Here is a 456,484-nt window from a genome sequence, read left to right on the forward strand (position 1 = left end):
CGAAATCGCCGCCTATGAGCGCAGCGAACGGCGCAGCCCCGGCGATGTGCTGGTGTTTTTGCCGGGTGAGCGCGAGATTCGCGACGCCGCCGAGATGCTGCGCAAGGCCCAGCTCAAGCACACCGAAATCCTGCCACTGTATGCGCGCCTGTCGCCGGCCGAGCAGCAGCGCATTTTCCAGTCCCACCCCGGCCGCCGGGTGGTGCTGGCGACCAACGTCGCGGAAACCTCGCTGACCGTGCCGGGCATTCGTTACGTGATCGACAGCGGCACCGCGCGCATCAGCCGCTACAGCTACCGTGCCAAGGTGCAGCGGCTGCCGATCGAGGCCATTTCCCAGGCCAGCGCCAACCAGCGTAAAGGCCGTTGTGGCCGGGTGGAGCCGGGCATCTGTATCCGCCTGTACAGCGAAGAAGATTTTATCGGCCGCCCGGAATTCACCGACCCGGAGATCCTGCGCACCAACCTGGCCGCCGTGATCCTGCAAATGCTGCACCTGCGCCTGGGCGAGATCACCGATTTCCCGTTTATCGAACCGCCGGATGGCAAGGCCATCAGCGACGGTTTCAACCTGCTGCAAGAGCTGTCGGCGGTCGACCGCAACAGCCAGCTCACGCCGCTGGGCCGTCAACTGGCGCGCCTGCCGGTGGACCCGCGCATGGGCCGCATGCTGCTCGAAGCCGCCAAGCTCGGCAGCTTGCAGGAAGTGCTGATCGTCGCCAGCGCGATGTCGATCCAGGACCCGCGCGAACGCCCGCCCGAGCGTCAACAGGCCGCCGACCAGGCCCACGCCCAATGGAAAGACCCGGACTCGGACTTCGCCGGGCTGGTCAACTTGTGGCGCGGCTTTGAAGAACAACGCCAGGCGCTCACCGCCAGCCCGCTGCGCAACTGGTGCCGCAAAAATTTCCTCAACTATTTGCGCCTGCGCGAATGGCGTGACTCCCATCGCCAGTTGAGCCTGATCTGCCGCGACATGCAGCTGGCCCTCAACAAAGAGCCGGCCGACTATCCGAAACTGCACAAGGCCGTGCTGGTGGGCCTGCTCAGCCAGATCGGCCAGAAGACCGAAGAGGGCGATTACCTCGGCGCGCGTCAGCGTCGCTTCTGGATTCACCCGTCATCGGGCATCGGCAAAAAACGCCCGCAATGGCTGATGACCGCCGAGCTGGTGGAAACCACCAAGCTCTATGCGCGCATGGTGGCCAAGATCGATGCCGACTGGATCGAGCCGTTGGCCGGGCACCTGATCAAGAAAAACCACTTCGAACCGCACTGGGAAAAAAAGCGCGGCCAAGTAGTGGCCTTCGAGCAGATCACCCTGTTCGGGCTGATTGTGGTCGGGCGCCGGCCGGTGCATTACGGGCCGATTGACCCGGTGGTGTCCCGCGAGCTGTTTATCCGCGAAGGCCTGGTGCGTGGCGAGATTCAGTCCCGCGCCAAGTGCCTCACGGCCAACCAGCAGTTGCTGGAGCAGCTCGACGAACTGGAAGCCAAGGCGCGCCGCCGCGACATCCTGGCCGACGAAGAAACCCTGTACGCCTTCTACGACGCGCGCTTGCCGGCGGAGATCCACCAGACCGCGACTTTTGACAGTTGGTACAAGGTCAACAGCCAGAAAGACCCGCAGTTGCTGATCATGCGTGAGGAAGATGTGCTGGCCCGCGAAGCCAGTGAAGTCACCGCCGCGCATTACCCGGACACCTTGCACCTGGGCGACCTGGCCCTGGCGCTCAGCTACCACTTCGAACCCAACCACCCGCGCGATGGCGTGACCTTGCGCGTGCCGGCGCCGCTGCTGCCGGCCTTGCCGCCGGAGCGCCTGGAATGGCTGGTACCGGGGTTGATCGAAGCCAAGTGCATTGCCTTGGTGCGCAACTTGCCCAAGGCCCTGCGCAAGAACTTCGTGCCGGTGCCGGACTTCATCAAAGCCGCGCTGCAACGCATCGAATTCGGCCAGGGCTCTTTGCCGCAGGCACTGGGCCGCGAACTGCTGCGCATGACCGGCGCGCGGGTCAGCGATGAAGCCTGGGCTGAAGCGGCGCAGCAGGTGGAAAACCACCTGAAGATGAACCTGGAAGTCGTCGACGCCCAGGGCAAGTTCCTCGGCGAAGGCCGTGACCTGGCCGAGCTGACCGCACGGTTCGCCGAAGCCAGCCAGGCCGCCCTGGCCGTGCCGCAAACCGCGAAGAGCCAGCAACCGGTGGAGGCCAAGGTGTTCGCCGCCGTGGCCGAGAAAACCCAGCAGAACATCGCCGGGCTGTCGATGACCGTGTATCCGGCGCTGGTGGAAGAAAACGGCACGGTCAAGGAAGGGCGTTTTTCCACCGCAGCCGAAGCCGAGTTTCAGCACCGCCGCGCCTTGCAGCGTCTGTTGATGCAGCAACTGGCGGAACCGGCCAAGTTCCTGCGCGGCAAATTGCCCGGCCTGACTGAGTTGGGCCTGATGTACCGCGAATTGGGGCGTATCGACGCGCTGGTGGAAGACATCCTGCTGGCCAGCCTCGACACCTGCGTGCTGGACGGCGAAGCCAGCCTGCCGCGTGATGGCGCGGGCCTGGCCGCCTTGGCCGAGCGCAAGCGTGGCAGTTGGACCGAGCATGCCGAACGCCTGGCGCGCTTGACCCTGGACGTGCTGAAACTCTGGCATGGCCTGCAAAAGCGCTTCAAAGGCAAGATCGACCTGGCCCAGGCCGTGGCGCTCAACGATATCAAGCAGCAGTTGAGCAACCTGGTGTACCCGGGTTTTGTGCGCGAAACCCCGGCACAGTGGCTCAAGGAGCTGCCGCGATACCTCAAGGCCATCGAACTGCGCCTGGAGAAACTGCCGGGCCAGGTGCAGAAGGATCGGGTGTGGAGCGGCGAACTCGGCGGGTTGTGGGCGCAGTACCAGAACCGTCTGAATAAACATACCCAGGAAGGCAAGCGCGACCCTCAGTTGGAGCTCTACCGCTGGTGGTTGGAGGAATATCGCGTGTCGTTGTTTGGCCAGCAATTGGGCACCAAGGTACCGATTTCCGACAAACGCTTGAGCAAGCAATGGGGCCAGGTAGAGCCCTGAAGCCTTGCTCGGTTTCCAGCACACAGCAGGTTCAAATGTGGGAGGGGGCTTGCTCCCACATTTAAAAGAGGCGCTTTTGAGAGAGGGCGCCAAATTCCTGGGTTTGTGGCAAACTTCGCCGCTATAAATCCCGGGATCGCCGCAAACGGCGGCGGCCCGATGGAATAAAGCATTGCCAGTTTGATGTCCGCCAGGCGGAATAAAACTACTTAAAGTTTGGTACGACGGTACCAATATCTTCTGCCTGACAGACATAGAGGAACGACCGTGCATAACGTCGTCATCAGCGGCACTGGCCTGTACACCCCTGCCAACAGCATCTCCAACGAAGAGCTGGTGCAGTCTTTCAATACCTATGTGCAACAGTTCAACCGCGACAACGCTGCCGCCATCGAGCGCGGGGACGTGCAGGCGCTGACCGAATCCAGCGCGGCGTTTATCGAGAAGGCATCCGGCATCAAGAGCCGCTTTGTGATGGACAAGGACGGCATCCTTGACCCGCAACGCATGACCCCGCGCCTGCCCGAGCGCAGCAATGACGAGTGGTCGGTACTCTGCCAGATGGCTATCGGCGCTGCCGAGCAAGCCTTGCAGCGCGCCGGCAAGACCGCCGCCGACATCGATGGCGTGATCGTCGCCTGTTCCAACCTGCAGCGTGCTTACCCGGCCATCGCCATCGAAGTCCAGGAAGCCCTGGGCATCGAAGGCTTCGGCTTTGACATGAACGTGGCGTGTTCCTCGGCCACGTTCGGCATCCAGAATGCCGCCAACAGCATCCAGCTGGGCCAGGCCCGGGCGATCTTGATGGTCAACCCGGAGGTCTGCACCGGTCACCTTAATTTCCGCGACCGCGACAGCCACTTCATCTTTGGCGATGCGGCCACGGCGGTCGTCCTCGAGCGCGCCGACCTGGCGACCTCCAAGCACCAGTTCGACGTGGTGAGCACCAAGCTGCTGACCAAGTTCTCCAATACCATCCGCAACAACTTCGGCTTCCTCAACCGCGCGGCGGAGGAAGGCATCGGCGCGCCGGACAAACTGTTCGTGCAGGAAGGCCGCAAAGTCTTCCGCGACGTGTGCCCGATGGTGGCCGAGCTGATCGGCGTGCATCTGGCGGAAAACCAGCTGGAGGTGGCTGATGTGAAGCGCTTCTGGCTGCACCAGGCCAACCTGAGCATGAACCACCTGATCGTGAAGAAGCTGCTGGGCCGCGAAGCTACCGTGGAAGAGGCCCCGGTGATTCTCGATACGTACGCCAATACCAGCTCGGCCGGTTCGGTGATTGCGTTTCACACTTATCAGGATGATCTGCCCAAGGGCGCGGTCGCGGTACTCAGCTCGTTTGGCGCGGGCTATTCAATCGGCAGCGTGATCCTGCGCAAGCGCTGAGAATGCGCTGGCGCGCGATCAACTGCGGGAGCGGGCTTGCGAAAGCGCTCGGCCAGTCACCGGATACTGTGGCTGACACGGCCCCTTCGCGAGCAAGCCCGCTCCCACATTGACCGTATTCCACGGCAAGATCGAGGTTAACGATGGCAGCAGTGGACGACACGCACCTGCTTGAACGTTTGCTCAAGGGTGAGCAGCGGGCCTACAAGGAATTGGTCGTCACCTACCAGAGCGCCATGCGCGCGGTGGCTTATGCGATTGTCGGCCAGCGCCATGCCGATGAAGTGGTGCAGGACGCCTGGCTGTCGGTGGTGCGCAACCTGGGCAAATTCGAAGGGCGCTCCAGCCTCAAGACCTGGCTGCTGACCATCACCGCCAACGCTGCCAAGGGCCGCTACAAACAGAATCGTCGCGAAGTGCTGCTCGACGATTTACCGTCGCCCCACGGCACCATCGGCGATGATCGCTTCAGCCCCGACGACGGTCACTGGGCTGTTGCCCCGTATGCCTGGCACCAGGACACCCCGGAAGCGCTGCTCACCGAAGACGAACTGCGCAAATGCCTGGAACATACGTTACTCAGTTTGTCGCAACTGCAAAGCAGCGTGCTGGTGCTGCGCGAGCGCCAGGGCCTGGAATTGGAAGAGATCTGTAATCTCCTGAGCCTCACGCTCTCCAATGTCCGTGTGCTGTTGCACCGAGCGCGGCTGAAAGTCTTCGCCACGGTGGAGCATTTTGAGGAAACGGGCGAATGTTGACCTGCAAGGAACAAGTGGCGCGATCCAGTGATTATCTCGATGGGCAATTGACCTTTCGCGAGCGTCTGCTGGTGCGTCATCACTTGATGTTCTGCCCGAACTGCCGCCGGTTTATTCGTCAGATGCGCCTGCTGCAGGCGACGCTGAAGATCATGCCGCAGGAGCCGGTGAAAGAGGCTGATGCCCTGGCGCAGCGGCTGGCGGCCGAGCGGCTCAAGGATCTGTAAGACGGTTGCAAATCAAAAACGGCAAGTGACGCGCTTCTCCTTGAAGCGTGCCGCTTGCCGCTTGACGCTGCTTGTTTAGAACTTGGCCTCGGCATCCAACTGCAAGGTATTGGCGTTGGCGTCACGCTGGGTGCGGCTGGCGAAATCCGCCTTGGTCAGGAAGTAGGTGGCGCCGACCGCGAAGTTCTTGTCGATGTCGTAACCCACTTTTAGCTTGTGCCCGCGCGAGCCGGTGGTGCCGTTGGCAAAGTCCGAGTCGGTGAAGGCACCCACCACGGCGTTACGTTGCGTATCGCGGTAGTTGTAGTCCAGGTTGAAACCGAACACCTTGGACTTGGCGCCCAGCAACCAGGCGGTGTCCTGATCGGTAGAGGCGTCGTTGTTTTTCACGTATTGGCCATACAGCGACAGCGGAACAGCCAGGCCGCCGATGTCCAGTTGGCTGAAACCTTCGTACAGGCGGAACTCTTCGTTGGCCGAGTTACCGTTGACCGCCAGGGCGCATGGCGTGGTGGTCGTGGTGCAGCGGCTGTCCTCATCGTTCTGGTAGGCGTACACGCTGCCGCCCACGGTCAGTTTGAGGTTGTCGGTCAGCGCGAAGCGCGAACCCAGTTGGCCGGCCGTCAGGCGCAGGTCGTGACGGAACTGCACGCCGTCGCCGTCCACGTTGTCCTTGAGGTTGTAGTTGCCGATGCTGCCGAACACCTCGGCGCTGCCACCCAATGGGTACTTGTAGGTCAGGGCCAGGCCTTCCGGGTTGATATCGCTATCCCAGATCACGTCGCCCATGTTGACCCAGGGTTGCAGCATCTTGCCGCCGATCACGTGCAGGTTCTTGATCTGGTCGGGGTGGTAGTCGATATAGCCCAGGTCCAGCCAGATCGACTTCTTGTCGAAGTAACCATCCTGGTCCTGGTTGGTGGAACGCGCATCGTCGCCGCCGCCGGTGGCGATACGAATACCGGTGTCCACTTGCGGGTTGATTTCGGTGTAGGCGCCCAGGCGGGCACGAATACGCTGACGGTCCTTGTCGCGCCCGCCGTTGTTGGGTTCGCCATCGATCTTGATGGTTTCCTGACGGAACCGCACATCACCCTTGAACTGCGTCTTGGCGGCCCAGGCCAGCTTCTGGTCGAAGCTGCTCAGCTCGTTGGTTTTTTTCGCGGTGGCCGCGATCTGTTCGTTGGTCTCTTGTTGAGCTTGCCGTGCGATCTGCTGTTCTTTCTGGTCTTTGGCCAACTCACTTTGCAGTTCGGTGTACTGCGCAGCGGTAATCTGGCCGTTGGCCTTGAGCATGTCGAGCAATTTAGCGTCGACTGCGGCGCTGGCCGGAACGCTCAGGGCCAGTAACAGGCCGCCGCACAGGGCCGCCGCAGTTTTAGTGGAAGCAAGACGCATATCAATCTCCGAAAGTGAGGAGGGATGGCAAACCATCCAGGACACAACCGACCGATGACGGACGGAAAAATAGCCGCCTGCTAGAACCAGGCGCTCTAAAAACAGGCGTCAGTATCGCGAGGGTTTATGACGCAGCAGTGGCGAAGTGATGTCATCTACATGACAAATCACTCAGCCTTGGAACTAATGGTTTAGAGCCTTGTCGTGCGATTTGAAGGTGTGCCAGGCCCGCCGATAAGCGATACTCGCCAGGCTTTCACGCCCTGAAGTAGTGAGGATGCCGATGCCGCTGCAACGCCTGGACAGCCTGTCCGAAATCGACCCGCAGGTGTGGGACGCCCTCGCGCCGCAGGCCCAGCCTTTTGTGCGGCATGCGTTCCTGAGCGCACTGGAAGACAGCGCCAGCCTGGGCCCGCAATCGGGCTGGCGACCCGAGCATTTGCTGCACTGGGAGGGTGATCGGCTGGTGGCGGCACTGCCGGGTTATCGCAAGTGGCATTCCTACGGTGAGTATGTGTTCGACCATGGCTGGGCCGACGCCTGTGCGCGGGCGGGTATCGACTACTACCCCAAGCTGCTCACGGCCGTGCCCTTCAGCCCGGTCAGCGGGCCACGGCTATTGGCCGCCAACGCCGAGGATGGCTTTGAACTGCTCAACAGCCTGCCGGGTTATCTGGAAATCGAAGGGCTTAGCAGTGCGCACGTCAATTTCACCGATGCGTTGGCCGATGAGGCGCTGGCCCGGCAACCGGGCTGGATGCAGCGCCTGGGCTGCCAGTTTCATTGGCAGAACCGTGGTTATCGCGACTTCCAGGATTTCCTCGACGCCCTCAGTTCACGCAAGCGCAAGCAGATGCGTAAAGAACGTGAACAAGTGGCGGGGCAGGGCATCGATTTCGAATGGTTGCAAGGTGGTGAACTGAGCGAGGCGCAGTGGGATTTTGTCTACGCCTGCTATGCCAACACCTACGCGGTACGCCGCCAGGCCCCGTACCTGACCCGCGCGTTTTTCAGTCTGCTGGCCGAACGCATGCCCCAGGCCATCCGCGTGGTACTGGCCAAGCAAGGCCCGCGGCCCGTTGCCATGGCCTTCAGCCTGATCGGGGGTGACAGTTTTTATGGTCGCTACTGGGGCTGCCTGGCGGAATTCGATCGCCTGCATTTCGAAACCTGTTTTTACCAGGGCATGGACTACGCCATCGCTCAGGGCCTGCAACGCTTCGACGCCGGCGCCCAGGGCGAGCACAAACTGATTCGCGGGTTCGAACCGGTGATCACCCGTTCCTGGCACTACCTGCGTCATCCGGGGTTGAAGAATGCCGTGGAGGACTTCCTCGAGCGCGAGCGGGTGGGGATTGTGGCCTATGCCGAAGAGGCGAGGGCGGCCCTGCCTTATCGGCAGGCGTGAGTCGTCCCGATAGCACTAACCCGTCAACGCACTGTTGACTGCCCCAGCGCTATCGGGAGCAAGCCCGCTGTGGTAGAGGCGGGGCAGTATTCAATCGATACCCACAAACCCCCCGGTCTGGTGCTGCCACAACCGGGCATACAGCCCCTTATGCGCCAGCAGCTCGGCATGGCTGCCACTTTCGGCAATCTGGCCTTTTTCCAGCACCACCAGGCGATCCATCCGCGCAATGGTCGACAAGCGGTGCGCAATCGCGATTACCGTCTTGCCTTGCATCAGGGTCTCCAGGCTTTCCTGGATCGCCGACTCGACTTCCGAGTCGAGCGCCGAGGTGGCTTCGTCCATGATCAGGATCGGCGCGTCCTTGAGCAGTACGCGGGCGATAGCGATGCGCTGGCGTTGCCCGCCCGACAGTTTCACCCCGCGTTCGCCCACGTGGGCATCCAGCCCGGTGCGGCCTTCGGCGTCCGACAGCAGCGGGATGAACTCATCGGCGCGGGCCTTGTGCACGGCGGCCCAGAGTTCTTCGTCGGTGGCGTCGGGCTTGCCGTACAGCAGGTTGTCGCGGATCGAGCGGTGCAGCAATGAGGTGTCCTGGGTGATCATGCCGATCCGCTCGCGCAGGGACTCCTGGGCCACCTCGGCGATGTTCTGGCCGTCGATCAGAATGCGCCCGCCTTGCAGGTCATAGAGGCGCAGCAGCAGGTTGACCAGGGTCGACTTGCCCGCCCCCGACGGGCCGATAAGGCCGATTTTTTCGCCGGCCTTGATCTCAAGGTTCAAGTTGCCAATGATCCCGCTGCGTTTGCCGTAGTGAAAATCCACCTGTTCAAAACGCACTTCGCCGTGGGGCACGCTCAGGCGTGGGGCGTTGTCGCGGTCGACCACCGCCAATGGTTGGGCGATGGTCTTGAGGCCGTCCTGCACGATGCCGATGTTTTCGAAAATGCCGTTGACCACCCACATGATCCAGCCGGACATATTGACGATGCGAATCACCAGGCCCGTGGCCAGCGCGATGGCGCCTACGGAGATCAGCGATTGCGTCCACAGCCACAGGGCCAGGCCGGTGGTGGTGACGATCAGCAGACCGTTCAGCACGGTGATCACCGCATCCATGCTGGTGAGCACGCGTGCCGCCAGCTGGGTTTTTTCGGTTTGCTCAATGATCGCTTCCTTGGCGTATTCCTGCTCATTCTGCGTATGGGCGAACAGCTTCAAGGTGGTGATGTTGGTGTAGCCGTCGACGATGCGGCCCATGAGTTTGGAGCGCGCTTCGGAAGAAATCACCGAGCGTTCCTTGACCCTTGGCACGAAGTAACGCAAAGCCAGGCAGTAGCAAATGATCCAGGTGATCAGCGGGATCATCAGCCGCCAGTCGGCCTCGGCAAACAACACCAGCGAAGTGATGGCGTAGATCGATACATGCCAGATGGCCTCCGCGGTTGCCACCGCAGAGTCACGCAGGGCGTTGCCGGTTTGCATGATGCGCTGGGCAATGCGCCCGGCGAAATCATTCTGGAAGAAATTCAAGCTCTGCTTGAGCACGTAGCTGTGGTTCTGCCAGCGGATCTGGCTGGTCATGCCGGGGTTGATGGTCTGGTGCACCAGCAGATCATGCAGGCTGTTGAAAATCGGCCGCAGCAGCAGGGCGACCACGGCCATCCAGATCAGCTCGGCGCTGTGCACTTGGAAGAAGTTGGCGGGCGGTGTGCCCTGGGCCAGGTCGATAATGCGGCTCAGGTAGCTGAACAGCGCGACTTCGATCAATGCGCCGACCAGCCCCACCACGAGCAGCGCGGCAAAGCACGGCCACACCTGGCGCAGGTAGTAGAGGTAGAAGGGCAGGACTTTATCGGGCGGGGCGGCGCTGGGGGCGTCGCGGAAAATATCGATCAGTTGTTCAAAACGACGATAGAGCATTAGGGTTGACGCCCGCCGGGCGGGCTCTCCTTTCAAATGCGCGCGCAGCCTTGTGGGCTACGCGCGAAGCTTCCTGCAAACCTCAGTCGATGCGCTTGGCCGACTTGATGATCACAGGATCGATTGGCACGTTTTGCATGCCCTGCTTGGTGGTGGTCTGGGAGTTGACGATGATGTCGACCACGTCCATGCCCTTGACCACTTTGGCGAACACGGCATAACCGGCATCGCGACCTGGGTCGAGGAAGGCATTGTCGGCCACGTTGATGAAGAACTGGCTGGTGGCCGAATCCGGGTTCGAGGTGCGGGCCATCGACAGTGTGCCGCGCACGTTATGCAGGCCGTTGCTGGCTTCGTTCTTGATCGGCGCTTCGGTCGGCTTTTGCGACATCTGCTGGGTGAAGCCGCCGCCCTGGACCATGAAGCCTGGGATCACCCGGTGGAAAATCGTGTTGGTGTAGAAGCCCTTGTCGACATAGGCCAGGAAGTTCTTGGTACTGATCGGGGCCTTCACCGGGTCCAGTTCGATTTCAATCTGGCCGTTGGTGGTGTCGAGCAAAACGTGCGGCGCCTTGGCCGGCTCAGCCGCCATCAGGTTGGCAGCGAACAAGGCGGAACCGGCAAAGAAGGCGATTTTTTTCAGCATGGGTCAGTGATCCTGGGTAGTGGTGTCGACGGTCGTTAGAAAGTCGAGCAGGGTAGCGTTAAAGACTTCGGGTTGATCCAAGGGCGTGGCGTGACGGGAATCCTCGATCACCACCAGTCGCGCATCGGGCAGCAGTTTTACATAGATTTCTTTCTGGGCCACGGGGGTGTAGTCGTGGTCGGCGCTGATGACCAGGGTTGGACAGGTAATCCGCCAAAGTCGTTCCTGCACACCCCAGCCCACAATCGCATCGAAGCTGGCGAGATAAGCACGTTTGTCGTTTTTTGCCCAGCGTTCGGCCATCTTGCGGCGCAGGTCGGCCTGCTCCGGTTTGGGAAATAATCGGTCACCCAGCGCCTTGCCGATGGTGCTCAGGCTGAGTACGCGGGCCAGGGTCCGGCGCTTGGCCCATTGCCAATAATCATCGGCGCTGCGCACTTTTACCTCGGGGGCACTGTTGACGATGCACAGGCTCCTGACCAGGGCGGGTTGGTCCACGGCCAACTGAAACGCGATCATGCCGCCCATGGACAGGCCCACTACATGGGCGGGCGGCAGGTTCAAGTGGTCGAACAGTGCCAGCAGGTCATGGGCAAACCCCTGGATGCTGTAGCGCTCGCGGGGTTTGTCGGAGCGCCCGTGGCCGCGAACGTCGACCACGACCAGGCGGTAGTGCCTGGCCAGTACCGGCACTTGCAGTTCCCAGTCCTGGCTGCTGGAGCCGAGGCCGTGGATCAGCAGCAGCGGGGTGCCGTGGCCGTATTCCTCGTAGTGCAGGCTGCAGTCGTCGTGGTCGAACCAGGCCATGCATGAACTCCGTCTCAGGCTTGCCGGGGGGCGGCGAAAGGTGCGTCCAGCGGGGCCGTGTCAAAAGTGCGCAGCAACTCCACCAGGATCTGCGTTGCGGGCCCCAAGGGTTTGTCTTTGTTTGAGTACAGGTAGAACGTAGGGTGGCGGCTGCCACCCTGCTCCAAGGGTAGTTGCTTGAGCACGCCCTCGGCGAGTTCGCGCTCGATCATGTGCCGGGGCAACCAGGCAAAGCCCAGGCCGCTGCCGACGAAGGATGCCGCGGTGGCCAGGCTGCCGACGGTCCAGCGCTGCTCGGCGCCGAGCCAGCCCACATCGCGGGGTTGCTGGCGGCCGGAGTCGCGGATCACCACTTGCATCTGGCTTTCCAGGTCCTGGAAGCTCAGCTCGCGATTCATGCGGTGCAGGGCGTGCTCGGGATGGGCCACGGCGACGAATTCCACGTCGCTCATTTCCGTGCCCAGGTAACCGGGGATGCTGAAGCCGCAGATCGCCAGGTCGGCCACGCCCTCGATCAGCAGTTCCTCGACGCCCGACAACACCTCTTCACGCAGGCGCACGCGGCAGCCACGGCTCTGCGGCATAAAAGCGCTGAGCGCACGTACCAGGCGTGCGTTAGGGTAGGCGGCATCGACCACCAGCCGCACTTCGGCTTCCCAGCCCTGTTCCATATGGTGGGCGAGGTCTTCCAGTTGGCTGGCGTTTTTGACTAACTGCCGGGAGCGCCTCAATAGCACTTCGCCGGCATCGGTCAGCACCGCCTTGCGCCCATCGATGCGCAGCAGTGGCACGCCGAGCTGGTCTTGCATGCGGGCCACGGTGTAGCTCACCGAGGACTGCGAACGGTGCAGCGCTTCGGCCGCCTGGGCGAAGCCGCCATGGTCGACCACGGCTTGCAGCGTGCGCCATTGATCGAGGGTAACGCGGGGCGCTTTCAAGATAGGTTCCTCTTGTCCTAAGCTGGCGGTCCTTATTGGAGACTGCCGAATGAGAAAATTCTGTTGTGTGTTGCTGGCGCTGCTGCCGATGAGCGCGTTCGCCTACCCCATCGACGTGACCAAAAAGATCGATGGCGTGAGCGTGGACTACACCGCCTCCGATGTGGACGGCGACATCAGTTCGATTCAACTCAATAACTACGGCACCCGAGACGCGGTGTGCTCGGTAACCTTCACCAACGGCCCGGAAGCGCCGCGACGTCGCACGGTCACGGTACCGGCGGGCAAAAGCACCAACACCACGGTGAAGTTCAACCGCGCCATTATCAAGATGCGTATTGCCCTGGCTTGCGCGCCGAAATAAAGCGGCAGCGGAGCATGCCCACAGGAATACTCCGCTTATCAACAAATTTCTAGATGGGTTGCAGCAGTTTTTTGCGCTTTTTTATCGAATGAGCCTTGGTTAATCTTTTCTCCATCGACTTACAGCAGTTTCAGATGGAGCCTACGAAGCCATGTCCAACGTTCTGATCATCGAAAGCAGCGCCCGCCAAACGGATTCGATCTCCCGCCAATTGACCCGGCAGTTCATCAGCCAATGGCAGGCCGCCCACCCGGCGGATCGGATCACCGTGCGTGACGTGGCCCGTGAACCGGTGCCGCACCTGGACGCCAACTTGCTCGGCGGCTGGATGAAACCGGCGGAGCAGCGCAACGACGACGAACAGATTTCTCTGGACCGCTCCAACGAGTTGACCGACGAACTGCTGGCCGCCGACGTGCTGGTCATGGCTGCACCGATGTACAACTTCGCCATCCCGAGCACCTTGAAAGCCTGGCTGGACCACGTGTTGCGGGCCGGCGTGACCTTCAAGTACACCGCGACCGGACCGCAGGGTTTGCTGACCGGCAAGCGCGCCATTGTGCTCACCGCTCGCGGCGGCATTCATGCCGGCGCCAGCTCCGATCACCAGGAACCGTACCTGCGCCAGGTCATGGCCTTTATCGGGATTCACGATGTGACTTTCATCCATGCCGAAGGGGTGAACCTGAGCGGTGACTTCCAGGAGAAGGGCATCAATCACGCCAAGGCGCTGATCGCCCAGGTGGCGTGATCCTTTAATCGTCACGTAATCGCCCGGTGTTTATATCGCTTCACGCAAACCCTTCAAGTACGCGTATCGAACCTCCCTTTGCACTTGTTGCTCCTGAGTGCTCCTGCCCGACTGACGCTTTAGCGAGGTCGGGTTTTTTTTGCCCCGAGTTTCTTCACATCCCGAAAACCTTTAATGTCGCGCCCATTCAAAACGAGGCGCGCATGGGCTATCTACTGGTTGTCACCCTGATACAGGCTTTTTCCTTCAGCTTGATCGGCGAATACCTCGCCGGCCACGTCGACAGCTACTTCGCGGTGCTGGTGCGTGTGGTACTGGCCGGGCTGGTGTTTATCCCGCTGACACGCTGGCGCTCGGTGGAGCCTGCGTTCATGCGCGGCATGCTGGTGATCGGCGCCCTGCAGTTCGGTGTGACCTACGTGTGCCTGTACCTGAGCTTTCGTGTGCTCACGGTGCCGGAGGTGTTGCTGTTCACCATTCTTACGCCGTTACACGTGACCTTGATCGAAGATGCCCTCAACCGACGCTTCAACCCGTGGGCGCTGGTCGCCGCACTGGTGGCGGTGGCGGGCGCGGCGGTGATTCGTTTCGACCAGATTACCCCGCACTTCCTGATGGGCTTTTTGCTGCTGCAACTGGCCAACTTCACCTACGCCGCCGGGCAAGTGATGTACAAGCACCTGGTGGCGCGTTATCCGAGTGACCTGCCGCATTACCGGCGTTTCGGCTACTTCTACCTCGGCGCCTTGTTGGTGGTGCTGCCGGCATTCCTGTTGTTCGCCAAGGCCGATTTCCTGCCGCAAGCGCCGCTGCAATGGGGTGTGCTGGTGTTCCTGGGCCTGGTCAGCACCGCGCTCGGCATGTATTGGTGGAACAAAGGCGCGTGCCTGGTGCATGGCGGCACGCTGGCAGTGATGAATAACCTGCATGTGCCGGTGGGGTTGTTGCTGAACTTGCTGATCTGGAACCAGCACGAGCCGCTGGGGCGTTTGGCATTGGGCGGGTTGGTGATTCTGGGGGCGGTGTGGATCAGTCGGTTGGGTGTGCGCAAAGCCCCGACCCGCGCCTGAGCACACCGCTGAGCCGAGGCGTTATATAGCGCGGTGTTCGGTGGTCGGCAAGTGGCTGGCCCCCACCACCGCCGGCAACATCCCCGCGCGTAAGTCATTGCCACTCGGCTGCTGATATAAGCTCAAGCCGAACTCCGGCAGCACCGCCAGCAGGTAATCGAAGATATCGCCCTGGATGCGCTCGTAATCGGCCCACGCCGTGGTGCGGGTAAAGCAGTAGATCTCCAGCGGCACCCCCTGGGCGGTGGTTTGCATCTGGCGCACCATGCACGTCATGTTCGGCTGGATGTCCGGATGGCTTTTCAGATAAGCCAGGGCGTAGGCGCGGAAGGTGCCGAGGTTGGTCATGCGCCGGCGGTTGGCCGACAGTTGCGCGGTGTTGCCCTGGGCCTCGTTCCAGGCCTTGAGCTCGGCCTGTTTGCGGCTGATGTAGTCGGTGAGCAGGCGAACCTGGGTCATGCGGACTTCTTCATCGTCATGCAAAAAGCGTACGCCGCTGGCGTCGATGTACAGGCTGCGCTTGATCCGGCGGCCGCCCGAGGCCTGCATGCCGCGCCAGTTCTTGAACGACTCGGACATCAGTCGCCACGTGGGAATGGAGACGATGGTCTTGTCGAAATTCTGCACCTTGACCGTGTGCAGGGTGATGTCCACCACATCGCCGTCGGCGCCGACCTGGGGCATTTCGATCCAGTCGCCCACGCGCAGCATGTCGTTGCTGGTGAGCTGCACACTGGCGACGAACGAGAGCAGGGTGTCCTTGTACACCAACAGAATTACCGCCGACATCGCACCCAGGCCCGAGAGCAGCAACAGCGGCGAACGATCGATCAGGGTGGCGACGATGATGATCGCGCCAAACACGAACAGCACCATCTTCGCCAATTGCACGTAGCCCTTGATCGAGCGGGTACGCGCGTGTTCGGTGCGTGCGTAGATGTCCAGCAGGGCATTGAGCAGGGCGCTCATCGCCAACACCAGGAACAGAATGGACAGGGCCAGCGCAACATTGCCGATAAACAGGATGGCGGTCTTACTCAGGGCCGGCACCAGGTACAGGCCGAACTGGATCACCAGCGACGGCGTCATCTGCGCCAGGCGGTGGAAGACTTTGTTGTGCCGAAGGTCATTGAGCCAGTGCAGCGCCGGTTGCCGGCCGAGCAGTTTGACGGCGTGGAGGATGAGGTAACGCGCCACCCGTCCGAGTAACAGGGCGACGACCAGCAACACCAGAAAACCCAGGCTGGCATGCAGCATCGGGTGTTCGTCGAGGGCGCCCCAGAGGTCTTGGACGTTGAGCCAGAGCTGTTTGATATCCATGGGTGAAACCGATTCTTCTGTTAAGACAAGATGGGGCGATTAGAGCATTTAAGTGCTGCAAAGTTGACCTTGCGTATAAATTCCATGACAAAAATCAGCTGTTTAGCCCCGTGCGCGTAAAGAAACTCGGTTTGGACGCCCGAAACCGTTACCCTATGCAGCTGATATTTTGTATTTCTTCGAGGTAGCACCCGTGTTTTCCCAATTCGCCCTGCACGAACGCCTGCTCAAAGCCGTGGCCGAGCTTAAATTTGTCGAGCCTACGCCTGTGCAAGCAGCGGCCATCCCGCTCGCGCTTCAAGGGCGTGACCTGCGGGTGACGGCTCAAACCGGTAGCGGCAAGACCGCCGCGTTCGTCCTGCCGGTCCTGAACCGTTTGATTGGCCCGGCCAAGGTCCGCGTCAGCATCAAGACCCTGATTCTGCTGCCGACCCGCGAGTTGGCCCAGCAGACCCTCAAGGAAGTCGAGCGCTTCTCGCAGTTCACGTTCATCAAGTCCGGCATTATCACCGGCGGCGAAGACTTCAAGGTCCAGGCGGCCATGCTGCGCAAGGTGCCGGACATCCTCATCGGCACCCCGGGCCGCATGATCGAGCAACTCAACGCCGGCAACCTTGACCTCAAGGAAGTCGAAGTGCTGGTGCTGGACGAAGCCGACCGCATGCTCGACATGGGCTTTGCCGACGACGTGCAGCGCCTGGTCGGCGAATGCGTCAACCGTCAGCAGACCATGCTGTTCTCCGCCACCACCGGCGGTTCGACCCTGCGCGACATGGTCGCCAAGGTGCTGAACAACCCTGAGCACTTGCAGGTCAACAACGTCAGCGACCTGAACGCGACCACGCGTCAGCAGATCGTCACTGCCGACCATAACGTGCACAAAGAGCAGATCCTCAACTGGCTGTTGGCCAACGAGACCTATCAGAAGGCCATCGTGTTCACCAACACCCGCGCGGCGGCCGACCGCATCTACGGTCGCCTGGTGGCCCAGGAATACAAGGCGTTCGTGCTGCACGGCGAAAAAGACCAGAAGGACCGCAAGCTGGCCATCGACCGCCTCAAGGCCGGTGGCGTGAAGATTCTGGTCGCCACCGACGTCGCTGCCCGCGGTCTGGACGTGGACGGCCTGGATCTGGTGATCAACTTCGACATGCCGCGCAGCGGCGACGAATACGTGCACCGTATCGGCCGTACCGGGCGTGCCGGCAACGATGGCCTGGCCATCTCGCTGATCTGCCACGGCGACTGGAACCTGATGTCGAGCATCGAGCGCTACCTCAAGCAGTCGTTCGAGCGCCGTACCATCAAGGAAGTCAAAGGCACCTACACCGGGCCGAAAAAGGTCAAGGCCTCGGGCAAGGCAGTTGGGGTGAAGAAGAAAAAGACCGACGCCAAGGGTGACAAGAAGAAAACCGGCGCCAAGTCGCCGACCAAGCGCAAGATCGCCAACCGGCCGAAGACCGACAACCTGTCGCTCGTCAGCAAGGACGGCATGGCCCCGCTCAAGCGCCGCAAGCCAGAAGCACCCGCTGCCGAGTAAGGCGCCGGCTGCTGTGAAAAAAACCGGACATTGTCCGGTTTTTTTTGCCTTCAGTTTTTGGCCTTGGCGGCGGCTTCTTTCAGCTCTTTGAGGCGTGCGTCGATCAACTGGCACTTATCGGGCAATCGCGCGCTTTCGGTGTCCAGGTCCATTTTTTGTAGCTCGGCATTCATCTCCTTGGCCTGGGTCGGGTTTTGCTCGGTCAAACGGGTGACTTCCTTGGCCAGCGCTTCACGCTTGGCCGTGGCTTCTTCGGGCGTGCAGGCCCAGGCGGGCAGGGCGGTAAGCAGGGCGGTGGCGATGGCCAGGATTTTCAGGGTGCTCATGGTTCGGACCTCCTTGGTAATGATGTGCGGTTGAGGGGGCGAACGTCTGGAAAGTTCAGAGAAGTGACGCTCGTCCGTTTGGCTGAACGGCTGCCGACGCGGTGTGTCACTCCTTATGACGGGCTACTTTTTCGCCTGCAGGAGGAATCAGGATGACGACTTACAACTGGGATTTGATCGAACGTCTGCTGCATGAAGTGCAGAACGGCGAAGGCAGCTTTGCCCCACGCAAATACGCCGAACAGGAAGCAGCGGATAAGGCCACGGCAGGCGAGGACACCGGCAACCTGGATGCGCTGAAGAAGACCGCCGCCGATTACGAGGCGTTGCTGTTCAAGCGCGGTTTTATCGAATCACGCCCGGAGGAAGAGGGCGGCAATGGCGAGAATTTCATTTTGACGGCGCTGGGCGCGCAATTGCTGGCGCTGATCGACAGTTCCATTCCGGGCAATGACCACCCGCGCCAGGTGCTGGACGAGCAAGCGGATGCGCTGGACCCAGCGACATTTGCCGACGTGGCCTCCAAGGCCCAGATCGCCTGACCTCATCACGCGCCGGCACCCGCCTGGCCGGCGCGAAACTGTCGGATCGGTAATCTGCCGCTAAGGTTGCTGACAGCCGGCGCCGCCTAATCTGCTGCCATTCAACTCATGGACTTGAATCGGCATGCATTCCACTACCTCCAGACGCACTTTCGTCAAAGGCCTGGCCGCCGGCGGCCTGTTGGGCGGGCTCGGGCTTTGGCGCCCCCCGGTGTGGGCGCTGACCAGCCCCGGCCAGCCGACGGTGCTGGCGGGCACTGAATTTGATGTGTTCATCGGCCAGACCGTCGTCAACCTTACCGGCCAGGCGCGCACCGCGTTGACCATCAACGGCAGCCTGCCCGGCCCGCTGTTGCGCTGGCGCGAAGGCGACACCGTGACCCTGCGCGTAAAAAACCAGTTGGCCGCGCCTACCTCGATTCACTGGCACGGGATTGTGCTGCCTTCGACCATGGACGGCGTGCCAGGGCTGAGCTTCAAGGGCATCGAGCCGGGCGGCGTGTTTGTCTATCAGTTCACGCTCAAGCAGCACGGCACCTACTGGTACCACAGCCATTCGGGGTTCCAGGAGCAACAGGGCGTGTACGGCCCTTTGGTGATCGACCCCAGGGAGCCCGAGCCTTACACCTATCAGCGCGATTACGTGGTGATGCTGTCGGACTGGACCGACGAAGACCCGGTGGCCCTGATGAAGACCCTCAAAAAGCAGTCCGATTACTACAACCTGCACAAACCTACCGTGGGTGATTTTGCGCGCGATGTGGGCAAGCAGGGCTGGTCGGCCACCGTTGCCGACCGCTGGATGTGGGCGCAGATGAAGATGAACCCCACCGACCTTGCCGACGTCAGCGGCCAAACCTACACCTACCTGCTCAACGGCCAGCCGCCCGGTCGGAACTGGACCGGGCTGTTTCAGGCCGGGGAGACGATTCGCCTGCGCTTTATCAATGGCTCGGCGATGACCTATTTCGATGTGCGCATTCCGGGCCTGAAAATGACCGTCATCGCCGCCGACGGCCAGCCGGTGACGCCGGTCAGCGTGGATGAGTTGCGCATCGCGGTCGCCGAAACCTTTGATGTGCTGGTGGAGCCCACGGCCGAGGCTTACACCTTGTTTGCCCAATCGATGGACCGCACCGGCTATGCCCGAGGCACCCTGGCCCGGCGGGCCGGCGCGGTGGCCCCGGTGCCGCCGCTCGACCCACGTGTCTGGCTGAGCATGCAAGACATGAGCATGGGCGGCATGGACCACGGCGCCATGGCGGATATGCCCGCAATGGAAGGCATGGACCACAGCATGGGCGCGATGCCGATGCAGGCGCACCCGGCCAGCGAGGCAAACAACCCGCTGGTGGACATGCAGGCCATGAACCCGCTGCCCAAGCTCGACGACCCGGGTATCGGCCTGCGCGACAACGGCCGGCGGGTGCTGACCTACGCCGACCTGCGCAGCACGTTCGAGGACCCTGATGGCCGTGATCCCACGCGTACCATCGAGTTACACCTCACCGGGCATATGGAGAAGTTCGCCTGGTCATTCAATGGTGTGAAGTTTTCCGATGCCGAGCCTCTGCAACTCACCTATGGCGAGCGCGTGCGGCTGGTACTGGTCAACGACACCATGATGAGTCACCCGATCCACTTGCATGGCCTGTGGAGCGACCTGGAGGACGAGAACGGCCAGTTCCAGGTGCGCAAACACACCATTGATATGCCGCCGGGGTCGCGCCGCAGTTACCGCGTGACCGCCGATGCCTTGGGCCGCTGGGCCTATCACTGCCACCTGCTGTACCACATGGAAATGGGCATGTTCCGTGAAGTGCGCGTGCATGAATAAGGAAGCGAATATGAGCCACCGGGTTTTAGCGGTTTGCATGGCGCTGGTGTTCAGTTCGCTGGCGACCGCCGAAGAAGAGTTCCAGGGGATGAGCCCCGCAGTGCCGGCGTTGACCGAAAGCCGCACGCCGATCCCGGTGCTGACCGACGCGGACCGCGCGGCGGTGTACAACGAGCCGGGCGGGCACAACGTGCATGACAGTGCCGTGCATTCGATGCTGCTGTTCAACCAGTTGGAATGGCAGGGCGGTGAAGGCAGTGGGGCGCTGAATTGGGACGTCAAGGGCTGGGTCGGCGGTGACGTCGACCGCCTGTGGCTGCGCAGCGAAGGCGAGCGCAGCGCCGGGCGTACCGACAGCGCCGAAGCCCAGGCGTTGTGGGGGCATGCGATCAGCCCATGGTGGGATGTGGTGGGTGGCGTGCGCCAGGACTTCAAGCCCGATGACAGCCAAACCTGGGCCGCGTTCGGTGTGCAGGGCATGGCGCTGTACAACGTCGAAGCCGAGGCGACGCTGTTTGTCGGCGAGTCGGGACGCACCGCCGCGCGGCTGGAAGGGGATTACGACGTCCTGCTGACCAATCGCCTGATTCTGCAGCCGACCGCCGAACTCAACTTTTATGCGCAAAACGATCCGCAGCGTGGCGTGGGGGCGGGCTTGTCGCAGAGCGAACTGGGCCTGCGCTTGCGTTACGAAATACGCCGGGAGTTTGCGCCTTACGTGGGTGTCAGCTGGAACCGCACCTATGGCCAGACGGCGCACTACGCCCGGGAAGAAGACGAAGACATCAGCCAATGGCGCTGGGTCGTCGGTGTGCGCCTGTGGTTTTGAGCTTTTTCTTATACCTATAACTCGCCGCCTGGAGCGGCCTGGAGCCTTGCATGTCGATGTTGAAAACTGCGTTAGCGGGAGGTGCCCTATGGGCCGGATTAATGTTCAGCGTGTCGGTTTCGGCCCATCCGAAACTGCTGTCCTCCGCCCCTGCGGCCGGTGCCCAGGGGGCCGCGCCGGGGGTGATTGAACTGCGCTTCTCGGAAAACCTGCTGACGCAGTTTTCCGGGGCCAAGCTGACCATGACCGATATGCCCGGCATGCCCAATTCGCCGATGCCGGTGAAGGCCAGTGTGGCGGCGGGCACTGACCCCAAAGTCATGCTGATCAAGCCTGCGTCTGCGCTGACGGCAGGCACCTACCGGGTCGACTGGCGCGCGGTGTCATCCGATACCCACCCGATCACCGGTAACGTCGTGTTCAGCGTCCAGCCATGAGCGAACTGAGCCAAATCCTGTTGCGCTTCGCGCTTTATCTGGACCTGATGCTGGTGTTTGGCCTGGGGCTTTTTGGCCTCTACGGGCTGAAGGCCGCAGAGCGTACGCTGTTGAATTTCAAGAGACTGCTGGGGTGTACGGCGGGCCTTGGCGTGTTGCTGTCGATCGCATCGATGTTGAGCATCACCCAGGCCATGAGCGGAGCCACGGATTGGCCGACGTTGTGGCCGCACCTGTACATGATGCTGGCGCAGACAGACTTGGGATGGACAGCGTGCCTGCGCCTGGCGGCGCTGGTGCTGGTCGCCTTCAGCGCCAGCCTGCATCTGGCCACGCTGTTTGGCGGTGTTGCCCTGGTGACGCTGATGTGGAGCGGGCACGGCGCGATGCACGAGGGCGCGCAAGGGGTGTGGCACATGCTCAGCGACGGTGCGCACCTGCTGGCGGCGGCGGGGTGGGTGGGTGCGTTGGCGGCGTTTGGCCTGTTGCTGATGCGCGCGTCGGTGCCGGACGCGCGCCGCGTTGAGGCATTGGCCGCTGCATTGGCGGGGTTCGAGCGAATCGGCGCGGGGTTCGTCGCCGTGCTGATCGTCAGCGGGGTGGCGAATTATCTATGGGTGGTGGGGCCGAATCTGGACGGCCTCACCGGCGGCAACTACGCGTTGCTGTTGAGCCTGAAATTGGGCTTGTTCGGCGTGATGTTGGGGCTGGCGGCGCTCAATCGCTTCCATCTCACGCCGTTTCTGCAACGCGCCGTAGCGGCGGGCGACACTGCGCCGGCCATTGCCGCACTGCGGCGCAGCATGGCCCTGGAGTTTGGCGCCGTGGTGCTGATACTCGGGTTGGTGGCCTGGCTGGGGACACTGTCACCTGTTTAGGGCGCGGCGCTCTTCAGGCATTTGAGTGCCTTGAAGTCGCTGCGTACGCCGTCGATTTTTTGCGTGAGCTTGCGGCGTTGCTGCGCAGTGCTTTGCGCCATCAGATCGACCAGCAGGCTGCGTGCGGCGGCTTCGGTCTGGGCATAGGCGGCGCGGTATTCGGGCGTCCACAGGCTTTCGCGGTCCACCAGCAGTTGCTGCATCTTTTGCGGGAAGTCGGCGTTGTGGCGTTGTCGCACGGCGTCGATAAATTGCGCCTGCCAGTTCGCACGGTTGCCTATCCACTGCGTATTCTGCTCACCCAGGGCGATGGACCAGGCCATGACGCGGTTCTGCTGGCCGGCACTGAGCGGGCCCATCCAGGTATCCAGGCGTTTGGTCATGCGCTCGGCGCGTTGCTTGATTTGCTCGGCCAGCGGCGGCTTGAGGTATTCGTCCTGGCGTTTGCGCAGGTCCTTGGCCAACGCCTCGTTCATATCCTGGACTTGTTGATCATCCAGACCCTGGAGCAACTCGATGGCTGACGGCGTGATTTCGCGGGCGACGTCGGCGATGGCCTGTTTGGCCTCGAGGGTACGGCTTTGCAGCGCGGCGTCGTTGACCTGGTTGTCATCGACCATCCGTTGCAGGCGGTCGAGCCAGTCCAGGTAACCGGGCAATTGCGTGGTGCAATGCCAGGCCAGGTGTTCCTTGAGCGTGTCGTTGAACCAGCTCTTTTGCCCGGCGTTCATGTCCAGGTAGTCGTTGAGGGTCCAGGGGATGATCACATCCAGGTTGCGATAGGCCAGGCCTACGCGATTGCAGCCGGCGAGCGCCAGGCTCAGGGTAAGCAGTATCACCAGCAGTTTGAGCCGACGCAGCATGGGTAGGTCCTGGCGCAGAGTGGGTTAATGCATGTGAACCCACGCCGAGGGCGACAGTTCAGCCCATCAATAAAACGGCCGCACGGCCTTCAAGGTCAACAGGCCGTCGCATTGCGAATTGTGCCCTGAATAGGCTGAGCAATCGCCGCCGCTGAGGCTGGAGTCGCTGTAGATCAGGTTCAGGTCAACGCCCTTCCACGCGCGGGAGAACTGCACCGACCAGTCGCTGAAACTGCTGATGGTGCCGCCCTCCACCGAGGCCGGGGTGCCCAATTGATGGGTGGTGTACTTCATGCTCACGCCGATGCCGAAGGGCTGGGTGCCGCCCAGGTCGGCGAACAGGGTGCTGTCCTGGCGGTCCGGATCGTTGCTGAACGAGGCGCCGAAACGATTGCCCAGCAGGTTCAGGCCGCCGTAGAACTCCTGACTGTCGAGTGGGCTGAGCTTGGGATAGCTGTAGTGAATCAACCCCACTTCGTAGCCCAGTGTCTGGTCGAAGGGATGTTTGAAACCCATATAGGAGTCGACTTCGAGGGTATTGGCCGAAGAAAACCCCATGTTGGGTGAAAATTGACCGAAGTACAGCCCACTGTCGTGGCTCAGGTCCAGACCGCCATGGAACGAATCGCTGCCCGGTGAGGTGGGCTTGACCAGGCCCTGGGCCATGCTGCGGCTGGGCGTGGTGCCTAATTTGAGGTCGAAGTCGCCCAACTCGCGCTGGAAAATCTGCGCTTCGGCGAGGGGGCAAGCCACTAAGGCACAGACCAGGAAAATGCAGGGTTTAAGCATGCTTCACTCCATGAAAAGCGAGGAGCAGTAACGGGAAAATCGGGCAGATACCCGTGCTAGACGTGTGCAAGGATACCGACGTATGCCAGGCGGTGAGGCCCGTTCGTCGATTAGCACGATATTGAATCGGTGGGCGAGGTATTGCGGACTCTAGTCCTAGCGCCTTGAGAACAAGACGCTTAGGGACCAGGCATGTTGCGAGGCTTTACTTTTTACCCAGGCTGATCTGCTTGGATGGGCCGAAAGTCTGGCCGCTGACGCCCTTGGCAATTTGTTGGATTTCGCCACCGGACTTGAGGAAAGCCGCGATTTGGTTGTTGATCGATTCGCTGGTTTCAACGGCGGGAGCTGGCTTTGCTTTGCTGTTGGATGCTTTTACGCGCATGGCGGCCACTAACCTGTAGAAAATTAACTTGGCCAGGCATCGTACAGGAAATACTTGACAATTGCTTGGTAAATATCCCCCCAGGAATAAGCGTTGCGTCGAATCATCGGCAAACTTGCTGTTGGAAATTAGCCGCTAACTTACTGTTTTAACTCGAAACCACGTGGCGAATCGGCGCTGGCGGCGGGACGAAATTCAGCCGATTGATCGGACGAGCGGGGCGGTGCCACTGGAAGGCCACGCCAGGCCGCGATTTTTCAGGTGCGCGCGCGTGGCGGGCGCAACTCGGGTAGAATGCCGCCCACGCAATGAGGGTATTGGAAATGGCTTTAGTCGGGCGCTACAACAGCTTGCAAGTGGTTAAACACACTCACTTTGGTTTGTACCTCGATGGTGCGCAAGATGGCGAAATCCTCTTGCCTAATCGGTATATCCCCAAAGATATTCCCAGTGAAGATGAAGACTGGCTTAACGTTTTCATTTATCTGGACAGCGATGACAAACTTATCGCGACCACCGAAAAACCCAAAGTTCAAGTTGGCGAATTCGCCAGTTTGAAAGTAGTGGAAGTCAACAGTATTGGTGTATTCCTCGATTGGGGTTTGCCAAAGGACCTGTTGCTGCCGTATTCGGAAGAAAAGCGTCAGCTGACCGCCGGTGAATATTGCGTCGTGCACGTCTACCTCGACAAGCACACCAAGCGTATTACCGCGACCGCACGTCTTGACCGCTACCTGGACAAAACCCCGGCCAACTACCAGGTCGGCCAGGAAGTCGACCTGCTGGTGGCCGAAGCCACTGACATGGGCTTCAAGGCGATTATCAACAACAAGCACTGGGGCCTGATCCACAAGAACGAAGTGTTCAAGTTCCTGCGCCCAGGCAAGGAAGAGAAAGGTTTTATCAAAGAGATCCGCGCCGATGGCAACATCAGCCTGAGCCTGCAACCGGTTGACCAGGAAGCGGCCTCCAGCCTCAACTCGAAGATCCTCGCCAAGTTGCGCGAAAACAACGGCACCCTGCCGGTCAGCGATAAGAGCGATCCGGTGCTGATCAGCAACTTGTTCGGCGTGAGCAAAGGCAACTTCAAGAAAGCCATTGGTGCGCTCTACAAACAGGGCCAGATTGTGATTCATGCCGATCGCATTGAACTAAGCTGAATGCGCTTTGCTCTTTTGTAGGCGCCAATCGGCGCCTACAGAGGCTGCGTCCATGTCCAAGAAAATACTGTTTGCCTACCTCGGCACTTTGCTCGCCTTTCTGATCCTGGACGGGCTCTGGCTCGGCGTCCTCATGGGCCCTACCTACAAATCCCTGCTGGGCCCGCTGATGCTCGATCAGCCACGGCTGTTGCCCGCTGTACTCTTCTATCTCTTATACGTTCTTGGTTGCGTGGTGTTCGTGGTCTTGCCCAGCGTCAGTTGGCAGCGTTCTGCGCGCCTGGGGGCGCTGCTTGGCCTGGTTGCCTACGGCACGTATGACCTGAGCAATTGGGCCACGCTGCGAGGCTGGTCCGCCGGGTTGGCGCTGATGGACATGGTCTGGGGAACCTTCCTGAGCGCCGCTTGCTGCACGGTTGGCTACTTGTGTGCACAACGGGTGCACCGATGATTGTGTACAGGATCCCTATGCACCGTTGCTGAGCGTAGCCCTTACGACTAAACCCCCGTCAGTGTCTTTGGTGTCCCGTGTTAGAGGGATTGTGTGCTATTGGCACGTATTCTGCTGACTGCCTCGTATACAAACCATGCCGCCTCCCGTATGCACCACCGCAACGGAAGCGCAGGCCGGTATTTCGAGGAGCCAGCGATGACCGAACAATTGCCCAAAGGCTACAGCCCGCGTCTGTACAACCAAGACCTGGGCCCACTGCCGCAAAAATGGACTTGGTACAACATCTTCGCCTTCTGGATGAGCGACGTGCACAGCGTCGGGGGTTATGTATTTGCCGCCAGCCTGTTCGCCTTGGGCCTGGCCAGTTGGCAGGTGCTGATCGCCTTGCTCGCCGGCATCTGCATCGTGCAGTTGGTCGCCAACCTGGTGGCCAAACCCAGCCAACAGGCGGCGGTGCCTTATCCGGTGATTTGCCGACTGGCGTTTGGTGTATTTGGCGCGAACATTCCTGCGGTGATTCGTGGTTTGATTGCGGTTGCCTGGTACGGCATTCAGACCTACCTTGCCTCCAGCGCCTTGATCATTGTGGTGCTGCGTTTTTTCCCACAGATGGCGGTGTATGCAGAGCCGCATTTCGCCGGTCTGTCTTACCTGGGCTGGTTTGGTTTCCTAAGCCTGTGGGTGCTGCAGGCTGCAGTGTTCTGGGCCGGCATGGAATCCATTCGGCGCTTTATCGACTGGGCCGGGCCGGTGGTGTATGCGGTGATGTTTGCCCTGGCCGGTTGGATTGTGTGGAAGGCCGGTTGGGCGAATATCAGTTTTACGCTGTCGGAAAAGGCCCTGTCGGGCTGGCAAGCGGTTGGTCAAGTGATCGTGGCCACCGCGTTGGTGGTGTCGTATTTTTCCGGGCCCACCCTGAATTTCGGCGATTTCAGCCGTTACTGCCGCAGCATGCAAGACGTGCGGCGCGGCAACTTCTGGGGCTTGCCGGTGAATTTCCTGGCGTTCTCCCTGGTCACCGTGGTGATCGTCTCGGGCACCTTGCCGGTGTTTGGTGAAATGCTTCATGACCCGATCGCCACCGTTTCGCGCATCGACAACAGCATGGCCGTGCTGCTGGGCGCCTTTGCCTTTGTGACGGCGACCATCGGCATCAACATTGTCGCCAACTTCGTTTCGCCGGCCTTCGATTTCGCCAACGTGGCGCCAAGCAAAATCAGCTGGCGCGCCGGCGGGATGATCGCCGCCGTGGCCTCGATCTTCATCACCCCGTGGAACCTGTTCAACAACCCGCTGATGATCCATTACACCCTGGACATCCTCGCGGCGTTCATCGGGCCGCTGTTCGGGATTTTGCTGGTGGATTTTTACCTGATCAAAAAACAGCAGATCGACGTGGATGCGCTGTTCGACGACAGCCCGAATGGGCGTTACTACTTTGACGGCGGCGTGAACTGGACGGCGATCAAGGCGCTGGTGCCCGCGACGCTGACGGGCGTCGCGATCACCTTCACGCCGGCGCTGCAAGGTTTGGCCAACTTCGCCTGGTTTACCGGGTGCTTGCTGGGTGGGTTGTTTTTCCTGGTGCTGTCACGGCGTGAACAGATTCGCGCGCCTGCACCGTTGGTTGCCAGCTGACCAACACGCCTCCCGCCAGTAACAGGACCTGCACCGGCGACCACCAACGCCGGTTGCAGGCCGCCGCTCAGGTGACTGCTCACCGAGGCCAGCAATGGCCCGCCCAATTGGCCGATGGCGAAGCTGGCGGTGAGCAACCCGGTGCTGCACTGGTAGCCTTGTGGCGCGACATCGCGCAGACGGGCCATCACCAATTGCATGCACGCCAGAAATGGCCCGCCGCACAGCAACACGCCCAGTGCCAACCCCCAGCCATTGCCCAGCAAGCAGGCGAACACCCCGGCCGCTTGCAGCCATAACGTGGTCATCAGCCAGCGACGTGTAGTGGTCGGGTCCTTGCGGCGCAGGCTTGCGACTCCCACGCCAATCGCGGCGATCAGGCCAAAACATGGCCAGAACAGGTCGGCCTGCCAGGCACCGTTGAACTGCGCGCTGGCCATTTGTGACAGAAAGGTCGCCGGAATGATGTAGCCCAGCCCGAATAGCACATAAACCCAGCACAGGTGCGTGATGCTGCCGGCGTTGCCCGAAGCGCTGTGGTGCGGGGACGGGGCGCTGGCGCAGGGTTTGGGTAAAAACGGCAGGATCGCCAGCAACATCGCCAGCGCTACGGCGCCATACAGCAGCCACAACGTGGCGGAATTTTGCCCCAGCAGGTTTGAGCCCAGCGCCAGCAAACCGGTCAACAAAATCCCTAGTCCCGGCCCGGCAAATACCAGGGCACCCAGGTGCGGGCGTCCGGCAGCGATCGCCAACGGCTGGCTCAGGCTGGTGATCATCACCAATACCCAGGCACTCGCCACGCCGGTACCAAAGCGCAATAACAGGTGCGGCAAGAAGCCATGGGCCCAGTACGACACGAACGTGAGCAGCACACATAGCCACAGCCCCGCGTACAGCCGGCTCCTGACATGGTGATGGCTGCGGGCGAAAATCGAATCCACCGCGCCCACCAAATAGCCGAGGTAATTCGCGGCGGCGATCAGGCCGGCGTCGGTCAGGTCGATCTGCCCTTCACTCAGCATATGGGGCATTTGGGGGGTGAGGGCGAAGCGGCCAATGCCCATGGCCATCATCAGGGCAATACAACTGGCGAGTAAGCGAGTGAGGGGTGACATGGTCAGTGTCCTGCTGAGAAAACGAATGACCTTCAGCCTAAGGTGGATTGACTTTCTGTAAAATTGAATAATAGTGAGCAACTTGTTTAGTTTTGGAGAAAGGTATGGAGTTCAGTCAATTGCGCATTTTCCAGGCCGTGGCGCAAGAAGGCTCTATTACCCGGGCGGCCGAGCGCCTGCACCGTGTGCCGTCGAACCTGTCGACCCGACTTAAACAGATGGAAGAGCAGCTCGGTGTTGACCTGTTCATACGCGAACGCCAGCGTTTGCAGCTTTCTCCTGCGGGCAAAGTGTTACTGGACTACAGTGCTCGCCTGCTGGCGCTGCACGACGAAGCCCACGGTGCCGTGCAAGGAGGGCAGCCGGTCGGCGACTTCGTGTTGGGCAGCATGTACAGCACCGGCGCAGTGCATTTACCCGGGCTGCTGGCGCGTTATCACAAGGCTTACCCGATGGTGAATTTGCAGGTGCAGTCCGCGCCCAGCGGTGAGCTGCTGGAAGGGCTGATCACCGGGCGCCTGGATGCAGCCTTTGTGGACGGCCCAGTGACCATCGCCACCTTGGACGGCGTGCAATTGTGCGAGGAAAAACTGGTGCTGATCTGCGAAGCCGATCACCCACCCGTACAGGGTCCTCAGGATGTGATCGGGCGCTCGGTATTCACGTTCCGACGCAGCTGCGCCTATCGCACGCGTCTGGAAAACTGGTTCTCCAACGAACACGTGCCCATGGGGCGGGCCATTGAGATTGAGTCGTACCAAGGCATGCTCGCCTGTGTGATCGCCGGTTCAGGTGTGGCGTTGATGTCCCAGTCCATGCTCGACAGCCTGCCCGGCAAGGACAGCGTGTCCGTTCATCCGCTGACTGGGCATTTTGCCACTGCGACAACCTGGCTGATGTGGCGAAAGGGTATGCTCGGCGCTAACCTCAATGCATGGATCGACCTGCAGCAAGAAGGCACGGCCGCGTTGGCGAACGACACGCGCGCCATTGCTTGACCGGTCCGTCAGCATTTGGATGAATCCAGTAATAGTTCGTTGTGGTTTCGTACAAGCAATACGTAGGACTTAGGGCTACTATCTATGTAGGAAAAGGCGACAAAACTGCGCCGAACCGTACTACCCTCAAAGGGGGCAATCATGAAAGAGAAAATCCAGAACTGGCTCCATGACCTCGGCGTGGCCCTGGGCTTGATCGAGCCGCCGCTGCAGCCCGTGCCAATTCGTACGGATGACGAGCAGCGTCGTCCTCGGCGCAGGTAAGATCCGATTTTTTACGTTGTAGGTGCGCTCGTTGTGGCGAGGGAGCTTGCTCCCGCTGGGCTGCGAAGCGGCCCTTCGGGGCCATACACCGCAGCCGGTTCCGGAAACAGGCGCAGCAACGTCAGGTACACCACCGACGCCAACCCCAGGCTCACCGGCAAACTGATATCAATGCCGTCGGCCAAATTGCCCAGCGGCCCGACAAACTGCCCCGGCAGATTCACGAAACACAGGCCCACCAGCGCACTTGGGACCCACGCCCCCAGCCCACGCCAGTTCCAGCCATGGCTGAACCAGTAGCGCCCGCCGGTTTCACCGCGGGTGAACACTTGCAGGTCATCCGGGCAGTAGAAACCGCGACGTGCGATCAGGCCGATGATCATCATCACCATCCACGGCGTGGTGCAGGTGATGATCAGCACGGCGAAGGTCGACACGCTTTGCACCAGGTTGGCGGCGAAACGTCCGATAAAGATGAAGGCAATCGACATCACCCCAATCAGCAACGTGGCCTTGACCCGTGACAGCAGGCGCGGAAACACACTGGACATGTCCAACCCGGTGCCATACAACGCGGTGGTGCCGGTAGACATGCCGCCAATCACCGCGATCAGGCACACCGGCAGGAAAAACCACGTGGGTGCCACCGCCAGCAGACCGCCGACGTAGTTGTTGACCGCGATGTAGTCCGGGGCCTTGATCGCCACGATGGTCGCGGTGGCGAGGCCGAACAGGAACGGAATCAACGTGGCGATCTGTGCCGCAATCACGGCAAGAAGGATGCGCGCTTTCGGCGTTTCACGCGCAATGTAGCGCGACCAGTCACCGAGGAACGCGCCGAAGGAAATCGGGTTGCTCATGGCCACCAGCGCCGCACCGATAAACGCCGCCCAGAACCCGGGCTGGCCCATGGCGACGCTGCCGGCGAAGTGGCTGTCGAAAGCCTTCGCGAACGCGAATATCCCCAACAGGAACAGCAGGCTCGCCGCCCACACCGCGATGCGGTTGACCCACAGCATGAAGCGAAACCCGTAGATGCACACGGTGAGCACCAGCACGGCGAACAGGCCATAGGCCAAGCCCAGGGTCAGGTCGGTTTCCGGCAGGCCAACCAGACGTTTCGCACCGCCGACCAGCGCATCGCCTGAACTCCACACCGACAGTGAGAAGAAGGCAATTGCCGTCAGCAGCGACAGGAACGAGCCGACAATCCGCCCATGCACACCAAAGTGCGCACCGGAAGACACCGCGTTATTGGTGCCAGTGATTGGCCCGAACAGACCCATGGGCGCCAGGATCAGCGCGCCCACCAGCACGCCCAGCACAATCGCCCAGGCACCGGCCTGGAACGACAGGCCGAACAGCACCGGGAACGCGCCCAGTACGGCGGTGGCAAAGGTATTGGCACCGCCGAAGATCAGACGAAACAGATCCGTGGGGCTGGCGGTACGTTCGTGGTCCGGGATCTGTTCGACCCCGTTGGTTTCTATTTTGCGAATACTGTTGTCGTTGTTTTTATTATTCATGATCAGCTCCGATCACATTGGCTAAGGGGGCGGCAGCCCTTCCGGCATAGCGGACAAATGTTCGTGACAGGCCAGCCACAGGCCTTGTTTTTGTTGTGCGCGCAGCCTTTGCCGTTTGAAGACAATGGTCTCGCGTTCCTGGCTAGAGAATTGCTCCCCGTTCATGCGCAGCTCGGTGGCCACGTCATGCACAAATATCGCCACGTCCTCACCTTGTAGGCTGACGAACGCATTGCTTGAAGTGCATGACAACACTTCAAAGCCCTCGTCCCGACGCCAGCCGTCCCACAACGCCTGGTAGGCCTCGCGACTGAGCAGCGGCCGGGGGAGGGTATAAAACACGAAGCTGGCATCGGCCGTGAACGCGCCGAAGTAGGCGTCGCGGTCATTGCGAGCGAAGGCCGCCACCAGCACGGCGGCGGCGTGCAGTACCTCGCGCGTGCTCATCAGCGATGCGCCACGCCGGGCAGTACGCAGAGCATCTCGTACAGCAGGTTGGCGCCGAGCAGCGAGGTGTTGCCGGTGGTGTCGTAGGGCGGCGAAACTTCGACCAGGTCGCAACCAATCAGGTCGAGGCCCTGGCAGCCACGGATGATCTCGATCGCCTGGATGGTGGTCAGCCCGCCGATTTCCGGGGTGCCTGTACCGGGTGCCCAGGCCGGGTCGATACCGTCGATGTCGAAGCTCAGGTACACCGGGCCGCCGCCGACTTTTTCGCGTACTTCGGCCATCAGCGGTGCGAGGGAGCGATGCCAGCACTCTTCGGCCTGCACCACACGAAACCCCTGTTTGCGGCTCCAGTTGAAGTCTTCGGCGGTGTAGCCCTGGGCACGCAGGCCTATCTGCACCACGCGGTCGCAATCGAGCAGGCCTTCTTCCACGGCGCGGCGGAAGGTGGTGCCGTGGGCGATTTTCTCGCCGAACATATGGTCATTGACGTCGGCGTGGGCATCGATGTGCACCAGCCCGACCTTGCCGTGTTTTTTGTGGATCGCCCGCAGGATCGGCAGGGTGATGGTGTGGTCACCGCCGAGGGTCATGGGGATCACGTTGTGTTCGAGGATCTCGTCGTAGGCCTCTTCGATGATGCGCACGGCGTCGAGTAGGTTGAAGGTGTTGATCGCCACGTCGCCGACGTCGGCCACCGACAGCGAGTCGAAGGGTGCGGCGCCGGTGGCCATGTTGTACGGACGGATCATCACCGATTCGGCGCGAATCTCGCGTGGCCCGAAACGGGTGCCGGCGCGCAGCGAAGTGCCGATGTCCAGCGGCACGCCGATAAAGGCGGCATCCAGGCCCTTGGCCGTTTGCAGGTGGGGAAGACGCATCATGGTGGCGATGCCGGCAAAGCGCGGCATTTCATTGCCGCCCAGTGGTTGATGGTAAGTCTTGTCCACGGGAGTGCCTCAGCGTTGTTGTGTTTGTCTTGGGCCGATTCTGCGAAAAGCTGAGGCGGGGAAGAATCGGCTGGGGCAAATACTTAGTTCAGATTTTTCTAAACTAACGCCTGGGGTAAACTCGCCACAAAATGTGTTCCTGGAGCCTTCATGGCCAACGCCTTGCCCGACCTGAAACTGCTGCGCATCTTCGTCAGCGTCGTGCGGCACCAGGGGTTCGCCAATGCCCAGCACGAACTCAACCTGTCGACGTCGGCCATCAGCACTTATATGAGCCAACTGGAATCGGCACTCGGGCTGGTGCTGTGCCATCGCGGCCGGGGCGGCTTCAGCCTGACCAGCAAGGGCGAGTTGTTCCATCAGGAAACCCTGCGCCTGCTCGCTGAGCTCGAAGGCTTCGAGCAGTACGCCGCCGCGTTGAAAGGCGAGTTGCGCGGCACCCTGAAGCTTGGCGTGCTCGACTCAACCGTCAGCGACAAGGCTCTGCCGTTCGCCGAAGTGATCGGCGCCTACAGCCTGGAACACCCGGCGGTGCACCTGAATTTATCGGTGATGAGCCCTTACGAATTGCAACTGGGCGTGCAGGACAACCGTCTGGACCTGGCCATCGGCGCTTTCTCCAACCGCATGAGCGGGCTGATCTACATGCCGCTGTACCGCGAGCAGCACTGGTTGTATTGCAGCACGCGGCATCCGCTATTCAATGAGCGGCGCATTCCCGAGCCAGTGATCACTCAGCAGCGCATGGTCGGGCGCGGCTACTGGAGCCAGGCGGAGCTGGCGCGCCACGGCTTCAAGCACAGCGCCGCCACGGTGGAAAGCATGGAGGCGCAACTGATCCTGGTCCTGTCCGGTGCCTACATCGGGTACCTGCCGGAGCACTACGCCCAGGCCTGGGCGGATAAAGGCGATTTGCGCGTCCTGCTGCCTGCGACCTTCGGTTACCAGGCGCCGTTCTCAATGATCATGCGCCGTGGCCGCAGCCGCGAGCCGCTGATCCAAACGTTTCGCGATCTACTCAAAGCACAGCTCAACCAGGCCTGAAAAACCATGTCCAGACCCCAGTGTTCCCGTTGCCTCAGGCCAATCAGCCACTGCTTGTGCGCGCTGATCCCCAGCCTCGACAGTCGCACCCGCGTATTGCTGTTGCAGCACCCGAGTGAGGTCGGCCACGCGCTCAATACTGCGCGGTTGGCGGCGTTGGGTTTGAGCAATGCGCAATTGGTGGTGGGGGAGGTGTTCGATGATTTGGCGACGTTGTTGAGCCCGCCCGGTTATCAGGCTCGGCTGTTGTTTCCAGCGGACGACGCCCAGCCACTGCACGCCTATGCGCCCGGCGATCAACCGCTGCTATTGGTGGTGCCCGACGGCACCTGGCGCAAGGCGCGCAAACTGCTGCATCTGAATCCGCTGCTGGCGGCGTTGCCTCGGGTGACCTTGGCCGAGGGCGGCGTGTCGCGTTATCGACTGCGCAAGGCGCCGGGGCCGGGAGCGCTGTCGACGGTAGAAGCCATCGTGCAGGCGTTGCAGGTGCTGGAGGCGCCGCTTTCGTTCGAGCCGTTGCTCAAACCTTTCGAAGCATTGATTGAGGGGCAGATTGCGGCGATGGGAGAGGAGGTTTTCCAGAGAAATCATGGCGACGGGCATTTGGGGTAGGAGGATGCCTGCCCAGCCACTCCACTCCGCGCTTATTCCTTTAAGCCATAAGCACCACACTTTGCGTGATATGGCCTGCCGGTCTTTCCCGGTATGATGTGCGCCCCGCAGTCTGGATTGCGAATACGCCATGACCTTGCAGTACCCAACAATCGCCGATTGCGTCGGCAACACGCCCCTGGTCCGCTTGCAACGCATGGCGGGTGAAACCAGCAATACCTTGTTGCTCAAGCTCGAAGGCAACAACCCGGCCGGCTCGGTAAAAGACCGCCCAGCGCTGTCGATGATCACTCGCGCCGAGCTGCGCGGGCAGATCAAACCCGGCGACACCCTGATCGAAGCCACCTCGGGCAACACCGGGATAGCCTTGGCCATGGCTGCGGCGATCAAGGGCTACAAGATGATCCTGATCATGCCCGACAACTCCAGCGCCGAGCGCAAGGCCGCGATGACGGCCTACGGGGCCGAGCTGATTCTGGTCACTCAGGAGCAGGGCATGGAAGGCGCCCGCGACCTCGCCGAGCGCATGGCCGCCGAAGGCCGTGGCCAGGTGCTGGACCAGTTCGCCAACGGCGATAACCCCGAGGCGCACTACACCACCACCGGCCCGGAGATCTGGCGCCAGACCCAGGGCACCATTACCCATTTCGTCAGTTCCATGGGCACCACCGGCACCATCATGGGCAACTCGCGCTACCTCAAGGAGCAGAACCCGGCGATCCAGATTGTCGGCCTGCAGCCGATGGAAGGCGCGGCCATCCCGGGTATTCGCCGCTGGCCCGAAGAATATCTGCCGAAGATCTACAACGCTGCGCGGGTCGATCGCATCATCGACATGGCCCAGCGTGAGGCTGAAGACACCACTCGCCGTCTGGCTCGTGAAGAAGGTATTTTCTGCGGCGTGTCGTCCGGCGGTGCCGTGGCCGGTATGTTGCGCCTCTCCAAAGAAGTGGAAAACGCGGTGATCGTCGCGATCATCTGTGACCGAGGCGACCGTTACCTGTCGACCGGCATCTTCGACGAACCCAACTGATGGCCAAGCACGAGAGAGGCCTGCGCTTCCAACCGACGGGCGGCAGCCGGGCCCCGCAGGTTCCAGTGGGCAAGAAGCAACGCCTGACCATCGAGCGGCTGGCCAACGACGGCCGTGGCATCGTGTTCTTTGAAGGCCGCACCTGGTTCGTCAATGGCGCGCTGGCCGGCGAAGATGTCGAAGCGCGCGTGTTGGGGGCCCATGGCAAAGTGGTCGAGGCCCGCACGGAGCGGGTGTTCAAGCCCAGCGAACTGCGTCGTCCGGCGCCGTGCGCGCATGTTGGCCGCTGTGGCGGTTGCAGCGTGCAGCACTTGCCCCACCACGAACAACTCGCCCTGAAACAGCGCATGCTCGCCGAACAACTGTCCCGAGTGGCCGGTGTCGAGCCGCAAGAGTGGGCGCCACCTTTGAGTGGTCCGGAGTTTGGCTACCGACGCCGCGCCCGCGTGGCTGTGCGCTGGGATGCCAAGGCGAAAAAACTCGAGGTGGGTTTTCGCGCCGTGGCCAGCCAGGATATCGTCGCCATCGATGATTGCCCGGTGCTGGTACAGGCCTTGCAACCGATCATGCAGCGCTTGCCGAACATGCTGCGCCGCCTGAGCAAACCTCAGGCGCTGGGGCATGTGGAGCTGTTCGGCGGTTCGTCCATCGCCGTGTTGCTGCGACATATGGCGCCGCTGTCCGAAGCGGACCTGCACGTCTTGAAAGAATTTTGCAGCTTTCATGAGGCTCAATTATGGCTGCATGGCGAAGGCCGGCCGGAACCCGTCGAGCCCGATCAGGCCCTCGGTTTTCGCTTGGACGCATGGGATCTGGATCTGGCTTACCGGCCAGGAGATTTCGTGCAGGTCAATGCCGGGGTCAACGAGGCGATGGTTGCCCAGGCTCTGGAATGGCTGGCACCGCAGCCTGATGAGCGGGTTCTGGACCTGTTCTGCGGCCTGGGCAACTTTGCCTTGCCGCTGGCCAAGCAGGCGCGGGAAGTGGTGGCGGTGGAGGGTGTGCAGACCATGGTGGACCGGGCGGCACACAATGCCCTCAGCAACAATTTGCATAATGCGCAGTTTTTTCAGGCCGATTTGTCCCAGCCTTTGACTGACGCGGAATGGGCCAAACAGGGCTTTTCTGCGGTACTCTTGGACCCACCCCGCGATGGTGCCCATGAGGTTGTGCGCAAGCTCGCCACTCTGGGGGCCAAGCGCCTGGTGTATGTGTCCTGCAACCCCGCCACGCTGGCGCGGGACACAGTTGAGTTGGTCAAGCAAGGCTACCGGCTAAAACGTGCCGGGATCCTCGACATGTTTCCGCAGACAGCGCATGTCGAGGCCATGGCGTTATTTGAAGCGGGCTAGGATGCCCGTTTAATCCGACTGGCCTGCGTTCTCCAAGGCCTGTGAACTGCCACGGAGCTCGCAGTAAAAGGTCGGCGATGATTCTGGCGCATCGAAGATGCGTCATAGGGAAGGTAAGCAAGATGGTACAGGTGAGAGCACACCAGCCGATCAACACTGACGGCAGTATCAATCTCGAGGCATGGTTGGATCATGCCGTCAGTGTCGATCCGGCACTGGACCGTGAAGCCTTGAAAGCAGCCTGCGAGTTCGCTCGTGAGTCTGAACAGCAAGACAATGCGGCCAAGAACCTGTGGGCCGAGGGCACTTCCAGCTTTCGCACCGACTGCGAGATCGCCGAGATCCTCGCCGACCTCAAGCTGGACCAGGATTCGCTGATCGCCGCCGTGCTCTATCGCGGCGTGCGCGAAGGGCACATCCCGTTGGCCACCGTGGGCCAGCGTTTCGGCTCCGTGGTGGCCAAGCTGATCGACGGCGTGCTGCGCATGGCTGCCATCAGCGCCAGCCTCAGCCCGCGCCAGTCCCTGGTGTTGGGCACCCAGGGCCAGGTCGAGAACCTGCGCAAGATGCTGGTGGCGATGGTCGACGACGTACGCGTCGCGCTGATCAAGCTGGCCGAACGCACCTGCGCGATTCGTGCGGTGAAGACCGCCGACGACGAAAAGCGCAACCGCGTCGCCCGCGAAGTCTTCGACATCTACGCGCCGTTGGCGCACCGCCTGGGTATTGGCCATATCAAATGGGAGCTGGAGGATTTGTCCTTCCGCTACCTGGAGCCCGATCAATACAAGCAGATCGCCACGTTGCTGCATGAGCGGCGGCTCGACCGCGAACGCTTCATTACCGACGTGATGGGCCAACTGCGTGCCGAATTGCAGGCCACCGGCGTCGATGCCGACATCAGCGGCCGCGCCAAGCACATCTATTCCATCTGGCGCAAAATGCAGCGCAAGGGCCTGGCCTTCAGCCAGATCTACGACGTGCGTGCCGTGCGCGTGTTGGTGCCGGAAATGCGCGACTGCTACACCGCGCTGGGCATCGTGCACACCCTGTGGCGGCACATCCCCAAGGAGTTCGACGACTACATCGCCAACCCCAAGGAAAACGGCTATCGCTCGTTGCACACGGCGGTGATCGGCCCCGAGGGCAAGGTGCTCGAGGTGCAGATCCGCACCCACGCCATGCACGAAGAGGCAGAGCTGGGCGTATGCGCGCACTGGCGCTACAAGGGTACCGACGTCAAGGCCGGCTCCAATCAATACGAAGAAAAAATCTCCTGGCTGCGCCAAGTGCTCGAATGGCATGAAGAGCTGGGTGACATCGGCGGCCTGGCCGAACAGCTGCGGGTGGATATCGAGCCGGACCGGGTCTATATCTTCACCCCCGACGGCCACGCCATCGACCTGCCCAAGGGGGCCACGCCGCTGGACTTCGCCTACCGCGTACACACCGAAATCGGCCACAACTGCCGGGGCGCGAAGATCAACGGGCGCATCGTGCCGCTCAACTACAGCCTGCAGACCGGTGAGCAGGTCGAGATCATCACCAGCAAACACGGCACGCCAAGCCGCGACTGGCTGAACCCGAACCTGGGTTACATCACCACCTCGCGGGCGCGGGCCAAGATCGTGCACTGGTTCAAGCTGCAGGCGCGCGACCAGAACGTCGCCGCCGGCAAGACCTTGCTCGAACGCGAACTGGCGCGCCTGGGCCTGCCTCAGGTGGACTTCGACAAGCTGGCCGAAAAGGCCAACATGAAGATCGCCGAAGACATGTTCGCCGCCCTTGGCGCCGGCGACCTGCGCCTGGCGCAACTGGTCAACCTGGCCCAGCAACTGGTCGAGCCCGAACGCGGCAACGAACAGTTGGAACTGATCCCACGCAAAGCCACCGGCTACAAGCCCGGCAAGCGCGGCGATATCCAGATCCAGGGCGTGGGCAACCTGCTCACGCAAATCGCCGGTTGCTGCCAGCCGCTGCCGGGCGACGCCATCGTCGGTTACATCACACAGGGCCGTGGCGTGAGCATTCACCGCCAGGACTGTGCCTCGGTGCTGCAACTGGGCGGGCGCGAGCCGGAGCGGATTATCCAGGTCAGTTGGGGCCCGGTGCCGGTGCTCACCTACCCGGTAGACATCATCATCCGTGCCTACGACCGTTCCGGTTTGCTGCGTGACGTGTCGCAAGTGCTGCTCAATGAGCGGATCAACGTACTGGCGGTCAATACCCGCTCGAATAAAGAGGACAACACGGCGTTGATGTCCTTGACCATCGAGATCCCGGGGTTGGACGCGTTGGGGCGGTTGCTGGGGCGTATTTCCCAGTTGCCGAACATCATCGAGACCCGGCGCAACCGCACACCCTCATGAATAGCTGGATGAACACGGTTCCAACGTGTGGGAGGGGGTTTGCTCCCGATAGCGGTGGGTCAGTCGATATAGGTACTGACTGATCCACCCTCATCGGGAGCAAGCCCCCTCCCACAGTTGATCGGCAGTGTTCGTACTTGATCGGAAAGAGACTGATGTATTCACTGGATGACCTGCTGCACTTGATGAATCGCCTGCGGGACCCGCAATACGGGTGCCCGTGGGACATCAAGCAAACCTACGCGAGCATCGTGCCGCACACCCTGGAAGAGGCTTACGAAGTCGCCGATGCCATCGAGCGCGGTGACTTCGACCATCTGCAAGGTGAACTGGGCGACCTGCTGTTCCAGGTGGTGTATTACAGCCAGCTGGCGCGGGAAGAAGGGCGTTTCGAATTTGCCGGGGTGATCGACGGCATCACTCGCAAGCTGATCCGTCGCCACCCGCACGTGTTCCCCACGGGCGACCTGTATGCGCCGCTGGATATCCCGCAATTGAGCGAAGAGCAGGTCAAGCTGCGCTGGGAGCAGATCAAGGCCGAGGAGCGTGCACAAAAGTCTGACGCGCCGGAGCAGCTCTCCCTGCTGGATGATGTGCCTGGCGCATTGCCGTCGTTATCCCGTGCCGCCAAATTGCAAAAACGCGCCAGCCAGGTCGGCTTCGACTGGCCATCCGCCTTGCCGGTGGTGGATAACGTGCGCGAAGAGCTGGATGAAGTGCTCGAAGCCATGGCCGATAACGACTCGGCGGCCATTGCCGATGAGGTCGGTGACCTGCTGTTTGCGGCGGTCAACCTGGCCCGGCACCTGAAGGTCGACCCGGAAACCGCGCTGCGTGGCGCCAATGCCAAGTTCGAACGACGTTTCCGATTTATCGAACAGGCATTGCGCGATACCCAGCGTCCCATAGAAGATTGCACCCTTGAAGAATTGGACGCCCTCTGGGGCGAAGCCAAACGTCAGGAAAAGAACGTGTCCAGCTGCGGTTGAGCAGTTGCCTAAGTGAGTAAGCACCATGAGCCTTTCCCTTCGCGACCAGTTGCTCAAAGCAGGTCTGGTCAACCAAAAGCAGGCCAAGCAGGTCGGCAAAGAGAAACAGAAGCAGCAGCGCCTGGTTCACAAAGGTCAGGCCGAGGTTGATGACACCCAGGCGCGCCTGGCCCAGGAAGCGCAGGCCGAGAAGGTCAAGCGCGATCAGGAGCTGAACCGCCAGCAGCAGGAAAAAGCCGAGGCCAAGGCGCGCACGGCGCAGGTCAAGCAACTGATCGAGACCTCGCGCCTGCCCAAGCTGACCACCGAGGACTACTACAACTTCGTGGATGACAAGAAGGTCAAGCGCCTGTCGGTCAATACGCTGATGCGCAACAAGCTGAGCAACGGCTCACTGGCGATCGTGCACCACGGTGGCGGTTACGAGGTGATCCCCCGTGAAGCGGCGCTGAAGATCCAGGAACGGGCACCGGAGCGTATTGTGCAGCTCAATATCCTGACCGAAAGCCAGGTGCCGGATGAGGATGACCCGTATGCGGCCTACCAGATCCCGGATGATCTGATGTGGTAAGGCGCTAACCCCGTAAACGACAAACCCCGCTCAACAGGCGGGGTTTGTCGTTTCTACGCGGCGTATGGCCGACCGCGGGCTACATCAAGCAATCACCAATCCACCGCATAGCTCAGGCTGAACGTGCGCCCTTGAGCATTCGGGTAAGGCGCGCGTGCGTTGGCCTGGGCGAACATGTTCTGGTAGTTGCGGTCGCTGAGGTTGTAGATCGCCCCTTCCAGGCGCCCGACCGGCAACCGCACTGAGCCCAGCAGGTCGACCAACGTATAGCCTTTTATATCGCGACCATTGTTGTCTTTGAACGCAGCGTCATAGTCCGCCAGTTGCATGCCTTGCAGGCGCAGGCTGTAGTCATCGTGGTCATAACCGACGAAGACGGTGGTCTTGGCCGGCGAGATACGCGTGGCGGGCAGGTCGATCCATTTGCCGTTTTGCTTGGTTTCACCTTTGGCGTAAGCGTAGGTGCCGCCAACCGACCATTGCTCGGTCACGTTGTAGGTGAGGCTGGTTTCGATGCCGCGCACCCGCTCTTTCTGGTTGACCAGGCGCAGCACACGATCGTTTGCGTCGTAGAACTGGGTGACATCCGAGGTGTTCTCATAGGCCGTTACGTTGGCCAGCCACTTGTCCCAATTGCCACGCCAGCCCAACTCGTAGCTATCGACCTTGAGCGCTTGTGCGTTGAGTTTCTGAATGTCATAGGTGCTGCTGACGTCGCGCAGGAAGCGCTGGATATCCGGCAGCGAAAAGCCCTGGCTGAAGTTGGCGAACACGTCCTGGTTTTCACTCAGGTGATACACCGCGCCGAGGTTGTAGAGCGTGTCATCGTATTTAAGGGTGCCGCCGGGCAGGGTTGCACGGTTGCCGGTCTGAACGATTTCCCCGTAGGCGATGCTGTCGGCAACGTCGCTTTCGATCCACTCGCGACGCACACCGCCACGCAGGGTCCAGTCACCGATGTCGTAGGACAGCTGACCAAAAATGGCTTTGGTGGTGGTCTCGATGTCCGGGCCCAGTTCGAAGGTAGTGCCGGTCTTGGTGTAGGTCAGGCCATTGACGCGGTATTGGTCGCCGCGCTGGCGTGAGGTTTCATGGTCATAGTCCGCGCCCCACACCAGGTTGCCGGTTGCCGGGCCGATGTCTGGCATCTGGCTGTCAATCGCCGCGCGCAGCCCATACACATCTTGCACACTGTTGTTGTCGGCCACGCCGGCGCGGCCGCGCGACAGGTCCGGGAAGAACAGCGCGTCGGCGCGCCGCCAGTAGCTTTCGATCTGTAAGCCCTGACCGTAGAAATCCTTATCGGTGTAGTTGAGATTGACCGCCTGGTTGTGGGTATAAGGCTGGTCATCCAGGTCCAGGCCTTTTACCGCGACGGCATTGCTGGTGATGCGTGGGTTCTTGGTGTAGCGGGTGTCTTGTTCGTCTTTGTAGTCTTGCAGTGACAGGCTGATCTTCTTGTCGTCATCCAACTCATAGCCGAAACGACCTTGCAGGTCGTAGGTGTCGGTGTCCATGTTGCTGCCCTGGGACGTGTCCTGGGGAATGCGCTTGCCGTTGCCGTCAAACTGGTCGTTGCGTTGTACGGTGTTGGCCGATAAGTACCAGTCCACGGGGCCTTGACGGCCCGTTGCGCTCTGAAAGGCCTCGTAGGCGAAGCCCTTGTGGCTGAGGTTGTTGCCGGAGGTCATGCCGAGCTTGCTGCTGAACGCCAGGTCTTCACCTTTGTTGCGCTTGGTGATGATGTTGATGATGCCGCCCGATGCGCCTGCGCCATAGACACTGCTGGCGCCGGATATCACTTCGATACGTTCAATGCTTTCCGGCGCCACGCTGTTGAGCTGACGGAAGTTATCGCGCGTTGCGTTCTGGGACACGCCGTCGATCAGGATCAGCGTACTGCGCCCGCGCAGTGTCTGGCCGAAGTTGCTCATACCGCCGCTGGAAGGCGAAATGCCCGGTACCAACTGGCCGAGGATGTCGGCGACCCGGCGCCCCGCGCCTGCCTGCTGGCGAATCTGATTTTCGTCGATGACCTGCACGGAGCCTGGGATCGCTGCAATGCTGGTTTCACTGCGTGTGGCGGAAACCACTGTGGCCTGTAGCTGCAGGTTGGTGGGGGCTGCCTGCGTTTGCTCGGATTGATCGGCCCAGGTCGGCGCGCTGATCGATCCGAGGAGGGGCAGCAAAACCGCCCATTGCGATTTGTTCATGACCTTGCCTTTCAGTTATTAGAAGTATTGACAGAAAAACGCGATGTTTCGGGCGTTCGGGTGAACGAACGGATTGCGCGGATACCCAGGGCGGCCAGGGCATACGTGAGTGCTACCAGCCAGAAGCTATGAGCCAGACCGACTAGGCCCATGCCGATACCGCCGATCAGGACGCCGCACAGCGCGCCGGCTTTGGCGGCGCTGTTGCCCAGGCCGAGCGCGAAACCTTGTTGGCTGGGCGCCACGGTATTGGCGATGAGGGTGTACGCGACCGGCAACAAAGCGCCTTGCCACACGCCCCATATCAACCGGCTGGCGAGGAACCCCAGCCATTCGCTTGCGATCGCCGTCAAGGCCAACGTCAGGGCGCAGGACCACGTGACCCATTCGATGATGCGTAGCGTCTGCGCCGGCTGATGACGGTCGAACAGGCGCCCCCACAACGGAGCGGACACTGCCAGGGTGAGCGCACTGGCGGCATAGCTGGCACCGATCAGCCACGCCGGGGCGTGTAATACGTCGGCGACGTATAGGGCATAAAACGGTTGCGGCATCATCTTGGCGGCTTGAATCAGCACGATGATTCCCAGCATTGCGCCCAGCCAGCCCTTGGGCAGCGCGCTGGCGGGCGTGGTACGCGCCGGCCGCACGTGCTGCGTATCGCCCGGCAAGAACAGGCTGATCACCGCGCACAACAAGCAGACCGCGGTAGCGCTGTAGCACAGCAGGGCGAAGCCCGAGATATCCATCAGCCAGCCGCCCAGCACTGGCCCGGCCAGCGAGCCCACGGCGGTGGCCGATTGCAGGCGCGCCAAAATGTGGCCGCGCCCGCCATCGCCGCAGCAGGCCAGCGCATAGGCTTGGGCCGCGGCAATGAAGCCGGCCAGTGCACCTTGTGCCACTCTGATGGCCACCAGTAGCCACGGGTCGGTGGTGAAGGCAGCCAACGCCTGGCACACCGCCAGCGCCAGCAATGCCCGGATGATCATCGGCTTATGGCCGGTACGATCACCCAGGCGCCCCCACATCGGCGTGAGCAGCATCGCCGCCATCATCGGCCCGGCATATACCAGGGACGACAGCAGGCCGGTGTAGTGGGCGTCGGCAACTCCCAGCAGCTTCTGGATTTGCAGCGGCCAGAACGGCCCGCTCATTTCCATGGCCCCCATGGACACCAACTGAATCACCACCAGCAGGCGTAGCGCAGTGTGGTTAGCCTGCACGGGCGAGGCTGCTCAGCGGGTTCGGCAGGCGACCCACAATGTCGGCATGGCTTTCAAGCAAGCGCATGCGCATAAACGACTTGGCCGGCCAGTCCTGCTCCAGCAGCGCTTTGCGTTCAGTCTCCCAGCGCTGCGGTTCGACTTGGCTGCGCAAATCATCAAAACACTGGTTGACCTGCGCCGACAGTTCATCCCATAGCAACGCCTGGGGAATATCGAAGTAGCGGGCGCTGAGCAACACCAGCTCTCCCAGATGGCACATGAAGACCGTGTGCAAGAGCTTGTCACGCACGAAGCTCGCGTCGTCGTACAGGGTCATCTTGGGATCGTGCAGTTCGATGTCAAGACCTTGGGCGTGCAAGGTCTTGCGGTCGATCCGGATATCACCGAAGTCACGCAACAACAGGCGGTTCGGTTGCCCATCCGCCGCCATGACCATAAAGGCATTTTGTTGATGGGCCTCGAAAGCCACACCGTAGCGCAGGTACATACCCAGCAGCGCCGGCACCGTGATCGCGGCGTAGTCCCGAAAGAAGGCGAGCATCGCATCCGCGTCGTCAATGCCTTTGCTCAGGCGTACCCATTGCCTCAGCAGGGGTTGCCCATGCTGGTCGATGGCAAACAGGCTGCCCACGGGCACGGCCATTTCGCCGGGCGCGAGCAGGCTCAGCGGGTTGTCGCGGTAGAGCACGGCCAAGTGGCGGGAGCTTTCGTCATTGGCGGGCTGAGGCTTGAAGTGCACGCCGATGCGCTCGGGAACGATGCTGAGCATTTTCTGAATCGCAGGCTCGCGCTTCAAAATGGTCTGCAACAGATGGCTGATGCGCGGGCCCATACGGGCCGAACGGGGTGAAACAGTGCGCTGCACACTGGTCAGTCGCAGTGAAACCGGCAGTTTGACCATCGGCGCGTCGCGCCGGCCCTCGGGCAGCACGGTTCGGAAGGACATGGTGGGGTGGGCGTTGAACGCGACGATGTCGGTCAGCACCAGCAGGCGGTCGCCAATTTCGTTGGCGAACAGTTGCGGCAATTCCTGGCGTGCCTGCCAAGGGTGGGCCGGCAATGGAAGATAGTCGCTGGCCTCAAGCCCCTGGGATGCCAACTGCGCGGTCAGTTGTTGGGCGGCCTGTGGGAAGTGGTGTTGCCACCACGGCCAATAATCCGCCGTACCGGCCAATGTCTCGACATGCGCGAACTGGCGGTGCAGCGCACACAGGAGCACGGGGAAACGAGCTTCGAATTCCGGCGAAAAGTCGATGACCTGGTGCGTGCTCAAACCCAGTTTGGTTTTGTAGTTGGGATGCCACGGATGGCCCAGCGTGCCCCACTGTTCAAGCACCGAGGTAGGGTTGCTGACGCTAGGGTCGTGCTTGAGATGGCTGAGCAGGTTGTGTTGATGCGCAGGGGCCATGGCGGCGTGCAGCTTGAGTGTCCACTGCTCATGGAAGGCGAGGCACAGGGTGTCGTTGACGAAGCTGTCGTCGATCTCTGTGTTGAGCCGGGCCAGTACCTCTGAGGTGGCGGGCGATTCAAGGCAACCGTTGAGCAGCGTCAACAGCTGCGAAGGGAACTGAATTTTTTGTGCAGGCTGATCTGCGCGGCAGAGGGTGACGTGACCGCGCAGGTCCCAACTGCCCATGCGTCCGGGAACAAGGTGATCGAAACGCAGGTGGCTGTGGTCCGGGAGTGCCAGCGAGCATTGACCGCGCTCGTTGTAAGCAAGGGCGTCGCAGGCCAATAGGCCTTCACGAAACAGTGCCTGGACCAAGCGTTGAAAGCTGCGCTCGGCGGCGGGGGCCAGCGTGCAGACCAATGAGTCGAGGGAGATGCGATCGGTTTGAAACTGTGGGGTAGCAAGTGCCTGCGTCCAACGTTCCAGCAATGAAATCTCCGGCGTCCTGCAGTTTCCGTGCGTCACAATCGAATTCCTTATTCGTGGGGCTAGGTAAAACGCGTCGGGATGTTATCGAGAACCATTACCAATTGTCTATTTGTTGTTACATATATTTGTTGGAAACATTTCCCCAGGGCCGTGTTTTAGAGCAGTTGCAGCGCTCATGCGGGGGAGCAGGGGGCTTGGAAAAGCAAAAAACCCGTTCAAAGACGGGTTTTTTGGTTGCAGTGCCCAGGCTGCGTGGGGCCTGGGCATTGGCGCGATTTCAGCGTTTCAGGAGCTTTGCGGCTGACGTTGCATCTCAAGGGCTTCGAGCTCGTTTTTATAATTATGAGCGTCGCTCTCGTTATGGAACATGCCGACCAGCAGGTCTTGTTGGTGTACATCCCAGATGTGAATCCCATGGCCCAAGGCTTCGTGGGACATATGTTCGTCGTCGCGTTCAGTTACTTTTACAGTCATCTGCTTGCTCCAATCTCTGGTGGACCTGCGGCAAGTCGTCGCAGGCCTTTGTTATATGATTTGTTAGCTTGCTAAGTAAACGGCTTTGACGGTTTATGACAGAAGTTTCATGTTGTATGGCAGCTTGATAGGGCTGGGTGGGTCATGCCGCCGCTATCGGGAGCAAGCCCCTCCCACATTTAAAAGTGTTCGCAGTCCAAAACTGGGAGGGGCTCGCTCCCGATGGCGGTAGAAGCTTCAACACAAAATATCCAGGCGAAAAAAAGCCCCGCATTCAGCGAGGCTCCGGTTCAGCTCATCTGCGCAATCAGCTGCCTTTGACGGCCTTACCGTCAACGGTACCGTCCTGCAGCATGATGTTGTATTCCTTGCCGTCGGTTTCCACCTGACGCAATGCAACCAGAATGCCGCCCTGGTCCTTGGCAAACCACATCTGGGTGATGCGCTTGCTTTGCGTCGGGTCGCGCACGCGCTCGACCTTGATCGCATCAATGGAACCGACCTTGGTCTGGACCTTTTCCGGGCCGATCACACGGAAGTCGTAGGTGTCGACGTCGGTGCCTTCCACCACGTTGTAGCTCATGCTCTTTTTGCCGGCCGCCACATCGCGCTGCAGCGCCAGTTGGTAGGTCGACTTGTCGAGCATGCCGCTTTGCAGGGGCACGTTGACCGGGTCTTTGTTTTCAAAGCCGGTGACTTTCTTAGCGGTCTGGTCGAAGTCCAGGTTGATCTTCTTGGCCTTGCCCAGGCCGCCGCGCTCGAAGCTGTAGCTCTTGGGTTGCAGGGCGTCCTTGTCAAACTGGATGACGCTGGTTTCGGTCAGGCTGGCGATCATCATCGAGGCCTTGAAATTCAAGGTCCACGTACCGTCGCCATTCTTGGTCAGGCTGCGTTCAGCCGAACCACTCATGGGCAGCTGTTTCCAGTCGGCGGTGTAGCTGGCGGAGAAAGGGTGAAGGTCTGCCGCTTGCACGGCAGGCAAGGCAAACAGAGCGAAAGCGAAGAGCAAGGCGCGACGCATAAAATCTCCTAGGTTCGAATCAAGTGGCCGCTGGCCGCGAGTAGCTGACCGTCCAATAATGCACCCTGGTCACCAAGAATCAATCGCCCCTCGGCAAACCAGCGTACCGCCAGCGGGTAAATCCTGTGTTCCTGGGTATGGACCCGTTGCGCAAGCGTCTGCGCCGAGTCGTCAGACTCTACCGGAACCACTGCCTGTACGACCAGAGGCCCGCCATCGAGTTCCTCGGTGACAAAATGCACGCTGCAGCCATGTTCGCTGTCACCGGCATCGAGTGCGCGCTGGTGGGTGTGCATGCCTTTGTATTTGGGCAGCAGGGAAGGGTGGATATTGAGCAGGCGCCCTTCATAGTGCCGAACGAAATCAGCGCTGAGGATGCGCATGAAACCGGCCAGTACCACGAGTTTTGGATTGAAGGCGTCGATCAGTTCGATCAAGGCGGCATCGAAGGCCTCGCGGCCTTCGAAAGCCTTGTGATCCAGCGAGCGGGTTTCGATACCCGCGTCTCTGGCGCGTTGCAGGCCATAGGCGTCGCTGCGGTTGGAGATCACCGCAGCGATGCGCACCGGGCTGTCGCCGGTGCGCGTGCTGTCGATCAGGGCCTGCAAGTTACTGCCGGTGCCGGAAAGCAGCACCACGACATCACAGGTCTGAGACATTAATGAGCCTTGAGGTTCTTCAGTTCAACCTGAGCCGCGCCTTCGGCAGCGGTGGCGATCTGGCCGATGACCCAAGGCTGCTCGCCGGCTTCACGCAATACGTTCAACGCGGTTTCGACGTGCTCCTGGGCCACGCAGATCACCATGCCCACGCCGCAGTTCAGCACGCGGTGCATTTCGGTTTCGTTGACGTTGCCTTTTTCCTGCAGCCAGTCGAAGACCGCAGGACGCTGCCAGCTGGCTACGTCGACAATCGCCTGGGCGCCTTTTGGCAGCACGCGCGGGATGTTGTCCAGCAGGCCGCCTCCAGTGATGTGGGCCATGGCCTTGACCGCGCCGGTGTCCTTGATCAGCTTGAGCAGTGGCTTGACGTAGATGCGGGTCGGGGCCATCAGCAGGTCGGTCAGCGGCTTGCCGTCGAGCTGGATATTCTCGATGTCGGCACCGGACACTTCGATGATCTTGCGGATCAGCGAGTAACCGTTGGAGTGCGGACCGGACGATGGCAGGGCGAGCAGGGCGTCGCCGGCCGTCACTTTGGAGCCGTCGATGATTTCGGCTTTCTCTACCACGCCGACGCAGAAGCCAGCCAGGTCGTAGTCTTCGCCTTCGTACATGCCGGGCATTTCGGCGGTTTCGCCACCGACCAGCGAGCAACCCGACAGTTCGCAACCCGCGCCAATGCCGGTCACTACCTGGGTAGCGGTCTCGACGTTGAGCTTGCCGGTGGCGTAATAGTCAAGGAAGAACAACGGCTCGGCGCCGCACACCACCAGGTCGTTGACGCACATGGCCACCAGGTCGATGCCGATGCTGTCGTGCTTGTTCAGGTTCAGTGCCAGGCGCAGCTTGGTGCCCACGCCGTCGGTGCCGGACACCAATACAGGCTGTTTGTAGCCGGCCGGGATTTCGCAGAGGGCGCCAAAACCGCCCAGGCCGCCCATGACTTCGGGGCGCGCAGTGCGCTTGGCGACGCTCTTGATGCGTTCGACCAATGCTTCACCGGCGTCGATGTCTACACCGGCGTCCTTGTAGCTCAGGGAGGGTTGCTTGCTCATGATCCAGGCCTTTAGGGGGGATTTCTGGGTAACGACCGAGCGGGCAGGCGCTTTTGGTAAAAGGCCCAGCCGTTGACGGTCTGCGAAGGCGCGCGATTTTATCAGGCTTGAGGGGCAGCGGCCATCCTCGGGCCGACGGGCAGGGCTATATAGCTGAAAAAAGCGCGTTAAAAAAATGCTAATCGGCTCTGCTTCGGGCCGTATTAAGGTATAGCCTTGAACCCGCTATCGTTATGACTGCGCGAAAACTTACCGAGGCCCTGTGAATGTTTTGTCGGTCGCCATGGTCACAGCCATGGCAAACCGAGTTCATGCGGTCTGTTCCAGCCGCTAAATTTGTCGTTCGGGAATCTTCCATGCGTCTGTGTAAATTCTTCTTTGTGGGCTGCTTGTCGTTGGTCAGCCTGGCGAGTCATGCCGAAACCCTCAATGGCCTGTATCAAGTACTTGAACCGGTTAGCAGCCAATCGCCGCAAGAGCGCGATCAGGCCACCCAGCGTGCGGTGCAGACGATGGTGATCCGCCTGACCGGCGACGCCAAAGCCGCCGAGGGCCCGGGCCTGGCGGCGATTCGCAAGGACCCGCAGCAAATCATCACCCAATATGGCTATGACGCCGGGCCGCCCGAGAGCCTGCAAGTGGACTTCGATCCGGTCAGCACCGACCGCGCCCTGCGTGACGCGGGCCTGTCGATCTGGGGCAGCAATCGGCCGTCGATCCTCGGCTGGTGGCTCAACGATTCCACCGAAGGCAGCAGCCTGGTAGGCGATGGCCAGAGCGTTGCCCAGGCCCTGCGCCGCGCGGCACAACATCGCGGTTTGCCGCTGCGCCTGCCCCTGGGGGATCTGGACGAGCAGGTCGTGGCCACCGCGCCGAACCTGGAAAGCGCCGATGCCACCCCCTTGCGCGCCGCTTCCGAACGTTACGGTGCCGACGCCTTGCTGGCGGTACATGCGCGCCAGGAAGGCAACCAATGGCAAGCCAAATGGCGCCTGTGGCTGGGTGACAAGAGCGAGCAGGGCACCGCCCAAGGTGCCGATACCGGCGCCGTGGCCGACGCGGTGATGCTGGCGATCAGCCAAAAGCTGGCGCCGCGTTTTGCGGTCAAGCCGGGCGTGAGCACCGAACAATTGCTGCAAGTGCAGGGCATGACCCTGGAACGCTATGCGGCGCTGGGGCATTTGCTTGAGCCGTTTGGTGGCCAGCCGCTGCGTGTGGAGGGCGATCGCATCGTGTATCGCGTCAATGGCAGCGCCGATCAGTTGCGCACCCAGTTGAGCCTGGCCAAGTTGCAGGAAATTCCCGCGGGCGAGCCTGCGCCGCAACCGTTAGCGCCAGGCGCGCAACCGCCCGCCGCACCTGAGCCTCAGGCGCAACTGCGGTTTCGTTGGTAAACAGTTCTTCCTTATATAGATAGAAGCATGGAGTGGTGTATGGCGGATACGCGTCGTTGGGTGTGGCTTGGCGGGATTGTCCTGCTGTGCGTTTTTGTGTTCTTGCTGCATTCGATCCTGACGCCGTTCCTGGTTGCGTTGCTGCTCGCCTATCTGTTCGATCCCGTGGTGGATCGCCTGGAGAAGGTCGGGCTGTCGCGGACCTTGGGGGTTGTCGCGGTGTTCGCGCTGTTTACCCTGATCATCACCGCGTTGGTATTGGTGCTGGTGCCGATGTTGGCCAAGCAATTGTTCCGCCTCTATGAACTGGCGCCACAGATGCTCGACTGGTTGCAACACACGGCGATGCCGTGGGCCCAGGCCAAGCTCGGGCTGTCGGACGGCTTCTGGAAGTTCGACAAGGTCAAGGCGGCGATCAGCGAACATATGGGCCAGACCACCGATATCGTGGGTGTGATCCTCAGCCAGGCCACCGCCTCCAGCCTGGCATTGATCGGCTGGCTGACCAACCTGGTGCTGATCCCGGTGGTAGCGTTCTATTTGCTGCGCGATTGGGATGTGATGATGGCCAAGATCCGCAGCCTGCTGCCGCGCAACCGCGAGGAGCGCATCGTCGCCCTGGCCGGTGAGTGTCATGAAGTGCTCGGGGCGTTCGTGCGCGGGCAGTTGCTGGTGATGCTGGCACTGGGGATCATCTACGCCGCCGGCTTGATGGCGATAGGCTTGGAGCTGGGCCTGTTGATCGGCCTGATCGCGGGCTTGGCCGCCATCGTGCCGTACATGGGGTTTGTGATTGGTATCGGTGCGGCGCTGGTGGCCGGGCTGTTCCAGTTTGGCGGTGACCTTTACCCGATGCTGGGCATTGTTGCGGTATTCATGGTCGGCCAGGCCCTGGAAGGCATGGTGCTCACCCCATTGCTGGTGGGCGATCGAATCGGCCTGCACCCCGTGGCGGTGATCTTTGCGATCCTGGCGGGCGGCGAGCTGTTTGGCTTTACGGGCATCCTCCTGGCGCTGCCGGTGGCGGCGGTGATTATGGTGCTGGTGCGCCATGTACATGATTTGTACAAGGATTCCGAGGTGTACACGGGCGTCGAAGACCCCGAGTTGTAATCGCGGCGTCACAAACCCGGCTTCGGCCGGGTTTGGCGTTTATGGCCCTGTGCCGTCAAACAAACCGCAAAAAACCGGCAAGTTAACGCAAACCTTTGATTTTGCTTGTGGTCTGCTGCATTGTGCGCCCGGCTTCACGGGTATAAACTTTGCAAACTTTACACAGAGGCCACTAACGGTTCGATGGGAGCCGTTCAGTCAGCATGAAACCGATTCAGCTGCCCTTAGGTGTGCGTCTGCGTGATGACGCCACCTTTATCAATTACTACCCAGGCGCCAATGCCGCTGCACTCGGCTATGTCGAGCGGCTCTGCGAAGCCGACGCCGGGTGGACTGAAAGCCTGATCTATCTGTGGGGCAAGCATGGCGTGGGGCGTACCCACCTGTTGCAGGCCGCCTGCCTGCGCTTCGAGCAAATGGGTGAGCCGGCGGTATACCTGCCGTTGGCTGAGCTGATGGATCGCGGCATCGGCATCTTCGACAACCTTGAACAGTACGAACTGGTGTGCCTGGATGACCTGCAGGTGATCGCCGGCAAGGCGGATTGGGAAGAGGCGCTGTTCCATTTATTCAATCGCTTGCGTGACAGCGGCCGGCGCTTGCTGATTGCCGCCGCCACGTCGCCTCGGGAATTGCCGGTCAAGTTGGCCGACCTCAAGTCACGCCTGACCCTGGCGCTGATCTTCCAGATGCGCCCCCTGTCCGACGAAGACAAGCTGCGCGCCCTGCAATTGCGTGCATCCCGTCGTGGCCTGCACCTCACCGACGAAGTGGGGCACTTTATCCTCACCCGCGGTACCCGCAGCATGAGCGCCTTGTTCGATTTGCTTGAGCAGCTCGATCAGGCCTCTTTGCAGGCGCAACGAAAATTGACGATCCCTTTTCTCAAAGAGACGTTGGGTTGGTAACACGTTGATTTGTCACGATTCGGCACTTTTCAGGCGCCAGAAAACCTACGTCTGAGCCCGGCGGGCTACGCATTTACGTCATTAATTGGAATCAGGGCTTAGATGTCACGGTCCAATCGCGAAGTCACATAGCGCACGATTGAATTTGCAAATCGATGTGATAGAGGGCATAGTCTCGGCTTCTTTACACATCAGCCACGGTCGTGCCCATGCTAAATCGCTTCGCACCCCTCGTGCCTCTCGCACTCGTTACCCTGTTGTTTGGTTGCGCCTCCCACCCTCAACAAGTGGCAGAGCAGCAGAAGCCTCAACAACAGTCCCAGGCAAAATTCGTCGCTGCGCAGTCTGCTTCCGTTTATGAAGAAGAGCTGGCAACCGAGAAAGAACTGGCCGATTTCTCCGGCAACAAGCCTTACCAGCTTCCAGTTCTGGCCGACAGTATCCTAGAACGCGGCATGTCCCTGATCGGTACCCGTTACCGTTTCGGAGGTACCTCCGAAGCCGGTTTCGATTGCAGCGGTTTTATCGGCTATCTGTTTCGCGAAGAAGCCGGCATGAACCTGCCACGCTCCACGCGCGAAATGATCAACGTGAAAGCACCGTTGGTCGCACGCAACAACCTCAAGCCCGGTGATCTGCTTTTCTTCAGTACGGCAGGCCGTGGTCGTGTCAGTCACGCCGGTATCTACTTGGGTGACAACCAGTTTATCCACTCCAGCAGCCGTCGCAGTGGCGGTGTGCGAGTCGACAGCCTGGGTGACAGCTACTGGAGCAAAACCTTCATCGAAGCCAAGCGCGCACTCGCCATGGCCCCGACTACGGTTACCGCCAGTAAGTAAACTTAAAGTGATACTTGAAGTTTGACGCGTAAGCGCTAGAATCCCTGGATATTGTTGTAACCCGTTCGCGCGAGCTTTGCTTGCGCGTTCTGGTTTTCAGCGTTCGGCAGCGAAAGCCGCATCCAGACCAGGATTGTTCTGCACATGTCGACCTCGGCCCGCCTGATTCTAATTGTTTGCGCCGCGCTTCTCAGCGCCTGCGCCAGCCGCACACCGCCGCCCGCGCCCATCGCGGTCAAGCCCAAGCCGGTGTTCAATTATTCCACCCAGAACTTTTCGCCTGCTGCCGAAGACGTGCTCTTTCGTGCGCTGGGCCTGGTCGGCACGCCTTATCGCTGGGGCGGTAACACGCCAGACTCCGGTTTTGATTGCAGCGGTCTGATCGGCTTCGTCTACCGCGACGCCGCCGGCATTTCCCTGCCACGCACCACGCGCGAGCTGATCGTGATGCGCGCCCAGGATGTGAGCGAGCAGAACCTGCAAACCGGCGACCTATTGTTCTTCGCCACCGGTGGTGGCTCGCAGGTCAGCCATGCTGGGATCTACGTGGGTGAAGGTCGCTTTGTCCATGCGCCGCAAACCGGTGGCACGGTGAAACTGGACACCCTGTCCAAAGCGTATTGGCAGAATGCTTACCTGAGTGCCAAGCGCGTATTGCCGGGCAATCTGGCGCGTAATCCTTAGAATCAATGCCACGTTGCACGCTTAAAGCTGCAAGACGGCGCAATGCCTGCTTGTAGCTTTAGGCTTGACGCTTGCAGCTAGCCCTCCAACCCACTAACCTTCGCCGCTTGTTCCAGGTGCTCTGTGACCCGTGGGTCGACAGAGTGAAACAGGGAAGCCGGTGAGTGAGCGCGCTTATACACAGCGCCGCCGCAATTCCGGCGCTGCCCCCGCAACGGTAAATGAGTCAAGACCCTGCATTGAGCCACTGTATCGCTCGCGATATGGGAAGGCGCAGCGTCGACCTGTTCGCTTCAGAACGCCACTCATGAGCCCGGAGACCGGCCAGGATCATCCAACAGCATCACGGTGGGCGATGCTTGGCTGTCTGTTTTTTCTTTTCCCTGCCCGCCGTTTTTGTTCAGCCCCAACGGAGAGCTGCCATGACCGATACCCCCGACCGCGATGAACGCCACCTGGCACGCATGCTGCGCAAAAAAGCCGTGATCGACGAGCGCATCGCCAATTCACCCAATGAATGCGGCTTGCTATTGGTGCTCACCGGTAATGGCAAAGGCAAGAGCAGCTCGGCATTCGGCATGCTCGCCCGCGCCATGGGCCATGGCATGCAGTGCGGCGTGGTGCAGTTCATCAAGGGGCGTAACAGTACCGGCGAAGAATTGTTTTTCCGCCGTTTCCCCGAGCAAGTGCGCTTTCACGTGATGGGCGAAGGCTTCACTTGGGAAACCCAGGACCGGCAGCGCGATATTGCCGCCGCCGAAGCCGCCTGGGCCGTGTCGCGCCAATTACTGCAAGACCCGTCCATTGGCCTGGTGGTGCTGGATGAGCTCAATATTGCCCTCAAGCATGGCTACCTCGACCTCGATCATGTTCTGAGCGACCTGCAAGCCCGCCCACCGATGCAACACGTGGTCGTCACCGGCCGTGGCGCCAAGCCCGAGTTGATCGAAATGGGCGACACCGTCACTGAAATGGGCATGCTCAAGCATGCGTTCCAGGCCGGTATCAAGGCACAGAAGGGCGTCGAACTGTGAACCCGCCCCGTCATTGCCCGGCTGTATTGATCGCCGCTCCGGCGTCCGGCCAGGGCAAAACCACCGTCACCGCCGCGCTCGCCCGTTTGCATCGCAACCTGGGGCGCAACGTGCGCGTGTTCAAATGCGGCCCGGACTTTCTGGACCCGATGATCCATGAGCGCGCCAGCGGTGCGCCGGTTTATCAATTGGACATGTGGATGGTGGGCGAGCAGGAAAGTCGCCGCTTGTTGTGGGAAGCGGCGGGGGAGGCGGACCTGATCCTGATCGAGGGCGTGATGGGCCTGTTCGACGGCACGCCGTCCAGCGCCGACCTGGCGCGGCACTTCGGCGTGCCGGTGTTGGGCGTGATCGACGGCACCGCCATGGCCCAGACCTTTGGCGCGCTGGCATTGGGCCTGGCGCGCTATCAGCCGGACCTGCCGTTTGCCGGGGTACTGGCCAACCGCGTCGGCACGCTGCGCCATGCGCAGTTGCTCGAAGGCAGCCTCACCGAAGGCCTGCGCTGGTACGGCGCGTTGTCACGTGAGACCGGTATCGAGCTGCCCAGCCGTCACCTGGGGCTGGTGCAGGCCAGCGAATTGAATGATCTCGATGTGCGCCTGGACGCCGCCGCCCAGGCCCTGGGCAGCAGTTGCGAAGTCGCGCTGCCGCCGCCGGTGGCCTTCGCCGCACCGCAGGTGATCGAGGCGGAGCCATTGCTCAAGGGCGTGCGCATCGCCGTCGCCCGTGACGAAGCCTTCGCGTTCACCTACGGCGCCAGCCTCGACCTGCTGCGAGCGATGGGGGCTCAGTTGAGCTTCTTTTCGCCGATCCATGATCACGCACTGCCCGACGCCGACAGCCTCTATCTGCCCGGTGGTTACCCGGAACTGCACCACCAGGCGCTGTCGGAAAATACCCCTATGCTCGCTGCCATCCGCGCCCACCACGCCGCCGGCAAGCCGTTGCTCGCCGAATGCGGCGGCATGCTCTACCTGCTGGACTCGCTCACCGACGTCGACGGCAACCGTGCCGAACTGCTCGGCCTTTTACCGGGCGATGCGGTGATGCAAAAGAAACTCGCGGCCCTGGCCCTGCAAAGCGTCGAACTGCCGGAAGGCGTGTTGCGTGGGCACACGTATCACCATTCCCTGACCAGCACCGAGTGCCAGCCGATTGCCCGTGGCCTGAGCCCTAACGGTGGGCGCGGTGCCGAGGCGGTTTACCGACAGGGGCGGATGACAGCCTCTTATGTGCACTTTTATTTCCCATCGAACCCATCAGCGGTCGCCGCCTTGTTTGCACCCAATGTGGGAGGGGGCTTGCCCTCGATAGGGCCATGACCGACAACGCATTTGCCCCGGCCGACCGCGACGCCGTCTACCGCGCCATCGCCGAGCGCCGCGACATGCGCCACTTCAGCGGCGGTACGGTGGCTCCCGAATTGCTTCATCGCCTGCTCCAGGCCGCGCATCAGGCACCCAGTGTGGGTTTGATGCAGCCGTGGCGTTTTATCCGCATCAGCGACCGCCACCTGCGTGGGCAAATCCAGCAAGTGGTCGAAGAAGAGCGCGTGCGCACCGCCCAAGCCCTGGGCGAACGTTCCGATGAATTCATGAAGCTCAAGGTCGAAGGCATTCACGACTGCGCTGAAGTACTGGTGGCGGCGTTGATGGATGATCGCGAGCGGCACATTTTCGGCCGCCGTACCTTGCCGGAAATGGACATGGCTTCGCTGTCCTGTGCGATCCAGAATCTATGGCTGGCTGCCCGTGTCGAAGGGCTGGGCATGGGCTGGGTATCGTTGTTCGACCCCCAGGCCCTGGCCGATCTGCTGGGCCTGCCGCCCGGCGCCAAACCCCTGGCCGTGCTGTGCCTGGGGCCGGTGGCCGAATTCTATCCGGCACCGATGTTGCAGCTCGAAGGCTGGGCCGAACCGCGGCCGCTGAAAGACATGTTGTATGAGAATACGTGGGGAGCGAGTCAATGAGTGTGGCCTTGCTGTGTGTCGCCGGGGTGGCGTTGGATGCGCTGCTGGGTGAACCCAGGCGTCGGCATCCGCTGGTGGCGTTCGGCAATTTTGCCGGGCGCATCGAGCAACGCTTCAATAGCGGTGGCCGTGGCTGGCGCAGCCATGGCGTGACGGCATGGTTTATCGCCGTGGTGCCGTTGACGCTGCTGGCCACCGCGCTGTCGTGGGCGCCCTATATCGGGTGGGCGCTGGAGATTCTGGCGCTGTACTGTGCCCTCGGCATGCGCAGCCTGGGTGAACATGTACTGCCTGTCGCCCAGGCGTTGCGCAGCGATGACCTGGATGAAGCGCGCACGCGGGTGAGTTACCTGGTGAGCCGCCAGACCAGCGAGCTGGACAGCACCGAAGTAGCCCGTGCCGCCACCGAATCGGTGCTCGAAAACGGCAGTGATGCGGTGTTTGCCGCGTTGTTCTGGTTCGTGGTCGCTGGCGTACCGGGGGTGGTGCTCTACCGTTTGAGCAATACCCTCGACGCCATGTGGGGCTATCGCAATGAGCGCTTCGAACGCTTTGGCTGGGCGGCGGCGAAAATCGACGACGTACTGAACTACATTCCTGCGCGCCTGGTGGCCTTGACCTACGCGGTGCTGGGCAAAACCGCCCTGGCGCTCAAATGCTGGCGTACCCAGGGGCCGACATGGGACAGCCCCAACGCGGGGCCGGTGATGGCGTCCGGGGCCGGCGCACTGGGCGTCGAATTGGGCGGTGCGGCGATTTATCACGGCGAGCTGCACCAGCGCCCGCCATTGGGCGAAGGCCCGGCGGCGGATGCCGATTCAATCGAACGAGGCTGGCAACTGGTGCAGCGCGGCGTTTGGCTGTGGCTGCTGATCCTATGCGCGGGGGCGCAATTCTATGCTTGAACACGGTGGTCGGCTGCGCAAAGCGTCGGTTCAATACGGGATTGCCGAGGCCAACTGGCTGGATCTCTCCAGCGGCCTTGCGCCCTGGCCCTGGCCGATCCCCGAGATACCGCTACGCGCTTGGGCGCGCCTGCCGGAAACCGACGACGGCCTGGAGCAGGCCGCCGGCGAGTATTACGGCGCGGCGCACGTGTTGCCGGTGCCCGGTTCCCAGGCGGCGATCCAGTTGCTGCCACGCCTGCGCCGTGCGGGCAAGGTCGGCGTGTTATCGCCGTGCTACGCCGAACACGCCGAAGCTTGGCGCCGCGCGGGTTACGTGGTGCGTGAGGTGCAGGAGCAGGAAGTCGACTTTTTCCTCGATGGCCTCGATGTGCTGGTGGTGGTCAACCCCAACAACCCCACCGGTCTGAGCCTCAGCCCGCAGCGCCTGCTGGATTGGCACACGCGGCTGGCCCAGCGCGGCGGCTGGCTGGTGGTGGACGAAGCGTTTATGGACGTGACCCCGCAATTGAGCCTGGCGAGCCAGGCCCATCAGGTTGGCCTGATTGTACTGCGCTCGTTCGGCAAGTTTTTCGGCCTGGCGGGTGTACGGCTGGGCTTTGTGCTGGCCGAGCGCCGGCTGCTCAAGTTGCTCGCCGAGCAGGTCGGGCCGTGGGCGGTCAGTGGGCCGACGCGGGTGCTTGGCCAAGCGTGCCTGCGCGACACCGCCGGCCACGCGCACCAGCGCGCCCGGTGCCTGGAGGCCGGCCGGCGCTTGTTCGAGTTGCTGCAACGCCATGGCTTTGAACCGCAGGGCGGCTGCGCCTTGTTCCAATGGTTGATCACTCCGCATGCCGAACGCATGCACGAATTCATGGCCCAGCGCGGCATTCTGCTGCGCCTGTTTGTGCACGACAGCAGCCTGCGCTTCGGCCTGCCCGACACCGAGGTCGATTGGCTGCGCCTCGACGCGGCGCTGGCTGCCTATAAGGACGCTGCATGAGTACGCTGATGGTGCAAGGCACCACCTCCGATGCGGGTAAAAGCACCCTGGTGACTGCGCTGTGCCGTTGGCTGGTGCGCCAAGGCATTGCAGTGGCACCGTTCAAACCGCAGAACATGGCGCTCAACAGTGCGGTGACCGCCGAAGGCGGCGAAATAGGCCGCGCCCAGGCGGTGCAGGCCCAGGCGGCCAACCTGGCGCCGCATACCGATATGAACCCGGTGCTGCTCAAACCCAACAGCGACACCGGCTCCCAAGTGATCATCCATGGCCGTGCGGTCACCAGCATGAACGCGGTGGCCTATCACGACTACAAAGCCATCGCGATGCAAGCGGTGCTGGCTTCCCACTCGCGCTTGAGCCAGGCCTACCCGGTGGTGATGGTGGAAGGGGCGGGGTCGCCGGCAGAGATCAACCTGCGCGCCAACGACATCGCCAATATGGGCTTCGCCGAGGCGGTGGATTGCCCGGTGTTGTTGATCGCCGATATCAATCGGGGCGGGGTGTTCGCCCATTTGGTCGGCACGCTGGAGTTGCTCTCACCCAGCGAACAGGCGCGGGTCAAAGGCTTCATCATCAACCGTTTTCGCGGTGATATCGCGCTGCTGCAGCCTGGCCTCGATTGGCTGCAAGCGCGTACCGGCAAACCGGTAGTGGGCGTATTGCCGTACGTGATGGACCTGCACCTGGAAGCCGAAGACGGCATTGACCATCGCCAGATCGACAAGGCCGCGCAGGTACTCAAGGTGGTGGTCCCGGTGTTGCCGCGCATCAGCAACCATACGGATTTCGACCCGCTGCGCCTGCATCCCCAAGTGGATCTGCAGTTCGTCGGGCCGGGCCAACCTATACCCGCCGCCGACCTGATTATCCTGCCGGGCTCGAAAAGCGTGCGCAGCGATCTGGCGTATCTGCGCGCCAATGGCTGGCACACCGCCGTGGCGCGGCACCTGCGTTATGGCGGCAAGGTGCTCGGTATTTGCGGCGGCTTGCAGATGCTTGGCGAGCAGGTGCACGACCCGTTGGGCCTGGAAGGGCCGGCGGGTTCCAGCGATGGCCTGGGCCTGCTGGCGTTCAGCACCACGCTGGAGCACGAAAAACAGCTGCGCAACGTTCGCGGTCGCTTGTTGCTGGAAGATGCCGAGGTCAGCGGCTATGAGATCCATGCCGGCGTAACATCGGGCGAAGCCTTGTCGAGCGCTGCCGTGCACTTGGATGACGGCCGTACCGATGGCGCCCTGAGTGCCGACGGGCAGATCCTCGGCACCTACCTGCACGGGCTGTTCGAAACCCCGGCCGCGTGCAGCGCCTTGCTGCGCTGGGCGGGGTTGGCCAACGTGCAGGCGGTGGATTACCACGCCCTGCGCGAGCGCGACATCGAGCGGTTGGCGGACCTGGTGGAGCGCCACCTGGATACGGATTTGTTGCGCACCTTGTGTGGAGTCGCCTCATGCACCAACTGATCCTGGGCGGCGCCCGTTCCGGTAAAAGTCGCCTCGCCGAAAAACTCGCCAGCGACAGCGCGTTGCCTGTCATTTATATCGCTACCAGCCAACCGCTGGACGGCGAGATGAACACCCGCGTGGCCTTGCATCGCAAGCGTCGCCCCGAGCAGTGGGGCTTGATCGAAGAACCGATCGAGTTGGCGCGGGTGCTGCGCGAAAACGCCGCCCCCGGCCGCTGCCTGCTAGTGGATTGCCTGACGTTGTGGTTGACCAACCTGCTCATGCTCGAAGACCGGGAGCGCCTGGCGTTCGAGCGCGAGCAATTGTTGGAAAGCCTGGGCACGCTGGCGGGTGAAATCATTTTTGTCAGCAACGAGACCGGTCTGGGTGTCGTGCCGCTGGGCGAATTGACTCGCCGCTATGTGGATGAAGCCGGTTGGCTGCATCAAGCCTTGGCCGAACGGTGTCAGCGCGTGGTCCTGACCGTTGCCGGCCTGCCCCTGACTTTGAAAGGTACTGCGTTATGACTGACACTTGGTGGCTCAACCCGTGTAAGGCGATTGACGCCTCTGCGTACGAGCAGGCGCTGGCGCGCCAACAGCAATTGACCAAACCTGCCGGCTCCCTCGGCCAGTTGGAAGCGCTGGCCGTGCAATTGGCCGGCTTGCAGGGCCAGGTCAAACCGTCGATGGACCGGCTGTGGATCGCTATTTTTGCCGGTGACCACGGCGTGGTCGCCGAGGGCGTGTCGGCCTATCCCCAGGAAGTCACCGGGCAAATGCTGCATAACTTTGTCACCGGCGGTGCGGCCATCAGCGTGTTGGCGCGTCAGTTGGGCGCGCAGCTGGAAGTGGTGGACCTCGGCACGGTGAACCCTTCGCTGAACTTGCCCGGCGTGCATCACCTGAACATAGGCGTCGGCACCGCCAATTTCGTCAAGGGCCCGGCAATGACCGCTGCCCAGGGCAGATTGGCGCTGCAAGCGGGTCGCGATAGCGTGCTGCGTGCCCGTGAAAACGTTGCGCAATTGTTTATCGGCGGCGAAATGGGCATCGGCAACACCACCGCCGCCAGTGCGCTGGCGTGTGCGTTGCTCAAGTGCCAGGCCAGTGACCTGACCGGCCCTGGCACGGGCTTGAACGCCAACGGTGTCAGCCACAAGGTGGCCGTGATTGAACGCGCGTTGGCGCTGCACGCCGGGCAGCGCGATGATGCCCTGCACACCCTGTTCAATCTTGGCGGTTTTGAGATTGCCGCATTGGTGGGGGCCTACCTGGCGTGCGCCCAGGAAGGCATCGTCGTGCTGGTGGACGGGTTTATCTGCACCGTCGCTGCGCTGGTCGCCACGCGGTTGAACCCGGCGTGCCGCGACTGGTTGCTGTTCGGCCATCGCGGGGCGGAGCCCGGCCATCGGCACGTGTTGCACAGCCTTGATGCGCAACCGTTGCTCGACCTGGGCCTGCGCCTGGGTGAGGGCAGTGGCGCCGCGTTGGCCGTGCCGCTGCTGCGCCTGGCCTGTGCGTTGCACGGGCAAATGGCGACCTTTGCCGAAGCGGCCGTAGCGGACCGCCCGGCATGACCTTGCACCTGGACCTGCTGCGTCACGGCGAAACCGAACTGGGCGGCGGCCTGCGTGGCAGCCTGGACGACGCATTGACCGTCAGGGGCTGGGAGCAGATGCGCGCCGCAGTGGCGCAGCGAGGACCTTGGGACCGGGTGGTCAGTTCGCCATTGCAGCGCTGCGCGCGGTTCGCCGATGAATTGGGTGCGCGGTTCAACCTGCCGGTGAGCCTGGAGAACGATCTGCAAGAACTGCATTTCGGCGCTTGGGAAGGTCAGAGCGCGGCGGCGTTGATGAACACCGATGCCGAAGGCCTGGGGCTGTTCTGGGCCGATCCCTACAGCTTTACGCCGCCCGATGGCGAGCCGGTGGGCGAATTTTCTGAGCGGGTTCTGGGCGCTGTCTCACGCTTGTATCAGGCCTATGCCGGTAAGCGGGTGTTGTTGATCAGCCATGGCGGCGTGATGCGCTTGCTGCTGGCGCGTGCGCGGGGGTTGCCCCGTGAGCAACTGCTGAACGTGGAGGTCGGCCATGGCGGCTTGTTCAGCCTGCGGGTGGCCGCCGATGGTGGGTTGAAGGAAGGAATCTGACGATGCTGCCGTTCTGGATCGCTCTGCAATTTCTCAGCAGTTTGCCGATTCGCCTGCCGGGGATGCCGCAGCCCCTGGAATTGGGGCGTTCATTGCTGTTTTATCCGTTGGTCGGGTTGCTGTTCGGGTTGCTGCTGTGGAGTTTGAATGCGGCCCTGCTGGGCGCGCCGCTGTTGCTGCATGCCGCGCTGCTGTTGACCGCCTGGGTGTTGCTCAGCGGCGGCCTGCACCTGGATGGCCTGGCGGACAGCGCCGATGCCTGGCTGGGTGGCTTCGGCGACCGCGAACGCACCCTTACCATCATGAAAGACCCACGCAGCGGGCCGATTGCCGTGGTCACGCTGAGTTTGGTGCTGCTGCTCAAATTCACCGCGTTGGTGGCCTTGATCGAACAGCACAACGGTGCGGCATTGATCCTGGCGCCGCTGATCGGGCGGGCCTCGATGCTGGCGTTGTTCCTCACCACGCGCTATGTGCGGGCAGGCGGATTGGGTCAGGCACTGTCGGATCATTTACCCAGGACCGTCGGCCAGCAGGTGCTGGTTCTCAGCGGTCTGGCGTGCGTCCTCATCGGCGGTTTCAACGGCGGGGTGGCCGTGTTGCTCGCCACGCTGTGCTTTATGGGGCTGCGCCAATTGATGATCAAGCGTCTCGGCGGCACCACGGGCGACACCGCTGGGGCCTTGCTGGAGTTGCTTGAGGTCGCGGTAGTGGTCGGCCTGGCGCTGTAACACTTTCTTGCATTCCCTTAATCGCGGGTATATACACGTTCCATGCTTGCCTCCCAATGTTTATGCACCAACCTGCGACGTGCCGCCCGTGGCGTCAGCAGGCACTATGACGGCGCTCTCGACGGCTTCGGGATCAACGTCGCCCAGTATTCCTTGCTGTGTAACCTGCAGCGCCTCGATCAACCGAGCATTTCCAGCCTGGCCGAGGCCATGGGCCTGGATCGCAGCACCCTGGGGCGAAACCTGCGGGTGCTGGAATGCGAAGGCTTGGTGCAATTGGTCGAGGGCAATGACCTGCGCAACCGCCTGGTGTTGCTCACCGAAGCGGGTGCGCAGCGCCTGGCCGACGCCTTGCCGGCCTGGGAAGCGGCACAACAGAAATTGATCGATCGACTCGGCGCGCAAAAACGCGAAACCTTGTTGGCCTTGCTGGATGAACTCGCCTGAGTGCGGGTTTGTTCGAACACAAGCGGGTATATACCCGTGAGCGGAGAATAAGAAATGACCTCGATGTGGCGCACCAGCGGTTGGATCCTTGTGGGGAGTGCGCTGATCCTGGCGCTGTCTTTGGGCGTGCGGCATGGTTTCGGCCTGTTTCTGGCGCCGATGAGCAGCGAATTCGGCTGGGGCCGTGAGACCTTTGCCTTCGCCATCGCCTTGCAGAACCTGATCTGGGGTCTGGCGCAGCCATTTACCGGTGCGTTGGCCGACCGTTTCGGCGCCACCAAGGCCGTCTTTGTCGGTGGGGTGTTGTACGCCGCCGGCCTGGTGCTGATGGGCATGTCCGATTCGGCCTGGACGTTGTCGTTGAGTGCGGGCCTGCTCATCGGCATTGGCCTGTCCGGCACCTCGTTCTCGGTGATTCTGGGTGTGGTCGGCCGCGCGGTGGCGCCGGAAAAACGCAGCATGGCCATGGGCATTGCCAGCGCCGCCGGTTCTTTTGGCCAATTCGCCATGGTGCCGGGCACGTTGGGCTTGATCAGTTGGTTGGGGTGGTCGGCCGCGCTGCTGGCGCTGGGCTTGATGGTGGCGCTGATCCTGCCGCTGGTGATAATGCTCAAGGACCGGCCGCTGCCGGTGCTGGCCGGCCAGCAAACCCTGCGCGAAGCTTTGAAGGAAGCCTGCTCGCACTCCGGGTTCTGGCTGCTGGCCTTTGGCTTTTTCGTCTGCGGTTTCCAGGTGGTGTTTATCGGCGTGCATCTGCCGGCATACCTGGTGGACCAACACTTGCCGGCCACCGTCGGCACGACCGTATTGGCGCTGATCGGCCTGTTCAACATCTTCGGTACCTACACCGCCGGCTGGCTCGGTGGGCGCATGTCCAAACCACGCTTGTTGACGGGTTTGTACCTGTTGCGCGCGGTGGTGATCGTGTTGTTCCTGTGGGCGCCGGTCACCGAAATCAGCGCTTATCTGTTCGGCATGGCCATGGGCTTTCTGTGGCTGTCCACGGTGCCGCTGACCAACGGCACGGTCGCCACGCTGTTTGGTGTGCGAAACCTGTCCATGCTCGGTGGGATCGTGTTCCTGTTCCATCAACTGGGTTCATTCCTGGGCGGTTGGTTAGGCGGAGTGGTCTATGATCGAACCGGCAACTACGATTTGATCTGGCAAATGGCGATCCTGCTTAGCCTGCTCGCTGCGGCCCTGAATTGGCCGGTGCGTGAGCGGCCGGTCGCGCGATTGCAGGCACAGATGGAGGCAGCATGAATTCGATGGGGTACCTGTTCGGCGGGGTTGGCGCGATAGCGCTGCTGCTGGTGTTGGCATGGTGGGGCTGGCAGCGGGGTGGGCTGGCATTGATGCAACTGGGTATGTCGATCTGTTAAGTTCGATGTCCGGATTCTTTAAAGGACTTTTTGACATGCAGATGCGCTGGCTGGCTGTACCTGTGCTGATGGCGACCTTTGGCGGCGTGGCGTTGGCCGCCGAGTGCCCTTCCTTGCTTGAGGGCCAATTGCCCAAGCTGCGCGCCAAGGAGTCCATCGACCTGTGCCAGCGCTTTGCCGGCAAGCCACTGGTCATCGTCAACACCGCAAGCTTTTGTGGGTTCGCGCCGCAGTTCAAAGGCCTCGAAGCCTTGTATCAGCGCTACAAGGACCAAGGGCTGGAAGTGATCGGCGTGCCGTCCGATGACTTCAAGCAGGAAGCCAAGACGGGCGAGGAAACCGCCAAGGTCTGCTACGTGAATTATGGCGTGACCTTCACCATGACCGAGCCGCAGAAGGTCAAGGGGCCGGACGCGGTACACCTGTTCAAGGTGCTGGCGCAGCAGAGCAATGCGCCGAAGTGGAATTTCTACAAGTACGTGGTGGACCGTCAGGGCAAGGTGGTCGCCGATTTCTCCAGCCTGACCAAGCCGGACAGCCCGGAGCTGATCGAGGCGGTGGAGAAGGCCATCGCCTCCAAACCCTGAGCAACCCCGACTAAAAAGCCCCGCCTCCTTTGCAGGAGAGCGGGGCTTTTTTACACCACTGTGAATCAGAAGCGGTAGGTCATGCCCAGGCCGAAGCCGTTGGCGCTGTTTTCATACTTGGCGTTGTAGCTGGCCAGTTGGTTGGAGCGCGTGACCTTGACGTCTTCTTCCTTCAGGTAGGAGTAGGCGACGTCGATGGTCATGTTCGGCATGACCTCGTAGCCCAGGCCCAGGCTGAAGATGGTGCGGTCGCCGGTAGGAATGCGTGGCGAACGATCAGTGTTGTTGGTTGGCGACTGGTCGAATGTCAGGCCGGTACGCAGCACGACCTGTTTGGTCAACTGGTACGAAGTACCCACGGCGTAAGCCCAGGTATCGTGCCAGTTCTGATCTTCCTTGATGGTGCCGACCAGACTAGGCGCGAGCGCGCCGCCGCTGGCACCGCCAACGACACCTTCGTTCTTGACGGTGATGTCTTTCAGGCGGCTCCAGCGGGTCCAGGTGGCGCCTGCGTAGAGTTTCCAGGCGTCGGTCAGGTCTTGAGTCACCGAAAGGTCATAGGACTCAGGCGTGTCGATTTTCAGAGACGCGTCATAACGGTTGCTGCGCAAGAGGCCGGACGTTGCAGCGGGCGCGCTGACTTCGGTGTGACCGTCCAGCTTGTAGCTGACCTTGGAGTGATAGGTCAGGCCCACGCGAGTGGTGTCGGTGGCTTGCACCAGTACGCCGACGTTGAAGCCGAGCGCCGTGTCGTCGCCCTTGATCTTGATATTGGTGTCGGGTAACGCTTGGTTGAACGACAGATCCGATTCCAGCGTGCCGGAGATGCGGTTGATGGTCGGGCCAAAACCAACGGAAACGCGATCATTGAAGGCGTAGCTGACGGTCGGTTGAAAAGTCATGACTTTAACTTCGCTGTTGCTGCCGAAACTGCGGCCCTGGAAGTTTTTTTCGTAATCGGTCACCAGGCCGAACGGCGCATAGACGCCGAAGCCGACAGCCCACTGATCATTGAGTTTATTGGTGTAGAAACCGAAAGGAACCGCAGTGAAAGGCACCATGTCGCCTTTGTTGCTGCCACGCGAACGGCCGCTGGTATCGCTGATATTGGTGGAGGCGTCAATCGCCGCGACACCACCGGTAATCTGCTGGCCATTGAGGCGGGCCATACCGGCAGGGTTACCGTAGACAGTGCTTGCATCATCGGCAGAAGAAGAGCGACCTGCGAAACCCGTACCCATCCCGCTGACGCTCTGTTCGTTCAGTGCGAAACCGCTCGCGAACAGTTGGGAGGATGCCATGGCAACGGCGAGGCTAAGTGTGGTCTTGAGCATTACTTTTTTCATTATTAGAACTCCGGGGTGATCACCGCTGCGGAAAGTAACAATAAAATTAACATCGCGCTATAGGCTGTAATGTAGGAGATAGAGCGGTTTTGTAGGACAATCCGACCAAAATTCAGCGTTTTTGGCGAATCTTGCAAATTGCCCGGTCAGCAAACCACGTGATTCAAGGGTGAAACACAGGTTTTCCAGGTTTGGCTGAAATCACGCAGCCTTCCTTGCGGATGAAATATTTCTTTCCAGATACGCGCCATGGCTAAAACATCACCGGGTGGTGGCAGGGCGGGGCTGTGTTGTTCCACCAGGAGCCAGGCGATGGCCGTGGCGTAACGCAGGTTTACCGTGAGTTCCAACTGGGGGGCGCTGAGAAAGGCATGTTGACTGGCCAGCCCGCGCACCAGGCTGGCACGTTCTGGATCGAGCGCCAGGTAGGTGTCCCACAAGGCGCGATGCCGGGGTTCGGTGATGCTGTACAGGCCGTGGCCGCGCCGGTCGTGCAGTGCCGAGCCCAGTTCCGACTGGCTGGCCGCAATGCCCAGCAGCAGAGCCTCGGCCGTCGGGCTCTGCCGGCCGAGGTACGACAATGTCGGTCGGATCACATAACAACACAATTCACTGGCTGCGATACCCATACATACCTCAATCCGTGAAAGTGGTTGGCGAGGCCTGAGAGGGGGGGGGCTTGGCAGCAGTGAATCGGATCTCAGGCTCGCCGGAAGCGGATCACGCCGCTTGAGTTGAAGTGTAGTGTCATATTCATGATGTAAAGGACTGTTTTTAAAACATCTTCGTTATTCAGTTATAACGTTTATATCTATTTGAACTTAGTGCAAAAGCTCAATACGTAAATATCAGGCAATAAAAAACCCTGTGTTTTAAACAGGGTTTTTTGGGTTTCAGCAACTCGGGTCGATCAGGCAACCAGTGCCTGACGGGTACGCTCGATCACGGCCTGCAGCGGTTCTGCGCTGGAGTATTGATCGGGGTACAGGCGTTCGCTGTGACGAGCGATACCGTGTTCGTTGACCAGGGTAAAACTGAAGCAGCCTTTGCGAGCGGCCATGATCAGGCAGTTCATCGGGGCAAAAGCATTGGTGAGGGTGCGAATGGCATCCTGAGTATGGATTTGAGTGGACATATTATTGGTGTTCCTACAAATGACACGGATAAGAACCGTGCAACGTTAAAACGTTCCAGTAACGTTGATCACCATTGATCAAACGAAGAACCCGACTGGAACAAAGCAGCCAGTTTAAAGCGCTGTTAATGGGCGCGCTTGGGCTGGCAGGTAGGTACTTAGGAGGGCAGGCATCACAACAGGGGCAAAGGTTCTGGGCCCGAGGTGAAGATCCTGATCAATTTGCAGGTTGGTTCGGTCAGAGTATGAAAACTTCGCGCCACCCTTTGCTTATTCAAAGGCAGTGTCGTCGCAAGTGATACCTGGAAACCATCGAGGTGGTCGATCCCGTCTTGTTCAGGGGAGTTATTCGACCAGAATTGACTTTCAGCTTGGTACTAACGCCGCGGATAGTAACGGATTGATACAGGGAAAGGAAGCGCACTGACCAAAAAACTTCAATCAGCCCCCCAACACGCCGCGATAGACCAGCACCGTGACGGCCGCGGCTAGTGAACAGCCCAGTGCGTAAGCGGCCAGGGTCAGGCGCAGGGATTGGCCGGTCTCGACCACCTTCATCACATCGCCCATGTCATTGATGCGGCCTTCACCCAGTTCGATACACAGGCTCACGGCTGTGAAAGCGGCCGACAGCAAGATTGCAATGGCAAACAAGGCCCCGTCCGGCGACGGCAGTGCGGCGTTGATCCCCAGGGAAGTGGCGCAAATCACCAGCAATAACCCGGCGAATATCAGAATTCCTTTCATCGCGCCTCCCACCGTTGCGCTGTCGGTCGGGCAGTGTGGCGAGCCTTTGAGGGTTTGAAAAGTGCCTGTTATGTCCTGCCGGTAACATTTTTGAGGCTGGCAGCTCCAAAAAAAGCCGGTGATATAACCATCGGGTGGGTACTTGTGCACATTAGTTGCGGCGTGTGTAGCCAGGCTGTCAAGGGTAAGGCAGGGTCGCCATTTGCCTGTAATGGAAATTTAAGTCAATGAAAAATCTGGCTTTTTTTAATTGGTGAAAAAATCGTCAGTTTGACTGCGAGGCCCGCTCCATGGGCGTTTGCGCGAGTTAGAGGGAGGTTGTCCACTGAGTTATCCACAGCTTCTGTGGATTGTCCCAAGCGCTTGCTCTAGGACGGGCGTGCACGGTTTTTTCAGCTTTACCTGTACGAAAAAAAGAGTAGAGTTGCGCGCCTTCCGTTCTGTCCCACAGTGCTTTATGAAGTTTCGCTCAGTATCACCTTCTGTTACCGACGCCCCGCAAGCTGTTACCGCACCCAGGCGCTTCTCCTTGAAAGTCGCCCTGTGGTTGCTCGACAGCCCGCGCCTGGGCCACAGCACCAACGTCAAGCACTTTGCCGGGCGCTTGCTCAAGCAGTCGGCCCGTGAAGGCGTAGTCGCCGCGCAAAGCCGCCTGGGCCAATTGATGTGCCGTGAGTGCGGCAACGCGCGCGACCGCCGCATTGGCCATGAGCTGCTGCGTTCAGCTGCGCGCGCCGGTGACCGCCGCGCCCAACGTGAACTGGGTCAGGTCGAAGACTGAGCTGTCCTCCCGCTCTATGCTTGGTTAACCTTGCTCTTTTTCGGTGATGGCAGAGATGGCTATGGCTTTTGACTGGACCAGTATTGCCTTGGGCCTGGCGGGTGCCGCAGTGCCTTTATTGGCGGTGTGCTGGCAGCTTCAACGGCGGCTGACTGCGCGCACCACCGGCTGGGAATTGCTGGAAGAACGCCTGGCCACGGCGCAATTGGCCCAGGAAGGCCTCGCTGCGCAGTTGGATGCCAGCCGCGATGAAATCAGCGACCTGAGCCACGCCAATGCCGCCAAGCAAGCCGACCTGGCCGCGCTGCGCCGCGAAGTCGAGTTGCTCCACATCGACCGCGACAACGCACGCGACGCCGCCCACGCCTGGAGCCTCGACCGCAGCGCCAAGGAAACCGAATTGCGGCGCCTCGATGCGTTGTCGGCCGCCCTGCGCGCCGAACTGCGCGAGCAACAGGAAAGCCAGCAACAGCGCCTCAATGACCTGCAAGGTTCGCGGGATGAACTGCGTGCACAGTTCGCCGAGCTGGCCGGCAAGATCTTCGATGAGCGTGAACAGCGCTTTGCGCAAACCAGCCAGGAACGCCTCGGGCAGTTGCTCGACCCGCTGAAGGAGCGCATTCAGTCCTTCGAAAAACGCGTGGAAGAGAGCTACCAGAACGAAGCGCGCGAGCGTTTTTCCCTGGCCAAGGAGCTTGAGCGCCTACAGCAATTGAACCTGCGTCTGTCGGATGAAGCCACCAACCTGACCCGCGCGCTCAAGGGCCAGAAAACCCAGGGCAACTGGGGTGAACTGATCCTAGAGCGGGTGCTGGAACATGCAGGTCTTGAGAAGGGTCGCGAGTACCAGACCCAGGTCAGCCTCAAGGGGCCGGATGGTGAGCGCTTCCAACCGGATGTGCTGATCATGTTGCCCGGCGACAAGCAGGTGGTGGTGGATTCCAAGGTCAGCCTGACGGCCTATCAACAATACGTCGCCGCCGATGATGAACTGATCGGCCAGGCGGCGTTGAAACAGCATGTGCTGTCATTGCGTAATCACGTCAAAGGTTTGGCCGGCAAGGACTACAAGCGCCTGGAAGGCTTGCACAGCCTGGATTTCGTGTTGTTGTTCGTGCCGATCGAAGCGGCGTTTTCCGCCGCGTTGCAGGCTGAGCCGAACCTGTTTCAGGAAGCCTTCGACCGCCACATCGTGATCGTCAGCCCCACCACCTTGCTGGCCACCTTGCGGGTGATCGACAGCCTGTGGAAGCAGGAACGCCAAAGCCAGAACGCCCGTGAAATCGCCGAGCGCGCCGGCTGGCTGTATGACAAGTTTGTGCTGTTTATCGAAGACCTGGATGAGGTGGGCAACCGTCTGCTGCAGTTGGACAAGGCTTACAGCGCTGCGAGAAACAAGCTGACGGATGGACGTGGAAATCTGGTCAGCCGCACCGAGCAATTAAAATTGCTCGGCGCCCGCGCCAGTAAAAGCCTGTCGGCAGATTTGCTGGAACGGGCCATGACCGACTCAGACGGCGTGGCACACCTTCCCGAGTAAACGCAGTGCTAAATGTGGGGGCTTGCTCCCGATAGCGCAGTGCCAGTCGGTATTTATTGACTGGCATCCCGCTGGCGGAGCAAGCCGCTCCCACAGGTTGATCTGCTTGCCTACAGCGGTAAGTGCCGGCTGATCAACGCCCGCAACGCCGCCGGCTTCACCGGTTTGGCCAGGTAGTCCAGCCCCGCTGCATGCACTTCGGCGACCATCTCGGGGCGGCCGTCGGCACTGATGACCACGCCGGGAATCGGCTCCGCCAATTGCGCGCGCAGCCAGCCCATCAATTCGGTGCCGGTCTCGCCGTGGTCCAGGTGGTAATCCACCAGCGCCAGTTGTGGCCGCACACCCTCTGCCAGCAACGCCGCGCACTGCGCCTGGTCGGTGGCGGTCCACACTTCGCAACCCCAGCGTGTCAGCAAACTGCGCATGCCGATCAGGATGCTCTCCTCGTTATCCACGCACAGTACTTGCGCGCCGCTCAGTGGCAGGCCATTTTCCTGCGGGGCCTTGACCGGTGCAGCGGTTTGGTTGCGCGCCAATGGCACGCGCACGCTGAACACGCTGCCTTGGCCCGGCCATGAGCGCACGCTGAGGCGATGGCCCAGCACGCGACATAGGCCATCGGCAATCGCCAGGCCCAGGCCCAGGCCTTTTTCAGCGCGAGTCTGATGGCTGTCCAGGCGCTTGAACTCTTCGAAGATCACCTTCTGTTTGTCCTGCGGAATACCGGGGCCACGATCCCAGACTTCCAGGCACAGTTCGCCCTTGCGTCGACGTACGCCAAGCAGCACCGGGCCGTCGGCATAGCGGAAGGCGTTGGTCAGGAAATTCTGCAAAATCCGCCGTAGCAGCTTGATGTCACTGTCGACGCGCAAACGGCTGCCGCGCAAGCGAAAGCGCAGGCCTTGTTCGTGGGCGAGTGCCTTGAATTCGGCACCCAGGGTATCGAACAGCTCGTTGAGGACAAAGGGCTGACGTTGCGGGTTGATCTTGCCGTTTTCCAGTCGTGAGATATCCAGCAAGTCACTGATCAGGTCTTCGGCGGAGCGCAGCGAACTGTCCAGGTGCTGCACCAGTTGCCGGGCTTCGCTGGACAGCCCGTCGTTCTGGTGGGAGAGGGCGGCGGAGAATAGGCGTGCGGCGTTCAACGGCTGCATCAAGTCATGGCTGACGGCCGCGAGGAAGCGTGTCTTCGACTGGCTGGCGGATTCGGCCACGCCTTTGGCATCGGTCAGCGCCACATTGAGCTGCGACAGTTCATGGGTACGCTCGGTCACCCGTTGTTCAAGGCCTTCGTTGGCCTCGGTGAGGGCCTGTTCGGCTTCGCGGAACGCGGTGATGTCGGTGAAACTCATGACAAAACCGCCGCCCGGCATTGGGTTGCCGATCAGCTCGATCACTCGCCCATTGGGGAACAAGCGCTCAGAGGTATGCGCGCGGCCCTGGCGCATCCAGTGCAGGCGTCGCGCCACATGCACTTCGGCCTCGCCGGGGCCACACAGGCCGCGCTCGGCGTTGTAGCGGATGATATCGGCAATCGGTCGGCCCACGCTGATCAAACCGTCCGGGTAATTGAACAGCTCCAGGTAGCGCCGGTTCCAGGCCACCAGCTTGAGGGACTGGTCCACCACGCTGATGCCCTGGGTGATGTTCTCGATGGCGCCTTGTAACAGCGCGCGGTTGAATTGCAGCACTTCAGACGCTTCGTCGGCAATGCGTACCACGTCCTCCAGCTGCATTTCCCGCCCTTCAATCGCAGCTTTTACTACGGCGCGTGTCGAAGAAGCGCCGAGTACACCGGCCAGCAGGCGCTCGGTGTGAGCAATCCAGTCGTTGTCGGCATTCTGGTTGGGGTTGAAGCCTTTGCCCTGGCGGTAAGCGAAGCGGATAAAGCTCTGTTGGGCGCGTTCTTCACCGACAAAGCGCGCCGCCAGGCTGAGCAGGTCGCTGATCTGTACCGACAACATCGAGCGGGCGCTGGCACGCTGGCTGATTTCCTGGCCGATGAAACGCCCGGCTTGCCAGTGTTCGGACACCCGCGTGCGCGACAACATCGACACCCACACAAATAAGGTGAAATTCCCCGCCAGGGAAAACACCGTGCCCAGTGTAAGAGAGGTCACCGACAAGCCGAGCGGGTGGGAATGCATCCACGTCAGGCCAGGGAAAAGGCTGAGTGACCAACCCAGGCTTTTCGCCGTTACCGGTAGGACCAACGTGTAGAACCACAGGAACGTACCTGCCGCCAACCCGGCAAACACGCCCCGTCGGTTAGCCTGCTTCCAGTACAGCGCGCCGAGCATGGCGGGGGCGAGCTGCGTCACGGCGGCAAACGCGATCTGGCCGATGGTGGCCAGGCTCGCGGTAGACCCCAGCAAGCGGTAGCTGACATACGCCAGCAACAGAATGATCACGATGCTGACCCGGCGTACCGAGAGCATCCAGTGGCGGAACACTTCGAATGGCCGCTCGGCGCTGGAGCGGCGCAACAGCCATGGCAGCAGCATGTCGTTGGAGACCATGGTCGACAAGGCGATGCTGGCCACAATCACCATGCCCGTGGCTGCCGAGGCGCCGCCGATAAAGGCCAGCACGGCGAGTGCCGGGTGAGCTTCGGCCATGGGCAGGCTGATCACGTAGGAGTCCGGCAATACCGACGTGGGTAACATCATTTTGCCGCCGAGGGCGATGGGTACCACAAACAGCGCGGCGAGGATCAGGTAGGCAGGGAAGACCCATTTGGCCAGGCGCAGATCCTGAGGGTCGATGTTCTCCACCACCGTCACGTGGAACTGGCGCGGCAGGCAAATGATCGCCATCATCGCCACGCCGGTCTGTACCACCATCGACGGCCAGTTGATGGTTTCTTTCCAGTACTCTTCCAGCCGTGGCGCAAGCATCGCCTGGCTGAACAGGTCGCCGAAACCGTCGTACAGGCCGTAGGTCACAAACGCGCCGACGGCAAGAAAAGCCAGCAGCTTGACCAGAGATTCAAATGCAATCGCCAACACCATGCCACGGTGGTGTTCGGTGGCGTCGAGGTTGCGCGTACCAAACACAATGGTGAACAACGCCAGCACCAGCGACACGATCAATGCCGTGTCCTGGGCGCGGGTGCCGGTGGTGTCGGCACCCGCGCCAATCAGCAGGTTCACCCCCAGCACGATGCCTTTGAGTTGCAGGGCGATATAAGGCAATACGCCGACGAGGCAGATCAGTGCGACCACGACCGCCAGGGCTTGGGATTTACCGTAGCGCGCGGCGATAAAGTCGGCGATTGAGGTGATGTTTTCCTGCTTGCTGATCAGGATCATCTTCTGCAGAACCCAGGGCGCTAACACCAGCAGCAGCACCGGCCCCAGGTATATCGGTAAGAACGCCCACAACTGTTCGGCGGCCTGGCCTACAGCGCCGAAGAAAGTCCAACTGGTGCAGTAAACCGCCAGCGACAGGCTGTACACCCAGGCGCGCACACGCGGCGGCAAGGGCGCGTGGCGACGGTCACCGTAGAAGGCGATGGCAAACATAATGGCCATATAGGCCAGGGCAACGGCGGCAATCAGCCCGCTGGACAGCGTCATGGTAACTCCGAGCACAAGAACGCCCGGGCATTCCAGGCCCGGTTGGACAGTCTCGCATGATGCTTGGGGTTAGTCAGTGTCGACCATGGTCTGAGCGCGACGTGATGTCGCGGCCTATCGAGGCGGCAGGGTTTTCTGGCGCAGGATGTAGACAGTCACCAGCACGGCACTGGTCAGCATGAACCCACGTGCCCACGGCAGCGGCACCAGGTAGCAGGAGAGGCCGATACTCAGCCACATCAGGCCGATGGCGTAGACCTTGCCCTTGAGCGGGATGCCGTTGCCCTCCAAATAGTCACGGATCCAGGGGCCCAGGCGTGGGTGTTCGACCAGCCACTGGTAGAAGCGCGGTGAGCTTCGAGCAAAGCAGGCGGCAGCGAGCAGGAGGAAGGGCGTCGTCGGCAGCACCGGGAGGAAAATGCCGATCACTCCCAGCGCAACGCTCAACCAGCCGATGGCCAGCAGTGCGTAACGCAGGAGCAGCGAGCGGTTGCCCATGGGTGTCACGGGCAAGCGACTCAGTGGTGACGAGGCTTGAGGATCGCCGGTTTTTCGTCAGGCGCGTTGCACAGCAGGTACAGCGCGGTCAGGGCTTCCGGGATCTGGACGATCATGTCGTCCATCAGGTTGGCATCGCTGGCGATGTCGGCGAATTCCGGCTGGTCGTCGAACAGGCCCGAACCGACCATGATCGGCAGGAGCATTTCGCTGACTTCTTCCTCGGCGGTTTCGAACCAGGCGGCTTCGCGCAGGAACACGCCTTCCATGAAGCCGATGCACCAGCCGCGCAGGTCGGAGTCATCCGGGTCTTCACCCAGGTCCAGCTCGCATGGCAGCTCGAATTCCTCGTCGGAGGCCAGTTGACGACCGATGTGGGCCTTGAGGGCGAGCAGGGTGGCTTCGATTTCTTCGCGCTGGGCGTCGTTGGCGTAATGCGGCTCTTCGGCGAACAGTGCGTCGATCCATTCACGATCAGGCACTTCTTCGGCGCAGATCGACAGGGCGGTCAGGTAGCCGTGGGCGGCCACATAGTCCAGCGCCTCGTCATGCAGCTCATCGGCGTCGAGGAAGGCTTGCAGGCGGGTTAGTTGCTCAGCGAAGGACATTGAAGGACTACCTTGGGAATAAACGATGCTGAATTCTAGGCGTTCTTGCGCGCCCAAGCCAGTCGCCATGCAGATTTGCCAGGTTTTAGAGACGGGCTGCAATTCGTCAGTGGTGCCCTTCGGTGGATGACGCTCGGGTATACTGCCGCGTTTTGTGATGCCCTTACAGGTTAGGCGCCAGTCCGCGAAAACTTCGCTTACGGATTATTTCCCGTAAAGCCGTATTTTTTCGGCCAGCCTGTACAGAGGGTTTTCGGGATTATTTTTGGAGTTTTACATGCTCGAGCAGGCTCAACGCGTCCTCAAGGACATCTTCGGCTACGACAGTTTTCGTGGCCGCCAGGGTGCGATCATTGAGCGCGTGGCCAGTGGTGGAGACGCCCTGGTATTGATGCCTACCGGCGGCGGCAAATCCTTGTGCTTCCAGGTGCCGGCCTTGCTGCGCAATGGGTTGGCCGTGGTGGTGTCGCCGTTGATCGCGTTGATGGACGATCAGGTCGCTACCCTGGAAGAACTCGGCGTCGCGGCTGCGTCCTTGAATTCCACCCTCAGCGCCGAGCAGCAGCGCGATCTGGCTGCGCGCATCAAGCGTGGCGAAGTGAAAATGCTGTACCTGGCCCCTGAGCGTCTGGTGCAGCCGCGCATGCTGGCCTTTTTGCAAAGCCTGGAAATCGCCTTGTTCGCCATCGATGAAGCGCACTGCGTCTCGCAGTGGGGCCACGATTTCCGTCGCGAATACCTGCAACTGGGTCAGTTGGCCGAACTGTTCCCCGATGTGCCGCGTATCGCCCTGACCGCCACTGCCGACAAGCGCACCCGCGAAGAAATCGTCGAGCGCCTGCACCTGCAGAATGCCGAGCGTTTCCTGTCGAGCTTCGACCGTCCGAATATCTTCTACCGCATTGTGCCCAAGGAGCAGCCGCGCAAGCAGTTGCTGGCGTTCCTCTCCGAACGGCGCAGCGATGCGGGCATCGTTTATTGCCTGTCGCGCAAGAAGGTCGACGAAGTGGCCGCGTTCCTCTGCGAGCAGGGCTACCCGGCACTGCCGTACCACGCAGGGTTGCCGAATGAAACGCGCTCTGCGCACCAGAAGCGCTTCCTTAACGAGGAAGGCCTGATCATGGTGGCCACCATCGCGTTCGGCATGGGTATCGACAAATCCAACGTACGTTTCGTGGCTCATATGGACCTTCCCAAGTCCCTTGAGGCGTACTACCAGGAAACCGGTCGTGCCGGCCGTGATGGCCTGCCGGCGGATGCCTGGATGGTCTACGGCCTGCAAGACGTGGTGATGCTCAAGCAGATGTTGCAGAACTCCGAAGGCGACGAACGCCACAAGCGACTGGAGCAGCACAAGCTCGACGCCATGCTCTCCCTGTGTGAAGAGACCCGCTGCCGGCGCCAGACCTTGCTGGCGTACTTCGACGAAGACATGCCACAGCCGTGTGGCCACTGCGATAACTGCATGGACGGCGTGCAGACCTGGGACGCCACTGAGCCTGCGCGTCAGGCCTTGTCCACGATCTATCGCACCGGCCAGCGTTATGGCGTGGGGCATCTGGTGGATGTACTGCTGGGCAAGGACAACGAAAAGGTGCGCAGCTTCGGTCACGAAAAGCTGTCGGTCTATGGGGTCGGCAAGGCCCGCGCCGAAGGTGAGTGGCGTTCGCTGTTCCGGCAGATGGTCGCGCGCGGCCTGGTGGACATCGACATTGAGGGCTATGGCGGCCTGCGCCTGAACGACAGTTGCCGGCCGCTGCTCAAGGGCGAGGTGAGCCTGGAGCTGCGCCGCGACCTCAAGCCGCAGACCACGGCCAAGAGCAGCACCAGCCAGGCCAGCCAGTTGGTGCGCTTGGAGGAACGCGAACAGTGGGAAGCCCTGCGTACCCTTCGACGCAAACTGGCGCAGGAACACAGCGTGCCGCCTTACGTTATTTTCCCCGACTCCACCTTGCTGGAGATGCTGCGCGAGCAGCCGACCACGATGGCGCAAATGGGGCGGGTCAGTGGTGTGGGGGCGCGCAAGCTTGAGCGCTACGGCCAGGCGTTCCTCGAAGTGCTCGGCGGCCAGGCCGAAGCGCCGAAGGAAATCGCGGATATTCGCCACGAGCTGATCAGCCTGGCACGTGCCGGCATGACGCCGATCCAGATCGCCGGCCAGTTGCAATGCTCGGAAAAGAACGTCTACACCTTGCTGGCCGAAGCCATCGGCAAACAACAGCTGTCGCTGGAGCAGGCGCTTGATTTGCCGGAAGATTTGCTCGGCGAGATCCAGGACGCGTTTCTTGATGGCGAGGGCGAACTGCCACCGGTGGCCGAGATCGCGCCGCTGTTTTCAGGGCGCGTTCCAGACGGTGTGTTGTACTGCGTGCGGGCCGCTTTGCAGTCTGAATTCGAAATTTAGTGTGCCAATTACGACAATGTAACGAATCAGTACATAGCGACTCTTGCCTACGGGCATGGCGCATGCTTAGCTGACTAATAATTAGCCACAATTTGTTTTTAGTCTAAATCATGAGTTTTTTATGCCGTTAACCGATCAACACCGTTTTGGCATGCAGCTGGCGCAAATGTCCCGAGGTTGGCGCGCTGAGCTGGACCGCCGTTTGGCGGGGCTGGGTTTGTCCCAGGCGCGCTGGCTGGTGCTGTTGCACCTGGCCCGTTTCGAAGAAGCACCGACACAGCGTGAGCTGGCGCAAAGCGTCGGTGTAGAAGGGCCGACCCTGGCCCGTTTGCTCGACAGCCTCGAAGGCCAAGGCCTGGTGCAACGCCAGGCCGTGGTGGAAGACCGTCGCGCCAAACGCATCCTGCTGTGTGACACCGCCCGGCCGTTGATCGAGCAGATTGAAACCATTGCCACCGCTTTGCGCCACGAGCTCTTTGTGGGCGTGGACGAGGCGGATCTGCGCGTGTGCATGCGCGTGCATGGGCACATCCTGGCGAATCTGGAAAAGTCCTGACCTGAACGCTGATGTATGCCGGCCGGACTTGTTGTGGTGAGCGGGCCCGCTCACCTCATTAAGTCCCGCTCATCACCACCCCCCCCACACATTTGATTTGCGTAGGGCTCTAGAACGTCTGCCCGAGGTTCAGGTACACCGCCTTCTGATTATCATCATTGAAGCCATAGCTGAAATTCAGCGGCCCCAGCGGTGTATCAAACCCCAGGAAAATACTCGCGGCGTTGATATAACCGCTATCGAATTCATTGTCGTTGTTCCACGCCCGACCGCGTTCCAGCGACGCGCCGAGGTACAGCGGGAAATCCAGCGGCAGGTACGAACGCGGCGTCAGCCGGCGGTAGTACACCGCGCGCATCAGGCTGATGTTCTGCCCTGAAATCGCATCCTGGCGAAAGCCCGACAATTGCCGCGCACCGCCCAGCAGGAAGCTGGAAATCACCACGTCCGAATCATCCAGGGTGCGCCCGTAGCGACCGCCCAGCACCAACGTGTCCGGGCCGTGGCTCATGGCTTTGTCGAGCTTGAATTCCCACTGCCGGTAACGCTGGTCCGAGCCCAGGCCGGGCTCGAACTCACGGAAGGCCAGGCCAATGTCCTCGCCGGTGTGCGGGAAGTACACGTTGTCCAGGGAGTCGAAGGAATACTTCAACTCATAGAAACCCTCGTTGAAGCTCAAACTCGGTAGGTCGCGGTCGCCAATGCGCACATCGGCTTTGCCCCAGGCCTCGCCGACGCCGAAGCGGATCTCGCCGCTGTTGCCGATCTGGCGCCCCACGTTCAAACCGAAACCATAGCGTTCCAGGCGGTATTCGGAGATGGGGTCGTTGTCCAGGATCAACTCGACGTTCTGCGCCTGGGCGCTGAGATAGGGCGCGATAAAGTAGCGTGAACCGGCGTCCATCGGTTGGTAGAACTCGCTGTACAGTTCTTGCCGATCACCGATCTGCACGCGCGTCAGCCATTCGGCGCCGAGGCGGTTGATGCCATTGATGCGGTAGCTGGCGCCGAGGTTGAAGGCGCTGTCGCCGCGCATGTCGTCCGACAGGTTCAAGCCCAGGCGCAGGTAATCGGTGCCGCTGCGTTTGCCGCGTGCGCTGATGACCAGCGTATTGTCCTGGCCTTTTTTCACGACGCGGTATTGCACCTGATCGAAGTAGTCCAGGCCATACAGGGTGCCCATGTCGGTTTGCAAACGGCCGAGGTTCAGCGGTTCACCCAGCGGTTGACGGATGTAGTAGCGGATCACGTCGTCGCTGACTTTCGAGTCGTTCTCCAGCTTGATTGCAGTGATCACCGGGGTGCGTTCGCCCGGTGTACGCGCGGCCACCAGTGTGGGGTCGATGGGTTCGGCGGGGCGCAAGTGGGCCAGGCGCAAGTCCAGGGCGCGGGTGGCACGGTAGCCGGCGTCGATCATGTCTTTGGCGCGGCCGAAGTCGGTCACGCCATAGGCGGCCAGGGGCGGCTGGATCAGCACGTCCTTGGGGTTCAGCGCCTTGAGCTGCTCTTCGGAATTGCGCCGGGTCATCAGGGTAATGGACTGGTTGAGCACGTCCACCACCGTTGCCAGTTGTTTGCGCGAGCGCAGCGGGGTGCCGATATCGACGACGATGGCGATATCGACCCCCATCTCCCGTGCCACATCCAGGGGGATGTTGTCGGTCATGCCGCCATCCACCAGCAGGCGGCCGTCCAGCTCCACCGGGGCGAACACCGCCGGGATCGACATGCTGGCGCGGATTACCTGGGGCAGGTGGCCCTTGCTGAACACCACCTTTTCGCCGGTGGTGATATCGGTGGCCACGGCGCGGAAGGGGATCGGCAGCTTGTCGAAATTACGCGTGTTGCTGCTGTGGGCGAACATGCTTTCCAGCAGCAGCGCCAGGTTCTGGCCCTGGATCACTCCGAGCGGCAGGCCGAGGCTGCCGTCATCACGAAAGCTCAGCTTTTGCTTGACCAGGAAATCACGGTCGTCCTGCTTGCGCCGAAACGGCACGTCTTCGCGCGGCGGCGCATCGGACAAGGCCTGCTGCCAGTCGATACTCAGCGCGAGTTTTTCCAGCTCATCGATCTTGTAGCCCGAGGCGTACAGCCCGCCGATCACCGCGCCCATGCTGGTGCCGGCGATGGCGTCGATGTGGATACCTTGTTCCTCCAGCGCCTTGAGCACACCGATATGCGCCAGCCCACGGGCGGCGCCACCAGACAGCACCAGGCCGATTTTAGGGCGTGGGGCTTCGACGGCATCGGCAAACAGAGGGATGAGGCACAGAAACAGGTAGGGCAACAGGCGGCGCATCGTGAATCTCGAGGCTGGGCGATAAAGGCCGCTATTATAGCCGCCTGACCCTCATCCCTCGTTACGCCAGGAATTTCTGAATTATGTCCGCGAGCAAACCCGAGATCGTCATCACCTATTGCACCCAGTGTCAGTGGCTGTTGCGTGCGGCCTGGCTGGCCCAGGAGCTGTTGAGCACTTTCAGCGATGACCTGGCCAAGGTGTCGCTGGAGCCGGCCAGCGGTGGGGCGTTCCGCATCACCTGTGATGGCGTGCAGATCTGGGAGCGCAAGGCGGACGGTGGTTTCCCCGAAGCCAAGGTGCTCAAGCAGCGCGTGCGCGATCGGATCGACCCGCAGCGCGACCTGGGGCACAACGACCGTACGCAGTAAAAGTCACCGCCGCTGTTGGGCGGTGACCCGGTGGTGCGCCGTTATTTCTCGGCCATCTTGCTTTTGATCAAGCCTACCACCCAGGTGAGCACCAGGCCGCCGACGCCACCGCCGACAATATTGCTGCCGACCGCCGCCACATCCAGTGCTTCGCCACCGGAGGTGCCGGTCAGCGCCGAAACAACCTGGCCCAGGATCAGGCCGCCGACGCCACCGAGAGTGGTATTGAGCCCGGTGCCCAGGCTTTGTTTGGTCATGCCGGCGAGGTTACCGCCGACGGCGCCGCTGATCACCTGAACCAGCAAGCTGATGAGCATTTCCATGGTTAAAGCTCCTGCATCGCGTTGAGGGATGACCACCCACGTGCAGCAACTTCAGAAAACGCCGTGGCTGTCGTCGAGCGGTCTTTATCCGTTGAACGACTACAGACTGTTGCGGATGTTTAAAGTATAGATCAGGCCGTTGCAGCCGGTTGTTTAGCCTGGCTGGCGCTGCCCAGCAGCCCCGAAAGCACGATGGCGACGATGATCAGCACGCCGCCCAGCAGCATGCGCAGCGTCGGCGTTTCGGCGAACAACAGCCAGGCCGCCGTGATACCGTAGACCGGTTCCATGGCAAACACCACCGAGGCGGTACGGGCCTTGATCACCGCGAGGCTGGCCACAAACAGGCTGTGGGCCAGGCCAGTGCAGAACACGCCGAGCAGGCCGATCCACAACCAGTCCAGCGCGCTTACTTGCATCAGGCCCGGCGCGGCCACGGGCAGCAGGCATACCGCGACCACCACGTTCTGGCACAACGCCGCCTGCACCGCCGGTATACGCCCGGAGCTGGCGCGATTGTTCAGCGAAAGCAGGGAGAACAGCAGCCCCGAGGCGATGCCCCACAGCAAACCACCGGTGGCTTCGCTGGCCAGGTTGAAGTCCGGGGTGACCAGCACCAGGCCAACGCTCACCAGTACCACCAGCACGATTTCATTGGCGCGGATGCGTTCGCGGAAAATCAGCCCCTCAAGGATCACGGTAAACGCCGGGAACGCCGTGAACCCCAGCGTGGCGACGGCCACACCGGCCACCTTGACCGCGATGAAGAACGTCACCCAATGCGCCGCCAGCAACACGCCGCTGACCAACAGGCGGCGCCAATCGCGCCGCTCCAGGGTTTTCCACGCGGTGTTGCTGGCAAATCGGGCGAATACCGCCAGCGCCAGCACGGCAAACAGGGCGCGCCCAAATACGATGATCGACGGTGAGGCGGCCGCCAGCTTGCCGAAGACGCCGGTGAGGCCAAACATCAATGCGCCGATATGCAGGGCGCCGAGGGCTGAGCGGGGAGTCATTGCGATCCTTGAGCAGACGAGCTAACAGCCTCGCAGTCTAATGGGTTGGTCATGCCGATGTCTGTGGGTTGCAGCGCGTTTGGCCAAACCCGGGCGAACAGGCTCGTCGCTGTCATCAGACTGACGCACAGCTGTCATGGGCTATTAATCGCCAGGGCGCAAGCTCGCCAAAACAGCGTCGAGGGATGCCCATGACCAGTGCCGAGCTCACCCAGCCCAGCCGTAAACAGCGCGTACGTACTTTATGGATTTCCGATGTGCACCTGGGCACCCGGGATTGCCAGGCCGAACACTTGTCGCAGTTCCTCAAGGGCTACCACGCCGACAAAGTCTACTTGGTGGGTGACATCATCGACGGCTGGAAAATGCGCGGGGGCATGTATTGGCCGCAAGCGCACACCAACGTGATTCGCCGCCTGCTGACCATGGCCAAGCGCGGCACCGAGGTGATCTACGTCACCGGTAACCATGACGAGTTCCTGCGCCGCTATTCCAAGTTGATCCTGGGCAATATCCAATTGGTCGATGAGGCGGTGCACGTGACTGCCGATGGCCGTCATCTGTTGGTGATCCATGGCGATCAGTTCGATGTGATCACCCGTTATCACCGTTGGCTGGCGTTTCTCGGCGACTCGGCCTACGAGTTCACCCTCACCTTGAACCGCTGGCTGAACCATTGGCGCGCACGGTACGGCTATGGCTATTGGTCACTCTCGGCGTATTTGAAGCACAAGGTCAAAACCGCCGTGAGTTTTATCAGCGATTTCGAAGAAGCCATCGCCCACGAAGTGACCAAGCGCGAATTGCATGGCGTGGTGTGCGGGCATATCCACCATGCGGAGATCCGCAAAGTGGGCGAGGTGGACTACCTCAACTGTGGGGATTGGGTGGAGTCGTGCACGGCGCTGATCGAGCACTGGGATGGGCATATCGAGTTGTATCGGCTGGCGGATGCGCAGGCCAGAGAGGCACTGCTCAAGGCTGAGATGGTCGCAAGCTGAAGGCCAACCACAGTCCAAATGAGGGAGGTGGAAAACCCCTCCCTCATTTGAACCGGTTTGTTCAGTTGCAGACGTCGGCGATCGCTTCGGCCAATAGCGCCAACCGCGTTGCATCCGCCCCGGCCACGTTGGCCCGGCCCGAACTGACCATATACACACTGTGCTTCTCGCGCAGTTGCTTGACCTGCTCGGCGTTCAAACCGGTGTAGGAAAACATCCCGCGTTGCGCGCCAATATGCGCAAACCGCTCGGCCAGCCCATGGGGCGCGAGCGCCTCCACCAGCCCGGAACGCAACTGCGCGATCCGTGAACGCATGGCTTCGACCTCGTCGCTCCACTGCTTTTTCAACTGGGCATCACCGAGGATGGTCGCGACCACGGCCGCGCCATGATCCGGCGGCGTCGACCACAGGTTGCGCGCGATATTCGCCAGTTGGCTGCGTACATCCGTCAGCTTCTCGGCATCCGCGGCGCACACGATCAGCGCGCCGACCCGGTCGCGGTACAGGCCGAAGTTCTTCGAGCAAGAACTGGTGACCAGCACTTCCGGCAGTTCGGCGGCAAACAATCGCACGGCCCAGGCGTCTTGCTCCAGGCCATCGCCGAAACCCTGGTAGGCAAAGTCGATCAGCGGCAGCAACTGGCGCTCGCGCACGATCTGCAGCACTTGGCGCCAGTCATCCCGGGACAGGTCGAAACCGGTGGGGTTGTGGCAACAGGCATGCAGCAGCACCACATCACCCTCGGGTACGCGGGCCAATGTTGCCAGCATCGCGGCTACATCCAGGCGGTTGTCCGCGCCTACGTAGGGGTAGTGGCTGACCTTGAGGCCGGCCTTGGCGAAGATGGTTTCGTGGATCGGCCAGGTCGGGTTGCTCAGCCACACGCCCCGGCCGGGCAGGCTGTGGGCGATAAAGTCGGCGCTCAGGCGCAGGGCGCCGGTGCCGCCAGGCGTCTGGGTGGCGCCGGCACGGCGGTCGCGAATCAGCGCGCAATCGGCACCGAGCACCAGTTCGCTGATCAACGCGCCGAAGGCTGCATCGCCGTGGCCGCCGATGTAGGTCTTGGTGGTTTGCCGCTCCACCAGGCGCTGCTCCGCCAGCTTCACCGAAGGGGGAATCGGCGTCAGGCCCTGGTCGTCCTTGTACACGCCCACGCCCAGATCGAACTTGTTCGGGTTGGGATCCTGGGCGTACAGGTCCATCAGCCCCAGGATCGGGTCGCCGGGTACGCGGCCAATGGCATCGAAATGCATTACTTGCGGCCCTCGGCGGTCTTGGCCACTTCGTCGGTGCGCGCGGCCATGATGAAGTCGTTGCGGTGCAGGCCCTTGATCGAGTGGCTCCACCAGGTCACGGTGACTTTGCCCCACTCGGTGAGCAGGCCTGGGTGATGGCCTTCGGCTTCGGAGATTTCACCCATGGCGTTGGTAAAGGCCAGGGCAAACTTGAAGTTCTTGAACAGGAAGACTTTTTCCAGCTGCATCACACCGTCGCGTACTTCGATGTTCCAGTCGGGGATCTGCTTGATCAGTACCGGCAGTTCTTCATCGCTGACCTGTGGGGCATCGGCGCGGCAGGCTTCGCAGTGGGCTTGGTTCAAGGTGGTCATGTGCGGTGTCCTGAATTCGAATGATTGAAGATCAGTGAGCGTCACCCTAAAGCAACGCGGGGCCAGGGAAAAGGCTCACCTGGCCATAAAAATCGTGGTTCACGCGGCTTTGGGTTTGGGCGGGAACTTGGGGGCGTGCAGACCCAGCCGCATGCCGCGTTCGACCATGCCCATGATGTCTTCCTGGGCTACCTCGAACAGGCGCTTGAGCTCGGGCAGCACAAAATAGAGCGGTTGCAGGATGTCGATGCGATACGGCGTGCGCATCGCCTCCAGCGGGTCGAAGGCCTGGTGCTCGGGCTCGGAGGACAGGCTGTACACCGTCTCCTTGGGCGACGACAGGATCCCGCCGCCGTAGATGCGTCGACCCTGGGGAGTGTCCACCAGGCCGAACTCGATGGTCATCCAGTACAGGCGCGCCAGGTACACCCGCTGCTCCTTGGTGGCCGCCAGGCCGAGTTTGCCGTAGGTGTGGGTGAATTCAGCGAACCAGGGGTTGGTCAGCAGGGGGCAGTGGCCGAAGATCTCGTGGAAAATATCCGGCTCTTGCAGGTAGTCCAGTTCTTCACGGGTACGAATAAAGGTCGCCACCGGAAACTGCTTGCTGGCGAGCAATTCGAAAAAAGTCTGGAAGGGAATCAACGCCGGTACCCGTGCGACTTGCCAGCCGGTGGTTTCGGCCAGCACGGCGTTGATTTCGCCCAACTGGGGGATGCGGTCCAGCGGCAGGCCGAGCTTGTCGATGCCGTCCAGGTATTCCTGGCAGGCGCGACCCTCGATCACTTTCAACTGACGTGTGATCAGGGTGTTCCACACCGCGTGTTCTTCCGGCGGGTAGTGGATAAAACCTTGCGCATCGGGCTCGCGGGCCACGTAGTGCGTCTGCTTCATACGGTTCTCCTGCTAGGCATTCGTTCTTGTTATGTCCTGCGATGTACCTATTGATAACCCGTGAAGGGCAGGATTCCACCCGCCTGCGCGGTGTTCTTGTAGGAAAAGACGCGGCTTTTCGTAAAGTATTCGTTACGTTTCTGTAGCCCATCGCCGCGCCGGGCTGTGAAAAGCTCACAGGCTGTAACATAATCTTGACGACTATCTGCGCCCAGCGACAAAAAGACGCGGCGCCTACCCATTGTTCGGGCCTCTTCATGCGTATCAAAGTGCACTGCCAGAACCGGATCGGCATCCTGCGGGACATTCTCAACCTGCTGGTGGAGTACGGCGTCAACGTCGCCAAGGGCGAGGTCGGCGGGGAACATGGCAATGCCATCTATTTGTTTTGCCCGAACCTGGTGAACATGCAGTTCCAGGCACTGCACCCGCAGTTCGAAGCGATTGCCGGGGTGTTTGGCGTGAAAAGGGTAGGGCTGATGCCCAGCGAGCGTCGACACATGGAACTCAACGCGTTGCTCGGCGCCCTGGAGTTCCCGGTGCTGTCCATCGATATGGGCGGCTCCATCGTCGCCGCCAACCGTGCGGCGGCGCAGTTGCTCGGTGTGCGGGTGGACGAGGTGCCGGGCATTCCGCTGTCGCGCTATGCCGAGGATTTCGACCTGCCGGAGCTGGTGCGTGCGAGCAAATCGCGGATCAACGGCCTGCGGGTCAAGGTCAAGGGCGACGTGTTCCTGGCGGATATCGCGCCGCTGCAATCGTCCGAGCACGATGACAGCGAAGCCATGGCCGGCGCCGTGCTGACCCTGCACCGCGCCGACCGTGTGGGGGAGCGCATCTACAACGTGCGCAAGCAGGAGCTGCGCGGCTTTGACAGCATTTTCCAAAGTTCCAGAGTCATGGCGGCGGTGGTGCGTGAAGCCCGGCGCATGGCACCGCTGGACGCGCCTCTATTAATAGAAGGCGAAACCGGCACCGGCAAAGAGCTGCTGGCGCGCGCCTGTCACCTGGCCAGCCCGCGTGGCCAATCGCCGCTGATGGCGTTGAACTGCGCCGGTTTGCCCGAATCGATGGCCGAGACCGAGCTGTTCGGCTATGGACCTGGCGCGTTTGAAGGCGCGCGGGTCGAGGGCAAGTTGGGGCTGTTGGAACTGACGGCGGGCGGTACGTTGTTTCTGGATGGCGTCGGGGAAATGAGCGCGCGCCTGCAGGTGAAATTGCTGCGCTTTCTGCAGGACGGCTGCTTCCGACGGGTCGGCAGCGATGAGGAGGTGTACCTGGATGTGCGGGTGATCTGCGCGACCCAGGTCGATTTGTCCGAACTGTGCGCCCGTGGCGAATTCCGCCAGGACCTCTATCACCGCCTCAACGTGCTGTCATTGCATATTCCGCCACTGCGCGAATGCCTCGATGGCCTGGCGCCGTTGGTCGAGCACTTTCTCGATCAGGCCAGTCGGCAGATCGGCTGCCCGCTGCCCAGGTTGGCGCCTGCCGCGATGGACAAGCTCAGCCACTACCACTGGCCGGGCAATGTGCGGCAGTTGGAAAACGTGCTGTTCCAGGCGGTGTCGTTGTGCGAGGGCGGGACGGTCAAGGCTGAGCATATTCGCCTGCCGGACTATGGCGTGCGTCAGCCGCTTGGCGATTTTTCCCTGGAGGGCGGCTTGGAGGCGATTGTCGGGCGCTTCGAGAAGGCGGTGCTGGAAAGTTTGTATGCCGAGCACCCCAGCAGTCGGCAATTGGGCAAGCGACTGGGCGTGTCGCATACCACCATCGCCAACAAACTGCGCGATTACGAGATTCTCAAGGCCGACAAATAACCCAAGGTGGGAGGGGGCTACACCCTCTCACATTGATCTGCGCCGTTGCCGTAAGCGGCAGTAGTCCGCCGTTTTTTCGACTATCCCTCCCTCCATATTTTTTAATGCCTTTGCGCAAGCCCCCGTGGTTGCTGGGCTTCGTCCTCTTTTGAAAAGTTGGTTCGCAAATTGCTTAAGCCTCCTCAGTACAGCGGTAGGCGGCAAGCCTGCGTCAGAAAGAGGAAAGAGTGTGGACAAGTACCTTTATGTGGCAATGACCGGCGCCAGCCAGAATGCACTGGCGCAGAAGGCCCATGCCAACAACTTGGCGAACATTTCCACCAACGGTTTTCAGCGTGACCTGGAACAGGCGCGTTCGATGCCGGTGTTCGGTGACAGCTTTCCGGCGCGGGCGTTTGCCATGACCGAACGCCCAGCCACCGATTTCAGCCCTGGCGCGATGATCGAAACCGGTCGTGACCTGGACGTGGCCGTCAATGGTGATGGCTGGATGGCCGTGCAAACCCCGGATGGCGGCGAAGCCTACGTGCGCAGCGCCAGCATGAACGTCGATGCATTGGGCGTGCTGCGTGCCGGTAACGGCATGCCGATCATGGGCAACGGTGGGCCGATTGCCGTACCGCCGCAGCAGAAGATTGAAGTGGGCGCCGACGGCACCATCAGCATTCGCGCCATGGGCGAAGGCCCGCGCGTGATGGCCGAGGTAGACCGCATCAAGCTGGTCCAGCCGGACCTCAAGAACATGAACAAGGGCCTCGATGGCACCATCCACACCAAGGATGGCCAGCCGGCCGTGGTCGATGCGAGCGTCAAGCTGACCTCGGGTTTCCTGCAGGCGAGCAACGTCAATGCTGTGGAAGAAATGACGGCGGTATTGGCGCTCTCCAAGCAATTCGAGCTGCACATCAAGATGATGAACAGCGCCAAGGAAGACGACCAGGCCATGACTCGCGTCATGCAGATGAGCTAAGTCATTCACTAATTTCGCAGCACGGCGCCAACAAACAGGCGCACAGAGGAGAACAGCATGCTTCCGGCTCTATGGGTTGCCAAAACAGGCCTGTCCGCCCAGGACACCAACCTGACCACCATTTCCAACAACCTGGCCAACGTGTCGACCACGGGTTTCAAACGTGACCGCGCCGAATTCCAGGACCTGCTCTATCAGATCAAGAAGCAGCCTGGCGCCCAGTCGACCCAGGACAGCGAACTGCCGTCGGGCCTGCAATTGGGTACAGGTGTGGCAATTGTCGGCACCCAGAAAAACTTCAGCGCCGGCAACCTGCAGCAGACCGGCCAGCCGCTGGACATGGCCATCAACGGCCGTGGTTTCTTCCAGATCCTTCAACCGGATGGCACCACGTCCTACACCCGTGACGGTACCTTCCACCTGGACTCCAATGGCCAGATCGTCACCGCCAACGGGTTCTCCCTGGAACCGGCCGTGATCGTGCCGGCCGATGCCAAGACCTTCACTGTCGGCAACGACGGCACCGTGTCGATCACCGTGGCCGGCAACCCGGCGTCGCAAGTGATCGGCAACCTGCAAACCGCCGACTTCATCAACCCGGCCGGCCTGCAGGCGATGGGCAACAACCTGTTCCTGGAAACCGCCTCCAGCGGCGCGCCGCAAATCGGCACCCCTGGCCTGAACGGTTTCGGTACCACGCTGCAAAGCACCCTGGAAACGTCCAACGTGAGCACCGTTGAAGAGATGGTCAACATGATCACCACTCAGCGCGCCTACGAGATGAACTCCAAGGTGATCTCCACCGCCGACCAGATGCTTTCGTTCGTAACGCAGAATCTGTAATCAAGTCTATGGGGCGCTCTTGAGGGCGCCTGCAACACCGTGAGGTAGGGTCATGAATCGCTATGTTTCCGTTCTGGCATTGAGTGGGATTGCCGTGCTCGCGGGCTGCGTCGCCCCGACGCCAAAACCCAATGACCCGTACTACGCGCCGGTGTTGCCGCGCACGCCGTTGCCGGCGGCGGCCAACAATGGCTCGATCTACCAGGCCGGTTTCGAACAGAACCTGTACAGCGACCGCAAGGCGTTCCGGGTCGGTGACATCATCACCATCACCCTCAACGAGCGCACCCAGGCGAGCAAGAACGCCAACTCCCAGGTGGGTAAAACCAGCAAGGCGGGCATTGGCCTGACCTCGTTGTTCGGCGCGGTGCCCAACGTCAATAACCCGTTGGGCGATGGCGACCTGAGCCTGAGCGCCGGCTACAGCGGCGACCGTGCCACCAACGGCAAGAGCGCGGCAGGGCAGGGCAACAGCCTGACCGGTTCGATCACCGTGACCGTGGCCGATGTATTGCCCAACGGCATCATCGCCGTGCGCGGTGAGAAGTGGATGACCCTCAACACCGGTGACGAGCTGGTACGCATCGCCGGCATGGTGCGCGCCGATGACATCTCCACCGACAACACCGTGCCGTCCACGCGGATTGCCGATGCACGCATTACCTATTCCGGCACCGGCGCGTTCGCTGATGCAAGCCAGCCGGGCTGGTTCGACCGTTTCTTCCTTAGCCCGCTGTTCCCTTTCTAGGTGGCCACTTTGAAACTCAAACAGCTGATGGCGGCCGCACTCCTGCTCTCGTTGAGCGCTGTCGCCCAGGCCGAGCGCCTGAAAGACATCGCCAGCATCTCCGGCGTGCGGTCCAACCAGTTGATCGGCTACGGCCTGGTGGTAGGGCTCAACGGTACGGGTGACCAGACCACTCAGACCCCGTTCACCCTGCAGACCTTCAACAACATGCTCTCGCAGTTCGGCATCAAGGTGCCGGCGGGCTCGGGCAACGTGCAACTCAAGAACGTCGCGGCAGTGTCCATCAGCGCCGAATTACCGGCGTTTTCAAAGCCGGGCCAGGCGGTGGACATTACCGTGTCGTCCATCGGTAACTCGAAAAGCCTGCGTGGTGGCACCTTGCTGATGACGCCGCTCAAAGGTATCGACGGCAACGTCTACGCCATCGCCCAGGGCAACCTGGTGGTGGGCGGGTTTGACGCCGAGGGCCGTGACGGCTCGAAGATCACCGTTAACGTACCGTCGGCCGGTCGTATTCCCGGCGGCGCCACGGTGGAACGTACCGTGCCCAGCGGTTTCAACCAGGGCAACAGCCTGACCCTGAACCTCAACCGCTCCGACTTCACCACCGCCAAGCGCGTGGTCGACAAGATCAACGATATGCTCGGCCCTGGCGTGGCCCAGGCCATCGATGGCGGCTCGATCCGTGTAACCGCGCCGCTGGACCCAAGCCAGCGCGTGGATTACCTGTCGATCCTGGAAAACCTCGAAGTCGACCCGGGCCAGGCCGTGGCCAAAGTCATCATCAACTCGCGTACCGGCACCATCGTGATCGGCCAGAACGTCAAGGTGTCGCCAGCCGCGGTGACCCACGGCAGCCTGACCGTGACCATCACCGAAGACCCGATCGTCAGCCAGCCCGGGCCGCTGTCCAATGGCCAGACTGCCGTGGTGCCACGCTCGCGGGTCAATGCCCAGCAAGAAGCCAAGCCGATGTTCAAGTTCGGCCCCGGTACCACCCTGGATGAAATTGTCCGCGCGGTGAACCAGGTGGGCGCAGCCCCCGGCGACTTGATGGCGATCCTCGAAGCCTTGAAACAGGCCGGCGCCCTTCAAGCCGACCTGATCGTGATCTGAGGCCATGGTCATGGATATGCGCAAGAGCGGTCTTACCAGCACGGCGGACTCGGGGTCTTACTCCGACCTGAACCGGCTTAACCAGCTCAAGGTCGGTGACGACAAGAACAGCGAAGGCAACATGCGCAAGGTGGCGCAGGAGTTCGAGTCGCTGTTTCTCAACGAGATGCTCAAGTCGATGCGCTCGGCCACCGAGGTGTTGGGCAAGGACAACCCGATGAACACCCCGGCCGCCAAGCAGTATCAGGAGATGTACGACCAGCAATTGGCCGTGTCGATGTCCCGCGAAGGCGGCGGTATCGGCCTGGCCGACGTGCTGATGCGCCAGATGCAGAAGAACAAACCGGTGGACGCCCAGGCGGCCACCTTGCAGGGCCCGGCGGCTGCCGAGCCTGCGAAAAAAGCCGATGTGCCGACCGAAATTGCCGCCGGCACCCAGGCCACCGGGCCGCTGGGCCGCTCCAATGGTCAGCGCCCGCTGTGGGCTTACCGCGTAGCCGAGCCCCAGGCCGGTGCCGCTGCTGCCCACAGCAACGACATGGAGCTGATGAACCAGCGCCGTATCGCCTTGCCGAGCAAGCTGACCGATCGCCTGCTCGCCGGCATCGTGCCGACCACCCAGGCCGCCAGCGAGGCCAAGGCCGCGCCGCTGCGTAACAGCGCCTTGCAAGACAACGTGGTCAACAGCGCCGCGCGCAGCTTTGCCGTGCCCAGCGACCGCATGCAGATCTACAGCCGCGCCGTGGCCCAGCCGCCATTGGCGCCGGCGAAAAAGGCGTTCAGTTCACAGGATGAATTCGTCGCCACCATGTTGCCGATGGCCAAGGCGGCCGCTGCGCGCATCGGTGTCGATCCGAAGTACCTGGTGGCCCAGGCCGCCCTGGAGACCGGTTGGGGCAAATCGGTGATGCGCGCCGAGGACGGCAGCAGCAGCCACAACCTGTTCGGCATCAAGGCCGGCCAGAGCTGGCAGGGCGGCCAGGCACGTGCGATTACCAGCGAGTTTCGTGATGGGGCGATGGTCAAGGAAACGGCGCAGTTCCGCTCCTACGACTCCTACCAGGACAGCTTCCATGACCTGGTGACTTTGCTGCAAAGCAATGATCGCTATAAAGAAGTACTGAAGTCGGCCGACAACCCGGAACAGTTTGTGCGCGAGTTGCAAAAAGCCGGTTACGCCACCGACCCGGCCTACGCCAGCAAGATTTCGCAGATCGCAAAAACGATGAACAGTTACCAGAATTACGCTGCCGCTGGCGCGACCACTCATTTATAAGGTCTGAACCATGAGTTTGCTCAATATCGGGATGTCGGGTCTTAACGCCGCTCAAGGATCGTTGTCGGTCTTGAGTAACAACATCGCCAACGTTAATACGCCGGGCTATTCGCGCCAGCAGAGCAGTCAGACCGCCAATGCGTCGAACCAGTTCGGCGGTGTGTTTATCGGCAGCGGTACGACCCTGGCGGATGTGCGCCGGGTGTACAACGAGTACCTCGATGCCGCGTATCAGAACAGTACCTCGCTGAGTGCCGATGCCAATGCGTACCTGGGTCAGGTCAGCAGCGTGGACAAGCTGTTGTCGGATCGCACCACGGGCATGTCGTCGGTCCTCAGCACGTTTTTCGCAACGTTGCAGACGGCGTCTTCGAACCCCAATGATCTTTCGGCCCGGCAGCTGCTGGTTGCCAATGCCCAGACCCTGACCAATCGCTTCAACTCGCTGTCGACGCAACTGACCCAGCAAAAAGAAACCATCAATAGCCAGTTGAGCACGATGAGCGATCAGGTCAACCAACTGACGTCTTCGATCGCTTCGCTCAACAAGCAGATCAAACAGGCCCAGGGTTCGGCCAGCAGCCCACCGGCTAACCTGCTGGACTCGCGAAACGAGGCCGTGCGTGCGCTCAACGAGCTGATCGGCGTGACGGCGACGGAAAAGAACGGCCAGTTCAGCATTAACACCGGTACCGGGCAGTCGCTGGTGGAAGGCGGTATTTCCAACACTATTTCGGCGGTGCCGAGCAAAAGCGATAACAGCCAATACACCATTCAGTTGAATGTCAGCGGCACCACCCTGGACCTCGGTTCGGTCGTCACCGGCGGCAGCATTGGTGGCCTGTTGCGTTATCGCAGCGATGCGTTGATGCCCGCCATCAATGAGCTGGGCCGTCTGGCCGTGGCCACCGCGGACACCGTCAACAATCAGCTGGGCCAGGGCCTGGACCTGAACGGTGAATTCGGCACCTCGCTGTTCAAGGACATCAACAGTGCCACGGCCATCGCTTCACGCAGCCAGGGCGCGTCGGGTAACAGCGCGACGGCAAGCAACCTGAACGTGACGATCACCGACAGCAGTAAGCTCACGACATTCGACTACAAGGTCACCTTCAGCGACCAGGCCAACCCGAACATGGTGACGGTGCTGCGCTCCGACGGTAAGGCCATGGGCACCTTCGACATCACGGCCGCGAACCAGGTGCCGATGGACGGCTTCACTCTGGCGCTCGATGGTAAGGGCACCATGAGCTACCCGGACAGCTTCAAGGTCAGTCCAACCGCCACCGGGGCCAGCGCCATCGGAGTGGATATGGTCGATGCCAACAAGCTCGCGTTTGCCGGGCCGCTGATTGGCGAAAGTGGCAAGACCAACGCTGGCACGGGCACGTTTACCCAGCCGTCGTTGACCGTGCCGCTGGATATCCACGGGGGCGCTGCGACTGCGCAGTTGCGTACGGATATCAAAGCGCTGATGCCGGTAAAAATGGTCTTCGACAAGCCGGCGGCGGATGGCACGCAGTCGTACACGATCAGCAATGCCCAGGGCAAACCGCTGGGTACCGGCACCATCATTCCGGGGCAGGGCAACAAGATCACCGTGAATGTGCCCGAACTGGACGCCACTGGCGCCGTGATCCCGGGGTCCGGTTTCAAATTCGACACCACCATCAACGGTTCGCCGGCGGGTGGTGACAGCACGACCTTTTCGTTCAACAGTGGCGGCAAATCCGATGGCCGTAACGCTCAGCAGTTGCTCGATCTGCAGACCAAGGCCACGGTCGGCCTGGGCGACGGTAACGTCGGGGTGAGCCTGACCGGCGCCAACAGCCGCCTGGTTTCCCAGGTGGGTGCCAAGGCGAACCAGTCTGGCGTTGATGTTTCCGCGACAGGGGCGTTGCTGGCAGCCAACAAAGCCGCGCGTAACTCGGTGTCCGGGGTCAACCTGGATGACGAGGCGGGCGACATGATCAAGTTCCAGCAGTACTACACCGCATCGTCACAGATCATTAAGGCTGCGCAAGAAACCTTCACCACATTGATCAATAGCCTTTAAGGGAGCCTGGGAAGATGCGTATTTCTACACAGCAATATTTCGAAACCAGCTCCGCCAACTACCAGCAGAATTATTCCAGCGTGGTGAAGGCCCAGGATCAGGCCAGCAGCGGCGTGCGCGTGCAAACGGCGGCGGATGATCCGGTGGCGGCGGCGCGGTTGCTGATGCTGCAACAGCAGAAAGATATGCTGGCGCAGTTCAATGGCAATATCGACACGCTGAAAAATTCATTGAGTACCGAAGACAGCGTGCTGGAAAACATCAATATCGCTGTGCAGAAGGCCAGTGAGTTGGCCCTGAAGGCGGGTAACGTGGGTATCAGTGATGCCGACCGCAAGTCGATTGCAGCTGAGGTCGGTTCCCTTGAAGACCAGATCATGGGCCTGCTCAACACCAAGGACGCCAGCGGCAATTACCTGTTTTCCGGAAGCAAGACCGATACCCCGCCGTATTCGCGCAACAACGACGGCACCTACACGTATAAGGGCGACGACACTCCGCTGACCCTGAAAGTGGCAGAGAACTTGTCGATTTCGATGGGTGATACCGCCAAGAGCATGCTTGAGACGGCCGCCAACACCGGGCGTACGCAAGCCACGCGCGTGCTGCCGAACCCGCTTGTGGATGTGGATGACGGTAAAGTCACCGTGTCGGCGGGCCTGATCGCTTCAGGCACCACCAGCGTTAAATTTGCCGACGGCCAACCGTATAAGCTGACGTTTGTCAGCAGTACGCAGTACACCGTCCAGGACGCCGCCGGCCAGGACATCACCGCCGAGATCCCGGGCAACGGCACCTTCGATTCCACCAAGGAAGGGGCTTCCACCATCAACCTGCGTGGGGTCAAGTTCGATATCGGCTTGAACCTGGGCCAAGGCGTATTGCCGGGCGCGCCGTCGGACGCCGTGGTCGCGGGACGTGAGTTCAGCCTCTCGATCAAGCCAGACTCGTTCAGCGTATCCCGTACGCCGAGCAACCCGAGCACGGCGCAGTTGACGGGCGGCGCAGTGACCGATCCGGCGGCCTATTCGAGTACCTTTCCCAACTCCGGCATGGTGGTCAAGTTTGGCGCGGCGGGGGCTTACAGTGTCTATGCCCAGCCATACACTGCCGACAGCAAAGCGATTGCCAGCGATACACTCGCCGCCGGTGCCACCTCAATCACAGTGGCGGGCGTCACGCTGGGCGTGAGTGCCGACCCGCAAGACGGTGACCAGTTCCTGGTCGGTGCCACCAGCAACAAGAATGAAAATGTGCTCGATACCCTGGGGCGTCTGCGTAAAACCCTGGAGACACCGTCGGATGGCAACCCGGCAGCGCAAAAGGAACTCAAGGATGTGGTGGCCAGGTCCATCGGTAACCTGACCAATGCCTACAGTCAGGTCGACCAGATCCGCGGGGGCATCGGTGCGCGCCTCAATACCCTGGATATTCAGGTGCAGGAAAACACCAGCCTCAGCCTGGCCAACACCACCACCATGAATTCGTTGGGCAATGTCGACTTCGCCGAAGCCGCCATCAACCTCAGCCTGCAACAAACCATGCTGCAGGCGTCGCAGCTGGCGTTCGTGAAAATCTCGCAGTTGAGCCTGTTCAACAAGATGTGATCGGCGCTCTGTCATGCAATGGCCCAGCCTGGAAACAGGCTGGGCCATTGTCGTTTTCGCGGCTTAATTGTTTGAAGGTTTTGCATAAACCACACACAATTAGGTGACCTGTGAGTCATAAAGCGCATCTTCACTGTATCGTGTGAAAAGGATAAGTCGTCACAGGGTCCTTGCGGGGCGGCTTTCAGTGAGATTGTTACGGGGTTATCCCCTTTATTGTCAGCACTCCAGGCGTAGCCCGAGGGGTGTTCTCCAGCTATTTAGTATTGGGAAGCCACAATGATTGGCATAAAAAGCATCGCCAGTTACGTGCCGGTAGACGGGATCGATAACTACGCCCAGGGTGCCAAATTCGCCAAGGATGAAGAATTCATCATCGGCAAGATCGGTTCCGCGTTCCTGCCGCGCAAGGCAGCTGCGCAGGAAACCTCCGATCTGTGTGTCGAGGCGGTCAACGCTTTGTTTGCCAACAACCCGGATTTGAAGCGCGAATCGATTGACGCGCTGATCGTCGTCACCCAGAACGGTGATGAAGAGGGCTTGCCCCACACAGCGGCCATCGTCCAGGACAAACTGGGCCTGCCGACCCACGTTGCCGCGTTTGATATTTCCCTGGGCTGCTCCGGTTATGTCTACGGCATCTACGCGATGAAGGGCTTCATGGAAGCCGCCGGCCTGAAAAACGGCCTGCTGGTCACCGCCGACCCGTACTCCAAGATCGTCGACCCGGAAGACCGCAACACCACCATGCTGTTCGGCGATGCCGCCACCGCCACCTGGATGGGCGAAGACGCCTCCTGGCAGCTCGGCAAGGCCAAGTTCGGGACCGACGGTTCCGGCGCGCCGCACTTGAAGGTCAGCGACGGCGTGTTCTTCATGAACGGCCGCCAGGTCTTCAACTTCGCCTTGCTCAAGGTGCCGGCGCATCTGCACGAGCTGCTCAACGAGTCTGACCTCAAGGCCGATGAGATCGATGCGTTCTGTATTCACCAGGGCAGCGCGGCGATTGTCGACGCCGTGGCGCGCCGTTTCGAAGATGCACCGGTGGACAAGTTCATCAAGGACATGGTCGAGACCGGTAACACCGTGTCGTCGAGCATTCCGTTGCTGCTGGAAAAGCACGTGATGGATGCCACCTGGAAACGCGTGGCAGTCAGTGGTTTTGGCGTGGGGTTGTCGTGGGGGTCGGCGATTCTTTATCGTCCGTGAGGCTGTCGTAGACCGCGTTCACCGCAAAAGCAAACGCCGATGATCAAAAGATCATCGGCGTTTTTTATTTGGCGCCAAAAAAACCCGTAAAAGTGGGTGTTTGCGGGGGTCTAAACCCTTGAATTACAAGGGGTGGCACCGCGCCAGTAAAAAAAATCAAAAAAACCCTCAAGCAACCGGCTACCACGACGATAACTATTACGTAGGTTCTCTAGGCCACACCCGGCGGTTGCCAGGGCCGGAAGCCGCAGCATCCAATCAACGAGGATTTCGTCATGGCATTATCAGTAAACACCAACATCACTTCCCTGGGTGTCCAGAAGAACCTGAACAAAGCTTCCGACGCTCTGAGCCAGTCGATGAACCGTCTGTCCTCCGGCCTGAAAATCAACAGCGCCAAAGACGACGCTGCCGGCATGCAGATCGCCAACCGTCTGAACAACCAGGTCAAAGGCCTGAACGTTGCAATCTCCAACGCCAACAACGGCGTGTCGATTGCCCAGACCGCTGAAGGCGCGATGCAAGAATCCACCAACACCCTGCAGCGTCTGCGTGAACTCGCCCTGCAAGCGGCGAACGGTGATAAAAGCGACGCTGACCGTGTTTCCCTGCAGCAAGAATTCACCGCTAAAGTGGGCGAGCTGAACCGTATCGCCAGCACCACCACCTTCGGTGGTCGTAACCTGCTGGACGGCTCGTTCAACAACGTAGCATTCCAGATCGGCGCCAACGCCAACGAGACTATCTCGTTCGGTATGACCGATATCAGCTCGACTGCGCTGAAGGGTAACTACAAAGAAGCTGCCGTAAACGGCGCTGCAATGACTGGCCTAGCTGCTACCGCTACTGGTTCGGTTGTTGGCGATAAGGCAACTGTTACAGGTTCCGCCGCTGCGACTGCACTTGCTGCTGGTGATGCAATTACCATTAACGGTACTTCAATCACTCTGGCCACTGGTGCAGTTGCTGCTGGTGCAGCTGCTGGTACCGCTGCTGTCGCCGCTATCAACGCACAAACAGCAACCACTGGCGTTACCGCAAGCACAACCGCTGCAGGCATTGTCTCTCTGTCTTCCAGCAGTGCAATCACCATTGGTGCCACCCCAGCTACCGGTCCTACCGCTCTGGGCATGACAGCTGGTACTACCGCTGCCGCTACCCCGACCACTCTGGCTGCTGCCGGTTCGGTTTCTGTAAATGGCAACAACGTGACTTGGGCTGCGAACGCTACCATCGCCAGCGTCGTAACAAGCCTGACAACCGCTGCCGGTACTGGTGGTACTGCATCGTTCACCAACGGTCGTTTCCAGGTGACCTCTGGTCAGGGCGCTGACATCAAGCTGGCCAACAACACCAGCGGTTCTCTGTCGCAGTTGGGTCTGTCCGCCGGTACTACTCAGGCCAAGTTGACCGCAGATACCTCGATCAGCCTCAACGGTGTTGAAGTCAAGTTCAAGAAAGGCGATACCGCTGACGCGATCGTTTCTTCGATCAACAGCGCCAGCACCGGTGTTCAAGCCAGCAAAAACGCTGACGGCACTCTGAACTTGTTCGCTGACAAAGACATTACCGTTAAAGACGGCAGCGCAGGTACTGGCCTGGCTGCACTGGGTCTGACCACTGTCGCTGCTGCCGGCACCAAGGCTGCTGTGACCATGGAAACCACCGTTTCCGACCTGAACATCCTGACTGCCGCTTCTTCGCAGCAGGCTATCCAGGCTCTGGACGACGCCATGCAGCAGATCGACAGCCAGCGTTCGCAGCTGGGTGCCGTACAAAACCGCTTCGCCAGCACCGTGGCCAACCTGCAGAGCATTTCGCAGAACTCCTCCGCTGCCAAAGGCCGCGTAGAAGACGCTGACTTTGCTTCTGAAGCTGCTGAACTGACCAAGCAACAAACCCTGCAACAGGCTTCCACTGCGATCCTGTCCCAGGCCAACCAACTGCCATCCTCTGTTCTGAAGCTGCTTCAGTAATAGGCGGTAGCGGTTAAATAACGGGAGGGTGCGTTTAACAACGTGCCCTTCCGTTTTTTCAGTTTGGAGGTGGTGACATGGACATGAGCATCAAGCTGAACACGCCTTACCTCTCTGGCACAGTCCAGCCCAGCGCCACACCCGTGGTCGCTCAGGCCAAGCCTGCAGCCAGCATTGAGCCAGTCCAAGGCGAAGAGCCACAGCGCGTTGCGCTGGAAAAAGCGGTAACCGATATACGTGAGTTTGTGCAGGCTTCACAGCGCAACCTGGATTTTTCCATCGATGACTCCACCGGCAAAGTGGTCGTCAAGGTGATCGCCACTGACAGTGGTGAAGTAATTCGACAGATTCCATCGGAAACTGCGCTGAAGTTGGCGCAGAACCTGAGCGATGCCAGCAGCCTGTTGTTTGACAGCAAGGCTTGAGTTGGCACGAAACATGTTTCTGATTGCGGTCAGGGCGCGCTCGCGCCAAAAAAACGGCCGCTGCAGAACAAGGAGAATGGCAAATGGCTAGTTCAACGATTTCCGGCCCAGGTTCGGGCTATGACACCCAGGCTATCGTCAAGGCATTGGTGGGGGCTGAACAGGCACCCAAGCAAGCTCAGATCACCAGCGAGCAGAAAAAGGCCACCGTGCAGCTGTCTGCGGTTGGTTCGGTCAAGACGGCGCTGGAAGCCTACCAGGCGGCGATCACCAAGTTGAACAATGCCTCGGCCTTCAACGGTCTGGCGGCGACTTCTTCGGAAGAGAAAAACGCTAAGGTCACCCTGACTGACGGTGCGTCCAGCGGCAAATACCGATTGGAAATTGCCAGCCTAGCCACGGCCTCGAAAGTCACTACAGCCGTCAATGCGGACGGCGCATCGGGCAAGGCCAACAGCACGGACGAAGACCAGACGCTGACCATCAACCAGTCGGGCAAGAGCTACGACGTGGTGATTCCGGGCGGCGCGACCTTGCAGCAGGTGCGCGAGTCCATCAATGCCCAGTTCTCGTCCCAGGGCATCAGCGCCAACGTGCTGAGTGACTCCAACGGCGCGCGCCTCGTGTTGACCTCGACCAATATGGGTGAAGGCACCGACATCACCCTGACAGGCGACTCGCAACTGGCTGTCGGTTATGACAAGGGTGCGGCGCCGACTAACGCCAAATACTCCATTGATGGCGTTGCCATGTCATCCACCAGCAACAAGATCACGAATGCCATCAGTGGCGTGACCCTGGATCTGTTGGACACATTCGACATCGCCAAGCCGACGACTATCACCGTGTCCAGTAACACCGACACGCTGAAAACCTCGGTACAGTCTTTCGTTACCGCGTACAACGCGCTGATGACGGCCGTCAACACGCAGACCAAAGTCACCGCGACCGGCGACGCCTCGACCACCACCGCAGGCGCGTTGACCGGCGATGCCTCGATGCGTCAATTGGTGAACAGCCTGCGTTCCGAACTGGTGAGCGGCTCCGGCGCGGGCACCATGACCAGCCTGGCGCAGATGGGGATCACCACTGACCAGAAAACCGGCCTGCTGAGCCTGGACGATACGGCGTGGAACAAGGCGGTGGTCAAGGGCGCTGGCGATATTGCCAAGCTGTTCACAGGCGACACTGGCTTGATCACGCGCATGAACAAGGCGACCAGCAGCTACGTGGGCACCACGGGCACCCTGGCGACCCGTGCCACTGATCTGAATAACAAGTTGACCGACTTGACCAAAGAGACGGACGACCTGACACGGCGTATGGATGCTTTGCAAAAATCCCTGACGGCCAAGTACACCGCCATGGACACCATGATCGCGCAGATCAACTCCAGCAGCTCCAGCATCATGACCACCCTCAACTCACTGAATAATCCGAAGTCGAGCTGATGGGCGGTGCGCCGGCAGGCCCTGCTTCAGGGCCCTGGCGCGTGGTTCTGGATTAAAGTTTTAGCCGCCACGGTCGAAAAACTGGTTAAGCAAACCTATTCGATTGTCGCCAGTAACGAGGTAGCAACATGAACCCGATGAGAGCCCTTCGCCAGTACCAGAAGGTCAATTCCCATGCTCAGGTCTCCGAGGTCAGCCCGCATCGCCTGGTGCAGATGCTGATGGAAGGCGGTCTGGATCGTATGGCGCAGGCCAAGGGGGCGTTGAGTCGCGGTGATATTGCACAAAAAGGGCTGATGCTGGGCAAGGCAATTGAAATTATTTCCGGCCTGCGCGATGGGCTGGAGCCGGAGAAAGCTGAAGATCCGGCAGCCATACAGCGTCTGGATGCGCTGTATAACTACATGGGCAATCGTTTGGTAGAGGCTAATCAGGTCAATGATGCCGACATGATCGACGAAGTCGCCCGTCTGCTGATCACAGTCAAGACCGGCTGGGATGCCATCGCTCCACAATAAGGCGGATCGCCTTGAGGTACGCATCATGAGCCAAGCACTGCAACGCATCGACGAAACCCGCGAAGCCCTGATCGGCGCGCTGGCTGAGCGCAACTGGGAGGCCGTTGGCGAGTTGGACCTGGGATGCCGCGCAGCGATTGATGAGGTGCTCAGTGAGCCACCGGTGGACGAAGCTGCATTGCGCGAGAAGCTAGAGAGCCTGTTGGCGGTTTACCAGCAGTTGCTTGAGGTGACGACGGGCGAGCGCCAGGCGATTTTTGAAGAGATGTCGCAGATCAACCAAGCGAAGAATGCGTCAAAGGTCTACCATCTTTTCGGCTGAGCAGACGCAGTTAATCCAACCGGCGCGTCATAAATTTGACCGTGCCAGCTTTTTTGACTTAACTAGTGCTGTTTTCAGAGTTCAGACGTCTATAGAGTACGAAGTCCTACAGCCGTCTCGATTGCCCTTACACCGGGCAGGAAGTTTTACTAGGGAAGTTGCTATTGCATGTGGCGTGAAACCAAAATTCTGCTGATTGATGACGATAGCGTCCGTCGCCGCGACTTGGCGGTGATTTTAAATTTTCTTGGCGAAGAAAATTTGCCCTGCGGTAGCCATGATTGGCAGCAGGCTGCGAGCTCATTGTCATCGAGCCGTGAAGTCATTTGTGTACTGATCGGGACGGTAAATGCTCCTGGCGCTGTTTTGGGCTTGTTAAAGACACTGTCTACCTGGGATGAGTTCCTTCCGGTGTTGCTGATCGGCGATATTTCTTCTGTCGAGCTGCCGGAAGACCAGCGCCGCCGTGTGCTTTCCACCCTGGAAATGCCACCCAGCTACAGCAAATTGCTCGATTCCCTGCACCGTGCCCAGGTCTATCGCGAGATGTACGACCAGGCCCGCGAGCGCGGTCGCCACCGCGAACCCAACCTGTTCCGCAGCCTGGTCGGCACCAGCCGTGCCATCCAGCACGTGCGCCAGATGATGCAGCAAGTGGCCGATACCGACGCCAGCGTGCTGATCCTCGGCGAGTCGGGCACCGGCAAGGAAGTGGTCGCGCGCAACCTGCACTACCATTCCAAGCGTCGCGACGGGCCGTTTGTGCCGGTCAACTGCGGGGCGATCCCGGCAGAGTTGCTTGAAAGTGAGTTGTTCGGCCACGAGAAGGGCGCCTTTACCGGGGCGATCACCAGCCGTGCCGGGCGTTTCGAGCTGGCCAACGGCGGCACCCTGTTCCTTGACGAAATCGGCGACATGCCGCTGCCGATGCAGGTCAAGCTGCTGCGCGTGTTGCAGGAACGTACGTTCGAACGCGTGGGCAGCAACAAGACCCAGAGCGTCGACGTGCGCATCATTGCCGCGACCCACAAGAACCTCGAAAGCATGATCGAGGTCGGCAGCTTCCGCGAAGACCTTTACTACCGCCTCAACGTCTTCCCTATCGAGATGGCCCCGCTGCGTGAGCGCGTGGAAGACATCCCGCTGCTGATGAACGAATTGATCTCGCGCATGGAACACGAAAAACGCGGCTCGATTCGCTTCAATTCCGCCGCGATCATGTCCCTGTGCCGTCATGGCTGGCCGGGCAACGTTCGTGAACTGGCCAACCTGGTGGAGCGCATGGCGATCATGCACCCCTACGGTGTGATCGGCGTGGTCGAGTTGCCGAAGAAATTCCGCTATGTCGACGACGAAGACGAGCAAATGGTCGACAGCCTGCGCAGCGACATGGAAGAGCGAGTGGCCATCAATGGCCATGCGCCGGACTTCGCGTCCACCGCCATGCTGCCGCCGGAAGGCCTGGACCTCAAAGACTACCTCGGCAACCTGGAACAAGGCTTGATCCAACAGGCCCTGGACGACGCCAACGGCATCGTCGCCCGTGCCGCCGAGCGCTTGCGCATCCGCCGAACCACCCTGGTGGAGAAGATGCGCAAGTACGGTATGAGCCGTCGCGAAGGTGATGAACAGGCGGATGATTGACGCTTGTTTTTCAACTGACTGATTTATAGCTGGTTTTTTTTAGGCACGGGTATTGCTACAGCCCTCGCAACGTTCCGTTTAACTGACGGTCAGCCAAGCGAGAGAGCATGATGCCCCACGCCGCCCAACTTCCTTCGGCCCCTGCCATCCAGGGGCTGGTTCCGCCTGTAGAACCGCTGGCCCGGCAGGGTCTTGAACACGCGTTCTCGCAGTTCAGCCAGATGTCGAGCCAACTGAGCGATTCCTACAGCCTGCTGGAAGCCCGCGTATCCGAGCTCAAGGGCGAACTGGCGGTGGTCAGCGCCCAGCGCATGGAAGAGCTGGCCGAGAAAGAGCGCCTGGCCAACCGTTTGCAAAACCTGCTGGATTTGTTGCCCGGTGGCGTCATCGTCATCGACGACCAGGGCCGCGTGCGCGAAGCCAACCCGGCAGCCTGCGACCTGCTCGGCCTGCCGCTGGAAGGCGAGCTGTGGCGTCATGTCATCACCCGCTGCTTTGCGCCGCGTGAAGACGACGGCCACGAAATTTCCCTCAAGGACGGGCGCCGCCTGTCTATCGCCACGCGTTCTCTGGATGCCGAGCCCGGTCAGTTGGTGCTGCTCAATGACCTGACTGAAACCCGTCACCTGCAAGACCAACTGGCGCGCCACGAGCGTTTGTCGTCGTTGGGACGCATGGTTGCTTCGTTGGCCCATCAGATCCGCACGCCATTGTCGGCGGCGTTGATCTATGCCAGCCATTTGACCGACGAGCAGTTGCCCGCCGCCACCCACCAACGTTTTGCCGGGCGCCTCAAAGAGCGCCTGCACGAGTTGGAGCATCAGGTGCGCGATATGCTGGTGTTCGCCCGTGGCGAATTGCCGCTGACCGACCGCGTCACCCCCGGCCAGTTGATGCAGGCCCTGCAAGCGGCGGCCTCCACGCATATCCAGGATGCCCACGTGCGCTGGCAATGCGACAGCCACCTTGGTGAGTTGCTGTGCAACCGCGACACCCTGGTGGGCTCGCTGCTCAACCTGATCGAAAACGCCATCCAGGCCAGCGGCCCCGGCGTGCGGCTCAAGGTGCACCTGTACCACCGCGAGCAAACCCTGCGCCTGTGCATCAGCGACAACGGCAGCGGCATTGAGCCGACCGTGTTGCGACGCCTCGGCGAACCCTTTTTTACCACCAAGACCAACGGCACCGGGCTGGGCCTGACCGTGGTCAAGGCCGTGGCGCGTGCCCATCAGGGAGAATTGCAACTGCGTTCCCGTGTCGGGCGTGGCACTTGTGCATTGATGACCTTGCCGCTGTTTTCATGCGCGGCAAGCGCGGAGTAAAAGGAAATGGCTATCAAGGTTCTACTGGTCGAAGACGATCGCGCCCTGCGTGAAGCATTGGCTGACACGCTGCTGCTGGCGGGCCATGACTACCGTGCGGTCGGTTCCGCCGAGGACGCCTTGGAAGCGGTGGAACAAGAGGCCTTCAGCCTGGTGGTCAGCGACGTGAATATGCCCGGCATGGACGGCCATCAGTTGCTGGGCCTGCTGCGCGCGCGCCAGCCGCAACTGCCGGTGTTGCTGATGACCGCCCACGGTGCCGTGGAGCGGGCGGTGGACGCCATGCGCCAAGGCGCGGCGGATTATTTAGTCAAGCCGTTCGAGCCCAAGGCGCTGATCGAACTGGTGGCGCGGCATGCCCTGGGCGTGGTCGCGGCCGGCGAAGGTGAAGGCCCGATTGCGTTCGAGCCGGCCAGCGCGCAATTGCTCGACCTGGCGGCCCGTGTCGCACGCAGTGATTCCACGGTGCTGATTTCCGGCGAGTCGGGTACCGGTAAAGAGGTGCTGGCGCGGTATATCCACCAGCAATCGACCCGCGCCACGCAACCGTTTATCGCCATCAACTGCGCGGCGATCCCCGACAACATGCTCGAAGCCACGTTGTTCGGTCACGAAAAGGGCTCGTTCACCGGTGCCATCGCGTCCCAGGCGGGCAAGTTCGAACAGGCCGACGGCGGCACCCTGCTGCTCGATGAAATTTCGGAAATGCCCCTGGGCCTGCAAGCCAAGCTGCTGCGGGTGTTGCAGGAGCGCGAAGTGGAGCGGGTGGGCGCGCGCAAGCCGATCCAATTGGATATCCGGGTGATCGCTACCACCAACCGCGACCTTGCCGGCGAAGTGGCGGCGGGGCGTTTCCGTGAAGACCTGTTCTACCGGCTCTCGGTATTTCCGCTGGCCTGGCGCCCGCTGCGCGAGCGTCCGGCGGACATCCTCCCGCTGGCCGAGCGCCTGCTGAATAACCACGTCAAAAAAATGAAGCACGCCCAGGCACGGCTGTCGGCCGAGGCCCAGGCGTGCCTGGTCGGTTACCCATGGCCCGGCAACGTGCGTGAACTGGACAACGCCATCCAGCGTGCGTTGATCCTGCAGCAGGGCGGCCTGATCCAGCCCCAGGATTTTTGCCTGGCCATGGGCAGCGGCGCCGCGCCGCTGCCCACGTTGGCCGCCGCGCCGGTGGTTGCCGAGGCGGAGTCTGCCGGTGCCCTGGGCGACGACCTGCGCCGTCGCGAGTTCCAGATGATCATCGACACCCTGCGCGCCGAGCGCGGCCGCCGCAAAGAGGCGGCTGAACGCCTGGGTATCAGCCCGCGCACCCTGCGCTACAAGCTGGCGCAAATGCGTGATGCCGGGATGGATGTGGAGGCGTATCTGTTTGCCACCTGACTTCGCCCTATAGCCATTGGTCTCTACACAACGTTGGCGTGGGTTTGAACCTGTGGCGGTTCGGGCGCAGACGACTATCTAACTGATGCCCCGCGACTAAAAATGTGGGAGGGGGCTTGCCCCCGATGGCGGCGTGTCAGGCGACTATTTTTTGGATCTGACCGAGTACATATCCGTTTCTGCGGTAACGGCGGCTATTGGTTCCGCTTTTACAGCGGGTCACTTTTGGAAAAGAGCCCCAAAAGTAACCAAAAGGGCTCTTGCCCCAACACTCGGCCCCTCGCTTAGGCTCGGTGTGCCCGAACCTGCGTTCGCCCAGCGTGTTTGACGGGGCGCCTTAGATCAAGATCAAAAGCCAGAGCAACAGCCTGCAGTCGTGTAGATACCCATGCCTATAGCCGGTAACAATTTGGACAAGCTTTGTCGCCTTTTCTTACGAGCTGATAGGAATCTGGCACCCTTGTTGCTACCTCCCCAGGTAAGTACGGCGTAGCGTCAAAAAAATACGGGTTGTCGGAGAGAGAAAGGTCATGAGCCAGGGTATTGAGTTCAATCGGTTGATGTTGGATATGCGCTCCATGCAGATGGATGCCATGGCTCAACCGAAATCCGTCGCGCCAGCGCCGGAATTGGGCCAAAGCAGCTTTGCCGACATGCTCGGCCAGGCGATCAACAAAGTCAGTGATACCCAGCAAGCCTCCAGCCAGTTGGCCAATGCGTTCGAGATCGGCAAAAGTGGCGTGGACCTGACCGATGTGATGGTTGCCTCGCAAAAGGCCAGCGTCTCCTTCCAGGCCCTGACCCAAGTGCGCAACAAGCTGGTTCAGGCCTATCAAGACATCATGCAGATGCCGGTTTAAGGGCGAGATTTAAATCATGGCAGAAGCAGTCTCCGACAACGTCCCCGCCAAGGCAGACGGCAAACCGCCGCTGTTTGGCCTGTCGTTCCTGGAAAACCTCTCGGAAATGACCATGTTGCGTCAGGTGGGCCTGTTGGTCGGCCTGGCTGCCAGCGTGGCGATTGGTTTTGCCGTGGTGTTGTGGTCGCAGCAACCCGATTACCGGCCGCTGTACGGCAGCCTGGCGGGCATGGATTCCAAGCAGATCATGGAAACCCTGGCCGCCGCCGACATCGCTTATACCGTGGAGCCCAACTCCGGCGCGCTGCTGGTCAAGGCCGATGACGTGGCCCGCGCGCGCATGAAGCTCGCCGCCGCCGGCGTGACCCCGTCCGACAGCAACATCGGTTTTGAGATCCTCGACAAGGACCAGGGCCTGGGTACCAGCCAGTTCATGGAAGCCACCCGCTACCGTCGTGGCCTGGAAGGCGAGTTGGCGCGCACCATTTCCAGCTTGAACAACGTCAAGGGTGCCCGCGTGCACCTGGCCATTCCAAAAAGCTCGGTGTTTGTGCGCGATGAACGCAAGCCAAGTGCTTCGGTATTGGTCGAGCTGTTTTCCGGCCGCTCCCTGGAGCCTGGCCAGGTCATGGCGATCATCAATCTTGTGGCCACCAGCGTTCCCGAGCTGAGCAAGTCGCAGATCACCGTGGTCGACCAGAAGGGCAACCTGCTGTCCGACCAGGCCGAGAACTCGGCATTGACCATGGCCGGCAAGCAGTTCGACTACAGCCGCCGTATGGAAAGCATGCTCACCCAGCGTGTGCATAACATCTTGCAGCCGGTGCTGGGCAACGACCGCTACAAGGCTGAAGTGTCCGCCGACGTGGACTTCAGCGCGGTCGAGTCGACCTCCGAGCAGTTCAACCCAGACCAGCCGGCCCTGCGCAGTGAGCAGTCCACCAGCGAACAACGTACCGCCAGCAATGGCCCGCAAGGTGTGCCGGGGGCCCTGAGCAACCAGCCACCATCGCCGGCCTCGGCACCGCAAACCACCGGCGGCGCCACAGCCGCTGCGGGCGCGATCCAGCCTGGGCAGCCACTGTTGGACGCCAACGGTCAGCAGATCATGGACCCGGCCACCGGCCAACCGATGCTCGCCCCGTACCCGGCGGACAAGCGGAACCAGTCCACCAAGAACTTCGAACTCGACCGCTCCATCAGCCACACCAAGCAACAACAAGGGCGCGTCAATCGCCTGTCGGTGTCGGTGGTGGTCGATGACCAGGTCAAGGTCAACCCCGCTGACGGCGTGGTCACCCGCGCTCCGTGGAGCGCCGACGAATTGGCGCGCTTCACACGCCTGGTGCAGGACGCCGTTGGTTTCGATGCCAGCCGGGGTGACAGCGTCAGCGTGATCAACATGCCGTTCTCCGCCGAGCGTGGCGAAACCATCGCCGAGCCTGCGTTCTACTCGCAGCCGTGGTTCTGGGACATCGTCAAGCAAGTGCTGGGTGTGTTGTTCATCCTGGTGCTGGTGTTCGGCGTGCTGCGTCCGGTGCTCAATAACATCACCGGCAACGGCAAGAAACAACAACTGGCGGCCTTTGGTGGCGGCGACGTGGAGCTGGGTGGCATGGGCGGCCTGGACGGCGAACTGGCCAACGACCGCGTCAGCCTCGGCGGCCCGCAAAGCATTCTGTTGCCAAGCCCGAGCGAAGGTTACGACGCTCAGTTGAACGCAATCAAAAGTCTGGTGGCAGAAGACCCGGGCCGTGTGGCCCAGGTCGTGAAAGAGTGGATTAACGCAGATGAGTGATCGAGCCGCAGTTGCCAAACTCTCCCGGGTCGACAAAGCCGCAGTACTGCTGCTGTCGCTGGGTGAAACCGACGCCGCCCAAGTGCTGCGCCACATGGGCCCCAAAGAGGTCCAGCGCGTGGGCGTGGCCATGGCGCAGATGCGCAATGTGCACCGTGAGCAAGTCGAACAGGTGATGAGCGAGTTCGTCGAGATCGTCGGCGACCAGACCAGCCTGGGCGTCGGTTCCGACAGCTACATCCGCAAGATGCTCACCTCGGCCCTGGGCGAAGACAAAGCCAACGGCCTGATCGACCGCATCCTGTTGGGCGGCAACACCAGCGGCCTGGACAGCCTCAAGTGGATGGAGCCGCGCGCCGTCGCCGACGTGATCCGCTACGAGCACCCGCAAATCCAGGCGATCGTGGTGGCGTACCTCGACCCCGACCAGGCCGGTGAAGTGCTCGGCCACTTCGACCATAAGGTGCGCCTGGACATCATCCTGCGCGTGTCATCGCTGAACACCGTACAGCCGGCGGCCTTGAAAGAATTGAACACGATTCTGGAAAAGCAGTTCTCCGGCAACTCGAACGCCTCGCGCACCACCCTGGGTGGTATCAAGCGCGCGGCCGACATCATGAACTTCCTCGACAGCTCGGTCGAAGGCCAGTTGATGGACTCGATCCGCGAGATCGACGACACCCTGTCCGGCCAGATCGAAGACCTGATGTTCGTGTTCAACAACCTCTCCGATGTCGACGACCGTGGCATCCAGGCGTTGCTGCGCGAAGTGTCCTCCGACGTGCTGGTATTGGCCCTCAAGGGGTCCGACGAAGGCGTCAAGGAGAAGATCTTCAAGAACATGTCCAAACGTGCTTCCGAGCTGCTGCGCGACGACCTCGAGGCCAAGGGGCCGGTGCGTGTCAGCGACGTGGAAACCGCGCAGAAAGAAATCCTCACCATTGCCCGCCGTATGGCCGAAGCCGGAGAAATCGTTCTCGGTGGGAAGGGCGGCGAAGAAATGATCTAAGGCGCCACGCATGTCGAACAAAGATGAGGCGCCCAGCGATCTGATTCGCGCACGGGATGTCGGTGGGTTCGACATCTGGTCGTTGCCCAGTTTCGACCCGCATGTGCCGGAGCCCGAGCCGGAACCGGTGGTCGAACTGCCGGTGGAAATGGAAGAAGTGCCGCTGGAAGAAGTCCAGCCACTGACCCTGGAAGAGTTGGAAAGCATCCGTCAGGAGGCCTACAACGAAGGCTTCGCCGCCGGTGAGAAAGACGGCTTTCGCAGCACCACCCTCAAAGTGCGCCAGGAAGCCGAGGCGGCGTTGAGCGTCAAGCTGGGCAGCCTGGAGCGCTTGATGGGCGGGCTGTTCGAGCCCATCGCCGAGCAGGACTCGCAGATCGAAAAAGCCATGGTGCGCCTGGTGGAGCACATCGCCCGTCAAGTGATCCAGCGCGAACTGGTGCTGGACTCCAGCCATATTGAAAGCGTGATGCGCGAGGCCCTCAAGCTGCTGCCCCTGGGCGTCGGCAATGTGCGCTTGTACATCAACCCGCAGGATTTCGAGCAGGTCAAAGCCCTGCGCGAGCGCCATGAAGAAACCTGGCGCATCGTCGAAGATGCGGCCTTGCAGCCCGGTGGATGCCGGGTCGAGACCGAACACAGCCGCATCGATGCCACGGTGGAAACCCGCATCAGTCAGATCATGGCCAAGCTGTTGGACCAACAGCACGAGCAAGCGCTGAACCCGGCCGAACCCGACCTGAGCGTGGACCTGGACGCCGCCGATGCGCCTTGATCGCACCAGCTTCGCCAAGCGCCTGGGCGGCTACGTCGAGGCCACCGAGTTGCCCGGCCAGCCGATCCTCGAAGGGCGTCTGTTGCGCATGGTCGGCCTGACGCTCGAAGCCGAAGGCCTGCGTGCCGCCATGGGCAGCCGCTGCATGGTGATCAACGACGACAGCTACCACCCGGTGCAGGTGGAGGCTGAAGTGATGGGCTTCTCCGGCAACAAGATTTTCCTGATGCCGGTCGGCAGCCTGGCGGGCATCGCCCCCGGTGCGCGTGTAGTGCCACTGGCCGATACCGGCCGCCTGCCCATGGGCATGAGCATGCTCGGCCGTGTGCTCGACGGTGCCGGCCGCGCGCTGGACGGCAAGGGCGGCATGAAGGCCGAAGATTGGGTGCCGATGGACGGGCCGACCATCAACCCCCTCAACCGTAACCCCATCAGCGTGCCGCTGGACGTGGGTATTCGCAGCATCAACGGTTTATTGACGGTCGGCCGTGGCCAGCGTCTGGGCCTGTTCGCCGGTACCGGCGTGGGTAAGTCGGTGTTGCTGGGCATGATGACCCGCTTTACCGAGGCCGACATCATCGTGGTCGGGCTGATCGGCGAGCGGGGTAGGGAAGTCAAGGAGTTCATCGAGCACAGCCTCGGTGAAGAAGGCCTCAAGCGCTCGGTGGTGGTCGCCTCGCCTGCGGACGATGCGCCGCTGATGCGCTTGCGCGCTGCCATGTACTGCACGCGCATTGCCGAATATTTTCGCGACAAGGGCAAGAACGTCCTGTTGCTGATGGACTCGCTCACGCGTTTCGCCCAGGCCCAGCGGGAAATCGCCCTGGCCATCGGCGAGCCGCCCGCCACCAAAGGCTACCCGCCGTCGGTGTTCGCCAAGCTGCCCAAGCTGGTGGAGCGTGCCGGTAACGCCGAGGCCGGTGGCGGTTCGATCACCGCGTTCTATACCGTTTTGTCCGAAGGCGACGACCAGCAGGACCCGATTGCCGACTCGGCGCGGGGCGTGCTCGACGGCCACATCGTGCTGTCGCGGCGCCTGGCGGAGGAAGGGCACTACCCGGCCATTGATATCGAAGCGTCCATCAGCCGGGTGATGCCGGCGGTGGTCACGCCCGAGCATATGACCCGCGCGCAGCAGTTCAAGCAGCTGTGGTCGCGCTATCAACAGAGTCGTGACCTGATCAGCGTCGGTGCCTACGTGGCCGGTGGTGATCGCGACACCGACCTGGCGATCGCCCTGCAGCCGCAGTTGGTGACCTACCTGCGCCAGGGCCTCAATGACAAGATCAGCATGGGTGAAAGCGAAGCGCATTTGCAGTCCATTTTTGCCCCTGCGCCAGGCGGCTAAGCCATGGCCAACAGCCGCGCCGCGCGCCTGGCTCCCGTGGTGGAGATGGCCGAAAAGGCCGAGAAAACCGCGGTTCAGCGCCTGGGTTACTTCCAAGGCCAGGTACGCCTGGCCGAAAGCAAGCTGGGCGACCTGGAGCGCTTTCGCAGCGAGTACCAGCAGCAATGGATCGAACGCGGCACAAAGGGCGTGTCGGGCCAGTGGTTGATGGGCTACCAGGGCTTTCTCAACCAGTTGGAAACGGCGGTCGCCCAGCAGCGCCAGAGCCTGGCCTGGCATCAGAACAATCTCGATAAAGCCCGCGAAAGCTGGCAAGCGGCGTTTGCCAGGGTCGAGGGGCTGCGCAAGCTGGTGCAGCGCTATATCGACGAGGCGCGAGCGCTGGAAGACAAGCGCGAGCAAAAACTGCTCGACGAATTATCACAACGCCTTCCGCGCCAACAACAGTTCTAACTACGCCCGGCAGGAAAAAATGTGGGGGCTTGCTCCCACATTTGATTTGTTGTGTTGCCCACTTCCGGTTCACCTGCTAAACCTTGTGTGTATCTCAATGACAAGGAAGCTGTCATATGTCAGTCGAGTCAGAAGTATCCCTGGATGGGAAGAAGTTGACGATTGCAATCAAGGGCCGGTTCGATTTCGGCAGTCACCGGGCGTTTCGAGATTCATATGAGCGTTTCTACAAGGTTCCCGAGACTTACATCGTCGACCTGAAAGAAACCACCTACATGGACAGCTCGGCCCTGGGCATGCTCCTGCTGTTGCGCGACCACGCGGGCGGTGACGACGCGGAAGTCAGGGTTATCAACACCCACTCCGACGTGCGCAAGATCCTCGCCATCTCCAACTTCGACAAGCTGTTCGATATCAATTGAGAGTCCTGGCCCCAGTCTCCGAGCCGCTGAGCATTCTGATCGCCGAAGACAGCGCGGCCGACCTGTTGCTGCTGTCGACTATCGTGCGGCGCCAGGGTCACCACGTGCTCACCGCCACCAACGGCGAGGAAGCCGTGGAAGTCTTTGCCCGCGCGCGTCCGCACCTGGTGCTGATGGACGCCATGATGCCGGTGATGGACGGTTTTATCGCCGCGCGATGGATCAAGCAGTTGGCGGGTGAAGCGCTGGTCCCGATTATTTTTCTGACCTCTCTGAGCGAAAGCGCCGACCTCGCCGAATGCCTGGATGCGGGTGGCGATGATTTCCTGCCCAAGCCCTACAACGCATTGATCCTGGCGGCCAAGATCAATGCCATGGACCGCCTGCGCCGCCTGCAAGCCACGGTGCTGGAGCAGCGCGACCTGATCGCCAAGCACAATGATTACCTGCTGCACGAGCAGCGGGTGGCCAAGGCGGTGTTCGACAAGGTCGCGCATTCGGGCTGTATCAACGCCGCGCCGAATATCCGCTATCTGCAATCGCCCTATGCGCTGTTCAACGGTGATTTATTGCTGGCGGCCTACACGCCGTCCGGCGATATGCACGTGCTGCTCGGCGACTTCACCGGGCACGGCCTGCCGGCGGCGGTGGGCGCCATGCCCCTGGCCGAAGTGTTCTATGGCATGACCGCCAAAGGCTATGGCCTGGCGCAAACCCTGCGGGAGATGAACGCCAAGCTCAAACGCATCCTGCCGGTGGACATGTTCTGCTGCGCCACGCTGCTGTGCCTGAGCACCCAGCGGCGCGTGGTCGAGGTGTGGAACGGCGGCATGCCCGACGGCTATGTGCATGAAGTGGCCAGCGGCAAACGCACGCCGCTGCAATCGCGGCATTTGCCCTTGGGGGTGCTGTCGCCGCAAGCGTTCGATGACCGCACCGAAGTCTGGCCGATGGCGCTTGGCGACCGGGTGTTCCTGCTCTCCGACGGCGTACTGGAGACGGCCGATGCCAATGAGCAACTGTTTGGCACGCAGCGTTTGCATCAGGTGTTCGCCGCCAACCGCGAGCCGGACCGCCTGTTCGAAGATATCGAACAGGCGCTGGCCGCGTTTCGTGGTGAGGCGCGCGATGACGTAAGCATGGTGGAAATCACCCTGGAGCCCGGCCCGGCGGTGCGCGTGACGGGGCCGCTGTATGCCGACAGCGGCCAGTCGTGCCCGCTGGATTGGTCGGTGGATTTCGAGTTCAGGGCCGACACCCTCAAGCGCTACAACCCGTTGCCTTATCTGCTGCAGCTGTTGCTGGAGATCCATGGCCTGCGCGAGCAGAGCGGGGCGCTCTATAGCGTGATGGCCGAGTTGTATTCCAACGCCCTGGAGCATGGCGTGCTTGGCCTGGACTCGCGGCTCAAACGCGATGCCGAGGGTTTCGCCGAGTACTACCGCCAGCGCAATGACCGCCTGGCGCAGTTGAGCGATGGGTACGTGCGGGTGCGCATCCACGTGGTGCCGACCGCGACGGGCGGCAAAATGACCCTGTGCCTGGAGGACAGCGGCGCGGGGTTCGACGTGGAGCAGGTGCTGGCCCGACCGTTGGATACGGACCGCCTGTCCGGCCGGGGCTTGAGCCTGGTGCGCCAATTGAGCAGCGATGTAGGCTGGTCTGACGGTGGGCGCAGCGTCTGCGTAGAGTTTTGCTGGGAGGCTCTGGCATAATCCGCCGATTCTTGATCAAGGAGCGAGCAAGTGGCTGAGGTTCATTTGGACCCGCAGGTGTTGTCGGGTTTGCAGGAAGTCATGGAAAGTGAGTATCCCAAGCTGCTCGACACCTTTCTTGACGACTCCCAGAAACGCGTCGAAGCGCTGCGCAAGGCGCGTGACGATGCCAAGGCGCTGGGGCGGATCGCGCATAGCTTCAAGGGCAGCAGCAGCAACCTGGGGGCGGTGCGGCTGGCCGATCTTTGCCGGCGACTGGAAGACGGGTCGGCCGAACCTGCCCACATAGACTTGGGGAAGCTGGTGAACGAGATTGACCTTGAGTTCGCCCTGGTTCGGCCTTTGTATGAGCGCGAGCGGCAACGGTTTCAGCTGTGATGGCAGGTTAATCGCGAACCTGGCCCGACTCTTGCTCTACCTCCTGATACTGCATCCCCGATCCCCATGCAGTGGAGACCTTTACCTATGCCAGTCGCTCCCAATTCGCTGCTTCAGACTGCCGCCGCGGCCAAACCCCAGGCACCTGCCGCCAACCCGCCGGTGGTGGCCGCGGAGCCACGGGACAAGGGCCCAGGCTTCGCTCAAGTGTTTGCCAGCCAAGGCTCGAAACCGACGGTAAAGGGCGACGATACCCCGACCAAGCCGATGCGCGACAAGACCGCCGATGCCGCCGCCAAACCGGCAGCCGGCAGCGACAAGCCTGCCGCCAGCAAACCGGCGGTTGCCGATAGCGGCAATAGCTTGCCTGCCAAGCCGGCGGCCACCTCCGATGACAGCGCCAGTACGGATGAGGCGGCGCCGGTTGACCCGACCCTGGCGCAACAGCCTGCGGTTGACCCGGTGGTCGATCCGGCGTTGGTAGCCACCGTCACCCCGGTGGCGGTACCGGTTCCCGTCGAGACGCCGGCACCCGCCGCTGCGCCGACTGATCCCAAGGCGCAGGTTGCCGCGCCGATCACGGCCACCGATGAGATCAAGCCCGCCTTCGACCCCGCGGCCGACCCGCTGGATGCGATGCCGGCCGTGCGCCTGGCGATGGAGCAGGGCGGGCATGTGTCGGCCAGCAGTCAGGCCTCGGCCAAGACTGCGCCGCCGCCCGCCCAGGATCAGCCGACCGCCGCGCAGAATTTCGCCGCCGGCCTGGCCGGCATGGTCGACCAGCAGGCCACCAAGGACAGCACCGACCAGGGCGGCGACAAAGCTTTTACCGGGCTGATCGAAGAGGGCCTCAAGGACCTCAAGGGCGCCAGCAGCGACACCCGTGTCGACGACTTCGCCAATCGCCTGGCGGCACTGACCCAGGCGGCCACGCCGAAAACCGCCAACGCCTTGCCGCCGGTGGCCAACGCACCGTTGGCCATGCACCAGAGCGGCTGGACCGACGAAATCGTCAACCGTGTGATGTACCTGTCCAGCGCCAACCTCAAATCGGCGGAGATCCAATTACAGCCCGCCGAACTCGGACGCCTGGATATCAAAGTCAACATGACCGCCGATCAACAGGCCCAGGTCAACTTCATGAGCGCCCACCCGGTGGTGCGTGAAGCGCTGGAAAGCCAGTCCGGCCGCCTGCGGGAAATGTTCGCGCAGCAGGGCATGGGCCAGGTGGACGTCAACGTTTCCGACCAGTCCCGTGGCCAGGAGCAACAACAACAGCAGGCCCAGACCCGTGGTGTGAGCGGCAGCGGCGGGCGCGGTGGTGATAATGGCGATGGCGGCAACCCCATTGATGTGGCTGAGGCCGTGGCGCCCCTGACCTCAACCGTGATCGGCTCCAGCGCCGTGGACTACTACGCCTGACCTGAGCCTGGCGTAGGACAAAATGTGGGAGGGGGCTTGCCCCCTCCCACATTTGCTTTGGGGTGTGCTTTCGTCTGCGACTTGCCGGACAACTCTGGCATAACACTTGCTCTTGCCTTTGCGTAGATCTATGAATCCCCGAATAGTGACGGATTATTGGCATGGCGAAGAGCGACGACGCAGCAAAAGCACCCGCAGGCAAAGGTAAGCTCAAGCTTATCCTGTTGATAGTCGTGGGCCTGCTCCTGGCCATCGGCGCTTCGGTGGGTGGCACCTGGTACATCATGCACAGCAGTGCAAGCAAACCGGCGCCGGTTGCCGAAACCGCCAGTAACGCCAAGCAACCGGCTATCTTCGAACCGATGCTTCCGGCCTTTGTCGCCAACTTCAACCAGAACGGTCGCCAACGCTATTTGCAGGTGAGCATTACCTTGCTGGCGCGCAACCAGTCGGACCTGGACGCACTCAAGGTGCACATGCCGGTGATCCGCAACAACCTGGTCATGCTGTTCTCCGCCCAGAGCTTCGACACCCTGGCCACTCCGGTGGGCCAGGAAATGCTGCGTCAGAAGGTCACTGCCAGTGTGCAGGAAGTGGCCCAGAAGGAACTCGGCAAAGTCGTGATCGAGCAGGCGCTCTTCACTAACTTCGTATTGCAGTAGGATCACGACATGGCCGTGCAAGACCTGCTGTCCCAGGATGAAATCGACGCGCTGCTGCATGGTGTGGACGATGGTCTGGTACAGACCGAAATGGTTGCCGACCCCGGCAGCGTCAAAAGTTATGACCTCACCAGCCAGGATCGTATCGTCCGTGGGCGCATGCCGACCCTGGAGATGATCAACGAGCGTTTTGCCCGTTATACCCGCATCAGCATGTTCAACATGCTGCGCCGTTCGGCGGACGTGGCGGTGGGCGGCGTGCAGGTGATGAAGTTCGGCGAGTACGTGCACTCGCTGTACGTGCCCACCAGCCTCAACCTGGTCAAGATCAAGCCGCTGCGCGGCACCGCGTTGTTCATCCTCGACGCCAAACTGGTGTTCAAGCTGGTGGATAACTTCTTCGGCGGTGACGGCCGTCACGCCAAGATCGAAGGGCGCGAATTCACCCCAACCGAATTGCGCGTGGTGCGCATGGTGCTGGAGCAAGCCTTCATCGATTTGAAGGAAGCCTGGCAGGCGATCATGGAAGTCAATTTCGAGTACATCAACTCGGAAGTGAACCCGGCCATGGCCAACATCGTCGGCCCCAGCGAAGCGATTGTGGTGTCCACCTTCCACATCGAACTCGATGGCGGCGGCGGCGACCTGCACGTGACCATGCCGTACTCGATGATCGAGCCGGTGCGCGAGATGCTCGACGCCGGTTTCCAGTCCGACCTGGACGACCAGGACGAGCGTTGGGTCAAGGCCCTGCGCGAAGACCTGCTGGACGTCGACGTACCGCTGAGCGCCACCGTGGCCCGTCGCCAGTTGCGCCTGCGAGATATTTTGCACATGCAACCGGGGGACATCATTCCCGTCGAGTTGCCGGAAGAAATGATCATGCGCGCCAACGGCGTGCCGTCGTTCAAGGTCAAGCTTGGTTCCCACAAGGGCAACCTGGCGCTGCAGGTGGTGGAGTCGATCACTCGTCGTTGACGCCACCCGTTTGAAACATCCCTATTTATGAATGTTTGCTCCGCCGAGGACATGTAATGGCTACCGAACACGAAAACACTTCCGCCGAAGACCAGGCCCTGGCTGACGAATGGGCGGCTGCCCTGGAAGAAACCGGCGAAGTTGGCCAGGACGATATCGACGCACTGCTGGCCGCTGACGCCGCCACCGCGCCTGCCGGCAACCGCCTGCAAATGGAAGAATTCGGCAGCGTGCCCAAGAACAATGAGCCGGTGAGCCTGGACGGTCCGAACCTGGACGTGATTCTCGACATTCCGGTGTCGATTTCCATGGAAGTGGGCAGCACCGACATCAACATCCGCAACCTGCTGCAACTCAACCAGGGTTCGGTGATCGAGTTGGACCGCCTGGCCGGCGAGCCGTTGGACGTACTGGTCAACGGCACCCTGATTGCCCACGGTGAAGTGGTGGTGGTCAACGAGAAGTTCGGCATCCGCCTGACTGACGTGATCAGCCCAAGTGAACGCATCAAGAAGTTGCGCTGATATGAAACGGCTGATGGTGGGACTGTTGGTCGCGCTGCCACTGGATGCCTGGGCCGCCGAGCCGGTGGTGCAGGCCGTCGCCGCGCCGGTTACCGGCAGCGTTGCAGGGCAATTGACACAACTGGTGTTGGGCCTGCTGCTGGTGGTCGGTGTAATTTTCGTGCTGGCCTGGCTGATGCGCCGCGTGCAGAGCATCGGCCCGGGCAACGCCCAGGTGATTGAGCTGGTCGGCTCGCGTGCGCTTGGTCCGCGTGATCGGCTTGTGCTGGTGCAGGTGGGCGAGGAGCAGATCCTGCTGGGCATCACCCCTGGCCGCATCACCCCGCTGCACGTGCTCAAGACGCCGGTACAAACCACCCAATCCCAGCCCGCCACGCCCGAATTCGCTCAGCGCCTCATGGAGTTGCTGGGCAAGGATCAGAAGGATAAGAAGTAATGCGCGTTTTATTGACGCTCATGCTGTTGCTGGCTGCGCCGTTGGCGTTTGGCGCCGATCCGTTGTCGATCCCGGCCATTACGCTGGGTACCAACGCCGCCGGGGCCCAGGAATATTCGGTCAGCCTGCAGATCCTGCTGATCATGACCGCGCTGAGTTTTATTCCGGCGTTCGTCATGCTGATGACCAGTTTCACGCGGATCATCATTGTGTTCTCGATCCTGCGCCAGGCACTGGGCCTGCAACAGACGCCATCGAACCAGATCCTCACCGGCATGGCGCTGTTCTTGACGATGTTCATCATGGCGCCGGTGTTCGACAAGGTGAACCAGCAAGCCCTGCAACCGTACCTCGCGGAAAAAATGACGGCCCAGGATGCAATCGACAAGGCGCAGGGGCCGATCAAGGATTTCATGCTGTCGCAGACCCGTTCCAGCGACCTTGAGCTGTTTATGCGTCTATCCAAACGTACCGATATCGCCACCCCGGACCAGGCGCCGCTGACCATTCTGGTGCCGGCATTCGTGACCTCGGAACTCAAGACGGCGTTCCAGATCGGCTTCATGATTTTTATCCCGTTCCTGATTATCGACCTGGTGGTGGCGAGCGTGCTGATGGCCATGGGGATGATGATGCTCTCGCCGCTGATCATTTCGTTGCCGTTCAAGATCATGCTGTTTGTGCTGGTGGATGGCTGGGCGCTGATTATCGGCACCTTGGCCGGCAGCTTCGGCGGGGTATAGCGCGATGACTCCAGAAGTAGCCGTTGACCTGTTCCGTGAAGCGCTGTGGCTGACCACCATGATGGTCGCGGTGCTGGTGGTACCGAGCCTGTTGGTGGGCCTGCTGGTGGCGATGTTCCAGGCCGCGACGCAGATCAACGAACAGACCTTGAGCTTTTTGCCGCGCCTGCTGGTGATGCTGGTCACGCTGATTGTCGCCGGCCCGTGGCTGGTGCAGACCTTCATGGAATACATCCTGCAGTTGTACGGCAGTATTCCGCAGTTGATCGGCTGATCCGATGAACTCGCTGCTGGCGTTGACCGATACCCAGATCAGTACCTGGGTGGCTTCGTTCATCCTGCCGTTGTTCCGTGTGACGGCCATGTTGATGGCTATGCCGGTGTTCGGCACGACCTTGGTGCCACGGCGTATTCGCCTGTATTTCGCGGTGGCGATTACCGTGGTGATCGTGCCGGGGTTGCCGCCGATGCCGCCGGTCAATGCGCTGGACCTGAGCGCGTTGCTGCTGATCGCCGAGCAGGTGTTGATCGGTGCCATGCTGGGGTTTTCCCTGTCGCTGTTTTTTCAGGCGTTCGTGATTGCCGGGCAGATCATTTCGATCCAGATGGGCATGGGTTTCGCGTCCATGGTCGACCCCACCAACGGCGTGTCGGCGGCGGTGATCGGGCAATTTCTGACCATGCTGGTGACCTTGCTGTTCCTGGCCATGAACGGCCACTTGGTGGCGTTCGAGGTGCTGACCGAAAGCTTCACCACCCTGCCGGTGGGCTCGGGGCTGGTGGTCAATCACTTCTGGGAAGTGGTGGGGCGCCTGGGCTGGGTGTTGGGCGCGTCCCTGTTGTTGGTACTGCCGGCGATCACTGCGCTGCTGGTGGTCAATATCGCGTTCGGCGTGATGACCCGCGCCGCACCGCAACTGAACATCTTCTCCATTGGTTTCCCATTGACCCTCGTATTGGGCATGTGGATTTTCTGGATCGGCATGGCCGACATTCTCAATCAGTATCAACCGCTGGCGACCGATGCCCTGCAGTTCTTACGTGACCTGGCACGGGCGCGCTGAGCCATGGCCGAGAGCGAGAGTGGTCAGGACAAGACAGAAGACCCCACGGAGAAACGTAAAAAGGACTCCCGGGAAAAAGGCGAGATTGCCCGTTCCAAAGAACTCAATACCGTTGCGACCATGATGGCCGGTGCCGGCGCCTTGCTGATCTACGGCGGTGGTCTGGCGCTGGACCTGCTGGAATTGATGAAGCACAACTTCAGCCTGCCCCGTGAAGTGTTGCTCAACCCGGACTCCATGGGGCAATACCTGCTGCACTCGGGGAAAATCGCGATCCTGGCGGTACAGCCGATTCTGATTACCTTGCTGCTGGCCGCGCTGATCGGCCCGGTCGCCCTTGGTGGCTGGTTGTTCGCGGCGGGCAGCATGGCGCCCAAATTCAGCCGCATGAACCCGGCCGCCGGGCTCAAACGCATGTTTTCCGCCAAGGCGCTGGTGGAACTGCTCAAGGCGTTGGCCAAATTCATCCTGATTCTGTTCGTGGCGCTGTCGGTGTTGTCGTCCGACGTCGACGATTTGCTGCGCATCGCCCACGAGCCGCTGGAGTCGGCGATCATCCACAGCGTGCAGGTGGTCGGCTGGAGCGCGCTGTGGATGTCGGCCGGTTTGATCATCATTGCGGCGGTGGATGCGCCGATCCAACTGTGGGAAAGCCACAAGAAATTGCTGATGACCAAGCAGGAAGTGCGTGACGAGCACAAGGACCAGGAAGGCCGGCCCGAGGTCAAGCAACGTATCCGCCAACTGCAGCGCGAAATGTCCCAGCGCAAGATGATGGCCGCAGTGCCTGACGCCGATGTGGTCATCACCAACCCGACCCATTATGCGGTGGCCCTCAAGTACGACCCGGAGAAGGGCGGCGCGCCGATGCTGCTGGCCAAGGGCAGTGACTTCACCGCCCTTAAAATCCGCGAAATCGCCGTGGCCAACGACATCCTGCTGTTGGAATCGCCGGAGCTGGCGCGTTCGATCTTCTACTCCACCGACCTCGACCAGGAAATCCCTGCCGGGTTGTACCTGGCCGTGGCGCAGGTGTTGGCGTATGTCTATCAAATCCGCCAATACCGCGCCGGCACGGGCAAACGCCCGGACCCGCTCAAGGACCTGCCGATTCCGCCGGAATTGCGCCGCGACTCTTAATTCGCATCTCACCTGGCCTTCAACGGTTGCCGCTACCACCTCTTCTCAATCGGTGTCTACCTGTCAACTCTGACAGTAGCCAGCCGCCGCTCGCCCGGGTTTCATTACAGCAGGCACGGCGCACAGGTCGTAGACGAGAGGCTGGGAGCGTGGCGGTGAATAGGTACAGAGGGCGTGTCGGATCGTATGACCCCGAGACCGGGTTGGGGTGGGTTGTGCCGCGCTCCGGGGAAGAGGGCGTGATGATTCGCCGGGACGATTGGGCTGGGACGGTGCTTTATGCAGGTAAAAAACTGACGTTTCGAATGATTCATCGGCCCGACGGCATTTATGCGTTGCGTGTTGATGCGAGCGCCGATATCTGAGTCGCGGCTCAGTCGCGATTACGGAGAACGACAATGGCTAGGGGTACGGTGAAGTGGTTCAACGCGGAAAAGGGCTTTGGGTTTATTACTCAGGATGAGGGTGGAGCTGATCTCTTTGTTCACTTTTCCGCGATCCAGGGTGAAGGGTTCAGGACGCTCGAAGAAAATCAGAAGGTTGAGTTCGAGAGCGAGCAAGGAAAGAAAGGGCCTCAGGCTATGAACGTACGACCCGTTGCGGGGTAGCGCTGGACGCACACACATCCAAATGTGGGAGGGGGCTTGCTCCCGATAGCGGTGGTTCAGCCAATTAATCTATTGCCTGATACACCGCCATCGGGAGCAAGCCCCCTCCCACATTTAACTGGGGCTAGGGCTTTAGAAACGCTCGCTTGTGAGGTTGTTCACGCCCCCAAACCAAAGTTGGACAGCTTCTTGCAATACCGCCACCAGGATGCCTCCCGGCGTCAAAAGTTTGCTTTACGTTACGAGGAATACCGGTGGTGGATCGCTCTCAAATGCTCGGCACGGCCCGTACGACCCTGACTGACCTCTCGCGGGGCAATCTGGGTGTGCCGTTGTTGTTGCTGGTGATGCTGGCAATGATGATGTTGCCGATGCCGCCGTTCCTGCTCGACGTGTTCTTCACTTTCAACATCGCCCTGTCGGTGGTGGTGCTGCTGGTGTGCGTGTATGCCCTGCGGCCCCTGGATTTTGCGGTGTTCCCGACGATTTTGCTGGTGGCGACCCTGCTGCGCCTGGCGTTGAACGTGGCCTCTACCCGCGTGGTGATGCTTCATGGCCAGGACGGCCACGCCGCGGCCGGTAAGGTGATCCAGGCCTTCGGTGAAGTGGTGATCGGTGGTAACTACGTGGTCGGTATCGTGGTGTTCGCGATCCTGATGATCATCAACTTCGTGGTGGTGACCAAAGGCGCCGGACGGATTTCCGAGGTGAGCGCGCGGTTTACCCTCGACGCCATGCCCGGCAAGCAGATGGCCATCGACGCCGACCTCAACGCCGGCTTGATCGACCAGAACCAGGCCAAATCGCGCCGCCTGGAAGTGGCCCAGGAAGCCGAGTTCTACGGCTCCATGGACGGCGCCAGCAAATTCGTGCGCGGTGACGCCATCGCCGGCCTGCTGATTCTGTTCATCAACCTGATCGGCGGCATTGCCGTGGGTATCTTCCAGCACGGTATGACCTTCGGCGACGCGGGCAAGGTCTACGCCTTGCTGACCATCGGTGACGGTTTAGTGGCGCAATTGCCATCACTGTTGTTATCAACAGCCGCTGCAATCATGGTGACCCGTGCGTCGGGCTCCGAAGACATGGGCAAGCAGATCAGCCGGCAGATGTTCGCCTCGCCCAAGGCCCTGGCCGTGGCGGCGGGCATTATGGCGATCATGGGTATCGTGCCGGGCATGCCTCATGTGTCGTTCCTGACCATGGCCGCATTGGCCGGCGGCGGTGCCTACCTGTTTTGGAAAAAGCAAAACGCAGTCAAAGTGCAGGCGCTGCAGGAGGTCGCGCGCCAGCAGGAGCTGCTGCCATCCCCGGCCCGTGCCCAGGAAACCAAGGAGTTGGGCTGGGACGACGTGACGCCCATCGACATGATCGGCCTGGAAGTCGGCTACCGCCTGATTCCGCTGGTGGACCGCAACCAGGGCGGCCAATTGCTCGCGCGGATCAAGGGGGTGCGCAAGAAGTTGTCCCAGGACCTGGGCTTTTTGATGCCCACCGTGCACATCCGCGACAACCTCGACCTGGCGCCCAGTGCCTACCGCCTGACGCTTATGGGGGTGATCCTGGCCGAAGCCGAGATTTACCCGGACCGCGAGCTGGCGATCAACCCCGGCCAGGTGTTCGGCAGCCTCAACGGCATTACCGCCAAAGATCCGGCTTTTGGCCTGGAGGCGGTATGGATCGAAATCAGCCAGCGCAGCCAGGCGCAGTCCCTGGGCTATACCGTGGTGGACGCCAGCACCGTGGTCGCCACCCACCTCAACCAGATTTTGTACAAGCACTCCCACGAGTTGATCGGTCACGAAGAAGTCCAGCAATTGATGGGTTTGCTGGGCAAGGCCTCGCCAAAACTCGCCGAAGAGCTGGTGCCGGGCGTGCTGTCGCTGTCGCAACTGCTCAAAGTGCTGCAGGCGCTGCTGGCCGAACAGGTGCCGGTGCGCGACATTCGCAGCATTGCCGAGGCCATCGCCAACAATGCCGCCAAGAGTCAAGATACCGCCGCGCTGGTGGCGGCGGTGCGTGTCGGATTGTCGCGTGCAATCGTGCAAAGCATTGTAGGGCTTGACTCTGAGCTGCCTGTGATCACCTTGGAACCAAGGTTGGAACAAATATTGCTCAATAGTATTCAGAAGGCAGGACAAGGCCAGGAAGAGGGCGTTCTGTTGGAGCCAAGCATGGCTGAAAAACTGCAGCGTTCGTTGATCGACGCCGCGCAGCGCCAGGAAATGCAGGGCCAACCGGTGATTCTGCTGGTGGCAGGCCCGGTCCGGGCAATGTTGTCGCGGTTCGGGCGCCTGGCAGTACCGAATTTGCACGTTTTGGCTTATCAGGAAATTCCTGACAACAAGCAAGTGACTATCGTCGCGACAGTAGGGCCCAACGGCTGAGGGTAGTGGGTTATGCAAGTGAAGCGTTTTTTCGCCGCCGATATGCGTCAGGCCATGAAACTGGTCCGTGATGAGCTGGGCGCCGACGCCGCGATTATCGGTAACCGTCGTATTGCCGGCGGTGTCGAGCTGACGGCTGCCCTGGATTACACCCCCCAGGCCCTGGCGCCGCGCGTGCCGAACATGGAGCTTGAAGACGAGCTGCGCAAGACTGCCTCGCGCATCGTCTCGGCCCAGGCCGAACTGAGCATGCGCGGCGACAGCGATGCCACCACCAATCGCCAGTTGTTCGCCGGCCTGCCGCTGACGGCTGCCGAGCCGTTGGTCGAGCCCACTTTCATCGAACCGCCGCGTCCTGCCGCGCCCGCCCCGGCCGCCGCAGTCGACCAGCGCGCGTTCGACTCGATGCGCTTTGAACTCAATGGCCTGCGCGAGTTGCTCGAAGTGCAGCTCGGCTCGCTGGCCTGGACCCAACTGCAAGGCAGCAAACCGCAACAGGCCAACTTGTGGCGTCGCCTGCAACGCATCGGCCTGTCCGGCCCGTTGTCCCGCGACCTGTTGGCGCTGACCCACGAAATCGAAGAGCCTCGCCAGGCCTGGCGCATGTTGCTGGCCCACTTGGCGCGGATGATCACCACGCCACAGATCGAACCCTTGGAAGAGGGCGGAGTGATCGCCATGGTCGGCCCGGCCGGCATGGGCAAGACCACCACGCTGGCCAAGCTTGCCGCCCGTTATGTGCTTAAGTACGGCGCCCAGAATATCGCGCTGGTGAGCATGGACAGCTACCGTATCGGCGCCCAGGAACAGCTCAAGACCCTGGGCCGCATCCTCAATGTGCCGGTTACCCATGTCGACCCCGGTCAATCCCTGGCCAATGCCCTCGACCCGCTGCTGCGCAAGCGCGTGGTGCTGATCGACACCGCCGGCCTGCAAGCCAGCGACCCGGCGTTGCGTATGCAGCTCGAAAGCCTGGCCGGGCGTGGCATCAAGTCAAAAAATTACCTGGTGCTTGCAACCACCAGCCAGAAACAGGTTCTTACCGCTGCGTATCACAGCTACAAACGCTGCGGGCTGGCCGGTTGCATCCTGACTAAACTGGATGAAACCGCCAGCCTGGGTGAAGTGCTGAGCCTGGCTATCAGCCACGAACTGCCGGTGGCTTACCTGACCGATGGGCCGCGGATCCCGGATGATCTGCATCTGCCGCGCCGTCATCAGTTGGTCAGCCGCGCCGTCAGCGTACAAATGCAAGACGAGCCTAGCGAGGAAGCGATGGCCGACATGTTCGCCGATCTCTATCACAACCCGGCAAAACGGGTCGGTTGAGTCAGATGAACACCGTGAAAAGTATCTACATCGATGGTCTGCAAGCGATTCACGCGGCCAAGCCATGTAGCCTGCGTCTAAGCAAGACAAGGTAAAGAAATAAAATGGGCAGCATGCATCCCGTACAGGTGATCGCGGTGACCGGCGGCAAAGGTGGCGTCGGAAAAACTAACGTGTCAGTGAATTTGTCCCTGGCCCTGGCAGAACTTGGCCGTCGCGTCATGCTGCTGGATGCTGACCTGGGACTGGCGAACGTCGACGTTCTGCTGGGGTTGACGCCCAAACACACGCTTGCCGATGTGATCGAGGGGCGCTGTGAGCTGCGCGATGTGCTGCTTCAAGGCCCTGGCGGGATCCGCATCGTGCCGGCCGCCTCCGGCACCCAGAGCATGGTGCACCTGAGCCCGGCGCAGCATGCCGGCCTTATCCAGGCATTCAGCGATATCGGCGACAACCTCGACGTGCTGGTGATCGACACCGCCGCCGGGATCGGCGAATCCGTGGTCAGCTTCGTGCGCGCGGCGCAGGAAGTGTTGCTGGTGGTCTGCGATGAACCCACCTCGATCACCGACGCCTACGCCCTGATCAAATTACTTAACCGTGACTACGGCATGAACCGCTTCCGCGTACTGGCCAACATGGCCCAGAGCCCGCAGGAAGGGCGCAACCTGTTCGCCAAGTTGACCAAGGTCACGGATCGCTTCCTCGATGTCGCCTTACAATACGTCGGTGCAGTTCCCTACGACGAGTGTGTGCGCAAGGCTGTGCAAAAGCAGCGTGCGGTCTACGAAGCGTTCCCTCGTTCCAAATGCGCATTGGCGTTCAAGGCTATTGCCCAAAAGGTCGATACTTGGCCGTTGCCCGCCAACCCACGGGGGCATCTGGAGTTTTTCGTCGAGCGATTGGTACATCAGACGAGCGCAGGACCCGTGCTATGACAGCGAACGGCTATAACGCCTACAAGAAGTCCGCCCGTGACAGTCAGGGCGAGTTGATCGAGCGTTATGCGCCGCTGGTCAAGCGCATCGCCTATCACCTGCTGGCACGCCTGCCCGCCAGCGTCCAGGTAGAAGACCTGATCCAGGTCGGCATGATTGGCCTGCTCGAAGTGTCAACCAAATACGATGCCACCAAAGGCGCGAGTTTCGAGACGTATGCGGGTATCCGTATCCGGGGCGCCATGCTCGATGAAGTGCGCAAGGGTGATTGGGCGCCTCGTTCGGTACACCGCAATACGCGCATGGTCAGTGACGCAATTCGCGCAATTGAAGCAAAAACCGGTCGCGACGCTAAAGATCACGAAGTTGCGGCCGAACTCCAATTGAGTCTCGACGATTATTACGGGATTTTGAACGACACCTTGGGCAGCCGCCTGTTCAGTTTCGACGACCTGTTGCAGGACGGTGAACACGAAGGGCTGCACGAGGACGGCGCGAGTACTCATATGGAGCCGGCGCGAGACCTGGAAGATGAACGCTTTCAGGGTGCGTTGGCGGACGCGATTGCCAATTTGCCTGAGCGTGAGCGACTGGTATTGGCGCTGTACTACGACGAAGAGCTGAACCTCAAGGAAATCGGTGAGGTCCTGGGGGTCAGCGAATCGCGAGTCAGCCAGTTACACAGCCAGTGCGCCGCTCGCTTGCGGGGGCGTTTGGGAGAGTGGCGAGCGCGCTGACAGGCAGTGTGGGGACACTGCAAAGCGATACCGCGAAGGTGATGGATCTTCGCGGGTTCGGCCCGTGGTGCCCCCGGCAGTCCTTTTTGTGTAATGCCTGTTGATTGAAATGACGCGTCCAGGTGCTGGGCGCGTTTAAGACTGCTTGGAGGTCGAATTGGACAAGAACATGAAAATCCTCATCGTTGATGACTTCTCAACGATGCGGCGGATCATAAAAAACCTGTTGCGTGACCTTGGGTTCACAAACACGGTCGAGGCGGATGATGGCCTTACGGCGATTCCGATCCTCAACAGCGGGAGCATCGACTTTCTGGTAACCGACTGGAACATGCCGGGCATGACCGGTATCGACTTGCTGCGTCATGTGCGGGCCGACGAAAAGCTGCGCAGCCTTCCCGTGCTGATGGTCACCGCCGAAGCCAAGCGTGAGCAGATCATCGAAGCTGCCCAGGCGGGTGTTAACGGTTACGTGGTCAAGCCATTCACTGCACTGACTCTGAAAGAGAAGATCGAAAAAATCTTCGAACGCATCCACGGCTGATGCCATCGCGGGGGAGCTATGGAGCATAACGAAACGTCACAGGGAGACTTTGAGTCGACCCTGAAAAAACATGCTCACCAGTTGGTCGACAGCCTTGAAAAAGGCCAGTTCGGCGACGCGGTGCAGTTGATCCATGAGCTCAACCAGACCCGTGACCGCGGCCTGTATCAGGAAGTGGGCAAGCTCACACGCGAGCTGCACAGTGCGATTGTCAATTTCCAGATTGACCCGCACATGCCCCAGGCCGAAGAAATCTCACAGATCACCGATGCCACCGAACGCCTGTCCTATGTGGTCAGGCTGACTGAGGCGGCGGCCAACCGCACCATGGACCTGGTGGAGAACGCCACGCCCCTGGTCAACGGCATGGCCACTGAAGCCCAGGCCCTGAGCGCCGATTGGGGCCGCTTCATGCGCCGGGAAGTCGGGGCTGAGGAGTTTCGTGAGCTGGCACGTCGGGTTGAAGGCTTCTTGTCGCGCAGCGAGCAGGAAAACCGCACGGTTTCCAGCAACCTCAACGATATTTTGCTGGCCCAGGATTACCAGGACCTCACCGGTCAGGTGATCAAGCGTGTGACCCAGTTGGTCACCGAAGTGGAAAGCAACTTGCTCAAATTGGTGCTTATGGCAGGCCAGGTTGACCGTTTTGCCGGCATTGAACATGACCGCGAAGCGATCCTCTCGGAAAAAGATCCACAAAAACATCTCGCCAAGGGTGAAGGTCCGCAGATTCATGCCGATAAACGTGAAGACGTTGTGTCAGGTCAGGATGACGTAGATGACCTGTTATCCAGTTTAGGCTTCTAAGGAGCACCCACATGAGCTTCGGCGCCGATGAAGAGATCCTTCAGGATTTCCTTGTAGAGGCCGGCGAAATTTTAGAGCAACTGTCCGAGCAACTGGTCGAGCTGGAAAGCCGCCCGGATGATGCGAACCTGCTCAATGCAATTTTTCGCGGTTTTCACACTGTAAAAGGGGGCGCCGGCTTCCTCCAGCTCCATGAGCTGGTGGAGTGCTGCCACATCGCCGAGAACGTGTTCGACATCCTGCGCAAGGGTGAGCGTCACGTTGATTCGGAGTTGATGGACGTGATTCTCGAAGCACTGGATGCGGTCAACGGCATGTTCAGCCAAGTGCGTGAACGTGCCCCGATCACGGCGGCCACGCCGGAACTGTTGGCGGCCCTGGCGCGCTATGCAGAGCCTGCGGACACTTGCGCGCCGGTGGTTGAAGCGGCGCCGGAGCCTGTGGCGGAGCCTGAAGCGGATGTCACGGACACTGAGTTCGAACAACTGCTCAACTCCCTCAGTGCCGTCAAGGCCGAAGCCGAAGCACCGGCCGCCGAAGCCCCGGCAGCGGCGCCGACCAGCGAAGACATTACCGACGCAGAATTCGAATCGCTGCTCGACCAGCTGCATGGCAAAGGCCAGTTCGCCGCTGATGCGGTGGCGCCTGCCGCTGCCGCTCCTGCACCTGCCGCAGCGGGCGGGCCGGTCAGCACCGACATCACCGACGACGAATTCGAAGCGTTGCTCGACCAACTGCACGGCAAAGGCACCTTTGCGGCCGATGCCTTGCCGGCAGTCGCCGCCACCGCCGCTGCGCCTGCCGCCCCTGCGCAGCCTGCCGCTGATGGCCTGATCACGGATAACGAATTCGAAGCCCTGCTTGACGATTTGCACGGCAAGGGCAAGTTCAGCGAGGTTGCACCTGCCGCCGCTACGGCAGCACCGGTTGCCGCCAAAGCGGCTGCACCCGCCAAAGCTGCCGCTCCAGCCGCTCCAGCCGCCAAACCGGCACCTGCCCCAGCGGCGGCGCCGGCTGCGGCCCCAGCGCGTGCCGCCGCCGCGGCGCCGCCTGCGGACAAACCCGCCAGTGAAGCCGAAACCACCGTGCGCGTGGACACCGCGCGGCTGGACGACATCATGAACATGGTCGGCGAGCTGGTGCTGGTACGTAACCGCCTGGTGCGCCTGGGCCTGAGCAGTGGCGATGAAGCCATGCAAAAGGCCGTGTCGAACCTCGACGTGGTGACCGCCGACCTGCAAACCGCCGTGATGAAAACGCGGATGCAGCCGATCAAGAAAGTCTTCGGCCGCTTCCCGCGCCTGGTGCGTGACTTGGCGCGCCAACTGAAGAAAGAGATCAACCTGGAACTGGTGGGTGAAGAAACCGACCTCGACAAAAACCTTGTCGAGGCCCTGGCCGACCCGCTGGTCCACTTGGTGCGCAACGCGGTCGACCACGGCGTCGAAACCCCGGAAGAACGCGAAGCCTCGGGCAAGTCCCGTGGCGGCAAAGTCATCCTGGCGGCGGAGCAGGAAGGCGACCACATCCTGCTGTCGATCACCGATGACGGCAAGGGCATGGACCCGACCATCCTGCGCAATATCGCGGTCAAGCGTGGCGTGATGGACAAGGACGCCGCCGACCGCCTGACCGACACCGAGTGCTACAACCTGATCTTCGCCCCTGGCTTCTCGACCAAGACCGAGATTTCCGATGTGTCGGGCCGTGGCGTCGGCATGGACGTGGTGAAGACCAAGATCAGCCAGCTCAATGGCTCGATCAATATCTACTCGACCAAGGGCCAGGGCTCGAAGATCGTGATCAAGGTGCCGTTGACCCTGGCGATCATGCCGACCCTGATGGTGATGCTGGGCAACCAGGCGTTCGCCTTCCCGCTGGTCAACGTCAACGAGATCTTCCACCTCGACCTGTCGCGCACCAACGTGGTGGACGGCCAGGAAGTGGTGATCGTGCGCGACAAGGCGCTGCCCCTGTTCTACCTCAAGCGCTGGCTGGTTGCATCGGCCGCCCATGAAGAGCAGCACGAAGGTCATGTGGTGATTCTCTCCGTGGGTACCCAGCGTATCGGCTTTGTCGTCGATCAACTGGTGGGCCAGGAAGAAGTGGTCATCAAGCCTTTGGGCAAAATGCTGCAGGGAACCCCGGGCATGTCGGGTGCGACCATCACCGGTGACGGTCGGATCGCGCTGATTCTCGATGTTCCGAGCATGCTCAAGCGTTACGCCGCTCGGCGTATTTGATTCTGGTGGGGCAGGGCGGTCTCGCCCGCCCCACCTAACGGAGTGTTTATGGCAGTCAAGGTCCTGGTGGTGGACGATTCGGGTTTCTTCCGCCGCCGCGTCTCGGAAATTCTTTCCGCCGATCCAAGCATCCAGGTGGTCGGCACGGCCACCAACGGCAAAGAGGCGATTGATCAAGCCATTGCGCTGAAGCCGGACGTGATCACCATGGACTACGAGATGCCGATGATGGATGGCATCACGGCAGTCCGGCACATCATGCAACGCTGCCCCACCCCGGTATTGATGTTCTCCTCGCTGACCCATGAAGGCGCCCGAGTGACCCTCGATGCGCTGGATGCCGGTGCGGTGGACTTTTTGCCGAAGAATTTCGAAGACATCTCGCGCAACCCCGAGAAGGTCAAGCAGATGCTGTGCGAGAAAGTCCACAGCATCTCGCGCAGTAACCGCCGCAGCCTGTTCAGCGCGCCGACACCGACACCGACGCCTGCCCCGGCAGCGGTGGCTCCGCCGGCTGCCTCCAGCCGTGCCTCGTTCGGTCGCCCGGCGCCGGCGCCGCTTGCACGGCCTGCACCGCCACCGGTACGCACGTCGGCCCCGGCCACTGCAACGGCGCATTCGCCGGCACCCAAGCGCAAAGCCTACAAGCTGGTCGCCATCGGCACCTCCACGGGTGGCCCGGTCGCCTTGCAGCGCGTGTTGACCCAGTTGCCGGCCAACTTTCCGGCGCCGATCGTGTTGATCCAGCACATGCCCGCCGCGTTCACCAAAGCCTTTGCCGAACGCCTGGACAAGCTGTGCCGCATCAGTGTCAAGGAAGCCGAGGATGGCGACATTCTGCGCCCTGGCCTGGCGCTGCTGGCCCCCGGCGGCAAGCAGATGATGGTCGACGGCCGTGGCGCGATCAAAATCCTGCCGGGCGATGAGCGCCTCAACTACAAGCCGTGCGTGGACATCACCTTCGGTTCGGCGGCCAAGTCCTACGGTGACAAAGTTCTGGCGGTGGTGCTCACCGGCATGGGCGCCGACGGCCGTGAAGGCGCGCGCCTGCTCAAGCAGGGCGGCAGTGCGATCTGGGCCCAGGACGAAGCCAGCTGTGTGATCTATGGCATGCCCATGGCCATCGTCAAGGCGGACCTGGCCGACGCCGTGTACAGCCTGGACGACATCGGCAAGCATTTGGTGGAGGCCTGCCTCTAATGGATGTGTTGAGCCTGATCGGCATCACCATGGCGTTTGTCGCAATCATTGGCGGCAACTACCTCGAAGGCGGCCACCTGGGCGCCTTGGCCAACGGGCCGGCGGCGCTGATCGTGATTGGCGGCACCGTGGGCGCCGCGTTGCTGCAGTCGCCGATGAGTTCGTTCAAGCGTGCAATGCAGATCGCGATCTGGATCATTTTCCCGCCACGCGTCGACTTGGCCGGTGGCATCGACCGCGTGGTCAACTGGAGCCTCACCGCCCGCAAGGAAGGCCTGCTGGGGCTGGAAGGCGTGGCCGATGCCGAGCCCGACAGCTACGCGCGCAAAGGCTTGCAGTTGCTGGTGGACGGCGCCGAGCCGGAAGCGATCCGCAGCATCCTTGAGGTGGATTTCTACACCCAGGAAAGCCGCGACATCAACGCGGCCAAAGTCTACGAAAGCATGGGCGGTTACGCGCCGACCATCGGCATCATCGGTGCGGTGATGGGCTTGATCCATGTGATGGGCAACCTCGCCGACCCTTCGCAACTGGGCAGCGGGATTGCCGTGGCGTTCGTTGCCACCATCTACGGTGTGGCCAGCGCCAACCTGGTGTTGTTGCCGGTAGCGAGCAAGCTCAAGTCGATTGCCATGCGCCAATCCCGTTACCGCGAAATGCTGCTCGAAGGCATCCTGTCGATTGCCGAGGGCGAGAACCCGCGCTCCATCGAATTGAAGCTCCAGGGCTTCATGGACTGATGGATATGAACAATGACGTGTGGCCAGCGAGCTTGCTCGCTCACCCCTGTGAGCGGGGCGGTTACATAAGTGGTGTACAGAGAGGTGCCTGCCTGTGAGCCGTCGCCGCCGCGAGCCTGAAGAACACGTCAACCACGAGCGCTGGCTGGTGTCCTACGCGGACTTCATCACCTTGCTGTTTGCGTTTTTCGTGGTGATGTATTCCATCTCGTCGATCAACGAAGGCAAGTACAAAGTCATTTCCCAGGCGCTGATCGGCGTGTTCAACGACGCCGACCGCGCGCTCAAGCCGATCCCCATCGGCGAAGAGCGACCCAAGACCGTGACGCCGGCCAAGCCGCTGGTCAACGACAGTGACGAAACAGCCGCCGGCGTGGGGGGCACCAGCGACCCGCTGAAAAGCATCGCCGATGACATCAGTGCCGCGTTCGGCGACTTGATCAGCTCCAACCAGATGACCGTGCGCGGCAATGAGTTGTGGGTAGAGATCGAACTCAACTCCAGCCTGTTGTTCGCCAGCGCCGATGCAATGCCCAGCGATCAGGCGTTCACCATCATCGACAAGGTGGCGGCGATCCTCAAACCGTTCGAGAACCCGGTGCACGTCGAGGGCTTTACCGACAACGTGCCGATCAGCACCGCGCAGTACCCGACCAACTGGGAACTGTCATCGGCGCGTGCCGCGAGCATCGTGCGCATGCTCGCGATGCAGGGCGTAAACCCCGGGCGCCTGGCCTCGGTGGGGTACGGCGAGTTTCAGCCGGTGGCCAATAACGCCACGCTGGAAGGCCGCGCGCGCAACCGGCGGGTGGTGTTGGTGGTCTCGCGAAACCTGGATGTGCGCCGCAGCCTGACCGGGACCGGCACCGCCAATGCAACACCGGACGCGGCCCTGAAGCGCGCTGGCACACAAACTGCACCGGCCCCGGTAAAACCGCTGGTTCGGCAGAGTGCCGTCAATTCTCCGTCACCGGCTCAATAACCTATGCAATGTCTCGGTCGCGCTTGTGCCCACCGGGAGGAACCATCCGAATGAGAGTCTGGGCAGTTGCCAATCAAAAAGGTGGAGTCGGCAAGACCACCACCTCCATCGCCTTAGCCGGCTTGCTGGCCGAAGCGGGCAAGCGCGTGGTCGTGGTTGACCTTGACCCCCACGGCTCGATGACCAGCTACTTCGGCTATGACCCGGATGCGCTGGAGCACAGCTGTTTCGACCTGTTCCTGCACAAGGGCAGTGTGCCTGGCGACTTGCCCGGCCAATTGCTGCTGCCAACCAGCAACGAGAGCATTTCCCTGTTGCCGTCCAGCACCGCGCTGGCCACCCTGGAGCGTCAGTCGCCGGGGCAGAGCGGCCTGGGCCTGGTGATCGCCAAGACCCTGGCGCAACTGTGGCAGGACTTCGACTACGCGATCATCGACAGCCCGCCGTTGCTCGGCGTGCTGATGGTCAATGCCTTGGCGGCGAGCCAGCAACTGGTGATCCCGGTGCAGACCGAACACCTGGCGGTCAAAGGCCTGGAGCGCATGGTCAGCACCTTGGCCATGATCAACCGCTCGCGCAAGCAGCCGCTGCCGTACAGCATCGTCCCCACCTTGTTCGACCGCCGCACCCAGGCCTCCCTCGGTACCTTGCGCGTATTGCGCGACGCCTACCCGCAGAGCATCTGGAACGGCTACATCCCGGTGGACACGCGCCTGCGCGATGCCAGCCGCGCCGGGCTCACGCCTTCGCAGTTCGACGCCAAGAGCCGTGGCGTCATGGCTTACCGTGCGTTGCTCAAGCATCTGCTGTCGCAGCAACTCGTGGCGCAGGTAGCTTGATGATGAACCGCCCCGTTGAACTCAAGACCAAGACCCGGCCGCAACTGGCGCTGGAGTCCTACCTGGACGCCCTGCTGCAAGACGCGACCGCAGAAGAATTACCGGAACCGATCCTGGTGCTGGAACCGGCGGTAGAAGTGCCGCCGTCGGACGCCCTGGATGAGTTCCAGTTGGCTGTATTGGAAGAGCAGGCCCGCGATGCACACGCCGCGCCGCTGACCGTGGCGCCCGAGGCGCCGGTTGTCGTGGAAGCGCTGACGCCGCCGGTGGTGGTCGAGCCGGTGGTGCAAGTGCACCTGCCGCCCAGCATCACACCGCCGCCGGTCACCGGCGACGGTCGTCCGTCGTGGGCCGCCGAGCCGTTCGAGTGCTTGCTGTTCGACGTCGCCGGGTTGACCTTGGCGGTGCCGCTGGTGTGCCTGGGCTCGATCTATTCCCTGGAAGGCCAGGAATTGACGCCGCTGTTCGGGCAACCGGAGTGGTTCCTCGGCATCCTGCCCAGCCAGGCCGGCAACCTCAAGGTGCTGGACACCGCGCGCTGGGTGATGCCCGACCGCTACCGCGATGACTTCCGCCAAGGCTTGCAATACGTGATTTCGGTGCAGGGCTACGAGTGGGGGTTGGCGGTGCATCAAGTCAGCCGCTCGCTGCGCCTGGATCCCAATGAAATCAAATGGCGCAGCCACCGGGGCCAGCGGCCTTGGCTGGCGGGCACCGTGATCGAACATATGTGCGCGTTGCTCGACGTTGCCGAACTGGCCGAATTGATCGCCAGCGGTGCCGTCAAGGCGATGCCTGCCAACAAACGCAGTTGATTGAACAATAAGGGCCGCGCGCAAGTGTGGTCAAAAGCAGTAAATACGCCGCCTACATCGGCATCTGAAGGGGTCAGAGATATGAACAAGTCAGCGTCCGCACAAGGTTTGGATGATCCGATCCTGCAATGGGTTACCTTCAAGCTGGACAACGAGACCTACGGCATTAACGTGATGCGCGTGCAGGAAGTGCTGCGCTACACCGAGATCGCTCCGGTTCCGGGTGCGCCGAGCTACGTACTGGGCATCATCAACCTGCGCGGCAACGTGGTGACGGTAATCGACACCCGCCAGCGCTTCGGTCTGGGTACCGTCGAAGTCAGCGACAACACCCGTATCGTCATCATCGAAGCCGACAAGCAAGTGGTCGGCATCATGGTCGACAGCGTGGCGGAAGTGGTTTACCTGCGCCAATCGGAAGTGGAAACCGCGCCGAACGTGGGCAACGAAGAATCGGCCAAGTTCATCCAGGGCGTGTGCAACAAGAACAACGAACTGCTGATTCTGGTTGAGCTGGACAAGATGATGAGCGAAGAAGAATGGTCGGAACTGGAGAGTATCTGATTGTTCTTTGAGGCTGCGGTGATTGTCCTGGCCCTGTTGTGGGCCGGGACCCTGGGTTTTTTGCTGCGCTACCTGCGCCAGCAACGGGAATTGGCGATGCAGCAGGCCGAGCGCGACGCTGTGCGCGACCGGCGTGTATTGGAGCTGGTCAAGCGGGTCGACCAGTACCAGCGCAGCGCGGTGAAGGTCGGGGATGAGGTGCATGAACTGCGCGCCATTCTCGCGCCGTTGCCGGACAAACTGGTGCAGCTCGAGCAGCGTGATCCCGCCAGCCTGTCGTTCGCTCAGGCCGCGAAATTGGTCGGCATGGGCGCGACGGTGGACGAGCTGACCCAGTCGTGCGGGCTGACCCAGGCTGAGGCGCAGTTGATGAGTAAGTTGCACAAGGGCTGAGTGCGACAAGCTTGTCACTTGCTGCCGCACTTTTGCTACGGGTTCAAGGTCCACATCCTTCAAGCACCTTTGAATCCAGGAGTACCTCGTCCATGACCAGCCCCAAGGCACTGTTGATCCTCCACGGCAAGCAAGCCCTCAACGAGGGCGTGCGCGCAGCCGTGCAGGCCCGGCGTGAGCAGGGCTGGGAGCTGGCGGTACGGGTGACCTGGGAGGGGGGCGACGCCCAGCGCTTGGTCAACGAAGCCCTGGACGACGGATACACCTGCCTGATCGCCGGTGGCGGCGACGGTACCTTGCGCGATGTGGCCGAAGCGATGGCCCTGGCCAAGACCGACGCCAGCCTGGTGCTGATGCCCCTGGGCACCGCCAATGATTTCGCCAAGGCCGCCGGTGTGCCGCTGGAGCCGGCCCTGGCGCTGGCGATGCTGGACGTGCCGCCGCGGGCGATCGACCTCGGCCAGGTCGGCGGGCAGATCTTTCTCAATATGGCCACCGGCGGCTTCGGCAGCCAGGTCACCGCCAACACCTCCGAAGACCTGAAAAAAGTCCTGGGCGGCGCCGCCTACCTGTTTACCGGCTTGACGCGTTTCAGCGAATTGACGGCGGCCTATGCCGAGCTGGACGGGCCGGATTTTCATTGGAAGGGCGAGCTGCTGGCGCTGGGCATCGGCAATGGTCGCCAGGCCGGCGGTGGGCATGAGCTGTGCCCGGGTGCCATGGCCGATGATGGCTTGCTCGACGTGAGTATTCTGCCGGCACCCCAGGAGGTGGTCGGCACGTTGCGTGAGCTGATGAGCAACGGGTGGGGCCTGGACACCATGTTTGTCCGCGCGCGCCTGCCGTGGGTCCGGATCCAGCAGGCTGAAGGGCTTTACATCAACCTCGACGGTGAGCCGCTGCAGGGTGACGATCTGCGTTTTGAAGCCTTGCCCAAGGCGCTTCGTGTGCACCTGCCGCTGGGTTCGCCGCTAGTCATCCAGGCTGATGATCTGCTCGCGCACCGCGAATAACACCAGGCCCGCGACGTCGAATATCTGCAGGCGCTTCATGATTTGCGAACGGTGCGCTTCCACGGTCTTGATGCTCAGGCCCAGGCCGTGGGCAATCTCCCGGGTGGATTTGCCACGCACGATCAGGCGCAGGATCTCCAATTGGCGCGCCGTAAGGTTATGGCTGTGGCCGGCAGGCGCGCTGGTCGCCTGGTTACGCACCAAGGCCTGGTTGATCACGGTGTGGGCGATGGCCGGGCTCAGGTAGCGCTCGTTGTTGGATAAGGCCGCCAGCGCGTGTTCCAGCTCATTGGCGGTGGTGTCCTTGAGCAGGTAGCCATGGGCGCCGGCCTCCAGCGCACACATGATCAACTGCGGGTCGGTGTGCATCGACAGGATCAGCACTTTGCTCCTGGGGTAGGCGCGCTTGAGTTGCTGCAAGGCATCCAGGCCGCTGGTGTGCTTCATCGACAGGTCCAACAGGACGATATCCGGCTGCAGCGCGCTGAACTGCTCCAGCAATTGCGCGCCATCGCTGGCTTCGCCGGCCACCGCATAGCCGGGAATGTCTTGGATCAGCGCGCGTACGCCGGCCCTGATCAGTGCGTGGTCATCCACCAGCAATAATGTACAGGTCACTCGAGAACCTTAGGGGAGCTGGCCCGTTCGAGGGCGCGCGGCGCCCAGGGGAAAAGTGCTTCGATGCGCGTGCCGGCGCCAGGCTGGCTGCTCACGGACAGGGTGCCTCCCAACTGATCGATCCGCTCGGCCATGCCGGCCATGCCCCGTTGGCCTTCGCTACCTGGGTCGATGGCGGGCGAAAAGCCCTGGCCGTCATCACAGATACTCAGCGACAGCCCTTCAGGCAGGCGTTGCAGGCGAACCAGCACGTTGCGCGCCTGGGCGTGGCGCAGCATGTTGGTCACCGCTTCCTGGGTAATGCGAAAGGCCGCCACGGCCATTTCTTCGGGGATGCCGGTCAGCCGTTGCTGGCATTCCAGGCTCCAGTGCACCGGGGTGTTTGCCAGCGTCTTGAGCAAGTGCGCGCGCAGGCTGGCTTCCAGGCCCAGGCTGGCGAGCTGTCGCGGGTTGAGGATGGCGGACACGTCGCGCACCTTGGCCAGGGTCTCATTCAAGGTGTTGCACAACACGCTGCACTGGCTTTGCAGTTCGTCCGGCAGACGCCGCTTGAGCCATTCGCTTTGCAGCTTGGCGGCGGTCAGCAGTTGGCCGATATCGTCATGCAATTCGCGGCTGAGGCGGTGGCGTTCGTTTTCTTGCACTTGCAACAGGCGCTTGGCCAGTTCGTGAGGCTGGAACTTGATGGACTTGCGCGAATACCACTGCTGCAGGACCACCACCAGCAAGATAGCGAGGTTGAGCAGCAACACCATCAGCGGCAGCGGCGCGGATCGAACGTAGGCCCACAGGCTCAACAGCAGCGAGCCAAGGCACAGGGTGAGGATCAAACGGCGTGCATTGCTGCGGGACGCGGACCTGGCAATGAGTGTCTTGAGGCTGGCATTCATAGCGGATGGAGCCAATAAAGGTTCGCTGCGGGAAGACCGGTCACGGCGGCTGAGCGGTCTTGTTTGGAATACGTTATCGAGTCGTTTATTCGCATCATGAAGTTGGGTCACTTCGAGCGCAGGCATAGTACCACCACTCTTACCGTTGGTCGCCTGGTGCCATGACCGGCAGGCTTACTTGGCCGCGGTCTTGCCCCAGGCGGCATTCCCGGAGTGTAGGCAGTGAGAGGAAGTTGTCGTACTTGAGTGGGGGTGTGGTGATAAACATTAATAGCTAATTGATATCTATGCGCGCCGTTTTAACGGGTGAACAAGCTTCTGGGCTTTAAAGAACACGTGAGTTGAAGACGACCCATCAACTCGCGTGATGCAGGCGTTGCTGCGGCTTATAACTGAAGCTTTTTTGCGGAATCTGCAGGCTTACCGTGGCAATCAAGGTGGTTTGCTCGGTGTCGTCCATGCCCAGCTCACCCGTGCGGGTGTCGATCAATTCCAGTTGCCAGGCCAGCAGGCTCAAGCAGGCGTGCAACGCGTCCAGCGCCTGATCATGCAATTGCAGGGGGCTGGCGGCGTTGGCGATCAGATACTCGATATGCCGGGAGAATTCGCTGATAGCTTGCAGGGCCAGGCTGTCGGCTGTCTCGGCCAGTTTGGCCAAGCTGTTTTTCATGCACTCGATGGCATCGCTGTCGTCGCGGATCAAGTGCAGATGGCTCAAGCATTCTTCTGATTTTGCCAGCAGTTTTTCTGCTTCAATCAAGAACTCGGGGAAGGTGGTCTGCCATTCATTTGCGCTATTCATCATGCAAGCCTCCACAACATACGGTCGGGTGATGAGATGTCGCACTGGGTGGATGGCTTAAAAATAGCGCTGAAATTTGGCTTGGACCTGTAGGTCGCTTCTGATTTTTTAGTAAGACGTTTATTGGAATGACGGCAAGGGCCGTGCGTAGCCTTGGTGAGTGGGCTTTGTTGCACACCTTCACTTGCCGTGACATGGACGTCTGAAAGGCCTGTGGGCCGAGGGCTTGGCATGGCAAACAAAAGCCTGACTCCATTCATGCAATGAGAATGGCGTCACATTAATGGCTATTAGATACTGCGAATATCAGGTTTTGCCTGATTGTGCATAGGGGAACCCCTTACATAGCGGAACCTTGCGTCGATTTGAATGTCACGCAACGTCGCTGTACTGCCGTCTGGAGAGGCCCGCGCAGTAAAGCATGATGTCAGTGTGACATCAATCAATTTCCGTGGCACTTTACAGGGGGTCAAGGTCTGGCATTTGCCGCCGATAACTAGCTCAAGTGAACTGCATAATCCGTTCGCGCCACATTTCCAGCGCACATCAGGAGCATTTAATGGCCGGCATTCTCGACACCGTAGATCAACGTACGCAACTGGTGGGTGAGAATCGCCTGGAGATCCTCATGTTCCGCCTGTTCGGCCGGCAACTGTTTGCGATCAACGTGTTCAAGGTGCAGGAGGTCCTGCAACTGCCCAAGCTCACGCTGATGCCCCAGCGCCACCCTTTTGTGTGTGGCGTGGTCAACCTGCGTGGCCAGACCCTGCCGGTGATCGACCTGTCCCAGGCGATCGGCATGCGCCCACTGGTACCGGGCCCGAACAGCACCATCATCGTCACCGAGTACAACCGCTCGGTGCAGGCGTTCCTGGTCGGTGGCGTGGACCGCATCGTCAACATGAACTGGGAAGCCATCCTGCCGCCGCCGACCAGCGCCGGGCGCCAGCATTACCTCACCGCCATCAGTAAGGTCGATGACCAGTTGGTGGAAATCATCGACGTCGAAAAAGTCCTCGCCGAAATCGTGCCCTACAACGCCAAGGTCTCGCGTGAAAAACTCGAAGACCCGGTGCTGGAACGTGCCCGTGGGCGCGAAGTGCTGCTGGTGGACGACTCCAACGTTGCCCTCTCGCAACTGCGCGACACCCTGGGCCAACTGGGCGTGAAGATGCACATCGCCAGCGACGGCCTCAAGGCGTTGAACATGCTCAAGGCCTGGGCCGATGAGGGTCACGTGATGACCGACAAACTGCTGATGATCTTCACCGACGCCGAAATGCCCGAGATGGACGGCTACCGCCTCACCACCGAAATCCGCAACGACCCGCGCCTGCGCAAACTCTACGTGGTGCTGCACACCTCGCTGTCGGGCAGCTTCAACGAATCGATGGTGAAGAAGGTCGGGTGCGACAATTTCCTGTCCAAATTCCAGCCCGACAAACTGGTGGATGTGGTGCGTCAGCGACTGATGCTGGACGAAGCCTCGGCTTGACCTTAGGGTTGCACTCTTTGCCCCCAGAGGAATGCAGGCCCATGCTTCGTCTCAGCGCGTTGTACCGTTACCCCTTGAAGTCCGGCAAGGCCGAAACCTTGCAGGCTGTCGGCCTGGATAAACTCGGGCTGGAGGGCGATCGACGCTGGATGCTGGTGGACGAAGCCAGCGGGCGTTTCCTCACGCAGCGCGCCGTGGCGAAGATGAGCCAATTGTCGGCGTTGTGGAACGCTGCCGGCGGGCTCACCCTGAGTTCGCCGGGCTACCTGCCGTTGGACGTGGCGTTGCCCGGCAGCGCCAACGAACTGCGCGGCGTGACCATTTGGCGCGACACCCTGCGTGTGCCGGATGCCGGTGACGCCGCCGCTGCCTGGGTCAGCGATTTCATCGGCAAGCCGACGCGCCTGGTGCAAATGCCGCTGGAACGGGCGCGTAGCACCCAGGCGGGTTATGGCCGCGATGATGACCAGGTGGCGTTCGCCGATGGTTACCCGTTGCTGCTCATCGGCCAGGGCTCCCTCGATGACCTCTGCGCAAAAATCGGCCGCCCCATGCCGATGCTGCGTTTTCGCCCCAACCTGGTGATCGAAGGCGCTGAAGCCTTTGCCGAGGACGGCTGGAAGCGCCTGCGCATCGGCGATATCGAATTTCGTGTGGTCAAGCCCTGCTCGCGCTGCATCCTCACCACCATCGACCCTCAGACCGGCGAGCGCAGCGCCGACCGCGAACCCTTTGCCACGCTGCAAACCTACCGCAACACGCAAGAGGGCGCGATGTTCGGCCAAAACCTGGTCAACGACGGGGTAGGGCGCCTGGAAGTAGGCATGCCGGTGACTGTCCTGGAATAATTTTCAGTGCCCATAAAAAATGCCCGTCTCGCAGGAGACGGGCATTTTTTTGTTCGGTTGAACCCTCAGCCGCGGTATTCGCACAGGTAAGCGGTATCGACGGCGACCTTCAGCTGGAACTTGCTGTTGGCTGGTACGTTGAACTGGCTGCCGGCGGCGAAGGTTTCCCACTCGGCGTCAGGCAGCTTGACGATAAGGGCGCCGGAGACCACATGCATGATTTCACGCTGGGCCGTGCCGAATTCGTATTCGCCCGGGGCCATGACGCCGATGGTCGCCGGACCTTCTGCGGTGCCGAAAGCGATCGACTTGACGGTGCCGTCGAAGTACTCGTTGACTTTAAACATGGGCGATTCCTCGGAAAAAGGGTCTGAAAAGGTCGGCCAGTATGCCCAAGGCCAACGGGGCTGCCTAGACCGGCAAAATCAGCGGCAGCAGGCGCGCGGTGTTGCGCGCATCTTCGAGTGCCCGATGTTGCTGGCCATGGAACTGCATCCCCGCCAATTGCAGGGCGCCATTGAGCCCCAGGGGCTTGTCCAGGCGCCGGGCCTTGGCGAAGCGCTGCTTGAGGTTCACATGGGGCTTTTCGGTGAGTGCGCTGGCCAGGCCATTGCGCTGCCATTCGAGCTCCAACTGCGCGCGATCATAGTCGCCCCAACTGGCCCAGCCCTCCAGGCGCGGTTGATGCTGGCCCAGCCAGCGTTCGAACAGCGGCCACACCTCGGTGATGGGCGCCGCGCTGTCGATGTTCGCCTGGGTGATGTGGGTGAGCTGGCGGCAAAAAGGCGTCAGCAAGGGGCGGCGCAGCGGCCGCACAAAGCGCTGGAAGTGGTCCAGTTCGCGGCCCTGGCGGTTGACCAGGCTCGCGCCGATCTCGATGACTTCCATTTCCGTCACGGGCCAGCCGCCTTCATCCGTTGTGGCTTCAAGGTCAATAATCAGCCAATGAGGCATCGTGCAGGTTCCCGTACTCGTCTCTTCCTGATGGGGATAGAGCGTAGCCCGGCCTTGTAGTTCCGCCCAGGGCCTATTCAATCTCCAGTAAAACCTGGCGATTGCGCACCTGATCGCCGGTTGCGACTTGCACGCCTTTGACGATGCCATCAATGCCCGCGGTCAGTGGATGCTCCATTTTCATGGCTTCCAGCACCAGCAGCAGTTGGCCTTTGCTCACACGCTCACCGGCATTGACGCGCACATCGACAATGGCGCCGTCCATCGGTGCCTTGAGCGTACCGCTGCCGGCGTCGGCCTGAGGGTTGGCGACGGGTTGGGTGCGGTTGGTCAGCGCCAGGCCCGGCAGCCACAGGCGGTCGCCGTCGAGGTGGTAGGCGATGCGACGGCGAATGCCGTTGAGCACAAACGTGGCGTGACGGCCGTCGGTGGTGAGCGGCAGGGCGGCGGCGGTGACGCTGTGGATCTGGTCGTTGACCTCAAGGCGGCAGGTCCAGGGCGTGCTGGCGTTGTTGCGCCATCCCGCCAAGCCTGGGGGATGCGGGCGGGCGCTGTGGTGATAAAACAGCGCGGCGGCCAGGGCGAGTTGTTCGTCGGTCGCAGGCTGTCGGGCAATGACGCTGAAGTGCTCGGCGATAAACCCGGTGGTGAAATCGCCGCCGATAAAGCCTGGATGCGTGAGCAGGTCGGCCAACAGGCGCTGGTTGGTGGTTACTCCGAGCAGTTGCGTGTCTTGCACCGCGCGCAACAACTTGCGCCGTGCCTCTTCGCGGGTGGCACCGTGGGCGATGATCTTGCCTTGCATGGCGTCGTAGAACGGGCCGATGGTATCGCCCTCGCACAGCCCGTGGTCGATTCGCACACCGGGCGCGGGTTCCCAGCGCAGCACCTCACCGGTCTGCGGCAGAAAGCCCTGGGCCGGGTCTTCGGCGTACAGGCGCGCTTCGATGGCGTGGCCGGTCAACGTCACGTCTTCTTGGGTCAAGGGCAGCGCCTGGCCGGCGGCGATCTGCAATTGCAACTGAACCAGGTCCAGGCCGGTAATCAACTCCGTGACCGGGTGCTCCACTTGCAGGCGGGTGTTCATTTCCAGGAAGTAAAACCGGCCGTTGCGGTCGAGCAGGAACTCCACGGTACCGGCGCCCACATACGTCACCGCGCGGCCGGCCCTGAGCGCGGCTGCGCCCATGGCCTTGCGCAGCTCGGGCGTCATCACCGGGCACGGCGCTTCTTCAATGACTTTTTGATGGCGGCGCTGGATCGAACAGTCGCGCTCACCGAGGTAGATGAGGTGGCCATGGGTGTCGCCGAACAGTTGGATTTCGACGTGGCGCGGCTCGATCAGCGCCTGTTCCAGAATCAGCTCATCACTGCCGAACGCGTTCTGCGCCTCGGAGCGCGCGGTGCGCACGTGTTCCAGCAAATGTTCGCGCTGATGCACCAGGCGCATGCCACGCCCGCCGCCACCGGCGCTGGCCTTGATCATCAACGGGTAGCCGATGCGCTCGGCTTCCCGTTGCAACGTGGTGTCGTCCTGGGCGCTGCCCTGGTAACCGGCGATGCAGGGCACACCGGCGTCGAGCATGGCCAGTTTGGACAGGCGCTTGCTGCCCATCAACTCGATGGCCTCGACGCTGGGGCCGATAAAGGTGAGGTTGGCCTGCCGGCAGGCGCGGGCAAAGTCGGGGTTTTCCGAAAGGAAGCCGTAGCCGGGGTGGATGGCGTCGGCACCTGTGCGTCGGGCTGCGTCGAGGATGGCCGGGATGTTGAGGTACGACTGCTGCACCGGCGCCGCGCCGATATTCACCGCTTCGTCCGCCATTTGCACATGCAGGGCCTGGCTGTCGGCCTCGCTGTACACCGCCACGGTGCGGTAGCCCAGGGCTTGGGCAGTGCGCTGGATGCGGCAGGCGATTTCGCCGCGGTTGGCGATGAGGATTTTGTTGAATGCGGGCATTGGGTTATCCCTCGGGTTATACGGGTGTCTGTTCCGGCCTCATCGGGGGCAAGCCCCCTCCCACATTTGAAACGCGTTCCCCTGTGGGAGAAGCGTTGCGACGATTCGACTTGCCCCCGATGGCGTCATTTGCACCACCCAGGCTTGCGCTTCTGCACAAAAGCCTGGGTCCCCTCAATCCCTTCTTCACCGGTCACCGCCTCGGCAAACCACTGCGCCGCCTGATCCAGCAGCGGCCCCAACGGCTGTTGCGCGCTGGCCAGCAACAGCGCTTTGGTGCGCGCATTGGCCTTCGGCGCGCACTGCAACACCTGGCCCAGCAACGCGTCCAATCGCTGCGCCAATGCCTGTGGATCGCTTTCGGTAAAGTGCACCAGCCCCAACCGCTCGGCCTCGACCCCATCAAAGCGCGCTGCCGTCAGGGCCAGTCGTCGGGCCTGGGTGAGGCCGATGCGCTTGACCACGAACGGTGCGATCTGCGCCGGCAACAGGCCCAGGCTGGTTTCCGGCAAGCCGAACTGCGCCTTGTGGTCGGCAATGGCGATATCGCTGACGCATGCCAGGCCAAATCCACCGCCCAACACCGCACCTTGCAGCACCACGATCACCACCTGCGAAACGGCTTCGACCTCTTGCAACAAGGCGCCGAAAGCTCGGTTTAATGCGGCCAGCTGATCGCCCGCCGTAACCAGGTCCTTCACATCCGCCCCAGCGCAGAAGTGTCCGCCCGCGCCGCTGATCACCACGGCCCGCACCTGGCTGTCCAATTGCGCCAGGGCCGTGCGCAGTTCGTTGACCATCTGCAGGCTCATGGCGTTGCGGCATTCCGGCCGGTTGAGGGTAATGTGCAGCACGCCGTTGTGCGGTTCGAGCAGTAGAGTGTTCATGGTTTTTCCCCGGCAGGGTGCCCATCAGTTTGCAGATGATGCCCAGCATGATTTCGTCGGCGCCGCCGCCGATCGACACCAGGCGCACGTCGCGATAGGCCCGCGCTACCGGGTTGTCCCACATAAAGCCCATGCCGCCCCAATATTGCAGGCAGCTGTCACTGACTTCGCGGCCCAGGCGCCCGGCCTTGAGTTTGGCCATGGACGCCAGGCGAGTCACGTCCTGGCCCTTGATGTATTGCTCGGTGGCCTGGTACACCAGCGCCCGCAGGCATTCGATTTCGGTGCTCAGTTCGGCCAGGCGAAAGTGGATCACCTGGTTGTCGATCAGCGCCTTGCCGAAGGTCTGGCGCTCCTTGCAATAGTCGATGGTGCTGTCGATGCAGTGCTCCAGGCCCTTGATCATGTTGGCCGCGCCGAACAGGCGTTCTTCCTGGAATTGCAGCATCTGCATCATGAAACCCGCGCCTTCATGGCCGATGCGGTTGCGTTGTGGCACGCGCACGCCATCGAAGAACACCTGGGCGGTTTCGGAGCTGTGCATGCCGAGCTTTTCCAGGGGCGGGCTGACGCTGACACCGGGGGTGTTCATGGGCACCATGATCAGTGATTTGTTGATGTGCGGCTTGTCGTCGGAGGTGTTGGCCAGCAGGCAAATGAAGTCGGCGCTGGGCGAGTTGGTGATCCACATTTTGCTGCCGTTGATCACGTAGTCATCGCCATCCTTGCGCGCGTGGGTCTTGAGCCCGGCCACGTCGGAGCCGGCGCCGGTTTCCGAGACCCCGATGCAACCGACCTGCTCGCCACTGATGGCCGGGCGCAGGAATTGCTCGCGCAGCTCATCGGAGCCGAAGCGGGCGAGGGCGGGGGTGCACATGTCGGTCTGCACGCCGATGGACATGGGAATGCCGCCGCAATGGATGGTGCCGAACTCTTCGGCGGCGACAATCGAGTAGCTGTAGTCCAGGCCCATGCCGCCGAACTTTTGCGGCTTGCAAATGCCCAGCAGGCCGAGGTCGCCGGCCTTGCGGAAGATCTCGTGGATGGGAAAACGCCCGGCCTTTTCCCATTCGTCCACATGGGGGTTGATCTCGCGGTCAACGAAGGCGCGCACGCTGCGGCGCAGTTCCTGGTGTTCCTGGGTGAAGATCATGGTTTTTGTTCTCCTGTTAGAAACGCGCCACGCCGAAGCTGTTCGGTTGCAATTGCCGTACTTCGGCCTCGTGGCAGATATCCAGCAAAAAACCGAGCAGCGTTCGCGTATCCCGAGGATCGATCAGCCCGTCGTCCCAAAGGTTCGCGCTGCCATACAGCGCAGTGGACTGGCTGTCGAGTTTCTGCGCGGTGACCTGCTCCAGCATGTCTAGCATCTTGGGGTCGGGCACCAGGCCGTCCTTGAGTTGCTTGGCCTCGGTGACGATACGCAGCACCTTGCCTGCCTGCGCCCCGCCCATCACCGCCGTGCGGCTGTTGGGCCAGGCGAAGATAAAGCGCGGGTCGAGGCCGCGGCCGCACATCGCGTAATTGCCGGCGCCGTAGGAGCCGCCCACCACAATCGTGAGTTTAGGCACCCGTGCATTGGCCACCGCCTGGATCATCTTCGCGCCGTGCTTGATCACCCCTTGCTGCTCCGATTCGGTGCCGACCATGAAGCCGGTGGTGTTATGCAGGAACAGCAGCGGCGTGCGGCTCTGGTCGCACAGCTGGATAAACTGCGCGGCCTTGCTGGCGCCCTTGGGCGTGATGGGGCCGTTGTTACCGATCACGCCGACGGCGCGACCCTGGATGTGCAAATGGCCGCAGACGGTGTGGGCGTCGAACTCACCCTTGAATTCGAGGAAGCGCGAGCCGTCGCCCAGGCGCGCGAGGATCTCGCGCACGTCGTAGGGCTTTTTCGGGTCATCGGGGATCAATCCCAGCAGTTCGTCGACGGGGTACAGCGGTTCTGTGTAGGTGCGTTGTGGCGCTGCCGGCAGGCGATCATTCCACGGCAGCAGGCCGACGATCTCCCGTACGATGCGCACGCCGTCGGCGTCGTTTTGCGCCAGGTATTCGGCGGTGCCGGCGGTTTGCGCGTGCATCTGGGCGCCGCCCAGTTCTTCATCGGTGGCCACTTCACCCGTCGCGACCTTGAGCAGGGGCGGCCCGGCGAGGAACAGTTTGGCCTTGCCGCGCACCACCACCACGTAATCCGACAACCCCGGCTGATACGCCCCGCCGGCCGTGGCCGAGCCATGCACCACGGTGATCTGCGGCAAGCCCATGGCCGACATGCGCGCCTGGTTGGCAAAGCTGCGCGCGCCTTCGACGAAGATCTCGGCGGCGTAGTTGAGGTTGGCGCCGCCGCTTTCGGCCAGGGTCACCACCGGCAGTTTGTTTTCCAGGGCGATCTGTTGCAGGCGCAGGGATTTTTTCAGGCCGGTAGGGGAGATGGTGCCGCCCTTGATCGCGCTGTTGTTGGCCACCACCAGCGTGCGCACCCCGCTGACATAGCCGATACCGGCGATCAACCCGCCACCGGCGGCGCTGCCGTCCTTGTCGTCATGCAGCTTGTAGCCGGCCAGGCTGGCCAGTTCCAGGAACGGCGCCCCAGGGTCCAGCAGCAGGTCCAGACGCTCGCGGGGCAGCAATTGGCCGCGTGTGTCGAACTTGGGCTTGGCTTCCTGGGCTTTGCTCAGCAGGTTCTGCTCCAGTTGGCGCAGGTGCTGGAGGCTTTCCAGCAGGGCCTGGCGGTTCTGCGCGAACTGCGGGCTGTGCGGGTCGATCAGGCTTTCAATCACCGGCATGCGCTATTGCTCCGTCTTGAGCACATCGGGTAGATACGCCCGATGAAAACCATTGAAGGGCTCGCTTGGCGGCTGCGCCTTGTGCAGCGGCCAGGCGCGGCTGCCCAGGCTGGCGGCGCCGTCGATGCGCAGGGTGCTGCCGCTGATGAACGCGGCGGCGGGGCTGAGCAGGAACACAATGGCGGCGCTGACTTCCGATTCGGTGCCGATGCGTTTGAGTGGCACATGTTCGCGCAAGGTCGGGATCACTGCCTTGAATGCGCCTTCGTAGGTGTCCATGCCGCTGGATGCGATCCAGCCTGGCGCTACGGCGTTGACCCGCACGCCGGCGCAGGCCCATTCGACGGCGGCGGTCTTGGTGAAGTTGTCCATGCCCGCGCGCGCCGCGCCCGAGTGGCCCATGCCAGGCATGCCGCCCCACATGTCGGCGAGCATATTGACGATGGCGCCGCCGTGCGTGCTCATCGACTGGTTGAACACTTCCCGCGCCATCAGGAAGCCGCCCACCAGGTTGGTGCGCAGTACGGTTTCAAAGCCCTTTTGATTGATCGAGGCAAGCGGCGAGGGGTACTGGCCCCCGGCATTGTTGACCAACCCGTGCACGGGGCCGTGCTCGTTGATGATCTGCGTGACCAGCGCCGTCACCGCCTCTTCGTCGCGAATATCACAGGCGTGCCAATGGGCGCTGCCACCGTCCTCGGTGATTTCCTGCGCGACCTGTTGCAGCTTTGGCGCCTTGCGCCCCACCAGAACCACGCGGGCGCCCAGGGCTGCCAGCTCGTGGGCGGTGCACCGGCCAATACCGCTGCCGCCACCGGTGACGATCAGGGTGTGCCCCTGGAAAAGGTCGGCTTTGAAGATCGAGTCGAAAGCCACGGCAGCGCTCCTTATTTGAATTGATCGGCGATGTGTTGCGGCACCGCGATGGGGATTTCCAGCAACTGCTGGGCGAAGGCCTTGCCTTGCGGGTCGATGCGCAAGCTGGCGATACCGCCGCCGCCCAGGGCGTTTTCCAGCAGGAAATTCAGGCTGTGGCTGCCGGGCAGGTACCAGCGCTCGACGCGGCCATACACGGGGTCGAGGACGTGGCTCATCCAGTCGACGACGACTTGTGGGGTCAGCGTTTCGGCGATCCACGGCAGGTACTCGGGCTGGCGGGCGATCACGCCGATATTGCTGTGGTTACCCTTGTCGCCGGAGCGCGCCACCGCGAGTTTCACCAGCGGCACGCTGGCGTCGGCGCAGCCTTGCGCGGTTGGCGGATCAAGTGGCGCTGCGGGAGTGGCCAATACGGTAGCGGCAGGCAAGGTGCAGGGGTGGCGCTTGCCTTCGAACTCGATCAGCGGCTCACACAGGGTTTTGTCGACCAGGAACGAAAACAGCCGAATCAACGGATACACCGTGGGCCGCCCGCCGACGATGCCGGTGAGCCCCGGCGCCATGCCCGTGGCGGCCTGGGCGATTTCGCGGGCGAACAGCACCAGTGCCTGCTTGCTCGGGTGCCGCACCGCCAGTTTCATCACCACCTCGCGGCAGTCGTGGCGCCGGGCGTGGGCGCCATAGGTCGCTTCGCTGCCCAGCAGTTCTATATTCACGTCGGTGTAAGGCGCCCAGCCGCGTTGGCTGAACAGCTGCGAGGTCTTGTGGATGATCGCCTGGCTGACGCGCTCGGCCTTGGCCACCGCGTCGATCCCGGCGATCAGGCAACTGGCGGTGCAGCGGAATCCGTCGGGGTAGGTGGCGCTGACCTTGTACTGGTCGGTCGGCGGCAGCCCCTTGGCGCCGCGCAGGTGAACGCGGTTCTCCCCTTGTTGCTGCAAGGTGACCTGGCTGAAATCGCAGATCACGTCGGGCAACAGATACGCGCGCGGGTCGCCGATCTCATACAGCAGTTGTTCGGCCACGCTGAGTTCGCTGATCAGCCCGCCACTGCCGTCGACTTTAGCGACGGTGAACGAGCCGTCGGCGCTGACCTCGACGATGGGAAAACCGATGTGCTCGTAGTCGGGCACCTCGCGCCAATCGGTGAAGTTGCCGCCGGTGCATTGGGCGCCGCATTCGATGATATGGCCGGCGAGCGCGGCCTGGGCGAGCTGGTCATAGTCATGCCATGCCCACTTGAATTCATGCACCAACGCCGCGCTGACGACCGCACTGTCGACGACCCGGCCGGTGATGACGATGTCGGCGCCCAGCGTCAAAGCCTGTGCGATGCCCGGAGCACCGAGGTAGGCATTGGCCGATACGCACACCGGCGGCAATGGCGCGCCGCTGAACATGTCGCGGATATTGGGCAATTGCTTGAGTCGGGGGTGCAGGTCATCCCCGAGCAATACCGCGATTTTCAACGCGATGCCGGCCTTGTCGCAGGCCGCTTGCAGGGCGGTGGCGCAGGCCTGGGGGTGGATGCCGCCGGCATTGCTGATCACGCGGATGCCCTGGCGCTGGATCTCGGCCAGCAGCGGCGTGAGCACTTCGACGAAATCCGTGGCGTAACCGGCCTGTGGGTCTTTCATCCGCGCACCGGCGAGGATCGACAGGGTGACTTCCGCCAGGTAATCGAACACCAGGTAATCCAGCGCGCCGCCGTGTACCAACTGCGCGGCGGCGGTGCAGGTGTCGCCCCAAAAGGCACTGGCGCAGCCGATACGAACCGTCTTGCTCATGAGAAATCCTTCCTCGAGTGGCTGGCGATGAGACTACCAAGCAAGCGCTTGGTTTGTAAACATTGGATACAAGTTTCACCCAAGCGCTTGCTTGGTTGGCCGGCACCGCCTAAATTGCCGGCCAAGACGTCAGTAGAAGTAAAGGAGAGCAGCATGGATGAGCAAACAGCCCTGCGGGTGATGCGCACCATGGTCGACGGCGGGCAATTGACCGACCCCGACAGCGCCCGGGGCAAGTTGCTGCAAACCGCGGCTCACCTGTTTCGCCACAAAGGCTTTGAACGCACCACCGTGCGCGACCTGGCAGGCGCGGTGGGCATTCAGAGCGGCAGCATCTTTCATCACTTCAAGAGCAAGGATGAGATCCTGCGTGCGGTGATGGAGGAAACCATCCATTACAACACCGCGCTGATGCGGGCTTCGCTGGAAGAGGCCGGCACCGTGCGCGAGCGTGTGCTGGCGCTGATTCGCTGCGAATTGCAGTCGATCATGGGCGGCAGCGGCGAGGCCATGGCGGTGCTGGTGTACGAATGGCGCTCACTGTCGGCCGAGGGCCAGGCCCAGGTCCTGGCCCTGCGCGACGTGTATGAAGAGCTCTGGTTGCAGGTACTGGGGGAGGCCAAGGCGGCCGGCTACATCAAAGGCGATGTGTTTATCGTCCGACGTTTCCTCACCGGCGCGTTGTCCTGGACCACCACCTGGTTTCGCGCCGAGGGCAGCCTGACCCTTGAGCAATTGGCCCAAGAGGCGCTGTTGATGGTGCTCAAACCTGACTGAGGCGCAAGCTATTAATTTGCCGACGGAAAGTTGTTTCGCCAGGCAAAAACGCCTAGCTTATCGCCATCAATGTGTTGAACGGTGTGTGCCTTGATGTTATCGCCATGGCGGTTGGCTGCAGGACTTACTTTATGGGCACTGGGCACCGCGTGGTGGATGCCGGCTTCGGCTGCGCAACTGGTACGCATCGGCGCGGCGCATTTTCCGCCCTACACCGTGCGCCCGGAGCAGGGCGCCGACACCGGTTTGCTGCCGCAATTGGTCGAGGCCCTGAATGCCTCGCAAAGCGACTACCAGTTTGTGCTGGTGCCCACCTCCATCCCCCGACGTTTTCGCGATTTCGAACAAGGCCGGGTCGACATGGCGATTTTCGAGAACCCCGATTGGGGCTGGAAAAACATTCAACACACAGCCGTCGACATGGGCCTGGAAGATGCGGAAGTGTTTGTCGCGCAGCGCAAGCCAGGTCGTGAGCAGCGCTATTTCGCTGACCTCGATGGCAAACGCCTGGCAGTGTTCAGTGGTTATCACTATGCCTTCGCTCACTTCAACCCCGACCCCAAGTACATGGCCGAGCACTTCAACGCCACGTTGACCTACTCCCATGACAGCAACCTGCAAATGGTCGCCCGTGACCGTGCTGATATCGCCTTGGTGACCCGTTCTTACTTGAGCGACTTCATGGTGCGCAACGCCGCCATAGCCGGCACGTTCCTGGTCTCGCAGCGCATCGACCAGGTGTATCACCATTACGCCTTGCTACGGCCCGGGGCGCCGATTACCGGCGAAGCGTTCAGCGCCATGCTCAAGCGTTTGCGCGACAGCGGCCAGATGCTGAAAATTTTCGAGCCGTACCGCATCGATGTGATGGCAGTACCCTGATCGGCTAAATTTGTGCACGCGGCTCACGTCACTTCTTTATCCAGTCGACGCTACCGTGAGCCCTCTCCATGTCCAATCCGAATGACCCGTCGGTCTTGCCCTTGCCGGCCGGGCCGGCCCTGAATGCCGATGAAACCGAAAACCACCTGAGCCTGACCCTGGAAGGCCAGCCACTGGCCCGCTTGCGCCTGGAGCGCGGCGACGAACTGCATGTGCATTGGCAGCAACCCGGCGAGGTGCCGTCCGCAAGGGCGTTGTGGGCCGCCTGCTATTGGTTGTTCGCCAAAGAGCCGACCCGCCAGCGCCTGGCCTGGCACCTTGAACATGTGCCGGAGGATGCGTTGCGCAGCGGTTTGCTGCGGACCACCGAGATTGCCGGGCAGTATCACTGTAAGCGCACCCTGTTTTGGCAACTGCCCCAGCCGTGGCTCGGGCATTCCCCTGCTGGCAGTTACCCGCAACAGATGGTTATCAGTGCCGGCAAGCGCCACCCTGCGCGCCCGCCGAAACCACGGGGTGAGGTTTATCGCCGTTTCGACGCGCGCCTGGGTGCCTGGATTTCCCTGCGAACCGTGGAGATTGACGTCGACCTGGCGCGCTTCAATCGCTGGCAGAACAGCCCGCGCGTGGCGAGTTTCTGGCAGGAAAGCGGCAGCCTGCAACAGCATCGCGAGTACCTGGACAAGCTTGAGGCCGACCCGCACACCCTCACCTTGATCGGCTGCTTCGATGACGAACCCTTTGCCTATTTTGAAGCGTACTGGGCCAAGGAAGATCGCATCGCACCGTTCTACGACGCCGCTGACTACGATCGCGGCATCCACATGCTGGTAGGCGAGGAGCATCATCGCGGCCCGCACAAGGTCGCCAGTTGGCTATCGGCGCTGGTGCACTACTTGTTACTGGATGACCCGCGCACCCAGCGTGTGGTGGCGGAGCCGCGTGCCGACAACGCGAAGATGATCGGCCATATGCACAACCAGTGTTTCCACTGCGAAAAGGAGTTCGACTTCCCGCATAAGCGCGCGGCGCTGATGCTGCTGGGGCGCGAGCGGTTTTTTGAGCGGTGTGGGTTAGCGTGAAGGGGCGCTGATCGTTCCCGTCGTGGGAACGATCAGCGGGCGGTCATACCCGCCGCGCGAAGGTGTCGCTGTGGTTGCCCGAAACCTTGCGGCAGTGCACCAGCGCATCGCGAATCATGAAGTTCACCAGTGTGGGCGAAACCCCCAGCTCCTTGGCGATGTCCTTTTGCGGCACGCCATGCAGGCGGTACATCTCGAACGCGTAGCGGGTGCGCTGGGGCAACTCGGTCAGCGCGTCGGCGATGTTTTCCAGGGTGTTGAAGTTGATGTGCGAGGTTTCCGGCGAGGCGCCGTGAATCACCACATTCAAGCCTTCCTCCTCCGGCCCCGAATATTTGAGCTCCAGGGCCTGCTTGCGGTAGTGGTCGATCGCCAGGTTGCGCACGATCTGGAACAGGTAACTCAACTGGGCCTTGAACGATGAGGTGATCGTAGGCGCCGATTGCAGTCGAAAGTAGGCGTCCTGCACAACGTCTTCGGCACGGGAGCGGCAACCGGTAATGCGTGCCGCGATCTTCACCAGAATCAGCCGATTGTCGACGAATGCCTGGAGAAGGGGTGAGTCGCACCTGCCTGTGGATACTTGTTCCGTCATGGAAATCACCTTGTCGCAAAAGAGGTTGGGAGAGGGCGTCCTTGCTGAGGCCTCCTACACATCGGGCAACAAATTATGCTTAATGATAATTATTGTCAAATGAGAAGACGAACTAATCTTATGCCTTCCGGTTCGATGTGAACCACCTCTCGCTCGGCGCCTGCGACTAATTATTTGCCGGTGCCGTCCGTTCTTCTGGGTGACAGGTCCGTTAGTCAAGCGGCCAAGGATCAGCCACCCGCAGGAGGACGAAATGGGTTTTTACCGTGCACACAGCGTGTTTCAGTGGGGAGTGCTCAAGCGATGAGTGCACCGACCAGACTGCGCCTGTTCTGCCTGCCCTATTCCGGCGCCAGTGCCATGGTTTATGCGCGTTGGCGGCGAAGCCTGCCGGACTGGTTGCACGTGTGCCCGCTGGAATTGCCCGGTCGTGGCATGCGCATGGACGAGCCCTTGCAGCGCGATATCAAGGCGTTGGCCGCGCAACTCGCCGAGGAGATCAGCCATGACCTGAGCGGCCCTTATGCCGTGTTCGGTCACAGCCTTGGCGGGCTGCTGGCCTTCGAGCTGGTCCATGCGCTGGCCGCACGCAACCTGCCGGCGCCACTGGCCCTGTTCGCCTCCGGCACCGCAGGCCCCGCGCGCCGCGATGTCAGCGAATACGCCATCGAAAAGACCGATGCACAACTGATCGACCGCCTGCGCGAGTTGCAGGGCACTGCCGAAGAAGCCTTGGCCAACCCCGAATTGATGCAACTGATGCTGCCGATCCTGCGCGCCGACTTCCTGCTTTGCGGCAGTTTCATCTACGGCCGGCGCGCGCCGCTGGGCATGCCGATTCATGTGTTCGGCGGCAAGCAGGACAGCGTGCGTGCCGACCAATTGCTCGACTGGCAACTCGATGCCGCCAGCGGCTTCTCCCTCGACCTGTTCGACGGCCACCACTTCTTCCTCGTGCAGCACGAAAGCGCCGTGCTGCGCTGCCTGCGGCGCTACGCCGAAGAACATCTGGCCCGCTGGCGCAATGGCGCGGCGCGGCAACGGGTTGCCGGCTGAAGCCCCCCCAATTTCATAATTTCCCGTAAGCCGATTTCAGGCAGGAACCCCATGATGGACGCCTTCGAACTTCCCTCTACTCTGGTCCAGTCCCTTCAACGCCGTGCCGCGCAGACCCCGGACCAGGTGGCCCTGCGCTTCCTCGCCGAGTCCGCCGAGCACAGCGTGGTGCTCAGTTACCGCGACCTCGACCAGCGTGCCCGCACCATCGCCGCCGCGCTGCAAGCCAACGCCGAGCCGGGCGACCGCGCGGTACTGTTGTTTCCCAGCGGCCCGGATTACGTCGCGGCGTTCTTTGGCTGCCTGTACGCCGGCGTGATCGCGGTGCCGACCTACCCGCCGGAATCCGCCCGCCGTCATCACCAGGAGCGTTTGCTGTCGATCATCAGCGACGCCGAGCCGCGCCTGCTGCTGACCATCGCCAGCCTCGCCGATGGCCTGGCGCAGATCGAGCATGCGCCGCCGCTGCTGAGCGTCGACACCCTCGATGCGCCACTGGCCGACCATTGGATTGCCCCCGACCTGCAACCCGGCGACATTGCCTTCCTGCAATACACCTCCGGCTCCACCGCGCTGCCCAAGGGCGTGCAAGTCAGCCACGGCAACCTGGTGGCCAACGAAGTGCTGATCCGGCGTGGTTTCGGCATTGATCTGAACCCGGATGACGTGATCGTCAGCTGGCTGCCGCTGTACCACGACATGGGCTTGATCGGCGGCCTGCTGCAGCCGATCTTCAGCGGCGTGCCGTGCGTGCTCATGTCGCCGGCGTATTTCCTCGCTCGGCCGTTGCGCTGGCTGGAGGCGATCAGCGAATACGGCGGCACCATCAGCGGCGGCCCGGACTTCGCCTACCGCCTGTGCAGCGAGCGGGTCAGCGAGTCGGCTCTGGATCGCTTGGACTTGAGCCAGTGGCGCGTGGCCTATTCCGGTTCCGAGCCGATTCGCCTCGACACCCTGGAACGCTTCGCCGAGAAGTTCGCCGCCTGTGGCTTCAGCTCGAAGCAATTCTTCGCCTCCTATGGCCTGGCGGAAGCGACGCTGTTTGTCGCCGGTGGCCGCCGTGGCCACGGTATCCCGACGCTGCGCGTCGACGAGCAGGCCTTGGCCGCCAATCGCGCCGAGCCCGGGCAGGGCAGCGCGATCATGAGCTGCGGCACCCCCCAGCCCGAACACGCGGTACTGATCGTCGACCCGCACACCTTGAGTGAACTGGCCGACAACCGCGTCGGCGAACTCTGGGCCACCGGCCCGAGCATCGCCCACGGCTACTGGCGCAACCCCGAAGCCACCGCCAAGACCTTCGTGCAGCACGCCGGGCGCACCTGGCTGCGCACCGGTGACCTGGGCTTTATCCGTGAAGGCGAGGTGTACATCACGGGGCGCCTGAAAGACCTGCTGATCGTGCGTGGCCATAACCTGTACCCGCAAGACATCGAACAGACCATCGAGCGCGAAGTGGAAGTGGTGCGCAAGGGCCGCGTCGCGGCGTTCGCGGTGAATGACCAGGGCCTGGAAGGCATCGGCATTGCCGCCGAAATCAGCCGCAGCGTGCAGAAGATTCTGCCGCCCGAAGCCCTCATCAAAGCCATCCGCCAGGCCGTGGCCGAGGCCTGTCAAGAAGCGCCAAGCGTGGTGGTGCTGCTCAACCCCGGCGCGTTGCCGAAGACCTCCAGCGGCAAGCTGCAGCGTGCCGCGTGCGCGCTGCGTCATGCCGACGGCAGCTTCGACAGCTATGCGCAGTTCCCCGGTGTGCAAGCGCCGGTCAGCGAGGCCGCGCCGGAGTCCGCACTGCACAACCGGATCGCCGCGATCTGGTGCGAGCAGTTGCAGGTGGCCCATGTCGCCGCCGACGATCACTTCTTCCTGCTCGGCGGCAACTCCATCATTGCCACCCAGGTGGTCGCACGCCTGCGTGAAACCCTGGGCCTGGAGCTGAACCTGCGCATGCTCTTCGAAGCGCCCACACTGGCCGCCTTTGCTACCCGCGTTGCGCAGTTGCAACAGGAGGGTGGCGTAGCCCAAGGTGCGATCCAGCCCCTCTCGCGCCAGCACGAACTACCGCAATCCCTGGCCCAGAATCGCCTGTGGATCACCTGGCAACTGGACCCGCAGAGCAGCGCCTACACCATCCCCGGCGCGCTGCGCCTGCGCGGCGAGCTGGACGAAGACGCCGTGCGCCTGAGCTTCCAGCAGTTGGTCCAGCGCCACGAAGCCCTGCGCACGCGTTTCTACGAGCGCGACGGCCGGGGCTTCCAGCGCATCGATGAACACGGGGCGTTCGAGCTGCACGTCATCGACCTCAGCGACGTGCCCGCCGTGGAACGCGAAGCCTGCGCGCAGCAGATCCGCGAGGATGAAGCGCGCACCCGGTTCGATCTGGAGAAAGGCCCGTTGCTGAGGGTGACCCTGGTGCGCCTGGATGATGAAGACCACCAGTTGCTGGTGACGCTGCATCACATCATTGCCGACGGCTGGTCGCTGAACATTCTGATCGATGAATTCTCGCGGTTGTACGCCGCCGCTTCACAGGGCCAGCCCCTGGAGCTGCCAGCACTGGCCCTGCAATACGCCGACTACGGCACCTGGCAGCGCCAATGGCTGGCCGAAGGTGAAGGCCAGCGCCAACTGGCGTACTGGAAAGCCCACCTGGGCGACGAGCAGCCGACGCTCAACCTGGTTGGCGATCACCCGCGTTCGGCGCGGCGCCTCAACAGTGCCGCGCGCCACACCACGCGCCTGAGCGTCAACCTCAGCCAAGCGATTCGCCAGACCGCCCAGGCCCATGAGTCCACGCCGTTCATGCTGTTGCTGGCGGCGTTCCAGACCTTGCTCTACCGCTACAGCGGCCAGCGCGATATCCGCATCGGCGTGCCCAACGCCAACCGCCCGCGCCAGGAAACCCAAGGCCTGGTCGGCTTCTTCATCAACACGCTGGTGTTTCGCGCCGAGCTGGACGGGCGCCTGCCGTTCGACCAACTGCTGGCGGCCACCCGCGAGACGGCGCTGGGCGCCCAGGCCCATCAGGACTTGCCGTTCGAGCAACTGCTCGAAGCCTTTGCGCAAGCGCGCGAGCAGGGCCTGTTCCAGGTCATGTTCAACCACCAGCAACGCGACCTCAGCGCCTTGCGCCGCCTGCCGGGCATACTGGCCGATGAACTGCCGTGGCACAGCCGCGAAGCCAAGTTCGACCTGCAACTGCACAGCGAAGAAGACCGTAACGGACGCCTGAGCCTGTCGTTCGACTACGCCGACGAACTGTTCGACCCTGGGACGATCCAGCGCCTGGCCGAACACTTCAGCCACCTGCTGCAGGCGGTCTGCGCACAACCGCGCCAAGCCCTCGGCGACCTGCCGTTGATGCCGGCGAACGAACCACAACCGTGGGCCCAGGCGCCGTGCGCGCCGGCCCGGCAGTGGTTGCCTGAACAGCTCAATCAAGCGGCTTCGGACGACACCGCACTGGTCTGGCAGGGCGGCAGCCTGAGCTTCGCCCACCTGCATACCCAGGCCAACCGCCTGGCCCATTACCTGCGCGACAAAGGCGTCGGCCCCGACGTCTGCGTGGCCATCGCCGCCGAGCGTTCGCCGCAACTGTTGATCGGCTTGCTGGCGATCATCAAGGCCGGTGGCGCCTATGTGCCGCTCGACCCGGACTACCCCGCCGAACGCCTGGCCTACATGCTGGAGGACAGCGGCGTACACCTGCTGCTGACCCAGACCTCATTGCTTGACCACCTGCCGACGCCCGCCGGTGTGTGCGTGATTGCCATGGACAGCCTGCATCTGGATCAATGGCCGACCCAGGCACCGGGCCTGCGCCTGCACGGCGACAACCTGGCGTACGTGATCTACACCTCCGGCTCCACCGGCCGCCCCAAAGGGGTGGGCAACACCCACGCGGCCCTGGCCGAGCGCTTGCAGTGGATGCAGGCCACCTATCAACTGGACACCACCGACGTGCTGCTGCAAAAGGCGCCGATCAGTTTTGACGTGTCGGTGTGGGAGTGCTTCTGGCCACTGATCACCGGTTGCCGATTGGTGCTGGCCGGCCCCGGTGAACATCGCGACCCGCACCGCATTGCGCAACTGGTGCAGGAACACGGCGTGACCACCCTGCATTTTGTGCCGCCGCTGTTGCAGCTGTTTATCGACGAACCGCTGGCGGCCGGGTGCACCAGCCTGCGTCGCCTGTTCTCCGGTGGCGAGGCCTTGCCTGCCGAGTTGCGCAACCGCGTCCTGGCGCAGTTGCCGGCGGTGCAATTGCACAACCGTTATGGCCCGACCGAGACCGCGATCAACGTCACGCACTGGCATTGCCAGGCCGAAGATGGCGAGCGCTCGCCGATTGGCCGACCCCTGGGCAATGTGATCTGTCGCGTGTTGGACGACCAGCTCAACCTGTTGCCGGCCGGTGTGCCGGGTGAACTGTGCATCGGCGGCATCGGCCTGGCGCGGGGTTACCTTGGCCGTGCCGGGTTGACCGCCGAACGCTTCGTGGCCGACCCGTTGGGCGAGCCGGGTGCGCGCCTGTACCGCACCGGTGACCGCGTGCGCTGGAGCAACGATGGCGTGCTCGAATACCTCGGCCGTCTCGATCAACAAATCAAGCTGCGCGGTGTGCGCCTGGAGCCGCAGGAAATCGAAGCACGCCTGCTGGCCCTGGACGGTATCGCCCAGGCCGTGGTGCTGGTGCGCAACGCCACGTTGATCGGCTACTACACCGCCCACACCGCATGGGTGGAGCAGGACGTGAAGGCCGCCCTGGCCGCCGAATTGCCGGAGTACATGGTGCCCGCGCTGCTGATGCGCCTGGACGCCATGCCCCTGAGCCCCAGCGGCAAACTCGACCGCCGTGCGCTGCCGGAACCGGTGTGGCAGGTGCGTGAACACCTCGAACCCGAATCGCCGTTGCAGCAACAAATTGCCGCCATCTGGCGCGAAGTCCTCGGCCTGCCGCGTATCGGCCTGCGCGACGACTTCTTCGCCCTCGGCGGCCATTCGTTGCTGGCCACGCAAATCATCTCGCGCACCCGCCAGGCCTGTGACGTCGAGTTGCCGCTGCGTACCTTGTTCGAAGCCAGTGAACTGGGGGCGTTCGTTGAGCAGATCAGCCTGATCCAGGCCTCGGGCCAGCGTAACCGGCAAACCGCAATCGCCAAGGTCGACCGCAGCCAAGCGGTGCCGCTGTCCTATTCCCAGCAGCGCATGTGGTTCCTCTGGCAAATGGAACCGGACAGCCCGGCCTACAACGTCGGCGGCATGGCGCGCCTGCGCGGCGTGCTCGACGTGGGGCGTTTCGAGGCCGCGTTGCAAGCGTTGATCATGCGCCACGAAACCCTGCGCACCACCTTCCCGAATGTCGATGGCGTGGCCTGTCAAAAGGTCTCGCCGCAGACCGGCCTGCGCATGGCCTGGCAGGATATTTCGGCGCTGGATGAAGCCGCGCGCGCGCAGCGTTTGCAGGAGTTGGCCGAGCATGAAGCCCACACGCCGTTCAACCTGGAAACCGGGCCATTGCTGCGTGCGTGCCTGGTCAAGGCCGGCGAGCAGGAACACTACCTGGTGCTGACCCTGCACCATATCGTCACCGAAGGCTGGGCCATGGACATCTTTGCCCGTGAACTCAGCGCGCTGTACGAAGCCTTTATCGACGAGCGCGAGTCGCCGCTGGCGCCGTTGCCGGTGCAATACCTCGACTACAGCGTGTGGCAACGCCAGTGGATGGAAGCCGGGGAGCGCCAACGCCAGCTCGATTACTGGACGGCACAACTGGGCAATGAACATCCACTGCTCGAACTGCCTGCCGACCGGCCACGGCCACCGGTGCAAAGCCACCAGGGCGAGCTGTACCGTTTCGATCTCAGCGACGAATTGGCCGCCCGCGTGCGCGCCTTCAACGCCGAACGCGGCCTCACGCTGTTCATGACCATGACCGCGACCCTCGCCGTGTTGCTCTACCGCTACAGCGGCCAGACCGACCTGCGCATCGGCGCGCCGGTGGCCAACCGTATTCGCCCTGAAAGCGAAGGGCTGATCGGTGCGTTCCTCAACACCCAAGTGCTGCGTTGCCGGCTCAATGGGCAGATGCAGGTCGGCGAACTGTTTGAGCAGGTGCGCCACACCGTGATCGAAGGCCAGTCCCATCAGGACTTGCCGTTCGACCACTTGGTGGAAGCCCTGCAACCGCCGCGTAGTGCTGCGTATAACCCGTTGTTCCAGGTGATGTGCAACGTGCAGCGCTGGGAGTTCCAGCAGAGTCGCCAACTGGCTGGCATGACCGTCGAGTACCTGGCCAACGATGCCCGCGCGACCAAGTTTGACCTCAACCTGGAGGTCACCGACCTCGACCATCGACTGGGCTGCTGCCTGACGTACAGCACTGACCTCTTCGACGAACCGCGCATCGCGCGCATGGCCGCGCATTGGCGCAACCTGTTGGAAGCGCTGATTGCAGGTCCCGAACAACGCCTCAGTGAACTGCCGTTGCTCAATGCCGACGAGCAACGGGCGTTGCGCGGCAGCCTCGGTGTGGAGGCCGGTGAACATCGTCTCGACCAGTGCATCCACGCGCTGTTCAGCCGGCAGGCGGTCAGTCGCCCGGATGCACCGGCCCTGACCTTTGCCGGCGTGACCCTGACTTACGCCGAACTCGACGCCCGCGCCAATCGCCTGGCCTGGATGTTGCGCGAGCGCGGCGTGGGCCCGCAGGTGCGGGTCGGCCTGGCGCTGCCGCGATCGCTGGAAATGGTCGTCGGCCTGCTGGCGATCCTCAAGGCCGGCGGTGCCTATGTGCCGCTGGACCCGGAATACCCGCTGGACCGCCTGCACTACATGATCGAAGACAGCGGTATCGGCCTGTTGCTTAGCGATGCGGCGATGTTCCAAGCCCTCGGTGAACTGCCGGCCACGCTGGCGTGCTGGTGCCTGGAAGACGACTCGCCAAGGCTTGCCGATTACCCGGCGGATGAGCTGCCGTTTATCAGCCTGGCGCAACACCAGGCGTACCTGATCTACACCTCCGGCTCCACCGGCAAGCCAAAAGGCGTGGTGGTCTCTCACGGCGAAATCGCTATGCATTGCCAGGCGGTGATCGAACGCTTCGGCATGCGCCCGGATGATTGCGAGCTGCATTTCTATTCGATCAACTTCGACGCCGCCACCGAGCGTTTGCTGGTGCCGTTGCTCAGCGGCGCGCAGGTAGTGTTGCGTGCCCAGGGGCAGTGGGATGCCGAAGAAATCTGCGGGCTGATCCGTGCCCATCGCATCAATGTCCTTGGCTTTACCCCCAGCTATGGCAGCCAGTTGGCGCAATGGCTGGCGACCCAGCAACAAACCCTGCCGGTGCGCATGTGCATCACCGGTGGCGAGGCGCTGACCGGCGAGCATTTGCAGCGCATCCGTGCGGCATTCCAGCCCCAGGTGTTTTTCAACGCCTATGGCCCGACCGAAACCGTGGTGATGCCGCTGGCCTGCCTGGCGCCGCAGCAGTTGGAGGAGGGCGCCGGCAGCGTGCCGATCGGCAGCATTATCGGTGACCGCGTGGCGTATATTTTCGACGCCGACCTGGCGTTGGTACCGCAAGGCGCGACCGGCGAGCTGTACGTCGGCGGTGCCGGCCTGGCCCAGGGTTACCACCAGCGTCCGGGCATGACGGCGGAACGCTTTGTGGCCGATCCGTTCAGCACCCGGGGCGGCCGTCTGTACCGCACCGGTGACCTGGTGCGCCAACGCGCCGATGGTCTGGTGGAATACCTGGGGCGGATCGACCATCAGGTGAAGATTCGCGGCTTCCGTATCGAGTTGGGCGAGATCGAAACCCGCCTGCTGGAACACCCGGCCGTGCGCGAAGCCGTGGTGCTGGCGCTCGACTCGCCAAGCGGCAAGCAGCTCGTGGCGTACCTGGTCAGCGACCAGGCGCCGGTCACGCTGCGCGATGCGTTGAAGGCCCACCTCAAGGCGCAACTGCCGGACTACATGGTCCCTGCGCACCTGATCGTGCTGGATGCCATGCCGCTGACCGCCAACGGCAAACTCGACCGCCGCGCCTTGCCGCAACCGGACGCCGAGGCCAATCGTCAGCAGTACGTGGCGCCACGCAGCGAGTTGGAGCAAACCCTGGCCGCGATCTGGTGCGCGGTGTTGAACGTGCGGCAAGTCGGCCTGGACGATAACTTTTTCGAGCTGGGTGGCGACTCGATCCTGTCGATCCAAGTGGTCAGCCGCGCGCGCCAGGCCGGGGTTCATTTCAGCCCGCGCGACCTGTTCCAGCACCAGACGGTGCGCACCCTGGCCGCCGTCGCCACGCGCTCCGAGCGCGTCACGGCTGAGCAAGGCGTGCTCACCGGCAGCTCGGGCCTGACGCCGATCCAGCATTGGTTCTTCGACACCGATATTCCTGATCGCCAGCACTGGAACCAGGCCCTGCTGCTCAAGCCGCTGCAACTGCTCGACCCCCAGCGCCTGGAGCAAGCGCTGCTGGCCGTGCTCGAACACCACGATGCCCTGCGCCTGAGCTTCACGCAGCGGGACGCCCAGTGGCACGCCGAACACTTGGCCGTGCCCCAGGGCGGCGTGCTGATGCAGGCGCATGTGCGCGATATGGATCAATGCGCCGCGCTGTTCACCGACACCCAGCGCAGCCTCGACCTGGCACACGGCCCGCTGCTGCGCGCCTTGCTGGTGGATGGCCCCGACGGCCAGCAACGCCTGCTGATCGCGATCCATCACCTGGTGGTGGACGGTGTGTCGTGGCGTGTGTTGCTCGAAGACCTGCAGAACGTCTATCGCCAATTGAGCGACGGCCAGTCGGTGAACCTGCCGGCCAAGACCAGCGCCCTGCGTGACTGGGCCGCGCGCTTGCAGGCGTATGCGGGCAGCGAATCCCTGCGCGAAGAACTGACGGTGTGGCAGCAGCAATTGGCCGGGCCCGCTGTCGCGTTACCGGTGGACCGTGCGCACGGTACGTTGCGTAATCGCGATGCCGAGACCGTCAGCGTGCGCCTGGGCGCCGAACACACCCGCCAATTGCTGCAACAAGCGCCGAGCGCCTACCGCACCCAGGTCAACGACCTGCTGCTGACCGCCTTGGCCCGCGTGCTGTGCCGCTGGAGCGGGCATGCATCGGCTCTGATCCAACTGGAGGGCCACGGCCGTGAACCCCTGTTCGATGAGATCGACCTGACCCGCAGCGTCGGCTGGTTCACCAGCGCCTATCCATTGCGCCTGACCCCGCAAGCGGAGCAGGGCGCCTCGATCAAGGCGATCAAGGAACAACTGCGCGGCGTGCCGCACAAGGGCCTCGGCTATGGCGTGCTGCGTTACCTGGCGGACGACCTGTGCCGGCGGACCCTGGCGGCGTTGCCAACCGCCGACATCACCTTCAACTACCTCGGCCAGTTCGACCAGAGCTTCGGCGGCGATGCGCTGTTCCATCCGCTGGAGGAGCCTGCCGGCCTGGCCCATGACCCGGACGCGCCGCTGCCCAATCAGCTGAGCGTCGACAGCCAGGTGTACGGCGGGGAACTGGTGCTGCGCTGGACCTTCAGCCGCGAACGCCACGACGCCCACACCGTCCGCGAATTGGCCGGGGCGTACCTGGCTGAGCTGCAAAGCCTGATTGCCCACTGCCTTCAGGACGATGCCGGCGGCCTCACCCCGTCCGACTTCCCCCTGGCGCACCTGACCCAGCCGCAACTGGATGCGTTGCCGGTACCGGCCAATGCCATCGAAGACGTCTACCCGCTGACCCCGATGCAGGAAGGCCTGCTGCTGCACACCTTGCTGGAACCGGGTACCGGCCTGTATTACATGCAGGACCGCTACCGTATCAACAGCGCGTTGGACCCTGAGCGTTTCGCCCAGGCCTGGCACGCGGTGATCGCCCGTCACGAAGCCCTGCGCGCCTCGTTCTGCTGGAACGTCGGCGAAGACATGCTGCAAGTGATCCACACACCGGGCAGCACGCCCATTGAATATCTCGATTGGAGCGCCGCGCCTGAGGCCGAGCAGGAGCCGCGCCTGCAAGCGCTGCTCAAAGCCGAGCGCGAAGCCGGTTTCGATCTGCTCAACCAGGCGCCGTTCCACCTGCGCCTGATCCGCGTCGGCGAAGCGCGCTACTGGTTCATGATGAGCAACCACCACATTCTGATCGATGCCTGGTGCCGTTCGCTGCTGATGAATGACTTCTTCGAAATCTACCTGGCGCTCGGTGAAGGCCGCGACGCGCAACTGGCCACGCCGCCGCGCTACCGCGACTACATCGCCTGGCTGCGACGCCAGAACCTGAATGAGGCCCGCCAGTGGTGGCAACACAACCTACAGGGTTTCGAGCGCACCACGTCGATCCCGAGTGACCGGCCGTTCCTGCGTGAACACGCCGGCCACAGCGGTGGCATGGTAGTGGGCGATTGTTACACCCGCCTCGACGCCGCTGATGGCGTGCAACTGCGCGAATTGGCCCAGGCCCATCAGCTCACCGTAAACACCTTCGCCCAAGCGGCCTGGGCCTTGGTATTGCGGCGCTTGAGCGGGGAGCGTGACGTGCTGTTCGGCGTCACCGTGGCCGGTCGCCCGGTAGACATGCCAGAGATGCAACGCACCGTCGGCCTGTTCATCAACAGCGTCGCGCTGCGCGTGAAACTGCCCGAGGATGACCAGCGGTGCAGCGTGCGCCAGTGGCTGAGCGACCTGCTCGACAGCAATATGCAGCTGCGCGAGTACGAATACCTGCCGCTGGTGACGATCCAGGAACACAGCGAACTGCCCAAGGGCCAACCGTTGTTCGACAGCCTGTTCGTGTTCGAAAACGCCCCTGTGGAAACCTCGGTGCTGGACCGTGCGCAAAGCCTGAACGCCACCTCGGACTCCGGCCGCACCCACACCAACTTCCCGTTGACCGCCGTGTGCTACCCCGGTGATGACCTCGGCCTGCACTTGTCGTATGACCAGCGTTATTTTGACGAAACCACCGTGCAAGGCATGCTCGGCGAGTTCAAGCGCTTGCTGCTGGCGCTGGTGCAAGGCTTCCATGGCGACATGGCCGACCTGCCGCTGATCGGCGAGCAGGAACGCGAGTTCCTGGTGGAAGGCTGCAACCAGAGTGAGCACGACTACCCGTTGGCGCGTAGTTATGTCGAGCTGTTCGAAGCGCAAGTGGCCGCGCATCCGCAGCGGATCGCGGCCAGTTGCCTGGGCCGGCACTGGAGCTTTGACGAACTCAACCGTCGCAGTAACGGCTTGGGTCATGCGCTGGTCGCGGCGGGCGTCGGCCTGGATCAGCCGGTGGCGTTGCTGGCCGAGCGCAACCTGGACCTGCTGGGCATGATCATCGGCAGCTTCAAGGCCGGTGCCGGTTACTTGCCGCTGGACCCCGACCTGCCAAGCCAGCGTCTGAGCCGCATTATCGATTTGAGCCGCACGCCGTTGCTGGTATGCACCGAGGCGTGCCACGAGCAGGCACTGGAACTGCTGGCGCAATTGGGCTGTGCGATTCGGCCGACGTTGCTGGTATGGGAAACGCTGGCGGCATCAGAGCAGAACCCGGGTATCTACAGTGGCCCGGACAACCTCGCCTATGTGATCTACACCTCGGGTTCCACCGGCCTGCCCAAAGGCGTGATGGTTGAACAGCGCGGCATGCTCAATAACCAGTTGAGCAAACTGCCCTACCTGGACCTGAGCGCGGCGGATGTGATCGCTCAGACGGCCTCGCAAAGTTTCGATATTTCCGTGTGGCAATTCCTTGCCGCGCCGCTGTTCGGCGCGCGGGTGGACATTGTGCCGAACAGCATCGCCCATGACCCCCAGGGCTTGCTCGCACATGTGCAGGCCCAGGGCATCACGGTGCTGGAGAGCGTGCCGTCGCTGATCCAGGGCATGCTCGCCCAGGACCGCATCAGCCTCGACGGCCTGCGCTGGATGCTGCCCACCGGCGAAGCCATGCCACCGGAGCTGGCGCACCAATGGTTGCTGCGTTACCCGCAGATCGGCCTGGTGAATGCGTATGGCCCGGCGGAATGCTCGGATGACGTGGCGTTCTTCCGCGTCGACCTGGCGTCGACCCGAGGCACCTACTTGCCGATCGGCACGCCCACTGACAACAACCGTTTGTACCTGCTCGATGGCGCGCTGGAGTTGGTGCCTCAAGGGGCGGTGGGCGAGTTGTGCGTGGCCGGTACCGGGGTAGGGCGCGGTTATGTCAGCGACCCGCTGCGCACCGCCCAGGTGTTTGTGCCGAACCCGTTCGGTGCGCCGGGGGAACGTGTGTACCGCACGGGGGACCTGGCCCGCCGCCGCAGCGACGGTGTGCTGGAATACGTCGGGCGGATCGACCATCAGGTGAAGATTCGCGGCTACCGCATCGAACTGGGCGAAATCGAAGCGCGCCTGCACGAGCAACCCGAAGTGCGTGACGCGGCGGTCGGCGTCCAGGACGGCGCCAATGGCAGGCATCTGGTGGGTTATCTGGTGCCAACTGATGAAACGCTGAGTTCAGGCGAACGCCTGGACCGTATCAAGCAACGCCTGCGTGCCGAACTGCCGGAATACATGGTGCCGCTGCACTGGCTGTGGCTGGAGCGCCTGCCGCTCAACGCCAACGGCAAACTCGACCGCAAGGCCCTGCCGGCGCTGGAGATCGGCCAGTTGCAGGGCCAGGATTACCTGGCGCCACGCAACGAACTGGAAACCACGTTGGCCGCCATCTGGGCCGAAGTGCTGAAAGTCGAAAAAGTCGGTGTGCAGGACAACTTTTTCGAACTGGGCGGGCACTCGTTGCTGGCCACGCAGATCGCCTCGCGGGTACAGAAGACGCTACAGCGCGATGTGCCGTTGCGGGCAATGTTCGAGTGCAGCACGGTGGCGCAGTTGGCCGAATACATTGATGGGCTGGCGGCCAACGAGATCAGCGCGCAGAAGGCGGATCGGTTGAGTGACCTGATGGCGGAGTTGGAAGGGCTGTAGATTTGGTTGCCTGTCAGGGCCTCATCGGGGGCATGCCCTCTTCCACAGTTTGAGTGTATTCACAGTCAACCTGTGGAAGAGGGCTTGCCCCCGATAGCGCCCGCCCAGGCACGGCCTATTTGGGCCCGAGTATCTTCACCAGCTTATCCGGCGACGGCGCCCCTTGCTGTTGCTGCAACCCGCCCTTGTCATCCAGGTAGAAAATCGCCGGCGTCGCCGACAGTTCCAGCTCGTCCATCAACTTCATGTTGGCTTCGAGCTTGGCTTCGATATTCGCCGGGATCTTGGTCAGCGCCTGCAATGTGCTGCCTTTGCCGGCGGCTTCGTGTTCTTCCAGGGCTTTTTGCGGGTCTTTGGCGGCGAACAGTGCGGCGGATTTACCGGGGCTGTCTTCGCGAATGATCCCTACCATGATGTGGCGCAACTGCACCTTGCCGGCTTTGACCCACGGCCGCGCCTGTTCCCAGAACATGTTGCAGTACGGGCAGTTGGGGTCGCTGAACAAGTAAACGGTGCGTGGGGCGTTCTTGTCGCCGTCCTGGATCCAGCTGCTTTTTTCCATCTTGGCCCACACTTCCTTGGCCATCGGGGCGTACACCAGTTGTTCCAGGGGCGCGCTGCTCAGGTCATTGCCCTGGGCATCGTACAGGCTGCCGGCGATCACGCTTTTGCCGTCGGCGGTCAGGTACAGGGCCATGCCGCGGTTCTGGTATTGCGCGGCGTAGCCAGTGAGGCCGCTGGGGGCGTCGAATTTGCCGATGATCTTGGCGCCCTTGGCTTCGATCTGTTTGATGGGCGCCGGCCAGTCTTCGGCTTGCACCAGAGTGGCCGCCGCCATCAGCGGCAGCAGGGTCAGCAGGTGGCGGAGGCTTGGCATGAGGGTTTCCTTTCAGGGGCGGTGTCGAAGGGTTCCATGGCATGGGCCAGGCTGGCCTGGGACAACTCGCCCAGGTGACTGTTGATCAGGCGTCCGTCGGCTGAGTAGAACAGCGTGGTCGGCAATGCCATGGAACCCACGGCCTGGCCGAGGCGGCCGCTGGCGTCGAACAGCACGTTGTCCAGGGTCAGGCCTTGCGTGGCCAGGTAGGTGCTGACGCTTTGCATGCTTTCGGCCTGGTTGACGAACAGGAAGGTCACGTCGGGGCGTTGGTGCTGCGCGCGTTCCAGTACCGGCATTTCGCGGCGGCACGGCGGGCACCAGGTGGCCCACAGGTTGATCACCAGCGGGCCACCCTTGTAGTCGGTCAGTTGCACCTCTTGGCCATCGGCCGTGCGCAAGGTGATGTGCGGTAGCTGCGTGCCCTTGTCGTAGAGGCTCAGGGCCAGGCTGGTCATGCCCCAGAACAGCAGGCCGGTGACCACCCCGGCGCTCAGCGGCTTGCGCAGCGCCGGGCGCCGCCAGCCGTAGGCCAGCGCGCCCAGGACCAGGGCGACCACGCCGGGCCAGGCGAGAAAACCACCGTCGCGCAGGTCGACCATCTGCAACCAGTCGCTGCTGTAATAATTCCAGTACATCAACACAAAGCTCACGCGTGCTGCGAGCATGCCCAGCAGGAACAGGCTGAACAGCACCGACTCCGGGTTCTCACCGCCACGCTTTGCCACGCGCCAGCCCACCAGGGTGGCGAGAATCAGTGCGCTGATCAGCAGGATGTGATTCAGCGCAATGGCGAAGGTGCCGATGGTCAGGGTCAGCATCAGAGGGCGTCCCGGGCTTGGGTCCAGCGTTGCAGGAAGGCATCGGCATTCACTTCGCCGGTGATGCGCTGGGCGCGGCGTTCTTCACCGTTGGGGCCGATCCACACAAAGCTGGGCGGCCCCGGCACCTTGTAGCGGCTCAGCAGCTCGCTGCTGGCCGCGTTGTCGGCGGTCACGTCCAGGCGCAGCAGGCGTACGTCTTTCAACGCGTCGAGCACGTCGGGTTTACCGAACACCTGTTTTTCCATGATCTTGCACGACACGCACCAGTCGGCGTAGTAGTCCAGCAGTACCCATTGGCCCTGGGCCTTGGCGCTGTCGAGCTGGCTTTGCAGCACGGCCGGGTCGTTAATCGTCATGAAGGCTTGATGGGCGCTCGGCGCCTCGGCAACCCGCGAGCCGCTGTACACCTTCAACGGTTGCCACAGGTCGTCGCTGCCACCGGCGGCGCCCACCACCAGCACGCAACCCCATACACCCAGTACCACGGCGCCGGCGCCGAACAGCATGGCCACGCGGCCGAAATCCTGGGCCAGGCGCCAGCCGCAATAAGCCATCGCCAGCGCCAGCGCGCCCCACAGGCCGAGCCACAGGCTGTCGCCGATGATCGGGCGAAGCATCAGCACGGCGGTGCCCAGGAACAGGAAGCCGAAGACGCCCTTGAGCACGTTCATCCAGGTGCCAGGCTTGGGCAGGAAGCGGTTACCCACGGTCACCAGCAGCAACAGCGGAATACCGATGCCGATACCCATGGCGAACAACACCAGGCCACCGTGCAGCGCATTGCCGCTTTGTGCGATATACAACAGCGCGCCAGCCAGGGGCGCGGTCATGCACGGGCCCACCAGCAGGCCGGACAAGGCGCCGAGAATACCCGCACCCACCAGGCTGCCGCCGCTTTGCTGGCGGCTGACGGTGTCCAGGCGATCGCGCAGGAAGGCCGGCAATTGCAGTTCAAAGAAGCCGAACATCGGCAGCGCGAGGAGTACAAACAGCGCGGCGAAACTGCCCAGGATCCAGGGGGTTTGCAGCCATGCGGCGAGGTTGGCGCCAAGCAGGGCGGCCAGCACGCCCAGCGCCGCATACACCAGCGCCATGCACACCACGTAGCTGCCGGCCAAGGCAAAGCCGCGACGCGCACTGGCGCCACTGCCTACCACCAGGCCGGCGAGGATCGGCAACATCGGCAGCGAACACGGGGCAAACGCCAGCAACAGGCCCAGCCCGAAGAACACCAGCAAGCTCCAACCCAGGCTGCGCTGTTGCAGGCCGCTGGCCAGGCTCTGGTCCTGAGCCTGGGTGGTGGCCGCAACTGCCGGGTTGCCGCCCAGGTCCACGGTGATCGACTGCGGCGGGTAGCACAGCCCCGCATCGGCGCAGCCCTGCCAGCCCAGCTTGACCTGGCCGGTGACGCCGGCCGGGATCTTCACTTCCAGGCCCTGGCGATACACTTGCTGCTCGCCAAAGAACTCGTCGCTGTGGGCTTCGCCCTGGGGCAGCAGGGGCTTTTCGGCCAGGCCATCGAACTTCATGCGCTGCTGGTACAGGTAATATCCGTCGGCAATCTGCCAATACAGCTGGGTCTCGCCGCTTTCAAGACGTTCGGAGGTAAAGGTGAATGCCTTGTCCACCGGCAGGAAATCGGGTTTGGTCTCAAACGGGTTGCCCGGCGCGACCTGGGCGAACCCTGCGAACAACACCAGCAGAAAGGTAAACAGATGCCGCATGGTCAAGCCTTAGTTCGATGCAAGTGAGGCACACAATGTGTGGCGTTGATTAACCGATGATTAACCGGTCGCTATTCTAGAGTGTAGGGATTGCCGGGTGTTGTGAACTTTGACGGCATAATGCGCGCTTAATCCACGGCTTCTCTAATCGCCCCATCTTTTATGAAGGGTTCAGCATGCACGTACTGGTCTGTGAAGACGACGAACTGATCGCCAGCGGCATCGTGGCCGGCCTCGGTGCCCAGGGCTTTACCGTCGAGCGCGTGGCGACGGCCGCTGCCGCGCGGGCGATGCTCAAGGCCGCGACCTTCGACATCATGGTGCTGGACCTGGGCCTGCCCGACGAAGATGGCCTCAAGCTGCTGCAACAACTGCGCAGCCAGGGCCTGGAGATTCCAGTGCTGATCCTCACCGCGCGCGATTCGGTGACCAACCGCGTCGACGGCCTGCAAGCCGGCGCAGACGACTACCTGCTCAAACCCTTCGACCTGCGCGAATTGGCCGCCCGCCTGCAAACCTTGCTGCGTCGCATGGCGGGGCGCAGTGTCAATTTGATCGAGCATGGCCGGTTGAGCTACGACCCGAGCAGCCGCGAAACCTTGCTCGGCGGCCAGCCGGTTGATTTGTCGCGCCGCGAGCAGGCGCTGTTGCAGGCCCTGCTGCACAACAAGGGGCGAGTGCTCTCCAGCGAACAACTCAAAGACAGCGTCTACGGTTTTAACGACGAACTGGAAAGCAACGCGCTCAATGTGCATATCCATCACCTGCGCCGAAAACTGGGGAATGGCATCGTCGAAACCGTGCGCGGCCTCGGTTACCGCCTGGGCCCGGCGGACGACGGCGAGAGTGCGTCGTGAAGAGCCTGCGCCTGCGCCTGACCTTCAAGCTCGGCGCTGCCTTTGTAGTGATCTGGGCCCTGGCGGCGGCCTGGATGCTCAACGATCTGCGTAACCAGATGATGTTTTCCCTCGACCAGCGCCTGGTGGCGTCGGCGCGCATGGTGGCGGGGCTGACCGAACAGATGCCGGGCCTGGCCAGTATCAGCGGCGGCGCGCACTTGCGTACCGAACAGCTGCATGTGCCGGGCGGCATGGCCTGTCAGGTCAGCTCGTTGCGCGGGGAAATCCTCGCGCGCAGCCACACCACGCCGGATCAGGGCCTTGAGTCGCAACGCAGTGGCTTTCGCGACCAGACGATCGACGGAGTAGGCTGGCGCAGCTTTACCCTGTCCCGTGGCGACCTGTTGATTACCACCGCCGACCGCCAGGTGGAGCGTGAAGCGCTGAACATGTCGATCCTGCTGGCGGCGTCGGTGCCGGTGGGCGTGGCCATGCTGGGCTGCCTGTGCCTGCTGTGGCTGGGCATCGGCCAAAGCCTGCTGCCGCTCAACCGCATGCGTGACGCGCTGATGCGGCGCAGTGCCGACTCCCTTGAGCCGCTGCAGATCCACCCGTTGCCCAGTGAGCTCAAGCCGCTGCTCGACACCCAGAACCAACTGTTGCAACGCATCGCCAAGACCATCGAGCGCGAACGCCGCCTGACCGGCGACGCCGCCCACGAACTGCGCAGCCCGTTGACCGCGATCAAGACCCACCTGCAAGTGGCGCGCATGACCGACGGCGCGGCCCGCGACCAGTCGCTGGCACATGCCGAGGAGGGCGCCGACCGCCTGCATCGCACCCTGGAACAATTGCTGCTGCTGGCGCGGGTGGAAGGCAGCCTGTCGTTTGACGATGGCTTGCAGTCCAGCGCCGAAGAGGTCGCGCGGCTGGCGATTGAGGATGCCAATGCGGGGGATAACGCACGTATCGACCTGATCCTGGCGCAAAACCTCACCGGCGCGCCGGTGGAAATGCCCGTTGGCCTGGCGGTTGCGGCCCTGCGCAACCTGCTGGATAACGCCTTGCGCCACACCCCGGCGGACACTCGGGTCGAACTCAGTGTGTTCACTGCCAAGGATCACGTGGTGTTCCGCGTGCGTGACCATGGCCAGCAGATTTCCAGCGAAGACCTGCAATACCTGACCCAGCGCTTCTGGCGCAACGGCAACAGCGAAGGTTGCGGGCTGGGCCTGGCAATCGTGCAAGCGATCGTGCAGCGCTGTTCGTGCTCGCTGAAATTTGACAGTCAGGTCGATGGGTTGCGTGTCGACCTGGGCATGCCACTGCGACGCTGATCCTTTTTCCAAGTGCCAAATAGTTACCGCCCGCCTGGGGTTCAAGCCTTCAGGATGGCGGTAATTTTTTTGTGCTTGAACGGGCCGAAAGACTCGGCCTGTATTGAAAAGGACGGTTCTTATGTTGGTCATCGACACCAGTTTCCCCGCCACCGGTTTCAACGATCGCAACGGCGAGCCCGTTGGGCAGCTGCTTGTGCATTACACCGCGGCGCCTTTTGCGTCGTCCCTGCGCACCCTGACCCGGGACGGCGTCAGCGCTCACTACTTGCTGCCCGACCCGCATGAACCCAGCTATCGCGCCGCCGGTTACGACGAGTTGCGCGCGTTTCGCCTGGTCGACGAAGACAAGCGCGCCTGGCATGCCGGCGTAAGCCAGTGGGGCGGGCGGGATAACCTCAATAGCCGCTCGATTGGCATCGAGATCGTCAACCTGGTAAGGGATGACGGTGGCGTGTTCACCTTTCCTGCGTATGGCGAGGAACAGATCGAGGTGTTGATAGCGCTGCTGCGTGACATTCTTGGCCGCTACCCACGGGTTGGGCCGACGGACATCCTCGGACATTCGGACGTGGCCTTTTGGCGCAAGAGCGATCCCGGACCTCGTCTGCCCTGGCGGCGTTTGTTCGAGGCGGGCGTCGGCGCCTGGTTTGATGAGGCGACGCGTGCCATGTACCAGCGCCGGTTTTGCCTCGGGCTGCCGCCGGAGGTGGAAGTGGAGCGGGCGTTCCAGCGCTATGGCTATGCACCGGCCAAAAATCGCCAGGGCTTTGAGCTCCGGACGCGGGCGTTTCAGATGCATTTTCGGGCGCGGGATTATTGTGGGTTTCTGGATGCCGAGACCTGCGCGATTTTGTACGCGCTGAACGAAAAATACCGCGGCCTGTAACGCTGATCGCTTTCACATTTCAGGCTTGATCCACCCATAACGATTACCGGCCCTAAATCCCTGCGGCGCTGATGCGTTTCCAGAACAGGAAATCCGTGCGCATGCCCTTGGGCCAGACGCCAACGGATCGGCAGTTTGGTCACCATCATCAGCGTATTGAGGGATCGAGAAATGTCAGTCGCTACCAGTCGTATCGAAGACGCCCAGGTGCATGAAACGCTCTACCAGTTCGACGAGACGCCGCTGCTGGCCCGTCAGCGTCAGCAGGAGTCCAACGCCCGCAGCTACCCACGGCGCATCCCCCTGGCGCTCAAACGTGCCAAGGGCATTTACGTGGAAGACGTGGAAGGTCGCCAGTTCATCGACTGCCTGGCCGGTGCGGGTACCCTGGCGCTGGGGCACAACCACCCGGTGGTGATCCAGGCCATCCAGCAGGTGCTGAGCGACGAATTGCCGTTGCACACCCTCGACCTGACCACGCCGGTCAAAGACCAATTCGTACAGGACCTGTTCGGCCTGTTGCCTGAAGCGCTGGCGCGGCAAGCCAAGATCCAGTTCTGTGGCCCCACCGGCACCGATGCGGTGGAAGCCGCGTTGAAACTGGTGCGCACTGCCACCGGGCGCAGCACCGTGCTTTCGTTCCAGGGCGGTTATCACGGCATGAGCCAGGGCGCGTTGAGCTTGATGGGCAGCCTGGGGCCGAAGAAACCCTTGGGTGCATTGCTGGGCAATGGCGTGCAGTTTTTGCCGTACCCCTATGACTATCGCTGCCCGTTCGGCCTGGGCGGCGCGCAAGGCGTGCGTGTCAACCTGCATTACCTGGAAAACCTGCTCAACGACCCGGAGGCCGGGGTGCTGCTGCCGGCGGCGGTGATTGTTGAAGTGGTACAGGGCGAAGGCGGTGTGATCCCGGCGGACCTCGACTGGCTGCGTGACCTGCGGCGCATCACCGAGCAGGCCGGTGTGGCGTTGATCGTCGATGAGATCCAGAGCGGTTTTGCGCGCACCGGCAAGATGTTTGCCTTTGAACACGCCGGGATCATCCCGGATGTGGTGGTGCTGTCCAAGGCCATCGGCGGTAGCTTGCCGCTGGCGGTGGTGGTGTATCGCGACTGGCTGGACACCTGGCTGCCGGGCGCGCATGCCGGGACGTTCCGTGGCAATCAGATGGCCATGGCGGCGGGCTCGGCGGTGATGCGCTACCTCAAGGAACACGACCTGGCCGGCCATGCCGCGGCCATGGGCGAACGCCTTGGCGAGCATCTGCGCATCCTGCAACGGGATTTCCCGCAACTGGGGGATATTCGTGGTCGTGGGCTGATGCTCGGCGTGGAACTGGTAGACCCGCACGGTACGCCGGATATCCAGGGCCATCCGCCCGTGGACCGCCAATTGGCGCCGCGTGTGCAGCGCGAATGCCTCAAGCGCGGGCTGATCCTGGAGCTGGGCGGCCGACACGGTAGCGTGGTGCGCTTCCTGCCGCCGCTGGTGATTACCGCCGCCGAAGTCGACCGTGTGGCCGAGATTTTCGGGCGAGCCCTGGCGGCCGCGGTCGCCAGCCTCTAATTTTTCGACGACTTGGTACGTTTCTACAGATATCAGCGCTGCGCGTGGTGCGCAGCCAGCCTTTGAGCAACGGAGAACAGCAATGACCTCAGTATTTGACCGCGACGACATCCTGTTTCAGGTAGTGGTCAACCATGAAGAACAATATTCCATCTGGCCCGACTACAAGGCCGTGCCGGAAGGTTGGCGCACCGTGGGCAAGAGCGGTCTGAAAAAAGAATGCCTGGCCTACATTGAAGAAACCTGGACCGACATGCGCCCGTTAAGCCTGCGCCAGAAAATGGACGGCGCTGCGCTGGCCTGACTCACCCCGTGTGGCGAGCAAGCACGCTTTCTCGCCACCACCGGACGGCTTCTGCGGGTTCACGCGGTCTTGTCTTTTTCCAGCCCGCCCGTAGCGCCCGTCACCACCTGCACACTCAAACGCGGCGTGGCCAGGTCCAGCCCTGCTTCGTCGAGTTGCCGCTTGAGCGCCAGGTTGAATGCCCGCGACACTTCCCATTGCTTGATCGGCGCCGTCTTGAAGCGTGCACGCAGGATCGCGCTGCCTGATTCGAAACTCTCCACCCCCTGGATCTCCAGCGGCGACCAGATATTGCGGCGCTGTAGCGGGTCGTTGCGGATTTTCTGGCCCACGTCGCGGATCAACTTGATCGCGGCATCGATCTGCATGTTGTAGGGGATCGCCACCCGGAAGATCGCATAGCCGAACTCACGGGAGTAGTTCTTGATGCTCTTGATTTCGCTGAACGGGATGGTGTGCACGATGCCGTCGATGTCGCGCAGGCGCACGGTGCGGATGGTCAGGCCCTCGACAGTACCGAGGTGGCCGCCCACATCCACGTAGTCGTCGATGGCCAGGGAGTCTTCGATGATGATGAACAGGCCGGTGATCAAATCCGCCACCAGCGACTGCGCACCAAAACCGATGGCCAGCCCGATCACACCGGCACCGGCCAGCAGTGGAGTGACGTTCATGCCCATGTTCGCCAGGGCCACGATGGCGGCGATGATAAAGATGGTTACGAACAGCACGTTGCGGATCAACGGCATCATGGTCTGCGCCCGCGCATTCGCCAGGCCTTTGCGCGAACGGGTGAGCGCGTGGTGGATCGCGGTGTCGCTGAGGATCCAGATCAGCCAGGCAAACAGCAGCGTGCCGGCCAGGCCAAACAGCTTGACCGCGATTTCATGGCCCTCGCCTTCGGCAAAGCCAATCAGCGACAGGCCCCACACCCGTAGGCCCAGCTCGATAAACACCAGCCACACCGCCAAGTGGGCCAGGGTGTAGATGAAGCTTTTCAGGCGCTCGGAATACAGCGCATGACGTTTGTGCCGTTGGGGTTTCAGGGCATGGCGCCGCACCAGGCCATTGATCACCATGCACAACACCAGCAACACCGTGCATAACAACGATTGGCGCAGGGCGGTGCTGGTGTCGCCGGCCGACAGGAAGGTGGCAAACAGCGAAATACCCACCAATAACATCGCCGGCAGGTACCAGAAGGTGCCGATGATCGACAGCGTGTCGGTGAGCGCGCGTCGGGTGAGGCGGCGCGACAGCGGCTGGTTGCGGATCAGGTGCGCAATCGGCCGGCGGAAACGCAGGATAAACACGCCGGTGGAGAGCGCCGCCATTACATTGGCCACGGTCGCAGCGGTATGGGCCAGGTGCTGGCCCAGGGCGGTCACCAGGCGCGGGTCGCTCAACGCTTCGCCAAAGGCGGCAAAGCTGCCGATCAGCCACAGTGGGCGAAATGCCTGGTGGCGCAGGATATACAGCGCGCGGTGACGGTGCGGGCCGTCGAGCAGGGAAAAGGCAATCACGCAGATCGCCGAAAAACAGGTACCCACCACCAGCGCGTAGGCCAGCACCATCGCCAGGGATTTGCCCAGGGACGAGGGCAGGGCATAGCTCAGGTAAACCGTGATCACCAATGCGATCAGCCAAGGCCCCAGTTTGCGCAGGGCAAAGCGCAGCATGTCCCAGGTGCGCGGGTGTTGGGGAAGTTCTTCCGGCAGGCCGAAGCGCTCGCGCACACGGTGGCTGAGCCAGATCAGCGCGGCCGCCAACAGGCTCCACACCGCCAGGATCAGCGCAAAACCGAAGATGATCGGCAGCCACTCACTGGCCGGCAGCATCAAGGCGTCGAGTTCCTCCTTGGCCTGGTCGACTTCATTGGACCAGCGTCCCAGCGGGCTGTCGTTACCCGAAAATTGCTGTTCAAAACCGGACAGCGTGCTGCCGATCAGCCCGAGCACACCTTGCTCGGCCACGGGCTGGGCCTTTTGCGTGGCGGCACGCAGCTTTTTCAGGTCGCTGAGCAGTTGGCTGCGCTGCTGGTCGTTTTCCAGGGTCTTGATCACCTCATCCAGCGACTGCCCCAGAGGTACCTCGGCCTGAGGTTGAGCCTTGGCGGTGCCCCCCAACAGTCCGGGCAAACCCACGGCGTGGGCAGGCGAAGTGGGAAGCAGGATGAGCAGGGCGATCAACAGGTAGCAGGGCAGGGCGAACAGACGGGAAAGCACGAGGCGGTCAACCTTGGAGACGGCAGGTTGACCGAGTGTACGAGGGCAGGCGTCATTCGGCCAGTTTGGCGAGGATCTTGTACACCACGGTACCCAGGATCAGCAGCATACCGACCCACATGCCGAACACGCCGACGGGCTTGTCCCGAAAATTGAACCCCACGGCAAGCAGGAACATGCCGATCAGGATAGGGATAAGCATGGCGTGGAAGGCGGACATGGAGATCATGGGGCGACGGCCTTGTCGGAGTGGGAATACTGACAAGTCTAGGTCGGATTATGGAAAGTGCAGATGATGCAGATCAGTTTGGCCTGGGTCATATTTCCAGAAACACACAGAACCCAATGTGGGGGCTTGCTCCCGATAGCAGAGTTTCAGTCACCAGATTCACTGACTGATACACCGCTATCGGGAGCAAGTCGAATCGTCGCACCGCCCCTCCCACATTTTTTGACCGCATTCAGCCCTTGAGATCAGGGCAGGTCGTGGCTCGCGTAGAACGCACCCAACACTTTCACCAAGTGCGCCAGGTCATGGCTGCCGCACAGTTCACGGATAGAGTGCATGGCGAACGTCGGCAGGCCGATATCGACGGTGCGCACGCCCAGGTGGCTGGCGGTGATCGGGCCGATGGTCGAGCCGCAACCCATGTCGCTGCGCACCACGAAGCTCTGTACGGGCACTTCTTCGGCCATGCACAAGTGGCGGAAGAACCCGGCGGTTTCGCTGTTGGTGGCGTAGCGCTGGTTGCTGTTGACCTTGATCACCGGGCCGGCATTGAGCTTGGGGCCGTGGTTGGCGTCGTGCTTGTCGGCATAGTTGGGGTGCACGCCATGCGCATTGTCGGCAGACACCAGCAGGGATTTCTGGATGGTGCGTACGAACTCGTCACCTTCGGGCAACAGGCGACGCAGGGTCTGTTCCAGCATCGGGCCGTCGGCACCGCACGCCGAGCAGGAACCGACTTCTTCGTGGTCGTTGCACACCAGCACGCAGGTTTCATCACTGTCGCTGGTGAGCAAGGCTTGCAGGCCGGCGTAGCACGACAGCAGGTTGTCCAGGCGCGCACCGGCGATAAAGTCGCCGTTCAGGCCAATCACCGCAGCACTTTGCGTGTCGTAGAAGCTCAGCTCGTAATCGAGCACCACATCGGCGTTCAACCCATGTTCGCGTGCCAATTGCTCGGTGAGTACGGCGCGGAAGTCCACGCGCTCGTCACCGGCAAACTGCGCGAGGATCGGCGGCAGTTCGGTCTGGGCATTGATCGCCCAACCCTGGTTGGCCTCACGGTTCAGGTGAATGGCCAGGTTGGGGATGATGGCAATGGGCAGCTTGAAGTCGATCAACTGGCTCTCGACCTTGCCGTCGCGGCGGAAAGTCACGCGGCCGGCCAGGGACAGGTCACGGTCGAACCACGGTGCCAGCAGTGCGCCGCCATAGACTTCAACGCCCAGTTGCCAGAAACCCTGGCGTTGCAGCTCCGGCTGGGGCTTGACCCGCAGGCACGGGCTGTCGGTATGGGCGCCGACCAGGCGGATACCGCCCAGCAGCGGCGAGTGACGGCCGAGCTTGAAGGCGATGATCGAGGAGTCGTTGCGGGTCACGTAGTAGCGACCGTTGGCTTCGGTGGTCCAGGTCTCGCGTTCGTCGAGACGCTGGTAACCGGCCGCTTCGAGGCGCTGGGCCAGGGCGGCAGTGGCATGAAAAGGAGTAGGGGAGGCCTTGAGGAAGTCAATCAGGCCTTGATTCAACGCTTCGCGCATAAATAGCTCCAGACAGCAGTGCCGCAAGTTTACCGTTCGATAGCGGCAAGTGCACAGAACAAATGTGGGAGGGGCTTGCTCCCGATGGCGGTGGGTCAGCCCATACCTCTGGAGCTGATACACCGCCATCGGGAGCAAGTCGAATCGTCGCACCGCCCCTCCCACCTTTGACGGTGTTCACAGCTTAAAAAGGAGCTGGGCACTCGAAGCGCAAGCGCTCACCGCTTTGCGGGTGCGTGAAGCTCAACATGCTGGCATGCAGGCACAGGCGCGGCCAGGCGGCCAGGGCTTGTTCGTGGGCGTACAGGCCATCACCCAGCAACGGGTGGCCGATGGACAGCATATGCACACGCAACTGGTGCGAACGCCCGGTGATCGGCGTCAGTTCTACCCGGCACCACTCGCCACAACGCTCCAGCACTTTCCAGAAGGTCAGCGCGTGCTTGCCGAACTCATGATCCACCACGTGGCGGGGCTTGGTCGGGGGGTCGTAGCGCAGGGGCAGGTCGATGCTGCCGCTGTCCAGTGCCGGTTGGCCCCAGGCCAGGGCGGTGTAGGCCTTCTCGGTTTCACGGTCGTGAAATTGGCGGGACAGTTCGCGATGGGTATCGGCGTCCCTGGCCAGCAGAATGATCCCCGAGGTTTCCCAGTCCAGTCGATGGACGATGCGGGCTTCGGGGTAGCCGTTTTCCTGCAGGCGGGTGATCAGGCAGTCTTTGTTGTCGTCGGCGCGACCAGGCACCGAGAGCAGCAGGGTCGGCTTGTTCACCACCAGGACGGCGGCGTCCTGATGAAGGATATGGATGTTGGACAACGGCATTAAACAGCCTCGTAACAAACGCCAACGGCGGCTCGACCACCCCGCTCTCGCACAGAGATCAAGGTGATCGAGCCGCCGTGGCGGCCGCCTGTTCGATCAACGATCAGGCAGGGTGATATTGAGTTCCAGAATCGAGCAGCTGCCGTCGTTTTCCAGGGCGACATGCACGTCATCGTTGCCGATATTGACGTACTTGCGGATCACCTCGACCAGTTCCTTTTGCAAGGCGGGCAGGTAGTCCGGGGTACTGCGTTGGCCGCGTTCGTGCGCCACGATGATCTGTAGACGCTCTTTCGCGACCGACGCGGTGCTTGGCTTTTTGTTGGCGCGAAAGAAGTCGAGAAATTTCATTGTTTAGTTGCCTCCAAAGATACGCTCGAAGAATCCCTTCTTCTTTACATCGAGGAAGCGATGTTCCACGGTCTTGCCCAGCAAACGATCGACGGCATCGCTGTACGCCTGGCCGGCGTCGCTCTGGTCGTCAAGAATCACCGGCACGCCCTGGTTGGAAGCCTTCAGCACGGCCTGGGATTCCGGGATCACGCCCAGCAGGGTCACCGCGAGGATTTCCTTCACGTCTTCAACACCGAGCATCTCGCCGTTGCTGACGCGCTCAGGGTTGTAGCGGGTGAGCAGCAAGTGCTCCTTGATCGGCGATTCGCCTTTCTCGGCGCGCTGGGATTTGCTCGCCAACAGGCCCAGCATGCGGTCCGAGTCACGTACCGACGAAACTTCCGGGTTGGTCACCACGATGGCTTCATCGGCGAAGTACATCGCCAGGTGAGCACCGGTTTCGATGCCGGTCGGGGAGTCGCACACCACGTATTCGAAGGTTTCCTTCAGCTCGGCCAGGACCTTGCCCACGCCTTCTTTGGTCAGCGCGTCTTTGTCACGGGTCTGGCTGGCGGCCAGTACGTACAGGTTCTCAAGGCGCTTGTCCTTGATCAGGGCCTGTTGCAGGTTGGCTTCGCCGTTTACCACGTTGACGAAGTCGTACACCACGCGGCGTTCGCAGCCCATGATCAGGTCGAGGTTACGCAAACCGACGTCGAAGTCGACGATGACTGTCTTGTGGCCGCGCAGAGCGAGGCCGGTACCGATAGCGGCGCTGGTGGTGGTCTTACCCACACCACCCTTGCCGGATGTAACCACGAGAATCTTGGCCAAGGTGTTTCACCCCTAAGGAAAAAGGACTTTTCAGCCCCTGAAAAACATCTCTTGAAACTCGCTGCAGGCGGACAGCCCTTGTAGGAAAAAGATGTCGTTTGCGTAAAGGAAACGCCAACTTCAGAAGATTCCTACACAAGTATTGCCGGTTTCGCTGTGCTATCAGAGTCTAGAGATGCTTGGAAAATGCGGCAGTATCCGTTAAAGCCGGGTGATGTTCAACACATCGCCCGCCAGGCTGACCTGCACCCCGGCCCCCCATAGCGGATCACGGCGCAAATCTTCGGAAACCTTGTACCGGCCTGCAATGGAGACCAGCTCAGCGGTCAACTGCTGACAGAAAATACGCGCCTTGGTATCACCCTTGATGCCGGCGAGTGCACGTCCGCGCATCGGGCCGTATACATGGATGTTGCCATCGGCGAGAAGTTCCGCGCCGGGGCTGACCGAAGCGATCACCACCAGGTCGCTTCCTTCGGCGTAAATTTGCTGCCCGCCGCGTACGGGCGAGGTGATGATCTTTGTAGGCTTGATCGTCGGCTCGGGTGGTTTTTCCGGTTTTTTCTTCACTTCACCTTCGCTCGGGTCCAGCGGACGCTCGCGAGCGCCGGACGGCGGCAATACTGGCAGTTCAATGGCGATGGCGGCGGCAATGTCTTCGATACGGCTGGCGCGAATGGCCAGAGTGCGCAGGCCATGGGAGCGGCACACGCGCATCAGGCCGGGCAAGTCGATCACGCCCTGGCCGGCGGGCAGTTTGTCCAGGGCCAGTACCAGCGGGGCATTATTGAAAAAGTTCGGCGCCAGCGCGACCTTGGCGGCGAGCTGGCGGTCCAGGGCGTCGAGGTCGTTGCGGGCCAGTTCCAGCACGGTAATGGCGAGCATGCTGCCTTTCAGCTGGAACACGGGATCTTGGTCTAGCGGTTCGGTTTGGCTCATGGTCGGCATAAAGCGGCTTGTCACGAAAAGTGTCGAGACTTATAACGAGAACACTCACCCGCCGCAAGCCGGGTCGAACCGTTGTAGAATGCGCGGCCCTGTCTTTACCGGAATCTGTAATGGATCGCCCGCGTTTTCGAGCTGCATTTTTTCACCCGCGTTTCTGGCTGTTATGGCTGGGGCTAGGCCTGCTGTGGCTGGTCACCCAGTTGCCCTACCGCACGCTGCTGACCATTGGTCAGTTGCTTGGCGCCGGCATGTACCACGTGGCGGGCGAACGTCGCCGCATCGCCGCGCGTAACCTGCAATTGTGCTTCCCGGAAAAAACCGCCAAAGAGCGCAAGCAACTGCTCAAGCAAAACTTTGCGTCCACCGGCATCGCCTTCTTTGAAATGGCCATGAGCTGGTGGTGGTCGCGCCAGCGCCTGGCGCGGCTGGCCCACGTCGAAGGCCTGGAGCATCTCAAACAAGCGCAGTTGGATGGCAAGGGCGTGATCCTCATGGCCCTGCACTTCACCACCCTGGAAATCGGCGCGGCGCTGCTTGGCCAGAAGCACACCATCGATGGCATGTACCGTGAGCACGGCAACCCCTTGTTCGACTTTATCCAGCGCCGTGGCCGCGAACGCCATAACCTCGACTCCCTGGCCATCGAGCGCGAAGACGTGCGCGGCATGCTCAAGCTGCTGCGTGCCGGCCGTGCCATCTGGTACGCGCCGGACCAGGACTACGGCGCCAAGCAAAGCATCTTTGTGCCATTGTTCGGCATCCAGGCCGCCACCGTCACCGCCACCAGCAAGTTCGCGCGCCTGGGCAAGGCGTTGGTGGTGCCGTTCACCCAGGAGCGCCTGGCCGACGGCAGCGGTTACCGCTTGGTGATCCACCCACCGGTGACCGACTTCCCCGGCGAGACCGACGAAATCGATTGCCTGCGCATCAATCAATGGGTCGAAGCCGCGGTGCGTGAGTGCCCCGAGCAATACCTGTGGACCCACCGGCGTTTCAAGAGCCGGCCACCGGGTGAACCCAAACTGTACGAAAAACGCCGTCGATAAGACCGACTTTTCCCCACATGGAGTGACGCAATGCCCCCATCTGAACCGGTTACAGGTTTGATTCTTTCCGGCGGCGGTGCGCGCGCGGCGTATCAGGTGGGGGTGTTGGCGGCAATTGCCGAACTGCTGCCGCCGGGGGCACCCAACCCATTTCCGGTGATCGTCGGCACCTCGGCCGGCGCGATCAATGCGGTGAGCCTGGCCAGCGGTGCGATGGACTTCAGGGCGGCGGTGCAACGCCTTACCGCGTTCTGGCAGGGCTTTCGCAGCCATCTGGTGTTGCGCAGCGATTGGCCTGGCGTGGTCCGCCAGGCGAGTCGCTTCCTGATCCACAGCCTGTTCGGCCTGGGCCGGCAATTTCCTGTGGCATTGCTCAACAGTTCACCGCTGCGCGACTTGCTGCAGGACAAGCTGCACCTGGCGGGGATCGACGAAGCCATCCGGCAACAGCACCTGCATGCGGTAGCGGTGACCGCGTTCGGCTACGAGTCCGGGCAAGCGGTGACCTTCTACCAAGGCGGCGGCACCATCGACGCATGGCTGCGGCACCGCCGTATCGGCATACCCACCCAACTGACGGTTGAACACCTGCTGGCCAGTTCGGCGATCCCGTTGTTATTTGCCCCGGTCAAACTCGACGAGGAGTACTTCGGCGACGGTGCCGTGCGCCAATCCGCACCCATCAGCCCGGCCCTGCACCTGGGCGCCAGTCGCGTACTGGTGGTGGGCGTCAGCGGCAACCCACGGGGCAACGAGCCGGCGATACAACGCACGTACACCGGCCAGCAACCCACGCTGGCGCAGATCGGTGGGCATATGCTCAACAGCACGTTCATTGACAGCCTGGAAAGCGACATCGAACTGCTGGAACGCCTGAACCAGTTCAGCCATTTGCAACCGGCCGACAGCACGGCCCGTGGCCTGGCGCCTGTAGACGTGTTGGTGATTGCACCCAGCCAGCCGATCGATGAAATCGCGGCACGGCATCGCCAGGAGCTGCCGGCGGCGTTGCGTTTGTTCTTGCGTGGCCCAGGGGCGACCAAGACGAGCGGGGCGGGGGTGTTGAGTTATTTGCTGTTCGAGGCGGGGTATTGCAGCGAGTTGATCGAGTTGGGGCGCAGCGATGCGTTGGCCAAGCGCGAAGAAATCACGCGGTTCCTGGGCATAAACCCAATCTGAATGTGGGAGGGGCAAGCCCCTCCCACATGGGGTTGCAGTGCTCTTTAGAAGTGGTACTTGACCAGGAAACTCGCCGTGTCCTGCGTCGTCTTGAACGCGCCCGAATCTTCGATCCCGTACTTGTTCTTCCAATAGTCGTATTCAAAGCCGACATACAGCTGCTTGTCGCCCCAATGCAACGCCTTGCCCAAGTCATATTTGACCTGCGGGTTGAAGTGCAGGTTGGCGTGATAGGTGCCACGGGCGTTCTTGTCGTTGTCCACCACCCAATCCATAAAGCCGTCGATCAGGATATTGGAGTTGCCCACCGGCAGGGTGTACGACCACACCGGGGTGATCTGCCACACGCCATCACCCGGGCGATTGCCTTCGGTCTGGCGCTGGTAGAAGTTCAGCTGGAAATAATCGAAACCGGGGATGTTCAAGTCAAAGCCCGGGCCGACCAGGTACGACTCGTTGTCGCCTTCGCCGAACTCATAAGTCATGGCCAGCAGCACATCTTTGATCGGGCCGAAGGACAGGTCTTTGTCGAGAATCTTGCCGAATGACAACCGTGGGCTGAACTCGCCGTAGTAAGTATTCGGGCCGACGTTGCCGTCTTCCTTGCCGTTGTAAAAGATGCGGTCGAGGAAGAAGAAGTTGTCGCCGTACTTCCACGCGTCGGCGTGTTCGAAGGTGACGGTCTGCTGGATCTGCGGGTTGATGGTAAAGCTCTTGCCCCACAGGTAGGTCAGGCTGTTGTTCTGCCACTGCAACAAGTCACCCGCCACGGCCTGGCCGCCGGCCAGCAGGGATCCTGCCAACACCAGGCCTTTGAACAGAGGTTTCATTCGGTTGCTCCCGAGTTAAGGTTTTATGGTTTTTCTCATGTGGCGCTCTGATGTGGCGCCTTTGGTTTCGCTGAAAAACTCGTCTGATTGGTCAGCTTTATGGCTACAGCAAAAGCCGCGCCAAGGCGGTAAAACCACCGTCGATACAAGCGGGCGCGGAGAATACTGGCTCCCACGTCTGGGCTCAAGTGCGCCGTTACAGCGCGCACAGGGCGACAATGGGGCATGTTTCAGGTATGGGCGTGCTCAACCGCAACGCGTTCAGCGCCGCCAAGGATGTTGAACAGTATGTTCAGCGACAACGCGCTGAGGGTGGCCATGGCGATGCCGCTATGGGTAATCGGGTTCATCCACAGCGGCAGTTGTGCAAAGAATTCCGGGCGCACCACCGGGATCAGGCCCATGCCGATGCTCACCGCCACCAGCAACTGGTTGCGACGGTCAGCGATGTCGGATTCCTGGAGGATCTTGATACCGGTGGCCGCAACCATGCCGAACATGGCAATGGCCGCGCCGCCGAGCACTGCCGGCGGTATCGACGCCACCAGATAGGCGGCCTTGGGTAGCAGGCTGAGCACGATCAGGAACGCGCCGGCCATGATCGTCACCGAGCGGCAGCGCACGCCGGTCATCTGCACCAGGCCGATATTCTGCGCGAAGGAGGAATGGGTAAACGTGTTGAAAAAACCGGCGAAGAACGATGCGCCGGCGTCACACAGCAAACCGCGGCGCAGCATCTTCGGCGTGACCTCCTGGTCGGTGATCTTGCCCAGGGCGAGGAACATGCCGGTGGATTCGACAAAGATGATCACCACCACCAGGCACATCGACAGGATCGGCGCCAGCTCGAACGTCGGCATACCGAAGTGCAGCGGTGTCACCACCTGCACCCAGGGCGCCTGGGCCAGGCCACTGAGGTCGACCATGCCGATCATGCCGCACAGGCCGTAGCCCAGGCCCATGCCGATCAACACGGAGATATTCACCCAGAAACCCCGCATGAAGCGGTTGATCAGCAGGATGGTGGCCAGTACCAGGGCGGCAATCGCCAGGTAAATCGGCGAACCGAAGGTAGCGGCGGCGCTGCCGCCACCGGCCCAGTTCACGGCTACGGGAAACAGCGACAGGCCGATGGCGGTGATCACCGTGCCGGTCACCAGGGGTGGAAAGAAGCGCACCACCTTGGACATGAACGGCGCGATCAACATGCCGAAGAACCCGGCGGCGATGGTTGCGCCGAAGATGCCTTGCAAGCCGATACCGGGCATGCCGGCCATGGCGACCATGCTGCCGACGGCGGCGAAACTGGCGCCCATCATCACCGGCATGCGAATGCCCACCGGGCCGATGCCGAACGACTGCACCATGGTGGCAATACCGGCCACCAGCAGGTCGGCGTTGATCAGGAAGGCGATTTCTTCACGGCTCAGGCCCGCGGCCTGGCCGATGATCAAAGGCACGGCGACGGCGCCGCCGTACATCAGCAAGACGTGTTGCAGACCTACCAGGATCAGTTGCAAGAGGGGCAGCCGCGCCATTGCGGGCGCGGCAGGAGTCTGCGGTTCTAACTGGGACATGCAACACCTCGAATCTTTTTATTGTTGTGTTGTGTGGAACGCACTCTTCAAAACACTGCTGATCCCCTGTGGGAGGGGGCTTGCTCCCGATGGCGGTGTGTCATTCAAAGCATCAGTGACTCAAACACCGCCCTCTGGAGCAATCCTGTATGTATCAGATCAGTTGGTTCGCGCCCCCTGATTGATCCAGGCACCAATCAAATCCCGCTCCTGCTGGGTCATCTGCGTGATGTTGCCCAGTGGCATGATCTGGCTCGCCACGGCTTGCGCCTGGATGCGCGCGGCCTGCTGCTGGATCTGCTGCGGGGTGTCGAACATCACGCCGGCCGGTGCGGTGCTGAACAACGGGCTGGTGGGTTTGGCCGAGTGGCACACCGTGCAGCGTTGCTCGATCACATGGTGCACCTGGCCGAAGTCGGTGCCGGCCTGGGCCGGTGCCGGTTCAGCGGCCGGCGCGGCGGGCGCTGCGGGTTTCAAGCCGCCGCCCAACGCCGTTTCCGGCAGTGGCTGGTATTCGATGGCCGCGGGTGCCTTGGCAATCGGCTCCGCCGGCTTGGGCCCGGTGACGTACGCCAGGCTGATCATCGCCAACGCGCCCACCGGCAGGGTCCACGCGTACTTCTGGCTGTTGTGACGGGTGTTGAAGTAATGCCGCACCAACACCGCCGCCACCGCGATACCCGCCAGGATCAGCCAGTTGTATTGGCTGCCGTAGGTGCTCGGGAAGTGGTTGCTGATCATGATGAACAGCACCGGCAAGGTGAAGTAGTTGTTGTGGCGTGAACGCAGCAAGCCCTTGGCCGGCAGGGCCGGGTCGGGTGTGCGGTTCTCGGCGATGGCGGCCACCAGCGCGCGCTGCGCCGGCATGATGATGCGGAACACGTTGCCCACCATGATGGTGCCGATCACCGCACCCACGTGCAGGTAGGCGCCACGGCCGCTGAACACTTTGCTGAAGCCATAGGCGGCCGCAATCAACAGCACGAACAGGATAAAACCGAGCAGGGCAGGGCGCTTGCCCAGGGCCGAGTCGCACAGGAAGGAATAGATAAACCAGCCGGCGAACAGTGAGCCGATGCCCAGCAACACGCCTTCGGTGCCGCTGAGTGTGCTGCCGGGGGCGAGCAGGTACAGCGTGGGGTTCCAGTAGAACACCACGCACAGCAGCGCGACGCCCGACATCCAGGTGAAATAGGCTTCCCATTTGAACCAGTGCAGGTTGTCCGGCATGGTCGGTGGGGCCAGTTTGTATTTTTCCAGGTGGTAGATACCGCCACCGTGGATCGCCCACAAGTCACCGGCCAGGCCGCTCTTGGGATTGACGCGATTAAGGTTGTTTTCCAGCCAGACAAAGTAGAAAGAAGCGCCGATCCAGGCGACGCCAGTGATCATGTGAACCCAGCGCACGCTCAGGTTCAGCCATTCCAACAGATGTGCTTCCACAGTCTTTACCTCTCGCCTGTCACCCTTGTTGTCGGGTGATCCGGCCTTCTCTTATTGGTGGGGGGCGAGGATCAACCGCTCATCCTCTTCAAAAAAATGCTCATCGCAGTTATTGCCTGTGCCACTGCGATCAACCACCAGGAAGTCATCCCGCTTTTCGATCGTCAGCACCGGGTGGTGCCAGACGCCGCGATGGTAATTAATGCCCTGCCTGCCGTTGGTAACGAAGGCGCGGACCAAGCCCGATACAGGTGCATCGCCAAGTGGCGCGACCACGATCAGAAAGGGGTTGCCGAGCAGCGGAATGAAAGCCTGGCTGCCCAGCGGGTGTCGCTCCAGCATGCACACGGTCAACGGCATATCCAGCGCGTCGGCGCGGAAGATGCTGATGATGGCGCGGTCTTCAGGCTGTGCTGTTTCGACCGTCGCCAGTTTGTGAAAGCGCATGGTCGACCCATTGTTGATCATGAAGTGATCGCTGCCGTCGGTTTCGATAACGTCTCCGAAAGGGGCGAAGGCTTCTTTGGTCAGGGGTTCGATCATCAGTGTGCGCATGGCTGTCTTCTTAAGTTTTCGAATTTGATGTTGTCTGGTCTACCGCGATTGGGTCGACCCTTATTTGGCTACCTTGCCCAACACACGCAGGCGACTCACACCACCGTCCGGGAATACATTCAAGCGGATGTGGGTAATCGGCCCCAGCGCCTTGATCTGCTCGGCGAAGGTGTGTTCGGCGTGCATTTCCAGCTTCTGCGCCGGCAGCAGTTCGCGCCAGAACAACGATTGGGTTTCGATCTGGCTGTCGGTGCCGCCTTTTACGAAGGCGCCCTGGATCGAGCAGGTGTCCGGGTAGTTGCCCTTGAAGTGCAGGGTATCGACGATGATTTTTTCGATCTCGCCCGGGTGGCCCAGCGCGACGATCACCCAGTCATTGCCCGGTGTACGACGCCGTGCGGTTTCCCAGCCGTCGCCCATGTTGATGCCACGGCCGGGGTTGAGGATGTTGCTCATGCGGCCGAAGTGTTCATCGGAACAGGCCAGGGCACGGCCACCATTGAGCGCGGCGGCCAGGTCGACCTGTTCGTTGTCACCTACAGACGACCAGTCGCGGTACGGCACGCCGTACACCCGCAGGCGGGCCACGCCGCCATCCGGGTAAATGTTGAAGCGCAGGTGGCTGAACGCCTGTTCGTGGTTGATCTCGTGGTAGTGGTGGCTGTTGCCTTGCAGCTCGACGGCCGACAGCACTTCGGTCCACTGGGTGTTTTCGTCCGGCTCGCCCGAAGCCAGGAAGCAGGCTTCCAGGGAGGCCGACGGCGGGAAGTTGCCGGTGAAGAATGAAGTGTCGATGTCCACGCCCTTGATTCGGCCCGGTACGCCGAGTTGGATCACCGCGCTGTCGTAGCCTTCGAAGCGCTTGCGGCGCGATTCCCAGCCGTCCATCCACTTGCCGTTGTCATCGAAAACGCCCTCCTTCCACACGGCCGGGGTCGGCTGGAACAGGCGGTTGGCGTCAGCGAACCAGTCATCGGTCACCGAGAGAATCTTGGTGCCCAGGCGGGCGTCGGCCAGGTTGACGAACTTCTCGAAAGGTACGGGTTGCGCTTTCATTCTTCTTGTCTGCCTTAGATAGAGTGGCTGGGGATGGACTGCTTAGAGGGTCAGTAAGCGGAACAACGCGATCTTGTTGATCTCGTCCAGCGCGCATTTGAACTCGGCGTCCGCAGAGTTGTGGATGCGCGTTTCGAACGCGGCAAGGATCTGGTGCCGGTTGCTGCCTTTTACCGCCATGATGAAGGGAAACTTGAACTTGGCCTTGTAGGCATCGTTCAGCTCGGTGAAGCGTGAGAACTCTTCGGCCGTGCATTGGTGAATCCCCGCGCCAGCCTGTTCATCGGTGCTGGCTTGGGTGAGTTGGCCCTGGACGGCCGCTTTGCCGGCCAGGTCCGGGTGAGCATTGATCAACGCCAGTTGGCTGGCATGATCGGCGCTCAACAGGATGTCGCTCATGCGCTGGTGCAGGGTTTCGATCTGGTCGATCGACGCGTCCTGGCCCAGGTCGTAGGCCTTTTCGGCCACCCATGGCGAATGTTCGTAGATATCGGCGAAGGCGGCGACAAAGGCGTCACGGCTCAAGGTCGACGGTTTCAGGCTGTGAAACGCAGTCATTTCACCGCTCCCGTGCAGGGGTGGGTTTCGTGCCAGTGGCGGGCAATATCGACGCGACGGGTGAACCACACCTGTTCGTGGCTTTTGGCGTACTCGATAAAGCGCTTCAACGACGCCAAGCGGGCAGGGCGGCCGATCAGGCGGCAATGCAGGCCGATGGAGAGCATCTTCGGCGCCTCGGCCCCTTCGGCGTAAAGCACGTCGAAAGCGTCTTTGAGGTACTCGAAAAAATCATCGCCCTTGTTGAAACCCTGCACCTGGGTGAAGCGCATGTCGTTGGTGTCCAGCGTATAAGGGATCACCAGGTGCGGCTTGCCGGTGGGGGTGTTCGGCTCCCAGTAGGGCAGGTCGTCGTCGTAGGTGTCGCAGTCGTAGAGGAAACCGCCTTCTTCCATTACCAGCCGCCGCGTATTGGGGCCGGTGCGGCCGGTGTACCAGCCCAGCGGGCGTTCGCCGGTCAGCTCGGTGAGGATGCGGATGGCTTCGAGCATGTGCTCGCGCTCCTGGGCCTCGTCCATGTACTGATAGTCGATCCAGCGGTAACCGTGGCTGCAGATCTCGTGGCCGGCCTGGACCATGGCACGGATCACATCCGGATGGCGCTGGGCGGCCATGGCCACGGCGAAGATGGTCAACGGAATATCGAATGCCTTGAACAGCTTGAGGATGCGCCACACGCCGGCACGGCTGCCGTATTCGTACAGCGACTCCATGCTCATGTTGCGCTCGCCCTGAAGCGGTTGGGCCGAGACCATTTCCGAGAGGAAGGCTTCGGACTCTTTGTCGCCGTGCAAGATGTTGCGCTCGCCGCCTTCTTCGTAGTTGAGTACGAAAGACAACGCGATGCGCGCCTTGCCCGGCCAGTGGGGGTGAGGAGGGTTACTGCCGTAACCGATCAGGTCGCGTGGGTAGTCAGCGCTCACTGCAGTCTTCCTTCTTGTGCGTGGTAGCAAGTGTGTGGCGGCCGGCGGAAAAGATCGGGTGGCGTCACAGCGATGGGCTGATTGTATACAACTTGATGATCACTTTGTAAGCCTGTATTTCTGCATTTTTTCCAGCCTGCCCTCACCGCTTAGCCTTGCAATAAACTTGCCCGCTTGGTCAGTAAATGGATAAAAGGTCGTTTAAAAGCAAGGCCTCTTGAGAATTCGCGGCCAAGACCACGCTGGGAAGCCGCAGCAAAACTTTGTAATTTTTATTGTGTACAATTTTTGTTTAAAGTGTCTTAATCAGCCCGTCGCCCGCTTTTTCATGCCCTGTAAAGGGGCGGCCCGTTTTCACTCGACTTAAGGGAGCCCGATCCATGGGACGACTGACCACACACGTACTGGATGCTGCCCACGGCTGCCCCGGCAGCGCCATCCAGGTTCAACTGTACCGCGTCGAAGGCACGCAGCTTGAGTGGGTCGCCAGCGCGGTCACCAACAGCGACGGTCGTTGCGACGCACCGCTGCTGCAAGGCGACGACTACCGCAGTGGCGTCTACCAGTTGCAGTTCAGCGCCGGCGATTACTACCGTGCCCGTGGCGTGCAATTGCCCGAGCCTGCCTTCCTCGACGTGGTGGTGCTGCGCTTTGGCATCAGTGCCGAGCAAGACCACTACCACGTGCCGCTGCTGATTTCGCCTTACAGCTACTCGACCTACCGAGGCAGCTGAGTCGTCACCGCGCTTCACACCCCCAAAGCGACTCAAAGACTTTGCCCGTGCACATTGCGGGCTTTCAGGTGAATCTCGCCGATAGATCGAGAGGCCCAGGGAACTGTGGGCGTGCACTGCGCGCCTGGGAGGGATCCGTGAAGACTTGCTGGAGTGGGACCGACAGCGCCGACACGAAGAAATCATCTTTGCCAGTACCTCGCCTGACCTGGCCCTGCGAACCGTCGAGCACCAGGTCAAGCGTTATGGGAAAAGCCTGCTGGCGTTGTTGGACCTGGCCGAGCCGGGTCAGGACACGCCGGCCTATCAGGCGCTTTTGGCGTTGGACACTCAGTGCCAGGCTCATGCGGCCACGATACGCACCTTGATAAACGACGCCGGTAAACGCGTGTTCGAGTTCGCGTTCTGCCTTCGAGCCTGTCGTTGAGGAGGGGCGTCTGCCTGCACTCATGAACCGCACGTTGGAAGACCGTGGGCGATGCAGCTTTTTTCAGCGGCGCGACAGGGGCTGAGTGTGACCGCCCAAAGCCTGTTCACCCTGGCGATGGCCGCGCGAACGCCGCAAGATCTGCGGAAAAACCAGCACGTGTTGCAGCTGTGCGTGGTGCATCTGGTGGGGCACACCATGCAGCACGATCGCTATATCGCGGGCATCGTGGTCATTCATGGCCAAAGCAGCGGGCACTGCGTGGTGTATTGGCCGGCCGCGCCGCACGCCTTGGTCCTTAGCGAATATGCCAGCCTGCAATTGGCCCATGCCGAACTCAACCGTATCGGTGCATTGGCCGCAAACGTTAAGCGGCTGGCGCGCCAAGTCGCGCCGGACTGGGCGTTTGAGGCGATCACCCATCACCCCGACGCAGCCCGCAAAGCCGGCGTTCTCGATCAACTCATACAGACACCCTTGGGTTTTTACATTCGCGGCGCGTGGGTCGTGGCTGAGTTCATCCGCTCGTTCAAGGTCAAGCACCTTGCACCGACAGCCCTCGCCGACGAAATCGAGCAAGTGGTTCATGAGCAAATCGCCTCGGACCCGCTCAATTGGCTGGCGATTGTCGCTACGTCACAAAGCGATGCGTCGGCGCTGTTATACCGCGCCCCTGTGCAGGATCTGCAAAGGCAGACTCAAGCGGCCTGCAATTCCGCCAAGACATTGGATAAATATCGCGTGCGCCGCCTGGATCAGGGCAGCTCGGTCTGGCGGGGTGCGTGGTCTTTTTTCTCACCGTTATCTGGGTTTATTAACCAAGCCTATGAGCTGCTGCTCGCGGCGCGGCGTTATCACCTGAGTGGCGATGCCCGTGATGCGGTGGATGTGGGGTTTATGGCGGCGTTTTTCATCATTGACCTGTTGATGAACTTTCTGCCGGGGCCGAAGGTGAAAAAGCCCGGCGTTCCCGTTGGCTTTTCTGTGGCCAGGTTGCATGCCGCTTTCAGTCGTATGCCCCGCCTGCGCTTAGCCAGGCCTGGCTCACTCCACCGCTTGACGTCGCCGTCGCCCATCGTTCGCTTCAAGGCTCTGGAACGATTCCGGAGCGGATGATCCGCAATTCTGCGGCTGCTACCGACGAATGGCGTGGCTGGAGCACTGAGATAATCGCCGATCTGCCGGCGGTAGAATCGGCGCCTGGGGGCTTTCTGGTGCAGGTTGAGCCGGTGGTGCCTTTGTCGAGTGCTCCCTTTGCCGCGACCTCGGCTCTCTCCGGGGCCGGAGGGTTGCCGTTGGAACGCAATTACTACGTGCTTAAACAGCAGGGCAAGTATTACCGGTTGCTTGAGACGGGTACGGATGCGCCGCTGAACCGAACGGTCTTCGTCATGAAAGATCAGCGGTTGATCAGCGCTGCGGCACCCGCCCCGCCAAACAACCCCGCACTCACCCGATTGAACCAACTCTGCCCCTTGCCGCTGCGCAAATACCGCGCCGCGCCATGGGCGCCGAGGCCGTAAGCCAGCTTGCACAGCAGGTCGAGCACGGTCCAAGTGGCGATCATGACCAGCAACTGCGCCAGGAAAGGGTGTTCGCTGCTGAGAAACTGCGGCAGGAACGCGGCAAAAAACAGGATGTCCTTGGGGTTGCTGGCGCCCAGCACAAACGCGCGGCCAAACAACGCGCGAAAGCGCGGCACCGCAGCGGCCTGTGGAACCACCGCGCCCTGGGACGGCAGGCGCGATTGCTGCCAGCTCTGCCAGGCGAGGTAGAACAGGTACAGCGCGCCGACGATCTTCAGGGCGCTGAACAACTGTTCCGATGCCAGCAACAGCGCGCCCAGGCCCAAGGCCGACGCGCTCAACAGACAGATCGACGCAAATACCCCGCCGAGGAACGCCGGGTAGGAGCGGCGCAGGCCATAGTTGAGGCTGTTGCTGATCATCAGCAGCGACAGCGGGCCGGGGATCAGGATCACGATCAATGCAGCGCCGCTGAACAGCAGCCAGGTTTCCACGCTCATTACAGTCCTCCATTCATGTAAAAGCCCCGCCCGAAGGCGAGGCAGTATTCGCCACTTCCGCGGTTACAGGAAGACAAACTTGGCAATGAAAATCGCACACAACGCCCACAGGCTCACGGAAATTTCCTTGTGCTTGCCGGTGCCGGCCTTGAGCGCCACGTAGGTGATAAAGCCCAGGGCGATACCGTCGGCGACCGAAAAGGTCAGCGGCATCATGATCATGGTGACAATCGCCGGAATGCTGTCGGTGGCGTCGTCCCACTCGATTTGCGCCATGCCGCTCATCATCAGCATCGCCACGTAGATCAACGCACCCGCTGTGGCATACGCCGGAATCATGCCGGCCAGCGGCGCGAAAAACATCGCGGCGACAAACAAAACGCCCACGGTGACGGCGGTCAACCCGGTGCGCCCACCCGCGGCCACGCCGGCGGCGCTTTCCACATAACTGGTCACCGGTGGCACGCCGACCATGGCGCCGAACACGCTGGACGCACTGTCGGCCTTCAACGCACGGGACAGGTTTTCGATCCGGCCGTCGGCGTTCACCAGGCCCGCGCGCTGGGCCACGCCCATCAAGGTGCCGGCGGTGTCGAACATGTGCACGAACAGGAACGCAAACACCACGCTGATCATGCTGACGTTGAACACGCCCATCACGTCCATGGCCATCCAGGTCGGCGCCAGGCTCGGCGGGCTGGCGACGATGCCTTGGTACTGCACCAGGCCCAGGCCCCAACCCGCCAGGGTCACGGCGATGATGCTGAGCAGGATCGCGCCGAACACGCGGTGATAGCTGAGGATCGCGATTAACAGAAAACAGATGGCCGCCAGCAGCGGCGCGGGCTCATGCAGCGAGCCCAGCTTGATCAGAGTGGCTGGGCTGTCGACGATGATGCCGGCGGTTTTCAGGCCGATCACCCCCAGGAACAAACCGACGCCCGCGCCCATGGCGTGGCGCAGGCTCACGGGAATGCTGTTGAGCAGCCATTCACGAATGCGCGACAGGGTCAGGATCATGAACAGCACCCCTGAGATAAACACCGCACCCAGCGCGGTCTCCCAGTTGTAGCCCATGGTGCCGACCACGGTGTAGGTAAAAAACGCATTCAGCCCCATCCCTGGTGCCAGGCCTACAGGCCAGTTGGCATACAGGCCCATCAGCAGGCAGCCCAGCGCAGCGGCGATGCAGGTGGCGACAAAGGCCGCGCCGTGATCGATGCCGGCGTCGGCCATGATGTTGGGGTTGACGAAGATGATGTAGGCCATGGTGATGAAGGTGGTGAGGCCGGCGATCAGCTCGGTCTTCACTGTGGTGCCATGCAAGCGCAGTTTAAACAGGCGTTCCAGCCAGCCGCTGTGCGGTATGGCGTGGTCGAGCGTTGGGGCTTCGGATTTGCGGCTATCCACAGCGAGTACTCCTCAAGCATTTTATTGTTATGGCCAGCGCGCGGGCGCTGTGAGGTACTGGCGGGTTTGTTGACTAATAGGTCAGGAACTCGCACGAAGCGAATTATGCTTTTGTATACAAATAAAGCAAATAATGTTTTTTATTATGTACTCAGAATTGGATGAAAGGCTAATTCACCCACTCAGGGCCTGATTGACCGCCAACCATCCGGCCACCGCCTCTTCCCCGGTTTCACTGAACGCACGCTGCAACAGCTTTACCTGTTCACGGCGCAACGACTGCTCGAAACGCCGGCCTTCGTCGGTCAACTCCAGCAAGCGTTTGCGCTTGTCGGTCTCGGACGCAATGCTCTGCACCAGGTGCATTTCCTGCAATTGGCGCAGCGGCATGTTCAGCGCCTGCTTGCTCACGCCGAGTAATTCCAACAGCTCTTTGACGCTCAACGCCGGGTAGCGCGCGATAAAAAACACAATGCGCTGGTGCACCCGGCTCAGGCCGCGCCGCTCGAGCATTTCGTCAGCCTTGGCGGTAAAGGCCTGGTAGCCGAAGAAGAACGCTTCCATGGCGAGTTGCTGACTGGTCTGGTTTTTAAGGTCAAGCATATTGACGTATCCACTCAAGTCGTCGTAGTTTCGGTCAACCAGTTTGACGTATTTCCCACAGCCTCCGCCAGCGGTGACCTCCATGCCCTTCTCTGAACGTGTTACCCGCCTTAAAAGCTCCTTGATCCGTGAAATCCTCGCGGCAGCCCAGCGCCCGGAAGTGATGTCATTTGCCGCAGGCCTGCCGGCCGAAGCCATGTTGCCCGCGCTGAACTGGGACGACATGCCGCTGAACATCGGCCAATACGGCATGAGCGAAGGCGAGCCGCAGCTGCGCGAGTTGCTCGCCGCCCAAGCCCGCGCCCTGGGCGTGCCGTGCCAGGCCAGCCAGGTGCTGGTGGTCAGCGGTTCCCAGCAAACCCTGGACCTGGCGGCCAAGCTGTATATCGATAAAGGCACGCAGATCCTGCTGGAAGGCCCGACCTACCTGGCCGCATTGCAGATCTTCCAGCTGTTCGGCGCCGAATGCCTCACCGTGCCGCTGGAAGCCGACGGCCCGGACCTGGCCGCGTTGCGCGCCAATCTCGAACGCCATCATCCGGCCTTCATCTACCTGATCCCGACCTTCCAGAACCCGTCGGCCGTGCGCTACAGCGAAGCCAAGCGTGACGCCGTGGCGGCCCTGCTCGATGAGTTCGGCGTGACCCTGATCGAAGACGAACCCTACCGCGAACTGTCCTTCGACGGTGGCAGCGCGCGACCGATCGTCAGCCGCCTGCACAAGGCCAGCTGGATCTACACCGGCACGGTGTCCAAAACCCTGTTGCCCGGCTTGCGTGTCGGCTACCTGATCGCAAGCCCGGACCTGTTCCCGCACCTGCTCAAGCTCAAGCAATCGGCAGACCTGCATACCAACCGTGTGGGCCAGTGGCAGGCGATGCAGTGGGTCGGCAGCGAAAAATATCAGCAACACCTGCTGCAATTGCGCAGCTTTTACCGTGAGCGCCGCGATGCGTTCCAGACCGCGCTCGAGCATCACTTTGGCGATTTGGCCGACTGGCAGGTGCCTCAGGGCGGATTATTCTTCTGGCTGACCTTGAAACGGCCGCTGGACACCCGCACCTTATTGCCCCAAGCGTTGCAGCAGAATGTGGCGTTCATGCCCGGTGAACCGTTCTTCTCCGAGCCGGACCAGCACCTGGGCTCGTTGCGCCTCAATTTCAGCCATATCGACCCGGCCCGCCTGGATGAAGGCCTCAAGCGCCTGGCCAGCGTGATCCGTCAAGCACAGCACGCGCAAGCGGCATAAGGGGAGCCCCATGTACAAGGTTTATGGCGATTACCGTTCGGGCAACTGCTACAAGGTCAAGTTGATGCTGAACCTGTTGGGCATCCGGTACGAATGGGTGAATGTCGACATCCTCAACGGCGACACCCAGACCGCAGAGTTCCTGGCCAAGAACCCCAACGGCAAGATCCCGGTGCTGGAACTGGAAGACGGCACCTGCCTGTGGGAGTCCAACGCGATTCTCAACTTCCTCGCCGACGGCAGCGAATTTTTGCCGAGCGAGCCGCGCTTGCGCACGCAAGTGCTGCAATGGCAGTTCTTCGAGCAGTACAGCCACGAGCCGTACATTGCAGTGGCGCGGTTTATCCAGTTTTACCTGAACATGCCGGAGGATCGTCTTGAGGAATACAAGACGACCCACAAGGGCGGTTACAAAGCCCTGCGCGTGATGGAACGGCAACTGCAGGCCACGCCCTACCTGGTGGGCGAGCAGTATTCGATTGCCGACATCGCGTTGTATGCCTACACCCATGTGGCGCATGAAGGTGGTTTCGACCTGGCGCCTTACCCGGCTGTGCAGGCATGGTTGCAACGAGTGGCCAGCCACCCCAAGCATGTCTCGATGCTGGACTAAACACAGATTAAATGTGGGGTGGTTTGTCAGATAGTTCGTCGCTCAATAGGTCAAAACACTGCCGCGCCGCCGGGCTCAGCCCCATCCCGCTGCGACTGATCAGCCCGATCTCCCGGTTTACGCCGGGATGGTCGATGTTGATGCGCTTCAACCCCTCCAGGCTGTCCGCCGCCGATTCCGGCAGCACGCTGATCCCCAAGCCCTGGCGCACCAACGCCAGCACCGTCGACATGTAGTTGACCTCCATGCCTGCGGTCATCGTCAGCCGCATCTGATCGAACAAGGCGTCCACCTGCTCGCGCACACTGCTGTCGCGCCCGGTCAGGATGATCGGCTGGTCCGCCAATTGCTCCAGCGTCAACCGGCGGTGACGGGCGAGGGGATGACCCAGCGGCACGAACGCACACAGCCGGTCATTCAGCACCGGTACAAAATCCAGCCCGTGGCTCAGCCGTGCGCGTACGCCGATGCCGAAGTCCACCAGGCCTTCACGCACCTGGGCATGGATGCGGTGCGCGACCAGGTCATGCAAGCGCACGTCGATCCCGGCAAAGCGTTCGCGAAACAGGCGCAAGGCCGGCGGCAGGGCTCCTGCGCACACCGAGGGCAGGGCGGCAATGCTGACCACGCCGCGGCGCAAGGCGGCGAGGTCGCGTGAGCCCGTGACGATGTTGTCCAGGTCCAGCAGCAGCTTTTCCATGGGGCCGCGCGCTTCCTGGCCGGCGGCGGTGATGCTCACATGGCGCGGGCTGCGATCGAGCAGGGGGACGCCGAGCCAGTCTTCCAACTGTTGCACTTGCACGGTGAGGGCCGAAGGTGACAGATGCAATTCGTTGGCAGCCTTGGTGAAGCTGCCCGTCCGCGCTACCGCGAGAAAGGCTTGTATGTGCTGGATAGAGTTCTTCATAGCGATCGCTTCATTTTGTTTTTCCGAACATACCAGGCCGAATATTCCAATTTACAAAGACTAACCCGCTTCCAATACTCCTGGGAAAACAATAACCGGCCGCAAAGGCCGCTCTGGAGTAACCCATGCTCGCTACCCTGGGTGTCATCACCATCCTGTGCCTGCTCGCTGCCGTCATGAGCAAACGCCTCTCGCCATTGGTGGCCCTGATCGCCTTGCCGATCATCGCCGCGCTGCTTGGCGGGTTCGGCCTGCAAACCAGTGCCTTCATCATTACCGGGATCAAGAACGTCGCCCCCGTGGTGGGCATGTTTGTCTTTGCGATTCTGTTTTTCGGGATCATGACCGATGCCGGCATGCTCGACCCCATCATTGATCGCATCCTGCGCACGGTCGGCACGCGGCCCACGCGCATTGTGGTCGGCACCGCGACCCTGGCGCTGTTGGTACACCTGGACGGTTCCGGCGCGGTGACATTCCTGGTGACGGTGCCGGCGATGCTGCCGCTGTACACGCGGCTGGGCATCGACAAGCGCATCCTCGCCTGTGTATGCGCCATGGCCGCCGGGGTCAATTTCCTGCCTTGGACCGGGCCGGTGCTGCGCTCGTCGGCGGCGCTGCATGTGCCGGTCGCGGACCTGTTCCAGCCGCTGATCCCGGTGCAGATCGTCGGGCTTATCTTTGTTTTCGCCTGTGCCTGGTGGCTGGGCCACCGTGAAGAAAAACGCCTGGGCCTGGGGGCCGGTTCCAGCGTGGAGGCGGTGCCACAACGGGTGCTCAGCGACGACGACATCAAGCTGCGTCGCCCAGGGCTGTTTTGGCTCAACCTGATGCTCACCGTGCTGGTGATGGTGGTGATGATCGCCGGCTGGGTCGACCCGGTGGTGATGTTCATGCTCGGCACCGTGGTGGCGTTGTGCATCAACTACCCCAATGTCGACGCCCAGCGCGCACGTATCGACGCCCATGCCAAAACCGCGTTGACCATGGCCAGCATTCTGCTCGCCGCCGGCGTGTTTACCGGCATCATGCAAGGCACCGGCATGCTCAAGGCGATTGCCGAAGTGGCGGTGGCGCAGATTCCCGCCGGCCACGGCAAGCTGATCCCCGCAGTGGTGGGCTTTATGTCCATGCCGCTGAGCATGCTGTTTGACCCCGACTCCTATTATTTTGGCGTGATGCCGGTGATCGCCGAAGTGGGCAAAGCCCTGGGGGTCGACCCGTTGCAAGTGGCCCAGGCTTCGCTGTTGGGCGTGCATACCACCGGATTCCCGGTCAGCCCGCTGACCCCCGCGACCTTCCTGCTGGTGGGCCTGTGCAAGATCGAATTAGCCGATCACCAGCGCTTCACCATTCCATTTCTGTTCGCCGCGTCGGTGTTGATGACCCTGACGGCGCTGCTCCTGGGAGTGATTTAAATGAAAACCTTGCGCATCGGTTCCGGCGCCGGCTATTCCGGCGACCGTATCGAACCTGCCGTGGAACTGGCCGAACAGGGCGACCTGGATTACCTAGTGTTCGAATGCCTGGCCGAACGCACCATCGCCCTGGCGCAACAGGCGCGTATCAGCGACCCACAGGGCGGCTATGACCCGCTGCTGAGTGAGCGTATGCGGCGTGTTTTGCCGTGTGTAGGCGCGCAGGCCGGGCGCCGTCGCCTGCGGGTGATCACCAACATGGGCGCGGCCAACCCGGTGGCGGCGGCGATTGAAGTGCGGCGGATAGCCGGGGAGCTGGGCTTGAACCTCAAGGTCGTCGCCGTGGTGGGCGATGACGTGCTCAGCGTCTTGAACCCCGAGCAGTTGTTGGATAACGGCCAGACGGTTGGCGCGCTGGGTAAACGGCTGATTTCCGCGAATGCCTACCTGGGCGTCGACGGCATCCTAGAGGCCCTGCGCGCCGAGGCCGATGTGGTGATCACCGGGCGCGTGGCTGACCCTTCGCTGTTCCTGGCGCCGCAGATGTTTGAGTTCGGCTGGGCGGCGGACGATTGGCAACGGCTGGGGCGCGGCACGTTGGTGGGGCATTTGCTGGAATGTGCGGGGCAGGTCAGCGGCGGTTATTTTGCCGACCCTGGTTTCAAGGATGTTGACGACTTGGCGCGCCTGGGTTTCCCGCTGGCTGAAGTCGACGCCGAAGGTGAAGCCGTGATCACCAAGGTCGCAGGCTCCGGTGGACGGGTGAGCCGGGCAACCTGCATCGAGCAATTGATCTACGAAGTGCACGATCCGGCGGCGTACCTGACGCCCGATGTGACCGCCGACTTTTCCCTGGTGGGTTTTGTCGAGGATAGCCTTGATCGGGTACGTGCCCAAGGCGCGGCGGGGCGGGCACGGCCGGAGCAATTGAAGGTCAGCGTCGGTTATCTGGACGGTTGGATCGGTGAAGGGCAGATGTCCTACGGCGGCCCCGGCGCAGTCGCACGGGCGCAGTTGGCGCGGGATGTCGTACTCAAACGCCTGGAATTGATGGGTGTAAAGATGCACGACGTGCGCGCCGAGTTGATCGGTATGGACGCGCTGCACGGCCCGCGCAGCAGTGTCGAACCCTGGGAAGTGCGCCTGCGCATCGCCGCGCGTTGTGAGGAGCGCAGCGACGCGGTGCGCGTGGGCAACGAGGTGGAAACCCTCTACACCAACGGCCCGTCCGGCGGCGGCGGGGCCAGTAAAAGCCTACGGCAGGTGGTGGCGGTGGCGTCGCTGCTGCTGCCGCGTGGTGCGGTCAACCCGAGGATCGAAGCATGAAACTGCATAACCTGGCCCATTCCCGTACCGGGGACAAGGGCGATACCTCGAACATTTCGATCATTGCCTATCGCAAGGAAGACTACCCGTTACTGTGCGAGCAGCTCACGGCTGCGCGGGTGGCCGAGTTTTTTGCCGGGCTGCTGGAGCCGGGCGCGGCGCCGGTGCGACGCTATGAGTTGCCGAATGTGCAGGCGCTGAACTTCGTGTTGCCGGGGATATTGCGCGGCGGCGTGACCCGCTCGCTGGCGCTGGATGCCCATGGCAAGTGCCTGGGCTCGGCACTGTTGAGCATGGATCTGCCAATACCGAACTAATGTGGGAGGGATGCAAGCCCCCACATTAGATGGCACACGCCTCTCAGATGGCGGCGAAGCGTTTGTCCAGGTAGTCGATGATCACCTTGGAATCGTACATCCAGCTGGTCTGGCCATTTTCTTCGATACGCAGGCACGGCACCTTGATCTTGCCGCCTTGCTCCAGCAGGGTCTGGCGGTCCTGTTCGTTGTTCTTCGCGTCCTTGAGCGCCACCGGCACATTCAGGCGGTGCAGGGTACGGCGGGTCTTCACGCAGAACGGGCAGGCGTGGAATTGATACAGGGTCAAGCCCTTGGCGGCATCGTTGACCTGCGCCTGTTGCTCGGCGGTGCGCTGCTTTTTGCGCGGGCGGGTCAGGAAGTCGCCCACGATGATGATTTGGCCGAGACCGACTCGAAGTGCTTTGACGAACATGGCTGAAAGCCTCTTGCCCATGAAGAAGGGGTCGCAGCTTACCTGAATTTTGCGGGCGAAAAAAAACCGGCGATGAACGCCGGTTGCTTTCTACGCAGCCTTTACTTGATCAGGCTGAGGAATTCGCTGCGGGTGGCCGCGTTTTCGCGGAACTCACCCAGCATCACCGAGGTGATCATCGACGAATTCTGCTTCTCCACACCGCGCATCATCATGCACATGTGCTTGGCCTCGATCACTACCGCCACGCCCAGGGCGCCGGTCACTTGCAGTACCGCATCGGCGATCTGGCGGCTGAGGTTTTCCTGGATCTGCAGGCGACGCGCATACATGTCGACAATCCGCGCGACCTTCGACAGGCCCAGCACTTTGCCGCTCGGGATATACGCGACGTGAGCCTTGCCGATAAACGGCAGCAGGTGATGTTCGCACAGCGAGTACAGCTCGATGTCCTTGACCAGCACCATTTCGCTGTTATCGGAGCTGAACAAGGCACCGTTGGTGACTTCTTCGAGCGTCTGCTCATAACCGCGGCAGAGATACTGCATCGCCTTGGCGGCACGCTTTGGCGTGTCGAGCAGGCCCTCGCGGGAGACGTCCTCGCCGAGTTGGCCGAGGATCTCTGTGTAATTGTGTTCCAGGGACATGAAACTACCTGTGGGATTTTCGCAAAGCGCAAGGTTACGGTGGTGGACACATCGCTGCAAGCCTGACGATGGCACTTGTTACTCGTCCCGCCCTTCCATCATCGTGCGCTTGAGCATCACATACACCGCGCCCGCGCCGCCGTGACGGGCCTGGCAGGAGGTAAAGCCGAGTACCTGGGCATGCTGGCGCAGCCAGGTATTGACGTGGCTCTTGATCATCGGCCGCTTGCCGTCCAGTCGCACGGCCTTGCCGTGGGTGACGCGCACGCAGCGGATTTCGAATTTGGTGGCTTCGGCGAGGAAGGCCCACAGGGTTTCCCGGGCTTTTTCCACGGTCATGCCGTGCAGGTCCAGGCTGCCTTCGAATGGGATCTGGCCAGCCTTGAGCTTGCGCATCTGGCTTTCCTGAACGCCGTCGCGGGCCCACATCAGCTCGTCTTCGGGCCCGACATCAATCACGAACTGATCCGACAGGCCATCCACGGTGGTGGCGTGGGTACGCACGGTAGCGGCCTGGCGCAGCGTGGCGATCTGCGCGCGATCAGCTTTGGGTTTACCGGTGTCGGCGCGGTCGTGCTTGATCGGCTTGACGCCGCGCAGCTCGTTTTTGAACAGGGAAAAATCGTCGTCTTGCATGGTGGCCTCCGCGAAGGGCGGGCAGTTTACCTAATCGCGGCGGCCAGGGCGCAGGAAACGCTATCCAAGCGCCACTAGTCGTGCTTTTTCATCAGGTGCGAAGCGATGTTAAGCGACAGTGGCTGGCGCATTTTGCGCCGGCTGCGGCGCCACAACCACACGCCCAGCCACAGCACCAGTAGGCCGATCCCCGCTAGGAGGGCCGAACCACCAGGGCTGGCATTCAGTTCGCCAAGGGCCGGTGAATGCCCCAACAAACCGGCGCCACCTGCGCCGGCCAGCAACAGACCAACAATCGCCAGCAGCGCCGCAATGCACGCCAACAGGCGCAGACGCCAATTGCTCGGGCCCTTGGGGCGCAAGCGACGAGCGTCAAAACCATCGGATATCTTCATTCCGACCTTTCCTCCAGGGTATCGGCCCTTCGACCGGAAGATACACAGGTTGTTCCTGTACCGAAGGTAAATGCGCCAAATGAGGAGGCTTTGCGGATGAGCGGGCCGTACCCGGCACCGCTCATCGAGGGGCAGTCAGATCAGATCCTTGGTCAGCGCGAGGGTGGCGAAGTTGTCCGCCATGATCGCCATTTCAGTCTGCTGCACGTGCTCGGCGCTCAGGATGCCGCCTTTATAGGGCAGGTCGCGGGTGGCGCAGGCGTCTTCCACCAGCGTGCAGCGAAAACCCAGGTTCTTGGCGGCGCGCACCGTGGTGCTGACGCTGGAGTGGCTCATGAAACCGCACACGATCAGGTCCAGGGAGCCGAGGTCCTGCAGGTGTTTTTCCAGGCCAGTGCCGTGGAAGGCGCTCGGCAGCAACTTGCCGATGATGGTTTCGTCGCCTTCGGGCTCAAGGCCGGGAATGAATTCCCCGCGCTCGCCTTGCGGGTCAAACAGGCCGCCGACGGTGCCCAGGTGGCGCACATGCACGATCGGGCGCCCGGCGTTGCGTGCCGCGTCAACCAATTGTTTGATGTTGCCGACGGCGGCGTCCATGCCCGAAAGGGCGAGCGGGCCGCTGAGGTATTCCTTCTGGGCGTCGATGATCACGAGGGTCGCATGGTTGAGGTTGGCTGCTGCATAACCGCGACCGCTGAGTTGAAACATCGTCTTTGGAACGGACATTCTGGGGGCTCCTGTGAGGGGGGCTTTTGCGACATTGTCCACTGGCTGAGCGGTTCTGTGAATCGCTACTATCGTAAGGTACGCCGTTGCTGGCGTGCAGCCTTGTCAAGTAGGCGGCTTGTTTATCGCAATAGTGGCAAATTGGATGAAATCCGACATACGGTGCCGAGGGTTTCGTACATCGTCGGTACAGGCGAAGGCTGTTAGAATCGCCAGTCGTTTTTTCAGGAGTCTGCCCCCGTGATCACTTCCCGCCTGCGCACCTTGCGCGACCATATCCGTTGGGCTGTCAGCCGTTTCCATGGGGAAGACCTGTTTTTTGGACACGGTACCGACAATGCCTGGGACGAAGCCCGGCAATTGGTGCTCGGCGCCGTGCATTTGCCGTGGGAAATTGCCGACAGCTACCTGGACTGCAACCTGGAAGAAGAGGAAATCTCTCACGTTCAGCGCTTGCTGCATCGCCGTATCCACGAGCGCGTGCCCACCGCCTACCTGCTGGGTGAGGCCTGGTTCTGCGGCATGTCGTTTATCGTCGACAAGCGGGTGCTGATCCCGCGCTCTCCCATTGGAGAGTTGATCGAAAACCGCTTCGAACCCTGGCTGGCGCAGCCGCCGGCCCGCATTCTCGATTTGTGTACCGGCTCCGGCTGCATCGGCATTGCCTGCGCCTACGAGTTCCCGGACGCCGAAGTGGTGCTGGGCGACTTGTCCTTCGAAGCCTTGGAAGTGGCTAACCAGAACATTGAGCGCCATGGCGCCGACGAGCGCGTGTACACCGTGCAGGGCGATGGCTTCGACGGCCTGCCGGGCCAGCGCTTTGACCTGATTGTGTCGAACCCGCCGTATGTGGATGCCGAAGACTTCGCCGACATGCCCGACGAATACCAGCACGAGCCGGAACTGGGCCTGGCCTGTGGTGACGACGGCTTGAACCTGGTGCGACGGATGCTCGCCGAAGCGGCGGACCACCTGACCGAGAAAGGTTTGCTGATTGTCGAAGTGGGCAACAGCCAAGTGCACGTCGAGGCGCTGTACCCGGAAGTGGACTTTGCCTGGCTGGAGTTCCAGCGCGGTGGGCACGGCGTGTTTATGCTCACTGCCGAGCAGTGCCGCCAGCACCAGGCGGTGTTTGCGGCGCGTATCTAACTGTAAACAGAGCCAATGTGAGAGGGGGCTTGCTCCCGATAGCGGTCTGTCAGGCACTGCATTGAGTGACTGACACCCCCCTCATGCATGTTTGATTGCATGCCGGTCCATTACCGGTGCGTGGCAATCCAGATCAGCAACCCCGCCTGAAACACCGTAAATGCCACCAAACAGGTGATGGTAAACCGTAGCCCGCTGTCCTCACGCTTGAACTTGGTGACCTTTTCTTCCTCCTTGCGCAGCTTCACTTCCTGCTCCAGCAGGTTGTGCTCGGCCTGTTGCAACATCTGCGCGGCTTCGAGGATCTCCACGAACTGCACTTTCTCGGTGTTCCAGCTGTCCAGCACGTCGCTGACCTTGCCGGGCTGCACGTTGCCTTTCAAATGCTGCACATCGGCGTAGGCCACATCAAAGCCCTGGATACGCAGGAAGTGATCGCGACGCAGGCGCGTGGCTTCGTTAAGCGCGTCTTTGTTGGACAGGTCGACACCGTCGACGCGGTAATGCGACCACTTCTTTTTCGCCCACGCCGCCGCTTGGGCCACGAGGAAACGGCCGATGCCGCGGTTGGCCGGTTCGATTTCCAGGCTGTTGCCCGGGCCGAAGTGCACGCGATGGGTATCGTGGTCGACCCAGATATCCAGATGGTTCTGCTCGCGGCGCACACGTTGCCCCGGAAGTTGGATGACCATGCGCAACAGGCTGTGGTGTTTGTCATGGCGCTCGGCATAGCCGAACTGCACGAACCGCAACGGCCGCGCACCGGTGGCACGGTCCGTGGCCAGTGGGGCCAGGCGCAGCATCTTGAAATGCTCGGCCTGAACGTCTGCCCACGGCAGCGACGCCATGTCGACGGCCGCGGTTTTTTCAGCCGTGGTGTCGGCGGTCGGTTCGGGTGTTGCTTCTGTGGTAGTCATGCGACGCGATCCTGTCCAAGCCTTGCGAGCCGACAGTCTTTTGACTGCCGACTGTGGGCTTATCGGCCGCTTTTCCCAAGACTGGAGGCCAATTGCCGCTTAATTGGGTTGAAGTTCATCGATAAAGCGCACCACCCGTTCACCCAGTTCGGCGGCGAGGGGCAGCTTCGGGTCGTTATAGGAGGCCAGTTGTTGCTTCACCTCGTTGGGCACGATGCGCATCACATGATTCATGCCTTCAATCACCGTCAACTGCGCGTCCGGCTTGGCCCGTTTCAGTTGCTGGGCATCGCCGACGCCTACCTGGATATCATGCGTGCCCTGGATGATCAGCGCAGGCATGCGCAGTTTGGCAAAGGCCGCGCGAGGGTCGGCGCGAAACAGGCTGATCAGGTAAGGCTGGACGCTGGGCCGGAAAATGCCTTCCAGCGGGCCGGGCACGTCGGTATCCACTTGGCCGGCCTTCAGGTGATCAAGGATTTCATTACTGCGCAGCAGCAGGGCTGGGGGCAGGTGATCGGCCAGTTGCTGGCGGATCACCTGGTCTACCGGGCGCGCGCTGCCGGACAGCGAGATGACGCCCGCCGGGTCTAATTGCGGCGCAGCCAGGGCTGCCACCAGCGCACCTTCACTATGGCCCAGCACAATCAACGGGCCCATGCGTTTGTCGGTCTTGAGCAATTGGCCCCAGGCCACCGCATCGGCGACGTAGGCATCAAGGGTCAGGTTGCGTTCATCCGGGGTGGCGGCGAGGCTGGCGGCCACGCCGCGCTTGTCATAGCGCACGCTGGCGATGTTATGCCGGGCCAGTACCCAGGCCAGGCGCTTGAGGCTGTCGTTGCGCGCGCCCTCGGCGCTGTTGCCGTTGCGGTCGGTGGGGCCGGAACCGGCGATGATCAGCACCACCGGCACCGGCTTGTCGGACTGTGGCAACAGCAGTGAGCCGAACAGCTCGCCGCTGCCGGTGTCCAGGCTGATAGGGCGTTGCAGTACGACGGGGGAGGCGGCGTGGGCCACGGCGGTAAACAAGGTCAGGGTAAGAAGCAGGACTCGAAGCATCATCGCGCCATCATGAGGAGGTGCCGGTTGGACCAACGTCCACCGGTAAGGTTTCGAGGATGAACTAGTCGGTTAGCCTGCGTATACTGGCCGCCTTAAGTTATTACGGTTGACTCGATTCAACTGATTTCACGGAGCGCCCCGCATGTCCGGCAATACCTTCGGCAAGCTGTTCACTGTCACCACCGCGGGCGAAAGCCATGGCCCGGCGTTGGTCGCCATTGTCGACGGCTGCCCGCCCGGCCTCGAGCTGTCTCTGGAAGACCTGCAGCGTGATCTCGACCGCCGCAAGCCCGGCACCAGCCGCCACACCACCCAGCGCCAGGAGCCCGACGAAGTCGAGATCCTCTCCGGCGTGTTCGAAGGCCGCACCACCGGCTGCGCCATCGGCCTCTTGATCCGCAACACGGATCAGAAGTCCAAGGATTATTCCGCGATCAAGGACCTGTTCCGGCCAGCCCACGCCGACTATACCTACCACCACAAATACGGCGAACGCGACTACCGTGGCGGCGGCCGCAGCTCGGCGCGTGAAACCGCCATGCGCGTGGCCGCCGGCGCCATCGCCAAGAAATACCTGGCCACCCAGGGCATCGTGATCCGTGGCTACATGAGCCAGCTGGGGCCGATTGAAATTCCGTTCAAGACCTGGGACAGCGTTGACGACAACGCTTTTTTCAGCCCGGACCCGGACAAAGTGCCGGAACTGGAAGCCTACATGGACCAGCTGCGCCGCGATCAGGACTCCGTTGGCGCCAAGATCACCGTGGTCGCTGAAGGGGTGAAGCCTGGCCTGGGCGAACCGATCTTCGACCGTCTCGACGCTGAGCTGGCCCATGCATTGATGAGCATCAACGCGGTCAAGGGCGTGGAAATCGGTGCGGGTTTCGCCTGCGTCTCCCAACGCGGCACCGAGCATCGCGATGAGCTGACCCCGCAAGGTTTCCTCAGCAATAATGCCGGCGGCATCCTCGGCGGTATTTCTTCCGGCCAGCCGATTGTGGCGCACCTGGCGCTCAAGGCCACGTCGAGCATCACCACTGCGGGCCGTTCGATCGATGTGCACGGCAATCCGGTGGACGTCATCACCAAGGGCCGCCACGACCCGTGCGTGGGCATCCGCGCCACGCCGATTGCCGAAGCGATGATGGCTATCGTGTTGATGGACCACCTGCTGCGCAACCGCGGGCAGAACGCCGATGTGCGCGTCAGTACCCCGGTGCTCGGCCAGCTGTGACGGGCTGGTTGTGACAGCCCTTCCTTATTGGCGCCTCTCCAGTTTCTACCTGTTCTATTTCGCCCTGCTGGGGGCGACGGCGCCATTCCTGGCGCTGTATTTCGATCACCTGGGGTTCTCCAGCGCGCGCATCGGCGAGCTGGTGGCCATTCCCATGTTGATGCGCTGCGTGGCGCCTAACCTGTGGGGCTGGCTGGGCGATTACACCGGCCGGCGCCTGGCCATCGTGCGGTTTGGCGCGGTGTGCACCCTGGTGAGTTTTTCGCTGATTTTCGTCAGCCAAACCTACGCCTGGCTGGCGCTGGTGATGGCCCTGCATGCGTTCTTCTGGCATGCGGTGCTGCCGCAGTTTGAAGTGATCACCCTGGCTCACCTGCAAAAACAAACCTCGCGCTATAGCCAGATCCGCCTGTGGGGCTCCATCGGTTTCATCCTTGCGGTGGTGATCATGGGCCGCCTGTTCGACCGGTTGAGCCTGGATATCTACCCGGTCGTGATCGTGGTGATCATGGCCGGCATCGTCGGCGCCAGCCTGTGGGTGCCGAACGCGCAGCCCGCCACCCATGGCAGTCGCGTCGCAGGCGACGGGTTCCTCAATCAATTGCGCAGCCCTGGGGTATTGGCGTTTTACGCTTGCGTGGCGTTGATGCAAATGAGCCATGGCCCGTATTACACCTTCCTCACCCTGCATCTGGAACACCTGGGCTACAGCCGTGGCGTGATCGGCATGCTGTGGGCACTGGGGGTGGTGGCCGAAGTGCTGATGTTCCTGGGCATGAGCCGTATCCTCACACGCTTTTCGGTACGCCGGGTGCTGCTGGCCAGCTTCCTGTTGGCGGCGTTGCGCTGGCTGCTGCTGGGGTCGTTTGCCGAGTTCTTCTGGGTGCTGTTGCTGGCGCAGGTGATGCATGCCGCGACTTTCGGCAGCTTCCATGCGGCGGCGATCGCCTTTGTGCAACGCAGTTTCGACGCTAAACAACAAGGCCAGGGCCAGGCGCTGTACGCCGCCCTGGCCGGCACCGGCGGCGCATTGGGCGCATTGTATTGCGGCTATAGCTGGAACCTGCTGGGGCCGACCTTCACCTTTAGTATTGCGAGCATCGCCGCCCTGGCCGCGGCCGTTATCATTGGCCTTCGATTGCACGAGCAGAACCAAGGAACCCTTCAATGAGTTATGTCGCCGTCTACCCCGTTGCTACACCGGATACCCCGAACAAGGTATTGACCCATTTCGACGACATCGCCGCCATCCTGGCCGAACACGGCGTACGGTTCGAGCGCTGGCAGCCCAGTCCGATCGAGAAGGGGGCCAGCGATGCGGCAATGATCTCGGCGTACCAGATGCAGATCGACCGCCTCGGCTACGCTCAGGTGCAAGTGCTCAGCATCACCAGCGACCACCCGCACAAAGCCGAGCTGCGCGAGCAGGCTCGCAAGGAGCGCCGCGGCGAGAAAGATGAGGTGCGTTTTTTCATCGCAGGCCTTGGTCTGTTTTGCCTGCACATCGGCGACTACGTGTATGCCGTGCGCTGTGAGAAAAACGACCTGCTGATGATTCCGGCGGGTATGGCGCATTGGTTTGACATGGGCGAGAACCCGCACTTCGTGGCCTTGCGGTTATTCCACGCGGGCGGTGAGCCGGAGTTGACCGGTGACTCAATTGCCAGTCGCTTCCCGGGTCTGGACGACTGAGCCCCCCAGCCATTGGAATGTTCAACCCCAGTGGGTTTGAAACTGCTGTGGGAAGACGCCTAAATATATGTAGGGCAGTGCTGTTTATCACGAGCCCTGCGCACTGGCTCCATTCATTGTGTAACTCTCTGCGGCCTCAACGTTTATATATCGCCTGTCAACAGGAGGAATCCGAGGGGTGATTAAGGCATCAGCCAAATAAAAAGGAGAGAACGTGATGAATGGCCCAGAGGAGTTGTGTTCGCCGCCGTATTTCGTACCCACTGCCGTCAGGAGGCGGCTTGGCTTGTCCGGCAAGCCCCTGACCCCGGCGGAGTTGGAGATTCTGCGCTGGGCTTCGGAAGGCAAGACCGTCTGGGAGATCAGCCAGATCCGTGCCACGTCCGAGGCCACGGTTAAATTTCACCTGCGCAATATCTACGGCAAATTGCAAGTGACCAACCGCGTGCAGGCCATGAATGAAGCGGCCCGCCAAGGCCTATGGTAGGCCCATGAAAAAAAGGCCGGGACGCTCAACGGCGTCCCGGCCCTTTTTTCGGGGTGTGGCGTTAAGCCGAATGGTAGGTCGGCAGAGCAAAGCGGTTCTGGCTTTGCAACATCGAAATTTGCGGCAGTTCGCTGGCTTGTTCAGCCAAATCACGGCGAATGGCGCTGATCACCCACGTCAGTTGATCGGCGGTGTGCAATTGCTGGTAGGAAATCGACCGCTTGACCTGTTTGCCTTCACTGTTACGCAGGGTCAACAGGATGCCGCCGTCTGGACGTGGTTGGGTGGTGACGTCGTAGTTGGAGAATACTGAAGCGAATTTATCTTGGATCAGGCTCATGTCTATCAGCTCCGTTGGCTCAAGTGGGCAAGCATGGAGTGATAGGTGCAGTGATTGTGCCAGCTAGTGATTTTGTTAAATATCTTTATAAATCAGTCACTTATAAAAATCGTGATTTTTCGATTTCGTGCAATTTGCATGAATGGCCATCATGCACACTGCATTTTGCTCTACTCGCGGAGGCGGCTGGGGGCGCGCTTATTCATAAAGACCGCCGTGGCGTAGGTAAATTCCCTTTTGCAAGGGCATGGGCTGGGATACAAAACTTTTCAAATCGCGCGTGTACAGCCGAAGAATGGCTGGCGTATTTTCCTGCATGGCATTGGGCCTCTCGCCTACGAAGCTTGCGTGGAAAATGCCGGTGTTGCCGGATCATACGAAGAATAAGAAAAAGGACGTTCCCATGAGGCATCCGCAGAGCGACATGATCACCTGGGCCAAGCTGCTGCGTAAGGTGCCCGCCATTGTGCGTGCCTTACCTCGGGTGGTTCGCGGCATGCGTGCCGCCAACGTAACCGACCCCGCGCAGCCGTGCGGGTTGGGCTGGCACTTTGAGCAAGCCACCCTGAGCAACCCCGACGGCCAGGCATTGTTGTATGGCGACCGGGTCCTCAGCTATCGCGAAGCCAATCAATATGCCAACCGCATCGCCTACCACCTGCAGGCCCAGGGCATCGGCAAGGGCGACGTGGTGGCACTGTTTATCGAAAACCGTCCCGAATTACTCCTCAGCGTATTGGCCGTGGCCAAGCTCGGTGGCATCTGCGCCATGCTCAATACCGCGCAAACTCAAGCTGCGCTGGTGCACAGCCTGAACCTGGTGAGCCCGGTGGCGATTGTGGTGGGCACGGAACTCGTGGCTGCCTACGGGGCAGTGCGCGATCAGGTGCAGATCCCGGCGGCGCGAACCTGGTTCGTCGCCGATCAGCTATCCGGCGAAATGCCCGAGGGGTACATCGACCTGCTGGCGGCCAGCGCCGAGTGCCCGGTGGACAACCCCGCCAGCACCGCGCAGATCTTCTTCAACGACCCCTGCTTTTATATCTACACCTCCGGTACCACGGGCCTGCCCAAGGCGGGCATCATGAAACACGGCCGCTGGACCAAAACCGCCGTCAGCTTTGGCCGCATTGCGCTGGACATGGGCCGGGACGACGTTCTGTATTGCACCTTGCCGCTCTACCACGCCACCGGTCTGTGTGTGTGCTGGGGCTCGGCGATTGTCGGGGCTTCGGGGTTTGCCATCCGCCGCAAGTTCAGCGCGAGCCAGTTCTGGGACGATGCGCGCAAATTCAAGGCGACCACCCTTGGCTATGTCGGTGAGCTGTGCCGTTACCTGCTGGACCAGCCGCCCAGTGCAAGCGACCGCGATAACCGCGTGACCAAAATGGTCGGCAATGGTTTGCGCCCCGGCGTATGGGCGCAGTTCAAGGCGCGGTATGGCGTCGAACACATCTGTGAGTTGTACGCGGCCAGCGACGGCAATATCGGGTTTACCAACGTGCTGAATTTCGACAACACCATCGGCTTCTGCCTGCAGCATTGGGCCCTGGTGGACTACGTTCACGACAACGGCGAGCCGCTGCGTGGCAGCGATGGCTATATGCGCAAGGTGCCCACCGGCGGGCAAGGCCTGTTGCTGGCCAGGATTGACGAAAAATCACCCTTCGACGGTTACACCGACCCGCAAAAGAACGGCAAGGTGGTGCTCACCGACGTGTTTGAAAAGGGCGATCGCTACTTTAATACCGGTGATTTGTTGCGCAGCATCGGCTTTGGCCACGCGCAATTCGTCGATCGACTGGGGGACACCTACCGCTGGAAAGGCGAAAACGTCTCCACCACCGAAGTCGAGAACGTCCTGCTGCAACACCCACAGATCGCCGAAGTGGTGGCCTATGGCGTCGAGATCGACAACACCAACGGTCGCGCAGGCATGGTCGCCATCACGCCGAGCGAATCCCTGGCGGCATTGGACATGCGCGAATTGCTGCAATTTGCCCATGGCCAGTTGCCGGCCTATGCGGTGCCGTTGTTCCTGCGAATCAAGGTCAAGATGGAAACCACCGGTACGTTCAAGTACCAGAAGGTCAAGCTCAAGGAGGAGGCGTTTGATCCGGACAAGGCCGGCAATGACCCGGTGTACGCGTGGCTGCCGGGGTCCGACTGCTACGTACCGGTGACGGGTCAATTGCTGGCGCAGATTCAGGGCGGCCAGTTCCGTTATTGATTGTGCCTATGGCGGCTTTTGACAAAAAAGCCATGACAGGTGGGAACTCCATCGCGACACTGGGCGCCTCTATTGAATACCCGACGTCGCCACACCAGGAGCCCCGCATGTCCGACCAGCCAAAACAAATGACCGAAGACGAAGCCGCCGAATTTGCCGAGCAGGTCTTCGACGTGGCCCGCCGAGGCGATGCCGCGATGCTCGCCGCCTTGCTGGCCAAGGGCTTGCCGGCCAATTTTCGCAACCACAACGGCGATACCTTGTTGATGCTCGCGGCCTACCACGGCCACGCCGAGGCGGTAAAAGTACTGCTCGAATTCAAGGCGGACCCGCTGATCGCCAATGACAAGAACCAACTGCCGATTGCCGGCGCGGCGTTCAAGGGCCATTTGCCTGTGGTCCAGGCGCTCATCGAAGGCGGTACGCCGGTGGCAGCGGCTTCATCCGACGGGCGCACGGCCTTGATGATGGCGGCCATGTTCAACCGCGTCGAAATGCTCGACTACCTGCTCGACCAGGGCGCTGACCCCAAGGCCACCGATGCGCAGGGCGCGACCGCGCTGGCGGCGGCCCAAACCATGGGCGCGGTGGATACGGCGGCGCGGTTGCAGAAACTGGTGTAGGCTACGCGCCCTCCAAAACCCGCCCGTCACAGGATTGCCCCATGAAAACCGCCCTCGTCGAACTCATCAGCAAAATCAGCGCCGGGGTCATGGGCGAGGACGAAGTGGCGCGCATCGCCGAGGAAGCCGCCCAGGCCTACGCCGATCCCGCGGCATTCCTGGCGGCCAACCCGGACATCAACTACGACGACAGCTTTCCGATCCCGCTGGGAGAGTGGGTGGTGGTCGGTAGCCTGCCGGACACCGCGCTGTTCCAAGCCGATACCTATGCCGACCTGTATGCACAAATCGTCGCGTCGTTTGGTCCGGGTGTGGCGTTCAACCTCAAGCCCAAGCAATTGGCCAAGACCGAGGACCTCACTGCACTGAACCGCATCCAGATCCAGATGAGTGCGCTTAGCCCCGAAGAGGGTGGCTATGTGCTGCTCAACTTCAGCCAACTGTTGGATGACGAGATCCAGGCCGTGCTGGTGTTCGGTAACGACCTGCCGCGTGTGCTGCAACTGTGTGCCGAAGTGGGTATCAAGGCCGAGCCGTCCCTGGAAGCGCTGAAGATCGCCGTGCACATCTGAAATAAAACGGAACCCCTGCCAGGGCTGACTATCCTACAAGTGCATGCCCTCACTTAGGAGCGACACCATGGGTTCCACTTTTAACGGCTTGATCGGGCTGATCATCCTGGCGCTGGATATCTGGGCGATCATCAACGTATTCAAAAGCGGCGCGAGCACCGGCGCCAAGGTGCTGTGGATCCTGCTGATCCTGCTGCTGCCGGTACTTGGCCTGATCATCTGGGCGATTGCCGGGCCGCGGGGTAACGTGCGGATCTGATCGCTTCACTCCTGCTGGAGTGGGCACAGTCAATATGGAAGGGGGCTTGCTGCCGATGACGGTTTATCAGTCACAGCTGTTCTGACTGATCCACCGCTATCGGGAGCAAGCCCCCTTCCACATTTGCTTTGGGCGTGCTCCATAGATTTATGTATCGAAATATTCGCTGCACATAATTTTCACACCCCGTCCAAGACAATTCCCCGGCTTTACCTGCCTGCTATTAAAGGTGGCGCAGCGGTGCTCGTTCACTAATTAATAGCCTTGCTGTGATTGATCGGGCACCATTCGCGCCACCGCGATATTTCGTCACATAAACTTCCAATGGGTCCTGAAACGACATGGCAAACCCGGACGCCCTGAGTCAGCAGCGAGCTTCTAATCGCCTGCTGCAACCGACCGTCAAATCCCATCTGGCGTACACGCTGCTCTGCGCACTGGTCATGATGGTGATGCTCTCCCTGCTGCGCCTGGCGCTGCTGGTATACAACCGCGAGATGATCCTCGACACGCCGGCCTCGACCTTCCTTGAAGCGTTCGCCAACGGCCTGCGCCTGGATATCCGCCTGGTGGTGTACCTGCTTATCCCGTTGCTGCTGGCATTGTTCAGCGTACGCGCCATGGCCGCGCGGGGGTTCTTCCGTTTCTGGCTGACTATTGCATCCAGCATCGCCCTGTTCCTGGGCTTGATGGAGATGGACTTCTACCGCGAGTTCCACCAGCGCCTCAACGGGCTGGTCTTCCAGTACGTAAAGGAAGACCCGAAAACCGTCATGAGCATGCTCTGGTACGGTTTCCCAGTGGTGCGCTACCTGCTGGCCTGGGCCGTGGGCACGCTGATCCTGAGCATGGCGTTCAAAGGCGCCGACCGCGCCACGCGCCCACGCGGGCCGTTCAGCGGCGGCAGCATCGGCACCCGCCAGGTGGCCCCGTGGTACTCGCGCATCGCGGTATTCGTGGTCTGCCTGCTGATCGCCGTGGTCGCCGCCCGTGGCACCCTGCGCCAAGGCCCGCCGCTGCGTTGGGGCGATGTGTACACCACCGATTCGAACTTCGCCAACCAGTTGGGCCTCAATGGCACCTTGTCGCTGATCGCGGCGGCCAAGGCGCGGTTCGGTGAAGACCGTTCCAACATCTGGAAGGCTACCCTGGACCAGCCGCTGGCCACCCAGACCGTGCGTGACATGCTGGTGCTGCCGCAAGAAAAGCTGGTAGACACCGATACCGCCGCCGTGCGCCGTGACTACATGCCACCGGTCGAGAAGACCCTGCCGATCAAGAACGTGGTCGTGATCCTGATGGAAAGCTTCGCCGGTCACTCGGTGGGCGCCTTGGGCCGGCCGGGCAACATCACGCCGTATTTCGACAAACTGTCCAAGGAGGGCCTGCTGTTCGACCGCTTCTTCTCCAACGGTACCCACACCCACCAGGGCATGTTCGCCACCATGGCCTGCTTCCCGAACCTGCCGGGCTTCGAATACCTGATGCAGACCCCGGAAGGCAGCCACAAGCTGTCGGGCCTGCCGCAGTTGCTCAGTGCCCGCAAGTTTGACGACGTGTATGTCTACAACGGCGATTTCGCCTGGGACAACCAGTCGGGTTTCTTCAGCAACCAGGGCATGACCAACTTCATTGGTCGCAACGACTTCGTCAACCCGGTGTTCTCCGACCCGACGTGGGGCGTGTCCGACCAGGACATGTTCAACCGCGGCCTGGAAGAGTTGAAGGCGCGTGAGGGCGGCAAGCCGTTCTACGCACTGCTGCAAACCCTGTCCAACCATACGCCGTACGCATTGCCGACGCCGTTGCCGGTCGAGAAAGTCACAGACCGTGGCAGCCTCAACGAGCATTTGACGGCCATGCGCTACTCCGATTGGGCCCTGGGCCAGTTCTTTGAAAAGGCCCGCAAAGAGCCGTACTTCAAGGAAACCCTGTTTGTGATCGTGGGCGACCACGGCTTCGGCAACGAACAGCAGATCACCGAGATGGACCTGGGCCGCTTCAACGTGCCGATGCTGATGATCGCACCCGGCATGCAGGAGAAGTTCGGCGAGCGCGACCACACCGTGGGCACCCAGATCGACATCGTGCCGACCATCATGGGCCGCCTCGGTGGCGACACGCTGCACCAGTGCTGGGGTCGCGACCTGCTGAACCTGCCGGAAGGCGACAAGGGCTTCGGCGTGATCAAGCCATCGGGCAGCGATCAGACGGTGGCGCTGGTCACCGCCGAGCGCATTCTGGTACTGCCCAAGGAGATGCCGCCGAAGTTGTGGGAATACGAATTGGGCGCCAACCCGAGCGGTAAAGTGATCCCCGACTCGCCGGACGAGGCGGCACTCAAGCAGAAACTTGAATCGTTCCTGCAAACGGCCACCAAGAGCCTGTTGAACAACACCGCCGGTGTGGTTGACGGCAAGCCGGACTAACTAACCGGCAATAAAAAAGAGGCCTGTGAAGGCCTCTTTTTTTATCCGGCGTTTATATCCGACCGAGCAACAACAGCACCAGCAGTACCACCAGCACAACCCCGAGGATGCCCGACGGGCCATAACCCCAGTTACGCGAGTGAGGGAACACTGGCAGGCCACCGACCAGCAGCAGGATCAAGATAATGATCAGAATCAGGCTCATGTTTTTTTTCCTTATTGGCTTTCTGCAAAGACCGGTTATTAACGATAGGCCCGGCACTTAATGACGGACGCCTTAATAACTCCGACTCTGTCACTTCAAAGAAAATTCCAAGTTTTTTTAAAGCATTTCGATCGCTCGCTTATTTCTTTTAACGCACGCGTCCGTACGCCTCGTTAGTCAAAAAAGATTGAACTTAGGCCTCGCGCGGGCATCCGACCCGGCCTTCGGTTTGCCTGGGGCATTCATCATTCTGATGGTGCGTGGGTACGGGAAAAACCTTCGCTACACTGCCGATCACTTCTTCTGTGAACCACAAGGCTACTTCCTATGCAAAATCGCATGATGATCACTGGCGCCGGGTCCGGCCTGGGTCGCGAAATCGCTCTGCGCTGGGCTCGCGAGGGTTGGCAATTGGCCTTGTCGGATGTCAGTGAGCCCGGCTTGCAGGAAACCCTGAAGCGGGTGCGTGAGGCCGGTGGCGACGGGTTTATCCAGCGCTGCGACGTACGTGACTACAGCCAGCTCACCGCGTTTGCCCAGGCCTGCGAGGTCAAGCTCGGGGGTATCGATGTGATCGTCAACAATGCCGGCGTGGCCTCGGGGGGCTTTTTCGCCGAGTTGTCCCTGGAAGATTGGGATTGGCAGATCGCAATCAACCTGATGGGCGTGGTCAAGGGCTGCAAGGCATTCCTGCCGCTGCTGGAAAAGAGCAAGGGCCGTATCATCAACATCGCCTCCATGGCGGCGCTGATGCAAGGGCCGACCATGAGCAACTACAACGTGGCCAAGGCTGGCGTCGTGGCGTTGTCGGAGAGTTTGCTGGTGGAGCTCAAGCAGCAGGAGGTCGGCGTGCATGTGGTGTGCCCGTCGTTCTTCCAGACCAACCTGCTGGACTCGTTCCGTGGGCCGACCCCCGCCATGAAAGCCCAAGTGGGCAAACTGCTGGAAAGTTCGCCGATCTCGGCGGCGGATATTGCCGATTACATTTATCAGCGCGTGGCACAGGGCGAATTCATGATCCTGCCCCACGAGCAGGGCCGGATGGCGTGGGCGTTGAAGCAGAAGAACCCGCAGTTGCTGTACGACGAAATGACCACCATGGCCGACAAAATGCGCGCCAAGGCGCAGGCAGTTAAGGGCTGATTCGGCAGCGGTCTGTCAGGCAAATTACCTGCATCCGTAGGTGTTGCCTGATTTCGCCGCGAGCCATTGAAGCCTCCATCCTCAGCGCGCATGGTCGGGGTCCTGTCACTCCAAAAGGTCCACCGCCATGCTGGTTTTAAGCCGCGCCGTAGGCGAAATCATCTCCATCGGTGATGACATCACCGTGCATATCCTCGAACTGAAGGGCAACCAAGTGAAACTCGGCATCCAAGCGCCGCCTGGCGTGCACGTACATCGTGCCGAGGTCTACCGCAAGATCCTAGAACGCCAGACGCCGTCTGCCCAACCCGTCATCCAACTCTAGAACGCCCTCAGTCGAACAGATGCTTGGGCACGTCATGCTTGAGCATCAATTGGCATTGTTCGCTTTCGGGGTCGAACACGATCAGCGCCTGGCCTTTGGTCAGCGCCTGGCGCACACGCAGTACACGGGTTTCCAAGGGCGTGTCGTCGCCGTTGTCGGTGCCGTCGCGGGTGACGAAGTCCTCGATCAGGCGGGTCAGGGTGTCGACTTCAAGTGCGTCGTAGGGAATCAGCATACAAGCCTCAGGTGTCAGGTCCCGGCGATGCTACTGCGCCGGGGCCTTGCTGACCAGCGTCAGGACTTGTGGCCGACCAGGCTGTCCACCGGCGGCACACGCGTGTCGCTCTCCATCTGCGTCTCATGTTCCAACTGGTGACTGAAGCGGTCCAGTGAGCCCTGGGCCGGCTGCGCGTCGCTGGCAAACACCGGCGGGCTGAGGATATACGCGCCCAACAGGCGGCTCAGCGCGGCCAGGCTGTCGATATGGGTGCGCTCGTAACCGTGGGTCGCGTCGCAACCGAACGCCAGCAGCGCGGTGCGAATGTCGTGGCCGGCGGTCACGGCGGAATGCGCATCGCTGAAGTAATAGCGGAACAGGTCGCGGCGCACCGGTAGGTCATTGTCCGCGGCCAGGCGCAGTAAATGACGCGACAGGTGATAGTCGTAGGGCCCGCCGGAATCCTGCATCGCCACGCTCACCGCATGCTCACTGGAGTGCTGGCCGGGCGCGACCGGGGCGATATCGATGCCGACGAACTCACTCACATCCCACGGCAGCGCGGCTGCGGCACCGCTGCCGGTTTCCTCGGTAATGGTGAACAGCGGGTGACAGTCGATCAGCAGGGGTTCGCCACTGTCGACAATCGCCTTGAGCGCAGCGAGCAGGGCAGCGACGCCGGCTTTGTCGTCCAGGTGGCGTGCGCTGATATGCCCACTCTCGGTGAACTCGGGCAAGGGGTCGAAGGCCACGTAGTCGCCGACGCTGATGCCCAGCGAGTCGCAATCGGCGCGGGTGGCGCAGTAGGCGTCCAGGCGCAGTTCCACATGGTCCCAACTCACCGGCATTTCATCCACGGCGGTGTTGAACGCATGCCCGGAGGCCATCAGCGGCAGTACGCTGCCACGGATCACGCCGTTGTCGGTGAACAGGCTGACGCGGCTGCCTTCGGCAAAGCGGCTCGACCAGCAGCCTACGGGGGCAAGTGTCAGGCGGCCGTTGTCCTTGATTGCGCGCACGGCGGCACCGATGGTGTCCAGGTGCGCGGAGACGGCGCGGTCCGGGCTGTTTTTCTGGCCCTTGAGCGTCGCGCGGATGGTGCCGCGCCGGGTCATTTCAAACGGGATGCCGAGTTCTTCCAAACGCTCGGCGACGTAGCGCACGATGGTATCGGTGAACCCGGTAGGGCTGGGAATGGCGAGCATTTCCAGCAGGACTTTTTGCAGGTAGTTGAGATCAGGTTCGGGAATGGTTCGAGTCATAAAAATTCCTGATGAGATAAGCGTGCTCAGGTCATTGGGCGGCCGGTTGGCTGTGTGGAAACAGCAGGTCCACAAACTTTTGCGCGGTGGGCTGCGGTTCATGGTTGGCCAGGCCGGCCCGTTCGTTGGCCTCGATAAATACGTACTCTGGTTGATCGGCGGCGGGCACCAGCAGGTCCAGGCCCACCATGGGGATGTCCAGGGCGCGGGCGGCGCGCACGGCGGCGTCCTTGAGCGTGGGATGCAGGATCGCGGTGACATCTTCCAGGCAACCGCCGGTGTGCAGGTTGGCGGTACGGCGTACCGCCAGGGTTAGGCCACGGGGCAGGACGCTGCTGTAGTCGTAGCCTGCGGCGGCAAGGGTGCGTTCGGTTTCGGCGTCCAGGGGGATTTTGCTTTCGCCGTCGGTGGCGGCCTGACGGCGACGGCTTTGGGCCTCGATCAGGGCGCGGATGGAGTGCTGGCCGTCACCGGTCACCTCGGCGGGGCGGCGAATCGCGGCGGCAACCACCTCGAAGCCGATCACCAGGATGCGCAAGTCTAGGCCTTCATGAAAGCTCTCCAGCAGTACGCGGCTGTCGAACTGGCGCGCGTTTTCGATTGCCTGCTGCACCTCTTCGATGGTCTGCAGGTCCACCGCCACGCCTTGGCCCTGCTCGCCATCCAGCGGCTTGACCACCACGCGCTGGTGCTCGTCGAGGAACTCCAGGTTCTCGTCGGCACTGCCCGCCAATTGCTGCGACGGCAACTGCAAACCGGCGGCCTTGAGCACCTTGTGGGTCAGGCTCTTGTCCTGGCACAGGGTCATGCTGATGGCGCTGGTCAGGTCGCTCAGTGACTCACGGCAGCGCACGCGGCGCCCGCCATGGCTGAGGGTGAACAAACCGGCATCGGCATCATCCACCTGCACATCGATACCGCGTCGGTGGGCTTCTTCAACGATGATCCGCGCATACGGGTTGAACCCCGCCTGCGGCCCAGGGCCGAGAAACAGCGGCTGGTTGATGCCGTTCTTGTGCTTGATCGCAAACGTGGTCAGCGCACGGAAACCGAGCTTGGCATAAAGCCCCTTGGCCTGACGGTTATCGTGCAGCACCGACAGGTCCAGGTAGCTCAAGCCACGGCTCATAAAGTGCTCCACCAAGTGACGCACCAGCACTTCGCCGACGCCGGGGCGCGCGCATAGCGGGTCGACGGCCAGGCACCACAGGCTGCAACCGTTTTCCGGGTCGTGAAAGGCTTTCTGGTGGTTGAGCCCCATCACGCTGCCGATCACCGCGCCGCTGTCTTCGTCCTCCGCCAGCCAATACACCGGGCCACCCTGATGACGCGGCGTGAGGCGTTCGGCGTCGACCGGCAACATGCCGCGCCCTTGATACAACTGGTTCACCGCCTGCCAGTCGGCTTCGCTCTGTACCCGGCGGATACGAAAGCCGCGAAACACACGGGTGGCCGGGCGATAGTCGCTGAACCACAGGCGCAAGGTGTCGGAGGGGTCGAGAAACAATTGCTGCGGGTCAATCCCGAGGATCTGCTGGGGCGCGGCCACGTACAGTGCGATGTCGCGTTCGCCGGGCTGTTCATTCAGCAGTTCCCCCGCCAGGCTGGCCGGGTCGGGGAAGGTATGGCCGATCAACAACCGGCCCCAGCCGCAATGCACGGCAATCGGTTCGGCGGCCAACGCGCTGCCGTCTTCGGCCAGGCGCGCCTGCAGGCGTTCGTAAGTGGGGGCCTGGCCTTTGAGCAAGCGTTGGCTATACGCCGCGGCGTTAGGTTTCATGGATCAAATTCCTTGTTCGCTGAGCCACAGGTTCAGCGCTGCCAGTTGCCACAGCTTGGAGCCGCGCAGCGGGGTCAATTGGCCCTGGGGGTCGGTGAGCAAGCGGTCGAGCATGGCGGGGTTGAAGAGGCCGCGGTCCTGGCTCGGGTCCAGCAGCAGGTCGCGCACCCAGTTCAGGGTGTCGCCTTGCAAATGCTTGAGGCCCGGTACCGGGAAGTAACCTTTTTTGCGGTCGATAACCTCGCTCGGGATCACCCGGCGCGCCGCTTCCTTGAGCACGTGTTTGCCGCCGTCGGGCAGCTTGAACCGGCCCGGCACACGGGCCGAAAGTTCTACCAGGCGGTAGTCGAGGAACGGTGTGCGCGCTTCCAGGCCCCAGGCCATGGTCATGTTGTCGACACGTTTGACCGGGTCGTCCACCAGCATCACCGTGCTGTCCAGGCGCAGGGCCTTGTCCACGGCGGCATCGGCGCCCGGCATCGCAAAATGCTCGCGCACGAAGTCGCCGGCGGCGTCATGGGCGGTCAGCCATTTTGGTGCGACGGTGGCGGCATAGTCGTCATAGCTGCGGTCGAAAAACGCCTCACGGTAGGCAGCATACGGGTCGCTTGCGCCGTCCACTTGCGGGTACCAGTGGTAACCGGCGAACAACTCATCGGCACCCTGGCCGCTCTGCACAACCTTGCAATGCTTGGCCACTTCCCGCGACAACAGGTAGAAGGCGATGCAGTCATGGCTGACCATCGGCTCGCTCATGGCGCGGAACGCCGCCGGCAGTTGCTCGATGATTTCGCTTTCGGCGATACGCAGTTGGTGGTGACGGGTGCCGTAGTGCTTGGCGATCAGGTCCGAATACTGGAACTCGTCACCGCGCTCGCCGCCGGCATCTTCAAAACCGATGGAGAAGGTCGACAGATCCTGCACGCCAACCTCACGCAACAGGCCCACGAGCATGCTCGAATCGACGCCGCCGGAGAGCAACACGCCCACATCCACCGCCGCCCGTTGGCGAATCGCCACGGCTTCGCGGGTGCTGTCGAGCACACGGTCGGTCCAGTCTTCCAGGCTCAGGTACTTCTCATCTTCACGCGGGCCGTAGGGCAGGGTCCACCAGGTTTTCTGCTCGGTGTTGCCGTTGGCCTCGATACGCATCCAGCTGGCCGGCGGCAGTTTTTCAATGCCCGCCAGCAACGTGCGCGGCGCAGGCACCACCGCGTGGAAGTTCAGGTAATGGTTCAGCGCCACCGGATCGAGGATCGGGTTGATGTCGCCACCCTTGAGCAGCGCAGGCAGCGCGGAGGCAAAGCGCAGGCGCTGGCCGGTGCGCGACAGGTACAGCGGCTTCACACCCAGGCGGTCACGCGCGATGAACAAGCGCTGGGCATCGCGCTCCCAAATGGCGAAGGCGAACATGCCGTTGAGCTTGGGCAGCAGCGCTTCGCCCCAAGCGTGATAGCCCTTGAGCAGCACTTCGGTGTCGCCACCGGAATAGAACGCATAGCCCAGCGCTTCAAGCTCCTGGCGCAATTCGGGGAAGTTGTAGATCGCGCCGTTGAACGCCAGGGAAAGCCCCAGTTGAGCGTCGACCATCGGTTGGGCGGAGCCGTCCGACAAGTCCATGATCTTCAGGCGGCGATGGCCCAGGGCAATCGGCCCTTGGGCATGAAAACCCCAGGCATCGGGGCCTCGGGGGGCGAGGTGATGGGTGATGCGTTCTACGTCTGCAAGGCTTGCAGGTTGATGATCAAAGCGTAACTCGCCAGCTAATCCACACATAAGTTCCTTACCGGTTTTTCCGTTGGGGAGGTTTGGGGGTACCCGAAAACTGACCCACCTGTGTTGCGGTAGTTTTAGATCAATCGGTTATAAGCAGGCTGGCGGGCGCGTCGTTGTATTAATTATTACGGCCTTGATTGCGGCGTGAGGTGCCTAAGCTGACGCCTCATTTTTTCAAGGAGCACCCCCCATGGATCAGGACGTCAGTGTGTCGCAGGGTCTTCAGCCGATGACGACGCGTGAGTTATCGATGGCGTTATTGGAGCTCACCGGCGAGCTGGAAAAGGCCGAGGTCCTGCAACAGAACGTGCCCGACTGGTTGATGAACGCCGGTGGCACATTCCTGGAACAACTCAATGAGGCCGCAGACGAGGCGCTGTCCCTTCAGGAAGCCGTAAAAGTGCGCTTGAGTACCTTGGACGATGTCCAGGCTTTTTGCCGCAAACACCTGAAAGCCGCGCTGTCCAGCGAGTTTGGCGACGGCTTCGACGTGGATGAAGACCGTCTGTGGCTGCCACAGCGCGAGTGGTTCAACCTGGGGCCGCCGCTGTATCGGGATGTGCCCACGCCGGCGCGGTGGGTCAGCCACAGCTTGTTGGAAGCCGCGATGCAGAACTTCACCCAAGCGCAGGAAGGTGTCGGTGAGGACGGCATGCCGGCGGTGGCGATGTTGGCCACCCAGGCACCGGCAAAGCCCTCGCCGGCGGCTTTTGCCAAGTGCTGTCGCCGCTTGGACCTGGGTAAGCGCTATCAAGAACACCTGCTGCACGTGCTCACCCAGGGGCGGTCCGCCAACGATGACCAGGCGTTGTTCACACCGGTCGCGCGATCGATAAAACAGCTGAGAGTCGCCGTGTTGAAAATGGAGGTGCTGATTGCCTATCAGAAGCAGCACCTGTCCAAAGACGGCTACGACACGCTGCAGCTGTTCCTCGAAAAAGGCGCGACGCTGGCGTCAGGTGATGTGCTTTATAACGCTAAGCCGGTGAGCCTGCAGGGCCTGGAAATCCACGGCGCCTGCCTCTGGGGCGTGGTGGTGTTTTCCGCACGCTCGGTTGAACAATTCCCTACCGAAAAATGCATGGTTTACATGCCCGGCGAACCTTTTCGCCCGGTGTACGAGTACGCGGCATTCAGCCAATTCCAGCAGTACCTCAGCCTCAAATTGAAAACGAAGGCCTACCGGCAGACCTTCACCCGTTATATCGATGAGGCCAATCGGCTGGATTTTTTCAAGGCGCTGACGGACCAGGCCGAGTTGGGGGTTATCAAACAACGCCCGATGACCCATGACCTCAACAGGTTTTTCTTCGAGAGCCTGCTGGGCAAACTGCAAGTGGACAGTCGGACCCTGGCGGTGCCGACCGCCGATGTGGATGCCGAGCAACGGCAAAAACGTCTTGAGGGCTACTGGGAGGCCGGGCTCACCCTGGCCAACATCTGCGCGATGTTCATCCCCGTCATGGGCGAACTGATGATGGGGGTGACCCTGGGGCAGTTGCTCGGCGAGATCTTTTACGGTTATGAGGATTGGCAGGCCGGGGATAAGCGCAAAGCGTTTTCGCACCTGACCAATGTGCTGGCCAATGTCGCGCTGATGGCCGCGTTCGCAAAGGCCAGCTCCGCGCTCAAACTGCACCCGCAGCAAGACACGGCTGATTGGTTCGATGGCTTCGAAGCGGTCACCCGAGGGGGGTGGCGTCGGCTGTGGAAGCGCAACCTGCGTCGTTATCGCCAGCCGATAGACCTGTCTGACACGCCGGACAGCAACGGCCTCTACCAAATAGGCGACAAGACATTTGTGCGGTTGCAGGGGCATGCGCTGGAGGTGCGTTTCGATGAGCTGTCCGGGGGCTGGCGCTTGCAACCCCAGGCGGGTCACGACCTGTTTGCCCCGCCTGTGGAGCTCAACGGCGAAGGCGGCTGGCGTTACCGCGGCGAACGGCCGGCCGAATGGGATAACAGCCTGTATGTGCTGCGGCGTATAGCGCCTGATCTCAAAGCGCTCAGTGCGCTGCGGCTGGAAGCAGTCCAGGACATCACCCAGGCGCCGCTGCCGCGATTGCAAGCGTGGGCGCGGCAGAACCAACCCGTGTCCAGGCGCTTCAGAGACCAGGCCGAACGGTTCATCCTGGAGCAGCGCATTCGTGACTGTATCTGGCACCTGGTGAATGAGGGCCAGCCCACCGCCGAGAATCAACGGCTGTTGCTGCATGCGTTACCCATGCTGCCGGCATGGCCCAAGCACGTCTATTTCGAATTGTTCAACGACAACGGCGTGCATATCGCGAACTACCCGCAGGGGCTGCGCCTCACGCCCGAGCACACCGGTATTCGTCTGACCGAGCACTCATTGCGTGAAGACGGAGTACTGGGCTTGGCCCTCGATAAGCTGGATGAGCAAGCCACGGCACAGTTGCTCAAGGAGGCGCCCGCTAGTGGCACGCCCGCGCGTCGCCTGGCCCGGGCGGTAGCGGACTGGATGGAGAAAAACGCAGCGCTGTTTTTCGGCAAGCTGTATGAGGCCTATGACCGGCCCAACGGGCCTTCGCAAACCCTGTTCAAGCAGCGATTTGCCCAATTGCCGGTGCGCGTCGCTCAGCGTCTGATTGATCGGGCCAGCAGCGTTGAGCGCCTGCGGGTTGTCAATGACCAGCGTATCCCCATGCGCCTGGCCCAGGAGGCTCGAGAAATGATGGAACAGGTAGCGGCGGACCGGGCCTGTGCCGAATTATTCCTGCCCGCGCGGGGGTTATCCGAGAGCCGGCTCCAGGTGCTCCAGTTGCTCAAACGCATGCCCGGCTGGCCGGCGGATTTTGCCCTGGAAGTTCGCGACGGCAGTATCGGGGGGCCGTTGCTGGAGCGGGTGGGGCCGTCGGATGCCAAGGTCCGCCGGATTATCGCCAAGCAGGGCGAGCTGCATGAAGTCTACGACGTCTCGGGGCGAATCTTGGGGCTTCCCACCTCCGGGCGCCAGAGTCTGTACGACGCGGCGCTGCGTGCGCTGCCCGCGGAACAATTGAACGCGCTGGGGTTGTCTGAGCGCGAGCGCTCCCATGGGTTCAAGCTACGCAACGAACTCTTTGAGCATGCCGTCAATGATCGTCCGGCGGTCATGGCGTTGTTGCGCGGCGAGTCTCTGGATAAAACTGAACCGCTTCCCGCGTGCGTCCAGGCCAGCCCGCCGGCCCCCCCAGTGCCTGCCGCTCACTCGCGGGCGTTGGTGCGTCGCACGCGCAGACTGTTTCCATTGTTTACCGAGATCCAGATCAACCATTTCCTGGATGAGCGAGGCGCCGACCACCTGGAGCGTGCCGAATCGATCAAGGCGCATGAGCAGCAGCTACAGGTGTTGCGCGCCAGTTTGAAAAGCTGGACCCGCGCCACCCAAGGCATTACCGGCGAGCTGCACACCAGCCGCCTGCAAGTGGCCGGCCTGATCGAAGACGCCTGGCGCCGTCTGACCTTCGTCCCGGGGGAGGGGCGTGAAAGCGTCGCGGGCCTCAAGCTCGACGGCATGCGCGTCGGCGATCTGCCGTCGCTGCCTGGCGCGGTCAAGTTCGATCACCTGCGGCTGGTGTCACTCAACGATATGCAACTCGACGACAGCGTGGCGTACTTTCTCAAGGCATTTACCCACGTCGAATCATTGAGCCTTGAGCGCAACAACATTACCCGGCTGCCGGAAATCCTGGCGCACATGCCCGGGCTCAAACGTTTGCTGATGTCGTCCAACGCCCTGACGCTGTCCGAGTACACGCTGAAAAAACTCGCCGATATGCGCAACCTGATTGCCCTGGACTTGAGTGAAAACCGCCTCGGCGCAACGCCGGAGGTGGGCAAAATGCTGGATATGGTGCATCTCAAACTGCGTAATTGTGACCTTCGCGAACTCCCGGTGGGCTTGGGGCGGTTGCCCTTCCTGGACTTTGTGGATCTGCGCAACAACGCCATTCGACAACTGCCTGATTGGGTGTTTGCCGCACCACGGCGTATCGCCCAAACCATTAACCTGCGTTTCAACCCCTTGTCGTCGACCACGGTCGCGAGCCTCGACGCTTACCGTAGGCGAACCGGTATCGGCATGGGCTACCTGCACGACGATATCGCGGCGATGAATGAGTCGACCGCACGCGGTATCTGGATGCCGGAGTCCCCTGCCGCCCACAAAGCGATCTGGACCGATCTGAAAGACGACCAGCGTTCAGAGAGCCTGTTCGCGTTGTTATCCGAACTGGGTAACAGTGCTGACAGCGAATTTGTCAGAGAAGACATGCACAAGCGCGTATGGGAGGTGCTGGAAGCGGCGCATGACAACACCGAGCTGCGTAACGAGGTATTCAACCTGGCGGCCAACCCCTTCAACTGTACGGACTCGGCGGCCATCAACTTCAGCCATCTGGAAGTGGCGGTGCGGGTGCACAAGGCCGGCGTGGCGAGTGAGCGGGGCACTTCGACGGCGGCATTGCTGCGCGAGGGGCGTGGCCTGTTTCGGCTTGATGAGCTGGAAAAACTGGCCCATGAACACAGCCAGGCCGACCCCTCGGCGGATCCGGCGGAAGTCAGCCTGGCCTATCGCACCGGCCTTGTGGAATCGCTGGACTTGCCTGGGCAGCCGACGCATATGCGTTTTGCCGGGTTAAGCGGAGTAACGCGCGAGGACCTGGAAAAGGCTTCCATGCGAGTGCGCACGGCCGAACTTTCGCCGGCCTTCATGGACTCCCTCACCGGGCGCAAGTTCTGGCGTACCCATTTGCGTAAACGCTATCCCGGCCGGTTTGACTTGATGAACACGCCGTTTCACGAGGAGCAGGATGCGATCATGGAACGCGCTCACTCCATGGACGATGCGCAATTTCGGCGTGAGTTTGAAGCCATTGGCGATCGCAGGGAGGCCGCCGAACGCACGTTGTTCAGGGAGCTGACCCACGAGGAAATGAAAACCGTGGACATGGGCTGCCAAGCGCTCGTGGACTGAACGCCGTTACTTTTGATTGCGCATCAGGCCGCGCACGGCAAACCGATTGGGGTGGCAGGCCTGTGCGACGCCGACGGGCACCGGCAGCGGTTCGTCGTTGAGCCACGCCGCGAGCAGCTCGCCGCACAGTGGCGCGGTGATCAGGCCGCGTGAGCCGTGGCCGCTGTTGATGTACAGGCCTTCGAGCCAGGGGCAGGGCGTTTGCGGGACCTGGCGTGCGTCCTTGCGCAATACGGCGTAGGCCTGGGCGAAGTCTTCGCTGTGGGCCAACGGGCCGACAATCGGCAAGTAATCCGGGCTGGTGCAGCGAAACGCGGCGCGCCCCTGGAGCTGCGTGGGGTCTGCCTGGTCGGCGGCCAGGCGTTCGAGCAAGTCGACCGAGATGTCGCGCAGCATCTGCAGGTTGCCGCTGTGCTCGCCGGCCGTGGGCGTCAGGTCATCGCTGGCGAAGTCAAAACTGGCGCCGAGGGTATGTTCGCCCAACCGTGCCGGCGCGATATAACCCTCGCCGCAGACCACTGTGGCCAGTGCCTGGCTGTCGGCGGTTTGCGGCAACCGGGTGATCTGGCCGCGAATGCGCTTGAGCGGCAACTGGGCGCTGAACGGGAAGCGCTTGATCTCGGCGGCGCCGGCCAACACCACCACCGGCGCGCTGGCCAGCAGAGTCTCGCCGTCGCGTGCCTGCCATTGCCCGTCGACCTGCTGCAAGGTGAGGGCCTCTTGATGCAGCAGCAACTGCACCCCCGGCTGCTGCGCTTGCCACTGGCACAGCGCGGGCGGATGCACCCAGCCACCCTGCGGAAAAAACAGCCCGCCGTGCGCCAGTTGCACACCGGCGCGGGCCTGGGCCTCGGCGCGGTCCAGGGTATGCAGCAGGTCAGGGGCAAAGGCCTGGGCCAATTGCGCCTGGCGCTCGCCTTCCTTGGCATTGAACGCCAGTTGCAGCACGCCGCAGGCCTGCCAGTCGACGTCTTGCTGCAAATGCTCGAGCAGGCGGCGTGTGTAGCCGAACCCGCTGACAATCAGTTGCGACAGTGCCGTGCCGTGGGCCGACAGCTTGAGGTACAACACCCCCTGCGGATTGCCCGAGGCTTCCTGGGCCAACGCCCCATGGCGTTCCAGCAGGCTGACGCGCCAGCCCCTGGCGGCCAGGCTGGCAGCGGTGGCGCAACCGGCCAGGCCGGCGCCGATGACCAGTGCGTGGCGCTCGCCCGTGTGCCGCGCCGGGCGGGCGAACCACGGCGCGCCGGCCGCTGGCGCAGGCAGTTGTTCGGGCCAGCCGGTGAACTCACCGCGCAAAATTTCCCATTTATGGCCGATCCCCGGCGTGCGCTTCATTTTGAAGCCGGCGGCGTTGATCAGCCGCCTTACCCAACCCGTGCTGGTAAAGGTGCTGATGGTTGCGCCGGGCGCGGCCAACCGCGCCAGTTCGGCGAACAACTCGGCGGTCCACATGTCGGGGTTTTTCGCTGGCGCAAAGCCGTCGAGAAACCACGCGTCGACCTGGGCATCCAGCTGCGGCAGTTGCTCCAGGGCATCGCCGATCAACAGCGTCAGGGTCACGCGACCGCCGTCCAGCACTAAACGCTGGAAGCCTTGGTGGATGGCGACGTACTGGGCCAGCAACTGTTCGGCGAAGGGCTGCAGTTCCGGCCACAGGGCCAGTGCCCGTTGCAGATCGGCGTAACTCAGCGGGTACTTTTCCACGCTGACGAAATGCAGGTGCGCCCCGGCCACCGCCTGTTGCGCGAACAACTGCCAGGTACACAGGAAATTCAAGCCGGTGCCGAAGCCGGTCTCGCCAATCACCAACCGCCCGCCCACCGGCAGGGCGGCAAAGCGTTCCTGCAAACGGTTCTGTTCAAGGAACACATAGCGGGTTTCTTCAAGGCCCGACTTGTCGGAGAAGTACACGTCGTCGAACACCCGCGAGCGCGGGCGACCTTGGTCATCCCAGTCGAGCTGGGCGTGGGGCAATACGGGGTTCATGGGCGGCTCGGCAAAGGCAAGGCCGCCATTCTAGCTGATCAACAGGCAATCAATTGACCCATGGCAAGCACGCGTGGAATTTCCTCCCGCGTGTTGCTGCCCAATCCGCTAGTCTTGAGCCATCTTGAAACGGAGCTGCCCATGTTCGAATCCGCCGAAATCGGTCACGCCATCGACAAAGACACCTACGACGCCGAAGTGCCGGCCTTGCGCGAGGCCCTGCTGGAGGCACAGTACGAGCTGCAACAGCAAAAGCGCTTCCCGGTGATCATCTTGATCAATGGCATCGAAGGCGCCGGCAAGGGCGAGACGGTCAAGCTGCTCAATGAATGGATGGACCCGCGCCTGATCGAAGTGCGCACCTTCGACCAGCAGACCGACGAAGAACTGGCCCGGCCACCCGCCTGGCGCTACTGGCGCCAGTTGCCTGCCAAAGGCCGCATGGGCATCTTTTTCGGCAACTGGTACAGCCAGATGCTGCAAGGCCGGGTGCATGGGCACATCAAGGACGCGCGGCTCGACCAGGCCATCGCCGGCGCCGAGCGCCTGGAAAAAATGTTTTGCGATGAAGGCGCGCTGATCTTCAAATTCTGGTTCCACCTTTCCAAGAAGCAAATGAAGGCGCGACTCAAAGCCCTGGCCGACGACCCGCTGCACAGTTGGCGCATCAGCCCATTGGATTGGCAGCAATCGCAGACCTACGACAAGTTCGTGCACTTCGGCGAGCGCGTGCTGCGCCGCACCAGCCGTGATTACGCGCCGTGGCATGTGATCGAAGGGGTGGACAGCAATTATCGCGGGCTCACCGTGGGCAAACTGCTGCTGGAAGGCATGCAGAATGCCCTGAAGCAGCCCAAGGGCAAGGCCAGCGGCATGAACCCGGCGCCGCTGATCGCCGCCGTGGACAAGAAGGGCCTGCTCGACAGCCTCGACATGACCCTGCGCCTGGACAAGGACGACTACGAAGAACAGCTGATCACCGAGCAGGCGCGGCTCTCTGGCCTGATGCGCGACAAGCGCATGCGCAAACACGCGTTGATTACGGTGTTCGAAGGTAACGATGCGGCCGGCAAGGGCGGCGCGATCCGTCGCGTGGCGGCGGCGCTGGACCCGCGCCAGTACCACATCGTACCGATTGCCGCGCCGAGCGAAGACGAGCGCGCCCAACCCTACCTGTGGCGGTTCTGGCAGAAAATCCCGGCGCGGGGCATGTTCACGGTGTTCGACCGCTCCTGGTACGGCCGCGTGCTGGTGGAGCGCATCGAAGGCTTTTGCACACCGGCGGACTGGATGCGCGCCTATGGCGAGATCAATGACTTTGAAGAGCAACTGCGCGATGCGGGCGTGATCGTGGTCAAGTTCTGGCTGGCCATCGATAAAGACACCCAACTGGAACGCTTCCAGGCCCGTGAAGAAATCCCCTTCAAACGCTTCAAGATCACCGAAGACGACTGGCGCAACCGCGACAAATGGGACGCCTACCGCACCGCCGTGGGCGACATGGTCGATCGCACCAGCACCGAAGTCTCGCCCTGGACCTTGGTGGAAGCCAACGACAAGCGCTGGGCGCGGGTCAAGGTGTTGCGCACCATCAACCAGGCGCTGGAGGAGGCGTTCGCCGAAACCGATAAGCGCGACAAGAAGAAAAAGAAATAACCTCACCGTCATGCTTTCGCATCCATGGGGTGAATGATCGTCGCGGTCGGGCAGGCCTGGATCTATCCTCGATCCATCTCCCAACAACCACAAGATCGAGGTAGCCCATGCGTGAAGTAGTGATCGTCGACAGTGTGCGAACCGGCCTGGCCAAGTCTTTTCGCGGCAAGTTCAACCAGACCCGTCCGGACGACATGGCGGCCCATTGCGTCAACGCGCTGCTGACCCGCAATGGCATCGACCCGGCCACGGTAGAAGACTGCATCGTCGGCGCCGGCTCCAATGAAGGCGCCCAGGGCTACAACATCGGGCGCAACGTGGCGGTGCTGTCGCAACTGGGCACCGGCACGGCAGGCATGACCCTCAACCGCTTTTGTTCCTCGGGCTTGCAGGCGATTGCGATTGCCGCCAACCAGATCGCCTCCGGCTGCAGCGATATCATCGTCGCCGGGGGCGTCGAGTCCATCAGCCTGACCATGAAAAGCGTCAACACCGACAACCTGATCAACCCACTGCTCAAGGCGCAGGTGCCGGGTATTTATTTCCCCATGGGCCAGACCGCCGAAATCGTCGCGCGCCGCTATAACGTCAGCCGCGAGGAACAGGATCTGTACGCCCTGCAGAGCCAGCAACGTACCGCCCAGGCCCAGGCGGACGGGTTGTTCAATGATGAAATCGTACCCATGAAGGTCACCTACAAGGTCGAGGACAAGGCCACCGGCGAGGTGCAGCTACTGGAAGGCGTGGTGGACCGCGACGACTGCAACCGACCCGACACCACCCTGGCCAGCCTGCAGGGCTTGAAACCGGTGTTCGCCGAAGATGGCTCGGTGACGGCGGGCAATTCCTCGCAGCTGTCCGACGGCGCTTCGATGACCCTGGTGATGAGCCTGGAAAAAGCCCTGGCGCTGGGGCTCAAGCCCAAGGCGTTCTTCCGCGGCTTTACCGTCGCGGGTTGCGAGCCGGACGAGATGGGCATCGGCCCGGTGTTCTCGGTGCCCAAGTTGCTCAAGGCGCGCGGCTTGCAGGTGGCGGACATCGATGTGTGGGAGCTCAACGAAGCGTTCGCCTCCCAATGCCTCTACGCCCGCAATCGCCTGGAAATCGATAACGCCAAGTACAACGTCAACGGTGGTTCGATCGCCATCGGCCATCCGTTCGGCATGACCGGCTCGCGGCAAGTCGGGCATCTGGTGCGCGAGTTGCAACGGCGCAACCTGCGTTACGGCATCGTCACCATGTGCGTGGGCGGTGGCATGGGCGCGACAGGGTTGTTCGAGGCGGTGCGCTAGCGCAGTGATGCCCTGCGGCATCCGATAACCATTGAAAGGGGGAGCTTGCTCCCCCTTTTCTTTACCTTCAAATAATCAATAAGCCATTAATGGGTCGATGTTTAACACGGTTGGACTTTCAAGTTTATCTCGTTTGGTTCTGACAGTTTTTGCTGGTGAGTAGGTGCGTTAACTAACGCCAATGTAGTCCGCTTCCTTCAGATCAACTTATTATTTATGTAGGACGCCATAAGTTTCCTATTTGTAGTGATGGACTTTGCCTACGCAATCATCTGATGTTGATGGGTTGTTTATCCAAGTGTGGAGTGGGAACTTGCATGCCGTTGATTGGCGGCCCGAAAGCACAATAAAAAGTTGCCAGGGCCAATACGGTCGCCCGATCAAACGCATTGTTTAAACCGCTGATTAGTAAGCGCCTTGCACGTCCGTGGCGGCGCTTTTTAATGACACTTGATAAGTAGGAAACTGTGAATGAAAACGATATTGAACGTTGCGCTGTTGTCTGCCGGTGTGTTGGCCGGTTCGTTGTCCGTTGCGCAAGCGTCTCAAGGGACGGTGACGTTTTTGGGCTCGGTTCATTCGGGGGCGTGTTCCATCAAGCCTGAATCCGTTGATCAAACCGTTAACTTGGGCGCCATTGCAAAGCACCAACTGCAAACCGGTGGCAAGTCCGAGGCCCGGCCTGTGCTGATCGAACTGCAAGGGTGCGATTTGGCCGACCTGACCGATAACACGGTGACCACCACGTTCACCGGGGCACCGTCGGCCGTAGTACCGGGCGCTATCGGCACCGTGGGGGGCGCCGGCGGCATCGGCATCATGATGACCCACGGCGGCAGCGCGGTGAAATTGGGGGTGCCTACTGCCCCGCAGCCAATCAGCGCCGGTGATAACACCCTGCAGTTCGGTGCCTATGTGCAAGGCGTCGCCACGGGGGACATCGTTCCCGGTGACTTCAGCGCGGTGGCCAATTTCACCTTGGCCTATCAGTAAGTTGCGCCCCCGCCACTGCAGGTGGCGGGGGCACGCTGGCGGGAGGTCCACGTGAATATATCCATACATATCCCTATCGCCTTTTCAGTGACGTTGCTCCTTGGCCCTTGCGTTTTTGCGCAGTCATCTTCCCAGGGCGAGGGGGTCGTCACGTTAGGCGGCGAGGTGGTTGATTCGGCCTGCGGGCTGGAGCTGAGCAGCCTCGATCAAACCGTCGAGATGCCTGCGGAACCGGTGGGGCGGCTGCTGCGAAACACGCGGGGTGAAACGCATCCCTTCCAGTTGCGCCTGGTCAATTGCACGTTGAGTCGGCCGGACCCTTCGCGCCCCGGGGGAACCTTGCCGGATTGGCAGCACATGCGAGTGACGTTTGACGGCCCGACCGATCGAAGCGGGCGCTCATTCGCGGTCTTCGGCGGTTCACAGGGCGTTGCCCTGCATATCGTCGATTCCGCCGGCGAGGAAAGCGTGCCGGGTGAGCGCATGGCGCCCAGGCCATTGAGTGAAGGCAGCATGACTCTTGACTACACGCTCAGTTTGATCGGCAACGGATTGCCACTGATCGTTGGCCCCCACAGTGCCGCCGTGCGGTTCAAGTTGGAATACTTTTGAACAGTGATGGATTGCTTGCATGTTGAATACATTGAAAGTCAGACACACGTTCGCCCCAAGTGTGTTGGGTGGGCTGATGTCGTTGGCCGGAACGGCATTGGGTGCTGGGGATATCGAGTTCAATACTGACGTGCTTGACCTGAGTGATCGCAGCAATATTGATTTGTCCCGGTTTGCGCACAGCGGGTTTATTCTGCCGGGCACTTACTCAATGGTGGTGCAGGTCAATGCCCAGCCTGTTTCAGAACAATCAGTCACGTTCTATCCGCCTGACGATGATCCAAAGGGCAGTCAGGCGTGTTTGTCGCCGGCCTTGGTTGGGCAACTGGGCCTCAAGGCCACGCAGGCCGCCGGCCTTGCGTCGTGGCGCGGTGGCGAATGCCTTGATCTGAAGGGCTTGCCCGGCACGCAGGTCAGTGCCGACCTGGCCACGTCCAGGCTGAACATCAGCCTGCCCCAGGCGTACCTTCAATACAGCGCTATCAATTGGGACCCGCCCTCACGCTGGGATGAAGGCGTGCCGGGGTTGCTGGTTGACTACAACCTGACGGCGCAGTCGATCTTCCAGCGCAACGACGGCCAGCGCAAGAACCTGAGTGGCAACGGAACGGTGGGGACCAATGCCGGGGCCTGGCGCCTGAGGGCGGATTGGCAGGGGCGTGTCGAAAATGGTCGCGAGTCGGCGGCCGGGCCCCAGAAGCTGGAATGGAGCCGCTATTACGCGTATCGCGCGGTGCCCTCGCTGAGCGCCCGTTTGCTGGTGGGTGAGAACTACCTGTATTCGGACCTGTTTGACAGCTTCCGTTTTACCGGTGCTGCGCTCAACTCGGACGAAAGCCAGTTGCCCCCCAACCTGCGTGGATACGCACCGGAGGTGGTCGGGGTGGCTAAAACCAATGCCAAGGTGATCGTCAGCCAGCAGGGCCGTGTGCTGTATGAAACCCTGGTGGCGGCGGGACCTTTTCGTATCCAGGACCTCAATGACGCAGTGTCGGGCACCCTGGATGTGCGGGTCGAGGAGCAGGACGGTTCGGTCCACACCTTCAAGATCGATACGGCAGGCGTTCCCTACCTGACCCGCCCCGGCCAAGTTCGTTACAAGTTGGCGAGTGGGCGACCGACCCGGCTTCAACACGGCGCCGAGGGTAAGACGTTTGCCACCGGCGAATTCTCCTGGGGCATCAGCAATGGTTGGTCCTTGTTTGGCGGCGGCATCACCGATAGCAACTACCGGGCAATGTCGGTGGGGGCGGGGCGCGACCTGCTGGCGTTCGGCGCCGTCTCGCTGGACGTGACGCAATCGCGCGCCAGGGTCTGGAATGAAAGCCTCTCGGGTAAGTCGTTGCGCCTTCAATACTCGAAGAACTTTGAAGCCTACGACAGTCAGGTGACGTTTGCCGGTTACCGGTTCTCCCAGGAGAACTTCTTGAGCATGAGTGAATACCTGGACGCGCGTTATTACGGCCTCAATGGCGAACGCGGCAGTCGCGATGAGTACGTTGAAGGGCGCGACAGCTGGAAACCGCTTGGTGCCAGCAAGGCCCTTTATACCGTGACGCTCAATAAGCAGTTTCGCGACCTGGGTGCCACCGTCTATGCCAGTTACAACAAACAGACGTATTGGAACCGTTCGGACACCCAGCGCTGGAACCTGGCGGTGTCGCGCTACTTCAACGTGGGCACCATAAAAAACATGAGCCTGTCGCTGAACATGTACCGCAGCGAGGATTACAACTACAAGGGCAACGGCATGTCGCTGATGGTCAGCCTGCCATTGGGGCGCACCGGTACCTTGTCGCTGGATGCCAACAGCGGTTCGGGTAAAAACCCATTGGCGGCGCGCTACAGCGATCGCCTGGATGAACGCAACAGTTACCAGATCGGTGCGAGCAACCAATCGGCCAGTGGTTATCTGAGCCACATGGGAGATGCAGCCGACATTGATCTGAGCGCCAGTACGCAGAAAGGCAGTTACAGCAGCCTCGGCGTGTCGGCGCGTGGCGGTGGCACGCTCACGCCCTACGGTGCGGCCCTGCATCGCACCCAAAGCACCGGCGGTACCCGGTTGATGATCGATACCGCGGGTGTGCCCGATGTGCCAGTGCGCGGTTATGGCTCGCCCACCCGCAGCAACGCGTTCGGCAAGGCGGTCATTGCCGACATCGGCAGCTACCAGCGCACCTCTGCCAGTGTCGATCTGGAGCGCTTGCCAGCCAATGTCGAAGCCACCCAATCGGTGACACAACTGACGCTCACCGAAGGGGCTATCGGCTATCGCTCGTTGGAAGTGATTTCCGGTGAGAAGGCGATGGCGGTACTTCGCCTGCCGGACAGCAGCGCACCGCCCTTCGGCGCGACGGTGAAAAACCTCAGGCAGCAGGACACCGGCATTGTGAATGACGACGGCCATGTCTACCTCAGCGGGATTCAGGCCGGCGAACGGATGATCGTCAGTTGGGGCGGTGCCGAGCGCTGCACCGTCACGCTGCCGACCATTTTGCCCATGGACGGCCTGACCGATGCCCTGAACCTGCGCTGCCAACTGTTGGCCGCTGATCAATCTTCAACCGACCCGGCAGCATTGACCGGGACGCCTATCGATACGGAGAACACATCCTCATGATGCCGAACATGCGCCTCATCACCCTGGCCTTCGCGCTGCTGGGGCCTGGCTTGATTCACAGTGCCAGCGCCGCTGTCGGCCTGGACCGCACCCGCGTGATTTTCGACGGGGGCAAACAGGCCACCAGTGTGAACATCACCAATAACAACACCCAACTACCGTACCTGGCCCAGGGCTGGATCGAGGATGAAGCCGGCCAGAAAATCACCACGCCGTTGATCGTCCTGCCGCCGGTGCAACGCCTGGAGCCCGGCACGCAAAGCCAGGTCAAGGTGCAGGCGTTGCCGGCGGCCAGGTTGCTGCCCCAGGACCGGGAAACGGTGTACTACTTCAACCTGCGGGAGATTCCGCCGCGCAGCGACAAATCCAACACCCTGCAAATTGCCCTGCAGACCCGCATCAAGTTGTTCTACCGGCCGCAGGCGATCGAGCCGAGCCAGCAAGACCTGTCCAACCCTTGGCAGGAAAAGCTCACCCTGACCCGTGCGGGCGATCACTACATCGTCAACAACCCCACGCCTTACTACGTGACCCTGGTGGATGCACGCAGCACCAAGGACGGCAAAACCGTGGCGGGCTTCGAGCCCATGATGGTGGCGCCCAAAGGCTCGCTGAAATTGAAGCCCACGGCGACGGCATTGGGGACGGCCCCCTACTTGAGTTATGTGAACGACTACGGCGGACGTCCGTTGCTGGCCTTCACCTGCCGTGGCGAAACGTGCCAGGTAGCGCCGTCCAATGAGTAACGCCTGGGGTTGGAGAACGTCATGAAGTCGAACACCGTGAAAGTCTTCGCCGGCCTGCTGCTGATGCTGATGGGGCGGGCGCACGCCCAGGACGTGGAAGGTATGAATGGACTGCTGAACGTGCTCGGGTCCCTGCATGAGAGCCCATGCAGCCTGGAGATGACCGCCGTCAACCAAACGATTGACCTGGGTGAGGTCTCGACCAGCCAGCTGCAACGGCCCGGCGATCAGGCGAACCCGGTGGCCTTTCAATTGCGCTTCGATGATTGCCAGCGAACCGCCGGCAGCCTCCGCAATGAACGTACCGGGAACCTGACATGGAGTGCCTATCAGCCGGTGCTGTCGGTTGCGTTTATCGCACCCGCCGATGCCGATGACCCGCGGCTGGTCAGGGTGCAAGGCATCACCGGGATGGGCCTGCGCCTGACCGATGCGCTGGGGCGGGATGTGCAATTGGGGGCGCGGGGCGAACCGTTGTTCCTGGCTGTGGGCGCCACCACCCAGACCTGGAAGGTTCAACCCACGCGCACCGCCGCACCCTTGACCAGCGGGGCGTTCAGGGCCGTCGTGGATTTCAGGCTCAACTATGAGTGAGGGCAGAACAATGGCTTACACAAACAGGTCGCGCGCCATTCTGGTCGGGGGCGCCTTGCTGTGGGTGGCCTGCCGGATGGCGCAGGCCGATACTAACCTGACCATCCGCGCGGTCATCGTTGCGCCACCACCGTGCGTCATCAACAGCGGCGGTACGCTGAATGTACCGTTTGGAAATGACCTGCTGACGTCACGGATCGATGGGGTCAACTATCGTCGCGAGGTGCCTTATACCGTCACCTGTGATTCCCCCTTCAGTAACGCCTTGACCCTGGAACTCAGGGGCACGGGCGCCGCGTTCGACCGGCGCATGCTCGCGACCCGCAAGGCGGACCTTGGGGTCAAGCTGGTCGTCAATGGCGCCGACTGGCCGTTGAATACCGCCGTGAACTTTACCTACCCCCAGTTCCCCGCGGTGCAGGCGGTGCCCGTCAAGCGTGCGGGCAGCCGACTGACCGGCGGGGCGTTCGATGCGACCGCCACCCTGGTGGTCGATTATCAATGACGGCGATAAAGAGGAACGACCCATGACATTCAGGCAGCAGCGAGCGCTGTTTTTCCTGTGCGCCGTCGGCCTGCATGGCGGCGCATCGGCCAACGTGACATTCAGCGGAACATTGAATGAACCACCGCCCTGCACGATTGAGGGGGGCAACACCATTGAAGTCGATTTTGGCGATGTGGGGGTCAAGCGCGTCGATGGCGTGAAGTACCGCAAGCACGTGGGTTACACCATCACCTGTGGCACCGACACGCTGCCTTGGGTGCTGAAGTTGAGCGTCAACGGCACACCCACGACGTTTGACGGCTCGGCGGTGCAGACCAGCGTGCCGGCGCTGGGGATACGGGTTTTCCAGGACAGCCAGCCGTTTCCACTCAATACCCCCCTGGACATAACCCTGTCGTCACCGCCGACATTGGAAGTGGTGCCCGTCCAACAACCCGGCGCAACCCTGAGCGCCGCCAGCTTCACGGCGGTGGCCACGCTGTTGGCCGAATATCAGTAGGAGTCGAGTCTATGCGACATGAAAGGGTTCAAAAGTGCGCACTGGCGCTGCTGCTCACCTGCGGCCTGGCCCCGCTGGGGCAGGCAGCGGACAACCTGCGTTTCAAGGGCAATCTGGTGGAAGAAGCCTGCACCCTGCGCCCCGGTGACGAGGCCATCACCTTGGAGCTGTGGGACCTGACCAGCAAGTATCTCTATATCAACACGCGTTCGGTGGGCCGGCGTTTCCAGCTGCACCTGCAAGAGTGCGACACCACCATCAGCGACTCGGTGACCATCACCTTTGGCGGCACGGGAAACCCAGAGCTCCCCGGTCTACTCGCGCTGGACGCCGGCAGTGGTGCCTCGGGTATCGGGGTCGGGCTGGAAACCCTCGGCGACAAGCCGTTGCCCGTCAATAGCGTGAGCGACAGGCAGGTGCTCAGTGATGGCAGCAATGTGATCGAGCTCAAAGCCTATGTGCAGGGCGAGCCGGCGGCCATCCGCGATCAAACCATTGGGCACGGTGCTTACACGGTGACCTCGACTTTTACGTTGGACTACCCCTAGCAGCGTGCCGCCCTCAAGACGCGGGCTGTGAAGGCTCGTTGGGCAGTATCTGGATAGGCAAGAGCAAGAGAGATCAAAATGAAAGGATTTTTGGGAGCCTTCGCGCTTCTCGCCCTGACGGGTGTTGCAACGACCGCGCAAGCCGTTGATTGCCGTGTGAATGGCGGCGCTTGGCAAACGGGTAATCCTAACTTGCAGGTGCCGGTTACGGTTGCTCTGGCCGCCGATCGTACGAGAATCACGCTGGAAGGCGCGCGGCTTGAATGCAGGTTTTCCCCAGGGTCGCAGAGCCCGTCCTGGAGGGCGGACTACTGGGCCACCGGCAATGCGTCAGGGAGCGCCTGGACACCGGGACCGAGGTTCAGCGGTGAACGCACTGGCCTGCGTATCAACGGTGGGTTTTTCAATACGCCCATCCAAAATGGAGTGCGTGCAGCGACGATGCCGGACGACCTGAGAAGCTACCCGATCGATATCACGCCCTATATTTTGATGCGTAACTACCCGTCCAATCCGTTCGATGTGCGCATCGGCGACAACCTGGGGTTGTTGCGCCTTACCAGTTCGAACAACTACGACGGCAGCCGAGCGCAGCTCAGCGTCACCTATATCGCCGCGAATAACTTTACCGTCTCCCCCTCCAGCTGCACGATCAACAATAACAACCCGATCGAGATCAACTTCGGCACGGTGCACCAGCGCGCAATCGGCACTGACCCGTTGACCTCATCGATCGTCAGCAACCGCAGGCTCACTTACTCATGCCCGGATGGCGGCATTACCACGCCGATCACCATTACCTACAAAGGCACCCGAACAGGGTTCGACACGCGCCTGCTGATGATGAGCAATCCGGATGTGGGTACGGCCATGGTGCATGCCGGCACGGCGGTACCGGTAAATGGCTCGTTCCTCACCCGTATCACCAACAGCGTGGGCGGCGACGATGTGACGTTTTCGCTGGTACGGCGCAATGGCTCCTTCCCGGCGGCCGGGCCCATCAACGGCAGCGGTGTATTGGTGATGGGCGTGCCCTGACACACAATCATCGATACCCAAAGCACAGCGCATCACCCTAGAATGCCGGCTCCTCCACCTCCGGTTTTTGGGGCACTCATGCACATTTCTTCAGGCCGCTGGGTCTACGGTTTTTTCCTGACCCTGTTGACCGCGCTGCTCTGGGGCATTCTGCCGGTCAAACTCAAGCAGGTGTTGCAGGCAATGGACCCGATCACCGTGACCTGGTTTCGCCTGACGGTTGCCGGTGGTTGCCTGTTTGTCTACCTCGCGGCCACTCGACGTTTGCCGAGCCGCAAAGTGCTGGGGCCCAGGGGCGGTTGGCTGGTGGCGATGGCCGTGTGCGGCCTGGTGGGCAACTACGTGTTGTACCTGGTGGGCCTTAAAACCCTCAGCGCCGGCACCGCGCAGTTGGTGATCCAGATGGGGCCGATCTTTCTGATGGTCGCCAGCGTATTCGTGTTCAACGAGCGTTTCAGCCTGGGGCAGATGATCGGGCTGGTGGTACTGATCATCGGTTTTGGCCTGTTCTTCAATCAGCGCCTGGTCGAACTCTTGACCTCCTTCGGCGCCTACACCGCCGGCGTGCTCACAGTATTGCTCGCCACCTCTCTGTGGGTGTTCTACGCCCTGGGCCAGAAGCAATTGCTGACGGTATGGAACTCGCTGCAAGTGATGATGGTGATCTACCTGAGCTGCGCCTTGCTGCTCACGCCCTGGGCGCATCCGCTGGATGCCCTGCAACTGAGCCCGCTGCAAGGCTGGCTGCTGCTGGCGTGCTGCCTGAACACCCTGGTGGCCTACGGTGCGTTTGCTGAAGCGCTGGCCCATTGGGAGGCGTCGCGGGTGAGTGCGACCCTGGCCCTCACGCCGCTGGTGACCTTTGTGGCGGTGGCCTTGGCGGCCTGGTTGTGGCCGGACTACGTGCAGGCCGAAGAGATCAATGCCTTGGGCTATTTCGGCGCATTCGTGGTGGTGCTCGGCTCGGCGGCCGTGGCGTTGGCGCCCTCGCTGCTCGCCGGGCTCAAGGCCCGACGGCTGCGTGTGACGGCTTAGCTGCCGAGCATGTCTTCGGGGCGTACCCACTGATCGAATTCTTGGTCAGTGAGGTAGCCCAGCGACAGCGCCGCTTCCCTTAGCGTCAACCCTTCGGCGTAGGCTTTCTTGGCGATTTGCGCCGCCTTGTCATAGCCGATATGCGGGTTGAGCGCCGTTACCAGCATCAGCCCACGCTCCAGATGCGCGGCCATTTGCTCGGCGTCTGGCTCAAGGCCGGCGATGCAATGTTCCTGGAAGTTATTGCAGCCATCGGCCAGCAGGCGGATCGACTCCAGCAGGTTGTGGATGATCACCGGCTTGTACACGTTCAACTGCAAGTGGCCTTGGCTGGCGGCCATGCCGATGGTCACATCGTTGCCCATGACCTGACAGGCCAGCATCGACAGCGCTTCGCACTGAGTGGGGTTGACCTTGCCCGGCATGATCGAACTGCCCGGCTCGTTGGCCGGCAGCTTCACCTCTGCCAGGCCGGCACGCGGGCCGGAGCCCAGCAGGCGCAGGTCGTTGGCGATTTTCATCAGGGCCACGGCCAGGGTTTTCAGCGCGCCATGCAAGGTCACCAACGGCTCGTGGCCGGAGAGGGCAGCGAATTTGTTCGGTGCGGTCACAAACGGCAGGCCGGAGAGGGCGGCCAGTTCAGAAGCAATCGCCTCGCCGAAGCCATGGGGCGCATTGAGGCCCGTGCCCACTGCGGTGCCGCCCTGGGCCAGTTCACACACGGCGGGCAGGGCGCTGCGAATGGCGCGTTCGGCGTAATCGAGTTGGGCGATGAACGCCGACAGTTCCTGGCCGAAGGTAATCGGTGTCGCATCCATCATGTGGGTGCGCCCGGTCTTCACCAGCTTCATGTGCCGCGCCGCCAGTTCCGCCAAACCGCCGGACAGCGTGGCGATCGCCGGTAGCAAGCGTTGATGCACGGCCTGCACGGCCGCGATGCTCATGGCCGTGGGGAAGCAGTCATTGGAGCTCTGGGAGCGGTTCACATGGTCGTTGGGGTGCACCGGGCTCTTGCCGCCGCGTTCGTTGCCCGCCAACTCATTGGCACGGCCGGCGATCACTTCGTTGGCGTTCATGTTGCTTTGGGTACCGCTGCCGGTCTGCCACACCACCAGCGGGAACTGGTCGTCGTGCTGGCCGTCGAGCACTTCATCGGCGGCCTGCTCGATCAAGCGGGCGATGTCGGCGGGCAGGTCGCCATTGCGGTCGTTGACCCGGGCGGCGGCCTTCTTGACCAGGGCCAGCGCGTGCAGCACCGCCAGGGGCATGCGTTGCTCGCCGATGGCGAAATTCACCAGCGAACGTTGGGTCTGGGCGCCCCAGTAAGCAGCCTCCGGGACTTCCACTTCTCCCAGGCTGTCGGTTTCAATTCGGCTCATCGGGCACACTCCTTCAGGTTCGTTTGCGCAGTTTAGGCCGTGATCGGCCAGGTGGGTTCCCTAAAAGACGTTTCATCGGCCAATCCATGCCGGATAAGGCCCGGGGTTGAGCCGCGAGGTTTTTTAGGCGCAGAATGGGCGCCCTTGGGGTCTTACCTCGCCAGCTAGAAAGGAAACTCGATGACTCGTCTTCGTGCCATCTGTACCGCGGTTGCTCTGGTGTGCGCCAGCGGCCAGGTTTTTGCCGATACCGCCAGCCACAACGCCAGTGCCGAAGCCTTCCTGACCCTGGCCCATGCCGACAAGCTGGGTACCCCGGTGTACATGCAAGTGCAGCAAATGTTCGCCCAGCGCTTCGAACAGACCAAGGCGCCCGCCGCCAAGCAGTCCGTACTCGACAGCTACCAGGCCAAGGCCAACGCCGCGCTGGACCAGGCCATTGGCTGGCCCAAGCTGAAGCCGGACATGGTCAAGCTCTACACCACCAACTTCAGTGAATCCGAGCTCAAGGACCTGGTTGCGTTCTACCAGTCGCCACTGGGCAAGAAAGTCCTGGAAAAAATGCCGCAACTGACCCAGCAATCGGCCCAGATGACCCAGGCCAAGCTGGAAAGCGCCGTGCCGGTGGTCAACAAGCTGTTGGAAGACATGACCAACGAACTGTCGCCCAAAGCCGCCGCACCGGCCAAGAAGAAGTAAGCAGCGATGACTATGCAACAGCGTATCGAAACGGCCCTCGCCGCCCTGGGCCCGCAACACTTGAGCGTGCTGGATGAAAGCCACATGCACAGCCGGGGGTTGCAGACCCACTTCAAGGCCGTGCTGGTCAGCCAGCAGTTCGAGGGGCTCAACCGGGTCAAGCGCCACCAGAAGGTCTACGCCACCCTGGGCGACCTGATGGGCGAGTTCCATGCGCTGGCGCTGCACACCTACACGCCCGAGGAGTGGGCCACAATCGACGCGGCTCCGGCCTCGCCGACCTGCGCCGGCGGGCATTGAGACCGTGTGCGGGGTTTGCACCGATGCTTATCGGCCAAGCCCCGCAACACGCGGTCCCCTAGAACACTGACGCCTGTATTCGCTTTGCGCATCCGGATACACAAAACGCTCCACTACTACCGCTTTTCAGCGCGACCCCAGCAATAGCCTTCGTGATCATTTAACAACCGATGATCACAACCCCATGTCCCATGCCCTGCATCAATTCACCCCTTCGCTGACGGCGTACGATCCTCGCGGCTTGACTGTGCGTAACGTCGACTACTATCGCGCGACAGCCTCCGACCCTCCTCAGCCGCACATTTGCCGGCAGGTGCATGACAGCGCCGGTTCGATGGTTGAGCAGTGGGACCCGCGGCTGTTCCAATTGCAACGTTCGCAGCCTGCCACGCTCGCCAATCAACGCACGGTCTACAGTCTTGGCGGCCTAGCCTTGCGCACCGACAGTGTGGACGCGGGCCTGCGGTTAATGCTGCCCGGGGAGGCAGGGCAGGTGCTCGACATCTGGAGCGGCGGCGGTGCACACCAGGCCTATCGCTATGACCCGTACCTGCGGGCCGTGGCGGTGTTCGAACAAGCCTCCGGTGACGCGCAACCTCACTGTGTCGAGCGACTTGAATATGGCGCCTATTCGGTGGCAGAGGCGGCACTCAATCGGTGTGGCCGGGTCATTCGTCATGATGACGGCGGCGGCAGCGTGTTCCATGAGCGTTATGGCGTACACGGGGAGGTCGCGCTGCAGACCCGGCGTTTTCGGCAGTGGGATGCAGTGTTGGATTGGCCGCAGCCCGAGGCGCAACGAGAGGCACGCCTGGAGCTCGAACGTTTCGCCACGACCGCCGGGTTCAACGCGCTCGGTGAGCGCTTGTATCACACCGATGCCAAGGGGCACCGCGTTGAATACGCCTATGGGGTGGACGGTCAAACGACGGGCGTTTTCCTGGTGCTCAAGGGCAGCGTGCGCCAGTGCCTGTCGGATCAATACCGTTACAACGCCGCAGGGCAGTTGCTCCACCAACGGGCTGGAAACGGCGTCGTGCGCACCTTGCACTATCACCCGTGTGATGGTCGCTGCCGACAGATGATCGCCCATTTACCGGGGGCTGCGGCGCAACGGTTGCAAGACGTGCAATACGACTATGACCCCGTCGGCAATATCGTGCGGATCGACGATCGTGAACAACTGACGCACTGGTCGCGCAACACCCGGGTTGATGCGCTCAGCACCTATGAGTACGACACACTGTCGCGACTGACCAAGGCCAGCGGACGGGAAACCGCCGGCAACAGCGGTGGCCCTGCGTTACCGGGTTGGGTGGCGTTCGGCTCCACCGACGACAGTGTCTGGCGTCGTTACACCCAACACTTTCGCTATGACCCGGCCGGCAATCTGCTTCAACTGCGCCATGTGCCGAGCAGCGGGGTGGGCTACACCCGCAACATGACGATAGCTGCGCACAGCAATCATCTTTTGCCCCGGATCGATGGTGCGGCTGCGCCGGGACTGGGGCAGGGTTATGACCGCTGCGGCAATCTTCAGGCCCTGGAGGGTATTCGCGGGATGGGGTGGAATGCGCGCGGCCAATTGACCCACCTGATTCAGGTAGCGCGCGCGGGTGATGACGATGACGAGGAACGTTATGAGTACGATGCCGCAGGGCAACGAATACGCAAACGTCGGTCGTTCAAGGCTCGCGGCCGCCTGCATACGGCCGAGGTGCGATACCTGCCGGGGCTGGAAATCCGCCATGACAGTGCCACCGACGAACAGTTGAACGTGCTCAACCTGGCTGTCGGCACGACGACCGTGCGGGTGTTGCAATGGGATCGGCATCCCGGCGGGGTTGCTCAGCCGGCGCAGATTCGTTTCGGGCTGTCGGACCACTTGGGCAGCAGCACGCTGGAGTTGGATGAGCAGGCGCAACGCATCAGCCACGAGAGCTACTACCCTTATGGCGGCACCGCGTGGTGGGCAGCCAGGAATGCCAGCGAGGCGGATTACACATTCATTCGTTATTCGGGTAAGGAACGCGATGCCAGCGGGCTGTATTACTACGGTTTCAGGTACTACGCGCCGTGGCTATGCCGCTGGATCAGCCCGGACCCGGCCGGCGATATCGATGGGTTGAACCTGTATGCCATGGTCGGCGGTAATCCCGTCACCCACGGGGATGAACAGGGGTTGGCGCCCTCAATACCCACGGCAGTTTCCCGGCCCAGGCGACTGCGCACAATTTCCTGGACACGCACTGCCGCGCACATTGGTCGAATCCTGAGGCCGCGGATCCAAGCGGCCGGTTCGGCGGCGATTCGCGATGGGTTGTCGACGTATCTGGCCAACGCCATCGCGGCGGGGGTCGATGTGGCGATCTTTGGCAGCACTGCGCCGACAGCGGCAGGCAACCAGGCGTTGCGCTATACCGTCGCGGCGCTGGATGCACTGGCTGTCGTGCACATGAGTACCGGGCTCGCCGGTCGGTGGACGCGCTATGCGCCACTGGTCGGGCTGATAGCGGGCGGTGTGGCGGGAGGAGGGTACGCCGGGCATGCCGAGTCGCTGCATCCGTCCGCAGAGGAGGGTTGGGACCCTGTAGCGCGCCTGCGCTTGGCTGGGCATGTGCGCTCGTTCGCCAGGGAACTGGTGCAACAGATTATTCGCGGGCACGGCAGCGGTTTCTCTTGGGGCGCGACGCCCCTGCGCGCCAGGCTCACAAGAACCGCCGGCGCGACGGCGGCCTATGCGGTCGCGACCGTTGGCAACGCGTTTTTCGGCGCGGACGTGCCGGTGCCCCTCGTGCCGAATGTCACCCCCATGGTCGAGGCCTATGACGGGGCCATGGGCACGTTGATTCGTGCCGGCCATGCAACCGCCGTCGCTGATACGCATGGTGAGACCCTGCAGCTTCCGGACCCGACGGCGATGATGCACGGCGGCCTGAGCCGGATGTTCAATCAAACATGGGCGTACTGGGTCTCGACAGGCATAGAGGCATTGGCCGTGCGCCTGACCGGCTCGTCCATGGCCGGGCAAAGTGCATTGGCGCGTACCGCTGTGACGGCCGCGCGCGGCCTGACTTCAGCGCTCACCGAATGGCGCGGGTTCGCGGTACAGGCGGCCAGGGAAGGGTATTCGAACCTGGCGTCGAGATGGTCGCGAAGCCGGGTTGCGCGGCACTGATGCCCACTTACAACACCGCCCAAAGCCGCCCTTGTGCCCATCCGCCATGTCTTCGCTTTGCGCACCTTTGGATTATTGAGGTTATGTGCCATGTCTTACGCCCAACACCAACACACCCCTACGCTGTCTGCCATTGACCCGCGCGGGTTACCGGTTCGCGGCGTGGCTTATCATCGCGAGACCGCGCGGGAGCGCCCCCAGCCACGTATCACCCGCCGAGTGTTCGGCGCCCAGGGGGCGTTGCACGAGCAGTGGGATTCGCGGCTGATCGCGCTGCAGGCGGCAGACCCAGCGGTTAAACCCAATGAGCGCGTGCAGTTGAGCCTTTCTGGAATGTTGCTGCGCATCGACCGCGTGGATGCCGGCTGGCAGTTGAGGCTGCCGGGAGCGGCTGGGCAATTGCTGGAGCAGTGGGACGCCCGCGGTGCTCATCAGCGTTATGAATACGACCGTCTGCTCCGTACCGTGGCGACGTTTGAACACGCCGCCGATCAGCCTGCCCCGCGTTGCGTCGAACGCCTGACCTATTCCCACGGCACCGCCACGCAGGGTGGCCTGCACGCCGGGCGCTTGGTGCGCCATGACGACACCGCCGGCACGCTGTTTTATGAGGCTTATGGCGTGCAGGGTCAGGTTGTGCGGCAAAGTCGAGCCTTTGCGCAACAACCGCAGATGCTCGATTGGCCTGAATCGCCAACGGCCCGTGAGCCGTTGCTGGAAGCGCAACGGTTTGTCACCACCTGGCACTATGCGGCGTCGGGCCAGCTGCTGGAGCAAGTCGACGCCAAGGGCAACCGCGCGCAGTCGCGCTATGGCCTGGAGGGGCAGCTCATGTCCGGCGCGGTGTTGCTTGCCGGCGGCCGTCGACAGGTGCTGGTGGAGCGCTGTACCTACAACGCGGCGGGTCAATTGCTGTCGGAGCGAGCCGGTAACGGCGTCGTTACCTCGGCCGATTACGCTGAGGCGGATAACCGGTTGCAGCGTTTGCGGGTGCATCGCGCGGGTGGTCAGAACCCGTCACTGCAAGTCTTGAATTATGAATACGACGGTGTTGGCAACGTTGTGCGTATTCAGGACGCGGTGCAGCCGACGCGCTGGTTCAATAACGCGCACAGCGCCGCTGACGCGGTGTATGCCTATGACACGCTTTATCAACTGATCCGCGCCACGGGACGTGAACATGCACACGCCCTGGCGGGACAGGGGCCGGCGCCGATGGTGCTGTTCGGTGCCGTGGATGACAGCCAGTGGCGCGCCTACACCCAGCAGTACAGCTACGACGCGAGTGGCAATCTCAAGACCGTCCAACACCGGCCGGCCGTCGGCACGGGGTACACCCGCGACTTCACGGTTGGCCGCTACAGCAACCACGCTTGCCTGCAACCGACGGCGGTGGATGCGCCAGGCTTGGGCCGAGGTTTCGATGCATGTGGCAATCAGCTGGAGTTGGTGCAAGGGCAGGCCATGTCATGGAATGTGCGCAACCAGTTGACGCGGGTGACCCAAGTGCGGCGTGGCCAGGATGACGACGACGATGACGAAACATACGGCTACGACGGCGGCGGCCAGCGCGTGTTCAAGCGCCGGCGCAGCCGCGGCCGGATGCGCACGTTCGTGCAAGAGGTGCGTTATTTGCCGGGGCTCGAAATCCGCAGCAATACGGCCACCGGGGAACAGTTGAATGTAATCACCGCGTCGCTGGGGCGTAGCCCCGCACGGATACTGCAATGGGAGGCAGGGCAACCCGAGGGGCTGGCGAACGAGCAGGTCCGCTTCAGCATCGGCGACCATTTGGCTAGCCGTTCGCTGGAACTGGATGGCCAGGCGCAATTGATCAGTCAGGAAGTGTTTTATCCGTTCGGTGGTACGGCCTGGTGGGCGGCCAGGAATGCCGTTGAAGCCAACTACAAAACCCTGCGCTATTCGGCTAAAGAGCGAGATGCCAGTGGGCTGTATTACTACGGGGCTCGGTATTACGCGCCTTGGTTGCAGCGCTGGATCAGCCCCGACCCGGCAGGCGCCGTTGATGGGCTGAATCTCTACGCCATGGTGGGCAATAACCCGGTGACGTTTGTTGATCGCGACGGCCTGCAAGGGCAGCGCGCAGCACCTGTGTCACCGCTAGCGCTGACCGCGGTGGCTGTTTTGATGATGCTTTTGGGGGTTATAGGCGGTGCGTTGATGGGACATGAAATGGCAGGCGCTTCTATCGGCGCATTGGTGGGGGCTGCTGTGGTGTATCGCCACCAACGACGCCCTCGAACCGAACCTGCTCAGATGACCGACAGCCAATATGGTGAACAGTTGACGAGCCTCGCCCTGCGGATGGCTGAGCATTACCGGTTGAGCAACGAAGAGGCTTCCAGGCTGCTGTCGCTTGCCTATGAACAGCGACGGGAAGTGGAAGGGGTCTCTTTCCTCGTTTCCTACGAACAAGACCTTATTTACGCGCATGCGGGCCCGTTTGCTGCAAAACCTCAAGCCGAGGCGCTGATCGCCCAGCACCGCAACCCCGCACCCGAGTTGGCTCGCATAGGCTGGGACACTCGCCAACTGCGCGGTCCAACCCGCTCGCAAACCCTGGAAAACGTACAAGCGTCCTCCGCTCCATCATTTGAAGTGGCGTCTACGTCCCATGCTTCCCGTGCACGCCGCCAGCGCAGGTCAGCGGTGGCCGAGGCGCATACGCCGGTTCAGCAAAGCCAGGCGGTAACAGCATCCGGCTTTGAGATCGACACGACGGCCGTGCAAGGAATAGACCCCCTGAGTACCCAGGGGCGCAGTATTGCTCTGGCGCTCAGCCACTTGCGCGAGGCGCGCTTTACTGCGGTTCATTGGCACCAGCATCGGGATCGACTGTGGTCCGTTGATTTGCATGGGTATCCCGGCGCGCGCGGGCGCGGTGCCTATCGGCTCATGCTGCAGCATATGGGCGGGCTGCATTATCGCGTTCAGGGGGTACGTGACCCCCACAGGCGTTGACTGCGGCCGTGGAGGCCAGGCCGTCACCGGCAACCGGTGACGGCCTTTTTTTCGAGAGGCATCAGCGCAGCGGTGAATCCAGCGCAGGCTTTACCTCTTGGTAGGTATCGTTTTCATCCTCGCTCACCGTATACCAGGCCCAATACGTCATGCGGCGCATGAAACCGGCGGCGGTGAGTGTCCGTGTCGGGCGCCCAAGGGAATCGTAGAACTGCCGGTCGCTGTAGCCGAGTTCGCGCAGGGATTGATCATTGATGTAACCGTGCCTGTCGGCAAAGTAAGGGCGGTAGGTGCGAATGATCAGGCCTTGGTGGTTGAACTCGACCCGTTCGCTGACTCGCCAGCGAGGATCGGCCTGCACCTGGCGCAGCTGTTTTTTTACCGTGTTGGCATCAGCGTCAGGCGTTTCGTCGACCAGCAGGTTGCCTTGGGCGTCCACGGCGTTGGCCGGTCCTGGTTCGGTTTTTTGCTTGCTCTGCAGGGTGCGGCCAAAACCGTCCCAGTAGGTCAGGGTCATGCGCACCTGCTGTTCGGCATCGTCTGGGTAACGATCGGCCAGCAGCGTAAGCGCGTGTACCGGCGTTTTCCGGGCCGCGTCGATCAACACCTTGAGTTCTTTTTCGCTGTCGTTGAGCGGTCGACGAGTGTCTTTCAGACGTGAGCGTGCAAGGGGCCGAATATGCCCAGTGGGCAGAACATAACCACGGGTCACCCAGTCTTTTTTTACCTGGTCTTTATTGATCGCGCCCATCCAGCTGAAGGGGGCGTAGCAGTGAGCGCCGGCCATGTTCCGCAACACGGTCTTGCTGTTTTCAATGGCAAAGGCAGGCGTTGTATCGTCGGCCCGGGTGTCGTCGGCCAACGCTGAGAAGCCCACTCTGAGCCCCTGCTCATGACCGTAAAAGGTATGGGCGAGTAGCTGTCCAAACCCGTCATACCGTGCCTCTTGAACAGTGCCATTGGGGTCGACGATTTTGGTCGGCAGCAGCGACCCATAGTCATATTCGGCGGTGGTCAAACAACCATCGGGCAGTTTTACCTGGGTGACCTGAAGCCAATAAGGGTCGTAAGTAATGCTTGTTCTGCCATGCGCCTGGGTCGCTTGCAGCGCTTTGAGCCGGTAGAACTGTGTGGCATTTCCATACTGTGGGAAATAGCGTCGGATCGACCACAGGTTGCCGGCCTCGCCCGCGAACGAAAAAAACCGCTCCATGGTGTGGTAACCGCTGTCCTTGAGCTTTTGCGTCAACTCAACCGTGGGTTGGTTCGGCATCACCGGTATGTCTTCATAGATACCCAGCGCCTTTTCATCCAGCTCTGCCGCTTCAAGATAATCGGTCAGGGCCTGCGGGGTCGCGACGCCTGGCGCGAGGGTTTCCCCATGGCCGCCGGCTTCCCGGTAACGTTGCACCGTCAAGCAGCTCAGTTCGCGCGCGGCACCTGCGGCCAAGGGGCCGTTTTTCAGGTCGATGAGGGTTTCATGGCTGATCTGCTCCAGGCTTAACCCACCCGCCGCAGGGGCCTTGCCCAGTACCAGCGCGTTGCTGCGCTGGCGATACGGCAGGGCCAGGCGCTGCGGCCGCGCGTTATCCAGATGAATGTAGTGCGCCAACGTCTCGCTCAGGTAATAGGACTGTTGCGCGCTGTCATGGGTGTCGCGCCACCATTGCCGTTGAGGGTCGTCGGTGAGCACGGCGGGTGGCGCGTCCTCGGCGGTGGTCCGGCGCGCGTAGTGTACCGTCACGCCATGCACCAGGCAGCCATAGGCGTCCCGGCGCAGGTTGATCTGGTGCCGGCACACAGGATCGTCCGCTACGCCTTCATATTGATAACTGATCGATTCCAGCGGCAGTAACAGCAGCCTGGCATCGCGCGCGTGCGTGCTGATGGGGGCCAGTTCGCGAACCTGATAACGATGCACCTGCACTGAATAGGGCGGCCGGTGTGGCGCGGTATCCACGGCCACCACTTCGCTGCGTAAAACCATCCCGCTGAGTGCGCGCGCGGCCTGACGCAACAGCGCGGGCGCGGGCGCATGGATCACCTCATCGTGATGGCCGATGGGATCGGCCGGGTCGACGGCCCGGTGTTTGCTGAGCAACGTGGGGCCCAATGCCTTGGCTTGCCGGTCATGCGCGCTGGCGCCGCGGGTCGGCATGTCCAGCTGTTGCCCGGTATGGAACCAGGTTTTGTGCACCACCGGTGCGCTGAAACCGGCCGCGTCTGGGGGGTTACCGTCGGCCTCGGTGTCGGTTTGCAGCAGTAGGCCAAAGCCGCGAAATTCAAGGTCTTCGCGGTCGTAGTAGGCGCAGCGGTAACGCAGGTGATGGGTAAGCCGGTTGCCGGTAATTTCGTCTTGTTGGGTATGCGCGCGCACCACGTGGATCGCAAAGGGCAAATGGCTGATGGCGGGCTGGCCGGCGGCCTTGAGTTCGTGTTTTTCATCCAGCCACTCTTGGGCGCTGCTGCGGTACTGGATGGAGGCTTGGGCGCCCATGTTGTTAGAGGTTTTGATCAGCAGGCAGGGCTTGTTGTTGAAAAAGTCATAGCGCCAGTGAATGGGCGACTGGTGGGCGGCGCTCAGGATCAGGCTCGGGCAGCCCAGGCCTTGCACATCGACCAGGCTGACCTGGCAGTGATCGTCATGCACGATGCCCTTGGGCCAGGGCACCTTGACCGGCTCCGTCTCGAAGCCGTTGCCGCCGTTGTTGAGGAAAACCAGCAGGTGTTCGGGGCTCGGGTACAGTAAGTCCGTGGCACCGCTGCCCGCCAGATCGGCGAGCAGCACATTGCTTGCCTTGAACGTACGGTAAGAGAACGGCAGCGTGGCCAGTACAAAACCCTTGGCGAAACGCCCCCGGCCCAGGTTTGGCCAGCATTTCACTTCGTTGTGACGGATGCGCACCAAGTGCTGTTGCCCGCTGGCGAGGACGTCGCTGAAGGCCACCAGTTCGTCAGGTGAGGACGAGAGCGTCGGCAAGCTGTCGTCGTCCAAGTGAAGGACTTCGGTGGCCGGCGCGAAGCCGGATTTTCTGCGGTTGGCATACAGGCGCACGCTGCGGGGGCCGATCATGGCGAAATCACTGCGTCCGGCGCCCATCAAGTCAGCCAGCGCGCCCCGGGGATGGAAAAACTCCGATGGGAACGCATCGAATGGGGTAAATGCCGACCAGTTGCGCTGTTCGTCCAGGGCGAAAAAACCACTCATTCCAGGCTGGGCGACGATCCAGTCCAAGCGGCCGTCGCCCTCAAGGTCGGCCAGTGCCTGGTGGATGGGGCGGCTGCTGTCAGCGACCGGCACTCGCGCCAGCGCTTGGGCGATGCCGTACGTCACTTCGTCACCGGTAGGTGCGGCGGGTGCCCTGAGCGGCTCTCGGTAGTACCAACTTTTGTCGCTGCGGTAGAGGATCCCCGGGATCCCTTCGCCATACAGATCGACCAATTGGTAGCGATTGCCATCGTTGAGTCCCGCCATCGCACCAAGCGGTTGGTAACGGCTCTGATCCGTCCTGAGCCGGCTCGATTCATAGGCACATTCCAGCGGTGGGCGGCTCACGCATTGGCCCGCGCTGTCGAAGGCCTGCTCATGCACGGCGCCCAACAGATTGACCTTGCCGATGAGGTGGTATTCCAGCAACAGGCGCCTGACCAGCACCGGTTCGGCAGCCATTTTGGGCTCATCGGGAAAGTGGTGAAACATCAGGATCTGCCGGCACAGGCGCAGGGTGCGTAACTCAAAACCGAAGGAAAAGTCCGAGCTGGCGTCAGGTCGTATGCGCCAGGCGCGGGTGGGTTCATAGGTCGTCGGCTTGGACCATTGGATGGCGCGCTCGTCGTAATCGAACAGCAATTGAAAGTGCCAGCCCATAGCCGGCTTCTCGTCGGTATGCCACAGGTACAGGTGTTCTTGTTTCCTGGCCGTGAAGTTGCCGTAGCAGATGCGTTCCAGGTAGTGCTGGGCACGGCAATCGCGTGGGTAGCGCGAGGTGTCGGTTTCTGGCGTGTAGTGATAGTAAATATGCTCGCCGTGGGCATTCAGGCTTTCCTGCAACAACCATTGCGCCACGTGCTGTGGTTCGTCCGGGTCGGCAATGCGCGCCAGCGCGGTTTTGCCATAGAAGTGCTGGCTGCCGTCAGCGCCGTGTATCAGCCAGAAGCCTGCGGTATCGGTTGCTGATCGCCAATGCTCGATGATGTCGAAGCTGCTTTCGACTCGCGCAAAGTAGCGAACCACACGATAGGCCGTGCCCGCTACCGTGGACGGGCGGTCGAGCGTCGCGCCTTGAGCGTCGCGCTCGGGCAACCAGGTTTGCGCGTCGGGCCCGATGAACTCGTCGTGTTCCGTGTAGGCAGGCACGCCATGGGCCGTGCGTCGGCGGATGGCGCTCAGGTTGATCGTCCACCCCAAGCCGAAGGGGCCGTTTCCCGCCGTGCTGTGGTAACTCAGCGTCATGGCCGGCGCATACCCCCTGGCGGGAGAAATCGGTAAGGCAATCTCAAAGGTTGCCGTACCGCTGATGCCGACGTTGGCCCAGCCCTTGCCGGTGCCTTGAATGGCGCCGCCGCCTTTGGGCAGCGTGGGTGGGTTGATCTGCAGGTCAGGCGTGTCGTTGCTCATACCTGGGCCCCCGCTGCGGGCTTGACCCGCGCGGTGTAGCGCAGGTGAATGACAATGTCGTTGATCGATTCCAGGATGGCTTTTTGCATGTCTTGATTGGGAAACGTCAGGGTCCATTCGGAAATGGCGCCCGTGTACTCGAACGGCAAGTAGCGCTCGTGACTGTCGAACGTGAGCGCAAACAGGCCGTTGTCATCCAAACCGGTGGACAGCGCGATTTGCTGATGGGCGCGCTTATCCTTGATCGAGGTACCGTTGGGCAATTCGATCTCGTGGCTGGTCTGGGTCAGTATCGCCTTGATGTCTTCATACGCGCCCAGTGTCGCCGGCAACGACACGCTGATGCCTTTGATGCGCCGCAGGATGTGGTTGGGGTAGTCCTCTTCGAAGAGCGTTTGGGGCAATTTGAAGCAAAGCGCGCCATCGCTGACCAGTTGTTTTTTCAAGTGGGCCCACCGCGCCGGAGTGTCGGCTTGAGCGGTCTCACTGAGTGCGGAGGTGTTGGTCGGGACAAGGGGTTGGACGTTGCAGTCGAGCACGCGATGTCGCAGAGACAGGGTCTTGACGATTTCCAGATCGCGAACATTGGTTTGCAGGTACGCGTCGTTCATTTTCAGCAGCGACAGCTTCAGGGCTTCGCCCGCGAGGTAACCGCGGTAACGGGTGTTCCAGGCCCCTGTTTGGATAAATGAGCGATTGTCCGCCATTTCGTATTGCCAGCTCGCTTCGGCTGCCCGGCACAGGCCCAGGCTCAGGTCGTAGGCCTGGTAGAAGAACTGGCCGAGCTGAGCATTGAGCCAATCGTAGAGCTGGGCGTTGGCGAAGCGTTTGATCAGCAATTGATAGCTCGACCAGGCCTGGGCGAGGGTCGTCTGCGCCAGGCGCAATTGCAGGCGCGTGGCCTTTTCCTGCTCGGCATAGGCTTGCAACTGGGCATCGACCTGGGCCAGTTCGAATCGGGCCTGTTCCTGGGCATGGGCCCACTCTTGTGCGCGACGCTTGAATTGTTCGGTACGGTCCAGGTCCGACGCGGTGCTGCGCAGGGCTGTCGCGGCCCCTTGGGCCAGTGCTTGTGCGGCATGGAATGGGCCTTCCCAGCGCGAACCACCGACCGACGTGCCGACGATGTTCGGCGCCATCATCGCAATGCCGGCCCCGGCGCCCGCGACCGCGCCTGCGGCATCGAACACATTACTGGCCAGGTAAAGCTGCCCCGCCTTGGTTTCGTGGTGGCTGACACCCTCGGTGAGCAGATGCTGGTAATAGCCCAGCCGGGCTTCGATGATCTGTCGGCTGATAGACAGCGCCTGGCGGTTTTTCTCGTCGATCAACAACGCCTGGGTGTGTTGCATGACCACGATATTGGCCAGGTCCCAGGCTTGTTGATGTTGCAGTTCCAGGTATTCGGCCTGGTTCTTGCGCTCATTGAGCGTCAGCAGCGTATTGCCGAATTGGATCACTGCGTCGGTGGCCGCCAGGGCATGGCCGAGCATGATCTGGAAACGATAGTGGCCAACCTGCGCAGAGGGAAAGGCCGCCGCGCCCACTGCCGGGACGAGGCCGTCTTTGACCTGGCTGGCCAACAGCGTTGGCGCTGCCAATGGCGCGCCGTACAACGCCAGCTGCAGCGGTTTGCCGGTGATGTCGAGGTTGTGCCGCAGGTTATGCAGGCGGCTTTCGAGTTTGTCCCAGCGCGCCACGAGGTCGGTGTTGAACGGCAGGCAGAGCTTGTCGGTGGGGGCCGGCAGCGCGCGTGCGGCGTCGTCGACCGGTCTGTCCATATCGATTGACGGTGTCGACCATTCCAATTCGCGTAGCGCCTGCGAAGGGGTTGTGACCAACGTACGCAGCGTGATGCTGGCCCAGGGCTCGGTAGTGGTGATGGTGGGGCGTGCGCCCAGCAGCCGATTGACCCGCGTGTACCAGAGTTTGGCCTGTGTCAGGCTGTCGGGCGTCAGCTGTCGGTAGGCGGCATCGCCACGGTTGATCAGGATATCGAGGAAAAACAGGTACACCGCCTTGCGAAAGTACAGGGGAGTACGAATCGCCAGTTCGTGCGGGTCGTGTGAGATTGCGCCAGGCACGGCCTCCCGCCGGGCCAGTTCGTTGAAGCCCCAGTAGGCCGGGCGGCCGATGGCGGCGTCGGCTGCGCGTGCGGGGTCGAAGATGTAAGTGAGCCAGGCTTGGGCTTCTTCGTGTTGCTGCTCCTGATCCAGGCGGTGAGCGACCAGCCAGGGCAGGTACAGAAACAATTCCCAGAAGTACTGGCCGTAAGCCCCTTGAAAGTCGATAGCCTCGGCCACTTGTTTTTCCGCCAGGGGAGGCTCTTGCCAGTGTTGCGGGGTTAACGAAAACACCTGTTCCAGGCCTGTATTGGCGGCCTTGACCAGCTTGTCGGCAACGCAGGTGTTCATACGAAGGGTCTTGGGCGTATCGCTGGCCGCGTTGGGCGTGCTGCCCGAGAAATCAATGAATTGGGCGGTGCCGAGCGGGAGCGACGTGTAGGTGTTGATACGCGGGGCAAGTTGTTGGAGGGCCGCGGATATCGTGGAGACGGCGGTTGATTTCAGTTCAACCGCTTTCAGGGCACAGCCAAGCGTCTGGGTGCGGTTCTCGTTAATCTCAAGCGTCAACACCCCATGGATAAGCGTAACGCCCGCTTTCAACATTTCGGCTGTCATCGGAATGCGGGCGGTGACTTTATGCCCGATCGACAATTCGGGGCTGGAGCCGACGAGGCTGGTATGGGCGGTGTCCTGCAAGTTGAGGATTCGGGCCGAGCCTTCGTTGATATGCTCTACAAGGGGGTATTCGGCAAAGTTGGAACGCATGACGACATGCTTATACACGCGGTATTTCTCGATTTTTGCGTCGCAGCGAATAAGCGATAGCGCATTCGTTCCGTGAAGTGCGACCAGGCCGCTGGGCAGGGTGGCCGTGGTGAAGCGGTTGGTCAGGACGTCGAACGTGTGATGGGTGTTTTGATACAGGTGTATGAAAGCGCTCCTGTCGATGAACTTACCTTCCAGCGATATAGCCTCTTCGCCATCCGGTGTCGGCTTGATCAAGCGCGACTCGTCATCGTGGATGCAGTTGATGAACTCTTCGTGAGTAACCCCATCTCTGAGGAAGATGGCATAGAAGCCCGCTTTGTAATTTGAGTACGCATCGGTGAAGCGCGAACCGGCACTGAGTTTTAGTTGGGGGGTAGTGGCATCGCCCAGCGTTTCAGTGGTCAGGGTTAACGTGTAATCCCCTTTCTTTATGGTGACCGTGTAAGGGTGCTGAAATGTGCCATTGAGGGTGGAAGTGAATACCAGCTCCTGAGTGTCTGGGTCGAAACTCGATGAGTTGTATTTGGCCTCTTCAATGGATGTTTGATTGCCCAGATAGTCCCAGTTTGTATAGTTCGGCTCCAGGGTGGCCTGGGTGATTGAGTGTTTGGTTGAAGGGGAAAATTTGAACTGGAGATTGCCTTGGTTTGTATGCCCGAACAGCGTGAAGTGCTGTCGAGAAGTGCCGAGCAATAATTCGTTGTAATACTCTTCATGTTCCGGGTCGTTGCCGGCGAGGGCCTGTTTGACTTGTTGCTGCTGGGACGGCTGAAAGTACTTCAATAATTCATGTATTTCTTCGGATAACTCCGAGCCCTGTGGCACTTTGTATCGCCCAGGCGTGCCGCCGTCGGCGATTTTTATCATATTGAAGTGGGGGTCTACCTCTACGGCCTGGAAAAATTTGCCACTGAAGGGTTCCTGTTGTTTCGGATCGGTCGTATGCAAGCCTAAAAACAGCCGAGCCGGCGTATTCGAGGAAGCGGCATCCACGATCGCCACGGTGTGCGTGAGGGATTTGATCGCGGCAATGTCAACTCCATTGATTTCCTGCGCTGCGCAGTACTCCTCAATACAGGTTTGGGCCGCGCTCCAGCTGTCATTGTGTTTTTTATAAGAAAAATTAAGACGGAATTTAGGAAAGTGACTGTCCGCCCATTCGTTGAGGCGTTGTTTAGTGTCCGGTTTCGCTGGCGTGGTTTTGAAGGCGCTGGTCGGCGCGGGTTTACTGCATTCGGCCCAGACTAAAAACAGCCGGTTATTAAAAAATACCGGGCGAATACTTGCCTCGATGGTGTCTTCGGAGAGTGTCAGGTTGATCTTTTTCCACGCCGACCAAGCGTCTGGAAAAAGCCGCTCGCCGGAGCGTCTGGAGAGGTCAAGGCTGCGCCAGTAATAGGTGCTCTCGGAGCTGGACTTGCCAACGAAGTAATAGGTGCTGCGGTACAGCGCAGTGGTGTTGCCGTCGATATAGCCGTTGAGCGTACGGATATTGGCGATTTCTTCGAAACGTGCCAGGTAACTCTGTACCGCCGTCACGACGCTGTCTGATTGCACTCGGTACTGGCTCAGCTCGTTTTCCAACTGCTGGAAACTATCGGTTTTATTGCGACGCAGCGTCGGGTCCAGGTAGTTGGCCGGGTGGTAACGCAATTGCTGGCTGGCGCTCCAGACCGGGTAAGTGTGCAGTTGCTCACGCCAAAGCCGGTCATGCTGCGCGCTCATCCCCTGGTTTTCGTAACCCGCTTCCAGGCCCAGTTGAATGCGCGTGATGTATTGCTGAAGGCTGGCAATGGCGCAGGTCACGGGGCTGGTCGGTACCGCTCGGCTGACTTGAACGTCGAGCAGCCAGTATTCGTAGAGGTCATCGGCGTTGCTGATTTTGTCTTTGAGTGAGGCAGGTACTTTGTGGGCCAGGTAGTACGCGAGCATCGCGTCGCGCAGGCGTTCATCGGGGTGTTGATTGAACAGGTGAGACATGATCAGTCCTTGAACAGGTCGAAAGGGGCGGTGGTGAAGGTGCGGCTATTTATTGATCAGTACGCGCGAGCGCCTCGCTGACGACCTTCCATTCCTCCAGCGTCGAGGTGCTTTGCAATTGGCAGGCGCGCAGGAGCATGCCGGCCGACAGTTGGGTGTCGAGACTTGCCTGGTGGCAGCGCAGCACCCAGTCCAGACGGCTCATTGAGGTAATACGGGGAGGGCTTAAATGGTGGCTCAGCACTTCGATTTCTTCAGTGCGCCAGCCCAATAGTTGCGCGAGGTGCTCATCGGTTTCATGACGGCTGGTCAGCGAGACATCGTTGGGTGGGCGATTGGCATAATCGAAGTAGTCGAATAATTGTTGTTCCGACAGGTTGTAGCGGTCGATGCAGTGTTTGAACCGTTGCAGCAGGTAGAGGGTGTTCAGAGACAATTCCAGCAGTGAAAACGTTGGATATGCCTGATCAAGCCAGTGCGGTTTGGCCAGGAATTGATGCAGCGCCTGCTGGCTGATCGACAGTTGCAACAGCTCGGTGGCGTTGGGCAGCAACAGGATCAGGTAACCCAGGGTTTGCAGAGGCGCGGCTGATGGGGTGAGGGGCATGTACAACCGGGAGAGCGCGCTATGGCACTCATATTTCAGGCGCAGCTCGGATTCGCCAGCGGGGTGGGGTTGAGCGTTAATGAGGGGGCGCAGGCGAAGGTAGAGTTCCCATAACTCGCCGATAGTCTTGACCAGTTCGGGGAGTAGTTTTTCCTTCGCTTGCTCAATGAAATGCTTCTGACGGTCATGTTGAACGCTGATAGGGCAGGTGCCGAGGGCTTCGTCGAGCGCCTGCTCCACAGTGCCTGTGAAACGCGCCCGCGACATGGCGCTGTGAATGATTGACTGCCAGTTAATCGCTGTCAGCCGCGGTGTCTCGTCGTAGGGTTGTTGCGCAAGCGTCAGCTTGTTCACTCGATCTGTCAGGGCGTTTTGGTCGTAGTCGGCGAACCTCTTCAGCAGTGCGTTAACCGCCGAGTCAGTGCTCGCCAGCCCTTGCAACCATTGGCGACGCAACCACGATGGGCCAGTGCCCTGGGCCTTGAGCCATTGGCTGGCCCAGTCCAGTTGCATCAGTAGATCCAGGAAGTCAGGCAACCCCTGTGGTGCGGCGCGCAAATTCGGGTTGAGCAGTTGTGGCTGGAGTTGCAGCAGGTTGGCCAGTTGCTGGCATTCCAGGACGGACAGGCCAAACAGACGGGCAATGCGTGCTTGCCTGTAGATTTTGCTGAGGGTGAGGATGTTGCGTTCTGCAAAGGTGTTTGTGCTGATCAGCAACCCCAGCGAGTCGGGTGTGTCTTGCAGGCCAAGGGCGGCGCTGAGTTGTTGCCGGGTGTTCATATCGAATGGCCTGTTATCCAGGCGCAGTGGCGGCGAGTCGGTGCGGTTGAACACCTGATCGAACAGCGACAGATCTTGGCCCGAGCCGTGAACGGGCATTTGATGGACCAGCGCGGCAAACTCTTCGGCGTGTAACCCGTAGCGTTTATTCAGGTAGCGATAGACGCCCAGTGCGCGCAGGGTGTTGTGGTTGATCATCAGCAGCGTGCTATTGGTGCTGTTCTCGCCGCGCATGACGCTGACGATCAGCGTGTCCAAGTGCGCAAACGGGATATCGAGCCAGCGCTGCAAGCGGACCATGCGCTGCAAACGGTCAAAACGTTCAAGCGACACGTTTGACAGTTTGTCCGGCGCTTGCGCGTCCAGGCTGATGGGGGAATGCCCTGGCGCGTTGACGTAGCAGGCGCCATAGGTAAGGCCGGTGTCTTGCAGGCAGTTGGGCGATTTGCTGGGTTGATGGGCCTGTTGCGCAAGCAGCGCCTGAAGCTGTTCGGCGTCCAGCTGAGTATGTTGCAGAAAATCCGCGATCTTTTCCGGCGCGCCCACATCAGCGTTGTAATACGTTCGATAGAAGTCAGCGGCGCCGTGGGTGTGGGCCAATGGGCTTTTGAGCATGTTCTGCTGTTCGGGGCTTAACCCGCTGAGTAAGCACTGCACCTCATCATTAGGGGCGGTGACGAGTCCGTAGACGCTGGAGTTGCCTGCTATGGGCAGCTTGCGGCTGATGCGATAACTGAGCTCCCCCAGCGCGGGTTTTGCCCCAGAGAGCGCGTAGTGGCAGGTGTAATGGTAGACGTTGAACGGCAGGGAGTAGGGGTACCACGTGTCGCTCAATAAGGCATAGGTATCGGTTGTTGGCGTGTCCGCGATATTGCTTAGCAGGGTGTGGTTGATGATCGACAACATGGGCTGTTGTTCCGACACGCTGCGCGAGTCGATCAGCAGGCCCTTCAGGTCGGGGCGGCGCTCGGTCAGCTTGGTGGCGCTGGGCCCCAGGGCGTTTTTTTCCAGTTGCTCGGCGAATAGATAGAGTTCGCGCAGGTAAGCGGCCGGCGAATCGACCGCGGCAATGGATGTGCTGGCGCAGAACTGATCCCAGTTTTCTTCGAACAGGGCTTTATAGGTGGCACCTGCTGCGCTTTTGGCTGCGCCGATGCGCCGTTTGTGGCGCAGCGACGAAGCGTCCGAGCCGACCTGGTTTTCGCGAAATACCCCTTCCAGTTGGGCGACTGCACTCTGGGCCTTGAGGTATATCGATTGGGCGTCGTCGTCGTTATATGCAGCCAGTTGCCTGGCGAATTGCTTTTCGGATAACCGCACGATGTCGAACACCGAATGGATGTTCAAGCGTTGCAAGGCGGTCTTCAGGTCGTCCCGGCCCGGCGCGGGAGGGTTTGCGTGGTCGATCAGTCGAGTCAGTAAAGGGCTGCTGTCGGCGTCCATATCCATACGTTTCCTTGGGCTTCGCCGGTGAGTCGGCGGGTAGCGGGAAACGCTATCACGTAGGTCCCCAAGGTTCAGGTCAGCCATGTCGCGATGGGCGTGGGGAAATATCACTGGCTGCGTGTCGATGGCGCCGGGGTTTTGTTAAACTGCGCGCCGCACGGCTGCGGCCGGCGATTTTTTGCATCCGGTTCACCCCTTACGAGGGTAGCCACCTGGAGAGAACACCCATGACCCAACCCATCGTCGTGGCGGCACTGTACAAGTTCGTCACCCTCGAAGATTACGTCGCCCTGCGCGAGCCATTGCTGCAGGCGATGGTCGACAACGGCATCAAAGGCACCTTGCTGATCGCCGAAGAAGGCATCAACGGCACTGTTTCCGGCAGCCGCGAAGGCATTGATGGCCTGATGGCCTGGCTGAAGAACGACCCACGCATGGTCGACATCGACCACAAGGAATCGTACTGCGACGACCAGCCGTTCTACCGCACCAAGGTCAAGCTCAAGAAAGAGATCGTGACCCTGGGCGTCGAAGGCGTGGACCCGAACAAAAAGGTCGGCACCTATGTCGACCCAAAAGACTGGAACGCGCTGATCAGCGACCCTGAAGTGCTGTTGATCGACACCCGCAACGACTACGAAGTGTCGATTGGCACCTTTGAAGGCGCAATCGACCCGAAAACCACCAGTTTTCGCGAATTTCCCGACTACATCAAAGCCAACTTCGACCCGGCCAAGCACAAGAAAGTCGCCATGTTCTGCACCGGCGGCATTCGTTGCGAGAAAGCCTCGAGCTACATGCTCAGCGAAGGCTTCGATGAGGTGTATCACCTCAAGGGCGGCATCCTCAAATACCTTGAGGAAGTGCCTCAGGAAGAGACCAAATGGCAGGGCGACTGCTTTGTTTTCGACAATCGCGTGACCGTGCGCCACGACCTCAGCGAAGGCGACTACGATCAATGTCATGCCTGTCGCACACCGGTGAGCGTGGAAGACCGTGCATCCGAGCACTACGTGGCCGGCATCAGTTGCCCGCATTGCTGGGATAAGCTGCCGGAGAAAACCCGTCGCAGCGCCATCGACCGGCAGAAGCAGATTGAGCTGGCCAAGGCCCGCAACATGCCGCACCCGATTGGCTTCAACTATAAGCAAACCCCTTCCGAGGTCTGACCCATGTCCGCGCGCCTGCTCTACGTAATGGACCCGATGTGTTCCTGGTGCTGGGGCTTTGCCCCGGTGGCGACGGCCTTGGTGGAGCAGGCCCGGGCGGTCGGCGTGGACGTGCACCTGGTGGTGGGCGGCTTGCGCACCGGCAGCGGCGCGGCGCTGGAACCGACCACCCGGCGCTACATCCTTGAGCACTGGCAGGCCGTCACCGAGGCTACCGGCCAGCCGTTCAAGCGCGAGGGGGCGCTGCCGGACGGTTTTGTCTATGACACCGAGCCTGCGTGCCGCGCCATCGTCACCGCGCGCAGCCTGGCGCCGGATTGCGCCTGGACGCTGTTGGGGCTGATCCAGCAGGCGTTTTATGTCGAGGGCCGCGACGTGACCCTCGCCAGCGTGCTGGTGGAGTTGGCTGAGCAGGCGGGCATACCGCGCATCGAATTTGCCGGCGAGTTCGACCGCGCCGAGCAGCACGCCGCCACGGCTGCCGATTTCACCTGGGTGCAGGATCTGGGCATTGCCGGGTTCCCGACCCTGCTCGCCGAACGCAAGGGCCAGTTGGCCTTGCTGACCAACGGTTACCAGCCGCTGTCCGAGTTGTTGCCTTTGTTGGGCCGATGGCTGGAGCGAGCCGCCTGTGTATGACCCCAATACACGCACCGATCGCCTGACCTGGGCGGAAATTCGCCGCCTGGCCCTGCGTCACAAGAAATCCCTGTGGGCCGCCAATGGCGTTGCCGTGTTGGCGACCCTGTGCAGCGTGCCCATCCCCTTGCTGTTGCCGTTGCTGGTGGACGAAGTGTTGTTGGGCCATGGCGATGCGGCGCTCAAGGTGATGAACCACGCGCTGCCCCTGGTTTGGCAGAAAGCCGCCGGGTATATCGGCCTGATGCTGCTGGTGACCCTGCTGCTGCGCTGCGGCGCGCTGGTGTTCAACGTGTTACAGGCGCGGCTGTTCGCGCGCCTGGCCAAGGACATCGTGTACCGCATCCGCGTGCGCCTGATCGAGCGCCTCAAGCGTATCTCGCTGGGTGAATACGAAAGCCTGGGCAGCGGAACGGTCACCACGCACTTGGTGACCGACCTGGACACCCTGGATAAATTCGTCGGCGAAACCCTCAGCCGTTTCCTGGTCGCCATGCTGACCCTGGTCGGCACCTCGGCGATCCTGGTGTGGATGCACTGGCAATTGGCATTGCTGATCCTGCTGTTCAACCCGTTGGTAATCTACGCCACGGTGCAGTTGGGCAAGCGCGTCAAACACCTCAAGAAACTGGAAAACGACAGCACCTCGCGGTTTACCCAGGCCCTGACCGAAACCCTCGACGCCATCCAGGAAGTGCGCGCCGGCAACCGCCAGGGCTTTTTCCTCGGGCGCCTGGGCCAGCGCGCCCAGGAAGTGCGTGACTATGCGATCCATTCCCAGTGGAAAACCGACGCGTCCAGCCGTGCCAGCGGGCTGCTGTTCCAGTTCGGTATCGACATTTTTCGCGCGGCGGCGATGCTTACCGTGCTGTTTTCCGACCTGTCCATCGGCCAGATGCTCGCGGTGTTCAGCTACCTGTGGTTCATGATCGGCCCGGTGGAGCAACTGCTTAACCTGCAATATGCCTACTACGCGGCGGGCGGCGCGCTGAGCCGTATCAACGAGCTGCTGGCGCGTGCCGATGAGCCGCAATACGTCGGCGGCGAAGACCCGTTCACCGGGCATGAGACCGTCGGCATCGAGGTGCGCGGCCTCAATTTCGGCTATGGGGAAGAGCGGGTGCTCAACCAGTTGAACCTGCAGATTGCGCCTGGCGAAAAAGTCGCGATTGTCGGCGCCAGCGGCGGTGGCAAGAGCACGCTGGTGCAATTGTTGCTCGGGCTGTACACGCCCCAGGCGGGGAGTATCCGTTTTGGCGGTGCCACCCAGCAGGAGATTGGCCTGGAGACCATTCGCGAGCATGTCGCGGTGGTGCTGCAACACCCGGCGCTGTTTAACGACACCGTGCGCGCCAACCTGACCATGGGCCGCGAACGCAGTGACCAGGCCTGCTGGCAGGCGCTGGAAATCGCCCAACTGGATGCCACCGTCAAGGCATTGCCGCTGGGGTTGGACAGCGTGGTGGGGCGTTCCGGCGTGCGCTTCTCCGGCGGGCAGCGCCAGCGCCTGGCGATTGCGCGCATGGTGCTGGCCGAGCCCAAGGTGGTGATACTCGATGAAGCCACGTCTGCGCTGGACGCCGCCACCGAGTACAACCTGCACCAGGCCCTGGCGCGGTTTCTGAATGGGCGTACTACACTGATCATCGCCCACCGTTTGTCGGCGGTAAAACAGGCAGATCGAGTGTTGGTGTTTGACGGCGGTCATATCGCTGAGGATGGCGATCATCAGCAATTGATTGCCGATGGCGGGCTTTACGCCAAACTTTATGGACACTTGCAACAAGTGCGTTGATTTAGCCTAGTCTGTGCTATCGGAAGCGGGTGTTTGCGTGCGTATCCAGCAGTGCATATGCAAGGGACTTCATGAAGCAAAAGCGGACTCTCGGAACGCCTCGGCTGTTGGGCATTGTCTGGCCTTTTATAGCCGTCGTCCTGTTCCAGGCATTGTTGGGTTGCGTCAGTCTCTACGTGCTTTCAGCGGTGCGTGGTTATGTGGGCGGCGAGAGCTTGTGGTCCAAGGGCCAGAAGGACGCTATCTATTACCTGACGCTTTACGCCGATAACCGCGACGCAGCCACCTACCTCAAATACCAGCAGGCCATCGCCGTGCCCCAGGGCGGGCATGAATTGCGCATTGCCCTGGACCGCCCCAGCCCTGACCTCGCCGCCGCGCGCCAAGGCATCCTCAAGGGCGGCAACCATGCCGATGACGTCTCCAGCCTGATCTGGCTGTACCTTAATTTTCGTCATTTCAGCTACCTGGAAAAAGCCATCGAACTGTGGACCGTCGGTGATGGTTACCTGGTGCAATTGGATGACCTCGCCCGCCAGATGCACGACGCGATCAGCCGCGACCAGGTCAGTGCCAACGATGTGCGCGAATGGAAGGCGCATATCACCGCCATCAATGAGGGCGTGACGCCGGCCGCCAAAGCCTTCAGCGATGCGTTGGGCGAAGGCTCGCGCATGATCCTGCGGTTGCTGCTGATCACCAACCTGGCCACGGCCCTGGGCCTGATCGTACTGGCGCTGCTGCGCACGCATAAACTGTTGGCGCAGCGCCATGCCTTTGCTGATGCCCTGCGAGAAGAGAAGGAGCGGGCGCAAATTACCCTGGAGTCGATTGGCGACGGCGTGATCACCACCGACGTCGATGGCGCCATCACCTATATGAACCCCGCCGCCGAAGCGCTGACCCACTGGAACTCGGTCCAGGCCCAAGGCCTGCCCCTGGCGGCGCTGTTCAGCTTGCTGGATGACGATGCCCAGCCCGACGGGTTTACCCTGATCGAACACATCGTCAAGGGCCAGTTGCGGGGCGGCAGCGAGCATGCCAAGACCATCCAGCGCCTGGATGGCAGCACGGTGTCGGTCACTCTGGTGGGCGCGCCGATCCGCAGCGCCGGCAGGGTCAGCGGTGCGGTGCTGGTGCTGCACGACATGACCCAGGAGCGTCAATATATTGCCAACCTGTCGTGGCAGGCGACGCACGATGCCTTGACGGGGCTGGCCAACCGTCGTGAATTCGAGTATCGCCTGGAACAGGTACTGCACCCGGCCGGGGGGCAGCAGGGCGGGCGGCATGCGCTGATGTTCCTGGATCTGGACCAGTTCAAGCTGGTCAATGACACCTGCGGCCATGCCGCTGGCGATGAGTTGCTGCGACACATCTGTGCGTTGCTGCAATCGGACCTGCGTGAGGGCGACACGCTGGCGCGTCTGGGCGGCGATGAGTTCGGCATCCTGTTGGAAAACTGTCCGGCGTCGGCGGCGGAAAAAATCGCCGAGAGCCTTCGCCATACTGTGCAAAATCTGCATTTTGTGTGGAAGGGCCGGCCGTTCATGACCACCGTGAGCATTGGCCTGGTGCATCTGTCATCCCAAACGCCGACCACGCTGGAAACCTCGCTACGGGCTGCCGACATGGCCTGCTATATGGCCAAGGAGAAGGGGCGCAACCGCGTGCAGGTCTACCATGCCGATGATTCGGAGCTGTCGCTGCGCTTTGGCGAAATGGCCTGGGTGCAGCGTTTGCACATGGCGTTGGAGGAAAACCGCTTTTGCCTGTACGCCCAGGAAATTTCACCCCTGGGTGCTACCGACGCCGGCAATGGGCATATCGAAATCCTGCTGCGCCTGCATGATGAAGCGGGCCGCATCATCCTTCCCGATAGTTTTATTCCTGCGGCCGAACGTTATGGCTTGATGACTTCCCTGGATCGCTGGGTGGTGGAAAACGTATTCAAGATCATCGCTCGTTGCATGCTCGAGCGTCCGGCCCGGCCTATGGCTATATGTGCGATTAATCTGTCAGGCATAACTATTGGAGACGACGAATTTTTAGGATTTTTACGTGAGAAATTCGAGACTTACCGCATTCCCCCAGAAATGATTTGTTTTGAAATAACTGAAACCAGCGCGATCGCAAACTTGGGTAGCGCGATTCGATTTATTAATGAACTCAAAGCCTTAGGCTGCCATTTTTCACTTGATGATTTTTGCGCCGGAATGTCCTCGTTCGCGTATTTGAAACATTTACCTGTAGACTTCCTGAAGATCGATGGAAGTTTCGTAAAGGATATGCTGGACGACCCGATTAACCGCGCCATGGTCGAAGTGATCAACCACATCGGCCACGTCATGGGTAAGCGCACAATTGCCGAGTTTGTTGAAACACCGCAAATCGAAAAGGCTCTGCTCGAAATTGGTGTGGATTACGCTCAGGGTTACCTGATTGAACGACCGCAATTGTTTACCTTTGATAGCTTGCAGTGTCGACCTGCGCGACCGCAGCCTGTGTTATTCAAGGCGCCCGGCACATTCCGCTGAAACAACTGCTGGTCTGTACAACATCACACTTAAAAAGGAGCCTTACAGTGATCGACACATTCAACCGAACCGGTCCGCTTATGGAAGCCTCAAGTTACCCCGCCTGGGCACAGCAATTGATCCTGGACTGTAGCGAGAGCAAGCGCCGCGTTGTCGAACACGAACTGTACCAGCGCATGCGCGATAACACGCTCAGCGCCAAGACCCTGCGCCACTACTTGATCGGTGGTTGGCCCGTCGTGGAACAGTTTGCTTTGTACATGGCACAGAACCTCACCAAAACCAAGTTTGCCCGTCATCCTGGTGAGGATATGGCGCGACGTTGGCTGATGCGCAATATTCGGGTGGAACTGAACCATGCCGACTATTGGGTGCATTGGGCGCGCGCCCACGGTGTCAGCCTTGAAGAGCTGCAAGCGCAGAACGTACCGCCGGAGTTGCATGCACTGAGCCATTGGTGCTGGCACACCAGCTCGGCCGATTCGTTGATCGTGGCGATTGCCGCCACCAACTACGCGATCGAGGGGGCGACAGGGGAGTGGTCCGCAGTGGTGTGTTCCACCGGTGTGTATGCGGCAGCCTTTCCCGAGGAAGACCGCAAGCGTGCGATGAAGTGGCTGAAGATGCACGCGCAGTACGACGACGCGCACCCTTGGGAGGCTCTGGAAATCATCTGCACCCTGGCCGGGATGAACCCGAGCAGGGCCTTGCAGGTAGAGCTGCGCCAAGCCGTGTGCAAGAGCTACGACTACATGTACCTGTTCTTGGAAAGCTGCATGCGCCTGGAGAAGGAGAAAGCGCCGGCGGTGGTGCGCGAGCGCCAGATGCGCGTCGCCAGCGAAGCGTGACGTAAAAGGGATGGCGGGGTTTTACCCCGCCATTGCCAAGCGGTTGCGACCTTCGCGCTTGGCCACATACAACGCGCTGTCGGCCCGGCGCAACAGGCTTTCTGCCGACTCGGCGGCCAGCAACGTCGAGCAACCCAGGCTCACCGTCAATTCAATCCGCGCACCTTCCGCCCAATAGTCCTGGGCCTGTGCCGCCTGGCGCAGACGTTCTCCAACCATCCTGGCCGCATCCCGCCCGGTGTTGGACAGCAGGATCAGAAACTCTTCCCCGCCAAACCGGAACACCATGTCGACGTTGCGCAACTGGCTCTTGATCGCCGCCGCGATAGTGCGCAAGACGTTGTCGCCGGCCGCGTGGCCGTGGGTATCGTTGATGGTTTTGAAATGGTCGATGTCCAGCATCAGCACGGAGAGCGGGCTCAGATGCCGACGCGCCATATCGATTTCGCGCTGCAGCGTCTGGTCCATGGCAATACGATTGCCCGTTTCGGTCAAGGGATCACGCAGGGCACTGCGGGTGGCGGCGCGGTAGAGCAGGGCATTGCGCATCGGGTAGAGCAGCGTCGACAGCAAGGATTCGAGCTGGCCGAGTTCCTCTTCCGTCAGGCGTTGGTTGCGGCGAAACACCAGTTCGCCCAAATGCTCGCCTTCGTGGCTCAGGCCGTAGCTCACCGAATGGTGGCCGCGATGGCCGAACTCCAGGCGCAGGTCGCTGGCTTCGTGCCGGTAGTGCAGGGCGTCCAAGGGGACCAGGCGTTGAACCTCGCGAAAAAACGCGCCGAGGACACGCTCCACTTCCAGGCTGGTTTGCAGTTGCTGCACCAGTTGCTGGCGAAGCTGCACGATGGTCGCGGGGCGACGGGGCAGGGCGGTGGGGTGGCCAAACCCAAGGCGTTGCAATTTGGCACTGTCGAAGTCGATTGCGTGGGTCTGGGTCGGTGTTTTCATCAGCAATCGGCCTCTAAGTACTTAACTGTCTTACAGGCTCGATGAGCGCGGCGAGTGCCAAGCGTATTACTGTTCCTTCAGTTCCGTAAAACATTGGAAACAGTTTAGTCCGCTTTGCCAGGGCGTATAACCCTTGGGCCCTGCCGCACGTCTTGTCATTGCGTGACCTGCTTGAAAATTAATAGAGCGATATTCATGCCAATAGTTACAAATTAATAAATATCCTTATAAATCAACGACCGTTTTCCGGCTGGAAAACAGTCGTCGGGGTATGACGCCGGTTATTTGGCTGCTTGAACCAATGTGTTGGCGTCAATCTGCTCAATCGACGTCACGCCGGTCAATGTCATTGCCACGCGCATCTCCCTGGCGAAGATATCCAACAGGTTTTCCACCCCGTGCCGGCCATCTGCGGCCAACGCATAGGCGGTCGCGCGGCCCAGCAGGCAGGCTTTGGCGCCCAGGGCGAGCATGCGCACCACATCCAGCCCGGAACGGATGCCGGAGTCCACCAGCACCGTCAGGTCCTCGCCCACCGCGTCGGCAATCGGTGGCAGGGCTTTGGCGGTAGACAGCACGCCATCGAGCTGACGGCCGCCGTGATTGGACACCACGATGGCATCGGCGCCGAAACTGACCGCGTCCTTGGCGTCCTGAGGGTCGAGGATGCCCTTGATGATCATCGGGCCCTTCCAGAATTCGCGGATCCATTCCAGGTCTTTCCAACTGATCGACGGGTCGAAGTTGTTGGCCAGCCAGCCGATGTAGTCTTCCAGGTGCGTGGGTTTACCCAGGTACTTGGAGATATTGCCCAAGTCGTGGGGGCGGCCCATCAAGCCCACATCGAACGCCCACTGCGGCTTGGTGACGGCTTGCAGCATGCGCCGCTGCGCCGCAAACGGCCCGGACATGCCCGAGTGGGCATCGCGATAGCGCGCGCCCGGTGTCGGCATGTCCACAGTAAACACCAGCGTGGTCACCCCGGCTGCCTGGGCGCGCTCCAGCGCATTGCGCATAAAACCACGGTCTTTGAGCACATACAGCTGGAACCAGATCGACCGCGGGCTTTGTGACGCCACCTCTTCGATCGAACACACCGACACCGTCGACAGGCAGAACGGGATGCCTTTATTGGCCGCTGCCTGGGCCGCTTGCACTTCGCCGCGTCGCGCATACATACCGGTCAAGCCCACGGGGCTGAGGATGACCGGCATGTCCAGTTCCTCGCCCAGCAGCGTGGTCTTCAGGCTCAGGTTGTCGACATTGCGCAGGATGCGTTGGCGCAGGCTGATATCCGCCAGGTCCGAGCTGTTGGCGCGCAGCGTATGTTCGGCGTAGGCGCCACCGTCAATGTAGTCAAACAGAAAGCGCGGCAGCTTGCGCTTGGCGGCGGCGCGGTAGTCTGAGGCGGACGAAATGATCATGCACGGGATCTCGGCAGGGCAGGGTGGCTCCAAGATAAGCAAACATCTGTCATGATAAAAGCAACTTTTATCGCTAGTTGCCAGTCGCTAAAGGAATACTGATGAACCTCAGAACATTGCGCGCCTTCGTCGAAGTCGTGCGCCAAGGCGGCTTCTCCCAGGCCGCCGAGGTGGTGTCCCTGACCCAATCGAGTGTGAGCAAGGCGGTCAAGACCCTGGAAGACGAACTGGGCACGCCGCTGCTCAGTCGCCTGGGGCATAAGAACGAACTCACCGCCGCCGGCGAAATCGCCTACAGCCGCGCTTTGGTCATGCTTGCTGAACATAACGACCTCGTCGCTCAAATCAATGACCTGCGCGGCCTCAAGCGCGGTGTGTTACGCATCGACCTGCCGCCGGTGGGATGTGGGGTGGTGTTCGCGACGATGTTCGCCACCTACCGCAGCCGCTACCCGGACATCGACATCGAACTGACCGAATATGGCAGCAAAAAACTGCGTGAATGCCTGGACGCCGGGGAGGTCGACCTGGCGGCCCTCCTGCTGCCGATAGATGAAGGCTTCGACTATCAACCCGTGCGCAACGAACCGCTGATGGCCGTACTGCCCATCGGCCACCCGCTGGCCGCACGCGCGAGTATCGACTTCACTGACCTGGCGGATTCACCCTTTATCCTGTTCGAAGCCGGCTTTGCCCTGAACGCCAAGATCCTCAAAGCGTGCGAGCGCAAAGGCGTCATGCCGAAGATAACCGCCCGCAGCGGGCAGATCGACTTCATCGTCGACCTGGTGTCCGCCGGACTCGGCGTCGCCTTCCTGCCGCGCATGCTGGCCCACAAGCACCAACACGCTGGCATCGCCCTGATCCCCCTGGACGAACCCCACACCGACTGGCACATCGCCCTGGCCTGGCGCGCCAGCGCCCACCTGCCACCCGCCGCGCGGGCCTGGCTGGAATTGGCCAGGGAGCCGCAACGTTCGACCGGTCATCCGGATTAATCCGCCGAAATGCTGTGCAAAGCTTGACTTATCCTTTTCAATCAGTAACATACGGCGCATTCCGCGATAGCTCAGTTGGTAGAGCAAATGACTGTTAATCATTGGGTCCCTGGTTCGAGTCCAGGTCGTGGAGCCAGATAGGGAAAAGCCTGCAGCGATGCAGGCTTTTTTTTGCCTTGGATTTTCCGGGGTGATCAAAGCGCACGGCGTGACCTGCATGAAAGCATCTCAAGTCCTACGATTCCGAGGTCAATATCATGAAAGTCACTGCGGTCGTTTCAACCAAAGGCGGGCCGGGTAAAACCACGGTTGGCGTCAATCTGGGCGCGTTCTGCGCCGATGCAGGGATCCGTACCCTGCTCATCGATCTGGATAACCAGCCGTCGCTGTCGTCGTTTTATGCGCTATCGCATGAGGCGCCTGGTGGCACCTATCCACTGATCGCGAATAACGAAACTCGGGCCGACCAGGTCATTTCGCGGACCTGCACTCCTAATCTCTCGCTGATCCACTCCAATGATCCGTTCAATCAGTTGGGAAATCTGTCGCGGCATGCTGCTGACAGGCGTCTTCGTCTCAAGAATCTGTTGCCTGCTTTCGAGCAGGACTTTGATCTGATTCTGATCGATACCCAAGGCGCTCGCTCCATCGTGCTGGAGATGGCCTTGCTTGGGGCACACATGGCTATTTCGCCCATCACGCCAGATATGCTGACTGCACGAGAGTTTCAGCGTGGAATGCTCCAGCTCTATCGAGATCTTGAGCCGTTGGCAGCGCTGGGTGCAGAGACGCCAATGTTGAATGTCGTGATAAACAAGCTTGATGCAACCAATGATGCAAACCTGATTTATCACACGCTGACCGAAACCTTTGCTGATTATCCGAAGGTCCAGATGACCCAGACCACGATCCCGGCGGCAGTGAGTTTTCGTCGGGCTGCCACAGAAGGCATTCCTGCGCACCGCCTGGAATATCGCGTCCCTACTCACCGCCGTTCACCGGACGATTAAAGACGGGATTTCAGATGCCGAACAAGTGCCGCGGAAAACCATCTTCAGAAGGAAGCCCAAGGGACCCGAACGGGCACCCAGGAAGGTTCGGTTTGGAATCTATGACATCCGCTACATGTCGGATCCAGTCTGAGCTTGGTCCGATACGCTGTACCAGGAACCAGATGATAGCGATCTGTCCATAAAGACGGGTGAGTGCACTGTGATCCAACTTCAACGTTTGGAAGTATGGCTCTGCAGCAAGGTCAGGGAGCGCATTCGCTGACACCTGGTTCCAAATACGACTGTGATGTGCAAAGCGATTTCGAAGGGTGTTAATTTCTTGCAGCCAAAGCTTGAGTGTCCTGGTGTTCGAGACACCCAGGCGCTGTGCTATACGGTTTTGATGGTTGCCCTTGAGTATCTCGTAGTACTTGGAGAGCGTACCGAAGTCCCAGGCCTCAATGGCTAGGAATCGCCTTGCGGTTTCGTTTGTGCCACTCAATGCAGTCCTCTTGGCTGCGGGCAACTAGACCGTTTTGTCTTTCAAGCCACTCTAACCAGGTGTTGCGTTGCCTTTTGCTTCTATCCGTCCAGTTTTGGGTCTGCTTTGGGACGATGAAACTGGGATCCGTATAGGCCAATGCCCCGTAATACCCGACTTCATGGGCAGTGACAGTTCGAACGTGGATCTCGATTCGCTCGATGGCATCAAGCATTAACTGGCGCAGCTTTTTGTCGAAAAGGTAAAGGCTAAACGCGTCGTCGAATGTGGTGTCTGGAAGGAAGGAGTTTTGTCGAAGGGGCTTTTGGGTCACCTAGCAGAGCACCACATTCTGCAGGTGGTCTCGTACAAAATCACGAGCCGGGAACCAGTAACCGCTCAGACGGTAGTAGCCTACCTGAGCGATTTTGCGTTCCGAACGGGCTGGGTTGGCGATGCCCATACCGCGTTCAATCAGTAACGCAACGAGGTCTGGGTAAGTCCGAAAGGGCTTCGGTGGCGAGAGCTGCTGCAACTTCCGTGTTCCATAAACAAGAAGGCCCGAACACAGAGCTGGACAAGCCAGCCCCAGAGGATCGGGCGCTATTGGGCCCAAATCTCGGCTATCAGCGTCTCAGTGTCAATCGACTGGCAGCGTGCGTGAGTAGGCTGAGTGTATAGGACTATCAGAGCCTGAAAGCTTTGGCGAATTTATGAATTTGTCACTTTTGATTAATCTTGAGTGGGCTGGAGAAGGGCGGAGCTTCTGCTCTACCGGGCGGAGGTGTTCTGGTGCCGGTACAGGTTCCGACCGCGCCGGTTGGAATGCATCACTGGCCGCATGTTTACGTGGACATTCTGCGATTTAAACACAGAGGTCACGGGTCCGTGAGCTGACTGTTGCCGCCTCCTTTTCCTACAAGTCATTGCTTTGCCACGCTTTGACAACCCAATCCAGCCCGACTAACTTTCGTGATCCGAACGGGCTTGTACGGCGATGGCTGGCACTAGGGTCTCGGTATTCCCGGCACATCCATGTTGATCTTGCGCCAGAAGGCTTGCGAGAAGCTATAAACCGAGAAAGCTATCAGCCCTGATGCCATCACCATCAAAATCAACCAACCAGCGGGTAGGTTTTGCAGCGCGTTCAGTGCTTCCTTCATCCCCGGTGGGTCCATGGCTTGATAAGTGGAGCCGCTGATTGCCAGCAGCAGCGCAATCTCTATAAACACGACCCCACGGGCAACTAGACCGAATCGAGATACAGGGCGGACATACCGCATGACGTCTTCATCGGCCTCAAAATATTTCTCGAACGACGCCTTCCATCCCTTGATGATGTGAGCAATACCGACGCCCAGCGGAATGAGTGCGATCAGGTACAGCATCAAATTCGAGTGATCCCAAGACAAGACATGCGCCAGCCAGTCTTTGGACTGCCCACCGGAATGACCCGAACGTTCAATGCCGCTAATGAGCAGGCCCAATGCAAAGAACGCTAGAGCGCCGTTGACCAGACCTCCCGCCAACAGGCCTGCACGAATCACCAGGCCTTTGAGTGCTTTGCCGTGATGATCGACATCACGCGTAGCTTGCAGCACGCGCCACGCCGCAAATGCGAGCAGACCCGCCACCACCAGCCCCACTAAAAAATAGCCAAATGGTTGGCTTAGCAGTGCTTCCAGGCTCTTATGGCTGTCTTTGGGTTTTGTCGAATCCTGCGCTGCCAGCAGTGCGAAGAGACCGATGATCAAATAAAGCAGCCCCCGAGCGGCGTAGCCTCCCCGAGCAAGTATCACTAGGCTATGTTGCGCGGACATTCGATGTATTCCCAGGTTCTGATAAAGGAGCAGACCCTTCTCGTTGGGCTGGGTTCTATTTTCCAGTCGATGACTGTGATGTGTGATCCGGCTGCGGCAGTCGAGCCTGGCGTGCCGCCAACGTGCGTTAACCTGCCGGATACCAGGAAGGCCACATCAAGCAGACCTCTATGGCTACCCGTCTCAACGCACTGCGTTGCACCGACCTCTGCTATTTCACCCGCGCGTTGGCGCAGCATCGGAACCCGCCTCGCGACGTGGCAAGCGGCCGTTGAGCACGGCATACGCCACCAGCCCGATCAACAACCCCCAGAACGCCCCGCCGATGCCGAACACGGTAATGTTGGCGGCAGCCGCCAGGAAGGTTATCAGCGCGGCTTCGCGGGATTTGGCGTCGACCATGGCGCCGGCCAGGCTGCCGCCGAGGGTGCCCAGCAGGGCGAGCCCGGCCAGGGTTGTGATGAAGGCGGCCGGGAAGACCATGAACACCGCGGCGAGGGTCACGCCGAAAATCCCCACCAGAATATAAAACGCGCCTGCGGCGATGCCGGCGATCCAGCGCTTGGAGGGTTCTTCGTGCGCCTCCTTGCCGGTGCAGATAGCCGCTGTAATCGCTGCGATGTTGAACGCGTGGGAGCCAAACGGTGCCATCAGCAAGGAACCCAGCCCGGTGAGGGCCACGATTGGATTGGCGCTGGTGCGGAACCCATCGTTGCGCAGTACCAGCATGCCAGGCATGTATTGGCCGGTCAGGGTGATCAGAAACAGCGGCAACGCGACGCTGAGCAAGGCATTGAGCGAGAACTCAGGCCGGGTGAACACGGGGGCTGCAAACTGCAACCCAAGCCCTGACACATCGAAACGTCCCTGAATCAGCAAAACGACCAGGCCCAGCGCCAGCACGCCCACCACTGCGTAGCGCGCGGTAAAGCGTTTGAGCAGCAGGTAAGCAACAATCAGCACCCCGACCAGCGTCGGCTCGACGCTCATGCCGCCAAAGGCGCCGATGCCGAACTGCAACAGGATGCCGGCCAGCAGCCCTGCGGCCACGCCTGGCGGGATCAGGCGGATGACTTTCTCGAAATAGCCCGACACGCCCAACAGCACGAAGGCCGCGCCCGAAATCATGTACGCGCCCACCGCCTCGGCATAGGGCGTGGTGGCCAGGGCGACGACCAGGAACGCCGCCGCAGGCGTCGACCAGGCGGTGATGATCGGTTCGCGCGCGACCCAACTGAGCAACAGCCCGGTCACCCCCACGCCAATCGATACGGACCACACCCACGAAGCGGTCAACTCAGGGCTCAGCCCCGCGACCTTGGCCGCCTGGAACACCAGGATGAAGGTACCGCCATAGTTGACGATGACCGAGATCAGCGCGGCGACAATCGGATGGATAAGATCCCTGAGGCGAACAGATGAGTTGGCGGGTGACGAAGACATGGCGTTACGTTGCTCCTTGCAAATGGCGATGAGCAAAGTCTACGGATAAACTGGCCTGTCATTTACGGCCAATTTATTCACGCAGGGCAGACCGCATGGCAAATACGTTCGAACTCGAAACGTTGCAGATACGCCTCAACGATGACGAGTTTCAGAGGCTGGACTTGCATCAGCGGATCCAGCGCGCCCTGCGTGCCTTGATCCTTGAAGGTGCCCTCGGCCCAGGCCTGAAGTTGCCGGCGTCCAGGGTCCTGGCCAAGACGCTCGGCGTGGCCCGCGACACGGTCGAGAACGCTTATGTGCATTTGCACCGTGACGGTTTCATCGTGCGGCGCGAGGGCTCGGGCAGCTACGTATCCGCGGCGGTCGGCGCCGAATTGCGCGGGGCTGCGCGCCGGCGCACGAACGTGCAAGGCGCCCCGCACAGCGAGGCGCCGCCGGGGGCGGGCCTGAGCCAGCGCGGGCGGATGATTTTCAACAGCGGTGGCGTTAACGATCAACAAGTCATCAAGGCATTTGCCACCGGGTTGCCGGAAACCCGAACCTTCCCCACCCGGATATGGGAGCGCCTGCAACGCCAGGTCACGAAGGATTACCAGGCCAATGTCCTGCTGCATGGCGACCCCCAAGGCGCCGAGCCTCTGCGCAAGGCAATCGCCACGTACCTGAACCTTGAGCGCGGGGCCAAATGCTCGCCTGAGCAGATCCTGGTGTTAAGCAGCACGCGCCAAGCCCTGTTCCTGTGCGCCCAGTTGCTGGTGGACGCCGGCAAACCGATCCTGCTGGAAAACCCGGGCTACTTCGGTGCCAAAAAGGCCTTTGAAACCGCCGAGGCCAACGTGGTGCCCATCGATGTCGATGCTCAGGGCATACGCACGGACCTGCTGCGGGCCGATCGCAGCGGTGCCAATTGCGTCTATGTAACGCCCTCGCATCAATACCCCACCGGTGCGACCTTACCGCTGGAGCGTCGACTCGAGCTGATCAACTGGGCGACCGAGCATGGCAAGTGGATCATCGAGGACGACTACGACAGCGAGTTCCACTACGACGGGCTGCCGATTGCGTGCGTGCAGGGCCTGGACAACGATCAACGCACGATCTACCTCGGTACCTTCAGCAAAACCCTGTATCCGGGGTTGCGTATCGGCTACATGGTGCTGCCTCTTGAGTTGGTCAAAGCCTTCACCTACGCACGCAGCATCATGGACGGCCACACACCGCAGAGCCTTCAACTGACCCTGGCGCGCTTCATGGAAGACGGCCATTACAACGCGCATGTCCGCGCCATGCGCAAACTCTACGCCGCGCGCCGTGCAGCCATGCTGGATGCGATCGGCCGGCACCTTGGCGCAATTGTCACGGCCTTAAGCCCCCAGGGCGGGCTGCAGATTCCCTGTTTGCTGGCCGAGGGTTGGTCGGAAGAAAACACCATCCGCCAGGCTGCCCGCGTGGGCGTGCAACTGCCCGGCCTCAGTCGGCTCTATGCCGGCGTAGAGAAAAAACACGGTTGGCTATTGGGATACTCGTCCCTGACCGCCCATGAAATCGAAGTCGCCATGCAGCGCCTGGCCGGTGCGCTGAGCAAAAAATAGGGCAACCTTTCCGATCTGGGAAAGCGCGTCGCGCTATCGGGCAGGAAGCGCGTTCTGTGTCTATGCTGCTTAAGCACAGCGGAATGTGCGTGCAATGGCTTGAATTCAGTTGAGTCACGAACCTCAGCAGTTATTCAGCTACTCCCTGAATATGGAAATAGGCTCGACGTGTCTCTGAAAAAAATCTTGTGTGTTGTCGGGACTCGTCCCGAAGCGATCAAAATGGCCCCGGTTATTTTGGCCCTGAAAAAAGAACGTTGGGTGGATGTGCGTGTACTTGCCACGGCGCAACACCGTCATCTGCTGGACCAGATCCTGGTGTCTTTCGGGATCGAACCCGACATCGACCTGGACGCGATGCGGCCCAATCAGACCCTCACCAGCTTGACCGCCCATTTGTTGCTCGACCTGGACACCGTGCTCCTGCAAGAGCGGCCCGATGCCGTTTTGGCACAGGGCGATACCACGTCGGTGCTGGCCTGCGCCTTGGCCTGTTTTTATCACCGTATACCGGTGGGTCATGTTGAGGCCGGCCTGCGCACCTGGGATATGCAACAGCCGTTTCCAGAGGAAGCCAACCGTGTGATGACCGGCAGGTTGGTGCGTTGGCACTTTGCACCGACGGCAAGCGCCCGGCAAAACCTGTTGAAAGAGGGCGTCTGCGCTGCAGATATTGTGGTCACCGGCAACACGGTGATTGATGCCCTGCTCACGGCAGCGGCCAGGGCGCCGGCGCTCAACCTTGATCTTGACCCCAGCCGACGCCTGGTGCTGGTGACCTCTCACCGCAGGGAACATTTCGGCGCGCCGTTTCGCGATATTTGCCGGGCATTGCGTACCCTGGCCGAGTGCAACCCTGAGGTGCAGTTCCTGTACCCCGTGCATCCGAACCCGAATATCAAGGAGGTCGCGCATGCGTGTTTGGCCGGGATACCCAATTTCAGGCTCTGCGCGCCGCTAGATTACACGACCTTCATCGCCGCCATGCAAGCCGCCTATCTGATCCTGACCGACTCGGGCGGGGTGCAGGAAGAAGCCCCGGCACTGGGTAAGCCTGTACTGGTCATGCGGGATGAAACCGAGCGACCCGAGGCGGTTGAACAGGGGGGCGTAAAACTGATTGGTACGAACGGCGATCACATTATTGAGGCCGTGCAGCACCTGCTTGATGATGAATCGGCCTATCGGGCCATGGCGCTCGGCATTTCGCCCTATGGCGACGGGCAGGCGGCCGGACGTATCGTCAACGCCCTGCGCGAGCACTTTGTTTGAACCGCGTAGTCATCCTTTCGCCGCTACCCTGGGAGAGCTTCGCTCAGCGGCCACATAAGTTTGTCGACTGGCTTCACCGCCGCACGGGCGTGTCGGTGCTATGGGTGGACCCTTACCCCACGCGGCTGCCCAAGTGGAGCGATCTGCGGCGTCTGCGCGCATCCCCAGTTGTTCAGCCACCCAGCCCAACGCCCGCCTGGCTCACGGTTTTGAAGCCGGGCGGGTTGCCCATTGAGCCGCTACCGGGGGCAGGCTGGGTAAACCGTTTTGTGTGGCGGCATGCCTTGAGCTTGATCGAAGGTTTCGCGCGCGAGGCGCCCACCTTGCTGGTGGTCGGCAAGCCGTCGGCGCTGGCGGGGTTGCTGTTGCAGCGTCTGCCGCATTGCCCGTCGCTGTATGACGCCATGGACGATTTTCCGGCGTTCTACACCGGTTTTTCGCGCGCGTCCCTGGCGCGATGGGAGCGGTTGATCGCTCAGCGAGTGGATGTCATCTGGGCGTCGAGCTCTGGCATTAATGCGCAATGGCGCGGTTATCGGGACGATGTGCACCTGGTGCATAACGGTCTGGATCTGGCGGCAGTGCTCGGCATACAACCTGCGCCGACGTCCTCCACGCGAAAGGTGTTCGGCTATGTGGGCACGATGGCCTTCTGGTTTGACTGGGGCTGGGTAGCCGCCTTGGCCCTGGCCAGGCCCCACGACGAAATCCGCTTGATCGGCCCCGTGTTCGAGCCGACCGCCCATCAGCTACCCCCTAACGTCGTCTTGCTGCCCGCCTGTGATCATGGCGCGGCACTGCAAGCCATGGCTGAGTTCGACGTGGGGTTGATCCCCTTCAAACCGAACGTACTCACCGCCTCTGTCGACCCCATCAAATATTACGAATACCGCGCCCTGGCGTTGCCCGTGATCTCCACCGACTTTGGCGAAATGCACTGCCGCTCAGACCTGCCAGGTGTGTTTATCAGTCATTCGCTGACCGATCTTGCGGCGCTGGCCGAGGCAGCCTTGTGCTGTGAACGTGACGCGGATGAGGCCCATGCGTTTGCCTTGCAACACTCTTGGGAGGCGCGTTTTGATGCCACTAAACTTCATTCATGAGCGCGACGTTGCCGCAGGCCAGTGGTGCGCGCAACGTCGTCGCGGCCTTATTCATGTTGATGGGGCACCCATGGGCCCCATTTGGCCTCGTAGATCGCTTTGTTTTTCTCGAACAGTGCCTGGCGTTCGCTCTGGTTTATTTGCCCGAACGAGGCCGACAGCTGGTGATGAATGAACACATCGCGCGCGCATGCGCAGGCGAGGCCGGCGTGTTCGACACGTCGGCAGTAATCGTCATCTTCGAAAAAGCCTCGGCCATACACCTCGTCGAGCGGGCCGATTTGCGTGTAGGTACTGCGCCGCATCATCACGCAGAAGAACGCCAGGGTCGGCTGCCGGACACGCTCGCCAAGGTGCCGGCAGGTAAAGCGTCGAGCCGCTTGCGGCATCTGCGCCAGGCTGGTGTAGGTGACATCAACCTTGGCTTGATTGCCGATATTATTGGTCACCGGGCCAATCAGGCCGAGTTCAGGGTTACGTTGCAAATGCCGCTGCAAGGTACTCGCCCAGCCTGAAGTCACCTGGGTGTCGTTGTTGAGCAACACCAGATAATCGCCGGTGGCGACCGCCAACCCCTGGTTATTGGCCGCCGCGAAGCCTCGGTTGTCCGGGTTGAGGATGACCCTGTGCCCGCTGTCGGCGGCCCACTGCGCCAGGAAGTCTGCGGTGGCGTCGCTGGAGGCGTTGTCCACCACGATAATCTGCAGCGCGATGCCTTCGCGGTGGCGCTCAAGGCTTTCGAGGCAGGCGCGGGTCAATGCCAGGTTGTTATAGGTCACGACGATCACGCTGACCCGCGCGGCGTGGTCGCGGTGTTCAGCCAGGGTGATGAGCGCATCGGCGCGGTGCGTCCAGGTTTGTTGAGCCGCGAACGCCTGTCGTTGAGCGAGGTGTTCGGCGGTGGAGGGTGTCAGTGCCTGGGTGATCGCGGCAATAAACCCAGGCGTATCCCTGGCGACCTGCACCAGCGCGCCAAATTGCTGCATTTCCGGCAGGTCCACCGAAACCACCGGTTTGCCGGCGCTCAAGTACTCGTAAACCTTTACCGGGTTGGTGGCGAGCGTCAGCGGCGTCACGCGAAACGGCACGATGCACACGTCGAAACCATGCGCGTAATAGGGCAGGGCGCCATAGGGCACTTCGCCCATGAACTCGACGTTCGGGCAGCCGCGCAAGCGTGCCTGCACCCCGGCCGTATCGGCACCGATCAGCAGCACCACATGCTGTGCAAAGGCCTCGGCGATGCTGGCTACCAGTTCGGCGTCGAACCAACCGGCAATGGCGCCGTAATAGCCGATCACCCGGCGTTGCAGGCGATCCCGATAGACCGACGCCGGGGGGCTGGAAAAATGCGCGAAGTCAGCCGCGTTACGGATGATAGCGCTGGGTTCGTGGGGCTGGGCCGGCCATTGCCGGGCCAGCCAGTCGGAGGTAAACAGCCGGAGGTCGGCGTCGCGCACCAGTCGCCGCTCAAGCTGCAGGATGTCCGGGGCGTTGTCGTCGAACCCTTGGTGATGGTCCATGCAATCGTAGATCAATCGACTGTCGGGCAATTCACCGGCGATGTCGCACCAGAAGGGATGTTGCACCAATGAAATAACACGGGTAGATCCGGACCACAGCAGCACCTCACCGATACTGCGCAGCAATTGGTGAACCTGCGCCGCGTTTGGGGCACCGGCGTAGATACGCGGCGCGCCATGGGCGAACAGGCTGACCTGGAACAGCCGGCCCTGTTCATCCAGCGGCGCCAGTTCAAAGCCGGCATGGCGCGCATCGATCAACGACGACGACACGTAGATCACCCGGCGCCCCGTGGCGCCCAGTGCCTGGGCCAGTTGTTGCGGGCGTTGGTGGCGCAAGTCCCAGTCGATGGCGCCCCAGATGATGTAGTCGGCCAGCCCTGCCTGTTGGGGCTGCGGCACCGGTGAGGGGCTGATAAAGGTTTGTCCTGCGTTCATGGCATTTCGTATGGCGCGCACAGCGCCCAGCAACACCCGTCGATAAATCGCGGCGAGCAGCTTTTTTATACTGGCCGGCAACGGCAGCCGATGGTATGCCGCGCGCCAGCGGCTAAGCCGCGAGGGGCGTCGATCGATCAGCATGGCGCGGGCCGTTTCATGCGGTTTTCCCCGGCGATGCGGCGACCACCACGAAGTCACTTTTCAGCGTGCCCGACTCGATAAGGCCGTCCTCGATGTCGAACAACATTTGCAGCACCCTGAGCGACTGTGGATTATCCGGCGTGAAGTTGCCGGCGATGCCGTGCAGCAGAAATTGCAGGAGCGAGCCGCCGCAGCGGTTCAGCGCGCGAATCTCGAAGTGCTCCTGCACCACGCGCAAAATGTCGGCGGAGCGCACGGCTTCCGAGGGGTCGACCTTCACCACTTCGATGGGGTCGGGTAATGGCACGGCCTGTTGCACCTGGCCGTAGGAACCCTTGACGAATGAGCGGCGAAACGGTTCTGGAATCAAGCCGAACGCATGGCTGATGGCCGCACATTGTTGCGCATCAAAGGCAAAGTGATTGGCCCCGACGTACTCATTGAAAAACAGCCAGCCACCGGGCTTCAGGCTGTGGCGAACCCGTTGGCAGACGATTTCCAGTTCGCGGATGTGGTGCAGCGAGCCATTGAACCAGACCGCGTCGTAGCAGTTGCCGGGCAGGTCCGTCTGTTCGATGTCGCACAATGAATAGTTGATGCTCGACGCGCCGATCGCCAGCGCCTCGGTTCTGGCAACGTCGAGTGCGCCAGGCGCTATGTCCACGGCATCGCACTGCTCGAAGGCGTTGAGCTTGTAGAGCTCTCGCTCCAGGGTGCCGGTGCCGCAACCGATACTCAGCATCCGCGCGCCGGAAACCGAGTGGCCCAAAAACTCCTTGAGGCAGTACTGCACCCAGCCAGGGTGGCCGCTGCCGGCAGTCGCTTTGTGCTGATGGCGCTGTTGTACGGCGGGGACCGCGAGCCAATACACATCCGCGGAAAATGCGTCGGAGCCGGCCATGTTCTCCGACCAATGATCGGCGGTGACTTGCTTGTCGGCGCTGACCGCTTCCGGCTGGGCGTTGAGCTTTTTCATGATTCGCTTGAACACGATGTCATCCTCCGGTTGGTCACGCGCGCGCGATTGCAGGCGGGGTTCAGGGCGCTTCCATTTACCCCACTTGCTCTCGAAATAGGCCTGGTTCTTGTCCCACAGCGCCTGGTATTCACCGCTGGCGATCAGCTTCTTGAACGAGGCCTGCCCATAGTGATGAATGTATGCATCCTGGGCGCAAACCGTCCTCAGCCCGGCCGCCTGGATGCGCCGGCTGTAGTCGTCATCTTCAAACATACCGATGCCGAATGCTTCGTCCAGCAGGCCTATGCGCTCGAACACCTCGCGGCGCATGGCCACGCAGAACATGGCGAGCATGCTGATATCGAAGGTGCGGCCGCGGTGCCGTGCGACATGGCGGTCGGCGAAGGCTTCCATGTGTTCAAGGTCAACATAGTCGACGTCCACCTTGGCTTCGTTGCCGACCGCGTTCGTCATCGGGCCGACCAGGCCAATTTGCGGGTCTTGCAGGTGGCGCAACAAGGGGTCGATCCACCCCTTGGGTAGCACGGTATCGTTATTGAGCAGCACCAGGCAGTCACCGGTTGCCAGGCGCAGCCCCTGGTTGTTCGCGGCGGCGAAGCCGAGGTTGCGGTCATTGAGCACGACGGTGACATTCGCCTGGGTGCGGCTCAGGTAACGCAGGTAGTTGCGCGTATCGTCCGAAGAGGCGTTGTCGACGATGATCAATTCGTAGTTGGGGTAGGTGGTATTGCGCAACAGGCTCTGGATGCAGCCTTGGGTCAGCTCGACGTTGTTGTAGGTGACCACGATGATCGACACTTTCGCATGCAAGGCCGTCAGCGCGTTCAGATTGGTTTCGAAGCGATGATGCCAGTCATTGGCGCTGGCGAGCGCCACGCGTTCGGTGGCGGCGCGGGTGTCGGTCTCGTTCAGGGCGCACTCGATCTGTTCGATGAAGGCCCGCGGTTCGCTGGCGAAATAAACGAAGTCCTGGTAGATCTTCATTTCTTCCAGCGGCACCGATACCACCGGTTTGCCTGCGCTGATGAATTCGTAGAACTTCACCGGGTCGACCGCATGGGTCACGTTATACAAGCGGAACGGGATCAGGCAGGCATTGAAGTGGTACAGGTACAACGGCATCTGCGCATAGGGCTTCCTGCCGAGCAAATGCACGTTGGGCAGGCGGTCCAGCCCGGCCAGGTCTTTGACGAACAGGTCGCCGATCAATACGAAGTTCCAGTCCGGCCGCTGCCGGGCGATGGCCGCGATCAACGGCAGGTCCACCCATTCGGCCAGGCCGCCATAAAAGCCGATCAAAGGCCGCTTGATGTCCGCCAGCAGGTTGTTGGGCACGCAGTTGCGTTCGAAGAACTCAAAATCCACGCCGTTGCGCAGCAGCAGGCAGTTGTCGCTCGCGGTGGCCCATTTTTCCTGGAGCAAGGCCGCGGTGACCGTCATCAAATCGGCCTGCTTGACCAGGGTTTGTTCTTCTTCGAGCAAGACCTCGCCGATACCCGGGAAGCCAACCCAGTCATCCATGCAGTCGTACTGAATTTTCCAGCCGTGATCGTTGCGCAGTTGGTACGCGAGCGGGGCCCAGAAGGCCAGGTGAATCACTGAAACCGCAGTCTTTATACGCAGGTCCCTGGCCAGCGCATCGATCGCCTTTGTGTAGCCCCGCAGGGTGTTTTCAGTGAGGCGTTGGTTGTAGCAGTCCACGAACTCATCGCGCCGCAACGCAACCTCGAACACGCCAGGCGCCACTTCTACGCTGCTGTAGGCATGCCCAGGCTCGGCGCTGCGGGAGGGGACGATGTAGAAGACACGGTAGCCATGCCGGGCAAACTGGCTCATCAGTTGCTGAGGGCGCTGAAAGCGTGCGGCCCAGTCGATATTGGCAAAACAGAGAATGTCGAAGCGGGCCTCTGTCGGCGATTCGTCCGGCAAGGATGGCTGGGTAGCTTTCGCGATGGGACTTAAGGGCAGATCTTCAGCACGCAGGAATTCCAGGGTGTCGGGTTCGGTGTGCCTGGATTTGTACTTGAGCCAATGCAGCAGCGTGCGCAAGGGGCGGGTAATGCGCCATGAGCGGGTATTTTTCAGCATTGCGATGTAGGCAATCGCCGCGTCTCGTTCCCTGATGGCCGCATCGCGTTCTACCCGTGCGTTTTCGCGCTCAAGTGTGGCCAGATTGTCCTTGTCCATGGGGGCGTCCTTTACACAAGCGTTGCGTTGTTCGGTTCACTGTAAGGGTGCAGCGGTGTCGGGTCATCGGCCGGCCACATCGAGCTGCGTGAGCCTGGACGGTAGAAGGTCACGGTCACGCTGCGCCGGGAGGACCGACAGCCATCCACGACTCGCGAAACCGCGTGCCACGAGTTGTCGGCGCGCACCAGGACCGCCGAGTTGCCGATCACGGGGGGCACTTGGGCGACGACGTCGGCAGGGTCGGCAGAGCCGAGGATTTGCAGGCAACCGCCGTCGGCGGGGTTCCATGTCTCGTTGAAATACAGAATGTGCGTGACCCGTTTGTCGTCCAGGTCGGGATGGGGCCCCAGGTTGGCGCCAGGGCCGTAATGGAAGACATTCACCTCCATGGGCGCGTGGCTCAGGTCCTGGCCGGTCAATGTGGACATCGCATGGCGGTACTGCGCCGAGCGCAGGCTGTCGCTCAATGCCAGCCATGCGCGGCTCAGGGCCTGTGGGTTGACCACCTCGTGGCTGCCCATGGCGATCAATTGCCGTGCCTCGTATTCGTAATCCTTTGCCCCGCCGTAGCCCGATACCGTCTTGAAGTGGTCGTGGGGGTAGGTTCGGGCCAGTGCCTTGGCGTCTTCGGGGCTATACAGCGCGTCGATCTGCGCCCAGGAATAAGGCGCGCTTTTCAAGCGATTGGCGCTCAGTTTGCTCAGGTCAATCATGTCGAAGGGCTCCCAGCCATTTCGTCAGGGTACGGCGGATGTGGCGCAACGGCGCCGTCAGCTTGAAAGAGTTGGAGCGGTACAGCGCCTCAAGCGCGTGTTGGTGTTGCGCGTGGTCGCTTTGCCGCTCGGCGACCTGATGTTGGACCTGTGCATGCAGGTCTTCGAGTACCCCAGGCAAGCCTTGCCAATAACGGTTGAGCGCGGCTGGGGTCGACCTCGGGCCTTCACGGATCAGCTCGGCCACGCGGTCCCAGTGTGCGTCGAGCTGCTCCGTCGCGTGGGCGGTGACCTGGGACAGGGGCTGCCTGCCCAATTGGGCGCGAAACCACTGCGGTTCAATGGGCTGGTCCCGGCGTATCTGGAAGATGCGTCCATGGCTGGGCAGCGCGGTGTATTTACCGGTGCCCAGGTCCGCCGAGCAGAAGATCGGCACGCCAAACACCAGTGAGCTGATCGCCAAGTGATAGCTGTGCCCGATGACGCCCTCGGCATGGGCCAGCAGTTCCGCCAGCAGCAAAGGATCAGGCCAGAACGGCAGGCATCGCGAGCGTTCCAGGCCCTCGCCCAGAACGCTTTCGTGGTCGCCCAGCACCGGTCCTATGGGCAACAGCAGCAGCTGCAAGTCTTCGAACAATCCGGCATGGGTTCGCCACAGGTGCAGGAAGCTGTCCAACCCCCACATCGCATGCACCACCAGATACGGTTGAGTCAGCCCGGCGCTGGCGCGAAGTGCCAGGAAGGCGGCCGACGGCGCTTGCACGTCGAGCAACCGCGCAAGGCCGAAGGCGGTATCGGGGAGCACCTCGACCTGGGCGGTCGGCGACACCTGCGCCAGGGCTGACTGCGAGAGTGCATCCCGCACCCGGATATGCGGGCTGTGATCCAGGCTCAGCTTCACCAGCGGCACGGCCCACGACGGAATCTCGTTGCAATGCATGCCGGGCGCATTCCAGATCAGCGGGATTGCGTGTTGCAAGGCGATCAGCGCCGGCGTCAGCCAGTAACCGGTGGGGTGGTGAATGGAGGCATCCGGCGGGTAATAGCCGGTGGCAACCACTTTGTCGAAGCGAATAATGAAACCGCCGCCGATCAGTACGCCATCCAACTCGCCGGCGATGTCCGGCAAAGCGGTCAGTGAGGTGACCTCGTACGGCCATTCGGGTGGGGTTTTTGCGTGATAGGAAAACCGATGGAGCTTTACCGCGCCCAGGCGCCTGGTCAATTCCACTTCAGCGATGATGGGAAACAGCAAGTCGCCATAGTTGGCGACATCGAACGTGCCGAAGATCCCTACCTGCCACGCGCGACTCATTGGCGCTCCCCCAGAGTGCTCGTTTGCAGGGCGTGACCGGCCTCGATTCCCAGGTCGACGAACCCAAGGAAGTCCTTGGTGCCGGGCAGGGTGTCGAACGCCAGCAGCGCGACCTGCTTCTCGATGAGCTGTGCGGTTTCTTCGCTGTGGCCGTTCATCAGTTTCAGTGTGATGTGGTATTTGCCCGCCGAGAGGGCGGCGGGGAAGTGGACGGTGATGGTCGCCTTGCGCCAGCCATCGTGCGCCGCCTCCATCTGCAGCGGCAGGTTGGCGCCGCCGATCACCAGCAGCCGGGCTTCCTGGATTGTCACGCTGATGGAGGGCAACTCAATGGTGTCGCGAACCTGGGCCTGGATGCATATCTGGATGGTTTCGCCGTACACAAAGCTCGAATAGAGGCTGTCGGTATTGGTAAAGCAGGCGGCCACGATATGCCCCTCATCGGTGCCGAAGGCGATGCCGCCTTGTTTGTCGAGAAACGCCTTGGGAGCGACCGGCACCGCACCGCCACTGGCCCAGCGGCGCTGTTCGTCGCGCATTTCCAGCAGATAGAGTTCGGCCATTTCTTCGGGAGACCCACTGGCGCGCACCCGGCCTTCGCGCAGGTAAATGACTCGATTGCAAAAGCGTTTGACCATGCCCATGTCATGGGACACGAACAGCAACGTGGTGCCTTGCTGGGTCAGCGCCTCCAGGCGATTGAGGCACTTGAACTGAAACGATGCGTCACCCACCGCAAGGGCTTCATCGACGATCAGGATGTCGGGCTGTACGCACACGGCCACCGCAAAGGCCAACCGCACGAGCATGCCGCTTGAGTAGGTCTTGGTCGGTTGGTCGATAAAGTCGCCGATATTGGCAAAGTCAGTAATCTGGGCAAAACGCGCGTCGATTTCAGCACGACTGAGCCCCAGCACCGCGCCGTTCATATAGACGTTTTCGCGCCCGGTGAAGTCGTGATTGAAACCCGACCCCAGCTCCAGCAACGCGGCCACGCGCCCATGGCTGTGAATGCTGCCGGACGTGGCGCTCAATGTGCCGCAGATCAGTTGCAGCAACGTCGATTTGCCACTGCCGTTACGGCCGATGATCCCCACCGTTTCGCCTTTGCGCAGTGTCAGTGACACATCCTGCAGCGCCCAGAACTCGCGATAAAAATGCTTTTTACCCCGGGACAACAGCTGCCACAGACGATCCCTGGGCGTGTCATAGATGTGATAGCTCTTACTCAGGTGGGCCGTTTGTACGGCGATGTCAGAGCACATCGGCAAATCCTTTACGAGACTTCTGGAACCAGCTGAACCCCAGCCAGGCTACGCCCCCGGCCGCGAGTAGGCCGCAGACCCAAGTGAGAGGGTCGGGCAAGACGCCCCAGAACAGCACGTCACGGGTTTGCTCGACCACCAACGTGAGTGGGTTGAGGCGCAGGAGGCCTTGATAGGCCGGCGGAAAGGCGCTGGCCGGGTAAAAAATCGCGGAGACGAACATCAAGGCCGTCGTCAATACGCCAACTATCTGGCCGACATCGCGCAGGTAAACCCCCAGCGAGGCCAGCAGCCATGAAATGCCCAGGGTAAAGAGCACCAGCGGCAATAGCACCAGGGGCAGCAGCAGGCTGGTCAGGGGCGGAAAACCGAAAAACAGCAGGTGGAAGACCAGCCAGATCAATAAGCTGGCCAGGGTATGGAACAGCACCGCGCCCAGCACCACCCAAGGCAGGATCTCCAGGGGGAACATGACTTTTTTGACGTAGTTGGCGTTGGCGATGATCAGGCCGGGCGCACGGCCCACACATTCGGCGAACACGTTGAACACCAGCAGGCCGGCAAACACCAGCAGCGCGAATTCGCTCCTGGAACCGCTGCCTTGAGGCCAGCGCAGCTTGAACATCATGCTGAACACGAAGGTGTACACCAGCAACATGAACAGAGGGTTCAGGAACGACCACAACAGCCCCATGATGGAGCCGCGATACCGACCAATCACTTCCCGCTGAACCATGGAAACCAACAGTTCTCGATGTCGCCACGGGCTGGAAAACATGCCGGCCCGTGCGTTTACTTCACTCATCCAACGATTCCCATGACCAAGTCTGTGCGCTCATCAGTCTAGTCAGGAACTGCCGTTTAGCTATGCGGCCCTGGAAGATTGCTCGCGGCACTGCTCATCCGTCGGTGCTGTGGCCTGTATTCACGGGATCAGAGCCCTGCAAAAAAATTTTTAGGGACGCCGCTTGAAATTTTTTCGCCTGAACCTACTTAGGTTTTACGCGATGCCGAATACGGGTCGCGTATCAAATCACTTGGAGAAAACTCAGGAGATTTTGCAATGGCTACTACTCTCTCGTTGGCCCCACTGTTCCGCCATTCTGTTGGCTTTGACCGTTTCAACGACCTTTTCGAATCGGCGCTTCGCAGCGAGGCCGGTACCACGTATCCGCCTCACAACGTCGAGAAGCACGGTGATGACCACTACCGGATCGTCATCGCAGCCGCCGGCCTGGTGGAGGACGACCTGGAGATCCAGGTGGAAAAAGGTGTGTTGACCGTCGCCGGTGGCAAGCGTGAACACGATGAAAACATCACCTACCTGCACCAGGGCATCGCCCAGCGCGCGTTCCGCCTGTCGTTCCGCCTGGTCGACCACATCGAAGTGCAGGGCGCACAGCTCTCCAACGGTTTGCTGAGCATCGACTTGCTCAGGGTGGTACCGGAGGAAGCCAAGCCGAAGCGCATTGCGATTGGCGGTGCGGCCAAGGCTGAGGTGAAATCCATCAGCGAGCAGTAATGTCGCGATGAATAAAGGCGCTCTTTGGAGCGCCTTTATTGTTTGGCCCTATGAATGTCAACGGGGTTTGTTCCAGCCCGATTACCAGCGATACGTCAACGAACTGATCAACTGCCGCTCATCCCCATACCGGCAAATCGCGAATTCACAATAGGTGTAGCGCTTGTTGGTGACGTTATTGGCGTTGACTGCGACCTCCCAATGCTCGTCGAGCTCATAACTGGCGCGAGCGTCGTACAGGGTGTAGGCGGGCATCGACGAGGGTACGCCGGAGGCTTGGGTGGTGCCCTTGTAGCGGGCGCCGCCGCCGATGCGCAGGTGCGGGATACCCAGTGCCGCCAGGCGGTAATCGGCCCACAGGGCGGCCTGATGATAGGGAGTGTCTTCGCTGCGTTGGCCGATTTCGCTGGCGATATCGCTTTTTGTGATGCGCGCGTCGATGTAGGCGTAGGACGCGATCAGGCTGAGGTTGGGGGTGGCTTCGGTCTTGGCTTCCAGTTCAAAACCACGCGAGCGCACCTCGCCGACCTGTACCGAGAAGTTGAGGTCGGTGCGGTCCTGGCTCAGCACGTTGCGCTGTTCCAACTGATACACCGCCGCGCTCAACAGCGTGGCGCTGCCTTCGGGTTGATAGCGGATACCGATTTCATACTGCTTGCCTTCGGTGGGAATAAAGCTCTCTTCGGCCTTGTTGGTGCCGGCCACCGGAAAGAACGATTCGCTGTAGCTGATGTAGGGCGCCAGGCCATTGTCGGCCTTGTACACCAGGCCGGCGCGCCAGGTGGTGGCTTCATCGCTTTTGCCGCTGTCGACCCCGTTGCGGAACAGTTCGGTGTGCTGGTCGGCCCAGTCGTGACGGCCGCCCAACAGCAGGATCCAGCGTTCGTCGAACTTGATCTGGTCCTGGAAGTAGATGCCTTTTTGCAGGGTGTCGATCTGCGAGCCACGGTCGGTGGCGGGGTGTGTGTTGACCACTACCTGCTGGCCATATTGATAGGTCGCCAGGTTCAACGGCTGTGCGGTGCCGCGAAAGTTATGGGAGTCGTAGCTGGTGTCGTAACCATCGAAGCCCAGCAGGAAGGTGTGCTGCCAGTCGCCGAACTGCCATTTGCTTTCGATATGGGTGTCGCTGGCCAGGCCCCGCGAGCGTTCTTCGCGGTCGCTGTATTGACGGCGCAGCAGGCCGGTGGTCTGCGCGGTGGCGATGTTGTTGCCGGCGATGTTGACCTGCAGGTAGCGCCAGGTCACGTCCGACTGGTAGTAGCGCAGCTTGTGGCTGATGCGCGTGTGCTCATCGAAACGGTGCTCGAACTCATAGCCCAGCGCCGACATCTCGCCGTTCATTTCGTCGTAGTCCGGTTCACCGATAAAGTCGTGGCGGCCGATCTGGAACCGGCCGCTGCCCACGCCCTTGGTCAGTTGATAGGGCAGGGGCGCGGAGAAGCCGGTTTCAGTCTTCTGGTAGAACGACAACAAGGTCAGCGAGGTGTCGTCGTTGGGCTGCCAGGTCAGGGCCGGCGCGACGTAGACCTTGTCGTTGCGGATATGGTCGGCGGCGGTGTCGCTCTTGCGGTCGAGCAGGGTCAGGCGGTAACTCAGGGTGTCGCTGTCGCCCAGCGGGCCGGTGAAGTCGGCGGACAGTTGTTTACGGTTGTTCTGCCCGGCTCTGCAGGTTGAGCTCATGGTAAGGCGTTTGGCTGGGGCGCTTGCTCACGGTGTTGATCAACCCGCCGGGCGAGAGCTGCCCGTACAGTACCGACGCCGCGCCGCGAATCACCTCGGCGCGTTCCAGCCCATAGGGTTCCTGTACGCCATCGTACGAGTTGTTTTGCAGGCGCAGGCCATCGCGCAGGGAGCCACCGGTGGCCGACTCCACGTCGAAGCCGCGAATGCGGAAACGGTCCGAGGTGCGGTTGAAACTGGTGGGTTGGCTGGTGAACCCCGGCGTCAGGTCAAGGGTTTGCGAGAGGGTTTCCGATTGCCGATCGCGGATCTCATCGCTGGTGACCACCGACAGCGATTGCGGGGTTTCGATGATCGGCGTGTCGGTCTTGGTAGCACTCAGGTTACGCGTGGCCACGTAGCCCTTGACGTGCTCGGTGCTGCGTTCTTCGGTCAGGCCCGTAATCGACGTCAGCCCCAGTTCCAGCGAGCCGCTGGTGTTGACCGGCACCAGTACATAGCCATTGGCGCCTTGCGCAGCCTGCAAACCACTGCCGCTCAGCAGTTGGGCAAAGCCCTGGTTGATCGGGAACTCACCGTGCAGGCCAGCCGTAGTCAAACCGGCGACGGTTTTGCTGTCGAACAACAACGCCACATGGGCCTGCTGGGCGAACAGGTTCAGCGCCGGGCCGAGCGGCCCCGCGGCGATGGCATAACGCGCCGCCTCTTGCGCGGCAGCCGGGCTGCACAGGGCCAGGCTCAGCGCGGCAACGCTGGCCAGGTTGATCGCCAGGGCGAGGGGCAAGGGGGAACGCTGGAAGTGGCGCGGCATGGAAGACATTCCTGTTATTGAGGTGCTTTCTTCCTTGACGGGGCAGTACGTAAAAGCGGAACCCGGCCTGCGCGATTATTTTTCGTGACGCTCGATCCGCAGCCACAACGGGCTGAACGCGCGGATGCGCACCGGCAGGCCATCGGCAATCAGTTGCAGGGCGCGGCGCGGGTTATCCAAGGGCAAGACGGCGGATACGCGCAGGTCGGCCAGTTGCTCGCGATCGAACTGCAGATGGCCGCCATATTGGCGTGCGAGTTCATCGAGGACCTCTGGCAACGGTCGGTCCTGTACCACCAACTGATGGTATTGCCAGGCGTCGTTCAGGGTGCGCGGGTCAACCTTGCCCACGCGTGTCACCGCGTTTGGCGTGATGCGCGCCTGCTCGCCCGCGCTGACGTTCACCGTGGCGTGATGGCCGGCATCGGTGGCTGCGACCGTTGACTCGAGCAGGGTCAGCAGCGTACCCGGTGCTTCGCGCTTGACCGTGAAACGCGTGCCGAGGGCGCGCATCTGGCCGTCGTCGGTCACCACCACAAACGGCCGCGCGGCATCGTGGGCCACCTGCACCAGGATTTCACCGCGCAGCAAGCGCACCTGGCGTTGCTGGCCATTGAAGGTCAGGTCTACGGCGCTGTTGCCACCAAGAGTCAGTTGCGAGCCGTCGTCCAGGTTGACCTGCTGCCATTGCGCCGGGGCGGTGCGCTGGTCGGCCAACAGATAGCTCGGCGGGTAGGCCCGCAGCGCCAGGGCCACCGGCAACGCCAGCAACAGGCCCAGCAACACCCGACCGCTCGGGTTGCGTCGGCGTACCCGGGCGGCTTCCAGTGCGGCCTGCACCGGCGCCTGTTGCGGGCGCAACGCCTGCAAGCGCCCCACGAACCCTTGCAGGCGCTCGAACGCCGCCGCATGCCGTGGGTCGGCGGCTCTCCAGCGTTCGAACTGCTGTTGCTCGCGTTCGCTGAGGTCGCCTTCGCTCAGGCGGATTACCCAGTTGGCGGCCTGTTGATCGAGGTCGGCGTTCATACATCCAGCGCATGGTGGCAGTGCAGCAAGGCGTTCATCAGGTGCTTGCGCACCATGCGCTCGGAAATCCCCAGGCGGCGGGCGATGTCGCTTTGGCGCAGGCCTTCGAGGAAGTACAGCAGGAACGCCTGCCGCGCGTTCAGGGCCAGGCCGTCGAGTACGAAGGCGATCTGTTCCAGTGCCTCGAGGGTGACGAGGATCTGCTCCGGCGATTGCTGGCACTGCTCCATGATCTCGATGGTCAGCGCCAGCTCGCGCAGATAGGTGCCTTCCAACTGACGGCGGCGCGCGCGGTCGATGATCAGGTGGCGCGCCGTGGTCGTCAAGAACGCCCGTGGTTCGCGCATGGCGCCCAGGGCCTCGCGTGACGCGAGGATGCGCATAAAGGTGTCGTGGGAGAGGTCCGCCGCGTTTTGCGGGCAACCGAGTTTTTTTCGCAGCCAGCCGAACAACCAGCCATGGTGCTCGGTGTAGAGCGCATGGACAGCCTGGTTCAAGGGAAGGTCGCTGGCCGACATCGGAAGTTACGTCTGCGGATAAGAATTATTCGCAAGATTAGCGGTGTGCCATCAACGAAAGCAAGCGTGGCCAGCACTGATTTGTAGTTAAGCCTTCGAATGGGGCGACGCAGGCGTGATCGACGCCGCGACATCCCAGGTGCGCAGGAGCCGGCTGATCGCGGCATCGATGGTTTGCGCCGGCACACCGTCGCGCGCGAGGATCGAAACACCCTGCAAGAAACTATCGAACACTGTGGCCATCACGCTCACCTGAGTGTGCGCTGGCAACTGGCCCAGGCGTACCGCGCGTTCCACACACGCCACGATCCCTGCGCGCGTGCGCAGCCGCGACTGGGTCAGCGCATCCGCCACCCGCGCGTTTTCCGGGCTCGGCGCACTCATCACGCCGAGTGCCACCATGCAGCCTTTGGGGTGGCCGTCTTCGCATTGCATGCGCGCCGATTGGCGCAGCGCGGTTTCGATGGCTTGACGCGGCAATAGGGATTCGTCCCACAGGCATTCGGTGACTTGGGCGTAGGTGGCCAAGTAACGCTGCACGCACTCCTCGAAGAGTGCTTCTTTGGAGCCGAACGCGGCGTAAAAACTCGGCGCGGAAATGCCGCCGCCCAGGCCGGCCTTGAGCTGGGCGAGGGAAGTGGCGTCATAGCCATGCTGCCAGAACAGGTGCAGCGCCTGTTCCACGGCCTGTTCACGATCGAAGTTACGCGGGCGGCCCATTTTTGCCATGGGAGGTCTCCTGTGGAAAGCGAGATAAATACTATTCGATACATAAGTCGTTGACAACGCGCGGTGCGCGCCTGCAACATTTGTATCGATCAGTATTTAAGTCTGCCTCCAAGGAGCTTCACATGACCGCCTCACTGGCCCTATCGGCTTCATCCGAACGCTTGCCCGTCGGCGCTTTGCTCGCCCTGGCCATGACCGGCTTCATCTGCATCGTCACTGAAACCCTGCCCGCCGGCCTTTTGCCGTTGATCAGCGAAGGCCTGGCGATCTCGCCGTCGATGGCCGGGCAGATGGTCACGGCCTACGCGCTGGGTTCGGTGCTGGCGGTGATCCCCATGACCATCGCCACCCGTGGCTGGCGTCGGCGCAATGTGTTGCTGCTGACCGTCGTCGGTTTTTTGCTGTTCAATTCGATTACGGCGTTGTCCTCCCACTATGGCGTGACCCTGGTGGCGCGGTTTTTTGCCGGGGCGGTGGCGGGTTTGGCCTGGAGCCTATTGGCCGGTTACGCACGACGCATGGTCGAGCCGCATCAACAGGGCAAGGCGCTGGCGCTGGCAATGGTCGGTACGCCGATTGCGCTGTCATTAGGCGTACCGCTGGGCACTTGGCTAGGTGGGTGGGTGGGGTGGCGTACCACGTTTGGCCTGATGTCGGGGCTGACCCTGATATTGATCGCGTGGGTGCTGGTGACAGTGCCGGACTACGCACCACAACCCGCGAATCAACGGCTGTCGTTGGGCAAAGTGCTGACCACGCCCGGCGTGCGCCCGGTGCTGGCGGTGGTGATCAGTTGGATGCTAGCGCACAACATTTTGTACACCTACATCGCACCGTTCTTGGCGCCGGCGGGGTTGGCCGAGCGTGTGGATCTGGTGTTGCTGGTGTTCGGGATCGCCGCGCTGGCGGGTATCTGGATCACCGCCCGATTGGTCGAGCCGTTGCTGCGCAACACCGTGTTGGCGAGCCTGGCGACGTTTGCGCTGGTCTGTGTGGTGTTCGGTTTGCTGGGAGCAATGCCTGAGGTGATCTACCTCGGCGTGGCGGTATGGGGCCTGAGCTTTGGCGGCGCCGCCACGTTGTTGCAAACCGCGCTGGCGGATGCGGCGGGCGAGGGCGCTGATGTGGCGTTGTCGTTGAACGTGGTGGCGTGGAACAGCGCAATTGCCGGCAGCGGCGTACTGGGTGGGGTGTTGCTGGACACCTGGGGCGTGGCTGCGTTTGCGTGGGCGATGCTGGTGTTGGTGGGCGTGGCGCTGAGTATCGCGTGGACGGCGCGGGCCCATGGCTTCAAACCGGGAAAACGGTCTGCCGATGGGCCGGCGGCGGCTGGAAACGCCAGCGCAACCGCCAGGGCCAGCACTAAAGTGCAATGTGAGGGTCCATAGGTCCCGCTCAATCCTCACGATAAGATTTAAAAACATGCACTTACGCAACATTGCTATCGGGCTCTCGGCCTTTTTTCTGCTGTCCACCGGGGCGCACGCCCGGGGTGCGATGGACCTCTATTCCAGCCAGGAACAACGCCTTTCGTTCGACAGCTGCGCCGATATTTTCCCGACCGCCACACCGATCAAAACCGCGACCGTCCCCGCCAGCATGAAACCGCTGGCGCTGTGCTCCGACCATTTTGCCGTGCTGTATTCACAAACCAGCAAGACCCCGCTGCTGGTGGTCGAACGTCTCAACGCGCGCCAGCTCAACGACGCCAAAGGCGAAGAACGCACCAACCACTTCTACGCCGACCCGCGCATCCCCAAGGCAGGGCGCGCGGAGTTGAGCGACTACCACGGCCAACACCCGGCCATGGACCGCGGGCATCAGTCCCCGGCCGCCGATGCCCCCGACGCCAAAGCCATGGCCCAGTCTTTTGCGCTGTCGAACATGGTGCCGCAAGACCCCACCAACAACCGCAAGATCTGGAGCAAGGTCGAGGCCGATGTGCGCAAATTCGCCGTACGCGCCGGCGGTGACGTGTATGTGTTCACCGGGCCGTTGTTCGATGCCGGTTACGGCACCATCGGCGATAACCAGGTGTGGGTGCCGACGCGGCTGTTCAAACTGGTGTACGACGCTTCGTCCAAGCGGGCCTGGGCGTATGTGCTGCCCAACGCCGAAACGCGTATCCAGCGGCCGATGGACTACGACACCTTTGTGAAGACCACCGGGCTCAAGTTGCTGGGTAACCTTCCCGTGTCGGGATCGGTGGGGCGCGGCTGACAGCGGTGCGGCAGTGACTGTGTTCGCTGCCCTCGCCAGCGCTTGCGCAGCCTCGGTACACCCGCCGAACCGAGTCGCGCGCATCCCGGCCGCGCTGAAGCGACAGCCCAGTGCCGGTCTGGGTTTATACTCACCCGCTTCGCAACCCGTTCCTACCCACCCACCGAGATACGCCATGAGTACCTCCTTGCCTATCGCCGCCACGCGCAAACCCTTTGCGCCGCTGGTGGCCTTTATCGTCCTGGTGCTGGGCGCCTTGTTTTTGCAAGCCAGCGTCGGCTCGCGCCAGGTGCTGTTGCTGGTGGTCGGTGCCGCATTGGGCCTGACCCTCTACCACGCCGCTTTCGGCTTCACCTCGGCCTGGCGTGTGTTCATCAACGAACGCCGTGGCGCCGGTTTGCGCGCGCAGATGGTGATGCTGGCGCTGGCGGTCTTGCTGTTCTTCCCGGCGCTGGGGGCGGGGACCTTGTTCGGGCAGCCGGTGGTCGGGCTGGTCGCGCCGGCCGGTGTCTCCGTGGTGTTTGGTGCGTTTATTTTCGGCATCGGCATGCAACTGGGCGGCGGTTGTGCGTCGGGCACGCTGTTCACCGTGGGCGGTGGTAATGCGCGCATGCTGGTGACGTTGCTGTTCTTTATCTGCGGTTCGCTGATCGCCACTCATCATGTGGACTGGTGGTTCGCACTGCCTGCGTTCCCGGCGGTATCGATCGTCAACAGTTTTGGCGTCAGACCGGCCTTGTTCGCCAGCCTGGCGATGTTCGCACTCATCGCCGCCGTCACCGTCCGCCTCGAAAAACGCCGCCACGGCCAGCTTGAACACGGCGTGCAAAGCGAACACCAAGGCCTGCGCCGCTTCCTGCGCGGCCCATGGCCATTGGTCTGGGGCGCGGTTGGCCTGGCGCTGCTCAACTACGCCACCCTGGCGCTGGCCGGACGGCCTTGGGGCATTACTTCGGCGTTCGCCCTGTGGGGCGCCAAAGTGGCAAGCGGTTTGGGTGTGGATGTCGGCGCCTGGGCGTTCTGGCAGATGCCGGGCAATGCCAAGGCCCTGGCGGCGCCGGTGTGGCAGGACATCACCAGCGTCATGGACATCGGCATTGTGCTCGGTGCGCTATTGGCCGCCGGCCTGGCCGGGCGTTTTGCCCCCAGCCTGAACATCCCGGCCCGCTCGCTGATCGCTGCCGTGATCGGCGGCCTGCTGCTCGGTTACGGTTCGCGCCTGGCGTACGGCTGCAATATCGGCGCGTACTTCAGCGGCATCGCCTCGGGCAGCCTGCATGGCTGGGTGTGGCTGGTGGCGGCGTTTATCGGCAACGGCGTGGGGGTGCGCCTGCGGCCGTTGTTCTTTGCTGGCGAGCGGCCGCAGGTGGCGCTGAGCGGTTGCTGAGATCAGTCCTGCAGGGAAAGGCTTGGCGCCTGATCGGCTTCCGCCGCCAGCTTTTCCCGTTCGGCTTTACTGATGTAGCGGTCCTTGGATTTGGGCGCCAATTTGGCGCTGGCCTTTTTGGCCTTGGCCTTGAACAGCTGCTGCAGTTTTTTCTGGCGATTCATGGAGTTCTTACCTGGGCTAAACGTGCCCGGATGATACCAGCTTAAAAACCGCAGCCAATGCCTAGCAAGGCTGCGCCGCCAAGCTGTTACTGACGCTGCGCCCCAGCACCAGCACCGTCACGAACCCGCAGCCCACCAGGGCCGTCGCCAGGCTCAACAGCACCGCACTGCCCATCTGGTCGACGATCTGCCCGCCAAAGAACGAGCCCAACGCAATAATCACCTGGAACAACGCGACGAACAGCGGCATGCCACGCTCGACATCCTTGGGCGCCACCACGAACATCCAGATACTCGCGCAGGCCGGGAAAGCGCCAAAGGCAAAGCCCCACAGTGCGATCAACATCGCCGCGCCGGTCATGCCGGTGGCGAAGTACGGGAACAACGCGGTGCTCGTGCCGATCATCAACGCCACCAGCAGCAAGGTGTGACGCACACTACGATTGGCCGCGAACCCGGCAAAAACATTCCCCATCACGCCCGCTACGCCATACAGCAACAGCAGTGAACCAATGGTCGGCCCATCGAAGCCGCAGCTGTGTTTAAAGAACGGTGCGACGTAGGTGTAAGCCGCAAAGTGCGCCAGGCCAATCAACAACACCGCGATCAAACCGACCCGCGCCTGTGGGTTGATAAACAGCGCCGGCAGGTCACTGATGCGAATGGCCTTCTCCGGGGTGAGGCGCGGCAGCAGAAACACCTGCGCCAACAGCACCGGGATGCCCACCAGCGCCGTCACCAGGAACGTCATGCGCCAGCCCATCAAACCACTGAGCCAGGTGCCGACGGGCACGCCGAGCACGGTGGCCAGGGTCACCCCCATCATGATGATCGACGTGGCCTTCGCCACGCCCACACCCTTGGGCGCCAGGCGGCCGCTGAGCGCAATGGCCGTGGCCCAGAACCCGCCGATGCTGATACCCAGCAACACGCGGCCGAACAGCAGCAGGTTGAAATCACCGGCAAAGGCCACCACCGAGTTGGCGATGATCATGATCAGCGTCAGGCCGATCAGCAGGTAACGGCGGTCCATGGCGCCAATGCTCACCGACAGAAAAGGCGCAGCGAGCGCGGCCATGATGCCGGGCAGCGTCACCATCAGGCCGGCGTGACCGGCGCTGATGCCGAGGTCTGCGGCGACGTCGTTGAGCACGCCCACCGGCAGGAATTCACTGGTCACCAGGGCAAAGGCACCCACGGCAACCGAGAGAATCGCCAGCCACTGCTGTTTGACGCTTTGTTGATTATGTTCGGGAAGGCCGCTGGGGGCCTGGCTCGCGCTTGGCATGGTGTTGAGTTCCAAGAGGGGATGCGCCTGAAGACAGGCGCAGGGGAAGAAATAGGAGGCGATTATAGGAAGGGGTGTTTGGCGGGCTATAGGCGAGCGGTTCGATAGTAATCATCAGTGCTATCGATGCGAAGGCCTTGAGCACCTCGCTTCGAGAGCGTTTTGCGCTTTATTCAATGCCGAAACGATCGCCCCAGAAACTCACTGATCAGCCCCACCACCTGCTGCTGAATGACCGCCCTTGGACGAGCCCCCTCACCATCCCGGCAAATCATCCCATCTCCAGGCGAGTCCTCTTCAATCAACGCCATGCCGTCCGGCTTGCAGATCGCCATAAAGCTGAAGTGAGTAGCGTCGCCGATCTCCACGTACTGCGTGGATGCCTTGGGCATGCGCCCAACCATGTGGGCGGACTCCAATTCAGGCGCCATATCGTCGGTGGGTACACCCCCGGCAATCACCAGCGCAGGCACCGGCAGCGCGGCCAGGCTGGCGTCGGTGAAGCCGCGCGACAGGCCCAGGTCCAACGACACGATGGCGGTGACGCGCTTGTCGCTCAAGTCAGCGGCCAGTTTGGCCTTGCCGGTTGGCGTGCCGGCAGGGCTCATCCGCGTGTAGCCGATGCAGCCGCCCAGCTTGGGGTGGGCGTTGCAGTCCTGAGCGAACAGGTCGGGGTCAAACCGCGCACCGGCGATTTCCATCACCGTCCAGCCGCCAATGGAATGGCCCACCGCGGCAATCTGGTTGTTCGCTACCGCGCCGAACTGCTGCGGCTGCGCAAGCACCGCATCAATGACGCGGCTCAGGTCTCTGGGTCGTTGCCATAACTGCGCGGCGGCTGCGGGGCTGCGGTCCTTGCTGGTGGTGCCGGGGTGGTTGACCGCCGCCACGATATACCCCTGGCGTGCCAACGCACTGGCCAGCCACACCTGGTTGCCCCAATTGCCGCCATAGCCGTGGGAGAGCACTGCCAACGGATGCTCACCCGCAGCCGGTGGCGCGTCGGACACCGCGAGGGCACCGATGAACACCGCGTTGTCGGCGATCCATTCGGGTTTGGCTGTGGTGGCGGCGGGGTACCAGACGGCCAATTCGAGTGGTCGGCTGTGTTGTGCGTCGGGCAGGGTGACGGTCTTGAAGCCCACGGGATTTTCGTTGGCGAATGCAGGTGCGGTCAGGCAGATCAGCAGCAGGGCGGCGAAGTGGGTTTTCACTGTTGTTATCGTCCTTGAAGTGAGCGGCGCAGCATGACTTGAAACCAGTCGTTTGCATACCGGTGAACCGCCCCACGCCGAGGCTGAGGCCACCATGTTGCGCCCTGGGCTCGTCGAGCTACGGCAGCGCATACCCCTCATAATCCAATGCAATCCGATCCTCTTTCGGATAACTCACGTACACCACCACCGCATCGCTGCTGTCCACCAATGCGTAGGGCCATTTGCCGTTCGCCTTACGCATACGCTCATACAGCGGTAGGAAAAAATCCTTGGTTTGACCGCGTGGGTCGTAGGGGGCTTGCACGTGGAATATCGGATAGTGCCCGCCATTGCACAGTTGTATGCGGTCCAGCGCGAAGTGGTTTTTTTCCAGCAAAGCGCGGGTTGGGTGCTGCCACGTGGTGAGGTCGACGTCTTGGCAGTCTCTGGCGGTTTGGCTGTAGAGGGTAGTGTCTTCCAGAGGCGGCAGCGCGAACGCCAGGGAAGGTAAAACCAACAGCAGCAAGGGAAGAAGGCGTGGCATGGTGGCGATTCGGCAGGAAGGGGAGCGCTAGTGTAGGTTTCCCGCCACCGCGACGCTTCAATTTTGTCGTCGATCATTCGATTCCCAGGCATCGTTCGCGCGGTCACGATGATCAGGTCACTGAGAAAGGTGGGGGGGCTGGGTTGGTGGGGTTCTTGTCTTGATATGGACCGCGACGCCAAGCCTTCACCAAGAAAATGGGGGGGCAGACCACATTCAAAACACTATTCGCTTCTGGCCGAAACCCGTCCAATGCCCCCCTAACTCATCCACCACCTCCACCCGCCTTCAAGAGACAGCAACCTGCCTCGATTTCCGGCTTAACCCAGGCGTCTTGCCCGTAATGCGCTTGAATGCGCGACTGAAAGCGGCTTGGGAGGTATAGCCCAAGCGCTGCGCCACTTCTTCTATCGGCAGCCTTTCGAGCGTCAGCCACTGGCTGGCAAGGCGCATCCGCACTTCGGTGACGTAGCGCAGTGGGGTCATGCCGATAGTCATCTGGAAACGGTCCGCGAAGACCGAGCGAGAGGTATTGCATTGCTCGGCCAACTGGCCGACGGTCCAGTCGCGGCCCGGTTGTTGATGGAGCGCCAGAAGCGCACCCGCCAGCCGTGGATCGCGCAAGGCGGCAACCAGGCCGGAGGCATTGCCGCACGCACACTCGACCCAACCGCGAACGACCATGGCGGCGACCACGTCGGCCAGTCGTGCGAGGATGCCGGCGAAGCCGACGCGTGCGGCGCTGACCTCGCGCTCCATGGTGGTGAGGATAGGCACAAGTCCGGGGTAACGTTGGCCGCCGGCGTCGATCAGCATCAGGCCCGGCATCAGCTTGCCCAGGCCATGAATACTGCCCAATTCGAACTCCATGCAGCCACTGAACACAATCGCGGTCGGTGTGGGGCCGGCGTTGGTTCCGGTGTCCACCGCGCTGACGGTGTCTCCGAGGGGCTCGCGATCCAGCAGGTCGATGTCCTGAACAGGCACGTCCATGTGGGAGAGCAGTTGATGGGCCGCGCCATGGGAGATGAACACGGCGTTGCCGGCGGACAGCGCATAGGGGGTGCCGTCGTCCATCCGCAGCACTGCGTTGCCGACCGCCAGGAAGTGGAACCAGGCATGCCCAGGTCTGGCGGCGAAGCCCAAGCCGAAGGTGGGGCCCGTTTGGATACGGCGGTACTCGACGCCGCGCAGGCGCATGCCGCGCAACAGCTCATTGACGAGGTCCGAGGACAGGGCAAATTGATCTGTAGACATGGCTCAGGTGTTTCAGTCAATAAATCGAGGTTTTGGATCATAGATCATCCGGTTTCAGGTGCCTAGACTGCGGGACGCCATGAAGATTGGGAGATCTGTGCAAATGACTGACCTTGTATGCAATGCCGTAGCCGACCGCCGTCTTGATGCCGGGCCGGATGCGGAACCTGCAACCCCGGCGTGGATGGCCGTATTTTCGCTGGCAATGGGCGTGTTCGGCTTGCTGACCGCCGAGTACCTTCCGGCCAGCCTGCTGACGCCGATGGCGGGCGAGCTGGGAGTGTCTGAAGCGCTGGCTGGCCAGGCGGTGACGGTGACCGCCGTGGTGGCGCTGTTCGCCGGCCTTCTGGTGCCCGGCCTGACCCGCAGTATCGATCGTCGCTGGGTGCTGCTGGGGTTTTCTACGTTGATGATCGCGTCCAACCTGCTGGTCGCTATTTCCTCCAGTTTCGCAGTGCTGCTGTTGATGCGTATCTTGTTGGGCATCGCCCTTGGTGGGTTCTGGAGCATGGCGGCGGCGGTGGCGATGCGCTTGGTACCGGGGGCTTTGTTGCCCCGAGCGCTTTCGATCATTTTTAGCGGGATTGCCATAGGGACGGTGGTTGCGGTCCCGCTGGGCAGCTATCTGGGAGGGCTTTATGGCTGGCGCAGCGCGTTCTTCGCCGCGGCGGCGGTGGGCGTGGTGACCCTGGCTTTCCAGTCGTTCACCCTGCCGCGCCTTGCGCCGCGCCGGCCGGCACGCCTGCGCACCGTGCTTGAGGTGTTGCTGCGTCCGGGCATCGCCATGGGCATGTTCGGCTGTGTGCTGGTGCACAGCGGCCACTTCGCGATGTTCACCTATATTCGGCCATTTCTCGAAGGCACCACCGGCATCGGCCCGCAAGGGCTGTCGCTGATGCTGTTGGGTTTTGGTGTGGCGAATTTTGTCGGCACGCTGGTGGCCGGGTGGCTGCTGCCCCGTCATCCGCTGGGCACCCTGGTGTTGATGCCCGCGTTGGTAGGCGTTGCAGCGCTGGCATTGGTGCTGCTGCCGGCCTCGGTGCCGGGGCAGGCGGTGCTGCTGGCGGTGTGGGGCCTGGCCTTTGGGGGTGTGCCGGTGGCGTGGTCGAACTGGGTCGCCAGCGCGGTCCCGGATCAGGCGGAAAGCGCCGGGGGCATGGTGGTGGCGTCTGTGCAGTCGGCCATCGCAACGGGCGCAGCCGCTGGCGGGGCAATGTTCAGCCTCGGTGGCAGCGCCGGTGTATTCCTAGCGGCGGCCGTGCTGATGCTGCTGGCCGCGTTGCTGATTGCATGGCGTGTGCGCGTTCCTTCTGCCCACGGCGCTGCCCGGACCACGCCGGCGCCGCACCTTTGATTGCCAGCTTGCCCAGCAACACGGCGCGGTCAGTTATCGCCCCAGCCTTTGATTAGATTGAACAGCCGCATACCCACGGCGCCTAACCCAAACAGGCTGTTTGACGGCACCGCCAGAGCAAGCGGCGTTTACCGGGCTGCAGTCGGCCATGCGCTGAGGCGCATGCGCCGTCGCAGGCTTCAAAGGGGGTTTGAATGACCGAGGAATTCGCAGACTTTTTCAGCACCTACACGATCCTGGGCATTTCATTGGCCAGTTGGGCGCTTGCCGTGTGCGCCGCAGCGCTCAGTTACTGGCTGGCGAGAACCGCCATCCGCTTCGTGTTTCGCAAGGTCCAGGCCAGGGCGAGCGCCGGTAATGGTCATCTCAGTTTGATCGCCAGCCAAGTGCTGTCGGCGACCAGCACCACGTTGTTGCTGTTGGCCTCGATTCTGGTCGGGGTCGGTTTGCTGGATTTGCCGCAGCGCTGGCTCGGTCGGGTCAGCAGCCTGTGGTTTGTGGTGGCGGCGTTGCAGATCGGCCTGTGGGCCAACCGCGCCCTGGCGCTGGGGCTGCACCGTTATTTCTCTCGCCACAGCGCCAACGGGGTGTTTCAGGCCAGCGCCCTGGCAACCTTGAGTTTGTGGGGGGGAGGGTGTTGTTATGGGCAGTGATTCTGCTCGCGATGCTGTCGAACCTGGGCGTCAACATCACCGCGTTTGTCGCCAGCCTCGGCGTGGGCGGTATCGCGGTGGCGCTGGCGGTGCAGAACATCCTGGGCGATGTGTTCGCCTCGCTGTCCATTGCCGTCGACAAGCCCTTTGAAGTCGGCGATTTCATCGTAGTGGGCACGCTGGCCGGTACGGTTGAGCATGTGGGCCTGAAGACCACGCGCATCCGAAGCCTGGGTGGCGAGCAGATTGTCATGGCCAACGCCGACATGATCAGCAGCACCATCCAGAACTACAAGCGGCTGCAGGAACGCCGCATTGTGTTCGAGTTTCGCCTGACCTATGACTGCTCCACCGAACAGGTCCGCCAAGTCACGCAACGGGTGCAGGAGATCATCAAGCGTGAAGAATTGGCCAGGTTCGATCGCTGCCATTTCAGGAATTTTGGCGAGAGCGCGCTCGAGTTCGAGACGGTTTATATCGTCCTGGACGCGAGCTATAACGTTTATATGGACGTGCAGCAGCGGATCAACCTGAGCATCATGAAGGCGGTCGCTGAGCTTGGCGCTTGCTTTGCTTTCCCGGCGCGCACCGTGCACGTCGCTTCAATGCCCGACGCTGCCGCACGGCCTTCGCGCACGCCGTCTCCGGCGCGCGCCGAGCATGCTTGATCAGCGCACCAGGCAAGGCTGCTTGTTGTTATAGCGCCAACCCGGTATCAAAAACTGCATCGCCACGCTGTCATCCCGCGCGCCGAGGCCCATGCCTTGGTACAGCTCATGGGCCTTGGCCACGGCGTCCATGTCGATGTCCACGCCCAGGCCAGGCTTGGCCGGTACTTTCACATAGCCGCCTTCGATTTTCAGGGGTTCACGGGTCAGGCGCTGGCCGTCCTGCCAGATCCAGTGAGTGTCGATGGCGGTGATGTCGCCCGGCGCGGCGGCAGCCACCTGGGTGAACATGGCCAGGGAAATATCGAAGTGGTTGTTGGAGTGCGAGCCCCAGGTCAGGCCCCATTCATGGCACATCTGCGCCACGCGCACCGAGCCTTGCAAGGTCCAGAAGTGCGGGTCGGCCAGCGGAATGTCCACCGATTGCAGCTGGATCGCATGGCCCATTTCGCGCCAGTCGGTGGCGATCATGTTGGTGGCGGTCTTGAGGCCCGTGGCGCGACGGAACTCAGCCATCACTTCGCGGCCCGAGTAACCGTTTTCGGCACCGCATGGGTCTTCGGCGTAGGCGAGCACGTGGTGCTGGTCGCGGCACAGGCGGATGGCTTCTTTCAGAGACCAGGCGCCGTTCGGGTCGAGGGTGATGCGTGCATCGGGGAAACGCTCGGCCAGGGCGGTGACCGCTTCGATTTCCGCGTCGCCGCTCAATACGCCGCCCTTGAGCTTGAAGTCGTTGAAGCCGTACCGGGCTTTGGCGGCTTCGGCCAGGCGCACAACCGCTTCGGGGGTGAGCGCGGTTTCATGGCGCAGGCGCAACCAATCGTCGTCAGCGTCCGCTTCGTTACGGTAAGCCAGGTCGGTGGCGTTGCGGTCGCCGACGTAGAACAGGTAACCGAGCATTTTCACCGCATCGCGCTGCTGGCCTTCGCCGAGCAGGGCGGCCACCGGCACGTCGAGGAACTGCCCCAGCAGGTCGAGCAGCGCGGCCTCCATGGCGGTGACCGCGTGGATGGTGATGCGCAGGTCAAAGGTTTGCAGGCCGCGCCCGGCCGAGTCCCGCGAGGCAAAGGTGCTGCGCATTTGATTCAGCACGCGCTGGTACTGGCCGATCGGTTGGCCGATCACCAGGCTGCGTGCGTCTTCCAGGGTTTCGCGGATGCGTTCGCCACCGGGCACTTCACCCACGCCGGTGTTGCCGCAGCTGTCCTTGAGGATGACGATATTGCGTGTGAAAAAAGGCCCGTGGGCGCCGCTGAGGTTAAGCAGCATGCTGTCGTGGCCGGCGACGGGGATAACCTGCAAGTGCGTGACGACTGGAGTATTCATGGCAAGTGTCCTGAAAGGTTCAAAGAGGTTTGCTGACGGCGGCGCTGTTGGGCGCCACGCTTGTCGGGGTCAATACGGCAGAGGGCGCGGTCTTGGCGAAGAACACCAGGATCGCCGCCAGCACCGAGGTGCCGGCCAGGCCGTAGAGGCCGCCCTGGATCGAACCGGTGGTCTGTTCCAGGAAGCCGAAGGTGGTCGGCGCAACGAAGCCGCCGAGGTTGCCGATGGAGTTGATCAGCGCGATCACCGCCGCCGCGATGCGCACATCCAGGTAACCCTGGGGGATCGGCCAGAACAGCGATGACGCCGACTTGAAACCGATGGCCGCAAAGCAGATCGCCACGAAGGCGAAAATCGGCCCACCGGTGGTAGACATGAACATGCCTGCCGCGGCAATCAACAGTGCCGCCGCGACCCAGGCCTGCTGGAACTTGAACTTGCCCGACAGCGACGCGAAGGCGTACATGGCGATGATCGAGATCAGCCAGGGGATCGAGTTGAAGAAGCCCACCTGCACGTCACTCAAGTCGCCCATCTTTTTGATGATGCTCGGCAGCCAGAATGTCGCCGCGTAAATCGTCAGTTGGATGCAGAAGTACAACGCGCAAAACAGCAGGATCTGACGGTCTTTGAGCAGCTTGCCGAGGGTGGGTTTGACGCTGGTCAGCGCTTCACGCTGGCGTTGTTCGGCGTCGATGGCGCCGACCAGTGCGTCCTGCTCTTCACGGCTCATCCATTTGGCATCGTGGGGCTTGGAGTCGAGCCAGAACCACACAAAGAACCCGATCACCACCGAGGCCAGGCCTTCGATGGCGAACATCCATTGCCAGCCATGAAAACCAAAGCCTTCGATCTGCAACAGCACCCCCGACAGAGGGCCCGAGATCAACGACGCCACCGCCGAGCCGCTGAGAAAAATCGCGATGGCTTTACCGCGCTCCACGCCCGGCAACCAGCGCGTGAAGTAGTAGATCACCCCAGGGAAAAAACCGGCCTCGGCCACGCCCAGCAGAAAACGCAGGATGTAGAAGTGGGTTTCGTTCTGGATGAACGCCATCATCGTCGCGACGATGCCCCAGGTGAACATGATGCGGGTCAGCCAGATGCGCGCGCCGACCTTTTGCAGCAGCATGTTGGACGGTACTTCGAACAGGGCGTAGCCAATGAAGAACAACCCGGCGCCAAAGCCATAGGCCGCGGCGCCGATGCCCAGGTCATGCTCCATGTGCGTGCGCACGAAGCCGATATTGACCCGGTCGATGTAGTTGAGGATGAACATGATCACGAACAGTGGAAGCACATGGCGCTTCACTTTGCTCACGGCGCGCGCGAGGACGGGATCGCGGGTGGGTGCAACGGATGCATGGCTTGAACGAGTCACAATGGAAAACTCCCCCTGATTATTTTTATGCGGGTTTGTATGTGTTGTTGATAGACATCATACAAGTGCATTTCTGGGGTTCGCAATCCATGGCGGGGTGTTTTTGTGTTTATAAGGTGACCAGGGGGCTGCTTGATTTAGTTATTAGTCCGTATTTATTGGGGTTTTGTGAGCGCTTGCGTTGAATTCCTCTGTTTGAAAATGCCCGCTCGATAGCGTCAGTTGTTAAACGCTACAGATTGGTTGTCATACAAGATGATGGTTTTCTCACGCGCTCAGCAATGTCCCTCCAGCAGGATGTTAAGCTCCGCCCAGCCCAACCTCGTGGACCTCCCGCAATGCCCATTGAAAGCCCAGCGCCCCTGCGTAGACGCTCTAACAACCTGGCCCAAGGCGTGGTCGATGCCCTGACCCAGCGCATCCAGCTCGGGCAATTGAAACCCGGTGAAAAACTGCCGTCCGAATCCACCATCGTGCGTGAGCACGGCGTCAGCCGTACGGTGGTGCGCGAGGCGCTTTCCAAGTTGCAGGCCTCGGGGCTGGTGGAGACGCGGCATGGCATCGGCACCTTCGTGCTGGAGCAAAACGCCCAGCAGGGCTTGCGCCTGCATGTGGATACGGTGGCCAGCGTGCGTAACATGCTGGAACTGCGCCTGGGCCTGGAAGTACAAGCGGTAGCGCTGGCCGCGCTGCGCAGAAGCGAGGTGCAACTGGCCGATATGCGCCAGGCGCTGGATGACTACCAGGCCTGCCTGGCCAACCACGACAGCTGTGTGGAAGAGGACAAGCGCTTTCACCAACTGATCGCCGAGGCCACCGGCAATACGTTCTTCAGCGAAATCATGTCGCACCTGGGCAATGCGATGATTCCCCGCACTCAGGTCAAGGGCGCCGAGCGCGGCGGCGCCGATTTTGCCAAGCTCGGGCAATTGGCGAACCTTGAGCATGAGGCGATTTTTAATGCGATCAAACGCCAGGACCCGGACGCGGCGCGGGCCGCCATGGTGCTGCACCTGACCAACAGCCGGGATCGGTTTTCCGGCGAATGACAAGGACTCAAGGTTGAACGAACAGACATTGTCCCAGCGCCTGGAGCGCGTGGCGGCGCATATACCGCACGGCGCACGCCTGGCCGATATCGGCTCGGACCACGCCTACCTGCCGGTGGCATTGTTGCGCCGTGGCGTGATCGAGGCGGCCGTGGCGGGGGAGGTGGCCGCCACGCCTTTTCAAGCGGCCAAGCGTACCGTGTGTGACAACGGCCTGGAGCAGCGCATCCGCGTGCGCTTGGCCGATGGTTTGTCGGCCATCGAACCCGACGACCGTATCACCGCCGTCAGCCTGTGCGGCATGGGCGGCGAAACGATCCGCGACATCCTCGAAGCCGGCAAGGCCCATTTGAGCGGTCATGAGCGGCTGGTCCTGCAACCCAACGGCGGCGAGCAACCGCTGCGCGTGTGGTTGATGCACAACGGCTACCGCATCGTCAGTGAAGAGTTGCTGCACGAAAACCGCTTCTACTACGAAATCATCGTCGCCGAGCGCTCGGAGCCGGTGGTGTACAGCGCTGAAGAATTGTACTTCGGCCCGCTGCACATGCAGGCGCGTACGCCGGTCTTCCTGGTCAAGTGGCAACGCGCGCTGCGCCTCAAGCACAAGACCCTGGCCGGCTTCGAACAGGCACGGCAGACGCTGCCCGAGGCTAAGCGCCAAGAGATAGCCCGGCAGATTCAGTGGATGATTCAATTGCTGGGTTGATCGCTGTTGTCGCCGGATCCGCATCCATGGCGCCGGATATGCTCCAATAACCGCCTCATTCGCTCACCCAGGACACCTGCCATGGCCGACACCACCGACCAAGCCTTCTACGACCGCGCAGACGCACATATCGAACTGTCGAACGAGCAGCTCAAAACCTTCGAAGACCTCGGTCAGGTCAGCGCCTCAATGATGTTCGGCACCACCCGGTTCAATGCCTGGGCGTGTGCGCGTAATTTTAAATCCGGCGCGCACATGGCCGAGGAGCGCGAGGCGATGCTGAAGTATTTCTGTGAGCAGTACCGGATGATGCTTGAAGACAATCTGGACGATCACATCAATAATTTTACTCAGTACATGCAAGTCAAATAGGGCGCCGGTACTGCGTCCACCAGCCATATGCCGTTGTCCGCCTGGAAGAACCGCATGCCTGCCTTTCTCATCGCGTGCGTATCAATGCTGAGCAGCACCGGTTGCCCATAGCGCTTGCCGACGGCCATCGCGGTCTCAGGGTTCTCTGTCAGGTGCACATGGTGCCGGCTGCCCGGAATCAGTCCTTGAATGTCGATGGAGGCCATGAAGCGGCTGGCGGTACCGTGGTAGAGCACGGCCGGCGGTTCCTTTTCGATGTGCTGCACCTGCACGTGTTCAGTGCTATGGCCTTGGGCGGCGCGGATGCGGTAGCCATCGTCGGAGAGTGTGAAGCGCTTTTTATCGTTGGTCTCAACGACATCGAGCAAGGCCTGGCGGTCAACGTTATGCCCGTGGCGGTTGGCTTTTGTGATCAGTTCGTCAATATCGGTCCAGCCGTCGCTGTCCAGTGCAATACTCAATGACTCCGGGGCATGGCGCAGTACGTAGCTGAGGAATCTGCTGATATCGTCGCGTTGTTTCTTATTCAAGAGGATTTCCTTTTCCGAGGTGAGCTTGATTGCCGTCAGACGCATTCAGCCCTTCAAGTTTGTTCGGTTCGCGGCCGATAGGATGCCTGTAATTGAAGATGTTTTGGAGCGCATCTCAGGTAGTCGTCTCCGCCGGTTACAACACCCTGGCCGACACTGAGTGCTTTTGCCCCATTTTCGTGCGCGCCACCGGCACCATAAGCACACCGAGCGCGCTGTTTCGGGGCTGCGTGCCGGCGGCTCGTATCTTGCTAGTGCCAAGCTAATCAATGACATGGCATTTTGCCGTTAGTCATTTCAAGGCTTGGCCTGCCGTTTATTCGCGTGGGTTGTTTTTGGGAGTGGTCGGACATGCACAGCTTGTTATCACCCGGTATCCGCCTGCTCGGACGTCTCGGTTTCGCACGTAAATTCCAGATTCTGTTTTTCCTGTTCATGCTGCCCCTGGCCGGTAGCCTGTGGATGATCGGGCAGGACTATCGTGAAAAATTAAGCGTGATTTCCAACGAACAGTCCGGCGTCCGCCAACTGTTGGCCCTGGACACACTGGACGGCCAATTGACCGCCCAGCGCAACCTGGCCGCGCGCTGGAAAGCAGCAGACATCCTGCACGCCCCGACGCCGGCGGCGAAGGCGGCGATGGACAAGGTCGATGCGAATTTCCCACTGATCCAGCAAAGCCTGCAAACCTTGGGCGATACCCTCAAAACCCAGAACGCCGGGGCCGATATCCTGGCGCGCTTCGACGCGTTGCAGGCCACGGTCAAGGGCATGGACTCCGCGTCCCTGCGCACCGTGGGCTGGTGGCCGGACGGCTACGACCGTTTCACCTCGGCCCTGAGCGCGATGCAAACCCTGCGTGAGCAGATCACCCTGGACGCCGGCCTGATCCTCGACCCCTGGCTGGAAACCTACATGCTGATGCAGATGGGCACGCAGCAGACGCCGGACCTGATCGAGCGCATCGGTCGCATGGCCAGTGTCGGTCAATCGTCCATCGCGTCCGGGCAATTCACCCTGCAAAGCCGTTTGCAGATGCGCGACCTGCGCAGCCGCATCGGCGACGCGCGCGACCAGTTGGACAAGGCTGCGACTGCGCTCAAAGCCAAGCAATTCGACGGCATGCAACCCTGGACCGCGCAGTACGACAACAGCCTGCAGCTGTTGGATAACGAACTCAAAGTGCTCGATGACGGCGTGTTCGGCGGCAGTATCAAGCTTGACACCACCAGCTTTGAGCGCAGTGTTGACACCACGCTCGCCTCGCTTGGCGCGCTGCGTGTGCAGTCGCTCACCTCGCTGGATGCGCGCTTGAGCTACTACCACAGCCACGCCAACCAACGCTTCATTCCCCTGGCGCTGACGTTCGGCCTGCTGGCCCTGGCGGCGCTGTACCTGTTCGTGTGCCTGCAAGCTTCCATCCGCCGCAGCGCCAGTGGCATCACCACCCTGGCCGAGTCCCTGCGCGACGGTAACCTGTGCGTGGAAGTGGCGGTGGAAGGGCGTGACGAACTGGCGGCTATCAGCACGGCACTGAACGTGGCGGTGATGCAGCTGCGCACCAGCCTGCTGGGGGTCAATCACGAAACCCAGCAACTGGGCTCAGCGGTGCTCACCCTCAATTCGCAATCGGGCAGCACCCTCACTGAAGTCGAAGACCAGCAACACCAGATCAGCCAGATTGCCGCTGCCGCCACGCAGTTGGCCGCCACCTCCATGGGCGTCGCCAGAAGCTGCGAGCAAGCCTCGGGCAGCGCCCAGCAGACCCGGCGCATTGCCGAAGACAGCAGCCGTGACAGCCAGCGCACCACCGCGAGCATCCAGCAGCTCAACCAACGCCTTACCGACACCGCCGATGCGTTGCAGCAGGTGAGCCAGCAGGGGCAGCAGATTCAATCGGTGGTCGACACCATTCGCGGCATTGCCGAACAGACCAACCTGCTGGCGCTCAACGCGGCCATCGAGGCGGCGCGTGCCGGTGAGCAGGGCAGGGGGTTTGCGGTGGTGGCCGATGAAGTGCGCAGCCTGTCGCAACGCACCCAGGCTTCCACGGCGCAGATCGCCGGCACCGTCGACAGCCTGCGCGCGACCGTCAGCCAGGCGGTCACCTTGATGGGCGCCGCGTGCGAGCAAGCACTCACCGATGCCGAGTCCGTCACCGGCCTGGGCGCGCGCTTGGGCGAGATTGCCGGCGCGGTGCAGAACGTCACCGACACCCTGGCGCAAATCGCCACGGCCGTGGAAGAACAAGCGGCGACGGCGGACGAAGTGAGCGGCAATATCCAGCAAGTCGATCAGGCCGCAGGGCGCTTATTGGACGGCGCCCGCGCAGTCAACCGCGCGGCCGACACCTTGAGCAAGGGCAGCCAGGCGTTGAGTGACAACACGGCGCGGTTTCGTTTGGGCTGAGCGGCGTTGTGGTGAGCGGGGCAAGCCCGCTCACCACCTGCATCGTTCCCGAAGGGTGCTGAGGGTTACTTCGCCTGGGTGTGCAACACCTCAATCCACAACGCCCCCTTGCCCGACGCCGCTTCTCCCACCCGCTTCAATGCCCCGTTGGCGCTGACCGCATACGCCCCGACCGTGTCGCTTTTCTCGCCCGTCACCAGCAACCATCGGCCATTGGGCGAAAACGCGATATTACGCGGCTGCTTTTCTTGCACCGGGTAGTTGTCGAGAAAGCGCAGGCCGCCCGTGGCTGTGTCCAGCGCAAACGCCGATACCGAACTGCTGGTGCGTTCGCTCATCAGCAGCAGCTTGCCATCCGGCGACAGACGCAGGTCGGCGGCCCAGATGCGCGGTGTCGGGTCGTCTTTGAGGTCATTGTTGCGCGCATCGCGCACTTCGCCGTGGGCCAGTTTCAAGCGTGCGGGGATGCCGTTGGCCACGCCGACCTGGGCCAGCGCGCCGGTGTTGTGGTCGATGGCAAACGCGGTCACGGTGCCGCTCATTTCGCCGACCACATACAGGTATTGACCGTTGGCCGAGAACGCCAGGTGCCGAGGGCCGGTATTGGCCGGCACGCTGACAAAGCCCGTGCCGATCGGCGTGAGTGCGCCGGTGTTGGCGTCGAAGCGGTATTGCAGCACATGGTCGGTGCCCAGGTTGCCGGCGTACGCGAAGCGATTGCTCGGGTCGGTACGCAACGAGTGCGCGTGCAGGCCGGTTTTGTAGGTGAGGATCGGCTCGGCCTTGTCGACGGGCTGCACGCTGAGCAGGTCGGCACCGTAGGAGGCCGCGAGCAGATAACGCCCGGCGCGGTCGGTGGCCAGGTAGGCCATGCTGTCGGCCAGCGGCGCCTTGGACGTTGGCGTCAAATGCCCGCTGGCCGGGTCAATGCTGAACGCCTGCACCTGAAACGGCTTGACCCGCAGCGCGGCAAACAAGGTCTTGCCGTCCGGGCTCAGGGCCATCGGGTTGACCTGATCGCCCGCCGTTACTTGCTCGACCAGGCTCAGTGCACCGTTGCTTTCATCGAGGCGATATTGAGAAATCAAGCCATCGCCGGGGCTGGAGATGTAGGCAAAGGTGGTGGCGTTGGCGTGTGCGACGAGGCCGCAGGCAATGGCGGCGGCCAGAATGAGAGGTTTATTCACGAGCGGACCTTTATTGTTTTGATTGTGGTCAGTCATCGTATGACTATGCGGGAGTCTCGGCAATGGGTGTTTGGTCGGCGCACTGACTTCTTCATCTTGGCGCCTCGCACCAACCTGGTCCTGGGCCGACGGTTTGGCGGCGAGCCGATCCCCTGGCCCATACGGCCTATTTGCCCCAAAGTGCCGATCAGTTAAGCGAACGCAATGTTCAAAGCAATGAAGATCCCCTGTGAGCAAGCCCCCTCCCACAGGGATCTGCGCTTAACGGATCTGCCCACAAACGCGGGTGCGTCAGCGGCTGGCTCAGGAACCTTTCGCGCTCCAAGGGGCTCACTTGTCAGGTCGCTCCGTTTGATCGCCGAAAGGAATCCGCATGCTTTCAGCCTCGCCAGCCTTTGCCCAGCACCCCCCCGTCGAACGCGAACTCAGCCTGCGCGCTGTCATCATGGGGACGCTGCTCGGCATCCTGCTCACCCCTTCCAACGTGTACGCCGGCCTGAAGATCGGCTGGTCGTTCAACATGTCCATCATTGCTCTGTTGGTGGGTTATGCGATTTTCCAGGGCGTGGCCAAGCGTTCGTCCGGGCAACTGCCGTGGACGCTGCATGAAAGCAATATCAACCAGACGGTCGCTTCGGCCGCCGCTTCGATCATCTCCGGCGGGTTGGTCGCGCCGATCCCGGCCTACACCCTGCTGACCGGTAACCAACTGGACGCGCTGCCGATGATTGCCTGGGTGTTTTCGGTGAGTTTCCTGGGTATTTGGATCGCCTGGTACCTGCGGCCGTCGCTCCTCAATGACAAGGCGCTGAAATTCCCCGAAGGCATGGCCACCCTGGAAACCCTGCTGCATATCTATAACCACGGCCGCGAAGCTGCGACACGCCTTAAGGTGTTGCTCAGCGCGGCGTTGTTGTCCGGCATGGTGAAGTGGGTAGACACCTTTATGTGGACCTTCCCGCGTTGGTCACCGACGGCCCATCTGGAACGCCTGACCTTTACCGCCGACCCTTCGCTGCTGTTGCTGGGGTTTGGCGGCATCATCGGCATCCGCGTCGGTCTCACGCTGCTGCTTGGCGCGTTGCTCGCCTGGGGCGGCCTGGGCCCGTGGCTGCTGGCGCAAGGTTTGGTGACGTTGCCGGCCGACAGCAGCGGCCCGCAGTTCGCCGCTTTGGTGGAATGGCTGCTGTGGCCGGGCGTGAGCCTGATGGTGTGCTCCACGTTGGCCTCGTTGACGATCCGTCTGTGGGCGTTGCGCTCCTCCATCAAGGCCGGCGGTGGCGCCATCTGGACTCTGCCAAAACCTGGGCCTGCCGCAGGCTTCGTGTTGTCGATTGCATTCGTGGTGAGCCTGCAGGCGCTGTTGTTCGGCATCAACCTGTGGATGGCGTTATTGACCATCCCCTTGGCGATTTGCCTGGCCGCCGTGGCCGCCCGTGTAGTGGGAGCCACCGGCATTCCGCCGATTGGCGCCATCGGGCAATTGTCCCAACTGAGTTTCGGCATCGTCGCGCCCGGCCAGGTGCCGATCAACCTGATGAGCGCCAACACCGCCGGCGGCTCGGCCGGACAGTGCACCGACCTGATGAACGACTTCAAGGTAGGCAAGGCGATTGGCGCCACGCCGCACAAGCAGGTGATCGCGCAGATCCTGGGGATTTTCATCGGCAGCATCGTCGGCGTGTGCGCCTACCTGGCGCTGATTCCCGATCCGCAGTCCATGTTGCTCACCGAGGAATGGCCGGCCCCGGCAGTGGCGACCTGGAAAGCCGTGGCGCAAACCCTCACCCATGGGCTGGATTCGTTGTCGCTGAGTATCCGTTGGGCGATTGCCATTGGCGCTGTGATGGGCGTGTTGTTGGGGGGGCTTGACAGCCTGTTGCCCGCGCATCGCTCCCGTTACCTGCCCAGTGCCGCCGCACTGGGGCTGGCCTTTGTGTTGCCGGCGTCGGTATCGCTGATGATGGCGCTGGGCGCGATACTGACCTGGCTGGTGAGCTGCCGCTGGCCGAGCCTCACCGAGCGTTTCGCGATTACCGCGGCGGCGGGATTGATTGCCGGGGAGAGCATTACCGGGGTAGGGGCGTCGTTATGGCAGATGCTCGGATAGCAGCCACCATTGAGCGCCTGTTATCTACTTGGCAAACGCATACTCGCCACCCTGTTCCAGCGCCTGGCGATACGCCGGCCGTGCCTGAAACCGTTGCACCCACGCCGCCAAGTGCGGGTATGCCTGCAACTTGCCCTGCGCCTTGGCGATTTCGCCGATAAAGCTCATCTGGATATCCGCGCCGCTCAGCTCATCGCCCAAAAGGTACGGCGTCGTTGCCAGCGCGTCGTTGAGATAACCGAGGTAGTTGGCCACTTCCGATTCAATCCGCGGGTGCAACGGCGCACCGGCATCGCCCAACCGCCCCACGTACAGGTTGAGCATCAACGGCAGCATGGCCGAGCCTTCGGCGAAGTGCAGCCACTGCACGTACTGATCGTAGCGCGCGCCCGCCGGGTCCGGTTGCAGGCGGCCTGCGCCATGGCGGCGGATCAGGTAGTCGACGATGGCGCCGGACTCGATCACCACCTTGCCAGCGTCTTCGATCACCGGCGACTTGCCCAGCGCATTGATCGCCTTGAGTTCAGGCGGCGCGAGGTTGGTCTTCGGGTCGCGTTGGTAGCGCTTGATCTCGTAGGGCAGGCCGAGCTCTTCGAGCAGCCACAGGATGCGCTGCGAACGTGAGTTGTTGAGGTGGTGAACAATGATCATGGAAACTCCGGCGGCTGAGGGGTAGGTGTAGGAACAGACTGCTGTGCGGGCGCAGAGTGCCCTCAATCGGCGAACGCCGCCTCGATGAACGCGTCCAGGCCCTTCTCTTCGAGGATCTCGATAGAGAAATGCCCAAAGCGCTTGGGCAGCCAGATAATGCGCCCGCCGGCCGGCGTTTGCAGGTTTTGCTTCGCCAATGGCTGGCCATTTTCATCTTCGGGTTGCACGCCCGAGGCCACCAGTTCGTCGTAAGCAACCTCAATGTCCGGCGTCGAGTAGCAATGACGATAGATCATGCCTTCGCCATGGGCGTCCAACAATTCCCGCAGGTTGCCCGCGATCGGCTGAACCAGCATGAAGCGCTCCTGGCCCATCAGCGCCACGGCATAACGCACATGCAGGCCGCCCCGGTCCCAGATGAAAGTCCTGGAAATACGCGCCTTGAGGGTTTGCGCGTAGTAGGCGCAGGCGTCTTCAAGGTTGGCGACCAGTACGTCGACGTGACTGAATTTCAGGTCCATGGGGTGCCTCCTTTGCGAATCGACGACCATCGTAACCACGATAGGTATCACAGGGATATCCATCTCGACGGCATCCTTTCAGGCACTGAAACACTCAATTGCCATTCGTGCAGGTTCCGCCCAGCAGCCGATAGCGCAAAAATCCAACCGCGCGCTGTGCTTGCTTAACCCAAGGCGCGATCGAGGAGAGCACCAATGGATGAGATCTCGACACCGCCGGCCTCACCGTGGCACGCGGGCGAACTGGCCTTGCAGCGCAGCGTGGGCGCGGTAGACATGATGGCCGGCGTGGGCCAGCGGCAAATGGCACGCGACTGGATGCCAGACCAGCACCGCGAGTTCTATGCGCAACTGCCCTTTGTGGTGCTGGGCAGCGTGGACCGCCAGGGCGATGTGTGGGCGACCCTGCGCAGCGGGCAGCCGGGCTTCATGCAGTCGCCCACCCCGCAAACCCTGCGGATTACGCTGGCGCCGCAACCCCAGGACCCGGCCCAGGAGGGCTTGGGCGAGGGGCGTGCGATCGGCATGCTGGGCATCGAGTTGCATACCCGACGCCGCAACCGCATGAACGGCATTGTGCGTCGCCAACTCAAGCAGGGCGTTGAGATCGAAGTCACCCAGGCCTATGGCAACTGCCCGCGTTATATCAACCTGCGCCAGTACCGCGTGGTCGACGAACAGCCTGGCCCTGTGGTCGAGTTGCCCGCCAACGACCCGTTGATCCGGCGCCTGGTGACCACGGCGGACTCGTTCTACGTGGCCACTTACGTGATCCGCGACGGCCAGATGCAGGTCGATGCGTCCCATCGCGGCGGGCTGCCCGGCTTCGTGCGCGTGGAGGCGGACGGCAGCCTGACCGTGCCGGATTTCTCCGGCAACCTGTTCTTCAACACCCTGGGCAATATCCTGCTGAACCCGCGTGCGGGCCTGGTTTTTGTCGATTTTGCCAGCGGTGACCTGTTGCAAATGAGCGGCAGCGCCCAAGTGCTGTTGGATGACCCCGAAATCGCCGCGTTCCAGGGCGCCGAGCGGCTGTGGCGGTTTACCCCGCAACGCAGCGTCTACCGCAAGGCTGCGCTCGGGTTGCGCTGGGAAGACCAGGCCGAAGGGGTGTCTCCCAGCTCACTGATGACCGGCAATTGGTCGCAGGCCGCCGAACGGTTCAAGGCCCAGGCCCTCAGCGCGCAATGGCGGGCGCTGCGGGTGGCGCGGGTGGTTGATGAAAGTGCACACATCCGCTCGTTTTACCTGCACGCCGACGACGGTGCGGGGCTGCCGGTCTATGCGCCGGGGCAGCATCTGCCGGTGCGCGTGACATTGCCGGGCCACGCGGCGGCGGTGATTCGCACCTACAGCGTCTCCAGTGCGCCGTCCGATGATTTCCTGCGCATCAGCGTCAAGCGCGACGGCGCGGTGTCTTCGCATTTGCATGCGCAGCTTCAGGTTGGCGACCGGCTGCAAGTGCGGGCGCCCCAGGGGCACTTCACGGTGCGGCCCGCCGAGCGTCGGCCGTTGGTGTTGCTGGGCGCCGGCGTGGGGATCACGCCGTTGCTGTCGATGCTGCGCGAGGTGGTATACGAAGGCAAACGCATCAACCGCATGCGCCCGACCTGGCTGATCCAAAGTGCGCGCACGGTGCAGGAGCTGGCGTTTACCGATGAACTGAAGGCGCTGCTGGCACGAGCCGGGGACAAGCTGCATTGGTTGCGGGTTGTCAGCCAGGCGCCTGGGCCGGGGCCGGGCTACGACGCGGTGGGCAGGATCGACATTTCGCTGCTCAAGTCGGTGCTGCCGTTGGATGACTACGACTATTACCTGTGCGGCCCCGGCACCTTCACCCAGGCGCTGTACGACGGCCTGCGCGCGCTGCGTATCCCGGACGAGCGCATTCATGCCGAAACCTTCGGGCCATCCACGCTGGTACGCGACAGCGAGGTGAGCGTGGCCGCGGCGCCACAAACGCCGGTCTCCAGCGAAGCGGTGAAAGTGCTGTTTGCCACCTCCGCTAAAGAGGCGCGCTGGGAACCCGGCGCCGGCACCTTGCTGGAGCTGGCCGAAGCACGTGGCCTCACGCCGCCCTTCAGTTGTCGCGGCGGTTCGTGCGGCACCTGCAAATCCACCTTGCGCCGTGGCCAGGTGCATTACCTCAACACCCCCGCCGAGCCTTTGGCGCCCAACGAAGTGCTGATCTGCTGCGCCGTGCCGGCTCAGGGCAGCGAGCCGCTGGTGCTGGACATCTAAGCCCCAGGCGTGGCGCCGATCATTGCGCTTTGTGAAATGCTGGATTGCACACCCTGGTAATTCCGCTGTTGAACGCGACGGCCGAACATGGCCCCACAGACGCACTAGCGTCTTGAACCCTACCTTTGATAAATGGAGCACGTCATGTCCCGCAACCCGATCAAACTGTACCGCCACCCTCTGTCCGGCCACGCCCACCGGGTCGAGTTGATGCTGTCGCTGCTGGGCTTGCCCACCGAGCTGATCTCGGTGGACCTGGCCAACGGCGCGCACAAGACCCGCGAATTCCTGGCCCTCAATCGCTTTGGCCAAGTGCCGGTCATCGACGACAACGGCACGGTGTTGGCCGATTCGAATGCCATCCTCACCTACCTTGCCGTCAAGTACGGCGATGGCCAATGGTTGCCCGCCGACGCGCTGGGGCAGGCCAGGGTGCAGCGTTGGTTGTCGGTAGCGGCCGGGCAGATCCATGCGGGCCCTGCCACGGCGCGGTTGATCACGGTGTTCGGTGCAGCGTATAACGCCGAGGACGCGATCGCGCGCTCCCACGCCTTGCTCAAGGTCATGGAAGAAGAACTGGGCGACAGCCCCTTCCTGGCCGGCAGCGCGCGAACCATCGCCGATATCGCCGCCTACACTTACGTGTCCCACGCGCCGGAAGGCAATGTCGACTTGAGCGACTACCCGCAGGTGCGTGCATGGCTGGGCCGCATTGAAGCGTTGCCCGGTTTTGCCGGCATGCAACGTACCGCCATAGGCCTGCAACAGGCGTGATTCACACCACCACAACGGGTTTGCCATGGATCGCTTTCAAGAAATGCAGGTGTTTGTCAGCGTCGCGGAAGAAGAGGGTTTCGCCGCCGCGGCGCGTCGCCTGCACATTTCCGCGCCGAGCGTGACGCGGGCGATTGCGGCCATGGAGGCGCGCATCGGCACGCAGTTGCTGGCGCGAACCACGCGCAGCCTGCACCTGACCGAAGCGGGCCAGCGCTACCTGGAAGACTGCCGGCGCATCCTGAGCGAGCTGGACGAGGCGGAGCAATCCGCCTCGGGCGGCTACTCCTTGCCGCGCGGCGCCCTCACAGTGACCGCGCCGGTGCTGTTCGGCGAACTCTACATCGCACCGTTGCTGGCTGATTACCTCGACCTGTTTCCCGCCGTACAGGTCAACGCATTGCTGGTCGACCGGCTGGTTAACCTGTCGGAGGAAGGCATCGATGTGGCCATCCGCATCGGCCATCTGCACGACAGCCAGCAGCACGCGATCAAGGTCGGTGAGGTGCGCCAGGTGGTTTGCGGCGCGCCGGTGTATTTTGCGCGTCACGGTCGGCCCAGCCATCCCCACGAGTTGAGCCGCGCCAATGTGGTGATGTCCAGCGCCAGCACGCTGCTGAGCGACTGGCACTTTCGCAGTGATGCCGGCCCCTTGAGCGTGCGCGTGGACCCACGCCTGGTGGTGAGTGCCAACCAGGCGGCGATCCATGTCGCCTGTGAGGGCTGGGGGCTGACCCGGGTGTTGTCCTATCAAGTGGCGCAACGTGTGGCCGATGGCGAGCTGAGCCTGGTGCTCGAAGCGTTCGAGCCTGCCGCGTTGCCGATTCATGTGGTGTACCAGAACACCACACGGGTGCCGGCCAAGGTGCGCACCTGCGTGGACTTTCTGGTCGAGCGTCTGCGCCAGGATTTCAGGCTCAAGCCTGTACACCCCGGCGCCGCGTGATGGACCGCTACCATGAAATGCTGATGTTTCGCGCCTTGTCGCAGCGCCCCAGCCTTGCCTCGGCGGCGCGCCTGCTGGAGGTCTCCGGCCCGACACTGGTGCGCGCCATCGCCCGCCTGGAGGCGCGGCTTGGCGTACCGCTGGTGGTGCGCAGCACGCGCGGTGTGGCGCTGACAGAAGCGGGCGCGGCGTTCATGGCTGACTGTTCGCGCATCCTGGATGACGTCGAGCAGGCCGAAGCGTTTGCCAAGGGCTTGCACGTGCAGGCACAAGGCAGCCTGCGGGTGCATCTGCCGTTGTTGTTCAGTCGTTATGTCATGGCGCCGATGCTGACGCGCTACATGGACCTGTACCCGCAGGTGCGGCTCTTTGCGCATTATCATGACCGCCTCGTCAACCTGCATGAGGAAGGCGTGGATGTGGCCGTGGTGATGGGGCATTTGCCCAACTCCTCGTTGATTGCGCGCCCGGTCGGGCAGGTGCGCTCGATCATCTGCGCCAGCCCGGCGTATCTGGCCGCCCATGGCCAACCCCAGGTTCCACACGACCTGCTGCAGCACCGACTGATCGCCGTGCAGGCCCATCAGGACAAGGTGCAATGGCCGTTCCAGGCCGGCGTCGAAACCTGCCTGCTCAAGGCGCGCCCTCACCTCAGTTGCTCCACCGTGCAGGCAGCCATCAACGCCGCTGCCCATGGCGCCGGGCTGGTGCGGTGCGAGAGTTATGCGCTGTACGACTATTTGCAGAGCGGGCGCCTGCGCCGGGTGTTATCCGCCTGCGAGCCGGCATCGATTCCGGTGCAGGTGGTATACCGCGAAGGCCTCAAGGCGCCGGTGCGTGTACGCAGCCTGGTCGATTTCCTGGTCGACCATCTGCGCGAGCACCCGGCGTTGCGCTGAGGCGCAAGTGCCCGCAGATCCACTGTGGGAGGGGGCTTGCTCCCGATGGCAGAGTGTCAGATACAGATAAGTTGGCTGGCACACCGCAATCGGGAGCAAGCCCCACATTTGGAACTGCGTTGTGATTGGGTCGACTGCCGCTGACGCCCACGGTTTGCCTGCGTGTCGACATCGAGCATGACAATGGCGCAACCAGGCTACTTTGGCCTTGCCGAGCCCCCTTAAGGTGGTGCGAATTCGGTCGCAGAGCACAACAAGAACAATGAATAGCCTGAACTCCACGGATTCCAACGGCCAGTTGGCGCAAGGCTTCAAGCCGCGCCACGTGACCATGCTGTCCATCGCCGGCATCATCGGTGCCGGGTTGTTTGTCGGTTCCGGGCATGCCATTGCGGCCGCCGGGCCGGCGGTGTTGCTGGCCTATCTGGCCTCGGGGCTGCTGGTGGTGCTGGTGATGCGCATGCTCGGTGAAATGGCCGTGGCGCGGCCGGACACGGGCTCGTTTTCCACCTACGCCGACCAGGCCATCGGCCCTTGGGCGGGGTTCACCATCGGTTGGCTGTATTGGTGGTTCTGGGTGCTGGTCATCCCGATCGAGGCGCTGGCGGCCGGGCATGTGCTCAACCAGTGGTTCGCGCAGGTGGACGCGTGGCTGTTCGCCTTGCTGTCGATCATCCTGCTGGTCATCACCAACCTGTTCAGCGTGGCCAAGTACGGTGAGTTCGAGTTCTGGTTCGCGATGGCCAAGGTGCTCGCGATCATGGGGTTCATCGGCCTGGGTTTCAGCGTGTTGATGGGCTGGGTTCCCGACCGCGAGGCCAGCGGCCTCAGCCGGTTGATGCAGGAACACGGCGGTTTCGCACCCAACGGCCTGTCGGCGGTGGTGGGCGCGTTTATCACCATTATGTTCAGTTTCATCGGCACCGAAGCCGTGACTATCGCGGCGGCCGAGTCGAGTAACCCGGCGCAGAACATCGCCAAGGCCACCCGTTCGGTGATCTGGCGCATCGGCATTTTTTACCTGTTGTCGATTTCCATCGTCATTTCGGTGGTGCCGTGGAATGACCCGCTGCTGGCGTCGGTCGGTTCTTATCAACGCGCGCTGGAGTTGATGAACATCCCCCATGCCAAATTCATGGTTGACCTCGTGGTGTTGATCGCCGTGGCCAGCTGCATGAACTCCTCGATCTACATCTCTTCGCGCATGTTGTTTTCCCTAGGCAAACGTGGCGACGCACCGCAAGCGCTCAAACGCACCTCGACGGCAGGCGTGCCCAGGGCCGCGGTGGTTGCCAGCACCATCATCGGCGCGGGCGTGACATTGCTCAGTTACTTCATGCCGGCCGGGTTGTTCCAGTTTCTGCTGGCCAGTTCCGGCGCCATCGCGCTGCTGGTGTATTTGGTGATTGCCATCTCCCAACTGCGCATGCGCCGGTTGCTGCGTCGACAGAACGTCGAGTTGAGCTTTCGCATGTGGCTGTTTCCCTGGCTGACCTACCTGGTGATCGTGTTCATCTGCCTGGCGCTGGGGGTGATGATGGTCACGCCGGAGCACCGTACCGAAGTGTCGTCGACCATTGGCCTGGCGCTGGTCATCTCCTTGATCGGCCTGCTCACGGCGCGTCCGCACGGCCCGACGGCCGAACCGGTTTCGCTGGGGCAATCCTGATCAGCCGTTGGGGGGTACCGGTCATGACGCCTCACGCGCCTGCTTGCCAGAACATCGGCTTTTTGCTGCTGGACCAGTTCACCCTGATTTCACTGGCCTCGGCGGTCGAGCCGCTGCGCATGGCCAACCAACTGGCCGGCGAAGAGCTCTACCGCTGGCAAACCCTCAGCTTCAACGGCCAGCCGGTGTGGGCGAGCGATGGCGTGCCGGTCACGCCGGATGCCTCGACGCAGGACCCGCACAGCTTCGACGCTGTGATCGTGTGCGGTGGCGTGGGTATTCGCACGGCGGTGAAGCCTGAGCACATCGCCTGGCTGCGCAACCAGGCCCGCGTGCATTGCAAGCGCCTCGGCGCGGTGTGTACCGGCAGTTGGGCACTGGCCATGGCAGGCTTGCTCGATGGCTTCCAATGCAGCGTGCATTGGGAGCTGATGGCGTCGATGCAGGAAGCCTTTGCGCGGGTCACTGTCAGCTCCAGTGTGTTCACCCTCGACGGCAACCGCTTCACCAGCTCCGGCGGCACCGCGCCGCTGGACATGATGCTGCACCTGATTGGCCGCGATCACGGGCATGAGCTGTCGGCGGCGATATCGCAGATGTTCGTGTACGAGCGCATCCGCAACGAACGCGACCACCAGCGCGTGCCACTTAAGCACCTGCTTGGCACGCAACAGCCCAAACTGCAGGAAGTGGTGGCCTTGATGGAAGCCAACCTGGAAGAACCCCTCGATCTTGATGACCTGGCGGCTTATGTGCAGGTATCCCGGCGCCAACTGGAGCGCATGTTCCAGCGTTACCTGTACTGCACGCCGTCACGTTATTACCTCAAGCTGCGCCTCACGCGTGCGCGTCAGTTACTGATGCAAACGCCTATTTCGATTGTGGAACTGGCGGTGATCTGCGGCTTCGTGTCCACGCCGCATTTTTCCAAGTGCTATCGGGATTTCTTCGGCGTAGCGCCCAGCGACGAACGCTGCGACATGCGCCTGCAACCCCCGCAGGCGAGCCGGCCGGTGGTGCATCCGCGCTCGTCGGCAAAGCCGAAGAACACGCTGGAACAGGCGCGCGATGAGCCGACCTTTGCGAGTGTGCAGATTCAACGGCGCTGACGCTCGGCAGGGGGGCTGGTTTTCAGCCCCACTGATAACGCAGAACCGTCGCCCTCAGGTTCAACGCACCCGCGTCCTGCTCTGTACGGCCAGGTCTAGTGCCTTTTGCATGTCCAGCCGCGCGGAACGCCCCACGTCCTTGTCATTGAGCTGATAGCTACGCTCCGACGGCAGGATCGGCGCGGTAAGGTCCTGGGCGTCGCTGCGTTCAAAGTCATGGTTGTCGCCAATCGCCATCGAGCTGCGGCGCAAGAGTGTGCGCAATTGCTCGGGTTGCAGTTGCGGGTTGATCGACAGCATGGCCGCCAGCAGGCCCGCGACCATCGGGGTGGCATAGGAGGTGCCGCAATGCACGGCGCCTTCCTCGCCGACGTCGGCCGTGGATGCATGGGCGCAGGCGGCGGCGGTGATATCGACGCGCATGTCGACGTTCGAGGAACTGCGCGTGACCGCATAGGCCGGGTCATCCACGGCGAGGCCGGCCTGCTCGCCGCGCTGGTGGCCGCCCACCACCAACAGTTGCTCGGTGATAAACGAGGAGGGCAGGCGGTAGTCATCCGTGCCGGAGAACGCCGAGCCGTTACCGGCGGAATTCACCACGATCACGTCGGGATGTTCCTTGCGCAGCCATAGGAAAAATTCTTCCAGCAATTCTTCGTAGCCGCTCATGGCAATGCCTGAGCGCACCAGTGAGTCGACGTCCTGGCCGTTGACGTCCCGGGTGCCGACGCGATGGATGCCCCAACTCCAGTTGAGCACGCGTACGCCGTCTTCCACGAGGTTGACCGATGCCGCGATGTTGGCCGTGATGCCGGCATCGGAATTACGCTCGACGATCACGTCGAAACCACCGCTGGCCTTGTCCAGGCCACGCAAAAAACCGCTGTTGCCGCCGTTGTCCCAACGCGCCGCAAGGATGCCGGCGACGGTGGTGCCGTGGCCGTTTGCTGCGTCGGTGTCGCGTGCGTACACGCAGGTTCGACTGGGCGCGCAGGCACCCAGGTAGTCGGCGAAATCCGCCGTGTCGAAGTCCACGCCGCGCTCGATCACGCCTACGCGCACCGGTTTTGGCAGGATCGGCGAGTGCTGCCCCGGGATGCGCCGCTGATAGTAGGCCACCGCGTCGAGAAAGCGGTTGGCGGCCCATTCATCGGAGTCGGCGGGCGGTTTTTTCGGCGCTTCACGGCGCGTGGCGGCGTGCTCGGTTTCTTCGGCGGCGGACTCTTCGATCACCACGGCATCCACGCCGGTCTCGCTGCCCAGGCGCAGCACCAGCGCATCCCGTTGCATCAGGTCCGTGGCCGGCAGGCGCAACTGGAAGACATTCAACGGCGCGATGCTGCCGACCACCGTCGCTCCATATTTGCGCGCCAGGCGCTCGGCTTCCTGGCGGCCGTTCTGGTCTTCTTCGATCAGCACGCTGACCAGGTTCACATAGGTGGTCAGGCCGTCCATGTTCTTCGCCACTTCGCTGGGGCCGGCCGCTACCACCTGGCTGTTGCGCACGCTCAGCCAGGCGGCATTGCTGACGCGCGGGCCGTCTTCCAGCCACAGCGGGCCGCTCTGATAGCGGGCGCTGTCCAGGCGCAGGCGCACGTGGTTGCCGTCGCGTTGTACCGCATCCGCCGGCAGGGCCTTGCCCGCCAGTTTCAGCTGTGGCGGGGCATCGTTCAGGCCGCGAACGGTCAGGCACCAGTCCTGCTGGCGGTTTTCCAACACGTCGCCGCAGCGTTGCAGGTTTTCCAGGCGCAGCGGTGGTTGGGCAGCGCTGGCCGTGGCAGCCAGGCTGAAAAGGGTTGCCAGGGTGGCGAAGCGTAAGGGCATGAGCGGGTTCCTTGCCGGTGGCCTGCTGTTCCGACTACGCCGGGGCTTGCTTCGTTCAGCGCATAACCGACGCCATTGAATTTGAACTCCCGTTTCAGGCGCTTACTCATAACGGGGGAGGGACTTGCACATGACGGACGTGGCCATGACCCAGCAACACGTGCTCCAACGCGACACCGCAGCGGTAGTCTTGCTGGGGCGCTTGTTTGACGTGATCGGCCGCCGCGTGATGATCAGCTTTACTTACGCCATCTCCGGTGTGTTGCTGGCGGTGAGCGGCTATGCCTTCCAACAGGCCGCGGATTGAGGGGCTGACGCCAGCCGCAATGTTCAGCGCTGCTTGCGTGATTCGAGGCCCGCGAACACCAGCATGCCCGCCAGCATGGCCACGCTGAACAGCACCGCCTGCCATCGCCCCGTCAGCAGTAAGGCCACGGCCGGTCCGGGACAGAGCCCGGCAATCGCCCAGCCGATACCGAACACGATGCTGCCCAGCACCAGCCGGCGGTCGATGTTGCGCCGTGTCGGCATCTGCATCGGCGCGCCGAGCAATGCGGTGTCACGCCGCCTGGCGAAGAAGAAAAACACGCTGCTCACCATCAGCGCCCCGAGCATGACCAAGGCCAACGAAGGGTCCCAGTCGCCAGCGAGGTCGAGAAAACCCAGCACCTTGGCCGGGTTTGTCATCCCGCTGAGGTACAGCCCCAGCCCGAAGATCAAGCCCGCCATCAAAGCCGTGATTTTGCGCATGCTCAAGCCCCCACTACATGACGTAGCACGTAGACGCCGGCAAAGCCGCTGCCCATGAAACAACCCACCGCCACCAGCGAGCGCACCGACAACCGTGAAAGCCCGCAGACCCCGTGCCCGCTGGTGCAGCCGGCGCCATAGCGCGTACCGATCCCCACCAACACCCCCGCCAGTACCAGCGCCACGCCACCGACCTGGAACGAGGGCTGCGGCAACGGCGCGCCGAGTAACCAGATCAGGGGCGAGGCGATCAACCCCGCGACGAACACCAGCGCCTCCCCCCGACCATCGCTACGCCTGGACAGCAGGCTGCCGAGCAGACCGCTGATACCGGCAATGCGCCCGTTGAGCAGCATGAACAGGCCGGCGGACAAACCTATCAAGGCACCGCCGAGCAGGGAGGTCCATGGGGTGAAATCGGCGGAGAGGCTCATGGTCGGGACAGCCTTCGGGGATTGGGGGAGTGCATCGATAGCACAGTTTCTGCCCGTATTGCGTGAAATGCCGGTGGTAGATGGGGCGGCTCAAGCCCTGGGGCGCAAGCACCGCTATGATTTTGCGGTGCTGCCTGCATTTCTTTCACCGCTATCTGCCTAACGCACGCATCGTCCGCCCTGAAGACCTGATCCCGGCCGGTGGCGCAGCGGGTATTGCCGCCGCCTTCAATACACCCCTGGCGGAACGCGTGGGGCCTGATGTTTCAAACGACGAAGCGACTCACCATCCTGTTAAGGTCGACCGCCAACTTTGACATTTCTCCGCACGCGCTGGCGGTTTGACTGGCGCCCGCGGAACTCTGCACGGCCAGCTCTCGAATGCTGACCAGATTACGGTCGACTTCACGCGCTACATGAGCTTGTTCTTCAGACGCAGTGGCTATCAAGGTGTTGCGCTCGTTGATCTGCGTAATGGCCTTGGCGATCTGGTCCAGTGAAGTGCTGGCTTCCTGGGCGACGTCGAGGGATTGGGTCGCCAGCTCTTTGCTTTTGCTCATGGCTTCCACCGCTTCGGCTGAGTCGCTCTGCATGGCGGAGATCATCTGTTCGATCTCTTGCGTGGAAGACTGCGTTCGGTGCGCCAGCGCCCTGACCTCGTCCGCCACCACGGCAAAGCCGCGCCCTTGCTCACCGGCCCTTGCGGCTTCAATGGCTGCGTTCAGCGCCAGCAGGTTGGTCTGCTCGGCGATGGCCCTGATCACTTCGACGACTTTGTTAATGCTTTGAGCGCGCTCTGACAGCACCTGAATCTTGTCGCTCGTGGTTTCAACGTTGCCGCTCAGTTTTTGAATGGACTTCAGTGTTTGAGAGACGCGCTCCAGGCCGGTCTCAGTGAACCCCTGGGTGCGACGCGACTCTTCGGAGGCCGACTCTGCATTGCGGGCCACCTCGTCAACCGCCGCGCTCATTTCGGTTACGGCGGTGGCCGCCTGGTTGACCTCATCATTTTGTGAAACAAGGCCTCGACTGGATTCCTCCGTGACCGCCGTCATTTCTTCTGCGGCCGAGGCCAGCTGCGTGGATGAATCACTGATCTGCATGATGGTTTTGCGCAGGTTTTCCTGCATCTGGGCCAGCGCTTTTAACAGGCGTGCGGCTTCATCCTTCCCGCTGACCTGCACTTCTTTGGACAGATCACTGCCGGCTATGCGTTCGGCCACGGACAGGGCTGTACCTATCGGAGTGGTGATGCTCTTGGTCAGAAGGGTCGCCAGCGCGATAGTCAGGACTACGACACCGGCAATAAGGCCACTGATTACCCAGATGCCTTCGGCGTAAGTGGCGGTTGCGTATTGCCCAGCGGCTGTCGCGCCATTGTTGTTGTAGTCAGTCAGGGCTTTGATCTCGCCCTCCAACCGATTCGTCAACGGGCGGATGCCTGTACTCACCTGGCTTACCGCTGCAGGTATGTCAGCGCGCGCCATCAAAGGTTCGAGAATGTCCAGCTGTTTGGCATATGCATCGGCGGACGCTTTAACCACTAGATACAGGGTGCGCTCGTCGTTGCTCGCGATCAGTGGTTCATACTGGGCTACCGCATCCGCCAAGACCTTCCGGTAGCCTGCAAAGGAGGCAACGGTCGACTGAAGGGTTGTAGGGTCAGCGAGCGCGCGCTGAGTTTCAAGCCTCAGCCGCATCACGCCGGAGTTCATTAATGCTGTTTGCCTGATACTTGGCAGCCAGTTGGTTTCAATATCTTTTTCTGCATCCCGCAGTTTGCCCATCTGCACTGCGGCGACTGCGCCGAGTACAAAGACCAATACGATGATTGACGCGAAAAACATGGAAGCTCGTGGAGCTACGTTAAGGTTTCTAAGGTTCATGTGAGCTTCCTGGCTGCGAGGGGGTGCGGGTTAGTCAGGGTATCGACCTGACGTTGGGAAACTTAATCGGGCCGCTTTGGATATTCATGCCACGTCAACGCGCCAGCTGTTACGGTGACCACTCCTGGGGCCAGGGTCGGTGAGGCACTGTGTATCCAGAGTCCATACTTCTGCCGTTGAACCGTAAGAAAGGGATTTTCATGAGAGCGTTTCTGATGGCAGGCCTGGCCTTTGCCGTGAGCGGCTGCGGCAATATTTCCAATATCCGTGCTTATTCCACGGCTTATGTTGAACCCGCCGCGGGTGATACCGCACGCTTGCGCATCATCACCAATGGCATGGCGCGTGGCGTGCCGGGCAGCGATTGCATCGACTGGCGTGTTCCCGGCGCTGGCGTGATGGCGGTGGCCGAATCCGGCTTTGCCGACCAGAATAACGGCCGCAGCCTGGGCATGCCCGAGAGCAACCGTCGGGTGGAGGCGAAAGGCCAGGCGCTGGCGCGTACCGAACTGAAGGTCCCGGCGGGTAAACCGTTCGCGATGAACTTCCAGAGTGAAGGCCACGTTTGCGCCGGCTATTCCTATAGCTGCCAACAAACCTTTCGTTTCACCCCTACGGCGCATCAGGACTATGAATTGATCCTGTTGGACAGTGGCCGGTGTCTGGTCGCGTTGCAGCGTTTGAATGCAGGGGGGGAACCTGCAAATGAGGCTGTTGAGAAGGCGGGGCTTTGTAGAGCGATGGATGTCTTTTAATAGCGAGCGTCTGGGAAGGGGGCGGGTAAACGAACCCACCCCCGTTCCGCGTCAAAGCCCGCTTCGTTACTTCAATTTAATGAGTGTGTTGGATCGAAAAAAACCATGAGTCAGATCTGCATTTCAAACCCAAGAACCTCCCTGCGCATTCGTTGGCTGAAAGCGCTATTGCCGTTCTCATTGCTCTTTCTGATGTTTGGCGCTGAGGCCGCCCTGGGGGCCGTGAGCGACAAAGCAGTTAGCCTTTTCGCGGCAGGGCAGTATCAGGCGACGATTGAGGAAGCGGATCGCGTGCTTGAAGCCGACCCTGCCAACTCCGAGGCGTTGAATATCAAGGCGCTGGCAGTCTCTGTGCTGGGCGATGACCGTACCGCCATCGTCCTGGTTACCCAGGCACTGGAGGCGGCTAAACAGAACGGCCAAGCCTCGACCGCGCAACAGGCGACCTACTGGAACAACCTCGGCTATCTTCACGAGCGACTACGCAATTTCGAGATTGCCCTTGGCTACTATGAAACATCCTTGAAAATGCGCCTCGCGGTACTTGGCACGGATGACCTGATAATTGCCGACAGCTACAACAACATCGGTACCGCGCAGAGCAAACTGGGCCGATATGAAGAGGCCTTCGAAAACCTGCGCAAAAATATCGCGTTGAGAAAGCGACTGCTCGGCGACAACGACGCTTCGGTAGCCGTCTCGCTGAACAACTTGGGCAATGCCTATAACCTCCAGGGCAAGTACGAGGCGGCGCTGCCGCTTTTTCAACAGGCGCTGGATATCGACATGGCCCTGCATGGTCCGCGCCATCCGACGGTCGCCATCCGCTGGAACAACCTCGGCGACGCCTATCGCGGCCTGGGCCAGTACGATAAAGCGGAAGCCTTCCTGACGATGGCGCTGAACAGTGACCAGGCAACGTTTGGCGAGCATCACCCCAAAATAATTTTGCGCCACTTCAACCTTGCGCGAGTCTACGAGGCTCAAGGCGACACCGCCAAGGCACGCGCCGCCTATACAAAGGCTCTTCAGATACTCAGGCAGGTCGACCCCGATGACTTGGCGCAAATCCGCTACTTCGAAGAAAAACTGCGAACACTGCAAGGCTAGTGTGTGCGCATCGGAGGGGCATTTTTTTCATGCGTCTCTCCCATGCCGACGCTTGCGTCAGAACCCTTGGCTGAAGCTGATGCCGCGCATAATCGAGAAACGTGGGTCGATCAGTTTCAGCGCCTGTTCGCCCTTCACCTTGGCCACGGTTACGTTGTAGGTCTTGGGCGCGTCGCAGAGAACTTCCGGTTGCGTGCGAGTTTTTCGATGGCCGGGTTTTTTTGGACTAGGCAGCGATGGGTCGCTGGGGGGATGTCGACGGGCAGCATCCAGGATTTTTCCACGGCGGGGCCCATCTGCTGGGGGTTAGCGGTGGTGTTCTGGATCTTGGCGATCTCATACCCCTGGGCGTAACGAAGCCGGACGCCTGCGGTACGTACGCGGTGCGGCCAGGTGTAGGGATCTGGTTTATGGGGAAGGGGTTTTGAGCTTGCGGATGCGCCAACATCCTACGTTCAAGGATTGGCTTTCATCCGCCCCAGAATCGCCGTGCGCAGGCATTGCCAGGCGATAAACCCGATCACCAGAACCTCGGCCACACCCAAAAATACATTGAATGAAAACGCGACCGGCTGCTCGGCCCAGTAGAACGTCGTGTATCCCGATCTAAAACCGCTGATTCGCAGTCGCCCGCTGATCACCGCCGGCACTAATGCGACGATCTGATTCAGCTCCAGCACTGCGAGGAAAGTGCCTATCAGCGCGAGCAGGGCGCGCGCGGGGATGCCGAGTTGTTCGGTCGACTCAGCCGCCGGCACGGGGCCTTTGGTTTTGCGCTGCCTGGCGATCTTCGCCGGCGTTGGCGCCGGCCGATAGGGTGCCGGTTTAGCGACCGCCGATTCAAGGACGACCTCGCCAGGCATGGCCACGTCGAGGTAGTCGGCCAGTGTGCGCAGCCACAGGTCGGTGCGTTTGCTGCCCGGCACCACCGGAATGTTGTCGGTGGTCAACCGGTGCTCGCCGCCATCACGCATTACCAGCCACAACTGGGTGTGGATGGGCTCGGCCTGCTCGCGACGACGCAGTTCCAGGGCGCGCGGGTTATCGATGTTGAATACCGACTTCACACGCTCTCGGCGCCCGAAAAAGTTCTGCGTGCGGCGCTTGCCTTCGCCGCCGACGCGTGACAACAACAACGACTCGCGCGAGCCCATGTACGCCATCAGGGACAGGCCCAAGGCAGGCATCAGCAGCAGCGAGAGTATTAACAGGAGGGTCGACAACGGATTCAGATCAGCCAGCTGCGCTTGCCATTCGGTAAGCCAGAACCCGACGCAGGCCACCGGCAGGATGAAGGTGATTGCGCCGGTCAGCAGCATAAATGCGCTTTGCACGAGGTTGCGTGAATGGATATGCAGATCGCCGTTGGCGAGATGTTCGAAGCGGTGGCCGATTAGCATGTCGAGATCCATGGGCGCCGGGCTCAATACCGCTTCAGGGGCCGGTAGGCTGGGGGCGAGGTTGATGTCGCGCAGAATACCGTATGCAGGGCCTGCTTTCTAAGCGCATCCCATCCAGATGACAGCCTCCGTCCATGCGGTCACCCTCGGTGCCAATCCCCAGGGGGTGGTTTCCGCGCTCGCCGACACCCTGTCATCGTCCCCGGTGAAACAAACAGATGCCCGCTGAACGTTGCTTGGAGTGCGCCAGCTGTGAAATTCATCTCCAGTTCTGTGGTCTGTACAACGATCCCGTAAAGGACTGGTTCCAATGTCTATTCGCCGTACCCTTTGTTTTCTGACGCTGCCGCTATTTGCCGGCTGTCAGTATTTTCCTCATTTCCATTACTTCAAAGCGCCTGAAAACGAGCCGAACCCCGCTTGGGTCAGGGTCGTGAACTTCACTCAGCATGCCGATATTTATCAATACGAGAACGGCGTGCGTTCGGGAGGCTCCGTCCGGACGGGGCCTCTTCCATTTACCCACACGCAAGACGTGGGCATGCCCAAGGCCGGGCAGAATTTGACTTCCGACTACTATGAAACACCCATAAGGCCGGGCATCGAGACGCAAGTGAGTATGTTCTGGAAGGGCTCGCGCACCCGCTCGTGCTACGTCACAACTCAATTCACGCCACAGGCCGGGCGCTATTATCAATTCAGGCTGACATCCGGTTCGGGGGGGACTTGTACGTTGTATCCGTCGCTGATCGAACGCGATAACGACGGGACCGGATGGCATCTGACGCCCAATCCTGAGGTTACGTACATAGGCGAGGGGCCCACTGCCAAAATGCATTACAACAATAGCCGCTTTGAAGACCCCAACTACCACCCACCTGCGGATCTCTATCCCGGCATCGACGTTAACTGAAAGGGGGATTTCGTAGATCGAATGGGCTCGTCTGGCCTATAGGAGCCCGTAACCACTGGGAGCATTGACGAAGTTGAGTCAGGCATATGCCGGCGGAAGCCGCGCTGCCACTTGCCCCCAGCATCTTCTGATTTCTCTGATAATGCCGCTGTCACCCAGCTTGTTCGTAGAGACCTCACATACCGACAAATGCTCTAACAGCCATTCATCTGTCCATCCCGCCCATTCACCTGTAATGGACTTGAGGTTGCCTTCAAGCACAGGGAAAACTTCACCCCAAAGGATGCTGTGAATGTCTTGGGGCGAATAGCCTGTTTCCAGGACCACGCGAGCGACGTAGTCAAAAGTCGAGTCGGTGATTTCAGTATCGAGAAAAAACTCTGAAAGTGCCTGCCAGATCTTCAAGCGGTTTGCGTCGACAGTTTTCATGCAATATCCCGAAGCTTGGAGGGCGCCCAGCGGCTAGAAGGCATAGTAGCCGAAAGCGTTCAGACAGATATTCGCCGTCAGGACGGGCCGCTTTCGGCCCAGAGCGGACATAACTATCGTTATTATCGTTCGTCTAAAACAACCACATAATCGGAGAAGTCCACATCACCAACACCGTCGCTACATTCCAATGTCATCTTGCTATCGGACTCGCAGACGTGAATTCCTGCATTGCCAACCCATGCATTAATGCCAAAAGTGCTTTTCCATACGTTCCAGATTTTTAAAGTACTTCCGACTTTGGAAAACACTTCTATCTCTACAGCATCAGGACTGGAATCAGACCACAAAATTATCTCGGGATAGCCATCGCGGGAGCCGTCCACGACGATCTGCCCACTTACCGTCTTTAATGCTAACCCTTGCACTCGACCGTTCGTAGCACCCAATCGGCGAATTGAAAAGACGGTTCTGGGCTTCGTGATCTCGATCTCCATAATCGCAACGACGGTTGTCCCATTGAAAGTTATGGGCTTTCCTTTAGTGCGCATAAATATCGAAGAGAGCGTTTCTTCCATTTTCAGTCCCCGGGACTTCTCAGCCCGTTTGAGTCAGCTTGGCCCAGGCGAGGTTAGCATCTCTATAGTTTGCGGGTCTCATGAGCGGCTACTTTTGGCCGAAAGCAGCCCCTCTCATCGCAAACCCGTCTACTATGCCTTCCCCGGCAGTGGTTCCAAGCGCTACCGACTCAACTGTTAAAGGTATCGCAATGTCCATCGAGCAAATCTCCCTCCCCAAAGGCGTTGGCCCTCACGCCACTAAGCTGCTTGACGCCATCACCGGCGCTGCCACCCATGACGAGCTCAACCGCGCAGGCGGCAAGGCCGAGGGTTTTGTGTTGGGGCTTGAATCCACCAAGGCCATCAAAAGCCAGATCGCCGAGTCGTTGTATGTGGCCTATGACGACGCGGCGAGCAATCGGGCGAGTGAGTTGAAGGGCTGATGATCAGCCGGGGCAGGGCGCTTCGCGGTCGAGGAGTCTGGCGGTGAGGAGTACGCCCAGTTCGCTCAGTTGGTGGATGGCCAGGGCGATGTCGCGGTGTTTGCCGTTGAGGTCTTCGCACAGGTCGAGCAGCAGGGTGCTGACGCTGGTGAAGGTTTCATAGCTGTTGGTGATGAGGGTTTCGTTGCTGGCGTCGGGTGCGACGGTGAAGAGGGGGTTGAATCAGTTTTTGCTTGAGACATAACGATATCCAGTTTTGGGCCGTCACCTCGTCGCTACTAAACAAAAAGGTGGCAGCTGTGCGCAGGTTAGTAGACCGGTGGATATCAAAGCCGGCGCGCCCGAAGGCGCCCTACGCACAGCCACCATCGAGCACAGACGCAATGTCTGCTTGGTGAAGCTTATGCACTTTTCAATACCCAACTCAGGCTACTAAACCCGATCCCCGAGATGTCGGCGACCGAGCCACCTTAGAGACGGCTACCCAGGTGCACAAGTCGGCGGATTCTGACGCACGCGTAGGCAATGCAGCAAGTTGGAGTCGCTCGATTTTCGCTTGTGAGAACGTGTACAGTCGGCTCCTGGACAAGGACTGCTTACCAAGGACGCACCATGACATTGACCGTCGACACCTTCCTCGAACTGGCCATGGCCAACCCCATCAACGCCGAAATCACCGCGCGTCTACCCGACCTCGGTGTGGACCAGTGCATGCTCACGGCGGGTTGTCTGTTCCAGGCGGTGTGGAATCACCAGATGAAGCTACCGGCCGATCAGGGGGTGAAAGACTACGACGTCTTTTACTTCGATACGGACCTGTCCTACGAGGCGGAGGACGCGGTGATTCGCCGGGCTGACGGCTTGTTCAAGGACCTGGGCGTGAATGTGGAGGTCAAGAACCAGGCGCGGGTGCACCTTTGGTATGGGCAGCGCTTCGGTCGGCCTTACCCACAATTGCAATCGACCCGGCAGGGGGTGGATCGTTACCTGGTGGCGGGGACGTGCATCGCGTTGGATATCGCCAGCGGTGAGGTGTACGCCCCGTATGGGCTGGCGGATGTGGAGCAAGGAGTGTTGCGGATCAACCCATTGCATCCGGAGCAGGCGCTGTTTGCTGAGAAGGCCAGGAGTTATCAGGCGCGGTGGCCTTGGCTCACGATTGTGGAGCCGTCGGCCGGGCAATAGGGCTTTAGTGAGAGGGCGATGCAGGTGCCTTGGCCAGGCAAGGAGACTGAGGCGATCCCATCGCAGCCTCGCTGGGGCTCGACAGCTCCCACCGGTTAATCCCGTGGTGCCAGCGGCTTTTTTATCCGGCAGTGAGGCTGAGCAGCCATCCCAGCCCAGCGCTTGCCGCCACCACCAGCCACGGCGGCAACTTCCAGGCCATCAACGCTACCAGCGCGAGCACGGCCAAACCGAGGTCGTAGACGCTGAAAATCGCGCTGGTCCACACCGGGCGGTACAGCGCGGCCAACAGCAGGCCCACCACGCCGGCATTCACGCCGGCCAGGGCGGCTTGGGTGCGTGGGCTGCGGCGCAGGGTTTCCCAAAAAGGCAGGGCGCCGAACACCAGCAGGAATGATGGGGCGAAGATGGCGAGCAGGCAGATCAGGCCGCCCAGCCAGCCGTTCGGGTCAGGTTGCATGGCGGCGCCGAGGAAGGCCGCGAACGTGAACAGAGGGCCGGGCACGGCTTGGGCGGCGCCGTAGCCGGCGAGGAACAGGTCGTTGCTGATCCACTGCGGCGGCACCACTTCGGCTTGCAGCAGCGGCAGCACCACGTGGCCGCCGCCGAACACCAATGCACCGGCGCGGTAGAAGGCGTCTACCAGCGCCAGGCCTTGGTTGGGCAGGTTTTGCGCCAGCAGCGGCAAGGCCATCAGCAACAGCGCAAACAGCAGTAGCCACAGGGCGCCGGTGCGACGGCGGATGGGCATGGGCAGCGCTTCGTGTTCGGCGTTCGGCGTGGGTTTTAAAAGCAGCAGGCCGATCACGCCGGTGACGACAATCACGCCCACTTGGCCCCAGGCGGAAGGCACGAGCAAGGCCACGCCACCGGCGATCAGCATCAGCATGAGGCGGGCCGCGCCCTGGCACAGATTGCGCGCCATGCCCCACACGGCTTGGGCGACCACGGCCACAGCGACCACTTTAAGGCCGTGCAGCACGCCGGGCGGCAGGGCGCTGCTGTGGTGCGCAATGCCCAGGGCGAACAGCACCAGCAGCACGGCGGATGGCAAGGTGAACCCGGCCCAGGCGGCCACGGCACCGCCATAACCCGCCCGCGACAGGCCCAGAGCGATGCCGACCTGACTGCTGGCGGGGCCGGGCAGGAATTGGCACAGCGCGACCAGGTCGGCATAGCTGCGCTCACTGAGCCAGCGCCGCCGCGTCACGAACTCGGCGCGAAAATAGCCGAGGTGGGCGATGGGGCCGCCGAACGAGGTGAGGCCCAGGCGCAGGAAGATCAGGAACACCGACCAGGGGCTGTTGGAGCAATCGGCGCGGGTGTTGGTCACGGTTGGGGTCTCTGGTGGTGCTCAAAAAAGGTGGAAGAGTGCCATTTTTGCCGCCGTTATTGAATTTATTCGCGGTAGTTCGAGTCACTCAAGCATAGCGTTGCTTTCTACCCCTCCAGCTCAAGGACCGACCATGACCTTCTTCATCTTCCTGCTCGCCTGCGCCGCCGCCGCCAGCACCGGCATTATCTTCAAGCCCGGCGCCTGGTACGAATCCCTGGTCAAGCCCAGCTTCACCCCGCCCAATTGGCTGTTCCCGGTCGCGTGGACCATCATCTACCTGCTGCTGGCCTGGGCCGGTTATCGTCTGAGCCTGATACCGGGCAGCGAAATGGTGTTGGCGCTGTGGGCCGCACAAATCGCCTTGAACACCTTGTGGACGCCGGTGTTCTTCGGTGCCCATCGCCTGCTCGCCGGCATGGTGGTTATCGTGCTGCTATGGCTCACCGTGGCGGCGATGGTGGTATTGGCGGTGCGCCTGGACCTGATCACCGGCTTGATCCTGTTCCCGTACCTGGCGTGGCTCTGCGTGGCGGCGGCGCTGAATTTCTCGATCTTGCGCAATAACCGCTGATGGCTCACAAACTCTGGCCTGCGAGCGAGGCTGAACTGGCCCAAATGCGCCGCTTCAATCAAAAGCTCGCGTGGATGCCGCGCTTTAAAATCCGCAACCGCGTCACACCGCGTCTGATCCAGGCGCTGTTGCGTGCAAGCCAAACGTTCAAGCAGGCGCCCGTGGTCGAATGCAAAGTGGTGGCGGGCGTGCCCGTGCGCATCCTGCGCCCGAGCGGCCCGCCCAAGGGGGTGGTACTGGATATTCACGGCGGCGGTTGGGTGATCGGCAATGCGCAGATGGACGACGACCTCAACCTCGGCATGGTCAACGCGTGCGACGTGGCGGTGATGTCGGTGGATTATCGGCTGGCGGTGGATACGCCGGTTGAAGGGCTGTTGGAGGACTGCCTGGCGGCGGCGCATTGGTTGCTCGCCGAGGAAGAGTTTGCGCATTTGCCGGTGGTCTTCGTCGGCGAATCGGCCGGCGGGCATCTGGCGGCGGCGACGTTGCTGGTGTTCAAACAATGGCCAGAGTTGCTCAAACGGGTAAGCGGTGCGGTGTTGTATTACGGCGTTTACGATTTGACTGGCACACCGAGCGTGCGCCAGGCCGGGCCGAGCACGTTATTGCTGGACGGGCCGGGGATGGTCGAGGCGTTGCGCTTGCTCACGCCGGAATTAAGTGATGAACAGCGCAGGCAACCGCCGTTGTCGCCGTTGTATGGCGACTTTGAAGGTATGCCGCCAGCGTTGATGTTCGTGGGCGAGTTGGACCCGCTCAGGGACGACACGTTGCTCATTGCTGAACGATGGCCGCAGGCCGAGGCCCATCTGCTGCCGGAGTCGGCGCACGGGTTCATTCATTTTCCGGTGGCGATGGCGGATGGGGTGTTGGGGTATGGCCGAAGGTGGATCACGAAACGTATCAATGGCGAACAATAAAGCCGTTCGCCACAACGGCTGATCGGCATGATTTAAAAGGCTAGGCAGGCGGAAAGTCCTTATAGCACTTTGGCAGGTATCCCCAGATTCTCAGCACACATATCCACCCATTTTTCAGGCCGCCATTAGTGAAGTTTGGCCAGACGTGACGGTCGGCGGGCGCATGGTGGGCTGTTTGTTGTGGGTTTCCCAGCGCTGATCTTTGCTGCCCGACGGCATGGTCGCTCAGTTAGAGCGCAACCGCAGTATTTGCGCCCCATCAAACGGGTCCGTCAGGTAGTGCCCCTGCACGCCGAACGTGTCCTGCAGGCGTTGCGGTGTGAGTACATCCATCGGCTTGCCCAGCGCCACCAATCGCCCGCGATCCAGCACGGCCAACCGATCACAGGTCAGTGCCTGGTTGAGATCGTGCAGCGCAATCAATGTCGTCACCGGCAGCGCCTGGACACCTTTCAAAATCGCCAGTTGATGCTGGATATCCAGATGGTTGGTCGGCTCATCCAGCAACAGAATCTGTGGCCGTTGCGCCAGGGCACGGGCGATGTGCACGCGTTGGCGCTCGCCGCCGGAGAGGCTGCGCCAGGCGCGTTGGCTCAGATGGGTGGCGTCCACGTCGTGCAGGGCCTGGCGCACGATTGTGTCGTGGTCGTGTGACCATGGGCTCAGCGCCGACAGCCAGGGTGTGCGGCCCAGCGCCACGGCGTCGAACACGCGGATCGCGTCGTCGGTGTCGGCCTGCTGCTCCACCACCGCCAACTGTTGCGCGATGGTGCGGCGCGAGAGGTCGCCCAGGCGTTGGCCGCCCAGTCGCACCTCGCCGCTGGCGGGCGTACGCAAGCCCGCCAGCAGTTTGAGCAGGGTGGATTTGCCGGAACCGTTCGGGCCGACGATGCCCAAGGTTTCACCCAGGTTTACCTCCAGGTGAATCTCGCGCAGCAACTCGGCCTCGCGCACCTTGAAGCCCAGGCCCGTGCAACTGAGCACTGTCATCGGGCATTCCTCCGGCCGATCAGGATCAGCGCAAACACCGGCGCGCCGACCAGCGCCGTGACCACGCCCACCGGGATCACCTGGCCCTTGATCAAGGTGCGCGATAGCACATCGGCCGCGATCAGGAACAAGGCGCCGCCCAACGCACTGGCCGGCAGCAGTCGCGAGTGCCCGGTGCCGAGCAACAAGCGCACGGCGTGGGGGATCACCAGGCCGACAAAGCCAATGGAGCCGACAATCGACACCATCACCGCCGTGACCAGCGCGGCGCAGCCCACCAGCACAAACTGTACGCGGCGCACCGCAATGCCGAGGGACGCCGCCGAGTCGCTGCCGAAGGTAAACGCATCCAGCGCACGCCGGTGCCACAGGCACACGGCCAAGCCCGCCACGGCGACCGGCACCGCCAGCCACACCGACGGCCAGCGCACGCCGCTGAGGTTGCCGAGCAGCCAGAACAGGATGCCGCGCGCCTGTTCCGAGCTGGCGGACTTGGTGATCAGGAATGCGGTGAGCGCATTGAACAGCTGCGAGCCGGCGATGCCCGCGAGGATGATCTGCCCGGTGCCGCTCATGGAGCCACTGGCCCGCGCCAATAAAATCACCAGGGCGAATGCCGCCATGGCCCCGACAAACGCGCCGGCCGACAGCGAAACCAAGCCGCCGCCCACGCCCATCAACGCCACCAGCACCGCGCCGGTCGAGGCGCCGGCGCTGATGCCCAACAAGTACGGGTCGGCCAACGGGTTACGCAACAACGATTGCAGAATCACCCCGCAGGTGGCCAGCCCGGCGCCGCAGGCGGCGGCGACCAGGGTGCGCGTGAGGCGGTAGTTCCACACCACGCCTTCGTCGATGGGGTCCAGCAGGTAGCCGGCGTTCCACAGTTTATTGGCGAGCACCTGCAACACCACCTGCGGTTCGATGGCGGTTTCGCCGATGGCCACGCCGGCGAGGACGGCGGCCAGCAGCAGCGCGAGGGCGAGTAGGGTACGGATCATTTGGGCAGGTTGTAGCCGTCGATGGCCGCGGCCAGTTGTTCAAGGCCATCAAAGGTGCGCAGGCTTGCCTGCAGCGCCAGGGCATCGAGGATGATGATGCGGTTGTTTTTTACCGCGTCCATGTTGCGCGTGACCGGGTCGCTGCGCAGGAAGGCGAGTTTCTTTTCATGGTCGTCGGCGGGGTAGCGGCGGCGGTCCATGCGGGCGATCACCAGGAAGGTCGGGTTGGCTTTGGCGAGGGTCTCCCAGCCGACGGCGGGCCACTCTTCATCGGACTGCACCACGTTGTGCAAACCGAGGGTTTCCAACATGAATTCGGGAACGCCCTTGTGCCCGGCCACATAAGGGTCGCTGGCCATCTCGGCGCTGGAGAACCAGACCAGTGCGCTGGCGTGTTTCAAGCCCTTGCCTTGCGCGGTGGCGACGGATTTGGCCAGGCGCGCTTTGAGTTCGTCGTTCAGTTGTTGGCCGCGATCCTGCACGTCGAAGATCTGCGCCAGTTGGTGGATGCTTTTGTAGATCGTCTCGATGCGGAACGGCTCCAGCCGCGTGCCGTCGGCGCCGACCAGGTTGTCTTTGCCTTCACAGTCGGAGGGCAGCAGGTAGGTGGGGATTTGCAATTCATGGAACTGCTCGCGCGTGCCCACCACCCCTTGCGCGCCGACCACCCATTCCAGCTCGGCCGCCACCAGTTGCGGGCGCTTGGCGATCACCGCTTCAAAGCTCGGCTCGTTGTTGGCCAGGCGGTCGATGCCGTCGTTCTGCGCCTTGAACGGCGCCAACACGCTGTTGAACCACAGCGAGGTGCCGACCACTTTGTCACCCACGCCCAGGGCGTAGAGCATTTCGGTGGCGGCCTGGCCGATGGTCACGCTGCGCTCGGGGGCGTGCTGGAAGGTCACGGTGCTGCCGCAGTTTTCGACCGCCAGCGGGTAATGAGTGGGCGCCGCTTGGGCCAGGGCACACAAGCCCAGCCCGGCGATCAGGGCGGTAACGCGTGGCAGCATGGGGCAATCTCCGTGTGAACCGTACGTGCAGCAGGGGCGTTACGGCTCGGAAATACGCCCTCGAACGCTGCCGCTCGGGCAGGCGAGGATGTCCTTCCCGGACACCCCGCCGGTGAGTGATGTTGCTGGGCCGGCAGGTCTCCTGACTGATGCGTCGTCGCCTCGCTCCGGCCTTCCCGGACGGTGTCCAGTGGCATGAAGGAGCAGGCTCGGCATCTACAGTTGCGGGGGCAGTTTCGATTGGCGCCGCGTGCGGCGTTTCGAATTCCCTATTAGTCCCGTTTGGGAACCGGCGCGGTATGGTAGTCCATCTTGGGCGCTGGGTGGAGGTACAATTCGGGTCCGTCCATAACCAACCCAAGGAAGGCCATGTTGATACGTCTGGGAATAGTGCCACTGTTGTTTTGCATGAGCGCACACGCCGCTGACCCTGCGCTCGCCCGCTACACCGACGCGATCGGCGACAGGGCCCGCGCCATCGCCCAGTTGGATGACGCAACCATTCTTGCCGAGGAAGCCAAACTGGCGCCCATCGCCAGTGACCTGTTGCGCAAGGTCGCGCCGCTGATCCGCAAGGGCGGCACCGGCACTGCGGTCCAGGAATTTTTACTCTACCAGTACGCACAGCACGGCTGGCTGCCGATGATGTTCGGTTATCGCGGCTACCCGGCAGCGGTGGCGGTGTCGGTGAATAACCAGGTGAGCGCCGCGCCGCCCACCGATGTGCCGTTCCCGGACGCGGCGCTGGTAAAAGTGGAGTTGATCGCGGCATCGGCGCAGGCCCATGTTGCTCAGGTCTGGACGTTTGCCACACCCAATGCCACCCCGGCGCAACGCCAATTGCTGATGACTGCGCGCCGTGCGCTGGCCAACGGAGTCGCCCACGTTCAGGGCGGCGAGCGGCTGGCCAATGTGGGGGCGGCGATACAACAGGAACTGGACGCGGGCCATGCCGTCGCGGTGCGTGAGTTTGCGGGCTATGCCATGGGGCAGGCGCGCATACAAAAGCCGCAAGTGCTCGGTTACAAGGTCGAGGGTGACAGCCCGTTGATGCAACCCGGGCAAGTGCTCAACGTGTATGTGATCGCCAAGGCGGGCACCGTTGGTGTGAGGTATCAGCCACCGGACTTTTGGAGCCTGCTCTCCACGGACGGTGCCGACGGCGTGATGTTGTCGGCGATGGTCGAGGTGACGGCAGATGGGCACCGGCTGCTTAGCCGGATGCTGGATTGATGCGCTGTACCGCCCTGCGAATGCTTGGGCGATGGGGTGATACGCAGTGATGGCTCAATGATATTATTTGCCGCGCCCTTTCGATTCGCCTTTGTTCATGGAGAACTTATGTCTTTTCGCAACGTCCTTGTCCTGACCCGGCTTTGCACCTTGTTACTGCTGGGTGGTTGCGCCCAGTCAGTGTCGTCACCCCCACCTGCTGCGCCAGTGCCGCTTGAACCGTTAGGACAGGTTTTGCCCTCGAACCCTTCAAGGCTGGGCTGGATCGACCAGATCATTGATCAAGACCCCGTCGTCACTTCTGCGCGCAAGCCCGTACTCCAACCGGCTCCGGATAACGACGCGCGCATTGCCAAATTGCGTAAACAAGACGGTGGCGTGCTGCCCGAGGGCTATTGGGCGCTCTACAAGCAGAACCTGGAAGCCATGCAGTACGACTTGAACCACCAGCATGACGCGGCCCGTGCCGAATACGTAAACACCTACCGCGATGAGTTGAGTCGTTTGAACGACGTGACACTGCAAACCATGGCCACCGCGCCCCAGGCACTGGATGCCCACACCCGCAGCCAGTTAAACGCACGCCTGACTGACCGCACCGCGGCCTATATCACAACCAGCAATCAGTCGTTCCGGGCGGCCACGGACGCCCACATTAACCGCATGGCCTTGATGGATCGCCAATACGATGTCTGCGCACGCCACCCGGATTGCTGGGATGCACCAGTCAAGCACTAGCCTCGATACGTCATACACAGGGAGTCAGTCATGAATGCTGATCAATGGATTGTTTTGTTCGAGCGGGCCTTTCGTGAAATGGGCGATAAACTCGAACAGGTGTTGCAACTGAACAGTTGCCGCGAGCACTGGATTCAGGCCGAAATCAGCTTGTATGCCTGGTTCAAGAATGACATCAGCCTCTGGACCGATTTGCCGATTGGCGAGCGGCGCAAAGCCGACCTGTATGCCCTGGACGACAGTGGCTCAACGAGCATGGTTGCTGAAATCAAGTGTCTGGGCGACATATCCCAAGCCAAGTGCCTGGAGGGCAATTGGTCAGTGAGGGCTGATGTTGAGCGGTTGCGCTCATTCGAATGCCCGGTCCGGTTGTTTGTGCTGGTGATTGCCAAAGGTGAGCGCGAGACCAACACCGGACGACGCCTTCGCGGGGATGAGTGGGTAGATGGGCGTGACTGCGTCAACGTAGACCTGGGGTTTGCCTTGATCCGCCTGTGGGCGCTTTGACGCAGCTGCTTTCCTGTCGGGCATGCAACTGGCTTACTGCGCGAGCAACGGCTGGAAGCAAGTAAGGGCATGCTGCAAAAGCAGTGGGGGAAGTGACGGTCGATTGGTCGAAAAGCACCGCAGGTCAAAGGTGGGAGCACGCCCGCTCCCACAGTTGACGGGTGTTGCCTGTTTTATTTGCGATCCCGCCACACCGTCTGTGCATTGCAGAACTCGCGCACACCAAAGTGCGACAGCTCGCGGCCGAACCCGCTCTTTTTCACGCCACCAAACGCCACGCGTGGGTCGGAGACGCTGAAGGCGTTGACGAAGATCCCGCCGGTTTCCAACTGATTGGCAATATCCCGCGCCTTGGCCGCGTCAGTGGTGAAGATGCTGGCGGTGAGGCCGAACTCGCTGTCGTTGGCCAGCGCCACCGCGTGGTCAGCGTCGCGGGCGGTGATGATCGAGGCCACCGGCCCGAACAGCTCCTGTTTGAAGGAGGTCATCTGGTCGGTGACGTCTGCCAGTACGGTCGGTTCGTAATAGTTACCGGCCCCTGCGACTTTATTGCCGCCCAATAACAATGTGGCGCCTTCTTGCAGAGTGGCCTGGACCTGGCCGTGCAACTCGTCCCGCAGGTCGAAGCGGGCCATCGGGCCGACGTAGGTGTCGGCTGAGGTCGGGTCGCCCATCACCATGGCGCGGCTGGCCTCGACGAATTTGGCGGTGAAGGCTTCGACCACACCGGCCTCAATGATCAGGCGCTTGGCGGCGGCGCAAACTTGGCCGCTGTTTTGGAAGCGGCCAATCAGCGCGGCCTGTACGGCGGCGTCGAGGTCGGCATCGTTGAGCACGATGAACGGGTCGGAGCCGCCCAGTTCCAGCACGCATTTTTTCAGCGCCGCGCCCGCCTGGGAGCCGATGGCGATGCCGGCACGCACACTGCCGGTGAGGGTGACGGCAGCGATGCGCGGGTCGGCGATGGCGCTGGACACACCCTCGGTGGTCACGTTGATCACTTCAAACAGGCCTTCGATAAAACCGGCTTTCTGGAAGGCTTGCTGGATCAGGTAGGCGCTGCCCATCACGTTCGGCGCGTGTTTGAGCACGTAGGTATTGCCGGCGAGCAGGGTCGGCACGGCGCCGCGCAGTACTTGCCATACCGGGAAGTTCCACGGCATCACGGCGAGGATCGGGCCCAGCGGGCGGTATTCGATGTGGGCAGTGCCGTTGTCCACCAGGGTCGGCTCCGGCTCAAGCATGGCCGGGCCTTGGGCGGCGTACCATTCACTCAGTTGCGCGCATTTTTCGATTTCGGCACGGGCCTGGGCAATGGGCTTGCCCATTTCCAGGGTGATCATCTGTGCCATGGTTTCGGCTTGACCGCGCAGCGCGGTCGCCAGGCCCAGCAGCAGTTCGGCGCGTTGGCTCACCGGTGTACGGCGCCAGGTGCGGAAGGCACCCGTGGCGCGGTTGAGCGCTGTGTCCAATTGCGAGGCGGTCTCGTACGGGTAGCTGCCGACCGTTTCGCCGTTGGCGGGGTTGATCGACAGGGCGTGGGTCTGGGAGGAAATCGCGTTCATGGCACCGTCCTGTAGGTACGTTGGGATGGTGGTGAGCGTACGGGGCTGGATGTTTTCTGGAAACTGAATAATATTAAGCAATACATTCACGATTGGAGAATGACTTGGATCTGGTGCAGCTGGAAATTTTCAAGGCGGTTGCCGAGCAAGGCAGCATCAGCGCCGCCGCGCAGTTGATTCATCGGGTGCCGTCGAACCTCACCACGCGCATCAAGCAATTGGAGCAGGACCTGGGCGTGGAGTTGTTTATCCGTGAAAAGAGCCGTTTGCGCCTGTCGCCGGCCGGGTGGAATTTCCTCGGCTATGTGCGGCGTATTCTCGACCTGGTACAAGAGGCCCGCGCCACGGTGGCGGGGGAGGAGCCCCAGGGCGCGTTTGCCTTGGGTTCGCTGGAGAGCACGGCGGCGGTGCGTATTCCGGCGTTGCTGGCGGCATATAACCAGAAACACACCAAGGTCGAGTTGGACCTGAGCACGGGGCCTTCGGGCACGATGATCGAAGGCGTGTTGTCGGGGCGGTTGACGGCGGCGTTTGTCGACGGCCCGGTGTTGCACTCGACGCTGGAGGGCGTGGCGGTGTTCGAGGAAGAGATGGTGGTGATTGCGCCGCTGCATCATGCGCCGATCACGCGGGGCAGGGAGGTCAACGGCGAGAACATTTACACGTTCCGTTCCAACTGCTCTTACCGACACCACTTCGAGCGCTGGTTTGCGCAGGACGGCGCGGTGCCGGGCAAGATCTTCGAGATCGAGTCGTACCACGGCATGCTCGCGTGCGTCAGCGCCGGTGCCGGCTTGGCACTGATGCCGCGCAGTATGTTGGAAAGCATGCCGGGGTCGGCTGCGGTGAGTGTATGGCCGTTGGCCGACAGCTTTCGCCTGTTGAATACCTGGTTGATCTGGCGGCGCGGCACGGTGTCGCAGAGTTTGAACAGCTTTGTGAAGTTATTGGAGGAGCGCGGGCTGGTAGCGGCGTGAATCGAAGGCGGGAGTAGGCAAGCCATCTCCCACATCTCGTTGTGTATCAGCCGCCGAACTGGAAGGAGCCCATGGCCAGCTTCGCCATGATTGCCGTCGCGCCCAGTTGCACCAGCCATAAGGCCAATCCGCCGAGAAACACCCCCAGGGCCACTTGCAGCACCAGGCTTTTCTGGCGTTTGGCTTGCGGGGCGCGTGGGGTGTAGTCGTGCAGTTCGTCGCGGTCGGCGCGCAGGTCCAGGTCGTCGTTTCTCATAGGGCTCTCACAGCAAAGGGGCGATCAGGGGCAGTCTAGGGGAGCAGGGTGTTTTCCGACAGGCATTAAAAAAGGGAAGCCGCGGCTTCCCTTCGTATAGCGCCGTCAGGGTTATAGAACCTGAACGATTGCCTGTGTGACCGCGGCAATGTTCGACTGGTTCAACGCCGCCACACAGATACGCCCGGTGTCCAGCGCATAGATGCCAAACTCGCTGCGCAAGCGGGTGACTTGCTCAACGGTCAGGCCGGAGTAGGAGAACATCCCACGCTGGCGGCCGACGAAGCTGAAGTCGTGGCCTGGAGCGGCCTTGGCCAGTGCGGCGACCATCTGCTCGCGCATGCCACGGATGCGCAGGCGCATCTCGGCCAGTTCGGCTTCCCACTGGGCGCGCAGCTCGGGGTTGTTGAGCACCGCGGCCACAATCGCTGCGCCATGGGTCGGCGGGTTGGAATAGTTGGTGCGGATCACACGCTTGACCTGGGACAGGATGCGCGCGCTTTCTTCCTTGGAGTCGCCGACGATCGACAGCGCGCCCACACGCTCGCCGTACAGCGAGAACGATTTGGAGAACGAGCTGGAGACGAAGAAGGTCAGGCCCGATTCCGCGAACAGGCGCACGGCAGCAGCGTCTTCGTGGATGCCATCACCAAAGCCCTGGTAGGCCATGTCAAGGAACGGTACGAGGTCCTTGGCCTTGACCACGTCCAGCACGTTTTGCCAGTCGGCCGGGCTCAGGTCGACGCCGGTCGGGTTGTGGCAGCAGGCATGCAGCACCACGATGGACTTAGGTGGCAGGGCGTTGAGGTCTTCGAGCAGGCCGGCACGGTTCACATCGTGGGAGGCTGCGTCGTAGTAGCGGTAGTTCTGCACCGGGAAGCCGGCGGTTTCGAACAGCGCGCGGTGGTTTTCCCAGCTTGGGTCGCTGATGGCAACGACCGCGTCAGGCAGCAGTTGCTTGAGGAAGTCCGCGCCGAGCTTCAGCGCGCCGGTACCGCCGACAGCTTGCACGGTGACCACGCGGCCGGCTTGCAGCAATGGCGACTCGCCGCCGAACAGCAGGGTTTGCACCGCCTTGTCGTACGCGGCGATGCCGTCGATCGGCAAGTAGCCACGGGCGGCGTGTTGGGCCACGCGAATGGCTTCCGCTTCGGCAACGGCACGCAAGAGTGGAATCTTCCCCTCCTCGTCGCAATAAACGCCGACGCCAAGGTTGACCTTGGTGGTTCGTGTATCGGCGTTGAATGCTTCGTTGAGGCCCAGGATAGGATCGCGTGGTGCCATTTCGACAGCGGAGAACAGGCTCATTTTTGCGGCAGCTCTATGGGGGAAGGGAGGGACGTGTCGCGCTCCAGCCGAATGCACTAGAGCGGTGCACAAACGGGGAGCTAGTATAGAGGCCATCACGGCTGAGAGCGACAACCGAAATGGCTTTTCGGCCAAGTTTTTCGGTTTATTTGCTGACCGTCAGTCTTATTGCAACATTGCGCCAGGATCGCGGGGTAGGGCGATTGCCTTGAAACCCGTCACATTCGTCTCCACTTCTACAGCTATCATGGTTTTTTCCTACTGCCCGCTCTGAAACTTCGCGGGTCGTGGTCTATTTCGTCCCCGACGGGTCTACAGTCCGGGGTGACTTCACGAGGTACGTTATGTCGGATTTCCAACTCGTCACCCGCTTTGAACCCGCCGGCGATCAGCCGGAAGCCATTCGTCAGATGGTCGAGGGCATCGAGGCCGGCCTGGCGCACCAGACGTTGCTGGGGGTGACCGGTTCAGGCAAGACCTTCAGCATTGCCAATGTGATCGCGCAGATCAACCGCCCGACGCTGGTGCTGGCGCCGAACAAGACCCTCGCCGCGCAGTTGTACGGCGAGTTCAAGGCGTTCTTCCCGAACAACGCGGTGGAGTACTTCGTCTCCTATTACGACTACTACCAGCCCGAAGCCTATGTGCCGTCCTCCGATACCTTTATCGAGAAGGATGCGTCGATCAACGACCATATCGAGCAGATGCGCCTGTCGGCGACCAAGGCGCTACTGGAGCGCAAGGACGCGATCATCGTCACCACGGTGTCGTGCATCTACGGCCTGGGCAGCCCGGAAACCTATTTGAAGATGGTGCTGCACGTCGATCGCGGCGACAAACTCGACCAGCGCGAATTGCTGCGCCGTCTGACCAGCCTGCAATACACCCGCAACGACATGGATTTTGCCCGCGCCACGTTCCGCGTGCGCGGTGATGTGATCGACATCTACCCGGCCGAATCCGACCTGGAAGCGATCCGCATTGAACTGTTCGACGATGAAGTCGAGAGCCTCTCGGCCTTCGACCCGTTGACCGGCGAGGTGATCCGCAAGTTGCCGCGCTTTACCTTCTACCCGAAAAGCCACTATGTGACGCCGCGTGAAACCCTGATGGGCGCTATCGAGGGTATCAAGGTTGAATTGGCCGAGCGCCTGGAGTACCTGCGCGCCAACAACAAGCTGGTGGAGGCTCAGCGCTTGGAACAGCGCACCCGCTTTGACCTGGAGATGATCCTTGAGCTGGGCTACTGCAACGGCATCGAAAACTACTCGCGTTACCTCTCGGGTCGCGATTCGGGGGCGCCGCCGCCGACGCTCTACGACTACCTGCCGGACGACGCATTGCTGGTGATCGACGAATCCCACGTCAGCGTGCCGCAAGTGGGGGCGATGTATAAGGGCGACCGCTCGCGCAAGGAAACCTTGGTGGAGTACGGCTTCCGCCTGCCGTCGGCGCTGGATAACCGGCCGATGCGCTTCGACGAATGGGAAGCCATCAGCCCGCAGACCATCTTTGTTTCGGCAACGCCCGGCAACTACGAGGCCGAACATGCCGGCCGCGTGATCGAGCAACTGGTGCGCCCCACCGGCCTGGTGGACCCTGAGATCGAGATCCGCCCGGCGCTGACGCAGGTCGACGATCTGCTCTCGGAAATCAACAAGCGCGTGGCCCTGGAAGAACGTGTGCTGGTGACCACGCTGACCAAGCGCATGTCCGAAGACTTGACCGATTACCTGGCCGACCACGGCGTGCGTGTGCGCTACCTGCACTCGGACATCGATACCGTGGAGCGCGTGGAGATCATCCGCGACCTGCGCCTGGGCACTTTTGATGTGCTGGTGGGGATCAACCTGCTGCGTGAGGGCCTGGACATGCCGGAGGTGTCGCTGGTGGCGATCCTGGATGCCGACAAGGAGGGCTTCCTGCGCTCCGAGCGCTCGCTGATCCAGACCATCGGCCGCGCCGCGCGTAACCTCAATGGTCGCGCGATTCTTTATGCGGACCGCATTACCGGCTCCATGGAGCGGGCGATCGGCGAGACCCAGCGGCGTCGCGACAAGCAGATCGCGTTCAACCTGGAAAACGGCATCACCCCCAAGGGTGTGTTCAAAGACGTCGCCGACATCATGGAAGGGGCCACCGTGCCCGGCTCGCGCAGCAAGAAGCGCAAGGGCATGGCCAAGGCCGCCGAGGAAAGCGCCAAGTACGAGAACGAACTGCGCTCGCCGAGTGAGATCACCAAGCGCATTCGTCAACTGGAAGAGAAGATGTACCAGTTGGCGCGGGACCTGGAGTTCGAAGCGGCGGCGCAGACGCGCGATGAGATTGGCAAGTTGCGCGAGCGCTTGCTGGCTGTTTGATTGGCGGTGATGCCACTGGCCTCATCGGGGGCAAGCCCCCTCCCACATTTGACTGGGGGCTTGCCCCCGATGGCCGCGCCTCGGTTTTCCAGAAATCCCCCAGGCTGTTACCATTCGCCTCTTGTTTCAATTTTCAGTTTTATTGCCCATTCGAGACCCGCCATGACCACCGTCCGCACGCGCATCGCGCCATCGCCTACTGGGGATCCCCACGTCGGTACTGCCTACATCGCCTTGTTCAACTACTGCTTTGCCAAGCAGCACGGCGGTGAGTTCATCCTGCGGATCGAAGACACCGATCAACTGCGTTCCACCCGCGAGTCGGAACAGCAGATCTTCGATGCCCTGCGCTGGCTGGGCATCACCTGGGCCGAAGGCCCGGACGTCGGCGGCCCGCATGGCCCGTATCGCCAGAGCGAGCGCAGCGATATCTACAAGCAATACACCCAGCAACTGGTCGACATGGGCCATGCGTTCCCGTGCTTCTGCACCGCCGAAGAACTCGATCAGATGCGCGCCGAGCAACAGGCCCGTGGCGAAACCCCGCGCTACGACGGTCGTGCGCTGCTGTTGTCGAAGGAAGAAGTGGCGCGCCGCCTGGCCGCCGGCGAGCCCCATGTGATCCGTATGAAGGTGCCGAGCGAAGGTGTGTGCGTGGTGCCGGACATGCTGCGCGGCGACGTCGAGATCCCGTGGGACCGCATGGACATGCAAGTGCTGATGAAGACCGACGGCCTGCCGACGTACTTCCTGGCCAACGTCGTCGACGACCACCTGATGGGCATCACTCACGTACTGCGCGGCGAAGAATGGCTGCCCTCGGCACCTAAGCTGATCCTGCTCTACGAATATTTCGGCTGGGAACAGCCGCAGTTGTGCTACATGCCGTTGCTGCGTAACCCGGACAAGAGCAAGCTGTCCAAGCGCAAGAACCCGACCTCGGTGACCTTCTACGAGCGTATGGGCTTCATGCCTGAGGCCATGCTCAACTACCTGGGCCGCATGGGCTGGTCGATGCCGGACGAGCGTGAAAAGTTCTCGCTGCAGGAAATGGTCGACAATTTCGACCTGTCCCGCGTGTCCCTCGGCGGGCCGATCTTCGATATCGAGAAATTGTCGTGGCTCAACGGCCAGTGGCTGCGTGACTTGCCGGTGCAAGAGTTCGCCAGCCGTGTGCAGCAGTGGGCGTTGAACCCTGAGTACATGATGAAGATCGCGCCGCTGGTGCAGGGCAGGGTGGAGACGTTCAGCCAGGTTGCACCCTTGGCCGGTTTCTTCTTTGCTGGCGGCGTGAACCCGGATGCCACGTTATTCGAGTCCAAGAAACTCTCGGGCGATCAGGTTCGTCAGTTGATGCAGTTGATCCTGTGGAAGCTCGAAAGCCTGCGCCAGTGGGAGAAGGACGCGATCACCGCGACGATCCAGGCGGTGGTGGAATCCCTGGAGCTGAAATTGCGCGACGCCATGCCGCTGATGTTTGCCGCGATCACCGGGCAGGCCAGTTCGGTGTCGGTGCTCGATGCGATGGAAATCCTCGGCCCGGACCTCACGCGTTTCCGTCTGCGCCAAGCCCTTGATTTGCTTGGTGGTGTGTCGAAGAAAGAAAACAAAGAGTGGGAAAAGCTGCTGGGCGCTATCGCTTAAGCAGGCTGTTGCAACGGCGAAACCCCGGTTTTCCGGGGTTTCGCCGGTAAGTGATTGTTATCCCGGCAAAAAACTTTGGAAATTGTTGAAAATAAATTTGACACACTTCCAAACCGCCATTAAGATTCGCCCCGTCCTCACCGATGAGGGGCTATAGCTCAGCTGGGAGAGCGCTTGCATGGCATGCAAGAGGTCAACGGTTCGATCCCGTTTAGCTCCACCAATTTACAGGTTCAAGGTCTGGCCACACCGTCCTTGAATTGATCAGTACTCAGCACTGATCGGTTGTACAGAAGGTTTTGTCCCCTTCGTCTAGTGGCCTAGGACACCGCCCTTTCACGGCGGTAACAGGGGTTCGAGTCCCCTAGGGGACGCCAGTTTCAACAAGCAGTTCGAAAGGTCTGCTGCGTCGCGAGACGAAAAATCCGGGGCTATAGCTCAGCTGGGAGAGCGCTTGCATGGCATGCAAGAGGTCAACGGTTCGATCCCGTTTAGCTCCACCAATTTACAGGTTCAAGGTCTGGCCACACCGTCCTTGAATCGATCAGGTCTCAGCCCTGATCCGTTGTATAGAAGGTTTGTGTCCCCTTCGTCTAGTGGCCTAGGACACCGCCCTTTCACGGCGGTAACAGGGGTTCGAGTCCCCTAGGGGACGCCACGATTACCCGCTCTGCGGGATTTTTAAGGGTCATTCAATTATTGAATGGCCCTTTTGTTTGTCTGGCGTTTAGCCAATTTTCCTCTCGACTCCTTTCCTGTGTTCTGACCAGTGGTCATGGCGTTCGCTTGCTTAATATTATTATGGTAATAATATCCACCCCATGAGAGTCGGAGGCTTTGATGAGCGATAAAAAAGCACAAACCCGCGAACGCATTCTTCAAGCCGCCAGCGCCGCGTTGATCCAGCGTGGCCCGGCCGAGCCGAGCGTCGGCGAAGTGATGGGGGCGGCGGGGCTGACCGTCGGTGGCTTCTATGCGCACTTCGAAAGCAAGGACGCGCTGATGCTGGAGGCGTTCAGCCAGTTGCTGGCGCAGCGCCGCGCCTCCATCGACGACATGGACGAACAGATCACCGGCGAAGAGCGCCGTGCATTGGTGGCGGCGTTTTACCTGTCGCGCAAGCATCGTGACTCCACCTCCCAGGCGTGCCCCTTGCCGGCCACGGTTGGCGAGATGGGACGTTTGCCGGAGGCTTTTCGCGAGGTCTTGAGCGAGCATGTCGAGTTAATGGCCGCACAATTGGCGGGCAGCCCCGAAGACACCGACAAGGCCTTGGCAGACATGGCCTTGATGGTGGGTGGCCTGACCCTGGCGCGGGCGCTGGGGCCGGGCGAGTTGTCGGATCGGGTGATACGCGCGGCCAAGTCGGCGGTGCGCTGAAGAGGGTTTGCAGCATGGGCGCATTGACCTGGGTTCGCAGTTTCAACGGCACCGTTGGCCGCCTGGCGCCGCACATGGTTGCCAACCGGATGCGCCGCACCTTCATGACCCCGCGCGATCTGCCGCCGCGTGACTGGGAATTGCCGCTGTTGGCCCAGTCAGAGCGCATCACCTTGCGTTTTGGCTTGTCGGCCCTGCGTTGGGGGCAAGGGCCGACGGTGTTGCTGATGCATGGCTGGGAAGGGCGCCCCACGCAATTTGCCAGCCTGATCACGGCGCTGGTCGACACGGGCTATTCAGTGATCGCCCTGGACGGCCCCGCCCACGGTCGTTCGCCGGGGCGTGAAGCCCATGTGCTGCTGTTTGCCCGCGCCATGCTGGAGGCGGCGGCCGAGTTGCCACCGCTGCATGCGGTCATTGGCCATTCCATGGGCGGTGCCAGTGCGATGCTGGCGGTGCAGCTCGGTTTGCGTACCGAGGTGTTGGCCAGTATTGCGGCGCCGTCACGCTTTCTGGATGTGCTGCGCGGCTTCACCCGCATGGTTGGCTTGCCGCCGCGGGCGCGTTCGGCGTTTATCCAGGAGGTGGAGCACTCGTTCGGCATGCCGCTCAAGCACTTGGACGTGGCCCACTATCAGATGAACATCCCCGGCCTGATCGTACATGCCGAAGACGACACCTTTGTGCCGGTCCGGGCCTCTCAAGCCATTCACGATGCCTGGTTCGACAGCCGCCTGCTACGCCTGGAGCAGGGCGGTCACCAGAAAGTGCTGGCCGACCCCCGGGTGATCGACGCCGTGCTGGCGCTGCTGGCTGACGGTCGACTACAGCAGCGCCAGAGCGCCTGATACACTGCTGCCGCCGACATTAATCGACCGGGAGCAAGGCATGGGCTGGGATTTGGCAACGCCGTTTATCATTGATCTGCAGGTAGCCGCTGAAGACATTGACGGCCTGGGGCACGCCAACAATGCGGTGTACGTTTCCTGGCTGGAGCGTTGCGCCTGGCGCCACTCCCAGCGGCTGGGGCTGGACCTCACCGAGTACCGCCGCCTGGATCGCGCCATGGCCGTGGTGCGCCATGAGATCGACTACCTGGCGGCGGGCTATGAAGGCGACGAACTGCAACTGGCCACCTGGATCGTCGATTGGGATCGGCGCCTGAAAATGACCCGCCGCTTCCAACTGATGCGCCCGTGCGATGGCACGACCCTGCTGCGGGCACACACCACGTTTGTCTGCATCGAACTGTCCAGCGGCAAGCCCAAGCGCATGCCCTCCGAGTTTCTCGACGGGTATGGCCCCGCCCTGACCGGGGGTTAACGTTTGTTGCGGGAAACCCAGTAAACTGCGCCACGATTTTTGTTGAGTGTTTTCCATGCAAATTGCTTTGGCGCCCATGGAGGGGTTGGTCGACAACATCCTGCGGGACGTGTTGACCCGCGTGGGCGGTATTGATTGGTGCGTGACCGAATTCATTCGCGTCAACGACCGCCTGCTCACCCCCGCCTATTTCCACAAACTTGCTCCTGAGTTGCTGTGCGGTGCCCATACCGCCGCAGGCGTGCCTTTGCGCGTGCAATTGCTCGGCTCCGACCCGGTGTGCCTGGCGGAAAACGCCGCGTTGGCCTGTGAGCTGGGTTCGCAAGTGATCGACCTGAACTTCGGCTGCCCGGCCAAGACCGTGAACAAGTCGCGCGGCGGCGCGGTGTTGCTCAAGGAGCCGGAGTTGCTCAACCAGATCGTCGAGCACGTACGCCGCGCGGTCCCGGCGCATATCCCAGTGACCGCCAAGATGCGCCTGGGCTTCGACAGCCCGGACGGCGCGCTGGTGTGCGCCACGGCCTTGGCTGAAGGCGGCGCGGCGCACATTGTGGTCCATGCGCGCACCAAGACCGACGGCTACAAGCCACCGGCCCATTGGGAATGGATCCCGAGGGTGCAGGACGTCGTCAAGGTGCCGGTGTTCGCCAATGGCGATATCTGGAGCGTCGAAGACTGGAGGCGTTGCCGCGAGGTCAGCGGCGCCGAAGACATCATGCTCGGGCGCGGCCTGGTGGCCCGTCCGGACCTGGCTCGGCAGATCGCCGCTGCACGCGCAGGCGAAGAGGTGATCGAGATGACGTGGGCGCAGATGCAGCCGATGCTCCAGTCGTTCTGGCGCCAGTCGGTAGCGCAACTCACCGAAAAACAAGCGCCTGGTCGTTTGAAGCAGTGGCTGGCGATGCTGACGCGCAATTACCCTGAAGCGGTGGAGCTGTTTACCGCTATGCGTCGGGAAGTCGACTTGGAGCGGGTCAGCCGCTTGCTCGGGATGGAGCATGCCGCGGCCTCTGAGGCATGCGGTAACGCTTGAGTGACGTGAGAGGGCTGCGGTGAGTTATCGGTAGCGCTTTGGGTGTAACAAATGAATGCTCCGTATCGAAAGATGCGGAGCATTTTGCGTTTCTGGGCGCCTCTCACCGGGAATCCGCTCCCATCGCAGGGTATTGGCGGCTTTTGGAAAACAGCTGAAAAGTTCATATGTTTTAAGTTTCATAATGGATCGGTGTGTAAGCGTATTTGTTGTATTGCATCGGTGCGCAAAGAATGACTTGGCTGGCATGAGCGGGCTCGCGCTGCGCGGAATATCACAATCTGAAGTGGTGTGGTGTGCGAATGTATATCGGTGAATTGCATACTCGACGGTTTATTATTATGTGTGTCGATTGAAGTGCCATCCAAGTCGCTTGGCGCGTGGTGTTTAAAGCGGGGCATGATAAAAAAGTCGAGAGATTTTTTGATTTCCTTATATGAAGTGTCATTTTCTGGAACTCGATAGCGTCACAGTCCACGTAAGTATCGTCTGCAAAGCAACGCTGTTGTTTTCAGTCGATCAACTTTTTCTGGCCCGCTGTCGCGCCAGATGACACCGAACAAAGGAACGTGCTCATGTCTTTATCGATTGGTAATCGCCCTGTCGTCCAACTTGATACATCATCCAATGATCAAACCGCCGTCCCCCTCATGAAAACAGCCGCGCATCCGGCATCCACGGCTTCGCATAACAACGTCCATTGCGCGCCTTTGCGGCAGGATAATAGCTGGGCTCCGCGCAGTGAGGTAATGCGCGACGCATCGGTCTTTGCGAGGTTGTTCGATATGCTGGAACTGGTATTCAAAATAATCCGCGATATGTTTCCCGCCAGAACCGTAATGCCTGATGCACGCCAGGAACCGGTCGATTTACGAATAAAGCCGGATGTCAATGAGCCGCCGGTACAACCCGACCTGGGCAAATTGCCAAGCGTGACCCCAACGCCTGCACCTGCTGTCAATCCGAGCCCGGATGAGACTGACTCGGATCTGACCAGCCCGCCCCCGACTGATAAACGATTCAGTCCAAGGCACTGGCGATTCAATTCGCGCCGAACTTTATAACGCTGAGGTTAGCCCCGGCTTTTAAGTGTGGTTAATTAAGTGCATGCATTTCTCCCGGTTTAAAAGGTGTGGAGAAGTGCGTGCTTATGGAGGGATTTATGTCGTGCTGTTCAATTAAAAGTATGCAGCAGATGGTAAGGGTGGGTCGGTTGGTCGCCGTTGAGCCCGTGCGTGCGATTGATGAAGTAGCGCCAAAAATTATGCCTGCCGGTGAAGGGCGGTCTTCTCGCTTTTATGCTCGGCCACGCGCCCTCTCGCAAAGTAAATTCGGTGTAAGGCGAGCATCAGGATCGTTCAAGACATTGACCTCTCTGTTTGCTTCTTTTTTCACCCGGTTAATGAACGTGCTGGGCGGGAAGCAGAACAGGATAATCCCCGATACAAGAGTGTCGGTTATAACCCCGTCGCCAGCCAAAATCACCCCCAAAGTGTTACCCGCGCAGGTGGCACCCCTGCCCACTTCCGACGTGAATCTTCCGGCCTTGTCGAATAAGCGCAATGGCGCAAAGCCGAACAATATCTGGAGTGGGTTTCGCCAGGGCCCGGATGGTAACTGTGTGACGGTCTCGGCCATCAAAGCGGCGATGTATCGATTCGGTCAAAGCCCCACGGACATCTTCAAGGAAGTGCGCAAGACCGGCGACTTGTACCATATCGTCATGCGCGATGATTTTCGGCTCAATTTAACGGAGCGTGAATTGGCCGAAGGTGCGCGGGCGGCGAAATTCACCGGTTCAGATCAGGAAATGCTCAAGGATGCGCGGTTTCTGTTTGCCGCCAGCGCCAAGCGTGCCCAGATGGAGAATAACGACCGTACGGCCAGCAGCAGTTATCAGGCGGCGGTTCGTAGTTTGAACAACGGCGAAGACGAGACCGGGCCGGGCGAGGGGTTCCTGCGGCTGGGGTTGCGCAAGCACATGAAAAGAGTCTCCGTGCGCGAACTGGCGGCCGGGCAATTGGGCATGTGCAATCGCGCCGGGCACTCGGTAGCGGTGATCAACGGTCGCGAAGAACTCTGGGGGCGACGCGGCAGCTCTCCCACCCGAGGGCAAGCGGTGGCCCTTATTTGAGCGCTACTCCAATAACCGCCTGAAGCCCTCGATAGGCAATGGTCGGCTGTGTAAATACCCTTGGAACAAATGGCACCCCAGCTTTTGCAGAAACGCCAATTGTTCCAGGGTTTCCACGCCCTCGGCGATCACTTCCAGGTTCAGACTGCGGGCCATGGCCACAATGGCACGGATGATCTCGGCGTCGTTCGGGTCGTGAGTCGCATCGCGTACAAACGACTGGTCGATCTTCAACGCATCCACCGGCAGGCGCTTGAGGTAGGTCAGCGATGAGTAGCCGGTGCCGAAGTCATCCATCGCAAAGCTCACTCCGAGCTTTTTCAGGCGGCGCATTTTGCTGATCGTGTCGTCGAGGTTCTGGATCACGATGCCTTCGGTGATTTCCAATTTCAGCAGGCTGCAGGGCAGTGAGTGCTGCTTGAGGCTGTGCTCCACCTGTTCGACGAAGTCATTCTGGCGAAACTGCCGGGGGCTGATATTCACGCAGAGGCTGAAATTGAGTGGGTCCACCAGGCCTTGCGCAATCAACTGCTCAAAGGCGGCGCAGGCTTCATCGAGGATCCAGGTGCCCACTTCGAGGATCAGGCCGCTGTCTTCCAGCACCTTGATAAAGTCGGACGGCGACTGCGCACCCAACTGCGGGTGCTGCCAGCGCACCAACGCCTCCGCGCCGACGATTTTGTTGCCGCGCGCGTCTACCTGAGGCTGGTAATGCACACTGAATTCGCCGCGCGACAGGGCCAGGCGCAGGTCGGTTTCCATGCGCAAGCGCTCGCTGGCGGTCTTTTGCATGCTGTTGTGGAACATCTGCGTGGTGTTGCGCCCGGAGTCCTTGGCACGATAAAGGGCGATGTCAGCGCGTTTGAGCAGGTCGGCCGGGGTGGAGCCATGATCGGGAATCAATGCCACACCGATGCTCGGCGTGACCTGCAAGCGATGGCCATCGAGGAACATCGGCTCCGAAAGCAGTTCGCGCAGGGTATTGGCCAGGTCCTGCACTTGATGGGTGACTTCCACGCGTGAGCCGTCCAGGCCGCTGAGCAGCACCACAAACTCATCGCCGCCCAGGCGTGCCACGGTGTCTTCCATGCGTACGCTGGCTTCGAGGCGCGCGGTGACGATTTTCAGCACCGTGTCGCCCACCGGATGGCCGAGGGAATCGTTGATGTGCTTGAAGTGGTCGAGGTCGAGAAACAGCAGGGCTCCGCGTAAATTATGGCGCTTGAGCAAGGCGATCTGCTGGCTCAGGCGGTCCATCAGCAATGCGCGGTTGGGCAGGTTGGTCAGCGGGTCGTGATAGGCCAGGTGCCGGATCTGCGCCTGGGCGTTTTTCAACAGGCTCACGTCTCGCGCGGTCAGCAACAGGCACGCGGTTTCATTCAGGCTGATGGGCTCCACCGAGACTTCCACCGCCAGCAGTTCGCCACGTTTGTTGTGCCAGAGCATCTCCATGTGATGAATACGGCCTTTGATCTTCAGCTCGGCCAATAGCGCCGAACGCTGGTTCTCATCGGCCCAGATACCGATCTGGTACAGCGTCAGGCCAATCGCCTCTTCGGCGCGGTAGCCGGTCAGGCGGCAGAAGCCGTCGTTGACCTCCACATAACGGCCGGTATCGCGTTCGGTGATGGAAATTGCGTCGGGGCTGGAGTGGAAAGCCTTGGCGAATTTCTCTTCGCTGGCCTTGAGCGCCGCCTCCGAGCGTTGTTGCTGGGTGATATCGCGCAAGGTGGTGACGATGCAGGGTTGGTCGCCGACCTTGATCAAGCGGCTGGAAATCACACAGGTCAGGCTCTGGCCGCTTTTGTGGCGCACCACCACGGCCACGTTGCTCAATGCCTGTTCGCGAATGACGCGCTCGATACGCTCCAGGCGCTTGCTGGAGTCGTCCCACAAGCCTATTTGGTCTGCGCGCTGGTCGAGCACCTCGGCGGCGGTCCAGCCGAAGGTTTGGGTAAAAGCCGGGTTGATCTCGATAAAGGTCCCGGTTTCAAGGCGCGTGACGCAGATGGGGTCGGGGCTGGCCTGGAACAGGCTGGCGAATTTTTCTTCGGAGGCGATCAAGCGTTGTTCGCGTTCCACCTGGTCGGTGATGTCCAGCAAGGTGCCGGCCATGCGCAACGGCGCACGTTTCGCATCACGGTACAAGCGGGCGCGGCTTTCCAGGTAGCGCGAGGTGCCGTCTTCCATGGGGACGCGGTAGGTCAGTTGATAATTGCCGGCCGGGCCTTCACGCAGGGTGCGGTAGGCATTGCGCATGCTCTCGCGCTCTTCATTGGGCATGCCCTCGAAAAAGGCGTCGAAGGATTCATGGAACGGCTCGGGCGGCAAGCCGTGTAGCTGGGCGGCGCGCGCCGAGCCGTAGAGCATGCCGCTGGGGATGTGCCAGTCCCAGGTGCCCAGTTGCGCGGAGTCCAGGGCCAGGTCAAGGCGCTCCTGGCTGTCCTTGAGCGCCTGCTCGGAATTTTTGCGTTCGGTGGTGTCGAGGAAGGTGCTGATCAGATAGGCCTCGCCGTCCAGCTCGACCTTTTGCGCGCTAAGGGTGCCGTCGTGGATCTGTCCGTTGCTGGCGCAAAACTGCACCTCCATGGTGATCGGCTCGCCCTTGCGCTGAGTGGACTTGACCAACTGCGCGCGCTGCTCGGGATGGCGCCACAGGCCCAGGTCGAGGGTGGTGCGGCCGATCACATCGGCGACGGGCCAGCCGAAGAGCATCTCGAAATATTGGTTGGCTTCGCTGATCAGGCCGTCTGACTGGCGCGTGAGCAGCACCATGTTCGGGCACAGGTGAAACAGCGTGGCGAAGCGTTTTTCGGAGTGGCTGAGGGCGCTTTCCCGTTCGCGCTGATGGGTGATCTCACGGATCACGCCGATCATACGGCGCCGACCGCTTTTGTCCGGCAGCAAACTGCCATTGATTTCCAGCCAGTGAAAGCTGCCGTCCGGCCATTGGATGCGGTGGTGCATGGCCTGCTCGAACGGCTCGCCCGCCAATACCGCATGAAAAGCCCGTATCACCCGCGCGCGATCTTCGGCGGCCAGCAGGTCAAGGTAATCGAGGTCATTGGGCAGTGGTTGGCGCGGGTCAAAACCAAACAGTGCCTGGGTGCCCCGCGACCAGTTGATCCTGCCGGTGTCGATTTCCCAGCACCATGCGCCCAGCCGGGCAGCGTTGAGGGCGGCCAGCAGTTGCGGGGCACTCTCCCAGCTTTGCTCCGCCTCTTGGGGGTCCAGGGCGTAGATGCGCGGCAGGGGTGGCAGGGAATCGACGGGGTTGCGCATTATCAAAGGGCCTTGATCCGATGGGCAAACAGCGCGGTTCTACTCAGAACCTGAGGCCGCACGGCGTCATGCCGGTATCCCTGGCAAATCCACCTGTGCATCCAACAGGCTCATAAAAGCCCGCGCAGCGTTCGACAGCGTCCTTTCGGTGTGCACGATATAGCCTAGCTGGCGACTGAGCTGTATGCCCGGCAAAGCGATACTTGCCACCTGATCATCGAGCATGGTGCGCGGTAAAACGCTCCAGGCCAGGCCGATCGACACCATCATCTTGATCGTTTCCAGGTAGTTAGTGCTCATTGCGATATTCGGCGTCAGGCCCTGGGCTTCGAACAACCGGCTGACAATATGATGGGTAAAGGTGTTGCCGCCAGGGAAAACCGCCGGATGGCCGGCAATATCGGCCAGGCTGATAGCGCCGTTGCTGATCAGGCTGTGCTCCGGCGCGACTACAAAGTCCAGGGGGTCGTCCCATACCGGCGTGGCGCGCACCAGGTTGTGCGGTTCGGGCGCCAGGGTGATGACGGCCACTTCGGCGCGGCCGTGGAGGATTTCTTCGTAGGCCACTTCCGAATCGAGAAACTGAATATCCAGCGCCACGTTCGGGTATTCCCGGGTAAAGGTGCGCAGCACGGGTGGCAGGCGGTGCAGGCCGATATGGTGACTGGTGGCCAAAGTCAGGCGGCCACTGACTTCACCGGTGAGGTTGGTAAGGGCGCGGCGGGTGTCGTCCAGCACATTCAGAATCTGATAAGCGCGCGGCAGCAGGGCCCGCCCGGCTTCGGTCAAACCCACTTCACGGCCCAAACGATCGAACAGGCGCACCTTCAGTTGTTGCTCCAGGCCGGCGATGCGCTTGCTGATGGCCGGTTGGGTCAGGTGCAGGCGTTCGCCCGCGCCGGAGAAGCTGCCGGTCTCGGCGATGGCAATAAAGGCATTCAGGTTGGCCAGGTCCATGGTGCTATTCCAGTTGGTAATCCAAAGCATAAAAAATATGAATTTGAGTTATTTAATGTAGCGCCATACCATCAGCCTCACAAGCCAAAGGGTTATTGAAAAGCCCGGCGCATGAAATACCGCTGATGAGGACCGACTGATGGCCGGCAAAACGCTTTACGACAAGCTTTGGGATTCCCATGAAGTGAAACGGCGCGATGATGGGTCGTCGCTGATCTACATCGACCGTCACATCATCCATGAAGTGACCTCGCCCCAAGCGTTCGAAGGCCTGCGACTGGCAGGGCGCAAGCCTTGGCGTGTCGACTCGATCATCGCCACCCCGGACCACAACGTACCGACCACCCCGGAGCGCAAGGGCGGCATCGAAGCGATTGCCGACCAGGTATCGCGTCTGCAGGTACAGACCCTGGATGACTACTGCGACGAATATGGCATCACCGAATTCAAGATGAATGACGTGCGTCAAGGCATCGTCCACGTCATCGGCCCGGAGCAGGGCGCCACGTTGCCGGGCATGACCGTGGTTTGCGGCGACTCGCACACCTCCACCCACGGGGCCTTTGGCGCCTTGGCCCATGGCATCGGTACGTCCGAAGTGGAGCATGTGTTCGCCACCCAGTGCCTGGTCGCCAAAAAGATGAAGAACATGCTGGTGCGTGTCGAAGGCACCTTGCCGTTCGGCGTCACCGCCAAGGACATCGTGCTCGCCGTGATCGGCAAGATCGGCACCGCCGGCGGTAATGGCCACGCCATTGAATTCGCCGGCAGTGCGATCCGCGACCTGTCCATCGAAGGCCGCATGACCATTTGCAACATGTCCATCGAAGCCGGTGCCCGTGTGGGCATGGTGGCGGCGGATGAGAAGACCGTTGAATACGTCAAAGGTCGTCCGTTCGCACCGCAAGGCGCCGATTGGGACGCTGCGGTCGAAGCCTGGAAAGACCTGGTGTCGGACGCCGACGCGGTGTTCGACACCGTGGTTGAGCTCGACGCCGCGCAGATCAAGCCGCAAGTCAGCTGGGGCACTTCGCCGGAAATGGTCTTGGCCGTTGACCAGAACGTGCCGGACCCGGCCAAAGAGGCCGACCTGGTCAAGCGCGGTTCCATCGAGCGCGCCTTGAAATACATGGGGTTGAAAGCCAACCAGGCGATCACCGACATCCAGTTGGACCGCGTATTCATCGGCTCCTGCACCAACTCGCGGATCGAAGACCTGCGCGCTGCGGCGGTGATCGCCAAGGGCCGCAAGGTCGCCTCGACCATCAAGCAAGCCATCGTGGTGCCGGGCTCGGGCCTGGTCAAAGCGCAAGCCGAAGCCGAAGGCCTGGACAAAATCTTCCTGGAAGCCGGTTTTGAGTGGCGCGAGCCGGGCTGTTCGATGTGCCTGGCGATGAACCCGGACCGGCTGGAGTCGGGCGAGCATTGCGCGTCCACCTCCAACCGTAACTTCGAAGGGCGTCAGGGCGCCGGCGGGCGTACCCACCTGGTCAGCCCGGCCATGGCCGCCGCGGCTGCCGTCAACGGTCGTTTCATCGACGTTCGCGAATTGATCTGAGGAATACCCGATGAGAGCTTTTACCCAACACACAGGTCTTGTCGTGCCGTTGGACCGTGCCAACGTGGACACCGACCAGATCATCCCCAAGCAGTTCTTGAAGTCGATCAAGCGCACCGGTTTCGGCCCTAACCTGTTCGACGAATGGCGCTACCTGGATGTGGGCTACGCCTATCAGGACAACTCCAAGCGCCCGTTGAACAAGGACTTTGTGCTCAACGCCGAGCGTTACCAGGGTGCCAGTGTATTGCTGGCCCGGGAAAACTTCGGTTGCGGCTCCAGCCGTGAACACGCGCCGTGGGCCCTGGAAGAATATGGCTTTCGCAGCATCATCGCGCCGAGCTACGCCGACATTTTCTTCAATAACAGCTTCAAGAACGGCCTGTTGCCGATCATCTTGACCGACGCAGAAGTCGACGAACTGTTCAAGCAGGTGGAAGCCGATGTGGGCTACCAATTGACCGTCGACCTGGCCGCGCAAACCGTGACCCGTCCGGATGGCAAGGTGTATCACTTTGAAGTGGACGCCTTCCGCAAACACTGCCTGATCAACGGCCTGGATGATATTGGCCTGACCTTGCAGGACGGCGAGGCGATTGCCGCGTTTGAAGCCAAACACCGGGCTAGCCAGCCTTGGTTGTTTCGCGACGCCTGATTTGCTGTAGGCAGGACTGCCGCCATCGGGAGCAAGTCGAATCGTCGCACCGCCCCTCCCACATTTTGATCTGTGAATGCAGTCAAAGGTGGGAGGGGGCTTGCCCCCGATAGGGCCAGTGTTAACAACACACCACCCAAGGAAAGCCACCATGACCACCACCGCCCATACCCAAGTCGTGCAAAAACAATTCGGCGAACAGGCTGCGGCCTACCTGAGCAGTGCCGTGCACGCCCAAGGCACCGAGTTCGCGCTGCTGCAGGCCGAGCTGGCCGGGCAGGGCGGTGCACGGCTACTGGATCTGGGCTGCGGCGCCGGGCATGTCAGCTTCCACGTGGCGCCGTTGGTTAAAGACGTGGTGGCCTATGACCTGTCCCAGCAGATGCTCGATGTAGTGGCTGGCGCTGCGCAAGATCGCGGCTTCACCAACATCAGCACCGTACAGGGCGCCGCCGAACGCCTGCCATTTGCCGATGGTGAGTTTGACTTCGTGTTCAGCCGCTACTCGGCTCACCACTGGAGCGACCTTGGCCTGGCCCTGCGCGAAGTGCGCCGCGTGCTCAAGCCGGGCGGTGTGGCGGCGTTTGTCGACGTCTTGTCACCGGGCAGCCCGCTGTTGGACACTTACCTGCAAACCGTCGAAGTGCTGCGCGACACCAGCCACGTGCGCGATTACTCCGCCGCCGAGTGGATGCGCCAGCTCAGCGAAGCCGGTTTGCATGTACGCAACAGCAGTCGCCAGCGCCTGCGCCTGGAATACACCTCCTGGGTCGAACGCATGCGCACGCCCCAAGCCTTGCGCGTCGCGATCCTGCAGTTGCAGCAGGCGATGGGCCAGGAAGTACGCGATTACTATGAGATTCAAGCCGACGGCACCTTCAGCACCGACGTGCTGGTGGTCTTCGCTGAACGCTGATTGATTTTTCCCGACCTGCCCACGGGCGGGTTGCTTGATGAAATGAGGAACGCATGAGCAAGCAGATTCTGATTCTCCCTGGCGACGGTATTGGTCCGGAAATCATGGCCGAAGCGGTCAAGGTGCTGGAACTCGCCAACAGCAAGTACAGCCTGGGTTTCGAGCTGAGCCACGACGTGATCGGCGGCGCAGCCATCGACAAGCACGGCGTGCCCCTGGCCGACGAAACCTTGGACCGCGCCCGCGCCGCCGACGCCGTACTGCTCGGCGCCGTGGGTGGCCCGAAGTGGGACAAGATCGAACGTGATATCCGCCCTGAGCGCGGCCTGCTGAAAATCCGCGCGCAACTGGGCCTGTTCGGCAACCTGCGCCCCGCGATCCTCTACCCGCAACTGGCCGATGCGTCGAGCCTCAAGCCGGAAGTAGTGGCGGGCCTGGATATCCTGATCGTGCGTGAGCTGACCGGCGGTATCTACTTCGGCTCGCCACGCGGCGTGCGTGAGTTGGAAAATGGCGAACGCCAGGCCTACGACACCCTGCCGTACAGCGAGAGCGAAATCCGCCGTATCGCCCGTGTCGGTTTCGACATGGCTCGCGTGCGCGGCAAAAAGGTTTGCTCGGTCGACAAGGCCAACGTCCTGGCTTCCAGCCAGCTGTGGCGCGAAATCGTTGAAGAAGTCGCCAAGGACTACCCGGACGTCGAGCTGAGCCACATGTACGTCGACAACGCCGCCATGCAACTGGTGCGCGCGCCGAAGCAGTTCGACGTGATCGTCACCGACAACCTGTTCGGCGACATCCTGTCCGACCAGGCCTCCATGCTCACCGGTTCCATCGGCATGCTGCCGTCGGCGTCGCTGGATACCAACAACAAGGGCATGTACGAGCCTTGCCACGGTTCGGCGCCGGACATCGCGGGCCAGGGCATCGCCAACCCGCTGGCGACGATTTTGTCGGTCTCTATGATGTTGCGTTACAGCTTCAACCTGTCCGATGCGGCGGACGCCATCGAGAAGGCTGTAAGCCTGGTGCTGGACCAAGGCCTGCGCACCGGCGACATCTGGTCGCAGGGTTGCACCAAAGTCGGAACGCAAGAAATGGGCGACGCAGTAGTCGCCGCGCTGCGGAATCTGTAATCTCTCGGGCCCGCTGGCAGTTATTGCCGCCAGGCGGCCCACTTTTTAACAAGGTGTAGTTGCGATGAAACGTGTAGGTCTGATCGGTTGGCGCGGTATGGTCGGTTCCGTGCTCATGCAGCGGATGCTGGAAGAGCAGGATTTCGATCTTATTGAGCCGGTGTTTTTCACCACATCGAACGTGGGTGGCCAAGGGCCGTCCGTGGGCAAGGATATTGCCCCGCTCAAGGACGCCTACAGCATTGACGAGCTCAAAACCCTCGACGTGATCCTGACCTGCCAGGGCGGCGACTACACCAGCGAAGTCTTCCCCAAGCTGCGCGAAGCCGGCTGGCAGGGTTATTGGATCGACGCCGCGTCGAGCCTGCGCATGCAGGACGATGCGGTGATCATCCTCGACCCGGTCAACCGCAAGGTCATCGACCAGCAACTGGACGCCGGCACCAAGAACTACGTGGGCGGCAACTGCACCGTCAGCCTGATGCTGATGGGCCTGGGTGGTCTGTTCGAGGCTGGCCTGGTGGAGTGGATGAGCGCCATGACCTATCAGGCGGCGTCCGGCGCCGGCGCGCAGAACATGCGCGAACTGATCAAGCAGATGGGCGCGACCCACGCCGCTGTCGCCGATCAACTGGCCGACCCGGCCAGCGCGATCCTCGACATTGATCGCCGCGTGGCCGAAGCCATGCGCAGCGATGCCTACCCGACCGAGAACTTCGGTGTGCCATTGGCCGGTAGCCTGATCCCGTGGATCGACAAGGAACTGCCCAACGGCCAGAGCCGTGAAGAGTGGAAGGCCCAGGCCGAGACCAACAAGATCCTCGGTCGCTTCAAGAGCCCGATCCCGGTTGACGGCATTTGCGTGCGTATCGGCGCCATGCGTTGCCACAGCCAGGCGCTGACCATCAAGTTGAACAAAGATGTGCCGATCGCCGATATCGAAGGGCTGATCAGCCAGCACAACCCATGGGTCAAGCTGGTGCCGAACAACCGCGATATCAGCATGCAGGAGTTGAGCCCGACCAAGGTCACCGGCACTCTGAATGTACCGGTGGGCCGCCTGCGCAAGCTGAATATGGGCAGCCAGTTCCTCGGCGCGTTCACCGTGGGCGACCAGCTGCTGTGGGGCGCGGCTGAACCGCTGCGCCGTATGCTGCGGATTTTGCTGGAGCGTTGATTGCTTGTAGGCTGTTTAAAAACCCCGCGCTCTGGTGACAGGCGCGGGGTTTTTTAATGGGCTTTCGGGCCTCATCGGGAGCAAGCCCCCTCGCACACTGCGCAGAACAAAATGTGGGAGGGGCTTGCTCCCGATGAGGCCATCAGCCACACCACAACCCCCAGGCTAATTGCCTCACCCCCTGCCACCCGGTAAAGTGCCGCTCCCCCGCAATGCCCGAGGCAGCCCCCATGACCCAGACCTTTGAAATTGCCGTAATCGGCGCCACCGGCACCGTTGGCGAAACCCTGGTGCAGATTCTCGAAGAGCTGAATTTCCCGGTGGGCACCTTGTACTTGCTGGCGGGCAGTAACTCCGCCGGTGCATCGGTCCCGTTTCGTGGCAAGAACGTGCGGGTCAAGGAAGTCGACGAGTTCGACTTCAGCAAGGCGCAACTGGCGTTTTTCGCCGCTGGCCCTGCGGTAACCCTGAGCTTTGCACCGCGCGCCACGGCGGCAGGGTGTGCGGTGATCGATTTGTCGGGTGCCTTGCCCGTCGACCAAGCGCCCCAGGTGGTGCCCGAAGCCAATGCACACGTTCTGGGCAGCCTGAAAAAACCCTTCCAGCTTGGCAGCCCGAGCCCGTCCGCCACCAACCTGGCCGTGGTGCTGGCGCCGTTGCGCGCGGTGCTGGATATCCAGCGCGTCAGCGTTACCGCCAACCTGGCGGTGTCGGCCCAAGGCCGTGAGGCGGTCAGTGAGTTGGCCCGTCAGACGGCGGAACTGCTGAACGTACGCCCGCTGGAGCCGAAGTTCTTTGATCGGCAGATGGCCTTCAACCTGCTGGCACAAGTCGGCACGCCAGATGCTCAAGGTCATACCGCCCTGGAGAAGCGTCTCGTACACGAACTTCGTGCAGTGCTGGAATTACCTTTGCTAAAGATTTCCGCAACTTGCGTTCAAGCCCCGGTGTTTTTTGGCGATAGCCTGACTGTGTCGTTGCAGTTGGGCGCGCCGGTCGACCTGGCGGCGGTCAACCGCGTGCTCGGCACCGCACCAGGCATAGAGCTGGTAGAGGAGGGGGATTACCCCACTGCCGTGGGCGATGCCGTGGGGCAGGATGTGGTCTATGTGGGCCGCGTTCGCACCGGCGTGGATGACCCTGCGGAACTAAATTTGTGGTTGACGTCAGATAACGTACGTAAAGGCGCAGCCCTTAACGCGGTGCAACTGGCGCAGTTGTTGATAAAAGGCCTTGTGTAAAAGATACTTGGCGGCAATTTGTAGATTGATTCTAACCAGGCGCTATGCTTGGCCCCAAGCAGGAACAGTTGCGTGTCGGTGACCTATCGGCTCGCCATGCCTTATGGCAAGCGGTTACCAACCTTCTCGCAGGCCGGGGAGTGTTCAGACAAAGGATGAGGCTATGGTTCAAGTTCGCAAACTGGTGTTAGCAATAGCGGCCGCCTCGGCGCTGTCCTCCGGTATGGCGCAGGCGCTGCAGCTCGGGGAAATGACCCTCAAGTCGAAGTTGAACCAGCCCCTGTCGGTGGAAATCGAATTGCTGGATGTCGGTGGCCTCACGGCGGCCGAGATCACCCCGAGCCTGGCTTCATCCCAGGCGTTTGTGGATGCGGGCGTGGATCGCCAGGCGTTTCTCAATGACCTGACGTTTACCCCGGTGATCAACCCCAATGGTCGCAGCGTGGTGCGTGTCACCTCCAGCAAGCCGCTGCCTGATTCCTATGTGCGCTTTCTGCTGCAGGTGCAATGGCCCAACGGCCGCCTGATGCGCGACTACAGCGTATTGCTCGACCCGGCCAAATTCGACCAACCCGCACCGGTGGCCAAGGCCGCCGCGCCGCGCTTGAGTGCGCCTGCCAGCAGCGCGCCCGCCGCCAGCACCTCGGCCCAACACACCACCACCTCCCGCGACACCCTGTGGGAAATTGCCGAGAAATACCGCAACGGCGGCTCGGTGCAGCAGACCATGCTGGCCATCCAGGCGTTGAACCCTGGCGCCTTTGTCGGCGGCAATATCAATCGCCTTAAAACCGGCCAGGTGCTGCGCCTGCCGGACACGGTGCAAAGCACGGCGCTGCCGCAACCCCAGGCGATCGCCGAAGTGCGTGCGCAGAACGATGCGTGGCGCCAGGGCCGGCGCTCGGCCAATAACCAGGCCGCCGGCAAACAGCAACTGGACGCCACCAAGCGCACCCAGGCGGGCAACGCACCGTCTACCACCAATGCCAAGGACAATTTGAGCTTGGTTTCGGCCGAAGCGGCCAAGAAGGGTGGCAAAGGCAAGTCCGGTGACAGTCAGGCCCTGAGCGACAAACTGGCGATGACCCAGGAGCAACTGGACACGACTCGCCGCGACAACGAAGAGCTGAAAAGCCGCGCGGCCGATTTGCAAAGCCAGTTGGATAAGCTGCAAAAGCTGATTCAACTGAAGAACGATCAATTGGCCCGTCTGCAGGCGGAAAAAGTCGAGCCGGCCGCGCAACCGACGGCGGTAATGCCCGCACAGTTGGCCACTGAGCCTGCCGCGCCCGTGGCGGCCCCAGCGGCCCCCGTCGCGGCGCCGACGCCCGCGCCCGAGCCGGTCAAGCCAGTCGCTGCGGCTGACACCGCCGAAGGCAAATTCAACGAGCTGCTGACCAACCCGGTTGTGCTTGGCGTTATCGGCGGCGCGGCGGGGCTGGTGGTGCTGTTGCTCCTGCTGCTGTGGGCGCGCCATCGCAACGCCCGCCGTGAAGAGGAAAAGCACCTGCGCATGGCGCGGGCCCTGGCTGAAGAGCCTCTGTTCAGCTCGAACATCGAGCAGGACCTGCCATCGGACAGTTTTGAAGGCCTGGAAACGCCGCCGCCAAACGTCAAGCTGACGGCCGCGCCCGCCCCGGCGCCAGTGCAGCCGGCAGCCGTGGTGCCAACGGTTGCTTCCGTGCTCGCGCCGCTGGCCGTCGCCGTGGCGCCGGTCAACTCCAACGATGCGCTGGCGCAAGCCCAGTCCCATATCGATCGTGGTCATCTGAACCAGGCCGCCGATGTGCTGGAGCAGGCGATCAAGCAGGAGCCCAAGCGCAGCGACCTGCGTTTGAAGCTGATGGAAGTCTACGGCCTGCAAAGCGACAAAGACGGCTTCGTGACCCAGGAACGTCAGTTGGTGGCCAATGGTGAAAACCATGCCCAGGTCGAGCAGCTCAAGTCGCGCTTCCCAGCGATGGCCGTCGTGGCGGCAGGCGTCAGTGCTGCGGTAGCTGCTGCGGCGCTGGATGCTCAGTACGTCAAGGAGTTGCTGGAGGACAAACCGGCAGCTGCGGCGCCTGAACCTGAAGCGGCCGACACCGATTTTGATCTGAGCCTGGACGACCTTGAAGCAGCGTCGCCGGCCGATCCGGATGATGTGTTGAGTTTTGAATCGGTGCTGCAACAGCAAACCGCAGCCAACGAATTGTCGGACTTCGACTTGGATCTGCAAGTGGATGGGCCGGCTTCGACCCTGTCCGATGATGACTTCCTTTCGGGCTTGGAAGAGCAGATGAAGGACGTCCCGGCCGTGGAGCCGCCGACCCTCACCCCCGCAGCGCTGGATGATTTCGATCTGCCGGAAGATTTCGACCTGTCACTGGCGGACGAGCCTCAAGCCGATGCCAAGCCCGATGCCTTCGCGTCCGAACTGGATGATGTCAACGCCGAGCTGGACCGCCTGTCCCAGAGCCTTGAGCATCCTCCTATCGGGCCGTCCTTCACGGCCGAAGACGCTGCACTGGGTGATGATGAGCCGGAGTTCGACTTCCTCTCCGGCGCCAATGAGGTTGCCACCAAGCTGGACCTGGCCCAGGCCTATATCGATATGGGCGATGCGGATGGCGCGAAAGACATCCTGGCCGAAGTGCTGACTGAGGGCGATGAGTCCCAGCGCGGCGAAGCCAAGGAAATGCTCGGCAGAATCTGACGGTTGTGGGAGGCGGCACTCCATAACAAAATCGCCCGCCACCCTTGCGCCGTCTTTATAATGGCCGCCTTTGCGCAACCCATCAGGCTCTCAATTCTTGGCAAATATAGATAACGCGGCCGCCGAAATGGCGGCCGCAGGCTTTCACCGCATCGCCCTGGGCGTGGAATACAAAGGTTCGCGCTATCGCGGCTGGCAGCGCCAGGCATCGGGCGTGCCGACCGTACAGGAAACTCTGGAAAAGGCCCTGTCCAAGGTCGCCGATTCGCCGGTCTCGCTGATGTGCGCCGGGCGTACCGACGCCGGGGTACACGCCTGTGGCCAAGTGGTGCACTTTGACACCCAGGCCGAGCGCACGATGAAGGCGTGGGTGATGGGCGCTAATATCAATCTGCCTCATGATGTGAGCGTCAGTTGGGCCAAGGTCATGCCGGCGCATTTTCATGCACGCTTCAAGGCGATTGCCCGGCGCTATCGCTATGTGATCTACAACGACCAGATCCGCCCGGCGCACCTTAACGAAGAAATTACCTGGAACCACCGCCCGCTGGACGCCGAGCGCATGGCCGAAGCCGCGCAGCATCTGGTGGGCGTGCATGATTTCAGTGCCTTCCGTGCCGGCCAGTGCCAGGCCAAGTCGCCGATCAAGGAGGTGCATCACCTGCGGGTGAGTCGCCACGGCAAGATGATTGTGCTGGACATCCGTGCCGGTGCGTTCCTGCACCATATGGTGCGCAACATTGCCGGCGTGCTGATGACCATCGGCACCGGCGAGCGTCCGGTGGAGTGGGCCAGGGAAGTGCTCGAGAGCCGCATCCGCCGCACGGGTGGCGTCACGGCGCATCCGTTCGGGCTGTATCTGGTCGATGTGGAGTACCGCGACGAGTTCGAACTGCCGGATCGTTTTATCGGGCCACATTTCCTTACCGGTTTCAGCGAACTTGGCGGCTGACGCCCGGAAAAGCTTTTGTTACCATCCGGGACTTTCTCGGCCAAACCCTGAGGTTTCTACGACATGTCAGCCGTTCGCAGCAAGATTTGCGGGATTACCCGCATAGAAGACGCGCTGGCGGCGGTCGAGGCGGGGGCGGATGCCATCGGTTTTGTGTTTTATGCCAAGAGCCCGCGCGCAGTGAATGTGCTGCAGGCGCGTGCGATCATCCAGGCACTGCCGCCGTTCGTCACCACTGTGGGATTGTTCGTCAATGCCAGCCGTTGCGAACTCAACGAAACCCTGGATGCCGTGCCGCTGGACATGCTGCAGTTTCACGGCGACGAAACCCCGGACGAATGTGACAGCTACCAGCGCCCGTACATCAAGGCGCTGCGCGTCAAGGCCGGTGATGACATCGCCGCCGCCTGTGCCGCGTACGCCGGGGCGCGCGGGATCCTGCTCGACACCTACGTCGAAGGTGTACCGGGTGGTACGGGGGAGGCGTTCGATTGGACGCTGATTCCCGAAGGGCTGGGCACGCCGATCATCCTGGCCGGCGGCCTTGACCCGGCGAACGTCGGGGCGGCCATCGCCCAGGTCCGGCCGTATGCCGTGGATGTCAGTGGCGGGGTGGAGCAGGGCAAGGGTATCAAGGACCACGCCAAGATTCGCGCATTCCTACACGCGGTGCGCAACAGCAACGGTGGGATGTGACGGCTGGCAGTCTGCCGCCGTCCATAACTACCACTGTGTAAAACAGTCCGGTGCCGCCTGTGGGTGGCCTGGAAACAGAAGTGGCAACCCTGCACTGGCAGGTTGTCTGGAAGGCTGAGGGTGCGGGTTGGAAATGGCAGGTCGAACGTCTGACCCCGTCCAACTGGCGTCATCGTCACATAAATGAATTTAGCTCAAGGGCATACGCGGGGCTGTGTTCAAGCCACCGGTACTGGAGAAAGAAAGCATGAGCAACTGGTTAGTAGACAAACTGATCCCTTCGATCATGCGTTCCGAGGTGAAAAAAAGCTCGGTTCCTGAAGGTCTGTGGCACAAATGCCCTTCCTGCGACGCGGTGCTGTACCGCCCGGAGCTGGAAAAGACCCTGGACGTTTGCCCCAAGTGCAACCATCACATGCGTATCGGCGCGCGCGCGCGTATCGACATCTTCCTGGATGCCGACGGCCGTAACGAGCTGGGCGCGGACCTGGAGCCGGTTGACCGTCTCAAGTTCCGCGACGGCAAGAAGTACAAGGACCGCCTGAGCGCTGCGCAAAAGCAGACGGGTGAGAAGGATGCCTTGATCTCCGTCAGCGGCAAGCTGCTGGGTATGCCTGTGGTCGTGTCGGCGTTCGAGTTCTCCTTCATGGGCGGCTCCATGGGCGCCATCGTTGGCGAGCGTTTTGTTCGCGCCGCCAACTATGCCCTGGAAAACCGTTGCCCGATGATCTGCTTCGCCGCTTCCGGTGGCGCACGCATGCAGGAAGCGCTGATTTCCCTGATGCAAATGGCCAAGACCTCCGCAGTATTGGCACGTCTGCGCGAAGAAGGTATTCCGTTTATCTCCGTGCTGACCGACCCGGTCTACGGCGGCGTATCCGCCAGCCTGGCGATGCTGGGCGATGTAATCGTCGGCGAGCCGAAAGCCCTGATCGGCTTTGCCGGCCCGCGCGTGATCGAGCAGACCGTTCGCGAAAAACTGCCGGAAGGCTTCCAGCGCAGCGAGTTCCTGCTGGAGCATGGCGCGATCGACATGATCATTGCGCGCGGTGAGTTGCGTCCACGCCTGGGTAACCTGCTGGCGCAAATGATGGGGCTGCCGACGCCGGTCTACATCGCGCCTAAAGTAGAGCCGATTGTCGTACCGCCTGTGCCTGCGAACCTATGACCCAGCGAACCCTGGGCGAATGGCTCGCCTACCTTGAGCAGTTGCATCCGTCCGCCATCGACATGGACCTGGAGCGCTCGCAACAGGTAGCGGCCCGCCTTGGGTTGGGCCGGCCGGCACCGCGTGTGATCACGGTGACCGGCACCAATGGCAAAGGCTCTACCTGCGCCTTCGTTGCCGCGCTGCTGCAAGCCCAAGGGCTGAAAGTGGGCGTGTACAGCTCACCGCACCTGCTGCGCTATAACGAGCGCGTGCAGCTCAATGGTGTCGAAGCCACCGACGAGCAGCTCTGCGAAGCCTTCGCGGCACTGGATGCCGGCCGGGGCGAAACTTCCCTGACTTACTTCGAGATGGGCACCCTGGCGGCGTTCTGGCTGTTCGAGCGCGCGCAACTGGATGTGGTCGTGCTGGAAGTGGGGCTGGGTGGGCGTCTGGACACGGTCAATGTGGTGGATGCGGACCTGGCGCTGGTCACCAGTATTGGCGTGGACCATGCTGACTACCTGGGTAATACCCGTGAGTCCGTGTCCTACGAAAAGGCCGGAATCTTCCGTCAGGGCAAGCCGGCGCTGTGCGGTGATCTGGACCCGCCACAACCCTTGCTGGACAAGGTGCGAGAACTGGCCTGCCCATTTTTCCTGCGGGGGCGCGAATTCAATCTCGAGGTCGGCGAGCAGTCTTGGCAGTGGCGTGGGCGTGATGCCCGAGGTCAAGCCGTAGAGCTGCGCGACCTGCCGCTGCTGAACCTGCCGATGGAAAACGCTGCGCTCGCGCTGCAAGCTTATCTGCTGCTGGATCTGCCGTGGAATGCCGAGCAGATTGCCGCGACCTTGCTGGCGACGCGCGTGGTAGGGCGCCTGGACCGTCGCGTAGTCGACTGGCAGGGCAAGCGCTTGAGCCTCTTGTTGGACGTTGGGCATAACCCCCATGCGGCGGACTATCTGGCCCGGCGTTTGGCGCGCACGGCGCCGGCCGGTCGGCGCCTTGCCGTGTTCGGTTTGCTGGCCGACAAGGACCTGGAGGGTGTGCTTGCACCGTTGTCGAGCAGTGTCCAGGCTTGGGCGGTAGCGCCGCTGGATACGCCGCGCAGTCGTCCGGCGGCAGAACTCGAAGTGGCCTTGCAGAACCTTGGTGCGTCCGTGGCATCGTATGCAAGCGTGACGGCGGCCCTTGAGGCGCAGTGCGCGGTGGCGACGGCGGAGGACGAGATTCTGTTGTTCGGATCATTTTATTGTGTTGCCGAGGCGCTTGAGTGGTTGGCCCGGCGCTCCACGGAGGAAGCTGCACATGGCATTACTCGATAGCGCGTACAAGCAGCGAATGGTTGGAGCCCTGGTTCTGGTGGCGCTGGCGGTGATTTTCCTGCCGATGTTGTTTTCCCGCCAGGACGAGCAACGCCAGGTCGTGGTTGAAGCCCCGGCTGCGCCGCAGGCGCCGGCCTTGCCGCAGGTGCAGGTTGAGCCTGTGGTGGTGCCCGAGCCCCAGGCGTTGCCGGAACAAGAGCCTGTGCCAACGGATGAGGAAGTGGCCGCGCAGCAGGCGCCGTCGATGCCGGTGCAGCCAAGCGTGCCGGTGGTCAAGCCGGCGCCCGCTGCGCCGGCTGTCGCCGCCAAGCCTGCTGCTCCTGCGTCCCCGCCCAAGCCGGTAGCGCCGCAACCTGCGGCGCCAGGCAAGCCGGATGTGGGGCAGAGCCGCATCGACCCGAATGGCTTGCCGATCAGTTGGTCGATCCAGGTGGCCAGCCTGGGCAATCGCGAAGGTGCCGACGCTTTGCAGAAGAAGCTGCGTGCCCAGGGGTACAACGCTTACATCCGCAGTGCCGATGGCAAGAACCGTGTGTTTATCGGGCCGCTGATCGAGCGCGCCGAGGCGGATCGCCTGCGCGATTTGCTGGATCGTCAGCAGAACCTGAAGGGGTTCGTGACCCGTTTCCAGCCTGAGCGCGGCTGATTCCGCATCGATTTCAGCTTGGAATGCAGTTAAGTGTGGGAGGGGGCTTGCTCCCGATAGCGGTGTATCAGTATCAGACTTTCTGACTGACCCACCGCCATCGGGAGCAAGCCCCCTCCCACATTGATGTGTGGTGGGGGTTGAAATGCGATTGGCTCGCCACAAACTATTGATTTGCAAAGCAGCCGCAATCACAGCTTACCGACAGCCCGGCGCTCTGCTAAAATGCGCCGCCTTATCCGTACGTAGGCTGCACTGTGCCATTTACCTGGGTTGATTGGGCGATTGTTGCCATCGTCGCCATCTCCGCGTTGATCAGTCTGAGCCGCGGCTTTGTAAAAGAAGCACTGTCGTTGCTGACCTGGATCATCGCAGGAGTCGTAGCCTGGATGTTTGGTGGTTCATTGTCGGTTTACCTGGCCGGTTACATCGAAACACCTTCGGCTCGCGTCATCGCGGGCTGCGCCATCATGTTCATCGCCACGCTGCTGGTGGGAGCAATGGTCAATTATCTTATTGGCGAGTTGATACGTGTCACCGGCCTCTCCGGGACCGATCGATTTCTCGGCATGGCCTTTGGTGCCGCGCGTGGCGCATTGCTGGTGGTCGTGGCGGTCGGGCTGTTGAGCCTGGGGCCGGTACAGCAGGATTCGTGGTGGCAGGAGTCGGTACTCGTGCCAAAATTTCTATTGGTTGCAGACTGGTCCAAGAACCTCATTTTGGGGTGGAGCAGTCAGTGGCTGGCCAGCGGAATCAGCGTACCCGCTGATCTTCCGTTCAAGGAACACCTCTTGCCGGCCAAAACGCCTCAGTAAGCTGTGTTCAGTCAAGATCCATTAAGTAGGGGTTGCGTCGCATGTGTGGCATCGTCGGTATCGTCGGTAAGTCGAACGTCAATCAGGCGCTGTATGACGCGCTAACCGTCCTCCAGCACCGCGGCCAGGACGCTGCCGGTATTGTGACCAGCCATGACGGCCGGTTATTCCTGCGCAAGGATAATGGCCTGGTGCGTGACGTGTTCCACCAGCGTCACATGCAGCGGCTGGTCGGGCACATGGGCATTGGTCATGTGCGTTACCCGACTGCCGGCAGCTCGACCTCGGCCGAAGCTCAACCGTTTTACGTCAACTCGCCTTACGGCATCACCCTGGCGCATAACGGCAACCTGACCAACGTGGAACAACTGGCCAAGGAGATTTACGAATCTGACCTGCGCCACGTCAACACCAGTTCCGACTCGGAAGTGCTGCTCAACGTGTTTGCCCACGAGCTGGCCCAGCGCGGCAAGCTGCAGCCGACCGAAGAAGACGTGTTCGCCGCCGTGATCGATGTGCACAACCGTTGCGTCGGTGGTTATGCCGTGGTGGCGATGATCACCGGTTACGGCATCGTTGGTTTCCGCGACCCGCACGGCATCCGCCCGATCGTGTTCGGCCAGCGTCACACCGACGAAGGCGTCGAGTACATGATCGCTTCCGAAAGCGTGTCCCTGGATGTGCTGGGCTTTACCCTGATCCGCGACCTCGCGCCGGGCGAAGCGGTGTACATCACCGAAGATGGCAAGCTGCACACCCGCCAGTGCGCCGTGGCGCCGAAACTCACCCCGTGCATCTTCGAACACGTCTACCTGGCGCGTCCGGATTCGATCATCGATGGTGTTTCGGTATACAAGGCGCGCCTGCGCATGGGCGAGAAGCTGGCCGACAAGATCCTGCGCGAGCGTCCCGAGCACGATATCGATGTGGTCATCCCGATCCCGGACACCAGCCGCACCGCCGCGCTGGAACTGGCCAACCACCTGGGCGTCAAGTTCCGCGAAGGCTTCGTCAAGAACCGCTACATCGGTCGTACATTCATCATGCCGGGCCAGGCGGCGCGCAAGAAGTCGGTACGCCAGAAGCTCAACGCCATCGAGCTGGAATTTCGCGGCAAGAACGTGATGCTGGTGGATGACTCCATCGTGCGCGGTACCACCTGTAAGCAGATCATCCAGATGGCCCGCGAAGCCGGGGCGAAGAACGTGTACTTCTGTTCCGCCGCGCCTGCCGTGCGTTACCCGAACGTGTACGGTATCGACATGCCGAGCGCCCACGAATTGATCGCCCACAACCGCAGCACCCAGGACGTGGCCGACCTGATCGGCGCCGATTGGCTGATCTATCAGGACCTGCCGGACCTGATCGAAGCGGTCGGTGGTGGCAAGATCAAGATCGAGCAGTTCGACTGCGCGGTGTTCGACGGCAAATATGTGACCGGTGACGTCGACGAGGTCTACCTGAACAAGATCGAGCAGGCGCGTAACGACTCCTCGAAGATCAAGACCCAGGCGGTCAGCGCGATCATCGATCTGTACAACAACTGAGTAGACACCGGCCCTGAGGGGCCGGTTTTGCATCATAAATAAAGCATTGAGCAAGGAGTGGCAGCATGAGTCAGGAATGGGATGCCGGTCGGTTGGACAGCGACCTCGATGGCGTAGCTTTCGATACTCTGGCTGTGCGCGCAGGCCAGCACCGGACCCCTGAAGGTGAGCACGGCGACCCGATGTTCTTCACCTCCAGCTATGTGTTCCGCACGGCAGCCGATGCGGCTGCGCGCTTTGCTGGCGAGGTGCCGGGCAATGTCTACTCGCGCTACACCAACCCGACCGTGCGTGCGTTCGAAGAGCGTATCGCGGCCCTGGAAGGTGCCGAGCAGGCAGTGGCGACGGCGACCGGCATGGCGGCGATCCTGGCGGTGGTGATGAGCCTGTGCAGTGCCGGCGACCATGTGCTGGTGTCGCGTAGTGTGTTCGGTTCGACCATCAGCCTGTTCGAGAAGTACTTCAAGCGCTTCGGCATCGAAGTGGACTACGTGCCCTTGGCCGATCTGTCCGGTTGGGATGCGGAGATCAAGGCCAACACCAAATTGTTGTTCGTCGAGTCGCCCTCGAACCCGCTGGCTGAATTGGTGGATATCGCTGCGCTGTCCGAAGTCGCTCATGCCAAGGGCGCCATGCTGGTAGTCGACAACTGCTTCTGCACGCCTGCGTTGCAGCAGCCGCTGAAGCTGGGCGCGGACGTTGTGGTGCACTCGGCCACCAAGTTCATCGACGGCCAGGGCCGTTGCATGGGCGGTGTGGTGGCCGGTCGTGGCGAGCAGATGAAGGAAGTGGTGGGCTTCCTGCGCACCGCCGGCCCGACCTTGAGCCCGTTCAACGCCTGGATTTTTCTCAAGGGCCTGGAAACCCTGAGCCTGCGCATGAAAGCCCATTGCGCCAATGCCCAGGCCCTGGCCGAGTGGTTGGAGCAGCAGGACGGCATCGAAAAAGTCCACTACGCCGGGCTCCGGAGCCATCCGCAACACGAATTGGCGCAGCGCCAGCAGCGTGGTTTCGGCGCGGTGGTGAGCTTCGAAGTGAAGGGGGGCAAAGAGGGGGCGTGGCGCTTTATCGATGCGACGCGCCTGATCTCCATCACGGCTAACCTGGGCGACAGCAAAACCACGATTACCCATCCGAGTACCACTTCCCACGGCCGTCTGGCGCCGCAGGAGCGTGAGGCGGCGGGTATTCGTGACAGTCTGATCCGCATCGCGGTGGGCCTGGAAGACGTGGCTGACCTGCAGGCAGACCTGGCTCGCGGGTTGGCGGCGTTGTGATCGAGTGGTCCATGGAAGCCGCGGCGGCCACTAACGGGCGCGTCGCGCTGGTGACAGGCGCTGCGCGAGGCATTGGCCTTGGGATCGCGGCGTGGTTGATCAGTGAAGGTTGGCAAGTGGTGTTGACCGACCTGGACCGCGAGCGCGGTGCCAAGGTGTCCAAGGTGCTGGGTGAAAACGCCTGGTTCATCACCATGGATGTGGCCGATGAGAAGCAGGTCGCCCAAGGCGTTGCCGAAGTGCTCGGGCAGTTTGGCCGCCTGGATGCGTTGGTGTGCAACGCGGCGGTGGCCGACCCGCGCAATATCACCCTGGAAAGCCTTGACCTGGCCTACTGGAATCGCGTGCTGGCGGTGAACCTCAGTGGGCCGATGTTGCTGGCCAAGCACTGCGCGCCTTACCTGCGTGCCCACGGCGGCGCGATCGTCAACCTGGCATCGACGCGGGCCCGTCAATCGGAGCCGGACACCGAAGCTTATGCGGCGAGCAAGGGCGGTTTGTTGGCCTTGACGCACGCGCTGGCCATCAGCCTCGGGCCGGAGGTGCGGGTCAATGCCGTCAGCCCTGGCTGGATCGATGCGCGTGATCCTGCCGCACGGCGTGCCGAGCCTTTGACCGACGCAGATCACGCCCAGCATCCGGCGGGCAGGGTGGGCACAGTCGAGGACGTGGCTGCGATGGTGGCGTGGCTGCTGTCGCGCCAGGCGGGCTTTGTGACCGGGCAGGAGTTTGTGGTGGACGGCGGCATGAGCAAGAAGATGATTTACAGCGAGTAGGGCCGGCAGCGGTCTTGAAGCAATTTTGTCTTTTTCAGAAAAACTTCAAGCAGGCTATTGACTTAGGTCTGCTACCTGCGTAAATTTCGCGGCCTCAACGAAGCAAAGGGTGATTAGCTCAGCTGGGAGAGCATCTGCCTTACAAGCAGAGGGTCGGCGGTTCGATCCCGTCATCACCCACCACTTCTTGAGAGTTTTGCCCTTGGGCAAGACGCAACGTTAAAGGTTGCACCGACGCGCAGCGGTAGTTCAGTCGGTTAGAATACCGGCCTGTCACGCCGGGGGTCGCGGGTTCGAGTCCCGTCCGCTGCGCCATATTTTCCAGGTTCGAGTTATCGGGCTTGAGATCGAACAGCCAAGGTTGCTCGGTCAGACGTTTAAAGACGGTTGAGGGTTTACGCTCAGCCAGTCAAGCGATACGCAGCGGTAGTTCAGTCGGTTAGAATACCGGCCTGTCACGCCGGGGGTCGCGGGTTCGAGTCCCGTCCGCTGCGCCATATCTGCCTCAAGGCCCACTGAACGCCTTGAAGCACAAAGAAAGCCATTGGCTGCTTTGATCCGATAGCAAAGACCCTGGTCGAAAGACCGGGGTTTTTTGTGTCTGCGATTTGGTGATGTGTTGCGAGAGCCGGCGAGCCGGCCCCCTTGGCAGTGTCAGAACCCCAACTTGTCCCGCAAGCCGTAGTACCAAGCCCCCAGCGCCGCAAACGGCGTGCGCAACAGTTGCCCGCCCGGGAACGGGTAGTGCGGCAGGTCGGCAAACGCGTCAAAACGTTCGGCCTGGCCTCTCAATGCTTCGGCCAGTACCTTGCCTGCCAGGTGCGTGTAGGTCACGCCATGGCCGCTGCAGCCCTGCGAGTAGTAAATGTTGTCACCCAGGCGACCCACCTGCGGCAGTCGCGACAAGGTCAGTAGGAAATTGCCGGTCCAGGCGTAGTCGATCTTCACATCCTTGAGTTGCGGGAAGGCCTTGAGCATTTTCGGCCGGATGATTGCCTCGATATTCGCCGGATCGCGCGCGCCGTACACCACGCCGCCGCCGAAGATCAGGCGCTTGTCGCTCGTAAGGCGGTAGTAGTCGAGCAGGTAGTTGCAGTCTTCCACGCAGTAATCCTGCGGCAGAAGCGTCCTGGCGAGTTCGTCCCCCAGTGGCGCGGTGGTGATCACCTGTGTGCCGCACGGCATTGACTTGGCCGCCAGCTCCGGCACCAGGTTGCCCAGGTAGGCATTGCCCGCGACGATGATGAACTTGGCCCGGACCTTGCCCTCGGCGGTGTGCACCACCGGATTGGCGCCGCGCTCGATACGCACCGCCGCCGATTGCTCATAGATCGTGCCGCCCAGCGACTCCACCGCGGCCGCTTCACCGAGCGCCAGGTTGAGCGGGTGGATATGCCCGCCACTCATGTCCAGCAGGCCGCCGACATAATTGTCGCAGGCCACCACCTCGCGGATACGGCGTTCGTCCAGCAACTCCAGCTGCGTATGGCCGTAGCGCTCCCACAGGCGCTTCTGCGACTCCAGATGGCCCATGTGCTTGCTGTTGAGCGCGGCGAACACGCCGCCGTCCTTCAGGTCGCACTGGATCTGATACTTGGCGACCCGCTCGCGAATGATCCTGCCGCCCTCGAACGCCATCTGCCCCAGCAGTTGGGCTTGCTGAGCCCCGACGCTGCGCTCAATCACATCGATATCGCGGCTGTAACTGTTGACGATCTGCCCGCCATTGCGGCCCGACGCGCCAAAGCCCACCTTGGCGGCTTCCAGTACCGTCACGCGAAAACCGTTCTCCAGCAGAAACAGCGCGCTGGACAAGCCCGTATAGCCGGCGCCGATCACGCAGACATCGGTTTCGACGTCGCCTTGCAACGTCGGGCGAGGCGGAACGGCATTCGCGGAAGCGGCGTAATACGATTGGGGGTAGGGGGTGTTCGCCATCCTGGAACCTCTGTTTTATATTTTTTACGAGTGGCCAGATCCTACCTCAGTTGAAAATTGCCTGCCAGCCACCCGGAAAAGGCGGGTGTGCCAGCTGCAAATAAAAAATTCGCATATTCATAGGCTTAGCTGCAAAAAAGAGGTTGACACCCCTGCGCAATTCCGTAGAATGCCGCCTCACAGCAGGCACGTAGCTCAGTTGGTTAGAGCACCACCTTGACATGGTGGGGGTCGTTGGTTCGAGTCCAATCGCGCCTACCAAACAAAATCCGCTCTGCTGGGCGGTCTAGAGGGGTCATCGGAAACGGTGACCCCTTTTTGCTGTCTGCGATTTGCAAAACGTTGCTAATCCCACCTCAGAACGCCAGCTCTGCATCCTCCTTGCCAACCCGACCTCGTGCTGAGGCCGGTTCAAGAGGGACGCTCGGTGTATTCCCAGTGAAATCAGCGAGCCCGCTGTTTGAGGTACTCGACGAAAGGCTCGATGTCGCTGCTGCAGAGCAGATGGGCCACTGCGCGAACCTCCGCCTCGGGCCACTCCCACCAGGCGGATTGTTCAAGGATTTGGCGAGTCGGTTCATCGAAACGCCAGCGGATGTGCTTGGCCGGGTTGCCTCCGACGATGGAGTAGGGCGCGACGTTTTTTGTTACCACTGAACCGGCCGCGACCACTGCGCCATTGCCGATGGTGATGCCAGACAAAATGATGGCATGGGAGCTTATCCAGCAATCGTTGCCAATGCTGACGTCGCCGTTGCTGCCGCCGAAGTCGGTGATGTGAGCAAGCGCCTTGATCTTCGCCGGGAATGGATAGCAGCTGAGCCAATCGGTGCGATGGTGGCCGCCCAGATAGACTTCGACATCGCCTGCGATAGAGGTATAGGCGCCTACGCGCAGGGTGGTGCCTTCATTCCAGTCGTGGACTTTCACATCACCATAGGTGCCCAGGCCGAAGCTGTACTTCGGGTAACGGTTACGCAATTTCTGGGTGGAACGTTCCAGCGCAGTCATTGCCCGTAACGCTTTGCGTTCCTGATGTTCGCGCCATTTACGCAGTAGCTTCATGCCTTGGCCTTTCGCAGATCTTGAAAACAGTGCGCCATCCTGATGACTGCGCGCGTGCGATGCAAGATCGGCGTGCCATTAGTCTTGCCCGGCCTCTGCTGTTCAAGCCGGCACCGTTCAATTAGCGCTGACGCCTTGCGCCGACAAAATTTATTGGTTCACAGCAACAATTTTTCTTGTTGGACACCTCCCGCTTCCAGGCAGCAAAGTTGCCGCCACTGACGCTCGCCCTTACGGGTCAACAATAAAAAACCGAGCCGACTGCACGCCACTTCCTGCTGTGAACCCTTTGTTCACATCCTGCTGTAATGGCGCCGCAGCGCGCACTTAAGGACTTCATCGCCATGCAAACTGTTGTGAACTTATGGCCGTTGATCGGCGTACTTGTGATCGTGGTTGGCTTTGTTTTGCGCTTCAATCCGCTGTTGGTGGTCACCGCCGCCGCTATCGCCACCGGGCTTGCCGCCCATTTCCCGCTGGAAAAAATCCTCGCCACCATGGGTGATGGCTTCCTTCAAACCCGTGCCCTGCAATTGATCCTGTTACTGCCCCTGGCGGTCATCGGCTTGCTGGAGCGCCATGGGCTGCGCCTGCATGCGCAGAACTGGATTGCACGATTTGAGCGCGCCACGGTTGGGCGCCTGTTGATCATCTACCTGTTTGTGCGCGAATCCACGGCCGCCATGGGCTTGACCAGCCTGGGCGGGCACCCGCAGATGGTGCGCCCGTTGCTCGCGCCGATGGCCGAAGGCGCCGCTGAAAAGCGCTACGGCAAACTGCCCGACAAGCTGCGCCACAAGGTCTTGGCCATGTGCGCGGCGACGGACAACGTCGGTCTGTTTTTTGGCGAAGATATCTTTGTGGCCTTTGGTGCGATTGCACTGATGCACACCTTTCTTCTGGGTTCGGGGATTGATGTCGAGCCGCTGCATATCGCGGTGTGGGGGGTTCCCACGGCGATCTGTGCGTTTATTATCCACGCGATCCGCTTGCATCGCTTTGATCGAAGGCTCACCCGCGAGCTGACGCCCGCCGCGACGTCCGTGGAGGCTGCGCAATGATTATCTCCATTCAATACCTGTACTGGCTTGCCGGCGTGCTGCTGCTCATTACCGCAGGCATGATCCTGATGGATCGCGCCCATCCTAAACGTTGGTCCAGCGCACTGTTCTGGCTGTTGTTCGCGATCCCGTTCCTGGTCGGGGAGCGGCTGCCATCGGTGGCCATCGGCGTGGGCGTGGTGGTGATGGCGTTGATCGCAGGATTGGGCGGTGTCGGTCGCGGTAGCCATGCCGAGTTGCATGACAAGGCCTCCCGCGCCAGTGCCGGGCGCCTGGGGCACAAACTGTTTATCCCGGCCTTGGCCATCCCGCTGACCACGGTGATCGGCTCTGTAGTGCTCAAGCACACCGAGATCGGCGGCGTGCCGCTGCTGGACCCGAAAAACACCACGTTTGTTTCGCTTGGCATCGGTTGCCTGATCGCCCTCGGCCTGGCCTGTTGGCTGACCCGCGACACACCGGTGCAAGCCTTGCGCGAGTCGCGTCGCCTCACTGAGGCCTTGGGCTGGGCCATGGTGCTGCCGCAGATGCTGGCGATGCTCGGGTTGTTGTTCAACGAAGCCGGGGTCGGCACGGCCGTTGCGCACGTCACCACCACCTATATCAACCTGGATTACAAGTTGGTGGCCGTGATGGTCTATGTGTTGGGCATGGCCCTGTTCACCGTGATCATGGGCAATGGCTTCGCGGCATTCCCGGTGATGACCGGCGGGGTCGGGGTGCCGGTGTTGGTGGGCATCTACGGCGGTAACCCGGCGGTAATGGCCGCCATCGGCATGTTTTCCGGTTATTGCGGTACCCTGATGACGCCAATGGCGGCCAACTTCAATATCGTGCCGGCGGCGTTGCTGGAGTTGCCGGACAAGAACGCGGTGATCAAGGCGCAGTTGCCGACAGCGTTGATGATGCTGGTGGTCAATATCGTGCTGCTTTATCTGTTGATGTGAGGCCGGGATGCGAACGGTATTGCTGACGGGCTTCGAGCCCTTTGACCAAGACTCGGTGAACCCGTCCTGGGAGGCTGCGCGCCGACTGGATGGTTTTAAAATCGACGAACAGGTGACAATCGTCGCGCGTAGGTTGCCCTGCGCGTTCACCACCGCGGGCGAATGCCTGGTGAAGCTGATCGAGGAGTTGCGTCCGGCAATGGTGATTGCCACAGGCCTGGCAACCGGGCGCAGCGAGATATCCATCGAGCGGGTAGCGATCAATATCAACGACGCGCGCATCCCCGATAACCTGGGTGAGCAGCCCGTCGACACGGCGGTTGTGGCCGGTGGTCCGGCGGCTTATTTCTCGACGCTGCCGATCAAGGCCATGGTCAGGGCGGTGCGCGAGGCGGGCATTGCGGCGTCGGTGTCGCAGACGGCGGGGACCTTTGTCTGCAATCAGGTGTTCTACCGTTTGCAACATGTGCTGACGGGCTCAGAGGTGCGCAGTGGGTTTATCCATGTGCCCAGTCAATCGTCGATGGCGTTGCCTACCTTGGTAGATGGGCTGCGTAGCGCAGTGTCGGCGGCGTGGAACACGCCGGTGGATGTGGTCGAAGGTGGCGGCCAGGTGAGTTGACGTGGCGCATTACTCATCAACTTCAACTACAGTTCAATCACGTCCCGGCCTTGGATTATCGTCATGATCAAATCGTTGAAGTTCGTGTCTGTTGCGCTGTCGATTGTGCTGTTTGCCGGGAGCGGCATGGCGCTGGCTGATCCAGGCAATGGCAAGGGGCAAGGTAACAATAAAGGCAATAGCCAAGGCGGGCAGGGCCATGACAAGCCCAAAGGCAAAGGTGGGTCGAGCAGCCACGGCCCTAGTGTTGATCGCGGCAGCGTGCTGAATGTGTTGGGGGGGTATCGCGACTACTGGAGCCCGGGGCCGTCTTTACCGCCGGGTATCCAGAAGAACCTGGCGCGCGGCAAGCCGCTGCCACCGGGTATTGCCAAAAAACTCGATGGCCGTTTATTGGGCCAGTTGCCCCGTTACGACGGGTATGAGTGGCAGCAGGCGGGCACCGACCTGATATTGGTGGCTGTCGCGACAGGCATTATCTACGAAGTGCTCAATGGCGCCTTTGATTGAGCCGATGCTTCCTGTGCTTTACGCCCAGGGAAAAACAGCTCGAAACGCGTCACGCCTTCGTCGCTGCTGACGCTGTAGCGGCCGTTATGCAACTGCATGATGGTCGCCACAATGGACAGGCCCAACCCGTTGGAGTGGGCCGACCGTTCCCTGGATTCGTCCACCCGGTAAAACCGCTCGAACAGCCGCGATAAATGCTCGGCGGGGATGGTTTCACCCTGGTTGTTGACGCACAACTGAATGCCTTCAGCGTTTGGAACCGCCTGGATCACCAGTTCGGAGTTCGGCGCCCCGTATTTGATGGCGTTGGCGCACAAATTTGCCAGGGCCCGACGCAGCAGCATCGGTTCAGCCCAGATCACACCTTTCCCTTCGGCGCGAATATTGATGTTTACGTCGCTCGCCAAGCCTTCAAAGTAATCGGCGATGCGTTGCACTTCATCGGCTGCGCTGAGTTCCTGGCGTTGGCGCAGGGCGCTGGCCGGGTCGGTGCGCGCCAGAAACAACATGTTGTCGAGCATTCGCGCCAGGCGCTCCAGCTCCTCGACGTTGGAGGCCAGGAGTTGCTGGTAGTTTTCGATGCTGCGCGGCTGTTGCAGGGCGACCTGGGTTTCCCCCAGCAGGTTGTTGATTGGCGTGCGCAGTTCGTGGGCCATGTCGGTGGCCACCTGCCCCAGTTGCACAAAGCTCTTGGCCAGGCGCTCCAGCATGGTATTGAACGAGTCAATCATCGGCAGCAGTTCTTTCGGCGCGCCGTGGCTGTCGAGGCGTTCTGCGAGGTTGCCTACGCCAATATTCTCGGCATGTCGTGCCAGGCGCCTCAACGGCAGCAGGCCGCGATACACCAGTAGATAGCCTGCCAGCGCGAGAATAATTGCAGCGATACTCGCCAGGATATAAACGCTGAGCCGGTAGCTGGCGAGCATGGCGGTGCGCTCGGTCATCAGGCGCCCGCTGGTAACTTGCAGGCTGCCCAGGTCGCCGGAGTCGATGGAGGCGGCGAGAGTGGAGAAGGGCACGCCATTCAGGCCTGGCAGATGCTGCACATCGCTTAGCGCAAGCACGTGATCCTTGGGCACCGGTTTGATTGTCGGCAAGTCTATATTGGCGGGGTTTACCAGTAGCAGCGGCGCTTGGCCGGGCGCGGCGATGCTCAGCACTGATTCACGGTTGCCCAACATGTTCTGGAACAATTCCGGCTTGGTCTTGATCAGATCCAGCGTGTTGCTGTCGTTGAGCAGGTTGCGCAACTGGTCCACACGGGAGATCAACTGGGCGTCGTCGCGGCGGATCAACTCGCGCTCCAGCTCGCGATACAACGCCACCCCCAGTGTTGCCAGCAGGGCGAAGGCGAGCAGCGCGAAAATCAGCGCCAGGCGCAGGGTCAGTGAATAATGCCGACGAGTGCTCATGGCTGGGTATCGAAGCGGTAGCCGATGCCCCGCACGCTGTGGATCAACTTGAGCGGGAACGGGTCGTCGACTTTAAGGCGCAGGCGCCGCACGGCGACGTCCACCACGTTCGTGTCGCTGTCGAAGTTCATGTCCCAGACCCTGGAGGCGATCAGAGAACGTGAGAGCACTTGGTCCTGGTGGGTGGCGAACAGGTGCAACAATGCGAACTCCTTGTTGGTCAGGGTAATGCGCGTGCCGGCGCGGGTGACGCGACGCTTGAGCACATCGATTTGCAGATCGGCGATGTGCAGTTGCTCTTCTTCACGGATCGGGCCGCGACGGGTCAGGGTGCGTAGGCGCGCCACCAGTTCGGCGAAGGAAAACGGCTTGATCAGGTAATCATCGGCGCCCAGTTCCAGGCCTTTGATGCGGTCGGCAATATCATCGCGCGCCGTCAGGAAAAGTACCGGCGTGTCGGTTTCCTTGCGCAGGCGGCGCAGCACTTCCCAACCGTCCATTTTCGGCATCATCACATCCAGCACGATCACGTCGAACGGCGTTTCCAGGGCCAGGTGCAGGCCGTCCACGCCATCCCGGGCGAGGCTTACGGAGTAGCCCAATTCCTGCAAGCCATTGAGCAGGTAGTTGCCGGCCTTGGGTTCGTCTTCGACTACGAGGATGTTCATGGGAGATGCCCTGATTCAATACGTGGCGCCAGTGTAGCCCGATCAATTGTCACTGGCGCAGCCGGTGCCCTGGACCTGATAGTCGAGCACGTGTTCGCGGCCCTGGTGGTCGAGGTAGTCGAGCCGGGCGGGGACGATGCCGCACTGGCCGTTGGTGTCGCTGCTCGACAGCACTTTGGCCACGTCCAGATGCACGAAAAAGCCGGTCTTGTCGTGGATAACAGTGTTCTGGTCAGCAGCAAATACCGGGCCGGTGGCCAACAGCGCGGCAATGGCGAGGGTTAACAGTTTCATGGCGGTCTCTCGTTTAAAAAGGGGGGCTGCCAGGTCATGGCAGTGCGCTCACGGTAACCAGTGCACCCGAACAGCCGGCCAACAGGATGATGACAAGTTCGTAATGATTGGCGGCGCGACACACCCGCAGCGTTTACAAGTCGTGGGGTGATCCGTAGATTGCATCGGGCCGATTATTCGTTTCAGCTCACGAGGAAGCTCCGCAGTGTCCATCCGAGGTTCAGCCGTCTTTGCCCGCCGTTACCGCGCTTTCCTGTTCGATATGGATGGAACCCTGCTCAACTCCATCGCCGCCGCCGAGCGAGTGTGGAGCATCTGGGCTGAACGCCATGGGTTGGATGTGGCGGCGTTCCTGAAGACCATTCATGGTGCCCGCGCAATCGATACCATCACGCGCCAGGCCCTGCCCGGCGTGGATCCTGAAGTTGAGGCGCAATGGATTACCGAGGCTGAAATCAAGGATGTGCGGGGCGTCGTGGCGATTCCCGGGGCCATCGAATTTTTAAAGCGCTTGCCCGCTGATCAGTGGGCGTTGGTGACCTCTGCGCCCCGGAAGCTGGCACTACGTCGGCTCGAAGCGGCGGGGATCGCGGCGCCGGCAGCGCTGGTTACCGCCGAAGACGTGGCTATCGGCAAGCCGAACCCCGCTTGTTATGTGTTGGGTGCGCAACGCTTGGGGGTGTCGGTGCAAGATTGCCTGGTATTTGAAGACGCTGCGGTGGGCATTCGAGCCGGGGAGGCAGCGGGGGCGGATGTGATGGTCGTGACGTCGACGCACTCTGTGCCTATGGTCACGCGTCATCCGTCGATTGAGGGGTATGGGCAGTTGCAGGTGCAGCGCGACGCCGATGGCTTGCTGCGTTTGCAACACACGACGGGCTGACGCAAAAAGGCCGAGCCGCGTTATCGGGCTCGGCCTGCTTTTTTTGGCCCGGGCCGCTGGCACAGCTTACGCTGCACGGCCTTCTGGATGGGCTTGAGGCAGAATATGAACAAATAGCCGCACAGCAGCAATGCCAGGTCCAGCGGCGAGCGCGCGGCGCCTGTGCCTTCTACTTCGAGCCTCAGGCCATACTCCAAACCGACAAATACCAGCCCTATCAGCAGGGTGATCACCCAGGATCTGGGGAGAAATGGCTGCACGGCAGTGGGCCTCATCGACGCGCGCCAGAATGCGCACGAGTGGCAGGATGTCAGTCAGGGGATTCGGCCGTAGAGCGCGCGACAAGTTCCGGGCGTGAAGACAGTTTCATCTTGGGGCGCGGATGAAATAAAGGGCGCTGCGAACCGCGCAACACAAACAAGGACAGTCCGGAGGGGTTTTCGCCAGCCGTTACAGTGAACGAAAGGGCTGGCTACTGAGGGCGCTTCAAGGCGTCTGGTTTTTGTCCGGAGCGGTCAGGCCAGCCTGGATGCGCTGATAGATTTCCTCGCGATGCACGGCAACATCCTTGGGTGCGTTGATGCCGATTCGTACTTGCTGGCCGCTGACGCCCAGGATGGTGATAGTAATGTCATCACCGATGTTTATGCTTTCACCGACTTTGCGGGTGAGTATAAGCATGGACTTCTCCTTGATTACTTTTAAGGACACATGTTTCAGACAGGGCTGGTGTCGGATGTATGTAGCTTACTGCTAAGCGCGTCCCTGTGACTGCCTCTTTTAGGACGCATAGAGGCGGCATTAATTCCCGTGGCGGCATCATACAGGTCTGGGATACATCATTCGCATTGTTTAAGCCAACGTTTATGACGGCCAGAATAGACAGTGAATGATAAAGTCGCCTCTTTATCCGTTGAAGGAGCAGGGTAGTGCGTAAAGTAGCGATGGCAATGGCGGTGTTGGCATTGGCCGGATGCGGTGAGGGCAAGCCTGTCGATACCCCCAAGGCCAAGCCCGCCGCGACCGAAAGCCAGCCACAAACCGGCGCAATTGCCGCCCAGGAATGGGACCTGCGGGTAGGGCCGCCTGATCATAAGTTGCAGGCAATCACCGACCTGACCGCCTGGTTGCTCGAACACGGTTTCAACTTCTATATCGTGAAGGTCGACGGCAAGGATGAGGTTTTGCTGGGCCCATTCGCCACCAGGGCCGAGGCCGAGGCCAAGCAGACGCTGCTGAACGAAAAAATGGCCCGCGCCAAGAAAAACGACACCGTCTCCGAAATTATCGAGCACAAGGCCGCGCAGTAACAGGCCGATTGGGCGGCGGCGCCGCCCATGTTCAACCGCAGGCTTTAAGGTTCACCGGGCCGACAAATTCATTGCCGCGCCCCATCACACACGCCACGGTCTGATTACGCTGGCGCTCCCAGGCTTGTACCGGGTAGGTCTTGTTCCAGGCCTCATACAGCTGGCGATCCTGTTTCGACAGGCGCAAGCCATACTGTTTGCTCATGTAGAAATACGTGCGCGCAATCATCCCGCGAATGGACGGGCGCGGCATGACCTTCTTGGCCTTGAAGTCCACCTGGGTCAGACAGGAGCCGTACTGCCCGCTTTGCACCGGCAGCCAGCCAAAACTAAAATTGTTACGGTCACCGTTGACCTCGCCGATGCTCGGCACCAGGTTGTGCAAGTCGGCTTCGGCGCGCTTGAACACATTGTCATTGCGCGTGCAGTTCTTGCGCCCACCGTTCTGCCAGCATTGGCGCTGGTGCCCGATTTGCCAGGCCGGAACAATATGCTCCCACTCGATGCGCGCTGCGCGGCTGGCGTTCTTGCGGGGGATATAACCGCAGGCCTTCAGGTCCACGCGGTTGCCGGTGTATTTGCAGCCGCAATAGAACTCGGTGGACTGCGGCGAATAGAGCTTCCAGGCGACTTTCTTGGCTTCGCTGAAGGTTCGGGGCGCCTGCGCGTGGGCGGTAATGGCAAAAAACAGGCAGCACAGAGCAATAAAACGGGCACTCATCGAATCAATCTTCCTTCGGCACAACCCAGAAAATCTGCACGCCGCCATCGTCGCGATAAGCGAGGGTAACGTTGTCGTTCTCTGCAATTTCCTCCAGCAAACGCTGCCACTCATCCTCGGGCTCGTCCGGTAGACGGAAAATCAACGCGGCCTTGGCTTTTTGGGCGTTGGTGGAGTTGATGATCTTTTGCACACGAATAGCCAGGCGCTCATAGGCATCAGGCGGGGTAGGCGCTGCGGAAGAGGACTTTGCCACGGGGTATTCCTTAATAAGCTGTACGCACATACAGTATTTAACTGCGGGCGATTTCGCAACTACTTAAAACTCAAGAAGTTCGTCTGACAGCGAATTGGGAGGCTTGGCGTAGGACGCAGAGTGGGATAGGGCGGGAAGCGAGGAAGGTAGAGGCGGGCATGCCCGCCTCTACAGAGGTGTCAGCGCGAATCAATACTCCCAGAACATCCGTTGCAGCTCTTTGCTGTCCTGGGTCTTGGTCAGGGCGACCATTGCCAGAATCCGCGCTTTCTGCGGGTTCAGGTCAAGGGCTGCAACCCAGTCGTATTTGTCGTCTGGCTGTTCGGCATTGCGCAGCACCATGCCGCCGGCATTTACGTGGGAAGAGCGAATGATCTGCACGCCTTGCTTGCGCAGTTCCACCAGGGCAGGGACGACTTTGGACGACACCGAACCATTACCGGTACCGGCGTGGATGATGGCTTTGGCGCCAGCCTGGGCCAGGGCCTTGTAGGCGGTGTCGCTCACGTTGCCGTAGCCGTAGGCGATTTCGACATCGGGCAGGCTCTTGATGTTCTTGATGTCGAATTCCGAATCCATGGTGTGACGCTTGGCCGGCAGGCGGAACCAGTAGGATTTGCCTTCAACTACCATGCCCAATGGGCCCCATGGGCTTTTGAACGCTTCGGTCTTGATGTTGATCATCTTGCTGACGTCGCGACCCGATTGGATCTCGTCGTTCATGGTCACCAGCACGCCTTTACCGCGCGCGTCCTTGCTGCCGGCTACGGCCACGGCGTTGTACAGGTTGAGCATGCCGTCGGCCGACATGGCGGTGCCCGGGCGCATGGAGCCGACCACCACGATAGGCTTGTCGGTTTTTTCCACCAGGTTCAGGAAGTAGGCGGTCTCTTCCAGGGTGTCGGTACCGTGGGTGATCACGATGCCATCAACGTCTTTGCTGTCGGCCAGTTCGGCGACGCGGCGACCCAGTTGCAGCAGGTTTTCGTTGTTGATGCTTTCGGATGCAATTTGCATCACTTGTTCGCCGCGCACGTTGGCGATCTGGCTCAGTTCAGGCACACCGGCGATCAACTGCTCGATACCGACTTTGGCCGCCTGGTAGGTGGCGCTATTGGCCGCACTGGCGCCAGCGCCGGCAATGGTGCCGCCGGTAGCGAGGATCACTACGTTGGACAGTTTGGTCTTGGCTTCAACTTCCTTTGCCTGGGCGGCAACGGGGAACAGCAGCAGAAGGGCTAATGCGCCCGGGACAAAGTTCTTCAATGCAGATTTCATTATTTTTCTCTCTGGTTTTTGATGAGTGCTGTAGCCGGTTCATCTAGAACACCCGGGCGGTGCTGAATGCCACGAGGCGCCTGTTAGGAGCAGGATCTGTACCAGGCTGATGGTATTTATGAATATAAATTAACTATTTGATATGTAAGGATTTTCAGTGTTTTCAACAGGCTTCTGGCCGAACCGTCGTCCGGCTTTCCGAACAACCTGAAGTGTCGCGTTCGGTTGTCCGAAAAATATGACAAAAAAATCCTGGAAGGCTCGAAAAAAACGGCGTTTCAGAAAATCATGGCGAGCGCTGGCTGTTTAAGGGGGGGCCAGCACGGGGCGCCAAGGCAGGCGCCAGAGGCCTTGCATGAAAGGCTGTGTTCTACCGTTGACAAATCTCGACAAGGTTCGCATAGTTTGAATAACGCAAACGTTTGCGAGATGTTTCGCTGGATGCTCCCTGAGCCCTGTGATCACTCGTACCAGCCTCCCGGGTGGGGGGCTGCCGAAGCGTCTTTCGGTGCAAGCGTTGCTCACAATAATCATAAGATCGGAGTGAACCCATGAAGCTGCCATTCGCTGCACGTCTTCTTGCTGTCGCTGTGCTTGCTGCCGCATCCGCCGCTTTACCTCTTTCCTCGGCATTCGCCGATGACACCGCCGCCAAGCCCAAGGTCGGCCTGGTGATGAAATCCCTCGCCAACGAATTTTTCGTGACCATGCAGGACGGTGCCAAGGCGTACCAGAAAGAGCACGCCGCCGATTTCGACATGATCACCAACGGCATCAAGAACGAGACCGATACCAGCGCGCAGATCGACATCGTCAACCAGATGATCCTCGCCAAGGTCAACGCCATCGTCATCGCGCCTGCCGACTCCAAGGCGCTGGTCACGGTGCTGAAGAAAGCCTCCGATGCGGGTATCAAGGTGGTTAACATCGACAACCGCCTGGACCCGGACGTACTGAAAAGCAAAAAACTCGAGATCCCTTTTGTCGGTCCGGACAACCGCAAAGGCTCCAAGCTGGTGGGCGATTATCTGGCCAAGCAACTGGCGGCAGGTGACAAGGTCGGCATCATCGAAGGGGTTCCGACCACCACCAACGCCCAGCAGCGCACCGCAGGCTACAAGGATGCGATGGACGCGGCCGGCATGAAGATCGTCTCTACCCAGTCCGGTAACTGGGAAATCGACCAGGGCCAGAAAGTTGCCTCGGCCATGCTCAGCGAATACCCGGACCTCAAGGCCTTGTTGGCGGGTAACGACAACATGGCGCTGGGCGCTGTCTCCGCCGTGCGTGCGGCGGGCAAGGCGGGCAAAGTGCTGGTGGTGGGCTACGACAACATCGAAGCCATCAAGCCAATGCTGCAGGACGGCCGCGTGCTGGCCACCGCCGACCAGGCGGCTGCGCAACAAGCCGTATTCGGTATCCAGAACGCGCTTAAGTTGGTCAAGGGTGAGAAAGTCGATGCCAACGACGGCGTGATCGAAACCCCGGTCGAACTCGTCATCAAGCAGTAATCCTGGCAGCACCCAACAGCGTCCGCTCGCCCTGAGCGGACGCCTGGAGATTTTCCTATGTCATCTTCCGCCCCGAACGCTGTCCTCTCGGTCAGCGGTATCGGTAAAACCTATGCCCAGCCGGTTCTCTCTGACATCACCCTCACGCTTAACCGCGGGGAAGTGCTGGCGCTGACCGGTGAGAACGGCGCAGGCAAAAGCACCTTGTCGAAGATCATCGGCGGGCTGGTCACGCCGACTACCGGGCACATGCAATTCAATGGCCAGGACTATCATCCGGCTAGCCGTACCCAGGCCGAAGCGCTAGGCGTGCGTATGGTCATGCAGGAACTCAACCTGTTACCGACCCTGACCGTTGCCGAAAACCTGTTCCTGGATAACTTGCCCAGCCACTGTGGCTGGATCAGCCGTAAGCAACTGCGCAAGGCCGCGATCGAGGCCATGGCCCAGGTCGGCCTGGATGCCATCGACCCGGACACTCTGGTCGGCAGCCTGGGCATCGGCCACCAGCAGATGGTCGAGATTGCCCGCAACCTGATCGGCGACTGCCATGTGCTGATCCTCGACGAACCCACGGCGATGCTTACTGCCCGTGAAGTCGAAATGCTATTTGAGCAAATCACCCGTCTGCAGGCCCGGGGCGTGGCGATCATTTATATTTCGCACCGGCTCGAAGAGCTGGCCCGTGTCGCCCAGCGCATTGCGGTACTGCGTGACGGCAAGCTGGTCTGCGTTGAGCCGATGGCCAACTACAACAGCGAGCAACTGGTGACCTTGATGGTCGGTCGCGAGCTGGGTGAGCACATCGACCTGGGCCCCCGCACGATTGGCGGCCCGGCCCTGACGGTCAAAGGCTTGAGCCGCTCGGATAAAGTCCAAGACGTGTCCTTTGAAGTGCGTGCCGGTGAGATCTATGGCATCTCCGGCCTGATTGGCGCGGGCCGTACGGAGTTACTGCGCCTGATCTTCGGTGCCGACCTGGCGGACAGCGGCACCGTGGCCCTGGGGCCTGCGGCCGAGGTGGTGAGCATTCGCTCGCCGGTGGATGCAGTAGGGCATGGCATCGCCTTGATCACCGAGGACCGTAAAGGTGAAGGCCTGCTGCTCACCCAATCCATCAGCGCCAATATCGCCCTGGGCAATATGCCGGAAATTTCCGGCGGCGGCGTGGTGAACAGTCGCGATGAAACGGCCCTGGCCAAGCGTCAGATCGACGCCATGCGCATCCGCAGCTCCAGCCCGGCGCAATTGGTGTCGGAACTGTCGGGCGGCAACCAGCAGAAAGTCGTGATCGGCCGCTGGCTGGAGCGTGACTGCTCGGTGATGCTGTTCGACGAGCCCACTCGCGGCATCGACGTCGGGGCCAAGTTCGACATTTATGCCTTGCTCGGCGAGCTGACCCGCCGGGGCAAAGCGCTGGTGGTGGTGTCCAGTGACCTGCGTGAGCTCATGCTGATCTGTGATCGCATCGGCGTGCTGTCCGCCGGGCGCCTGATCGAAACCTTCGAGCGCGACAGCTGGACCCAGGACGAATTGCTCGCCGCCGCGTTTGCCGGCTATCAGAAACGTGATGCGCTGCTCAACGAAGCCGCGCCTAGGAATACCCCATGAAAACCACAACATCCCCCGGCAAAACCGGCGGCAACTTCTACGGCCTGGGTACTTACCTGGGGTTGGCGGGCGCTTTACTCGCGATGATCGCGCTGTTTTCGGTGCTCAGCGATCACTTCCTGTCCTATGACACCTTCAGCACCCTGGCCAACCAGATCCCGGATCTGATGGTACTGGCGGTGGGCATGACCTTTATTCTGATTATCGGCGGGATTGACCTGTCGGTGGGCTCGGTGCTGGCGCTGGCGGCGTCGGCGGTCAGCGTGGCGATTCTTGGCTGGGGTTGGAGCGTGTTGCCGGCTGCTGTGCTTGGCATGGGCTGCGCCGCGTTGGCCGGCACCATCACTGGGTCGATCACCGTGGCCTGGCGAATTCCGTCGTTTATCGTATCCCTGGGCGTGCTGGAAATGGCGCGGGGCGTGGCGTACCAGATGACCGGTTCGCGCACGGCGTATATCGGTGATTCGTTTGCCTGGCTGTCCAACCCGATTGCCTTCGGTATTTCGCCATCGTTCATCATCGCCTTGCTGGTGATCATCGTCGCCCAGTTGGTACTCACCCGCACGGTGTTTGGTCGTTACCTGATCGGCATCGGCACCAACGAGGAAGCCGTGCGCCTGGCGGGGATCAACCCCAAGCCATACAAGATCCTGGTGTTCAGCCTGATGGGCCTGCTGGCCGGCGTGGCAGCGTTGTTCCAGATATCGCGCCTGGAAGCGGCGGACCCGAATGCCGGTTCCGGCCTGGAGCTGCAAGTGATTGCGGCGGTGGTGATCGGCGGCACCAGCCTGATGGGCGGACGCGGTTCGGTGATCAGCACGTTCTTTGGGGTGTTGATTATTTCGGTATTGGCCGCTGGCTTGGCGCAGATCGGTGCTACAGAACCTACCAAGCGCATCATCACCGGTGCGGTGATCGTGATTGCGGTGGTCCTCGACACGTACCGCAGCCGACGCGCCAGTCGGCGGGGCTGAACCATGGCAACGATCAAGGATGTGGCGGCGCTTGCAGGTATTTCCTACACCACGGTGTCCCATGTGGTGAACAAGACGCGCCCTGTTAGCGAGCCGGTACGGGTCAAGGTCGAGGCAGCTATCAAGCAGCTCGACTACGTGCCCAGCGCCGTCGCGCGCTCGCTCAAGGCCAAGACCACAGCCACCATCGGCTTGCTGGTGCCCAATAGTCTCAACCCGTATTTTGCCGAGCTGGCGCGAGGTATTGAGGATTACTGCGAGCGTAATGGTTACTGCGTGATCCTGTGCAACTCCGATGACAACGCTGAAAAACAACGCAGCTATTTACGGGTGTTGCTGGAGAAGCGCATCGACGGCTTGATCGTCACCTCGGTGGGTGGCGATGACAGCGGATTGGCCGCAGGCTTGAGTGCGGTGCGCACGCCGATGGTGATTGTCGACCGCGCGCTGGATGGTATCGATGTCGATCTGGTGCGTATCGATCACGAGGAGGGCGCTTATTTGGCGACCCGGCATTTGCTCGAGTTGGGCCATCGTGACATCGCCTGCATTGGCGGCCCGGCGCATACGCGTGTGGCGCAGATGCGTCTGGCGGGGTATCACCGTGCGCTGCGGGAAGCGGGCGTGGAGGTGGCGGCCAATCGCACCCGGGAGAGCGACTTCACCAGTACGGGCGGTTACACCGCCGCCGTTGAGTTGCTGGCGGAGAACCCGCCCAGTGCGATTTTTGCCAGCAACGATATGATTGGTTTCGGCGTGTTACGTGCGGCAGCGGAGCGTAATATCCGCGTGCCCGGCGAGCTGTCGGTCATTGGCTTTGATGACATTCAAATGAGCCGCTACGTATACCCGGCGCTGACGACGGTCGGGCAGTCGATCCTGCACCTTGGCGAGACCGCAGCCGAGCTTTTACTGCGACGAATTGCAACCCCCCAATTGCCGATCGATCAACGCGTCGTAACGCCGAGCATCGTGTTGCGTGAGTCGACGGCCCCCGTCGCCGGTGTGTTTGCCCAATACCGTTGAACCGAATTGATGAGTACTGATGTATGCCAGCAAAAGTAGTGGTAGTAGGCAGCCTGAATATGGACCTGGTCACCCGTGCCAGTCGGCTGCCCCGTGCCGGTGAAACCCTGATTGGCCGCACATTCTCCACCGTTTCCGGTGGCAAGGGCGCCAACCAGGCCGTGGCCTCGGCACGATTGGGCGCCGAGGTGGCGATGATTGGCTGTGTCGGCACCGATGCCTACGGCGCTGAGCTGCGTGGCGCGTTGCTGGTGGAAGGTATCGATTGCCAGGCCGTGAGCACCGTGAATGGCTCCAGCGGCGTGGCGTTGATCGTGGTGGATGACAGCAGCCAGAACGCAATTGTGATTGTCGCCGGCAGCAACGGTGAGCTGACCCCGGCGTCATTGCAGGCCGCTGAGGCGGTGTTGCAGGCTGGCGATGTGATCATCTGCCAGCTTGAGGTGCCGATGGCTACCGTCGGATATGCCCTCAGGCGTGGCCGTGAGTTAAACAAGGTGGTGATCCTGAATCCGGCGCCGGCCAGTGGTCCGTTGCCGGCTGAATGGTACGCGTCGGTCGACTACCTGATTCCCAACGAAAGTGAAGCCAGCGCACTCAGCGGCGTGACGGTGGATTCCATCGACAGCGCCAAGCTGGCTGCCACAAAACTGATCGAGGCGGGGGCGGGTAAAGTCATTATTACCTTGGGCGGTGAGGGCGCCTTGTTTGCCGATGGCAACGGCTTTGAGCATCTTGCGGCACCCAAGGTCAAGGCGGTGGATACCACCGCCGCCGGCGACACGTTCGTCGGTGGTTTTGCTGCCGCGTTGGCCGACGGTAAAAGCGAAGCCGAGGCCATTCGTTTCGGTCAGGTTGCGGCAGCGCTGTCGGTTACTCGCGCCGGTGCGCAACCCTCCATTCCCACGCTGCATGACGTTCAAGGTTTTGTGCCCTCATGAAAAAGACTCCTCTGCTCAATATCGCCCTGTCGCGGGTGATTGCATCCCTGGGCCACGGCGACATCCTGGTGATCGGCGATGCCGGCTTGCCGGTCCCTCCGGGTGTTGAATTGATCGATCTGGCGCTGACCCAGGGCATTCCCGACTTCATCAGCACCTTGCGCGTCGTGCTCAGCGAGATGCAGGTGGAAAGCCATGTACTGGCCGAAGAAATCCTGCTCAAGCAGCCGCCGGCGCTGACCGAGCTGAACACCCTGACCGAACAGGTCGCCCTTGGCGCACGACGCTTGGTCAGTCATGAGGCGTTCAAGCAACTGAGCCAAAAGGCACGTGCGGTTGTGCGTACCGGCGAATGCCAGCCTTATTGCAATATCGCGCTGGTGTCCGGCGTCACGTTCTAGAGTTCCCCAACGACAAGGAGTGTTTTTATGCAACGTGGTCTCCCAACCCTGAGAAATCTGTTTCGGAGTGTCCTGCTTTTGTCCGCGCTCACAGCAGCAAGCGCCCATGCGGCGGAAAAAATCGATCTGATCATCGATACCGACCCAGGCGCCGACGATGTGGTGGCCTTGCTCTTCGCCATGGCGTCCCCGCAAGAGCTGAACATTCGCGCATTGACCACCGTCGCCGGCAACGTGCGTCTGGACAAGACCTCCCGTAACGCGCGTCTGGCCCGCGAGTGGGCGGGGCGCGAGGACATCCCGGTGTACGCCGGTGCTCCGGCGCCGCTACTGCGCAAACCGATCTATGCCGAGAACATTCACGGCAAGGAAGGCATTTCCGGTGTCACCGTGCATGAACCGAAAAAAGGCCTGGCGGACGGCAATGCCGTTGACTACCTGATCAAGACCCTTCGTGCGGCCAAACCTCACAGCATCACGATTGCCATGCTCGGCCCGCAGACCAACCTTGCGCTGGCATTGACCCAGGACCCGGAAATCACCCAAGGCATCAAGGAAGTGGTGGTGATGGGCGGCGCGCACTTCAATGGCGGCAATATCACGCCGGTCGCGGAGTTCAATCTGTTTGCCGACCCGGTGGCGGCGGAGATTGTGCTCAAGAGTGGCGTGAAGCTGACTTACCTGCCGTTGGACGTGACCCACAAAGTGCTGACCAGCGAGGCGCGCTTGAAGAAGATCGCCGAGATCAACAACAACGCGAGCAAGATCGTTGGGGATATTCTCAATGAGTACGTCAAAGGCGATATGGAGCACTACGGCATTCCGGGCGGCCCGGTGCACGACGCCACTGTCGTTGCCTACCTGCTCAAGCCTTCGCTGTTCAGCGGGCGCGAGGTCAACGTGGTGGTAGACAGCAGAGAAGGCCCGACCTTCGGTCAGACCATCGTCGATTGGTACGACGGCCTGAAACAGCCGAAGAACGCGTTCTGGGTTGAAAGCGGCGATGCCCAAGGCTTCTTCGATCTGCTGACCGAGCGCCTGGCGCGCCTGAAGTAAAGCGTTTGCCGGTCGACGCGCGTCGCCCGGCGTTTATTCGCGCTCGACGCTGCCCACGCCCATATGATCGGCTGGGTATTTCTCGAATACCTGGCCGATGAAGGCTTGGGCCGCTTGGGTGCCCAGCTCCTTGACCAGCAGGTCGATGCCGATGATTGCCAATTCCTCTGGGCTGCCGGGGCTGTAGGAACTCTGTCCCAGGGGCCACTTGGCTTTGATGTCGGCTTGGAGCGTTACGGTGGTCATGGAAATCTCACGGGCTTGAAATACTGGGCAATGCGCTGGAACGCGGTTCCAGCGGGCGCAGTTAAGCACTTTGCGCCGCGTTTGGCACTGCTACTTAGGCATGAAGCGTTTCAGAATGAGGCCGGCGCTATGCGACACTGTCCTTCTGTTTAATTGCCGGGGAACACCGCGTGCAAATCGATTTGAACACCCCCGAGAACCTGACCCTGGAAAGCGTGCGTCAACTGCTCGCCAGTGCCAGCGACGATCAACATACTCAATTGCGCGTCACCAAGGCGGGTATTGCCTACATCTCTTGCGGAACAGTGGGGGGTACTGATATCGACGGGCTGTTGTTTCGTCTGGAGACCTGGGTCAAGGGCTCCGGCTATGTCGGTAATGTGGCTGCCAGCGATGAAGTCTGGGTCATGCAGATTTTCAACGCCCTCAAGCAGAATTGGCCAAAACCGCCGTTCGACTATATCGATATCTACTGATCACGTTCATATCCGGTCACGATTGACCGGGCGAATGCCTGCGCAGACTCAGGCAGACTTGGCCATCGGCGGTTTACGTCTTGAAACCAATCCGCCATACCGCTGTCGCACGATCTCTGTCCATTTTTAACCATAGGAGGCTTCATGCCTTGGAAGCTCGCATCATTCGGTACTTTGTTGGCAGCACTCGCGTTGGCGGGTTGCAGCACCCCGGGTGCCTCTGAGCCAGGCAAAGATGCCGCCGTGACCGATGCCGGTCATAGCCGCTGTGAGTCGAAGGCCGCCGAATTCACCATCGGCCAGAAAGCCTCGCCCCAGTTGCTGGAACAGGCCCGTACCCGTGCCGGTGCGCAGAATGCGCGGATCCTCAAGCCCAACGACATGATCACGCTGGAATACCGTTCCGACCGCCTTAACCTCAATACCGATGACAATCTGGTGATCACGCGGGTCAACTGCGGCTGATCGAGCTCGGGCTTTTCTTGCACCCATAAAAAACCCCGTCACATGGACGGGGTTTTTTTGATCAGCGCAGAAATTACTCTGGGCGAACCTGTGCAGCTTGCATACCCTTTTGGCCTTTCTCAGCCACGAAGGAAACGGTTTGGCCTTCTTTCAGGCTTTTGAAACCGTCGCTTTCGATAGCTTTGAAGTGTACGAACAGGTCGTCACCGCCACCTTGAGGAGTGATGAAGCCGAAGCCTTTTTCATCGTTGAACCATTTAACGGTGCCGGTTTGGCGATTAGACATGGTGTATCTCCAAGAAACATATATTTTCAGTAGTGCTGTGCTGCTCAGGCCAACTGGGCACACCGGGCTATCATAGTCGAAATGTTCGGCTTGGGAGCCCCCCCAAGGCACTGTTTGCTAATCAATAGCGTTGCGTTTGGCATCTTTGTTGGCTGAAAGCCCCGATCTACGGGGCTTTCGCACGAAATATCAGTTGGTAAAAAAAGCCGTAAAAGCTGCGTAATTTGTGAGAAATAGCAGTTTTTTGGCTGTTTTTACTGCGCAAAATCCCGCTGGTCATGGGGCGTTGTTACTTTTTCTTCACCACTTTGCAGGACGAAATAGCCGCGACTGCTTTGTTTTTGAGCTGCGGGCTGGCGTTCTGGTTGGTCATGAGTTCCTTGATTTCGGCAGTGCTCAATTCCGCGTTGATCTTGTCGGCGCCGCATTCGCAATGGGCTTTGGCGGTTTTGACGTCCACGTTCTGGCTGGCGGCGGCACTGCAATCGCTGACGAAGCTGTCGCGGGCACCGGCAAGGCCAGTTCGACGGGGCCGCAGCTTGTGCGCCGAGGGAAAGGAGGGTCAGGGAAGCGGCTAGAGCGAGGGTAGAGGTAAAACGCATCATGAGGATGCTCCTTTGGGTCGAGGACGAACGGCGATTCTCAGTGGGTTTGAGGCCTTGCGTACAGCCCAAGTTCATTTTTGCCGCTATTTTGTCTTTACCCGAAGGCGGGCCGGCGCGATGACCGTCCATCTGTGCTAGCATCGTCGCCCTGGCTCTTACGGGCGCGCCATTTGCCGCCTTGCCATGTTCTTTTTTAGCTCACTCCAGTCACTCTGGTTCGATTATCGGTTGGCCGAAAGGCTCCTGCCGCTGTAAGGCAGGCGTTCATCCTTGAACGGCCTGGTATTGGATCTTGTACTGGCTCATCCCAACCCACGTGACCTTTGGTAGGGGTCACCACTAGGAGAGGAGGCGCCATGCCAACTATTACTCTTCCCGATGGCAGTCAACGTTCATTCGATCATGCGGTTTCCGTAGCCGAGGTCGCCGCATCCATTGGTGCCGGCCTGGCCAAGGCCACCGTGGCCGGCAAGGTCGACGGCAAGCTGGTCGATGCCAGTGACCTGATCACCGCCGACGCCAGCCTGCAAATCATCACGCCCAAGGATCAAGAGGGGCTGGAGATCATTCGCCACTCTTGCGCGCACCTGATTGGCCATGCGGTCAAGCAGTTGTACCCGACCGCGAAGATGGTGATCGGCCCGGTTATTGAAGAAGGCTTCTATTACGACATCGCCTACGAGCGTCCTTTTACGCCGGACGACCTGGCCGCCATCGAGCAGCGCATGCATGCGCTGATCGAAAAAGATTACGACGTCATCAAGAAAGTCACCCCGCGCGCCGAAGTGATCGACGTGTTCACCGCCCGTGGCGAGGACTACAAGCTGCGTCTGGTGGAAGACATGCCGGATGAGCAGGCCATGGGTCTGTACTACCACGAAGAATATGTCGACATGTGCCGTGGCCCGCATGTGCCGAATACGCGCTTCCTCAAGTCGTTCAAGCTGACCAAGCTGTCCGGTGCCTACTGGCGCGGCGACGCGAAGAACGAGCAATTGCAACGTATCTACGGCACCGCCTGGGCTGACAAGAAACAGCTGGCCGCCTACATCCAGCGCATTGAAGAAGCCGAAAAACGCGACCACCGCAAGATCGGCAAGCGCCTGAACCTGTTCCACCTCCAGGAAGAAGCGCCGGGCATGGTGTTTTGGCACCCCAACGGCTGGACTCTTTACCAAGTGCTTGAGCAGTACATGCGCAAGGTACAGCGCGAAAATGGCTACCTGGAGATCAAGACTCCACAGGTCGTTGACCGCAGCCTGTGGGAGAAATCCGGGCATTGGGCCAACTACGCCGACAACATGTTCACCACCCAGTCGGAAAACCGCGATTACGCCATCAAGCCGATGAACTGCCCTTGCCACGTGCAGGTGTTCAATCAAGGCCTGAAGAGCTACCGCGAGTTGCCGATGCGCCTTGCCGAGTTCGGTGCTTGCCACCGTAATGAGCCATCCGGTGCGCTGCACGGCATCATGCGCGTGCGCGGCTTCACCCAGGACGATGCGCATATCTTCTGCACCGAAGAGCAGATGCAGGCCGAGTCCGCCGCGTTCATCAAGCTGACCATGGACGTTTATCGCGATTTCGGTTTTACCGAAGTCGAAATGAAACTGTCCACTCGTCCGGAAAAACGCGTCGGCTCCGACGAGCTGTGGGATCGCGCCGAGGCGGCCTTGGCCGCTGCGCTGGACAGCGCGGGGCTTGCGTACGACCTACAGCCGGGCGAGGGCGCCTTCTATGGTCCCAAGATCGAGTTCTCGCTGAAAGATTGCCTTGGCCGCGTCTGGCAGTGTGGTACCCTGCAGCTCGATTTTAACCTGCCGATCCGTCTGGGAGCCGAATATGTCTCCGAAGACAACAGCCGTAAACACCCGGTTATGCTGCACCGGGCGATCCTTGGCTCGTTCGAACGGTTCGTCGGTATCCTGATCGAGCACTACGAGGGTGCATTCCCTGCGTGGCTGGCTCCGACCCAGGCAGTGATCATGAATATCACTGATAAACAGGCAGATTTTGCCGCTGAGGTTGAAAAAACTCTCAACGAAAGCGGATTTCGTGCCAAGTCCGACTTGAGAAATGAAAAGATCGGCTTTAAAATCCGCGAGCATACTTTGCTCAAGGTTCCCTATCTTTTGGTTATCGGAGATCGGGAAGTCGAGATGCAGACTGTCGCTGTGCGTACTCGTGAAGGTGCTGACCTGGGCTCGATGCCCGTCGCCCAGTTCGCTGAGTTCCTCGCGCAAGCGGTTTCCCGGCGTGGTCGCCCAGATTCGGAGTAATTATTATTAAGCGTGAAATGAGACAAGATAAACGAGCTGCACCGAAAGCCCCGATCAACGAGAATATCTCGGCACGCGAGGTTCGGTTAATTGGCGCTGACGGCGAGCAGATTGGCATCGTCTCGATTGATGAAGCGCTTCGTATCGCTGAAGAGTCCAAATTGGACCTGGTGGAAATCTCCGCCGACGCAGTCCCGCCTGTTTGCCGGGTGATGGACTACGGCAAGTCGATCTTCGAAAAGAAGAAGCAGATTGCTGCGGCGAAGAAGAACCAGAAGCAGATTCAAGTAAAAGAAATCAAGTTTCGTCCAGGGACGGAGGAAGGGGATTACCAGGTAAAACTGCGCAACCTGGTACGTTTCCTGAGTGATGGGGACAGGGCCAAGGTATCCTTGCGATTCCGCGGCCGTGAGATGGCCCACCAGGAGCTGGGGATGGAACTCCTCAAGCGGGTTGAAGCTGACCTGCTCGAGTACGGTTCGGTCGAACAGCATCCTAAGATGGAAGGACGCCAACTGATCATGGTCATCGCCCCGAAAAAGAAGAAGTAATCAACAGGGCACGGCAGGCCTTCTGATTATGTTTATCAACTGAATGCGGAGTATCCGAACATGCCAAAGATGAAGACTAAAAGTGGTGCTGCTAAGCGGTTTCTGAAAACTGCTAACGGTATCAAGCACAAGCACGCTTTCAAGAGCCACATCCTGACCAAAATGTCGACCAAGCGTAAGCGTCAACTGCGCGGTAGCAGCTTGCTGCATCCGTCTGACGTGGCAAAAGTCGAGCGCATGCTGCGCCTTCGTTAATTTTTGGATCAAGAATAGAGGAAGTAACTCATGGCTCGTGTAAAGCGTGGCGTCATTGCCCGTAAGCGTCACAAAAAAATTCTGAAACTTGCTAAAGGCTACTACGGCGCGCGTTCACGCGTATTCCGTGTTGCCAAGCAAGCGGTAATCAAGGCTGGCCAATACGCCTACCGTGACCGTCGTCAGAAAAAACGTCAGTTCCGCGCTCTGTGGATCGCTCGTATCAACGCTGGTGCACGTGTTAACGGTCTGTCCTACAGCCGTTTCATCGCTGGCCTGAAAAAAGCGTCCATCGAAATCGACCGTAAGGTTCTGGCTGAACTGGCCGTGAACGAAAAAGCGGTGTTTGCTGCGATTGTCGAGAAAGCTAAAGCCTCCTTGGCTTAAGTACCCCCGACAGTCACCTTGGGTTACTCCTGTACCCCAAGGTGGTAAACGTCATAAATAGGGGAAGAGCCTTCAAGCTCTTCCCCTATTTTGTATCTGGAGTCTGTACATGGAAAACCTGGACGCGCTCGTTGCCCAAGCTCTTGAGGCTGTGCATAGCGCTGAAGATATCAATGCCCTGGAGCAAATCCGGGTTCACTACCTTGGCAAAAAAGGTGAATTGACTCAGGTGATGAAGACCCTGGGGAATTTGCCGGCTGAAGAGCGTCCGCAAGTTGGTGCGCTGATCAACGTTGCCAAGGAGCGTGTCACAGAGGTTCTCAATGCGCGCAAGGCGTCGCTGGAGGAGGCCGACCTTGCGGCCAAACTCGCCGCCGAATCCATTGATGTCACCCTGCCTGGCCGTGGTCAGGCCTCAGGCGGTCTGCACCCGATTACCCGGACTCTGGAGCGTATCGAGCAGTTCTTCACCCATATCGGCTACGGCATTGCCGAAGGTCCTGAGGTCGAAGACGACTATCACAACTTCGAGGCGCTCAACATCCCAGGCCATCACCCGGCCCGGTCGATGCACGACACCTTCTATTTCAACGCGAACATGTTGCTGCGCACCCATACCTCGCCGGTACAAGTGCGCACCATGGAAGCGAACAAACCGCCGATCCGCATCGTCTGCCCAGGCCGCGTGTATCGTAGCGACTCCGATATCACCCACTCGCCAATGTTCCACCAGGTCGAAGGCTTGCTCGTTGATCGCGATATCAATTTCGCTGATCTCAAGGGCACCATCGAAGAGTTCCTGCGGGTGTTCTTCGAGAAAGAACTGGCGGTACGTTTCCGTCCCTCGTTCTTTCCGTTCACCGAACCGTCCGCTGAAGTCGACATGGAATGCGTAATGTGCAGCGGCAAAGGCTGCCGTGTCTGCAAGCAGACCGGCTGGCTGGAAGTGATGGGTTGCGGGATGGTTCACCCTAACGTGCTGCGTATGTCCGGTATCGATCCGGAAGAGTTCTCGGGCTTTGCCTTCGGCATGGGCGTTGAGCGTCTGGCCATGCTGCGTTACGGCGTGAACGACTTGCGTCTGTTCTTCGACAACGACTTGCGGTTCCTCGCGCAATTTCGCTAGTCGTAACGAATCTTTAGGAGAGCAGGATGAAATTCAGTGAACAATGGCTGCGCGGCTGGGTAAGCCCGCAGGTGGATCGCGACGCGCTGGTTGCGCGTCTGTCGATGGCCGGCCTTGAGGTCGATAGTGTTACACCGGCCGCCGGTGTTTTCAGTGGCGTGGTCGTGGGCGAAGTGCTGAGCACCGAGCAGCACCCGGACGCCGATAAATTGCGCGTATGCCAGGTCAGCAATGGCGCGCAAACCTTCCAGGTCGTGTGCGGAGCGCCCAACGTGCGCCCGGGCCTGAAGATTCCGTTTGCCATGATCGGTGCTGAACTGCCGGGCGACTTCAAGATCAAGAAGGCTAAGCTGCGTGGCGTCGAATCCAACGGCATGCTGTGCTCCCAAGCGGAGTTGCAGGTAGGCGAAGGGAATGATGGGCTGATGGAACTGCCGGGCGACGCGCCGGTGGGCCAGGACATCCGCGTTTACCTGGAGCTGGAAGATGCCAGCATCGAGGTCGACCTGACCCCTAACCGCGGCGATTGCTTGTCGCTGGCTGGCCTTGCCCGTGAAGTGGGCGCGCTGTACAACGCTCCGGTGACCCGTCCGGTGGTTGCCAGCGTAGCTGCTGTGCACGACGAAGTGCGTCCGATTGAAGTGCTGGCACCAAACGCCTGCCCACGTTATCTCGGGCGTGTGATCCGTAACGTTGATTTGTCCAAGCCAACTCCGCTGTGGATGGTCGAGCGTCTGCGTCGCGCGGACGTGCGCAGCATCGATGCTGCCGTAGATATCACCAACTACGTCATGTTGGAGCTGGGCCAACCGCTGCATGCGTTCGATCTTGCCGAAATCAACGGTGGCATCCGCGTACGCATGGCCGAAGAAGGCGAGAAGCTGGTGCTGCTTGACGGTCAGGAAGTCAGCCTGCGTGCTGACACCTTGGTCATCGCCGACCACTCCCGTGCCTTGGCGATTGCCGGCGTGATGGGTGGCGAGCACAGCGGTGTGTCCGCAACCACCCGTGACGTGTTCCTTGAAAGCGCATTTTTCGACCAGATCGCCATCGCTGGCAAGGCCCGTTCCTATGGCCTGCACACCGATGCATCGCACCGCTACGAGCGTGGCGTGGACTGGAAGCTGGCCCGTGAAGCCATGGAGCGCGCCACTGGTCTGCTGCTGGAAATCACCGGTGGCGAAGCTGGCCCGATCACCGAAACCGTCAGCGAACAGTACCTGCCGTCTGTAGCACCGATCACTTTGCGCGCCAAGAGCGTTGAGCAAATGTTGGGTCTGGTGATTGAGCCGGCCGAAATCGAGCAATTGTTGTCGGCCCTCGGCCTTGGCATTTCTGCGGGCGGGGAAGGGCAGTGGCAGGTCGAAGTGCCAAGCCATCGCTTCGATATCAGCCTGGAAGTCGATTTGATCGAAGAGCTGGCCCGTTTGTACGGCTACAACCGCCTGCCGGTTCGTTATCCGCAAGCGCGCCTGGCACCGCAACCCAAGGCCGAGGCGCGTGCGCATTTGCCTGAGTTGCGTCGCCTGTTGGTGGCTCGTGGTTACCAGGAAGCGGTGACCTACAGCTTCATCGATCCTAAGCAGTTCGAACTGTTCAGCCCAGGCGTCGAGCCACTGCTGCTGGCCAACCCGATCTCCAACGACATGGCCGCCATGCGTTCGTCGCTGTGGCCGGGCCTGGTGAAGGCGCTGTCCCATAACCTGAACCGTCAGCAAGATCGTGTACGCATGTTCGAAAGCGGCCTGCGTTTCGTCGGTCAGTTGGACGGCCTGAAGCAAGAGCCGATGCTGGCTGGCGTGGTGTGTGGCAGCCGTCTGCCGGAAGGCTGGGCACAGGGCCGCGACGCTGTGGACTTCTTTGACGTCAAGGCTGACGTTGAAGCGGTGCTGGGCTTCGCCGGCGCATTGGATGCCTTCACCTTTATTCGGGGTAGCCACCCCGCACTGCATCCGGGCCAGACTGCACGTATAGAACGTGAAGGTCGCCTGGTGGGCTTCGTGGGTGCGATCCATCCTGAATTGTCGAAAACCCTTGGTCTTGATCGCCCGGTCTTCGTTTTCGAACTGGTATTGGCTGAAGTGGCGTCGGGCAAGATGCCGAAATTCAGCGAGTTGTCGCGCTTCCCTGAAGTGCGTCGCGACCTGGCCCTGATCGCCGACAGCGAAGTCGCCGCAACTGCCGTTCTGGATGTAATCCGTGAAAATGCAGGGGAATGGCTGACAGACCTCAGGCTATTTGACGTCTATCAGGGTAAAGGCATTGATCCGCATAGAAAAAGCCTCGCAGTTGGCTTGACCTGGCAGCATCCATCGCGCACTCTTAATGACGATGAGGTGAATACCACGACACAAAATATCCTCACCTCGCTCGAACAAAGGTTGAACGCCACGTTAAGGAAGTGACGTATGGGGGCTTTGACGAAAGCTGAGATGGCGGAACGTCTGTACGAAGAGTTGGGTCTGAACAAGCGCGAGGCCAAGGAATTGGTCGAGCTGTTTTTTGAAGAAATCAGACACGCTCTGGAAGACAACGAACAGGTCAAATTGTCCGGTTTCGGCAATTTTGACCTGCGGGACAAACGCCAGCGGCCTGGCCGCAATCCAAAAACGGGAGAAGAAATCCCGATCACGGCCCGCCGTGTGGTCACCTTTCGTCCAGGGCAGAAGTTGAAGGCCCGAGTTGAGGCTTATGCTGGAACCAAGTCATAACGACGAGCTACCCGTCATCCCAGGCAAACGCTACTTCACCATCGGTGAAGTCAGCGAGCTATGTGCGGTAAAGCCGCACGTGCTGCGCTATTGGGAGCAGGAGTTTCCTCAACTCAACCCCGTCAAACGTACCGGGAACCGTCGGTATTATCAGCGCCAGGATGTGCTGATGATCCGACAGATCCGTGCATTGCTGTACGACCAGGGTTTCACCATCAGCGGCGCACGCCAGCGTATGTCCGGCGATGAAGCCAAAGATGACACCACCCAGTACAAGCAACTGATTCGCCAGATGATCTCCGAACTCGAAGATGTGCTGGTGGTTTTGAAGAAGTGATTCAGGCTTTTAAAATACTTCCACATTTCAAAAGCTTGCGGTATATTCCTGATCGCTTCGTTGCGAAGCAAACCCAGTAACACGCCTAGTCGGGGCGTAGCGCAGTCCGGTAGCGCACTAGCATGGGGTGCTAGGGGTCGAGTGTTCGAATCACTCCGTCCCGACCATATTATTCAATGACTTAGCCCAATTTTCACCGGTTGGGCTTTTTCATGTCTGCGAAAAAAACCCTACTAAAACCCCTACCGCACCGTGGGCTGTTGTGGGCCCGAGGTTTTCGCGCCTCCGTGACCTTGTCTGGTCATTGCAAACCTGGCGCCATTTGACGTATAAATTTGATCAAATGGTGGGCATGTCTATGAGCACGGCAGTTCAGTCCCACGTCTCTGACGAGTCCGTGTTCGGGCGAATGGCGCGTTTCGCGTTTGTTGGATATTCAGTTCGCATCGGAGTCCGATGCCTTGCGTATCGTGGTTGCGGGCATTTCCACCCACAGCTACAAGCGCGTCGCCAGCAAGCTGAAGTTATCGCTGTCACTGGTGGCGCCGGAGAGCACCATCCGACGCCGGTTGAGCAGCAATGCACGCTTTAGCGAGGCCGAGTCAGAGCGGGTCGTGCGTCTGACGCATGGATGTGGTGCCGGAGGCGTTGATGGGCGCACCGCCGGCGTTGCCGGTGGGCTGGCAGGCCAATGAACCGACTTCGCAGTCGGTCGGCAACCGTTGGTTGGATGAGGGCGTGGAGTTGCTCCTGCCAGTGCCGTCTGCGTTGCTGCCGCACGCGACTAACTATCTGATCAATGCCGCTCATCCACAGGCGCAGACACACCTGAGCGAGATGCTAGAGCCGTTCTGGTTCGATAAGTGTTATCTGCGCTGACGACGGCTGGGCACAGCGAACATATTGCTGCGGCAAGGCAGCGTGCATGATTCCCATGTGCTGCACGACACTCCCCTGAAATGGCTGGCGTGAAGTTGATAGGCGTTGTCCCGGGCATGTCGATACTCCATTAGCACACCTGCCCTAATTGATCCTCGCTCAAGCCCACTATTAGAGTTTGAAGCGCAAGCCAATGTATTAACGATGGGAAGGGGAGTGAAGATGAGAATAAAAAATACGTCTATATGACGGCTGCAGCCTGCCTGTTAGCGACTTCAAGCGTGCATGCGTCGTTCGCCACCAGTTGCCAGGATTCTCAGCCGTGGTACCACTTCAGCATGATTGAAGCGGCAACCTGTTGGCTCTCTGGCCAATGGTAACCGGGTCGCCCCCGCTGTGGTTCGGCGGGGGAGAGCCCAAGTGATCCCGCTCAAGTCGTGCCTTTCGGGCATTGCCCTCGATTGCGCTGACTTGAGTCATCAACATTTGCTTAAAACATCTCGCTGCCTCACCTGGCCTGACGCTGCGAGCGAACCGTTGCGCCTGTGATCACGTCTGTGCGAATGGCCGACGGTTGCCCAGCGTTGTTGCGTGCATAGCTGCATAGCGCGATTGGCAGCTCTGCTATATCAAGGAAAATGCCGTCCATGGCCAGGGCGTAGCGATCGTCGTCAATATCGCCACAGGTGGTGCTGATCGACGCGTTCACGCTGTAGTAGTAATGCTGGCTAAAACCGTTGTGCTGGGTTTCCCAGGCGATGTGATAGCGGTGCTTGAGCTGTGGTGCAGGTGCCGGGTTGGTCAGGAACACCGAATGGGTGAACACATTGCGCAGCAGCGCTTCGGTCAGCGGCTGCTCGGCCTTTTGCACCCCGAGTATGCATAGCACATGCGGCCCCAGCACTGGTCCAATGGGCTGGTTGATATAGGCCTCGTCAGAGGCGGCAGCCACTTGGTAGCCCTGCGTGCGTGCGCACTCACTGACGTCATTCACGGCCTTGAATCGGTAGAACGGTTCCTGGATCGAAAACCTCAGGTTCCAGGTCGGACGGGTAACCTGGTCGGCGTCGTCACGTTGTAAATGCACATAGGGTTTCAGGTTCCACGGCTCGTCCAGCGTGATGTCAACCGCCTTGAGCTGGCAGGTCGGGGTGTCGTTACGGAAAACACCGTCTACAAAGCAGTAGTACAAGTCGTTGGCGGGATAGCTGTAGTTGAATTTCGCGGCTTCGCATGCAGAGTTGTTCTGGCAACTGTTGAGAATGTCTTTCTGAATGGCAGACGCGACCTTGCTGATGATGCTGGTGATTTCATTGGTGTTCCGGTCCAGCATCGGACTGCCGGAGCTGCCTGGGCGCAGACCGTTGCAGCGGTTGCGCAAGGCGCTGGGGAACACGCCAGGATGCTCGGCAAAACTGTTGAGGGTCGACTCCACGCAGGCGCTCATGCGCAGGCCCTTTTTCAGAAAACCGGTCGGCGCTCCCACGTTGATCACTTCTCGATTCGACGTCTGCCGCTGGGAGGCCAGCTTGAGTGGCATGATCGCACCGGCCACCAGCACGCCCAGAGATGTATCCAGTTCGAGCACGGCCAGGTCAGTGCCCGCCATGCTGCTCCAATGTGCTGTCTTGACGGCGTAAGTGGCGCGCTGTTCGGGCGTGTCATGAAAGTAATTGAAGGTCACCTCGGCGGTGAATGCCTGGCGCACGCGCGCCGTACCGTAGCTGTAGAACACACAATGCCCGGCGGTCAGCACATAAGCCGGGCCGACGGCCTTACCCTGGCGATTGAGCGTGTCGAGCAGAACGGCATTGCAGGTCTGGCCTAAGGCGTTTTTCAGTGAGCCGATGCCGGTCCATTGCGGGTACCGTTGGTTCTTATTTTCAAGTGCCACGGAAGGTGACTGTTCCGTAAGTCCCTCGGCCAGGTCTCTGGCGTGGCTGGGCCAGACAGTGCCGAGCAACAGGAAATACAGGAAGACGCAGGCGGTGTGAGTAAGCGACATAAGGGGCCTCGACAAGGAAGTCATTGATTGGCTGAAATTACCCAATCAGGCCAAGGTAGAAGACGTACATGGCTATTGCGTAACCCTTGACGCGGGTGCTGGGGGCGGGTTGACGTTGAAGGTGTGAGCGATCTCACACTGAATTTGTAGCGCCCGTCACCAATTTTGTAACTCAATGTTGGTTCGCTGGAACCCCTGGCAGCACCGTCGTATAAACGCTGATGGCAGATGTGCTTTTCGCCCACCTTCTGTGGCCGTTCAGTTCGCATCTGTGTCTGTCGATCGGAGGTGTGCGATGCGCAAGTTGATCTTCTTCACTGCACATCAAAAAATCACCTAAGCCTACGTTTTATATAGACTAATCAGCGTTTTTACGTGTCGCCAGGTTGCCCGACGAACCGCTCTTAAACCCATGGGGTGCTAGGGGTCGAGTGTTCGAATCACTCCGTCCCGACCATATTATTCAATGACTTAGCCCAATCGGTAACGGTTGGGCTTTTTCATGCTTGAAAAATACCCCCACAATTACACCCACGGATATCTTGGATCTTGGTAGCGCTGCGTGTAAGTGTAGTTGGCTCCGAATTTGGCACCGCATTCGTCCACTGTCTACTTAGCTACTTGCTGTCAAACTGAAAGCTAGCTGTGCACGGTGAGCGTACGCCTCTCCAGAGGTTAGCGAATAGCGGGCCCACCCAAAAAACTCTTCTGAAAGCAGCGCCCACTCGAAGGAACGGACCCCGGTGAATCTCAACGACACCAGTTTCGAAGAACTGCTCAACGCTTTACATGACGGCGTCTACATTACGGATGGCGACGGCAAGACGCTGAAGGTCAATCAAGCCTATGAACGTCTGACCGGGCTCAGCGGTGCGGATCTCGTCGGCCGATCCATGCAGGAGCTGGTGAAGGAGGGTGTCATCTCGCAATCGGCCACCTTGCGGGTATTGCAGGGCGGGCGGCCGGTGTCGGTCATGCAGAGCCTGAGCCAGGGCAAGAAATTGCTCGTTAGCGCCACGCCGATTCTTGACGCTGGAAGGCGGATTTCATACGTGGTCAGTACCGTGCGCGACATGACGGAACTGCTGCGCATGAAGCATGAGCGTGATGAACTGCAACAGCTTAAACAACTGCGCAACAGCACCGCCAAACTTCATGCCGGTCAACGAGACAACCTCCTGCTTTCTCCCCTGATGGCCAATCAGGAAATGTCCGGTCGCGTTCTCTCGCTGGCCCGCCAGGTTGCCAGCAGCTCGGTCAAGGTGTTGCTCCAAGGTGAAACCGGCGTCGGCAAGACCCTCGTTGCGCAATTCATTCACAACGCCAGCCCGCGTGCCAGCGAACCCTTTCTCGCGCTCAACTGCGGTGCGCTGCCCGAGAACCTGATCGAAGCCGAGCTGTTTGGCTACGCTCCCGGAGCGTTCACCGGCGCAGGTCCAAAAGGCAAGCGTGGCCTACTGGAGCTGGCGCATCACGGCACATTGTTTCTAGACGAGGTAGGTGATTTGCCATTGCCGGTGCAGGTCAAGTTGCTCAAGGTGATCGAAGAGAACCGCTTCATTCCTGTTGGGGGCCTGGAGCTGAAGGAGGTCGATGTACGCATCATCAGCGCCACCCACCATGACCTCAAACAGCAGGTGGCGCAGGGGCGTTTTCGGGCGGACTTGTATTACCGGCTCAACGTGGTGCCGATCCACATTCCGGCACTGCGTGAACGTCGGGAGGAAATCGCGCCGCTGCTGCATTACTACCTCGACCGGTTCAATGCTCGTTACGAACGCCAAGTCCAATGGAGTCTCGAGGCCCTAGACTTGATGTGCGACTACGACTGGCCCGGCAACATCCGCGAGTTGATCAACCTTGTCGAGCGGTTGGTGGTGACCAATCAGACCGGGACTGTCGAGCCGCTCGATATGCCGGAAGAGATCCTCGACCTCAATCCACCCAGCACCTCGGACGCAGGCTTGCCGCTGCGCAAGGTGTTGGAAAATGCCGAGCGCAGTGCGATTCGTGCCGCGTTGCTTGCGCACAAGACCACGCGCCTTGCGGCCAAGGCACTGGGGGTGAGCCAAGCTACCGTGGTGCAGAAAATGAAACGCTGGGAACAGTCTGATTAGGATTCTGATCGGCTCCGGATAAATCGATCAGAAAACTAATCGGCACTGACCCAAAAAAGCCCTCCTGTTTTCGTGCGAGTCGCGCAGAGCCCCATGCCGCAGGGGCTTTGCGGGTATTGGCACGCCTTTCGCTATCTCCTGTGGCACGTCTTCCAATAAAACAACATCAACTGGACGAGCCCGATGAATATCTCTGCTTTCAAAATCGCTAATAAGTTGATTACCGGACCTGGTGCTGTCGAACAGCTTTGCGCGGAACTGACGCGCCTTGAGGTCAAGAATCCGCTGATCGTCACAGACGTCATCCTGGTGAACTCCGGCACCGTTGGCCTGGCCCTGGCGCAACTCGGCGATCGCCGTTACGGCATTTTCGATCAGGTCAAACCGGAACCTGAAGTGGCCATCGTCGAGGCGTGCACCCGCGCTTATCGCGAGGGTGGCCACGACGGATTGATTGCGGTGGGTGGCGGCAGTGCCATCGATATCGCCAAGGGCGTCGCGGCGTATGCCGGGCATGCAGGTCCGCTGAGCGAACTGTTCGGTGTCGACCTGGTGAAACGCAAAGGCCCTGTGTTGATTGCCATCCCGACGACCGCCGGGACAGGCTCGGAAGTGACCAACGTCGCCATTTTTTCCGACAAGCAAGCGCAGTTGAAGAAAGGCATCGTCAGCGACTACCTGCTGCCCGACGTGGCCTTGGTCAGTCCGGCGATGACATTGACCTGTCCCCGCGGTGTGACGGCGGCCAGTGGTGTCGATGCGCTGGTGCATGCGGTCGAGTCGTATATTTCGGTGAACGCTTCGCCCATCACCGATGCCATCGCCCTGGGCGCGATCAAGCTGATCACCAAGGCGCTGCCGAAGGCTTATGCCAATCCAACCAACCTGCGGGCTCGGGAAGACATGGCCACCGCCAGCCTGATGGCCGGCATGGCGTTCGGCAATGCCGGGGTAGGGGCGGTGCATGCGCTGGCATACCCGCTGGGCGGGAGATTCAACATTGCCCATGGTGTCAGTAACGCCTTGCTGCTGCCGTACGTGATGGAGTGGAACAAGACCGCCTGCGTCGAGCGTTTTCGCGACATCGCCGAAGCCATGGGCGTGCGCGTGGCGAACCTGAACGACAACGAGGCGGCAGACCAGGCTGTCAAAGCCATGGCTGATCTATGTGCCGCCGTTGACATCCCGTCCGGCCTGCGCACTTTCAACGTGCCCGAGGATGCCATCCCGGCGATGGCGCAAGAGGCCAGCAAGATCGACCGCCTGATGCGCAACAACCCGCGCAAGCTCAGCGCCGCCGATATCGAGAAGATCTACCGCGCTGCGTATTGATCCGAAAAAGCCACGATTCCGGTGCCGCCGGAGCGTGCGCCCGCCATTACAAAACCAATAAAACAGGTGAACCGAATGTCTGACACTCCTGCGCAACGGAGCGAAAGCCCGTACATCCCGCTGGGCCCTTTCAAGGTCCGGCTGCCGTTTATCCACTACAAGATCGAGCTTCCAGATTATCTCCAGGGCTTGCTGATGTGCGCCGTGGACCTGGCTGCGATTCCGCTGATGACCGAACTGCTCGGCATGCCCTTCGAGGTCGCGCTTGCCGTCGTGATGCTCAACGGCCTGCTGTATCTCGCACACCATCTGCTCGGCGACCCGACCGTGCCGGGCTGGATCACCCCGGCAGTGCCGTTGTTGATGGCGTACTGTGCGCAGTTTCCAATGGGCCCGGAGCGTGTCCACGCGTTGATTGCCTTTCAGTTGATGCTGGGGATTTTTTCAATCGCCCTGGGCGCGACCGGAATGGCGAAAAAGGTGGTGGAATACGTGCCCTCGGCGATCAAGTCCGGGATTATCGTCGGCGCCGGCTTGAGTGCAGTGATCGCGGTGTTCCAGGTCGGCGGTAAGTTCAATGTGCTGCCCTGGACCATTTCCATTGCGGTCGGCATCGCCTTCTATTTGATCTTTTCCCAGCACTTCAATGAGCTCAAGCAACGCAACCGTTTCTGGTGGAACTTCGCCAAGCTCGGCATCTTGCCGATCGTGCTGTTGGCCGTAGTGCTTGCCCCGTTGTTCGGGGAAGCGCCATGGCCAACCCTCCAGTGGGGCATCAGCCAACCGGATTTCGCCGGCCTATGGAACAACTACACGGTATTCGGCCTGGGCATGCCGCCACTGTCGATGTTCATCTGCGCGCTGCCGACCATGCTTGCGGCGTACATCATCGTTTTCGGTGACGTCCTCAGCGCGAAGTCGCTTCTCGACGAAGCAGAAACCGTCCGCACTGACGAAGTCGTCGACTACAACGCCGACCGCGCCCACCTGATCTTCGGTGCGCGTAACGCGTTCATGAGCATCTTCGGCCCGGACGTCGCCATGTGCGGCCCGAAATGGGCGGCGATGCTGGTGGTGGTAATCGAGCGTTTCAAAGGTGGGCCGAAAGCGATGCAGTCAATCATCGGCGGCGTCGGGTCGTTCCGCTGGGGCACCAACAGCGGTCTGCTGCTGTTGCCGGTCGTGACATTGGTACAGCCGATTCTCGGCGTTGCCCTGTCGCTGACGTTACTGATCCAGGGTTACGTGAGCGTGCGCCTGGGCATTCTTGAAGCCAAAAGCCAGCGCGACCTGGGTATCGCCGGCGTGATCGGCGCGGTACTGGCGATCAAAGGCGCGAGCTGGGCATTCGGGATTGGCGTTGTGTTGTGCTTGCTGATCTATGGCAAAAATTTCTTCAAGGGAGAGGTGGATGGGATATTTACCAAGGACCTGAAGGCTGCGCCTGTTAAAGATGCTGAGTCGGCCACGGCTGTTAAGCGGGGATTAGAAGAACCTATAGTTGAATGATAGGCGTAGCCGCTCACTGACATGAACATCCATTTAAAAACGTGTCGTCATTAAGCGAGCGCTTTATTGGGTTTTTGTGTGCTCTGATTGATAGGGAAGCAAGGCGCACGGGTGTGCGCTTAATAACCACTGCAACTAAAAAGGAAAAACTATGACGACTTCAGTTCCTACTATGGAAGAACTATTGGGCGATGCTCCTTCTAATTGGGGCAGATGGGGCGCGGAAGATGAAGTTGGCTCTCTGAATTACCTGACTGCGCAGGAAGTCATGCGCGGGGTTGCGCACATTAAGACCGGAAGCGTATTTACCTTACAACGGATGATCGGCGATCCTGCTGGCGATCCAGTGTGGCCAGGCCGTACCCCGGCAGAACGTACGATGGTTCTTGATGAGTCGAGTTGGGACAATGATCATGGCCCTTGTTATCCGGGCGGCTTGCACTACGCGGATGACAAGATCGACGCGTTCCTGCAAGGATCCACGCAATATGATGCGCTTGGCCACCTTTGGTACGGCGGAAAAATATGGAACGGGTACGACGCGCGAACAACAGTGGGCGGCCTCGACAAGGCCAGTGTCGCACCTATCGGCGAACGAGGAGTCGTCGGGCGCGGAGTATTACTGGATATGGCACGGCATCGCGGTAAGCGCATGCTGGATAAAGGTGAGACGTTCACTCATAGGGATCTTGAGGCGTGCGCAGAGGCTCAGGGCCATTCAATCGAGCCTCACGATATCCTGATTATCAGAACCAACTTTCTTCAAGCGTTCTATGAGCAGGGCGAAGCGTTTTATGACGGTTTCTGCGAACCAGGCCTTACGTATTCGCAGGAACTTGTTCAATGGTTTTATGATAAGGAAATTCCAAACCTTGTCACCGATACCATCGCCAATGAAGTGACGATAGACCCCGTATCAGGCGTGGCGCTGCCTCTGCACTGCGCTTTGATGCGTAATCTCGGTATCGCCTTTACGGAAATCTGTAACTTGGAGACGCTGGCTGAAAGTTGCGCTAAAGATGGGCAGTACACTTTTCTTTATGTGGCTGCACCGCTCAAAGTGCACCGCGCGACCGGGTCGCCGGTTAATCCGGTTGTGATCAAATAGTCATTTATGCTGGGGCAGTTTAATCCTGCCTCAGCATGATTGAAGCGTTGATATAAAGGTACTTGCCCAACACGTTATAACCCTGGCCGCAGGCAAAGAACAGCCCGTGATCGGTGTGCCGCAAACAACCCCCGTTGGAGCGTTGCCTACACGGGCAACTGCACATCGCCACGATGCACGATGTGCACTTTATTGCCATCCGGGTCGCGCAGGTAGGCGCCATAATATCCGTTTCCATAATGTGGGCGCGGTCCTGGCTTGCCCTCATCAATACCTCCAGCGCGAAGGCCAGCGGTATAGGCCGCATCGACTGCCTCCGGATGTGGCGCGGCAAAAGCCACCATGCTGCCATTTCCCGCGGCGGCCTTTTTAAGATTGTAGGGGCAGTAAACATAGAAGCGAGGCAGGGGATGGTCGGGGTTAACCCAGCATGCGGAAGGTGGCCCTCCATCAGGGCTTACAACCCGACGGCGAAGGCCCAGGGGAGTCAGTACCGCTTCATAGAAGGTAGCGGCCCTATCGAGATCGTTTGTCCCTACGGTGATATGACTGAACATCCTGTATTCCTGCTGACAAAGACGAGGCGTTATCGTGTCATTTTGTGGGCTGCCACGTATAGCCGGTGTTGTGTGGAACTGCGAGAGCGAGTCTCGGCCAGGCAATCGCAGGCGTGAAAGCCCCCACTCAGTAATGCGCTGCGATTACCTGGGCCAGTTGCATGTCAGACATCAGTGGCGATGGGTAGGTGGCGCGATAGTAGTGAGACGCCTGCTCAAACTGAGCGCCGCGGATCTCACCATCAGAGCCTACAAATGCGAGCGCATCGCTCTTCGCTTTCTTCATCATTGATGGGCCATAAACGGTAAACGCTGTCGTCCCGCCGAGGATCATAGTGGGGACCAGGGTGGTAGCGGACAACGCTCTCTCGACCGGATTCTCGACGTACCACGCCATAGCGTCAGCGCTGATCGATAGCGTGATAACGGCTGTCAACGTCTTCCATAAACCCATTCTTCGATGCATCCATTGCGGTCAGAGGGCGCCACGAGATTAACGGGCATGACCAATAAACTAAAGTGAGCGCCTGCCTATTGGATTTCCGAGGCAAGATACTTGGCTTCAAGATCAAGAAGCTGACGGCTCCTGTTTTTTATACGCTTGGCCGGGACCCCAAAGTAGATTCCCCATTCCTCGGTCGACTTTGTGACCATTGACATAGCCCCAACAGAGCAACCCTCAGCCAGGTTTACACCGGGAAGTACGATGGAGTGGGTGCCAATAATGACGTGCCGACCAATATAAATGGCGCTCTTGGTTTCGGCCTTGTACTCGTTGGGAACGGTTGGATTGGTCAGTGTCTTTCCTGAATAGTCATCTGACTGAGCAAACACTTGGCAGCCATAAGCCAGTCCAGAAAAGTCTTCCATCGTCACACCTGGCTCGCCGCCGGCGACGTTGCTGAACACGGCAATGTGAACGTTACGCCCAAGTGTTACTGTCCCCGAGATCATGCAAAAGTCGTCGATTCGAGTGTTATCGCCAATTGAAATTCTGTCGCAGTTGTAGAGAGAGGCTTTATCGCTGATCTTTACATTCTTGCCGAGATGCTTGAAACCCATTTCCTTTAACTGAGCCTCTGTCAGAAATGCCATGTTGTTTTCTCCTCGGCGAAGTTAAAAATTGCCACTTTATACAGGATGAAAATGCTGAGCGCGAGCAGGTCGATGTGTGTGGTTGCACGCGCGAATATCTCGTGTGCCGGCGACCTATCAGTCTTTGGAGACTTTAAGAAGAGTGCAGACAGACCGGCCTTTCAGCAGCGCGCCCGGCGCCGTGATTGTTGTTTCTAGCGACACCTACTCTGCTATGGTGGCGCTCCTCTGATAGCAACGGAAGCCTCGAAGAATGGACTCATGGAAGATCCTGGCCATATCCGCAATGGTGTTGATCAACACGCCGGCGGTGTCCGGCGAAAACGTCAACCCTGTCGCTGCGGGGTTTATGATCACGACGTTCTTGCCAACCCTGGTGATTGGAGGCCTCACCTCCCTCACGACCGAGCCGCCAACGGTCTTCAAATCAGCCAAGACCGATGCGCTGGCGTTCATTGGCTCTGATGGTGAAATTCGTGGGGCACAGTTCGAGCAGGCTTCGCGGCACTATCGTTCCACCTATTCCCCACCGCTGATGTCGGATGCACAACTTGCCCAGGCGATAGCTTTGTCCTTCTGACGCTGCGCCGCGATTGAAAACGCCTTCCAAAGACACGCGCGGCGTGGCCAAGGCGGGTGCCATCTCTGCGTCCACACCGGGGGATCACAACGCCAAAGGGTTGAGTAAGGCCGGGGCGTCGGTTTCAAAAAAATCTCACTGATTCGCGACGTCTGCCGCACGCGGCTTTGAGCAAACGGGCGCCCTGTAAAGAGCGCCCGTTTTCATTTATTTCCCTCGCGCTCGCAAGCGTGGCCGCCGGCAAAGTCGACATTGGCCTGGCGCAGCGCGTCACTGCGCGCCCAGCGACACCCACCCCGCCAGGGCCACCAATGCGGTATTCAAGCAGGCCAATGCAAAGCCGAAGCGCACCAACTGACCTTCTTCCTCCGCGGTGGTCATTGGTCTCTGAATCGAGGTTGTTTTCGGTAAGTTTTTCTCACCCCCGTCGCTTCTGTGTACCCCAGGTGCAGCAGTGCGACTGCGTTGTTTGCCCAGTGCCCCAACGTGAAGTGGTTCAAGACCCTGCTGGCGCTGGACCGGGTCAACGTCGGCCTGGAAACCCCAGTGGGTTGAAAAATAATCGTCGAAGCCTGTCCCTTTTTTTCACCTCGCCTGTCATTCCAGGCAAGTGAATAAAATCGAGAGTTTCCTCCCATGCCCGCCGTCCTCCCCCTGCGCTTGCGCCCGTTGCTCAAACTGAGCCTGATGCTGAGCCTCAGCGCCAGCCCACTGTTCGTCCCTTTCAGTTTTGCCGAAGACAGCGCCGCCCGGCGCAGCTACCAGGTGCCGGCCGGCAGCCTGAGCGCGGCGTTGACCCGGTTTGCCGGGCTGTCGGGGGTCAACCTGTCGGTGGACCCGGCGCTGGTCAGCGGGCGCAGCAGCAGCGGTCTGACCGGCGAATACGGCGTGGAGGAGGGCTTCGCGCGCCTGCTGCAAGGCTCCGGCCTGCAACTGCAACCCATGGGCGCGCAAGCCTACACGCTGGTGCCGGCGCCGCAGGGCAGCAGCCTGGAACTGGCGCCTACCGCCATCCTCGGCACCACCGGCCTGTACGATGGCGATACCTATGCCGGTGGCCAAGTGGCGCGCCGTGGCTCGCAAGGTTTGCTGGGCACGCGAGACTTCATGGAAACGCCGTTCAGCATGACCACCTACACGGCGGACGCGGTAAAAAACCAGCAGGCACGTACCCTCGGCGACCTGATCGCCAGCGACCCGTCGGTGCGCGCCACCAACCCGGCCGGTGGGCGCTATGAGCAGTTCACCATTCGAGGCTTCAGCCTGTTCAACAGTGATGTGTCGTACAACGGCCTCTATGGCGTACTGCCGACCTACACCATCGACATGGAAATGGCCGATCGCGTCGATATCTTCAAAGGGCCCACCCAGTTGATCAACGGCATCTCGCCGCGCGGCAGCGTGGGCGGCGGCATCAACGTGGTGCCCAAGCGCGCCACCGACAAGGACATCACCTCGTTCACCGGCACCTGGGCTTCCGACAGCCAGGCGGGCGGCGCGGTGGACGTCGGCCGACGCTTTGGCGAAGACAATAAGTTCGGCCTGCGTTTCAACGGCGTGAAGCAGTCCGGCGATACCGAATGGGACCACCAGAGTGTCGACCGCGAGATGGCCGTGCTGGGCCTGGATTTTCGCGGCGAACGCCTGCGCCTTTCCACCGACATCGGCCGCACCGAGCGTGACACCGATGCCCCGCAGGAGCGTGTACAAGTGGCCGCCGCCGCACCGGTACCCAGCGCCAACGATGTGCGCCGCAATTACGCGCAATCCTGGAGCAAGGCACGCACCAAGGACACCTTCGGCACGGTGAATGCCGAATATGACCTCAGCGATTCGGTGATGCTCTATGGCGGTGTCGGCGCGCGCAAAAGTAACCATGAGTTCCTGCGCCACGCCGTGTCGGTGGCCAATGCGGCCGGCGCGTTCAGCGTGCAGCCCCGGGATTTCACCCGCGATGAAAACGTGCAGACCGCCACCGCCGGCGTGCGCAACTGGTTCCACACCGGGCCGGTGAGCCATGAGGTCAACCTGGCGGCCAGCTACTTCTACATGGACTTCACCAACGGCGGCGCACGCTATACCAATTCGACGAGCAATCTGTACAACCCGGTGCAAACCCCGACGCCGTCTACGATCACGCGCCGGGACGCGAAGGTGTACACCGAGAACAAATTCAGCGGCGTGGCACTGTCCGACACCCTGGGCTTTTTCGATGACCGCCTGTTGCTCACCCTCGGCGCGCGCTGGCAGCGCGTGGCCGTCGACGACTGGAGCGATGGCATCAAGGGCGACACCAACTACGACGAAGAAAAGGTCTCTCCGTCGGGCGGGCTTCTGTTCAAAGCCACCGACGCGCTGTCGCTGTATGCCAACTACATGGAGGGGTTGAGCCAGGGCAAAATCGCACCGTCCACGTCGAAAAACGAAGACCAGATCTTCCCGCCGTTTATCAGCCGCCAGATGGAAGTGGGCGCCAAGTACGACGCCGGCGCCTTCGCCGTAACCGCCGCGGTGTTTCGCATCAAGCAGCCGGCTTACGAAACCAACGCCACCACGCAGCTGTTCGGCCCCAACGGCAAGCGCCAGAACACCGGTGCGGAGCTGAGCGTGTTCGGCGAACCGCTCAAGGGCATGCGCTTGCTCGGCGGTGTGATGTATATCGACAGCAAGCTCAAGGGCACCACCAACGGCACCTTCGACGGCAACCGCGCCCCGGCCACGCCCAAGTACAACGTCAACCTGGGTGCCGAATGGGACGTGCCGACCTTCGAAGGCCTGACCCTGACCAGCCGCGGCATCCACTCCAGTTCGCAGTACCTGGACCAATCCAACGTCAAGCAAATCGATGCCTGGAACCGCATCGACGTCGGCGCGCGCTATGCCTTCAACGTGGATGACAAACACATCACCCTGCGCGCGAATGTGGAGAACGTCGCCAATAAACGCTACTGGAGTTCGGCGGGCGCGTCGGACGACAGCGAGCCGGGGCTGACCTTGTCGACGCCGCGCACCTATCTGCTGTCGGCCACGGTCGACTTCTGACCGATGTACACAGGCCAAATCAGCGGGTGATCGAGCGGCAAAGTGCCTAGGCGCACTTCACCGCCAGCACATAGGGGCGTGCGGCGTACGCCTGCATCGCAAGACAGCGTCCCCTATCGCGCAAGGCTGAGCTTTATTTGCGGCCCCCCGTCAATTTGGATAGGGTGCAACCCAGCCATCAAGGACTTTCTCATGAGCGATCTGCCCCCCAAGACCCGCCGCGCGCCCAAAGGTGAAAAACGCCGCGAAGAGCTGCTGGACGCGGCCTTGCAGGTGTTTTCCCTGGAGGGCTACGGCGGCGCTTCAATGGCCCAGGTGGCCGGGATAGTCGGCATTTCCGTGGCCGGGTTGCTGCATCATTTTCCCAGCAAAATCTCGCTGTTGATGGGCGTGTTGCAGCGGCGCGATGAGGTCAATCAACGGATTGCCGATGAAGTGCGCGCAGAGAAATCCCTCAACGGTTTGCTCGGCAGCCTGCGGGCGATCAATCGTTCCAATGCCACGGCGCCGGGCGTGGTGCGGGCATTCAGTATTTTGAATGCGGAGAGTCTGTTGGATACCCACCCGGCGTGGAGTTGGTTCCAGGTGCGCTACGCGGCGATTCACCAGCGCCTGCAGGGTCAGTTCGCCGAACTGGTCGCGGCCGGAGAGGTGCGCGGCGATGTCGACATCGCCGGGCTGGTGGAAGAAATCCTGGCCATGATGGATGGCCTGCAGATCCAATGGCTGCGCTTTGCTGAACAGGTGGACCTGGTGGCGCGCTTCGATACCTACCTTGCGCGGGTCGAAGCGGCAATCAGAACCTGAGCCGAACACCATTCAAATGTGGGAGGGGGCTTGCCCCCGATGGCGGCGGGTCAACTGATACACCTGTGACTGATCCACCCTCATCGGAAGCAAACCCCCTCCCACCCTAGACCGCGCCAGCATCAGTTACCGGCAGCGCTGCCTTGGCTGCTGTCGTAACCATCACCGTCACCGGTGCCGCTGTCACTTTCATCCTGATGCAGTACGCCGCCGGTCTTGACCGTGGACTCACGCAGGGTCGAATTGAGGGCCGAGCGCGGCAATGGGTTGCTGGTGGTGGTCGACAGTTCCTGGCGGAACGGGTTGACCAGCCTGGCGTTCAGGCGAATGTCCTGGGACGAGGCGCCCACCGACAGAGTGAAGCTGTCGGCGTCCACCACCCATTGCTTGCGCTTGACGTCGTAGTAGGCCAGTGAGCGATCGTTGAGCTCGATCGTCACGCGCTTGCTCTCGCCAGGTTTCAGGAACACCTTCTTGTAGCCTTTGAGTTCCTTGAGCGCGCGCTCGACTTTCGGCGCGTTCTGGCCCACGTACAGCTCGGCGACTTCGGCGCCCGCCACCTTGCCGGTGTTGGTCAGGTCGAACGACACCTTGATCGGCGCGCCCGCCACCGCGACCCCTGGGGTCACACTGATGTTGCTGTAGCCGAAGGTGGTGTACGACAGGCCGTAGCCGAACGGGTAGAGCGGCTTGATGCCTTTTTTCTCGTAACCGCGATAGCCCAGGAACAGGTCGTTCTTGTAGCTCATCGTGGCCAGGGTTTCCTGATTGTCGAATGTCGGGAAGGTCGCGTAGGTCGGGTTGTCTTCGATGTTGCGCTCAATGCTGATCGGCAACTTGGCCGATGGGTTGACCTTGCCCAGCAGGATCTCCGCCAACGCCTGGCCGCCGTTCTGCCCTGGGTAGAACGCATGCAGCGCGGCCGGCACCTGGTCGATCCAGTCGCTCATCTTCAGCCCGGTGCCGCCGTGCAGGGTGACGATGGTGTGGGGGTTGACCCTGGCGATGCTCTGGATCAATTGGCCCTGGAATTCCGGCAGGTCGAATCCGTGGTCGAAGCCTTCACCTTCGTACTCATTGCTGTTGCCTGCGGCCACCAGCACGGCGTCGTACTTGGCCAGGTCCTGTGGCGCAACCAGCGACGCCCAGCTCATCTGCACGCCCACCAGGCCGCCCATGGTCGAGAGGTAGCCGTTGCGGCGCGAATAGTCCAGCTTGATATCGACCGGTTGGCCGGCTTGCAGATTGACCTTGGCGAACACCGGGATGGTCGGCGGAATGCTGTTGTTGGGCAGTGGTTTGCCGTCGCCGTTGTCGAGGACTTTCTGGCCGTTGACGTAGAGGCGCACGGCACCGTCGGCGCGTACCTTGAACACCTGCTCGCCGCTGACGGTCGGGGTGATTTGGCCGCTGTAGCGGATCGAGGTGGCGGCGGTGTCACCGTTCACCGGCAGGCTATCGGTGGACCAGTCCAGGTCGACATGGTTGTCGGTGCGGCTGGCGGCCGGGTCACCGGACCAGTTGCTGTTGCTGAAGAACTCAGTCTTCAAGCCTTTGACACGGTTGCCATTGCTGTCGGCATGGGTCCAGCTGGAGCTGGCCGGGTCCAGGGACAACCCGTCGATAAACTCGACCTTGGCCCCCGGCGCCAATTGCCGCAGGCCGCTCAGCTCGCTGATGTAATTGGCCGCCATCACGTTCGCGCTGCCGAAACCGGTCGGTGGGGCGTACTTGGCCAGGTTGCCGACCACCGCGATGGTCTTGACCTGCTTGGCGTCCAGCGGTAACAGGTTGTTCTGGTTCTTCAGCAGCACAATGCCTTCGCGCGCCGCGTTCAGGGCCACGCGGTTGCTGGTGGCGCTGTTCATGTTGTGGCGGGTCAGCGGCGCCTTGCTGTCGAACGCGTACAGGTAGATCTGCTTGAGGATGCGGCGCACCTTGTCATCGAGAGTCGCGCTGCTCAGCTCGCCGCTGTCCAGGTACGGCTTGAGCACCGTGCTGTTCATCTGGTAGCCCATCATGTCCAGGTCGGTGCCGGCCTGCGCCGCCGGCAAGCCGTTGACCACTGCGTTGTAGTCGCTCTGTACGAAGCCTGGGTAACCCCACTCGGTCTTCAGGATGTCGTGGATCAGGTGCGCGTTTTCGCAGGCGAACTCGCCATTCACCTTCTGGAAGGCGCACATCATCATGGCGACTTTGCTGTTCTTCGAGGCGGACTCGAACGATGGCAGGGTCATCTCGCGCAGCACCCGCTCGCTGATGCTTTCATCGAGGTGGAAGCGGTTGCTTTCCTGGTCGTTGGCCGCGTAGTGCTTGGCGTTGGCCCACACCCCGCGCGACTGGATGCCATTGATCACCGCCGGCCCCAGGCTGGCGCCGAGAAACGGGTCTTCACCGGACAAGTACTCGAACGCACGGCCGCTGTACGGCATGCGGTACAGGTTCATGCCGGGGCCGGTGACGAACTGATACCCGCCGCTGGCGGTGTCATAGCCCAGGGCGCGACCCAGGTCAATGGCGCGGCGCGGGTTCCAACTGGCCGCCAGGTTCGGGCCCGACGGATACACCACGCCCTGGTCGTTGCCTTCGCTGGTGTAGCGCACGCCGACGCCGCCATCGGCGCCGTGGATCTGCGGGATGCCGTACCGGCTCAGCGGCTTGACGTCCCAACCGCCGGTGCCGCCGATGTAGGCGAGTTTTTCTTCCATCGTCATCTTCGCCAGGGTGTTATCCGCGGCTTTTTCCGCACGGTTCACCCGGCCTTCATCCAGCGCAGGGCTGGTGGCTGCCTGCACGTGGGACACGGCCAGGGCCAGCAGGGCGAATGCCGACTGTGCACCGATCATCTTGCGTTTACTCATGGGGTTCTCCGACAACTCTTCGTTGAGAAATGCGACGTCACGCGTCACTTTTTCGTGGGCAATAGTTCACCTTGATCGCAATGTTTAACCGATGGCTAATTGCAATTACTTGGCGGATTTTTCAGTTATAAAAGTTTAATAATTGTATTGATTGTTCTTGTGGGTAATGTCTTGGCGATATCACGAGATGGCAGTTTGAACCGCTAAAGCGGCATAATTAGGGCAATTATTGCGACAGTAAGTCAAATGAAAGCTAATTTTTGCGCGAAATAAGAAATATTTCATTACGATTTTGAACTTAGTCTAAACCTACCAGTCGATTGGTTTAAGAAATTAAAGGGCGGCATGTCAAAATAGTGGCTCCGTCCGGTAGTTCTAAAAGGCCATGTTTTATACAAGCTGTCATACACAACGCTTTGGTGTAGGGTCTTGAACGCATTCAGGGCGCTACTTGAGCGGTCCGTTGTTTTTTTGTCTGGAGAATGTTCATGAAGATGTCCCTGTTGGGTGCCGGTTTTGTGCTGGGCGTTGCATTGAGTAGCGCGGCCATGGCGGCTGAAGCCACCGACGCTGACGCCAAGTCCGGCGCCACCGATTCCACCGTGCTGACCCAGGCCCAGGATGCCAAGGCCGCGAAAAAACAGAAGGCTGAAACCACCAAGGGTGGGCGGCCGTTGACTGGCAGCAGCGAGGCCGCGCCGAAGACCTCCAACTAACGGGGAAAACGCGATCAAAAAGTGGGAGGGAGCAAGCCCCCTCCCACAGGGTTTTCCACCGTCCTTAGAACATAGCCCCTCAGACAGTCACCCATGCCCAGCTCCTCAACCCCCATCGATGCCTGCCAACTGCACATCCCGCACACCGAACAGGTCTGCGCGTGGCTGATGCGACACGCCGGCTTGAAAACCGTTGACCTGGAGCGCGCCCGGCGCTTGTCCCAGGAGTCTGGCGACAGCCAATTGCTCGGCCTGTTGACCCGTCTCGGGCTGGTCTCCGAAGTGGAGCTGGCTCGCGCCTGGGCCGATCTGCTCGGCGCGCCGCTGTTGTTGGCGGAAGCCGCGCCGCCCTTGCTGGACCCATTGCCGGCCTTGACCGAGCGTTTCATGCGCCACTATCAAGTGGTGCCGGTGGGCTGGAGCCACGGTGGCCTGCGCGTGCTGGCGGCCAACCCTGCGCTGGTCTATCCGTTCCAGGCCATGGCCTATGCCTGCGGCGTGCCGGTGTGGCTGGCGGTGGGGCCGCGCAACGAAGTCGAAACCCTGATCGAGCGTTACTACGGCCAGGGCCGTTCGGCCATGGGCACCCTGATCGAAAACCTCGACGAGCAGGGCGGTGCGCTGGAAGACATCGAACACCTCAAGGACATGGCCTCCGAAGCGCCGGTGATCCGCCTGGTCAACCTGATCCTGCAGCGCGCCGTGGAACATCGTGCCTCGGACATTCATATCGAACCCTTCGAAAACCAGCTCAAGGTGCGCTACCGCATCGACGGCGTGCTGCACGAGGCCGAGGCGCCGCCATCCAGTTCGTCGGCGGCGGTGATTTCACGGGTAAAGATCATGGCGCGCCTGGACATCGCCGAGCGGCGCCTGCCCCAGGACGGGCGCATCATGCTGCGCATCCAGGGCAAGGAGCTGGACTTGCGCGTGTCCACGGTACCGACCAGTTTTGGCGAATCGGTGGTGATGCGCCTGCTTGACCGCCAAACCGTGCAGTTCGATTTCCAGAGCCTGGGTTTCGATGGCCGGCGCCTCGAAACCTTCCTTGAAGTGCTCGAACGCCCCCACGGCATCCTGCTGGTCACCGGCCCCACCGGCTCGGGCAAGACCACCACGCTGTACACCGCGCTGTCGCGCCTCAACACCGCCGAGCGCAAGATCATCACCGTCGAAGACCCGGTGGAATACCAGCTCGAAGGCATCAACCAGATCCAGGTCAAGCCGGCCATCGGCCTGGACTTTGCCGGGGCGCTGCGTTCCATCGTGCGCCAGGACCCGGACGTGATCATGATCGGTGAAATCCGCGACCTGGAAACCTGCCGCATCGCTATCCAGTCTTCCTTGACCGGGCACCTGGTGCTCTCGACCCTGCACACCAACAGCGCGGCGGCGAGTATCACGCGCCTGCTGGACATGGGCGTGGAAAGCTACCTGATCGCCTCGACAGTCAACGGTATCCTCGCCCAGCGCCTGGTGCGACGCCTCGACCCGGCCACCCGAGAGGCCTTTGAGGCACCGCCGCCATTGATCGCCGAACACGGCCTGGATCGCTTTACCGACCAGCGCCCGATCCTGCTCTACCGCCCCCGCGCGGATGCGCCGGGCGGCGGCTATCACGGGCGCAGTGCGATCACCGAATTGCTGGTGATGAATGACGAACTGCGTAGCCTGCTGATGCGCCAGGCCGACGCCGCCACCCTCGAACAGGCCGCGCGTCGCGGTGGCCTGCGCACCTTGCATGAAGAGGGCCTGCGCCAGGCGGTGGCCGGCGTTACCTCGCTCGAAGAAGTGCTGCGCGTCACCCGTGGTGAGGGCGCATGAGTCTGTTCAAGTACCGCGCCCTCGACAGCCAGGGCCAGCCGCAAAACGGCACCCTGGAGGCCAAGGACCAGGACGCCGCCGTCGCCGCGCTGCACAAGCGCGGGTTGTTGTTACTGCACATCGATGCGGCCGGCGCCCAAGGGCTGCGCAAGGCGTTTGGGCGAGGCCAATTGACCGGCGCGGCGCTGGTCAGCTTCACCCAGCAACTGGCGACCCTGCTGGGGGCTGGCCAACCGCTGGAACGCTCCCTCGGCATCCTGCTCAAACAGCCCGGCCCGCCGCAGACCCGTGCGTTGATCGAGCGTATCCGCGAACAGGTCAAGGCGGGCCAGCCCTTGTCCAAGGCTCTGGAAGAAGAGGGCAGCCAGTTCTCGCCGCTGTACCAGAGCATGGTGCGTGCCGGTGAGGCCGGCGGCGCGCTGGAAAACACGCTGCGCCAACTCAGCGACTACCTGGAACGCAGCCAGTTGCTCCGAGGCGAAGTGATCAACGCTTTGATCTACCCGGCGTTCCTGGTCGTGGGCGTGCTCGGCTCGCTGGCGCTGTTGCTGGCGTATGTGGTGCCGCAGTTCGTGCCGATCTTCAAGGACCTGGGGGTGCCGATCCCGCTGATCACCGAAGTGATCCTGGGGCTCGGCCAGTTCCTCGGGGCTTATGGCCTGGCGGTGTTGGCCGGGTTGATCGTGACCGTCTGGAGCCTCGCCGCGCGGCTGCGTGATCCCCAGCGGCGTGAACGCCATGATCGACGTGTGCTGGGCCTTCGCGTGATCGGCCCGCTGTTGCAACGGGTCGAAGCCGCGCGGTTGGCGCGCACCCTGGGCACCTTGCTCAGCAACGGCGTGGCCCTGCTGCAGGCGTTGGTCATCGCGAGACAGGTTTGCACCAACCGCGCCCTGCAAGCGCAAGTCGCGCAGGCCGCCGAAGCGGTCAAGGGCGGCGGCACCCTGGCCGCCGCCTTCGGCAGCGAGCCATTGCTGCCGGACCTGGCCCTGCAAATGATTGAAGTCGGCGAACAGGCCGGTGAACTGGACAGCATGCTGCTCAAAGTCGCCGAGGTGTTCGACGTCGAAGCCAAGCGCGGCATCGACCGCCTGCTCGCCGCGCTGGTGCCGTCCCTGACCGTGGTCATGGCGGTGCTGGTGGCGGTGATCATGCTGGCGATCATGCTGCCGCTGATGAGCCTGACCAGCAATATATGAACCCTCAAGGAAGCAAACCGATGCGTCAGACCCGATTCAAACCCGCCCGCCGCCAGGGCGGTTTTACCCTGTTGGAAATGCTCGCGGTGATCGTACTGCTGGGCATCGTCGCGACCATCGTGGTACGCCAGGTCGGCGGCAATGTGGACAAGGGCAAGTACGGCGCGGGCAAGGCGCAACTGGCCAGCCTGAGCATGAAGATCGAAAGCTACGGGCTGGACGTCGGCTCGCCGCCCAAGACCCTGCAACAGTTGGTCGACAAGCCCGGCAACAGCGCCGGCTGGGCCGGGCCATACGCCAAGCCGTCGGACCTCAAGGACCCGTTCGGTCATGCCTTCGGTTATCGCTTCCCCGGTGAGCACGGCGCGTTCGACCTGATTTTCTACGGCCAGGACGGCCAACCCGGTGGCGAAGGCTACAGCGCCGACCTGGGCAACTGGGAATAAGCCGCCCCCATGGCCAACGCTCAACGCGGCTTTACCCTGCTGGAAATGCTGGTGGTGATCGTGCTGATCAGCATCGCGGCCGGGTTGGTCGGCTTTGGCTTGCAACAAGGCCTGCGCGCCGCCAAGGAGCGCCAGGCCGTCGGGCAGATCGTCGAGGCGCTGCGCAGCACGCGGGCGCGGGCAATTGTGAGTGGTACCCCCCAAAGCACCGTCTTCGATTTACAGCAATTGAGTTTTCAAGCATCCGGGCGCCCGAAAAAACACTGGCCGGCCGACCTGCAAGTGACCCTGCACACCGCCGAACAAGCCGGTTCGGCGGTGGCGTTTTATGCCGATGGCAGCTCCACCGGCGGCAACCTGCTGTTGGCCAATGGCAGCCGGCGTTGGCGCATCGATATTGGCTGGCTCACCGGCAGCGTTCAGTCCAGGGCGTTGCCATGAAGCGCCAGCGCGGGTTCACCTTGCTGGAAATGCTCGCCGCGCTGACGCTGATGGCGATCTGTAGCACCGTGCTGCTGGTCGCGTTCGGCCAGAGCGCGCGCTCGCTGTTGCAGGTTGCCCACAGCGACCGCCTTACCCACGCCGCCGTGAGCGTGATGGATGAGCAGGGGAGTGGGCCCCTCGCCAACGGCACTCATGAGGGCGAGATGGACGGCATCGGCTGGCAGCTGCGTATTGCCCGGCAACCGAGTCGTGTCGGCCAGCCCCACCTGTATCGCCTGGACCTGACGGTGCGCGAAGGCCCGCGTCAGGCCACGTTCAGCACCCTGAAGCTGCGCACTGCCGGGAACGCTCCGTGAAGCGGCGCCAGCAGGGTTTTACCTTGCTCGAAATCATGCTCGTGCTGAGCCTGCTCGGGGTGTTGCTGACCCTGGTCGGCGGCGCGTTGCTCGGTGCCAATCGCGCGGTGCTAAAGGCCCAGCGCTACACGGTCAGCCTGGATGAAATGCGCGCCGCCCGGCAGTTCTTGCGCACCGCCATCAGCGAGTCGTTGCCGTTGGACGTGACCGAGGACGACAGCCAGGTCGATGGTTTTTTCGCCGGTGGCCCGCAGCGCATGCAATTTGTCGCGACCTTGCCCGGCGTGCTTGGCGGCGGCATCCAGCGCTTCACCTTGCAGTTGACCGGCCCCGAGGCATCGCGCGATTTACAGGTGGCGTTCGCGCAGTTTGAGTCCAAGGCGCAGGTCAGCGTGCCGGCCTCGCGCAGCGAACCGCAGGTGTTGCTCAAGGGCGTTGAGGGTTTGCACTTCAGCTATCGCGGCCTGTCGCCCAAGGGCCAGGCCACCGGTTGGATCAGTGAGTGGCCGTGGCCCAGGCGCCTGCCGTATGCGGTGCGCATCAGTGCGCACGTGAACGGGCCGGTGCCTTGGGTGACGCAAGTGATTGCCTTGCGCCTGAACCTGTCGAGCGGCTCCCCCGAATGATCAGGCATCAACGCGGTGTCGCGCTGTTGCTGGTGCTCTGGGTGCTGGCGTTGCTCAGCTTGTTGCTGGGCGGCCTCGCCGCTTGGGTGCAACTGGAAACACGCCAGGCGGCCTGGCATCGCCAGCATACCCAGGCGGTATTGGCGGCCGAGGCGGGCGTGGCGCTGGCGATGCAAGCCGTGGCCGACCCGTTGCAGCGCAAGCAGTGGATTGCCGATGGGCGTGACGTCCCGCTGGTGTTCGACGATGCGCAGTTGCACGTCAGTCTGTACAGCGAGCGTGGCAAGTTGTACCTCAACAGCGCCGAGGTGGCTGACTTTGCCCGTCTGGCCCTGGCGTGCGGTGCCACCCAGGCCCAGGCCAGGCAACTGGCCAGGGCGCTGCAAGTGCGGCGCAACCAGGGCCTGGCGCCGTTCCGGGTGGTGGAAGAAGTGCGGCAATTGCCCGGCATGACCCAAGCGCTGTACAGCGCCCTGGTGCCGCAAATCAGCCTGTGGAGCGGCCTCGACCGCCCCGACCCGGCCTTCGCCAGCCCGTTGATGCGCCACGCCCTCAACCTGCCGCATCAGAGTGCGGTGGGCGCCGACCCCGGCGAGGTGCTGGTGGTGATCAGCCGTGCACAACGCCCCGGTGGCTACCGCGCCGAAGTACAAGCCACGGTTTTATTGAGCCCCGCGCAAGGTAGCGCACAACCTTATCGAGTATTGCGTTGGCAAGAATAAATCAACACGTAACCGCGCGGCTGGAGGCGCTGGCCGCGCCGATTGCCCGGCGCTGGCGCGCCAGCCTGCTGCAACAGGGGTGGCGCTGGTGGCTCAAGGAACTGCGTGGCTGCCTGCCCGCGTGGCTGTCCTTGCACGACATCCCCGAGCACGTTTACCCGTGGCCGCTCACTGGCGCCGTGGCCAAACCCACCGGGCAGGCGCGCCAAGTGCTGTTACTGGCGCCTGATGCTGTGCTGGTGCAAACCCTGCAATTGCCACTGGCCGCCGCGCGCAACCTGTCGACGGTGGTCGGTTATGAACTGGACCGCTTCACCCCGTTCGAGGCCGCGCAGCTGTACTTCGTCGCGCGCCAGGAGCGCCGCACAGCCAGCCATTTGCAGGTGATGCTGGTGGCGATCCTGCGCGAGCGCCTGGACCGGGTCCTCAGTGACTGCGCCGCCCTCGGCCTGCAACCGCATGCCGTGGATGTGGCGGATGACACGGGCAGGCCCATGGGCATCGACTTGCTGCCGGCACCGTTGCGTCCACGCCAACGCCCGGCCGGCAAAGGCTTGCAACGCAGCCTGCCGTGGCTGTGCGGTGCCTTGCTGATTGCGGCCATGTTGCTGTGGCTCGACGACCGCCAGCGGGTGCTCGACGCCATGCAGCACAGCGTGCGCGAACAGAAAGCCGAGGTCGCCGAGGTCCAGGCGCTGCGCCAGCAACTGCTCAATACGCGGGGCGCCGCGCAGTACCTGATTCGCCGCAAAATGGCCCAGCCGCCGTTGGCCGCGTTGCTCAATGAACTGACCGCGTGCCTGCCGGCCGACACCTGGGTCGACCAGTTGGAAGTCAACGACGGCGCCCAGGTGTCTTTCTCCGGGCAAAGCGCCAAGGCCAGTGCGTTGATCACCCGTATCAAGAACTGCCACAGCCTGGAAAACGCCCAGTTCGAAGGGGTGATTCAACCCGATGCGCAAACCGGCAAGGATCAGTTCTCCTTGCGCGCCCACCTGCACCAGGAGGCCGCCGATGCGCCGACCACTGACACCCCGTGAGCGCCGTGGCGCGGCCTTGATCGGCCTGGCCGTGGTGCTCGGCGCCGCTTACTGGTTATTGATCGACAGTTGGTTCGCCGGCCCCTTGCGCGCCATGGGCGAGCAGGCCGAACAATTGCGTGAACAGCAACAGCGTTATGCCGGGGTACTGCGCCAGCGCGACAGCTTGCGCGAGCTGCTCGAACAGGCGCGGCAAGACCCGGCCAGCAGCACCAGTCTGTTGCCGGGCAATGACCCCAGCGCGGTCGCGGCCGACCTGATGCAACGCATCGTCGACCTGATCAACAGCCGCGCCGGTCTCGGTGGCGGTTGCAGCCTGACCCAGCGCATGCCGATCACCCCGGAGCAGGACGATGCCGAGCCTTATCGCCAGGTCAAAGTCAGCCTGACCCTCAACTGCGCCATCGAACCGCTGACCGCGATCCTGCATGAGCTGGAGTACCAGCGCCCGTTTCTGTTCGTCGATGAAATGAGCATCCGCCGTGGCCCGCACGCGCCCGCCACCGGAGGCGCCGGCAAACTGGTGGTGCACTTGCTGGTGCGCGGTTACCTGCAACCGGCCGGCGCGCGGCAGGTGGCCCGATGATCAACCCATTGCGCCCGATTGAGTGGGTTTTGCTCGGTCTGTCCGCCGCGTTGGGCGTGCTGATGCTGGGTATTTTGAGCAGCATCGGCGACGCGCCGCAGTGGCTGCCGGAGCCTGAGCCTGCCGCCCATGCCAATGCCGCGGCCAAGGTGCTGACCGCGCCGGATGCAAGCCTGGACAGCCTGGCCGGTACCTGGCAGGCGCCGCTGTTCAGCACCGACCGCAGCCCGGATCCTACGGTGGGCCAGGCGGCGGTCTCCAGCCTGTCGGGCCTGACCCTCACCGGCATCGTGCTGGACGGCGACCTGCGCGTGGCACTGCTCAAGCGCGCCGACGGCCCGCCGTTGAAAGTCCACCAGAACCAGACCCTGCCCAACGGTTGGCGCCTGGAACACCTGACCCCGCGCGACGCGCGCTTTGTGCTCGATGGCCGCAGTCAAACCCTGAGCCTGCGGGCCTTGCGTCTACCGCCGCCGTCGACGACGCCCCCGATTACCCTTCCTCACGAGTCCGTCCCTTGATCGATACCTACCCTGGCGCCTTGCGCACCACCGTGCTTTGCCTGGCAACCGCTATTTCCCTGGCGGGCTGCGGGACATTCCCCGACCACCTCGACCCGGACGAGGCCCTGTTGCACGAAGCGATGCAGGGTACCGGTGCGCAACGCCCGCCCGTGGATCCGGCCAGTGAACAAGCGCCGGTCAACAGCGGCCAGCCTGCGGCAAACCCTGCGGCCCAACGCCAGTTGATTCGCGGCAACCAGCAGTTCGTGCGTCAGCCCGCCGCGGCGTCGGCACTCAAGGAGGAGGGCGGTGGCGACATCGTGTTCAATTTTGCCGACCAGCCGATTGAAGCGGTGATCAACAGCGTGATGGGCGACCTGCTGCACGAGAACTACAGCATTGCCCAGGGCGTGAAGGGCAATGTGAGTTTTTCCACCTCCAAACCGGTGAACAAGCAGCAGGCGCTGTCGATCCTGGAAACCCTGTTGTCCTGGACCGACAACGCCATGATCAAGCAGGGCAATCGCTACGTGATCCTGCCGGCCAACCAGGCGGTGGCGGGCAAGCTGGTGCCGCAAATGCGCGTGTCGCAGCCCGCCAGCGGGTTGTCGGCGCGCCTGTTTCCACTGCGTTATATCTCCGCCACCGAGATGCAGAAGCTGCTCAAGCCGTTCGCCCGTGAAAATGCGTTTTTGCTGGTGGACCCGGCGCGCAACGTGCTGAGCCTGGCCGGTACGCCGGAGGAACTGGCCAACTATCAGGACACCATCGACACCTTCGATGTGGACTGGCTCAAAGGCATGTCCGTCGGCGTATTCGGCCTGCAACGCGCCTCCGTGGCCGAGCTGATGCCCGAGCTGCAAAAGATGTTCGGCCCCGACAGCGGCATGCCCCTGGCGGGCATGGTGCGGTTCCTGCCGATCGAGCGCACCAACTCGGTGGTGGCAATCTCGTCGCAGCCGCAGTACCTGAGCGAAGTCGGCGACTGGATCCACACCATCGACGAAGGCGGCGGCAACGAGCCGCAGATGTACGTGTACGACGTGCGCAACATGAAAGCCAGCGACCTGGCCAAGTACTTGCGGCAGATCTACGGCAGCGGCGCGATCAAGGACGACGCCCCGGCCAAGGTCGCCCCCGGTTTGCGCACCGCGACGCTGTCATCGCCCGGTACCAACAGCACCTCCGGCAACACCCCGGGTGGGCTGAGCAGTACGCTCAATAACCAACCCGCCGCCGATGACCAGGCGCCAGAAGCCGAGGCCGAAGAGACCGCCGAGCCAGAGGTTACCGACGGCGCTCCCGCCAAAAGCCTCGACGCCGGCACCCGCATCACCGCGCAAAAAAGCAGCAACCAACTGCTGGTGCGGACCCGCCCGGTGCAGTGGAAGGAGATCGAATCGGCGATCAAGCGCCTCGACAACCCACCGCTGCAAGTGCAGATCGAAACACGCATCCTCGAAGTCAAACTCACCGGTGAATTGGACTTGGGCGTGCAGTGGTACCTCGGGCGCCTGGCCGGCAATTCCACCAGCACCACCGTGGCCAATGCCGCCGGCAGCCAGGGCGCGCTGGGTGGTGGCGGGGCGGGGTTGGGCGCGGCGGATTCGTTGTTCTACTCCTTTGTCAGCTCCAACCTGCAAGTGGCGTTGCATGCGCTGGAAACCAACGGCCGCACCCAGGTGCTGTCGGCGCCGTCGCTGGTGGTGATGAACAACCAGCCGGCGCAGATCCAGGTGGGGGACAACATTCCCATCAGCCAGACCACGGTGAACACCGGCACCTCAGACACGACGTTGAGCAGCGTCGAGTATGTGCAGACCGGTGTGATCCTGGATGTGGTGCCGCGCATCAACCCGGGCGGGTTGGTGTACATGGATATCCAGCAGCAGGTCAGCGATGCCCAGGACCAGGCGAACGCCAACAGCGACACGCCGACTAATCCGCGTATTTCTACGCGGTCGGTGTCGACCCAGGTGGCGGTGCAGAGCGGGCAGACGGTATTGCTGGGGGGGTTGATCAAACAGGACAACGCCGACACGGTGAGCGCCGTGCCGTACCTGGGCAAGATTCCGGGGTTGCGGTGGCTGTTTGGGAGCACCAGTAAGTCCAAGGACCGTACCGAATTGATTGTGTTGATTACGCCTAGGGTCATCACCAGCAGCAGTCAGGCAAGGCAGGTGACGGATGATTATCGGCAGCAGATGCAGCTGTTGCGGCCGGAGAAAAACTGAAGGAATGCGGTTGGAAAGGTGGGCGGGAGGGCTTGCCCTGATGCCAGTCAGTTAAGCGATAGAGCGGGGGAACACTGTACCTGTGGCGAGGGGGCTTGCTCCCGTGACGGCCTGACAGCCGACCTGGATGTTGGATCAGATCGAGTACATATCCATTTCTGCGGTAACGGCCACTTAGGGTTACGCCCTTACGGCGTGTCACTTTTGGAAGAGCGCCAAAAGTAACCAAAAACGCTTCGCCCCAACACTCGGCACCTCGCTTAGGCTCGGTGTGCCCGAACACAGGCTTGAATCCGTGGCTAACCCGGCGTCCTGCCGGGTTACCCACGGATTCAAGCCTGCGTTCGGTCAGCGTGTTTGACGGGGCGCCTGAGATCAAGATCAAAAGCCAGAGCCAGAGCCAGAGCCAGAGCCACGGCAACAGCAACAGCGCGGGAGCGGGAGCAAGAGCAAGCAGATCGCAGCCACCTATGAAACGGAGTTCCGCAGGTGCGAGTCTCGGATCTTTCCGACAAAGCTTTCAGGTTGTCGCTCGGAACTGCGCTGACTAACCTCCTGGCCGTCGCTGCCAATTCAGCGACCGGATTTGACCGTCCGACTCGTAGTGCTTCTGTGCCAACATCGACTCAGGCGTTTTTTTTACGTCTGTTGTATCGTGTCGCGGCAGCTGTGCGCGGGATACCTTCGGGTATGCCGGTGTTCCTACGAGCCGGTCGGTCAACCCGCGTATAGCTGCCACCTTATTTCGTTTGACCGCGAATCGTGGCGGCTCCATTTTCGTAGGAGTTCCACCATGATCAAAGACAGCCCAAATCCTCCAAGCGCTTCAGACACCGATACCCGTTACGGGCTCTTCACCGTACGCGCCGATCTGGACACGGAAACCTTACTGGTCAATGCCTCCCAGGACTTGGCCTCTATCAGCAACATCGCCACCCATCTGGCCTTTGAAATCGACGGTGCCCAACGCAATGTCGCGCTGGGCATGTGTCGAATGCTTGAAGGCGTGCAACTGTTGGTGGACAGGGCATTGGATAAGTCCCACCCGGCTGTATGAGAGGTGGGAGCGACTGCTGCTTGGCGTTGATCCTGATGGTTGCCCGGGCGATCATCAGATGCAGCTGTTACGCCCGGCGAAATACTGAAGGAACGCGGTTAAAAATGTGAGAGGGGGCTTGCTCCCGATGAGGGAGTGTCAGTGATGCATCTATGACTGACCCACTGCCATTGGGAGCAAGCCCCCTCCCACACGTTGATCTGCACAGATCAGGTAGGCCTCCGTCTAAGCTAAAGGCCAATATCAAAATATATTATTTATATCAATAAAATAATAAAAGTAGAGAATATTAGCTTATACCAAAACAGCATTATATTTTCAAAACCCATTCCGTTATGTTTGATCGCAACAGCCTACCCCTGACCTCGGATGGTACCCAGCGTAATCAAGATTCTGCGTGCCATAACGGGGTGATCATCCCCGCAGCAGAATCGTTGGAAGGGAGCTCAACGTATGTTGCCGATTCAACCCCCACGCCACACCTAGCGCCAAATCGCCGCAACACCCCTCACAAAACCCGAGCACCGCACACGACCGCGTGCCTGCCCAACTTCGCGATTTGCAACGCTGGGAGTAGCTATGAAGCACGTTTTACAACCCACCACGGTGCTGGCGCTGGCGATCCTGGGGAACACCGCGCAAGCCCAGGACGACAGCACCCTGTCCACCGTCGTCGTTACCGGTAACCGAGGCGCCGAACAGCGCACCGTCACCAGCAGCCCGGTGCCGATCGATGTGGTCAGCGCCAGGCAACTGCAAAGCACCGGCAAGCCCGGTTTGATGGAAGCCTTGAGCGCGGTGATCCCGTCGCTGACCCTGCCGGAAAAAACCGGTTGGGACGCCAGCGGCATTGCCCGTGCGCCCAACCTGCGCGGCTTGAGCGCCGCCGAGGTGCTGGTGCTGGTCAACGGCAAGCGTCGCCATACCGCCGCCACCTTGAACATCAACGGCATCAACACCGGCGCCGCACCGGCGGACCTCGACCTGATCCCCATCAGCGCCATCGACCATGTGGAAGTGCTGCGCGATGGCGCCGCCGCGCAATACGGCTCCGACGCCATCGCCGGGGTGATCAATGTGATCCTCAAGGCCGACACCAGCGGCACCTCGGTGACCAATGCCGGCCTGGGCTATGACGGTAAAAAGCAGACCGTGCAACAAAGCCTCAACAAGGGTTTCGAGATCGGCAATGGCGGCATCCTGCAACTGGCGCTGGATGCGCGCAGCCAGAACGATGACAACAAGGCCAGTGCCAACGGCTACACCTATGCCCAAGCCTATGAGCAGGCCGGTCGCGCCACCTATGGCGGCTACGGCACGCCCAAGACCAACCTGCTGACCCTGGGCTACAACGCCGAACTACCCATCGACGACAGCTTCAGCCTGTACTCCTTCACCACCTACTCCCGACGCAAGGCCGAGCAGGGCCAGAATTTCCGCCTGCCGACCATCACCAACACCATCACCACCGGTCCCAATGGCTACCCCGGCGGCTATACGCCGACCTGGTACATCGACGAGGACGATTTCCAGGCCGCGTTCGGCGGCAAGGGCACGGTCGGGGCGTGGGACTGGGATTTGTCCACCACCTACGGGCGCAACGAAGCGGAGCAGGGCACCACCCACAACCAGAACCCGTCCCTGGGCGAGGCCACGCCCAATAGCTTTACCTCCGGCACCTGGATCAGCACCGAGCTGACCACCAACCTCGACTTCAAGCGCGGCTTCGATGTGGGCCTGCAAAAACCGTTGGACCTGAGCTACGGCTTCGAACATCGCCGCGACACCTATGAGGTCCGGGCCGGTGACTACGCCTCCTATGCCAACGGCGGTTACTGCGTGGCGCCGGGCAATTGCGCTTCCTCCGGGGCCCAGGTCACCAACGGCATTTCGCCGGATGAAGAGAGCAGCGCCTCGCGCAACAGCCTGGCCAGTTACGTCGACGTGGGCTTCAACCCGCTGCCGGACTGGTACGTGGGCACCGCGTTTCGCTATGAACACTACAACCAGGGCGTGGGCGCCACCCGCAGCGGCAAGCTGACCACCCGCTACGACTTCACCCCGAAATTTGCCGTGCGCGCCACGGTCAGCAATGGCTTTCGAGCGCCGTCGTTGGCCAACAGCCTGTTCAGTGCGCGCTCCACCACCTATGGCGTGGTGAACGGGGTGTATCAGTCGATCAACTACGGGGTGCTGCCGGTGGGTTCGGCGGCCGCCAAAGCGCTGGGCGCCGAGGAACTCAAGCCCGAGCGCTCGACCAACTTCAGCCTGGGTTTCACCCTCACGCCCACCGACCGCCTGAACTTCACCGCTGACGCCTACGTGATCAACCTGCGCGACCGCATCACCCTGACCGGCACCTTGCTTGGCCCCGAAATCACCCAGGTGCTGCAAGGCAACGGCATCACTTCCACCTCCGGCGGCCAGTACTTTATCAACGGCGCCGACACCCGCACCAAAGGCCTGGACCTGGTCGGCAACTACAACCAGGACCTGGGCCCTTATGGCGCGCTGAAGTGGACCGCGGCATTCAACTGGAACCAGACCAAAATCCTCAACTACAAAGCGTCCACCACGATCCTCGGCACCGCCTACGACCTGATGGACCGCCAGGCGCGCAACCTGATCACCGGGGTGCAACCGAGCACCAAGTTGATTCTCGGCGGTGACTGGAGTATCGACCGTTTCAACCTCAACCTGGCCCTGACCCGCTACGGCGCCTACAAGGAGGTCAACGTCTCCGCCGACCGCGGCCTCGACCGGGTCTACAGCGCCAAATGGATCACCGACCTCGACCTTGGCTACAGCCTCACCAAGGACCTCAACGTGGCCATCGGCGCCAAGAACCTGTTCGACCTCTACCCCAAGAAACAAGGCGTGCCCAGCAGCACCATGCTCAGCAGCTATGGCACCTATTCGCCCTACGGTTTTACCGGCGGGTATTACTACACCCGCCTGACCTATGCCTTCTGAGGCCGAGGAATACAGCATGCCTATCGTCGCCAAATCCTATGACCTGATCGACACGCACCGCCCGGTTCGCCAGGCGCGCATTTCCACACCGATCAAAGCCCTGCGGGTGGTACCCGCGCGGCATCCCTGGCGCTGGGCCGGGTCGATCTTCGCCGCGCTGGTGCTGCTGGCCGTCGTGCATTCCCTGGCCACCAACCCGCGCTGGGAGTGGGGCGTGTTCGGCCAGTGGTTCTTCTCGCCGTCGGTACTGCGCGGCCTCGGCCAGACCTTGTTGCTGACCCTGTTGAGCACGCTGTTCAGCGTCATCCTCGGCACCGCGTTGGCCCTGGCGCGGCTGTCGGGCTCGCCGCTGCTGGCGGCCCTGGCCTGGGGTTATATCTGGTTCTTCCGCTCGATGCCGGCGCTGCTGGTGCTGATCATCCTGTACAACTTTGCCTACCTGTATGACCACATCGTGCTCGGCGTGCCGTTCACCAGCGTGGTGTTCGCCGAGTGGTCGACGGTGGACGTGCTCAGCCAGTTCACCACGGCGGTGCTGGGCTTGAGCCTGATGCAGGCGGCGTACGCGGCAGAGATCATTCGCGGCGGGCTGATCGGTGTCGACGCCGGCCAGCATGAAGCGGCAGCGGCCCTGGGGCTGCCGGCGTCGCGACGGATCTTTCGCATCATCCTGCCCCAGGCGCTGCGCTCGATCCTGCCGTCGGGTTTCAACGAAATTATCGGCCTGGTCAAGGGCACCTCCATCGTCTACGTGCTGGCCTTGCCGGAGCTGTTCTACACCGTGCAGGTCATCTACAACCGCACCCAGGCGGTGATCCCGCTGCTGATTGTGGCCACCGTGTGGTACCTGATCATCACCACCGTGCTCACCAGCGCGCAGTACTACGTCGAGCGGCATTTCGCACGGGGTACGGCAAGAGTGCTGCCGCCCACGCCGGTGCAACGGGTGCGCCGCTGGTTCAAGGAGAAACACCATGGGTGAAACACACGCCGGGCGCATTCAAATCCAGGGCGTGGGCAAACGCTTTGGCAACCAACAGGTGCTCAAGGACATCGACCTGACCATCGACCCTGGCAAGGTTACGGTGATTCTCGGGCCCTCCGGCTCGGGCAAGTCCACCTTGCTGCGCACCATCAACCACCTGGAGAAGATCGACAGCGGCCACATCACCATCGACGGTGAATACGTCGGCTATCGACGCAAGGGCGACCTGCTCTTTGAACTCAAGGAACGCGAGATTCTCAAGCGGCGTATCGACGTGGGTTTTGTGTTCCAGAACTTCAACCTGTTCCCGCATCTCACCGCCTGGGAAAACGTCGCCGAAGCGCCCCTGGCCCACAAGCGCTGGGGCAAGGCCGAGGCGCAGGCCAAGGCGGGTGAACTGCTGGCCAAGGTCGGCCTGGCGGACAAGGTCGACGCTTACCCCCGCCAACTCTCCGGCGGCCAGCAGCAACGCGTGGCCATTGCCCGCGCCCTGGCGCTGGACCCGAAAGTGCTGCTGTTCGATGAACCCACCTCAGCCCTCGACCCGGAACTGGTGGGCGAGGTGCTCGACGTGATCAAGGGCCTGACCCAGCTGGGCGTGACCCTGGTGATCGTCACCCACGAGATCGGTTTTGCCCGCGAGGTGGCCGACCACGTGGTGTTTCTCTGCGACGGCCAACTGATCGAAGAGGGCCCGCCCGAACAGATCTTTCGCCAACCCCGACATCCCCGCACCGCCGCCTTTCTCGGCAAGGTGCTTTAGTTAACGGAGTGACTGCCATGTCTATCAAAACCGCCCGCGTGGCCTTGCTGACGCTGGCCCTGAGTGCCGCGCACAGTGCATTCGCTGCCGTGCAACCGGTGGATCTGAGCCCTGACCGCGCGCGCATTCATGCGCCGCGCAACGCGGCGGCCATCGCGCAGATCCCGCCGGGCTTCAAGTTCGCCCAGCCGGGCAAGTTCACCGTGGCCGTGTCCGGCGTGGCCGGGCCGCCCCTGGCGCTGCTGGCCAGTGACGACAAGACCACCATCGGCAGCGAAGCCGACACCGCGCAGTTGATCGCCGACAGCCTGGGCCTGCAACTCAACGTGGTGCAGACCAGTTGGGAGGATTGGCCGCTGGGGGTCAGCTCGGGCAAATACGACGCCGTGATCAGCAATGTCACCGTGACCGAGGCGCGCAAGAAGCGCTTTGATTTCGCCACCTATCGCCAGGATGTGCTCGGCTTCTACGTCAAAACCACCAGCAGGATCACCGAGATCAAACAGGCGGCGGACATCGCCGGGTTGAAGATCATCGTCGGCTCCGGCACCAATCAGGAGAAAGTCCTGCTGGCCTGGAACGAGGCCAATGAAAAGGCCGGCCTCAAGCCCGCGCTGTTGCAGTACTTCGACGACCAGGCCGCCGCGCAACTGGCGGTGCAGTCGGGGCGCAGCGATGCGCTGTTCGGGCCCAACTCGGTGTACGCCTATTCGGCGGCGATCACCAGGGGTATCAAGCGCGTCGGCACGGTCAATGGCGGCTGGCCGTTGCAGGCGGATATCGCGGTGACCACGCGCAAGGACAATGGCCTGGTGCAGCCGATCCACACCGCCCTGCAAGGCGCAATTGCCGGCGGCCAATACGAGCAGGTGCTGCAACGCTGGGGCCTGGACGTGGAGCGTGTCGACGCATCGCAGATCAACCCACCCGGCTTGCCGGACTGAGGAGCAATGAGCATGGGACTGACACGACGTGAAGCGTTGTCGAGCATCGCTGCGGTCGGCGGTGAAAAGGCGGTCAAGGATGCACTCGCGGTGTTGGGGTTGGGGCCGTCATCGCACCGCCGCCCGCAACCGTTGCAACTCCAGGAGGGCCTGGGGCAGGGCACCCGCGTGCTGGTGCTGGGCGCGGGGATTGCCGGGTTGGTCACCGCCCTGGAACTCGGCCGCGCCGGGTTCGACGTACAGGTGCTGGAGGCGCGCGACCGCGTCGGCGGGCGCACCTGGACCCTGCGCCAGGGTGATCGCGTGGCCTACACCAATGGCCGCACGCAAACCGTGGCCTTCGATCCGGGCCTGTATTTCAACGCCGGCCCGGCCAGGATTCCGAGCCAGCACCGCACGCTCCTCGACTATTGCAGCGAACTCGGTGTGCCCCTGGAAGTGCTGGTCAACAGCAGCCACGGCGCCCAGGTACGGCCCGATCTGCGGCAACCGGCGTTCACGGTCGGCCAGGCGATCAACGATGCGCGCGGGCATGTGTCCGGCTTGCTGGCCAAAGCGGTGCAACGCGATGCCCTCGATGACGTACTGAGCGGTGAGGAGCGCACGCGCTTGCTGGGCTTTTTGCAGGTGTATGGCGACTTGTCCCAGGAGCTGGCCTTTGAGGGCACGCTTCGTTCGGGGCACTTGGAATCTCTTGCCCATCCCGGCGCCTTGCCGGCCAGCCGCGCACCGCTGGGGTTGGATCGGTTGCTGCATCCCGAGCTGTGGGGCGCGTTGCTGCACACCGAGTTCCCGGAATTTTCCGCGACCATGTTCCAGCCCGTCGGCGGCATGGACCGCATCACCGACGCCTTCTACCAGCGCGTGCGTGACCATGTGCAGTTGGGCGCGGTGGTTCGCCAGATCCGCCAACGGGATGACGGCGTGGCGGTGACCTACCACGACCGCGGCAGCGGCCGCGAACAGGTGGTACGCGCCGATTATTTGATCTCGACCCTGCCGTTGCCGCTGCTGGCCAGGCTCGACACCGACTTCAGCGAGCCGATCAAAGCCGCGTTGCACGGCACGCGCAACGACCAGGCGACCAAAGTGGCCTGGCAATCGCCGCGCTT

The 456,484-nt window shown here is 61.4% G+C and carries 407 protein-coding genes, 10 tRNA genes, 6 pseudogenes and 2 riboswitches (2 of these 425 cut by a window edge); of the genes and pseudogenes, 276 read left to right on the plus strand and 147 right to left on the minus strand.

Translation table 11 applies throughout. The features are described 5' to 3' along the window. The 4 genes from hrpA to AB4O23_RS11800 all read left to right on the plus strand — a co-directional run. Positions 1-3,061: the 3' portion of an ATP-dependent RNA helicase HrpA gene (hrpA, locus tag AB4O23_RS11785; protein ID WP_068938073.1), read on the plus strand. It extends 851 nt beyond the left edge of the window; only the last 3,061 of its 3,912 coding nucleotides appear in the window; its start codon lies off the left edge, out of view; it ends in the stop codon at positions 3,059-3,061. Positions 3,062-3,328: 267 nt separating this feature from the next. Continuing rightward, positions 3,329-4,450 carry a beta-ketoacyl-ACP synthase III gene (locus AB4O23_RS11790; RefSeq protein ID WP_017527520.1) on the plus strand — a complete coding sequence of 374 codons (1,122 nt, stop codon included), beginning with the start codon at positions 3,329-3,331 and terminating at the stop codon, positions 4,448-4,450. A 143-nt stretch (positions 4,451-4,593) separates the two neighbouring features. Beyond that, positions 4,594-5,208: an RNA polymerase sigma factor gene (locus AB4O23_RS11795; RefSeq protein WP_017527521.1), complete on the plus strand. Its 615-nt coding sequence runs from the start codon at positions 4,594-4,596 to the stop codon at positions 5,206-5,208. Beyond that, entirely contained in the window at positions 5,202-5,435 is a 234-nt protein-coding gene (locus AB4O23_RS11800; RefSeq protein WP_017527522.1) for an anti-sigma factor family protein, read from the plus strand. Before AB4O23_RS11795 ends, AB4O23_RS11800 begins: the two co-directional genes overlap by 7 nt. Before the next feature lie 75 nt (positions 5,436-5,510). On the opposite strand, the gene AB4O23_RS11805 is transcribed toward AB4O23_RS11800, so the two are convergent. Beyond that, positions 5,511-6,833: a putative porin gene (locus tag AB4O23_RS11805; RefSeq protein ID WP_017527523.1), complete on the minus strand. Its 1,323-nt coding sequence runs from the start codon at positions 6,831-6,833 to the stop codon at positions 5,511-5,513. A 283-nt stretch (positions 6,834-7,116) separates the two neighbouring features. Here AB4O23_RS11805 and AB4O23_RS11810 point away from each other — a divergent pair, with 283 nt between their 5' ends. Beyond that, entirely contained in the window at positions 7,117-8,241 is a 1,125-nt protein-coding gene (locus AB4O23_RS11810) for a GNAT family N-acetyltransferase (RefSeq protein WP_065878147.1), read from the plus strand. A 90-nt stretch (positions 8,242-8,331) separates the two neighbouring features. Here the strand turns inward: AB4O23_RS11810 and AB4O23_RS11815 are convergent, their stop codons facing one another. From AB4O23_RS11815 to AB4O23_RS11830, 4 genes are all read right to left on the minus strand, one after another. Further along, a complete protein-coding gene (locus AB4O23_RS11815; RefSeq protein WP_017527525.1) occupies positions 8,332-10,164 on the minus strand; it encodes an ABC transporter ATP-binding protein in 1,833 nt (610 codons plus the stop codon). Between the two features lie 82 nt (positions 10,165-10,246). Beyond that, entirely contained in the window at positions 10,247-10,810 is a 564-nt protein-coding gene (locus AB4O23_RS11820; protein WP_017527526.1) for a peptidylprolyl isomerase A, read from the minus strand. Positions 10,811-10,813: 3 nt separating this feature from the next. After that, positions 10,814-11,617 carry an alpha/beta fold hydrolase gene (locus AB4O23_RS11825; RefSeq protein WP_017527527.1) on the minus strand — a complete coding sequence of 268 codons (804 nt, stop codon included), beginning with the start codon at positions 11,615-11,617 and terminating at the stop codon, positions 10,814-10,816. A 14-nt stretch (positions 11,618-11,631) separates the two neighbouring features. Then, a complete protein-coding gene (locus AB4O23_RS11830) occupies positions 11,632-12,555 on the minus strand; it encodes a LysR family transcriptional regulator (RefSeq protein WP_003175418.1) in 924 nt (307 codons plus the stop codon). Between the two features lie 49 nt (positions 12,556-12,604). Here AB4O23_RS11830 and AB4O23_RS11835 point away from each other — a divergent pair, with 49 nt between their 5' ends. From AB4O23_RS11835 to AB4O23_RS11845, 3 genes are all read left to right on the plus strand, one after another. Then, positions 12,605-12,919: a 3-phosphoglycerate kinase gene (locus tag AB4O23_RS11835; protein WP_065878143.1), complete on the plus strand. Its 315-nt coding sequence runs from the start codon at positions 12,605-12,607 to the stop codon at positions 12,917-12,919. 151 nt (positions 12,920-13,070) lie between these two features. Next, positions 13,071-13,670 carry an FMN-dependent NADH-azoreductase gene (locus AB4O23_RS11840; RefSeq protein WP_460063291.1) on the plus strand — a complete coding sequence of 200 codons (600 nt, stop codon included), beginning with the start codon at positions 13,071-13,073 and terminating at the stop codon, positions 13,668-13,670. A gap of 203 nt (positions 13,671-13,873) precedes the next feature. Continuing rightward, positions 13,874-14,740 (plus strand): carboxylate/amino acid/amine transporter, encoded by an 867-nt coding sequence (locus tag AB4O23_RS11845; RefSeq protein ID WP_017527531.1) that lies wholly within the window; start codon positions 13,874-13,876, stop codon positions 14,738-14,740. A 21-nt stretch (positions 14,741-14,761) separates the two neighbouring features. Here AB4O23_RS11845 and AB4O23_RS11850 read toward each other — a convergent pair whose 3' ends face one another. After that, a complete protein-coding gene (locus tag AB4O23_RS11850) occupies positions 14,762-16,060 on the minus strand; it encodes a mechanosensitive ion channel family protein (protein WP_017527532.1) in 1,299 nt (432 codons plus the stop codon). A gap of 193 nt (positions 16,061-16,253) precedes the next feature. Between AB4O23_RS11850 and AB4O23_RS11855 the strand changes: the two genes are divergently transcribed. Beyond that, positions 16,254-17,600, plus strand: a complete 1,347-nt coding sequence (locus AB4O23_RS11855) for a DEAD/DEAH box helicase (protein WP_003193110.1) — start codon at positions 16,254-16,256, stop codon at positions 17,598-17,600. Between the two features lie 50 nt (positions 17,601-17,650). On the opposite strand, the gene AB4O23_RS11860 is transcribed toward AB4O23_RS11855, so the two are convergent. Continuing rightward, positions 17,651-17,926 (minus strand): hypothetical protein, encoded by a 276-nt coding sequence (locus tag AB4O23_RS11860; RefSeq protein ID WP_116079374.1) that lies wholly within the window; start codon positions 17,924-17,926, stop codon positions 17,651-17,653. A gap of 152 nt (positions 17,927-18,078) precedes the next feature. Here AB4O23_RS11860 and AB4O23_RS11865 point away from each other — a divergent pair, with 152 nt between their 5' ends. The 5 genes from AB4O23_RS11865 (at position 18,079) to copD (ending at position 22,449) form a co-directional block, all read left to right on the plus strand. Next, positions 18,079-18,468, plus strand: coding sequence for a hypothetical protein (locus AB4O23_RS11865; RefSeq protein ID WP_017527534.1), 390 nt, complete (start codon positions 18,079-18,081; stop codon positions 18,466-18,468). A 124-nt stretch (positions 18,469-18,592) separates the two neighbouring features. Beyond that, positions 18,593-20,305: a copper resistance system multicopper oxidase gene (locus AB4O23_RS11870; protein WP_135196182.1), complete on the plus strand. Its 1,713-nt coding sequence runs from the start codon at positions 18,593-18,595 to the stop codon at positions 20,303-20,305. A gap of 10 nt (positions 20,306-20,315) precedes the next feature. Next, entirely contained in the window at positions 20,316-21,134 is an 819-nt protein-coding gene (locus AB4O23_RS11875) for a copper resistance protein B (protein WP_065878134.1), read from the plus strand. Positions 21,135-21,184: 50 nt separating this feature from the next. Further along, a complete protein-coding gene (gene copC, locus AB4O23_RS11880) occupies positions 21,185-21,571 on the plus strand; it encodes a copper homeostasis periplasmic binding protein CopC (protein ID WP_017527537.1) in 387 nt (128 codons plus the stop codon). Further along, positions 21,568-22,449 carry a copper homeostasis membrane protein CopD gene (gene copD, locus AB4O23_RS11885; protein ID WP_068938076.1) on the plus strand — a complete coding sequence of 294 codons (882 nt, stop codon included), beginning with the start codon at positions 21,568-21,570 and terminating at the stop codon, positions 22,447-22,449. Before copC ends, copD begins: the two co-directional genes overlap by 4 nt. On the opposite strand, the gene AB4O23_RS11890 is transcribed toward copD, so the two are convergent. From AB4O23_RS11890 to AB4O23_RS11900, 3 genes are all read right to left on the minus strand, one after another. Further along, positions 22,446-23,312 carry a DUF6279 family lipoprotein gene (locus AB4O23_RS11890; protein ID WP_017527539.1) on the minus strand — a complete coding sequence of 289 codons (867 nt, stop codon included), beginning with the start codon at positions 23,310-23,312 and terminating at the stop codon, positions 22,446-22,448. The two genes, copD and AB4O23_RS11890, sit on opposite strands and share 4 nt — an antisense overlap. A gap of 66 nt (positions 23,313-23,378) precedes the next feature. Further along, entirely contained in the window at positions 23,379-24,101 is a 723-nt protein-coding gene (locus tag AB4O23_RS11895) for a TorF family putative porin (RefSeq protein WP_065878130.1), read from the minus strand. A gap of 205 nt (positions 24,102-24,306) precedes the next feature. Continuing rightward, on the minus strand, positions 24,307-24,486 hold the full coding sequence (locus AB4O23_RS11900; RefSeq protein ID WP_017527541.1) for a hypothetical protein: 180 nt from the start codon (positions 24,484-24,486) through the stop codon (positions 24,307-24,309). A 323-nt stretch (positions 24,487-24,809) separates the two neighbouring features. On the opposite strand from AB4O23_RS11900, the gene AB4O23_RS11905 reads away from it, so the two are divergent. The 3 genes from AB4O23_RS11905 to AB4O23_RS11915 all read left to right on the plus strand — a co-directional run bounded on the left by AB4O23_RS11905 (position 24,810) and on the right by AB4O23_RS11915 (position 27,738). Beyond that, the gene (locus tag AB4O23_RS11905) at positions 24,810-25,646 is read left to right on the plus strand and encodes a CvfB family protein (RefSeq protein ID WP_460150491.1); all 837 of its coding nucleotides are present in this window, start codon (positions 24,810-24,812) and stop codon (positions 25,644-25,646) included. Positions 25,647-25,698: 52 nt separating this feature from the next. After that, the gene (locus AB4O23_RS11910; protein ID WP_135196181.1) at positions 25,699-26,097 is read left to right on the plus strand and encodes a DUF2177 family protein; all 399 of its coding nucleotides are present in this window, start codon (positions 25,699-25,701) and stop codon (positions 26,095-26,097) included. A 198-nt stretch (positions 26,098-26,295) separates the two neighbouring features. Continuing rightward, a complete protein-coding gene (locus AB4O23_RS11915) occupies positions 26,296-27,738 on the plus strand; it encodes an NCS1 family nucleobase:cation symporter-1 (protein WP_065878129.1) in 1,443 nt (480 codons plus the stop codon). Here AB4O23_RS11915 and AB4O23_RS11920 read toward each other — a convergent pair. Further along, positions 27,650-28,856 (minus strand): annotated as a pseudogene (locus tag AB4O23_RS11920) (MFS transporter). The gene AB4O23_RS11915 and the pseudogene AB4O23_RS11920 overlap by 89 nt on opposite strands. A 104-nt stretch (positions 28,857-28,960) precedes the next feature. Between AB4O23_RS11920 and ptrR (AB4O23_RS11925) the strand changes: the two are divergent. Together ptrR (AB4O23_RS11925) and AB4O23_RS11930 are read left to right on the plus strand one after the other, a co-directional pair. Further along, positions 28,961-29,854 carry a putrescine utilization regulator PtrR gene (gene ptrR, locus AB4O23_RS11925; RefSeq protein ID WP_065878127.1) on the plus strand — a complete coding sequence of 298 codons (894 nt, stop codon included), beginning with the start codon at positions 28,961-28,963 and terminating at the stop codon, positions 29,852-29,854. A 141-nt stretch (positions 29,855-29,995) separates the two neighbouring features. Further along, positions 29,996-30,118, plus strand: coding sequence for a PA1414 family protein (locus tag AB4O23_RS11930; RefSeq protein WP_003193089.1), 123 nt, complete (start codon positions 29,996-29,998; stop codon positions 30,116-30,118). Positions 30,119-30,129: 11 nt separating this feature from the next. Here the strand turns inward: AB4O23_RS11930 and AB4O23_RS11935 are convergent, their stop codons facing one another. Genes AB4O23_RS11935 through speB form a run of 3 tightly spaced genes read right to left on the minus strand, consistent with a single transcriptional unit; the run spans position 30,130 to position 33,041 of the window. After that, on the minus strand, positions 30,130-31,644 hold the full coding sequence (locus AB4O23_RS11935) for a purine-cytosine permease family protein (RefSeq protein ID WP_460150493.1): 1,515 nt from the start codon (positions 31,642-31,644) through the stop codon (positions 30,130-30,132). 21 nt (positions 31,645-31,665) lie between these two features. Beyond that, positions 31,666-32,091 carry a YybH family protein gene (locus tag AB4O23_RS11940; RefSeq protein WP_065878123.1) on the minus strand — a complete coding sequence of 142 codons (426 nt, stop codon included), beginning with the start codon at positions 32,089-32,091 and terminating at the stop codon, positions 31,666-31,668. Then, entirely contained in the window at positions 32,091-33,041 is a 951-nt protein-coding gene (gene speB, locus AB4O23_RS11945) for an agmatinase (protein WP_017527549.1), read from the minus strand. Before speB ends, AB4O23_RS11940 begins: the two co-directional genes overlap by 1 nt. A 150-nt stretch (positions 33,042-33,191) precedes the next feature. Here speB and AB4O23_RS11950 point away from each other — a divergent pair, with 150 nt between their 5' ends. The 7 genes from AB4O23_RS11950 to AB4O23_RS11980 all read left to right on the plus strand — a co-directional run bounded on the left by AB4O23_RS11950 (position 33,192) and on the right by AB4O23_RS11980 (position 41,011). Continuing rightward, entirely contained in the window at positions 33,192-34,085 is an 894-nt protein-coding gene (locus AB4O23_RS11950) for a LysR family transcriptional regulator (RefSeq protein WP_017527550.1), read from the plus strand. Between the two features lie 6 nt (positions 34,086-34,091). Then, a complete protein-coding gene (locus tag AB4O23_RS11955; RefSeq protein WP_460063310.1) occupies positions 34,092-34,697 on the plus strand; it encodes a tRNA-uridine aminocarboxypropyltransferase in 606 nt (201 codons plus the stop codon). Between the two features lie 130 nt (positions 34,698-34,827). After that, positions 34,828-35,730: a cysteine synthase CysM gene (gene cysM / locus AB4O23_RS11960; RefSeq protein ID WP_003175385.1), complete on the plus strand. Its 903-nt coding sequence runs from the start codon at positions 34,828-34,830 to the stop codon at positions 35,728-35,730. Further along, on the plus strand, positions 35,730-37,082 hold the full coding sequence (gene rlmD / locus AB4O23_RS11965) for a 23S rRNA (uracil(1939)-C(5))-methyltransferase RlmD (protein WP_065878119.1): 1,353 nt from the start codon (positions 35,730-35,732) through the stop codon (positions 37,080-37,082). Before cysM ends, rlmD begins: the two co-directional genes overlap by 1 nt. A gap of 122 nt (positions 37,083-37,204) precedes the next feature. Next, complete coding sequence (gene relA / locus AB4O23_RS11970) at positions 37,205-39,451, plus strand: GTP diphosphokinase (RefSeq protein ID WP_460150495.1); 2,247 nt, start codon at positions 37,205-37,207, stop codon at positions 39,449-39,451. 155 nt (positions 39,452-39,606) lie between these two features. Then, a complete protein-coding gene (gene mazG, locus AB4O23_RS11975; protein ID WP_017527555.1) occupies positions 39,607-40,440 on the plus strand; it encodes a nucleoside triphosphate pyrophosphohydrolase in 834 nt (277 codons plus the stop codon). A gap of 25 nt (positions 40,441-40,465) precedes the next feature. Further along, entirely contained in the window at positions 40,466-41,011 is a 546-nt protein-coding gene (locus AB4O23_RS11980) for a DUF2058 domain-containing protein (RefSeq protein ID WP_017527556.1), read from the plus strand. A gap of 92 nt (positions 41,012-41,103) precedes the next feature. Here the strand turns inward: AB4O23_RS11980 and AB4O23_RS11985 are convergent, their stop codons facing one another. From AB4O23_RS11985 to purM, 7 genes are all read right to left on the minus strand, one after another. Further along, positions 41,104-43,224 carry a TonB-dependent receptor gene (locus tag AB4O23_RS11985; protein WP_460069773.1) on the minus strand — a complete coding sequence of 707 codons (2,121 nt, stop codon included), beginning with the start codon at positions 43,222-43,224 and terminating at the stop codon, positions 41,104-41,106. A gap of 11 nt (positions 43,225-43,235) precedes the next feature. Then, the gene (locus AB4O23_RS11990; protein WP_017527558.1) at positions 43,236-44,447 is read right to left on the minus strand and encodes an MFS transporter; all 1,212 of its coding nucleotides are present in this window, start codon (positions 44,445-44,447) and stop codon (positions 43,236-43,238) included. Continuing rightward, the gene (locus AB4O23_RS11995; protein WP_116079394.1) at positions 44,437-46,365 is read right to left on the minus strand and encodes an IucA/IucC family protein; all 1,929 of its coding nucleotides are present in this window, start codon (positions 46,363-46,365) and stop codon (positions 44,437-44,439) included. Before AB4O23_RS11995 ends, AB4O23_RS11990 begins: the two co-directional genes overlap by 11 nt. 249 nt (positions 46,366-46,614) lie before the next feature. Continuing rightward, positions 46,615-46,803: a hypothetical protein gene (locus AB4O23_RS12000; protein ID WP_017527560.1), complete on the minus strand. Its 189-nt coding sequence runs from the start codon at positions 46,801-46,803 to the stop codon at positions 46,615-46,617. 307 nt (positions 46,804-47,110) lie between these two features. After that, a complete protein-coding gene (locus tag AB4O23_RS12005) occupies positions 47,111-47,824 on the minus strand; it encodes a DUF3108 domain-containing protein (RefSeq protein WP_017527561.1) in 714 nt (237 codons plus the stop codon). Between the two features lie 8 nt (positions 47,825-47,832). Beyond that, positions 47,833-48,483 carry a phosphoribosylglycinamide formyltransferase gene (purN, locus tag AB4O23_RS12010; protein WP_017527562.1) on the minus strand — a complete coding sequence of 217 codons (651 nt, stop codon included), beginning with the start codon at positions 48,481-48,483 and terminating at the stop codon, positions 47,833-47,835. Beyond that, entirely contained in the window at positions 48,483-49,541 is a 1,059-nt protein-coding gene (gene purM / locus AB4O23_RS12015) for a phosphoribosylformylglycinamidine cyclo-ligase (protein ID WP_065878114.1), read from the minus strand. The genes purN and purM overlap by 1 nt, the downstream gene beginning before the upstream one ends. 356 nt (positions 49,542-49,897) lie before the next feature. On the opposite strand from purM, the gene AB4O23_RS12020 reads away from it, so the two are divergent. The 19 genes from AB4O23_RS12020 (at position 49,898) to AB4O23_RS12110 (ending at position 66,115) form a co-directional block, all read left to right on the plus strand. Beyond that, a complete protein-coding gene (locus AB4O23_RS12020; protein WP_068938079.1) occupies positions 49,898-50,935 on the plus strand; it encodes a DUF2066 domain-containing protein in 1,038 nt (345 codons plus the stop codon). A 39-nt stretch (positions 50,936-50,974) separates the two neighbouring features. Continuing rightward, on the plus strand, positions 50,975-52,048 hold the full coding sequence (locus AB4O23_RS12025; protein WP_460150497.1) for an AI-2E family transporter: 1,074 nt from the start codon (positions 50,975-50,977) through the stop codon (positions 52,046-52,048). A 203-nt stretch (positions 52,049-52,251) separates the two neighbouring features. Further along, a complete protein-coding gene (gene hda / locus AB4O23_RS12030; protein WP_017527566.1) occupies positions 52,252-52,956 on the plus strand; it encodes a DnaA regulatory inactivator Hda in 705 nt (234 codons plus the stop codon). A gap of 209 nt (positions 52,957-53,165) precedes the next feature. After that, the gene (locus tag AB4O23_RS12035) at positions 53,166-53,795 is read left to right on the plus strand and encodes a C40 family peptidase (protein WP_065878108.1); all 630 of its coding nucleotides are present in this window, start codon (positions 53,166-53,168) and stop codon (positions 53,793-53,795) included. Between the two features lie 144 nt (positions 53,796-53,939). After that, a complete protein-coding gene (locus tag AB4O23_RS12040) occupies positions 53,940-54,479 on the plus strand; it encodes a C40 family peptidase (RefSeq protein WP_017527568.1) in 540 nt (179 codons plus the stop codon). A 97-nt stretch (positions 54,480-54,576) separates the two neighbouring features. Next, positions 54,577-54,822, plus strand: a riboswitch (cobalamin riboswitch). 79 nt (positions 54,823-54,901) lie between these two features. Then, positions 54,902-55,513, plus strand: a complete 612-nt coding sequence (gene cobO / locus AB4O23_RS12045) for a cob(I)yrinic acid a,c-diamide adenosyltransferase (protein WP_065878106.1) — start codon at positions 54,902-54,904, stop codon at positions 55,511-55,513. Continuing rightward, positions 55,510-56,838, plus strand: a complete 1,329-nt coding sequence (locus AB4O23_RS12050) for a cobyrinate a,c-diamide synthase (protein ID WP_065878104.1) — start codon at positions 55,510-55,512, stop codon at positions 56,836-56,838. The genes cobO and AB4O23_RS12050 overlap by 4 nt, the downstream gene beginning before the upstream one ends. Further along, positions 56,835-57,485, plus strand: coding sequence for a 5,6-dimethylbenzimidazole synthase (gene bluB, locus AB4O23_RS12055; RefSeq protein ID WP_017527571.1), 651 nt, complete (start codon positions 56,835-56,837; stop codon positions 57,483-57,485). Before AB4O23_RS12050 ends, bluB begins: the two co-directional genes overlap by 4 nt. Then, positions 57,482-58,390 carry an adenosylcobinamide-phosphate synthase CbiB gene (gene cbiB / locus AB4O23_RS12060; RefSeq protein WP_017527572.1) on the plus strand — a complete coding sequence of 303 codons (909 nt, stop codon included), beginning with the start codon at positions 57,482-57,484 and terminating at the stop codon, positions 58,388-58,390. Before bluB ends, cbiB begins: the two co-directional genes overlap by 4 nt. Further along, positions 58,383-59,372 (plus strand): threonine-phosphate decarboxylase CobD, encoded by a 990-nt coding sequence (gene cobD / locus AB4O23_RS12065; protein ID WP_065878102.1) that lies wholly within the window; start codon positions 58,383-58,385, stop codon positions 59,370-59,372. Before cbiB ends, cobD begins: the two co-directional genes overlap by 8 nt. Then, entirely contained in the window at positions 59,369-60,835 is a 1,467-nt protein-coding gene (locus tag AB4O23_RS12070) for a cobyric acid synthase (RefSeq protein ID WP_065878100.1), read from the plus strand. Before cobD ends, AB4O23_RS12070 begins: the two co-directional genes overlap by 4 nt. Continuing rightward, positions 60,823-61,344, plus strand: coding sequence for a bifunctional adenosylcobinamide kinase/adenosylcobinamide-phosphate guanylyltransferase (cobU, locus tag AB4O23_RS12075; protein ID WP_068938080.1), 522 nt, complete (start codon positions 60,823-60,825; stop codon positions 61,342-61,344). Before AB4O23_RS12070 ends, cobU begins: the two co-directional genes overlap by 13 nt. Continuing rightward, a complete protein-coding gene (gene cobT / locus AB4O23_RS12080) occupies positions 61,341-62,396 on the plus strand; it encodes a nicotinate-nucleotide--dimethylbenzimidazole phosphoribosyltransferase (protein WP_460063327.1) in 1,056 nt (351 codons plus the stop codon). The genes cobU and cobT overlap by 4 nt, the downstream gene beginning before the upstream one ends. After that, the gene (cobC, locus tag AB4O23_RS12085) at positions 62,393-62,968 is read left to right on the plus strand and encodes an alpha-ribazole phosphatase family protein (RefSeq protein ID WP_065878096.1); all 576 of its coding nucleotides are present in this window, start codon (positions 62,393-62,395) and stop codon (positions 62,966-62,968) included. The genes cobT and cobC overlap by 4 nt, the downstream gene beginning before the upstream one ends. Before the next feature lie 2 nt (positions 62,969-62,970). Then, complete coding sequence (locus AB4O23_RS12090) at positions 62,971-63,699, plus strand: adenosylcobinamide-GDP ribazoletransferase (RefSeq protein WP_135196177.1); 729 nt, start codon at positions 62,971-62,973, stop codon at positions 63,697-63,699. 42 nt (positions 63,700-63,741) lie between these two features. Then, positions 63,742-64,146: a MarR family winged helix-turn-helix transcriptional regulator gene (locus AB4O23_RS12095; RefSeq protein ID WP_017527579.1), complete on the plus strand. Its 405-nt coding sequence runs from the start codon at positions 63,742-63,744 to the stop codon at positions 64,144-64,146. A 63-nt stretch (positions 64,147-64,209) separates the two neighbouring features. Further along, positions 64,210-65,409 (plus strand): MFS transporter, encoded by a 1,200-nt coding sequence (locus AB4O23_RS12100; RefSeq protein ID WP_161979887.1) that lies wholly within the window; start codon positions 64,210-64,212, stop codon positions 65,407-65,409. Continuing rightward, positions 65,406-65,528, plus strand: coding sequence for a hypothetical protein (locus tag AB4O23_RS12105; RefSeq protein WP_017527581.1), 123 nt, complete (start codon positions 65,406-65,408; stop codon positions 65,526-65,528). Before AB4O23_RS12100 ends, AB4O23_RS12105 begins: the two co-directional genes overlap by 4 nt. Positions 65,529-65,563: 35 nt before the next feature. Further along, positions 65,564-66,115 (plus strand): glutathione peroxidase, encoded by a 552-nt coding sequence (locus tag AB4O23_RS12110; protein ID WP_017527582.1) that lies wholly within the window; start codon positions 65,564-65,566, stop codon positions 66,113-66,115. A gap of 65 nt (positions 66,116-66,180) precedes the next feature. Here the strand turns inward: AB4O23_RS12110 and AB4O23_RS12115 are convergent, their stop codons facing one another. The 4 genes from AB4O23_RS12115 to AB4O23_RS12130 all read right to left on the minus strand — a co-directional run bounded on the left by AB4O23_RS12115 (position 66,181) and on the right by AB4O23_RS12130 (position 69,343). Further along, complete coding sequence (locus AB4O23_RS12115; RefSeq protein ID WP_065878092.1) at positions 66,181-67,461, minus strand: OmpP1/FadL family transporter; 1,281 nt, start codon at positions 67,459-67,461, stop codon at positions 66,181-66,183. 146 nt (positions 67,462-67,607) lie between these two features. Then, a complete protein-coding gene (locus AB4O23_RS12120) occupies positions 67,608-68,090 on the minus strand; it encodes a hypothetical protein (protein WP_065878090.1) in 483 nt (160 codons plus the stop codon). Positions 68,091-68,371: 281 nt separating this feature from the next. Next, positions 68,372-68,596, minus strand: coding sequence for a hypothetical protein (locus tag AB4O23_RS12125; protein WP_007898912.1), 225 nt, complete (start codon positions 68,594-68,596; stop codon positions 68,372-68,374). A gap of 441 nt (positions 68,597-69,037) precedes the next feature. Beyond that, positions 69,038-69,343: a hypothetical protein gene (locus AB4O23_RS12130; protein ID WP_017527585.1), complete on the minus strand. Its 306-nt coding sequence runs from the start codon at positions 69,341-69,343 to the stop codon at positions 69,038-69,040. A 457-nt stretch (positions 69,344-69,800) separates the two neighbouring features. Here AB4O23_RS12130 and AB4O23_RS12135 point away from each other — a divergent pair, with 457 nt between their 5' ends. Together AB4O23_RS12135 and AB4O23_RS12140 are read left to right on the plus strand one after the other, a co-directional pair. Further along, positions 69,801-70,124, plus strand: a complete 324-nt coding sequence (locus AB4O23_RS12135) for an SEL1-like repeat protein (RefSeq protein WP_065878088.1) — start codon at positions 69,801-69,803, stop codon at positions 70,122-70,124. 175 nt (positions 70,125-70,299) lie between these two features. Continuing rightward, a complete protein-coding gene (locus AB4O23_RS12140) occupies positions 70,300-71,664 on the plus strand; it encodes a DNA recombination protein RmuC (RefSeq protein ID WP_175404203.1) in 1,365 nt (454 codons plus the stop codon). A 110-nt stretch (positions 71,665-71,774) separates the two neighbouring features. On the opposite strand, the gene AB4O23_RS12145 is transcribed toward AB4O23_RS12140, so the two are convergent. The 3 genes from AB4O23_RS12145 to AB4O23_RS12155 form a co-directional block, all read right to left on the minus strand. Then, positions 71,775-75,245 carry a hybrid sensor histidine kinase/response regulator gene (locus AB4O23_RS12145; RefSeq protein ID WP_017527588.1) on the minus strand — a complete coding sequence of 1,157 codons (3,471 nt, stop codon included), beginning with the start codon at positions 75,243-75,245 and terminating at the stop codon, positions 71,775-71,777. Between the two features lie 114 nt (positions 75,246-75,359). Further along, the gene (locus tag AB4O23_RS12150) at positions 75,360-75,743 is read right to left on the minus strand and encodes a YbaN family protein (protein ID WP_026067239.1); all 384 of its coding nucleotides are present in this window, start codon (positions 75,741-75,743) and stop codon (positions 75,360-75,362) included. A gap of 20 nt (positions 75,744-75,763) precedes the next feature. Next, complete coding sequence (locus AB4O23_RS12155) at positions 75,764-76,351, minus strand: UPF0149 family protein (RefSeq protein ID WP_065878086.1); 588 nt, start codon at positions 76,349-76,351, stop codon at positions 75,764-75,766. A gap of 277 nt (positions 76,352-76,628) precedes the next feature. Here AB4O23_RS12155 and recQ point away from each other — a divergent pair, with 277 nt between their 5' ends. Then, positions 76,629-78,755 (plus strand): DNA helicase RecQ, encoded by a 2,127-nt coding sequence (gene recQ, locus AB4O23_RS12160; RefSeq protein ID WP_017527591.1) that lies wholly within the window; start codon positions 76,629-76,631, stop codon positions 78,753-78,755. 121 nt (positions 78,756-78,876) lie between these two features. Further along, positions 78,877-79,311: a MarR family transcriptional regulator gene (locus AB4O23_RS12165; RefSeq protein WP_017527592.1), complete on the plus strand. Its 435-nt coding sequence runs from the start codon at positions 78,877-78,879 to the stop codon at positions 79,309-79,311. A gap of 109 nt (positions 79,312-79,420) precedes the next feature. Here the strand turns inward: AB4O23_RS12165 and AB4O23_RS12170 are convergent, their stop codons facing one another. Further along, positions 79,421-81,610, minus strand: a complete 2,190-nt coding sequence (locus tag AB4O23_RS12170) for a patatin-like phospholipase family protein (RefSeq protein WP_017527593.1) — start codon at positions 81,608-81,610, stop codon at positions 79,421-79,423. Positions 81,611-81,693: 83 nt separating this feature from the next. Between AB4O23_RS12170 and AB4O23_RS12175 the strand changes: the two genes are divergently transcribed. Continuing rightward, entirely contained in the window at positions 81,694-81,981 is a 288-nt protein-coding gene (locus tag AB4O23_RS12175) for an Rdx family protein (protein WP_017527594.1), read from the plus strand. A 41-nt stretch (positions 81,982-82,022) separates the two neighbouring features. On the opposite strand, the gene AB4O23_RS12180 is transcribed toward AB4O23_RS12175, so the two are convergent. Both AB4O23_RS12180 and AB4O23_RS12185 read right to left on the minus strand, forming a co-directional pair. After that, positions 82,023-82,304 carry a hypothetical protein gene (locus AB4O23_RS12180; protein ID WP_017527595.1) on the minus strand — a complete coding sequence of 94 codons (282 nt, stop codon included), beginning with the start codon at positions 82,302-82,304 and terminating at the stop codon, positions 82,023-82,025. A 131-nt stretch (positions 82,305-82,435) separates the two neighbouring features. Then, on the minus strand, positions 82,436-83,320 hold the full coding sequence (locus AB4O23_RS12185) for a DMT family transporter (protein WP_017527596.1): 885 nt from the start codon (positions 83,318-83,320) through the stop codon (positions 82,436-82,438). Positions 83,321-83,511: 191 nt separating this feature from the next. Between AB4O23_RS12185 and AB4O23_RS12190 the strand changes: the two genes are divergently transcribed. Continuing rightward, positions 83,512-84,321, plus strand: a complete 810-nt coding sequence (locus AB4O23_RS12190) for a UDP-2,3-diacylglucosamine diphosphatase (protein ID WP_065878084.1) — start codon at positions 83,512-83,514, stop codon at positions 84,319-84,321. A gap of 61 nt (positions 84,322-84,382) precedes the next feature. Here the strand turns inward: AB4O23_RS12190 and AB4O23_RS12195 are convergent, their stop codons facing one another. The 3 genes from AB4O23_RS12195 to phhA all read right to left on the minus strand — a co-directional run bounded on the left by AB4O23_RS12195 (position 84,383) and on the right by phhA (position 86,823). Further along, on the minus strand, positions 84,383-85,576 hold the full coding sequence (locus tag AB4O23_RS12195) for an amino acid aminotransferase (RefSeq protein WP_017527598.1): 1,194 nt from the start codon (positions 85,574-85,576) through the stop codon (positions 84,383-84,385). Beyond that, a complete protein-coding gene (locus AB4O23_RS12200; protein ID WP_003192995.1) occupies positions 85,576-85,932 on the minus strand; it encodes a 4a-hydroxytetrahydrobiopterin dehydratase in 357 nt (118 codons plus the stop codon). Before AB4O23_RS12200 ends, AB4O23_RS12195 begins: the two co-directional genes overlap by 1 nt. Before the next feature lie 99 nt (positions 85,933-86,031). After that, the gene (gene phhA / locus AB4O23_RS12205) at positions 86,032-86,823 is read right to left on the minus strand and encodes a phenylalanine 4-monooxygenase (RefSeq protein WP_065878082.1); all 792 of its coding nucleotides are present in this window, start codon (positions 86,821-86,823) and stop codon (positions 86,032-86,034) included. 257 nt (positions 86,824-87,080) lie between these two features. On the opposite strand from phhA, the gene AB4O23_RS12210 reads away from it, so the two are divergent. The 51 genes from AB4O23_RS12210 (at position 87,081) to yegS (ending at position 139,375) form a co-directional block, all read left to right on the plus strand. Beyond that, the gene (locus tag AB4O23_RS12210; protein ID WP_460063339.1) at positions 87,081-88,643 is read left to right on the plus strand and encodes a sigma-54-dependent transcriptional regulator; all 1,563 of its coding nucleotides are present in this window, start codon (positions 87,081-87,083) and stop codon (positions 88,641-88,643) included. Positions 88,644-88,872: 229 nt separating this feature from the next. After that, positions 88,873-89,613 (plus strand): flagellar basal body rod protein FlgF, encoded by a 741-nt coding sequence (locus tag AB4O23_RS12215; RefSeq protein ID WP_017527601.1) that lies wholly within the window; start codon positions 88,873-88,875, stop codon positions 89,611-89,613. 57 nt (positions 89,614-89,670) lie between these two features. Next, a complete protein-coding gene (gene flgG, locus AB4O23_RS12220) occupies positions 89,671-90,456 on the plus strand; it encodes a flagellar basal-body rod protein FlgG (protein WP_017527602.1) in 786 nt (261 codons plus the stop codon). A gap of 52 nt (positions 90,457-90,508) precedes the next feature. Next, the gene (gene flgH, locus AB4O23_RS12225; protein WP_010208725.1) at positions 90,509-91,204 is read left to right on the plus strand and encodes a flagellar basal body L-ring protein FlgH; all 696 of its coding nucleotides are present in this window, start codon (positions 90,509-90,511) and stop codon (positions 91,202-91,204) included. Positions 91,205-91,231: 27 nt separating this feature from the next. Then, on the plus strand, positions 91,232-92,320 hold the full coding sequence (locus AB4O23_RS12230) for a flagellar basal body P-ring protein FlgI (protein ID WP_032883431.1): 1,089 nt from the start codon (positions 91,232-91,234) through the stop codon (positions 92,318-92,320). Between the two features lie 4 nt (positions 92,321-92,324). After that, entirely contained in the window at positions 92,325-93,596 is a 1,272-nt protein-coding gene (gene flgJ / locus AB4O23_RS12235; RefSeq protein ID WP_032883425.1) for a flagellar assembly peptidoglycan hydrolase FlgJ, read from the plus strand. 10 nt (positions 93,597-93,606) lie between these two features. Further along, positions 93,607-95,652 carry a flagellar hook-associated protein FlgK gene (flgK, locus tag AB4O23_RS12240; RefSeq protein ID WP_068938085.1) on the plus strand — a complete coding sequence of 682 codons (2,046 nt, stop codon included), beginning with the start codon at positions 93,607-93,609 and terminating at the stop codon, positions 95,650-95,652. Positions 95,653-95,666: 14 nt separating this feature from the next. Further along, positions 95,667-97,259 carry a flagellar hook-associated protein 3 gene (locus AB4O23_RS12245; protein ID WP_135196174.1) on the plus strand — a complete coding sequence of 531 codons (1,593 nt, stop codon included), beginning with the start codon at positions 95,667-95,669 and terminating at the stop codon, positions 97,257-97,259. A gap of 279 nt (positions 97,260-97,538) precedes the next feature. Then, positions 97,539-98,468, plus strand: a complete 930-nt coding sequence (locus AB4O23_RS12250; RefSeq protein ID WP_116079412.1) for a ketoacyl-ACP synthase III — start codon at positions 97,539-97,541, stop codon at positions 98,466-98,468. A gap of 275 nt (positions 98,469-98,743) precedes the next feature. Continuing rightward, the gene (locus AB4O23_RS12255; RefSeq protein WP_135196173.1) at positions 98,744-100,444 is read left to right on the plus strand and encodes a flagellin N-terminal helical domain-containing protein; all 1,701 of its coding nucleotides are present in this window, start codon (positions 98,744-98,746) and stop codon (positions 100,442-100,444) included. Positions 100,445-100,521: 77 nt separating this feature from the next. Further along, entirely contained in the window at positions 100,522-100,869 is a 348-nt protein-coding gene (locus tag AB4O23_RS12260; RefSeq protein ID WP_017527609.1) for a flagellar protein FlaG, read from the plus strand. 83 nt (positions 100,870-100,952) lie between these two features. Beyond that, on the plus strand, positions 100,953-102,320 hold the full coding sequence (gene fliD, locus AB4O23_RS12265; RefSeq protein WP_017527610.1) for a flagellar filament capping protein FliD: 1,368 nt from the start codon (positions 100,953-100,955) through the stop codon (positions 102,318-102,320). 128 nt (positions 102,321-102,448) lie between these two features. Beyond that, positions 102,449-102,838, plus strand: a complete 390-nt coding sequence (fliS, locus tag AB4O23_RS12270) for a flagellar export chaperone FliS (RefSeq protein ID WP_460150499.1) — start codon at positions 102,449-102,451, stop codon at positions 102,836-102,838. Between the two features lie 25 nt (positions 102,839-102,863). After that, the gene (fliT, locus tag AB4O23_RS12275) at positions 102,864-103,160 is read left to right on the plus strand and encodes a flagellar protein FliT (protein WP_017527612.1); all 297 of its coding nucleotides are present in this window, start codon (positions 102,864-102,866) and stop codon (positions 103,158-103,160) included. Positions 103,161-103,328: 168 nt separating this feature from the next. Further along, positions 103,329-104,804, plus strand: a complete 1,476-nt coding sequence (locus AB4O23_RS12280) for a sigma-54 dependent transcriptional regulator (protein ID WP_017527613.1) — start codon at positions 103,329-103,331, stop codon at positions 104,802-104,804. Positions 104,805-104,914: 110 nt separating this feature from the next. Next, positions 104,915-106,126: a sensor histidine kinase gene (locus AB4O23_RS12285; RefSeq protein WP_068938087.1), complete on the plus strand. Its 1,212-nt coding sequence runs from the start codon at positions 104,915-104,917 to the stop codon at positions 106,124-106,126. A 6-nt stretch (positions 106,127-106,132) separates the two neighbouring features. Next, on the plus strand, positions 106,133-107,509 hold the full coding sequence (locus tag AB4O23_RS12290) for a sigma-54-dependent transcriptional regulator (protein WP_017527615.1): 1,377 nt from the start codon (positions 106,133-106,135) through the stop codon (positions 107,507-107,509). Between the two features lie 530 nt (positions 107,510-108,039). Next, a complete protein-coding gene (gene fliE / locus AB4O23_RS12295) occupies positions 108,040-108,369 on the plus strand; it encodes a flagellar hook-basal body complex protein FliE (protein ID WP_015885194.1) in 330 nt (109 codons plus the stop codon). 16 nt (positions 108,370-108,385) lie between these two features. Beyond that, positions 108,386-110,167, plus strand: a complete 1,782-nt coding sequence (gene fliF, locus AB4O23_RS12300) for a flagellar basal-body MS-ring/collar protein FliF (RefSeq protein WP_017527616.1) — start codon at positions 108,386-108,388, stop codon at positions 110,165-110,167. Then, entirely contained in the window at positions 110,160-111,176 is a 1,017-nt protein-coding gene (fliG, locus tag AB4O23_RS12305; RefSeq protein ID WP_017527617.1) for a flagellar motor switch protein FliG, read from the plus strand. Before fliF ends, fliG begins: the two co-directional genes overlap by 8 nt. Before the next feature lie 10 nt (positions 111,177-111,186). Beyond that, positions 111,187-111,951: a flagellar assembly protein FliH gene (gene fliH, locus AB4O23_RS12310; protein ID WP_065878070.1), complete on the plus strand. Its 765-nt coding sequence runs from the start codon at positions 111,187-111,189 to the stop codon at positions 111,949-111,951. Next, on the plus strand, positions 111,941-113,299 hold the full coding sequence (gene fliI / locus AB4O23_RS12315; protein WP_017527619.1) for a flagellar protein export ATPase FliI: 1,359 nt from the start codon (positions 111,941-111,943) through the stop codon (positions 113,297-113,299). The genes fliH and fliI overlap by 11 nt, the downstream gene beginning before the upstream one ends. A gap of 3 nt (positions 113,300-113,302) precedes the next feature. Next, entirely contained in the window at positions 113,303-113,752 is a 450-nt protein-coding gene (gene fliJ / locus AB4O23_RS12320) for a flagellar export protein FliJ (protein ID WP_017527620.1), read from the plus strand. Positions 113,753-113,868: 116 nt separating this feature from the next. Continuing rightward, positions 113,869-114,174 carry an STAS domain-containing protein gene (locus tag AB4O23_RS12325; RefSeq protein ID WP_017527621.1) on the plus strand — a complete coding sequence of 102 codons (306 nt, stop codon included), beginning with the start codon at positions 113,869-113,871 and terminating at the stop codon, positions 114,172-114,174. Then, a complete protein-coding gene (locus tag AB4O23_RS12330) occupies positions 114,171-115,889 on the plus strand; it encodes an ATP-binding SpoIIE family protein phosphatase (RefSeq protein ID WP_460063361.1) in 1,719 nt (572 codons plus the stop codon). The genes AB4O23_RS12325 and AB4O23_RS12330 overlap by 4 nt, the downstream gene beginning before the upstream one ends. A 30-nt stretch (positions 115,890-115,919) precedes the next feature. Beyond that, the gene (locus AB4O23_RS12335; RefSeq protein ID WP_065878068.1) at positions 115,920-116,267 is read left to right on the plus strand and encodes an Hpt domain-containing protein; all 348 of its coding nucleotides are present in this window, start codon (positions 115,920-115,922) and stop codon (positions 116,265-116,267) included. A gap of 87 nt (positions 116,268-116,354) precedes the next feature. After that, complete coding sequence (locus AB4O23_RS12340; protein ID WP_065878066.1) at positions 116,355-117,689, plus strand: flagellar hook-length control protein FliK; 1,335 nt, start codon at positions 116,355-116,357, stop codon at positions 117,687-117,689. A gap of 161 nt (positions 117,690-117,850) precedes the next feature. Further along, positions 117,851-118,351 (plus strand): flagellar basal body-associated protein FliL, encoded by a 501-nt coding sequence (gene fliL / locus AB4O23_RS12345; RefSeq protein ID WP_017527625.1) that lies wholly within the window; start codon positions 117,851-117,853, stop codon positions 118,349-118,351. A 9-nt stretch (positions 118,352-118,360) separates the two neighbouring features. Then, the gene (gene fliM, locus AB4O23_RS12350) at positions 118,361-119,329 is read left to right on the plus strand and encodes a flagellar motor switch protein FliM (protein ID WP_017527626.1); all 969 of its coding nucleotides are present in this window, start codon (positions 118,361-118,363) and stop codon (positions 119,327-119,329) included. Between the two features lie 56 nt (positions 119,330-119,385). After that, a complete protein-coding gene (gene fliN / locus AB4O23_RS12355; RefSeq protein ID WP_017527627.1) occupies positions 119,386-119,853 on the plus strand; it encodes a flagellar motor switch protein FliN in 468 nt (155 codons plus the stop codon). A gap of 1 nt (position 119,854) precedes the next feature. Next, positions 119,855-120,289 (plus strand): flagellar biosynthetic protein FliO, encoded by a 435-nt coding sequence (gene fliO / locus AB4O23_RS12360; RefSeq protein WP_017527628.1) that lies wholly within the window; start codon positions 119,855-119,857, stop codon positions 120,287-120,289. Further along, positions 120,289-121,032, plus strand: coding sequence for a flagellar type III secretion system pore protein FliP (gene fliP, locus AB4O23_RS12365; RefSeq protein ID WP_017527629.1), 744 nt, complete (start codon positions 120,289-120,291; stop codon positions 121,030-121,032). Before fliO ends, fliP begins: the two co-directional genes overlap by 1 nt. A gap of 4 nt (positions 121,033-121,036) precedes the next feature. After that, positions 121,037-121,306 carry a flagellar biosynthesis protein FliQ gene (gene fliQ, locus AB4O23_RS12370; protein WP_003175300.1) on the plus strand — a complete coding sequence of 90 codons (270 nt, stop codon included), beginning with the start codon at positions 121,037-121,039 and terminating at the stop codon, positions 121,304-121,306. 4 nt (positions 121,307-121,310) lie between these two features. Then, positions 121,311-122,096 (plus strand): flagellar biosynthetic protein FliR, encoded by a 786-nt coding sequence (fliR, locus tag AB4O23_RS12375; RefSeq protein ID WP_017527630.1) that lies wholly within the window; start codon positions 121,311-121,313, stop codon positions 122,094-122,096. 3 nt (positions 122,097-122,099) lie between these two features. Beyond that, entirely contained in the window at positions 122,100-123,236 is a 1,137-nt protein-coding gene (gene flhB / locus AB4O23_RS12380) for a flagellar biosynthesis protein FlhB (RefSeq protein WP_017527631.1), read from the plus strand. 398 nt (positions 123,237-123,634) lie between these two features. After that, complete coding sequence (locus tag AB4O23_RS12385; RefSeq protein ID WP_017527632.1) at positions 123,635-123,844, plus strand: cold-shock protein; 210 nt, start codon at positions 123,635-123,637, stop codon at positions 123,842-123,844. Between the two features lie 272 nt (positions 123,845-124,116). Then, positions 124,117-126,231 carry a flagellar biosynthesis protein FlhA gene (flhA, locus tag AB4O23_RS12390; RefSeq protein ID WP_263290669.1) on the plus strand — a complete coding sequence of 705 codons (2,115 nt, stop codon included), beginning with the start codon at positions 124,117-124,119 and terminating at the stop codon, positions 126,229-126,231. Positions 126,232-126,243: 12 nt separating this feature from the next. Then, a complete protein-coding gene (flhF, locus tag AB4O23_RS12395; RefSeq protein ID WP_017527634.1) occupies positions 126,244-127,560 on the plus strand; it encodes a flagellar biosynthesis protein FlhF in 1,317 nt (438 codons plus the stop codon). Between the two features lie 104 nt (positions 127,561-127,664). After that, positions 127,665-128,498: a flagellar synthesis regulator FleN gene (fleN, locus tag AB4O23_RS12400; protein WP_003192912.1), complete on the plus strand. Its 834-nt coding sequence runs from the start codon at positions 127,665-127,667 to the stop codon at positions 128,496-128,498. Then, a complete protein-coding gene (gene fliA / locus AB4O23_RS12405; RefSeq protein WP_460150502.1) occupies positions 128,495-129,235 on the plus strand; it encodes an RNA polymerase sigma factor FliA in 741 nt (246 codons plus the stop codon). Before fleN ends, fliA begins: the two co-directional genes overlap by 4 nt. A 169-nt stretch (positions 129,236-129,404) precedes the next feature. Further along, positions 129,405-129,779, plus strand: coding sequence for a chemotaxis response regulator CheY (locus AB4O23_RS12410; RefSeq protein WP_460084910.1), 375 nt, complete (start codon positions 129,405-129,407; stop codon positions 129,777-129,779). A gap of 18 nt (positions 129,780-129,797) precedes the next feature. Beyond that, the gene (locus tag AB4O23_RS12415) at positions 129,798-130,586 is read left to right on the plus strand and encodes a protein phosphatase CheZ (RefSeq protein WP_017527636.1); all 789 of its coding nucleotides are present in this window, start codon (positions 129,798-129,800) and stop codon (positions 130,584-130,586) included. A gap of 11 nt (positions 130,587-130,597) precedes the next feature. After that, a complete protein-coding gene (locus AB4O23_RS12420) occupies positions 130,598-132,829 on the plus strand; it encodes a chemotaxis protein CheA (protein WP_135196172.1) in 2,232 nt (743 codons plus the stop codon). Positions 132,830-132,877: 48 nt separating this feature from the next. After that, entirely contained in the window at positions 132,878-134,029 is a 1,152-nt protein-coding gene (locus AB4O23_RS12425) for a protein-glutamate methylesterase/protein-glutamine glutaminase (protein ID WP_017527638.1), read from the plus strand. Continuing rightward, a complete protein-coding gene (locus AB4O23_RS12430; protein ID WP_017527639.1) occupies positions 134,029-134,769 on the plus strand; it encodes a flagellar motor protein in 741 nt (246 codons plus the stop codon). The genes AB4O23_RS12425 and AB4O23_RS12430 overlap by 1 nt, the downstream gene beginning before the upstream one ends. Positions 134,770-134,863: 94 nt before the next feature. Continuing rightward, complete coding sequence (gene motD / locus AB4O23_RS12435; protein ID WP_017527640.1) at positions 134,864-135,751, plus strand: flagellar motor protein MotD; 888 nt, start codon at positions 134,864-134,866, stop codon at positions 135,749-135,751. Positions 135,752-135,801: 50 nt separating this feature from the next. Beyond that, a complete protein-coding gene (locus AB4O23_RS12440) occupies positions 135,802-136,590 on the plus strand; it encodes a ParA family protein (protein WP_017527641.1) in 789 nt (262 codons plus the stop codon). A 2-nt stretch (positions 136,591-136,592) separates the two neighbouring features. Then, a complete protein-coding gene (locus tag AB4O23_RS12445; RefSeq protein WP_026067243.1) occupies positions 136,593-137,405 on the plus strand; it encodes a CheW domain-containing protein in 813 nt (270 codons plus the stop codon). Positions 137,406-137,486: 81 nt separating this feature from the next. Further along, on the plus strand, positions 137,487-137,969 hold the full coding sequence (locus AB4O23_RS12450) for a chemotaxis protein CheW (RefSeq protein WP_010208785.1): 483 nt from the start codon (positions 137,487-137,489) through the stop codon (positions 137,967-137,969). Then, the gene (locus AB4O23_RS12455) at positions 137,970-138,362 is read left to right on the plus strand and encodes a DUF2802 domain-containing protein (RefSeq protein ID WP_017527643.1); all 393 of its coding nucleotides are present in this window, start codon (positions 137,970-137,972) and stop codon (positions 138,360-138,362) included. It begins immediately after the preceding gene. A gap of 92 nt (positions 138,363-138,454) precedes the next feature. After that, entirely contained in the window at positions 138,455-139,375 is a 921-nt protein-coding gene (gene yegS / locus AB4O23_RS12460) for a lipid kinase YegS (protein ID WP_135196171.1), read from the plus strand. Here the strand turns inward: yegS and AB4O23_RS12465 are convergent. The 3 genes from AB4O23_RS12465 to AB4O23_RS12475 form a co-directional block, all read right to left on the minus strand. Continuing rightward, positions 139,334-139,993, minus strand: coding sequence for a response regulator transcription factor (locus tag AB4O23_RS12465; protein ID WP_017527645.1), 660 nt, complete (start codon positions 139,991-139,993; stop codon positions 139,334-139,336). The two genes, yegS and AB4O23_RS12465, sit on opposite strands and share 42 nt — an antisense overlap. Next, positions 139,990-140,883, minus strand: coding sequence for a sensor histidine kinase (locus AB4O23_RS12470; protein WP_460089808.1), 894 nt, complete (start codon positions 140,881-140,883; stop codon positions 139,990-139,992). The genes AB4O23_RS12465 and AB4O23_RS12470 overlap by 4 nt, the downstream gene beginning before the upstream one ends. Before the next feature lie 355 nt (positions 140,884-141,238). Then, the gene (locus AB4O23_RS12475) at positions 141,239-141,688 is read right to left on the minus strand and encodes a hypothetical protein (RefSeq protein WP_017527647.1); all 450 of its coding nucleotides are present in this window, start codon (positions 141,686-141,688) and stop codon (positions 141,239-141,241) included. A 556-nt stretch (positions 141,689-142,244) separates the two neighbouring features. Between AB4O23_RS12475 and AB4O23_RS12480 the strand changes: the two genes are divergently transcribed. Together AB4O23_RS12480 and AB4O23_RS12485 are read left to right on the plus strand one after the other, a co-directional pair. Continuing rightward, a complete protein-coding gene (locus AB4O23_RS12480) occupies positions 142,245-143,180 on the plus strand; it encodes a chemotaxis protein CheV (RefSeq protein WP_017527648.1) in 936 nt (311 codons plus the stop codon). A 41-nt stretch (positions 143,181-143,221) separates the two neighbouring features. After that, on the plus strand, positions 143,222-144,028 hold the full coding sequence (locus AB4O23_RS12485; RefSeq protein ID WP_137219826.1) for an MOSC domain-containing protein: 807 nt from the start codon (positions 143,222-143,224) through the stop codon (positions 144,026-144,028). 65 nt (positions 144,029-144,093) lie between these two features. On the opposite strand, the gene ppnP is transcribed toward AB4O23_RS12485, so the two are convergent. The 8 genes and pseudogenes from ppnP to AB4O23_RS12525 form a co-directional block, all read right to left on the minus strand. After that, positions 144,094-144,375: a pyrimidine/purine nucleoside phosphorylase gene (ppnP, locus tag AB4O23_RS12490; protein ID WP_017527650.1), complete on the minus strand. Its 282-nt coding sequence runs from the start codon at positions 144,373-144,375 to the stop codon at positions 144,094-144,096. A gap of 64 nt (positions 144,376-144,439) precedes the next feature. Further along, positions 144,440-144,982 (minus strand): 3'-5' exonuclease, encoded by a 543-nt coding sequence (locus AB4O23_RS12495; protein ID WP_017527651.1) that lies wholly within the window; start codon positions 144,980-144,982, stop codon positions 144,440-144,442. A 73-nt stretch (positions 144,983-145,055) separates the two neighbouring features. Continuing rightward, positions 145,056-146,939, minus strand: a complete 1,884-nt coding sequence (locus AB4O23_RS12500) for an acetyl/propionyl/methylcrotonyl-CoA carboxylase subunit alpha (protein WP_017527652.1) — start codon at positions 146,937-146,939, stop codon at positions 145,056-145,058. 125 nt (positions 146,940-147,064) lie between these two features. Next, entirely contained in the window at positions 147,065-147,826 is a 762-nt protein-coding gene (locus AB4O23_RS12505; RefSeq protein WP_017527653.1) for an enoyl-CoA hydratase/isomerase family protein, read from the minus strand. Positions 147,827-147,830: 4 nt separating this feature from the next. Further along, positions 147,831-148,979 (minus strand): annotated as a pseudogene (gene atuD, locus AB4O23_RS12510) (citronellyl-CoA dehydrogenase); the annotation flags it as partial. Between the two features lie 16 nt (positions 148,980-148,995). After that, positions 148,996-150,612: a geranyl-CoA carboxylase subunit beta gene (atuC, locus tag AB4O23_RS12515; RefSeq protein WP_460063387.1), complete on the minus strand. Its 1,617-nt coding sequence runs from the start codon at positions 150,610-150,612 to the stop codon at positions 148,996-148,998. Between the two features lie 3 nt (positions 150,613-150,615). Continuing rightward, the gene (locus AB4O23_RS12520; RefSeq protein ID WP_017527656.1) at positions 150,616-151,488 is read right to left on the minus strand and encodes an SDR family oxidoreductase; all 873 of its coding nucleotides are present in this window, start codon (positions 151,486-151,488) and stop codon (positions 150,616-150,618) included. 11 nt (positions 151,489-151,499) lie between these two features. Continuing rightward, positions 151,500-153,278 (minus strand): acyclic terpene utilization AtuA family protein, encoded by a 1,779-nt coding sequence (locus tag AB4O23_RS12525; RefSeq protein WP_065876512.1) that lies wholly within the window; start codon positions 153,276-153,278, stop codon positions 151,500-151,502. A 153-nt stretch (positions 153,279-153,431) separates the two neighbouring features. Between AB4O23_RS12525 and AB4O23_RS12530 the strand changes: the two genes are divergently transcribed. From AB4O23_RS12530 to AB4O23_RS12540, 3 genes are all read left to right on the plus strand, one after another. Beyond that, the gene (locus AB4O23_RS12530) at positions 153,432-154,055 is read left to right on the plus strand and encodes a TetR/AcrR family transcriptional regulator (protein ID WP_017527658.1); all 624 of its coding nucleotides are present in this window, start codon (positions 153,432-153,434) and stop codon (positions 154,053-154,055) included. Between the two features lie 93 nt (positions 154,056-154,148). Then, complete coding sequence (locus AB4O23_RS12535) at positions 154,149-154,937, plus strand: substrate-binding periplasmic protein (protein WP_083221583.1); 789 nt, start codon at positions 154,149-154,151, stop codon at positions 154,935-154,937. Positions 154,938-155,005: 68 nt separating this feature from the next. Beyond that, a complete protein-coding gene (locus tag AB4O23_RS12540; protein WP_135196167.1) occupies positions 155,006-156,019 on the plus strand; it encodes a GNAT family N-acetyltransferase in 1,014 nt (337 codons plus the stop codon). A gap of 43 nt (positions 156,020-156,062) precedes the next feature. On the opposite strand, the gene AB4O23_RS12545 is transcribed toward AB4O23_RS12540, so the two are convergent. Continuing rightward, the gene (locus AB4O23_RS12545) at positions 156,063-156,614 is read right to left on the minus strand and encodes an RNA polymerase factor sigma-70 (protein WP_017527661.1); all 552 of its coding nucleotides are present in this window, start codon (positions 156,612-156,614) and stop codon (positions 156,063-156,065) included. Between the two features lie 303 nt (positions 156,615-156,917). Here AB4O23_RS12545 and AB4O23_RS12550 point away from each other — a divergent pair, with 303 nt between their 5' ends. Both AB4O23_RS12550 and AB4O23_RS12555 read left to right on the plus strand, forming a co-directional pair. Then, positions 156,918-157,670: a thioesterase II family protein gene (locus tag AB4O23_RS12550; protein WP_267863798.1), complete on the plus strand. Its 753-nt coding sequence runs from the start codon at positions 156,918-156,920 to the stop codon at positions 157,668-157,670. Between the two features lie 51 nt (positions 157,671-157,721). Continuing rightward, complete coding sequence (locus AB4O23_RS12555) at positions 157,722-170,630, plus strand: non-ribosomal peptide synthetase (protein ID WP_460150503.1); 12,909 nt, start codon at positions 157,722-157,724, stop codon at positions 170,628-170,630. Between the two features lie 115 nt (positions 170,631-170,745). Here the strand turns inward: AB4O23_RS12555 and dsbG are convergent, their stop codons facing one another. From dsbG to dsbD, 3 genes are read right to left on the minus strand one after another with little or no spacing between them, the layout of a single operon-like run. Continuing rightward, the gene (gene dsbG, locus AB4O23_RS12560; protein WP_017527664.1) at positions 170,746-171,507 is read right to left on the minus strand and encodes a thiol:disulfide interchange protein DsbG; all 762 of its coding nucleotides are present in this window, start codon (positions 171,505-171,507) and stop codon (positions 170,746-170,748) included. Continuing rightward, on the minus strand, positions 171,483-172,328 hold the full coding sequence (locus tag AB4O23_RS12565; RefSeq protein WP_068937077.1) for a TlpA disulfide reductase family protein: 846 nt from the start codon (positions 172,326-172,328) through the stop codon (positions 171,483-171,485). The genes dsbG and AB4O23_RS12565 overlap by 25 nt, the downstream gene beginning before the upstream one ends. After that, positions 172,328-174,055 (minus strand): protein-disulfide reductase DsbD, encoded by a 1,728-nt coding sequence (dsbD, locus tag AB4O23_RS12570; RefSeq protein WP_460063399.1) that lies wholly within the window; start codon positions 174,053-174,055, stop codon positions 172,328-172,330. Before dsbD ends, AB4O23_RS12565 begins: the two co-directional genes overlap by 1 nt. Before the next feature lie 176 nt (positions 174,056-174,231). Between dsbD and AB4O23_RS12575 the strand changes: the two genes are divergently transcribed. From AB4O23_RS12575 to AB4O23_RS12595, 5 genes are all read left to right on the plus strand, one after another. Beyond that, complete coding sequence (locus AB4O23_RS12575; RefSeq protein WP_017527667.1) at positions 174,232-174,912, plus strand: response regulator; 681 nt, start codon at positions 174,232-174,234, stop codon at positions 174,910-174,912. Then, entirely contained in the window at positions 174,909-176,231 is a 1,323-nt protein-coding gene (locus AB4O23_RS12580; RefSeq protein ID WP_017527668.1) for an ATP-binding protein, read from the plus strand. Before AB4O23_RS12575 ends, AB4O23_RS12580 begins: the two co-directional genes overlap by 4 nt. Before the next feature lie 121 nt (positions 176,232-176,352). Further along, on the plus strand, positions 176,353-177,120 hold the full coding sequence (locus AB4O23_RS12585) for an N-acetylmuramoyl-L-alanine amidase (protein ID WP_460063403.1): 768 nt from the start codon (positions 176,353-176,355) through the stop codon (positions 177,118-177,120). A gap of 171 nt (positions 177,121-177,291) precedes the next feature. Continuing rightward, positions 177,292-178,686 carry a diaminobutyrate--2-oxoglutarate transaminase gene (locus tag AB4O23_RS12590; RefSeq protein WP_460069746.1) on the plus strand — a complete coding sequence of 465 codons (1,395 nt, stop codon included), beginning with the start codon at positions 177,292-177,294 and terminating at the stop codon, positions 178,684-178,686. An 82-nt stretch (positions 178,687-178,768) separates the two neighbouring features. Beyond that, a complete protein-coding gene (locus AB4O23_RS12595; protein WP_017527671.1) occupies positions 178,769-178,990 on the plus strand; it encodes an MbtH family protein in 222 nt (73 codons plus the stop codon). Between the two features lie 59 nt (positions 178,991-179,049). Here AB4O23_RS12595 and AB4O23_RS12600 read toward each other — a convergent pair whose 3' ends face one another. The 7 genes from AB4O23_RS12600 to minC form a co-directional block, all read right to left on the minus strand. After that, a complete protein-coding gene (locus AB4O23_RS12600; protein WP_065876504.1) occupies positions 179,050-181,215 on the minus strand; it encodes a mechanosensitive ion channel family protein in 2,166 nt (721 codons plus the stop codon). A gap of 52 nt (positions 181,216-181,267) precedes the next feature. Then, the gene (locus AB4O23_RS12605) at positions 181,268-181,444 is read right to left on the minus strand and encodes a hypothetical protein (RefSeq protein WP_017527673.1); all 177 of its coding nucleotides are present in this window, start codon (positions 181,442-181,444) and stop codon (positions 181,268-181,270) included. Positions 181,445-181,689: 245 nt separating this feature from the next. Further along, a complete protein-coding gene (locus AB4O23_RS12610) occupies positions 181,690-182,979 on the minus strand; it encodes a M18 family aminopeptidase (RefSeq protein WP_017527674.1) in 1,290 nt (429 codons plus the stop codon). A gap of 184 nt (positions 182,980-183,163) precedes the next feature. Continuing rightward, on the minus strand, positions 183,164-183,799 hold the full coding sequence (locus AB4O23_RS12615) for an RluA family pseudouridine synthase (protein ID WP_017527675.1): 636 nt from the start codon (positions 183,797-183,799) through the stop codon (positions 183,164-183,166). Between the two features lie 96 nt (positions 183,800-183,895). After that, complete coding sequence (gene minE, locus AB4O23_RS12620) at positions 183,896-184,150, minus strand: cell division topological specificity factor MinE (RefSeq protein WP_003175252.1); 255 nt, start codon at positions 184,148-184,150, stop codon at positions 183,896-183,898. A gap of 3 nt (positions 184,151-184,153) precedes the next feature. Beyond that, positions 184,154-184,966, minus strand: coding sequence for a septum site-determining protein MinD (minD, locus tag AB4O23_RS12625; RefSeq protein ID WP_460105969.1), 813 nt, complete (start codon positions 184,964-184,966; stop codon positions 184,154-184,156). 201 nt (positions 184,967-185,167) lie between these two features. Further along, positions 185,168-185,905 (minus strand): septum site-determining protein MinC, encoded by a 738-nt coding sequence (gene minC, locus AB4O23_RS12630; protein ID WP_026067245.1) that lies wholly within the window; start codon positions 185,903-185,905, stop codon positions 185,168-185,170. A 119-nt stretch (positions 185,906-186,024) separates the two neighbouring features. Between minC and AB4O23_RS12635 the strand changes: the two genes are divergently transcribed. Continuing rightward, positions 186,025-186,960, plus strand: coding sequence for a lipid A biosynthesis lauroyl acyltransferase (locus tag AB4O23_RS12635; protein WP_460063409.1), 936 nt, complete (start codon positions 186,025-186,027; stop codon positions 186,958-186,960). 30 nt (positions 186,961-186,990) lie between these two features. Continuing rightward, complete coding sequence (locus AB4O23_RS12640) at positions 186,991-188,139, plus strand: patatin-like phospholipase family protein (RefSeq protein ID WP_065876501.1); 1,149 nt, start codon at positions 186,991-186,993, stop codon at positions 188,137-188,139. Positions 188,140-188,183: 44 nt separating this feature from the next. On the opposite strand, the gene AB4O23_RS12645 is transcribed toward AB4O23_RS12640, so the two are convergent. From AB4O23_RS12645 to puuE, 7 genes are all read right to left on the minus strand, one after another. Then, entirely contained in the window at positions 188,184-188,969 is a 786-nt protein-coding gene (locus AB4O23_RS12645; RefSeq protein WP_017527680.1) for an outer membrane protein OmpK, read from the minus strand. 230 nt (positions 188,970-189,199) lie between these two features. Further along, on the minus strand, positions 189,200-190,546 hold the full coding sequence (locus AB4O23_RS12650; RefSeq protein ID WP_068937080.1) for a nucleobase:cation symporter-2 family protein: 1,347 nt from the start codon (positions 190,544-190,546) through the stop codon (positions 189,200-189,202). Positions 190,547-190,705: 159 nt separating this feature from the next. Beyond that, on the minus strand, positions 190,706-191,989 hold the full coding sequence (locus AB4O23_RS12655; RefSeq protein WP_017527682.1) for a urate hydroxylase PuuD: 1,284 nt from the start codon (positions 191,987-191,989) through the stop codon (positions 190,706-190,708). A 51-nt stretch (positions 191,990-192,040) separates the two neighbouring features. Then, positions 192,041-192,544, minus strand: a complete 504-nt coding sequence (locus tag AB4O23_RS12660; RefSeq protein ID WP_017527683.1) for an ureidoglycolate lyase — start codon at positions 192,542-192,544, stop codon at positions 192,041-192,043. Positions 192,545-192,604: 60 nt separating this feature from the next. Next, a complete protein-coding gene (alc, locus tag AB4O23_RS12665) occupies positions 192,605-193,600 on the minus strand; it encodes an allantoicase (RefSeq protein ID WP_017527684.1) in 996 nt (331 codons plus the stop codon). A gap of 42 nt (positions 193,601-193,642) precedes the next feature. Next, on the minus strand, positions 193,643-194,158 hold the full coding sequence (gene uraD, locus AB4O23_RS12670) for a 2-oxo-4-hydroxy-4-carboxy-5-ureidoimidazoline decarboxylase (RefSeq protein ID WP_065876486.1): 516 nt from the start codon (positions 194,156-194,158) through the stop codon (positions 193,643-193,645). Beyond that, positions 194,155-195,081: an allantoinase PuuE gene (gene puuE / locus AB4O23_RS12675; protein ID WP_017527686.1), complete on the minus strand. Its 927-nt coding sequence runs from the start codon at positions 195,079-195,081 to the stop codon at positions 194,155-194,157. The genes uraD and puuE overlap by 4 nt, the downstream gene beginning before the upstream one ends. 380 nt (positions 195,082-195,461) lie before the next feature. On the opposite strand from puuE, the gene uraH reads away from it, so the two are divergent. The 3 genes from uraH to AB4O23_RS12690 all read left to right on the plus strand — a co-directional run bounded on the left by uraH (position 195,462) and on the right by AB4O23_RS12690 (position 197,358). Then, a complete protein-coding gene (uraH, locus tag AB4O23_RS12680) occupies positions 195,462-195,815 on the plus strand; it encodes a hydroxyisourate hydrolase (RefSeq protein WP_017527687.1) in 354 nt (117 codons plus the stop codon). 145 nt (positions 195,816-195,960) lie between these two features. Further along, on the plus strand, positions 195,961-196,242 hold the full coding sequence (locus AB4O23_RS12685) for a hypothetical protein (RefSeq protein ID WP_026067246.1): 282 nt from the start codon (positions 195,961-195,963) through the stop codon (positions 196,240-196,242). Between the two features lie 87 nt (positions 196,243-196,329). Further along, the gene (locus tag AB4O23_RS12690; protein WP_460063417.1) at positions 196,330-197,358 is read left to right on the plus strand and encodes a dermonecrotic toxin domain-containing protein; all 1,029 of its coding nucleotides are present in this window, start codon (positions 196,330-196,332) and stop codon (positions 197,356-197,358) included. Positions 197,359-197,641: 283 nt separating this feature from the next. Here the strand turns inward: AB4O23_RS12690 and AB4O23_RS12695 are convergent, their stop codons facing one another. From AB4O23_RS12695 to AB4O23_RS12705, 3 genes are all read right to left on the minus strand, one after another. Beyond that, on the minus strand, positions 197,642-198,268 hold the full coding sequence (locus tag AB4O23_RS12695; protein ID WP_017527688.1) for a LysE family translocator: 627 nt from the start codon (positions 198,266-198,268) through the stop codon (positions 197,642-197,644). A 63-nt stretch (positions 198,269-198,331) separates the two neighbouring features. Further along, positions 198,332-199,678 carry an NCS2 family permease gene (locus tag AB4O23_RS12700; protein ID WP_017527689.1) on the minus strand — a complete coding sequence of 449 codons (1,347 nt, stop codon included), beginning with the start codon at positions 199,676-199,678 and terminating at the stop codon, positions 198,332-198,334. Positions 199,679-199,852: 174 nt separating this feature from the next. Continuing rightward, a complete protein-coding gene (locus tag AB4O23_RS12705) occupies positions 199,853-200,281 on the minus strand; it encodes a MarR family winged helix-turn-helix transcriptional regulator (RefSeq protein WP_026067248.1) in 429 nt (142 codons plus the stop codon). Positions 200,282-200,363: 82 nt separating this feature from the next. On the opposite strand from AB4O23_RS12705, the gene AB4O23_RS12710 reads away from it, so the two are divergent. Beyond that, positions 200,364-201,530: an aminotransferase-like domain-containing protein gene (locus AB4O23_RS12710; RefSeq protein ID WP_068937084.1), complete on the plus strand. Its 1,167-nt coding sequence runs from the start codon at positions 200,364-200,366 to the stop codon at positions 201,528-201,530. 10 nt (positions 201,531-201,540) lie between these two features. Beyond that, on the plus strand, positions 201,541-202,143 hold the full coding sequence (locus AB4O23_RS12715) for a glutathione S-transferase family protein (protein WP_217855267.1): 603 nt from the start codon (positions 201,541-201,543) through the stop codon (positions 202,141-202,143). A gap of 7 nt (positions 202,144-202,150) precedes the next feature. Here AB4O23_RS12715 and AB4O23_RS12720 read toward each other — a convergent pair whose 3' ends face one another. Continuing rightward, positions 202,151-203,050 carry a LysR family transcriptional regulator gene (locus AB4O23_RS12720; protein ID WP_460150505.1) on the minus strand — a complete coding sequence of 300 codons (900 nt, stop codon included), beginning with the start codon at positions 203,048-203,050 and terminating at the stop codon, positions 202,151-202,153. Positions 203,051-203,175: 125 nt separating this feature from the next. Here AB4O23_RS12720 and AB4O23_RS12725 point away from each other — a divergent pair, with 125 nt between their 5' ends. The 3 genes from AB4O23_RS12725 to AB4O23_RS12735 are packed head-to-tail and all read left to right on the plus strand — an operon-like array spanning position 203,176 to position 206,111. Beyond that, entirely contained in the window at positions 203,176-204,468 is a 1,293-nt protein-coding gene (locus AB4O23_RS12725; RefSeq protein ID WP_017527694.1) for a CitMHS family transporter, read from the plus strand. Then, positions 204,469-205,794 carry an acyclic terpene utilization AtuA family protein gene (locus tag AB4O23_RS12730; protein ID WP_017527695.1) on the plus strand — a complete coding sequence of 442 codons (1,326 nt, stop codon included), beginning with the start codon at positions 204,469-204,471 and terminating at the stop codon, positions 205,792-205,794. It begins immediately after the preceding gene. Continuing rightward, positions 205,791-206,111, plus strand: a complete 321-nt coding sequence (locus tag AB4O23_RS12735; RefSeq protein ID WP_017527696.1) for an AtuA-related protein — start codon at positions 205,791-205,793, stop codon at positions 206,109-206,111. Before AB4O23_RS12730 ends, AB4O23_RS12735 begins: the two co-directional genes overlap by 4 nt. Positions 206,112-206,154: 43 nt before the next feature. Here AB4O23_RS12735 and AB4O23_RS12740 read toward each other — a convergent pair whose 3' ends face one another. The 5 genes from AB4O23_RS12740 to AB4O23_RS12760 form a co-directional block, all read right to left on the minus strand. Then, entirely contained in the window at positions 206,155-206,526 is a 372-nt protein-coding gene (locus AB4O23_RS12740; RefSeq protein WP_068937085.1) for a glutathione S-transferase N-terminal domain-containing protein, read from the minus strand. A gap of 101 nt (positions 206,527-206,627) precedes the next feature. Then, on the minus strand, positions 206,628-207,173 hold the full coding sequence (gene folE / locus AB4O23_RS12745) for a GTP cyclohydrolase I FolE (RefSeq protein WP_017527698.1): 546 nt from the start codon (positions 207,171-207,173) through the stop codon (positions 206,628-206,630). A gap of 78 nt (positions 207,174-207,251) precedes the next feature. Further along, entirely contained in the window at positions 207,252-207,809 is a 558-nt protein-coding gene (locus AB4O23_RS12750; protein ID WP_017527699.1) for a Smr/MutS family protein, read from the minus strand. A gap of 74 nt (positions 207,810-207,883) precedes the next feature. Further along, positions 207,884-208,204 carry a hypothetical protein gene (locus AB4O23_RS12755; RefSeq protein WP_017527700.1) on the minus strand — a complete coding sequence of 107 codons (321 nt, stop codon included), beginning with the start codon at positions 208,202-208,204 and terminating at the stop codon, positions 207,884-207,886. 135 nt (positions 208,205-208,339) lie between these two features. After that, on the minus strand, positions 208,340-208,930 hold the full coding sequence (locus AB4O23_RS12760; RefSeq protein WP_017527701.1) for a cysteine hydrolase family protein: 591 nt from the start codon (positions 208,928-208,930) through the stop codon (positions 208,340-208,342). Positions 208,931-209,170: 240 nt separating this feature from the next. Here AB4O23_RS12760 and prmB point away from each other — a divergent pair, with 240 nt between their 5' ends. Continuing rightward, complete coding sequence (gene prmB, locus AB4O23_RS12765) at positions 209,171-210,079, plus strand: 50S ribosomal protein L3 N(5)-glutamine methyltransferase (protein ID WP_065876493.1); 909 nt, start codon at positions 209,171-209,173, stop codon at positions 210,077-210,079. A 110-nt stretch (positions 210,080-210,189) separates the two neighbouring features. On the opposite strand, the gene AB4O23_RS12770 is transcribed toward prmB, so the two are convergent. Next, positions 210,190-210,996, minus strand: coding sequence for a hypothetical protein (locus AB4O23_RS12770; protein WP_065876494.1), 807 nt, complete (start codon positions 210,994-210,996; stop codon positions 210,190-210,192). 99 nt (positions 210,997-211,095) lie between these two features. Next, entirely contained in the window at positions 211,096-212,058 is a 963-nt protein-coding gene (locus tag AB4O23_RS12775; protein ID WP_267863792.1) for an alpha/beta hydrolase, read from the minus strand. A 142-nt stretch (positions 212,059-212,200) separates the two neighbouring features. Here AB4O23_RS12775 and aroC point away from each other — a divergent pair, with 142 nt between their 5' ends. From aroC to AB4O23_RS12795, 4 genes are all read left to right on the plus strand, one after another. Continuing rightward, the gene (gene aroC, locus AB4O23_RS12780; protein ID WP_017527705.1) at positions 212,201-213,292 is read left to right on the plus strand and encodes a chorismate synthase; all 1,092 of its coding nucleotides are present in this window, start codon (positions 212,201-212,203) and stop codon (positions 213,290-213,292) included. After that, the gene (locus AB4O23_RS12785) at positions 213,255-214,463 is read left to right on the plus strand and encodes an MFS transporter (protein WP_460063428.1); all 1,209 of its coding nucleotides are present in this window, start codon (positions 213,255-213,257) and stop codon (positions 214,461-214,463) included. The genes aroC and AB4O23_RS12785 overlap by 38 nt, the downstream gene beginning before the upstream one ends. Then, positions 214,460-214,984 carry an acireductone dioxygenase gene (locus AB4O23_RS12790; protein WP_017527707.1) on the plus strand — a complete coding sequence of 175 codons (525 nt, stop codon included), beginning with the start codon at positions 214,460-214,462 and terminating at the stop codon, positions 214,982-214,984. Before AB4O23_RS12785 ends, AB4O23_RS12790 begins: the two co-directional genes overlap by 4 nt. A gap of 217 nt (positions 214,985-215,201) precedes the next feature. After that, complete coding sequence (locus tag AB4O23_RS12795; protein WP_026067249.1) at positions 215,202-215,471, plus strand: response regulator transcription factor; 270 nt, start codon at positions 215,202-215,204, stop codon at positions 215,469-215,471. A 61-nt stretch (positions 215,472-215,532) separates the two neighbouring features. On the opposite strand, the gene AB4O23_RS12800 is transcribed toward AB4O23_RS12795, so the two are convergent. After that, a complete protein-coding gene (locus AB4O23_RS12800) occupies positions 215,533-215,811 on the minus strand; it encodes a DUF3509 domain-containing protein (RefSeq protein WP_003172952.1) in 279 nt (92 codons plus the stop codon). Between the two features lie 403 nt (positions 215,812-216,214). Between AB4O23_RS12800 and AB4O23_RS12805 the strand changes: the two genes are divergently transcribed. From AB4O23_RS12805 to AB4O23_RS12825, 5 genes are all read left to right on the plus strand, one after another. Next, positions 216,215-218,041, plus strand: a complete 1,827-nt coding sequence (locus AB4O23_RS12805) for a long-chain-acyl-CoA synthetase (RefSeq protein ID WP_017527709.1) — start codon at positions 216,215-216,217, stop codon at positions 218,039-218,041. Between the two features lie 107 nt (positions 218,042-218,148). Further along, positions 218,149-218,664 (plus strand): ankyrin repeat domain-containing protein, encoded by a 516-nt coding sequence (locus AB4O23_RS12810; protein WP_017527710.1) that lies wholly within the window; start codon positions 218,149-218,151, stop codon positions 218,662-218,664. 41 nt (positions 218,665-218,705) lie between these two features. Continuing rightward, positions 218,706-219,236 carry a hypothetical protein gene (locus AB4O23_RS12815; protein ID WP_065876496.1) on the plus strand — a complete coding sequence of 177 codons (531 nt, stop codon included), beginning with the start codon at positions 218,706-218,708 and terminating at the stop codon, positions 219,234-219,236. Positions 219,237-219,303: 67 nt separating this feature from the next. Continuing rightward, entirely contained in the window at positions 219,304-219,495 is a 192-nt protein-coding gene (locus tag AB4O23_RS12820) for a PLDc N-terminal domain-containing protein (protein ID WP_003172956.1), read from the plus strand. Positions 219,496-219,836: 341 nt separating this feature from the next. After that, a complete protein-coding gene (locus tag AB4O23_RS12825) occupies positions 219,837-221,924 on the plus strand; it encodes an LTA synthase family protein (RefSeq protein ID WP_460063433.1) in 2,088 nt (695 codons plus the stop codon). A 52-nt stretch (positions 221,925-221,976) separates the two neighbouring features. Here AB4O23_RS12825 and AB4O23_RS12830 read toward each other — a convergent pair whose 3' ends face one another. After that, complete coding sequence (locus AB4O23_RS12830) at positions 221,977-222,129, minus strand: DUF3309 family protein (protein WP_015885095.1); 153 nt, start codon at positions 222,127-222,129, stop codon at positions 221,977-221,979. A gap of 327 nt (positions 222,130-222,456) precedes the next feature. Between AB4O23_RS12830 and AB4O23_RS12835 the strand changes: the two genes are divergently transcribed. Both AB4O23_RS12835 and csrA (AB4O23_RS12840) read left to right on the plus strand, forming a co-directional pair. Continuing rightward, positions 222,457-223,272, plus strand: a complete 816-nt coding sequence (locus AB4O23_RS12835) for an SDR family oxidoreductase (RefSeq protein WP_460089276.1) — start codon at positions 222,457-222,459, stop codon at positions 223,270-223,272. A gap of 127 nt (positions 223,273-223,399) precedes the next feature. Continuing rightward, positions 223,400-223,597, plus strand: coding sequence for a carbon storage regulator CsrA (gene csrA, locus AB4O23_RS12840; protein ID WP_017527714.1), 198 nt, complete (start codon positions 223,400-223,402; stop codon positions 223,595-223,597). 7 nt (positions 223,598-223,604) lie between these two features. Here csrA (AB4O23_RS12840) and AB4O23_RS12845 read toward each other — a convergent pair whose 3' ends face one another. Genes AB4O23_RS12845 through AB4O23_RS12860 form a run of 4 tightly spaced genes read right to left on the minus strand, consistent with a single transcriptional unit; the run spans position 223,605 to position 228,632 of the window. Beyond that, positions 223,605-223,832: a YheU family protein gene (locus tag AB4O23_RS12845; RefSeq protein ID WP_003192759.1), complete on the minus strand. Its 228-nt coding sequence runs from the start codon at positions 223,830-223,832 to the stop codon at positions 223,605-223,607. Positions 223,833-223,891: 59 nt separating this feature from the next. After that, positions 223,892-225,076, minus strand: a complete 1,185-nt coding sequence (locus AB4O23_RS12850; RefSeq protein WP_017527715.1) for an osmoprotectant NAGGN system M42 family peptidase — start codon at positions 225,074-225,076, stop codon at positions 223,892-223,894. Positions 225,077-225,107: 31 nt separating this feature from the next. Next, positions 225,108-226,856: an N-acetylglutaminylglutamine synthetase gene (gene ngg / locus AB4O23_RS12855; RefSeq protein WP_068937087.1), complete on the minus strand. Its 1,749-nt coding sequence runs from the start codon at positions 226,854-226,856 to the stop codon at positions 225,108-225,110. A gap of 3 nt (positions 226,857-226,859) precedes the next feature. After that, positions 226,860-228,632 carry an N-acetylglutaminylglutamine amidotransferase gene (locus tag AB4O23_RS12860; protein ID WP_017527717.1) on the minus strand — a complete coding sequence of 591 codons (1,773 nt, stop codon included), beginning with the start codon at positions 228,630-228,632 and terminating at the stop codon, positions 226,860-226,862. A 190-nt stretch (positions 228,633-228,822) separates the two neighbouring features. Here AB4O23_RS12860 and AB4O23_RS12865 point away from each other — a divergent pair, with 190 nt between their 5' ends. Next, complete coding sequence (locus AB4O23_RS12865; RefSeq protein ID WP_065876498.1) at positions 228,823-233,610, plus strand: NEL-type E3 ubiquitin ligase domain-containing protein; 4,788 nt, start codon at positions 228,823-228,825, stop codon at positions 233,608-233,610. Between the two features lie 6 nt (positions 233,611-233,616). Here AB4O23_RS12865 and mnmC read toward each other — a convergent pair whose 3' ends face one another. Next, positions 233,617-235,599, minus strand: a complete 1,983-nt coding sequence (gene mnmC / locus AB4O23_RS12870) for a bifunctional tRNA (5-methylaminomethyl-2-thiouridine)(34)-methyltransferase MnmC2/FAD-dependent 5-carboxymethylaminomethyl-2-thiouridine(34) oxidoreductase MnmC1 (protein WP_135196160.1) — start codon at positions 235,597-235,599, stop codon at positions 233,617-233,619. A gap of 141 nt (positions 235,600-235,740) precedes the next feature. On the opposite strand from mnmC, the gene pap reads away from it, so the two are divergent. The 12 genes from pap (at position 235,741) to AB4O23_RS12930 (ending at position 247,743) form a co-directional block, all read left to right on the plus strand. After that, entirely contained in the window at positions 235,741-237,255 is a 1,515-nt protein-coding gene (pap, locus tag AB4O23_RS12875) for a polyphosphate:AMP phosphotransferase (protein WP_068935616.1), read from the plus strand. 107 nt (positions 237,256-237,362) lie between these two features. Beyond that, positions 237,363-238,547 carry a thiolase family protein gene (locus AB4O23_RS12880; protein WP_017527721.1) on the plus strand — a complete coding sequence of 395 codons (1,185 nt, stop codon included), beginning with the start codon at positions 237,363-237,365 and terminating at the stop codon, positions 238,545-238,547. 471 nt (positions 238,548-239,018) lie between these two features. Beyond that, positions 239,019-239,540, plus strand: a complete 522-nt coding sequence (locus AB4O23_RS12885) for a fimbrial protein (RefSeq protein WP_065877765.1) — start codon at positions 239,019-239,021, stop codon at positions 239,538-239,540. A 165-nt stretch (positions 239,541-239,705) separates the two neighbouring features. Beyond that, positions 239,706-240,152 carry a fimbrial protein gene (locus AB4O23_RS12890; protein WP_017527723.1) on the plus strand — a complete coding sequence of 149 codons (447 nt, stop codon included), beginning with the start codon at positions 239,706-239,708 and terminating at the stop codon, positions 240,150-240,152. Positions 240,153-240,171: 19 nt separating this feature from the next. Further along, a complete protein-coding gene (locus AB4O23_RS12895; RefSeq protein ID WP_460147144.1) occupies positions 240,172-242,775 on the plus strand; it encodes an outer membrane usher protein in 2,604 nt (867 codons plus the stop codon). Next, positions 242,772-243,521 (plus strand): fimbria/pilus periplasmic chaperone, encoded by a 750-nt coding sequence (locus AB4O23_RS12900; RefSeq protein WP_065877763.1) that lies wholly within the window; start codon positions 242,772-242,774, stop codon positions 243,519-243,521. The genes AB4O23_RS12895 and AB4O23_RS12900 overlap by 4 nt, the downstream gene beginning before the upstream one ends. Before the next feature lie 21 nt (positions 243,522-243,542). Continuing rightward, entirely contained in the window at positions 243,543-244,115 is a 573-nt protein-coding gene (locus AB4O23_RS12905) for a fimbrial protein (protein WP_017527726.1), read from the plus strand. Between the two features lie 10 nt (positions 244,116-244,125). Next, positions 244,126-244,620, plus strand: coding sequence for a fimbrial protein (locus AB4O23_RS12910; protein ID WP_460089268.1), 495 nt, complete (start codon positions 244,126-244,128; stop codon positions 244,618-244,620). A gap of 22 nt (positions 244,621-244,642) precedes the next feature. Continuing rightward, entirely contained in the window at positions 244,643-245,122 is a 480-nt protein-coding gene (locus AB4O23_RS12915) for a fimbrial protein (RefSeq protein WP_017527728.1), read from the plus strand. 11 nt (positions 245,123-245,133) lie between these two features. Further along, positions 245,134-245,670 carry a fimbrial protein gene (locus AB4O23_RS12920; protein WP_068935610.1) on the plus strand — a complete coding sequence of 179 codons (537 nt, stop codon included), beginning with the start codon at positions 245,134-245,136 and terminating at the stop codon, positions 245,668-245,670. A gap of 78 nt (positions 245,671-245,748) precedes the next feature. Continuing rightward, on the plus strand, positions 245,749-246,708 hold the full coding sequence (locus AB4O23_RS12925) for a fimbrial protein (protein WP_068935608.1): 960 nt from the start codon (positions 245,749-245,751) through the stop codon (positions 246,706-246,708). Positions 246,709-246,786: 78 nt separating this feature from the next. Continuing rightward, a complete protein-coding gene (locus tag AB4O23_RS12930) occupies positions 246,787-247,743 on the plus strand; it encodes a DMT family transporter (protein WP_068935606.1) in 957 nt (318 codons plus the stop codon). Here the strand turns inward: AB4O23_RS12930 and AB4O23_RS12935 are convergent. Continuing rightward, entirely contained in the window at positions 247,740-249,122 is a 1,383-nt protein-coding gene (locus AB4O23_RS12935) for a class II fumarate hydratase (RefSeq protein ID WP_017527733.1), read from the minus strand. The two genes, AB4O23_RS12930 and AB4O23_RS12935, sit on opposite strands and share 4 nt — an antisense overlap. Positions 249,123-249,302: 180 nt before the next feature. Here AB4O23_RS12935 and AB4O23_RS12940 point away from each other — a divergent pair, with 180 nt between their 5' ends. From AB4O23_RS12940 to AB4O23_RS12955, 4 genes are all read left to right on the plus strand, one after another. Then, positions 249,303-249,821 (plus strand): DUF2059 domain-containing protein, encoded by a 519-nt coding sequence (locus tag AB4O23_RS12940; RefSeq protein WP_017527734.1) that lies wholly within the window; start codon positions 249,303-249,305, stop codon positions 249,819-249,821. Between the two features lie 6 nt (positions 249,822-249,827). Next, entirely contained in the window at positions 249,828-250,121 is a 294-nt protein-coding gene (locus AB4O23_RS12945; RefSeq protein ID WP_017527735.1) for a BolA family protein, read from the plus strand. A gap of 184 nt (positions 250,122-250,305) precedes the next feature. Then, positions 250,306-253,299, plus strand: coding sequence for an RHS repeat-associated core domain-containing protein (locus AB4O23_RS12950; RefSeq protein ID WP_068935604.1), 2,994 nt, complete (start codon positions 250,306-250,308; stop codon positions 253,297-253,299). Positions 253,300-253,389: 90 nt separating this feature from the next. Continuing rightward, complete coding sequence (locus AB4O23_RS12955) at positions 253,390-256,281, plus strand: RHS repeat-associated core domain-containing protein (protein ID WP_068935602.1); 2,892 nt, start codon at positions 253,390-253,392, stop codon at positions 256,279-256,281. A gap of 61 nt (positions 256,282-256,342) precedes the next feature. On the opposite strand, the gene AB4O23_RS12960 is transcribed toward AB4O23_RS12955, so the two are convergent. From AB4O23_RS12960 to AB4O23_RS12970, 3 genes are read right to left on the minus strand one after another with little or no spacing between them, the layout of a single operon-like run. After that, a complete protein-coding gene (locus AB4O23_RS12960; RefSeq protein ID WP_460069719.1) occupies positions 256,343-260,899 on the minus strand; it encodes a SpvB/TcaC N-terminal domain-containing protein in 4,557 nt (1,518 codons plus the stop codon). Then, on the minus strand, positions 260,896-265,713 hold the full coding sequence (locus AB4O23_RS12965; RefSeq protein ID WP_460150508.1) for a Tc toxin subunit A-related protein: 4,818 nt from the start codon (positions 265,711-265,713) through the stop codon (positions 260,896-260,898). The genes AB4O23_RS12960 and AB4O23_RS12965 overlap by 4 nt, the downstream gene beginning before the upstream one ends. Positions 265,714-265,762: 49 nt before the next feature. Next, the gene (locus AB4O23_RS12970; RefSeq protein ID WP_460063461.1) at positions 265,763-268,549 is read right to left on the minus strand and encodes a Tc toxin subunit A; all 2,787 of its coding nucleotides are present in this window, start codon (positions 268,547-268,549) and stop codon (positions 265,763-265,765) included. A 224-nt stretch (positions 268,550-268,773) separates the two neighbouring features. On the opposite strand from AB4O23_RS12970, the gene trhO reads away from it, so the two are divergent. The 5 genes from trhO (at position 268,774) to AB4O23_RS12995 (ending at position 275,534) form a co-directional block, all read left to right on the plus strand. Beyond that, positions 268,774-269,715, plus strand: a complete 942-nt coding sequence (gene trhO, locus AB4O23_RS12975) for an oxygen-dependent tRNA uridine(34) hydroxylase TrhO (protein WP_017527741.1) — start codon at positions 268,774-268,776, stop codon at positions 269,713-269,715. Between the two features lie 3 nt (positions 269,716-269,718). Then, complete coding sequence (locus AB4O23_RS12980; protein ID WP_460063463.1) at positions 269,719-270,354, plus strand: DsbA family protein; 636 nt, start codon at positions 269,719-269,721, stop codon at positions 270,352-270,354. Continuing rightward, entirely contained in the window at positions 270,347-272,149 is a 1,803-nt protein-coding gene (locus AB4O23_RS12985; protein ID WP_017527743.1) for an ABC transporter ATP-binding protein, read from the plus strand. Before AB4O23_RS12980 ends, AB4O23_RS12985 begins: the two co-directional genes overlap by 8 nt. A gap of 71 nt (positions 272,150-272,220) precedes the next feature. Then, positions 272,221-274,686 carry an EAL domain-containing protein gene (locus AB4O23_RS12990; RefSeq protein ID WP_137219814.1) on the plus strand — a complete coding sequence of 822 codons (2,466 nt, stop codon included), beginning with the start codon at positions 272,221-272,223 and terminating at the stop codon, positions 274,684-274,686. 47 nt (positions 274,687-274,733) lie between these two features. Then, positions 274,734-275,534 carry a TenA family transcriptional regulator gene (locus AB4O23_RS12995; protein WP_017527745.1) on the plus strand — a complete coding sequence of 267 codons (801 nt, stop codon included), beginning with the start codon at positions 274,734-274,736 and terminating at the stop codon, positions 275,532-275,534. 21 nt (positions 275,535-275,555) lie between these two features. Here AB4O23_RS12995 and AB4O23_RS13000 read toward each other — a convergent pair whose 3' ends face one another. Then, positions 275,556-276,482 (minus strand): GGDEF domain-containing protein, encoded by a 927-nt coding sequence (locus tag AB4O23_RS13000; protein ID WP_217855256.1) that lies wholly within the window; start codon positions 276,480-276,482, stop codon positions 275,556-275,558. A gap of 281 nt (positions 276,483-276,763) precedes the next feature. Beyond that, positions 276,764-277,906 carry an FMN-dependent L-lactate dehydrogenase LldD gene (gene lldD, locus AB4O23_RS13005; protein ID WP_017527747.1) on the minus strand — a complete coding sequence of 381 codons (1,143 nt, stop codon included), beginning with the start codon at positions 277,904-277,906 and terminating at the stop codon, positions 276,764-276,766. 101 nt (positions 277,907-278,007) lie between these two features. Here lldD and AB4O23_RS13010 point away from each other — a divergent pair, with 101 nt between their 5' ends. The 3 genes from AB4O23_RS13010 (at position 278,008) to AB4O23_RS13020 (ending at position 279,914) form a co-directional block, all read left to right on the plus strand. After that, positions 278,008-278,904, plus strand: a complete 897-nt coding sequence (locus AB4O23_RS13010) for a LysR family transcriptional regulator (RefSeq protein ID WP_460150510.1) — start codon at positions 278,008-278,010, stop codon at positions 278,902-278,904. A gap of 60 nt (positions 278,905-278,964) precedes the next feature. Next, positions 278,965-279,040, plus strand: a tRNA-Asn gene (locus AB4O23_RS13015). A 121-nt stretch (positions 279,041-279,161) separates the two neighbouring features. Further along, the gene (locus AB4O23_RS13020) at positions 279,162-279,914 is read left to right on the plus strand and encodes a ParA family protein (protein ID WP_460063475.1); all 753 of its coding nucleotides are present in this window, start codon (positions 279,162-279,164) and stop codon (positions 279,912-279,914) included. Between the two features lie 10 nt (positions 279,915-279,924). Here the strand turns inward: AB4O23_RS13020 and AB4O23_RS13025 are convergent. The 3 genes and pseudogenes from AB4O23_RS13025 to AB4O23_RS13035 all read right to left on the minus strand — a co-directional run bounded on the left by AB4O23_RS13025 (position 279,925) and on the right by AB4O23_RS13035 (position 283,640). Beyond that, positions 279,925-280,711 (minus strand): annotated as a pseudogene (locus AB4O23_RS13025) (Abi family protein). A 673-nt stretch (positions 280,712-281,384) separates the two neighbouring features. Beyond that, positions 281,385-282,197, minus strand: coding sequence for a DUF1206 domain-containing protein (locus AB4O23_RS13030; RefSeq protein WP_017527752.1), 813 nt, complete (start codon positions 282,195-282,197; stop codon positions 281,385-281,387). A 216-nt stretch (positions 282,198-282,413) separates the two neighbouring features. Then, the gene (locus tag AB4O23_RS13035; RefSeq protein ID WP_267863786.1) at positions 282,414-283,640 is read right to left on the minus strand and encodes a benzoate/H(+) symporter BenE family transporter; all 1,227 of its coding nucleotides are present in this window, start codon (positions 283,638-283,640) and stop codon (positions 282,414-282,416) included. Positions 283,641-283,735: 95 nt separating this feature from the next. Here AB4O23_RS13035 and pdxR point away from each other — a divergent pair, with 95 nt between their 5' ends. The 3 genes from pdxR to AB4O23_RS13050 all read left to right on the plus strand — a co-directional run bounded on the left by pdxR (position 283,736) and on the right by AB4O23_RS13050 (position 287,610). Continuing rightward, positions 283,736-285,235, plus strand: a complete 1,500-nt coding sequence (pdxR, locus tag AB4O23_RS13040; protein ID WP_065877735.1) for a MocR-like pyridoxine biosynthesis transcription factor PdxR — start codon at positions 283,736-283,738, stop codon at positions 285,233-285,235. Between the two features lie 222 nt (positions 285,236-285,457). Next, on the plus strand, positions 285,458-286,507 hold the full coding sequence (gene wecB, locus AB4O23_RS13045; RefSeq protein ID WP_460063941.1) for a non-hydrolyzing UDP-N-acetylglucosamine 2-epimerase: 1,050 nt from the start codon (positions 285,458-285,460) through the stop codon (positions 286,505-286,507). Positions 286,508-286,791: 284 nt separating this feature from the next. Continuing rightward, on the plus strand, positions 286,792-287,610 hold the full coding sequence (locus tag AB4O23_RS13050; protein WP_460063478.1) for a glycosyltransferase family protein: 819 nt from the start codon (positions 286,792-286,794) through the stop codon (positions 287,608-287,610). Positions 287,611-287,657: 47 nt separating this feature from the next. Here AB4O23_RS13050 and AB4O23_RS13055 read toward each other — a convergent pair whose 3' ends face one another. The 6 genes from AB4O23_RS13055 to AB4O23_RS13080 form a co-directional block, all read right to left on the minus strand. Continuing rightward, positions 287,658-289,571, minus strand: a complete 1,914-nt coding sequence (locus tag AB4O23_RS13055) for a glycosyltransferase (RefSeq protein WP_460063480.1) — start codon at positions 289,569-289,571, stop codon at positions 287,658-287,660. A gap of 157 nt (positions 289,572-289,728) precedes the next feature. Further along, positions 289,729-292,881 (minus strand): glycosyltransferase, encoded by a 3,153-nt coding sequence (locus AB4O23_RS13060; protein WP_460150512.1) that lies wholly within the window; start codon positions 292,879-292,881, stop codon positions 289,729-289,731. An 11-nt stretch (positions 292,882-292,892) separates the two neighbouring features. Further along, the gene (locus tag AB4O23_RS13065) at positions 292,893-293,597 is read right to left on the minus strand and encodes a 2OG-Fe(II) oxygenase family protein (protein WP_065877728.1); all 705 of its coding nucleotides are present in this window, start codon (positions 293,595-293,597) and stop codon (positions 292,893-292,895) included. Beyond that, positions 293,590-294,912: a polysaccharide pyruvyl transferase family protein gene (locus AB4O23_RS13070; protein WP_135196147.1), complete on the minus strand. Its 1,323-nt coding sequence runs from the start codon at positions 294,910-294,912 to the stop codon at positions 293,590-293,592. Before AB4O23_RS13070 ends, AB4O23_RS13065 begins: the two co-directional genes overlap by 8 nt. Continuing rightward, positions 294,909-296,177 (minus strand): ABC transporter ATP-binding protein, encoded by a 1,269-nt coding sequence (locus tag AB4O23_RS13075; protein WP_068935583.1) that lies wholly within the window; start codon positions 296,175-296,177, stop codon positions 294,909-294,911. The genes AB4O23_RS13070 and AB4O23_RS13075 overlap by 4 nt, the downstream gene beginning before the upstream one ends. Next, the gene (locus AB4O23_RS13080; protein WP_017527763.1) at positions 296,167-296,982 is read right to left on the minus strand and encodes an ABC transporter permease; all 816 of its coding nucleotides are present in this window, start codon (positions 296,980-296,982) and stop codon (positions 296,167-296,169) included. Before AB4O23_RS13080 ends, AB4O23_RS13075 begins: the two co-directional genes overlap by 11 nt. Positions 296,983-297,240: 258 nt before the next feature. Here AB4O23_RS13080 and AB4O23_RS13085 point away from each other — a divergent pair, with 258 nt between their 5' ends. Next, positions 297,241-297,699: an Hsp20 family protein gene (locus tag AB4O23_RS13085; protein WP_065877722.1), complete on the plus strand. Its 459-nt coding sequence runs from the start codon at positions 297,241-297,243 to the stop codon at positions 297,697-297,699. A gap of 81 nt (positions 297,700-297,780) precedes the next feature. On the opposite strand, the gene AB4O23_RS13090 is transcribed toward AB4O23_RS13085, so the two are convergent. From AB4O23_RS13090 to AB4O23_RS13110, 5 genes are all read right to left on the minus strand, one after another. After that, on the minus strand, positions 297,781-299,382 hold the full coding sequence (locus AB4O23_RS13090) for a TonB-dependent siderophore receptor (RefSeq protein ID WP_460150513.1): 1,602 nt from the start codon (positions 299,380-299,382) through the stop codon (positions 297,781-297,783). Then, on the minus strand, positions 299,345-300,193 hold the full coding sequence (locus AB4O23_RS13095) for a TonB-dependent siderophore receptor (RefSeq protein ID WP_460150515.1): 849 nt from the start codon (positions 300,191-300,193) through the stop codon (positions 299,345-299,347). The genes AB4O23_RS13090 and AB4O23_RS13095 overlap by 38 nt, the downstream gene beginning before the upstream one ends. Before the next feature lie 75 nt (positions 300,194-300,268). Further along, positions 300,269-301,219, minus strand: coding sequence for a FecR family protein (locus AB4O23_RS13100; RefSeq protein ID WP_017527766.1), 951 nt, complete (start codon positions 301,217-301,219; stop codon positions 300,269-300,271). Beyond that, entirely contained in the window at positions 301,216-301,737 is a 522-nt protein-coding gene (locus tag AB4O23_RS13105) for a sigma-70 family RNA polymerase sigma factor (RefSeq protein WP_017527767.1), read from the minus strand. Before AB4O23_RS13105 ends, AB4O23_RS13100 begins: the two co-directional genes overlap by 4 nt. 87 nt (positions 301,738-301,824) lie before the next feature. Next, a complete protein-coding gene (locus tag AB4O23_RS13110) occupies positions 301,825-302,466 on the minus strand; it encodes a TetR/AcrR family transcriptional regulator (RefSeq protein ID WP_017527768.1) in 642 nt (213 codons plus the stop codon). Positions 302,467-302,588: 122 nt separating this feature from the next. Here AB4O23_RS13110 and AB4O23_RS13115 point away from each other — a divergent pair, with 122 nt between their 5' ends. The 3 genes from AB4O23_RS13115 to AB4O23_RS13125 all read left to right on the plus strand — a co-directional run bounded on the left by AB4O23_RS13115 (position 302,589) and on the right by AB4O23_RS13125 (position 306,073). Continuing rightward, positions 302,589-303,854 carry an MFS transporter gene (locus AB4O23_RS13115; protein ID WP_065877715.1) on the plus strand — a complete coding sequence of 422 codons (1,266 nt, stop codon included), beginning with the start codon at positions 302,589-302,591 and terminating at the stop codon, positions 303,852-303,854. 34 nt (positions 303,855-303,888) lie between these two features. Further along, positions 303,889-304,686 carry a DNA/RNA non-specific endonuclease gene (locus tag AB4O23_RS13120; protein ID WP_017527770.1) on the plus strand — a complete coding sequence of 266 codons (798 nt, stop codon included), beginning with the start codon at positions 303,889-303,891 and terminating at the stop codon, positions 304,684-304,686. 175 nt (positions 304,687-304,861) lie between these two features. Continuing rightward, positions 304,862-306,073 (plus strand): YeeE/YedE family protein, encoded by a 1,212-nt coding sequence (locus AB4O23_RS13125; protein WP_137219809.1) that lies wholly within the window; start codon positions 304,862-304,864, stop codon positions 306,071-306,073. 2 nt (positions 306,074-306,075) lie between these two features. Here AB4O23_RS13125 and AB4O23_RS13130 read toward each other — a convergent pair whose 3' ends face one another. The 5 genes from AB4O23_RS13130 to AB4O23_RS13150 all read right to left on the minus strand — a co-directional run bounded on the left by AB4O23_RS13130 (position 306,076) and on the right by AB4O23_RS13150 (position 310,522). After that, positions 306,076-306,237 (minus strand): DUF2986 domain-containing protein, encoded by a 162-nt coding sequence (locus AB4O23_RS13130; protein ID WP_065877713.1) that lies wholly within the window; start codon positions 306,235-306,237, stop codon positions 306,076-306,078. Positions 306,238-306,298: 61 nt separating this feature from the next. Then, a complete protein-coding gene (locus AB4O23_RS13135; protein ID WP_068935622.1) occupies positions 306,299-307,525 on the minus strand; it encodes an MFS transporter in 1,227 nt (408 codons plus the stop codon). 173 nt (positions 307,526-307,698) lie between these two features. Continuing rightward, on the minus strand, positions 307,699-308,739 hold the full coding sequence (locus AB4O23_RS13140) for an alpha/beta hydrolase family protein (protein WP_135196145.1): 1,041 nt from the start codon (positions 308,737-308,739) through the stop codon (positions 307,699-307,701). Positions 308,740-308,857: 118 nt separating this feature from the next. After that, positions 308,858-309,265: a hypothetical protein gene (locus tag AB4O23_RS13145; RefSeq protein ID WP_017527775.1), complete on the minus strand. Its 408-nt coding sequence runs from the start codon at positions 309,263-309,265 to the stop codon at positions 308,858-308,860. A 288-nt stretch (positions 309,266-309,553) separates the two neighbouring features. Continuing rightward, complete coding sequence (locus AB4O23_RS13150; protein WP_068935571.1) at positions 309,554-310,522, minus strand: AraC family transcriptional regulator; 969 nt, start codon at positions 310,520-310,522, stop codon at positions 309,554-309,556. Between the two features lie 103 nt (positions 310,523-310,625). On the opposite strand from AB4O23_RS13150, the gene AB4O23_RS13155 reads away from it, so the two are divergent. Both AB4O23_RS13155 and AB4O23_RS13160 read left to right on the plus strand, forming a co-directional pair. Then, positions 310,626-311,876 carry an MFS transporter gene (locus AB4O23_RS13155; protein ID WP_068935569.1) on the plus strand — a complete coding sequence of 417 codons (1,251 nt, stop codon included), beginning with the start codon at positions 310,626-310,628 and terminating at the stop codon, positions 311,874-311,876. Positions 311,877-312,070: 194 nt separating this feature from the next. Further along, positions 312,071-313,197 (plus strand): annotated as a pseudogene (locus AB4O23_RS13160) (mechanosensitive ion channel family protein). Here AB4O23_RS13160 and gudD read toward each other — a convergent pair. Together gudD and AB4O23_RS13170 are read right to left on the minus strand one after the other, a co-directional pair. Beyond that, on the minus strand, positions 313,198-314,523 hold the full coding sequence (gene gudD, locus AB4O23_RS13165) for a glucarate dehydratase (protein WP_017527778.1): 1,326 nt from the start codon (positions 314,521-314,523) through the stop codon (positions 313,198-313,200). It abuts the pseudogene before it with no gap. 19 nt (positions 314,524-314,542) lie between these two features. Then, positions 314,543-315,904, minus strand: a complete 1,362-nt coding sequence (locus AB4O23_RS13170) for an MFS transporter (protein WP_065877705.1) — start codon at positions 315,902-315,904, stop codon at positions 314,543-314,545. Positions 315,905-316,242: 338 nt separating this feature from the next. Between AB4O23_RS13170 and AB4O23_RS13175 the strand changes: the two genes are divergently transcribed. The 3 genes from AB4O23_RS13175 to AB4O23_RS13185 all read left to right on the plus strand — a co-directional run bounded on the left by AB4O23_RS13175 (position 316,243) and on the right by AB4O23_RS13185 (position 318,034). Next, entirely contained in the window at positions 316,243-316,953 is a 711-nt protein-coding gene (locus AB4O23_RS13175) for a FadR/GntR family transcriptional regulator (RefSeq protein ID WP_017527780.1), read from the plus strand. Positions 316,954-316,966: 13 nt separating this feature from the next. Then, positions 316,967-317,662 (plus strand): tRNA (adenine(22)-N(1))-methyltransferase, encoded by a 696-nt coding sequence (locus tag AB4O23_RS13180; protein WP_460150517.1) that lies wholly within the window; start codon positions 316,967-316,969, stop codon positions 317,660-317,662. Between the two features lie 81 nt (positions 317,663-317,743). Beyond that, positions 317,744-318,034: a DUF3144 domain-containing protein gene (locus tag AB4O23_RS13185; RefSeq protein ID WP_065877699.1), complete on the plus strand. Its 291-nt coding sequence runs from the start codon at positions 317,744-317,746 to the stop codon at positions 318,032-318,034. Here the strand turns inward: AB4O23_RS13185 and AB4O23_RS13190 are convergent. Beyond that, on the minus strand, positions 318,013-318,564 hold the full coding sequence (locus tag AB4O23_RS13190) for an RNA 2'-phosphotransferase (protein ID WP_460063499.1): 552 nt from the start codon (positions 318,562-318,564) through the stop codon (positions 318,013-318,015). The genes AB4O23_RS13185 and AB4O23_RS13190 overlap by 22 nt on opposite strands. 351 nt (positions 318,565-318,915) lie before the next feature. Here AB4O23_RS13190 and AB4O23_RS13195 point away from each other — a divergent pair, with 351 nt between their 5' ends. After that, complete coding sequence (locus AB4O23_RS13195) at positions 318,916-320,973, plus strand: methyl-accepting chemotaxis protein (protein WP_017527784.1); 2,058 nt, start codon at positions 318,916-318,918, stop codon at positions 320,971-320,973. 65 nt (positions 320,974-321,038) lie between these two features. Here the strand turns inward: AB4O23_RS13195 and AB4O23_RS13200 are convergent, their stop codons facing one another. Continuing rightward, positions 321,039-322,160 (minus strand): lactonase family protein, encoded by a 1,122-nt coding sequence (locus tag AB4O23_RS13200; RefSeq protein WP_217855232.1) that lies wholly within the window; start codon positions 322,158-322,160, stop codon positions 321,039-321,041. A gap of 373 nt (positions 322,161-322,533) precedes the next feature. Here AB4O23_RS13200 and AB4O23_RS13205 point away from each other — a divergent pair, with 373 nt between their 5' ends. Continuing rightward, a complete protein-coding gene (locus AB4O23_RS13205) occupies positions 322,534-324,270 on the plus strand; it encodes an OPT family oligopeptide transporter (RefSeq protein WP_068935567.1) in 1,737 nt (578 codons plus the stop codon). Between the two features lie 24 nt (positions 324,271-324,294). On the opposite strand, the gene AB4O23_RS13210 is transcribed toward AB4O23_RS13205, so the two are convergent. Further along, a complete protein-coding gene (locus tag AB4O23_RS13210) occupies positions 324,295-324,921 on the minus strand; it encodes a glutathione S-transferase family protein (protein WP_065877697.1) in 627 nt (208 codons plus the stop codon). Between the two features lie 62 nt (positions 324,922-324,983). After that, complete coding sequence (locus tag AB4O23_RS13215; protein ID WP_017527788.1) at positions 324,984-325,442, minus strand: VOC family protein; 459 nt, start codon at positions 325,440-325,442, stop codon at positions 324,984-324,986. 195 nt (positions 325,443-325,637) lie between these two features. Here AB4O23_RS13215 and AB4O23_RS13220 point away from each other — a divergent pair, with 195 nt between their 5' ends. The 6 genes from AB4O23_RS13220 (at position 325,638) to gbdR (ending at position 333,080) form a co-directional block, all read left to right on the plus strand. Further along, positions 325,638-327,683 carry an FAD-binding oxidoreductase gene (locus AB4O23_RS13220; RefSeq protein WP_137219804.1) on the plus strand — a complete coding sequence of 682 codons (2,046 nt, stop codon included), beginning with the start codon at positions 325,638-325,640 and terminating at the stop codon, positions 327,681-327,683. A gap of 144 nt (positions 327,684-327,827) precedes the next feature. Further along, positions 327,828-328,457 (plus strand): glutathione S-transferase family protein, encoded by a 630-nt coding sequence (locus tag AB4O23_RS13225; RefSeq protein ID WP_017527790.1) that lies wholly within the window; start codon positions 327,828-327,830, stop codon positions 328,455-328,457. A gap of 25 nt (positions 328,458-328,482) precedes the next feature. After that, positions 328,483-329,403 carry a LysR family transcriptional regulator gene (locus AB4O23_RS13230; protein ID WP_065877693.1) on the plus strand — a complete coding sequence of 307 codons (921 nt, stop codon included), beginning with the start codon at positions 328,483-328,485 and terminating at the stop codon, positions 329,401-329,403. After that, entirely contained in the window at positions 329,403-330,302 is a 900-nt protein-coding gene (locus tag AB4O23_RS13235) for a LysR substrate-binding domain-containing protein (RefSeq protein ID WP_017527792.1), read from the plus strand. The genes AB4O23_RS13230 and AB4O23_RS13235 overlap by 1 nt, the downstream gene beginning before the upstream one ends. A 262-nt stretch (positions 330,303-330,564) precedes the next feature. Next, on the plus strand, positions 330,565-331,971 hold the full coding sequence (locus AB4O23_RS13240) for an amino acid permease (protein ID WP_065877689.1): 1,407 nt from the start codon (positions 330,565-330,567) through the stop codon (positions 331,969-331,971). Between the two features lie 23 nt (positions 331,972-331,994). Next, on the plus strand, positions 331,995-333,080 hold the full coding sequence (gene gbdR, locus AB4O23_RS13245; protein ID WP_017527794.1) for a choline metabolism transcriptional regulator GbdR: 1,086 nt from the start codon (positions 331,995-331,997) through the stop codon (positions 333,078-333,080). Between the two features lie 60 nt (positions 333,081-333,140). Here gbdR and AB4O23_RS13250 read toward each other — a convergent pair whose 3' ends face one another. Then, on the minus strand, positions 333,141-334,904 hold the full coding sequence (locus AB4O23_RS13250; protein ID WP_460069694.1) for a S8/S53 family peptidase: 1,764 nt from the start codon (positions 334,902-334,904) through the stop codon (positions 333,141-333,143). 130 nt (positions 334,905-335,034) lie between these two features. Here AB4O23_RS13250 and AB4O23_RS13255 point away from each other — a divergent pair, with 130 nt between their 5' ends. Continuing rightward, entirely contained in the window at positions 335,035-335,211 is a 177-nt protein-coding gene (locus AB4O23_RS13255) for a hypothetical protein (RefSeq protein WP_017527796.1), read from the plus strand. Positions 335,212-335,234: 23 nt separating this feature from the next. On the opposite strand, the gene AB4O23_RS13260 is transcribed toward AB4O23_RS13255, so the two are convergent. Continuing rightward, positions 335,235-335,654: a DUF6691 family protein gene (locus tag AB4O23_RS13260; RefSeq protein WP_017527797.1), complete on the minus strand. Its 420-nt coding sequence runs from the start codon at positions 335,652-335,654 to the stop codon at positions 335,235-335,237. A gap of 2 nt (positions 335,655-335,656) precedes the next feature. Continuing rightward, positions 335,657-336,088, minus strand: a complete 432-nt coding sequence (locus tag AB4O23_RS13265) for a YeeE/YedE family protein (RefSeq protein ID WP_017527798.1) — start codon at positions 336,086-336,088, stop codon at positions 335,657-335,659. 134 nt (positions 336,089-336,222) lie between these two features. Here AB4O23_RS13265 and AB4O23_RS13270 point away from each other — a divergent pair. After that, a pseudogene (locus tag AB4O23_RS13270) lies at positions 336,223-336,333 on the plus strand (chloride channel protein); the annotation flags it as partial. Between the two features lie 21 nt (positions 336,334-336,354). Here the strand turns inward: AB4O23_RS13270 and AB4O23_RS13275 are convergent. After that, positions 336,355-337,935, minus strand: a complete 1,581-nt coding sequence (locus tag AB4O23_RS13275) for a methyl-accepting chemotaxis protein (RefSeq protein ID WP_460063944.1) — start codon at positions 337,933-337,935, stop codon at positions 336,355-336,357. A 254-nt stretch (positions 337,936-338,189) separates the two neighbouring features. Between AB4O23_RS13275 and AB4O23_RS13280 the strand changes: the two genes are divergently transcribed. Beyond that, on the plus strand, positions 338,190-338,729 hold the full coding sequence (locus tag AB4O23_RS13280) for a hypothetical protein (protein ID WP_460147134.1): 540 nt from the start codon (positions 338,190-338,192) through the stop codon (positions 338,727-338,729). Positions 338,730-338,834: 105 nt separating this feature from the next. Next, entirely contained in the window at positions 338,835-339,839 is a 1,005-nt protein-coding gene (locus AB4O23_RS13285; RefSeq protein ID WP_065877684.1) for a tetratricopeptide repeat protein, read from the plus strand. A gap of 455 nt (positions 339,840-340,294) precedes the next feature. Here the strand turns inward: AB4O23_RS13285 and AB4O23_RS13290 are convergent, their stop codons facing one another. After that, entirely contained in the window at positions 340,295-341,251 is a 957-nt protein-coding gene (locus AB4O23_RS13290; protein WP_460089256.1) for a hypothetical protein, read from the minus strand. A 298-nt stretch (positions 341,252-341,549) separates the two neighbouring features. On the opposite strand from AB4O23_RS13290, the gene AB4O23_RS13295 reads away from it, so the two are divergent. Next, positions 341,550-342,152, plus strand: coding sequence for a hypothetical protein (locus tag AB4O23_RS13295; RefSeq protein WP_116077705.1), 603 nt, complete (start codon positions 341,550-341,552; stop codon positions 342,150-342,152). A gap of 78 nt (positions 342,153-342,230) precedes the next feature. Here the strand turns inward: AB4O23_RS13295 and AB4O23_RS13300 are convergent, their stop codons facing one another. Then, the gene (locus AB4O23_RS13300) at positions 342,231-342,581 is read right to left on the minus strand and encodes a DUF7079 family protein (protein WP_017527804.1); all 351 of its coding nucleotides are present in this window, start codon (positions 342,579-342,581) and stop codon (positions 342,231-342,233) included. 122 nt (positions 342,582-342,703) lie between these two features. Continuing rightward, positions 342,704-343,159, minus strand: a complete 456-nt coding sequence (locus AB4O23_RS13305) for a hypothetical protein (RefSeq protein WP_068935563.1) — start codon at positions 343,157-343,159, stop codon at positions 342,704-342,706. 191 nt (positions 343,160-343,350) lie between these two features. Between AB4O23_RS13305 and AB4O23_RS13310 the strand changes: the two genes are divergently transcribed. Then, a complete protein-coding gene (locus AB4O23_RS13310) occupies positions 343,351-343,584 on the plus strand; it encodes a hypothetical protein (RefSeq protein ID WP_068935561.1) in 234 nt (77 codons plus the stop codon). 3 nt (positions 343,585-343,587) lie between these two features. Here the strand turns inward: AB4O23_RS13310 and AB4O23_RS13315 are convergent, their stop codons facing one another. Next, positions 343,588-343,758 (minus strand): DUF6124 family protein, encoded by a 171-nt coding sequence (locus AB4O23_RS13315; protein ID WP_460063947.1) that lies wholly within the window; start codon positions 343,756-343,758, stop codon positions 343,588-343,590. 438 nt (positions 343,759-344,196) lie between these two features. On the opposite strand from AB4O23_RS13315, the gene AB4O23_RS13320 reads away from it, so the two are divergent. Next, complete coding sequence (locus AB4O23_RS13320) at positions 344,197-344,769, plus strand: nucleotidyltransferase family protein (RefSeq protein WP_065877673.1); 573 nt, start codon at positions 344,197-344,199, stop codon at positions 344,767-344,769. A 121-nt stretch (positions 344,770-344,890) separates the two neighbouring features. Here AB4O23_RS13320 and chrA read toward each other — a convergent pair whose 3' ends face one another. Next, positions 344,891-346,102, minus strand: coding sequence for a chromate efflux transporter (gene chrA, locus AB4O23_RS13325; protein WP_065877672.1), 1,212 nt, complete (start codon positions 346,100-346,102; stop codon positions 344,891-344,893). Positions 346,103-346,235: 133 nt separating this feature from the next. Between chrA and tspO the strand changes: the two genes are divergently transcribed. Beyond that, on the plus strand, positions 346,236-346,676 hold the full coding sequence (tspO, locus tag AB4O23_RS13330; RefSeq protein ID WP_017527810.1) for a tryptophan-rich sensory protein TspO: 441 nt from the start codon (positions 346,236-346,238) through the stop codon (positions 346,674-346,676). Further along, on the plus strand, positions 346,676-347,599 hold the full coding sequence (locus tag AB4O23_RS13335) for an alpha/beta hydrolase (protein ID WP_460069689.1): 924 nt from the start codon (positions 346,676-346,678) through the stop codon (positions 347,597-347,599). The genes tspO and AB4O23_RS13335 overlap by 1 nt, the downstream gene beginning before the upstream one ends. Before the next feature lie 225 nt (positions 347,600-347,824). Here the strand turns inward: AB4O23_RS13335 and AB4O23_RS13340 are convergent, their stop codons facing one another. Genes AB4O23_RS13340 through AB4O23_RS13350 form a run of 3 tightly spaced genes read right to left on the minus strand, consistent with a single transcriptional unit; the run spans position 347,825 to position 350,597 of the window. Continuing rightward, a complete protein-coding gene (locus AB4O23_RS13340; RefSeq protein ID WP_116077710.1) occupies positions 347,825-348,589 on the minus strand; it encodes an ABC transporter ATP-binding protein in 765 nt (254 codons plus the stop codon). Continuing rightward, positions 348,586-349,590, minus strand: a complete 1,005-nt coding sequence (locus AB4O23_RS13345) for a FecCD family ABC transporter permease (RefSeq protein WP_065877662.1) — start codon at positions 349,588-349,590, stop codon at positions 348,586-348,588. The genes AB4O23_RS13340 and AB4O23_RS13345 overlap by 4 nt, the downstream gene beginning before the upstream one ends. Continuing rightward, positions 349,587-350,597: an ABC transporter substrate-binding protein gene (locus AB4O23_RS13350; protein ID WP_017527815.1), complete on the minus strand. Its 1,011-nt coding sequence runs from the start codon at positions 350,595-350,597 to the stop codon at positions 349,587-349,589. The genes AB4O23_RS13345 and AB4O23_RS13350 overlap by 4 nt, the downstream gene beginning before the upstream one ends. Before the next feature lie 115 nt (positions 350,598-350,712). After that, positions 350,713-350,906: riboswitch (cobalamin riboswitch) on the minus strand. Positions 350,907-350,966: 60 nt separating this feature from the next. Between AB4O23_RS13350 and AB4O23_RS13355 the strand changes: the two genes are divergently transcribed. From AB4O23_RS13355 to AB4O23_RS13365, 3 genes are all read left to right on the plus strand, one after another. Continuing rightward, complete coding sequence (locus tag AB4O23_RS13355; RefSeq protein WP_460063524.1) at positions 350,967-351,830, plus strand: M24 family metallopeptidase; 864 nt, start codon at positions 350,967-350,969, stop codon at positions 351,828-351,830. A 234-nt stretch (positions 351,831-352,064) separates the two neighbouring features. After that, entirely contained in the window at positions 352,065-352,568 is a 504-nt protein-coding gene (locus AB4O23_RS13360) for a hypothetical protein (RefSeq protein WP_017527817.1), read from the plus strand. A gap of 30 nt (positions 352,569-352,598) precedes the next feature. Continuing rightward, a complete protein-coding gene (locus AB4O23_RS13365; protein ID WP_137219796.1) occupies positions 352,599-353,075 on the plus strand; it encodes a hypothetical protein in 477 nt (158 codons plus the stop codon). Positions 353,076-353,248: 173 nt separating this feature from the next. Here the strand turns inward: AB4O23_RS13365 and AB4O23_RS13370 are convergent, their stop codons facing one another. Beyond that, positions 353,249-354,640 (minus strand): aldehyde dehydrogenase family protein, encoded by a 1,392-nt coding sequence (locus tag AB4O23_RS13370; RefSeq protein ID WP_017527819.1) that lies wholly within the window; start codon positions 354,638-354,640, stop codon positions 353,249-353,251. Between the two features lie 104 nt (positions 354,641-354,744). On the opposite strand from AB4O23_RS13370, the gene ptrR (AB4O23_RS13375) reads away from it, so the two are divergent. Further along, positions 354,745-355,617, plus strand: a complete 873-nt coding sequence (gene ptrR, locus AB4O23_RS13375) for a putrescine utilization regulator PtrR (protein WP_017527820.1) — start codon at positions 354,745-354,747, stop codon at positions 355,615-355,617. 46 nt (positions 355,618-355,663) lie between these two features. On the opposite strand, the gene AB4O23_RS13380 is transcribed toward ptrR (AB4O23_RS13375), so the two are convergent. Beyond that, positions 355,664-355,873 carry a hypothetical protein gene (locus tag AB4O23_RS13380; RefSeq protein WP_017527821.1) on the minus strand — a complete coding sequence of 70 codons (210 nt, stop codon included), beginning with the start codon at positions 355,871-355,873 and terminating at the stop codon, positions 355,664-355,666. 111 nt (positions 355,874-355,984) lie between these two features. Beyond that, a complete protein-coding gene (locus tag AB4O23_RS13385) occupies positions 355,985-357,181 on the minus strand; it encodes an amino acid aminotransferase (protein ID WP_460063531.1) in 1,197 nt (398 codons plus the stop codon). Positions 357,182-357,525: 344 nt separating this feature from the next. Here AB4O23_RS13385 and uvrB point away from each other — a divergent pair, with 344 nt between their 5' ends. The 12 genes from uvrB to AB4O23_RS13445 all read left to right on the plus strand — a co-directional run bounded on the left by uvrB (position 357,526) and on the right by AB4O23_RS13445 (position 367,055). After that, positions 357,526-359,541, plus strand: a complete 2,016-nt coding sequence (uvrB, locus tag AB4O23_RS13390) for an excinuclease ABC subunit UvrB (protein WP_017527823.1) — start codon at positions 357,526-357,528, stop codon at positions 359,539-359,541. Positions 359,542-359,703: 162 nt separating this feature from the next. Further along, the gene (gene gltX / locus AB4O23_RS13395) at positions 359,704-361,185 is read left to right on the plus strand and encodes a glutamate--tRNA ligase (RefSeq protein WP_017527824.1); all 1,482 of its coding nucleotides are present in this window, start codon (positions 359,704-359,706) and stop codon (positions 361,183-361,185) included. Positions 361,186-361,332: 147 nt separating this feature from the next. Beyond that, positions 361,333-361,408 (plus strand) — tRNA-Ala (locus AB4O23_RS13400). A 78-nt stretch (positions 361,409-361,486) separates the two neighbouring features. After that, positions 361,487-361,562 (plus strand) — tRNA-Glu (locus AB4O23_RS13405). 50 nt (positions 361,563-361,612) lie between these two features. After that, positions 361,613-361,688 (plus strand) — tRNA-Ala (locus AB4O23_RS13410). A 79-nt stretch (positions 361,689-361,767) separates the two neighbouring features. Next, a tRNA-Glu gene (locus AB4O23_RS13415) sits at positions 361,768-361,843 on the plus strand. A 182-nt stretch (positions 361,844-362,025) separates the two neighbouring features. Then, complete coding sequence (locus AB4O23_RS13420) at positions 362,026-362,565, plus strand: TetR/AcrR family transcriptional regulator (protein ID WP_017530682.1); 540 nt, start codon at positions 362,026-362,028, stop codon at positions 362,563-362,565. Positions 362,566-362,579: 14 nt separating this feature from the next. Beyond that, positions 362,580-363,413, plus strand: a complete 834-nt coding sequence (locus tag AB4O23_RS13425; RefSeq protein ID WP_068935552.1) for an alpha/beta hydrolase — start codon at positions 362,580-362,582, stop codon at positions 363,411-363,413. Positions 363,414-363,453: 40 nt separating this feature from the next. Beyond that, a complete protein-coding gene (locus AB4O23_RS13430) occupies positions 363,454-363,888 on the plus strand; it encodes an acyl-CoA thioesterase (RefSeq protein ID WP_068935550.1) in 435 nt (144 codons plus the stop codon). A 55-nt stretch (positions 363,889-363,943) separates the two neighbouring features. Then, positions 363,944-364,921 (plus strand): tRNA dihydrouridine synthase, encoded by a 978-nt coding sequence (locus tag AB4O23_RS13435; RefSeq protein WP_017530679.1) that lies wholly within the window; start codon positions 363,944-363,946, stop codon positions 364,919-364,921. A 575-nt stretch (positions 364,922-365,496) separates the two neighbouring features. Next, positions 365,497-365,985: a hypothetical protein gene (locus tag AB4O23_RS13440; RefSeq protein ID WP_137219793.1), complete on the plus strand. Its 489-nt coding sequence runs from the start codon at positions 365,497-365,499 to the stop codon at positions 365,983-365,985. Positions 365,986-366,083: 98 nt separating this feature from the next. Continuing rightward, positions 366,084-367,055, plus strand: a complete 972-nt coding sequence (locus tag AB4O23_RS13445) for a hypothetical protein (protein WP_223494558.1) — start codon at positions 366,084-366,086, stop codon at positions 367,053-367,055. Between the two features lie 3 nt (positions 367,056-367,058). Here the strand turns inward: AB4O23_RS13445 and AB4O23_RS13450 are convergent, their stop codons facing one another. Together AB4O23_RS13450 and AB4O23_RS13455 are read right to left on the minus strand one after the other, a co-directional pair. Further along, positions 367,059-370,337, minus strand: coding sequence for an EAL domain-containing protein (locus AB4O23_RS13450; protein ID WP_460063541.1), 3,279 nt, complete (start codon positions 370,335-370,337; stop codon positions 367,059-367,061). A gap of 66 nt (positions 370,338-370,403) precedes the next feature. After that, entirely contained in the window at positions 370,404-371,294 is an 891-nt protein-coding gene (locus AB4O23_RS13455; RefSeq protein ID WP_017530194.1) for a LysR family transcriptional regulator, read from the minus strand. A 139-nt stretch (positions 371,295-371,433) separates the two neighbouring features. On the opposite strand from AB4O23_RS13455, the gene leuC reads away from it, so the two are divergent. The 19 genes from leuC (at position 371,434) to AB4O23_RS13550 (ending at position 390,350) form a co-directional block, all read left to right on the plus strand. Beyond that, positions 371,434-372,852: a 3-isopropylmalate dehydratase large subunit gene (gene leuC, locus AB4O23_RS13460; RefSeq protein WP_046068941.1), complete on the plus strand. Its 1,419-nt coding sequence runs from the start codon at positions 371,434-371,436 to the stop codon at positions 372,850-372,852. 10 nt (positions 372,853-372,862) lie between these two features. Continuing rightward, complete coding sequence (leuD, locus tag AB4O23_RS13465) at positions 372,863-373,507, plus strand: 3-isopropylmalate dehydratase small subunit (RefSeq protein ID WP_460063544.1); 645 nt, start codon at positions 372,863-372,865, stop codon at positions 373,505-373,507. Between the two features lie 151 nt (positions 373,508-373,658). After that, the gene (locus AB4O23_RS13470) at positions 373,659-374,423 is read left to right on the plus strand and encodes a class I SAM-dependent methyltransferase (protein WP_017530191.1); all 765 of its coding nucleotides are present in this window, start codon (positions 373,659-373,661) and stop codon (positions 374,421-374,423) included. Positions 374,424-374,476: 53 nt separating this feature from the next. Beyond that, positions 374,477-375,559 carry a 3-isopropylmalate dehydrogenase gene (leuB, locus tag AB4O23_RS13475; protein WP_017530190.1) on the plus strand — a complete coding sequence of 361 codons (1,083 nt, stop codon included), beginning with the start codon at positions 374,477-374,479 and terminating at the stop codon, positions 375,557-375,559. A 64-nt stretch (positions 375,560-375,623) separates the two neighbouring features. Next, complete coding sequence (asd, locus tag AB4O23_RS13480) at positions 375,624-376,736, plus strand: aspartate-semialdehyde dehydrogenase (protein WP_017530189.1); 1,113 nt, start codon at positions 375,624-375,626, stop codon at positions 376,734-376,736. A 230-nt stretch (positions 376,737-376,966) separates the two neighbouring features. After that, complete coding sequence (locus AB4O23_RS13485; protein ID WP_017530188.1) at positions 376,967-377,977, plus strand: aspartate-semialdehyde dehydrogenase; 1,011 nt, start codon at positions 376,967-376,969, stop codon at positions 377,975-377,977. Positions 377,978-378,140: 163 nt separating this feature from the next. Then, entirely contained in the window at positions 378,141-380,672 is a 2,532-nt protein-coding gene (locus AB4O23_RS13490) for a FimV/HubP family polar landmark protein (RefSeq protein WP_137219791.1), read from the plus strand. A 127-nt stretch (positions 380,673-380,799) separates the two neighbouring features. After that, positions 380,800-381,624: a tRNA pseudouridine(38-40) synthase TruA gene (truA, locus tag AB4O23_RS13495; RefSeq protein WP_020379920.1), complete on the plus strand. Its 825-nt coding sequence runs from the start codon at positions 380,800-380,802 to the stop codon at positions 381,622-381,624. 63 nt (positions 381,625-381,687) lie between these two features. Further along, positions 381,688-382,320, plus strand: a complete 633-nt coding sequence (locus AB4O23_RS13500; protein ID WP_017530185.1) for a phosphoribosylanthranilate isomerase — start codon at positions 381,688-381,690, stop codon at positions 382,318-382,320. A 247-nt stretch (positions 382,321-382,567) separates the two neighbouring features. Further along, positions 382,568-383,488 carry an acetyl-CoA carboxylase, carboxyltransferase subunit beta gene (gene accD / locus AB4O23_RS13505; protein WP_017530184.1) on the plus strand — a complete coding sequence of 307 codons (921 nt, stop codon included), beginning with the start codon at positions 382,568-382,570 and terminating at the stop codon, positions 383,486-383,488. Next, positions 383,485-384,792, plus strand: a complete 1,308-nt coding sequence (folC, locus tag AB4O23_RS13510; RefSeq protein WP_460150520.1) for a bifunctional tetrahydrofolate synthase/dihydrofolate synthase — start codon at positions 383,485-383,487, stop codon at positions 384,790-384,792. The genes accD and folC overlap by 4 nt, the downstream gene beginning before the upstream one ends. Then, positions 384,776-385,438 (plus strand): SPOR domain-containing protein, encoded by a 663-nt coding sequence (locus AB4O23_RS13515; RefSeq protein WP_068931619.1) that lies wholly within the window; start codon positions 384,776-384,778, stop codon positions 385,436-385,438. Before folC ends, AB4O23_RS13515 begins: the two co-directional genes overlap by 17 nt. A gap of 257 nt (positions 385,439-385,695) precedes the next feature. Beyond that, positions 385,696-386,253, plus strand: coding sequence for a CvpA family protein (locus AB4O23_RS13520; RefSeq protein WP_003192538.1), 558 nt, complete (start codon positions 385,696-385,698; stop codon positions 386,251-386,253). Between the two features lie 41 nt (positions 386,254-386,294). Next, entirely contained in the window at positions 386,295-387,800 is a 1,506-nt protein-coding gene (gene purF / locus AB4O23_RS13525; protein WP_460089250.1) for an amidophosphoribosyltransferase, read from the plus strand. A 65-nt stretch (positions 387,801-387,865) separates the two neighbouring features. After that, positions 387,866-389,077 carry an O-succinylhomoserine sulfhydrylase gene (locus AB4O23_RS13530; RefSeq protein ID WP_460063553.1) on the plus strand — a complete coding sequence of 404 codons (1,212 nt, stop codon included), beginning with the start codon at positions 387,866-387,868 and terminating at the stop codon, positions 389,075-389,077. A gap of 11 nt (positions 389,078-389,088) precedes the next feature. Continuing rightward, positions 389,089-389,853, plus strand: coding sequence for an SDR family oxidoreductase (locus tag AB4O23_RS13535; protein WP_020379919.1), 765 nt, complete (start codon positions 389,089-389,091; stop codon positions 389,851-389,853). Between the two features lie 107 nt (positions 389,854-389,960). Next, positions 389,961-390,036: transfer RNA gene (locus AB4O23_RS13540), tRNA-Val, on the plus strand. 55 nt (positions 390,037-390,091) lie between these two features. Continuing rightward, positions 390,092-390,168 (plus strand) — tRNA-Asp (locus AB4O23_RS13545). Positions 390,169-390,273: 105 nt separating this feature from the next. Further along, a tRNA-Asp gene (locus AB4O23_RS13550) sits at positions 390,274-390,350 on the plus strand. Between the two features lie 157 nt (positions 390,351-390,507). On the opposite strand, the gene AB4O23_RS13555 is transcribed toward AB4O23_RS13550, so the two are convergent. Continuing rightward, the gene (locus AB4O23_RS13555) at positions 390,508-391,791 is read right to left on the minus strand and encodes an NAD(P)/FAD-dependent oxidoreductase (protein WP_017531157.1); all 1,284 of its coding nucleotides are present in this window, start codon (positions 391,789-391,791) and stop codon (positions 390,508-390,510) included. Between the two features lie 184 nt (positions 391,792-391,975). Here AB4O23_RS13555 and AB4O23_RS13560 point away from each other — a divergent pair. Further along, positions 391,976-392,052: transfer RNA gene (locus AB4O23_RS13560), tRNA-Val, on the plus strand. A gap of 183 nt (positions 392,053-392,235) precedes the next feature. Here the strand turns inward: AB4O23_RS13560 and AB4O23_RS13565 are convergent. Beyond that, complete coding sequence (locus AB4O23_RS13565) at positions 392,236-392,856, minus strand: CatB-related O-acetyltransferase (protein ID WP_017531156.1); 621 nt, start codon at positions 392,854-392,856, stop codon at positions 392,236-392,238. A gap of 344 nt (positions 392,857-393,200) precedes the next feature. Between AB4O23_RS13565 and AB4O23_RS13570 the strand changes: the two genes are divergently transcribed. From AB4O23_RS13570 to AB4O23_RS13585, 4 genes are all read left to right on the plus strand, one after another. Then, positions 393,201-393,917, plus strand: coding sequence for a DUF969 domain-containing protein (locus tag AB4O23_RS13570; protein ID WP_460063557.1), 717 nt, complete (start codon positions 393,201-393,203; stop codon positions 393,915-393,917). Next, positions 393,914-394,864 carry a DUF979 domain-containing protein gene (locus AB4O23_RS13575; RefSeq protein WP_017531154.1) on the plus strand — a complete coding sequence of 317 codons (951 nt, stop codon included), beginning with the start codon at positions 393,914-393,916 and terminating at the stop codon, positions 394,862-394,864. The genes AB4O23_RS13570 and AB4O23_RS13575 overlap by 4 nt, the downstream gene beginning before the upstream one ends. Before the next feature lie 7 nt (positions 394,865-394,871). Continuing rightward, positions 394,872-395,486, plus strand: coding sequence for a pyroglutamyl-peptidase I (pcp, locus tag AB4O23_RS13580; RefSeq protein ID WP_017531153.1), 615 nt, complete (start codon positions 394,872-394,874; stop codon positions 395,484-395,486). A gap of 63 nt (positions 395,487-395,549) precedes the next feature. Beyond that, positions 395,550-395,996, plus strand: a complete 447-nt coding sequence (locus AB4O23_RS13585) for an anti-virulence regulator CigR family protein (protein WP_017531152.1) — start codon at positions 395,550-395,552, stop codon at positions 395,994-395,996. Here AB4O23_RS13585 and AB4O23_RS13590 read toward each other — a convergent pair. Genes AB4O23_RS13590 through AB4O23_RS13600 form a run of 3 tightly spaced genes read right to left on the minus strand, consistent with a single transcriptional unit; the run spans position 395,966 to position 398,370 of the window. Then, positions 395,966-397,408, minus strand: coding sequence for a heavy metal sensor histidine kinase (locus AB4O23_RS13590; protein WP_460063561.1), 1,443 nt, complete (start codon positions 397,406-397,408; stop codon positions 395,966-395,968). The genes AB4O23_RS13585 and AB4O23_RS13590 overlap by 31 nt on opposite strands. Continuing rightward, a complete protein-coding gene (locus AB4O23_RS13595) occupies positions 397,405-398,076 on the minus strand; it encodes a heavy metal response regulator transcription factor (protein WP_065877645.1) in 672 nt (223 codons plus the stop codon). Before AB4O23_RS13595 ends, AB4O23_RS13590 begins: the two co-directional genes overlap by 4 nt. A 42-nt stretch (positions 398,077-398,118) precedes the next feature. Further along, positions 398,119-398,370, minus strand: a complete 252-nt coding sequence (locus tag AB4O23_RS13600; RefSeq protein ID WP_017531149.1) for a DUF2790 domain-containing protein — start codon at positions 398,368-398,370, stop codon at positions 398,119-398,121. Between the two features lie 205 nt (positions 398,371-398,575). On the opposite strand from AB4O23_RS13600, the gene AB4O23_RS13605 reads away from it, so the two are divergent. After that, positions 398,576-399,253 (plus strand): HAD-IA family hydrolase, encoded by a 678-nt coding sequence (locus tag AB4O23_RS13605; RefSeq protein WP_017531148.1) that lies wholly within the window; start codon positions 398,576-398,578, stop codon positions 399,251-399,253. A 20-nt stretch (positions 399,254-399,273) separates the two neighbouring features. Here the strand turns inward: AB4O23_RS13605 and AB4O23_RS13610 are convergent, their stop codons facing one another. Beyond that, positions 399,274-399,528: a hypothetical protein gene (locus AB4O23_RS13610; protein ID WP_065877643.1), complete on the minus strand. Its 255-nt coding sequence runs from the start codon at positions 399,526-399,528 to the stop codon at positions 399,274-399,276. Positions 399,529-399,739: 211 nt separating this feature from the next. Further along, positions 399,740-399,934 (minus strand): carbon storage regulator CsrA, encoded by a 195-nt coding sequence (csrA, locus tag AB4O23_RS13615; protein ID WP_003192511.1) that lies wholly within the window; start codon positions 399,932-399,934, stop codon positions 399,740-399,742. Positions 399,935-400,197: 263 nt separating this feature from the next. On the opposite strand from csrA (AB4O23_RS13615), the gene AB4O23_RS13620 reads away from it, so the two are divergent. After that, positions 400,198-400,563: an SPOR domain-containing protein gene (locus AB4O23_RS13620; RefSeq protein ID WP_068934134.1), complete on the plus strand. Its 366-nt coding sequence runs from the start codon at positions 400,198-400,200 to the stop codon at positions 400,561-400,563. 31 nt (positions 400,564-400,594) lie between these two features. Here AB4O23_RS13620 and AB4O23_RS13625 read toward each other — a convergent pair whose 3' ends face one another. From AB4O23_RS13625 to AB4O23_RS13635, 3 genes are all read right to left on the minus strand, one after another. Further along, entirely contained in the window at positions 400,595-401,284 is a 690-nt protein-coding gene (locus AB4O23_RS13625) for an endonuclease (RefSeq protein WP_017531145.1), read from the minus strand. Positions 401,285-401,288: 4 nt separating this feature from the next. Then, positions 401,289-401,540: a DUF1654 domain-containing protein gene (locus AB4O23_RS13630; protein WP_017531144.1), complete on the minus strand. Its 252-nt coding sequence runs from the start codon at positions 401,538-401,540 to the stop codon at positions 401,289-401,291. A 189-nt stretch (positions 401,541-401,729) separates the two neighbouring features. Next, entirely contained in the window at positions 401,730-402,818 is a 1,089-nt protein-coding gene (locus AB4O23_RS13635) for an asparaginase (RefSeq protein ID WP_017528197.1), read from the minus strand. Between the two features lie 551 nt (positions 402,819-403,369). On the opposite strand from AB4O23_RS13635, the gene AB4O23_RS13640 reads away from it, so the two are divergent. From AB4O23_RS13640 to AB4O23_RS13670, 7 genes are read left to right on the plus strand one after another with little or no spacing between them, the layout of a single operon-like run. Continuing rightward, positions 403,370-404,329, plus strand: a complete 960-nt coding sequence (locus AB4O23_RS13640; RefSeq protein WP_017528198.1) for a sugar ABC transporter substrate-binding protein — start codon at positions 403,370-403,372, stop codon at positions 404,327-404,329. A gap of 57 nt (positions 404,330-404,386) precedes the next feature. After that, a complete protein-coding gene (locus AB4O23_RS13645) occupies positions 404,387-405,940 on the plus strand; it encodes a sugar ABC transporter ATP-binding protein (RefSeq protein WP_065877641.1) in 1,554 nt (517 codons plus the stop codon). After that, complete coding sequence (locus AB4O23_RS13650) at positions 405,937-406,914, plus strand: ABC transporter permease (RefSeq protein ID WP_017528200.1); 978 nt, start codon at positions 405,937-405,939, stop codon at positions 406,912-406,914. The genes AB4O23_RS13645 and AB4O23_RS13650 overlap by 4 nt, the downstream gene beginning before the upstream one ends. Before the next feature lie 3 nt (positions 406,915-406,917). Next, on the plus strand, positions 406,918-407,940 hold the full coding sequence (locus tag AB4O23_RS13655; protein WP_017528201.1) for a LacI family DNA-binding transcriptional regulator: 1,023 nt from the start codon (positions 406,918-406,920) through the stop codon (positions 407,938-407,940). Between the two features lie 23 nt (positions 407,941-407,963). After that, the gene (rbsK, locus tag AB4O23_RS13660; RefSeq protein ID WP_065877638.1) at positions 407,964-408,881 is read left to right on the plus strand and encodes a ribokinase; all 918 of its coding nucleotides are present in this window, start codon (positions 407,964-407,966) and stop codon (positions 408,879-408,881) included. Then, positions 408,878-409,282 (plus strand): D-ribose pyranase, encoded by a 405-nt coding sequence (gene rbsD / locus AB4O23_RS13665; RefSeq protein ID WP_460150522.1) that lies wholly within the window; start codon positions 408,878-408,880, stop codon positions 409,280-409,282. Before rbsK ends, rbsD begins: the two co-directional genes overlap by 4 nt. A 27-nt stretch (positions 409,283-409,309) precedes the next feature. Further along, entirely contained in the window at positions 409,310-410,338 is a 1,029-nt protein-coding gene (locus AB4O23_RS13670) for a nucleoside hydrolase (RefSeq protein WP_116077734.1), read from the plus strand. A 33-nt stretch (positions 410,339-410,371) separates the two neighbouring features. Here AB4O23_RS13670 and AB4O23_RS13675 read toward each other — a convergent pair whose 3' ends face one another. Next, the gene (locus AB4O23_RS13675; protein ID WP_017528205.1) at positions 410,372-410,584 is read right to left on the minus strand and encodes a hypothetical protein; all 213 of its coding nucleotides are present in this window, start codon (positions 410,582-410,584) and stop codon (positions 410,372-410,374) included. A gap of 170 nt (positions 410,585-410,754) precedes the next feature. Here AB4O23_RS13675 and AB4O23_RS13680 point away from each other — a divergent pair, with 170 nt between their 5' ends. Both AB4O23_RS13680 and AB4O23_RS13685 read left to right on the plus strand, forming a co-directional pair. Beyond that, on the plus strand, positions 410,755-411,060 hold the full coding sequence (locus tag AB4O23_RS13680) for a hypothetical protein (protein ID WP_460150524.1): 306 nt from the start codon (positions 410,755-410,757) through the stop codon (positions 411,058-411,060). Between the two features lie 144 nt (positions 411,061-411,204). After that, the gene (locus AB4O23_RS13685) at positions 411,205-411,525 is read left to right on the plus strand and encodes an I78 family peptidase inhibitor (RefSeq protein ID WP_017528207.1); all 321 of its coding nucleotides are present in this window, start codon (positions 411,205-411,207) and stop codon (positions 411,523-411,525) included. 73 nt (positions 411,526-411,598) lie between these two features. On the opposite strand, the gene AB4O23_RS13690 is transcribed toward AB4O23_RS13685, so the two are convergent. Then, positions 411,599-411,811 (minus strand): cold-shock protein, encoded by a 213-nt coding sequence (locus AB4O23_RS13690; protein ID WP_003179963.1) that lies wholly within the window; start codon positions 411,809-411,811, stop codon positions 411,599-411,601. Positions 411,812-412,100: 289 nt separating this feature from the next. Next, positions 412,101-412,416: pseudogene (locus AB4O23_RS13695) on the minus strand (hypothetical protein). A 356-nt stretch (positions 412,417-412,772) separates the two neighbouring features. On the opposite strand from AB4O23_RS13695, the gene thrS reads away from it, so the two are divergent. The 10 genes from thrS to AB4O23_RS13745 all read left to right on the plus strand — a co-directional run bounded on the left by thrS (position 412,773) and on the right by AB4O23_RS13745 (position 420,941). Beyond that, positions 412,773-414,695, plus strand: coding sequence for a threonine--tRNA ligase (gene thrS / locus AB4O23_RS13700; protein ID WP_017528209.1), 1,923 nt, complete (start codon positions 412,773-412,775; stop codon positions 414,693-414,695). Then, on the plus strand, positions 414,695-415,246 hold the full coding sequence (infC, locus tag AB4O23_RS13705; RefSeq protein WP_169850653.1) for a translation initiation factor IF-3: 552 nt from the start codon (positions 414,695-414,697) through the stop codon (positions 415,244-415,246). The genes thrS and infC overlap by 1 nt, the downstream gene beginning before the upstream one ends. Before the next feature lie 60 nt (positions 415,247-415,306). Then, a complete protein-coding gene (rpmI, locus tag AB4O23_RS13710; protein WP_002553160.1) occupies positions 415,307-415,501 on the plus strand; it encodes a 50S ribosomal protein L35 in 195 nt (64 codons plus the stop codon). A gap of 30 nt (positions 415,502-415,531) precedes the next feature. Next, positions 415,532-415,888, plus strand: a complete 357-nt coding sequence (gene rplT / locus AB4O23_RS13715) for a 50S ribosomal protein L20 (RefSeq protein ID WP_005789679.1) — start codon at positions 415,532-415,534, stop codon at positions 415,886-415,888. A 109-nt stretch (positions 415,889-415,997) separates the two neighbouring features. Continuing rightward, positions 415,998-417,014, plus strand: coding sequence for a phenylalanine--tRNA ligase subunit alpha (gene pheS / locus AB4O23_RS13720; protein ID WP_003234250.1), 1,017 nt, complete (start codon positions 415,998-416,000; stop codon positions 417,012-417,014). A gap of 26 nt (positions 417,015-417,040) precedes the next feature. Continuing rightward, a complete protein-coding gene (gene pheT / locus AB4O23_RS13725) occupies positions 417,041-419,419 on the plus strand; it encodes a phenylalanine--tRNA ligase subunit beta (RefSeq protein WP_017528211.1) in 2,379 nt (792 codons plus the stop codon). A gap of 3 nt (positions 419,420-419,422) precedes the next feature. Beyond that, positions 419,423-419,725, plus strand: coding sequence for an integration host factor subunit alpha (gene ihfA / locus AB4O23_RS13730; protein ID WP_002553164.1), 303 nt, complete (start codon positions 419,423-419,425; stop codon positions 419,723-419,725). Beyond that, positions 419,706-420,062, plus strand: coding sequence for a MerR family transcriptional regulator (locus AB4O23_RS13735; RefSeq protein WP_003174972.1), 357 nt, complete (start codon positions 419,706-419,708; stop codon positions 420,060-420,062). The genes ihfA and AB4O23_RS13735 overlap by 20 nt, the downstream gene beginning before the upstream one ends. A gap of 90 nt (positions 420,063-420,152) precedes the next feature. After that, a tRNA-Pro gene (locus tag AB4O23_RS13740) sits at positions 420,153-420,229 on the plus strand. A gap of 460 nt (positions 420,230-420,689) precedes the next feature. Next, a complete protein-coding gene (locus AB4O23_RS13745) occupies positions 420,690-420,941 on the plus strand; it encodes an RES family NAD+ phosphorylase (protein ID WP_135196125.1) in 252 nt (83 codons plus the stop codon). Between the two features lie 508 nt (positions 420,942-421,449). On the opposite strand, the gene AB4O23_RS13750 is transcribed toward AB4O23_RS13745, so the two are convergent. Next, positions 421,450-422,946 (minus strand): trypsin-like serine peptidase, encoded by a 1,497-nt coding sequence (locus AB4O23_RS13750; RefSeq protein ID WP_068933790.1) that lies wholly within the window; start codon positions 422,944-422,946, stop codon positions 421,450-421,452. A 743-nt stretch (positions 422,947-423,689) separates the two neighbouring features. Between AB4O23_RS13750 and AB4O23_RS13755 the strand changes: the two genes are divergently transcribed. From AB4O23_RS13755 to AB4O23_RS13770, 4 genes are all read left to right on the plus strand, one after another. Beyond that, positions 423,690-425,063, plus strand: a complete 1,374-nt coding sequence (locus tag AB4O23_RS13755) for a sigma-54 interaction domain-containing protein (RefSeq protein ID WP_135196123.1) — start codon at positions 423,690-423,692, stop codon at positions 425,061-425,063. A 183-nt stretch (positions 425,064-425,246) separates the two neighbouring features. Continuing rightward, on the plus strand, positions 425,247-426,395 hold the full coding sequence (locus AB4O23_RS13760; protein ID WP_068933789.1) for an iron-containing alcohol dehydrogenase: 1,149 nt from the start codon (positions 425,247-425,249) through the stop codon (positions 426,393-426,395). Positions 426,396-426,470: 75 nt separating this feature from the next. Continuing rightward, the gene (locus AB4O23_RS13765) at positions 426,471-427,904 is read left to right on the plus strand and encodes a hypothetical protein (RefSeq protein WP_017528216.1); all 1,434 of its coding nucleotides are present in this window, start codon (positions 426,471-426,473) and stop codon (positions 427,902-427,904) included. Between the two features lie 151 nt (positions 427,905-428,055). Then, positions 428,056-429,012 carry a cyclase family protein gene (locus AB4O23_RS13770; protein ID WP_020379909.1) on the plus strand — a complete coding sequence of 319 codons (957 nt, stop codon included), beginning with the start codon at positions 428,056-428,058 and terminating at the stop codon, positions 429,010-429,012. Between the two features lie 146 nt (positions 429,013-429,158). Here AB4O23_RS13770 and AB4O23_RS13775 read toward each other — a convergent pair whose 3' ends face one another. From AB4O23_RS13775 to AB4O23_RS13785, 3 genes are all read right to left on the minus strand, one after another. Further along, a complete protein-coding gene (locus tag AB4O23_RS13775; protein WP_135196121.1) occupies positions 429,159-429,569 on the minus strand; it encodes a VOC family protein in 411 nt (136 codons plus the stop codon). A gap of 127 nt (positions 429,570-429,696) precedes the next feature. Beyond that, positions 429,697-430,023 (minus strand): DUF2388 domain-containing protein, encoded by a 327-nt coding sequence (locus tag AB4O23_RS13780; RefSeq protein ID WP_460063582.1) that lies wholly within the window; start codon positions 430,021-430,023, stop codon positions 429,697-429,699. Between the two features lie 77 nt (positions 430,024-430,100). Then, positions 430,101-430,664 (minus strand): acyltransferase, encoded by a 564-nt coding sequence (locus tag AB4O23_RS13785; RefSeq protein ID WP_068937397.1) that lies wholly within the window; start codon positions 430,662-430,664, stop codon positions 430,101-430,103. A 253-nt stretch (positions 430,665-430,917) separates the two neighbouring features. On the opposite strand from AB4O23_RS13785, the gene AB4O23_RS13790 reads away from it, so the two are divergent. The 3 genes from AB4O23_RS13790 to AB4O23_RS13800 all read left to right on the plus strand — a co-directional run bounded on the left by AB4O23_RS13790 (position 430,918) and on the right by AB4O23_RS13800 (position 435,093). Then, positions 430,918-431,244, plus strand: a complete 327-nt coding sequence (locus tag AB4O23_RS13790) for a DUF2388 domain-containing protein (protein ID WP_026067284.1) — start codon at positions 430,918-430,920, stop codon at positions 431,242-431,244. A gap of 636 nt (positions 431,245-431,880) precedes the next feature. Continuing rightward, positions 431,881-434,286, plus strand: a complete 2,406-nt coding sequence (locus AB4O23_RS13795; protein WP_137219788.1) for a TonB-dependent receptor — start codon at positions 431,881-431,883, stop codon at positions 434,284-434,286. 192 nt (positions 434,287-434,478) lie between these two features. Further along, the gene (locus AB4O23_RS13800) at positions 434,479-435,093 is read left to right on the plus strand and encodes a TetR/AcrR family transcriptional regulator (RefSeq protein WP_065877620.1); all 615 of its coding nucleotides are present in this window, start codon (positions 434,479-434,481) and stop codon (positions 435,091-435,093) included. A gap of 122 nt (positions 435,094-435,215) precedes the next feature. Here AB4O23_RS13800 and AB4O23_RS13805 read toward each other — a convergent pair whose 3' ends face one another. Beyond that, the gene (locus AB4O23_RS13805; protein ID WP_135196119.1) at positions 435,216-437,954 is read right to left on the minus strand and encodes a beta-glucosidase; all 2,739 of its coding nucleotides are present in this window, start codon (positions 437,952-437,954) and stop codon (positions 435,216-435,218) included. 488 nt (positions 437,955-438,442) lie between these two features. Here AB4O23_RS13805 and AB4O23_RS13810 point away from each other — a divergent pair, with 488 nt between their 5' ends. The 18 genes from AB4O23_RS13810 to AB4O23_RS13895 form a co-directional block, all read left to right on the plus strand. Next, positions 438,443-438,670 carry a hypothetical protein gene (locus tag AB4O23_RS13810; protein ID WP_017528227.1) on the plus strand — a complete coding sequence of 76 codons (228 nt, stop codon included), beginning with the start codon at positions 438,443-438,445 and terminating at the stop codon, positions 438,668-438,670. A gap of 93 nt (positions 438,671-438,763) precedes the next feature. After that, complete coding sequence (gspE, locus tag AB4O23_RS13815; protein WP_017528228.1) at positions 438,764-440,494, plus strand: type II secretion system ATPase GspE; 1,731 nt, start codon at positions 438,764-438,766, stop codon at positions 440,492-440,494. Continuing rightward, positions 440,491-441,693, plus strand: a complete 1,203-nt coding sequence (gene gspF, locus AB4O23_RS13820) for a type II secretion system inner membrane protein GspF (protein ID WP_017528229.1) — start codon at positions 440,491-440,493, stop codon at positions 441,691-441,693. The genes gspE and gspF overlap by 4 nt, the downstream gene beginning before the upstream one ends. Positions 441,694-441,713: 20 nt before the next feature. Further along, positions 441,714-442,139 carry a type II secretion system major pseudopilin GspG gene (gspG, locus tag AB4O23_RS13825; RefSeq protein WP_003174957.1) on the plus strand — a complete coding sequence of 142 codons (426 nt, stop codon included), beginning with the start codon at positions 441,714-441,716 and terminating at the stop codon, positions 442,137-442,139. Between the two features lie 9 nt (positions 442,140-442,148). Then, positions 442,149-442,580, plus strand: a complete 432-nt coding sequence (locus AB4O23_RS13830) for a GspH/FimT family pseudopilin (RefSeq protein WP_017528231.1) — start codon at positions 442,149-442,151, stop codon at positions 442,578-442,580. Continuing rightward, on the plus strand, positions 442,577-442,939 hold the full coding sequence (locus AB4O23_RS13835) for a prepilin-type N-terminal cleavage/methylation domain-containing protein (protein ID WP_017528232.1): 363 nt from the start codon (positions 442,577-442,579) through the stop codon (positions 442,937-442,939). The genes AB4O23_RS13830 and AB4O23_RS13835 overlap by 4 nt, the downstream gene beginning before the upstream one ends. Further along, positions 442,936-443,565: a prepilin-type N-terminal cleavage/methylation domain-containing protein gene (locus AB4O23_RS13840; RefSeq protein ID WP_460063592.1), complete on the plus strand. Its 630-nt coding sequence runs from the start codon at positions 442,936-442,938 to the stop codon at positions 443,563-443,565. Before AB4O23_RS13835 ends, AB4O23_RS13840 begins: the two co-directional genes overlap by 4 nt. Continuing rightward, positions 443,562-444,287: a general secretion pathway protein GspK gene (locus AB4O23_RS13845; RefSeq protein WP_065877615.1), complete on the plus strand. Its 726-nt coding sequence runs from the start codon at positions 443,562-443,564 to the stop codon at positions 444,285-444,287. Before AB4O23_RS13840 ends, AB4O23_RS13845 begins: the two co-directional genes overlap by 4 nt. After that, a complete protein-coding gene (locus AB4O23_RS13850; RefSeq protein ID WP_026067287.1) occupies positions 444,284-445,327 on the plus strand; it encodes a PilN domain-containing protein in 1,044 nt (347 codons plus the stop codon). Before AB4O23_RS13845 ends, AB4O23_RS13850 begins: the two co-directional genes overlap by 4 nt. Further along, complete coding sequence (gspM, locus tag AB4O23_RS13855) at positions 445,302-445,913, plus strand: type II secretion system protein GspM (RefSeq protein WP_217855206.1); 612 nt, start codon at positions 445,302-445,304, stop codon at positions 445,911-445,913. The genes AB4O23_RS13850 and gspM overlap by 26 nt, the downstream gene beginning before the upstream one ends. Continuing rightward, complete coding sequence (locus tag AB4O23_RS13860; RefSeq protein ID WP_460063597.1) at positions 445,910-446,434, plus strand: hypothetical protein; 525 nt, start codon at positions 445,910-445,912, stop codon at positions 446,432-446,434. Before gspM ends, AB4O23_RS13860 begins: the two co-directional genes overlap by 4 nt. Further along, positions 446,431-448,650 carry a type II secretion system secretin GspD gene (gspD, locus tag AB4O23_RS13865; protein WP_017528237.1) on the plus strand — a complete coding sequence of 740 codons (2,220 nt, stop codon included), beginning with the start codon at positions 446,431-446,433 and terminating at the stop codon, positions 448,648-448,650. Before AB4O23_RS13860 ends, gspD begins: the two co-directional genes overlap by 4 nt. Before the next feature lie 793 nt (positions 448,651-449,443). Continuing rightward, positions 449,444-449,707, plus strand: coding sequence for a DUF6124 family protein (locus AB4O23_RS13870; RefSeq protein ID WP_017528238.1), 264 nt, complete (start codon positions 449,444-449,446; stop codon positions 449,705-449,707). 579 nt (positions 449,708-450,286) lie between these two features. Further along, the gene (locus tag AB4O23_RS13875) at positions 450,287-452,680 is read left to right on the plus strand and encodes a TonB-dependent receptor plug domain-containing protein (protein ID WP_065877609.1); all 2,394 of its coding nucleotides are present in this window, start codon (positions 450,287-450,289) and stop codon (positions 452,678-452,680) included. Positions 452,681-452,696: 16 nt separating this feature from the next. Beyond that, on the plus strand, positions 452,697-453,662 hold the full coding sequence (locus AB4O23_RS13880) for an amino acid ABC transporter permease (RefSeq protein WP_017528240.1): 966 nt from the start codon (positions 452,697-452,699) through the stop codon (positions 453,660-453,662). Continuing rightward, a complete protein-coding gene (locus AB4O23_RS13885; protein WP_017528241.1) occupies positions 453,655-454,428 on the plus strand; it encodes an amino acid ABC transporter ATP-binding protein in 774 nt (257 codons plus the stop codon). The genes AB4O23_RS13880 and AB4O23_RS13885 overlap by 8 nt, the downstream gene beginning before the upstream one ends. Positions 454,429-454,445: 17 nt before the next feature. After that, the gene (locus AB4O23_RS13890) at positions 454,446-455,372 is read left to right on the plus strand and encodes an ABC transporter substrate-binding protein (protein WP_460063606.1); all 927 of its coding nucleotides are present in this window, start codon (positions 454,446-454,448) and stop codon (positions 455,370-455,372) included. Positions 455,373-455,384: 12 nt separating this feature from the next. Then, a protein-coding gene (locus tag AB4O23_RS13895) for a flavin monoamine oxidase family protein (protein WP_017528243.1) crosses the window boundary here: on the plus strand, positions 455,385-456,484 show its 5' portion. The gene runs 484 nt beyond the window's last position; the window shows 1,100 of its 1,584 coding nt (coding positions 1-1,100); its start codon is at positions 455,385-455,387; its stop codon lies beyond the right edge, outside the window.

This window comes from Pseudomonas sp. H2_A10 (assembly GCF_054680085.1).

Bases quoted from the DNA above. Each gene is read 5' to 3' on its own strand.
- AB4O23_RS11795 (WP_017527521.1), top strand. From the start codon at position 4,594: ATGGCAGCAGTGGACGACACGCACCTGCTTGAACGTTTGCTCAAGGGT.
- AB4O23_RS11800 (WP_017527522.1), top strand. From the start codon at position 5,202: ATGTTGACCTGCAAGGAACAAGTGGCGCGATCCAGTGATTATCTCGAT.
- AB4O23_RS11805 (WP_017527523.1), bottom strand. From the start codon at position 6,833: ATGCGTCTTGCTTCCACTAAAACTGCGGCGGCCCTGTGCGGCGGCCTG.
- AB4O23_RS11810 (WP_065878147.1), top strand. From the start codon at position 7,117: ATGCCGCTGCAACGCCTGGACAGCCTGTCCGAAATCGACCCGCAGGTG.
- AB4O23_RS11815 (WP_017527525.1), bottom strand. From the start codon at position 10,164: ATGCTCTATCGTCGTTTTGAACAACTGATCGATATTTTCCGCGACGCC.
- AB4O23_RS11820 (WP_017527526.1), bottom strand. From the start codon at position 10,810: ATGCTGAAAAAAATCGCCTTCTTTGCCGGTTCCGCCTTGTTCGCTGCC.
- AB4O23_RS11825 (WP_017527527.1), bottom strand. From the start codon at position 11,617: ATGGCCTGGTTCGACCACGACGACTGCAGCCTGCACTACGAGGAATAC.
- AB4O23_RS11835 (WP_065878143.1), top strand. From the start codon at position 12,605: ATGAGAAAATTCTGTTGTGTGTTGCTGGCGCTGCTGCCGATGAGCGCG.
- AB4O23_RS11840 (WP_460063291.1), top strand. From the start codon at position 13,071: ATGTCCAACGTTCTGATCATCGAAAGCAGCGCCCGCCAAACGGATTCG.
- AB4O23_RS11845 (WP_017527531.1), top strand. From the start codon at position 13,874: ATGGGCTATCTACTGGTTGTCACCCTGATACAGGCTTTTTCCTTCAGC.
- AB4O23_RS11850 (WP_017527532.1), bottom strand. From the start codon at position 16,060: ATGGATATCAAACAGCTCTGGCTCAACGTCCAAGACCTCTGGGGCGCC.
- AB4O23_RS11860 (WP_116079374.1), bottom strand. From the start codon at position 17,926: ATGAGCACCCTGAAAATCCTGGCCATCGCCACCGCCCTGCTTACCGCC.
- AB4O23_RS11865 (WP_017527534.1), top strand. From the start codon at position 18,079: ATGACGACTTACAACTGGGATTTGATCGAACGTCTGCTGCATGAAGTG.
- AB4O23_RS11870 (WP_135196182.1), top strand. From the start codon at position 18,593: ATGCATTCCACTACCTCCAGACGCACTTTCGTCAAAGGCCTGGCCGCC.
- AB4O23_RS11875 (WP_065878134.1), top strand. From the start codon at position 20,316: ATGAGCCACCGGGTTTTAGCGGTTTGCATGGCGCTGGTGTTCAGTTCG.
- copC (WP_017527537.1), top strand. From the start codon at position 21,185: ATGTCGATGTTGAAAACTGCGTTAGCGGGAGGTGCCCTATGGGCCGGA.
- copD (WP_068938076.1), top strand. From the start codon at position 21,568: ATGAGCGAACTGAGCCAAATCCTGTTGCGCTTCGCGCTTTATCTGGAC.
- AB4O23_RS11890 (WP_017527539.1), bottom strand. From the start codon at position 23,312: ATGCTGCGTCGGCTCAAACTGCTGGTGATACTGCTTACCCTGAGCCTG.
- AB4O23_RS11895 (WP_065878130.1), bottom strand. From the start codon at position 24,101: ATGCTTAAACCCTGCATTTTCCTGGTCTGTGCCTTAGTGGCTTGCCCC.
- AB4O23_RS11900 (WP_017527541.1), bottom strand. From the start codon at position 24,486: ATGCGCGTAAAAGCATCCAACAGCAAAGCAAAGCCAGCTCCCGCCGTT.
- AB4O23_RS11905 (WP_460150491.1), top strand. From the start codon at position 24,810: ATGGCTTTAGTCGGGCGCTACAACAGCTTGCAAGTGGTTAAACACACT.
- AB4O23_RS11910 (WP_135196181.1), top strand. From the start codon at position 25,699: ATGTCCAAGAAAATACTGTTTGCCTACCTCGGCACTTTGCTCGCCTTT.
- AB4O23_RS11915 (WP_065878129.1), top strand. From the start codon at position 26,296: ATGACCGAACAATTGCCCAAAGGCTACAGCCCGCGTCTGTACAACCAA.
- ptrR (WP_065878127.1), top strand. From the start codon at position 28,961: ATGGAGTTCAGTCAATTGCGCATTTTCCAGGCCGTGGCGCAAGAAGGC.
- AB4O23_RS11930 (WP_003193089.1), top strand. From the start codon at position 29,996: ATGAAAGAGAAAATCCAGAACTGGCTCCATGACCTCGGCGTGGCCCTG.
- AB4O23_RS11935 (WP_460150493.1), bottom strand. From the start codon at position 31,644: ATGAATAATAAAAACAACGACAACAGTATTCGCAAAATAGAAACCAAC.
- AB4O23_RS11940 (WP_065878123.1), bottom strand. From the start codon at position 32,091: ATGAGCACGCGCGAGGTACTGCACGCCGCCGCCGTGCTGGTGGCGGCC.
- AB4O23_RS11950 (WP_017527550.1), top strand. From the start codon at position 33,192: ATGGCCAACGCCTTGCCCGACCTGAAACTGCTGCGCATCTTCGTCAGC.
- AB4O23_RS11955 (WP_460063310.1), top strand. From the start codon at position 34,092: ATGTCCAGACCCCAGTGTTCCCGTTGCCTCAGGCCAATCAGCCACTGC.
- cysM (WP_003175385.1), top strand. From the start codon at position 34,828: ATGACCTTGCAGTACCCAACAATCGCCGATTGCGTCGGCAACACGCCC.
- rlmD (WP_065878119.1), top strand. From the start codon at position 35,730: ATGGCCAAGCACGAGAGAGGCCTGCGCTTCCAACCGACGGGCGGCAGC.
- relA (WP_460150495.1), top strand. From the start codon at position 37,205: ATGGTACAGGTGAGAGCACACCAGCCGATCAACACTGACGGCAGTATC.
- mazG (WP_017527555.1), top strand. From the start codon at position 39,607: ATGTATTCACTGGATGACCTGCTGCACTTGATGAATCGCCTGCGGGAC.
- AB4O23_RS11980 (WP_017527556.1), top strand. From the start codon at position 40,466: ATGAGCCTTTCCCTTCGCGACCAGTTGCTCAAAGCAGGTCTGGTCAAC.
- AB4O23_RS11985 (WP_460069773.1), bottom strand. From the start codon at position 43,224: ATGAACAAATCGCAATGGGCGGTTTTGCTGCCCCTCCTCGGATCGATC.
- AB4O23_RS12000 (WP_017527560.1), bottom strand. From the start codon at position 46,803: ATGACTGTAAAAGTAACTGAACGCGACGACGAACATATGTCCCACGAA.
- AB4O23_RS12005 (WP_017527561.1), bottom strand. From the start codon at position 47,824: ATGCGTCGCGCCTTGCTCTTCGCTTTCGCTCTGTTTGCCTTGCCTGCC.
- purN (WP_017527562.1), bottom strand. From the start codon at position 48,483: ATGTCTCAGACCTGTGATGTCGTGGTGCTGCTTTCCGGCACCGGCAGT.
- purM (WP_065878114.1), bottom strand. From the start codon at position 49,541: ATGAGCAAGCAACCCTCCCTGAGCTACAAGGACGCCGGTGTAGACATC.
- AB4O23_RS12020 (WP_068938079.1), top strand. From the start codon at position 49,898: ATGCGTCTGTGTAAATTCTTCTTTGTGGGCTGCTTGTCGTTGGTCAGC.
- AB4O23_RS12025 (WP_460150497.1), top strand. From the start codon at position 50,975: ATGGCGGATACGCGTCGTTGGGTGTGGCTTGGCGGGATTGTCCTGCTG.
- hda (WP_017527566.1), top strand. From the start codon at position 52,252: ATGAAACCGATTCAGCTGCCCTTAGGTGTGCGTCTGCGTGATGACGCC.
- AB4O23_RS12035 (WP_065878108.1), top strand. From the start codon at position 53,166: ATGCTAAATCGCTTCGCACCCCTCGTGCCTCTCGCACTCGTTACCCTG.
- AB4O23_RS12040 (WP_017527568.1), top strand. From the start codon at position 53,940: ATGTCGACCTCGGCCCGCCTGATTCTAATTGTTTGCGCCGCGCTTCTC.
- cobO (WP_065878106.1), top strand. From the start codon at position 54,902: ATGACCGATACCCCCGACCGCGATGAACGCCACCTGGCACGCATGCTG.
- bluB (WP_017527571.1), top strand. From the start codon at position 56,835: ATGACCGACAACGCATTTGCCCCGGCCGACCGCGACGCCGTCTACCGC.
- cbiB (WP_017527572.1), top strand. From the start codon at position 57,482: ATGAGTGTGGCCTTGCTGTGTGTCGCCGGGGTGGCGTTGGATGCGCTG.
- cobD (WP_065878102.1), top strand. From the start codon at position 58,383: ATGCTTGAACACGGTGGTCGGCTGCGCAAAGCGTCGGTTCAATACGGG.
- AB4O23_RS12070 (WP_065878100.1), top strand. From the start codon at position 59,369: ATGAGTACGCTGATGGTGCAAGGCACCACCTCCGATGCGGGTAAAAGC.
- cobU (WP_068938080.1), top strand. From the start codon at position 60,823: ATGCACCAACTGATCCTGGGCGGCGCCCGTTCCGGTAAAAGTCGCCTC.
- cobT (WP_460063327.1), top strand. From the start codon at position 61,341: ATGACTGACACTTGGTGGCTCAACCCGTGTAAGGCGATTGACGCCTCT.
- cobC (WP_065878096.1), top strand. From the start codon at position 62,393: ATGACCTTGCACCTGGACCTGCTGCGTCACGGCGAAACCGAACTGGGC.
- AB4O23_RS12090 (WP_135196177.1), top strand. From the start codon at position 62,971: ATGCTGCCGTTCTGGATCGCTCTGCAATTTCTCAGCAGTTTGCCGATT.
- AB4O23_RS12095 (WP_017527579.1), top strand. From the start codon at position 63,742: ATGCTTGCCTCCCAATGTTTATGCACCAACCTGCGACGTGCCGCCCGT.
- AB4O23_RS12100 (WP_161979887.1), top strand. From the start codon at position 64,210: ATGTGGCGCACCAGCGGTTGGATCCTTGTGGGGAGTGCGCTGATCCTG.
- AB4O23_RS12105 (WP_017527581.1), top strand. From the start codon at position 65,406: ATGAATTCGATGGGGTACCTGTTCGGCGGGGTTGGCGCGATAGCGCTG.
- AB4O23_RS12110 (WP_017527582.1), top strand. From the start codon at position 65,564: ATGCAGATGCGCTGGCTGGCTGTACCTGTGCTGATGGCGACCTTTGGC.
- AB4O23_RS12115 (WP_065878092.1), bottom strand. From the start codon at position 67,461: ATGAAAAAAGTAATGCTCAAGACCACACTTAGCCTCGCCGTTGCCATG.
- AB4O23_RS12120 (WP_065878090.1), bottom strand. From the start codon at position 68,090: ATGGGTATCGCAGCCAGTGAATTGTGTTGTTATGTGATCCGACCGACA.
- AB4O23_RS12125 (WP_007898912.1), bottom strand. From the start codon at position 68,596: ATGTCCACTCAAATCCATACTCAGGATGCCATTCGCACCCTCACCAAT.
- AB4O23_RS12130 (WP_017527585.1), bottom strand. From the start codon at position 69,343: ATGAAAGGAATTCTGATATTCGCCGGGTTATTGCTGGTGATTTGCGCC.
- AB4O23_RS12135 (WP_065878088.1), top strand. From the start codon at position 69,801: ATGAAGTTTCGCTCAGTATCACCTTCTGTTACCGACGCCCCGCAAGCT.
- AB4O23_RS12145 (WP_017527588.1), bottom strand. From the start codon at position 75,245: ATGACGCTGTCCAGCGGGCTGATTGCCGCCGTTGCCCTGGCCTATATG.
- AB4O23_RS12150 (WP_026067239.1), bottom strand. From the start codon at position 75,743: ATGGGCAACCGCTCGCTGCTCCTGCGTTACGCACTGCTGGCCATCGGC.
- AB4O23_RS12155 (WP_065878086.1), bottom strand. From the start codon at position 76,351: ATGTCCTTCGCTGAGCAACTAACCCGCCTGCAAGCCTTCCTCGACGCC.
- recQ (WP_017527591.1), top strand. From the start codon at position 76,629: ATGCTCGAGCAGGCTCAACGCGTCCTCAAGGACATCTTCGGCTACGAC.
- AB4O23_RS12165 (WP_017527592.1), top strand. From the start codon at position 78,877: ATGCCGTTAACCGATCAACACCGTTTTGGCATGCAGCTGGCGCAAATG.
- AB4O23_RS12170 (WP_017527593.1), bottom strand. From the start codon at position 81,610: ATGCGCCGCCTGTTGCCCTACCTGTTTCTGTGCCTCATCCCTCTGTTT.
- AB4O23_RS12175 (WP_017527594.1), top strand. From the start codon at position 81,694: ATGTCCGCGAGCAAACCCGAGATCGTCATCACCTATTGCACCCAGTGT.
- AB4O23_RS12180 (WP_017527595.1), bottom strand. From the start codon at position 82,304: ATGGAAATGCTCATCAGCTTGCTGGTTCAGGTGATCAGCGGCGCCGTC.
- AB4O23_RS12185 (WP_017527596.1), bottom strand. From the start codon at position 83,320: ATGACTCCCCGCTCAGCCCTCGGCGCCCTGCATATCGGCGCATTGATG.
- AB4O23_RS12190 (WP_065878084.1), top strand. From the start codon at position 83,512: ATGACCAGTGCCGAGCTCACCCAGCCCAGCCGTAAACAGCGCGTACGT.
- AB4O23_RS12195 (WP_017527598.1), bottom strand. From the start codon at position 85,576: ATGCATTTCGATGCCATTGGCCGCGTACCCGGCGACCCGATCCTGGGG.
- AB4O23_RS12200 (WP_003192995.1), bottom strand. From the start codon at position 85,932: ATGACCACCTTGAACCAAGCCCACTGCGAAGCCTGCCGCGCCGATGCC.
- phhA (WP_065878082.1), bottom strand. From the start codon at position 86,823: ATGAAGCAGACGCACTACGTGGCCCGCGAGCCCGATGCGCAAGGTTTT.
- AB4O23_RS12210 (WP_460063339.1), top strand. From the start codon at position 87,081: ATGCGTATCAAAGTGCACTGCCAGAACCGGATCGGCATCCTGCGGGAC.
- flgG (WP_017527602.1), top strand. From the start codon at position 89,671: ATGCTTCCGGCTCTATGGGTTGCCAAAACAGGCCTGTCCGCCCAGGAC.
- flgH (WP_010208725.1), top strand. From the start codon at position 90,509: ATGAATCGCTATGTTTCCGTTCTGGCATTGAGTGGGATTGCCGTGCTC.
- AB4O23_RS12230 (WP_032883431.1), top strand. From the start codon at position 91,232: ATGGCGGCCGCACTCCTGCTCTCGTTGAGCGCTGTCGCCCAGGCCGAG.
- flgJ (WP_032883425.1), top strand. From the start codon at position 92,325: ATGGTCATGGATATGCGCAAGAGCGGTCTTACCAGCACGGCGGACTCG.
- flgK (WP_068938085.1), top strand. From the start codon at position 93,607: ATGAGTTTGCTCAATATCGGGATGTCGGGTCTTAACGCCGCTCAAGGA.
- AB4O23_RS12245 (WP_135196174.1), top strand. From the start codon at position 95,667: ATGCGTATTTCTACACAGCAATATTTCGAAACCAGCTCCGCCAACTAC.
- AB4O23_RS12250 (WP_116079412.1), top strand. From the start codon at position 97,539: ATGATTGGCATAAAAAGCATCGCCAGTTACGTGCCGGTAGACGGGATC.
- AB4O23_RS12255 (WP_135196173.1), top strand. From the start codon at position 98,744: ATGGCATTATCAGTAAACACCAACATCACTTCCCTGGGTGTCCAGAAG.
- AB4O23_RS12260 (WP_017527609.1), top strand. From the start codon at position 100,522: ATGGACATGAGCATCAAGCTGAACACGCCTTACCTCTCTGGCACAGTC.
- fliD (WP_017527610.1), top strand. From the start codon at position 100,953: ATGGCTAGTTCAACGATTTCCGGCCCAGGTTCGGGCTATGACACCCAG.
- fliS (WP_460150499.1), top strand. From the start codon at position 102,449: ATGAACCCGATGAGAGCCCTTCGCCAGTACCAGAAGGTCAATTCCCAT.
- fliT (WP_017527612.1), top strand. From the start codon at position 102,864: ATGAGCCAAGCACTGCAACGCATCGACGAAACCCGCGAAGCCCTGATC.
- AB4O23_RS12280 (WP_017527613.1), top strand. From the start codon at position 103,329: ATGTGGCGTGAAACCAAAATTCTGCTGATTGATGACGATAGCGTCCGT.
- AB4O23_RS12285 (WP_068938087.1), top strand. From the start codon at position 104,915: ATGCCCCACGCCGCCCAACTTCCTTCGGCCCCTGCCATCCAGGGGCTG.
- AB4O23_RS12290 (WP_017527615.1), top strand. From the start codon at position 106,133: ATGGCTATCAAGGTTCTACTGGTCGAAGACGATCGCGCCCTGCGTGAA.
- fliE (WP_015885194.1), top strand. From the start codon at position 108,040: ATGAGCCAGGGTATTGAGTTCAATCGGTTGATGTTGGATATGCGCTCC.
- fliF (WP_017527616.1), top strand. From the start codon at position 108,386: ATGGCAGAAGCAGTCTCCGACAACGTCCCCGCCAAGGCAGACGGCAAA.
- fliG (WP_017527617.1), top strand. From the start codon at position 110,160: ATGAGTGATCGAGCCGCAGTTGCCAAACTCTCCCGGGTCGACAAAGCC.
- fliH (WP_065878070.1), top strand. From the start codon at position 111,187: ATGTCGAACAAAGATGAGGCGCCCAGCGATCTGATTCGCGCACGGGAT.
- fliI (WP_017527619.1), top strand. From the start codon at position 111,941: ATGCGCCTTGATCGCACCAGCTTCGCCAAGCGCCTGGGCGGCTACGTC.
- fliJ (WP_017527620.1), top strand. From the start codon at position 113,303: ATGGCCAACAGCCGCGCCGCGCGCCTGGCTCCCGTGGTGGAGATGGCC.
- AB4O23_RS12325 (WP_017527621.1), top strand. From the start codon at position 113,869: ATGTCAGTCGAGTCAGAAGTATCCCTGGATGGGAAGAAGTTGACGATT.
- AB4O23_RS12340 (WP_065878066.1), top strand. From the start codon at position 116,355: ATGCCAGTCGCTCCCAATTCGCTGCTTCAGACTGCCGCCGCGGCCAAA.
- fliL (WP_017527625.1), top strand. From the start codon at position 117,851: ATGGCGAAGAGCGACGACGCAGCAAAAGCACCCGCAGGCAAAGGTAAG.
- fliM (WP_017527626.1), top strand. From the start codon at position 118,361: ATGGCCGTGCAAGACCTGCTGTCCCAGGATGAAATCGACGCGCTGCTG.
- fliN (WP_017527627.1), top strand. From the start codon at position 119,386: ATGGCTACCGAACACGAAAACACTTCCGCCGAAGACCAGGCCCTGGCT.
- fliO (WP_017527628.1), top strand. From the start codon at position 119,855: ATGAAACGGCTGATGGTGGGACTGTTGGTCGCGCTGCCACTGGATGCC.
- fliP (WP_017527629.1), top strand. From the start codon at position 120,289: ATGCGCGTTTTATTGACGCTCATGCTGTTGCTGGCTGCGCCGTTGGCG.
- fliQ (WP_003175300.1), top strand. From the start codon at position 121,037: ATGACTCCAGAAGTAGCCGTTGACCTGTTCCGTGAAGCGCTGTGGCTG.
- fliR (WP_017527630.1), top strand. From the start codon at position 121,311: ATGAACTCGCTGCTGGCGTTGACCGATACCCAGATCAGTACCTGGGTG.
- flhB (WP_017527631.1), top strand. From the start codon at position 122,100: ATGGCCGAGAGCGAGAGTGGTCAGGACAAGACAGAAGACCCCACGGAG.
- AB4O23_RS12385 (WP_017527632.1), top strand. From the start codon at position 123,635: ATGGCTAGGGGTACGGTGAAGTGGTTCAACGCGGAAAAGGGCTTTGGG.
- flhA (WP_263290669.1), top strand. From the start codon at position 124,117: ATGCTCGGCACGGCCCGTACGACCCTGACTGACCTCTCGCGGGGCAAT.
- flhF (WP_017527634.1), top strand. From the start codon at position 126,244: ATGCAAGTGAAGCGTTTTTTCGCCGCCGATATGCGTCAGGCCATGAAA.
- fleN (WP_003192912.1), top strand. From the start codon at position 127,665: ATGGGCAGCATGCATCCCGTACAGGTGATCGCGGTGACCGGCGGCAAA.
- fliA (WP_460150502.1), top strand. From the start codon at position 128,495: ATGACAGCGAACGGCTATAACGCCTACAAGAAGTCCGCCCGTGACAGT.
- AB4O23_RS12410 (WP_460084910.1), top strand. From the start codon at position 129,405: ATGAAAATCCTCATCGTTGATGACTTCTCAACGATGCGGCGGATCATA.
- AB4O23_RS12415 (WP_017527636.1), top strand. From the start codon at position 129,798: ATGGAGCATAACGAAACGTCACAGGGAGACTTTGAGTCGACCCTGAAA.
- AB4O23_RS12420 (WP_135196172.1), top strand. From the start codon at position 130,598: ATGAGCTTCGGCGCCGATGAAGAGATCCTTCAGGATTTCCTTGTAGAG.
- AB4O23_RS12425 (WP_017527638.1), top strand. From the start codon at position 132,878: ATGGCAGTCAAGGTCCTGGTGGTGGACGATTCGGGTTTCTTCCGCCGC.
- AB4O23_RS12430 (WP_017527639.1), top strand. From the start codon at position 134,029: ATGGATGTGTTGAGCCTGATCGGCATCACCATGGCGTTTGTCGCAATC.
- AB4O23_RS12440 (WP_017527641.1), top strand. From the start codon at position 135,802: ATGAGAGTCTGGGCAGTTGCCAATCAAAAAGGTGGAGTCGGCAAGACC.
- AB4O23_RS12445 (WP_026067243.1), top strand. From the start codon at position 136,593: ATGAACCGCCCCGTTGAACTCAAGACCAAGACCCGGCCGCAACTGGCG.
- AB4O23_RS12450 (WP_010208785.1), top strand. From the start codon at position 137,487: ATGAACAAGTCAGCGTCCGCACAAGGTTTGGATGATCCGATCCTGCAA.
- yegS (WP_135196171.1), top strand. From the start codon at position 138,455: ATGACCAGCCCCAAGGCACTGTTGATCCTCCACGGCAAGCAAGCCCTC.
- AB4O23_RS12470 (WP_460089808.1), bottom strand. From the start codon at position 140,883: ATGAATGCCAGCCTCAAGACACTCATTGCCAGGTCCGCGTCCCGCAGC.
- AB4O23_RS12475 (WP_017527647.1), bottom strand. From the start codon at position 141,688: ATGATGAATAGCGCAAATGAATGGCAGACCACCTTCCCCGAGTTCTTG.
- AB4O23_RS12480 (WP_017527648.1), top strand. From the start codon at position 142,245: ATGGCCGGCATTCTCGACACCGTAGATCAACGTACGCAACTGGTGGGT.
- AB4O23_RS12485 (WP_137219826.1), top strand. From the start codon at position 143,222: ATGCTTCGTCTCAGCGCGTTGTACCGTTACCCCTTGAAGTCCGGCAAG.
- ppnP (WP_017527650.1), bottom strand. From the start codon at position 144,375: ATGTTTAAAGTCAACGAGTACTTCGACGGCACCGTCAAGTCGATCGCT.
- AB4O23_RS12495 (WP_017527651.1), bottom strand. From the start codon at position 144,982: ATGCCTCATTGGCTGATTATTGACCTTGAAGCCACAACGGATGAAGGC.
- AB4O23_RS12500 (WP_017527652.1), bottom strand. From the start codon at position 146,939: ATGCCCGCATTCAACAAAATCCTCATCGCCAACCGCGGCGAAATCGCC.
- AB4O23_RS12505 (WP_017527653.1), bottom strand. From the start codon at position 147,826: ATGAACACTCTACTGCTCGAACCGCACAACGGCGTGCTGCACATTACC.
- atuC (WP_460063387.1), bottom strand. From the start codon at position 150,612: ATGCCGGTGATTGAAAGCCTGATCGACCCGCACAGCCCGCAGTTCGCG.
- AB4O23_RS12525 (WP_065876512.1), bottom strand. From the start codon at position 153,278: ATGAGCAAGACGGTTCGTATCGGCTGCGCCAGTGCCTTTTGGGGCGAC.
- AB4O23_RS12530 (WP_017527658.1), top strand. From the start codon at position 153,432: ATGGATGAGCAAACAGCCCTGCGGGTGATGCGCACCATGGTCGACGGC.
- AB4O23_RS12535 (WP_083221583.1), top strand. From the start codon at position 154,149: ATGTTATCGCCATGGCGGTTGGCTGCAGGACTTACTTTATGGGCACTG.
- AB4O23_RS12540 (WP_135196167.1), top strand. From the start codon at position 155,006: ATGTCCAATCCGAATGACCCGTCGGTCTTGCCCTTGCCGGCCGGGCCG.
- AB4O23_RS12545 (WP_017527661.1), bottom strand. From the start codon at position 156,614: ATGACGGAACAAGTATCCACAGGCAGGTGCGACTCACCCCTTCTCCAG.
- AB4O23_RS12550 (WP_267863798.1), top strand. From the start codon at position 156,918: ATGAGTGCACCGACCAGACTGCGCCTGTTCTGCCTGCCCTATTCCGGC.
- AB4O23_RS12555 (WP_460150503.1), top strand. From the start codon at position 157,722: ATGATGGACGCCTTCGAACTTCCCTCTACTCTGGTCCAGTCCCTTCAA.
- dsbG (WP_017527664.1), bottom strand. From the start codon at position 171,507: ATGCCAAGCCTCCGCCACCTGCTGACCCTGCTGCCGCTGATGGCGGCG.
- AB4O23_RS12565 (WP_068937077.1), bottom strand. From the start codon at position 172,328: ATGCTGACCCTGACCATCGGCACCTTCGCCATTGCGCTGAATCACATC.
- dsbD (WP_460063399.1), bottom strand. From the start codon at position 174,055: ATGCGGCATCTGTTTACCTTTCTGCTGGTGTTGTTCGCAGGGTTCGCC.
- AB4O23_RS12575 (WP_017527667.1), top strand. From the start codon at position 174,232: ATGCACGTACTGGTCTGTGAAGACGACGAACTGATCGCCAGCGGCATC.
- AB4O23_RS12585 (WP_460063403.1), top strand. From the start codon at position 176,353: ATGTTGGTCATCGACACCAGTTTCCCCGCCACCGGTTTCAACGATCGC.
- AB4O23_RS12590 (WP_460069746.1), top strand. From the start codon at position 177,292: ATGTCAGTCGCTACCAGTCGTATCGAAGACGCCCAGGTGCATGAAACG.
- AB4O23_RS12595 (WP_017527671.1), top strand. From the start codon at position 178,769: ATGACCTCAGTATTTGACCGCGACGACATCCTGTTTCAGGTAGTGGTC.
- AB4O23_RS12605 (WP_017527673.1), bottom strand. From the start codon at position 181,444: ATGATCTCCATGTCCGCCTTCCACGCCATGCTTATCCCTATCCTGATC.
- AB4O23_RS12610 (WP_017527674.1), bottom strand. From the start codon at position 182,979: ATGCGCGAAGCGTTGAATCAAGGCCTGATTGACTTCCTCAAGGCCTCC.
- AB4O23_RS12615 (WP_017527675.1), bottom strand. From the start codon at position 183,799: ATGCCGTTGTCCAACATCCATATCCTTCATCAGGACGCCGCCGTCCTG.
- minE (WP_003175252.1), bottom strand. From the start codon at position 184,150: ATGAAATTTCTCGACTTCTTTCGCGCCAACAAAAAGCCAAGCACCGCG.
- minC (WP_026067245.1), bottom strand. From the start codon at position 185,905: ATGAGCCAAACCGAACCGCTAGACCAAGATCCCGTGTTCCAGCTGAAA.
- AB4O23_RS12635 (WP_460063409.1), top strand. From the start codon at position 186,025: ATGGATCGCCCGCGTTTTCGAGCTGCATTTTTTCACCCGCGTTTCTGG.
- AB4O23_RS12640 (WP_065876501.1), top strand. From the start codon at position 186,991: ATGCCCCCATCTGAACCGGTTACAGGTTTGATTCTTTCCGGCGGCGGT.
- AB4O23_RS12645 (WP_017527680.1), bottom strand. From the start codon at position 188,969: ATGAAACCTCTGTTCAAAGGCCTGGTGTTGGCAGGATCCCTGCTGGCC.
- AB4O23_RS12650 (WP_068937080.1), bottom strand. From the start codon at position 190,546: ATGTCCCAGTTAGAACCGCAGACTCCTGCCGCGCCCGCAATGGCGCGG.
- AB4O23_RS12660 (WP_017527683.1), bottom strand. From the start codon at position 192,544: ATGCGCACACTGATGATCGAACCCCTGACCAAAGAAGCCTTCGCCCCT.
- alc (WP_017527684.1), bottom strand. From the start codon at position 193,600: ATGAAAGCGCAACCCGTACCTTTCGAGAAGTTCGTCAACCTGGCCGAC.
- uraD (WP_065876486.1), bottom strand. From the start codon at position 194,158: ATGACTGCGTTTCACAGCCTGAAACCGTCGACCTTGAGCCGTGACGCC.
- uraH (WP_017527687.1), top strand. From the start codon at position 195,462: ATGGGACGACTGACCACACACGTACTGGATGCTGCCCACGGCTGCCCC.
- AB4O23_RS12695 (WP_017527688.1), bottom strand. From the start codon at position 198,268: ATGAGCGTGGAAACCTGGCTGCTGTTCAGCGGCGCTGCATTGATCGTG.
- AB4O23_RS12705 (WP_026067248.1), bottom strand. From the start codon at position 200,281: ATGCTTGACCTTAAAAACCAGACCAGTCAGCAACTCGCCATGGAAGCG.
- AB4O23_RS12710 (WP_068937084.1), top strand. From the start codon at position 200,364: ATGCCCTTCTCTGAACGTGTTACCCGCCTTAAAAGCTCCTTGATCCGT.
- AB4O23_RS12715 (WP_217855267.1), top strand. From the start codon at position 201,541: ATGTACAAGGTTTATGGCGATTACCGTTCGGGCAACTGCTACAAGGTC.
- AB4O23_RS12720 (WP_460150505.1), bottom strand. From the start codon at position 203,050: ATGAAGAACTCTATCCAGCACATACAAGCCTTTCTCGCGGTAGCGCGG.
- AB4O23_RS12725 (WP_017527694.1), top strand. From the start codon at position 203,176: ATGCTCGCTACCCTGGGTGTCATCACCATCCTGTGCCTGCTCGCTGCC.
- AB4O23_RS12730 (WP_017527695.1), top strand. From the start codon at position 204,469: ATGAAAACCTTGCGCATCGGTTCCGGCGCCGGCTATTCCGGCGACCGT.
- AB4O23_RS12735 (WP_017527696.1), top strand. From the start codon at position 205,791: ATGAAACTGCATAACCTGGCCCATTCCCGTACCGGGGACAAGGGCGAT.
- AB4O23_RS12740 (WP_068937085.1), bottom strand. From the start codon at position 206,526: ATGTTCGTCAAAGCACTTCGAGTCGGTCTCGGCCAAATCATCATCGTG.
- folE (WP_017527698.1), bottom strand. From the start codon at position 207,173: ATGTCCCTGGAACACAATTACACAGAGATCCTCGGCCAACTCGGCGAG.
- AB4O23_RS12750 (WP_017527699.1), bottom strand. From the start codon at position 207,809: ATGCAAGACGACGATTTTTCCCTGTTCAAAAACGAGCTGCGCGGCGTC.
- AB4O23_RS12755 (WP_017527700.1), bottom strand. From the start codon at position 208,204: ATGAAGATATCCGATGGTTTTGACGCTCGTCGCTTGCGCCCCAAGGGC.
- AB4O23_RS12760 (WP_017527701.1), bottom strand. From the start codon at position 208,930: ATGTCCGTTCCAAAGACGATGTTTCAACTCAGCGGTCGCGGTTATGCA.
- AB4O23_RS12770 (WP_065876494.1), bottom strand. From the start codon at position 210,996: ATGACTACCACAGAAGCAACACCCGAACCGACCGCCGACACCACGGCT.
- AB4O23_RS12775 (WP_267863792.1), bottom strand. From the start codon at position 212,058: ATGATGCTTCGAGTCCTGCTTCTTACCCTGACCTTGTTTACCGCCGTG.
- aroC (WP_017527705.1), top strand. From the start codon at position 212,201: ATGTCCGGCAATACCTTCGGCAAGCTGTTCACTGTCACCACCGCGGGC.
- AB4O23_RS12785 (WP_460063428.1), top strand. From the start codon at position 213,255: ATGTGCGCGTCAGTACCCCGGTGCTCGGCCAGCTGTGACGGGCTGGTT.
- AB4O23_RS12790 (WP_017527707.1), top strand. From the start codon at position 214,460: ATGAGTTATGTCGCCGTCTACCCCGTTGCTACACCGGATACCCCGAAC.
- AB4O23_RS12795 (WP_026067249.1), top strand. From the start codon at position 215,202: ATGAATGGCCCAGAGGAGTTGTGTTCGCCGCCGTATTTCGTACCCACT.
- AB4O23_RS12800 (WP_003172952.1), bottom strand. From the start codon at position 215,811: ATGAGCCTGATCCAAGATAAATTCGCTTCAGTATTCTCCAACTACGAC.
- AB4O23_RS12805 (WP_017527709.1), top strand. From the start codon at position 216,215: ATGAGGCATCCGCAGAGCGACATGATCACCTGGGCCAAGCTGCTGCGT.
- AB4O23_RS12810 (WP_017527710.1), top strand. From the start codon at position 218,149: ATGTCCGACCAGCCAAAACAAATGACCGAAGACGAAGCCGCCGAATTT.
- AB4O23_RS12815 (WP_065876496.1), top strand. From the start codon at position 218,706: ATGAAAACCGCCCTCGTCGAACTCATCAGCAAAATCAGCGCCGGGGTC.
- AB4O23_RS12820 (WP_003172956.1), top strand. From the start codon at position 219,304: ATGGGTTCCACTTTTAACGGCTTGATCGGGCTGATCATCCTGGCGCTG.
- AB4O23_RS12825 (WP_460063433.1), top strand. From the start codon at position 219,837: ATGGCAAACCCGGACGCCCTGAGTCAGCAGCGAGCTTCTAATCGCCTG.
- AB4O23_RS12830 (WP_015885095.1), bottom strand. From the start codon at position 222,129: ATGAGCCTGATTCTGATCATTATCTTGATCCTGCTGCTGGTCGGTGGC.
- AB4O23_RS12835 (WP_460089276.1), top strand. From the start codon at position 222,457: ATGCAAAATCGCATGATGATCACTGGCGCCGGGTCCGGCCTGGGTCGC.
- csrA (WP_017527714.1), top strand. From the start codon at position 223,400: ATGCTGGTTTTAAGCCGCGCCGTAGGCGAAATCATCTCCATCGGTGAT.
- AB4O23_RS12845 (WP_003192759.1), bottom strand. From the start codon at position 223,832: ATGCTGATTCCCTACGACGCACTTGAAGTCGACACCCTGACCCGCCTG.
- AB4O23_RS12850 (WP_017527715.1), bottom strand. From the start codon at position 225,076: ATGACTCGAACCATTCCCGAACCTGATCTCAACTACCTGCAAAAAGTC.
- ngg (WP_068937087.1), bottom strand. From the start codon at position 226,856: ATGAAACCTAACGCCGCGGCGTATAGCCAACGCTTGCTCAAAGGCCAG.
- AB4O23_RS12860 (WP_017527717.1), bottom strand. From the start codon at position 228,632: ATGTGTGGATTAGCTGGCGAGTTACGCTTTGATCATCAACCTGCAAGC.
- AB4O23_RS12865 (WP_065876498.1), top strand. From the start codon at position 228,823: ATGGATCAGGACGTCAGTGTGTCGCAGGGTCTTCAGCCGATGACGACG.
- mnmC (WP_135196160.1), bottom strand. From the start codon at position 235,599: ATGAACCCCGTATTGCCCCACGCCCAGCTCGACTGGGATGACCAAGGT.
- pap (WP_068935616.1), top strand. From the start codon at position 235,741: ATGTTCGAATCCGCCGAAATCGGTCACGCCATCGACAAAGACACCTAC.
- AB4O23_RS12880 (WP_017527721.1), top strand. From the start codon at position 237,363: ATGCGTGAAGTAGTGATCGTCGACAGTGTGCGAACCGGCCTGGCCAAG.
- AB4O23_RS12885 (WP_065877765.1), top strand. From the start codon at position 239,019: ATGAAAACGATATTGAACGTTGCGCTGTTGTCTGCCGGTGTGTTGGCC.
- AB4O23_RS12895 (WP_460147144.1), top strand. From the start codon at position 240,172: ATGTTGAATACATTGAAAGTCAGACACACGTTCGCCCCAAGTGTGTTG.
- AB4O23_RS12900 (WP_065877763.1), top strand. From the start codon at position 242,772: ATGATGCCGAACATGCGCCTCATCACCCTGGCCTTCGCGCTGCTGGGG.
- AB4O23_RS12905 (WP_017527726.1), top strand. From the start codon at position 243,543: ATGAAGTCGAACACCGTGAAAGTCTTCGCCGGCCTGCTGCTGATGCTG.
- AB4O23_RS12910 (WP_460089268.1), top strand. From the start codon at position 244,126: ATGGCTTACACAAACAGGTCGCGCGCCATTCTGGTCGGGGGCGCCTTG.
- AB4O23_RS12915 (WP_017527728.1), top strand. From the start codon at position 244,643: ATGACATTCAGGCAGCAGCGAGCGCTGTTTTTCCTGTGCGCCGTCGGC.
- AB4O23_RS12920 (WP_068935610.1), top strand. From the start codon at position 245,134: ATGCGACATGAAAGGGTTCAAAAGTGCGCACTGGCGCTGCTGCTCACC.
- AB4O23_RS12925 (WP_068935608.1), top strand. From the start codon at position 245,749: ATGAAAGGATTTTTGGGAGCCTTCGCGCTTCTCGCCCTGACGGGTGTT.
- AB4O23_RS12930 (WP_068935606.1), top strand. From the start codon at position 246,787: ATGCACATTTCTTCAGGCCGCTGGGTCTACGGTTTTTTCCTGACCCTG.
- AB4O23_RS12935 (WP_017527733.1), bottom strand. From the start codon at position 249,122: ATGAGCCGAATTGAAACCGACAGCCTGGGAGAAGTGGAAGTCCCGGAG.
- AB4O23_RS12940 (WP_017527734.1), top strand. From the start codon at position 249,303: ATGACTCGTCTTCGTGCCATCTGTACCGCGGTTGCTCTGGTGTGCGCC.
- AB4O23_RS12945 (WP_017527735.1), top strand. From the start codon at position 249,828: ATGACTATGCAACAGCGTATCGAAACGGCCCTCGCCGCCCTGGGCCCG.
- AB4O23_RS12950 (WP_068935604.1), top strand. From the start codon at position 250,306: ATGTCCCATGCCCTGCATCAATTCACCCCTTCGCTGACGGCGTACGAT.
- AB4O23_RS12955 (WP_068935602.1), top strand. From the start codon at position 253,390: ATGTCTTACGCCCAACACCAACACACCCCTACGCTGTCTGCCATTGAC.
- AB4O23_RS12960 (WP_460069719.1), bottom strand. From the start codon at position 260,899: ATGAGCAACGACACGCCTGACCTGCAGATCAACCCACCCACGCTGCCC.
- AB4O23_RS12965 (WP_460150508.1), bottom strand. From the start codon at position 265,713: ATGTCTCACCTGTTCAATCAACACCCCGATGAACGCCTGCGCGACGCG.
- AB4O23_RS12970 (WP_460063461.1), bottom strand. From the start codon at position 268,549: ATGGATATGGACGCCGACAGCAGCCCTTTACTGACTCGACTGATCGAC.
- trhO (WP_017527741.1), top strand. From the start codon at position 268,774: ATGACCCAACCCATCGTCGTGGCGGCACTGTACAAGTTCGTCACCCTC.
- AB4O23_RS12980 (WP_460063463.1), top strand. From the start codon at position 269,719: ATGTCCGCGCGCCTGCTCTACGTAATGGACCCGATGTGTTCCTGGTGC.
- AB4O23_RS12990 (WP_137219814.1), top strand. From the start codon at position 272,221: ATGAAGCAAAAGCGGACTCTCGGAACGCCTCGGCTGTTGGGCATTGTC.
- AB4O23_RS13000 (WP_217855256.1), bottom strand. From the start codon at position 276,482: ATGAAAACACCGACCCAGACCCACGCAATCGACTTCGACAGTGCCAAA.
- lldD (WP_017527747.1), bottom strand. From the start codon at position 277,906: ATGATCATTTCGTCCGCCTCAGACTACCGCGCCGCCGCCAAGCGCAAG.
- AB4O23_RS13010 (WP_460150510.1), top strand. From the start codon at position 278,008: ATGAACCTCAGAACATTGCGCGCCTTCGTCGAAGTCGTGCGCCAAGGC.
- AB4O23_RS13020 (WP_460063475.1), top strand. From the start codon at position 279,162: ATGAAAGTCACTGCGGTCGTTTCAACCAAAGGCGGGCCGGGTAAAACC.
- AB4O23_RS13030 (WP_017527752.1), bottom strand. From the start codon at position 282,197: ATGTCCGCGCAACATAGCCTAGTGATACTTGCTCGGGGAGGCTACGCC.
- AB4O23_RS13035 (WP_267863786.1), bottom strand. From the start codon at position 283,640: ATGTCTTCGTCACCCGCCAACTCATCTGTTCGCCTCAGGGATCTTATC.
- pdxR (WP_065877735.1), top strand. From the start codon at position 283,736: ATGGCAAATACGTTCGAACTCGAAACGTTGCAGATACGCCTCAACGAT.
- wecB (WP_460063941.1), top strand. From the start codon at position 285,458: ATGGCCCCGGTTATTTTGGCCCTGAAAAAAGAACGTTGGGTGGATGTG.
- AB4O23_RS13055 (WP_460063480.1), bottom strand. From the start codon at position 289,571: ATGAACGCAGGACAAACCTTTATCAGCCCCTCACCGGTGCCGCAGCCC.
- AB4O23_RS13060 (WP_460150512.1), bottom strand. From the start codon at position 292,881: ATGGACAAGGACAATCTGGCCACACTTGAGCGCGAAAACGCACGGGTA.
- AB4O23_RS13065 (WP_065877728.1), bottom strand. From the start codon at position 293,597: ATGATTGACCTGAGCAAACTGAGCGCCAATCGCTTGAAAAGCGCGCCT.
- AB4O23_RS13070 (WP_135196147.1), bottom strand. From the start codon at position 294,912: ATGAGTCGCGCGTGGCAGGTAGGGATCTTCGGCACGTTCGATGTCGCC.
- AB4O23_RS13075 (WP_068935583.1), bottom strand. From the start codon at position 296,177: ATGTGCTCTGACATCGCCGTACAAACGGCCCACCTGAGTAAGAGCTAT.
- AB4O23_RS13080 (WP_017527763.1), bottom strand. From the start codon at position 296,982: ATGAGTGAAGTAAACGCACGGGCCGGCATGTTTTCCAGCCCGTGGCGA.
- AB4O23_RS13085 (WP_065877722.1), top strand. From the start codon at position 297,241: ATGGCTACTACTCTCTCGTTGGCCCCACTGTTCCGCCATTCTGTTGGC.
- AB4O23_RS13090 (WP_460150513.1), bottom strand. From the start codon at position 299,382: ATGAGCTCAACCTGCAGAGCCGGGCAGAACAACCGTAAACAACTGTCC.
- AB4O23_RS13095 (WP_460150515.1), bottom strand. From the start codon at position 300,193: ATGCCGCGCCACTTCCAGCGTTCCCCCTTGCCCCTCGCCCTGGCGATC.
- AB4O23_RS13100 (WP_017527766.1), bottom strand. From the start codon at position 301,219: ATGAACGCCGACCTCGATCAACAGGCCGCCAACTGGGTAATCCGCCTG.
- AB4O23_RS13105 (WP_017527767.1), bottom strand. From the start codon at position 301,737: ATGTCGGCCAGCGACCTTCCCTTGAACCAGGCTGTCCATGCGCTCTAC.
- AB4O23_RS13110 (WP_017527768.1), bottom strand. From the start codon at position 302,466: ATGGCAAAAATGGGCCGCCCGCGTAACTTCGATCGTGAACAGGCCGTG.
- AB4O23_RS13115 (WP_065877715.1), top strand. From the start codon at position 302,589: ATGACCGCCTCACTGGCCCTATCGGCTTCATCCGAACGCTTGCCCGTC.
- AB4O23_RS13120 (WP_017527770.1), top strand. From the start codon at position 303,889: ATGCACTTACGCAACATTGCTATCGGGCTCTCGGCCTTTTTTCTGCTG.
- AB4O23_RS13125 (WP_137219809.1), top strand. From the start codon at position 304,862: ATGAGTACCTCCTTGCCTATCGCCGCCACGCGCAAACCCTTTGCGCCG.
- AB4O23_RS13130 (WP_065877713.1), bottom strand. From the start codon at position 306,237: ATGAATCGCCAGAAAAAACTGCAGCAGCTGTTCAAGGCCAAGGCCAAA.
- AB4O23_RS13135 (WP_068935622.1), bottom strand. From the start codon at position 307,525: ATGCCAAGCGCGAGCCAGGCCCCCAGCGGCCTTCCCGAACATAATCAA.
- AB4O23_RS13145 (WP_017527775.1), bottom strand. From the start codon at position 309,265: ATGCCACGCCTTCTTCCCTTGCTGCTGTTGGTTTTACCTTCCCTGGCG.
- AB4O23_RS13150 (WP_068935571.1), bottom strand. From the start codon at position 310,522: ATGTCTACAGATCAATTTGCCCTGTCCTCGGACCTCGTCAATGAGCTG.
- AB4O23_RS13155 (WP_068935569.1), top strand. From the start codon at position 310,626: ATGACTGACCTTGTATGCAATGCCGTAGCCGACCGCCGTCTTGATGCC.
- gudD (WP_017527778.1), bottom strand. From the start codon at position 314,523: ATGAATACTCCAGTCGTCACGCACTTGCAGGTTATCCCCGTCGCCGGC.
- AB4O23_RS13175 (WP_017527780.1), top strand. From the start codon at position 316,243: ATGCCCATTGAAAGCCCAGCGCCCCTGCGTAGACGCTCTAACAACCTG.
- AB4O23_RS13185 (WP_065877699.1), top strand. From the start codon at position 317,744: ATGGCCGACACCACCGACCAAGCCTTCTACGACCGCGCAGACGCACAT.
- AB4O23_RS13195 (WP_017527784.1), top strand. From the start codon at position 318,916: ATGCACAGCTTGTTATCACCCGGTATCCGCCTGCTCGGACGTCTCGGT.
- AB4O23_RS13205 (WP_068935567.1), top strand. From the start codon at position 322,534: ATGCTTTCAGCCTCGCCAGCCTTTGCCCAGCACCCCCCCGTCGAACGC.
- AB4O23_RS13210 (WP_065877697.1), bottom strand. From the start codon at position 324,921: ATGATCATTGTTCACCACCTCAACAACTCACGTTCGCAGCGCATCCTG.
- AB4O23_RS13215 (WP_017527788.1), bottom strand. From the start codon at position 325,442: ATGGACCTGAAATTCAGTCACGTCGACGTACTGGTCGCCAACCTTGAA.
- AB4O23_RS13220 (WP_137219804.1), top strand. From the start codon at position 325,638: ATGGATGAGATCTCGACACCGCCGGCCTCACCGTGGCACGCGGGCGAA.
- AB4O23_RS13225 (WP_017527790.1), top strand. From the start codon at position 327,828: ATGTCCCGCAACCCGATCAAACTGTACCGCCACCCTCTGTCCGGCCAC.
- AB4O23_RS13230 (WP_065877693.1), top strand. From the start codon at position 328,483: ATGGATCGCTTTCAAGAAATGCAGGTGTTTGTCAGCGTCGCGGAAGAA.
- AB4O23_RS13235 (WP_017527792.1), top strand. From the start codon at position 329,403: ATGGACCGCTACCATGAAATGCTGATGTTTCGCGCCTTGTCGCAGCGC.
- AB4O23_RS13240 (WP_065877689.1), top strand. From the start codon at position 330,565: ATGAATAGCCTGAACTCCACGGATTCCAACGGCCAGTTGGCGCAAGGC.
- gbdR (WP_017527794.1), top strand. From the start codon at position 331,995: ATGACGCCTCACGCGCCTGCTTGCCAGAACATCGGCTTTTTGCTGCTG.
- AB4O23_RS13250 (WP_460069694.1), bottom strand. From the start codon at position 334,904: ATGCCCTTACGCTTCGCCACCCTGGCAACCCTTTTCAGCCTGGCTGCC.
- AB4O23_RS13255 (WP_017527796.1), top strand. From the start codon at position 335,035: ATGACGGACGTGGCCATGACCCAGCAACACGTGCTCCAACGCGACACC.
- AB4O23_RS13260 (WP_017527797.1), bottom strand. From the start codon at position 335,654: ATGCGCAAAATCACGGCTTTGATGGCGGGCTTGATCTTCGGGCTGGGG.
- AB4O23_RS13265 (WP_017527798.1), bottom strand. From the start codon at position 336,088: ATGAGCCTCTCCGCCGATTTCACCCCATGGACCTCCCTGCTCGGCGGT.
- AB4O23_RS13275 (WP_460063944.1), bottom strand. From the start codon at position 337,935: ATGTTTTTCGCGTCAATCATCGTATTGGTCTTTGTACTCGGCGCAGTC.
- AB4O23_RS13280 (WP_460147134.1), top strand. From the start codon at position 338,190: ATGGCAGGCCTGGCCTTTGCCGTGAGCGGCTGCGGCAATATTTCCAAT.
- AB4O23_RS13285 (WP_065877684.1), top strand. From the start codon at position 338,835: ATGAGTCAGATCTGCATTTCAAACCCAAGAACCTCCCTGCGCATTCGT.
- AB4O23_RS13290 (WP_460089256.1), bottom strand. From the start codon at position 341,251: ATGGATCTCGACATGCTAATCGGCCACCGCTTCGAACATCTCGCCAAC.
- AB4O23_RS13295 (WP_116077705.1), top strand. From the start codon at position 341,550: ATGTCTATTCGCCGTACCCTTTGTTTTCTGACGCTGCCGCTATTTGCC.
- AB4O23_RS13300 (WP_017527804.1), bottom strand. From the start codon at position 342,581: ATGAAAACTGTCGACGCAAACCGCTTGAAGATCTGGCAGGCACTTTCA.
- AB4O23_RS13305 (WP_068935563.1), bottom strand. From the start codon at position 343,159: ATGGAAGAAACGCTCTCTTCGATATTTATGCGCACTAAAGGAAAGCCC.
- AB4O23_RS13310 (WP_068935561.1), top strand. From the start codon at position 343,351: ATGTCCATCGAGCAAATCTCCCTCCCCAAAGGCGTTGGCCCTCACGCC.
- AB4O23_RS13320 (WP_065877673.1), top strand. From the start codon at position 344,197: ATGACATTGACCGTCGACACCTTCCTCGAACTGGCCATGGCCAACCCC.
- tspO (WP_017527810.1), top strand. From the start codon at position 346,236: ATGACCTTCTTCATCTTCCTGCTCGCCTGCGCCGCCGCCGCCAGCACC.
- AB4O23_RS13335 (WP_460069689.1), top strand. From the start codon at position 346,676: ATGGCTCACAAACTCTGGCCTGCGAGCGAGGCTGAACTGGCCCAAATG.
- AB4O23_RS13340 (WP_116077710.1), bottom strand. From the start codon at position 348,589: ATGACAGTGCTCAGTTGCACGGGCCTGGGCTTCAAGGTGCGCGAGGCC.
- AB4O23_RS13345 (WP_065877662.1), bottom strand. From the start codon at position 349,590: ATGATCCGTACCCTACTCGCCCTCGCGCTGCTGCTGGCCGCCGTCCTC.
- AB4O23_RS13350 (WP_017527815.1), bottom strand. From the start codon at position 350,597: ATGCTGCCACGCGTTACCGCCCTGATCGCCGGGCTGGGCTTGTGTGCC.
- AB4O23_RS13355 (WP_460063524.1), top strand. From the start codon at position 350,967: ATGTTGATACGTCTGGGAATAGTGCCACTGTTGTTTTGCATGAGCGCA.
- AB4O23_RS13365 (WP_137219796.1), top strand. From the start codon at position 352,599: ATGAATGCTGATCAATGGATTGTTTTGTTCGAGCGGGCCTTTCGTGAA.
- AB4O23_RS13370 (WP_017527819.1), bottom strand. From the start codon at position 354,640: ATGAACGCGATTTCCTCCCAGACCCACGCCCTGTCGATCAACCCCGCC.
- AB4O23_RS13380 (WP_017527821.1), bottom strand. From the start codon at position 355,873: ATGAGAAACGACGACCTGGACCTGCGCGCCGACCGCGACGAACTGCAC.
- AB4O23_RS13385 (WP_460063531.1), bottom strand. From the start codon at position 357,181: ATGAGCCTGTTCTCCGCTGTCGAAATGGCACCACGCGATCCTATCCTG.
- uvrB (WP_017527823.1), top strand. From the start codon at position 357,526: ATGTCGGATTTCCAACTCGTCACCCGCTTTGAACCCGCCGGCGATCAG.
- gltX (WP_017527824.1), top strand. From the start codon at position 359,704: ATGACCACCGTCCGCACGCGCATCGCGCCATCGCCTACTGGGGATCCC.
- AB4O23_RS13420 (WP_017530682.1), top strand. From the start codon at position 362,026: ATGAGCGATAAAAAAGCACAAACCCGCGAACGCATTCTTCAAGCCGCC.
- AB4O23_RS13425 (WP_068935552.1), top strand. From the start codon at position 362,580: ATGGGCGCATTGACCTGGGTTCGCAGTTTCAACGGCACCGTTGGCCGC.
- AB4O23_RS13430 (WP_068935550.1), top strand. From the start codon at position 363,454: ATGGGCTGGGATTTGGCAACGCCGTTTATCATTGATCTGCAGGTAGCC.
- AB4O23_RS13435 (WP_017530679.1), top strand. From the start codon at position 363,944: ATGCAAATTGCTTTGGCGCCCATGGAGGGGTTGGTCGACAACATCCTG.
- AB4O23_RS13440 (WP_137219793.1), top strand. From the start codon at position 365,497: ATGTCTTTATCGATTGGTAATCGCCCTGTCGTCCAACTTGATACATCA.
- AB4O23_RS13445 (WP_223494558.1), top strand. From the start codon at position 366,084: ATGTCGTGCTGTTCAATTAAAAGTATGCAGCAGATGGTAAGGGTGGGT.
- AB4O23_RS13450 (WP_460063541.1), bottom strand. From the start codon at position 370,337: ATGCGCAACCCCGTCGATTCCCTGCCACCCCTGCCGCGCATCTACGCC.
- AB4O23_RS13455 (WP_017530194.1), bottom strand. From the start codon at position 371,294: ATGGACCTGGCCAACCTGAATGCCTTTATTGCCATCGCCGAGACCGGC.
- leuC (WP_046068941.1), top strand. From the start codon at position 371,434: ATGGCCGGCAAAACGCTTTACGACAAGCTTTGGGATTCCCATGAAGTG.
- leuD (WP_460063544.1), top strand. From the start codon at position 372,863: ATGAGAGCTTTTACCCAACACACAGGTCTTGTCGTGCCGTTGGACCGT.
- AB4O23_RS13470 (WP_017530191.1), top strand. From the start codon at position 373,659: ATGACCACCACCGCCCATACCCAAGTCGTGCAAAAACAATTCGGCGAA.
- leuB (WP_017530190.1), top strand. From the start codon at position 374,477: ATGAGCAAGCAGATTCTGATTCTCCCTGGCGACGGTATTGGTCCGGAA.
- asd (WP_017530189.1), top strand. From the start codon at position 375,624: ATGAAACGTGTAGGTCTGATCGGTTGGCGCGGTATGGTCGGTTCCGTG.
- AB4O23_RS13485 (WP_017530188.1), top strand. From the start codon at position 376,967: ATGACCCAGACCTTTGAAATTGCCGTAATCGGCGCCACCGGCACCGTT.
- AB4O23_RS13490 (WP_137219791.1), top strand. From the start codon at position 378,141: ATGGTTCAAGTTCGCAAACTGGTGTTAGCAATAGCGGCCGCCTCGGCG.
- truA (WP_020379920.1), top strand. From the start codon at position 380,800: ATGGCGGCCGCAGGCTTTCACCGCATCGCCCTGGGCGTGGAATACAAA.
- AB4O23_RS13500 (WP_017530185.1), top strand. From the start codon at position 381,688: ATGTCAGCCGTTCGCAGCAAGATTTGCGGGATTACCCGCATAGAAGAC.
- accD (WP_017530184.1), top strand. From the start codon at position 382,568: ATGAGCAACTGGTTAGTAGACAAACTGATCCCTTCGATCATGCGTTCC.
- folC (WP_460150520.1), top strand. From the start codon at position 383,485: ATGACCCAGCGAACCCTGGGCGAATGGCTCGCCTACCTTGAGCAGTTG.
- AB4O23_RS13515 (WP_068931619.1), top strand. From the start codon at position 384,776: ATGGCATTACTCGATAGCGCGTACAAGCAGCGAATGGTTGGAGCCCTG.
- purF (WP_460089250.1), top strand. From the start codon at position 386,295: ATGTGTGGCATCGTCGGTATCGTCGGTAAGTCGAACGTCAATCAGGCG.
- AB4O23_RS13530 (WP_460063553.1), top strand. From the start codon at position 387,866: ATGAGTCAGGAATGGGATGCCGGTCGGTTGGACAGCGACCTCGATGGC.
- AB4O23_RS13535 (WP_020379919.1), top strand. From the start codon at position 389,089: ATGGAAGCCGCGGCGGCCACTAACGGGCGCGTCGCGCTGGTGACAGGC.
- AB4O23_RS13555 (WP_017531157.1), bottom strand. From the start codon at position 391,791: ATGGCGAACACCCCCTACCCCCAATCGTATTACGCCGCTTCCGCGAAT.
- AB4O23_RS13565 (WP_017531156.1), bottom strand. From the start codon at position 392,856: ATGAAGCTACTGCGTAAATGGCGCGAACATCAGGAACGCAAAGCGTTA.
- AB4O23_RS13570 (WP_460063557.1), top strand. From the start codon at position 393,201: ATGCAAACTGTTGTGAACTTATGGCCGTTGATCGGCGTACTTGTGATC.
- AB4O23_RS13575 (WP_017531154.1), top strand. From the start codon at position 393,914: ATGATTATCTCCATTCAATACCTGTACTGGCTTGCCGGCGTGCTGCTG.
- pcp (WP_017531153.1), top strand. From the start codon at position 394,872: ATGCGAACGGTATTGCTGACGGGCTTCGAGCCCTTTGACCAAGACTCG.
- AB4O23_RS13585 (WP_017531152.1), top strand. From the start codon at position 395,550: ATGATCAAATCGTTGAAGTTCGTGTCTGTTGCGCTGTCGATTGTGCTG.
- AB4O23_RS13590 (WP_460063561.1), bottom strand. From the start codon at position 397,408: ATGAGCACTCGTCGGCATTATTCACTGACCCTGCGCCTGGCGCTGATT.
- AB4O23_RS13595 (WP_065877645.1), bottom strand. From the start codon at position 398,076: ATGAACATCCTCGTAGTCGAAGACGAACCCAAGGCCGGCAACTACCTG.
- AB4O23_RS13600 (WP_017531149.1), bottom strand. From the start codon at position 398,370: ATGAAACTGTTAACCCTCGCCATTGCCGCGCTGTTGGCCACCGGCCCG.
- AB4O23_RS13610 (WP_065877643.1), bottom strand. From the start codon at position 399,528: ATGAGGCCCACTGCCGTGCAGCCATTTCTCCCCAGATCCTGGGTGATC.
- csrA (WP_003192511.1), bottom strand. From the start codon at position 399,934: ATGCTTATACTCACCCGCAAAGTCGGTGAAAGCATAAACATCGGTGAT.
- AB4O23_RS13620 (WP_068934134.1), top strand. From the start codon at position 400,198: ATGGCAATGGCGGTGTTGGCATTGGCCGGATGCGGTGAGGGCAAGCCT.
- AB4O23_RS13625 (WP_017531145.1), bottom strand. From the start codon at position 401,284: ATGAGTGCCCGTTTTATTGCTCTGTGCTGCCTGTTTTTTGCCATTACC.
- AB4O23_RS13635 (WP_017528197.1), bottom strand. From the start codon at position 402,818: ATGAAATCTGCATTGAAGAACTTTGTCCCGGGCGCATTAGCCCTTCTG.
- AB4O23_RS13640 (WP_017528198.1), top strand. From the start codon at position 403,370: ATGAAGCTGCCATTCGCTGCACGTCTTCTTGCTGTCGCTGTGCTTGCT.
- AB4O23_RS13645 (WP_065877641.1), top strand. From the start codon at position 404,387: ATGTCATCTTCCGCCCCGAACGCTGTCCTCTCGGTCAGCGGTATCGGT.
- AB4O23_RS13650 (WP_017528200.1), top strand. From the start codon at position 405,937: ATGAAAACCACAACATCCCCCGGCAAAACCGGCGGCAACTTCTACGGC.
- AB4O23_RS13655 (WP_017528201.1), top strand. From the start codon at position 406,918: ATGGCAACGATCAAGGATGTGGCGGCGCTTGCAGGTATTTCCTACACC.
- rbsK (WP_065877638.1), top strand. From the start codon at position 407,964: ATGCCAGCAAAAGTAGTGGTAGTAGGCAGCCTGAATATGGACCTGGTC.
- rbsD (WP_460150522.1), top strand. From the start codon at position 408,878: ATGAAAAAGACTCCTCTGCTCAATATCGCCCTGTCGCGGGTGATTGCA.
- AB4O23_RS13670 (WP_116077734.1), top strand. From the start codon at position 409,310: ATGCAACGTGGTCTCCCAACCCTGAGAAATCTGTTTCGGAGTGTCCTG.
- AB4O23_RS13675 (WP_017528205.1), bottom strand. From the start codon at position 410,584: ATGACCACCGTAACGCTCCAAGCCGACATCAAAGCCAAGTGGCCCCTG.
- AB4O23_RS13685 (WP_017528207.1), top strand. From the start codon at position 411,205: ATGCCTTGGAAGCTCGCATCATTCGGTACTTTGTTGGCAGCACTCGCG.
- AB4O23_RS13690 (WP_003179963.1), bottom strand. From the start codon at position 411,811: ATGTCTAATCGCCAAACCGGCACCGTTAAATGGTTCAACGATGAAAAA.
- thrS (WP_017528209.1), top strand. From the start codon at position 412,773: ATGCCAACTATTACTCTTCCCGATGGCAGTCAACGTTCATTCGATCAT.
- rpmI (WP_002553160.1), top strand. From the start codon at position 415,307: ATGCCAAAGATGAAGACTAAAAGTGGTGCTGCTAAGCGGTTTCTGAAA.
- rplT (WP_005789679.1), top strand. From the start codon at position 415,532: ATGGCTCGTGTAAAGCGTGGCGTCATTGCCCGTAAGCGTCACAAAAAA.
- pheS (WP_003234250.1), top strand. From the start codon at position 415,998: ATGGAAAACCTGGACGCGCTCGTTGCCCAAGCTCTTGAGGCTGTGCAT.
- pheT (WP_017528211.1), top strand. From the start codon at position 417,041: ATGAAATTCAGTGAACAATGGCTGCGCGGCTGGGTAAGCCCGCAGGTG.
- ihfA (WP_002553164.1), top strand. From the start codon at position 419,423: ATGGGGGCTTTGACGAAAGCTGAGATGGCGGAACGTCTGTACGAAGAG.
- AB4O23_RS13735 (WP_003174972.1), top strand. From the start codon at position 419,706: ATGCTGGAACCAAGTCATAACGACGAGCTACCCGTCATCCCAGGCAAA.
- AB4O23_RS13745 (WP_135196125.1), top strand. From the start codon at position 420,690: ATGGATGTGGTGCCGGAGGCGTTGATGGGCGCACCGCCGGCGTTGCCG.
- AB4O23_RS13750 (WP_068933790.1), bottom strand. From the start codon at position 422,946: ATGTCGCTTACTCACACCGCCTGCGTCTTCCTGTATTTCCTGTTGCTC.
- AB4O23_RS13760 (WP_068933789.1), top strand. From the start codon at position 425,247: ATGAATATCTCTGCTTTCAAAATCGCTAATAAGTTGATTACCGGACCT.
- AB4O23_RS13765 (WP_017528216.1), top strand. From the start codon at position 426,471: ATGTCTGACACTCCTGCGCAACGGAGCGAAAGCCCGTACATCCCGCTG.
- AB4O23_RS13770 (WP_020379909.1), top strand. From the start codon at position 428,056: ATGACGACTTCAGTTCCTACTATGGAAGAACTATTGGGCGATGCTCCT.
- AB4O23_RS13775 (WP_135196121.1), bottom strand. From the start codon at position 429,569: ATGTTCAGTCATATCACCGTAGGGACAAACGATCTCGATAGGGCCGCT.
- AB4O23_RS13780 (WP_460063582.1), bottom strand. From the start codon at position 430,023: ATGGGTTTATGGAAGACGTTGACAGCCGTTATCACGCTATCGATCAGC.
- AB4O23_RS13785 (WP_068937397.1), bottom strand. From the start codon at position 430,664: ATGGCATTTCTGACAGAGGCTCAGTTAAAGGAAATGGGTTTCAAGCAT.
- AB4O23_RS13790 (WP_026067284.1), top strand. From the start codon at position 430,918: ATGGACTCATGGAAGATCCTGGCCATATCCGCAATGGTGTTGATCAAC.
- AB4O23_RS13795 (WP_137219788.1), top strand. From the start codon at position 431,881: ATGCCCGCCGTCCTCCCCCTGCGCTTGCGCCCGTTGCTCAAACTGAGC.
- AB4O23_RS13800 (WP_065877620.1), top strand. From the start codon at position 434,479: ATGAGCGATCTGCCCCCCAAGACCCGCCGCGCGCCCAAAGGTGAAAAA.
- AB4O23_RS13805 (WP_135196119.1), bottom strand. From the start codon at position 437,954: ATGAGTAAACGCAAGATGATCGGTGCACAGTCGGCATTCGCCCTGCTG.
- AB4O23_RS13810 (WP_017528227.1), top strand. From the start codon at position 438,443: ATGAAGATGTCCCTGTTGGGTGCCGGTTTTGTGCTGGGCGTTGCATTG.
- gspE (WP_017528228.1), top strand. From the start codon at position 438,764: ATGCCCAGCTCCTCAACCCCCATCGATGCCTGCCAACTGCACATCCCG.
- gspF (WP_017528229.1), top strand. From the start codon at position 440,491: ATGAGTCTGTTCAAGTACCGCGCCCTCGACAGCCAGGGCCAGCCGCAA.
- gspG (WP_003174957.1), top strand. From the start codon at position 441,714: ATGCGTCAGACCCGATTCAAACCCGCCCGCCGCCAGGGCGGTTTTACC.
- AB4O23_RS13830 (WP_017528231.1), top strand. From the start codon at position 442,149: ATGGCCAACGCTCAACGCGGCTTTACCCTGCTGGAAATGCTGGTGGTG.
- AB4O23_RS13835 (WP_017528232.1), top strand. From the start codon at position 442,577: ATGAAGCGCCAGCGCGGGTTCACCTTGCTGGAAATGCTCGCCGCGCTG.
- AB4O23_RS13845 (WP_065877615.1), top strand. From the start codon at position 443,562: ATGATCAGGCATCAACGCGGTGTCGCGCTGTTGCTGGTGCTCTGGGTG.
- gspM (WP_217855206.1), top strand. From the start codon at position 445,302: ATGCGCCGACCACTGACACCCCGTGAGCGCCGTGGCGCGGCCTTGATC.
- AB4O23_RS13860 (WP_460063597.1), top strand. From the start codon at position 445,910: ATGATCAACCCATTGCGCCCGATTGAGTGGGTTTTGCTCGGTCTGTCC.
- AB4O23_RS13870 (WP_017528238.1), top strand. From the start codon at position 449,444: ATGATCAAAGACAGCCCAAATCCTCCAAGCGCTTCAGACACCGATACC.
- AB4O23_RS13875 (WP_065877609.1), top strand. From the start codon at position 450,287: ATGAAGCACGTTTTACAACCCACCACGGTGCTGGCGCTGGCGATCCTG.
- AB4O23_RS13880 (WP_017528240.1), top strand. From the start codon at position 452,697: ATGCCTATCGTCGCCAAATCCTATGACCTGATCGACACGCACCGCCCG.
- AB4O23_RS13885 (WP_017528241.1), top strand. From the start codon at position 453,655: ATGGGTGAAACACACGCCGGGCGCATTCAAATCCAGGGCGTGGGCAAA.
- AB4O23_RS13890 (WP_460063606.1), top strand. From the start codon at position 454,446: ATGTCTATCAAAACCGCCCGCGTGGCCTTGCTGACGCTGGCCCTGAGT.